At 65.4% G+C, this 449,941-nt stretch carries 434 protein-coding genes, 5 tRNA genes, 7 pseudogenes and 2 riboswitches (2 of these 448 running past the window's edge); of the genes and pseudogenes, 241 read left to right on the forward strand and 205 right to left on the reverse strand.

What is annotated here, in order from left to right:
* The 9 genes from G5B40_RS02095 to G5B40_RS02135 all read left to right on the forward strand — a co-directional run.
* Nucleotides 1–1,020, forward strand: the 3' portion of a protein-coding gene (locus G5B40_RS02095; protein WP_165094427.1) for a sensor histidine kinase. It extends 762 nt beyond the left edge of the window; 1,020 of the gene's 1,782 nt are visible here — the last part of the coding sequence; the start codon falls outside the window, past its left edge; it ends in the stop codon at nt 1,018–1,020.
* Nucleotides 1,017–1,514: an HPr kinase/phosphorylase gene (locus G5B40_RS02100; protein WP_165094429.1), complete on the forward strand. Its 498-nt coding sequence runs from the start codon at nt 1,017–1,019 to the stop codon at nt 1,512–1,514. The genes G5B40_RS02095 and G5B40_RS02100 overlap by 4 nt, the downstream gene beginning before the upstream one ends.
* A 4-nt stretch (nt 1,515–1,518) precedes the next feature.
* Nucleotides 1,519–1,923 carry a PTS sugar transporter subunit IIA gene (locus G5B40_RS02105; RefSeq protein WP_165094431.1) on the forward strand — a complete coding sequence of 135 codons (405 nt, stop codon included), beginning with the start codon at nt 1,519–1,521 and terminating at the stop codon, nt 1,921–1,923.
* Between the two features lie 8 nt (nt 1,924–1,931).
* Entirely contained in the window at nt 1,932–2,201 is a 270-nt protein-coding gene (locus G5B40_RS02110; protein WP_165094433.1) for an HPr family phosphocarrier protein, read from the forward strand.
* Nucleotides 2,202–2,296: 95 nt separating this feature from the next.
* A complete protein-coding gene (locus G5B40_RS02115) occupies nt 2,297–3,232 on the forward strand; it encodes a ketopantoate reductase family protein (protein WP_211907392.1) in 936 nt (311 codons plus the stop codon).
* Nucleotides 3,233–3,486: 254 nt separating this feature from the next.
* Nucleotides 3,487–5,790 carry a xanthine dehydrogenase family protein molybdopterin-binding subunit gene (locus G5B40_RS02120; RefSeq protein WP_165094435.1) on the forward strand — a complete coding sequence of 768 codons (2,304 nt, stop codon included), beginning with the start codon at nt 3,487–3,489 and terminating at the stop codon, nt 5,788–5,790.
* Nucleotides 5,791–5,803: 13 nt separating this feature from the next.
* The gene (locus tag G5B40_RS02125; RefSeq protein WP_165094438.1) at nt 5,804–6,172 is read left to right on the forward strand and encodes a DUF4440 domain-containing protein; all 369 of its coding nucleotides are present in this window, start codon (nt 5,804–5,806) and stop codon (nt 6,170–6,172) included.
* 90 nt (nt 6,173–6,262) lie between these two features.
* Nucleotides 6,263–6,985, forward strand: coding sequence for an SDR family oxidoreductase (locus tag G5B40_RS02130; protein WP_165094440.1), 723 nt, complete (start codon nt 6,263–6,265; stop codon nt 6,983–6,985).
* Nucleotides 6,982–7,722 (forward strand): SDR family NAD(P)-dependent oxidoreductase, encoded by a 741-nt coding sequence (locus G5B40_RS02135; RefSeq protein WP_165094442.1) that lies wholly within the window; start codon nt 6,982–6,984, stop codon nt 7,720–7,722. The genes G5B40_RS02130 and G5B40_RS02135 overlap by 4 nt, the downstream gene beginning before the upstream one ends.
* Before the next feature lie 12 nt (nt 7,723–7,734).
* Here the strand turns inward: G5B40_RS02135 and G5B40_RS02140 are convergent, their stop codons facing one another.
* A complete protein-coding gene (locus G5B40_RS02140) occupies nt 7,735–9,333 on the reverse strand; it encodes a SulP family inorganic anion transporter (RefSeq protein WP_165094444.1) in 1,599 nt (532 codons plus the stop codon).
* Between the two features lie 176 nt (nt 9,334–9,509).
* Between G5B40_RS02140 and denD the strand changes: the two genes are divergently transcribed.
* From denD to G5B40_RS02180, 8 genes are all read left to right on the forward strand, one after another.
* Nucleotides 9,510–10,472, forward strand: a complete 963-nt coding sequence (denD, locus tag G5B40_RS02145) for a D-erythronate dehydrogenase (protein ID WP_165094446.1) — start codon at nt 9,510–9,512, stop codon at nt 10,470–10,472.
* Between the two features lie 43 nt (nt 10,473–10,515).
* A complete protein-coding gene (locus tag G5B40_RS02150; protein ID WP_165094448.1) occupies nt 10,516–11,397 on the forward strand; it encodes a DMT family transporter in 882 nt (293 codons plus the stop codon).
* Between the two features lie 70 nt (nt 11,398–11,467).
* The gene (locus G5B40_RS02155) at nt 11,468–12,403 is read left to right on the forward strand and encodes an aspartate carbamoyltransferase catalytic subunit (protein ID WP_165094450.1); all 936 of its coding nucleotides are present in this window, start codon (nt 11,468–11,470) and stop codon (nt 12,401–12,403) included.
* 3 nt (nt 12,404–12,406) lie between these two features.
* Entirely contained in the window at nt 12,407–13,696 is a 1,290-nt protein-coding gene (gene pyrC, locus G5B40_RS02160; protein WP_165094452.1) for a dihydroorotase, read from the forward strand.
* A 28-nt stretch (nt 13,697–13,724) separates the two neighbouring features.
* Nucleotides 13,725–14,327, forward strand: coding sequence for a glycerol-3-phosphate 1-O-acyltransferase PlsY (gene plsY / locus G5B40_RS02165; RefSeq protein ID WP_165103150.1), 603 nt, complete (start codon nt 13,725–13,727; stop codon nt 14,325–14,327).
* 128 nt (nt 14,328–14,455) lie between these two features.
* On the forward strand, nt 14,456–15,499 hold the full coding sequence (gene dprA / locus G5B40_RS02170) for a DNA-processing protein DprA (protein WP_246209681.1): 1,044 nt from the start codon (nt 14,456–14,458) through the stop codon (nt 15,497–15,499).
* A 77-nt stretch (nt 15,500–15,576) separates the two neighbouring features.
* The gene (gene topA / locus G5B40_RS02175) at nt 15,577–18,159 is read left to right on the forward strand and encodes a type I DNA topoisomerase (RefSeq protein WP_165094456.1); all 2,583 of its coding nucleotides are present in this window, start codon (nt 15,577–15,579) and stop codon (nt 18,157–18,159) included.
* A gap of 23 nt (nt 18,160–18,182) precedes the next feature.
* The gene (locus G5B40_RS02180; protein ID WP_165094458.1) at nt 18,183–18,602 is read left to right on the forward strand and encodes a DUF2177 family protein; all 420 of its coding nucleotides are present in this window, start codon (nt 18,183–18,185) and stop codon (nt 18,600–18,602) included.
* On the opposite strand, the gene G5B40_RS02185 is transcribed toward G5B40_RS02180, so the two are convergent.
* Complete coding sequence (locus G5B40_RS02185) at nt 18,597–19,082, reverse strand: GNAT family N-acetyltransferase (protein ID WP_165094460.1); 486 nt, start codon at nt 19,080–19,082, stop codon at nt 18,597–18,599. The two genes, G5B40_RS02180 and G5B40_RS02185, sit on opposite strands and share 6 nt — an antisense overlap.
* A 136-nt stretch (nt 19,083–19,218) precedes the next feature.
* On the opposite strand from G5B40_RS02185, the gene G5B40_RS02190 reads away from it, so the two are divergent.
* A complete protein-coding gene (locus G5B40_RS02190) occupies nt 19,219–19,635 on the forward strand; it encodes an Hsp20 family protein (protein WP_165094462.1) in 417 nt (138 codons plus the stop codon).
* A gap of 41 nt (nt 19,636–19,676) precedes the next feature.
* On the forward strand, nt 19,677–19,898 hold the full coding sequence (locus G5B40_RS02195; RefSeq protein ID WP_165094464.1) for a DUF1150 family protein: 222 nt from the start codon (nt 19,677–19,679) through the stop codon (nt 19,896–19,898).
* Nucleotides 19,899–19,910: 12 nt separating this feature from the next.
* Here the strand turns inward: G5B40_RS02195 and ptsN are convergent, their stop codons facing one another.
* The 9 genes from ptsN to G5B40_RS02240 all read right to left on the reverse strand — a co-directional run bounded on the left by ptsN (nt 19,911) and on the right by G5B40_RS02240 (nt 26,570).
* A complete protein-coding gene (gene ptsN / locus G5B40_RS02200; protein ID WP_165094466.1) occupies nt 19,911–20,375 on the reverse strand; it encodes a PTS IIA-like nitrogen regulatory protein PtsN in 465 nt (154 codons plus the stop codon).
* Between the two features lie 45 nt (nt 20,376–20,420).
* A complete protein-coding gene (hpf, locus tag G5B40_RS02205) occupies nt 20,421–20,987 on the reverse strand; it encodes a ribosome hibernation-promoting factor, HPF/YfiA family (protein WP_165094468.1) in 567 nt (188 codons plus the stop codon).
* A gap of 106 nt (nt 20,988–21,093) precedes the next feature.
* Nucleotides 21,094–22,584 (reverse strand): RNA polymerase factor sigma-54, encoded by a 1,491-nt coding sequence (gene rpoN / locus G5B40_RS02210; RefSeq protein WP_165094470.1) that lies wholly within the window; start codon nt 22,582–22,584, stop codon nt 21,094–21,096.
* Nucleotides 22,585–22,635: 51 nt separating this feature from the next.
* Nucleotides 22,636–23,373: an LPS export ABC transporter ATP-binding protein gene (gene lptB, locus G5B40_RS02215; RefSeq protein WP_211907393.1), complete on the reverse strand. Its 738-nt coding sequence runs from the start codon at nt 23,371–23,373 to the stop codon at nt 22,636–22,638.
* Nucleotides 23,374–23,377: 4 nt separating this feature from the next.
* The gene (lptA, locus tag G5B40_RS02220; protein WP_165094472.1) at nt 23,378–23,926 is read right to left on the reverse strand and encodes a lipopolysaccharide transport periplasmic protein LptA; all 549 of its coding nucleotides are present in this window, start codon (nt 23,924–23,926) and stop codon (nt 23,378–23,380) included.
* A 12-nt stretch (nt 23,927–23,938) separates the two neighbouring features.
* Nucleotides 23,939–24,583 carry a hypothetical protein gene (locus G5B40_RS02225; protein ID WP_165094474.1) on the reverse strand — a complete coding sequence of 215 codons (645 nt, stop codon included), beginning with the start codon at nt 24,581–24,583 and terminating at the stop codon, nt 23,939–23,941.
* Nucleotides 24,580–25,554, reverse strand: coding sequence for a KpsF/GutQ family sugar-phosphate isomerase (locus tag G5B40_RS02230; protein WP_165094476.1), 975 nt, complete (start codon nt 25,552–25,554; stop codon nt 24,580–24,582). The genes G5B40_RS02225 and G5B40_RS02230 overlap by 4 nt, the downstream gene beginning before the upstream one ends.
* Nucleotides 25,555–25,588: 34 nt before the next feature.
* Nucleotides 25,589–26,200, reverse strand: coding sequence for a ribonuclease D (locus tag G5B40_RS02235; RefSeq protein ID WP_165094478.1), 612 nt, complete (start codon nt 26,198–26,200; stop codon nt 25,589–25,591).
* 284 nt (nt 26,201–26,484) lie between these two features.
* Nucleotides 26,485–26,570, reverse strand: a tRNA-Leu gene (locus G5B40_RS02240).
* Between the two features lie 107 nt (nt 26,571–26,677).
* Here G5B40_RS02240 and G5B40_RS02245 point away from each other — a divergent pair.
* The 6 genes from G5B40_RS02245 to G5B40_RS02270 all read left to right on the forward strand — a co-directional run bounded on the left by G5B40_RS02245 (nt 26,678) and on the right by G5B40_RS02270 (nt 33,591).
* Nucleotides 26,678–27,439, forward strand: coding sequence for a gamma-glutamyl-gamma-aminobutyrate hydrolase family protein (locus G5B40_RS02245; protein WP_165094480.1), 762 nt, complete (start codon nt 26,678–26,680; stop codon nt 27,437–27,439).
* A 292-nt stretch (nt 27,440–27,731) separates the two neighbouring features.
* A riboswitch (SAM riboswitch) is annotated at nt 27,732–27,811 on the forward strand.
* Between the two features lie 39 nt (nt 27,812–27,850).
* Complete coding sequence (gene metZ / locus G5B40_RS02250; protein ID WP_165094482.1) at nt 27,851–29,053, forward strand: O-succinylhomoserine sulfhydrylase; 1,203 nt, start codon at nt 27,851–27,853, stop codon at nt 29,051–29,053.
* A gap of 210 nt (nt 29,054–29,263) precedes the next feature.
* Nucleotides 29,264–30,337, forward strand: coding sequence for a GTP cyclohydrolase FolE2 (gene folE2 / locus G5B40_RS02255; RefSeq protein ID WP_165094484.1), 1,074 nt, complete (start codon nt 29,264–29,266; stop codon nt 30,335–30,337).
* 33 nt (nt 30,338–30,370) lie between these two features.
* Nucleotides 30,371–31,201: an aldo/keto reductase gene (locus tag G5B40_RS02260; protein WP_165094487.1), complete on the forward strand. Its 831-nt coding sequence runs from the start codon at nt 30,371–30,373 to the stop codon at nt 31,199–31,201.
* Nucleotides 31,202–31,277: 76 nt separating this feature from the next.
* On the forward strand, nt 31,278–32,726 hold the full coding sequence (locus tag G5B40_RS02265) for a TrkH family potassium uptake protein (RefSeq protein ID WP_165103156.1): 1,449 nt from the start codon (nt 31,278–31,280) through the stop codon (nt 32,724–32,726).
* 1 nt (nt 32,727) lies between these two features.
* Nucleotides 32,728–33,591: a DMT family transporter gene (locus tag G5B40_RS02270; protein ID WP_165094490.1), complete on the forward strand. Its 864-nt coding sequence runs from the start codon at nt 32,728–32,730 to the stop codon at nt 33,589–33,591.
* 3 nt (nt 33,592–33,594) lie between these two features.
* On the opposite strand, the gene mtaB is transcribed toward G5B40_RS02270, so the two are convergent.
* Both mtaB and dapF read right to left on the reverse strand, forming a co-directional pair.
* Nucleotides 33,595–34,887: a tRNA (N(6)-L-threonylcarbamoyladenosine(37)-C(2))-methylthiotransferase MtaB gene (gene mtaB / locus G5B40_RS02275; RefSeq protein WP_165094493.1), complete on the reverse strand. Its 1,293-nt coding sequence runs from the start codon at nt 34,885–34,887 to the stop codon at nt 33,595–33,597.
* Complete coding sequence (dapF, locus tag G5B40_RS02280) at nt 34,884–35,726, reverse strand: diaminopimelate epimerase (RefSeq protein ID WP_165094495.1); 843 nt, start codon at nt 35,724–35,726, stop codon at nt 34,884–34,886. The genes mtaB and dapF overlap by 4 nt, the downstream gene beginning before the upstream one ends.
* Before the next feature lie 345 nt (nt 35,727–36,071).
* Here dapF and G5B40_RS02285 point away from each other — a divergent pair.
* Nucleotides 36,072–36,146, forward strand: a tRNA-Lys gene (locus G5B40_RS02285).
* 1,252 nt (nt 36,147–37,398) lie between these two features.
* On the forward strand, nt 37,399–38,307 hold the full coding sequence (locus G5B40_RS02290) for a hypothetical protein (RefSeq protein ID WP_165094497.1): 909 nt from the start codon (nt 37,399–37,401) through the stop codon (nt 38,305–38,307).
* A 201-nt stretch (nt 38,308–38,508) separates the two neighbouring features.
* Here G5B40_RS02290 and G5B40_RS02295 read toward each other — a convergent pair.
* The 4 genes and pseudogenes from G5B40_RS02295 to G5B40_RS02305 all read right to left on the reverse strand — a co-directional run.
* Nucleotides 38,509–38,826, reverse strand: a pseudogene (locus G5B40_RS02295) (integrase core domain-containing protein); the annotation flags it as partial.
* A gap of 544 nt (nt 38,827–39,370) precedes the next feature.
* A pseudogene (locus G5B40_RS20920) lies at nt 39,371–39,475 on the reverse strand (ATP-binding protein); the annotation flags it as partial.
* A gap of 271 nt (nt 39,476–39,746) precedes the next feature.
* Nucleotides 39,747–41,132: a dihydropyrimidinase gene (gene hydA / locus G5B40_RS02300; protein ID WP_165094500.1), complete on the reverse strand. Its 1,386-nt coding sequence runs from the start codon at nt 41,130–41,132 to the stop codon at nt 39,747–39,749.
* Between the two features lie 14 nt (nt 41,133–41,146).
* Nucleotides 41,147–42,337: a Zn-dependent hydrolase gene (locus tag G5B40_RS02305; RefSeq protein ID WP_211907394.1), complete on the reverse strand. Its 1,191-nt coding sequence runs from the start codon at nt 42,335–42,337 to the stop codon at nt 41,147–41,149.
* 382 nt (nt 42,338–42,719) lie between these two features.
* Here G5B40_RS02305 and G5B40_RS02310 point away from each other — a divergent pair, with 382 nt between their 5' ends.
* From G5B40_RS02310 to G5B40_RS02355, 10 genes are read left to right on the forward strand one after another with little or no spacing between them, the layout of a single operon-like run.
* Nucleotides 42,720–43,925, forward strand: a complete 1,206-nt coding sequence (locus G5B40_RS02310; RefSeq protein ID WP_165094506.1) for an ABC transporter substrate-binding protein — start codon at nt 42,720–42,722, stop codon at nt 43,923–43,925.
* Between the two features lie 54 nt (nt 43,926–43,979).
* Entirely contained in the window at nt 43,980–44,840 is an 861-nt protein-coding gene (locus G5B40_RS02315) for a branched-chain amino acid ABC transporter permease (RefSeq protein WP_165094508.1), read from the forward strand.
* Nucleotides 44,841–44,870: 30 nt separating this feature from the next.
* A complete protein-coding gene (locus G5B40_RS02320) occupies nt 44,871–45,857 on the forward strand; it encodes a branched-chain amino acid ABC transporter permease (RefSeq protein WP_165094510.1) in 987 nt (328 codons plus the stop codon).
* Nucleotides 45,854–46,630: an ABC transporter ATP-binding protein gene (locus G5B40_RS02325; protein WP_165094513.1), complete on the forward strand. Its 777-nt coding sequence runs from the start codon at nt 45,854–45,856 to the stop codon at nt 46,628–46,630. Before G5B40_RS02320 ends, G5B40_RS02325 begins: the two co-directional genes overlap by 4 nt.
* 26 nt (nt 46,631–46,656) lie before the next feature.
* Complete coding sequence (locus G5B40_RS02330) at nt 46,657–47,346, forward strand: ABC transporter ATP-binding protein (protein ID WP_165103159.1); 690 nt, start codon at nt 46,657–46,659, stop codon at nt 47,344–47,346.
* A 29-nt stretch (nt 47,347–47,375) separates the two neighbouring features.
* Nucleotides 47,376–48,296 carry an N-carbamoyl-D-amino-acid hydrolase gene (locus G5B40_RS02335; protein WP_165094516.1) on the forward strand — a complete coding sequence of 307 codons (921 nt, stop codon included), beginning with the start codon at nt 47,376–47,378 and terminating at the stop codon, nt 48,294–48,296.
* A 37-nt stretch (nt 48,297–48,333) separates the two neighbouring features.
* Nucleotides 48,334–49,068, forward strand: a complete 735-nt coding sequence (locus G5B40_RS02340) for an aspartate/glutamate racemase family protein (protein WP_165094519.1) — start codon at nt 48,334–48,336, stop codon at nt 49,066–49,068.
* 9 nt (nt 49,069–49,077) lie between these two features.
* Nucleotides 49,078–51,159 (forward strand): hydantoinase/oxoprolinase family protein, encoded by a 2,082-nt coding sequence (locus G5B40_RS02345; RefSeq protein WP_165094521.1) that lies wholly within the window; start codon nt 49,078–49,080, stop codon nt 51,157–51,159.
* Entirely contained in the window at nt 51,156–52,922 is a 1,767-nt protein-coding gene (locus G5B40_RS02350) for a hydantoinase B/oxoprolinase family protein (protein ID WP_165094524.1), read from the forward strand. Before G5B40_RS02345 ends, G5B40_RS02350 begins: the two co-directional genes overlap by 4 nt.
* 4 nt (nt 52,923–52,926) lie before the next feature.
* Nucleotides 52,927–53,913 (forward strand): quinone oxidoreductase family protein, encoded by a 987-nt coding sequence (locus G5B40_RS02355; RefSeq protein WP_165094526.1) that lies wholly within the window; start codon nt 52,927–52,929, stop codon nt 53,911–53,913.
* Nucleotides 53,914–53,942: 29 nt separating this feature from the next.
* Here G5B40_RS02355 and G5B40_RS20925 read toward each other — a convergent pair whose 3' ends face one another.
* On the reverse strand, nt 53,943–54,485 hold the full coding sequence (locus G5B40_RS20925) for a Rossmann-fold NAD(P)-binding domain-containing protein (RefSeq protein WP_211907395.1): 543 nt from the start codon (nt 54,483–54,485) through the stop codon (nt 53,943–53,945).
* Nucleotides 54,486–54,708: 223 nt separating this feature from the next.
* Between G5B40_RS20925 and G5B40_RS20930 the strand changes: the two genes are divergently transcribed.
* Nucleotides 54,709–54,966: a hypothetical protein gene (locus G5B40_RS20930; protein WP_211907396.1), complete on the forward strand. Its 258-nt coding sequence runs from the start codon at nt 54,709–54,711 to the stop codon at nt 54,964–54,966.
* A 285-nt stretch (nt 54,967–55,251) separates the two neighbouring features.
* Here the strand turns inward: G5B40_RS20930 and G5B40_RS02365 are convergent, their stop codons facing one another.
* Nucleotides 55,252–55,542: a DUF2218 domain-containing protein gene (locus G5B40_RS02365; RefSeq protein ID WP_165094529.1), complete on the reverse strand. Its 291-nt coding sequence runs from the start codon at nt 55,540–55,542 to the stop codon at nt 55,252–55,254.
* 95 nt (nt 55,543–55,637) lie between these two features.
* Between G5B40_RS02365 and G5B40_RS02370 the strand changes: the two genes are divergently transcribed.
* The gene (locus G5B40_RS02370) at nt 55,638–56,531 is read left to right on the forward strand and encodes a LysR family transcriptional regulator (RefSeq protein ID WP_165094532.1); all 894 of its coding nucleotides are present in this window, start codon (nt 55,638–55,640) and stop codon (nt 56,529–56,531) included.
* Nucleotides 56,532–56,584: 53 nt separating this feature from the next.
* Here G5B40_RS02370 and ggt read toward each other — a convergent pair whose 3' ends face one another.
* On the reverse strand, nt 56,585–58,297 hold the full coding sequence (gene ggt / locus G5B40_RS02375; protein WP_211907397.1) for a gamma-glutamyltransferase: 1,713 nt from the start codon (nt 58,295–58,297) through the stop codon (nt 56,585–56,587).
* Between the two features lie 220 nt (nt 58,298–58,517).
* On the opposite strand from ggt, the gene G5B40_RS02380 reads away from it, so the two are divergent.
* From G5B40_RS02380 to G5B40_RS02400, 5 genes are all read left to right on the forward strand, one after another.
* The gene (locus G5B40_RS02380) at nt 58,518–59,642 is read left to right on the forward strand and encodes a C4-dicarboxylate TRAP transporter substrate-binding protein (protein WP_165094534.1); all 1,125 of its coding nucleotides are present in this window, start codon (nt 58,518–58,520) and stop codon (nt 59,640–59,642) included.
* Between the two features lie 63 nt (nt 59,643–59,705).
* Nucleotides 59,706–60,254, forward strand: a complete 549-nt coding sequence (locus G5B40_RS02385) for a TRAP transporter small permease (RefSeq protein ID WP_165094537.1) — start codon at nt 59,706–59,708, stop codon at nt 60,252–60,254.
* 39 nt (nt 60,255–60,293) lie between these two features.
* On the forward strand, nt 60,294–61,604 hold the full coding sequence (locus G5B40_RS02390) for a TRAP transporter large permease (protein WP_165094539.1): 1,311 nt from the start codon (nt 60,294–60,296) through the stop codon (nt 61,602–61,604).
* Between the two features lie 2 nt (nt 61,605–61,606).
* Nucleotides 61,607–63,934: a molybdopterin guanine dinucleotide-containing S/N-oxide reductase gene (locus G5B40_RS02395; protein ID WP_246209682.1), complete on the forward strand. Its 2,328-nt coding sequence runs from the start codon at nt 61,607–61,609 to the stop codon at nt 63,932–63,934.
* 25 nt (nt 63,935–63,959) lie between these two features.
* On the forward strand, nt 63,960–64,775 hold the full coding sequence (locus G5B40_RS02400; RefSeq protein ID WP_165094542.1) for a helix-turn-helix domain-containing protein: 816 nt from the start codon (nt 63,960–63,962) through the stop codon (nt 64,773–64,775).
* 568 nt (nt 64,776–65,343) lie between these two features.
* On the opposite strand, the gene G5B40_RS02405 is transcribed toward G5B40_RS02400, so the two are convergent.
* Genes G5B40_RS02405 through G5B40_RS02415 form a run of 3 tightly spaced genes read right to left on the reverse strand, consistent with a single transcriptional unit; the run spans nt 65,344 to nt 69,119 of the window.
* The gene (locus tag G5B40_RS02405; RefSeq protein ID WP_165094544.1) at nt 65,344–66,486 is read right to left on the reverse strand and encodes a glycosyltransferase family 4 protein; all 1,143 of its coding nucleotides are present in this window, start codon (nt 66,484–66,486) and stop codon (nt 65,344–65,346) included.
* 3 nt (nt 66,487–66,489) lie between these two features.
* Nucleotides 66,490–68,001 (reverse strand): phosphomannomutase, encoded by a 1,512-nt coding sequence (locus G5B40_RS02410; RefSeq protein ID WP_165094547.1) that lies wholly within the window; start codon nt 67,999–68,001, stop codon nt 66,490–66,492.
* Between the two features lie 17 nt (nt 68,002–68,018).
* Nucleotides 68,019–69,119 carry a glycoside hydrolase family 130 protein gene (locus G5B40_RS02415; protein WP_211907398.1) on the reverse strand — a complete coding sequence of 367 codons (1,101 nt, stop codon included), beginning with the start codon at nt 69,117–69,119 and terminating at the stop codon, nt 68,019–68,021.
* Here G5B40_RS02415 and G5B40_RS20935 point away from each other — a divergent pair.
* On the forward strand, nt 69,084–69,314 hold the full coding sequence (locus G5B40_RS20935) for a hypothetical protein (RefSeq protein ID WP_211907399.1): 231 nt from the start codon (nt 69,084–69,086) through the stop codon (nt 69,312–69,314). The genes G5B40_RS02415 and G5B40_RS20935 overlap by 36 nt on opposite strands.
* Here G5B40_RS20935 and G5B40_RS02420 read toward each other — a convergent pair.
* Both G5B40_RS02420 and G5B40_RS02425 read right to left on the reverse strand, forming a co-directional pair.
* Nucleotides 69,295–71,574, reverse strand: a complete 2,280-nt coding sequence (locus G5B40_RS02420; protein ID WP_211907400.1) for a glycosyltransferase family 4 protein — start codon at nt 71,572–71,574, stop codon at nt 69,295–69,297. The two genes, G5B40_RS20935 and G5B40_RS02420, sit on opposite strands and share 20 nt — an antisense overlap.
* Nucleotides 71,571–72,413, reverse strand: coding sequence for a class I mannose-6-phosphate isomerase (locus tag G5B40_RS02425; RefSeq protein ID WP_165094552.1), 843 nt, complete (start codon nt 72,411–72,413; stop codon nt 71,571–71,573). The genes G5B40_RS02420 and G5B40_RS02425 overlap by 4 nt, the downstream gene beginning before the upstream one ends.
* Nucleotides 72,414–72,729: 316 nt before the next feature.
* Here G5B40_RS02425 and G5B40_RS02430 point away from each other — a divergent pair, with 316 nt between their 5' ends.
* The gene (locus tag G5B40_RS02430) at nt 72,730–73,299 is read left to right on the forward strand and encodes an Hsp20/alpha crystallin family protein (RefSeq protein WP_165094554.1); all 570 of its coding nucleotides are present in this window, start codon (nt 72,730–72,732) and stop codon (nt 73,297–73,299) included.
* A gap of 706 nt (nt 73,300–74,005) precedes the next feature.
* Nucleotides 74,006–74,542, forward strand: coding sequence for a dihydrofolate reductase family protein (locus G5B40_RS02435; protein ID WP_165094557.1), 537 nt, complete (start codon nt 74,006–74,008; stop codon nt 74,540–74,542).
* A 421-nt stretch (nt 74,543–74,963) separates the two neighbouring features.
* Here the strand turns inward: G5B40_RS02435 and G5B40_RS02440 are convergent, their stop codons facing one another.
* The 4 genes from G5B40_RS02440 to G5B40_RS02455 form a co-directional block, all read right to left on the reverse strand.
* A complete protein-coding gene (locus G5B40_RS02440; protein WP_165094559.1) occupies nt 74,964–76,676 on the reverse strand; it encodes a thiamine pyrophosphate-binding protein in 1,713 nt (570 codons plus the stop codon).
* 661 nt (nt 76,677–77,337) lie between these two features.
* Nucleotides 77,338–77,649, reverse strand: a complete 312-nt coding sequence (locus G5B40_RS02445; protein WP_165094562.1) for a type II toxin-antitoxin system RelE/ParE family toxin — start codon at nt 77,647–77,649, stop codon at nt 77,338–77,340.
* 4 nt (nt 77,650–77,653) lie between these two features.
* Nucleotides 77,654–77,908, reverse strand: a complete 255-nt coding sequence (locus tag G5B40_RS02450; RefSeq protein ID WP_165094564.1) for a ribbon-helix-helix domain-containing protein — start codon at nt 77,906–77,908, stop codon at nt 77,654–77,656.
* Nucleotides 77,909–77,984: 76 nt separating this feature from the next.
* On the reverse strand, nt 77,985–78,296 hold the full coding sequence (locus tag G5B40_RS02455; RefSeq protein ID WP_165094567.1) for an XRE family transcriptional regulator: 312 nt from the start codon (nt 78,294–78,296) through the stop codon (nt 77,985–77,987).
* 197 nt (nt 78,297–78,493) lie between these two features.
* Here G5B40_RS02455 and G5B40_RS21460 point away from each other — a divergent pair.
* The 3 pseudogenes from G5B40_RS21460 to G5B40_RS02465 all read left to right on the forward strand — a co-directional run.
* Nucleotides 78,494–78,823: pseudogene (locus G5B40_RS21460) on the forward strand (recombinase family protein); the annotation flags it as partial.
* 289 nt (nt 78,824–79,112) lie between these two features.
* Nucleotides 79,113–79,307, forward strand: a pseudogene (locus G5B40_RS21495) (plasmid partitioning protein RepB C-terminal domain-containing protein); the annotation flags it as partial.
* Nucleotides 79,308–79,370: 63 nt separating this feature from the next.
* Nucleotides 79,371–80,105 (forward strand): annotated as a pseudogene (locus G5B40_RS02465) (integrase core domain-containing protein); the annotation flags it as partial.
* Between the two features lie 110 nt (nt 80,106–80,215).
* On the opposite strand, the gene G5B40_RS02470 reads toward G5B40_RS02465, so the two are convergent.
* From G5B40_RS02470 to G5B40_RS20945, 3 genes are all read right to left on the reverse strand, one after another.
* Nucleotides 80,216–81,487 carry a tetratricopeptide repeat protein gene (locus G5B40_RS02470; RefSeq protein ID WP_165094573.1) on the reverse strand — a complete coding sequence of 424 codons (1,272 nt, stop codon included), beginning with the start codon at nt 81,485–81,487 and terminating at the stop codon, nt 80,216–80,218.
* A gap of 133 nt (nt 81,488–81,620) precedes the next feature.
* Entirely contained in the window at nt 81,621–82,646 is a 1,026-nt protein-coding gene (locus G5B40_RS02475) for an IS1595 family transposase (protein WP_165094576.1), read from the reverse strand.
* A 112-nt stretch (nt 82,647–82,758) separates the two neighbouring features.
* Nucleotides 82,759–83,235: a hypothetical protein gene (locus tag G5B40_RS20945; protein WP_246209683.1), complete on the reverse strand. Its 477-nt coding sequence runs from the start codon at nt 83,233–83,235 to the stop codon at nt 82,759–82,761.
* Here G5B40_RS20945 and G5B40_RS02485 point away from each other — a divergent pair.
* On the forward strand, nt 83,234–83,683 hold the full coding sequence (locus tag G5B40_RS02485) for a hypothetical protein (RefSeq protein WP_165094578.1): 450 nt from the start codon (nt 83,234–83,236) through the stop codon (nt 83,681–83,683). The genes G5B40_RS20945 and G5B40_RS02485 overlap by 2 nt on opposite strands.
* Before the next feature lie 256 nt (nt 83,684–83,939).
* Here G5B40_RS02485 and G5B40_RS02490 read toward each other — a convergent pair.
* A tRNA-Ser gene (locus G5B40_RS02490) sits at nt 83,940–84,029 on the reverse strand.
* 114 nt (nt 84,030–84,143) lie between these two features.
* Nucleotides 84,144–85,007 carry a prephenate dehydratase gene (locus G5B40_RS02495; protein WP_165094581.1) on the reverse strand — a complete coding sequence of 288 codons (864 nt, stop codon included), beginning with the start codon at nt 85,005–85,007 and terminating at the stop codon, nt 84,144–84,146.
* 129 nt (nt 85,008–85,136) lie between these two features.
* On the opposite strand from G5B40_RS02495, the gene G5B40_RS02500 reads away from it, so the two are divergent.
* On the forward strand, nt 85,137–85,760 hold the full coding sequence (locus G5B40_RS02500; protein ID WP_165094583.1) for a c-type cytochrome: 624 nt from the start codon (nt 85,137–85,139) through the stop codon (nt 85,758–85,760).
* Between the two features lie 200 nt (nt 85,761–85,960).
* Here G5B40_RS02500 and G5B40_RS02505 read toward each other — a convergent pair whose 3' ends face one another.
* Entirely contained in the window at nt 85,961–87,067 is a 1,107-nt protein-coding gene (locus tag G5B40_RS02505) for an OmpA family protein (protein ID WP_165094585.1), read from the reverse strand.
* Nucleotides 87,068–87,271: 204 nt separating this feature from the next.
* Between G5B40_RS02505 and G5B40_RS02510 the strand changes: the two genes are divergently transcribed.
* On the forward strand, nt 87,272–88,777 hold the full coding sequence (locus G5B40_RS02510; RefSeq protein ID WP_165094587.1) for a caspase family protein: 1,506 nt from the start codon (nt 87,272–87,274) through the stop codon (nt 88,775–88,777).
* Nucleotides 88,778–88,783: 6 nt separating this feature from the next.
* Here the strand turns inward: G5B40_RS02510 and G5B40_RS02515 are convergent, their stop codons facing one another.
* Together G5B40_RS02515 and G5B40_RS02520 are read right to left on the reverse strand one after the other, a co-directional pair.
* On the reverse strand, nt 88,784–89,992 hold the full coding sequence (locus G5B40_RS02515) for a mandelate racemase/muconate lactonizing enzyme family protein (protein WP_165094589.1): 1,209 nt from the start codon (nt 89,990–89,992) through the stop codon (nt 88,784–88,786).
* Between the two features lie 10 nt (nt 89,993–90,002).
* Nucleotides 90,003–91,079, reverse strand: a complete 1,077-nt coding sequence (locus G5B40_RS02520; protein ID WP_165094591.1) for a zinc-binding dehydrogenase — start codon at nt 91,077–91,079, stop codon at nt 90,003–90,005.
* A 194-nt stretch (nt 91,080–91,273) separates the two neighbouring features.
* Between G5B40_RS02520 and G5B40_RS02525 the strand changes: the two genes are divergently transcribed.
* The 11 genes and pseudogenes from G5B40_RS02525 (at nt 91,274) to putA (ending at nt 106,698) form a co-directional block, all read left to right on the forward strand.
* The gene (locus G5B40_RS02525) at nt 91,274–93,130 is read left to right on the forward strand and encodes an extracellular solute-binding protein (protein WP_246209684.1); all 1,857 of its coding nucleotides are present in this window, start codon (nt 91,274–91,276) and stop codon (nt 93,128–93,130) included.
* Nucleotides 93,127–94,965, forward strand: a complete 1,839-nt coding sequence (locus G5B40_RS02530; protein WP_165094596.1) for an extracellular solute-binding protein — start codon at nt 93,127–93,129, stop codon at nt 94,963–94,965. The genes G5B40_RS02525 and G5B40_RS02530 overlap by 4 nt, the downstream gene beginning before the upstream one ends.
* A gap of 68 nt (nt 94,966–95,033) precedes the next feature.
* Complete coding sequence (locus G5B40_RS02535) at nt 95,034–95,570, forward strand: CC0125/CC1285 family lipoprotein (RefSeq protein ID WP_165094598.1); 537 nt, start codon at nt 95,034–95,036, stop codon at nt 95,568–95,570.
* Nucleotides 95,571–95,618: 48 nt separating this feature from the next.
* On the forward strand, nt 95,619–96,698 hold the full coding sequence (locus tag G5B40_RS02540; protein ID WP_165094601.1) for a microcin C ABC transporter permease YejB: 1,080 nt from the start codon (nt 95,619–95,621) through the stop codon (nt 96,696–96,698).
* Entirely contained in the window at nt 96,699–97,757 is a 1,059-nt protein-coding gene (locus G5B40_RS02545) for an ABC transporter permease (protein ID WP_165094603.1), read from the forward strand.
* The gene (locus G5B40_RS02550) at nt 97,754–99,337 is read left to right on the forward strand and encodes an ABC transporter ATP-binding protein (protein WP_165094605.1); all 1,584 of its coding nucleotides are present in this window, start codon (nt 97,754–97,756) and stop codon (nt 99,335–99,337) included. The genes G5B40_RS02545 and G5B40_RS02550 overlap by 4 nt, the downstream gene beginning before the upstream one ends.
* A 69-nt stretch (nt 99,338–99,406) precedes the next feature.
* Entirely contained in the window at nt 99,407–99,835 is a 429-nt protein-coding gene (locus G5B40_RS02555; protein ID WP_165094607.1) for a GFA family protein, read from the forward strand.
* A 51-nt stretch (nt 99,836–99,886) separates the two neighbouring features.
* Nucleotides 99,887–100,654 (forward strand): SDR family NAD(P)-dependent oxidoreductase, encoded by a 768-nt coding sequence (locus tag G5B40_RS02560; RefSeq protein WP_165094609.1) that lies wholly within the window; start codon nt 99,887–99,889, stop codon nt 100,652–100,654.
* 77 nt (nt 100,655–100,731) lie between these two features.
* Nucleotides 100,732–101,727: an aldo/keto reductase gene (locus tag G5B40_RS02565; RefSeq protein WP_165094611.1), complete on the forward strand. Its 996-nt coding sequence runs from the start codon at nt 100,732–100,734 to the stop codon at nt 101,725–101,727.
* Between the two features lie 147 nt (nt 101,728–101,874).
* A pseudogene (locus tag G5B40_RS02570) lies at nt 101,875–103,034 on the forward strand (ABC transporter substrate-binding protein).
* A gap of 100 nt (nt 103,035–103,134) precedes the next feature.
* The gene (putA, locus tag G5B40_RS02575; protein ID WP_165094613.1) at nt 103,135–106,698 is read left to right on the forward strand and encodes a bifunctional proline dehydrogenase/L-glutamate gamma-semialdehyde dehydrogenase PutA; all 3,564 of its coding nucleotides are present in this window, start codon (nt 103,135–103,137) and stop codon (nt 106,696–106,698) included.
* An 8-nt stretch (nt 106,699–106,706) separates the two neighbouring features.
* Here the strand turns inward: putA and G5B40_RS02580 are convergent, their stop codons facing one another.
* The gene (locus G5B40_RS02580) at nt 106,707–107,159 is read right to left on the reverse strand and encodes an iron-sulfur cluster assembly scaffold protein (protein WP_165094616.1); all 453 of its coding nucleotides are present in this window, start codon (nt 107,157–107,159) and stop codon (nt 106,707–106,709) included.
* A 73-nt stretch (nt 107,160–107,232) separates the two neighbouring features.
* Here G5B40_RS02580 and hisI point away from each other — a divergent pair, with 73 nt between their 5' ends.
* The 4 genes from hisI (at nt 107,233) to rpsI (ending at nt 109,206) form a co-directional block, all read left to right on the forward strand.
* Nucleotides 107,233–107,601: a phosphoribosyl-AMP cyclohydrolase gene (gene hisI, locus G5B40_RS02585; RefSeq protein ID WP_165094619.1), complete on the forward strand. Its 369-nt coding sequence runs from the start codon at nt 107,233–107,235 to the stop codon at nt 107,599–107,601.
* Nucleotides 107,602–107,630: 29 nt separating this feature from the next.
* Nucleotides 107,631–108,062, forward strand: coding sequence for a PaaI family thioesterase (locus G5B40_RS02590; protein WP_165094621.1), 432 nt, complete (start codon nt 107,631–107,633; stop codon nt 108,060–108,062).
* A 170-nt stretch (nt 108,063–108,232) separates the two neighbouring features.
* The gene (gene rplM / locus G5B40_RS02595) at nt 108,233–108,697 is read left to right on the forward strand and encodes a 50S ribosomal protein L13 (protein ID WP_165094624.1); all 465 of its coding nucleotides are present in this window, start codon (nt 108,233–108,235) and stop codon (nt 108,695–108,697) included.
* Between the two features lie 2 nt (nt 108,698–108,699).
* Nucleotides 108,700–109,206 (forward strand): 30S ribosomal protein S9, encoded by a 507-nt coding sequence (gene rpsI, locus G5B40_RS02600; protein WP_165094626.1) that lies wholly within the window; start codon nt 108,700–108,702, stop codon nt 109,204–109,206.
* A 76-nt stretch (nt 109,207–109,282) separates the two neighbouring features.
* Here the strand turns inward: rpsI and G5B40_RS02605 are convergent, their stop codons facing one another.
* The 5 genes from G5B40_RS02605 to speD all read right to left on the reverse strand — a co-directional run bounded on the left by G5B40_RS02605 (nt 109,283) and on the right by speD (nt 112,934).
* Nucleotides 109,283–109,843 (reverse strand): TetR/AcrR family transcriptional regulator, encoded by a 561-nt coding sequence (locus G5B40_RS02605; RefSeq protein ID WP_165094629.1) that lies wholly within the window; start codon nt 109,841–109,843, stop codon nt 109,283–109,285.
* Nucleotides 109,843–110,187, reverse strand: a complete 345-nt coding sequence (locus G5B40_RS02610) for a DMT family transporter (protein ID WP_165094631.1) — start codon at nt 110,185–110,187, stop codon at nt 109,843–109,845. Before G5B40_RS02610 ends, G5B40_RS02605 begins: the two co-directional genes overlap by 1 nt.
* Before the next feature lie 422 nt (nt 110,188–110,609).
* Nucleotides 110,610–111,386, reverse strand: a complete 777-nt coding sequence (locus G5B40_RS02615; protein ID WP_165094634.1) for a L,D-transpeptidase family protein — start codon at nt 111,384–111,386, stop codon at nt 110,610–110,612.
* A gap of 157 nt (nt 111,387–111,543) precedes the next feature.
* On the reverse strand, nt 111,544–112,392 hold the full coding sequence (speE, locus tag G5B40_RS02620; protein ID WP_165094637.1) for a polyamine aminopropyltransferase: 849 nt from the start codon (nt 112,390–112,392) through the stop codon (nt 111,544–111,546).
* On the reverse strand, nt 112,389–112,934 hold the full coding sequence (gene speD / locus G5B40_RS02625; protein WP_165094640.1) for an adenosylmethionine decarboxylase: 546 nt from the start codon (nt 112,932–112,934) through the stop codon (nt 112,389–112,391). Before speD ends, speE begins: the two co-directional genes overlap by 4 nt.
* Before the next feature lie 262 nt (nt 112,935–113,196).
* Between speD and G5B40_RS02630 the strand changes: the two genes are divergently transcribed.
* Complete coding sequence (locus tag G5B40_RS02630; RefSeq protein WP_165094642.1) at nt 113,197–114,120, forward strand: lysophospholipid acyltransferase family protein; 924 nt, start codon at nt 113,197–113,199, stop codon at nt 114,118–114,120.
* A 19-nt stretch (nt 114,121–114,139) separates the two neighbouring features.
* Here G5B40_RS02630 and G5B40_RS02635 read toward each other — a convergent pair whose 3' ends face one another.
* Both G5B40_RS02635 and G5B40_RS02640 read right to left on the reverse strand, forming a co-directional pair.
* The gene (locus tag G5B40_RS02635; protein WP_211907402.1) at nt 114,140–114,532 is read right to left on the reverse strand and encodes a PaaI family thioesterase; all 393 of its coding nucleotides are present in this window, start codon (nt 114,530–114,532) and stop codon (nt 114,140–114,142) included.
* Nucleotides 114,529–114,930: a hypothetical protein gene (locus G5B40_RS02640; RefSeq protein ID WP_179961594.1), complete on the reverse strand. Its 402-nt coding sequence runs from the start codon at nt 114,928–114,930 to the stop codon at nt 114,529–114,531. The genes G5B40_RS02635 and G5B40_RS02640 overlap by 4 nt, the downstream gene beginning before the upstream one ends.
* 109 nt (nt 114,931–115,039) lie before the next feature.
* Here G5B40_RS02640 and G5B40_RS02645 point away from each other — a divergent pair, with 109 nt between their 5' ends.
* Nucleotides 115,040–115,837 (forward strand): helix-turn-helix domain-containing protein, encoded by a 798-nt coding sequence (locus G5B40_RS02645; protein WP_165094645.1) that lies wholly within the window; start codon nt 115,040–115,042, stop codon nt 115,835–115,837.
* A 73-nt stretch (nt 115,838–115,910) separates the two neighbouring features.
* A complete protein-coding gene (locus tag G5B40_RS02650; protein WP_165094647.1) occupies nt 115,911–116,609 on the forward strand; it encodes an ATP12 family chaperone protein in 699 nt (232 codons plus the stop codon).
* A gap of 3 nt (nt 116,610–116,612) precedes the next feature.
* Here the strand turns inward: G5B40_RS02650 and G5B40_RS02655 are convergent, their stop codons facing one another.
* A complete protein-coding gene (locus G5B40_RS02655) occupies nt 116,613–117,821 on the reverse strand; it encodes a transporter substrate-binding domain-containing protein (protein ID WP_165094650.1) in 1,209 nt (402 codons plus the stop codon).
* A 169-nt stretch (nt 117,822–117,990) separates the two neighbouring features.
* Between G5B40_RS02655 and G5B40_RS02660 the strand changes: the two genes are divergently transcribed.
* The 5 genes from G5B40_RS02660 (at nt 117,991) to G5B40_RS02680 (ending at nt 123,346) form a co-directional block, all read left to right on the forward strand.
* The gene (locus G5B40_RS02660; protein WP_165094652.1) at nt 117,991–118,470 is read left to right on the forward strand and encodes a PaaI family thioesterase; all 480 of its coding nucleotides are present in this window, start codon (nt 117,991–117,993) and stop codon (nt 118,468–118,470) included.
* A 366-nt stretch (nt 118,471–118,836) separates the two neighbouring features.
* Nucleotides 118,837–119,853: an amino acid ABC transporter substrate-binding protein gene (locus G5B40_RS02665; protein WP_165094655.1), complete on the forward strand. Its 1,017-nt coding sequence runs from the start codon at nt 118,837–118,839 to the stop codon at nt 119,851–119,853.
* 100 nt (nt 119,854–119,953) lie between these two features.
* Entirely contained in the window at nt 119,954–121,189 is a 1,236-nt protein-coding gene (locus G5B40_RS02670) for an amino acid ABC transporter permease (protein ID WP_165094658.1), read from the forward strand.
* A gap of 1 nt (nt 121,190) precedes the next feature.
* Nucleotides 121,191–122,534, forward strand: a complete 1,344-nt coding sequence (locus tag G5B40_RS02675; protein WP_165094661.1) for an amino acid ABC transporter permease — start codon at nt 121,191–121,193, stop codon at nt 122,532–122,534.
* An 11-nt stretch (nt 122,535–122,545) separates the two neighbouring features.
* Complete coding sequence (locus G5B40_RS02680) at nt 122,546–123,346, forward strand: amino acid ABC transporter ATP-binding protein (protein WP_165094664.1); 801 nt, start codon at nt 122,546–122,548, stop codon at nt 123,344–123,346.
* A 68-nt stretch (nt 123,347–123,414) separates the two neighbouring features.
* Here the strand turns inward: G5B40_RS02680 and G5B40_RS02685 are convergent, their stop codons facing one another.
* Complete coding sequence (locus G5B40_RS02685; protein ID WP_165094666.1) at nt 123,415–123,774, reverse strand: hypothetical protein; 360 nt, start codon at nt 123,772–123,774, stop codon at nt 123,415–123,417.
* A gap of 655 nt (nt 123,775–124,429) precedes the next feature.
* Between G5B40_RS02685 and G5B40_RS21500 the strand changes: the two genes are divergently transcribed.
* A complete protein-coding gene (locus tag G5B40_RS21500) occupies nt 124,430–124,717 on the forward strand; it encodes a DUF3892 domain-containing protein (protein ID WP_165094668.1) in 288 nt (95 codons plus the stop codon).
* On the opposite strand, the gene G5B40_RS02695 is transcribed toward G5B40_RS21500, so the two are convergent.
* The 4 genes from G5B40_RS02695 to G5B40_RS02710 all read right to left on the reverse strand — a co-directional run bounded on the left by G5B40_RS02695 (nt 124,650) and on the right by G5B40_RS02710 (nt 126,829).
* Complete coding sequence (locus G5B40_RS02695; protein ID WP_165093504.1) at nt 124,650–124,859, reverse strand: hypothetical protein; 210 nt, start codon at nt 124,857–124,859, stop codon at nt 124,650–124,652. The genes G5B40_RS21500 and G5B40_RS02695 overlap by 68 nt on opposite strands.
* Nucleotides 124,856–125,002, reverse strand: a complete 147-nt coding sequence (locus G5B40_RS02700; RefSeq protein WP_165094671.1) for a hypothetical protein — start codon at nt 125,000–125,002, stop codon at nt 124,856–124,858. The genes G5B40_RS02695 and G5B40_RS02700 overlap by 4 nt, the downstream gene beginning before the upstream one ends.
* 252 nt (nt 125,003–125,254) lie before the next feature.
* On the reverse strand, nt 125,255–125,824 hold the full coding sequence (locus G5B40_RS02705; RefSeq protein WP_165094673.1) for a Panacea domain-containing protein: 570 nt from the start codon (nt 125,822–125,824) through the stop codon (nt 125,255–125,257).
* A gap of 66 nt (nt 125,825–125,890) precedes the next feature.
* Nucleotides 125,891–126,829 (reverse strand): IS1595 family transposase, encoded by a 939-nt coding sequence (locus tag G5B40_RS02710; RefSeq protein ID WP_165094675.1) that lies wholly within the window; start codon nt 126,827–126,829, stop codon nt 125,891–125,893.
* Between the two features lie 202 nt (nt 126,830–127,031).
* Between G5B40_RS02710 and G5B40_RS02715 the strand changes: the two genes are divergently transcribed.
* From G5B40_RS02715 to G5B40_RS02730, 4 genes are all read left to right on the forward strand, one after another.
* Nucleotides 127,032–127,169 (forward strand): hypothetical protein, encoded by a 138-nt coding sequence (locus tag G5B40_RS02715; protein WP_165094677.1) that lies wholly within the window; start codon nt 127,032–127,034, stop codon nt 127,167–127,169.
* Nucleotides 127,170–127,363: 194 nt separating this feature from the next.
* Nucleotides 127,364–127,522: a hypothetical protein gene (locus tag G5B40_RS02720; RefSeq protein ID WP_165094679.1), complete on the forward strand. Its 159-nt coding sequence runs from the start codon at nt 127,364–127,366 to the stop codon at nt 127,520–127,522.
* A gap of 444 nt (nt 127,523–127,966) precedes the next feature.
* Entirely contained in the window at nt 127,967–128,296 is a 330-nt protein-coding gene (locus G5B40_RS02725; protein WP_165094681.1) for a hydantoinase/oxoprolinase N-terminal domain-containing protein, read from the forward strand.
* A 54-nt stretch (nt 128,297–128,350) separates the two neighbouring features.
* Complete coding sequence (locus G5B40_RS02730; RefSeq protein ID WP_246209685.1) at nt 128,351–128,653, forward strand: hypothetical protein; 303 nt, start codon at nt 128,351–128,353, stop codon at nt 128,651–128,653.
* Between the two features lie 61 nt (nt 128,654–128,714).
* On the opposite strand, the gene katG is transcribed toward G5B40_RS02730, so the two are convergent.
* Nucleotides 128,715–130,907 (reverse strand): catalase/peroxidase HPI, encoded by a 2,193-nt coding sequence (katG, locus tag G5B40_RS02735; protein WP_165094683.1) that lies wholly within the window; start codon nt 130,905–130,907, stop codon nt 128,715–128,717.
* 341 nt (nt 130,908–131,248) lie between these two features.
* Here katG and G5B40_RS02740 point away from each other — a divergent pair, with 341 nt between their 5' ends.
* Nucleotides 131,249–132,178: a LysR substrate-binding domain-containing protein gene (locus G5B40_RS02740; protein ID WP_165094685.1), complete on the forward strand. Its 930-nt coding sequence runs from the start codon at nt 131,249–131,251 to the stop codon at nt 132,176–132,178.
* A gap of 30 nt (nt 132,179–132,208) precedes the next feature.
* Here G5B40_RS02740 and G5B40_RS02745 read toward each other — a convergent pair whose 3' ends face one another.
* On the reverse strand, nt 132,209–133,078 hold the full coding sequence (locus G5B40_RS02745; protein ID WP_165094687.1) for an AraC family transcriptional regulator: 870 nt from the start codon (nt 133,076–133,078) through the stop codon (nt 132,209–132,211).
* A gap of 96 nt (nt 133,079–133,174) precedes the next feature.
* Between G5B40_RS02745 and G5B40_RS02750 the strand changes: the two genes are divergently transcribed.
* On the forward strand, nt 133,175–134,383 hold the full coding sequence (locus tag G5B40_RS02750) for an MFS transporter (RefSeq protein WP_165094689.1): 1,209 nt from the start codon (nt 133,175–133,177) through the stop codon (nt 134,381–134,383).
* A 22-nt stretch (nt 134,384–134,405) separates the two neighbouring features.
* Here the strand turns inward: G5B40_RS02750 and G5B40_RS02755 are convergent, their stop codons facing one another.
* From G5B40_RS02755 to G5B40_RS02775, 5 genes are read right to left on the reverse strand one after another with little or no spacing between them, the layout of a single operon-like run.
* A complete protein-coding gene (locus tag G5B40_RS02755) occupies nt 134,406–135,689 on the reverse strand; it encodes a TRAP transporter large permease (RefSeq protein ID WP_165094691.1) in 1,284 nt (427 codons plus the stop codon).
* Entirely contained in the window at nt 135,686–136,216 is a 531-nt protein-coding gene (locus G5B40_RS02760; RefSeq protein ID WP_165094693.1) for a TRAP transporter small permease, read from the reverse strand. Before G5B40_RS02760 ends, G5B40_RS02755 begins: the two co-directional genes overlap by 4 nt.
* Nucleotides 136,217–136,227: 11 nt before the next feature.
* A complete protein-coding gene (gene dctP / locus G5B40_RS02765) occupies nt 136,228–137,208 on the reverse strand; it encodes a TRAP transporter substrate-binding protein DctP (RefSeq protein WP_165094695.1) in 981 nt (326 codons plus the stop codon).
* Between the two features lie 40 nt (nt 137,209–137,248).
* Complete coding sequence (locus tag G5B40_RS02770; RefSeq protein ID WP_165094697.1) at nt 137,249–138,187, reverse strand: beta/alpha barrel domain-containing protein; 939 nt, start codon at nt 138,185–138,187, stop codon at nt 137,249–137,251.
* Nucleotides 138,184–139,374: a CaiB/BaiF CoA transferase family protein gene (locus G5B40_RS02775; RefSeq protein ID WP_165094699.1), complete on the reverse strand. Its 1,191-nt coding sequence runs from the start codon at nt 139,372–139,374 to the stop codon at nt 138,184–138,186. Before G5B40_RS02775 ends, G5B40_RS02770 begins: the two co-directional genes overlap by 4 nt.
* 109 nt (nt 139,375–139,483) lie before the next feature.
* Here G5B40_RS02775 and G5B40_RS02780 point away from each other — a divergent pair, with 109 nt between their 5' ends.
* The 3 genes from G5B40_RS02780 (at nt 139,484) to G5B40_RS02790 (ending at nt 142,031) form a co-directional block, all read left to right on the forward strand.
* Nucleotides 139,484–140,431 (forward strand): LysR family transcriptional regulator, encoded by a 948-nt coding sequence (locus G5B40_RS02780; protein WP_165094701.1) that lies wholly within the window; start codon nt 139,484–139,486, stop codon nt 140,429–140,431.
* A gap of 95 nt (nt 140,432–140,526) precedes the next feature.
* Complete coding sequence (locus G5B40_RS02785) at nt 140,527–141,672, forward strand: patatin-like phospholipase family protein (protein WP_211907403.1); 1,146 nt, start codon at nt 140,527–140,529, stop codon at nt 141,670–141,672.
* An 89-nt stretch (nt 141,673–141,761) separates the two neighbouring features.
* The gene (locus tag G5B40_RS02790) at nt 141,762–142,031 is read left to right on the forward strand and encodes a DksA/TraR family C4-type zinc finger protein (protein WP_165094703.1); all 270 of its coding nucleotides are present in this window, start codon (nt 141,762–141,764) and stop codon (nt 142,029–142,031) included.
* Nucleotides 142,032–142,292: 261 nt separating this feature from the next.
* On the opposite strand, the gene G5B40_RS02795 is transcribed toward G5B40_RS02790, so the two are convergent.
* The 3 genes from G5B40_RS02795 to G5B40_RS02805 all read right to left on the reverse strand — a co-directional run bounded on the left by G5B40_RS02795 (nt 142,293) and on the right by G5B40_RS02805 (nt 144,428).
* Nucleotides 142,293–142,475 carry a hypothetical protein gene (locus G5B40_RS02795; protein WP_165094705.1) on the reverse strand — a complete coding sequence of 61 codons (183 nt, stop codon included), beginning with the start codon at nt 142,473–142,475 and terminating at the stop codon, nt 142,293–142,295.
* Between the two features lie 134 nt (nt 142,476–142,609).
* The gene (locus G5B40_RS02800; RefSeq protein WP_165094707.1) at nt 142,610–142,882 is read right to left on the reverse strand and encodes a YrhK family protein; all 273 of its coding nucleotides are present in this window, start codon (nt 142,880–142,882) and stop codon (nt 142,610–142,612) included.
* 76 nt (nt 142,883–142,958) lie between these two features.
* Entirely contained in the window at nt 142,959–144,428 is a 1,470-nt protein-coding gene (locus G5B40_RS02805) for a pyridoxal phosphate-dependent decarboxylase family protein (protein WP_165094709.1), read from the reverse strand.
* Between the two features lie 85 nt (nt 144,429–144,513).
* Here G5B40_RS02805 and G5B40_RS02810 point away from each other — a divergent pair, with 85 nt between their 5' ends.
* Nucleotides 144,514–145,791, forward strand: a complete 1,278-nt coding sequence (locus G5B40_RS02810; protein WP_165094711.1) for an NAD(P)/FAD-dependent oxidoreductase — start codon at nt 144,514–144,516, stop codon at nt 145,789–145,791.
* Nucleotides 145,792–145,921: 130 nt separating this feature from the next.
* On the opposite strand, the gene hflX is transcribed toward G5B40_RS02810, so the two are convergent.
* The 9 genes from hflX to dusB all read right to left on the reverse strand — a co-directional run bounded on the left by hflX (nt 145,922) and on the right by dusB (nt 157,753).
* Nucleotides 145,922–147,235, reverse strand: coding sequence for a GTPase HflX (gene hflX / locus G5B40_RS02815; RefSeq protein ID WP_165094714.1), 1,314 nt, complete (start codon nt 147,233–147,235; stop codon nt 145,922–145,924).
* Nucleotides 147,213–147,452, reverse strand: coding sequence for an RNA chaperone Hfq (gene hfq / locus G5B40_RS02820; protein WP_165094717.1), 240 nt, complete (start codon nt 147,450–147,452; stop codon nt 147,213–147,215). Before hfq ends, hflX begins: the two co-directional genes overlap by 23 nt.
* Before the next feature lie 128 nt (nt 147,453–147,580).
* A complete protein-coding gene (locus G5B40_RS02825) occupies nt 147,581–149,110 on the reverse strand; it encodes a TrkH family potassium uptake protein (protein WP_165094719.1) in 1,530 nt (509 codons plus the stop codon).
* Nucleotides 149,111–150,487: a Trk system potassium transporter TrkA gene (gene trkA / locus G5B40_RS02830; RefSeq protein WP_165094722.1), complete on the reverse strand. Its 1,377-nt coding sequence runs from the start codon at nt 150,485–150,487 to the stop codon at nt 149,111–149,113.
* 48 nt (nt 150,488–150,535) lie between these two features.
* On the reverse strand, nt 150,536–151,960 hold the full coding sequence (gene ntrX, locus G5B40_RS02835; protein WP_165094725.1) for a nitrogen assimilation response regulator NtrX: 1,425 nt from the start codon (nt 151,958–151,960) through the stop codon (nt 150,536–150,538).
* Nucleotides 151,957–154,167 (reverse strand): sensor histidine kinase NtrY-like, encoded by a 2,211-nt coding sequence (locus tag G5B40_RS02840; protein WP_165094728.1) that lies wholly within the window; start codon nt 154,165–154,167, stop codon nt 151,957–151,959. The genes ntrX and G5B40_RS02840 overlap by 4 nt, the downstream gene beginning before the upstream one ends.
* A gap of 43 nt (nt 154,168–154,210) precedes the next feature.
* Complete coding sequence (gene ntrC / locus G5B40_RS02845) at nt 154,211–155,665, reverse strand: nitrogen regulation protein NR(I) (protein WP_165094731.1); 1,455 nt, start codon at nt 155,663–155,665, stop codon at nt 154,211–154,213.
* A gap of 1 nt (nt 155,666) precedes the next feature.
* Nucleotides 155,667–156,752: a two-component system sensor histidine kinase NtrB gene (locus G5B40_RS02850; protein ID WP_165094733.1), complete on the reverse strand. Its 1,086-nt coding sequence runs from the start codon at nt 156,750–156,752 to the stop codon at nt 155,667–155,669.
* Nucleotides 156,749–157,753, reverse strand: a complete 1,005-nt coding sequence (gene dusB, locus G5B40_RS02855) for a tRNA dihydrouridine synthase DusB (RefSeq protein ID WP_165103183.1) — start codon at nt 157,751–157,753, stop codon at nt 156,749–156,751. The genes G5B40_RS02850 and dusB overlap by 4 nt, the downstream gene beginning before the upstream one ends.
* 153 nt (nt 157,754–157,906) lie before the next feature.
* Between dusB and G5B40_RS02860 the strand changes: the two genes are divergently transcribed.
* The 3 genes from G5B40_RS02860 to G5B40_RS02870 are packed head-to-tail and all read left to right on the forward strand — an operon-like array spanning nt 157,907 to nt 159,992.
* On the forward strand, nt 157,907–159,052 hold the full coding sequence (locus tag G5B40_RS02860; protein ID WP_165094736.1) for a bifunctional 2-C-methyl-D-erythritol 4-phosphate cytidylyltransferase/2-C-methyl-D-erythritol 2,4-cyclodiphosphate synthase: 1,146 nt from the start codon (nt 157,907–157,909) through the stop codon (nt 159,050–159,052).
* Nucleotides 159,049–159,507 carry a phosphatidylglycerophosphatase A gene (locus G5B40_RS02865; protein WP_165094739.1) on the forward strand — a complete coding sequence of 153 codons (459 nt, stop codon included), beginning with the start codon at nt 159,049–159,051 and terminating at the stop codon, nt 159,505–159,507. Before G5B40_RS02860 ends, G5B40_RS02865 begins: the two co-directional genes overlap by 4 nt.
* A complete protein-coding gene (locus G5B40_RS02870; protein WP_165094742.1) occupies nt 159,507–159,992 on the forward strand; it encodes a CinA family protein in 486 nt (161 codons plus the stop codon). Before G5B40_RS02865 ends, G5B40_RS02870 begins: the two co-directional genes overlap by 1 nt.
* Nucleotides 159,993–160,006: 14 nt before the next feature.
* On the opposite strand, the gene G5B40_RS02875 is transcribed toward G5B40_RS02870, so the two are convergent.
* The gene (locus G5B40_RS02875) at nt 160,007–160,462 is read right to left on the reverse strand and encodes a type II toxin-antitoxin system RatA family toxin (protein ID WP_165094744.1); all 456 of its coding nucleotides are present in this window, start codon (nt 160,460–160,462) and stop codon (nt 160,007–160,009) included.
* A gap of 80 nt (nt 160,463–160,542) precedes the next feature.
* Here G5B40_RS02875 and hpt point away from each other — a divergent pair, with 80 nt between their 5' ends.
* Nucleotides 160,543–161,076, forward strand: a complete 534-nt coding sequence (gene hpt / locus G5B40_RS02880; RefSeq protein ID WP_165094747.1) for a hypoxanthine phosphoribosyltransferase — start codon at nt 160,543–160,545, stop codon at nt 161,074–161,076.
* A gap of 19 nt (nt 161,077–161,095) precedes the next feature.
* Here the strand turns inward: hpt and G5B40_RS02885 are convergent, their stop codons facing one another.
* From G5B40_RS02885 to G5B40_RS02905, 5 genes are all read right to left on the reverse strand, one after another.
* Nucleotides 161,096–163,375: a GAF domain-containing protein gene (locus G5B40_RS02885; protein ID WP_179961595.1), complete on the reverse strand. Its 2,280-nt coding sequence runs from the start codon at nt 163,373–163,375 to the stop codon at nt 161,096–161,098.
* Complete coding sequence (locus G5B40_RS02890; RefSeq protein ID WP_165094749.1) at nt 163,368–163,910, reverse strand: GumC domain-containing protein; 543 nt, start codon at nt 163,908–163,910, stop codon at nt 163,368–163,370. Before G5B40_RS02890 ends, G5B40_RS02885 begins: the two co-directional genes overlap by 8 nt.
* A gap of 87 nt (nt 163,911–163,997) precedes the next feature.
* Nucleotides 163,998–164,354 (reverse strand): putative quinol monooxygenase, encoded by a 357-nt coding sequence (locus G5B40_RS02895; protein WP_165094752.1) that lies wholly within the window; start codon nt 164,352–164,354, stop codon nt 163,998–164,000.
* Nucleotides 164,355–165,311: a lipoyl synthase gene (gene lipA, locus G5B40_RS02900; RefSeq protein WP_165094755.1), complete on the reverse strand. Its 957-nt coding sequence runs from the start codon at nt 165,309–165,311 to the stop codon at nt 164,355–164,357.
* A 356-nt stretch (nt 165,312–165,667) separates the two neighbouring features.
* Nucleotides 165,668–166,621: a hypothetical protein gene (locus tag G5B40_RS02905; protein ID WP_165094758.1), complete on the reverse strand. Its 954-nt coding sequence runs from the start codon at nt 166,619–166,621 to the stop codon at nt 165,668–165,670.
* Between the two features lie 211 nt (nt 166,622–166,832).
* On the opposite strand from G5B40_RS02905, the gene G5B40_RS02910 reads away from it, so the two are divergent.
* From G5B40_RS02910 to arsH, 5 genes are all read left to right on the forward strand, one after another.
* Nucleotides 166,833–167,573, forward strand: coding sequence for a VIT1/CCC1 transporter family protein (locus G5B40_RS02910; protein WP_165094761.1), 741 nt, complete (start codon nt 166,833–166,835; stop codon nt 167,571–167,573).
* Between the two features lie 196 nt (nt 167,574–167,769).
* Nucleotides 167,770–168,138, forward strand: a complete 369-nt coding sequence (locus G5B40_RS02915; RefSeq protein WP_165103189.1) for an ArsR/SmtB family transcription factor — start codon at nt 167,770–167,772, stop codon at nt 168,136–168,138.
* A 51-nt stretch (nt 168,139–168,189) separates the two neighbouring features.
* Nucleotides 168,190–169,257: an ACR3 family arsenite efflux transporter gene (gene arsB, locus G5B40_RS02920; protein WP_165094763.1), complete on the forward strand. Its 1,068-nt coding sequence runs from the start codon at nt 168,190–168,192 to the stop codon at nt 169,255–169,257.
* On the forward strand, nt 169,254–169,676 hold the full coding sequence (arsC, locus tag G5B40_RS02925; RefSeq protein WP_165094766.1) for an arsenate reductase (glutaredoxin): 423 nt from the start codon (nt 169,254–169,256) through the stop codon (nt 169,674–169,676). Before arsB ends, arsC begins: the two co-directional genes overlap by 4 nt.
* A complete protein-coding gene (gene arsH / locus G5B40_RS02930) occupies nt 169,669–170,385 on the forward strand; it encodes an arsenical resistance protein ArsH (RefSeq protein ID WP_165094769.1) in 717 nt (238 codons plus the stop codon). Before arsC ends, arsH begins: the two co-directional genes overlap by 8 nt.
* Nucleotides 170,386–170,437: 52 nt before the next feature.
* Here arsH and lpdA read toward each other — a convergent pair whose 3' ends face one another.
* From lpdA to uvrA, 9 genes are all read right to left on the reverse strand, one after another.
* Nucleotides 170,438–171,832, reverse strand: coding sequence for a dihydrolipoyl dehydrogenase (gene lpdA, locus G5B40_RS02935; RefSeq protein WP_165094772.1), 1,395 nt, complete (start codon nt 171,830–171,832; stop codon nt 170,438–170,440).
* 73 nt (nt 171,833–171,905) lie between these two features.
* Nucleotides 171,906–172,457: a DUF924 family protein gene (locus G5B40_RS02940; RefSeq protein ID WP_425500084.1), complete on the reverse strand. Its 552-nt coding sequence runs from the start codon at nt 172,455–172,457 to the stop codon at nt 171,906–171,908.
* 238 nt (nt 172,458–172,695) lie between these two features.
* Nucleotides 172,696–173,991 carry an MFS transporter gene (locus G5B40_RS02945; protein WP_165094774.1) on the reverse strand — a complete coding sequence of 432 codons (1,296 nt, stop codon included), beginning with the start codon at nt 173,989–173,991 and terminating at the stop codon, nt 172,696–172,698.
* 42 nt (nt 173,992–174,033) lie between these two features.
* Complete coding sequence (queA, locus tag G5B40_RS02950) at nt 174,034–175,098, reverse strand: tRNA preQ1(34) S-adenosylmethionine ribosyltransferase-isomerase QueA (RefSeq protein ID WP_165094777.1); 1,065 nt, start codon at nt 175,096–175,098, stop codon at nt 174,034–174,036.
* Between the two features lie 130 nt (nt 175,099–175,228).
* A complete protein-coding gene (locus G5B40_RS02955; RefSeq protein ID WP_165094779.1) occupies nt 175,229–175,792 on the reverse strand; it encodes a peptidylprolyl isomerase in 564 nt (187 codons plus the stop codon).
* A gap of 55 nt (nt 175,793–175,847) precedes the next feature.
* Nucleotides 175,848–176,342: a pantetheine-phosphate adenylyltransferase gene (coaD, locus tag G5B40_RS02960; protein ID WP_165094782.1), complete on the reverse strand. Its 495-nt coding sequence runs from the start codon at nt 176,340–176,342 to the stop codon at nt 175,848–175,850.
* A gap of 69 nt (nt 176,343–176,411) precedes the next feature.
* Nucleotides 176,412–178,976 carry a cation:proton antiporter domain-containing protein gene (locus G5B40_RS02965; RefSeq protein ID WP_165094785.1) on the reverse strand — a complete coding sequence of 855 codons (2,565 nt, stop codon included), beginning with the start codon at nt 178,974–178,976 and terminating at the stop codon, nt 176,412–176,414.
* Nucleotides 178,977–179,272: 296 nt separating this feature from the next.
* The gene (locus G5B40_RS02970; RefSeq protein WP_165094787.1) at nt 179,273–179,707 is read right to left on the reverse strand and encodes a CBS domain-containing protein; all 435 of its coding nucleotides are present in this window, start codon (nt 179,705–179,707) and stop codon (nt 179,273–179,275) included.
* Between the two features lie 222 nt (nt 179,708–179,929).
* Entirely contained in the window at nt 179,930–182,794 is a 2,865-nt protein-coding gene (gene uvrA, locus G5B40_RS02975) for an excinuclease ABC subunit UvrA (RefSeq protein ID WP_165094790.1), read from the reverse strand.
* Nucleotides 182,795–183,022: 228 nt separating this feature from the next.
* On the opposite strand from uvrA, the gene ssb reads away from it, so the two are divergent.
* The 3 genes from ssb to G5B40_RS02990 all read left to right on the forward strand — a co-directional run bounded on the left by ssb (nt 183,023) and on the right by G5B40_RS02990 (nt 185,443).
* Nucleotides 183,023–183,493, forward strand: coding sequence for a single-stranded DNA-binding protein (gene ssb / locus G5B40_RS02980; RefSeq protein WP_165094793.1), 471 nt, complete (start codon nt 183,023–183,025; stop codon nt 183,491–183,493).
* Nucleotides 183,494–183,591: 98 nt separating this feature from the next.
* Nucleotides 183,592–184,338: a nucleoside triphosphate pyrophosphohydrolase gene (mazG, locus tag G5B40_RS02985; RefSeq protein ID WP_165094795.1), complete on the forward strand. Its 747-nt coding sequence runs from the start codon at nt 183,592–183,594 to the stop codon at nt 184,336–184,338.
* A gap of 103 nt (nt 184,339–184,441) precedes the next feature.
* Nucleotides 184,442–185,443 carry a Fe(3+) ABC transporter substrate-binding protein gene (locus tag G5B40_RS02990; protein ID WP_165094798.1) on the forward strand — a complete coding sequence of 334 codons (1,002 nt, stop codon included), beginning with the start codon at nt 184,442–184,444 and terminating at the stop codon, nt 185,441–185,443.
* A gap of 80 nt (nt 185,444–185,523) precedes the next feature.
* Here G5B40_RS02990 and G5B40_RS21070 read toward each other — a convergent pair whose 3' ends face one another.
* Together G5B40_RS21070 and G5B40_RS20955 are read right to left on the reverse strand one after the other, a co-directional pair.
* Nucleotides 185,524–186,084, reverse strand: a complete 561-nt coding sequence (locus G5B40_RS21070) for a hypothetical protein (protein WP_246209686.1) — start codon at nt 186,082–186,084, stop codon at nt 185,524–185,526.
* A 3-nt stretch (nt 186,085–186,087) separates the two neighbouring features.
* On the reverse strand, nt 186,088–186,315 hold the full coding sequence (locus tag G5B40_RS20955; RefSeq protein ID WP_211907404.1) for a hypothetical protein: 228 nt from the start codon (nt 186,313–186,315) through the stop codon (nt 186,088–186,090).
* 169 nt (nt 186,316–186,484) lie between these two features.
* Here G5B40_RS20955 and G5B40_RS03000 point away from each other — a divergent pair, with 169 nt between their 5' ends.
* Nucleotides 186,485–186,994: a transglycosylase SLT domain-containing protein gene (locus tag G5B40_RS03000; RefSeq protein ID WP_179961597.1), complete on the forward strand. Its 510-nt coding sequence runs from the start codon at nt 186,485–186,487 to the stop codon at nt 186,992–186,994.
* An 85-nt stretch (nt 186,995–187,079) separates the two neighbouring features.
* A complete protein-coding gene (locus tag G5B40_RS03005; RefSeq protein WP_165094804.1) occupies nt 187,080–187,709 on the forward strand; it encodes a sulfotransferase family protein in 630 nt (209 codons plus the stop codon).
* 12 nt (nt 187,710–187,721) lie between these two features.
* Here G5B40_RS03005 and G5B40_RS03010 read toward each other — a convergent pair whose 3' ends face one another.
* Nucleotides 187,722–189,464: an adenylate/guanylate cyclase domain-containing protein gene (locus G5B40_RS03010; protein WP_211907405.1), complete on the reverse strand. Its 1,743-nt coding sequence runs from the start codon at nt 189,462–189,464 to the stop codon at nt 187,722–187,724.
* A gap of 204 nt (nt 189,465–189,668) precedes the next feature.
* Here G5B40_RS03010 and eno point away from each other — a divergent pair, with 204 nt between their 5' ends.
* Complete coding sequence (gene eno, locus G5B40_RS03015; RefSeq protein WP_165094806.1) at nt 189,669–190,946, forward strand: phosphopyruvate hydratase; 1,278 nt, start codon at nt 189,669–189,671, stop codon at nt 190,944–190,946.
* Complete coding sequence (locus G5B40_RS03020; RefSeq protein ID WP_246209688.1) at nt 190,939–192,168, forward strand: TCR/Tet family MFS transporter; 1,230 nt, start codon at nt 190,939–190,941, stop codon at nt 192,166–192,168. The genes eno and G5B40_RS03020 overlap by 8 nt, the downstream gene beginning before the upstream one ends.
* 15 nt (nt 192,169–192,183) lie before the next feature.
* Here the strand turns inward: G5B40_RS03020 and G5B40_RS03025 are convergent, their stop codons facing one another.
* Complete coding sequence (locus tag G5B40_RS03025) at nt 192,184–192,777, reverse strand: VPLPA-CTERM sorting domain-containing protein (RefSeq protein WP_165094808.1); 594 nt, start codon at nt 192,775–192,777, stop codon at nt 192,184–192,186.
* 176 nt (nt 192,778–192,953) lie between these two features.
* Here G5B40_RS03025 and G5B40_RS03030 point away from each other — a divergent pair, with 176 nt between their 5' ends.
* The 4 genes from G5B40_RS03030 to G5B40_RS03045 all read left to right on the forward strand — a co-directional run bounded on the left by G5B40_RS03030 (nt 192,954) and on the right by G5B40_RS03045 (nt 197,165).
* Nucleotides 192,954–193,256 (forward strand): FtsB family cell division protein, encoded by a 303-nt coding sequence (locus G5B40_RS03030; RefSeq protein ID WP_246209689.1) that lies wholly within the window; start codon nt 192,954–192,956, stop codon nt 193,254–193,256.
* A 183-nt stretch (nt 193,257–193,439) separates the two neighbouring features.
* A complete protein-coding gene (pdhA, locus tag G5B40_RS03035; protein ID WP_165094811.1) occupies nt 193,440–194,429 on the forward strand; it encodes a pyruvate dehydrogenase (acetyl-transferring) E1 component subunit alpha in 990 nt (329 codons plus the stop codon).
* A 12-nt stretch (nt 194,430–194,441) separates the two neighbouring features.
* Nucleotides 194,442–195,821: a pyruvate dehydrogenase complex E1 component subunit beta gene (locus tag G5B40_RS03040; protein ID WP_165094814.1), complete on the forward strand. Its 1,380-nt coding sequence runs from the start codon at nt 194,442–194,444 to the stop codon at nt 195,819–195,821.
* A 12-nt stretch (nt 195,822–195,833) separates the two neighbouring features.
* Nucleotides 195,834–197,165 carry a pyruvate dehydrogenase complex dihydrolipoamide acetyltransferase gene (locus tag G5B40_RS03045; protein ID WP_165094816.1) on the forward strand — a complete coding sequence of 444 codons (1,332 nt, stop codon included), beginning with the start codon at nt 195,834–195,836 and terminating at the stop codon, nt 197,163–197,165.
* A 16-nt stretch (nt 197,166–197,181) separates the two neighbouring features.
* Here G5B40_RS03045 and cysE read toward each other — a convergent pair whose 3' ends face one another.
* Nucleotides 197,182–198,030 carry a serine O-acetyltransferase gene (gene cysE / locus G5B40_RS03050; RefSeq protein ID WP_165094818.1) on the reverse strand — a complete coding sequence of 283 codons (849 nt, stop codon included), beginning with the start codon at nt 198,028–198,030 and terminating at the stop codon, nt 197,182–197,184.
* A 289-nt stretch (nt 198,031–198,319) separates the two neighbouring features.
* Here cysE and G5B40_RS21075 point away from each other — a divergent pair, with 289 nt between their 5' ends.
* Nucleotides 198,320–198,454: a TraR/DksA family transcriptional regulator gene (locus tag G5B40_RS21075; RefSeq protein WP_246209815.1), complete on the forward strand. Its 135-nt coding sequence runs from the start codon at nt 198,320–198,322 to the stop codon at nt 198,452–198,454.
* Between the two features lie 31 nt (nt 198,455–198,485).
* Here the strand turns inward: G5B40_RS21075 and G5B40_RS03060 are convergent, their stop codons facing one another.
* The 24 genes from G5B40_RS03060 to fabD form a co-directional block, all read right to left on the reverse strand.
* Nucleotides 198,486–198,716 carry a hypothetical protein gene (locus tag G5B40_RS03060; RefSeq protein WP_246209690.1) on the reverse strand — a complete coding sequence of 77 codons (231 nt, stop codon included), beginning with the start codon at nt 198,714–198,716 and terminating at the stop codon, nt 198,486–198,488.
* Nucleotides 198,717–198,754: 38 nt separating this feature from the next.
* A complete protein-coding gene (locus tag G5B40_RS03065) occupies nt 198,755–199,471 on the reverse strand; it encodes a DUF2793 domain-containing protein (RefSeq protein WP_165094822.1) in 717 nt (238 codons plus the stop codon).
* A complete protein-coding gene (locus G5B40_RS03070) occupies nt 199,464–203,369 on the reverse strand; it encodes a baseplate multidomain protein megatron (protein WP_165094824.1) in 3,906 nt (1,301 codons plus the stop codon). Before G5B40_RS03070 ends, G5B40_RS03065 begins: the two co-directional genes overlap by 8 nt.
* Before the next feature lie 3 nt (nt 203,370–203,372).
* Nucleotides 203,373–203,798 carry a C40 family peptidase gene (locus tag G5B40_RS03075; RefSeq protein ID WP_165094826.1) on the reverse strand — a complete coding sequence of 142 codons (426 nt, stop codon included), beginning with the start codon at nt 203,796–203,798 and terminating at the stop codon, nt 203,373–203,375.
* Nucleotides 203,799–203,814: 16 nt separating this feature from the next.
* The gene (locus tag G5B40_RS03080) at nt 203,815–204,705 is read right to left on the reverse strand and encodes a DUF2163 domain-containing protein (RefSeq protein ID WP_165094828.1); all 891 of its coding nucleotides are present in this window, start codon (nt 204,703–204,705) and stop codon (nt 203,815–203,817) included.
* Nucleotides 204,705–205,337: a DUF2460 domain-containing protein gene (locus G5B40_RS03085; RefSeq protein WP_165094830.1), complete on the reverse strand. Its 633-nt coding sequence runs from the start codon at nt 205,335–205,337 to the stop codon at nt 204,705–204,707. Before G5B40_RS03085 ends, G5B40_RS03080 begins: the two co-directional genes overlap by 1 nt.
* 7 nt (nt 205,338–205,344) lie before the next feature.
* Entirely contained in the window at nt 205,345–205,995 is a 651-nt protein-coding gene (locus G5B40_RS03090) for a phage tail tape measure protein (RefSeq protein ID WP_165094833.1), read from the reverse strand.
* Nucleotides 205,995–206,210: a phage tail assembly chaperone gene (locus tag G5B40_RS03095; protein WP_165094835.1), complete on the reverse strand. Its 216-nt coding sequence runs from the start codon at nt 206,208–206,210 to the stop codon at nt 205,995–205,997. Before G5B40_RS03095 ends, G5B40_RS03090 begins: the two co-directional genes overlap by 1 nt.
* A complete protein-coding gene (locus G5B40_RS03100) occupies nt 206,207–206,464 on the reverse strand; it encodes a gene transfer agent family protein (protein ID WP_343040590.1) in 258 nt (85 codons plus the stop codon). The genes G5B40_RS03095 and G5B40_RS03100 overlap by 4 nt, the downstream gene beginning before the upstream one ends.
* 56 nt (nt 206,465–206,520) lie before the next feature.
* Complete coding sequence (locus G5B40_RS03105; RefSeq protein ID WP_165094838.1) at nt 206,521–206,934, reverse strand: phage major tail protein, TP901-1 family; 414 nt, start codon at nt 206,932–206,934, stop codon at nt 206,521–206,523.
* Between the two features lie 29 nt (nt 206,935–206,963).
* Nucleotides 206,964–207,383 carry a DUF3168 domain-containing protein gene (locus tag G5B40_RS03110; protein WP_165094842.1) on the reverse strand — a complete coding sequence of 140 codons (420 nt, stop codon included), beginning with the start codon at nt 207,381–207,383 and terminating at the stop codon, nt 206,964–206,966.
* Nucleotides 207,380–207,715, reverse strand: a complete 336-nt coding sequence (locus G5B40_RS03115) for a phage head closure protein (protein ID WP_165094845.1) — start codon at nt 207,713–207,715, stop codon at nt 207,380–207,382. Before G5B40_RS03115 ends, G5B40_RS03110 begins: the two co-directional genes overlap by 4 nt.
* Nucleotides 207,712–208,278 (reverse strand): head-tail connector protein, encoded by a 567-nt coding sequence (locus G5B40_RS03120; RefSeq protein WP_165094848.1) that lies wholly within the window; start codon nt 208,276–208,278, stop codon nt 207,712–207,714. The genes G5B40_RS03115 and G5B40_RS03120 overlap by 4 nt, the downstream gene beginning before the upstream one ends.
* A 140-nt stretch (nt 208,279–208,418) precedes the next feature.
* Nucleotides 208,419–209,582, reverse strand: coding sequence for a phage major capsid protein (locus G5B40_RS03125; RefSeq protein WP_165094851.1), 1,164 nt, complete (start codon nt 209,580–209,582; stop codon nt 208,419–208,421).
* Between the two features lie 42 nt (nt 209,583–209,624).
* Nucleotides 209,625–210,170, reverse strand: a complete 546-nt coding sequence (locus G5B40_RS03130; RefSeq protein WP_425500085.1) for an HK97 family phage prohead protease — start codon at nt 210,168–210,170, stop codon at nt 209,625–209,627.
* A gap of 16 nt (nt 210,171–210,186) precedes the next feature.
* Entirely contained in the window at nt 210,187–210,441 is a 255-nt protein-coding gene (locus tag G5B40_RS03135; RefSeq protein ID WP_165094857.1) for a GTA head formation protein, RCAP_rcc01685 family, read from the reverse strand.
* Complete coding sequence (locus G5B40_RS03140) at nt 210,438–211,616, reverse strand: phage portal protein (RefSeq protein WP_165094860.1); 1,179 nt, start codon at nt 211,614–211,616, stop codon at nt 210,438–210,440. Before G5B40_RS03140 ends, G5B40_RS03135 begins: the two co-directional genes overlap by 4 nt.
* Before the next feature lie 23 nt (nt 211,617–211,639).
* Nucleotides 211,640–212,956: a DNA-packaging protein gene (locus tag G5B40_RS03145; protein ID WP_165094863.1), complete on the reverse strand. Its 1,317-nt coding sequence runs from the start codon at nt 212,954–212,956 to the stop codon at nt 211,640–211,642.
* Complete coding sequence (locus G5B40_RS03150; RefSeq protein WP_165094865.1) at nt 212,907–213,221, reverse strand: hypothetical protein; 315 nt, start codon at nt 213,219–213,221, stop codon at nt 212,907–212,909. Before G5B40_RS03150 ends, G5B40_RS03145 begins: the two co-directional genes overlap by 50 nt.
* A 126-nt stretch (nt 213,222–213,347) precedes the next feature.
* Nucleotides 213,348–214,337: an endolytic transglycosylase MltG gene (gene mltG / locus G5B40_RS03155; RefSeq protein ID WP_165094868.1), complete on the reverse strand. Its 990-nt coding sequence runs from the start codon at nt 214,335–214,337 to the stop codon at nt 213,348–213,350.
* Between the two features lie 9 nt (nt 214,338–214,346).
* Nucleotides 214,347–215,603, reverse strand: coding sequence for a beta-ketoacyl-ACP synthase II (gene fabF, locus G5B40_RS03160; protein ID WP_165094871.1), 1,257 nt, complete (start codon nt 215,601–215,603; stop codon nt 214,347–214,349).
* Nucleotides 215,604–215,712: 109 nt separating this feature from the next.
* On the reverse strand, nt 215,713–215,952 hold the full coding sequence (locus G5B40_RS03165; protein ID WP_165094873.1) for an acyl carrier protein: 240 nt from the start codon (nt 215,950–215,952) through the stop codon (nt 215,713–215,715).
* A gap of 191 nt (nt 215,953–216,143) precedes the next feature.
* Complete coding sequence (fabG, locus tag G5B40_RS03170; protein ID WP_165094876.1) at nt 216,144–216,881, reverse strand: 3-oxoacyl-[acyl-carrier-protein] reductase; 738 nt, start codon at nt 216,879–216,881, stop codon at nt 216,144–216,146.
* Nucleotides 216,882–216,957: 76 nt separating this feature from the next.
* The gene (gene fabD / locus G5B40_RS03175; protein ID WP_165094879.1) at nt 216,958–217,899 is read right to left on the reverse strand and encodes an ACP S-malonyltransferase; all 942 of its coding nucleotides are present in this window, start codon (nt 217,897–217,899) and stop codon (nt 216,958–216,960) included.
* Nucleotides 217,900–218,113: 214 nt separating this feature from the next.
* Between fabD and rpsF the strand changes: the two genes are divergently transcribed.
* The 12 genes from rpsF (at nt 218,114) to G5B40_RS03235 (ending at nt 228,615) form a co-directional block, all read left to right on the forward strand.
* Nucleotides 218,114–218,500 (forward strand): 30S ribosomal protein S6, encoded by a 387-nt coding sequence (rpsF, locus tag G5B40_RS03180; RefSeq protein ID WP_165094881.1) that lies wholly within the window; start codon nt 218,114–218,116, stop codon nt 218,498–218,500.
* A gap of 17 nt (nt 218,501–218,517) precedes the next feature.
* A complete protein-coding gene (gene rpsR, locus G5B40_RS03185) occupies nt 218,518–218,745 on the forward strand; it encodes a 30S ribosomal protein S18 (RefSeq protein WP_165094884.1) in 228 nt (75 codons plus the stop codon).
* A gap of 11 nt (nt 218,746–218,756) precedes the next feature.
* On the forward strand, nt 218,757–219,365 hold the full coding sequence (gene rplI, locus G5B40_RS03190; protein ID WP_165094887.1) for a 50S ribosomal protein L9: 609 nt from the start codon (nt 218,757–218,759) through the stop codon (nt 219,363–219,365).
* Nucleotides 219,366–219,591: 226 nt separating this feature from the next.
* A complete protein-coding gene (locus tag G5B40_RS03195; RefSeq protein ID WP_165094890.1) occupies nt 219,592–221,067 on the forward strand; it encodes a replicative DNA helicase in 1,476 nt (491 codons plus the stop codon).
* Between the two features lies 1 nt (nt 221,068).
* Nucleotides 221,069–222,142 (forward strand): alanine racemase, encoded by a 1,074-nt coding sequence (gene alr / locus G5B40_RS03200; RefSeq protein ID WP_165094893.1) that lies wholly within the window; start codon nt 221,069–221,071, stop codon nt 222,140–222,142.
* Between the two features lie 24 nt (nt 222,143–222,166).
* Nucleotides 222,167–222,952, forward strand: a complete 786-nt coding sequence (locus G5B40_RS03205) for an MlaE family ABC transporter permease (protein WP_165094897.1) — start codon at nt 222,167–222,169, stop codon at nt 222,950–222,952.
* Complete coding sequence (locus G5B40_RS03210) at nt 222,949–223,719, forward strand: ABC transporter ATP-binding protein (RefSeq protein WP_165094900.1); 771 nt, start codon at nt 222,949–222,951, stop codon at nt 223,717–223,719. The genes G5B40_RS03205 and G5B40_RS03210 overlap by 4 nt, the downstream gene beginning before the upstream one ends.
* A gap of 114 nt (nt 223,720–223,833) precedes the next feature.
* A complete protein-coding gene (locus G5B40_RS03215; protein WP_165094902.1) occupies nt 223,834–224,337 on the forward strand; it encodes a paraquat-inducible protein A in 504 nt (167 codons plus the stop codon).
* 45 nt (nt 224,338–224,382) lie between these two features.
* On the forward strand, nt 224,383–225,759 hold the full coding sequence (gene radA, locus G5B40_RS03220) for a DNA repair protein RadA (RefSeq protein ID WP_165094905.1): 1,377 nt from the start codon (nt 224,383–224,385) through the stop codon (nt 225,757–225,759).
* A gap of 13 nt (nt 225,760–225,772) precedes the next feature.
* Nucleotides 225,773–226,336: a CvpA family protein gene (locus G5B40_RS03225; protein WP_165094908.1), complete on the forward strand. Its 564-nt coding sequence runs from the start codon at nt 225,773–225,775 to the stop codon at nt 226,334–226,336.
* A gap of 73 nt (nt 226,337–226,409) precedes the next feature.
* The gene (gene purF, locus G5B40_RS03230; protein ID WP_165094911.1) at nt 226,410–227,912 is read left to right on the forward strand and encodes an amidophosphoribosyltransferase; all 1,503 of its coding nucleotides are present in this window, start codon (nt 226,410–226,412) and stop codon (nt 227,910–227,912) included.
* Between the two features lie 13 nt (nt 227,913–227,925).
* Nucleotides 227,926–228,615: an SDR family NAD(P)-dependent oxidoreductase gene (locus G5B40_RS03235; protein WP_165094914.1), complete on the forward strand. Its 690-nt coding sequence runs from the start codon at nt 227,926–227,928 to the stop codon at nt 228,613–228,615.
* A 6-nt stretch (nt 228,616–228,621) separates the two neighbouring features.
* On the opposite strand, the gene der is transcribed toward G5B40_RS03235, so the two are convergent.
* The 3 genes from der to G5B40_RS03250 are packed head-to-tail and all read right to left on the reverse strand — an operon-like array spanning nt 228,622 to nt 232,047.
* Nucleotides 228,622–229,998, reverse strand: coding sequence for a ribosome biogenesis GTPase Der (der, locus tag G5B40_RS03240; RefSeq protein WP_165094916.1), 1,377 nt, complete (start codon nt 229,996–229,998; stop codon nt 228,622–228,624).
* A gap of 41 nt (nt 229,999–230,039) precedes the next feature.
* Nucleotides 230,040–231,356: a PQQ-binding-like beta-propeller repeat protein gene (locus G5B40_RS03245; protein WP_165094919.1), complete on the reverse strand. Its 1,317-nt coding sequence runs from the start codon at nt 231,354–231,356 to the stop codon at nt 230,040–230,042.
* A 28-nt stretch (nt 231,357–231,384) separates the two neighbouring features.
* Nucleotides 231,385–232,047 (reverse strand): tetratricopeptide repeat protein, encoded by a 663-nt coding sequence (locus G5B40_RS03250; protein ID WP_165094921.1) that lies wholly within the window; start codon nt 232,045–232,047, stop codon nt 231,385–231,387.
* A 279-nt stretch (nt 232,048–232,326) separates the two neighbouring features.
* Here G5B40_RS03250 and G5B40_RS03255 point away from each other — a divergent pair, with 279 nt between their 5' ends.
* Both G5B40_RS03255 and G5B40_RS03260 read left to right on the forward strand, forming a co-directional pair.
* Nucleotides 232,327–233,349 (forward strand): efflux RND transporter periplasmic adaptor subunit, encoded by a 1,023-nt coding sequence (locus tag G5B40_RS03255; protein ID WP_165094924.1) that lies wholly within the window; start codon nt 232,327–232,329, stop codon nt 233,347–233,349.
* The gene (locus G5B40_RS03260; protein WP_165094927.1) at nt 233,346–236,753 is read left to right on the forward strand and encodes an efflux RND transporter permease subunit; all 3,408 of its coding nucleotides are present in this window, start codon (nt 233,346–233,348) and stop codon (nt 236,751–236,753) included. Before G5B40_RS03255 ends, G5B40_RS03260 begins: the two co-directional genes overlap by 4 nt.
* 5 nt (nt 236,754–236,758) lie before the next feature.
* Here the strand turns inward: G5B40_RS03260 and G5B40_RS03265 are convergent, their stop codons facing one another.
* Both G5B40_RS03265 and G5B40_RS03270 read right to left on the reverse strand, forming a co-directional pair.
* Complete coding sequence (locus G5B40_RS03265) at nt 236,759–238,579, reverse strand: ABCB family ABC transporter ATP-binding protein/permease (RefSeq protein WP_165094929.1); 1,821 nt, start codon at nt 238,577–238,579, stop codon at nt 236,759–236,761.
* 66 nt (nt 238,580–238,645) lie between these two features.
* Nucleotides 238,646–239,599, reverse strand: coding sequence for a LysM peptidoglycan-binding domain-containing protein (locus G5B40_RS03270; protein ID WP_165094932.1), 954 nt, complete (start codon nt 239,597–239,599; stop codon nt 238,646–238,648).
* Nucleotides 239,600–240,097: 498 nt separating this feature from the next.
* Between G5B40_RS03270 and G5B40_RS03275 the strand changes: the two genes are divergently transcribed.
* Nucleotides 240,098–240,628 carry an LOG family protein gene (locus tag G5B40_RS03275; protein ID WP_165094936.1) on the forward strand — a complete coding sequence of 177 codons (531 nt, stop codon included), beginning with the start codon at nt 240,098–240,100 and terminating at the stop codon, nt 240,626–240,628.
* Between the two features lie 370 nt (nt 240,629–240,998).
* Here G5B40_RS03275 and G5B40_RS03280 read toward each other — a convergent pair whose 3' ends face one another.
* The 5 genes from G5B40_RS03280 to yajC form a co-directional block, all read right to left on the reverse strand.
* Nucleotides 240,999–241,601, reverse strand: coding sequence for a superoxide dismutase (locus tag G5B40_RS03280; protein WP_165094939.1), 603 nt, complete (start codon nt 241,599–241,601; stop codon nt 240,999–241,001).
* Nucleotides 241,602–241,728: 127 nt separating this feature from the next.
* The gene (locus G5B40_RS03285) at nt 241,729–242,097 is read right to left on the reverse strand and encodes an Mth938-like domain-containing protein (RefSeq protein ID WP_165094942.1); all 369 of its coding nucleotides are present in this window, start codon (nt 242,095–242,097) and stop codon (nt 241,729–241,731) included.
* Between the two features lie 4 nt (nt 242,098–242,101).
* Nucleotides 242,102–243,058, reverse strand: a complete 957-nt coding sequence (secF, locus tag G5B40_RS03290; protein ID WP_165094945.1) for a protein translocase subunit SecF — start codon at nt 243,056–243,058, stop codon at nt 242,102–242,104.
* 11 nt (nt 243,059–243,069) lie between these two features.
* On the reverse strand, nt 243,070–244,749 hold the full coding sequence (secD, locus tag G5B40_RS03295) for a protein translocase subunit SecD (RefSeq protein ID WP_165094948.1): 1,680 nt from the start codon (nt 244,747–244,749) through the stop codon (nt 243,070–243,072).
* A gap of 32 nt (nt 244,750–244,781) precedes the next feature.
* Complete coding sequence (gene yajC / locus G5B40_RS03300; RefSeq protein ID WP_165094951.1) at nt 244,782–245,111, reverse strand: preprotein translocase subunit YajC; 330 nt, start codon at nt 245,109–245,111, stop codon at nt 244,782–244,784.
* 143 nt (nt 245,112–245,254) lie between these two features.
* Here yajC and G5B40_RS03305 point away from each other — a divergent pair, with 143 nt between their 5' ends.
* The 6 genes from G5B40_RS03305 to G5B40_RS03330 all read left to right on the forward strand — a co-directional run bounded on the left by G5B40_RS03305 (nt 245,255) and on the right by G5B40_RS03330 (nt 250,361).
* On the forward strand, nt 245,255–246,616 hold the full coding sequence (locus G5B40_RS03305; protein WP_246209691.1) for a DUF1800 domain-containing protein: 1,362 nt from the start codon (nt 245,255–245,257) through the stop codon (nt 246,614–246,616).
* A gap of 10 nt (nt 246,617–246,626) precedes the next feature.
* A complete protein-coding gene (locus tag G5B40_RS03310) occupies nt 246,627–247,775 on the forward strand; it encodes a DUF1501 domain-containing protein (protein ID WP_165094954.1) in 1,149 nt (382 codons plus the stop codon).
* A gap of 31 nt (nt 247,776–247,806) precedes the next feature.
* Nucleotides 247,807–248,511: a GNAT family N-acetyltransferase gene (locus G5B40_RS03315; RefSeq protein WP_165094957.1), complete on the forward strand. Its 705-nt coding sequence runs from the start codon at nt 247,807–247,809 to the stop codon at nt 248,509–248,511.
* Between the two features lie 20 nt (nt 248,512–248,531).
* Entirely contained in the window at nt 248,532–248,903 is a 372-nt protein-coding gene (locus G5B40_RS03320; protein ID WP_246209692.1) for a very short patch repair endonuclease, read from the forward strand.
* A gap of 178 nt (nt 248,904–249,081) precedes the next feature.
* Complete coding sequence (locus G5B40_RS03325) at nt 249,082–249,660, forward strand: nitroreductase family protein (RefSeq protein ID WP_165094963.1); 579 nt, start codon at nt 249,082–249,084, stop codon at nt 249,658–249,660.
* Entirely contained in the window at nt 249,660–250,361 is a 702-nt protein-coding gene (locus G5B40_RS03330) for an EI24 domain-containing protein (protein WP_246209693.1), read from the forward strand. The genes G5B40_RS03325 and G5B40_RS03330 overlap by 1 nt, the downstream gene beginning before the upstream one ends.
* Before the next feature lie 7 nt (nt 250,362–250,368).
* On the opposite strand, the gene G5B40_RS03335 is transcribed toward G5B40_RS03330, so the two are convergent.
* The 7 genes from G5B40_RS03335 to G5B40_RS03365 form a co-directional block, all read right to left on the reverse strand.
* On the reverse strand, nt 250,369–250,506 hold the full coding sequence (locus G5B40_RS03335) for a hypothetical protein (RefSeq protein ID WP_165094965.1): 138 nt from the start codon (nt 250,504–250,506) through the stop codon (nt 250,369–250,371).
* A gap of 81 nt (nt 250,507–250,587) precedes the next feature.
* A complete protein-coding gene (locus G5B40_RS03340; protein WP_165094968.1) occupies nt 250,588–250,857 on the reverse strand; it encodes a DUF1467 family protein in 270 nt (89 codons plus the stop codon).
* A complete protein-coding gene (gene mce, locus G5B40_RS03345) occupies nt 250,854–251,258 on the reverse strand; it encodes a methylmalonyl-CoA epimerase (protein WP_165094971.1) in 405 nt (134 codons plus the stop codon). Before mce ends, G5B40_RS03340 begins: the two co-directional genes overlap by 4 nt.
* A 56-nt stretch (nt 251,259–251,314) precedes the next feature.
* Entirely contained in the window at nt 251,315–251,779 is a 465-nt protein-coding gene (locus G5B40_RS03350; RefSeq protein WP_165094974.1) for a CreA family protein, read from the reverse strand.
* 13 nt (nt 251,780–251,792) lie between these two features.
* On the reverse strand, nt 251,793–252,158 hold the full coding sequence (locus G5B40_RS03355; RefSeq protein ID WP_165094977.1) for a DUF6152 family protein: 366 nt from the start codon (nt 252,156–252,158) through the stop codon (nt 251,793–251,795).
* Between the two features lie 66 nt (nt 252,159–252,224).
* Nucleotides 252,225–255,656 carry a DNA polymerase III subunit alpha gene (dnaE, locus tag G5B40_RS03360; RefSeq protein WP_165094980.1) on the reverse strand — a complete coding sequence of 1,144 codons (3,432 nt, stop codon included), beginning with the start codon at nt 255,654–255,656 and terminating at the stop codon, nt 252,225–252,227.
* Between the two features lie 47 nt (nt 255,657–255,703).
* Nucleotides 255,704–256,606 (reverse strand): DMT family transporter, encoded by a 903-nt coding sequence (locus G5B40_RS03365; protein WP_165094983.1) that lies wholly within the window; start codon nt 256,604–256,606, stop codon nt 255,704–255,706.
* 206 nt (nt 256,607–256,812) lie between these two features.
* Here G5B40_RS03365 and G5B40_RS03370 point away from each other — a divergent pair, with 206 nt between their 5' ends.
* From G5B40_RS03370 to G5B40_RS03375, 3 genes and pseudogenes are all read left to right on the forward strand, one after another.
* A complete protein-coding gene (locus G5B40_RS03370; protein WP_165094985.1) occupies nt 256,813–257,577 on the forward strand; it encodes a sterol desaturase family protein in 765 nt (254 codons plus the stop codon).
* A gap of 50 nt (nt 257,578–257,627) precedes the next feature.
* Entirely contained in the window at nt 257,628–257,825 is a 198-nt protein-coding gene (locus G5B40_RS21080; RefSeq protein WP_246209694.1) for a hypothetical protein, read from the forward strand.
* Nucleotides 257,804–258,561, forward strand: a pseudogene (locus G5B40_RS03375) (arginase family protein). The gene G5B40_RS21080 and the pseudogene G5B40_RS03375 overlap by 22 nt, the downstream one beginning before the upstream one ends.
* Here G5B40_RS03375 and G5B40_RS03380 read toward each other — a convergent pair.
* Entirely contained in the window at nt 258,527–259,714 is a 1,188-nt protein-coding gene (locus G5B40_RS03380; RefSeq protein WP_165094987.1) for a pyridoxal phosphate-dependent aminotransferase, read from the reverse strand. The pseudogene G5B40_RS03375 and the gene G5B40_RS03380 sit on opposite strands and share 35 nt — an antisense overlap.
* A gap of 90 nt (nt 259,715–259,804) precedes the next feature.
* Between G5B40_RS03380 and G5B40_RS03385 the strand changes: the two genes are divergently transcribed.
* The 5 genes from G5B40_RS03385 to aat all read left to right on the forward strand — a co-directional run bounded on the left by G5B40_RS03385 (nt 259,805) and on the right by aat (nt 264,600).
* Nucleotides 259,805–261,154 (forward strand): M48 family metalloprotease, encoded by a 1,350-nt coding sequence (locus G5B40_RS03385; RefSeq protein WP_165094991.1) that lies wholly within the window; start codon nt 259,805–259,807, stop codon nt 261,152–261,154.
* Nucleotides 261,155–261,179: 25 nt separating this feature from the next.
* Nucleotides 261,180–261,917 carry a DsbA family protein gene (locus tag G5B40_RS03390; RefSeq protein ID WP_165094993.1) on the forward strand — a complete coding sequence of 246 codons (738 nt, stop codon included), beginning with the start codon at nt 261,180–261,182 and terminating at the stop codon, nt 261,915–261,917.
* A gap of 134 nt (nt 261,918–262,051) precedes the next feature.
* Entirely contained in the window at nt 262,052–262,540 is a 489-nt protein-coding gene (gene accB / locus G5B40_RS03395; RefSeq protein ID WP_165094996.1) for an acetyl-CoA carboxylase biotin carboxyl carrier protein, read from the forward strand.
* 16 nt (nt 262,541–262,556) lie between these two features.
* Complete coding sequence (gene accC, locus G5B40_RS03400; RefSeq protein ID WP_165094999.1) at nt 262,557–263,894, forward strand: acetyl-CoA carboxylase biotin carboxylase subunit; 1,338 nt, start codon at nt 262,557–262,559, stop codon at nt 263,892–263,894.
* 118 nt (nt 263,895–264,012) lie between these two features.
* Nucleotides 264,013–264,600: a leucyl/phenylalanyl-tRNA--protein transferase gene (gene aat, locus G5B40_RS03405; RefSeq protein ID WP_246209695.1), complete on the forward strand. Its 588-nt coding sequence runs from the start codon at nt 264,013–264,015 to the stop codon at nt 264,598–264,600.
* Here the strand turns inward: aat and G5B40_RS03410 are convergent.
* The 5 genes from G5B40_RS03410 to tgt all read right to left on the reverse strand — a co-directional run bounded on the left by G5B40_RS03410 (nt 264,558) and on the right by tgt (nt 267,931).
* Nucleotides 264,558–265,043 carry a DUF2155 domain-containing protein gene (locus G5B40_RS03410; protein WP_165095005.1) on the reverse strand — a complete coding sequence of 162 codons (486 nt, stop codon included), beginning with the start codon at nt 265,041–265,043 and terminating at the stop codon, nt 264,558–264,560. The two genes, aat and G5B40_RS03410, sit on opposite strands and share 43 nt — an antisense overlap.
* Entirely contained in the window at nt 265,040–265,789 is a 750-nt protein-coding gene (locus G5B40_RS03415) for a class I SAM-dependent methyltransferase (protein WP_165095007.1), read from the reverse strand. The genes G5B40_RS03410 and G5B40_RS03415 overlap by 4 nt, the downstream gene beginning before the upstream one ends.
* A 2-nt stretch (nt 265,790–265,791) precedes the next feature.
* The gene (gene mlaD, locus G5B40_RS03420) at nt 265,792–266,235 is read right to left on the reverse strand and encodes an outer membrane lipid asymmetry maintenance protein MlaD (protein ID WP_165095010.1); all 444 of its coding nucleotides are present in this window, start codon (nt 266,233–266,235) and stop codon (nt 265,792–265,794) included.
* Nucleotide 266,236: 1 nt separating this feature from the next.
* Nucleotides 266,237–266,614, reverse strand: a complete 378-nt coding sequence (locus tag G5B40_RS03425; RefSeq protein ID WP_165095014.1) for an NADH:ubiquinone oxidoreductase subunit NDUFA12 — start codon at nt 266,612–266,614, stop codon at nt 266,237–266,239.
* Between the two features lie 186 nt (nt 266,615–266,800).
* Nucleotides 266,801–267,931: a tRNA guanosine(34) transglycosylase Tgt gene (gene tgt, locus G5B40_RS03430; RefSeq protein ID WP_165095016.1), complete on the reverse strand. Its 1,131-nt coding sequence runs from the start codon at nt 267,929–267,931 to the stop codon at nt 266,801–266,803.
* 66 nt (nt 267,932–267,997) lie between these two features.
* Between tgt and G5B40_RS03435 the strand changes: the two genes are divergently transcribed.
* The 4 genes from G5B40_RS03435 (at nt 267,998) to tpiA (ending at nt 270,673) form a co-directional block, all read left to right on the forward strand.
* The gene (locus tag G5B40_RS03435; protein ID WP_165095019.1) at nt 267,998–268,348 is read left to right on the forward strand and encodes an SUF system Fe-S cluster assembly protein; all 351 of its coding nucleotides are present in this window, start codon (nt 267,998–268,000) and stop codon (nt 268,346–268,348) included.
* A 387-nt stretch (nt 268,349–268,735) separates the two neighbouring features.
* The gene (locus G5B40_RS03440) at nt 268,736–269,101 is read left to right on the forward strand and encodes a HesB/IscA family protein (protein ID WP_165095022.1); all 366 of its coding nucleotides are present in this window, start codon (nt 268,736–268,738) and stop codon (nt 269,099–269,101) included.
* Nucleotides 269,102–269,229: 128 nt separating this feature from the next.
* The gene (locus tag G5B40_RS03445) at nt 269,230–269,697 is read left to right on the forward strand and encodes a hypothetical protein (RefSeq protein ID WP_165095024.1); all 468 of its coding nucleotides are present in this window, start codon (nt 269,230–269,232) and stop codon (nt 269,695–269,697) included.
* 232 nt (nt 269,698–269,929) lie between these two features.
* On the forward strand, nt 269,930–270,673 hold the full coding sequence (gene tpiA, locus G5B40_RS03450) for a triose-phosphate isomerase (protein WP_211907406.1): 744 nt from the start codon (nt 269,930–269,932) through the stop codon (nt 270,671–270,673).
* Here tpiA and G5B40_RS03455 read toward each other — a convergent pair.
* Complete coding sequence (locus G5B40_RS03455) at nt 270,646–271,782, reverse strand: DUF6456 domain-containing protein (protein WP_165095030.1); 1,137 nt, start codon at nt 271,780–271,782, stop codon at nt 270,646–270,648. The genes tpiA and G5B40_RS03455 overlap by 28 nt on opposite strands.
* Nucleotides 271,783–271,982: 200 nt before the next feature.
* Here G5B40_RS03455 and G5B40_RS03460 point away from each other — a divergent pair, with 200 nt between their 5' ends.
* Entirely contained in the window at nt 271,983–272,237 is a 255-nt protein-coding gene (locus G5B40_RS03460) for a DUF6477 family protein (protein WP_165095032.1), read from the forward strand.
* 27 nt (nt 272,238–272,264) lie between these two features.
* Here the strand turns inward: G5B40_RS03460 and G5B40_RS03465 are convergent, their stop codons facing one another.
* Nucleotides 272,265–273,818 carry a trimethylamine methyltransferase family protein gene (locus tag G5B40_RS03465; RefSeq protein WP_165095035.1) on the reverse strand — a complete coding sequence of 518 codons (1,554 nt, stop codon included), beginning with the start codon at nt 273,816–273,818 and terminating at the stop codon, nt 272,265–272,267.
* 292 nt (nt 273,819–274,110) lie between these two features.
* Here G5B40_RS03465 and guaA point away from each other — a divergent pair, with 292 nt between their 5' ends.
* Nucleotides 274,111–275,697 (forward strand): glutamine-hydrolyzing GMP synthase, encoded by a 1,587-nt coding sequence (guaA, locus tag G5B40_RS03470; protein WP_165095037.1) that lies wholly within the window; start codon nt 274,111–274,113, stop codon nt 275,695–275,697.
* Nucleotides 275,698–275,728: 31 nt separating this feature from the next.
* On the opposite strand, the gene G5B40_RS03475 is transcribed toward guaA, so the two are convergent.
* Together G5B40_RS03475 and G5B40_RS03480 are read right to left on the reverse strand one after the other, a co-directional pair.
* Complete coding sequence (locus G5B40_RS03475; RefSeq protein ID WP_165095040.1) at nt 275,729–276,316, reverse strand: YdeI/OmpD-associated family protein; 588 nt, start codon at nt 276,314–276,316, stop codon at nt 275,729–275,731.
* A 151-nt stretch (nt 276,317–276,467) separates the two neighbouring features.
* Nucleotides 276,468–277,163: an SIMPL domain-containing protein gene (locus G5B40_RS03480; RefSeq protein ID WP_165095042.1), complete on the reverse strand. Its 696-nt coding sequence runs from the start codon at nt 277,161–277,163 to the stop codon at nt 276,468–276,470.
* Nucleotides 277,164–277,260: 97 nt separating this feature from the next.
* Between G5B40_RS03480 and G5B40_RS03485 the strand changes: the two genes are divergently transcribed.
* Genes G5B40_RS03485 through G5B40_RS03505 form a run of 5 tightly spaced genes read left to right on the forward strand, consistent with a single transcriptional unit; the run spans nt 277,261 to nt 283,408 of the window.
* The gene (locus tag G5B40_RS03485) at nt 277,261–278,184 is read left to right on the forward strand and encodes an SPFH domain-containing protein (RefSeq protein ID WP_165095044.1); all 924 of its coding nucleotides are present in this window, start codon (nt 277,261–277,263) and stop codon (nt 278,182–278,184) included.
* Between the two features lie 3 nt (nt 278,185–278,187).
* Nucleotides 278,188–278,655 (forward strand): NfeD family protein, encoded by a 468-nt coding sequence (locus G5B40_RS03490; protein WP_165095046.1) that lies wholly within the window; start codon nt 278,188–278,190, stop codon nt 278,653–278,655.
* Nucleotides 278,656–278,665: 10 nt separating this feature from the next.
* On the forward strand, nt 278,666–280,891 hold the full coding sequence (locus G5B40_RS03495; protein ID WP_165095048.1) for a SpoIIE family protein phosphatase: 2,226 nt from the start codon (nt 278,666–278,668) through the stop codon (nt 280,889–280,891).
* A gap of 34 nt (nt 280,892–280,925) precedes the next feature.
* On the forward strand, nt 280,926–282,791 hold the full coding sequence (locus tag G5B40_RS03500; protein WP_165095050.1) for an ABC-F family ATP-binding cassette domain-containing protein: 1,866 nt from the start codon (nt 280,926–280,928) through the stop codon (nt 282,789–282,791).
* Nucleotides 282,788–283,408: a MarC family protein gene (locus G5B40_RS03505; RefSeq protein ID WP_165095052.1), complete on the forward strand. Its 621-nt coding sequence runs from the start codon at nt 282,788–282,790 to the stop codon at nt 283,406–283,408. The genes G5B40_RS03500 and G5B40_RS03505 overlap by 4 nt, the downstream gene beginning before the upstream one ends.
* Nucleotides 283,409–283,417: 9 nt before the next feature.
* On the opposite strand, the gene G5B40_RS03510 is transcribed toward G5B40_RS03505, so the two are convergent.
* From G5B40_RS03510 to G5B40_RS03530, 5 genes are all read right to left on the reverse strand, one after another.
* Nucleotides 283,418–284,077 carry a DUF1638 domain-containing protein gene (locus tag G5B40_RS03510; RefSeq protein ID WP_165095054.1) on the reverse strand — a complete coding sequence of 220 codons (660 nt, stop codon included), beginning with the start codon at nt 284,075–284,077 and terminating at the stop codon, nt 283,418–283,420.
* The gene (locus G5B40_RS03515; RefSeq protein WP_165095057.1) at nt 284,077–284,778 is read right to left on the reverse strand and encodes a corrinoid protein; all 702 of its coding nucleotides are present in this window, start codon (nt 284,776–284,778) and stop codon (nt 284,077–284,079) included. Before G5B40_RS03515 ends, G5B40_RS03510 begins: the two co-directional genes overlap by 1 nt.
* A gap of 120 nt (nt 284,779–284,898) precedes the next feature.
* Nucleotides 284,899–285,912: a betaine--homocysteine S-methyltransferase gene (gene bmt, locus G5B40_RS03520; protein WP_165095060.1), complete on the reverse strand. Its 1,014-nt coding sequence runs from the start codon at nt 285,910–285,912 to the stop codon at nt 284,899–284,901.
* Nucleotides 285,913–286,038: 126 nt separating this feature from the next.
* Nucleotides 286,039–287,379: an NADP-specific glutamate dehydrogenase gene (gdhA, locus tag G5B40_RS03525; protein WP_165095063.1), complete on the reverse strand. Its 1,341-nt coding sequence runs from the start codon at nt 287,377–287,379 to the stop codon at nt 286,039–286,041.
* Nucleotides 287,380–287,661: 282 nt separating this feature from the next.
* The gene (locus tag G5B40_RS03530; RefSeq protein WP_165095066.1) at nt 287,662–288,084 is read right to left on the reverse strand and encodes a SufE family protein; all 423 of its coding nucleotides are present in this window, start codon (nt 288,082–288,084) and stop codon (nt 287,662–287,664) included.
* Between the two features lie 123 nt (nt 288,085–288,207).
* Here G5B40_RS03530 and G5B40_RS03535 point away from each other — a divergent pair, with 123 nt between their 5' ends.
* Nucleotides 288,208–288,651 (forward strand): hypothetical protein, encoded by a 444-nt coding sequence (locus G5B40_RS03535; protein ID WP_165095069.1) that lies wholly within the window; start codon nt 288,208–288,210, stop codon nt 288,649–288,651.
* A gap of 111 nt (nt 288,652–288,762) precedes the next feature.
* Here G5B40_RS03535 and rnd read toward each other — a convergent pair whose 3' ends face one another.
* Nucleotides 288,763–289,947 (reverse strand): ribonuclease D, encoded by a 1,185-nt coding sequence (gene rnd / locus G5B40_RS03540; RefSeq protein WP_165095071.1) that lies wholly within the window; start codon nt 289,945–289,947, stop codon nt 288,763–288,765.
* 216 nt (nt 289,948–290,163) lie between these two features.
* On the opposite strand from rnd, the gene G5B40_RS03545 reads away from it, so the two are divergent.
* The 3 genes from G5B40_RS03545 to aspS all read left to right on the forward strand — a co-directional run bounded on the left by G5B40_RS03545 (nt 290,164) and on the right by aspS (nt 293,356).
* Nucleotides 290,164–290,808 carry a YiaD family glycine zipper/OmpA-like lipoprotein gene (locus G5B40_RS03545; protein ID WP_165095074.1) on the forward strand — a complete coding sequence of 215 codons (645 nt, stop codon included), beginning with the start codon at nt 290,164–290,166 and terminating at the stop codon, nt 290,806–290,808.
* A 107-nt stretch (nt 290,809–290,915) separates the two neighbouring features.
* Nucleotides 290,916–291,515, forward strand: coding sequence for a CPBP family intramembrane glutamic endopeptidase (locus G5B40_RS03550; protein ID WP_165095077.1), 600 nt, complete (start codon nt 290,916–290,918; stop codon nt 291,513–291,515).
* A gap of 62 nt (nt 291,516–291,577) precedes the next feature.
* Nucleotides 291,578–293,356, forward strand: a complete 1,779-nt coding sequence (gene aspS / locus G5B40_RS03555) for an aspartate--tRNA ligase (protein ID WP_165095080.1) — start codon at nt 291,578–291,580, stop codon at nt 293,354–293,356.
* 20 nt (nt 293,357–293,376) lie between these two features.
* Here aspS and G5B40_RS03560 read toward each other — a convergent pair whose 3' ends face one another.
* Both G5B40_RS03560 and G5B40_RS03565 read right to left on the reverse strand, forming a co-directional pair.
* Nucleotides 293,377–293,541 (reverse strand): hypothetical protein, encoded by a 165-nt coding sequence (locus G5B40_RS03560; protein WP_165095083.1) that lies wholly within the window; start codon nt 293,539–293,541, stop codon nt 293,377–293,379.
* A gap of 66 nt (nt 293,542–293,607) precedes the next feature.
* The gene (locus G5B40_RS03565) at nt 293,608–293,868 is read right to left on the reverse strand and encodes a BolA family protein (protein WP_165103217.1); all 261 of its coding nucleotides are present in this window, start codon (nt 293,866–293,868) and stop codon (nt 293,608–293,610) included.
* A gap of 91 nt (nt 293,869–293,959) precedes the next feature.
* Between G5B40_RS03565 and G5B40_RS03570 the strand changes: the two genes are divergently transcribed.
* The 4 genes from G5B40_RS03570 (at nt 293,960) to cobT (ending at nt 298,314) form a co-directional block, all read left to right on the forward strand.
* Nucleotides 293,960–294,625, forward strand: a complete 666-nt coding sequence (locus G5B40_RS03570; protein WP_165095086.1) for a J domain-containing protein — start codon at nt 293,960–293,962, stop codon at nt 294,623–294,625.
* Between the two features lie 118 nt (nt 294,626–294,743).
* Nucleotides 294,744–295,718, forward strand: a complete 975-nt coding sequence (gene cobS, locus G5B40_RS03575; RefSeq protein ID WP_165095089.1) for a cobaltochelatase subunit CobS — start codon at nt 294,744–294,746, stop codon at nt 295,716–295,718.
* Nucleotides 295,719–295,726: 8 nt separating this feature from the next.
* Complete coding sequence (locus tag G5B40_RS03580) at nt 295,727–296,425, forward strand: aspartate/glutamate racemase family protein (RefSeq protein ID WP_165095091.1); 699 nt, start codon at nt 295,727–295,729, stop codon at nt 296,423–296,425.
* Nucleotides 296,425–298,314, forward strand: coding sequence for a cobaltochelatase subunit CobT (gene cobT / locus G5B40_RS03585; protein ID WP_165095094.1), 1,890 nt, complete (start codon nt 296,425–296,427; stop codon nt 298,312–298,314). Before G5B40_RS03580 ends, cobT begins: the two co-directional genes overlap by 1 nt.
* Before the next feature lie 3 nt (nt 298,315–298,317).
* On the opposite strand, the gene G5B40_RS03590 is transcribed toward cobT, so the two are convergent.
* Complete coding sequence (locus tag G5B40_RS03590; RefSeq protein WP_165095097.1) at nt 298,318–298,647, reverse strand: hypothetical protein; 330 nt, start codon at nt 298,645–298,647, stop codon at nt 298,318–298,320.
* A 175-nt stretch (nt 298,648–298,822) separates the two neighbouring features.
* Here G5B40_RS03590 and G5B40_RS03595 point away from each other — a divergent pair, with 175 nt between their 5' ends.
* The 19 genes from G5B40_RS03595 to G5B40_RS03685 all read left to right on the forward strand — a co-directional run bounded on the left by G5B40_RS03595 (nt 298,823) and on the right by G5B40_RS03685 (nt 320,263).
* Nucleotides 298,823–299,425 (forward strand): riboflavin synthase, encoded by a 603-nt coding sequence (locus tag G5B40_RS03595; protein WP_165095100.1) that lies wholly within the window; start codon nt 298,823–298,825, stop codon nt 299,423–299,425.
* 6 nt (nt 299,426–299,431) lie between these two features.
* Nucleotides 299,432–300,337 (forward strand): sulfotransferase, encoded by a 906-nt coding sequence (locus tag G5B40_RS03600; protein ID WP_211907407.1) that lies wholly within the window; start codon nt 299,432–299,434, stop codon nt 300,335–300,337.
* 212 nt (nt 300,338–300,549) lie between these two features.
* On the forward strand, nt 300,550–301,227 hold the full coding sequence (locus G5B40_RS03605; protein WP_165103220.1) for a response regulator: 678 nt from the start codon (nt 300,550–300,552) through the stop codon (nt 301,225–301,227).
* Complete coding sequence (locus G5B40_RS03610; protein ID WP_165095105.1) at nt 301,214–302,578, forward strand: HAMP domain-containing sensor histidine kinase; 1,365 nt, start codon at nt 301,214–301,216, stop codon at nt 302,576–302,578. The genes G5B40_RS03605 and G5B40_RS03610 overlap by 14 nt, the downstream gene beginning before the upstream one ends.
* 112 nt (nt 302,579–302,690) lie before the next feature.
* Nucleotides 302,691–304,157, forward strand: coding sequence for a DegQ family serine endoprotease (locus tag G5B40_RS03615; protein WP_165095108.1), 1,467 nt, complete (start codon nt 302,691–302,693; stop codon nt 304,155–304,157).
* Between the two features lie 891 nt (nt 304,158–305,048).
* Nucleotides 305,049–305,411 carry a response regulator transcription factor gene (locus G5B40_RS03620; protein ID WP_246209696.1) on the forward strand — a complete coding sequence of 121 codons (363 nt, stop codon included), beginning with the start codon at nt 305,049–305,051 and terminating at the stop codon, nt 305,409–305,411.
* 62 nt (nt 305,412–305,473) lie between these two features.
* On the forward strand, nt 305,474–305,740 hold the full coding sequence (locus tag G5B40_RS03625; protein WP_165095111.1) for a hypothetical protein: 267 nt from the start codon (nt 305,474–305,476) through the stop codon (nt 305,738–305,740).
* On the forward strand, nt 305,737–308,409 hold the full coding sequence (locus G5B40_RS03630) for a sensor histidine kinase (protein ID WP_165095113.1): 2,673 nt from the start codon (nt 305,737–305,739) through the stop codon (nt 308,407–308,409). The genes G5B40_RS03625 and G5B40_RS03630 overlap by 4 nt, the downstream gene beginning before the upstream one ends.
* Nucleotides 308,410–308,484: 75 nt before the next feature.
* Complete coding sequence (locus G5B40_RS03635; protein ID WP_165095116.1) at nt 308,485–309,516, forward strand: LacI family DNA-binding transcriptional regulator; 1,032 nt, start codon at nt 308,485–308,487, stop codon at nt 309,514–309,516.
* 26 nt (nt 309,517–309,542) lie between these two features.
* Nucleotides 309,543–310,601 carry a sugar phosphate isomerase/epimerase family protein gene (locus G5B40_RS03640; protein ID WP_165095118.1) on the forward strand — a complete coding sequence of 353 codons (1,059 nt, stop codon included), beginning with the start codon at nt 309,543–309,545 and terminating at the stop codon, nt 310,599–310,601.
* Nucleotides 310,602–311,747 carry a Gfo/Idh/MocA family protein gene (locus tag G5B40_RS03645; RefSeq protein WP_165095121.1) on the forward strand — a complete coding sequence of 382 codons (1,146 nt, stop codon included), beginning with the start codon at nt 310,602–310,604 and terminating at the stop codon, nt 311,745–311,747. It begins immediately after the preceding gene.
* 250 nt (nt 311,748–311,997) lie between these two features.
* On the forward strand, nt 311,998–313,326 hold the full coding sequence (locus G5B40_RS03650) for an ABC transporter substrate-binding protein (RefSeq protein ID WP_165095123.1): 1,329 nt from the start codon (nt 311,998–312,000) through the stop codon (nt 313,324–313,326).
* Between the two features lie 69 nt (nt 313,327–313,395).
* On the forward strand, nt 313,396–314,343 hold the full coding sequence (locus tag G5B40_RS03655) for a carbohydrate ABC transporter permease (RefSeq protein WP_165095126.1): 948 nt from the start codon (nt 313,396–313,398) through the stop codon (nt 314,341–314,343).
* Complete coding sequence (locus G5B40_RS03660; protein WP_165095128.1) at nt 314,340–315,275, forward strand: carbohydrate ABC transporter permease; 936 nt, start codon at nt 314,340–314,342, stop codon at nt 315,273–315,275. Before G5B40_RS03655 ends, G5B40_RS03660 begins: the two co-directional genes overlap by 4 nt.
* Nucleotides 315,272–315,469, forward strand: coding sequence for a hypothetical protein (locus G5B40_RS03665; protein ID WP_165095131.1), 198 nt, complete (start codon nt 315,272–315,274; stop codon nt 315,467–315,469). The genes G5B40_RS03660 and G5B40_RS03665 overlap by 4 nt, the downstream gene beginning before the upstream one ends.
* A gap of 3 nt (nt 315,470–315,472) precedes the next feature.
* The gene (locus tag G5B40_RS03670; protein WP_165095134.1) at nt 315,473–316,564 is read left to right on the forward strand and encodes an ABC transporter ATP-binding protein; all 1,092 of its coding nucleotides are present in this window, start codon (nt 315,473–315,475) and stop codon (nt 316,562–316,564) included.
* The gene (locus tag G5B40_RS03675) at nt 316,557–317,552 is read left to right on the forward strand and encodes an ABC transporter ATP-binding protein (RefSeq protein WP_165095137.1); all 996 of its coding nucleotides are present in this window, start codon (nt 316,557–316,559) and stop codon (nt 317,550–317,552) included. Before G5B40_RS03670 ends, G5B40_RS03675 begins: the two co-directional genes overlap by 8 nt.
* Nucleotides 317,553–317,562: 10 nt before the next feature.
* Nucleotides 317,563–319,188, forward strand: a complete 1,626-nt coding sequence (locus G5B40_RS03680) for a dihydroxyacetone kinase subunit DhaK (RefSeq protein ID WP_165095140.1) — start codon at nt 317,563–317,565, stop codon at nt 319,186–319,188.
* 250 nt (nt 319,189–319,438) lie between these two features.
* Nucleotides 319,439–320,263 carry an IclR family transcriptional regulator gene (locus tag G5B40_RS03685; RefSeq protein ID WP_165095143.1) on the forward strand — a complete coding sequence of 275 codons (825 nt, stop codon included), beginning with the start codon at nt 319,439–319,441 and terminating at the stop codon, nt 320,261–320,263.
* Nucleotides 320,264–320,270: 7 nt separating this feature from the next.
* Here G5B40_RS03685 and G5B40_RS03690 read toward each other — a convergent pair whose 3' ends face one another.
* Complete coding sequence (locus G5B40_RS03690) at nt 320,271–321,413, reverse strand: extracellular solute-binding protein (RefSeq protein WP_165095146.1); 1,143 nt, start codon at nt 321,411–321,413, stop codon at nt 320,271–320,273.
* A gap of 143 nt (nt 321,414–321,556) precedes the next feature.
* Here G5B40_RS03690 and G5B40_RS03695 point away from each other — a divergent pair, with 143 nt between their 5' ends.
* From G5B40_RS03695 to G5B40_RS03715, 5 genes are all read left to right on the forward strand, one after another.
* Nucleotides 321,557–323,083 carry an ABC transporter substrate-binding protein gene (locus G5B40_RS03695; RefSeq protein ID WP_165095148.1) on the forward strand — a complete coding sequence of 509 codons (1,527 nt, stop codon included), beginning with the start codon at nt 321,557–321,559 and terminating at the stop codon, nt 323,081–323,083.
* 72 nt (nt 323,084–323,155) lie between these two features.
* Nucleotides 323,156–324,103 carry an ABC transporter permease gene (locus G5B40_RS03700; RefSeq protein ID WP_165095151.1) on the forward strand — a complete coding sequence of 316 codons (948 nt, stop codon included), beginning with the start codon at nt 323,156–323,158 and terminating at the stop codon, nt 324,101–324,103.
* 3 nt (nt 324,104–324,106) lie between these two features.
* Entirely contained in the window at nt 324,107–324,982 is an 876-nt protein-coding gene (locus G5B40_RS03705; protein WP_165095153.1) for an ABC transporter permease, read from the forward strand.
* Nucleotides 324,979–326,967 (forward strand): dipeptide ABC transporter ATP-binding protein, encoded by a 1,989-nt coding sequence (locus G5B40_RS03710; protein WP_165095156.1) that lies wholly within the window; start codon nt 324,979–324,981, stop codon nt 326,965–326,967. The genes G5B40_RS03705 and G5B40_RS03710 overlap by 4 nt, the downstream gene beginning before the upstream one ends.
* A gap of 354 nt (nt 326,968–327,321) precedes the next feature.
* Nucleotides 327,322–328,491 carry a mandelate racemase/muconate lactonizing enzyme family protein gene (locus G5B40_RS03715; RefSeq protein WP_165095158.1) on the forward strand — a complete coding sequence of 390 codons (1,170 nt, stop codon included), beginning with the start codon at nt 327,322–327,324 and terminating at the stop codon, nt 328,489–328,491.
* A 190-nt stretch (nt 328,492–328,681) separates the two neighbouring features.
* On the opposite strand, the gene G5B40_RS03720 is transcribed toward G5B40_RS03715, so the two are convergent.
* On the reverse strand, nt 328,682–329,071 hold the full coding sequence (locus G5B40_RS03720; RefSeq protein WP_165095161.1) for a DM13 domain-containing protein: 390 nt from the start codon (nt 329,069–329,071) through the stop codon (nt 328,682–328,684).
* 208 nt (nt 329,072–329,279) lie between these two features.
* Between G5B40_RS03720 and nrdR the strand changes: the two genes are divergently transcribed.
* Nucleotides 329,280–329,747: a transcriptional regulator NrdR gene (nrdR, locus tag G5B40_RS03725; RefSeq protein WP_165095164.1), complete on the forward strand. Its 468-nt coding sequence runs from the start codon at nt 329,280–329,282 to the stop codon at nt 329,745–329,747.
* A gap of 1 nt (nt 329,748) precedes the next feature.
* Nucleotides 329,749–330,864 (forward strand): bifunctional diaminohydroxyphosphoribosylaminopyrimidine deaminase/5-amino-6-(5-phosphoribosylamino)uracil reductase RibD, encoded by a 1,116-nt coding sequence (ribD, locus tag G5B40_RS03730; RefSeq protein WP_246209697.1) that lies wholly within the window; start codon nt 329,749–329,751, stop codon nt 330,862–330,864.
* A 48-nt stretch (nt 330,865–330,912) separates the two neighbouring features.
* Here the strand turns inward: ribD and G5B40_RS03735 are convergent, their stop codons facing one another.
* Complete coding sequence (locus G5B40_RS03735; RefSeq protein ID WP_165095167.1) at nt 330,913–332,052, reverse strand: polysaccharide biosynthesis/export family protein; 1,140 nt, start codon at nt 332,050–332,052, stop codon at nt 330,913–330,915.
* Nucleotides 332,053–332,397: 345 nt separating this feature from the next.
* Here G5B40_RS03735 and G5B40_RS03740 point away from each other — a divergent pair, with 345 nt between their 5' ends.
* From G5B40_RS03740 to wrbA, 8 genes are all read left to right on the forward strand, one after another.
* Nucleotides 332,398–333,258, forward strand: coding sequence for a pentapeptide repeat-containing protein (locus G5B40_RS03740; protein WP_165095169.1), 861 nt, complete (start codon nt 332,398–332,400; stop codon nt 333,256–333,258).
* Nucleotides 333,255–333,431 carry a hypothetical protein gene (locus G5B40_RS03745; RefSeq protein ID WP_165095172.1) on the forward strand — a complete coding sequence of 59 codons (177 nt, stop codon included), beginning with the start codon at nt 333,255–333,257 and terminating at the stop codon, nt 333,429–333,431. Before G5B40_RS03740 ends, G5B40_RS03745 begins: the two co-directional genes overlap by 4 nt.
* A 146-nt stretch (nt 333,432–333,577) precedes the next feature.
* On the forward strand, nt 333,578–334,870 hold the full coding sequence (gene serS / locus G5B40_RS03750; protein ID WP_165095175.1) for a serine--tRNA ligase: 1,293 nt from the start codon (nt 333,578–333,580) through the stop codon (nt 334,868–334,870).
* 116 nt (nt 334,871–334,986) lie between these two features.
* Entirely contained in the window at nt 334,987–335,763 is a 777-nt protein-coding gene (gene surE / locus G5B40_RS03755) for a 5'/3'-nucleotidase SurE (RefSeq protein WP_165095178.1), read from the forward strand.
* Entirely contained in the window at nt 335,760–336,422 is a 663-nt protein-coding gene (locus G5B40_RS03760) for a protein-L-isoaspartate(D-aspartate) O-methyltransferase (protein ID WP_165095181.1), read from the forward strand. The genes surE and G5B40_RS03760 overlap by 4 nt, the downstream gene beginning before the upstream one ends.
* Before the next feature lie 2 nt (nt 336,423–336,424).
* On the forward strand, nt 336,425–337,519 hold the full coding sequence (locus G5B40_RS21350) for a murein hydrolase activator EnvC family protein (RefSeq protein ID WP_165095183.1): 1,095 nt from the start codon (nt 336,425–336,427) through the stop codon (nt 337,517–337,519).
* A 123-nt stretch (nt 337,520–337,642) separates the two neighbouring features.
* Nucleotides 337,643–338,347, forward strand: a complete 705-nt coding sequence (locus tag G5B40_RS03770) for a TetR/AcrR family transcriptional regulator (protein WP_165095186.1) — start codon at nt 337,643–337,645, stop codon at nt 338,345–338,347.
* Nucleotides 338,348–338,486: 139 nt separating this feature from the next.
* Nucleotides 338,487–339,089 carry an NAD(P)H:quinone oxidoreductase gene (gene wrbA / locus G5B40_RS03775; RefSeq protein ID WP_165095189.1) on the forward strand — a complete coding sequence of 201 codons (603 nt, stop codon included), beginning with the start codon at nt 338,487–338,489 and terminating at the stop codon, nt 339,087–339,089.
* A gap of 7 nt (nt 339,090–339,096) precedes the next feature.
* On the opposite strand, the gene G5B40_RS03780 is transcribed toward wrbA, so the two are convergent.
* The 8 genes from G5B40_RS03780 to G5B40_RS03815 form a co-directional block, all read right to left on the reverse strand.
* On the reverse strand, nt 339,097–339,447 hold the full coding sequence (locus tag G5B40_RS03780; RefSeq protein ID WP_165095191.1) for a hypothetical protein: 351 nt from the start codon (nt 339,445–339,447) through the stop codon (nt 339,097–339,099).
* Between the two features lie 111 nt (nt 339,448–339,558).
* Complete coding sequence (locus G5B40_RS03785) at nt 339,559–340,110, reverse strand: hypothetical protein (RefSeq protein ID WP_165095194.1); 552 nt, start codon at nt 340,108–340,110, stop codon at nt 339,559–339,561.
* Nucleotides 340,111–340,177: 67 nt separating this feature from the next.
* Nucleotides 340,178–342,127, reverse strand: coding sequence for an acetate--CoA ligase (gene acs, locus G5B40_RS03790; RefSeq protein WP_165095197.1), 1,950 nt, complete (start codon nt 342,125–342,127; stop codon nt 340,178–340,180).
* Nucleotides 342,128–342,164: 37 nt separating this feature from the next.
* Nucleotides 342,165–342,944: an ABC transporter ATP-binding protein gene (locus tag G5B40_RS03795; protein WP_165095200.1), complete on the reverse strand. Its 780-nt coding sequence runs from the start codon at nt 342,942–342,944 to the stop codon at nt 342,165–342,167.
* A 25-nt stretch (nt 342,945–342,969) separates the two neighbouring features.
* On the reverse strand, nt 342,970–343,725 hold the full coding sequence (locus tag G5B40_RS03800) for an ABC transporter ATP-binding protein (protein WP_165095203.1): 756 nt from the start codon (nt 343,723–343,725) through the stop codon (nt 342,970–342,972).
* Between the two features lie 12 nt (nt 343,726–343,737).
* Nucleotides 343,738–344,931, reverse strand: a complete 1,194-nt coding sequence (locus tag G5B40_RS03805; protein ID WP_165095206.1) for a branched-chain amino acid ABC transporter permease — start codon at nt 344,929–344,931, stop codon at nt 343,738–343,740.
* Between the two features lie 3 nt (nt 344,932–344,934).
* Nucleotides 344,935–345,966 (reverse strand): branched-chain amino acid ABC transporter permease, encoded by a 1,032-nt coding sequence (locus G5B40_RS03810; RefSeq protein WP_165095209.1) that lies wholly within the window; start codon nt 345,964–345,966, stop codon nt 344,935–344,937.
* 113 nt (nt 345,967–346,079) lie between these two features.
* Nucleotides 346,080–347,426, reverse strand: a complete 1,347-nt coding sequence (locus G5B40_RS03815; RefSeq protein WP_165095212.1) for a substrate-binding protein — start codon at nt 347,424–347,426, stop codon at nt 346,080–346,082.
* A 191-nt stretch (nt 347,427–347,617) separates the two neighbouring features.
* On the opposite strand from G5B40_RS03815, the gene G5B40_RS03820 reads away from it, so the two are divergent.
* Nucleotides 347,618–349,075, forward strand: a complete 1,458-nt coding sequence (locus G5B40_RS03820) for a helix-turn-helix transcriptional regulator (protein ID WP_165095216.1) — start codon at nt 347,618–347,620, stop codon at nt 349,073–349,075.
* Between the two features lie 118 nt (nt 349,076–349,193).
* Here G5B40_RS03820 and G5B40_RS03825 read toward each other — a convergent pair whose 3' ends face one another.
* Nucleotides 349,194–350,024: a shikimate dehydrogenase family protein gene (locus tag G5B40_RS03825; protein WP_165095219.1), complete on the reverse strand. Its 831-nt coding sequence runs from the start codon at nt 350,022–350,024 to the stop codon at nt 349,194–349,196.
* Between the two features lie 70 nt (nt 350,025–350,094).
* On the reverse strand, nt 350,095–351,279 hold the full coding sequence (locus G5B40_RS03830; protein WP_165095222.1) for a multidrug effflux MFS transporter: 1,185 nt from the start codon (nt 351,277–351,279) through the stop codon (nt 350,095–350,097).
* Between the two features lie 189 nt (nt 351,280–351,468).
* Nucleotides 351,469–351,563: riboswitch (TPP riboswitch) on the forward strand.
* A gap of 47 nt (nt 351,564–351,610) precedes the next feature.
* On the opposite strand from G5B40_RS03830, the gene thiM reads away from it, so the two are divergent.
* The 7 genes from thiM to G5B40_RS03865 all read left to right on the forward strand — a co-directional run bounded on the left by thiM (nt 351,611) and on the right by G5B40_RS03865 (nt 356,954).
* Nucleotides 351,611–352,396 carry a hydroxyethylthiazole kinase gene (thiM, locus tag G5B40_RS03835; RefSeq protein ID WP_165095225.1) on the forward strand — a complete coding sequence of 262 codons (786 nt, stop codon included), beginning with the start codon at nt 351,611–351,613 and terminating at the stop codon, nt 352,394–352,396.
* Nucleotides 352,393–353,019 carry a thiamine phosphate synthase gene (gene thiE, locus G5B40_RS03840; protein WP_165095228.1) on the forward strand — a complete coding sequence of 209 codons (627 nt, stop codon included), beginning with the start codon at nt 352,393–352,395 and terminating at the stop codon, nt 353,017–353,019. The genes thiM and thiE overlap by 4 nt, the downstream gene beginning before the upstream one ends.
* A complete protein-coding gene (gene thiD, locus G5B40_RS03845) occupies nt 353,016–353,825 on the forward strand; it encodes a bifunctional hydroxymethylpyrimidine kinase/phosphomethylpyrimidine kinase (protein WP_165095231.1) in 810 nt (269 codons plus the stop codon). Before thiE ends, thiD begins: the two co-directional genes overlap by 4 nt.
* Nucleotides 353,822–354,523, forward strand: coding sequence for a TenA family protein (locus G5B40_RS03850; RefSeq protein ID WP_165095233.1), 702 nt, complete (start codon nt 353,822–353,824; stop codon nt 354,521–354,523). Before thiD ends, G5B40_RS03850 begins: the two co-directional genes overlap by 4 nt.
* 416 nt (nt 354,524–354,939) lie before the next feature.
* Nucleotides 354,940–355,203: a hypothetical protein gene (locus G5B40_RS03855; RefSeq protein ID WP_165095236.1), complete on the forward strand. Its 264-nt coding sequence runs from the start codon at nt 354,940–354,942 to the stop codon at nt 355,201–355,203.
* Nucleotides 355,200–356,189 (forward strand): acetamidase/formamidase family protein, encoded by a 990-nt coding sequence (locus tag G5B40_RS03860; protein ID WP_165095238.1) that lies wholly within the window; start codon nt 355,200–355,202, stop codon nt 356,187–356,189. Before G5B40_RS03855 ends, G5B40_RS03860 begins: the two co-directional genes overlap by 4 nt.
* A gap of 3 nt (nt 356,190–356,192) precedes the next feature.
* The gene (locus G5B40_RS03865) at nt 356,193–356,954 is read left to right on the forward strand and encodes an SDR family NAD(P)-dependent oxidoreductase (protein ID WP_165095241.1); all 762 of its coding nucleotides are present in this window, start codon (nt 356,193–356,195) and stop codon (nt 356,952–356,954) included.
* A 67-nt stretch (nt 356,955–357,021) separates the two neighbouring features.
* Here the strand turns inward: G5B40_RS03865 and G5B40_RS03870 are convergent, their stop codons facing one another.
* Together G5B40_RS03870 and G5B40_RS03875 are read right to left on the reverse strand one after the other, a co-directional pair.
* Nucleotides 357,022–357,435: a hypothetical protein gene (locus tag G5B40_RS03870; protein WP_165095245.1), complete on the reverse strand. Its 414-nt coding sequence runs from the start codon at nt 357,433–357,435 to the stop codon at nt 357,022–357,024.
* Nucleotides 357,436–357,561: 126 nt separating this feature from the next.
* Nucleotides 357,562–359,412 carry a peroxidase family protein gene (locus tag G5B40_RS03875; RefSeq protein ID WP_165095248.1) on the reverse strand — a complete coding sequence of 617 codons (1,851 nt, stop codon included), beginning with the start codon at nt 359,410–359,412 and terminating at the stop codon, nt 357,562–357,564.
* 178 nt (nt 359,413–359,590) lie between these two features.
* Between G5B40_RS03875 and G5B40_RS03880 the strand changes: the two genes are divergently transcribed.
* Nucleotides 359,591–360,967 carry an FAD-binding protein gene (locus G5B40_RS03880; RefSeq protein WP_165095251.1) on the forward strand — a complete coding sequence of 459 codons (1,377 nt, stop codon included), beginning with the start codon at nt 359,591–359,593 and terminating at the stop codon, nt 360,965–360,967.
* Nucleotides 360,968–361,320: 353 nt separating this feature from the next.
* Here the strand turns inward: G5B40_RS03880 and G5B40_RS03885 are convergent.
* Nucleotides 361,321–361,396, reverse strand: a tRNA-Ile gene (locus G5B40_RS03885).
* Nucleotides 361,397–361,434: 38 nt separating this feature from the next.
* A complete protein-coding gene (locus tag G5B40_RS03890; protein ID WP_165093506.1) occupies nt 361,435–362,304 on the reverse strand; it encodes a hypothetical protein in 870 nt (289 codons plus the stop codon).
* 345 nt (nt 362,305–362,649) lie between these two features.
* On the opposite strand from G5B40_RS03890, the gene purM reads away from it, so the two are divergent.
* From purM to G5B40_RS03935, 9 genes are all read left to right on the forward strand, one after another.
* Nucleotides 362,650–363,693: a phosphoribosylformylglycinamidine cyclo-ligase gene (gene purM, locus G5B40_RS03895; RefSeq protein WP_165095253.1), complete on the forward strand. Its 1,044-nt coding sequence runs from the start codon at nt 362,650–362,652 to the stop codon at nt 363,691–363,693.
* Nucleotides 363,690–364,325, forward strand: a complete 636-nt coding sequence (gene purN, locus G5B40_RS03900; RefSeq protein WP_165095256.1) for a phosphoribosylglycinamide formyltransferase — start codon at nt 363,690–363,692, stop codon at nt 364,323–364,325. Before purM ends, purN begins: the two co-directional genes overlap by 4 nt.
* Nucleotides 364,326–364,518: 193 nt before the next feature.
* A complete protein-coding gene (locus G5B40_RS03905) occupies nt 364,519–365,427 on the forward strand; it encodes a beta-keto acid cleavage family enzyme (RefSeq protein ID WP_165095259.1) in 909 nt (302 codons plus the stop codon).
* Nucleotides 365,424–366,893, forward strand: coding sequence for a carnitine 3-dehydrogenase (locus tag G5B40_RS03910; RefSeq protein ID WP_165095260.1), 1,470 nt, complete (start codon nt 365,424–365,426; stop codon nt 366,891–366,893). The genes G5B40_RS03905 and G5B40_RS03910 overlap by 4 nt, the downstream gene beginning before the upstream one ends.
* Before the next feature lie 138 nt (nt 366,894–367,031).
* Nucleotides 367,032–367,517, forward strand: a complete 486-nt coding sequence (locus G5B40_RS03915; RefSeq protein ID WP_211907408.1) for a c-type cytochrome — start codon at nt 367,032–367,034, stop codon at nt 367,515–367,517.
* Nucleotides 367,518–367,573: 56 nt separating this feature from the next.
* On the forward strand, nt 367,574–368,740 hold the full coding sequence (locus G5B40_RS03920; protein ID WP_165095266.1) for an acyl-CoA dehydrogenase family protein: 1,167 nt from the start codon (nt 367,574–367,576) through the stop codon (nt 368,738–368,740).
* A gap of 381 nt (nt 368,741–369,121) precedes the next feature.
* On the forward strand, nt 369,122–371,134 hold the full coding sequence (locus G5B40_RS03925) for an acetate--CoA ligase family protein (RefSeq protein WP_165095268.1): 2,013 nt from the start codon (nt 369,122–369,124) through the stop codon (nt 371,132–371,134).
* Between the two features lie 24 nt (nt 371,135–371,158).
* Nucleotides 371,159–371,944 (forward strand): carnitinyl-CoA dehydratase, encoded by a 786-nt coding sequence (locus G5B40_RS03930; RefSeq protein ID WP_165095271.1) that lies wholly within the window; start codon nt 371,159–371,161, stop codon nt 371,942–371,944.
* Nucleotides 371,945–372,013: 69 nt separating this feature from the next.
* The gene (locus G5B40_RS03935; protein ID WP_165095274.1) at nt 372,014–372,910 is read left to right on the forward strand and encodes a DUF6473 family protein; all 897 of its coding nucleotides are present in this window, start codon (nt 372,014–372,016) and stop codon (nt 372,908–372,910) included.
* A gap of 3 nt (nt 372,911–372,913) precedes the next feature.
* Here G5B40_RS03935 and G5B40_RS03940 read toward each other — a convergent pair whose 3' ends face one another.
* The 6 genes from G5B40_RS03940 to G5B40_RS03965 all read right to left on the reverse strand — a co-directional run bounded on the left by G5B40_RS03940 (nt 372,914) and on the right by G5B40_RS03965 (nt 380,956).
* Nucleotides 372,914–373,303: a dihydroneopterin aldolase gene (locus G5B40_RS03940; RefSeq protein WP_165095276.1), complete on the reverse strand. Its 390-nt coding sequence runs from the start codon at nt 373,301–373,303 to the stop codon at nt 372,914–372,916.
* A gap of 100 nt (nt 373,304–373,403) precedes the next feature.
* Nucleotides 373,404–374,231, reverse strand: a complete 828-nt coding sequence (locus G5B40_RS03945) for a cell wall hydrolase (protein ID WP_246209698.1) — start codon at nt 374,229–374,231, stop codon at nt 373,404–373,406.
* A gap of 248 nt (nt 374,232–374,479) precedes the next feature.
* Complete coding sequence (ppdK, locus tag G5B40_RS03950; RefSeq protein ID WP_165095279.1) at nt 374,480–377,092, reverse strand: pyruvate, phosphate dikinase; 2,613 nt, start codon at nt 377,090–377,092, stop codon at nt 374,480–374,482.
* Nucleotides 377,093–377,385: 293 nt separating this feature from the next.
* A complete protein-coding gene (gene glyS / locus G5B40_RS03955) occupies nt 377,386–379,557 on the reverse strand; it encodes a glycine--tRNA ligase subunit beta (protein ID WP_165095282.1) in 2,172 nt (723 codons plus the stop codon).
* Complete coding sequence (locus tag G5B40_RS03960) at nt 379,557–380,039, reverse strand: DUF6446 family protein (protein WP_165095284.1); 483 nt, start codon at nt 380,037–380,039, stop codon at nt 379,557–379,559. Before G5B40_RS03960 ends, glyS begins: the two co-directional genes overlap by 1 nt.
* Entirely contained in the window at nt 380,039–380,956 is a 918-nt protein-coding gene (locus G5B40_RS03965) for a glycine--tRNA ligase subunit alpha (RefSeq protein ID WP_165095287.1), read from the reverse strand. Before G5B40_RS03965 ends, G5B40_RS03960 begins: the two co-directional genes overlap by 1 nt.
* Nucleotides 380,957–381,103: 147 nt before the next feature.
* On the opposite strand from G5B40_RS03965, the gene G5B40_RS03970 reads away from it, so the two are divergent.
* From G5B40_RS03970 to G5B40_RS03990, 5 genes are all read left to right on the forward strand, one after another.
* On the forward strand, nt 381,104–382,786 hold the full coding sequence (locus G5B40_RS03970) for an ABC transporter permease (RefSeq protein ID WP_165095290.1): 1,683 nt from the start codon (nt 381,104–381,106) through the stop codon (nt 382,784–382,786).
* A 77-nt stretch (nt 382,787–382,863) separates the two neighbouring features.
* Nucleotides 382,864–382,939, forward strand: a tRNA-Thr gene (locus G5B40_RS03975).
* A 15-nt stretch (nt 382,940–382,954) separates the two neighbouring features.
* Nucleotides 382,955–383,740, forward strand: coding sequence for a sterol desaturase family protein (locus tag G5B40_RS03980; RefSeq protein WP_165095293.1), 786 nt, complete (start codon nt 382,955–382,957; stop codon nt 383,738–383,740).
* Nucleotides 383,737–384,393, forward strand: coding sequence for a ferredoxin (locus G5B40_RS03985; RefSeq protein ID WP_165095295.1), 657 nt, complete (start codon nt 383,737–383,739; stop codon nt 384,391–384,393). Before G5B40_RS03980 ends, G5B40_RS03985 begins: the two co-directional genes overlap by 4 nt.
* Nucleotides 384,390–384,875: a SixA phosphatase family protein gene (locus G5B40_RS03990; protein WP_165095298.1), complete on the forward strand. Its 486-nt coding sequence runs from the start codon at nt 384,390–384,392 to the stop codon at nt 384,873–384,875. The genes G5B40_RS03985 and G5B40_RS03990 overlap by 4 nt, the downstream gene beginning before the upstream one ends.
* Nucleotides 384,876–384,976: 101 nt before the next feature.
* Here G5B40_RS03990 and G5B40_RS03995 read toward each other — a convergent pair whose 3' ends face one another.
* Nucleotides 384,977–385,297: a hypothetical protein gene (locus tag G5B40_RS03995; RefSeq protein WP_165095301.1), complete on the reverse strand. Its 321-nt coding sequence runs from the start codon at nt 385,295–385,297 to the stop codon at nt 384,977–384,979.
* Between the two features lie 212 nt (nt 385,298–385,509).
* Here G5B40_RS03995 and G5B40_RS04000 point away from each other — a divergent pair, with 212 nt between their 5' ends.
* The 8 genes from G5B40_RS04000 to G5B40_RS04035 all read left to right on the forward strand — a co-directional run bounded on the left by G5B40_RS04000 (nt 385,510) and on the right by G5B40_RS04035 (nt 393,004).
* Entirely contained in the window at nt 385,510–386,439 is a 930-nt protein-coding gene (locus G5B40_RS04000) for a DMT family transporter (protein WP_165095304.1), read from the forward strand.
* Between the two features lie 32 nt (nt 386,440–386,471).
* Nucleotides 386,472–387,674 (forward strand): pyridoxal phosphate-dependent aminotransferase, encoded by a 1,203-nt coding sequence (locus G5B40_RS04005; protein ID WP_165095307.1) that lies wholly within the window; start codon nt 386,472–386,474, stop codon nt 387,672–387,674.
* A complete protein-coding gene (locus G5B40_RS04010) occupies nt 387,671–388,246 on the forward strand; it encodes a 5-formyltetrahydrofolate cyclo-ligase (RefSeq protein WP_165095310.1) in 576 nt (191 codons plus the stop codon). The genes G5B40_RS04005 and G5B40_RS04010 overlap by 4 nt, the downstream gene beginning before the upstream one ends.
* Entirely contained in the window at nt 388,243–389,061 is an 819-nt protein-coding gene (locus G5B40_RS04015) for a TIGR00282 family metallophosphoesterase (protein ID WP_165095313.1), read from the forward strand. The genes G5B40_RS04010 and G5B40_RS04015 overlap by 4 nt, the downstream gene beginning before the upstream one ends.
* Nucleotides 389,062–389,129: 68 nt before the next feature.
* On the forward strand, nt 389,130–390,905 hold the full coding sequence (locus G5B40_RS04020; protein ID WP_343040627.1) for an SLC13 family permease: 1,776 nt from the start codon (nt 389,130–389,132) through the stop codon (nt 390,903–390,905).
* 244 nt (nt 390,906–391,149) lie between these two features.
* Entirely contained in the window at nt 391,150–391,896 is a 747-nt protein-coding gene (locus tag G5B40_RS04025; RefSeq protein WP_165095315.1) for a YebC/PmpR family DNA-binding transcriptional regulator, read from the forward strand.
* 44 nt (nt 391,897–391,940) lie between these two features.
* Nucleotides 391,941–392,381 carry a cupin domain-containing protein gene (locus tag G5B40_RS04030; protein WP_165095318.1) on the forward strand — a complete coding sequence of 147 codons (441 nt, stop codon included), beginning with the start codon at nt 391,941–391,943 and terminating at the stop codon, nt 392,379–392,381.
* A 2-nt stretch (nt 392,382–392,383) separates the two neighbouring features.
* Nucleotides 392,384–393,004 carry a thiamine phosphate synthase gene (locus G5B40_RS04035; protein ID WP_179961573.1) on the forward strand — a complete coding sequence of 207 codons (621 nt, stop codon included), beginning with the start codon at nt 392,384–392,386 and terminating at the stop codon, nt 393,002–393,004.
* Here G5B40_RS04035 and G5B40_RS04040 read toward each other — a convergent pair.
* The 3 genes from G5B40_RS04040 to G5B40_RS04050 all read right to left on the reverse strand — a co-directional run bounded on the left by G5B40_RS04040 (nt 392,981) and on the right by G5B40_RS04050 (nt 394,979).
* Entirely contained in the window at nt 392,981–393,823 is an 843-nt protein-coding gene (locus G5B40_RS04040) for a lysophospholipid acyltransferase family protein (protein ID WP_165095324.1), read from the reverse strand. The genes G5B40_RS04035 and G5B40_RS04040 overlap by 24 nt on opposite strands.
* A 7-nt stretch (nt 393,824–393,830) precedes the next feature.
* Nucleotides 393,831–394,634 (reverse strand): L-ornithine N(alpha)-acyltransferase, encoded by an 804-nt coding sequence (olsB, locus tag G5B40_RS04045; protein ID WP_246209701.1) that lies wholly within the window; start codon nt 394,632–394,634, stop codon nt 393,831–393,833.
* A 165-nt stretch (nt 394,635–394,799) separates the two neighbouring features.
* Entirely contained in the window at nt 394,800–394,979 is a 180-nt protein-coding gene (locus G5B40_RS04050) for a DUF3553 domain-containing protein (RefSeq protein ID WP_165095330.1), read from the reverse strand.
* Between the two features lie 32 nt (nt 394,980–395,011).
* Between G5B40_RS04050 and G5B40_RS04055 the strand changes: the two genes are divergently transcribed.
* Nucleotides 395,012–395,608 carry a histidine phosphotransferase family protein gene (locus G5B40_RS04055; RefSeq protein WP_165095333.1) on the forward strand — a complete coding sequence of 199 codons (597 nt, stop codon included), beginning with the start codon at nt 395,012–395,014 and terminating at the stop codon, nt 395,606–395,608.
* Between the two features lie 26 nt (nt 395,609–395,634).
* On the opposite strand, the gene glpK is transcribed toward G5B40_RS04055, so the two are convergent.
* From glpK to G5B40_RS04090, 7 genes are all read right to left on the reverse strand, one after another.
* Nucleotides 395,635–397,119, reverse strand: coding sequence for a glycerol kinase GlpK (gene glpK, locus G5B40_RS04060; RefSeq protein WP_165095336.1), 1,485 nt, complete (start codon nt 397,117–397,119; stop codon nt 395,635–395,637).
* Between the two features lies 1 nt (nt 397,120).
* Nucleotides 397,121–397,516, reverse strand: coding sequence for a DUF2160 domain-containing protein (locus G5B40_RS04065; protein ID WP_165095339.1), 396 nt, complete (start codon nt 397,514–397,516; stop codon nt 397,121–397,123).
* A 12-nt stretch (nt 397,517–397,528) separates the two neighbouring features.
* Nucleotides 397,529–398,326, reverse strand: a complete 798-nt coding sequence (locus G5B40_RS04070) for a carbohydrate ABC transporter permease (RefSeq protein ID WP_165095341.1) — start codon at nt 398,324–398,326, stop codon at nt 397,529–397,531.
* A 4-nt stretch (nt 398,327–398,330) separates the two neighbouring features.
* Nucleotides 398,331–399,191, reverse strand: a complete 861-nt coding sequence (locus G5B40_RS04075) for a carbohydrate ABC transporter permease (protein ID WP_165095344.1) — start codon at nt 399,189–399,191, stop codon at nt 398,331–398,333.
* Nucleotides 399,188–400,264, reverse strand: a complete 1,077-nt coding sequence (locus G5B40_RS04080; protein ID WP_165095347.1) for an ABC transporter ATP-binding protein — start codon at nt 400,262–400,264, stop codon at nt 399,188–399,190. Before G5B40_RS04080 ends, G5B40_RS04075 begins: the two co-directional genes overlap by 4 nt.
* Nucleotides 400,265–400,276: 12 nt before the next feature.
* On the reverse strand, nt 400,277–401,332 hold the full coding sequence (locus G5B40_RS04085) for an ABC transporter ATP-binding protein (protein ID WP_165095350.1): 1,056 nt from the start codon (nt 401,330–401,332) through the stop codon (nt 400,277–400,279).
* An 85-nt stretch (nt 401,333–401,417) separates the two neighbouring features.
* A complete protein-coding gene (locus tag G5B40_RS04090) occupies nt 401,418–403,157 on the reverse strand; it encodes an ABC transporter substrate-binding protein (protein ID WP_165095352.1) in 1,740 nt (579 codons plus the stop codon).
* Nucleotides 403,158–403,333: 176 nt separating this feature from the next.
* Between G5B40_RS04090 and G5B40_RS04095 the strand changes: the two genes are divergently transcribed.
* From G5B40_RS04095 to G5B40_RS04110, 4 genes are all read left to right on the forward strand, one after another.
* On the forward strand, nt 403,334–404,125 hold the full coding sequence (locus G5B40_RS04095) for a DeoR/GlpR family DNA-binding transcription regulator (protein WP_165095355.1): 792 nt from the start codon (nt 403,334–403,336) through the stop codon (nt 404,123–404,125).
* Nucleotides 404,112–405,722: a glycerol-3-phosphate dehydrogenase gene (gene glpD, locus G5B40_RS04100; RefSeq protein WP_165095358.1), complete on the forward strand. Its 1,611-nt coding sequence runs from the start codon at nt 404,112–404,114 to the stop codon at nt 405,720–405,722. The genes G5B40_RS04095 and glpD overlap by 14 nt, the downstream gene beginning before the upstream one ends.
* A gap of 121 nt (nt 405,723–405,843) precedes the next feature.
* Nucleotides 405,844–407,751 carry an autotransporter assembly complex protein TamA gene (locus G5B40_RS04105; RefSeq protein ID WP_165095362.1) on the forward strand — a complete coding sequence of 636 codons (1,908 nt, stop codon included), beginning with the start codon at nt 405,844–405,846 and terminating at the stop codon, nt 407,749–407,751.
* Nucleotides 407,751–412,352, forward strand: a complete 4,602-nt coding sequence (locus tag G5B40_RS04110; RefSeq protein ID WP_165095365.1) for a translocation/assembly module TamB domain-containing protein — start codon at nt 407,751–407,753, stop codon at nt 412,350–412,352. Before G5B40_RS04105 ends, G5B40_RS04110 begins: the two co-directional genes overlap by 1 nt.
* Before the next feature lie 16 nt (nt 412,353–412,368).
* Here G5B40_RS04110 and G5B40_RS04115 read toward each other — a convergent pair whose 3' ends face one another.
* From G5B40_RS04115 to hutI, 5 genes are all read right to left on the reverse strand, one after another.
* Nucleotides 412,369–413,787, reverse strand: a complete 1,419-nt coding sequence (locus tag G5B40_RS04115) for a mechanosensitive ion channel family protein (RefSeq protein WP_165095368.1) — start codon at nt 413,785–413,787, stop codon at nt 412,369–412,371.
* A 144-nt stretch (nt 413,788–413,931) separates the two neighbouring features.
* Nucleotides 413,932–415,113 carry an aminotransferase class V-fold PLP-dependent enzyme gene (locus G5B40_RS04120; RefSeq protein WP_165095371.1) on the reverse strand — a complete coding sequence of 394 codons (1,182 nt, stop codon included), beginning with the start codon at nt 415,111–415,113 and terminating at the stop codon, nt 413,932–413,934.
* Nucleotides 415,114–415,191: 78 nt separating this feature from the next.
* Nucleotides 415,192–416,859, reverse strand: coding sequence for a urocanate hydratase (gene hutU / locus G5B40_RS04125; protein ID WP_165095374.1), 1,668 nt, complete (start codon nt 416,857–416,859; stop codon nt 415,192–415,194).
* Complete coding sequence (gene hutH, locus G5B40_RS04130; RefSeq protein ID WP_165095376.1) at nt 416,856–418,391, reverse strand: histidine ammonia-lyase; 1,536 nt, start codon at nt 418,389–418,391, stop codon at nt 416,856–416,858. Before hutH ends, hutU begins: the two co-directional genes overlap by 4 nt.
* On the reverse strand, nt 418,388–419,605 hold the full coding sequence (gene hutI / locus G5B40_RS04135; RefSeq protein ID WP_165095379.1) for an imidazolonepropionase: 1,218 nt from the start codon (nt 419,603–419,605) through the stop codon (nt 418,388–418,390). Before hutI ends, hutH begins: the two co-directional genes overlap by 4 nt.
* Nucleotides 419,606–419,700: 95 nt before the next feature.
* Between hutI and G5B40_RS04140 the strand changes: the two genes are divergently transcribed.
* Both G5B40_RS04140 and G5B40_RS04145 read left to right on the forward strand, forming a co-directional pair.
* Nucleotides 419,701–421,065, forward strand: coding sequence for a formimidoylglutamate deiminase (locus tag G5B40_RS04140; RefSeq protein WP_165095382.1), 1,365 nt, complete (start codon nt 419,701–419,703; stop codon nt 421,063–421,065).
* Complete coding sequence (locus tag G5B40_RS04145) at nt 421,062–421,778, forward strand: histidine utilization transcriptional repressor HutC (RefSeq protein WP_165095385.1); 717 nt, start codon at nt 421,062–421,064, stop codon at nt 421,776–421,778. Before G5B40_RS04140 ends, G5B40_RS04145 begins: the two co-directional genes overlap by 4 nt.
* 30 nt (nt 421,779–421,808) lie before the next feature.
* Here G5B40_RS04145 and G5B40_RS04150 read toward each other — a convergent pair whose 3' ends face one another.
* Nucleotides 421,809–424,019, reverse strand: a complete 2,211-nt coding sequence (locus tag G5B40_RS04150; RefSeq protein ID WP_165095387.1) for a tetratricopeptide repeat protein — start codon at nt 424,017–424,019, stop codon at nt 421,809–421,811.
* A gap of 378 nt (nt 424,020–424,397) precedes the next feature.
* Here G5B40_RS04150 and G5B40_RS04155 point away from each other — a divergent pair, with 378 nt between their 5' ends.
* From G5B40_RS04155 to G5B40_RS04170, 4 genes are all read left to right on the forward strand, one after another.
* The gene (locus G5B40_RS04155) at nt 424,398–425,411 is read left to right on the forward strand and encodes a C4-dicarboxylate TRAP transporter substrate-binding protein (protein WP_165095390.1); all 1,014 of its coding nucleotides are present in this window, start codon (nt 424,398–424,400) and stop codon (nt 425,409–425,411) included.
* 80 nt (nt 425,412–425,491) lie between these two features.
* Entirely contained in the window at nt 425,492–426,142 is a 651-nt protein-coding gene (locus tag G5B40_RS04160) for a TRAP transporter small permease subunit (RefSeq protein WP_165095393.1), read from the forward strand.
* On the forward strand, nt 426,142–427,518 hold the full coding sequence (locus G5B40_RS04165) for a TRAP transporter large permease (RefSeq protein WP_165095396.1): 1,377 nt from the start codon (nt 426,142–426,144) through the stop codon (nt 427,516–427,518). Before G5B40_RS04160 ends, G5B40_RS04165 begins: the two co-directional genes overlap by 1 nt.
* Nucleotides 427,519–427,872: 354 nt before the next feature.
* Nucleotides 427,873–428,838, forward strand: coding sequence for a hypothetical protein (locus G5B40_RS04170; RefSeq protein ID WP_165095398.1), 966 nt, complete (start codon nt 427,873–427,875; stop codon nt 428,836–428,838).
* Here the strand turns inward: G5B40_RS04170 and G5B40_RS04175 are convergent.
* The 3 genes from G5B40_RS04175 to proS are packed head-to-tail and all read right to left on the reverse strand — an operon-like array spanning nt 428,833 to nt 432,111.
* The gene (locus G5B40_RS04175) at nt 428,833–429,507 is read right to left on the reverse strand and encodes an ABC transporter ATP-binding protein (RefSeq protein ID WP_165095401.1); all 675 of its coding nucleotides are present in this window, start codon (nt 429,505–429,507) and stop codon (nt 428,833–428,835) included. The two genes, G5B40_RS04170 and G5B40_RS04175, sit on opposite strands and share 6 nt — an antisense overlap.
* The gene (locus G5B40_RS04180; protein WP_165095404.1) at nt 429,500–430,774 is read right to left on the reverse strand and encodes a lipoprotein-releasing ABC transporter permease subunit; all 1,275 of its coding nucleotides are present in this window, start codon (nt 430,772–430,774) and stop codon (nt 429,500–429,502) included. Before G5B40_RS04180 ends, G5B40_RS04175 begins: the two co-directional genes overlap by 8 nt.
* Complete coding sequence (gene proS, locus G5B40_RS04185) at nt 430,774–432,111, reverse strand: proline--tRNA ligase (protein ID WP_165095407.1); 1,338 nt, start codon at nt 432,109–432,111, stop codon at nt 430,774–430,776. Before proS ends, G5B40_RS04180 begins: the two co-directional genes overlap by 1 nt.
* Before the next feature lie 276 nt (nt 432,112–432,387).
* Here proS and G5B40_RS04190 point away from each other — a divergent pair, with 276 nt between their 5' ends.
* Nucleotides 432,388–433,026 carry a hypothetical protein gene (locus G5B40_RS04190; RefSeq protein WP_179961598.1) on the forward strand — a complete coding sequence of 213 codons (639 nt, stop codon included), beginning with the start codon at nt 432,388–432,390 and terminating at the stop codon, nt 433,024–433,026.
* Between the two features lie 74 nt (nt 433,027–433,100).
* On the opposite strand, the gene G5B40_RS04195 is transcribed toward G5B40_RS04190, so the two are convergent.
* The 3 genes from G5B40_RS04195 to G5B40_RS04205 all read right to left on the reverse strand — a co-directional run bounded on the left by G5B40_RS04195 (nt 433,101) and on the right by G5B40_RS04205 (nt 436,520).
* On the reverse strand, nt 433,101–434,618 hold the full coding sequence (locus G5B40_RS04195; protein WP_165095410.1) for a Ppx/GppA phosphatase family protein: 1,518 nt from the start codon (nt 434,616–434,618) through the stop codon (nt 433,101–433,103).
* Between the two features lie 157 nt (nt 434,619–434,775).
* A complete protein-coding gene (locus G5B40_RS04200; RefSeq protein ID WP_165095412.1) occupies nt 434,776–435,450 on the reverse strand; it encodes an HdaA/DnaA family protein in 675 nt (224 codons plus the stop codon).
* Nucleotides 435,447–436,520 (reverse strand): AI-2E family transporter, encoded by a 1,074-nt coding sequence (locus G5B40_RS04205; RefSeq protein ID WP_165095415.1) that lies wholly within the window; start codon nt 436,518–436,520, stop codon nt 435,447–435,449. Before G5B40_RS04205 ends, G5B40_RS04200 begins: the two co-directional genes overlap by 4 nt.
* Nucleotides 436,521–436,633: 113 nt before the next feature.
* Between G5B40_RS04205 and G5B40_RS04210 the strand changes: the two genes are divergently transcribed.
* Nucleotides 436,634–437,491, forward strand: coding sequence for an AraC family transcriptional regulator (locus tag G5B40_RS04210; RefSeq protein WP_165095418.1), 858 nt, complete (start codon nt 436,634–436,636; stop codon nt 437,489–437,491).
* A 25-nt stretch (nt 437,492–437,516) separates the two neighbouring features.
* On the opposite strand, the gene G5B40_RS04215 is transcribed toward G5B40_RS04210, so the two are convergent.
* Nucleotides 437,517–438,290: an NAD kinase gene (locus G5B40_RS04215; RefSeq protein ID WP_165095420.1), complete on the reverse strand. Its 774-nt coding sequence runs from the start codon at nt 438,288–438,290 to the stop codon at nt 437,517–437,519.
* A gap of 125 nt (nt 438,291–438,415) precedes the next feature.
* Nucleotides 438,416–439,096 (reverse strand): DUF937 domain-containing protein, encoded by a 681-nt coding sequence (locus G5B40_RS04220; protein ID WP_165095423.1) that lies wholly within the window; start codon nt 439,094–439,096, stop codon nt 438,416–438,418.
* A 198-nt stretch (nt 439,097–439,294) separates the two neighbouring features.
* On the opposite strand from G5B40_RS04220, the gene glyA reads away from it, so the two are divergent.
* Complete coding sequence (gene glyA, locus G5B40_RS04225) at nt 439,295–440,590, forward strand: serine hydroxymethyltransferase (RefSeq protein ID WP_165103237.1); 1,296 nt, start codon at nt 439,295–439,297, stop codon at nt 440,588–440,590.
* Nucleotides 440,591–440,661: 71 nt separating this feature from the next.
* The gene (locus G5B40_RS04230; protein WP_165095426.1) at nt 440,662–441,726 is read left to right on the forward strand and encodes a tellurite resistance/C4-dicarboxylate transporter family protein; all 1,065 of its coding nucleotides are present in this window, start codon (nt 440,662–440,664) and stop codon (nt 441,724–441,726) included.
* 60 nt (nt 441,727–441,786) lie between these two features.
* Here G5B40_RS04230 and G5B40_RS04235 read toward each other — a convergent pair whose 3' ends face one another.
* Complete coding sequence (locus G5B40_RS04235) at nt 441,787–442,032, reverse strand: DUF6522 family protein (RefSeq protein WP_165095429.1); 246 nt, start codon at nt 442,030–442,032, stop codon at nt 441,787–441,789.
* Between the two features lie 38 nt (nt 442,033–442,070).
* On the reverse strand, nt 442,071–442,508 hold the full coding sequence (locus tag G5B40_RS04240; RefSeq protein WP_165095431.1) for an RrF2 family transcriptional regulator: 438 nt from the start codon (nt 442,506–442,508) through the stop codon (nt 442,071–442,073).
* Nucleotides 442,509–442,657: 149 nt separating this feature from the next.
* Between G5B40_RS04240 and ytfE the strand changes: the two genes are divergently transcribed.
* Nucleotides 442,658–443,329 (forward strand): iron-sulfur cluster repair protein YtfE, encoded by a 672-nt coding sequence (gene ytfE / locus G5B40_RS04245; RefSeq protein WP_165095434.1) that lies wholly within the window; start codon nt 442,658–442,660, stop codon nt 443,327–443,329.
* Between the two features lie 32 nt (nt 443,330–443,361).
* Nucleotides 443,362–444,051, forward strand: a complete 690-nt coding sequence (locus G5B40_RS04250; RefSeq protein ID WP_246209702.1) for an NnrU family protein — start codon at nt 443,362–443,364, stop codon at nt 444,049–444,051.
* 9 nt (nt 444,052–444,060) lie between these two features.
* Here G5B40_RS04250 and pdxY read toward each other — a convergent pair whose 3' ends face one another.
* From pdxY to G5B40_RS04275, 5 genes are all read right to left on the reverse strand, one after another.
* Complete coding sequence (pdxY, locus tag G5B40_RS04255; protein ID WP_165095437.1) at nt 444,061–444,906, reverse strand: pyridoxal kinase; 846 nt, start codon at nt 444,904–444,906, stop codon at nt 444,061–444,063.
* 9 nt (nt 444,907–444,915) lie between these two features.
* On the reverse strand, nt 444,916–445,605 hold the full coding sequence (locus G5B40_RS04260; RefSeq protein ID WP_165095440.1) for an MOSC domain-containing protein: 690 nt from the start codon (nt 445,603–445,605) through the stop codon (nt 444,916–444,918).
* Nucleotides 445,606–445,940: 335 nt separating this feature from the next.
* Nucleotides 445,941–446,450, reverse strand: coding sequence for a winged helix DNA-binding protein (locus G5B40_RS04265; RefSeq protein ID WP_165095443.1), 510 nt, complete (start codon nt 446,448–446,450; stop codon nt 445,941–445,943).
* Nucleotides 446,451–446,526: 76 nt separating this feature from the next.
* Entirely contained in the window at nt 446,527–446,796 is a 270-nt protein-coding gene (locus tag G5B40_RS04270) for an FAD assembly factor SdhE (protein WP_165095446.1), read from the reverse strand.
* 6 nt (nt 446,797–446,802) lie between these two features.
* Nucleotides 446,803–447,213 carry a helix-turn-helix domain-containing protein gene (locus G5B40_RS04275; protein ID WP_165095448.1) on the reverse strand — a complete coding sequence of 137 codons (411 nt, stop codon included), beginning with the start codon at nt 447,211–447,213 and terminating at the stop codon, nt 446,803–446,805.
* Between the two features lie 120 nt (nt 447,214–447,333).
* Between G5B40_RS04275 and G5B40_RS04280 the strand changes: the two genes are divergently transcribed.
* The 3 genes in view from G5B40_RS04280 to G5B40_RS04290 are tightly spaced (at most 17 nt apart) and all read left to right on the forward strand, a layout consistent with a single transcriptional unit that may run on beyond the window.
* Nucleotides 447,334–448,632, forward strand: coding sequence for an NAD(P)/FAD-dependent oxidoreductase (locus G5B40_RS04280; RefSeq protein ID WP_165103242.1), 1,299 nt, complete (start codon nt 447,334–447,336; stop codon nt 448,630–448,632).
* Nucleotides 448,629–449,789, forward strand: coding sequence for a precorrin-6y C5,15-methyltransferase (decarboxylating) subunit CbiE (gene cbiE / locus G5B40_RS04285; protein WP_165095451.1), 1,161 nt, complete (start codon nt 448,629–448,631; stop codon nt 449,787–449,789). Before G5B40_RS04280 ends, cbiE begins: the two co-directional genes overlap by 4 nt.
* A gap of 17 nt (nt 449,790–449,806) precedes the next feature.
* On the forward strand, nt 449,807–449,941 hold the 5' portion of the coding sequence (locus tag G5B40_RS04290) for a DUF4169 family protein (protein ID WP_165095454.1). The gene runs 66 nt beyond the window's last position; only the first 135 of its 201 coding nucleotides appear in the window; its start codon is at nt 449,807–449,809; its stop codon lies beyond the right edge, outside the window.

Raw genomic sequence — 449,941 nt, forward strand, 5'->3', positions numbered from 1 at the left:
TTCAAGGCGGTGCTCGGCGTTCTGATGCTGTCGACTGAGGGCGGCGACATCGACGATATCGTGCGGGCCGAACGCATGGCCATTCTCCAGGTCTTTCTCTTCGCGTTGGCGATCTCTCTGGCGCTTTCGGTGCTGCTGGCGAACACCATCGCCAAGCCGATCCGCCGGCTTGCGGAGGCGGCGGAGGCCGGCGGCGCGCAGGAGGCGCGGCCAATCAACCCGCAACGCATCCGCTTTCCCGACCTGACCGCGCGGACGGATGAGATCGGCTATCTTTCATCCGCGCTTCGACGGATGACCGAGGCGCTCTATGACAGGATCGACGCGATCGAGAGCTTCGCCGCCGACGTTGCGCACGAGATCAAGAATCCGCTGACTTCGCTTCGCTCGGCGGTGGAGACGCTGCGGATCGCAAAGACGCCGGAGATGCAGGCGCGGCTTCTCGCGGTGATCCAGAACGATGTCGGCCGGCTCGATCGGCTGGTGACCGACATCTCCAACGCCTCCCGGCTCGATGCGGAACTGACTCGCGAGGAAATGGAGAGCTTCGACATCGTCGAGTTGATCCGCGCCATCGCCGAGATGAACGCGGCCGCGGCGGCGGAGCGCGATGCGCGCGTCGAGGTCGCCGAAGGCGGCGCGGAGTCGCTGCCGGTGAAGGGTTTGCAGGGGCGCATCGGGCAGGTCCTCCAGAACCTTGTCGGCAACGCGCTCTCGTTCACGCCGGCGCGCGGCGTCGTTCGCATCTCCGCCGAGCCGCGCGCCGCCGGGGTGCGGGTCGTGGTCGAGGACGAGGGACCGGGCGTGCCCGACGCCAATGTCGCGACGATTTTCGAGCGCTTCTATTCGGAGCGGCCCGATCACGAGGCGTTTGGCGACCATTCGGGCCTTGGCCTCTCGATATCGCGACAGATCGTCGAGGCGCATGGCGGTTCGATCTGGGCTGAAAACATCCGCCCTTACGATCAGCCGAAAGCGCCGCCGACCGGCGCGCGCTTCATCTTCGAGCTGCCGCTGTGAGCGAGACCGTCCATGCCAGCGCGGTGGTCGCCAATGGCGAGGCGCTATTGATTCGCGGGGATTCGGGCGCGGGAAAATCGGCGCTTGCGCTTGATCTGATCGCCCTCGGAGCGGGGCTGATTGCGGACGATCTTGTCGCGCTCTCACGGGTCGACGGGGTTCTGGTCGCGGCGCATCCGACGCCCGGCGCGACCGAGGCGCTGATCGAGGCGCGCGGGATCGGACTTCTCCGCCTTCCCGCCGCGGCCGCCGCGCCGGTCGGGCTTGTGATCGACCTGGCGCGGGTGGAGACTGAACGTCTGCCGCCCATTCGCCACTGGCGAGGCCTGCCTCTCCTTCATCGCCCTTCTCCGCTCCACCCCGCGGCGCTCCTGGTGACGCTCCGGGCTGGCGGGCCGGAGGATCCGGAGGCGGCCGTTCCGTCGCACTTGCGCCCGGCGCCGCCGCGGCCCAAGCTGTTAACGAATGTAGGGGAGTCGGCCGAGAACGGATGAACACATGATCGGAATGGTGATCGTGGCCCATGGCGGCCTCGCAAGGGAGCTTCTGGCGGCGACCGAGCATGTCGTCGGACCGCTGGATGACGCCGTCGCCGTCTCCACCGGACCGGAGGACGATCTTGCCGCAAAGCAGGCGGAGATCGACGCGGCCGTCGCCGGCGTCAACCGAGGCGACGGGGTCGTCGTGGTGACCGACATGTTCGGCGGCACGCCCTGCAACCTGGCCATCGGCTGCATGGGCGCCGCCGGGGTTGAAGTGATCTACGGCGCGAACCTTCCGATGCTAGTCAAGATCGCCAAGGTCCGCGCGCGCCCGCTCGACGAGGCGGTCGACGCCGCGATCGAGGCTGGGCGAAAGTATATCGACGCCGCCGGCCGGATGCTTCAGGCCAAAGCGGTCTGAGTCTGGGCGTGACGACGCGCAGACTTCTGATCCGCAATGAGAAAGGGCTTCATGCTCGCGCCTCCGCGCGCTTTGTCGAGACCGTGGAGCGTTTCAACGCCGCGGCGCGGGTCGAGCGGGACGGGCTCGTGGTGTCGGGCGATTCGATCATGGGGCTGATGATGCTGGCCGCAGCGCAGGGTTCCGTCATCGAGCTCACCACCAGCGGAGAGGAGGCCGAGGCGCTGATGGAGGCGCTCGACGCTCTCGTCGCGGATCGTTTCGGCGAGCCGCGATGACGCTCGCCCAACATCGGGGCCGCGCCAGCGGATCCGCATCATGCTCCGCGTGAACGGCAGACGCAGATGACGAGACGCATACAAACGGGAAGAGAATGATGAAGATTCTGATGCTCGGGGCTGGCGGGGTTGGTGGCTATTTCGGCGGAAGGTTGGTCCAGGCCGGGGCAGACGTCACGTTTCTCGTCCGCGAAGGACGGGCGGCGCAACTCCGGGGTGGTTTGCGAATCGAGAGCCCCAATGGCGATGCGACCATTCCGGTGAAGGTCATCACGGCCGACGCGCCGAAAGCGGAGTTCGACGTCATTATCCTCTCGTGCAAGGCTTATGGTCTCACCGGTGCGCTTGAAGCGATCGCGCCGTTTGTTCGGGAAGGCGTCGCCATTCTGCCGTTGCTCAATGGCTTCGGCCATCTGAAGCAGATCGAGGCCAGATTTCCGGACGCCATCGTCTGGGGGGGTATCGCTGGCGTTGCTGCGTCGCTTACGGAGGACGGCGTGGTTCGCCAGATGCTCGCCTTTCAGACCATCGGAGCGGGCGTGCGCGCGGGACGGTCCGATGGACAGGCGACTCTCGAAAGTTTGGTGGCGGCGTTGAAGCGGGCGGGGATCGACGCCGCCGTCAGCGACAACGTCGAACGCGCGATGTGGGAGAAATGGTGTTTCCTCGCCACGCTGGCGGCTTCGACCTGCCTGATGCGGGCGCCGATCGGTGAGATCCTGGCTACGGATCACGGCGAAACGCTGATCACGGGGCTGTTTGAAGAATGCAACAGGACCGCATCGGCGGAGGGCTGGACGCCGGCGCCGAAGCCCACGCAGGATTATCGCGACAAGCTGCTTGAGCGCGGCTCAAATTTCACCGCGTCCATGATGCGGGACATGGAATCCGGCCACGCGACGGAAGCGGATCATATCATCGGCGACATGATTGCGCGCGCCCGACGACACGGTCTGGAGACGCCCCTGCTGCAGGTCGCCTACAGCCGGCTCCAGATCCACGAAACTCGACGGCGCGCCTCGGGCGACTGATCGCAAGACCTGATTGCGCGGCGCCGCCGCCTGAACGGATCGGCGCGTGTTTCAGCGCGGCTTGCAGTTGATTTCAGGCGCGAAATTGATTGCGGGGGCGTTCACTGCGCCGCGCCGCATGACATGACGTCATCCAACATGCGCGCGATATGCCGAACCCAAAAAATCCGAGACGGGGGCTGGCGGTGGACGCTCATACGGGTATCGTCTGCGCCGAGTTTCTTTACGTCATCCGATCCGAAATGGAGCCCGCAATGAGCAAGTTCGGCATCAGCCAGCCCGTCCGCCGCAAGGAGGACACCCGATTTCTAACTGGCGCGGGGCGCTATCTCGACGACATCAAAGCGACGGACGCGGCGACCGCGGTCTTTCTGCGAAGCCCGGTGGCCCACGCGGAGATCGTCTCGATCGACACGGAGGCGGCGAAGGCTGCGCCTGGCGTGATCGGAGTCTGGACCGGCGCCGATCTTGACGAGAAGATCAGGAACTCGCTGAATTTCGCCGTGGTGCAGAACCGCGACGGCTCCAATGGCGCGGCCGGGCGGCGGCCCTGCCTCGCCTCCGGCCGCGTGCGCCATGTCGGCGAGGCGGTGGCGATGGTGGCGGCTGAAACAGAGGCGGAGGCGCGCGACGCGCTGGAGCTGATCGACGTCGAGTATAATGAGTTGCCGGTCGTCGTGGACACCGATCGGGCGCTGGCGGAGGGGGCCGAAACCCTGCACCCGGAGGCGCCGGGCAACATCGCTTTCGACTGGGCCAAGGGCGACGACGACGCGGTGCAAGCGGCCTTCGCCGAGGCGGCGCACAAGGTCTCGATCGACATTGTCGACAACAAGGTGATCGCGCATTCGATGGAGACACGGGGCTGCATGGCCTCATGGGACGGAACGGATCTGCGCGTCAGCTATGGCGGGCAGGGGCCCTGGGGCGTACGCGACGAGTTGGCGGAGATTTTCAGCCTCGACAAGGCGAATGTGCATGTCAGCCACCCCGATATCGGCGGCGGTTTCGGCACCAAGACCTTCATCTATCCAGAATATCCGGCTGTCGCGCTGGCCGCGAAGGAAACCGGCCGCACTGTCCGCTGGATCGCGGAGCGTTCCGAGGGCGCGCTGACGGATGTGATGGGGCGCGACCATTACACAACCTGCGAGGCGGCGTTCGACAAGGATCTGAAGCTGACGGCGATGCGCTTCGACGCCGTCGCCGGGATGGGGGCCTATTGCTCCACCTTCGCGCAGTTCATCCCCTCGGAGCTGGCGCTGAAGGTGCTGACCGGGGCCTATGACGTCCAGACGGTGTATTTCGCCTGCAGGGGTGTCTTCTCGAACACCACTCCGGTTGACGCCTATCGCGGCGCCGGTCGGCCGGAGCAGATCTACGCGCTGGAGCGATTGATGGACCACGCGGCGCGCGAGATCGGAGTCGATCCGGCGGAGCTGCGCCGGAAGAACTTCGTTCGCGAGTTTCCCTACACCTCCGCGTCCGGCGAACTCTACGATGTCGGCGATTTCGATCGGGTGATGGACCGCGCGCTGAAGGAGGCGGACTATGAGGGCTTCGCGGCGCGCCGGAAGGCGGCGGAGGCGAACGGGAAAGCGCTCGGCATCGGGCTTTGCTATTATGTCGAGAGCATCCTTGGCGACCAGAATGAAAGTGCGCACATCGAGTTCGCCGAGGATGGCGGCGTAAATCTCTATGTCGGCACCAAGTCCACCGGGCAGGGGCACGAGACGGTGTTCGCGCAGTTCCTCCATAGCCGCTCCGGCATCCCCTTTGAGAAGATCAGGATCATCGAGGGCGACACCGATCGCATCGCCAAGGGCGGCGGAACCGGGGGGTCCCGCTCTGTCACCATGCAGGGAAGCGCGATCAACGCCGTCGCCGACACGATGATTGAGGCGTTCCGCCCGCTGGCCGAAGATGAACTGGAGGCCGCGGCGGCCGACATCGTCTTCGAGGATGGCGTGTTCCGCGTCTCGGGCACGGACAAGACGGTGGAGGTGATGGCGCTGGCCGATAAGGCGAGGAAGGAAGGCAAGGCGGAACTGCTGAATCATCAGGGTGAAAACACTGTTCCCGGCCGTTCCTTCCCGAATGGCTGCCACATTGCAGAGGTCGAGGTCGACCCCGAGGTCGGTTCGATGAGGGTCGTGCGCTACACAGTCACGGACGATTTCGGTATCCTGATGAACCCGATGCTGGCCGAGGGGCAGGTTCACGGCGGCGTCGCGCAGGGCATCGGCCAGGCGATCATGGAGCGCGTCGCCTATGACGAGGACGGCCAGCCCCTGATGGTCAGCTTCATGGATTACGCCATGCCGCGGGCGAACGACCTCTCTGCGATCACCTTCACGCATGAGGGCACGCCCTCCACCGCCAACGCCATCGGCATGAAAGGCTGCGGTGAGGCCGGGACGGTAGGCGCGTTGGCTGCGGTGACGAACGCCGGGCTGGACGCGCTGGCGACGCTCGGCGTCAACCATGTCGACATGCCGATGACCCCGGTCCGGGTCTGGGAATGGATCGAGGCGGCGAAGGCGAAGAAGGCGGCCTGAGCGGGCGCGGGCGATGGCGGCCCCGACGCTTGCGACGCTTCTCGACCTAGAAAGGAAGGTCTGGGAGGCGCTGAGGGCAGGCGACGCGGCGGCGGACGCCCGGCTTCTCGCGGCGGATTTCATTGGCGTCTATCCGAGCGGCGTCGAAGGGCGCGAGGGCCACGCGGCGCAGCTTGCGGCGGGGCCGACCGTCGCCGCTTTCGAAATCCGCGAGCCGAAGATGATCCCGCTCGGCGATGACGCCGCCCTTCTGATCTATCTCGCGGGATTTCACCGACCGGACGAGCCGGAGACGGAGCGGGGAATGTATGTAAGCTCGCTCTGGCGCCGGCGCGGCGCGGGGTGGGCGAACATTTTCAGCCAGGACACGCCGCTGGACTGACGGCCGCAAAAGCGACGGAATGGCATGAGCGCCACTTTCCGCCCGGCGAGCCGGCGGATAGACAGGCGGAAACTCAGGAGGAGAGACCGGATGAGACTAAAAGGCAAACGCGCGCTGGTGACGGCGGCGGGGCAGGGAATCGGGCGCGCCTGCGCCGAAGCTTTCGCGGCCGAAGGCGCGGAGGTGTTCGCGACCGATGTGAAGGCGGAGCTTCTGAGCGACTTCAAGGGCGGCGAGACCTTTGTGCTCGATGCGCTCGATCCGGATTCGATCAGGACGGGAGTCGCGAAGGCGCGACCGGACGTGATCCTGAACGCCGCCGGCTTCGTCCATGCCGGCACCATCCTCGACGCGACGGAGGAGGAATGGGAGTTCGGCTTTAACCTCAACGTCCGCTCGCAGTTCCGGGTGATGAAGGCGGCCCTGCCGGGGATGATCGAGCGCGGCGGCGGCTCCATCGTCAATATCGGCTCGGCCGCCGGCGTCCATGTCGCGGCGCCGAACCGCGCGATCTACGGGGCCACCAAGGCGGCGATCGAGGGGCTTTCGGCCGCTGTCGCGCGCGATCACATCACGCAGGGAATCCGCGTCAACATCATCTGCCCCGGCACGGTCGACACGCCCTCGCTGCATGATCGGCTGCGCGCGACCGGTGACTACGAGCAGGCGATGAAGGATTTCGTCGCCCGCCAGCCGATGGGCCGGCTCGCCGGGCCGGAGGAGATCGCCCGGCTCGCCGTTTATCTCGCCTCTGACGAAAGCACCTTCGTCACCGGGCAATCGCATCTGATCGATGGAGGATGGTCGCTGTGAACGCATACGATCTCAAGGGCCGCAAGGCCATCATCACCGGCGGCGCGCAGGGCATCGGCCGCGCCATCGCCGAACGCTTCATCGCTTCCGGCGCGACCGTCACGATCTGGGATGTGGATCGCGAAACGGCCGAGGCGATGTGCGCCGAGACCGGCGCGAACTTCGTCACGCCCGAACTGACGGACTGGGAGGCGGTGCAGTCCGCCGCCGCGCGTTCGAACGCCGAAATGGGTGGGATCGACATCCTCGTCTGCAACGCCGGCGTCGCGGGCATGAACACCACCGTCGCCGACTACCCGGTCGAGGAATGGCGACGGGTGCTGGATGTCAACCTCAATGGCGTCTTCTACTGCTGCAAGGCGGTGAGCCCGATCATGGCTAAGGCGGGTTATGGCCGCATCGTCAACGTCGCCTCGATCGCCGGCAAGGAGGGGAATCCGAACGCTTCCGCCTACTCCGCCTCGAAAGCCGGCGTGATCGCGCTGACGAAATCGCTTGGCAAGGAACTTGCGGATCGTGATGTCGCGGTGAACTGCATCACCCCGGCGGCCGCGAAGACGGCGATCTTCGACCAGATGACAGAGGAGCATATCAATTACATGCTCTCGAAGATCCCGCGCGCGCGCTTCGTCAAGGTCGATGAGATCGCGGCGCTTGTCGCTTGGCTGGCCTCGGAGGAGAACAGCTTCACGACAGGCGGCGTCTTCGACATTTCCGGCGGCCGCGCGACCTACTGATCCGTCCGGCCGCTAGTGACCGCCGGCGTGAACTCCGGTTCTCACGTTGTAATCGACGGCGACGCCGTATTCGGGGTCGTCGTCAGCCGCCACCACCAGCTGCCCGGCGCGATGTAGCAGCCGATGGCATTCATGGCTGAGATGGCGGAGCTGTAGCGTCTTCCCCTCCGCCTCGTATTTCGCCGCGACCGCCTCGATCGCCTGCAGCGCGCTCTGATCGGCGACGCGACTGTTCATGAAATCGACAATCACCACTGCGGGGTCGGTCTCCGGCTTGAATAGCTCGGCGAAACCAGCTGCCGAACCGAAGAACAGCGGCCCCTGGATGGCGTAGACCCGTGCGCCCTCGGGCGTGTCGTGTCGGACGGCGTGAATGCGGACGGCGTTCTGCCATGCGTAGACCAGCGCCGAGACGATGACGCCGACGATCACCGCGACCGCAAGGTCGGAGACGACGGTGACGATTGTAACCAGTATGGTGACGAAGGCGTCGGCGCGCGGAACCCGCCGCATGATCGTCAGGCTCCGCCAGGCGAAAGTGCCGATCACGACCATAAACATCACGCCGATCAGCGCGGCGAGCGGGATCTGCTCGATCAGACCGGAGGCGAAAAGGATGAAGGCGAGGAGGAAAAGCGCAGCGGCAATCCCCGCGAGCCGGGTCCGTCCACCTGACTTCACGTTGATCATCGACTGGCCGATCATCGCGCAGCCGCCCATGCCTCCGAAGAATCCGGTGATGACGTTGGCCGCGCCCTGCGCGACGCATTCTTTCGAGGCGCCGCCGCGCCCGCCGGTCATCTCGCCAACGAGGTTAAGTGTCAGAAGGCTTTCGATCAGGCCAATGGCGGCGAGAATGACGGCGTAGGGAAGTATGATCTCCAGTGTCTCCAGGTTCAGCGGAGCCATTGGAATGTGGAACGCCGGGAAGCCGCCCTGGATCGAGGCGAGGTCACCGACGCGGGGCGAATCGAGATCGAGGCCGATCACCAGCGCCGCGACGACAAGGATGCCGGCGAGCGGCGCCGGGACAATCGTCGTGAAACGGGGCAGAATCCAGATCACCGCCATCGTGAGCGCGACGAGGCCAAGCGTCATCGTGAGCGTGGCGCCGGTCATCCAGGTCATCGCGCCGTCCGGGCCGGCGATCTTGAACTGCCCGACTTGCGCCAGCAAGATGACGATGGCGAGGCCGTTGACGAAGCCGAGCATCACCGGGTGCGGCACCAGCCGGATAAACTTGCCGAGTCGGAAGACCCCGGCGGCGATCTGCAGCACCCCCATCAGCACGACCGTGGCGAAAAGGTATTCGACGCCATGCGTTGCGACGAGCGAGACCATCACCACCGCGAGTGCGCCGGTCGCCCCGGAGATCATGCCCGGCCGCCCTCCGAATACGGCGGTGATCAGCCCGACCAGGAAAGCGGCGTAAAGACCAACCAACGGATGAACGCCGGCGACGAATGCGAAGGCCACCGCTTCCGGCACGAGCGCGAGGGCGACGGTGAGGCCAGCGAGAATCTCGATGCGAAGCCGCGGGCCGTCGAGCGGCAGATCCGGCGGCGAAAGGTCGATGCGCCGCGCGAACGCCGCAAGGTCGGGTCTAGTCACTGGTAATTTCCTGATTTCCGCGCCGTCGCTTCGCGGCGGGCGCAACCTTATGGGAAGAATTGCTGCAGCGCAACATTAGCCCGCCGGCCGCTGACGGTGGAGAGAGGTTGCCACCCGCCGGATTTAGGGCGCTTATGGCCCGCGAAACGTGAACAAGCAGATGGGAAGGAAATCACATGCGTGTTCTGATCACCGGTGGCGGCGGATTTCTTGGCGTGAAGCTGGCGAAGGCGCTGGCGAAGAAAGGGGAGATTCGCGGCCGCGAAATCACCCACATGACACAGGCTGACCTTTTCGCGCCCGAGCCGGTCAAAGCGGATTTCGAAGTCGAAGGCGTCGCGCTCGACATCGGGGATCGGGCCTCGGTGGACGCGGCTTTCGCGGCCAAGCCGGACGCCGTCTTTCATCTCGCCGCGGTCGTTTCGGGTCAGGCCGAAGCGGAGTTCGATATTGGTTTGCGGGTCAACCTTCACGGCACGTTGAACATCCTGGAGGCGGCGCGTCACGCCGGCAACCAGCCGATCGTGGTGTTCACCTCTTCGGTCGCGGTCTACGGCGGCGAGATCCCCGACGTCATCGACGATTTCACCATTCTCAATCCGCAGACTTCCTATGGCGCCCAGAAGGCGGCGACGGAGATGATGCTGACGGACTACAGCCGCAAGGGCTTCATCGACGGGCGCGGCCTTCGTTTGCCCACGGTGACGGTGCGACCGGGCAAACCGAATGCCGCCGCGTCCTCGTTCATGTCCTCGATCTTCCGCGAGCCGCTGCAGGGTGAAAGCGCGAACTGTCCGGTCTCTGAGGATTACCCGATCTGGTTCTCGGCCCCGCGCACCGTCGTCGCCAACCTCGTGCACGCAGCCGAACCGCCGGCCGAGGCGTGGGGCGAGAATCGCTGTCTTGCGCTTCCCGGTCTCACCAACACGGTGCGCGAGATGGTGGAGGCGATGACGAACGTCGCCGGCTCCAACGCCGCCGGGCTGATCACCTGGAACCCGGACCCGTTCGTCCAGAAGATCTGCGATGGATGGCGCGCGCACCTGAAGCCCGAAAAGGCGCTCCGTCTGGGCTTCCACCAGGACAAGAGCTTCGAGGACAACATCCGTTGGTTCATAGAGGACGACATCAGACGGTGAGCCGGCTGGTCGCCAGGCACGAACGATCCGGGGCGCCGGGGAGATGATACGCGCGCGCGAAGACCGGCCGAGTTTCGCCATCGCGATCATCCTCTCGGCGTATCTCTGCTTCACCGGCATCGATACAGCGGCGAAATGGTTGGTCGAATCGGGGTTGCCGGTCGTCGAGGTGGTGTTCATCCGCTATCTTGGCCATTTGCTCATGGTGGTCGCGCTCTTCGCCCCGACAGAGGGGCGCGCGCTTTTCCGCATGCGGGCCCCGGGTCTGGTGTTGATCCGGGGCGTGATGCTGCTCTGCGCGACCTTCGCCAATTTTACCGCCCTGCAGTATCTGCCGCTAACGGTCACCAACTCTATCTTCTTCATCTCGCCGCTGGTGATCACCGCGCTCGCCGCGCTTTTCCTTGGCGAAATGGTTGGACCGCGCCGCTGGGCCGCGATCGTGATCGGTCTTTTCGGGGTTCTGGTGGTCACCCGGCCCTGGGGCGCGGCCTTCCACCCGGCGATGTTCGTCGCCCTGGTGCCGCCGACCGCCAGCGCGATCTACACGCTGGCGACTCGACGCCTCGCCGGGACGGAGAGCCCGGATACGATGCAGTTCTACGCAGCCGTCATCCCGGTGCTGGCGCTCATTCCCTTCGCCTTCGACGACTGGCGCTGGCCATCTGAAGGGTGGGGTTGGTTCGCCTTCATGATGATCGGGTTTTTCGGCTGGCTCGGGCATCAGCTCTTCACCCTGGCGCACCGCTATGCGGGAGCCTCGGTGCTGGCGCCGCTCAATTACACGCAGATTGTCGTGATGTCGCTTTCGAGCTGGCTTGTCTTTCATCAGCCGCCGGACCGGATGACGATCCTTGGCGCGGCGATCATCGTCGCGAGCGGGATCTACGTTTGGCTGCGTGAGCGCCGCATCGTCCGCCCCTGATCCCGACGCCGGGCGCTTGTGACCGGGCGCGCCGGCGCCTATAACCGGCGCGACGCGACCGGAGGCCGACTTGTTCGCACATCGCCACCTTCTCGGCATCGAGGCGCTCGGCCGGGCAGATATCGAGACCATTCTCGACCTCGCCGAGGACTACGTCGCCCTTTCCCGTCAGCGCGACAAGAAGCGGGCGGTGCTGAAAGGGCTGACGCAGATCAACATTTTCTTCGAGAATTCGACCCGAACCCAGGCGAGTTTCGAGTTGGCCGGCAAACGCCTCGGCGCGGACGTGATGAACATGTCGCTCGCCTCCTCGTCGATCAAGAAGGGCGAAACGCTGATCGATACGGCGGTGACGCTAAACGCGATGCATCCCGATCTTCTAGTCGTGCGCCATCAGCATTCCGGCGCGGTGGCGCTGCTGGCGAAAAAGGTGAACTGCTCGGTGATCAACGCCGGCGACGGACGGCACGAGCACCCCACGCAGGCCCTCCTCGACGCCCTGACGATCCGCCGCCACAAGGGGCGGCTGCATCGGCTGACGGTCGCGATCTGCGGCGACATCAATCACAGCCGCGTAGCGCGCTCCAACATCACGCTTCTGAACCGGATGGAGAACCGCGTCCGGGTGATCGCGCCGCCGACGCTGCTGCCGACAGGGGTGGGGCGTATGGGCGTCGAGGTTTTTCACGACATGCGAAAAGGGCTCGAAGGGGTCGACGTGGTGATGATGTTGCGCCTTCAGCAGGAGCGGATGCAGGGCGCCTTCATCCCCTCGAACCGCGAATATTTCCATCGGTTCGGACTCGATGAGGAAAAGCTGAGCCATGCGCGGCCAGACGCCATCGTGATGCATCCCGGCCCGATGAACCGCGGCGTGGAGATTGACCCGAACGTCGCCGACGACCCGAAACGCTCGGTGATCCAGGAGCAGGTCGAGATGGGCGTCGCCGTCAGGATGGCGGTGATGGACCTTCTGGCGCGCAATATTCCGAACATGGCGGCCTGAGCGATGGCGCTGATTCTCGCCAACGCCCGGTTGATCGACCCCGAAAGCGGCTATGACGGGCCGGGCGCGCTCCGTATCGAGGATGGGTTGATAGCGGATGTCGCGAAGGGCGCGACGCCGGCGGCGCCGGAGGGCGCGGAGGTGATGGATTGCGGGGGCATGCCGCTCGCCCCGGGGATTGTGGACATGCGCGTCTTCGTCGGCGAGCCGGGCGCGCGCCACAAGGAAAGCTACCGCACCGCCGGCGCGGCGGCGGCGGCGGGCGGCGTCACCACCATCGCCGTCCAGCCGGATACCGACCCGCCGGTCGACGACCCCGCCGTCCTCGAATTCGCCATGCGCCGGGCGGAGCGGGCGAGCCTCGTGCATGTTGCGCCGATGGCGGCCCTGACGCGGGGCATGAAGGGGCGGGAGATGGCGGAATACGGCTTCCTGCTTGACGCAGGCGCGCTCGCCTTCACCGACGCCAACCAACCGGTGGCGGACCCGACGGTGTTCCGTAACTGTCTAGACTACGCCCACGCCATGGGCGCGCTCATCGTCCACCATCCGCAGGATCCGGCGATGACCGCGGAAGGGTCGGTCACCGAGAGTCTCTACGCCTCGATGCTCGGTCTTCCCGGCGCGCACCCCTTCGCCGAACGGATCATGCTGGAGCGCGACATGGCGCTGGTCGAGATCACCGGCGCGCGCTACCACGCCGATCTTGTCACAACCCGCGGGGCGCTGGAGGCGCTCCGCCGGGCGAAGGACAAGGGCCTTCCGGTTAGCGCCGCGACCAGTCACCATCATTTCACCCTGAACGAGCATGATCTCGCGGATTATCCGACCTTCTTCAAGCTCGACCCGCCCCTGCGCGAGGAGGAGGACCGCGCCGCCGTCGCCGAGGCTGTGGCGGAGGGGCTGATCGACGTCCTCTGCTCATCGCACCGCCCGCAGGACGAGGAATCGAAGCGTCAGCCATTCGAGATCGCCGCCGCCGGCGCGGTTGGGCTCGAAACGCTGCTGCCGGGCGCGCTGAAGCTGTGGCATGACGGGGCGATCGGCCTGCCGGCGCTTTTCGAGCGGCTTTCGCTGGCGCCGGCGCGATTGCTGGGTCTTCCCGCCGGACGGCTGGCCGCCGGGGCGCCGGCGGATCTCGTGCTTTTCGACCCGGACGCGCCCTATGTGCTCGACCGATTCGCGCTGCGCTCGAAATCGAAGAATACGCCTTTCGACAGGAGGTTGATGACCGGTCGCGCGCTTCGCACCTTTGTCGGGGGCAGGGAGGTGTTCACCCATGGCGTGGTATGAAAGCCTCGCGACGCTGCTGCCGGTGGTGATGGGGTGGGAGCGGGCCTGGCCATGGCTGCTGGGGGCGTTCGCGATCGGTTATATCGCCGGCTCGATCCCGTTCGGGGTGATCGTGGCGCGGCTTTTCGGCCTCGGTGATCTGCGCGCCATCGGTTCCGGCAATATCGGCGCGACGAATGTCCTGCGAACCGGCGACCGCCGGGCGGCGGCGGCGACGCTCGCGCTCGACATGGCGAAGGGCTGGGCGCCGGTGGCGCTGGTCTTCTTTCTCTGGGGCGACCTGCCGGCGCAACTCGCCGCGCTCGGCGCCGTCCTCGGGCATCTCTTCCCGATTTGGCTCGGCTTTCGCGGCGGCAAGGGGGTGGCGACGTTCCTCGGCGTCACGCTCGGGCTCTCGCCGCTCGCCGGTCTTCTCTGCTGTCTCACCTGGCTTGGCGTCGCCGCGCTTTTCCGCTTCTCCTCGCTTGCGGCGCTGTTGATGACGCTTTCGGCGCCGATCTGGCTCTGGCACGTCGGCCAGCGCGGGGCGATCTGGGTGGTGGTGATTCTGATCGTCCTCATCTGGGCTAAGCATGGCGGCAATATCGTCCGCCTGATCCACGGCGAGGAGCCGAAGATCGGCCGGCGTTAAACAAAAATTAACGGAGTTGCGCCGCTCTGAGGTGCATGTTGAAACCGCCCGAACCCACAGCCGACGACGCCCCCGCAACTGAGCGCCTGGCGTGGCTTTGTCTCGCTCGCAGCCGGAATGTCGGCTCGATGACGTTCCGGCGCCTGATCGCGCGCTACGGGACCGCGGCGAGGGCGCTCGACGCGCTTCCCGGGATCGTGACGCGGACCGGAGCCAACGCCTATCAACTCTGCTCCGCGCGACAGGGGGAGGAAGAGATGGAGCGCGCGGTGGCGGCCGGCGCGCGCATGCTCAGGCTCGGCACGCCGGAGTATCCGCCGCGTTTGGCCGATATCCCGGACCCGCCGCCATTTCTCTGGGCGCTTGGCGATATCCAACTCGCGCATCGGCCGGCCGTGGCGGTGATCGGTGCGCGCAACGCTTCCTCTCTCGGCTTGCGAATGGCTCGGCTTATCGCGGGCGATCTCGGCGCCGCGGGGATGGTCGTCGCATCGGGTTTCGCACGCGGGATAGACGCTGCGGCGCATGGGGCGGCGCTTTCGAATGGAACGATCGCCGCGATGGCCGGCGGGGTGGAGGTGATCTACCCCGAGGAAAACGCGGCGCTCGCCGCGAAGATCCTTGAGGGTGGATTGTTCCTTTCCGAGGCGCCGATGGGGATGCGACCGCTTGCGCGGCATTTCCCGCGGCGAAACCGTATCGTCTCCGGTCTTTCTGCCGGTGTGGTGTTGATCGAGGCGGCGGCGCGCTCCGGCTCTCTCATCACCGCGCGGATGGCGCTGGAGCAGGGGCGCGAGGTGATGGCGGTTCCGGGCGCTCCGCTCGACCCGCGCGCCGAAGGGTGCAACACGCTGATCCGACAGGGCGCCGCGCTGATCCGCTCTGCGGATGACGTGATCGAGGCGCTGGAGGCGCCGCGCGCGCTCAACCTCAGGGAGGTCACGGAGCCCTATGATCTCAATCCGCCGGAACCAGCGAACACCGAGGCGAGCCCGGATCTGGCGGAACGCGCGCTGGCGTTGATCGGCCCGGCGGCGATCGAGGTCGACGCGCTGGCGCGCGATCTCGCCGTCTCTTCGGCCGCGCTTTCCACCGCGTTGCTTGAACTGGAGCTGGAGGGGCTGATCGAGCAGCGCCCCGGCGGATTGATTGCGCTTTCCGCCGGAGGTTGAGCAGAGGGGCGCGTTGACATGCGCCGGACCCGCGCCCATGTTCCGCGGCCTTGTAGCGGAGAAATTGCGGAGCCCTCATGCCTGTCGTCGTTGTCGAGTCGCCCGCCAAAGCCAAGACCATCAACAAATATCTCGGGCCCGACTACAATGTCCTCGCGTCCTATGGGCATATCCGCGATCTGCCGTCGAAGGACGGGTCGGTCGATCCCGATAACGGATTCGAGATGATCTGGCAGGTCGACAGTAAGGCGGCGCCGCATGTGCGCGCCATCGCGGATGCGCTGAAAGCCGACCCGAAACTCATTCTCGCCACCGACCCTGACCGGGAGGGCGAGGCGATCTCGTGGCATCTGCTGGAAGCGCTGAAGAAGCGCCGGGCGCTGAAGGGCGACGCGCCGGTGCAGCGGGTGGTTTTCAACGCGATCACCAAATCGGCGGTGACCGACGCGATGCGTCAGCCGCGCGGTATCGATATGGAGCTGGTCGAAGCCTATCTCGCCCGCCGCGCACTCGATTATCTCGTCGGCTTCCGGCTTTCGCCGGTGCTATGGCGCAAGCTCCCAGGCGCCAAGTCCGCCGGCCGGGTCCAGTCGGTCGCGCTTCGACTGATTGTCGAACGCGAAATGGAGATCGAGGCGTTCCGCGCCCGCGAGTACTGGACCGTGAAGGTTGAGTTGGAGACCCCGCGTGGCGACCCGTTCGAGGCGCGGCTGACCGAGCTAGACGGAAAGAAGCTGGATCGGTTCGATCTCGGGGACGAGACGGCGGCGAAGGCCGCGGTGGCGGCGATCAAGGCGCGGGCGTTGAAGATCGCCAGCGTCGAGGCGAAACCGGCGAGCCGTAATCCCTCGCCGCCCTTCATGACCTCGACGCTGCAGCAGGAGGCCTCGCGCAAGATCGGCCTTGGCGCGCAGGCGACGATGCGCGCGGCCCAGCGGCTCTATGAGGCCGGGCATATCACCTATATGCGAACCGATGGCATCGACATGGCGCCTGAAGCGGTCAAGGCTGCGCGCGAGGCGATCGCGGCGCGTTACGGCGAGTCCTACGTTCCCAAAAACCCGCGCGTCTACAAGAACAAGGCGAAGAACGCGCAGGAAGCGCATGAGTGCATCCGTCCCACGGTGATGACCGCGGCGCCGGATAACCTGAAAGGGCTGGAGCCGGATCAGGCTCGGCTCTACGAATTGATCTGGAAGCGCACCCTCGCGAGCCAGATGGAGTCGGCGCGGCTCGAGCGCACGGTGGTCGAGGTCGCCGGGGCGGATGGCGGTGTCGGACTGCGCGCGACGGGGCAGGTGGTCAAGTTCGACGGTTTTCTCCGTGTTTATGAAGAAGGCCGCGACGATGTAGTGGACGAGGAGGAGGGGCTGTTGCCTGAGATCCTCGCCGGCGAGGGCGCGGACCAGAAGGCTGTGATCCCGCTCCAGCATTTCACTCAACCGCCGCCGCAGTATACCGAGGCGACGCTGGTCAAGCGAATGGAGGAGCTTGGCATTGGGCGCCCCTCGACCTACGCCTCGATCATCACGGTGATCCAGGACCGCGAATATGTGCGGAAGGAAAAGGGCCGGTTGATCCCCGAAGACAAGGGACGGCTCGTCATCGCGTTCCTTGAAAACTATTTCAAGCGCATCGTGAATTACGACTTCACCGCCTCGCTGGAAGCGGACCTAGACGATGTTTCCGGCGGGCGGGCCGAGTGGAAAGCGGTTCTGGAGCGGTTCTGGAAGAATTTCTCCGCTGATCTGGAGGCGACATCGGAACTCAGGATCACCGATGTCCTGGAGACGATCAACGATGTGCTCGCTCCGCATATCTTCCCTGATCCGGGCGACGGGAGCGATCCGCGCCTCTGCAAGGCCTGCGGCATGGGGCGACTTTCGCTGAAGACCGCGCGCTCCGGCGGCGCGTTTATCGGCTGCTCGAACTATCCTGACTGCCGCTACACCCGTTCGCTCGGCGGCGAGGAGGCGGCCGAGGATCGTGTGCTGGGACAGGACGAATACGGCGTCGACGTCTGGCTGAAATCCGGGCGTTTCGGCCCCTATGTCCAGCTTGGCGAACAGGACCCAGGGTCGAAGGAAAAGCCGAAACGCGCGTCGCTGCCAAAGGGAGCGGCGCCGCAGGAGATGACGCTGGCGCGGGCGCTCGAACTTCTCTCGCTGCCGCGTCTCGTTGGTAAGCATCCCGAGGATGGCGAGCCGATCGAGGCGGCGATCGGCCGGTTCGGACCCTATGTCCGTCACGGCAAGACCTATGCGAACTTGAAGGATCCGGATGATGTATTCACCATCGGCATGAACCGGGCGGTGGAGTTGATCGCGGTGAAACGCGCCAATCCAGGTCGTGGGCGGACGGCTGCGACTCCGCTTCGTGAACTCGGCGAACATCCCTCGGGCGGCAAGATCAACCTGATGGAGGGCCGCTACGGGCCGTACGTGAAATGGGAGAAGGTTAACGCTACACTCCCGAAAGAGGCGGACCCGGCGACGCTGTCGCTGGAGGCCGCGTTGGAGCTGATCGCTGCTAAGGCCGGAAAGACGCCGAAGAAGAGGGCCGCGCCGAAGAAAGCTGCAAAAAAGCCCGCAAAGAAGAAGCCAGCGAAGAAACCGGCGAAAAAAAGGGCCGCCGGTGATGCCGAAGGGGTGGTGGAGTAGGCCGCGCGCCGGGAAGGCCTTGCGTGTCCGCTGCGGGCCTCGCCTTTCTCTACGCCGCCACGGCGGCGATATTCGTCTGCGCCGATCTGGTCGGACTTAATATGATCGTGAAGCAGGTCTTCATGCGCGACGCCGCGCCGCTCTTTCTTGACGAGGTGCGGGCGATCCCCGCACTGCTATTCTACCTGTCCTATGTGGCCGGGCTGGTCTGGTTCGTTTCTGCGCCGGCGCTGCAACGGGGCGATTCGCTCATGGGAGCATTCATCACCGCAGCCGGTTTTGGCGCCGTCGCCTACGGGGCCTATGAATTCACCAACCTCGCGACTCTGGCGGCGTGGACCCGGGCGATGGCGTGTGTTGACCTGCTCTGGGGCGCGCTTCTCAGCGGGGTCTCCACGGTTGGCGCGCTCGGTCTTGCGCGGAGGGTGCTGAAGACCTCATAGCCGCATATACATGACCAGCGCGTCCACCTCGCCAGCCTCCGGATGACGGAATGCGCCGGGAAGGCGCCCGACCACATCGAAGCCGGCGGCGCGCCATGTCGCAATGGCGCGGGTGTTGGTCTCCACCACGAAATTGAACTGCATTGCGGCGAAGCCGGCGTTCCTCGCGACATCGAGCGAATGCGCGAGCATCGCGCGCGCGACGCCCTTGCCACGGGCCGCGGGTCCGGTGACGTAGCCGCAATTGCAGACATGCGCGCCACCCCCGCCCTGGTTGGGCTGGATATAGTAGGTGCCGACGGGCGGCGCGCCTGGCTCCATGGCCAGAAAGACGCGGCGCGGCGCCCCGGTCCAGTACCGAATCGCCGCCTCACGGCTAATCCCGGGGTCGATGGCGTAAGTGTCGCCAGCGCGGAAAACCGGCTCAAGGAGAGACCAGAGGGCGTCGTCATCGGCGTCGGAGGCGGGACGAATCAGCATGGTGGGGAAGCTATCGCGGCCGTCGGCGGGCGCCAGCCAAATCTTGCGCAAAGCGTGTTGCGATCACATATTGTAGCTGTGCGGGCGCCGCTTTCGGGTCTGCGCATGAACGGTCGCTTTTACGAGGACTGAAATGATGAGCCGCGTAACCTTCGCCCAGCACCCGTTTCTCTTGGGGTTCGAACAACTCGACCGGTTGGTCGAGCGAACGCAGAAATCCGGGAATGACGGCTACCCACCCTACAATATCGAACAACGTGGCGAGACCGCCTATCGCATCACATTGGCTGTCGCCGGCTTTGCCGAGGAAGATCTCTCGATCACCGTCGAGGATAGCCAACTGGTGATCCGCGGCCGGCAGGCGACGGAGGATGAGGAGCGGGTGTTCCTGCATCGCGGCATCGCCGCGCGCCAGTTTCAGCGTAGCTTCGTCCTCGCCGATGGCGTGGAGGTTGCGGGCGCCGACATGGCGCATGGATTGTTGCATATCGACCTCGTCAGGGCGGAGCCGGAGACGGTGATCCGCAAGGTCCCGATCGGCGCGCGGGCTTGAGGCCGCGAGCCATTCTTCTCGCTTTGGAAAAGGAGACGAACATGACACATGATTATCCCACCGACGCCCTCGTCCCCGACGCTCGGCGCATTGTCTATGTCCGCCAGGTGCGGCCGGACGAGTTGCCGCAGGAGGTGACGCCGGAGACCGCGCTCTACTCAATCCATGACGAGGCGGGAAATCGGCTCGGCCTGGCCCCGGGGCGCGACCTCGCCTTTCTCGCGGCGCGCCAGCACGAACTGACTCCGGTCAGCGTCCACTGACGGCGGCAACGCTCAGGCGGCCTTTGAATCCACCGGATTGGTGAGCACGGCGTAGATCGCCGACGCATCGTCCGCCGCCCTCAACTTGGCGCAGACCGTGCTGTCGCGAAGGCAGCGGGAGATGCGCGCGAGGGCGCGGAGATGATCGGCCCCGGCCTCCTCCGGCGCGAAGAGCGCAAAGACCAGGTCGACCGGCTCGCCATCGGCGGCGTCATAGTCGATCGGCCGCTGCAGCCGGGTGAAAACGCCGACGATCCGGTCGAGCCCGGCGAGGCGAGCATGCGGGATGGCGACGCCACGGCCCATGCCGGTCGGGCCAAGGCGTTCGCGCTCCAGAAGAGCTTCAAAGGCGGCGCGCTGGTCGAGCCCGTAGGCGTCCGCCGCACGCTGCGCAAGCTCCTGCATCAGATGCTTCTTGCTGGTGGTGTTCAATCCGCCGTGCAGCGCCTCTGGCGAGACGATGTTCTTCAGATCCATGATGGGTCCCCGTCGGTCGTCAACTCGGTCATCCGTGGCCGCGGCTCACGCCGCTAGATTCTCCGGATCGATCCAGCCAATATTACCGTCCTCGCGCCGGAAGACGATGTTGAGCCGTCCATGGGCGTCGTTCCTGAACATCAGGAAAGGCGCGTCTTCAAGCTCCATCTGCATGACAGCCTCGCCAACCGAAAGCGAGAGCAGCAATGTTTTCATCTCCGCGATCACGACAGGATTGAGCGATTCCGAGTGCTCGTCCTCGTCCCGCGAGCCGGCGAGCACATAGGAGGCCGCCGGGATCTCCTCCGCCGCATCGCCACGATGCTTGATCAGCCGGCGCTTGTAGCGACGCACCTGCTTTTCGATCTTCTCTGCCAATCCATCGAATGCGGCGTAGATCTCATGCGCCTTGTTGGACGCTTTCGCGGTCAGCCCGCGCGCAAGCTTCACAACCGCGTCGGCCCGATATGCGTTGGCGTCGCGCGAGAAGGTGACGTCGGCGTCTATGACGACATCGGCGTATTTCGACACCGCCGCCATCAGTTCCGACTCGACATGCTCGCGCAGGGCGTCTCCGATGTCGATCTGTCTGCCAGTGACCTGTATCCGCATGCTCAACTCCGTCTTCGCAGCCCGGCCCCGCCGAGAAGGCGCGGAACCTATGAGCGGGTTTAGCCCAAGTCAACCGACGCGGCCGCGCCCTCCCGAGCGCGGAAACTCAACGTCCCAAGGCTGCCGCCTTCATCCGTTTTCGCTGCGCCGATGACGGGATATTCATTGTCTCACGGTATTTCGCGACCGTCCGGCGCGCAACATCGACGCCGCTTTGTTTCAGTAGAGTGACAATCCGGTCGTCCGAGAGAGATCTTGATGGATCCTCCTTTTCAATCAGAGACTTGATCTGGTGTCGAACTGCCGCGGCGGAGACCGCGCCGCCGCCGTCCACGCTGGCAATCCCTTGAGTGAAAAAGAATTTCAGTTCAAAGACTCCGCGTTCGCAAGCTAGGAACTTATTGGCGGTGACTCGACTTACGGTTGATTCGTGCATGCCGATTTCATCCGCAACCAGCTTCAACGTCATCGGTGAAAGCGCCGCGACGCCCTGTTCGAAGAATCCGGACTGTCGGCGGACGATCTCCGTCGCCACTTTCAGTATGGTTTGCGCGCGCTGTTCGAGCGCCCGGATCAGCCAATCCGCGTTCTGCCGGCATGTTGTCAGATAGGCTTTCACCTCGACCGAGCCGGATGCGCCGAGTTCGTTGACATAGGCGGTGTCGAGCAGGACCTTAGGCATCGCATCCGGATTGACCTCGACGGTCCAGCCGCCGAGCGTGTTGCGCCGGATCAGAACCTCGGGAACCACAGACGCGGCGACGCCGGTCGTGAAGGCGGCGCCCGGCCGCGGCTCGAGCCGGCGGATCTCCGCGATCATCTCGCGCAGATCCTCCTCATCCACCCCGCAAGCCGCGCGGAGCGGCGCCAGCCGCGCCGCCGCGAGATCATCGAGGCGATCGATCAACGTCGCCATCGCTGGGTCGAACCGGTCGCGTTCCTTCAGTTGCAGCGTCAGGCATTCCTTCAGGTCGCGCGCGCCAATTCCGGTCGGCTCACAACTCTGAAGCAGCGCGACCGCCTCCGCGGCGAGTCCGGAATGCGCGCCGAGCCGGGCGCCGAGCGCCTCGATATCGACGCGGAGATAGCCGGCTTCGTCTAGTTCATCGACCAGCAATGCGGCGAGCGCCCGTGTCCCGCGCGGCGCGGCGCTCGCGCCGATCTGCGGCAGAAGATGGTCGCGCAGAGAGATTTTCTGGGCCGCGGTCTCCTCGAAATCCGCCTGAGCGCCGGCGTCCGCCAGCGCTCCGTCGCGGCCAGTCCCGCCGCCGGACATCGCGCCCGACGGCCCGCCGACGGAATACGACTCCGCCGCCTCGTACAGGTTTTCGCGCCCTGTCTCAAAGCCGTTCTCCGCCTCCCCGATATCCTGGCGGGCGATGGCGCGGTCGATCGCCTCCTCCCGCGCCGTGTCGGCGCTGGAGGCCATCTCTCCGCCATCGTCGATCGCGAGAACCGGGTTTTTCTCGACCTCCTGGGCGAGATAATCGACTGTGTCGAGACGGGACATCTGCAAGAGTCGGATCGCCTGCTGTAGCTGGGGCGTCATCACCAGCTGCTGACTTTGTTTCAGTTCAACGCGCGGCCCGATCTGCATCGTCACACCTTGTCACGCCTTCCACTTCCGACCCGCTCGCCGGGCTTGTCTTCAGATACGAAACCCTTCGCCCAGATATACGCGCCGGACCACAGGATCGTTCACCACCTCGTCGGGCTTTCCGCTCATCAGGACCTGACCCTCATGCAAGATATATGCCCGGTCGATTATTTCGAGAGTCTCCCTCACATTGTGATCGGTGATCAATACCCCTATACCGCGATCTTTAAGATGTTTCACCAGAATCCGGATATCGCTGACGGCGATCGGGTCGACGCCGGCGAACGGCTCGTCCAGCAGGACAAACGACGGATCCGAGGCGAGACATCGCGCGATCTCCACCCGCCTGCGCTCGCCGCCGGAAAGTGAGGTCGCCGGCGCGTCGCGGAGTCGTGAAACCGAAAATTCCTCCAGCAGCGCGTCGAGCCGCGCGCGCCGCTCCGCCCGGTCGGGGACCACAAGCTCCAGCACGGCGAGGATGTTCTTTTCCACCGTCAAGCCACGGAAGATGGATGCTTCCTGCGGTAGATAGCCGAGGCCCATGCGCGCGCGCCGATACATCGGCAGGCGGGTGACGTCCTGATTGTCTATTTCTATCCGTCCGTTGTCGGGCGTCACGAGACCGGTGATCATGTAGAACGTCGTGGTCTTCCCGGCGCCGTTGGGCCCGAGAAGGCCGACCGCTTCGCCACGCGTCAGGTCAAGATCAACGCCCTGCACCACCTGCCGGCCGCGAAAGGACTTCGCAAGCCCACGTGCGGAGAGGCCCGACGGCCCCGGTTCGGACACCGCTTCAGTCCGCCGCTTTCGGCGGGTCCTTCGGGGCGGGCGTGAAAACGCTCTTGACCCTTCCGCCGCCGCCGTCGACGCGACCCTCGCCGGTGTTGAGATCGATCGAGAGCGCCGCCCCTTTCACGACGTTGCCGCCTTGGGTGAGCGTCACGCCGCCCGTCATCCGGATGGCGCCCGCGGCGACATCATACTCGGCGACGTCGCCGGCCGCCGTTTCCTCCTGATTCGAGAGGAATACGTCGCCGCGCGCCTCCAGAAGCCGGATCTGGCCAGTGCCGGCGCCGCCATCGCCGTAATGCACCTCCAGTTCGTCCGCCGTGAGCTTGAGCGTGCCCTGTCCGGCGACGACGCCGCCCTTGAAAATGGCGATGTTCTGGCTCTCGCGAACTTCCAGACTGTCGGCGGCGATTTCGATCGGCTGCGTCCGGTCATGCTTGAAGCCGCCGAACGGACTCGTCGACTGCGCTGCGGCCGGATCGCTCGCAAGCCCGGCTGTCAGGCCCGCAATAAGAAGCGCGGCGAAGGCTGCGCCGCGCGCGAAGGTCATCATGTCGGTCGTCTCCTAGCCCCGCCGACGCTCCATCATCGGCGCCTCGATCCGGACCCTAACGCGATTTTCAAACCATATGTAGGCGCCTTCGCCCGGATCCGTACCTTCATCCGGCGCCCTGGTCGCGCGCATCGTCTCGGCGGTGATCCGTCCGAGCGCGCTTTCGGCCACAACATCGCCCGCCGCGGTCACGACTTCCTTCTTCGCATCGAGTGCGGCGGTCATGGCGGTGACGATGTAGCCTTCCGATGTTTCCAAGCGAACCCCGCCGGACAGGGCGACGTGATTCTCGTTCGGGCGGATCATGCCGGTCTCGGCTGCGAGCGTGACAACGCGGCCATCGACGAGTTCAATCTCGCCCTTGACCTTGGAAAGCTCGATCTTTTCCGGTTGCGGTCCGTCAGGCAGCGCCCACTCCGCGGTAACGACGAAGGGCTCGCCCCGGCTTGTCGCGCCGGTGAAACGCGGATTCGTCAACCTGAGGCCATCATCGAGCGCCGAGACGTCGACGCCTTCGAAGCTGATCCGACCGTCATAGATGGCGCTGTTGAACAGAAAGAGCGAGGCGAAGACTCCGATCGCGACAAGCGGCAGACCGATCTTCAGCGCGCGGAGGACGACCGCGCGGCGATCCCGCCTCCGCGCGGGCGGCTTCACGACACTCCGGCGCGGAGCGCGTCATGCATGTGAATGACGCCGAGCGGCGCTCCGGTTTCATCTTCAGGGTCGACGACAAAAAGACATGTCGTCGGCTTCTCCGGGTCGTTCATACGGCCGAGCGCGGCGCTGGCGAGGGCGTCCGGCGCGATGGTCGCGGGGTGACGCGTCGCGACCTCTCCGGCATGGCTTTCCAGGAGCCGGCTCATGTTGCGCCTCAGGTCGCCATCAGTGATGATTCCGACGAGCCGGCCGGACTGGTCCACCACGCCCGCGACCCCGAAACCCTTGGACGTCATTTCAATCAGGGTTTCGCTCATCGACATATCGGGCGCGACCAGCGGCAGCGACTCGCCCCTGTGCATGATCTCGGAGACCTTGACCAGCCGCGCCCCGAGCGCGCCGCCGGGGTGGAATTCCCGGAAATTCTCCGGCGTGAAGCCGCGCCGCTCCATCAGCGCGACAGCGAGCGCGTCGCCGAGCGCCATGGTGAGCGTCGTCGAGGTGGTCGGCGCGAGCCCGGCCGGGCAGGCTTCCTCCGCCCGTGGCAGAAGAAGCGCGACGTCCGAGGCCTTCAGCAGCGTACTCTCGGCCCGGCTGGCGACCCCGATCATCGGAATCCGGTTGCGTGTGCAATATCGGATCACCGGGGCGAGTTCGGCGGTCTCGCCCGAATTCGAGAGCACCAAGGCGACATCAGCGCGCGTGAGCATCCCGAGGTCGCCATGCGCCGCCTCCGAAGCGTGGAGAAACTGCGCCGGAGCGCCGGTCGAAGCGAAGGTTGCGGCGACCTTGCGCGCGACGTGGCCAGACTTTCCGATGCCGCAGACGACGATCCGGCCCGGCGTGGCGGCGAGAATCTCCACCGCTTCGCCGAACGCCTCGCCAAGGGTCTCGGCGAAGCTGGCGAGCGCCGCTCCTTCCACCGCCAGCACCCGGCGGCCCGAGGCGATGGCGGTCTCTTTGCTCATGTCGGGATGCTCGGTCATGGAACGCAGCCTGTCATTAATGCGAAAAGATATCGACTTCGCTCCACCCGGCGAGGTCCAGCGCGGCGCGGTCGGGAAGGTAGCCGAACGCCGCTTCGGCGATACCGGTGCGCCCCTCGCGCTCCAGCCGCTTCGCGAGCTCGGTGCGCAGCGCGTGCAGGTAGAGCACATCCGAGGCGGCGTATTCCTGTTGCGCCCGGCTCAGGATCGGCCCGCCCCAATCGCTCGATTGTTGCTGCTTCGACAGATCGACGCCGAGAAGCTCCTGCGTCAGCGCCTTCAATCCATGCCGATCAGTGTAGGTCCGAACCAGTTTCGAGGCGATCTTCGTGCACCAGACGGGTCGGGCCAAGACGCCGAACCGGTGCGCCATGACGGCGATGTCGAAGCGTCCGAAATGGAAAAGTTTCAGAACGTCGCGATCGGCGAGCATGGCCTGAAGTCGGGGCGCCGGCGTCTCTCCCTGTCCGATCCGCACAAGGTGGGCGTCGCCGTCGCCCGCCGAAAGCTGAACGAGGCAAAGCCGGTCCCGATGCGGCTGAAGGCCCATCGTTTCGGTGTCGATCGCCACCACAGAGCCGAGGTCCAGCCCTTCCGGCAGATCGTCGTCATGAAGATGGATCGCCATCAGCGCGGCCTCCGTCGGCGGGCCCGCCCCGCCAGTGCGAGGCTTCTAGTGCGGAACGCGGCGGTTTCGCAACGGGGTGTTCGCCTGCATGGGCGCCCGGAGGCGCCGATAGCGCGACAATCGTTCGCCGATTCGCCAGGCTCACACGCGACGATGTCGCCTCGGGGGGGCGGCTCGGTGGGTTGGGAGAAAGAGAATATCGTTCAGGATCTGATTCGCCGGCGGCGGCGGGTGAAGGCCGACCATTCCTGAAAGCTCTCGCCTCCGTCGCAGGCGCGATTGACTGGTGCGGGCGGCGGGACTCGAACCCGCACGGCGCTCGGCCTCCGGATTTTAAGTCCGGTATGTCTACCAATTCCATCACGCCCGCATTGGCGGCGTGGACGATAAGCGCCTATATCTGCGACTGAAAGACCGTAAATTTGCCACGACGCGCAGGATGAGGCACTTTTGCCTCCTGCGAAGGGGAATCACGGAATGACGCGACCGATTATCGGTGTTTCGGGTGGATATCACCTGATCAACGACGCTTACCGGGTGCAGGCGACAGGCGAGCGGAACCTGTCTGCGGTGGCGCACGCCGCCGGTGGGTTGCCGCTGATCATTCCCGGGATGCCCGACTCTGTGTCACCGGCCGAGATTTTGGATTCCATCGACGGGCTTTTCCTGACCGGCGGTCGGCCGAATGTGCATCCGTCACGCTACGGGCATGAACCGTCGGCGGCTCATGAACCCTATGACGAAGGGCGGGACGATATCGTCCTGCCGCTCATTCGCGGCGCGGTCGAGATCGGGATGCCGGTTTTCGGGGTGTGCCGTGGCATTCAGGAGATCGCCGTCGCTCTCGGCGGCACGCTCCATCCGGAGGTTCGCGATCTGCCGGGCAAGATGAATCACCGCATGCCGCCAGGCGAGAAGGACATGGCGGTGATCTTCCGCAAGCGCCACAAGGTCAGGTTGACGCCGGGCGGCTGGTTCGCGCGGACGCTCGGGACGGAAGAGATCGTGACCAATTCCCTCCACGGTCAGGCGGTTGTCGACCCCGGCCCGAATCTGGAGGTCGAAGGGGTGTCCGAGGATGGCGTGATCGAAGCGATCCGCGTGCCGGGCGCGCGCGGGTTGGCGATCGGCGTCCAGTGGCACGCCGAATACGAAGCGGAGGCCGACCCGGTCTCCGCTATGCTCTTTTCCAAGTTCGGCGAGGCGGCGAAAACCTGGCGGCACAGCCGCGCCGCCTGAGGCGGTGGAAGAAATCCGGATCGGATGACCGCGCGTCGCGCCGAAGCCTGGCTCGGTCGATGGGCGCCTTACGTTCATTCAATGGAAACGCGTGTCCCACCGCATTGGCGTAGGCCGCCGGGGGCGAAGCGAGCGCCGAACGCGGATATTGATCCGGCTGTCGCGCCACCTGGCGGCCGGCGCCTTTTGCGTGGATCATTTCGCCGGCGGGTTCATCGCGTCTTCGCGCGGGCTGGGCGCGCGTCCCGTCTCGCGCGACCGGCTCTTGCGAATTTCTCATGTTTAGCATAACAGGAACTTACGTGGCGATTTGGTCGGCCGGCTTGCGGGCCACGTTAAAGAAACCGCTAAAGAGGTCTTGGGTGCGCCCCCGGACCGTTACGGCCGGGTTTTTGTTGTAAAGGCGGGCCCATGCCGAGAGATGAATCCAGAGAACGAGACCTTTCCCCCCGCACATTGATGGTCCACGCCGGGGCTGCGCGCAGCCAGCATGGCGAGATGTCCGAGGCGCTCTATCTGACGCAGGGCTTCGCATATGACAGCGCCGAGGCGGCCGCGGCGCGGTTCAATGGCGCGGATGACGGTTTTGTCTACGCCCGTTACGGCAACCCGACAGTGCGGATGTTCGAGGAACGGATCGCCGCACTCGAAGGAGCGGAGGACGCTTTCGCGACCGCCTCCGGCATGGCGGCCGTGAACGCGGCGATGACGAGCCAGTTGAAAGCGGGCGACCATATCGTTGCGGCGCGCGCGCTTTTTGGCTCCTGTCTCTATATTGTCGAGACGCTGCTGCCGCGTTTCGGCGTCGCTGTGAATCTGGTCGACGGGCTGGACCTGGATCAGTGGCGCAGGGCGATGCGGCCGGAGACCGTCGCCGTCTTTCTTGAATCGCCCTCCAATCCGACATTGGAGATCATCGACATCGCCGCGGTCTCTGAGATCGCGCATGGCGTCGGCGCGCGCGTGGTCGTGGATAATGTATTCGCCACGCCGGTCTTCCAGCGCCCCCTCGCGCTTGGCGCGGATGTGGTGATCTATTCCGCCACAAAGCATATTGACGGGCAGGGGCGCTGTCTCGGCGGCGTCGTCCTCGGCACACGCCGCTTCATTCGCGACGTGTTGGAACCCTACATGAAGCACACTGGCGGCGCGATGAGCCCGTTCAACGCCTGGGTGATGCTGAAGGGTCTGGAGACGCTCGATATCCGCGCGCGCGCGCAGGCGTTGAGCGCGGCGGAGATCGCCGACACGCTCGCGGATCATCCGTTGGTGCGCCGCGTGATCTATCCGGGCCGCGCCGATCATCCGCAGTTCGAGATGGCGTCGAGGCAGCTGCAGACCGGCGGCACGATGATCGCGCTCGACCTTGGCGACCAGGAGACCGCCTTCCGCTTCATGAACGCGCTGCGCATCGTCCTGATTTCTAACAATCTCGGCGACGCGAAAACCATCATCACGCACCCAAGAACGACGACGCATCAGCGCTTGAACGAAGAGCAGCGCCTGGCGCTCGGCATCGGCCCCGGGCTCCTGCGTCTCTCGATCGGCCTGGAATCCGCGGATGATCTGATCGCAGACCTCACGAATGCGTTGGCGGAATCCCAGGCGCGGTGAGATTTTCCTCAGAAGCCGCCATATGCGGGGAATTTAGCCACATTCTGGCGAAATCGGGCAAAATCTGAATGATATTTCGCTGCGATCGCCGCATGTTCCGCACATGGGTGCATATGCCGTAATCGAGACGCGCCAGTGGCCTTCGCCGCGCCATGGACTGCGGAGCAGATCGTCCCCATATTCCAAGTCGCCGCGCGTGAGGAGTCCTGCATGAACATGATTGCGAAACCGTCCGCCCCCGCCCCGTCGAAAGAGGAAGCGGAGGCGGCGCTCGATCTGCTTCGCCGGCTCGTCAGGAAGGATCCGGCCCGGGCCGCCGCGCTCGGGGTTCCGGGGCTTGCTGGCGGCGATGATCTCAGCCGCGACTACCCGGCCGGTTTTCGCGCCGACGCAGCCTACAAGGCGACGCTGCCGGACCTGCAGAACGGCCCGTCGAGTTCGATCAAGGGCGCTCATGCCGGCATCCAGCATGTCGGCATCTCGAATTTCCATCTGCCGCTCGCGATCCGGACGCGCGGCGGCGCGACGCAGATGCTGGAGGCTTCGGTCACGGGCTCGGTTTCTCTCGAGGCGACGAAGAAGGGCATTAACATGAGCCGGATCATGCGCTCCTTCTACGCGCATGCGGACGCGCCCTTCGACATAGAGGCGATGCAGGCGGTGCTCGCCTCCTACCGCGCGGATCTGGAGAGCTTTGACGCGCGGCTTCAGCTTCGTTTCCGCTACCCGATGTCGATGCCGAGCCTGCGCTCCGGGCTGCAGGGCTGGCAGTATTACGATGTCGCCTTCGAGACGGCGGAGACGGCCGGCGAGGCGTTGAAGGCGATCCATCTCGACTATGTCTATTCCTCGACCTGTCCCTGCTCGCTGGAGTTGTCTGAACACGCTCGCCGCACGCGCGGACAGATCGCAACGCCGCATTCTCAGCGCTCGGTCGCGCGGATCTCGGTCGCGCTGACCGGCGACGGAACGTTATGGATCGAGGATCTCGTCGAACTCTGCCGCGGTGCGATCCCCACTGAAACGCAGGTTATGGTGAAGCGCGAGGACGAACAGGCCTTCGCCGAACTGAACGGGGCCAATCCGATCTTTGTCGAGGATGCGGTGCGGCTTCTCGCCGGCGCGCTCGGCGGCGATGCGCGAATCGCCGATTTTCGCGTCGCGGCCAGCCATCAGGAATCACTCCATAGCCATGACGCGGTTTCGGTGCTGTCGCACGGCCCCGCCTTCGCGGCGACCGGCCTCGATCCGCATTTGTTCGACAGTCTCATCCATCGCGGCTAGGGTCTCCGGCCATTATGAGCGGAGGAGGCGGGGATGCATCTTGTCGAAGCGAACGGCGCGCGGATTCCCGCGATCGGCCTTGGCACATGGACGCTGGACGATTCGGGCGCGGAGGCCATGGTCAGGATGGCGCTCGACGTCGGTTATCGCCATGTCGATACAGCGGCTCATTACTACAACGAGGCCGGGGTCGGCGCCGGATTGCGCGCGGCGGGGCTTGCGCGTGACGAGGTCTTCGTCACGACGAAGGTCTGGCCGGACAACATTGCTGAGGGTGCGTTGCAGGCGTCGCTTGGCGACAGCCTGAGGAGGCTCCGGCTCGACCATGTCGATCTTGCGCTGATTCACTGGCCTTCTCAAACCATTCCGCTGGCTGAGAGCATCGGCGCGCTGAATGACGCGCGCGCGCGCGGCATGGCCCGGCATATCGGAGTTTCGAATTTTACCGTCGCGATGCTGAAGGAGGCGGCGGAGCTTTCGACGCATCCGCTGGTATGCAACCAGGTCGAGAACCATCCGCATCTGAATCAGGACCGCGTCGCCGCAGCCTGCCGGTCGCTCGGCCTTGCTATGGTCAGCTATTGTCCGCTGGCGCGGGGGGGTGATCTTTTTGCGGACCCGGCGATCACCGGTCCAGCGGCGCGGCTCGGCGTCAGCCCGGCGCAGGTCATCCTGCGCTGGCATGTGCAGCAAGAGGGCGTCGTCGCGATCCCGCGCACTTCGAACCCGACCCGGCTGCCGGAGAATATCGCGATCTTCGATTTCACGCTGGAACCCGGGGAGATGGCGGCGATAAACGCGCTCAGGGCGAAAAATCGGCGGATCTGCGATTTCGACTTCGCGCCGGCCTGGGACGCGGCCTGAGCTACGGCGCATGGGCCCGGCCCGACCGATGGAGCGCGTATTGACAGCGGGAGGAGCCGTGGCCAACGGTCTGGCGATGCTGGACCCGCGCCCCGTATTCTACGTGATCGGCCTTCTCGTCCTCGGATTGGGGGCGGCGATGGCGGCGCCGGCGGTGGTGGAGGTCGCATACGGAAGCGAGGACTGGCGGGTTTTCGCGCTCTCCGGGGCCATCACGATATTTTTCGGCGGTGCGATGACCGGGGCCTGCCGCGAGCAGCGGAGTGCGGGACTCTCGCTTCAGCAGAGCTTCCTTCTGACCACGTCCGCGTGGTTGGCGTTGCCGATCTTCGGCGCTCTCCCCTTCATGCTGGGCGAGCCGAATGCGCGTTTCGTCGACGCGTTCTTCGAGGCCATGAGCGGGATAACCACGACCGGGTCGAGCGTTTTCACCGGACTCGAGACGCTGCCGAAGGGCGTGCTGCTCTGGCGCGGTATGTTGCAATGGTTCGGCGGCATCGGCTTTCTCGTCTTCGCGATGGTCTTTCTGCCGACGATGCGGGTTGGCGGGATGCAGTTCTTCAAGTCGGAGGCGTTCGACACGCTCGGCAAGATTTTGCCGCGGGCGGTGGAGATCGCGCAGTCGATCGGCTGGATCTATCTTGTGCTCACCGGACTTTGCATGTTCGCCTACGCGGCGGTCGGCATGTCCGCGTTTGACGCCACGGTGCATGCGATGACCACGATCGCAACCGGCGGATTCTCGAACAACGACGCCTCCTTCGGGGCCTACGCGCCCGGCGCCGAATATGTCGGCTCGTTCTTCATGCTGCTCGCCGCGCTGCCCTTTGTCCGTTTCGTGCAACTCGCCGCAGGGTCGGCGCGCCCGCTATTCGTCGATCCCCAGGTCAAGGCGTTCCTGTGCCTCGTCGCGGTGGTCGCCGGGGTTCTGACGCTTTTCCTTGTGATCGAAGCCGGCGGATTCAGGGAATCGAACCTGCGTGAAGCGCTCTTCAATGCGGTTTCGATTCTCACCGGGACCGGCTACGCCAGCGTCGATTATCAGAACTGGGGCGCCTTCCCGGTGACGGTGATTTTCATCCTCGGCTTTATCGGCGGTTGTTCGGGTTCAACCTCCTGTTCGATCAAGATATTCCGCTTCCAGATTCTCGCCGCCGCGCTGACGACGCAGATTCGGCTGCTCCATTCGCCGAACGGCGTCTTCACACCGCGATATGCCGGTCGACCCGTGCCGGAAGACGTGATCACTTCGGTAATGAGCTTTCTCTTTTTCTTTCTTCTCTCTTTCGGAGCTCTCGCGATCACGCTCTCCATGATCGGCCTCGAGCCGATCACCGCGATTTCCGGCGCGGCCTCGGCGATCGCCAATATTGGCCCGGGGTTAGGGCCGGAGATCGGGCCAGCGGGGAATTTCGCCGGCCTTCCCGACAGTGCCAAATGGGTGCTCTCTTTCGCGATGCTTCTCGGCCGGCTGGAGCTGCTGACGGTTCTCGTTCTTTTCACCTCCGCGTTCTGGCGAGGCTGAGATGCGGCCCGCTACTACGGCGCTTGTCTACATGACGCTGAGCGCGCTGCTGATCCCGGTCGGCGACGCGTTCGCCAAGGAGATCTCGCGCGTCTCCTCGATCGAACCGCAGGTGATCGCGTTCACGCGTTTCTTCATCGGCGCGGCGGTTTTCGTTCCGCTCGCTATGGCGTCGCGCGGCATCCCGGCGCTGACGCCCCGTTTCGTCGGCGCGCAACTCCTGCGCGGCGTATTCGTGGCGGGGGGCATATTCTCGATGGTGACGGCAGTGTCGCACGCGCCGCTCGCGGATGTTTTTGGGGCATTTTTCATCGCACCGGCGATCGCCACGCTGCTCGCCGCCACGATCCTGAAGGAACGCGTGACGCGGCTCGACATTATCTCACTCACGCTCGGGCTCATCGGGGTGCTCATGGTCGCGCGGCCGGGCGCGGCGATGAATGTCGGGCTGCTCTGGGCGCTCGGCGGCGGCGCCCTTTACGGCTGTTTCAACGCCGCGACCCGATGGAGCGCGGCGTTCGCGCCGCCGCTGGCGCAAATTGCCGGACAGCTTCTGTTCGGCGCGCTCTTCACCCTGCCTTTCGCGGTCGCCGGGTTTCAGAGCGTGGCTGAGGCGCCATTTTTTCTGATCGGCTCCGGGCTTGCTTCGGCGGCGGCCAATTTCTGTCTGGTCATGGCCTATGCGCGAGAACGCGCAGCGGTTCTCTCTCCGTTGATATATCTCCAACTGCCGAGCGCGGCGCTGATCGGCTTCGCCGCCTTCGGCGATCTGCCCGACGCGCTCGCCGCCGCCGGCCTGGCGTTGATCGTTCTGGCGGGACTCGGTCTGCGGCTGATCGCCAGGCTCCGCGCTCACGCGTCCTGAGAGTCAGAGCGGCGTGCCGACCAGCCGCTCGGCCGAGACCCCGGTGATGCGTGCGCGAATGACTGCGCCGACGGGCCGGTCCGTTGAGAGTTCGACTTCGGCGAAGCCCTCGGTGCGGCCGCGTCGCCCGGATTCCATGAGAATCGCGCGTTCACCGCCGACTTCGTCGGCGAGATATGCGGAAACTTGCGCTGCCCCTGCGGCGCGCAGGCGCGCCGCGCGTTCGCGAATGACCGGGCCGGAAACCTGCGGCATCCGGGCGGCGGGCGTCCCCTTGCGCTTCGAATAGGGAAAGACATGCAGCCAGGTCAGCCCGCACTCCCCGATGAGCCGGAGCGAATTCTCGAACATCGCCTCGGTCTCCGTCGGAAAGCCCGCGATGATGTCGGCGCCGTAGACGATGTCCGGGCGAGCGGCGCGCATATCGGCGCAAAAGCGGATCGCGTCATCCCGAAGGTGCCGCCGCTTCATCCGCTTCAGGATCATGTCGTCGCCGGCCTGAAGCGAGAGATGGAGATGCGGCATCACCCGCGCTTCCGATCTTATCGCATCGATCAGCGCCGGGTCGGCTTCGATGCTGTCGATAGATGAGATGCGCAGTCGGTCGAGGTCGGGAACCAGCTTCAATATCCTCTGCACCAGATCACCGAGTCGCGGCGCGCCGGGCAGGTCGGCGCCCCACGAAGTCATGTCGACCCCGGTCAGCACTACTTCCGCATAGCCGCGCTCGACCAGCCGGCGGATCTGCTCGACCACCACACCGGCGGGGACGGAGCGGGAATCGCCGCGCCCGTAGGGGATGATGCAGAAAGTGCAGCGATGGTCGCAGCCGTTCTGCACCTGGACATAGGCGCGGGCGCGGGCGCCGAAGCCGTCGATGAGATGACCGGCGGTCTCTCTCACCGCCATGATGTCGTCGACGATGATCTTCTCGGTCGGCGGACGGAAATCCGGCGCGGCGAGGCGTGTCCAGCTTTCGCGGCGCATCTTCTCGCCATTGCCGAGCACGAGATCGACCTCCGGCATCGCGGCGAAGGTCTCAGGCTCGACCTGCGCGGCGCAGCCGGTGACGACGATGCGGGCTTGCGGATGATCGCGGCGGAGCCGGCGGATGCGCTGGCGCGCCTGACGCACCGCCTCCGCCGTCACCGCGCATGTGTTGACGACGACCGCGCCGTCCAGCCCGGCCTCCGCGGCCAACCCCTTCATCGCTTCGGTCTCATAGGCGTTGAGCCGACAGCCGAAGGTTTCGAAGACCGGGGGCGCGGCGGGGTAGGGCGGGGTGGGCGCGTTCATCGCGCTGCGGCCAGAAAGCCGGGCGTGAATACGCCCTCGAACACATTCATGACCGGCCCGGTCATCAGGACGCCGCCACCCTCGGGCCATTCGACTTCGATCTCGCCGCCATCGAGGATCAGCGTCGCGCGCCGGTCCATCAACCCGCGCCTTACGGCGTTGACCAGCACCGCGCAGGATGAAGAGCCGGAGGCGAGCGTGACGCCGACCCCTCGCTCCCAGACCCTGACCCGCGCCCGGTTGCGGTCGAGCACCTGAACGAACTGAACGTTGGTCCGCTCGGGAAAAAGCGGGTCGTACTCCACTTCCGGCCCGCGCGTGGACAGCGTCGGCGCGTCTGCGTCGTCGACGAAGAACGTGCAATGCGGGTTGCCCATCGAACAGGCGGCCGGTCCGCCCGCAAGCGGCAGCCGATCGGTGTCGACCGCGCGGGCAAGCGGCACGTCCCGCCAACTGATGAGCGGCGCCCCCATATCCACTCGCACGCGCCCGTCGGCGAGCAGAGCGCAGGCGAGTATCCCGCGCTCGGTCCGCAGCGTGAGCCGGTCGCGCCCGGACTCCGTCATCAGCCGCGACGCGACGCAGCGCGTGGCGTTGCCGCAGGCGCCTGCGGTCGAGCCGTCCGCGTTCCAGAAGACCAGCCGCGCGTCAGATTCGTCATCGCTGAGGATCACCGCAAGTTGGTCGAATCCAACCCCGCGATGGCGATCGGCGATCGCCTCCGCGAGCATGGCGTTCATCGGGTCGGCGCGCCCCCGCGCGTCGATCACGACAAAATCGTTGCCAAGTCCGTGCATCTTTCCAAATGCGAGGGCGGCCGGATGTTCGTCTGCTTTCATCGGCGGCTATATAAAGCCGCGCTCGCCCCGACGCCAGCGCGACGGAATCGCCTCGCGCGCCCGCTCTCGAGCGCCGCGCCTGCCTGGTTTTCCTCATTCCGCGCGACTGATCCGACAGTGAACATACGTGTTCCGGCGGCGCGAAGCTCAATATGACGCATTCGGAACGGGCCATTATTCCGCCTTGACCCATCACCGCCGCGTCCATAGGTTCCGGCCCGCAGAGCGCCCCCGGCCACGGCCATGGGCGGTTGGCGAGTCCGGGTTCGCGCCCGAGGCGCATGTCGAATTGGCGGAGTCGGTTTGCGACCCGCGCATGCGTTTCTGATGCGGCGTGACCCGTACGGGCGGGTAGCTCAGTGGTAGAGCAGCTGACTTTTAATCAGCTGGTCGTGGGTTCGATCCCCACCCCGCTCACCAACAAAATCAGCAAGTTAAGGAATATGGGCAAATCGGCAATGTCGTCCGTCCAACACCCGTCCAACACGGCGCGGAATTTCGGGACGATTTATCCGCCCCGATTAGTCGCCGCGCCATGCCGGGCGCTGGGCTTCGCTAGCCCCCTATTCCGCTGATTCGACCCGTTCGAAGATTGTCCAGGAGGCTGGTGTTCCAGTAGGGTGCCGGACGCAGCCAAGTCGGTCTCCGAAATGACGGATTTGCTCGTTCACCCCGAACCGCCGCCGGATTTCGGCTGCGCTGATCAGGCTTATGCGCCCGCACGCCATGCAACAGGCGTGAAGGTAATCGCGCGGCTGAATGTCGCCGACGCGCATCGACCACGCCGCACCGCGAGATACTTTTTCGTATCGAAGAATGTTCCCTCTACATTCCAATGTATGGAGGGCGCAAATGGGATTCGCAATGGCGACGGCGGTACGTCCGATCGGCGGCACGATGGAGCGGCCCCAAAAATGGCCCGTCTCACGTCCTTGATCAGAGAAACCATGAATTATTCACAGTGACGCCCCACGCGTATTGCGCAGAAAAGCGCAACGATAGAGGCTATCTTATTGTAAAAAAACAGGAAAACATTCCCATTCTCCCTCCGTCCGCGCGAAGCTCGCAACCGTCTGCATCGACTGCAAGAACCGCATCCGGTCGTGCGTCGTGTCCCGGCCCAAATAGGCCTATTTTCGAGCCATTCGCGCGAACGGGATTCGATGCGAAGCCCTTGGGAAGCCAACTACTTTTCTAGCTAACTTGTCGAAGCGTCAAATGCTGGTTGAACGGCAGCGCGCAACACCTCTAAACCTTCCTACTTTAGAGCGAGCACGATATTGCCGAGGCGAATTGCCCATGCGGCCTCAATGTTTGGCAACGTCCACCCAACGCTGCCCGTCGGGTGTTCGCGCGCCCGCGGAAAGGACGCACCGCGACTTGCAACGGGCTTTGTTTTTTTGGCCGCTGGCGCTTGGCATGGGGAGCGTGGCCGGGGTTGCGAGCCAGCATATCAAGCATCAATTCCGCATCGGGAATTTCACTCCAACTCACGCGCGCGCGCGTATGCTTTCACAATGCTTCGTGTCGTGGCACAGCGCCGCGATAATCAACCGGGGAGCGTGGCCCGCCCTTGGAGCCGAAAATCGCTTGGAGCAAGCCGTCCGCAGGCGCTACCGTGCATGCACACAAGACGACTTGTGAATGTGCGGGTTGATGGGGTCACGATAGAATGGATATGCCAAGGTCATACCGTGGGCTAACGGATGGATCGGGAAAAAAAATATCGGTGCTGCACCGCTGCGGCCCGGACAAGGTGCGGCATGCGCCCTTCCATCACATTGTGAGAGAAGAACTCTTTGACGCCGACCTTTATAGGCGACTTAGCGAGAGCTTTCCTGCGGACGAGATTTTCCTAGATCAGCTGTCCGTGATCAGAAGCAATCAGGCGATACGTATCGCCGCCGCTGATGTCATCGGCAATCGGTCTTTCTCACCTGAATGGCGAGATTTCTTTGAGTATCATACCTCGGAGGCCTTCTGGCGCGATATCGTCAACGTATTTGGCGACGGCATTCGGGAGGTCTATCCTGATATCGAGGCGAAGGCGGGCAGGCCGATTTCTGATTGGCGCGTCAAGTCTCGCGCCGCCGGTTCGCCGGCGGAGGTGAGTCTGGACCTGCTCTTTGTCATCAACACGCCCGTGACTACGCCAAGTTCGGTTCGGCCCGCTCACGTAGACCGGCGCAACAAGATTTTCAGCGGCTTGTTTTACATGAAGAAGGACGGCGACCCCACTCCAGGCGGCGATTTGGCGCTGAGCCGGTTCAAGACAGGCAAACGCGGCTTCGGCGGGCACTATGCTGAAGCTGAGGATATCGAACAAACGGACCTGATCGCCTATGGTTCGAACAAGTTCGTCGGCTTCATCAATTCTCCGGAAAGCATTCATGGCGTCACACCACGCCCGGCGACGGATTGGACACGACGTTACATCAATTTCGTTGTGGAGACTCCGTTTGAGGCGTTCGAGCTACCGCGCTTGCCAGTTTCTCGGCGGATCGCCGGATGGGTGAGGCGGAAGAAAGCGAAGTCGCCTGGTGTCGACGTGAAACTCGACGTCAAGGGACGCCGCGCTTAGACTCGTTTGTACAAGGAAGGGTTGGATCAATCAGTGCGCGACGCCGTGTCGCCAGCACTTCAGGTTGAACGGATGGCTTCGAAATAGTGCGATGGGTCAATGCGGCTCATGGGAAAGTCCAAGAATTGAATTGTAGAAGTTTAGACTTTATCGGACATTTGGCGTCCGGATGTCAGTCGGGTTCCACCTGTCGATCTGCGATCAGGCGGCGATCATTTTCTCCTTCGCTATTGGCGCTGCGTCAAGAAAGGTCTGCATCGGCGTTTTGCCGAAGCACCATCGTCCCTGATGCTCGCGCTCTTCGTTGTAGGTCCTGATCCAGGCGTCGAGATCGACCTGCAGTTCGTCGACCTCGCGGTAGATCTTTTTTCGGAACGCCACCCGGTAGAACTCGTCCAGGACTGTCTTGTGGAACCGCTCGACGATGCCGTTGGTTTGCGGGCTCCTGGTTTTCGTCCGCGAGTGGTCGATGTCCTCCACCGCCACGTAGAGCTCGTATTCGTGCCGCTCCGGGTTGCCGTCCTCGCGCGGGATGGCGTTGAGGATGGCGCGAGCGGGCGGGGGCAGGATAATCGCCTTCTCGCCCGTTTTGCTGTCAGGCCGGTTCGCGCGCCCTGCCTCGAAGTCGATCCACTCCCAACGAAGCCCAAGGATTTCACTCTTGCGCGCGCCTGTCAGGACAAGAAGCCGTATCGCCGCCACGGCCGAGGGAATTACCTGAATGCGCCGGGCTTCGTCCCTAACTCCCTCTTTCGCGGGTAGCGTCAAGCAGCCATCACGCTCCACAATCCGCAGCACCTCGCCCAGCGCGGCCAGTTCCTTCGGGGAGAGGAATCGCTTGCGTTTCTTCTCGGCGAACTTGGAGACGTGTCGGACGGGGTTCGAACTGTCAGATCGCCAGCCCCAAACTTCCGCGAGATTAAACGCTGTCAATGGCGCCGGAAAAACCCGCCACTTGGGCGCCCGAATATCCAGCCGCAGCTGCATTCTGATCTCGCGGCATGCGCTGAGGGCGCGCTGACCGCAAGAGTCAGAGCGCGTCTGTGGTTGAGCCAGTCGGATGTCAGGTGGATTGGCGCGCCTGGCTTTGAGCGAGGCGATACGAGCGGCCGTTCATCTCGAGGATGTGGACGTGGTGGGTCAGGCGGTCGAGAAACGCGCCGGAAACGACGATATGGCGTGCATGGCGTCTACTGAGGCGCAACTGCGCTACGGAGTCATATCGACTGCCGGTCCAACAAGATGAACGCCCAAGATGGCTCGCCACCCGGGACGGCGATACGGCGGCATGTCGCCCGCTATCATTTCGTTCGCCGTCGCGCGGCTCCGGTTCGAGAGATCCGGAGCATGGCATGGAAGCGAACGGCCACGAGCGCATCGCTGCTCTTATGCCGTTTTCGGGACGCCCGCAGAGTTGAAGAGGATTTCAACGGATTCGGTCAGCCCTGGTTGCGAGGAACGTACCTGTCGCGCCGCAAGAACTCTCCATCGCCCGGGGAGCCTACATATTTACGATCCTCCACAATCACCTTCCCGCGTAGCAGCACGGTGCGCGGCATGCCCTTCACATGGCGGCCCTCATACGAGGAATAGTCCATCGCGTTGTTCATTTCGGATTGGGTGATGGTGAACTCCGCCTCGGGATCCCAGATCACGATATCGGCGTCAGAGCCGACCGCGATCGTTCCTTTTTTCGGAAACATGCCGAAGACCTGAGCAGGTCTCGTCGCCATGAGATCCACGAACTGCGTGAGCGACAGGCGGCCAGCGTTCACGCCCTGGTAAACCATCATCATGCGTTCCTCGACGCCGGGCGCGCCATTCGGAATCACGCGGAAGTCGTCGCGCCCCTTGATCTTGTGGTCCTTGAAGCTCCAGGAACAATGATCGGAGGAGACGGTTTCGAGCACGCGGTTGGCGAGCGCGTCCCAGAGGATCTCCTGATCCTCGACAGTGCGCGCCGGCGGCGTGAAGACGAATTTCGCCCCTTCGAAATCCGGGCGGTCAAGGTCGTCCTTGGTCAGGTAGAGGTACTGGGTGCAGGTCTCGGCGATCGCATCGACGCCTCGGCGTTTGGCGCGCATCAATTCGTCGAGCGACTCGCCGCAAGTCAGATGAACGATGTAGATGGAAGCGCCGACGATCTCCGCCAGCGCGATGGCGCGCGCCGTCGCTTCGGCCTCCACCCGCGGCGGGCGGCTGAGCGCGTGGTAATAGGGCGCGGTCTTGCCCTCGGAGACGAATTTGTCGCGCAGGTAGTCGGCGGCGTCGCCGTTCTCGGCATGAACCATGACCAACGCGCCGTGCTGCTTGGCTCTGTCGAGCGCCTTGAGAAGCGTGACGTCGTCCACCATGACGGCGCCACGATACGCCATGAATATCTTGAACGACGTGACGCCGCGCTCGGGCAAGGAGCCCAGCTCATCGAAAACCGCGTCGTTCAGGTCGACGATGATCATATGATAGCCGTAATCGATCGCGGCCTTGTTTTCGGCCTTGGCGTCCCAGTCTGCGATCGCGTCACCGAGGGTCTGACCTCGGCTCTGCGCGCAGAAGTCGACGATCGTGGTGGTGCCGCCACAGGCCGCGGCGATCGTCCCAGAGCCGAAATTGTCGGCGGAGGGCTGCTCGCCATCCTTGGAGTCGATATGCGTATGCACGTCCACGCCGCCTGGCATCACGTAACAACCGGCGGCGTCGATGGAGGGAATGTCAGCGGGCATTTCTCCGCCCAGTTGAACGATCCGGGAGCCCGCAACACCAACATTCGTCTTGGAGACTCCGCTCGAGGTAACCACCGTTCCGTTGCGAATTACGAGATCCATCAGACTGACTCCTATCAATATGCGAGGCGGTGAAGGCCGGCCGCGAGAACGCGAACGCCTTCGACGATGTCAGGGATCGAGGAGAACTCCTCGGGCGTGTGGCTGCGGCCGTCTTTTGAGCGCACGAAAATCATGCAAACCTTGGCGATCTCGGCCATCTGTTGGCTATCATGACCCGCTCCGCTCGGCATTGTCGTGAACGCAATTCCCTGATCCCGCGCGGCTTTCTCGAAGGTGGCGACGAGGCCCGGATCGGAAAGGCAAGGCGGGTGGTCGAGGGATTGCTCGATAACGATTTCGAGTCCGCGGCGTGCGGCCACTTCGCGCATTAGCGCATCGTGGCGGGCATAGAGAATGTCGCGCTGCGCCGGATCCGGATGCCGGGCGTCAACCGAGAACTGCACGGTATGCGGCACGATCGCCGGGAAGTTCGGTTCGGCGATGACGCGACCGACCGTCGTCACGGCGGGCCGACCCATCCTGTGGGCGGTGTTGACGACGCCGGCGGCGATTTCGGCGAAGCCGGCCATCGGATCGCGGCGCATATCCATCGGGAAGGCGCCGGCATGATTCGCCTCGCCGGTGAGCGTGACGCGGAGGTGCCGGATCCCCGTGATCGCGTCAACGACAGCCACCGGCAAGCCGGCTTGCTCGAGGATCGGACCCTGTTCGATGTGAAGTTCGATGAAGTCGCTGATGTCGTCCCGTCTTGCTTCGGCGATCAGCGCCGGGTCGAGCCCGACTTCGCGCATCGCATCGGCTATGGTTTCGTCTTCGTACCCTTTTGTCGCCACGGCGTCGCCAGGCGCGATGCGCCCGACGATGGCGCGGGAGCCCCAGAACTGGGCGGTCGGGAAGCGGCTGCCTTCCTCTTCGCAGAGCGCAACGGCCTCAAGAGTCCGTCGCGGCGGACCGAATTGGGCGGAAAGGGCGCGGATCGCGATCAGACCCGCGAGCGCTCCGAGTGCGCCGTCGTAGCGTCCGCCGGGCCGTTGGCTGTCGATATGGGAGCCGGATACGATGGAGGGGCCCGGCTCGGCGCCGCGAAGGCGGCCCCAGACATTTCCGACCGCATCCTTGTGGACTTCGAGACCCGCCTCCGCGCACCAGTCCGCATATTGTTTCGCGGCCGCGACCCATTCCGGTGAATAGACCGTGCGCCATACGCCCGTTGCACCCCATGCCCCGAAGCGCGCGAACTCCATTACGACGCGCTCAACGAACACAGGATCAATTTCCACGGATGTAGCGGATCGCATGCTCTTTTCCCCACCAATTTGTTCTGGGCTCGCGCGAAGATTGTCGACAGTTTTGGAAGTCGTCAACCCGCGAAACTCAAGGCTGAAGAACACGATGCTTCGCGCGCTACCGTCCGCGATTGCAGTTGAGGTCGGCTTCGCCAGCGCCGTGGTTCGCCCCCACCAGAATCAATCAGGAAAGGTTATTGTATGCATTCGATGCTAATTGAATTGTGATTGACACGAATGCGACTCGGCGGTCAGGATCGTTGCAACTGAGACATTTCGTTGCCCGACGGGGCGACGAATATCGACTTTATTCATGCTGCAATGGGGAAGGGAGTAACAAATGGTAACGACCAGCCGCCGCGCTATGCTCAAGGGAACGGGCGCCATAGCGATCGCAGGGGCGCTCGGCGCGCCAGCCTTGGTGCGGGCTCAGGACAAAACGCTCAGGATCGGCCACCTCGGGGTGATGAGCGGTCCGGAAGCTTCATGGGGACTCGTCAACAAGTACTCGGCGCTCGCAACCGCGGAAATGTACAACAAGCGCGGCGGCGTAGAGATCGACGGCGATCGCTATCGTGTCGAAATCGTTTCGGTCGACGACCGCAATGACCCGCGTCTTACAGTTTCGGGCGCGGAGCGGCTGATGGGCGAGGAAGGCTTGCGCTACGTCATCGGGCCGAACACGGACACCACCGCGACCTCGGTTCGGCCGATCGCCGAAAAGAACAACGCGATTTACATCCCCTACGCCTTCGATAAGGCGCTCTATTCGCCGCCGGCGGAGAATGCGATCCTCGGCATGATCGCCTCCTATCAGACCGCGCGGGCCATGTACCGGATTTTCTATGACCAGCGAGATGTGCGCCGCGTCGCCTATATCGCCCGCAACGATTCAGACGGCCTCTATCAGCGGGACGAGGGCGTCAAGGTCGCCAAGAAGGTCGGGTTCGAAATTGTCGCGCAAGATATCTACGAGCCGACCATCACCGATTTCTTCCCGGTGGTCGCCAACATCGTTTCGCTTGAGCCCGACGTGATCATCATGTCTGCGGTCGCGCCCGCGCACTGCCCGCAGATCATGCGAGCGGCGCGCGAGATGGGATATACAGGCCTCTTCAGCGCCGAGTCCGCTCAGGATATCAAGATCATCAACGAAATCGCGGGCGAATATGGCAACGGGCTCGTCTCCATCGGTGGCGCCTCGACCCCGGAAATCCGCAGCGAATACATGGATGAGTTTATCGAGCATTACATCGGCGTGGCGGGCGAATGGAACGATGAGGCCGGCACCAAGGCTTATGCGCTCGAAATTATCCTCGCGACGCTTCAGAAGACGGGCGCTGCGGGTATCGACGACATTTCGCTCTACAAGGCGGCGATCCCGGAGTTTTCGATGAAGAATCCGTTCCTCAAGGAAGACGCCACGGTAACCTATGTCGGGATGGACGACTTCGGGCAGTTGCGGCAGATCGGCGTTCCGATGGTGCTGACGGAAACCAAGGATGGTGAGTTCACCACCTTGGCGATCGCCGGCGTCGCTTCCTGATGACAATCCGGGGCGGGCTATAGCCCGCCCCAATCTTTCCCACCGGGGGTACGAATGGATCAGGTCCTCGTCAATGGGGCTATCCTTGCCGCGAGTTACGCGCTCATCGCGCTCGGCATTACGATCATCTTCAGCATAATGAACGTGTTGAACTTCGCTCACGGGCAGATGTTCATGCTAGGCGGATTGACGGTCTACTGGGTGATGACGGAGCTCGAACTGCCCTTCGCGGTGGGCCTGATCGCCGCAACAGTGGCCGTTGGCGCAATCGGCATGTTTTTTGAAGTGTTCTTCTTTCGACGAGTCATACGTAGCGCGACACGTGAAGAAAACACGATGCTGCTTGCGGTCGGAACGGCGCTCTTGCTTGAGAATATCGCGCTTTCGCTCTTCGGCGAAAAGCACCGAGGGATTCCGCCCGTCATCTCGGGCGTCCACCGGCTCGGCGACGCGTTTATTCCGAGCAACCGGCTGCTGGTCTTTGTGGTCTCGATCGCGCTCATCGCGCTCGTTCTGATCGTGGTCAATTACACCAAGACCGGTCGCGCGATGCGCGCGCTTGCGCAGGACCGGACCGCCACATTGCTCATGGGCGTCGACGCTCACCGCATCTCCATGATCGGTTTCGGTTTGGGCGCCGCGCTGGCGGGTGTCGCGGGCGCCTTGTTGATCTCCGTTTCCGGGATCAACGCGGGCATCGGCAACGCGATTTCGACGAAGGCCTTCGTCATGATCATGATCGGCGGCGCGGGCGTCGTCTCCGGCGCATTGCTGGGCGCCGTCGCGCTCGGTTTCATCGAAGCAATCGGCTACGCTTTCATCCCCGGGTCCGTGACGTATCTCCTGATCTTCACCGGCCTGATCCTCTTCCTGCTCATCCGCCCACAAGGGATCATGGGCAAACCCTGGGGCTGACTGCGCGCTATGACACTGGAGAACCGCTCGATGGCCGCAGCCAACGACGCCGTTGTGAACACGCTGGGCAACGCCAACAGGGCGGGGATCGCCAGATTTCTCGTCGTTTTCTTGCCGTTGGCCTTCATTCTTATCATTGCGGTGCCGTTCCTGTTCGCTGATCGGCCCTATTGGCTCAACGTGTTCACGACCGCCTCGGTGCTGTCCTTCGCCAGCCTTGGGGTGTGGGTGACCTTTTCGATAGGCCGGGTGAATATCGCCCAGGGCGCCTTCGCCTTGATCGGCGGCTATGTCGTTGGAATGCTGACCACGGTCGTCGGGCTTTCGTTCTGGGTCAGCCTGCCGCTCGCGGGCGCCACCGCGGCGTTGGTCGGTTTCCTGATCGGCTGGCCGCTGCTGCGGCTGAAGGGCATCTATTTCGCCATGGTGACGCTCAGCCTCACCGAGGCGGTGCGTCTGGCGTTTCTGAATTCCGCCTCGATCGGCGGGCCGCCCAGCATCACCAGCATTCCCAACCCTCCGGGTATAGGGTCGCCGATCGCGTTCTACCTGTTCGCCGCTGGTCTTCTTCTGGTCGGGTACGCCGCTGTCTGGCGGCTTCAGGCGAGCCGGCTCGGCGGGGTCTTCCGATCCATGCGCCAGAATGAAGAACTGGCCGCGTCGATCGGAATAGATATCGCGCGCTATCGTGTGATCGCCTTCACGATCTGCTGTTTCCTGGGGGGAATCGCCGGCGGCGTGTTTGCGAGCTTGCAGCAGAATGTCTTTCCGCAGAGCTATACGGCCGCCGACTCGATCTCGTTCATGCTCTATTGTTTCCTTGGTGGGCTTGAATTTGTGCTCGGTCCGATTGTCGGCACCTTCACGCTTGTCATCGCTTTCGAACTCCTGCGAGCGATCCAGGAATACCAGGCGCTGCTTTACGGTGTGCTGATGATCATCGTCATTCTCTTTCTGCCGAACGGCATTCTAAGTCTCGCGGCGATGGTCGGTAAGGTCTTCGGAGGTCGCAAGTGAGCCTCCTAACTGTCGAGGGACTGACCAAGAAGTTCGGCGGCCTCACTGCGGTCAACGACGTAAGCTTCGCCGTAGATGAAGGACGAATCTGTTCGGTGATAGGCCCGAACGGGGCCGGCAAGTCGACACTTTTCAAGCTGATCTCATCGTTCCTGAGTCCATCCGCGGGCCGGGTGATGTTCGACGGTAAGAAGGTGTCGGGGCTGAAACCGCATATCGTGGCCCGGATGGGCATAGTCCGGACGTTCCAGGAGACCACCGTTTTCAAGGAGATGACCGCGTTCGAGAACGTCGTCATCGCTCATCAGCTCGGACTGAACGCCGGCCCGTTCGGGATCTTCCTCGGAACGCGGACTGCTCATGAGGATGGGCTGCGGATCCGCGACAGCGCGGCCGAGATTCTTGACTATCTGGGGCTCGGCCGGGTGAAGGACGAATTGGCCGTCAATCTCCCTCACGGATATCTTCGTGCGCTCGGTATCGCCATCGCGATGGCGGCGCGCCCCAGGCTCCTGCTGCTCGACGAACCCTTCGCAGGCATGAATCCGGAGGAGACCGACCGAGCCGTGGAGATGGTCGACGGCATTCGAAAGCGTGGGATCACGGTGCTGCTGGTCGAACACGACATGCGCGCGGTCATGCGGATATCCGACTGGATCGTTGTGCTCAATTTCGGGTCGAAGATCGCTGAGGGCGACCCGGAGTCAATTCGGGCGGACGATGCGGTGATCGCCGCCTATCTTGGTGAAGACGACGAGGAGCTGGGGCATTGAGCACTCGTTATTTTCAGGCGCAGAACATGACCGTGTCATATGACAAGGTGATGGCGATCCGGGACGTATCGATCAGCTTCGACGAGGGTCAGATCATCTCGCTGATCGGCGCGAACGGCGCGGGAAAATCGACCACGCTGCGCGCAATCACAGGTTTGAAGCGCCTGGGAAGCGGAGAGATCTGGTACGAGGGCGAGCGGATTGATCATCTGCCGCCCGGAAAGATCGTCGAGCGCGGCATCGCCATGGTCCCGGAGGGGCGCAGAGTCTTCCCCTTCATGAGCGTGCGCGACAATCTGCTGATGGGCGCCTACATCCGCACGGACAAGGCCGGGATCGCCTCGGATCTGGAGCAGACCCTCAACCGTTTCCCGCGCCTGCGGGAGAGGTTGCGCCAGCACGCGGGAACGTTGTCGGGTGGCGAGCAGGAAATGCTCGTGATCGGTCGCGCCTTGATGACACGGCCCAAGCTTCTGTTGCTCGACGAGCCGTCGCTCGGCCTCGCGCCTCTCATCGTCCGCGACATCGCGCGCCTGATCCTCGAAATCAACCGCGAAGACGGCGTGAGTATCATACTTGTCGAACAGAATTCGCGGATGGCGCTCCGGGTCAGTCAGTACGGATACGTGCTCGAGACCGGGAGCATCGGCCTAGAGGGGCCTGCGAGCGACCTCATCGACAACGCCCATGTGCGGGCGCTCTATCTCGGCGGGTGACGGGCCCGCGTAACCGAAGGAAGTAAAGAATGACTAGGAAGCTCAACCTCGCTGTGGCGCAACTCGGCCCGATCGCGCGCGCGGAAACCCGCGAGCAGGTCGTCAAGCGTTTGCTGGCGATGTTGGAGGAAGCCGCGGGGCGAGGGGCGACCTTCGTGGTTTTCCCGGAGCTTGCGCTGACCACCTTCTTCCCGCGATGGTTCTTCGAAGATCAGGCAGAAGTGGACGCCTGGTTCGAAACGGAGATGCCGAACGCGGCCACGCAACCTCTGTTCACGCGCGCGGCGGAATTGAAGGTCGGGTTTAACCTCGGTTACGCGGAACTCGTCGAAGAGGATGGCTCCGTTCGTCACTTCAACACTTCGATCGTCGTCGACAGGGCGGGTAATATCGTCGGCAAGTACCGCAAGGTCCACTTGCCGGGCCACGCGGAATATGAACCCTACCGGCCCTGGCAGCACCTCGAGAAGAGATATTTCGAGCCGGGCAATCTCGGTTTCCCCGTCTTCGATGTCGACGACGCGAAGGTCGGAATGTTCATCTGCAATGATCGTCGCTGGCCGGAAACCTGGCGCGTCATGGGCCTGAAGGGCGCGGAATTGATTTGCGGGGGCTACAATACGCCGACCCATAATCCCCCGGTGCCGCAGCATGACCATCTGAACTCCTTCCATCACCTCCTCTCGATTCAGGCCGGCTCGTATCAGAACGGCGCCTGGGGCGCGGCGGCCGCAAAAGCCGGCATGGAGGAAGGCTCGATGCTGTTGGGGCACTCCTGCATCACCGCGCCTACTGGCGAGATCGTGGCGCTATCTTCAACGCTGGACGATGAGGTGATCACGGCGATGTGCGATCTCGACGCCTGTCAGCATATCCGGAACGAGATCTTCAACTTCCGCCGGCACCGGCAGCCGCAACATTACGGCCTTATATCGGAACTCTATGATTGAGCCCGGCGCCACGCGGACAGATGAGAGAGCAAGATCCATGAAGATAAAAGTAATCAATCCCAACACCACCTGGTCGATGACCGAGAAGATCGGTGAAGCAGCGCGCGCAGTCGCCAGCCCAGGCACCGAGATCACAGCGGTCTCGCCGCAAATGGGCCCGGTGTCGATCGAAGGCTTCCATGACGAGGCCTTCGCTGCGATCGGCGTGGTCGACGAAGTGCGCAAGGGTGAAGCCGAAGGCTATGACGGCTATGTCGTCGCCTGTTTCGGCGACCCGGGCCTGGCCGCCGCTCGAGAAGTGGCGCGCGGTCCCGTAATCGGAATCGCGGAGGCGGCGATGCACGCTGCGAGCATCATCGGAACCGGCTTTTCGATCATCTCGACGCTCGAAAGGTCGCGTCCGATGATGGAGCATCTGGTTCACGCCTACGGAATGGAGCATTTCTGCCGCTCGATCCGGATGACCGATATGGCTGTTCTCGACCTTGAGGTAGAGGGGTCGAATGCGCAGAAGCTCGTAATCAACGAGTGCCGCAAGGCGATTGAAGAAGATCACTCGGACAGCGTGCTGCTCGGTTGCGCAGGCATGTCGGATCTGATGGCTCAGGTCTCGCGTGAGATCGGAGCGCCCGCGATCGATGGAGTCTCGGCTGGCGTGAAGTTTGTCGAGGCGCTCGTTGGGCTCGGACTCGGAACCGCCAAACGGCAGGGGTACGCATCTCCGCTCCCCAAGGAATACACCGGCGCTTTCTCAGCATTCACGCCGACCTGAGGAGATATAATGAAGACCATCGGCGTTGACGTAGGCGGAACCTTCACGGACCTCGTATATTGTGACCTCGCTAGCGGCGTTCTCGACATCCACAAGATCGCGACCACGCCTGACGATCCCTCTCGCGGCGTGCTGCAGGGCGTGCTCAAGCTCTGTGAGATGAGCGGCGTGTCGCCGAGTGAGATCGATTACCTGTTCCACGGCACGACCACAGCGACGAACGCGGTTCTGGAGCATAACGGCGTCACTTCGGGCATGATCACCAATGATGGTTTTCGGGACATCGTCCATATCGGGCGCCATCAGAGGGTGCAGCATTATTCGATCCGCCAGGAGTTGCCCTGGCAAGACCGCCCTCTGGTGAAGCGCCGTCATCGCAAGACGGCCCCCGGCCGTCTCGCGCCGCCCACCGGCGCGGAGATCGAGCCCCTGGACGAGGAAGCCGTCCGCAGAGCCGCTGAAGAACTGAAGGAGGAGGGCGTCAGCGCGGTCGCGATCTGCTTCCTCTTTTCCTATCTGAATTCCTGCCACGAAGACCGGGCGCGCGAGATCGTCGTGGAGGTGATGCCGGAGGCGTTCGTAACCACATCATCCTTCGTAGCGCCGCAGTTCCGCGAGTTTGAGCGTTTCACGACCGCCGCGCTCTCGGCCTTCATCGGCCCGAAGGTCCGAGAATACATCGTGCGCTTGCAGGGTGCGCTCCAGGACGCCGGATTCTCCGGCGAGCTCAGGATCATGGCCTCTAACGGGGGCGCCGCCACCGCGGCGATGGTTTCCGACAAGCCGACGCTTACGCTCCTGTCCGGGCTCGCCGCAGGTGTTCTGGGGGGGGCCTGGATCGGTCAGCAGCTCGGGCGTAACGATCTCATCACCTTCGATATTGGCGGCACGTCCGCGGATATCGGCATCGTTGCCGACGGCGCCTTCGCCGAAACAGACGCGCGCTCCTCTTCGATCGCCGGTTATCCGCTTCTTTCACCGATGATCGACATTCACACGATCGGCGCCGGCGGCGGCTCGATCGCTCATGTCGATCGTGGCGGAGCATTCCGCGTCGGTCCGAGAAGTGCGGGCGCGGTGCCGGGTCCGGCGGCGTACGGGCAGGGCGGCGTGGAACCGACCGTCACCGATGCGAACCTCGTTCTCGGCCGTCTGGACGCAGACGACTTTCTCGGCGGCGGCATGAAACTCGACCGTGAAGCGGCGCGGACGGCCGTGGCGGGACTCGCCAAGCAACTCGGTTTGTCCATGGAAGAAGCCGCGGAGGGCGTCCTGGCGGTGATCAACTCGAACATGGCGAACGCCATTCGCTCGCGCACCGTCCAGAAAGGCATCGATCCACGCGGCTTCGCGCTTGGCGCATTCGGGGGCGCGGGTCCGCTCCACGGCGCAGAGGTTGCGGCGATGCTGTCGATCCGCGAAGTGATCGTACCGCCCTATCCGGGCATCACCTCGGCCATGGGCTTGCTGACCACGGACGTGAAATACGATGCGACAACCACCGAGTTCCAGATTTCGACCGCCATCGACATCGACCGGCTGAACCGGGATCTCGAAACGATGGAGGCGGATCTCTCCGCGCGCTTCGATGCCGATCACATCGATTCGGCCGCGGTGCGCTTCGAGCGGGCAAGTGATCTGCGATATGTCGGCCAAGGGTACGAGTTGCGTGTTCCCCTGCCACAGGGATCGATCAATGAGTCGAACCTCAAGGAAGTGTGGGACGCGTTCCACAAGCTGCACGCCGCCGAGTATGGTCACGCGTTCCCTGAAAGCCCGGTCGAGATCGTGAATGTGAAGGTCGCGGGCATCGGTGAGATCGACAAGCTGAAGGCGCTTCGCCCCATCGAGGGCGGCTCCCTGGAGGAGGCGACGCTGCGCACCGGCGACTGCGTCTTCCGCATCGACGGTCAGCTCTCGCATTTCGAGACGACATTCTATGACCGCCGCAAACTCCCTGTGGGGCGGCCGTTCCCCGGTCCTGCAATCGTGCTCCAGAGCGACTCCACCACGGTCATCCCTCCGGGAGACTCCGCCGTGGTTCACGAAACCGGCAGCATGATCATCACCTTGGGAGGGACGGCACAATGACCGCGTCCATCGATCCAATCACCGCTGCGGTCATCCAGGGCGCGCTTGAGAACATCGCCATAGAGATGGGCCACAAGCTCATGCGTATGAGCTATTCGAGCATCATCCGTGAATCGGAGGACTTCGGCACCGCGCTGACGGACTACGACGGCAATCAACTTTGCGAATGCAAGATGTCCACCCCGCTGCAATCGGGGCCGATTCCCGGCTATATTCGCGGGATCAAGCGGGCCTTGGCCGCTCGCAGTCAGGATATTCGTCCTGGCGACGTCATCATGCACAACGATCCATATGGCGGCGCGTCGCATGGGCCCGATGTCGCCTTCATCGTTCCGATCTTTATCGAGGAAAAACTGGTCGCCTTTTCCGTGACCACGGCCCACCACCTTGACATCGGCGCCGCCACGCCGGGCAGCGCGGGAATTGTGGATGCGGTCGACGCCTATGCCGAGGGTCTTCAGTTCAAGGCGATCAAGGTTGTGGAGGAAGGCCGACCTAACGCCCAAGTATGGCAGATCCTGCGCGACAACATCCGCGCCCCTCAACTTGTCGTGGGAGACATGGAGGCGCAAATCAAGGCTGCCGAGATCGGCGCCGCGCGGTTCCTTGAATTGGCGGACCGGTATGGGATTGAAACGATCCGCGCCGCTGCGGCGGATCTCATGGATTATTCGGAACGGCTCATGCGCGACGCGATCCGCGCTTTGCCCGATGGCTCCTATGCCGCGGAAGGGATCTTCGACGGTTTTTCGGATGATCCCAACCCGATGCGTCGCGACCTGCCCATCAAGGTGACAGTGACGGTCGCCGGTGACGACATCACGGTTGATCTGACCGGAACGGCGCCGCAGGTGCCCGACAGGCCAATCAATATGCCTTTCGAAGGGACGGTGGACTGCGCGATCTGGCTGACGCTCCGCTCGATCCTGCTTGACAGCGTGGAATATGGCGAAGTCCCGCAGAATGCCGGCCTTACGCGACCAATCAAGATTATCGCGCCGAAGGGTTGCCTCGCCAATCCGATTTTCCCGGCGCCGACGATCGCGCGCTTCACGCCGGGCAACCTGATGGCCGACACGCTGATGCGGGCGCTTTCGCAGATTGTGCCTGAAAAGGTCTCGGCGGGCGTGGGCAACCTGCGCGTCGTTTCCTTCTCTGGCCTCAGGGAGGGCCAACACTGGGTGCATATGGAGATTCTCGAGGGCAGTTATGGCGGCCGCTTCGGAATGAACGGCATGGACGCGGTCGATACGCTCTACGCCAACACCCGGAATAACCCGATTGAAGATATGGAAACCCATCTTCCACTCAGGGTGGAGCAGTATGAGCTTCGGGGCGATACGCCGGCGGCGGGACAGTGGCGCGGCGGGATCGGCTCGATCCGCGAGTTTACCCTTCTTTCCGATGGCGCCTTCTCCACCGAGGGGGACGGTCATGGCCAGCGGCCGTGGCCGCTCGGCCCAGGTGAGGCGGGGCTGCCTGGCGCTCTGGCCCTGATCAATGCGGACGGAACGCGGGAGGCTCTACCCTCGAAAGTACCTTATCACCAGGTGCATGCCGGTGATCGCATCGTCGCGCTCGGCCCCAATGGCGGCGGCTACGGCGATCCGCTGGCGCGCGATCCGGCGGCCGTACTCGATGACGTCCTCGATGGGCTCATGGATGGTGAGACCGCGTTGACGACATATGGCGTGGTCATTCGTGAGAACGAGATAGACGCCGCCGCGACGAGCGAGCGGCGGGCGAAAGCAGGGGGGAGTTAAACGAATGCGTGCGATTTATCTTGGGACGCCGGGGGAGCAACCCGGAACGCTCGAATTGACCGATCGGCCCGCGCCCAAGCCAGGGCCTGGGGAAGTTCTGGTCGAGACGGCTTACGGTGGATGTAACTTTGCGGACACTATGATGTGGAGGGGCACGTATCCACATCCGAAAGGTTACCCGCTCGTCGCGGGCCTTGAGATGTCGGGCCGCGTCGCCGCGCTTGGACCGGACGTGACGAATGTCGCGATCGGCGATCGTGTCGCGAGCTTCATCGAGGACGCCGGCGCTTTCGCGGAGTTTTGCGTTGCGCCCGCCAACAAATTGATCCCGATTCCTGATGCGGTCGGGCTCGACCAGGCGGCCGCATTTACGATCCAGGCGCTGACGGCCTGGCACATGCTCCATAATGTCTCGAAGGTGCAGAGTGGGGATATCGTGCTGGTCCATGCGATCGGCGGCGGGGTAGGACTCTACCTGACGCAGATGGCCGTTGCAGCCGGCGCGACGGTGCTTGGAACTATCGGCACGCCCGGCAAGGAGAAGCGACCGCTCGAACTTGGAGCCGCAGGCGTAGTAAATCGTGACGAGGCCGATTTCGTCGTCCGGATCGCCGAGATCGCCGGTCGGCCAATCGACAAGATATACGACTCCACCGGCGCGACGATCCTTGATCGGAGTTTCGCGCTGGTCCGAAATCTCGGCCACATCGTGAGTTTTGGTGAGGCCGAGGGGCGGCCGCTTCCTAACCTATGGGAACGGCTGGTCACGAAGTCTTTGACTTTCTCGCGCTTTCACCTCGGACATGTCGATTTCGACTCCGATATCTGGCGGATCAGCGTCTCGGCAGTGACCGAAGCCGTCAAGGCCGGCGATTTGTCGGTCCCGATAGAAGGGGTGTTCGCGTTTGATGAAGTCGCGAAGATGTATGAACGGCTCGAGTCGCGACAGGTGCCTGGTAAATTGTTGCTCGCCATCAACCCCTCTCTATGAGGCTCTGCTCTCTGGAAGATCGATAAGGCTCACCGTCCGTAATCAGGCCAGATATTTGGTCCGATCATATGGCGGTCCAGTGATATCGGACTACCCGAGAGGAACGCAAAGGGCCGCCTTCTTCGCGCAAGCGCCATGTCCGCGCTCCCCGTGCGAGATTGAAGCGTGAGCCGGCCGGCGGCAGTCGTGAAATCGCTGGGGTTGTCGAGCGCGCCATCACGGCTGCTTCGATAGATTCCGGCGATTACCGAGCCGATGAAGTCGCCCAGTTCAGCGACACGGTCAGCCCTGCAATCTTCGACCGACATGGGGCGATAGTGCGGATCGGCGTCGAAGGCGCGGTTCATATGCCGAGCGCACTCGGCATGGGTCAGGGGCTCGCCATACAGGATATAGGTGTGGCCGTTGAGGCGCGGCTCGGTCAGTCTGCGGGCGTAAGCTTGGGTCAATTCCGGGCGCCTCGTGTAGCCGCATTCGTCGTTTCCGGCGCAGTTCGCGCTCTCGCCAGCCTTGCGGTAGTTGTCGATGAATTCGACGTCCGGCTCGATGAAGATGCCGTTGCGCCCGATCACCCGGTCCAGCCCGCTGGCGCGAATATCCGCCTCAATCTGCCGGTTGCTCCGGATCACGGCAGAGGAGCCCGTTCCCTCTCCCTCTCCCTCTCCCTCTCCCTCTCCCTCTCCCTCTTCGGCGCCCTGTACGCTGGTGCGCGATTTTCTTAACACTGGCGGCCATGGCGGCGTCCATGCCAGAGACCAGAAATAGAGTGTCGACACCGGCCAGGGATGCTTTCAATTGGCTGGGCTGGCCGTCGTCGCCGGGGAGCGCCTCGACGCCCAGATTCGTCGTCTTTTGCGGGCTGCGGGCAAGACCGATGATCGGCTCGGCGATCTCCAGTCCAGAAGGACTCTGATGATATGGGATCCAAGCTGCGCGGTGACGGCCGTGACGGTCATGGTCATGGTCATGGTCATGGTCATGGTGATTCTCCAGATATGTCAGATGTCGGCAGGCTGCGCGGCCTTGCGGTGGCGAACGGCCCCCAATTCATGACCTTCAACCCGGCGCGCAGGATCCGGCCCGGGATATTCGGTGGCCGCCCGGCGACCACCGGCCGCTCAAATTGGCGCCGCGCTTGCGTCTTCGGTCAGGCGACGATCCCAGGAGAGTCGCGGAGATCGCAGCCGAGCATGGTGGGCCGAACGCACTACGGTAGCCATGCGATGTCGATGAAGCTTTGCGTCTCACCCACGAGGTAGGCTTGCTCCTTGAGACGAAGCTCTATGCGGCTGCCGTTTGGTGGAGGGCGGTTCGTGGGAAGTTACGCCCGGAAGCAGTTCAGGCCGCAGGCGCGTCGCGCCATTCGATTTCGGGGTTTTCTCGAAAGGCGAAACGGGCAAGGTGATCGCCGATCACCTTCCGCATCCGCGCAAGCTCGTCAGGTTCGGCGGTGACCGCAAGGGTCAGCGTGTCGTCCTCGGCCGTCAGCGCGCAGTTGCCGAACGGCAGGCTGACGGAGCCCGCTTCGGCGGTGAATTCGACTGGAACCTTGTGACTGAAATGCTTGCAAAGCTGCTGCAGGTAGATGCTGGCGCGGCTTGTGGTGATGATGGCGGTGCTGCTGGGCATGGAACTCTCCTGTGGTGTTGGATCCACAGATAGACCCTGTTCCGCCTTTTGATTATCCCATTAAAACGGGAAGAATATTTTTAGGAATTAGAAAGATGATCGAGAGCTATCGTGGGCTGGCCATCTTTGTCGCCATTGCCGAGGCTGGCAGCCTGAGCGCCGCCGGGCGGCGGCTCAAGCTGTCCACCTCGGTTGTCAGCCACCACCTGTCTCGCCTTGAGAGCAAACTCGGCGTCACGCTATTCTTTCGCTCGACCCGGTCAATGTCTCTGACACCTGAAGGACATGCGGCGCTTGGAGCCGCGCGTCGCATGGTGGCTGCCGGGGCGGAAGCGCTTGATGCTGTCGGCGGCAGTGGCGACAAGTTGGTGGGCGCGCTGCGGATCACGATGCCCGCCTGGGGCGAGCAGATGCGCACTCGCCAAAAGCTGTGGGAATTCGCCCGAACCCACCCCATGGTCGCGATTTCCTTGCATAGCAGCGACATGCCTGCCGACCTGATTAAGGGCGGTTTTGACCTTGGCATCCGGCTGGGCGCGCTGGTCGACAGCAGCCTGAAAAGCCGACGCATCGACGATTTCGAACGGGTGGTGGTCGGCTCGCCCCGTTACTTCGCCGCGCGCGCCCCGATCACGACGCCACACGATCTGACAACCTGCGATTTCATCGCGGTTTCGGTGATCCCAGACGCGATGACGCTAACCTGCGAGGATCAGACGGTTACAATTCACCCTGAAAACGTGCGGCTTGAGGTGGACACGATCAGTTCAGCCAAATCGGCCATCCTTGCGGGCCTTGGCGTGCGTAACCTGCCGCTTGGCGAGGTCGAGGCCGAACTTGCCGCTGGCGCGCTGGTCCGGGTGTTGCCGCAATGGCGTCTGCCCGTGCTTGGCGTCTACGCCGTCTGGCCCGATAGCGGCCCGCAAAAGACCCTGACCCGCAGATTGATCGAGTTTTTCGTCGATAGCGCGGTGGGCGCACAACCCTGACATCATGGTGGGCGGCATGGACCTTTGGCGAATCGTCGGGCGTGCGCCGGTCTTCAATCCGCGGAAGGATCCGAACGAACATGGTCAGGCCAGAAACTCACGCCATCACGCGCCTGGCCGCCGCCGATACCCACCGGCGTTCCGTCGGCGCGCCAGCAGGCGGCGCCTTCCATCAAGCCGTCCTCGGCGAACCGGATCGCGCACATGCCGCCGCCGACATGGTCGACCTCGACGGTCTTGTGCCCGAGCCTGTCGAGCGCCGCGCGGGTTTCCGCCGGAAAGGCGCTCTCGATCTCCGCCTCCTGACCCTGGGTGAAGACGCGCGGCGCCTCCACTGCCTCCTGCAGGCTCATGCCGTGATCGATAAGGTTCATCACCACCTGAAACACGCAGGCCGGGATGCGATGCGCGCCCGGCAAACCGAGTGCGAAGGCAGGCCTGCCCTCGGTCAGCGCGATCATCGCGGAAATGCCGCTGGTGATTCGCTTTCCGGGCTCAAGCGATAGCGCGAAGCCTGGATGCGGATCGAAGAGATACATGTAATTGTTCGGAATGATCCCGGCGCCTGGAAACGCCACCCTGGCGCCAAAGAGGCTGTTGATCGTCTGGGTTGATGTGACGACGTTGCCCTCACCGTCGGCGACCGTGACATGGGTGGTATTGTCGGACTCGTTCAGCAGCACCTCGGCCTTGTAATCGCTCGCGCTGTTGAGCTTGATCTGCGGGCGGCGCTGGTCGGCGTAGCGCTTCGAGAGCAGACGCGCCACCGGTACATCGACGAAGGCCGGGTCGGCTGTCGCCGCGCGCCGGTCGGAGGCGGCGATCTTCAACGCCTCCAACGCGAGGTGCAGCGTTTCCGGCGTTCCGAAGCCGAGCTGGCCGACATCGAAACCTTCCATGAGATTGAGCATTTGCACCACATGCACGCCGCCGGAGCAGGGCGGCGGCGGCCCGATTATCTCGTGCCCCCGATAGGCGCCGCGTACCGGCTGGCGATGTTCCGTCCTGTAGACTTGAAGATCCTCGAATCTGACATGGCCGCCCGCCGCTTCGATCGCGGCGCAGATTTCCCGCCCCAACGCGCCCCGATAAAGCTCGTCAGGGCCGTTCTGTGCGATCCGCTCGAGCGTCTTTGCGTAATCGGCCTGCACCAGATGCGCCCCGGCTTCCAGCGGCGCGCCGCCCGGCATCAGGATGGCCGAGATCGCCGGATCACGCGCCAGATCTGCGGCGTATTCGGAGATGAATGCCGCGAGATAGGGTGTGATCGCGAATCCGCGCGACGCGTGCCGGATCGCCGGCTCCATGACATGCTCCAACGGCAGGCGGCCGTATTGCTCGAGCAGTTCGCACCAGGCGCGCAAATTGCCGGGCGTTGCGATCGAGCGGTATCCGACACGGTTTTCGCGGCCCACCGTCTCCATATAGTCAGGCCAGTCGTCCGAGATCGGCGTGTAGCAATCCGGCCGGCATGAGTGTGGCGCCGTGCAGAGCCCATCGATCACCACCTCGCGGCCGTCCGCCATACGGACGAGCGCGGCGCCGCCACCGAAAATGCCGACCATCATTGGCTCCACCACGGTGAGCGTGAAGAGCGCTGCGACCGTCGCATCTGCGGCGTTGCCCCCGGCGGCCATGACCTCGACAGCGGCCGCCGAGGCGAGTGGATGATTGGTTACGGCCATGCCGCGGCTGGCGGTCGCCGGCTCCTTCTCGCAGATGATCTTGCGCGCTTTGGCGGCGGGGTCGGCGTGGCGAGTGGACATAGGTGACAATTCCGCATCGGTGACAAGCAAGGTTCAATAGATGAACCGAAGGTCTATTATGTTGCCGGCGAGAATGCGCGCCTGTCAATCTGCTCCGTTGAACTCGCGGGAATTCGGCAATCTTGACAAACACCAGTCCGCGCCGCAGTTTCATAAGTAAGAACCAAAGGTTCATTTAATGAACCATATTACATGCCGCTTACAATGGGAGAGTAGATTCATGGTCAGACGTATGTTGCTCATGTCGGCGCCGATCGCCATCGCCATCGCCGTCGGCGCTACGTTCGCCGGCGCGGCGCAGGCCGAGACCCATCTGACCTATGGGAGCACGCTGCCCGCGCCGCATCTCGCGCATCACGCCGCGCTTGAACCCTTCTTCGAAAGGGTGTCCGACGCCACGGACGGCGCCGTGACCTGGGAGATAATGCCCGGCGGAACGATGGGCGGGGTCAAGGAAGTTGTGCAGATGCTGCGCGACAACGTCACCGATTCCGGCCTGATCCTCGATCTCTTCACCCGGCGGGAGCTGCCCGTCACCTCGACGGTCTCGGATCTGATCACGCTGCCCGACGATTTCATCGTCTATGGCGCCGCAGCGAATGAATTCCAGCTCATCGCCTGTCCGGAATGCGTCGCGGAACGGTCGGAGCAGAACATCGTCGGCCTCGCCTATTATGGGCCGGATCCTTATCGGCTGATGTGCCGGGATCAGACCCGCACCTACGCCGATCTTCAGAACAAGAAGACCCGTGCGACCGGCCGGCTCGGCGTCCTGATGCAGGAATTCGGCGCCACCACTGTCACGATCCCCAGCTCGGAGGTTTACGAATCTTTGCAGCGTGGACAGGCGGACTGCACTGCGGCCTCCACCGCTTGGCTCGACTCCTACAATCTGAAGGATGTCGTGGAGACGGTGATCGATCTTCCGATGGGCAGTTATTTTAACGCCAACATCATGTCGATGAACGCCGAAGTCTATCATGGCCTGTCGGAGAGCGAGCGCGCGGCAATCAACGAGAATCTCGCCGGACTCGTGGTCGATGTCATGCTCGCCTACAAGAAAGAGGGCGATGCCGGCCTCGATAACGCAGTCGCTTCAGGCGTCGAACTGGTTCAGCCAGATGAGAGGCTTCTGACCGCCCTCGCGGCCTTCCGGAAGGGCGAGGTCGAGAACACGATCGCCACCGCGGAGGCGGCTGGCGTCAAGAACGCCAGAAAGATGGTGGAGACCTATCTCTCTCTCGTGGAGAAATGGCGCGCCATTCTCTCGGAGATCGGCGTGGACGATCGCGAGGCGTTTGTCGCTGCGCTGAACCGGGAAGTATTCTCCAAGGCGAAGTTCTGAGCCGCAAACCGTGCGTCGCCCGTTCTTTTCGGAGAACGGGCGCATCCTTTACGGGAAGACGCCATGCTAACCGCCCATAAATGGTTCAGCCGCCTTAACACTGTGCTGATCGCTGTCGCCATCATGGCTTGCGCGGCGATGATGGTTCAGGTCTCGCTCGACGTGATCAGCAAATATCTCTTCAACTATCCTATCCCGCTGACGCTTGAGGCGGTGGCGAGTTTTCACATGGTCGCGCTGATCTTTCTGCCGCTTGGCCTCGTCACGCGCGAGCGCGGCCATGTCGGGGTGGATCTCTTCACCCGGAACCTTTCCGAACGGCGGCTGGCGGTCTTTGACGGGTGCGCCGGTCTTCTCGGCGTCGCCTACGCCGCGGTCCTGATCTGGTTCACTACCTCCGAAGCGCTGCACAAGACCCGCATCGGCGAGACCTGGGAGACCGCGTTCGGCTATGTCGAGGTGTGGCCGGCGCGCTGGCTGGTCCCTGCCGGCTGCGTCGCGATGGCGCTCTGGTTCGCGCTTCTGTTGATCGACGACCTCCGCTTTGCGGCGACGGGCGAGCGGTCGTTGCCATCCGCACGCAGCGCCGACGAAGCGGTCTCGGCCAGCTGAGGGGCGCGGGCCGCTCCTTCATTTCCAACGGAGCTTAAAATGGACGGGCCCACGGTCGCAGCAATCGCCTTCGGCATCCTCCTGCTGTTGCTCGCCCTGCGCGTGCCGATCGGCGTCGCCCTCGCCACCGTTTCGATCGGCGGCATCATCGCGCTCCGGGGTACGCGCCCCGCCTTCGGCGTGCTCGGCTCTCTGCCTTTCGATTTCGCCGCGTCGTGGTCGCTTTCGGCAGTGCCCATGTTTCTTCTGATGGGCTCGATCGCCTACCATACCGGGCTGACCCGCTCGCTCTACAGTGCGGCGCGGCTCTGGCTCAACTCGTTGCCGGGCGGGCTGGCGGTCGCGTCGAATTTCGCGTCCGCCGGGTTCGCGGCGGCCTCCGGCTCCAGTCTCGCCACCGCCGCCGCAATGGGGCGGTTGGCGATTCCGGAAATGCTCGCCTATGGCTATGATCGCGGGCTCGCGACCGGCACGATCGCAGCCGCCGGCACGCTCGGCGCGTTTATTCCCCCCTCGATCGCCTTCGTGCTCTATGGTTGGTACACGCAACAACCGGTCGGCACGCTGCTGATCGCCGGCATCATCCCCGGCCTTCTGACCGCCGGCGCCTATACCGTGATGATCGTCATCCGTTGTTCGCTCAACCCCGAGCTTGCTCCACGCGTCAGGGTCAGGGCCGGCGTGGCGGAGAAATTCGCCGCGCTGCGCGATGTCTGGCCGCTGCCGCTCCTGATCATGAGCGTCGTTGGCGGCATCTTCAGTGGCGTCGCGACGGCGACTGAAGCCGGCGCCGTGGGGGCGATGTTCGCCCTCCTGATCGCGCTCTTTTCCGGCCGCCTCACGCTTCGCAGCCTTCACGCCAGCTTCATGGAGGCGCTGCGCACGACGGCCTCGATCTTCTTTATCGCCATTGGCGCGATCCTGCTCACCCGCTTCCTTGCGATGGCCGGGGTGCCGCGACTGATGTCGGAGATCGTGACGGGCTGGCACCTGGGGGCGGTCGGGGTCATCGTGACGATGATCCTCGTCTACCTTCTGCTGGGCATGTTCCTCGACCCGATCGGCATCATGCTGCTGACGCTGCCGGTCTTCCTTCCGATGTTCGATGAGTTGAACATCAACCTGATCTGGATCGGCGTGCTTGTGGTCAAGATGATAGAGGTCGGCTTGCTGACTCCACCCGTCGGACTGAACGCTTTCGTGGTGAAAAACATCGTCGGCGACACAGTTTCGCTGAACGAGATTTTCAGTGGCCTGTCCTGGTTCCTGGTGTGCGAGGTTGTGATCGTCGCGCTCTTGATCATATTTCCAGCCTTGTCGCTCTGGCTTCCGGGTCTGATGGAAGGGTAAGCATGATGACGAGACAGACCGAGACGTCCGCCGCCCTGCCGCACAGCGCGCATTGGGGGGCGTTTTCCGCCACGCCGAACGCCAAAGGCGGGCTGGACATCTTCCCGCATCCCGAAGACCCGGACCCGTCGCCGATCCTCGGCAATTTCGCCGACGCGCTCACCCACCGCGCGCGGATCGCGAAGCCGATGGTGAGCAGAGCATGGCTCGAGGCCGGGCCCGGCCCGCGCGAGCGGCGCGGCGACGGTGAATTCGTTGCGCTTTCCTGGGATGAAGCGCTCGACCGGCTCGCGGGGGAACTGACGAGAGTGCGCGACGCGCACGGGCCGGCGGCCGTCTTCGGCGGCTCCTATGGTTGGGCCAGCGCCGGGCGTTTTCATCACGCCCAGAGCCAGGTTCACAGGTTTCTCAACACCGCGCTCGGCGGTTACGTGCGCTCGGTCGGCAGCTACAGCGCCGGCGCCGCGCAAGCGCTGCTTCCGCATGTCATCGGCGCTTTCGAGGACATCTCCCGTCATAACGTGACTTGGGATCAGATCGTGGACCACACGGATCTGGTTCTGGCTTTCGGAGGAATGGCGCTGAAGAACTCCAACATCGCCAGCGGTGGAGTCAGCCGTCATATCGAACGCGGGGCGATGGAGCGCGCCGCCGCGCGCGGCGCGCGCTTCGTCAATCTCAGCCCGATGCGGACCGACTTTCCGTCATCTGCTGGGGCCGAATGGATCAGCGTGAAGCCCGGAACCGACACCGCGGTGATGCTGGGCATGATGCATGCACTCGACGCCGATGGCCTGGCGGACCTGAAGTTCCTCGAGTCGCATTGCGTCGGTTGGGACAGGCTCGCGGCCTATCTGCGGGGCGAGGCGGACGGACAGCCGAGAACGCCGGCCTGGGCCGCCGGGATCTCCGGTGTCGAAGCTTCGGTCATCGCCGATCTCGCCCACCGCGCCGCGTCCGGGCGGACTCTCGTCACCGTCGCCCACGCGCTGCAGCGCGCCGAACACGGCGAACAGCCGGTCTGGGCGGGCGTGGCGCTGGCGGCGATGCTGGGACGAATCGGCGCGCCCGGCTGTGGTTTCCATTACGCGCTCGGCGCAATGGGGCATACTGGCCGCACGCCGGTGGCGACGCCGATCCCGACCATGCCGCAGGGGAAAAACGGCGTCGCCGCGCTGATCCCCTGCGCGCGCATCTCCGACATGCTGCTGCATCCGGGTGAGCGGTTCGACTTCAATGGCGCCACGCTGACTTATCCGGATATCCGCCTCGTTTACTGGGCGGGGGGCAATCCCTTCCACCACCATCAGGACCTCACGCGCCTTCGTCGCGCGCTCTCGCGTTGCGATACGTTCGTGGTGCACGATTTCGCCTGGACGGCGAGCGCGCGGCACGCCGACATCGTACTGCCGGCGACCATGACGCTAGAGCGGGAGGATATCGGCGCCGCCGGAACCGACCCGCTGATGATCGCCATGCGGCCGCTGAGCCGCCCCTATGGCGAAGCGCGCGACGACCATGAGATCTTCCGCGCCCTCGCTGCGCGGATGGGCGTTGAAGAAGCGTTCACCGAGGGCCGGAGCCCGGAGGCCTGGCTGCGCCATCTTTATGAGCCGACGCGACAGGCGCTTGCGGCGGAGGGCCTTCCGGCGCCGGATTTCGATTCGTTCCGCGCGGCGGGCGAGGTCCGTCTGCCGCGCCGCGCCAACGATGGCGGGATCCTTCGCGCCTTTCGCGCTGATCCTGCGGCGGCGCCGCTGAAGACGCCGAGCGGGAGGATCGAGCTCTATTCCGAGACCATCGCCGACTTCGGCTATTCTGATTGCCCCGGCCACCCCGCGTGGCTGGACAGGGAAGAGGCGCCGTCTCCGGAAGCTCCGCTCTGGCTCGTCTCCAACCAGCCGGCGACGCGCCTGCACAGCCAGCTCGATTACGCCGCGCATTCCCAGGCTTCAAAATCCCGGGGCCGCGAGGTCATGCGCATCAATCCGCAGGACGCGGCCGCGCGCGGCGTCGAAGACGGCGATATTGTGCGGATATTCAACGCGCGCGGCGCCTGCCTCGCCGCCGCGCAGTTGACCGAGGACATCGCGCCTGGCGTGATCAACCTGCCGACCGGCGCATGGTATGATCCCGTCGATATCGGCGGTGAGACGATCTGCGTTCACGGCAACCCGAACGCCGTGACCCGAGATCGCGGCACGTCGCGTCTCGCCCAAGGCTCGACGGGTCAATTGTGCTGCGTGGAATGCGAGAAATGGACGGGACCGACGCCAACGGTGTCAGCCTTTGAGCCGCCAGACGCCGGGCCAGCAGCCGGCGACGGATGAAACCCATGGAACGGGAGGCGTTTACGTGACGCAGGACATGAAAGACAGGCCGATGGGCGCGCCGGTCTACAAGCCCGTGACGGCGTCACTCAGGGTGCTAGCGGTGCTGGAGGCGCTGAATGCGATCGGTCCGGCCGGTCTGACAGCGATCCACAAGCGCACCGGAATTCCGAAAGCGACAACGCTCAGGATGCTGGAGACGCTCGAATCCGCCGGTTTTGTCTCATATGACGCGCATAATCGGGAATTCGCGGTCGGGCTTCGGTCGCTTGCGCTCGCGAGCGGCTACGACGCCGACGATGAGATCGTAGCGATCGCGCGCCCGATTCTCGCCGACCTTCGCAGCGATATGGGCTGGCCATCGGATGTTGTCCTTTGCCCCGGCGACAGGCTGGTCATAGCGGAAACAAACACCCGTGACGCCGTATTTTCGGTTGTCCGCCATCGCGGCGCCGGCTCTCAAATCCCGTTCACTATCTCGGCGACCGGTCGCGCGTGGCTTGCGTTCTGCGACGAGGCGACCCGCAAGCGGATCCTTCGGTTCGCGAACCCGCATCCCGAGGAATCGCTCGACTTGATGGGCAACCCGGAGCGCCTCAATGCGATCATTGGCGAGACCCGTCGCCGGGGCTATGGGCTGCAATCGGGCGAGTTCTTCGCGCATGAGGCCGGCGCGGGGGTTCCGGTGTTCGTCAACGGCGAGCTTCGATGCTGCATCAACATCATCGTTGCGCGCAACGCCGTCTCCCTCGAGCAGATGGAGGAACGCTATGTGCCGAAACTCCTTGCGGCCGCCCGGCTGATCGAGAGTCGAGTCAGCGGCCGCGTTCCCTTGAGCTGATCCCGGCAGTTGGATCGCGCGCCCGGCTTGGACGGCGGTCGACGTTGCGTCTCTTACAGTGGATAAATGTGATTGCGTAGAGAGCGCCATTGAGCCCAACCGCGGCCGCGTTAGCATCGTCCGGGCGGTCTGGCGTGAAAAACCCTGCCAATTTGCAGTTCCGGGCCGAGAGGAACTGGCTGGGGCGAGAGCATACAGTTTGGCGATTCGACATCGTGATCGTCGGACCGTTGTGCATGGCGGTATGAATAAACGTGCGGCGGCGACCACCATTCGCCTCGCATGCAGGACGATTGCGAAGATTCTAGCCTTCTCTCGGAGGCGGATTCAAGAAATTTCGCCGGGCGCGCCAACTCGTCGGGCGCCGTGAGATAGATGCGGCGTAGAAATAGGCTTTGGCGGCGACGACGGTCGCCTTTGAGTCCTTCGCCATCCGTCCGCAGCGATTGATCCAAGCGAAGGAAGGTTCGGCGATACGCGGAAACGGTCGCAGAGGCGACGCCGCGAGCGAACGCGACGGACGGCGAGGACGACGAACAGGTGGTCCTAGTGAGACTCGAACTTCAGTTTAGCGATGCGCCGGGTCGCGCTCCTTCATTGCGACGCCGCCATTCACGCCGCCCGTCGGCGCGGCGCGAGCGCGTTGCATGGGCGAAACCTTCGGACGTCGTCGGGGGGTCTCCAGGCGCGGTGATCGGTTCCGCTCGGCGAGAACCGACTCGTAGAGCGCAACGTAATCCGTAGCCATGCGCGTCGCCGTGAAGCGCTCTGCGATATGGGCGCGGGGGGCCGTTCGGCGGATTTCTCCGAGCCGGTCAACGGCGCGGATGGCTTCGTCGGGGCCATCAACCAGAAATCCCGTCTGACCGTCGATGATCAACTCTGGCATGGAGCCGCGCCGGCAGGCGACAACGGGCGTACCGCAGGCCATGGCCTCGACCACCGACAGCCCGAAGGGCTCGTCGAACCCGATCAGGTGCAGAAGGGCCCTGGCGCCGCCCAGAGCTCTGGCGCGCTCGGCGCCGCCGACGGGGCCATGCCAGATCACCCGGTCGTCGGACAGGGCGGGGCGCACATACGCGTCGAAATAGGCCTGATCCTGAATGACGCCATAGATGTGCAGGCGGTGGCCTGTGGCGTGGGCGACCTCGATGGCCTCTTTCGCGCCCTTGTCGGGGTGGATGCGGCCGAAGAACAGCAGGTCGTCGCCGCCCGCCGGGTCGAAGGGGAAATCATCGAGCCGTATGCCGTGATGAATCGTCGCCGCATAGCGCAGGTCGGGGTGGCGGTCGGCCTCGCTGATGGCGACGAAACGCACCCGGTCCTCGAAAGGCTTGAACATCGGCAGGATGCGTTCCGAGGAAAAGCCGTGGATCGTCGTCACCACCGGCGTTTCGACCAGGGGAGCGAAGGCGTGGGCCGGGAAGTCCGCCTGATTGTGGATGATGTCGAACCGGTCCGCCTGCGAAAACACATGCGACAGGTGCCGGTATTCCCAGACCTTGGCGTCGACGCCGGGATCCTCGCTGTAGGGGGCCGGCGCGACGGCGTCGAGACGGGCCGATGTCTGGCTGTCGGCGGTGGCGAACAGCGTCACGTCGAGGCCCATCGCCACCAGCTCCTCGGTCAGCATGTGGGTCAGCAGCTCCCACGGGCCGTAGTGGCGGGGGGGCGTGCGCCAGGCGATGGGCGCGAGCATGGCGATACGCATCGGTCAGGCCGCCTGCTCTTGGTCGGCGCGGACGGCCAGCCGGTCCCGGACAAGGGCGAGCGTCTCGGCGTTCAGCCTCCGCGCCTCGTCTTCGGTTTCGGCCTCGGTATAGCAGCGCAGTTCCGGGGCGTTGCCAGAGGGACGCAGATGGATGATCGCCCCGCCCTCGAAAGTCATCCGCAGGCCGTCGGTCTTGTCGGTCTCGGACAGTTTCCCGGCGACGGGGCCGAAGGCGTCGTCGATGCGCGCCCTTTCGAGGGCGGAATCGGGCGGGCTGAGCCAGTCGACGATGGCGCGGCTCCGCGCGGTCGGGAACGCGCGAAGCCGGTCTGAGAAGGTCACGCGCGCGGGCAGATCGGCGCAGATCTCGGCCAGGGGTTTGCGGCGCGCGGCGACAAGGGCGCAGAGGATGGGCAGAACGGCGTCGCGCGTCGGCAGCGGCGCAAGGCTCCGGCCATTGCGGGTGACGGGGCCGCCCAGAAGGAAGCCGCCATTCGCCTCGTATCCGCAAACCGCGGCGCCCTCTGCTGCGGCCTCGTTCATCGCCTCGATCACATAGGGAGAGCCGATACGCGTGCGCCGGACGCCGGCGAACCACCCGCTTCTTTCAAGCGCGGTGTTGCTGCTTACCGGGGTGACGACGCAGTCGGCGCCAAGCTCATGCGCGCAGATCAGGCCAAGGATGTCTCCGCGCAGCCAGCGTCCTGACTGATCCGCCACGAGCGGCCGGTCGGAGTCTCCGTCGGTCGAGACGATGGCGTCGAAGGCGTGCGCGCGCGCCCAGTCCCGCGCAAGGGCGATATCTTCGGGGCGCAGCGCCTCGGTGTCGACGGGAACGAAGCTGTCGGAGCGGCCCAGCGGCGTCACCTCGGCGCCGAGGTCCCGCAACAGTTGCTTGAGCAGGTCGCGCCCTACGGCGGAATGTTGATAGACACCCAGTTTCAGGCCCGAAAGCGCGCCATGTCCGAAAAATTCCGTATACCGCGACAGGTAGGGTGCGTTGATGTCGATCGCTTCAGGCAAAGGAGCAGGATCGCGCAGAGCTCCCTCGCCATCAAAGAGGGAAGGGGGAAGGACGATCGCCTGACGCGCGATGCCGGCCTCGTCGGGCTTGAGCACCTCGCCCCGCGCACGGTGGAACTTGACGCCGTTGCGATCGGCGGGGATGTGGCTGCCGGTGACCATCAGCGACGGGATGCGTCGGTCAAAGGCGTAGCGGGCCAGCGCCGGCGTCGGCGCATGGCCGCAAAACAGCGGCAGGCCGCCCTCATGACGGATCGCCTCGGCGCAGGCGCGCAGGAGGCGCGGCGTCGAGGGGCGCAGGTCGCCCGCCAGCGCCACCGCGTCGCCTTCGGTGAATTCGCCGATCTCAAAGAGATAGCGCAGAAAACCCTGAGTATAGCCAAAGGCCACGCGGTCGGTCAGCGCCGAGACGAGGCCGCGCGCGCCGCTGGTGCCGAAGCCCACGCCGCTTTCCGTCATCAGGTCACGGGTGGTGAAGGAGGTGTCGGTCATGGATGAGCTCCTGTCTTTCACACGAGAGTTTCCAGGAAACGGTCGATACGGACCATGGCGAAGCCGACGATGCAGTCGGCGATGCCGAAGGGCATGAACATATAGTCGCCGTGGCGCAGCGCGCCGCAGGTGTAGACGACATTGGGCACGTAGCCTTCACGCCCCACATCCGAAGGCGAAAGCAGCGGCGTGCGCGAGCGGCCGAGAACGCGCGCGGGGTTGTCCTTGTCGAGCAGCATGGCGCCGATGCAATATTTGCGCATCGCCCCCACGCCATGCGTAAGTAATAACCAGCCTTCGTCCAGCTCCACCGGCGGGGCGCAATTGCCGATCTGCACCAGTTCCCATGTGTGCATGGGGCCGGCGATCTTTTCGCCCGCGCTCCAGCAGGACAGATCGGCGGAACGGATGAAATACAGGTTCTCCGCATCCTGCCGCACGATCATGGCGTAGTCGCCGCCGATCCGGCGCGGGAACAGCGCCATCCCCTTGTCGCGGGCCGCGCAGCCGGAGATGGGGCGCAGATCGAAACTCCTGAAGTCGCGGGTGATCAGCAGTTCCGAGGCGATCTCGCGCCCACTCCACGCCGTATAGGTGCCGCAGTAGAAGCTGTCGTCGCCATCGTCAAACTTGACGAGGCGCAGGTCTTCGAGCCCGCCGCGGTGCGCTTGCGTCACCGGGAAGAGGACCGTTTCCTCGATCGGTCCGCCATCTTGGCGTTGCAGCCGGAGATGGCCGTCGGTTCCGGTCTCGGGCGAGGCCGCGACCGCGAGCCTGGATTCAGGCCGCAGCTGCATGGCGCCGTCTGACGACAGGACGCCCTGACGGAAGGTGATGGAGGAAATATGTCCTTCGCCAACCGCCCGAAGGGACATCAGGAAACGGATTTCATCGGGGCCGAGCCCCGATTGATCGGGATGGAGCACGACGCTCGGGTTCATCAGCGCCGCGGCCTCAAAGGAATATTCGTGGCAGAAATAGGCCCCGATCAGCGCCCGTTCGGCATTGCGCGCGGGGGTGGGCAGGTCGAGGTCGCGGGCGATTGCCTCGTAGCGATCCTCGAAATACTGGCGCACCTCTCGGTGGCGGTTTTCGAAATCCGCGAGCAGCGTCTCCAACTCGTTCTCGATGGTCGCGTCGTCGAGGCTGCGCAATGTCTCGACGATGCGATGGGCCCGGCCATCGACCGCCGGGTCGATGGACCGGGTTTCGGGCGGAAACGGGAAATGTCGCACGACGACGCGCGCGGCGTCGCCGTGAATCCGCTCAGGCAGCAGGCAGACGGGAACCATGTCACCTCCGCGCCATCGTGATCAGTTCCGGATGTTTCCTTTGCTGCCTGCGCAATCGACGCATCGCTAGGACGGCGAACTGAACGGCCAGGATCGACTCCGCCCCCTGATTGAGGTTCACCCGGTCGACCTGCAACCCGTCGAAACAACCGCCGTTCGGGGTCGTCATCCTGAGCCCCAGATCGTTGCGCCCCAGGTACCAGTCGAACGCCGTTTCCGCGCGGATCGTCCATACGGGAGTGTCTGTCGCCCCGAAGGCGGCCTCACAGGCGTCGATCATCGCCCAGGCCTCGAGCGGTTGTTGGTCGAAGGGCCGGGGTCGCTCATGGCGGCGGCCGAAGCTTTCGGTGCCCACCGGGCGGAAGACGCCGCCGGCGCCGGTCTGGATGTCGGCCAGCCAGTCGAGCGCGGCGATCCCGTTTTGCGTCATGGCGTCGTGGCCAAGCAGCCGCCCGGCCACGATCAGGGCTTCGGGCAGGCGGGCGTTGTCATAGGCGAGTGTCGGCTCGAACCAGACCCATCCTTCGTGGCGTTCGCGGAGCAGTAGGTCGTGCAATTCGGTGGCGAAGCGCTCCACCAGCGCGCGCGCCGCGCGATGACCCGGATAGACGGACAGCCAGTTCGCCAGCCCGAGAACGGCGAAGGCCCGCGCGCGGGGGAAGGTCAGTTCGCCACTTTCCGGGATGACACGTTCCGCCAGCGCGGTGGCCCAGAGTTTCAGCCTGTGGTCGTCGGTGCCCGCAATCACCCGGCCCAGCGCCCAAAGCCCCCGGCCATGGCTGTCCTGCGAGCCCTGCGTTTCGAGCCAGCGCCGCTGGTAGTCCATGAAGTTGCGGAATACGGCGCGATGCTCGTCCCAGGCGTCTTCGACGAAGGCGGCGCAGGTGTCGATGATGCGGCTGGCGCGTTCGGGTTCGATCCCTTCGGATTTCAGATCGACGGCCAGCATCAGCGCGCGGGCGTTGTCGTCGAGGCAATACCCGTGCCGCCGGTCCGGGATGGACGACCGGCTGTGCTGCAACATGCCGCAACCATCGACCATCCGGTCGACCGCGGTGAGAGTCGAGATTTGCGGCGCGCTCTTGCCGGGTCGCAGAGTGCGGATTGCGTGCGCGGGCCGGTGAACGGCGCGCGCGTTGGCCAGTAGCGAGAGGTAGCCGCGCGCGACCTCGGGCCAGATCATGCGCCGCCCCGCGTCATAGGCGCGCGCCCGCAGGCTGTCGCGTCGCACCTGGTTGCGCAGCAATTCGCCGATGCTTTGGGCAAGCGCATCGGGATTGGCGAAAGGAACCAGCACGCCCGTGTCGTCGGCGAGCAATTCCTGGGCATGCCAATAGGGGGTCGAGACCACCGCCTTGCCCAGCCCCACCGCGTAGGACAGCGTGCCGGACGTGATCTGCGCCTCGTGCAGATAGGGGGTGACATAGATGTCCGCCGCCGAAAGCCACGCCTGCAGCGTGGGCGTGTCGACATATTCGTTGACGAAGCGCAGATGGTCCGACACCCCGAGCGACCGGGCCTGCGCGGCCAGCCTTTCACGGTAGGCCTCGCCTTCCGAGGCGACAAGATGGGGGTGCGTCGCCCCGAGGATGACATAGGTCAGATCCGGGTGATCGCGCACCAGATCGGGCAGGGCGGCGATCATGTGCTTGATCCCCTTGTTCGGGGACAAGAGGCCGAAGGTCAGGATGATCTTGCGCCCTTCAAGCCCGAAATGATGCTTCTGGAACGCCGGATCGAGGAACGGCAGATCGGGGATGCCATGCGGGATCACCGCGATCCTGGACTCGGGGATGTCCCAGCGCTCGGTCAGGATGGCGCGGCCCTTTTCGGCCATCACCACCAGACGGTCGGATTGCGCGGCCAGCCTCTCCATGACCCGGCGCTGATCGGGCTGCGGTTCGGTCAGGACCGTGTGCAGCGTGGTGACGATGGGCGATCTGAGCCGCTCGGTGAGGCTCAGCAGGTATTCGCCCGATGGGCCGCCGAAGATGCCGAACTCGTGCTGGATCAGCACGGCGTCGGGATTCATCGCGTTGATGTGCTCGGCGGCGGCCCGATAGTTTTCGGGGTCGTCCTGGGCGATCTCGTAGTTCACCTCGGCCGGGTAGCCGTATTCCTGCCCCGGCTCGGTCATCGCGAAGGTTCGGATCTCCAGCGCCGGATCGGCCTGCGTCAGCGCCGCGGAGAGATCCGCCGTGAAGGTCGCGATGCCGCATTTGCGGGGCGGATAGTTCCCGATGAGCGCGATATGTCGGACGGGCGGGGTAACATGCATCATTGGCGGGCCCTCCAAGGCGCATCCTCGTCCATTTGGGTTTCCTGCGGTTCGGCGACGATCAGAACCGTGGGTTCGGCTGCGCGGATGGAAAGCGATCCGCCGACCTCCCAGCACTGGTAGGGTTCATAGCGGCGTTCGCCGAAAGCGCCGCCGCCTTGCGCCACTGCGACGCCGGCGCGGGGCGCCGTCAGTGTGACGCGCTGATCGGGCGTGAGCGTTTCCAGGGCGACCCGGAACGGAGCAGCGGCGGCCGGCGTCGGCGTGAGGGGACGAGGGTCGAGGATGGCCTCTCGCAACCCCTGTTCGAGGTGCAGTTCGCGCGGACGGCCGTAATCGTGGAGACGCCATGTGACGTCGCTCGGTTCCTGGACCTCGATCACCGTCAGGCCCGGGCCGAGGGCGTGGATTGCGCCCGCCTCTACGAAGAACATATCGCCTACAGCGGGCTCGATCCGCCGCAGCATTTGAGGAAGGGCGCCATCCTCGGCGGCGCGGCGGATTTCGGCTCGGGTCGCCGGATGTTTCAGGCCCAAGTGGAGATATGCGCCCGGCCTGGCATCGGCGACGTACCACCATTCGTGCTTGCGGTCGGGACCGTGCTGGGGGTGAACCTGGATGGAGAGCGGCTCGCTGGTTTGGAGCCATTTGATGACGAGGCCCGATCGGGCCGCATCAAAGACGACCTCGCCTAGGGGTTGGGCGTCGTCAGGAGCTTGAAGGCCGTCTCGGCGACCCCAGGGCTTGGCCCGGTAGTCTGGCGTCAACGGCTCGGCGTGGGGGAGGGGGCTAGGGGGGGGTGTTTCGTTGCGTGTCCTGTCGTGTCGAAACTCGATCTGCATCGGCTCAGTTCCTCGAACGGATGAATGCGGATTAAGATTTTCAAGAGGGTGAGACCGGCCGGAAGTCCGGCGACCCGGGTTTTAGATGTGAGAAGCCGAACGAAATTCAAGAGGGGAAAGCGTTGGGCGTCGCTCACTCTCAACATGCTGATATGGCGCGCTTTATCTGCCGCTCATCGAGGCGTCGGCGCACTCTTGACGCGGGGGGTCTGCTTTCTAAATCAGCTTTGACAGGCCGCCTCATCAGGGGTCTGCGGCTGGATGCGCCAGCGATGCCATACGCTTGTAACCATGTTGCTTGATGGAGGATGTGGGTATGAGAACGAGCTCTGATATCACCTTGTATGCGCCCGCCGACTGGTGGCGCATTTCTGACGCTCCTGCGCCTTTCTACCGGCGCGTTGCGGCGCATGATCCTTTCCGGGTCGTCCAGGAGAGGTTCAACCGCTTGCTCGACGAGTTTCTGCCGCCTTCACCGTCAGGCCGGGAGGCGCGCTGGACCAATGCGGTCCGTCCCGCGATGACCGTCACCGAGAGCGACGAGTCGATCGTCGTCAGGGCCAGTCTGCCGGGGTTGAGGGAACGGGATGTCGAGGTTCAGCTGGATGACAGGGGGCTCACGATCCGGGCGGAACGCAGCGCGTTTTCGGTGGATCGCGGACGCCGTTTCGCAATGGGCGTTCACGGGAGCTTCGAGCGGCGCATCCCCCTGCCGGCGGGCGTCGATCCCGATCTCGCAGAGGCCGAGTTCCGCGATGGGGCGCTGACCGTCACTCTGCCCAGGACGCGGGTGATGCGCCTCAGAGAAAAAGGCGGCGCCCTGAAAGAGCGGCTGCGGTCGTGGTGGTCGCGGCTTCGGGGCAAGGACGCGTCGCGCCAGTCCTGACCGCTTGCGGGAGAAGATGGGATGGACCCGGCTCGCGGCGGACGCATTTTCTAGTTCGTCGCTCCGCCGCAAGCTGGCCGCGCTGGCGCGCAAGCCTCCCAGGCCGGATCACGCCCTCGGTCTCGACCAGCCAATATGGAAGATGACAGTGAATGGCGTGCGCGCCGACATGGCGGTTCGAAGCGCCAGGCCTGAAGCCAGGTCTATCTCGGGATCGAAGAGGGAAGACCGGAGATTCGGGTGGCCCAGATCGCTTCGAGATACTTCGGCCGCGCGCTCTGACCTCGATGGGGCGGCTACCGCCGCCCGCCCCTTGTCGGAGCAAATGCATACTGTCGGAGTGGAGCCTCACAGCGCGGGGTTTCGACCGTCCGGTCGCCGGGCTCCATATCCGTAGCGCCGCACCGAACCGCAAGACCACGCTCGGCGTATCCGTCACGGAAGTCGCGGGGCAGATCCGCCCGACAAAAAGGACCCTCGGCCATCATCCGGTTTGAGCATCAGGTTCAGTCTCAGGTCTCGTCGCGAAACGTGACTCCAGACATCAGCGCGGCGATGCGGAACAAACTGCCGTTCGCTCTATGCGCCCGGCCGTGATCGCGTCCGCGAATACTTGATCCAGCGAATTATCTCGATCCGATATCGGATTTGATCCAACTATGTTGAGCGGATATCTCTCTATATCAGGTGGGAATAAAGGTGCGGAATGATCACGGGGCATGTTTTCATTGCGACAAGCCTGGATGGCTTCATCGCCCGGAGCGACGGTGACATCGCCTGGCTCCTGGAGCGGGATAATCCAGACGAAGACCACGGCTACGCCGCGTTTATCGCGAATATCGACGTCATCCTGATGGGCCGTGGAACCTTCGAAAAAATGCAATCGGTGCGACCCTGGCCCTACAACCGGCCAGTTGTCGTTCTGTCGGCCACGATGACGCAGGATGATCTGGCCCCGGATCTGGCTGACAAGGTCCGGGTGATTGACGGCGCACCGGAAGCGTCAATGCGCATGCTGCAATCCGAGGGGCGCCGAAGGGTCTATGTGGATGGCGGCCTCGTTATCCAATCGTTCCTGCGGGCGGGTTTGATCACCGACATGGTGCTCACGAGCGTGCCGGTGCTCCTTGGTGAAGGGCGCCGCTTGTTCGGCGGCCTGGCCGGGGACATTCCGCTGGTCCACGAGGAAACCAGGAGTTTTCCCTCCGGGCTTGTCCAGTCTCGCTACCGGATTGCGACATGAAGCGACCCGAGCGAAGGCCGCCCCGGGTCGATGCGCCGCTCTCGCGCGACGGGGTGCTGATCGTCGCCTTTGATTCTGACGCCAGCATGGAGGATGCGGCTGTGTCGTCACACCCGCAATGTGCGCGGAGTTCGGGAAGGCGAATTTCGAGGTGCTCGTTGCTCGGGACAATGCCGTTCGGGGAGCGCTGATCGAAGCGTGCCCGGTTGCGCCGCTTTCCCGCCATCGGCGGGCGATGGTCAGCCTGTCCCTTGCCCGGATTGATTCAAGTAGTTGATCGCGTAGCCCTCGCGGATCGCTTCGGTGATCTGTTCGACCCGCCCGTAGACATGTGCGCTCAAAAGATCACGCGCGGCTTGCGCGTTTCCGGCCGCGATCGCGTCGAGAATTCACGCATTCTCCGCCTGGGTGTGGATGGCGATCAACCCATCCACTGGCTGACCGGGGCCGCCGCATCCTGCAATTGCTGCGAGATCACGTCCACGAGCGCCGCGCCCGGATATTCCAGCGCCGCGCGGATCGCCGTCTCGACCTCGAGTGGGTCCTCCACTCTGAATGCCTTCACGCCATAGGTCTCGGCGACCTTTGCATGATCGGTCCTGTTGAAATCGACGGAGAAGTAGCGCTCGTCGTAGCCGTCCTTCTGGCTGGCCTTGATCCAGCCGAACACCGCGTTCGAGAAGACGATCATCTTGAGCGGAACATTGTGGCGCTGGATGGTCTCAAGCTCGCCCACCGTGAAGCCGAAACTGCCATCGCCCATCAGCGACACAACCATCGCGTCCGGCCGGCCGAACCAGGCGCCCACCGCCGCCGACATGGAATAGCCCAGCGCGCCATGCGCCCGGTTGGTGATGAAATAGCGGCCCGGACGGCGCATCTCTAGATAGGCCGAGGCGTATGGGCAGGGCGTTCCCGGATCGGCCGCTACGATCGAATTCTCGGGCAGCGCCGCGTTCAGCGCGGCGAAGACCCGTTCCGGCCGAATGGGTCGCCCCTCGCTGGCCGCGATCTTGTTGAATTCGGCCCATTTCTCCTTCTTCGCCGCTTCCGCCGCCGGCCGCCCGTCCACCGAATCCGCCACGCGTCGCCTTGGCCGATTGCGGATCGCCCCTCCCAGCGCCTCCAGCGCGAGGCGCGCGTCGGCGACGATGGCGACGTCGGTCGCGTAATTGCAGGAAATCACCATCGGATCGATGTCGATGTGGATGATCGGCACGCCCGGTTTCGGCGCCGTTCCATGCTCGGTTGTGGTCGAGCCGGCGCGGCAGGAGACGAAGACGACCAGATCCGCCTGCTCAATCACGTTACGCGTCGCCGGCACGCCGCCATTGGCGCCCACGACGCCCACAGCGAGCGGATGCGTTTCAGCCACGGCGCCCTTGCCGGTAATCGTCGTGCAGACCGGCGCGTCCAGCGCTTCGGCCAGCTCGATCAGCGCGGCGCCGGCGCCCGAAGTCACGACGCCCCCGCCTACGACGAACACCGGCAGCCGCGCCGCCAGCAACCTGTCGGCGGCGGCCGCGACCGCTTGCGGGTCGGCGCCCGATCGCCATGACGGAGCCGCGCCATGCTCCGGCTGTCCCCAGACATCATCGCCCGCCAGCGTTTGCTTCTGCACGTCATAGGGCAGCCCGATATGGCAGGCGCCAGGCTTGCCCGTCGTCGCCGCGCGGAACGCCGTCCGCATTGTCAGGGGGATCTCGTCGACGGTGTCGATCACCTTGTTCCACTTGGTCAACGGCGCGAACAGGCTGGCCTGATCCAGTTCGGTCAGCGGATAGCGCCCTCGCGCCTTGACCGGCACATCGGTGGTGATCGCCAGGACCGGCACCGAAGATTCATTCGCTTCCACAAGGCCCGGCAGGATATATGTGGCGCCGCCCCCGCTTGGTCCCTCGCAGATCCCGACCTTGCCCGTGACCCGCGCATAGCCGTCCGCCATGTAGGCGGCGCTGCGCTCGTCCCGCGTCAGAACATGAGTGATTCCGTGATCGAGCCGCGCCAGGGCGTCATAGAGCGGCAAACTGGTGTCGCCGCATAGCCCGAAAACATGGCTTACGCCATGCGCCTCCAGCATCCGCACGACCGCGTCCGCGCCGCTTAGCCGATTGCTTCTCTTCGCATCTGTCATGCCGCCACCCGCCATCCGTGAATTATTCTGCGTATAAGACAAAATTCAGGTCTGCATACAATACGGCCACACTGAATCCTGTCGCAGAGGGCGCTGGCATCCGTGGATCGCCACGCACGCGCAGGGTTCAGACGGAAGGTTGCCGTCGTCCCCGAAGAAAGTGGGCGGGTCACCCCCGTTCACGCCCGATGAAAAGAAAGCACTTGCGGCAAGCGTCTACGCCCATGCTTGGCAACTGACCGCGAATAGTGGCTTCGCGCAGGCGGCATACACTGATTGAGCGCAGTCGAGAGGTTCAGAGAATATCGAACTTGAGAGACCGCTTCCGAGCCTCCCGGCGCAGGGGCCAGCGCTCAGCCCTTCCCGCATAACCATAGAAAACAACGGAAAAATCCGGCCAGAGCCGGATCGAGAGAACGCTTCGGCGGGGGCAAGTGGCGGATCGAACGGAGCGCCTGAAAACGCTGCTGGAAGTAGCGACCGGGATCTATTCTGAAATCGGCGAATCCAAGGAGGTTCTGTTCAACACCCGTGCCTACGCTTCCTTACGCTGCTTGCAAAACAATGCATGATCAAAACAGATACAAACCAAGAGCGTTCTGTCCGTCATCGCCAGACCTAGGCTGCGGAGGACGGTCAGTGCGACGCCGTCCGCCGAACGTTATCCGAAGAAAACCTCCTTGAAACGATCAATCTGATGCATCGGCTCATGGAGGATCGTGACAATACCGATATCGCCGTTCGAAAGGTGCCTCCAATAGACGAAATGCCGCTCGTACCGGAAGAAATACCCCTCCACTTCAAATTCGGCGGGCACGGCCCGCGAATGCACACCGCGCGTTTCGATCTGTTCGAACGCGGCGAACAAGCCGGTGATGTAGGTCTCGGCCTGCGCTTCGCCCCACATGTCACGCGTGTATCGGTAGATCTCGTCGAGACGGACGGACGCCGCTTCCTGGATCCGGATCGCCATGCGCTCAGGTCCGGTTCCGGGCGATCACCTCGGCGGCCGTCAGCGACTTGTAGCTATCCTCGGGCGCCGCGAACGCGCGATTCAACTCGGCCTTCAGCCGGTCGAAGGCTTCACGCTCGACGCGCTCCTTGTCGCGACGGATCAGATCGCGGATGTACTCGCTGACGTTCTCGTAGGCGCCGTCCTCGCCGACATTCGTCGCGATGAACTCGCTGAGCGCGCCGCTGACGCGCACGGTCATGGTGGTGGTCCGAGACATGGCGCTCTCCCTACATCGCGTGTGCTCAAGATAACCAATATCGAACACGATACAAGGGTCCGCCGGCCATCCCTGCCTAGCCGTCACCATCCTCCAGAACCAGACGATCCGCCATTGTCAGCAGCAAGACCAGCACGGCATCCGAATGTCGCGCGAGCGACACCAGGTGCTCGCCGCTCGGTCCGCGTTCGCCCGCGAACCAATATTTCACCGTCCGCTCGCTGGCGCCCGTCCACCTCATGGCGGACTTGATGGCCCTGTGAGTCGACCCGAGCTCCGCATGCAAAGCCATTGCCACGGCGGCACGGTAGTCGGCCGGCACGTCCTCTGGGTGCACAAATGTGCCCATCTTCGGCACAACTGTGCCTATCTTCACGCGCAACTTCATATGTTTCTCCGCTAAATGTCTGAGGAGACATGAAAAGCGGCAATCGGAGCTTGGGCATGGGCGAGAGTTAGGAAGCCATCCGCCTTGGGCAGCGCGCGTGGAGTTTTCGGGAGGCGGGCGTGGCTCGGACAAGAACACCGATATCCGGAGAGCCGGCCGAAGCGCCCGAGCGCATTCTGGCGGCGCAATACGTCAGGATGTCCACCGAGCATCAGCAGTACTCGACACAGAACCAGTCAAAGACCATAGGCGAATACGCCGAACGGCGCGGCATCGAGATCATCAAGACCTACTCGGATGATGCGAAAAGCGGTCTGATCATCGGTGGCCGAAGGGCATTGCAGCAGATGATCTCCGACGTCGAGTCGGGCGCGGCCGAGTACCGCGTGATCCTGGTTTACGATGTCACCCGCTGGGGGCGATTTCAGGACGCTGACGAGTCGGCCTACTACGAGTATCGCTGTCGCAAAGCCGGGATGCAGGTCGCCTATTGCGCCGAGCAGTTCGAGAACGACGGATCGCCGACCTCCACCATCGTGAAAAGCGTCAAGCGGGCCATGGCTGGCGAATACAGTCGGGAGCTCTCGGTCAAGGTCTTTGCGGGGCAATGCCGTCTGATCGAACTCGGCTACCGACAAGGCGGCCCGGCCGGTTTCGGGTTGCGCAGAGCGCTGCTTAGCGAGCGTGGCGAGGTGAAAGCCGAACTCAAGCGCGGTGAGCATAAGAGCCTTCAGACCGACCGCGTGATCCTAGTCCCCGGAGGCATTCACCTACAACAAGCGTATCAGCCGGATCGCGCCCATTCAGGAGCACCGGATGATCCTGAAGGCGATCGAGCGCGGTGTCTCGGAGGAAATGATCGCAGCCGCGCTGGACCTCAACCCGCGCAGCATCCAGCGCAAGGTCAAGCTGCTCGACGGTATTTGCCCAGAAGCCGTGGCGATCCTGAAGGACAAGGCCTGCACCGCGGCCGTGTTCACCACGCTGCGCAAGATGATCTCCTTGCGCCAGATCGAAGCCGCCGAGCTCATGGTGAACGCCAACAACTACTCCGTCGCCTACATCTCGGCGACCGGCGGCGAGATGGCGTTGCAGGAGCTGTCGCGGCGCAAGCCGCTCCTGGCGAACCGGACGCCGCCGGAGGTGGAGGCGCTGATCGTCGAGCTGTCGCTGGAGCTGCCGGCCTACGGCCAGGTGCGCATCGCCAACGAGCTGCGCAAACGCGGCCATTCGCTTTCGCCGGCCGGCGTGCGCGGGGTCAGGCGGCGTCACGAACTGGAGACGATGAAGAAGCGTCTGAAGGCGCTGGAGGCGAAGGTGGCGCAGGACGGCATCGTCCTGACCGAGAGCCAACTCGCCGCGCTCGAGAAGGCCAAGGCCGAGAAGGAGGCGCACGGCGAGTTCGAGAGCGAATGTCCGGGCTATTGCGGCGCCGAGGACACCTTCTATGTCGGCAACATGAAGGGCGTGGGCCGGATCTATCAGCAGACCTTCATCGACACCTATTCGAAGGTGGCCTTCGCCAAGCTCTACGAGCGCAAGACGCCAATCACCGCGGCGGACCTGCTGAACGACCGCGTCGTGCCGTTCTTCGACGACCAGGAGGTGAAGCTCTGCCGGATGCTGACCGACCGGGGGACGGAATATTGCGGCAACCCGGAGCGGCACGAATACGAGCTCTACCTGGCGGTGGAGGACATCGACCACTCGCGGACGAAAACCAGGAGCCCGCAAACCAACGGCATCGTCGAGCGGTTCCACAAGACAGTCCTGGACGAGTTCTACCGGGTGGCGTTCCGAAAAAAGATCCCTATTATCCACGAGAAAAAGCAGCTGTGAAAATAGTCCGCGAAGGAGGCTCGCGGGCGGAGCTGCCATCCGCTGCGCTTGCGCCCACGTCTGCTTTAGAAAAGTTATTGTCAGATGCCCTTAACGGCATTTCCGATAATTGCTTTGGGGCGATGCATGGCAAGTTGCCTACGCGCTTCGTCATGACGCCCCAACCGCAGCAGGACACCGACTGACGCATATTCTATCAAATCACGCTGCGCGCGACTGCCACCAAGCCGCGCGTGATCCCAGAGCGCTTTTGTCAAAAAGTCATTCGCGTCCGACCAGTTCTGATCAGCGATGGCACCGAACGCCTCTGCCAGATATCGCACAAGGTCGGCTGCCGGTCCCTTGGCACCTAAAATGATCCGTTGAAGTGCCTCGGATCTTCCTGCCATCGCATATCCAAGTGCTGCATGTGCGTCCGCAAAACCTAAGCCGGGGTTCGGAAACTTCTCTGCGGCATAGTCGCAAACGATCTGCCACCGTTCTTGGGGAACCTCTACACCCGAAAGCTCCGCCCGATATAGAACCGCCGCCAGATCAACCATTACATTTAACGGAGGCCCCCATGCCCCGCGCGGATCGATATCCCGGTCAACAATGCACCACATCTCGTCCGTATCACCACGCGCCAATGCCCAAAGCGCAATATGCCAGGCGATATGGCAATGCATTTGCCCCTCTTTTTGATAGGAGCGTTGCCAGTCCGTGATGAAAGCATAACCCTCCTCTGTCTGGCCTGTTTCGTAATAGAGATGTGATCGAAAATGCGCACCATGCGCATTTCGCGGATTGGCCGTCAGTGATTTATCAATGCTCTTTTCGGCACGGTGGAATTGGCCGACTTCGACTTGCGCGAACCCCAACAGACCTTTGAGCCACCAGTCATCGCCATAATGGGGTTCAAGAATCTCAGCCAGCGCAAGGTTCTCGGCTTCGCGTCCCGGCTCGCCACTGAATCCAATCAGACTCAGGACGCCGAGGCAGGCTTGCGCGATAATCACATCACGGGGATATTCTTGCAATTGATCCCGCGCGGCCTGATATCCAGCGGCGCTTTTGCCGTCGATCAAAAGGCCGATGATCTTGATCTGCCGCGCTTCCCGTTCTGTCAGCGGCCCGTCGCACTGTTTGGCGAGATGAAGTGATTGTTGCGCACCAGCCCTATCTCCGACAAGCTGCCGGTAACGTGCCAATACGACATGTGGGAGGGCGAAGCCTTCGTCTTCTTGGGTCGCCAGTTTGAGCGCGGCTTCAACGCCAATCTCGGCACCGAGAAACCGATCAAGGCCAAGAACATACGCATCTCTGGCCTTTTGCGAGTTCGTAGAAAGCGAATATCCGTATCTGTCTTTCATACCCAGCACCATGTTTGAGCCAATGCTACAACAGTCGGCACGAAAAGTCTGTGGCTTCGCCAAAGCGGTCGCTGATCAGTCTCGCAGCATTCAGAACAATGGGCTCTGAGAGGGCTTTCGTTGCAAGTAAGGGCTACGGCCATCGGAGGCCCCATGCAGGGGTGCGTCGCATCTCACGGCCCACCGCGCCACACAGAAGACCCCGCATCTGGTCAACTACCGGGATCGGTTTCCATACGGTCGTGGTTTCCGTTGATCGGAAGCCAGAACAGGACTTCCGTTTCCGCACTTTCGTCTCGGGGACGCGGTGATTCCAGCGCCAGAGGATCTCATCGAGATAACGCTGAAGGTGCTTATGTCCGAGGCGGTGATACACGCCGATTAGCGCCCGCTGCACCACGGCATTTACCGCCTCAGCGGTGTTGATATGCGCGCCGGTCTTCCGGTTGGCATACTCGCGCTTGTTGTGTTGCACGGTGAAGTGGTTCGCGAACGACGCTCCGATCTTTCGGTAGCTTGAGTTTTTGTCGGTGATCAGCACTGAATTTGGGTCGATCCAACCTTTCATGATGGGCTTCATCGTGCCCCCCTGCGCATTCGGGATCAGAACTGCCCGGGCCTGTCCGTTTCGCGCCGCGGCCACCAGAGCGATCGGCTTTCCTGTTCCTCGACCGCGCTTGTTCTTCACCCCATGGCGGAACTTGGGTTTGCCGCCGATGAAGGCCTCGTCGACCTCTACAACCCCCGACAAACGGCCAGCGACCCCGTGTCGATCATCCATGAGCTCGCGAATGGCGTGGCCAAGTTTCCAAGCGGTTTTCTGGTTCACGCCCAACAGCCGCGACATCACCACCGATGAGATGCCCTTGGAGGACGTCAACACGAGGAACATCGCCGCGATCCAGATACGCAGGTCGAGCTTTGTCGCGTGCAGCGGCGTCTTCGTGGTGACAGTAAACTGACTGCGGCAATCCCGCTCAGCGCACTGATACAGACCCGGGCGCACAGACGCGCTGCGGAGCGGTCGCGAGCTCAGGCTGCCGCAGTGCGGACAGAACCGATCATCGCCCCATATCGCGTTTTCCAAGAAGAGCCGGGCGTGACGCTCCGTCGGCATCCTCTTCCAGATGTCGTGGACGGATTTCAGTTCTGTGATCATGAGCCAGCCTCGTTCATCAAGGGAACCGAGGATATTGGCTGTTTTCAAAAAATCAGAAGCGACTGCGTCTTGGCGCGGACGCGGGCCTATCGAACCATGCTACACAAGCCAGTCACAGACGCGCTGCTTTTTCTCGTGGATAATAGGGAAAAAGATCTACCGCGAGGTCGACGAACTGCAGGTCGATCTCGACGCCTGGATCAGGACCTACAACGAAGAGCGCGACCATCGTTTGCAGCCAGAGCGCTGTCGCCTCCGAGACATGCGCGCCGCTAGTCTCGCCCCGCGAACCGCGGATCTCCGTCGCGCCGTTCATGACCATCCGCCCGCTCATTCGCGCCGACGTGCTGGCGTTGACCTTGTAGAGGAGCGTGGCGCCGAAGAGGTAGGTGCCGTCTGCGGGCGCCACGAAGCGGTTGTTTCCGGCGTCGAAAGCGCCCTGATCGTTATAGTCGGTGTTGTTTATCGCGACCTTCGTCCAGGTCCCGACACCGACATAGTTGTCGTAGTTCGTATAGGCCTTGATCCGCGGAAAGCGCCTGAGGCTTCTCAAGACTCCGCAGACCGAAAGTCGTCCGGGCCACATCATGTGGCCCGGACGCTCCCGGCTGCGCCTGACTGACCCAATCCAAAAAAGTACTATCCCAATGCCAAACAACATCACGCGCCTGCTTCCGAGCAGCTTTCCAACGCAAAACACCCACCGCCATGTCGTCTTCAACGCCGACACCCAGCCGGATGAGCTCGCCCGGATGGCGATTTTAACCGCCGACGCCATCGCCGCCGCCCGCGCTGCGGTCCGAGCCTATGAGGAGGATCCCATTCTCCCGGAGTCGCTCGGCATCACTTTCGCGCGCTGGCCGATCTCGTCCGGAAGCGACAGCTTCTCGACGACGACTTTCGCGAAGCCGCAGAAGAAGCGCTGGAGCATCTCTCAAGACTCAGGACGGACGACCCGCAGATCGAACAGAAGATCGACCGCCTCCGGAGCTCTCTCGCCGAGGCCGCCGCGCGCTCTCATCGAGTCGCGGATCTGATCACCGTCGAGCATGATATCCGTCGGCGCCGCAGTCTCTCGGCGAGGCGGTAAAGCGGGCCGACAGGAGTCGCTTGCGCTCCGGCTTCGGCCGGGGCGCGCAAATATGGGGGAGCGCCAGCGTAGGGGAACGCCAATGGGCGTCGCTGCGCGGGAAATTGTGGAGCAAATTGTGGAGCAAAAACAGGTGGTAGTTTGGTTATTTTTCAGATTGCCATTTGTTCGCAATGCTTTGCGATTGGCTCGCAGTCAAGTCGTGGCGGAGAGACAGGGATTCGAACCCTGGGAAGGCTTGCGCCCTCAACGGTTTTCGAGACCGCCCCGTTCGACCACTCCGGCACCTCTCCGCGATGCGTCGATCGACGACGGGCGGTCTTTAGCGGGGTGATGGGGAGGGTGCAAGGGGTTCCGGCGCGGAGCGGGACACGTTTGCGATCCGCACTCCCACGCCGGGGCAGGGCTCAGCGTCCGTCGCGCGCTGCGCTGCGCGGGTAGGTTCCGAGCACCTTGAGCGAGGCTGTGAAAAAGGCCAGTTCCTCCATCGCGAGGCGCACCGGCCGATCTTCGATGTGACCTTCGATGTCGGCGTAGAACTGCGTCGCGGTGAACGAGCCGTCGATCATGTAGCTCTCCAGCTTGACCATGTTGACGCCGTTCGTCGCGAAACCGCCCATACCCTTGTAGAGCGCGGCCGGGATGTTGCGCACCTGAAAGACGAAGGTGGTGATCGCCGGGCCGCCGGCGGGGTCGGCCTCGATCTTGCGCGGACTCATCACCAGGAAGCGCGTGGTGTTGTGCGCCGCGTCCTGGATGTCGGAGGCGAGCGGAACGAGTCCATATATCTCGCCGGCGAGCTTCGAGGCCAGCGCGGCGCGGGTCTTGTCGCCGGCCGCGGCGATCGCCATGGCGGAGCCTGCGGTGTCGGCGCCGGTGACGGGCTGGATATCCTCAGCCTTCAGGAACCGGCGGCACTGGCCAAGAAGGACAGTGTGGCTCTGCGCCTCTTTCACATCCTCCAGCGTGGCCCCGGGAACGCCGAGGAGTTCGATTCTGACGGGAACGAAATGTTCGGCGATGATGTAGAGACCGCTTTCCGGCAGCAGCCGGTGGATGTCGGCGACCCGACCGTATAACGAGTTCTCGACCGGCAGCATGGCCAGCGCGGCGGCTCCCGCTTTCACCGCGGCGACGGCGTCCTCGAAGGTCGGGCAGGGCAGGGGCTCCATCTCCGGATAGACCTCCTGGCAGGCCTGGTGCGAATAGGCACCGAGCTCGCCCTGAAAGGCGATGCGCTGTCTGGCGGCGGGTGCGTCTGTCGATGCCATGCGTATTCATTCTCCGGTCAATGCGTCGCGCCTTATACGCCTTGCCCGGTCCGGCGGGAAGCTTGTATAGGCTAGGCGTATTTCGGGCGCTCGCGCCCAGGGCGCGCGGACGGTAGAGGAGGGCGAAGAATGGAGCTCAACAAGGTCATCGGGGCGCTTTGCTCTACATTGCTCGTGTTTCTCGGGCTCGGTTTCTTTTCGGAACTGATTTTCGAGTCGCACCACCATGAGGAACTCGCGTTCGCGCTCGCGGTTGAGGATTCTGGCGGTGGCGGCGAGGAGCAGGCGCTCGATATCGGGGCGGTCTTCGCCGCAGCCGATCCCGCGAGCGGCGAGAAGATCTTCAAGAAATGTCAGGCATGCCACAAGCTGGAGGACGGCGCGAACAGCACCGGTCCGTATCTGTGGGGCGTGGTCGACCGGCCGATCGACGCCGCCGACGGCTATGACAAATATACCGGGGCGCTCCTCCAGATGGGAGAAAAATGGACGCCGGAGAATTTGTTCCATTTCCTGGAGAATCCACGGAAAACGGCGCCAGGCACCGCGATGAGCTTCGCCGGCCTGAAAAAGCCTGAGGACCGTGCCGACCTGATCGCCTATCTCAACGAGGTCGACGGGACGCCCGAACCGTTGCCGCAGCCGCAGGCGGAGACGGCGGGGGACGCGACTGCGCCCGAGGGTGGCGCGCCGGCGGCCGAAGCTTCGCCTGCGGACGCCGCCGAGGACGATGGGGCGGCCAGCCACGATTGATCGATTGAGCGCGACCGCCGGCGTTCAGCCGGCGAGAGGCTGCAAAGAAAAACGCCCGTACCGATTTCGTCGGGGCGGGCGTTTCGGATTTTCATGAGGCGTGCGCGCGCGGCTGCACGGGCGGGGCGACATGTCGCGGCAGCGTATCAGAGGCTACCGCCGCGCGTCGACTGGCGCGAGCAGGCGGAGCCTGATCTCTTTCAGCGCACCACCGCGAATTCGATCCGCCGGTTGAGACGCTTGTTGCGCGCGGTGTCGTTCGGAGCGACTGGCGCGGTCTCCCCGCGTCCGGATGCGAAAAGCCGGTCCGCCGGCGCGCCGGAAGCGGTCAAATAGGCGAGGACGCTGGCCGCGCGCGCTTCGGAAAGCTTCTGGTTCGCCGCCGCCGCGCCATCCGAATCCGTATGGCCGATGATGGCGACGTTCAGCGTCGGGCAGCGTTCGATGATGTCGACGAGCGCGGCGAGAAGCGGCGCGCTCTCGATCTTCAGTTCAGCGCCCCCGGACGGAAAATAGATCGCTCCGGCGCGCGAGATGATCTCGAACCGGCCCTCGCATTCAGCTTCGGAAAAGTCTCCGCTCGCCTCCACCGCAGCGGTCGCGACGGGCGCCGCGGCGGGGGCAGGGGCGGGGGTAGCCGTCGGCTCGGGCGCCGCGACGGGCTCCTGCGCGGCGGCGGAGACGATCTCCACCGTCGCGACATCCCGGCGGAATACGAAGTCGAAGCCAACGGAGCCCGAGGGTGTGATCGTCACCTTGGCTGCGTCCTGCAACTTCAGCAAACCCTCGTCGAGGTCGAAATCCGCGACCGGGATCACGATTGCGGAATCGGCGGCGACCGAGACCATGTCGTCGGTGATCAGCGTGACCACGGTGTCCGTCGTGAGTGTCTTGGCGACGCCATGGAGGTCGAGCGTGAACTCGATCGGGATCGTCATCCGCCGCTTTTGCGCCAGTTGTTCCAGCGCAGCCGGGTCCAGCGTCGCAGTCACGCGCGCCTCCGGGAAACGGAAGCTTTCGAAGAAGAGAAAGCGCATCCGCACATTCCGGAGGTCAATTCCAGTATCCACCGATTCGAGCTGGATGACGATTTCCGCCTCGCCGCTCTCTTCGATCGCGCCGGAGAAGGTGGCGAATACGCTTTCCTCGACGATTGTTCCGTTCTTGACGGACTGGAATGTCAGCTTCGACGCCTCCGGGTAAAGCGTCCATCCGGGCGCCAGCGGGTTCGCCGCTGCTACGGCGCAAGAAAGCAATGCCGCGCTGAACGCGCCGGCGGCCACACGGCCGAACCTGAAATTCAACATGTCATTCTCCCCTCGGGGCCAGCGAAGCGCCGGCTCCTGTGGTAGTTGACGGCGCCGGGCCGGCGAGGTCAATTCACACTGGCGCGGCGAGCATGCCGCTAGCGCGCCCGATCACGGTCCTGTTGGCGGCTGGCGCGCGTCGTGCTATATTTCTTGGCCGCATGTGGGCGGCGGCGCCGGGGGCGGCGCATGGGGGGAGAGCACATGATCCGGATCATGACGATGCTGGCGCTGATCGCCGGCTTCGCGATCGCGCCCGCATTTGCGGCGGAGCGGCTTGCGCTGGTCATCGGCAACAGCGCCTATCGCGAGATGGGTTCGCTCGATAATCCGCGCGCCGACGCCGAGCTGATGGCGGGGGCGCTGGCCGAACAGGGTTTCGAGACGCAGTTGCTGATCGACGCCGACGCCGCGTCGATGAAGGAGTCCGTAGCCAAGCTTGGCCGCAGGCTGCGAACGCTGGGGTCGGACGCCGTCGGCCTGTTTTATTACGCCGGGCACGGCGTGCAGGCCAACGGGCGGAATTATCTCATCCCGGTCGAGGCCTCGCCGATGGACGTCGCCGATCTCGACCTGATGGCGGTCGAGGTCGATTGGGTGATGCGGATGCTCGAATTCGCCGCGAACCAGACCAACGTCATCATCCTCGACGCCTGCCGCAACAATCCCTTCGCGTCGGGCAGCCGGTCGGGCGACCGGGGTTTGGCGCGCCTCAACGCGCCGACCGGAAGTTTTGTCGCTTACGCCACCGCGCCGGGCGGCGTCGCCGACGACGGCGACGGGGTCAACAGTCCCTTCACCCAGGCGCTCGCCGCGGCGCTTCACGAGCCTGGAAAGACCATTGAACAGGTATTCAAACAGGTGCGGATCGACGTGATGGAGAGCACCGAAGGCAAGCAGGTGCCTTGGGACAGTTCATCCCTTGTCAGGGACTTCTATTTCACCGCGCCGCCTGCCCCCGGCGGGCCAAAACCGGTTGAGATCAGCCTCTGGAACGCGGTGAGCAAGAGTGGCGACGCTGGCCGGATCGCGCTTTTCCTTCAGGTTTATCCTGAGAGTGTCTTCGCTCCTGACGCAAGGTCGCTGCTGGCCGAGACGATGGCGGCGGATCCCTCATCGATGCTGGGTGCTGACGCGGGCGGCGCGATGACGGGCGCGGCGACGAAGGCCGAGGGGATAGAAGTGGCGGCGCGCGCCGCGACGCCCACGGTAAAGCCGGTCGAGAAAACCTCGGAGAAGCCGACGCTCGTGGATGAGGCGGCGGCATTCGAGAAGGCCCGCCTCGCCGGCGATGCGGTCGCCTACCGCGATTTCCTAGCGGCGTTTCCAGATGGCGTGTTCGCCGCGCTCGCGAATGCGGAACTCGATGCGCTCGGGGCGGCTTCGACGCCCGGCCCCGCCCCTGCGCAGGATCCGGGGCCGATCAGCTTCACCGCGCTACTAGAGGCCGAAGATGCCGCCATCGCCGGACGGTCGCTGGAGACGCTGACGACGAGCACGCCGCATTACCCGCCGGTGGAGGGCCTGCCGGAATCATATTGGAAAACGCAGGAATGCAGCTATTGCCATAACTGGTCGCGCCAGGCGCTTTGCGATCAGGGCGATTTCTACAACCGAAACGCCGCCGAAACGCCGACGCGCATCCGGCATCCGTATGGCGGAGCGTTCAAGACGAAACTTGCGGAATGGGCGGCCGGCGGCTGCAACTGATGCGCCTCAAGGTGTGCGGGGCTCCGGACTCATTTCAAGATGCAGGGCGTCTCCGGACCACGGATGGGCCCGGGCTATGTCTTCGTCGAGTTCGACCCCGATCCCCGGTTCGGCCGGTGGAATGACGTAGCCGTCCTCCCAGCGCATCGGCGCTTTCAGGATTTTGGCGTGAAAGCCGTCCCAGCGCTCGATGCTTTCCAGAACCAGAAGGTTCGGAACCGAAGCCGCGAGTTGAACATTCGCAGCGCCCTCTATCGGTCCGCAATAGAGATGCGGCGCCATCAGCGCGTAATGCGGCTCCGCCATCGCCGCGATCTTCTTCGCTTCGAGAATTCCGCCGACACGGCCGAGCGCGGGTTGCAGGATGGAGGCGGCGCCGGCCGTGAGGACTCGTGCGAACTCATACTTCGTCGTCAGCCGCTCGCCCGTCGCGATGGGGATCGAGGTCGCGCGCGCGATCTCGGCCATCGCCTCCGGGTTCTCGGGCGGGCAGGGCTCCTCGAACCAGAGCGGCTCATAGGGCTCCAGCCGCCGAGCCATGCGCTTCGCGCCGGAGACTGTGAACTGGCCGTGCGTGCCGAAGAGAAGATCGGCCCGGGTTCCCACGGCCTCGCGCAGGCGCCTGCAAAACAGGTCGCACCGCTCCAGCGATTCGAGATCGGGCTGGCGGCCGTCATAGACGGTGTAGGGGCCGGCGGGGTCGAACTTGAGCGCGGTGAACCCCATTGCGAGGTAATCGGCCGCGCGCGCCGCCGCGGCGTCGGGAGCGTCATAAACACTTGCGCCGCCCGTCGCATGAGCATCGGCCCCGTTGGCGGGATAGAGATAGGTGTAGGAACGGATACGCTTGTGGCAGAGTCCGCCAAGGAGGTTGTAGACTGGCTGGCCGGCGGATTTTCCGATGATGTCCCAGCAGGCGATCTCCAACCCGGAAAAGACCGCCATCAGCGTCGGATCGGGCCGGAGCGAATAGCCGGATCCGTAGGTGACGCGGAAGAGATGCTCGATCCGATGCGGATCCTCGCCCTCGAAATGCCGCATGAACACGTCACGCGTCGCGGCGGCGATCACTTCGGGGGAGAAGGTGGCGGCGTATATCTCTCCATAGCCAACGATTCCGCAGGCGGTGGTGAGCTTCACGAAGATGAAATAGCGCCCGCCGGTGCGCGGCGGCGGATTGGCGACGATGAAGACTTCAAGATCGGTGAGTTTCACGCGGGGCCTCTCAGTCGAACATGATGACGTTGCGCACGCCGATCCCGGCGCGCGTGCGGTCGAGCGCTTCATTGACGTCTTCCAGGGGAAAGCGGCCGGTGACCAACTCGTCCAGCTTCAGCCGTCCCGCCAGATAGGCGCGGACGAGCGCAGGAATATCCCGTTCGATCACCGAACTTCCCATCTTCGAGCCGATGATGCGCTGGCCGCAATCCGCGAGGGTGAGCGGGTCGAATGTCGACATCTCGCCGCTCGCAGCCATGCCCACCAGCACCGCCGCGCCGCCGGGCGCCAGCATCTGATAGGCGGATTCCATCGCCGCCGTCGCGCCGACGGTAACGAAGACATAGTCGGCCCCCGAGCCGAGGATCGTCCGGACCTCCTGCGCCGCGGTTTCACCCGCCCTTACGGAATGCGAAGCGCCGAAGCCGCGCGCGATCTCCAGCTTGTCGTCCGAGATATCGACCGCGACGAGCGGCGCCGCCCCAGCCAGCGCGGCGCCCTGCACCGCGTTGAGCCCGACGCCGCCGGCCCCGATCACGACAGCCTTCGCGCCGACCGGCATCTTTGCGGTGTTTGTCACTGCGCCATAGCCGGTGATGACGCCGCAGGAGAGAAGCGAAGCCTCCGCCCAGCCGATCTGCGCCCCGATCGGCGCGAGCTGCGAGCGGTGGACCGTCGCGCGTTCGGCGAAGGCGGCGCATTTCAGCCCCTGCGCCACCGGCGCGCCGGTCGAATCGCGGATCGGCGAGGCGGCGGAGAGAGAGAAGGGCTCCGTGCAATAGGTGCGCTGCCCCGCCGCGCAGCAGGCGCAACTGCCGCAGGCGCGGATCAGCGTCAGCGCCACCCGGTCGCCGGGAGCGAGGTCATCCACCCCCTCGCCGAGCGCGACGACCTCGCCGGCCGCCTCGTGTCCCCATATGGCGGGCAGGGATCCGCCCCAACCGCCGGAGATGAACATCAGATCGGAATGGCAGATCGCACAGGCGCGAATGCGCACCTCGACCTCTCCAGGACCGGGCGGCGCAAGTTCGACATCCTCGATGCTGAGCGGGGTGCGGAACGCGCGGGAGAGCGCTGCTTTCATGACGCAGGTTTCCGATGATCTCGTGTTGTAGGATCCTGACATTCGAGAAGAACGGAGAGCTTAGCTTCGCGGATTCCGAAGCGAAAGGACGCTTTCCGCTCTTTCGCCCCCGGCGCCGGCGCCGCTTGTCACCCACGGTCGCCGCCCCTAGCTTTCCCGAAATGCGCCCTGAACGCGCAACGCCGGAGACCGATATGCCCCTCACCCGCCGCGAATTCGCGTCCACCCTCGTCGCCAGCGGAGCGGTCGCCGTCGGCGGCGCCTGGCCTCGCCCCGCCAGCGCGGCGGAAGTGAACCGCTCGCATGGCGCGTCGCTCGTCGGCGCGCTCAAGTACCCGCCCGAGTTCGCGCATTTCGACTATGTGAACCCCGACGCGCCGAAGGGTGGCGTGGCGAAAATGGGAACGCAGGGCGATTTCGACAGCTTCAACCCCTTCATCGTGAAAGGCGACAGTCCGACCGGCGTCGGGCTGATCTTCGATACGCTGATGGCGCCTTCGCTCGACGAGGGCTCGACGATGTACGGACTGCTCGCAGAATGGATCGAATACCCCAAGGATTTTTCCTGGGCGTCGTTCAAGATCAGGGAGGGCGCGCGCTGGCATGACGGTGAGCCGGTGACCGTCGCGGACGTGATTTTCTCCTTCGAGATCCTGACGACGAAGGGACACCCGCAATATCGCTTCTATTACGCCAATGTGATCGGAGCGCGCGACATGGGCGATGGCGTCGTCCGCTTCGATTTCGACGACATCGGCAACCGCGAACTGCCCCACATCATGGGTCAACTCGCCGTTTTGCCAAAGCACTGGTGGGAGGGGCGGGAGTTCGACCGCTCCTCGCTGGAGCCGCTTCTCGGCTCCGGCCCCTACAGGATCGGAACGTTCGAGCCTGGACGCTATGTCGAGTATGAGCGCGTGGAGGACTATTGGGGGGGGGATCTTCCGGTGAATATCGGCCGGAACAATTTCGACCGTGTGCGTTACGAGGTGTTTCTCGACGCCGATGCAAGCTTCGAGGCGTTCAAATCGGGCGTACTGGAATTCCGGCGGGAGAATTCCGCCTCCAATTGGGCGCAGCAATACGAATTTCCTGCTATTCAGAAGGGGTTGGTGAAGCGAGCTGAAGTAGAAGTCGAGGGGCCGAAACAGGTCCAGACCTTCGCATTCAACCTGCGGCGGGAGAAGTTTCAGGATCGCCGCGTTCGAGAGGCCATCGGGCTCGCCTTCGATTTCGAACGCACGAACAAGGTGATCTATTTCGGGCAGTACGCGCGACCGGTCAGCTATTTTCAGGGCACCGAAAGTCTGACGCCCGTCGGCGCGCCGAAGGGCGCGGAACTCGCGATACTGGAGGAACTGCGCGGCCAGGTTCCGGATGAGGTTTTCGGCCCGGCGTGGAGCCCGCCCAAGACCGACGGGTCCGGGCGCAATCGGCGCCAGCTGAACCGCGCTACGAAACTGCTGAAGGAAGCCGGATACGAGGTCAGGGACGGCGTGCTGACCGGACCGGACGGCGCGCCGTTCGAGATCGAATTCCTCTCGGCGCAGGACAGTCAGGGGCGGGTCATCATGCCCTTCATCCGGAATCTTCAGCAACTCGGGTTCCGCGCGACATTCAACGTGGTCGACGGACCGCAATATATTCGCCGCGTGTCGCAGGACCCCGCCTTCGACTGGGACATGATCATCTGGGGTGTCGCCAATTCCGAAAGTCCGGGGAACGAGCAGCGCGAATACTGGGGCTCCGAGACAGCGGATCGCATCGGCGCGCGCAATGTCGGCGGTGTCGCCGACCCGGCGGTGGACGCGCTGATCGACAGGATCATCTTCGCGACGGACCGCGCGGACCTGGAGGCCGCGTCGAAGGCGCTCGACCGCGTGTTGATGTGGAATTATTACATGATCCCCCAGCTTTATACGCCCTTTGAGCGTATCGCCTGGTGGGACCGGTTCGGGTATCCGGACCCGTTCCCGCCACGCGACGATGGGTTCCCTGCGGTCTGGTGGTGGGACGAAGCGACGGCGGCCGCGGTCGAGGACGCACGGTGATCCGCTTTCTCGCGGGGCTCCTCGCCGCGGCGTTGCTCGCGGCGCCGACCTGCGCGGAGCCGGTCACGGCGCACGGCGTCTCCGCCTTCGGCGGGTTGAAATACCCGCCTGATTTCGCGCATTTCGCCTATGCGGATCCGGATGCGCCGAAAGGTGGCCTGATGCGGACGCGCTCGACCTTCGCGATGGGCACGTTCGACAGTCTGAACCCGTTCATCATGAAGGGCGACTCGCCGCCGGAGATCGGCCTCTACACCTTCGACACATTGATGGTGCGCGCCTATGACGAGCCGGACGCGGTCTACGGGCTCATCGCCGAGAGCGTGACCTATCCCGAGGACCGCGCCTGGGTCGAATTCACGCTCCGCCCTCAGGCGCGCTTTTCCGATGGCGAACCGGTGACTGCGGCGGACGTCGTGTTCTCCTTCGACATCCTCAAGTCCGAAGGCGCGCCAAGCTATCGGCTGACCTATGCTGCGATCGAGAAAGCGGAGGCGATTGACGCGCGGCATGTGCGCTTCACCTTCCGCGAAGGCGCCTTGACCCGCGATCTGCCGATGATGGCTGCGTCCGTTCCGGTTCTGCCGCGACATTACTGGGTAGGGCGCAATTTCGCGGAGTCCACTCTGGAGCCCCCGGTTGGCTCCGGGCCATACCGGATCGGCGCATTTGAGCCGGGCCGCTTGATCAGCTTCGAGCGGCGCGAGGACTACTGGGCGAGGGATCTCAACGTGAATCGCGGCCGGTGGAATTTCGACCGGCTCGATTTCGAGTATTTCCGCGACTACACGGCGGCGTTCGAGGCGTTCAAGGCCGGCGCCTACGACCTCCATGAAGAGTTCTATTCGAAGCTCTGGGCGACGGGCTACGATTTCCCCGCCGTCGCCGATGGCCGGGTGGTGATGGAGACCCTGCCGGACGGGCGCCCCGCCGGCACGCAGGGCTACTGGTTCAACCTGCGCCGTGCGCAACTCAGCGATCCGAGAGTCCGCGAAGCGCTGGCCCTCGCCTTCGATTTCGAATGGTCGAACCGGGCGCTCTTTTACGGGCTCTACCAGCGAACGGTCAGCTTCTTTCAGGGTTCTCCGCTCGCCGCCGAGGGGCCGCCGTCGACGGCGGAGAAGGCGCTGCTCGCGCCGCTGCTCGCCGACCTCCCCGCGAGCGTGATGACGGCGCCCGCCTTCGTTCCGTCGAAGACGGACGGCTCGGGCCGGATGCGCCGGGAGTTGCGCGCCGCGGGGGCTCTGCTTGACGAAGCGGGCTGGAAGGTCGGCGCTGACGGCAAGCGGCGCAACGCCTCGGGCGAGGTTCTGCGCATCGAGATCCTAGACGACAGCCCGACATTCGAGCGCATCACCGGCCCTTATGTGAAGAACCTCGCGCAGATCGGCGTCGAAGCCGTCATGCGGACCGTGGATGCGGCGCAGTATCAAGAGCGCATGAAGAATTACGATTTCGACGTGACCATCGCCCGCCTGCCGATGCAGCCGACGCCGGGGGTCGAGCTCTGGAATCTGTTCGGGTCGGCCGCCGCCGCGGCGCCCGACACCCTGAATCTTTCCGGAGTCGCGAACCCGGGGATCGACGCGCTGATCGAGGCGGTGATTGGCGCGAAAACGGCGGCGGACCATGCCGTCGCGGTCTCCGCGCTCGACCGTGCGCTGCGCGCGCTCCACATCTGGGTGCCGCAGTGGAGCAAGGCCAGCCACACGGTCGCGTGGTGGGACCGGTATGGCCGGCCGCGCACGAAGCCGCCCTACGAACGTGGTATTATCGATCTCTGGTGGTTCGATCCGGTCCGCGACGCCGCGATCGGAGCAGGGCGGGGCGGATGACTCGGGCGCTTTCCGCCCCACCGCGCCGCGCGTAGCACCGCTGTTGCGCGCACTGAAGGAGAGTCGGCATGAGAGTGATGCGAAGACTGGCGGGTTTCGCCGGCGCCGGCGCCGTCATGGCGTTGCTGGCCGGATGTGTCGAACCGACCCCCTACGCCCCGGCGCCGTCAGGCGAGCGCGAGGCCGCCGGCTTCACGGAGACGAAGATCGAGCCCGACCGCTGGCGCGTCGCCTTCGCGGGCAACAGCGCCACAAGCCGCGAGGAGGTTGAGGTCGCCCTGCTTCTTCGCGCCGCAGAAGTAACCCTCGGGGCCGGCGGCGACTGGTTCCGCGTCGTCGACGAGGCGACTGAAACGGATACGCGGCAGGTCGGCGTCGTCACCGGATTTGGCCCCTATCCCTATGGTTACGGGCGCCGCCGTTATGGCGCGTTCGGGTACACCAGTTTCGGCTCGATCGACACGCGTGAGATCAAGAGCTATCGGGCCACGATGGAGATCCTGGTCATGGAAGGCGAGAAACCGGCCGGTGAGCCGGCCGCCTATGATGCGTCCGCTGTCGCCGCCGCGCTCGGCCCGCGCGTGCGGCGGGCCGATGCGTCATAAACGACGCCCCCTTGACCGCGGGGGCCGCCATGGCCAGAAACGCTTCCGATGGCCGCCTATATCCTCAGACGCCTTCTGCTGATCGTCCCGACTCTGTTCGGGATCATGGCGATCAATTTCGTCATCATCCAGTTCGCACCGGGCGGGCCGGTCGAGCAGGTGATCGCCGAGTTGACGCAGGTCACCGGCGGCGCGACGGAGCGCTTTTCGGGCGGCGGCGGGGATCTCGGCGCCGCCGCGGGCGGCGACAGTCAGTATCGTGGCGCGCAGGGGCTCGACCCCGCCTTCATCGCCGATCTGGAGAAACAGTTCGGGTTCGACAAGCCGCCGCTCGAACGCTTCTTCACCATGGTCTGGAACTATATTCGCTTCGATTTCGGCGAGAGCTATTTCCGCTCGGTCACGGTGATCGACCTGATCATCGAGAAGATGCCGGTCTCGATCTCGCTGGGCATTTGGACGACGCTGCTCTCCTATCTCATCTCGATCCCGCTTGGGATTCGAAAAGCGGTGAAGGACGGCTCGCGCTTCGATGTCTGGACCTCCGGAGTCATCATCATCGGCTACGCGATCCCGTCCTTTCTTTTCGCGATCATGCTGCTGATCTTCTTCGCCGGCGGCAGCTATCTTCAGTGGTTTCCGCTTCGCGGTCTCCATTCGGCCGGGGCGGAGAACATGTCCTGGCTCGAATGGGGACTGGATTATCTCCACCATATTGCTCTGCCGGTTCTGGCGATGTCGATTTCCGGTTTTGCGACGCTGACGCTGCTGACCAAGAACTCCTTTCTGGATGAAATCGGCAAGCAATATGTCGTCACCGCCCGCGCCAAGGGCCTTGCGGAGCGCAAGGTGCTTTACGGCCACGTCTTTCGTAACGCCATGCTTATCGTCGTCGCCGGGTTCCCGGCGGCCTTCGTTTCGGTCTTCTTCACCGGCTCGCTGCTGATCGAGACGATCTTTTCGCTCGATGGGCTCGGCCTGCTCAGTTATGAGAGCATTGTGAAGCGCGACTATCCGGTAGTGTTCGGCACGCTTTATCTTTTCGGTTTGATCGGGCTTCTCATGCATCTGATCACCGACATGGTCTACGTGCAGATCGATCCCCGGATCGATTTCGAGGGGCGCTGAATGTTCCGTCTCTCTCCGATCGGCCAGCGGCGCTGGCGGAATTTCAAGGCGAACCGGCGCGGCTGGTGGTCGCTCTGGGTCTTCCTCGGGCTCTTTCTGATCTCGTTCTTCGCGGAAGTGGTGGCGAACGACAAGCCGCTGGTCATGTCCTTCAAGGGCGAGCTGCATTTCCCGATGCTGACCTTCTACCCGGAGACCTACTTCGGCGGCGATTACGAGACCGAGCCGGACTACACCGATCCGTTCGTTCAGGATCTCATTCGCGGCAATGGCGACGAGACGATCGAGGCGGGCGAGACGCCGGGCTGGATGGTCTGGCCGTTGATACCGTTCTCCTACGACACCCCGAACTACGCCGTCGCCACCGCGCCCGGCCCGCCGACCTGGCAGAACCTTCTCGGCACCGACGACCAGACGCGGGACGTGCTGGCTCGGGTGATATACGGATTTCGCATCTCGGTGCTCTTCGGCTTCACCGTCACGTTTCTCTCGTCGATGATCGGCGTTCTGGCCGGCGCGACGCAGGGCTTCTTCGGTGGCTGGGTCGACCTTTTCTTTCAGCGGGTGGTGGAGATATGGGCGAATATTCCGACGCTCTATGTCCTCATCATCGTCTCGGCGATCATCACGCCCAATTTCTGGATTCTGATGTTTCTACTGACGCTGTTCTCGTGGACCGCGCTCGTCGGCGTGGTGCGGGCGGAGTTTCTGCGCGCGCGGAATTTCGAATATGTCCGCGCGGCGCGCGCGCTTGGCGTCTCCGACTGGCCGATCATGTTCCGGCATCTCCTGCCGAATGCGATGGTGGCGACGCTGACCATCGTGCCGTTCCTGCTGGCCGGTTCGGTCTCGATCCTCGCTTCGCTCGACTTTCTCGGCCTCGGGCTCCCGGCTTCATACCCGTCGCTCGGCGACCTGGCGCTGCAGGGTAAGAACAACCTGCAGGCGCCGTGGCTCGGCGTCACCGCCTTCTTCACCTTCGCGATCATGCTCTCGCTCCTCGTCTTCATATTCGAGGGGGTGCGCGACGCTTTCGACGCCCGAAAGACCTTCGCGTGAGCGTTCTTTCGGTTCGCGATCTCACCGTGGGTTTCCGCTCCGAAGGGCGGGTGCAGCCGGCGGTGCGCGGCGTCTCCTTCGCTATCGAGAAGGGCGAGACACTGGCGCTGGTCGGGGAATCCGGCTCCGGTAAATCCGTCACCGCGCTGGCGACGGTCGGGCTCCTGCCCGCCGCCGCGGTGATCGAGGGTTCCGCGACCTACGAAGGCGAGGAGATGATCGGCGCGTCGCTGGCGCGGCTCCGCGCGGTGCGTGGCAACGATGTGAGCTTCATATTCCAGGAGCCGATGACTTCGCTCAATCCGCTCCACACCATCGAACGCCAGATCGGTGAGAGCCTGGCTTTGCATCAGGGCCTGACCGGCGCCCCGGCGCGCGATCGGATTCTCGACCTGCTGGAGAAGGTCGGGATCAGGGATGCGAAGAGCCGCCTCGGCGCCTATCCGCACGAACTTTCCGGCGGCCAGCGCCAGCGGGTGATGATCGCGATGGCGCTGGCCAACGGACCAGAGCTGCTGATCGCAGACGAGCCGACCACCGCGCTGGATGTCACGATCCAGGCGCAGATACTGGATCTTCTGAAGGATCTGCAGCGGGATGAGGGGCTTTCCATGCTTTTCATCACCCATGATCTGAATATCGTGAAGCGGATCTCCGACCGTGTCGCGGTGATGAAGGACGGCGTCATCGTCGAAACCGGCGAGACGACCGATGTCTTCGCCGCGCCCGCGCATGAATACACGCGAAAGCTCCTCGGCTCCGCGCCCTCCGGTCGCCCCGACCCGATCGCGGCGGATGCATCGATTGTCTCGGAGGCCAACAACCTGAAGGTGTGGTTCCCGATCCGGCGCGGCCTCATGCGCCGCACGGTCGGTCATGTGAAGGCGGTGAACGGCGCCGATATCCGCGTGCACGCCGGCGAGACGCTCGGCGTCGTCGGCGAATCCGGCTCCGGCAAGACAACGGTTGCGCTGGCGCTCATGCGGTTGATCCCCTCGGAGGGGCGGATCGCCTTCATGGGGCGCGACGTGCAGAACCTGAAGCGAAAGGCGCTCCGCCCGCTCCGGCGCGAGATGCAGATCGTCTTTCAGGATCCATACGGCTCCCTTTCGCCGCGCATGTCCTGTTTCGAGATCGTCGCGGAGGGGCTGGGTGTTCACAAGATCGCCAGCGACGCCAAACCGCGCGATCTGGTCGCCGACGCGCTCCGTGAGGTCGGCCTGCCGGTCGAGGCGATGGACCGCTATCCGCACGAGTTTTCCGGCGGTCAGCGCCAGCGCATCGCCATCGCCCGGGCGATGATCCTGAAGCCGAAGCTGGTGGTGCTGGATGAGCCTACCTCGGCGCTCGATATGACCGTGCAAACCCAGATCATCGAATTGTTGCGCGGGCTCCAGCGCAAATACAGCCTCGCCTTCATTTTCATCAGCCACGATCTGCGGGTGATCCGCGCGGTCAGCCACCGTGTGATGGTGATGAGATCGGGCGAGGTGGTGGAGGCGGGCGACGCCGCGGCGGTGATCGACACGCCCACGCACGACTATACGAAAAAGCTGATGAAGGCGGCGTTCGGGGCGTGACGCTTGTTTTTGCCGGCCTCCACGCCGATGGTCGGCACTACGCAACTTCTGACTCCAATGGAGGATGAGATGGGAGAGACTCACAAAGGCGCATGCTTTTGCGGCGCGGTTGAGATCGAGGCGACCGGCGCGCCGGCCCTGATGGGCTATTGCCATTGCGAGGACTGCCGCAAATGGTCGGCTGGACCAGTGAACGCGTTCACGCTCTGGGCGCCCGATTCCGTAAAGGTGACGAAAGGCGAGGACAGCATTCTCACCTACGCCAAGACCGACCGCAGTCTTCGGAAATCTTGCACGAAATGCGGCGGGCACATTATGTCCGCCCACCCGGGCATGGGTATGACCGATGTCTATGCTTCGACGATCCCATCGCTGAAGTTCGAACCCGCCTTCCACGTGTTCTACGCGGAGACGGTTCTGAAAATCGTCGACGGGTTGCCTAAATTCCGTGACATGCCAAAAGACGCCGGCGGTTCGGGCGAAACGGTTCCGGAATAGGCGCCGGATCCGCCGGCGCCATCCACCAGACAACGAAACGAGGACTAACATATGAAAATCGAAGGTATCGCCGCGGTCGTGACCGGCGGCGCCTCCGGGCTTGGCGAAGCGACGGCGCGAATGCTCGCCGGGCTTGGCGCGAAGGTCGCGCTCTTCGACATGAACGAGGCGGCAGGCGAAGCCGTCGCGGCGGAGATTGGCGGTGTCTTCGCGAAGGTCGACGTTTCCGATCCGCAATCGGTCGCCGCGGGCTTCACGAAGGCGCGCGCGGCGCATGGGCAGGAGCGGGTTCTGGTCAACTGCGCGGGAATCGCCCCGCCCGAACGCACCGTGAACCGCGATGGCGCGCCGCACGACGCGGCGAAATACGCCAAGGTGATCGGCGTCAATCTCATCGGCACCTTCAACGCCTGCTCACAGGCCGCGGCGGGCATGGCGGCGGTCGAGCCGGTGAATGACGATGGCGAGCGCGGGGTGCTTATCAACACCGCCTCCGTCGCCGCCTATGACGGACAGATCGGGCAGGTCGCCTATGGCTCCTCCAAGGCGGGCGTCGTCGGCATGACGCTGCCGATGGCGCGCGATCTCTCGCGCTCCGGCGTTCGCGTTCTCGCCATCGCGCCGGGGCTTTTCCTGACGCCGATGCTCAAGGGTCTGCCGGAAGAGGCGCAGAAGAGCCTCGGCGCGCAGGTTCCGTTCCCGGCCCGGCTGGGCGGCCCGGAGGAATACGCCGCGCTTGTTCGCCACATGATCGAGAACGTGATGCTGAACGGCGAGGTGGTGCGACTCGACGGGGCGATCCGCATGGCGCCGAAATAGGCGAGGGCGGGCGCGGCGCCGCTTTTCGCGGCGCGCCCGCGGCGCAGATTGCGACGACAGAGCGGATGGGAAACAAGATGCAGAAACGCAGCCTGGGCCGCGGCGGCCCGCTTGTCGGCGCGGTCGGTTATGGCGCGATGTCATTCTCCGATTTCTATGGCGAGGCGACCCGGGAAGGTTCGTTCGATATCCTCGACGCCTGCCTCGACCTTGGCGTCGACCATATCGACACATCGAACGTCTACGGCATGGGCCGCTCGGAAGAATGGATCGGCGAATGGCTGAGGGCGCGGGGCGGCGCGAATCCGTTCACCATCGCCACCAAGGCCGGAATCGCCAGAACGCCGGAGGGTAAGCGGCGTATCGATAACAGTCGCGAATACCTCGAGGCGGAACTTGACAGCAGCCTGAACCGTCTTGGCGTGGACGCCGTCGATCTTTTCTACGTTCATCGCCGCGACGCTGCGACGCCGATTGAAGAGGTCGCGGAGAATCTCGCCGCGCTGGTGCAGGCCGGGAAGACAAAGGCGGTCGGATTTTCAGAGATCGCGCCATCGTCGCTGCGCCGCGCCCATGCCGTCACCCCCATCGCGGCGGTGCAATCGGAATACTCGCTGGCGGTTCGTTCGCCCGAACTTGGGCTCGTCCAGACCTGCGCAGAGCTTGGCGTCGCGCTTGTCGCATTTTCACCCGTCGGTCGCGCGATCCTGACGGATCGCCCGCATCACGCCGATGCGCTCGCCGGGATGAGCTTCATGAAGGGGAACCCCCGCTTTCAGGAGCCGAACCTCTCCGCCAATCTCGCGATCAGCGACCGCTTTCGCGCGCTCGCGGCGGCGCGGGGCGAGCCCGCCGCTGCGATCGCCATCGCCTGGCTTCTCCATCAGGGAGAACATATTCTGCCGATTCCCGGCACACGCTCCGTCGCGCATCTGCGTGAAGTGGCGCGGGGCGCGGCGATCGAACTCTCCGCTGAGGACATCGCTGAGATCGAGACGGCGCTGCCTGTAGGCTGGGCGCATGGCGACCGCTATTCGGCCGCCCAATGGGAAGGCCCCGAACGCTATTGCTGAACGGCGTGGGCTTACCGGAGTGAACGCGCGCACCACCGCTCGCTTGTCATCTGCGTCCCGCTGTTCGAAACTCCGCCGAAACAAGTAGGGGAGATCAGCATGCAGCCGACTCTGACCCGCCGGGCCGCGCTGAAAGGCGCGGCGGCCATGGCCGGCGCCCTTGCGGCGCCGGCTCTCTCTCACGCCGCTTCCCGAGATGACTGGATCATCCGCGGCTCGATCCCACTCACCGGCCCTTTCGCCGCGACCGGAGTCGATGGACTCAAGACGACACAGGACTGGGTCGAGATGAGAAACGCATCGGGCGGAATCGCCGGCCGGCGGATCGACCTTTCGTACGAGGATTCTGGTTACTATCCAAAGACATCTCTCGAAAACTTCAGACGAGTGATGAGAGCCGACACGCCGCCGCATTTCTATTTTGGCGACAGCACCGGCTTCATGCGTCTGGTTCGGCCGGAACTCGCCAGGACGCCGGTTCTGAACGGCGGCGCGAGTTTCGCGGGCGAGTTCGCGCGCCCGCGTGAAAGCCCCTGGCAGTTCATCGCCGGCCCGGCCTACGGCGCCATGGCGGAAATCGCCATGCGCTACATCGCGTCCTCGGGGGGACGCGTATCGCAATTCTACATTCCGATACCGAATACGGGCGTGAGCCGCTGCAGCGCGCGCGCAGGGCGGCGGCGGAGCTGGGTATGGAGATCGTCCTCGAAGAACCGACAGCCCTCAACAATGTCGATCCGAAGACGCATGTCGCGGCGCTCATGCGCGCCGATCCGGATCACATATTCGTCCACGGCTATATCGCCAATGTCTGGCCGGATGTCATCGCCGAGGCGCGCGCGCGCGGTATGGATGCGCGTTTTGTCGGCACGTTCTGGAGCATGGATCCGATGGCCGCCCGCCTCGCGGACGAGCGTCTCGGCGATGTTCTGGACGGCTATGCCGGCGTCATGCCCTTTCGCTATTTCCATGAGGCCGAGCACAGCCCCGCCTACCGCGAATTCGTCGCTTTCAGGACAGCGAAATACGGCGCCGGTTTCGATCGCGAAGTCAGCGCGTGGTCTCTTCTCGGGCTGGCTATTCTGGCGCTTCTGGAGAAGATATTCATCGACGTCGCGTCGAGCGGCGTCGCTCCGACGCCGCGTGCGCTGGTCGATGCGCTGGAAGGGGTGCGGAACTGGGATTCGGGCGGCTATTACGGCCTGCCGGCGACCGTCGAGAACCATTCGATCAGGCAGGCGCGGATCTGTCGCTACAATGCAGCGAAGCGTATCTTCGAGCCGGTGACCGAGACCATTCATCTCTGAGGGGGCCTTGCGCCCCGATCCGGCCGGAGAAAGAGGGCCTGTCACGACACGTCGGCGCTCGTTAGGATCGGCATCATCGCGCAATAGCCGGATCTTGCTCATGGACCAGATACGCCACGCCCTCCGCGCCGCTGAAAAAGCCGACGAAGCGGACTGTCTCGCGGCGCTGACGCGGGTCGCCGCGCTCTCGCCCCAGGACCGGGCCGCCGCCGCCGTCTGCGCCGCCGATCTGGTGCGCGCGGTGCGCGGCGCCGGCGCGCCGGGGCTGATGGAGAGTTTTCTGGCCGAATACGGCCTTTCGACCGTGGAGGGCGTCGCGCTGATGTGCCTCGCCGAGGCGCTCTTGCGCGTACCGGACTCGGAGACCATCGACGATCTCATCCAGGACAAGATCGCTCCGCATGACTGGGGCGCCCATGTCGGAGATTCCGGGTCGATTCTCGTCAACGCCTCGACCTGGGGGCTGATGCTGACGGGCAGGGTGCTCGATGACGAGGACACCGGCGTCGCCGGCGCGCTTCGCGGCATGGTGCGCCGGCTCGGCGAGCCGGTGATCCGTCGCGCGGTCGGCGCCGCAATGCGGGAGATGGGTTCGGCCTTCGTCCTTGGCGAAACGATCCGCGCGGCGATGAAGCGCGGCGATGCGATGGTCGCCAAGGGCTACACCTATTCCTACGACATGCTGGGCGAGGCGGCGCGGACCATGGCCGACGCCGACCGCTACATGGCCGCCTACGAAGCCGCCATCGCCGCCATCGCCGGGCGGGCGAAATCCGACGATATCGGCGCCAATCCGGGGATATCGGTGAAACTCTCCGCACTCCATCCCCGCTATGAGCGGAAGATGAAGGCGGTGACCGCGGAGGAAGTGTCGGCGCGGCTCCTGAAGCTCGCGCAGCAGGCGAAGGCGGCGCGGATCGGCCTCAATGTCGACGCCGAGGAGGTCGATCGGCTCGATCTCTCGCTCGACGTGATCGAGGCGGCGCTCTCCGACCCGTCGCTTGCGGGGTGGGACGGGTTCGGCGTTGTCGTTCAGGCCTATCAGCGCCGCGCCCCGCTGGTGATCGACTGGCTTCACGCGCTTGCCGAGAAGAAAGACCGCAAGATCATGGTCCGCCTGGTGAAAGGCGCCTATTGGGACACCGAGATCAAGCGTGCGCAGGTCATGGGCCTCGGCAATTATCCAGTATTCACCCGCAAGGCCGCGACCGATGTCAGCTATCTCGGCTGCGCCCGCAAACTGCTCGGCATGCGGGATCGGATCTATCCGCAATTCGCCACCCATAACGCGCACAGCGCCTCGGCGATCCTGATCATGGCTGGCGGGGCCGATGAGAGTTTCGAGTTCCAGCGCCTGCACGGCATGGGCGAGGCGCTGCATGAAGCGATCCGTAAAGAGTCCGGCGCCCGCTGCCGGATATACGCGCCGGTCGGCGCGCATGAGGATCTCCTCGCCTATCTCGTCCGCCGGCTGCTGGAGAACGGCGCGAACTCCAGCTTCGTCAACCAGATCGTCGATGAGGACGTTCCCGCCGAAACCGTCGCCGCCGACCCGTTCGAGACGCTGGAGGCGGCGCCGGCCCCGAACCCGCTGATCCCGGCCCCCGCCGACCTTTTCGCGCCGGAGCGGCGGAACGCGAAGGGCTGGGACATCGCCGGCGAGACCGATCTCACGGAGATCGACGCCGCCCGCGCCCCCTTCCTCGACCACCTCTGGGGCGAGGAAGGCGAGGTGCGGCTGAACCCCGCCACCGGCGCGCCGGTCGGCCGCGTCATCTGGTCCGATCCGGACGCCGTCGCCGGGGCGGTCGCGGCCGCGTGCGCCGCCGCGCCGGACTGGGCGGCGCGCCCCGCCGCCGCGCGCGCAGCGGTTCTGGAGCGGGCCGCCGATCTCTATGAGGCACATTTCGGCGAGATCTTCGTCCTCCTCGCCCGCGAGGCCGGCAAGACGCTGGACGACGCGGTGGCGGAGCTTCGCGAGGCTGTCGATTTTCTGCGCTACTACGCCGCGGGCGCGCCAGGCGCGCCAGGCGCGGCGCGCGGCGTCGTCGCCTGCATCTCCCCTTGGAATTTCCCACTCGCGATCTTCACCGGTCAGATCGCCGCCGCGCTGGCTGCCGGGAATGCGGTGGTCGCGAAACCAGCCGAACAGACGCCGCTGATCGCAGCGCTCGCGATCCGGCTGCTGCATGAGGCCGGGGTTCCCATCGACGCACTCCGCCTCGTTCAGGGCGCGGGTGATATCGGCGCGGCGCTGACCGCCGCTCGCGGTCTCGGAGGGGTCTGTTTCACCGGCTCGACGGAGGTCGCGCGGCTGATCGAGCGTCAACTCGCGAAAACTGCGCCCGAGGCGATGCTGATCGCGGAGACCGGCGGGCTCAACGCGATGATCGTCGACAGCACCGCGCTTCCCGAACAGGCGGTGCGCGACATCGTCGCCTCCGCCTTCCAGAGCGCCGGCCAGCGCTGCTCGGCGCTCCGTGTCCTATACGTGCAGGAGGACGTGGCGCCGAAGCTGACGGAAATGCTCTTCGGCGCGATGGATGCGTTGCGGATCGGCGACCCGCTGCGGCTGGAGACGGATATCGGCCCGGTGATTGACGAAGAGGCGCGCGAGACGATCGAGAACCATGTCGAGGCGGCGCAGAACGAAGGGCGGCTCCTGCATCGCATCGCGGCGCCCGGGGCCGGCGTGTTCTCCGCCCCGGCTGCGATCCGCGTCAGTGGAATCGAGGCGATCGAGCGCGAGGTTTTCGGTCCCGTCCTGCATGTCGCCACCTTTCCCGCCGATCGGGTCGATGCGGTGGTGCGCGCGGTCAACGCAAAAGGTTACGGGTTGACCTTCGGCCTTCACACCAGGATCGACCGGCGCGTGCAGCAGGTCGTGGACACCGCCGCGGTCGGTAATCTTTACGTCAACAGGAACCAGATCGGCGCTATCGTCGGCTCGCAGCCCTTCGGCGGCGAAGGGCTTTCGGGAACCGGGCCGAAGGCCGGCGGCCCGCATTACCTCGCTCGGTTTCGCTCCCGCCCTGCGCCTCGCGCCGCGGCGGCGCCAGCCGTCGCCGCGCGGCCGCCTCTCGATGGGGCGGCCGCGCGCGCTCTTCTCGGCCGGCTCTCGCCGGGGGACTGGGCCGGGCGGCGGGACCGGATCGACATCCTGCGCGAATTGTTGCGCGGGCGCGCGTCGGCGGCGATGAACGCGGCGGCGGCGCTCGATTGCGGCCCGCTCGATCTGCCGGGACCGACCGGAGAATCGAACCGGCTGCGCCTTGCGCCGCTTGGCCGCGTGATCTGCCTCGGGGCGGGGGAGGCGCTGCTCGGTCATGCGGTTCAGGCGCTGCGGATCGGTAACGCCGTCCTCGCGATCGGGCCGGAGGCGACGCGCGCCATGGTGCCGCTTCTCGACCCGCGTTTGCCGTTGCTAGCGCTGGACGGCGATCCGCCAGAGGGTTTCCTCGCTGCGGCGCATTTCGAAGCGCTGGCGCTTTCGGAACCGTCACGCGCGGGCGCGCTTCGTCTTACCCTCGCCGGCCGGGAGGGGCCGCTTATCCGGCTCATCGCCGAGGAGATTGCGCCGGAGCGTTTCGCTGCTGAGCGTTCGCTCTCGATCGACACGACCGCGGCGGGCGGCAACGCGCAGCTTCTGGCGGCGGTGGGGTAGGGCGGCTCTCAGCCCACGCGTTGCGCCGCGGCCTCGTCGAGCGCCGCGAGCGTCGCGTCCCAAGCCAGCAGGATCGAAGCGTGGCGGTTCTTGTAATCTTTCGCCGGCGCCAGCACCTCGAGCCCGTCGAAGGGTGCGCCCGGCGGCTCCGCGCCGGCTTTCAACATGGCGTGCAAAGCATTGCGTCCACTAGCGATTTCATCACGAGTCCGCCCAATCACCACGCCACCGAGCACGGCGGCGGAGGCCTGGCCGAGCGCGCAGGCCTTCACGTCCTGAGCGAACTCGGAAATCTGGCCATCCTCAACCCGAAGCGCGACAGAAACCGTAGAGCCGCAAAGGGGCGAGCGCTTCTTCGCCGCGCCGTCGGGCGCCCCGTCAAGCGGGCGGGTGAGCGGAATATCCGCGGCCAGCGCGAGAATGCGCTTGGAATAAAGTTGGATGAGATCGGTGTCAGGCATTTCAGTCTCCAGCCTCATTGCTTAGATAGCGCGGTCGCGGCCTCTGCGAAAGAGGCGGAGGGAAGGAGAAACCATGTCTGAGCCGTTTGACCCTGCGACATTGGTCTATGATGCGCGCGGTCTGATCCCTGCGATCGCTCAGGATGCGACTTCCGGCGAAGTGCTGATGATGGCGTGGATGAACGCGCGCGCCGTCGCCGAGACGCTCGCGAGCGGGCGCGTGACCTATTGGTCGCGCTCGCGCGCCGAACTCTGGAGGAAGGGAGACACCTCCGGCCATATCCAGCGCCTGAAAGAATTGCGCGTCGATTGCGACCGCGACTGTCTTCTCCTCAGCGTCGAGCAGACCGGCGCAGCCTGCCACACCAACCGGCGGAGTTGCTTTTATACCGCCATCATCGAAGGTGAGGAAGTTGAAATGATCGCACCCGAGACGTCATGAACGCGCCCGCGCCGCAGCAAGAGGATGCTATGGATGAGAGGCCGTTACTTCTGAACGCCGGAGAGGTTCTCGCCTATCTGGAGGAGGTTTTTCCTGGTGTCGTCGGCAGGTTCGACGTCATCGAACTCGCGCCGATGCGGGTCAGGATGCGGCGGAGAACCGGGTCGGGCGACATCCGCCCGGGCGGCACGGTCTCCGGCCCGGCGATGTTCGAGGCGGTGGATTGCGGCTTTTATGTCGCGCTTCTGGCGATGATCGGGCGCGAGGCGCTGACCGTGACCACGAATGCGTCGATCAACTTTTTCAACAAGCCGGCGCCAACGGCGCTGATCTGTGATGTGCGCATCCTTAAACTCGGCAAATTGCTCGCCACCGGGGATGCGACGGTCTGGTCCGAAGGTCAAGCGCAGCCGGTCGCGCATGCGACGCTTACCTACGCCATCCCGCCCCGGCGTCCGTGAAATAGTGGGGTAGTTAAATACCACCTTTACAGGCAATTGAAAAAGAAGGGCTTTTTCTCCTGTCGGAGATTGACTTCGCCGCACGAATCGTTAGAACGCGCCATCCGTCGCGCTTATGTAGGCGCGACGAGCGGAATAACGCCCGATTTGGGCCAAGAACTGGACGAAACATGAAAACCTACAGCGCCAGACCGGCCGATATCGAGAAGAAATGGGTGATCGTCGACGCCAGCGGCGTCGTCCTGGGCCGCCTCGCCTCGATCGTCGCCATGCGGCTACGCGGCAAGCACAAGGCCACCTTCACGCCGCATATGGACATGGGCGACAATGTGATCGTCATCAACGCCGAGAAGGTGCAGATGACCGGCAACAAGCGCGCCGACAAGACCTATTATCGCCACACCGGCCATCCGGGCGGGATCAAGTCGCGCACCGCGGCGCAGATCCTCGACGGCGCGCATCCCGAGCGTGTGATGGAGAAGGCGGTGGAGCGGATGATGCCGGGCGGGCCGTTGAGCCGCAAGCAACTCGGAAATCTCCGGGTCTACGCCGGCGAGACGCACCCGCATGAGGCGCAGGCGCCCGAGGTGCTGGACGTCCGTTCGATGAACAAGAAGAACACGCGGAGCGCATGAGCATGGCTGAAGAGATCAAATCGCTCGACGATCTGAAGGACGCGGTGGACGCGAGCGGCGTCGCCGCCGCCGATACGACGGTCGAAGAGGTCGCGGCCCCGCGTGAGCCGGTGCGTGACGCGCTTGGCCGGTCCTACGCCACCGGCAAGCGGAAGGACGCGGTCGCCCGCGTCTGGGTTCGCCCCGGTTCCGGCAAGATCATGGTGAACGGCAAGGAAATGGCGACCTATTTCGCCCGTCCGGTGTTGCAGATGGTTCTGAAGCAGGCGTTCACCGTCGCCAATGTCGACGGCCAGTTTGACGTGATGGCGAAGGTGAAGGGCGGCGGACTTTCCGGCCAAGCCGGCGCGGTCAAGCACGGCGTCTCCAAGGCGCTCAGCCTCTACGATCCGGCGCTGCGCCCCGCGCTGAAGGCGGCGGGCTTCCTGACCCGCGACAGCCGTGTCGTCGAACGCAAGAAATACGGCCGCCGCAAAGCACGCCGGAGCTTTCAGTTCTCCAAGCGCTGAGGCGATTGGACACGAGACGCGAAAAGCCCGCTTCGGCGGGCTTTTTTCTTTGGTGAAGGGAGCGGAAGGATCTTGCTCAGCGGTTAGCAGGGTTTGCGAGTCGAAGGATCTCACCGCGAAGGCCGCGCTCGTCCTCGAGCGGAACGCCATCCGCTTGCGCAAACCAGAACCCGTCCGCCGCGAGTCGCGCGATCCTCAGGTTCAGGGCGGAATCCGTCTCCGCATGCATCGCCTCTTGCGACGCGAGCCATTCATACCAACGCTTCCGCAGGCCGGGATCGCCCATGAAGGCGGAAAGCACCCCCGCCGACGCCGGCTCGCTCTCCATTGCGACGGGGTCGAGAGTCGCTCGAATGTAGGCGCGGGTGAAGCGGCCAAAACGCGTCTCATCGGCGATCATCAGATCTGCGATCGCATGTTCAAGCCGTGCGATATAGGCTTCGAAAAGCCCGCGAAGCAGGGCGTCCCTGTTAGGGTAGTGGTGAAGCAGACCGCCTTTCGTCACCCCTGCGGCGTCCGAAACCGCCTGCATGGTGACGGATCGGAGCCCGTGCTCGCGCGCAAGGTCCTCGGCGGCCGTCAGAAGCGCGGCGCGAACGGCGTCGGGCCTCTTCTTTCTGTGATGGCCAACGGCCATCAGTGGCCCGTCGAGCGCGAGACGCCGTTCAGAATGACGACGCCCGTGACAATGAAGCCGATTCCGACCCACGCAGCGAGATCGAACGATTGACGGAAGAACAGGGTGCTGATCGCGGCGGTCAGCACGACGCCGAGTCCAGCCCAGATCGCGTAGGCGACGCCGAGCGGGATGGACCGCAGCGCCAGCGAAAGCAGATAGAACGAGCCGATGTAGAACAGCGCCATCAACACGGTCGGCGCGACCCTGGTGAATTGCTCCGACTTGAGCAGCAGAGCGGAGCCGGTCACCTCGCAGAGAATGGCGCCGCCGAGAGCGAGATAAGAGGCGAAGACGGGTGGCATGGGCGGTCTCCTGAAGATACCGTCCAGATGGTTTTTTATGGATTAGGAGTCAAGCCTCCGGTATTCGGCCATCCGTCACCGCCAAGACCGCGATCGCCCGAGCCCGGCATTGCGGCGGGTGTCGAGACATTCTTCAACTTTGTCGAGCAGGTGGAGCCGGCGGCCGATGCACGTCCGCCGTGACGGCAACCGGGAGGATGAAACGGCGTTCCATAATTTCCGACCGGCGCCCCAATGACGGCTACGGTCCTAAAACGTCTGTCAGGCCGAGTGCGGGGATGGCCGCCCCGATATCTGGTCCACATCGCGTCGCTCGCGAAATCGCATAGCGTGGATGACGTCGCTTTCGCTCCGGTGCAAGTAGCAGGACGCCGTGGGCGAGGGGCTCCTGCCGGTCGCGGTGGAATGCGCGATGGCGCGGCTTACGCGGGCGGCGTGGGAATCGTCGCGCGCGCGCCGCTCACGAACGGATCGGTTGATGGGCCAATGCCATAAACGTCGTCAAAGGTCCGCAGCCGCCCTTCCGAATCGGGAAATGCGCGATAATAGCGAAAATACACCGGGACCGGGTCGGCAGGCATGTCGAAAGTCCGGCGCCCGTTGGCGTATTGATGGACCTCCTCGATGTCGATCCCCTGGAGCCATGCGATCACCTCGTCCCAGCGTTCGACCCGGACGCAACCATGGGAAAGGGCGCGCATGTCGCGCTCGAAGAGTTTCTTGCGATTGGTGTCGTGGAGATAGATCAGCATGCCGGGCTGCAGCCGGATGGCCGCGAGACCGAGCGGATTGCCCTTGCCCGCGGGCCAAGTCCGCGCCTGGTATTCGCCACTCCGGACCATGGTCGGGGTCGGGCGCCAGGTCGGCCGGAAGCGGACGACAGAGACCCAGGTGTCGACAAGCGGCGTTTCGGTGTCCGGCCCACCCGGCGCGCCGACGATCACCTTGCTGCGAAAGACTTCCTCGCCATCTTCGATGGCGATCAGTTCGAACGATGGAATATTGACGAGGATGGCCTTGCCCTTCAACGGCGTTCTGAACGGCACATTGAATCGATCCATCACCACCTGCATCGACGATACCGGCGTAAGCGCGGGGGCGGGTTCGGGCGCGGGCGCTTCAGCCTGCGGCGGCGGCGCGCAACCCGCGAGGAGAAGAAGTGCGAGGCCGACAAGCGGTGTCAGTGATATACGGCGCATTGGTCGGCATTCTCCGTAAAGTTGAAGAAATCACGCTAACCATTGGATGCTAATATTTTTCCACTTCGCCGTCTGTGCAAGGGCGCGCGGGCGCCGGCGCGGAGTCGATTCGACCGAAACCTGAAACATTTATGTGACTCAGGCGAAACCGCCCCGATCAGCCGACCAGCCGGCTGACATAGCCCGGCAGAGCGAAAGCCGCCTTGTGGACGGCGGGGGTGTAATAGCGAAGGCCGGTCAGCCCGGCGGCGCCCATCCGCCCCTCCAGCACCTGCTCCGGGGTTTCGCGCGCCTGGCCATCGGTTCCCCAGCCAAAGGCCATCGGTCCGCCGGCGTAGGTCGGCACCGTGGCGAGATAGGCCGTCGCATCGGCGAACAGGGCGCGAAAGGCCCGCATCGTCCCGCGCAGTTCCTCGGGCTGTAGAAATGGAACCCCGTTCTGGGTGACGAGGATGCCGCCATCCGCCAGGCGCTGGCGCGTGCGCCCATAGAAACTGTCGGTGAACAGCGTCTCGCCCGGCCCGATCGGGTCGGTGCTGTCGATGATGATGACGTCGAAACGCGCGTCCGCGGTCGCGACATAATCGGCGCCATCGGCGATCTCCAACCGGAGTCGCTGATCGTCGAAAGCGCCGGCGGAGATTCCGGGAAGCCATTTTTTCGAGAACTCGACGACGCTGGCGTCGATCTCCACCATAACGACTTCTTCCACCGCGCCATGACGCAGCACTTCGCGCGCCATGCCGCCGTCGCCGCCGCCGATGATCAGAACCCGCCGCGCCGCGCCATGGGCGAGCAGCGGCGTGTGGGTGAGCATCTCATGATAGATGTACTCATCGCCCTCCGTCACCTGCACAACGCCGTCGAGGGTGAGAACCCGGCCGAAGACCGGGTTCTCGAAGACCTGGAGGCGCTGATGATCGGTGCGGCTGTCGTAGATCATCCGCGCCGCACGCAACCGCTGGCGATAGTCAGGGTGCAGCGTCTCGTCGATCCAGTCGTTCACAGCGCCGCCTCGACAATCCCTTCGCCGCGCAGAAGCTCTTTCACCCGCACTTCTCGCGCGCTGAACGCACGGCGCAGGACTCCGATCGCGTGGCGAGGTTCGGCGTCGCCGCACATGAAGACGTCGAACGCGCCGTAGCCGATCTCCGGCCATGTGTGGACGGAGATGTGGCTCTCCGCCAGCACCGCGACTCCGGAGACGCCCTGCGGGGTGAATTTGTGCGTGTGGATATGGAGCAGCGTCGCGCCGCAGGCGGTCACGCAATCGCGCAGCGCCGCTTCGATCCGTTCCTGATCGTCCAGTCCCTCGCCCTCAACCACCTCGAGGATGAGGTGCGTGCCGGCGAAGACCTTCCCGTCGCGGCGCATGAAGTGATCTTCCCGCTCCGCATCGAAAAGGTCGTTGTCGGCGGCCAGCTTGTAGCCGTCGTCAAGCGGAAGTGTGTAGCAAGACACGGCCTCGTCACCGTGACGATCCGTTTCCTCGTGGGTGGCGCCATATTCCAGGTCGGTCCCCAGTCGGAAAAGGTGGGCGCTGTTCATGGCGCATCCCTCCAACCAAAAATACCAGGCCCAGTGGTCCCTTAGCGCCCCCCGAGTGATCGAAGATGGGATCGGCGACCCTGTGGAACGGCGCAGATAGGGTTTCGAGCGTTGCAATGCAACAAGGAATCCGCGCGCTACAGACGATCCTGTTCCACAACCGACGCCTGTTGCCCGCGCGCATCTCATGACGCCGGCGGCGGCGCGCCTTCGTCATTCCGAACGTTGTCAATCGGTGCGGCGGCGCCGTAATCAGGCGGCGATGCGTGGCGCGACAGATCATTTAAGGCGAACACCGGGGGAGATCTCCTACGCTTACAGCGCGCGTTCGCGCGCCGGGCGGGTGGTGATCCGCTCCATCGAGAACCTGACCGGACGGCCCCGGCTGATTCGCATGGCGCTCGGCTATGAGACCGAGGTTTCGGCGGGGCGCGATTTCTGGGAGGTGATGACCGAGCGTTACCGCGTCCATGTCGAGCTCGGGAGGGGCGGGCTGGAGCGGATTCCGGTGGAAGGGCCGCTGGTGATCGTCGCCAACCACCCGTTCGGCATTCTCGACGGCATGGCGATGGGGCGAATACTCTCCGCCCGCCGGCCGCATTTTCGCATCGTGGCGCACAAGATCTTTCACCGCGCACGCGAGCTTGAAGAGATGATCCTGCCGATCAGCTTCGACGAGACCCGCGCCGCGCAGATGGTCAATCTGGAGACCCGCAGACAGGCGCTCGCCTATCTCGCAGGGGGCGGCGCCATCGGGATTTTCCCGGGCGGCACCGTCTCCACCGCGAAACGGCCGTTCGGGCGACCGATGGACCCGGCCTGGCGGAACTTCACCGCGCGGCTCGTGTCGCGTTCCGGGGCGCACGTGGTCCCGGTCTATTTTCACGGCGCCAACAGCCGCATGTTCCAGATTGCGAGCCATTTGCACCCGACGCTGCGGGTCGCGCTCCTGATCAAGGAGTTCGGCGCCCGGGTCGGCGGCGCGATCCAGGCGACGATCGGCGCGCCGCTGGCGCCGGACGCGATCCGGAGCGCGGCGGGCGACCCGGCGCGCCTGATGGATTACCTCCGCGACGCGACCTATTCGCTCTCTCCGGCGCCGCTCGATTCGCTCGATTACGGGTTCGAGTTCGAGCCGGCCTATGCCGCGCGGCGTCGCGACGATCGGCGTTCCGACGCCGTCTGAGCGGCGTCGGTGCTTTCTTTCAGAGGTTCAGCTGGGTCTGGATCGTCAGCGCGACCGGCTTGCCGTCCTCATCCGTGATGTCCGTCCGCCAGACCTGCAGACGCTTGCCGCGCTGCACCGGCTCCGTCCGCGCCTTGACCGTCGCGCCGGACTTCGCGGACCCGAGAAGGTTGGTCTTGCTCTCCACCGTCACGGTGCCGGCCGCGCCTTCCGGAAGGTTCAGGAAGGCGCCGAGTCCGCCGAGCGAATCGGCGAGGCTGATGACGACCCCGCCATGCGCGACGCCCCCGGCGGTGCAGAGATCCGGGCGGATCGTCATCTCCGCCTCGACCAGATCGGGCGTTGCGGAGATCACCTTCACGCCGAGCGTCCTGGCGAAAGGCATGGTTTTCTGGAGCGTTTCAGTATTCATGAGCGCGCCTCTCCGATCATCCGCATGCGGGCGAGGCCAGCTTGTTCCGCGGCCGCGAAACCCGCGACCGCCACAGCCTGAAGCAGGACGAATGCGACTCCAAACCCGTTCATCGGCGCGAGGCCGAAGACGAGCGCGAGGCTGGCGGCCGCCCAGGCGACATTGCCCCAAACGACGAGGCGCAGAAGCCAGGGCGCCGCGCGTGACGCAACAAACGCGATCAGCGCCGCAATGGGCGGCAGCAGCGCGCCGGCTCCGGTCAGCAGCGGAATGGGCAGGGCGGTCAGCGCCGCGACCGGCCCCGAAAAGGCTAGAAGCCCCACGCCCATCACGGCGCATGTCGCGGCGTCGAGGATGAGGATGCGGCGAAGGATCGCCGGAGTGATTTCGAATCTCATATTCGTCTCCTTTCGCGGTCGACAGGCTCGAGAATGGCTATCGCTGCGGCAGGGTGCGATTACCCCGGAAGTAATGGCGCGAATGCACCGGTCGGAATAGATTTCGGCCATGAACATGGAGCAGAACGATTTCGGGGCTCTGGTGCGCGACTGGCGGAAACGCCGTCGGCGGAGCCAACTCGAGCTTGCGGTGGAGACGCCGATGTCGCAGCGCCATCTCAGCTTTCTCGAATCCGGCCGCGCGCGGCCGAGCCGGGAAACGGTTGGCCGGCTCGCCGCCGCTCTCGATCTTCCGCCGCGAGCCATGAATGCGCTTTATCTCGCCGCCGGGTTCGCGCCCGCGCGGCCCGTGCGGTCATTCGACGACCCCGCGCTGGAGGCGGTGCGCGGCGCGGCGCGCGCGATGCTCGCCGCCGCCAATCCGGCGCCGGCGCTCGCGGTGGACCGTCACTGGAACCTGATCGAAGCCAACCCGGCCGCAATGCGGCTTATGAAGGGGGTGGCCGACGCTTTGCTCGAACCCCCAGTCAATGTTCTCAAACTGTCGCTCCACCCCGAGGGACTGGCGCCGCGCCTCGCCAATTTTCGTGAATGGCGCGCCCATCTCACGGCGCGACTGACCCGCGAGGCCGAACTCGCCGGCGATTCCGCGCTCACCGCGCTGCGCGACGAATTGCTCGGCTATCCGGTCCCGCGCGGCGCGGCGCCCGGCCCGGTTACCGCCGCACCCGGCCGCGTCGCGATCCCGCTCAGCGTCATGACGCCGCTCGGTCGGCTCGATCTGATGAGCGCAACCACGGTGTTCGGCGGCGCCGAGGAGGTGACGTCCTCCGAACTGGTGATCGAAAGTTTCTGGCCGGTCGCCACGAAGGATCGCGCGATGCTGGAGGAAATGGCCAATGCCTGAGTAGGGGTCGCGCCCGCGCCCCGCCGCCGCTATATGAGCCGCGAACGCGGATTGCGAAGATGCGGGGCGGCTCTTGAAGCGATTTTACAAGACGGCGGAGGCGGTCGAAACGCCGGCCGGCTGGACGGTCACACTGGACGAAAGGCCGATCCGCACACCGGCGAAAGCGGTTTTCGTGACGCCGGGCCGCGCCCTGGCGGCGGCGGCGGCCGAAGAATGGGCGGCGCAGGAGACGCAAGTGAAGCCTGCGGAGATGCCGATCACCCGCGCCGTCAACACCGCCATCGACCGCACCGCGCCGGAGCATGAGGCGGTGGTCGAGATCGTCGCCGCCTATGGCGGAACCGACCTCGTCTCCTATCGCGCCAATGCGCCCGCCGCGCTGCGCGCCCGGCAGGAGGCGGCGTGGGATCCGCTGGTCAGCTGGGTGGAGGCTGCGCACGGCGCCCGGCTCGTGGTCACGACCGGGGTGATGCACGCGCTTCAGCCCGAAGAAGGACAACGCCGGCTCAAGGCGGCGGTCGCGGCCCATGACGCCTTCCGGCTGACCGCGCTCTACGATCTCGCCGCGCTCTCCGGTTCGCTCGTCATCGCCCTGGCGGTGGCGGCGCGGCGGCTGGAGGCCGAGGAGGGATGGCGGCTCAGCCGGGTGGACGAAAGCTGGCAGGAGGAGTTCTGGGGCGTTGACGCTGAGGCTGCGGCTATGGCCGCTAAAAAGAAACGCGATTTCAAGGCGGCCGCGCTGTTTCTTGACCTTTTGGAAAAAGACTGAACGCTACCCGCCGGCGCCATCGCGTCGCACTTGGGCGCTCAGGTGCCGTCGTACGATCTCGAACCATGCTCCATCTTCACGCATCATGTGAAGACCCTCGTCAATCCGGGCGATCAGTTCGGCTTTTCTCGGGTTCCTGATCGACGTCACGGCATGGAGCGTGACGACCGTCGCCAGCTGTGGCTGCTCGGTGATGGTTTCGGTCGCCTTCAGCGTCGTGAGCGCCTCGTCGGCGACGGCCGTGGCGACGACCACGGCGTCGACCTCGCCTTCGAGCAGCATCGCAAAGCAGCGCTCCGCCGTCGCCGCGCGTTTCAGCTCGATATACGGCTCGACGAGCCCGACCGTCTCCATCATGCCGAGGGAGTAGGTTTCCGGGCGGCAGAGCGTTCTGCCGCCAAGCGCGCGGTGATCGGCGGGGGCCGCCTCCTCAACGCGGGTGTAATAGCTGAACACCTGCTCCAGAAGCGGGGCGGACCAGACGAGATTGCGACAGCGGCGACGTGATTCCACCCCCAGCCTCCAGATCCGGTCGCAGTCGGGGCGGATCCAGGCGAGCGAAACATCATAGGCGAGATCGGTCAGAAGCGGGTCGAGATGCGCGGCCCGGTCGTTGATGAAGTCGATCCTGAACTCGTCGGGGGACATGACGCGCGAGAGAGCGGTCGACAGAATCTCCGCGATCATCCCGCCCTTTTCCCGCTTCTCGTCCAGAAACGGCGCCCATCCGCCCGCGGCGACGACGCGGAGCGGTTGGGTCGAGGCTGATGGCGCGGAGAGAGCGTCATCGCTGGCCGGGTGGGATGTCGCGGTTTCTATCTGCCGCGATGAGTTCATGACTCGCGCCGGATCGACGGGTTGCGGCGCCCCGGTTGCGGTTTCACGCAGCTCCGCCGCGGCGGCTTCGGCTTCCGGCGCGATCAGTTCGTCTGACGTACTCAGACAGGGCACCTCGATCGTCATGCCAATTTCGAGTTGCGAGGCGTTACGGCCGATCAGCGCGCGGTTGGCCTCGTGCAGCGTGACGTAGGATGCGTCCGGTCCATAGGCGCGCTCGGCGATTTTCTGCAATGTATCGCCACGGCCGACAAGATAGGGCGCGCCACATTCGATCGGCGCCCCCCTCGCGCCCGCGGCCGAGACGCCGCCCGCAGTCGCCAAGGTCGCGCCCGCAGCGAGGCCGAAGACGCCGATGAGCGCGCTAAGACGCATGGAATACACCCCATCCAGATTGAGACGGCGCGGAGAATGGGCGAGGGCGCCAGTGGATTCAAGCGCTCCGCGCCGCGCGCTTTCTGACGCCGCGTCAGCTTGGGACGGGCTTGCCAGCGACGCCGGATTGCGAAGGTATGGCGCGCTTGCAAAGGAGCGGAAACGAACCATGAGACTTGATGCGAACTCCCTGGAGGACCTCCCGGATCGCGCGACGATCGGCGCGATGTCCGGGCTCGAATTCATCCGCGCGATCAGCGAGGGGCGACTCCCCCGAGCGCCAATCGCCAAAACTCTCGATTTCGACATGGTGGAAGTGGAGCCCGGCCGCGTGGTCTTCGCCGGCGAAGCGAAATTCGAAGCCTATAATCCCATTGGTTCGGTCCATGGCGGCTGGTTTGGAACGCTGCTCGACAGTTGCATGGCCTGCGCGGTGCATACCATGTTGCCGGCGGGTCGCAGCTACACGACGCTCGAATACAAGATCAACATCCTGCGGGCCGCGACGACGGGCAGCGGACTGATCCGCGCCGAAGGGCGCGCCGTGCACGTCGGCCGGCGTACGGCGACGGCGGAAGGACGAATGATCGACGCGAACGGCAAACTCTTCGCCACCGGAACAACGACCTGCATCGTGTTGGAGATCTAGCGCCGACGGCGCCCCGAACGCCGGATGCGGGTCGTGCGCGCGAATCTGCTCACAAACCGCGCGCCCGAAGATTCGCTTCGCCGTTGCGACTCGCGCATCGGCGGAACGGCTTCGTTTCGACGCAACCCAGCATCATCATGGCGCCGCTATGATCATTCGCGGTTGTGCAAAAAAAATCTTCAAATCGACCGCCGGACCACGGTTCCGCCCGGCCCCCAGACCCCCACGGCCTTGACGGCGCGCGCCGGGGGTGCATCACTTGGCGTGATCAGTCTGATCAGCGTTCGCCCTCAAGAGGGGCTGCGCCGGGTGGACTGACTTGAACCGCCTTGTCGAAGAGGCGACCCACAGGGAAGAGGTTTAGATATGAGAACCACCTATGCTATCGGCGCGATCACGATTGCGGGATTCGCCGCCGGAGTCGCTTCTGCGGCGACGCTCGACGATGTGAAATCGGCGGGCGAGCTGAAATGCGGCGTTTCAACGGGTCTCGCCGGCTTCTCTTCGCCGGACGCGGACGGCAAGTGGCAAGGCTTCGATGTCGAGTTCTGCCGCGCAGTCGCCGCCGCCGTTCTTGGCGACCCCGACAAGGTGAAATTCGTCCCCACGACCGGCAAGACCCGCTTCACCGCGCTGGCCTCCGGCGAAGTCGACGTGCTGGCGCGCAACACGACCTGGACCTTCAGCCGGGACACCGATCTCGGTTTTGAGTTCGTCGGTGTGAACTACTATGACGGGCAGGGGTTTATGGTGCCTGCGTCGCTCGGCGTCACGTCCGCCAAGGAGCTTTCGGGCGCGACGGTCTGCATCCAGACCGGCACGACAACGGAGTTGAACCTCGCGGACTATTTCCGCGCCAACGGCATGGAGTATGAGCCGGTTCCGATCGAGACCAACGCCGAGGCGCAGCAGAAATACCTCTCCGAGGCTTGCGACGCCTACACCACTGACCGTTCGGGCCTCGCCGCGACCCGCGCGACCTTCGAGACTCCGTCGGATCATGTCCTGCTGCCCGAGATCATCTCGAAGGAGCCGCTCGGCCCGCTGGTCCGTCACGGCGACAACGAATGGGGCGATATCGTCCGCTGGACGCTCAACGCGCTGATCAGCGCCGAGGAACTGGGCGTCACCAAGGCCAACGCCGAGGAAATGGCGGCCTCGTCCGAGAACCCGGAGATCCGTCGCCTGCTGGGCGTCGAGGGCGATCTCGGCGCGATGATCGGGCTTGATCCGAAATGGGCGCTCTGGGCGATTCAGGCCAATGGCAACTACGGTGAACTGTTCAACAAGAACATCGGCCCCGACTCGCCGATCGGGCTGGACCGCGGTTTGAACGCGCTCTGGACCGATGGCGGCATCCTTTACTCGCCGCCGTTCCGTTGATCGACGCAGGGTTGTGACTGGCGAGGGCGCGCTTCCGGACCGGGGAGCGCGCCCTTGTCGAATATAACAAGAAACGCACATCGACCTGCAGGGGGTCTTCATGACTGTTTCCGCGACCGCGCGGCCTGAGCACGGCTTTCGTCTAAGTCAGCTCATTTACGACACGCGCTACCGGTCGACGACGATCCAGGTGGTGGCGATGTTCGCCTTCATGCTCGCCGTTGGCTGGGTGGTGAACAACGCCATCCAGAATCTCGAGGCGCTGGGCAAGAGTTTTAGCTTCAGCTTTCTTTTCTCCACCTCCGGCTACGACGTGAACCAGCGGCTGCTGGAGTACTCCTCGCAATCGACCCATGGCCGGGCCGCGATCCTCGGCATCCTGAATACGCTTGTTCTTGCGTTGGTCGGATGCATCACCGCGACGATTCTCGGTGTTCTCGCAGGCGTGGCGCGGCTCTCAAAGAACTGGATCGTCGCGCGGCTGATGACGGTCTATGTCGAAGGCTTCCGCAATGTGCCGGTTCTCCTCTGGATCATTGTCATCACGGCGATGGTGAACGAGAGCATGCCCAGCCCGCGCGACTATCGCGGCGTGGAAACCGGCGCGTTCGTCTTCACCAACCGGGGTTTCTATTTTCCCGAAGCGCTTTTCAGCCATGGGTTGGGCGATTTGGATCTCGGGCTCTTCAAGGTCTCGCTCGACCTCATGGCGATTATCGCGGTTCTGGCGGCTGGGATCTATGCGGCTAAACGGATCGGAAGAGCCGCCGACGTCAAGCAGGCGGAAACCGGTGTCCGGCCGCGCGTGTTCTGGTACCGCGTCGCGGCCATCTTTCTGCCGACGATCGCGCTTCTTCTGTTCCTTGGCTTTCATATTGGCTATCCGGAACTCGCCGGCTTCAACTTCAAGGGCGGCACGTTCCTGCGCGACAGCTTCATCGGCCTATGGCTCGCGCTTTCACTTTATACAGGCGCCTTCATCGCAGAGAATGTCCGCGCCGGCATTCAGGCGGTCTCGAAGGGCCAGACAGAGGCGGCCTACGCCCTTGGCCTTCGGCCGTCGCGCACGATGAAGTTGGTGATCCTGCCTCAGGCGATGCGGGTAATCGTGCCGCCGCTGATCTCGCAATATCTGAACCTCACGAAGAACACCTCGCTCGCCATTGCGGTCGGCTACATGGATGCGACCGGTACGCTTGGCGGCATCACGCTGAACCAGACCGGACGCGAGATGGAGACGTTGTTGCTGCTGATGGGGTTCTACCTCATCATCTCGCTCTCCATCAGCTTCGTGATGAACGTCTACAACGAACGCATGAAACTGAGGGAGCGGTGAGATGAGCGAGACGCACGCCGAAACCGCATTCGCCCGCAAGGCGCCGGTCGCCTTTGTCGCCGAGGGAGAGATCCCCGCATCGCCACCGCCAATGAACGCCGTTGGTCCGGTGAAGTGGATCAGGGACAATCTCTTTCCGGGCCCGGTCAACGCGATCCTGACCATTCTCTCGCTCATCTTCATCGTCTTCGTCGCCTATGAGATACTGCCCTGGCTGATCGACAGTTCGTGGTCGCCGGCGGAGATGTCGCTCGCCGGATGCCGGGCGGAGGCGTCGGGCGCCTGTTTCGCGGTCATCAATGAACGCTTTCCGCAGTTCTTCTTCGGCTTCTATCCGCAGGATCTGTACTGGCGGCCCAGCCTCGCCTTCGGATTCCTGCTGCTGGCGCTCTGGCCGGTCCTGTTCGAGTCCGCGCCGCGCAAGTTGCTGTTTTTCAGTGCGATCTATCCGGTTCTCGGCTATTGGCTGATCTGGGGCGGCACGATCTGGGGGCCGCTCGCCGTGCTTGCGGCGCCGGTGGTCGGTTGGCTGATCTACACCCGTCTCGGCGGGCTGTGCGAGCGGCTCGTCGGCGAGGCGTTCGGCCCGTTGATGACACTGATCGCCGCGGTTCTCGCGGTGATCGTCTGGGGCCTCTTTCTCGTCATCCCGATTGACGAGGCCCTTTCCGCCATCGCCCCGATCGCGCTCCAGCATGTGCCGAGCGCGAAACTCGGCGGCTTTCTTCTCTCGCTGATTATCGGTGTCGTCGGAATCGCCGCCTCATTACCTTTCGGCATCGCGCTGGCTCTCGGGCGGCAGTCGAACCTCTTCATCGTGAAGGCGCTCTCCGTCGGCTTCATCGAGGCGATGCGCGGCGTCCCGCTGATCACGCTGCTCTTCGTGGCCTCGACACTGCTGAACTACTTCCTGCCGCCGGGCACCAATTTCGACCTGATTCTGCGGGTCTGCATCATGGTGACCTTCTTCGCTTCTGCCTATATGGCCGAAGTGATCCGTGGCGGCATCGCGGCGCTGCCGAAAGGGCAGTACGAGGCCGCCGACGCGATGGGCCTGACCTATTGGCAGTCCATGCGGCTGATCATCCTGCCGCAGGCGTTGAAGATCTCCATCCCGAATATCGTCTCGACCTTCATCGGCCTCTTCAAAGACACGACGCTGGTCATCGTGATTGGCCTCCTTGACCCGCTTGGCCTTTCGTCTGCGATCCGGGCCGACGCCAACTGGAACGGCGTCGTCTGGGAACTCTACGGTTTCATCGCCCTCTTCTTCTTCATCTTCTGCTTCGGCATGTCGCGATATTCGCAATATCTGGAGCGGAAACTCCGCACCGACCACCGTTAGGGAAACTGATCATGGCCGAAGCAAACGAATTGATGGTCGAGCGTGAGATCGACCGCAGCAAGATGCAGGTCTCCGACGAGGTCGCCATCGAAATCAACGGGATGAACAAGTGGTATGGCGATTTCCATGTGCTCCGCGATATCAACCTCACCGTCCACCGGGGCGAGCGGATCGTCGTCTGCGGGCCCTCGGGCTCAGGGAAATCGACGCTGATCCGCTGCATCAACCGGCTTGAGGAACATCAGAAGGGCGACATCATCGTCGACGGGACCGAGCTGAACTCGGACCTGAAGAACCTGGACAAGGTGCGCGCCGAGGTCGGCATGTGCTTCCAGCATTTCAACCTTTTCCCGCATCTGACGATTCTGGAGAACTGCACGCTGGCGCCGATCTGGGTCCGCAAGACGCCGAAAAAGGAAGCGGATGAAACCGCGATGCATTTCCTCGAGAAGGTGAAAATTCCGGAGCAGGCGTCGAAATACCCCGGCCAGCTTTCCGGCGGTCAGCAGCAGCGCGTCGCCATCGCCCGTTCGCTCTGCATGAAGCCACGGATCATGCTTTTCGACGAGCCGACATCGGCGCTCGACCCGGAGATGATCAAGGAAGTGCTCGACACGATGATCGAACTTGCTGAGGAGGGCATGACGATGATCTGCGTCACCCACGAGATGGGTTTCGCGCGTCAGGTGGCGAACCGCGTGATCTTCATGGACGCCGGGCAGATCGTCGAGCAGAACGAACCAGAGGAATTCTTCAACAATCCCCAGAGCCCGCGAACCAAGCTCTTCCTCAGCCAGATTCTCGGACACTGAACCGCAGCATTGAAAGAACGTGCGCTGCCGCTTGCGCGCCGACTACGAATTTCCTGGTCGGCGCGCTTTCAGGGACGCATGTCTGAGTTGAACGTAGGCGATCTCTTGCGAATGAGAGCGAGACGATATCCGCGACGTTGCGTCTCGACCGGACTGCGGCTTCGCGACTCGATCAGCTTCTCGTAACGCGTCGCCTCGACTCCGAGCTTCGCGAACTGTGATTTCAGGTATTGCGCGACAAGCTTCCCGCGCGCCGGATGGACTGTCGGTATGTCCAGCCGCATCGGGAAACGCACGCCATTCGCTTCCGGCTCGTATCCGGCCTCCGAAAGCAGCGCCCCGGCCTTGTCCATATCGACATCGTAGCGCACGAACGCGTCGGAATCGTAGAACGGGCTCGACGAATACAGCGTGCCGTCGAGCCGCATCGAGAGGCCGCGATGTCGCGCCTTGGTGATGAGTCCTTGTCGGTGACGTAGGCGCTGGCCTTTCGCACCCCGATATCGCTGAATGGCGGTTTGCGAAGGTTGAACTCAAGATAGTTGGTCGGACCGATCGCAGCGAACCCATCCATCGTTACGGTCAGGTCGTCGGCGCGCTTCAGCCGCCGGATCTTCTGGGAGTTCATTCCGCTGAACGGCAGATAGTCTATCTCACTCGACTCGATCGAGATCAACGGCACTTGCTTAGAGATATTTTTGAACAGGTAGATGGTGAGTTTCTCCAATAGATGACATGAACCCTGTCGCGCGATCCGAAGAACGCCACGCGTCCCGGCGTTCTCTCGCAGGGCGTTTACGGCGCCAAGACAGCCGTTCCAAAGATCCTCGAACTGCCGCGCAAGGAAGAACTGCGGGCGCCGTTATTCCGCCCGGCTGGACGGTGGAGAATTACCGCAGCCGAATGGCGGCCATCGCCGCCATGCGCCATTAGGCCGGTTATCACGGCTATCTTCACGAATGGATCGATCCCGAATTTCCTGAGAAGGAGCGCGAGACGCTAGAAAAGGCGTTTATATACATTGCAAACGCCCTCCGATTCGGGTGATGCTTTCTCACCTTTTCATCAGGTGGGAGATTTCAGATGACCAACCGAGTTACCTGCATCAATAAGACCGACCGCTATAACCCTTGGGAACGGATTGACCGGTTAGGCGGCACAAAGGATAGCGATGGAAGCCGATGGGGCTGCACCCAGCAAGAATGCGTCGCCTACATCGAGAAAGGTTACGAGTTCTACGTCGATACCAACGGCCACAGGGAGTATCTCGTTGTCGGCAAAAGCTCGCAAGGCAACAAGTATGTCAAAACTGAGGCGGATCAGGATACCCAAGACAATCTTCTGAGCCTTCCTGAATGCCCACGATCATAGCCATGGGCGAGGCGAAGCCGTTCGGATCAGCCGCCCACGCCAGCGCCTGCTGAGCGGCATAGAGCCGGTCATAGTCATTCCGCTGCGGGTTTTCCCGAAGCGCCGATGAGACGCGATCCAGTTCGCGGGCGATGAAGCTCATTCGTCCTTCTCCTTCTCGGGCTTATCTGGCGCGATCTTACGCAGCGCCTCTTTCAGCTTCGCTTCGTCCAGGTCCACGCCTAGCTCGCGGGCGGTTTCCTCGAAGCGTTCGGATTGGTCAGTAGTTGTCGAATTCTTCGACATGGATGATCTCCACATTTTTCTGATCGTCTATGGCGAACAGCCAAAGCAATCCGGGGCAATCACCAACCGGCTTTGTAACCGCGTATCTTGCGGAATGAGACCAATCGGTTTCTATCGTATCGAACCCGTAGGGATTCCGATTCAGGCCATCCCAAACGGGATCGAGTGCCGCATCTAGTCTCTGAAACCCCCCAAGCCTGCTAGCCGCTAACTCACACTCACGTGAGAAGGCTATCTCACGTCGCGACGCCATTAGCGGCTGATAGCCCCTTGCTCATCAATGATGGATTTCAACCGCGAGATTTGCGCAGGGGTGGGCTTAGCGTCGTCCAATAGGGCGCTCTCGTAAGGCATGAGGTCGCCGTCATGGCGGCTGCGCCACGCCGCTCCATGGGAATCATCGCTCGTCTCACGACCTGTTTTTTCCCAATAATAATTTATGGAATCATCGACATAGCGTAAATCGTCAACATCGAACTTGGACAAATCCGGATCACGCTTAGCGATGGGGCGAAACTCCCGAACGCCTTCTCCGAAGTCAGTGGTCTCCTCGTCGATAAAGCCAGCAAGCTTCATCTCGCGATAAAGCGGCAGCATCTCCTTTGGGGCGGGTCCGTGTTCCAGACGTTGGTATTCGCGCCCCGTAACGGGAACTCCACGATCCGCATAAGAGACGAAATCAGCGCGCCAGAGAATTTTGTTTAGCTTCGTCCTGCCAAACGCCGCTGCTGTCGTGTTCTTTTGCGCGACATAGAGGATCATCTGCCTGAGACGGTCCTGACCGCCAGACAACGGAATGTGACGCGTTTGCTTGCGTGTCATTGTCCGTCCTCCCATTCTACGCTGCACCAGACTAGCATACTCAGCCCTTCAAGGCGCGCTTCTCTTTCACGACTCTGTAGGTTGCTTGTATGTAAGCCGCTTCCCTTTCGCACCCATCAACGCGACCTTCGCGCGGTCGCCATCGTCCACCCCAAGCGCGATACGATTGTTATACCGAAACTCGAACTCAGCGACGTAGCGATGCAGGTGCTTCTTGCCGCAGTGCTGATAGACACCCTTCATGCCGCGCTTGAAGATCGAGAAGTAGCCTTCAATCGTGTTTGTGTGGACCTCGCCCCGGCCGTATTCGCCAGCGCCGTGGCTCACGTAGTCATGGCTCGCGTAGTCTGACGCCATCGCCTTGTAGTGCGACGCCTCGTCGGTCATCAGTTGCGCCTCAGCGGCGATGTTTTCGCGCAGGATCGGCGCGAGCGTCTTCACCTTGAGATCGTCCACCACCATGGAACGGGCGCGGCCCGTGGCGCGGTCAACAAGGCTCAGAACCTTGTGCTTGTGCGCGTAGCCCCGGCCCTTCTTCGTGTGCTTCGGCTTCACCGTGCGGTCGTTGCCGATGAAGGTCTCGTCAACCTCCACCACGCCGCCGCCAGCGCCGAACGGGGCCAGATCGCCGGAACGCATCGCCTCGCGGATACGGTGCTCCATGAACCACGCCGTCTTGTAGGTAACGCCGAGGGTGCGATGAAGCTGGTGGGCGCTGATACCCTTCTTGCTCTGCGTCATGAGAACCACGGCCTGCAACCAGATATGCAGCTTGACCTTGGAGGCCTCGAACACCGTGCCGACCTTGACGGTGAACTGGCGCTTGCAATCGCCGCAGCGCCAGAGGCCAACGCGGATGCGTTTCTCGGGATTTGCCTTTACTTTCGTGATCTTATCCACGCCGCCGCAGTGCAGGCAAACCGTCTGTGACCCCCAAAGCACACCCTCAAGGAACTCGTGGGCGGCTTCTTCGTCGTGCAGATATTTGGCGCTCAGGTTCGACATGGCTCGGCTCCTATCCCCTTGAGCCTTATATGGGAATCATCGCCGTGTTTGCAAGGTATATAATCGCCCTAGAAAAGGGGCCCAATTCCCTGGATCGCGCGGTCGACGCCCGCGCTGTCGGCTATCGCTCGCCAGCGGGGGAGATTTCGGCAAACATGTCGGTCTGCTTCAGGAATACGGGCTTCTTTACGGCGACTCGCTCATGGATCAAATCAATCCCTGTCAGCATGCCTTCGCGGACGGTTCGCCCGACCCGATGGAATTGCCATGGCATTGGAGCGTTGACGACGCGCCGATGGCGCTCCTCGCGATCCAGCTTCAGCGCGCGAACATGTTCTGAACATCTGGAAAGCCAGGTTCGCCGAGATCCATCGCTGGGGCGGGCTTTTCAACATTCAATCATCCGCAGGCCATCGGGCGTCCCACCCGCCTCACCATGCTGCGCGAGATGATCGCCTATATCCGAACATTCCCCGATGTCTGGTTCGCGACCGGCGCCGAGGCCGCGAACCACTGCGCGCAACTCGGAACGGAATGGCTGGCGCGGGCGAACGGGCGCTGGAAGAGGCTTCACTCTGGTCCGCCAGCGCTTCAGTTGAGCGCTATCCGCCGCTGGGGACCCATCTCAACGGCGATGTTGCTGTCGCCGGTTGCCGCTTCGCCAGCCTTTCCGCCGCCCTCAATCTCGCCTAGGCAGGCGCCAGAGCCGCCGCGCCCGATACCTTTCCACGCGCTTCACCCCGCCGGCGTCGCGATGGCGGTCCGTGCATATTGTTTGATGGACAGGGTCGGGCTCTGGTGGATGCGAACGAAGAACAGCTATGGATGAAGAGGTCATGCACGTAGGCATAGAAGTCGGCGGAACCTTTCCGGATCTCGTCGCGATCGGGCCGAAGGGCGTCACCATCGCGAATACACCCAGCACGCCGGCGTCGCCGGATATCGGCGCGACAATCGCGCTACGGGAAATCGGCCTTGCGGGTCCCGGGATATTGCGCGCGGCTCCACCATTGGGATCAACGCGGCGCTCGTTCGAAAGGGGGACCGGGCGGCCTTTGTATAGCCATGGGCTTCCGAGACTTTCTTGAGATATAACGTTACACGCGTGAACAGATTTATGATCTGCGCTATCGGAAAGTGGAACCGATTATCGCACGCGGCGACTGCTTCGAGGTCGAGGAACGCGTGCATGCAGATGAAAGGGTACACGCCGCGCCCGATCTGGGGTTGGTGCGCGAGACGCTGGCGCCCAAGCTCCGTCGGGGCGGATATGCAAGCGTCGCGATTGGCCTTCTCGACGCCTATGTGAATCCCGCACACGAGCGGGCGCTCGCCCGGCTTCTCACCAGCGAGGTTCGGGAAATATTCGTCGCGTTCTCATCCGGAATCTTTAGCGAGTTCAGGGAATACGAACGCGCCTCGACGACGGCGCTATCGGCCTATGTGCAACCGGTCGTCGAAAGGTAACGGGATCGCTTCGCAAAGCGCCTGGATGAAGGCGGTTTTCGCGGCGGTTTCAGCATGATGCAGCCGAATGGTAGGCGGGCCTCGGCGCAGGGCATCCGCGAGAACGCCGTGACCGCGATCCTTTCCGACCCCGCCACGGGGGTGATCGGGGCTGCGCAGCAAGTGTCGCTCGTGGAGGTTTTCTGCGGCGAAGAGCGCATTGCTCCGGAGACGAGCCGGAGGTTCGAGTTGTCCGCCGGGCATGTCGTCTTCTTGCGCGCCTCCGGCGGCGCGGATTACGGCGACCCGGCACTGCGCGAGGAAAGCCTGTCATTGCGCGATGGGCGGGGCGGCTTCATCACCGCCCCATCGGGTTAAGTCGTTCGAGAGACCCGGGCGCCGCCTTCGCGGCCGCGCCCGGGGTGTCGTTACGCGCCGATCACTTGAGATCGAAGCGATCGAGTTCCATCACCTTCGTCCATGCCGCCACGAAATCGCGCACGAACTTCCCTTGGGCGTCGTCACAGGCGTAGGCCTCCGCCACCGCCCTCAGCTGAGCATTCGCGCCGAAGACAAGATCGGCGCGGCTGGCGGTCCATTTCAGCTCGCCTGACGCGCGATCACGCCCTTCGAACGCGGTTTGAGCGTCAGAAGTCGCCTTCCACTCGGTCCCCATGTCCAGAACGTTAACGAGGAAATCGTTCGTGAGCGTCCCGGGCCGCGTCGTGAACACGCCGTCCTTCGATCCTCCGGTATTCGCCCCAAGAACCCGCAGACCGGCGACAAGCACGGTCATTTCCGGCGCCGTCAGGGTCAACAATTGCGCCCTGTCGATCAGATACTCCTCTGCGGGCGTTTCCCCGCCGGCCCCGAAGTGATTGCGAAATCCGTCCACTACGGGTTCGAGCGGCTCGAACGCCTCAACGTCGGTCTGTTCGGCCGTGGCGTCGGTGCGGCCCGGCGTGAAGGGAACCGTCACCTCGTCGCCTGCGTCCTTCGCCGCTTTCTCGACCGCGGCGCAACCGCCGAGGACAATCAGGTCCGCGAGCGACACTTTCTTGCCGGCCATCGCCGTATCGTTGAAGGCCGCCTGGATCGTCCCGAGCGTGTCGAGAACGTTCGCCAGCTTGGCGGGCTCGTTGACCTCCCAGTCCTTCTGCGGCGCAAGACGAATACGCGCTCCGTTCGCGCCGCCGCGCTTGTCGGACCCGCGAAATGTCGAAGCCGAAGCCCACGCTGTCGCGACCAGTTCCGAAACCGAGAGACCCGAGGCGAGAATCTTCTGTTTCAGATCAGCAATGTCGGCCTCGTCGATCAACGGATGATCCACCGTGGGGATCGGATCCTGCCAGATCAATTCCTCGTCCGGAACCTCCGGACCGAGATAGCGCGAAACCGGACCGAGATCGCGATGGGTCAGCTTGAACCACGCCCGGGCGAACGCATCCGCAAACTTATCCGGGTTCTCGTAATAATCACGAGAAATCTTCTCATAAACAGGGTCCATCCGCAGCGCGAGATCCGTCGTAAGCATGGCGGGCGCGTGGCGCCTGGACGGATCATGCGCGTCCGGAACCGTTCCTGCGCCAGCCCCGCCCTTCGGCGTCCACTGGTAGGCGCCGGCGGGGCTCTTGGTCAGCTCCCACTCATAGCCGAACAGATGGCCGAAAAAGTCGTTACTCCATTGCGTCGGCTTCGTGGTCCAGGTGACCTCGAGCCCGCTGCCGATCTGGTCCCCCGCGATGCCGCTGCCGTGACTGCTCTTCCAGCCGAGCCCCATTTGCTCCATCGGCGCCGAGTCCGGCTCGGGCCCCACGAGCGCGGCATCGCCGGCGCCGTGCGTCTTGCCAAAGGTGTGCCCCCCGGCGATGAGCGCGACGGTCTCCTCGTCGTTCATCGCCATGCGCAAAAAGGTTTCGCGGATATCGATCGCCGCGGCAAGCGGGTCCGGCTTGCCGTTCGGTCCTTCCGGATTCACGTAGATCAGGCCCATCTGGACCGCGGCGAGGGGGTTCTCGAGCTCTCGCTCGCCGCTGTAGCGCTTGTCGCCGAGCCAGGTGTCCTCTGCGCCCCAATAGACATCCTCTTCAGGCTCCCAGATATCCTCACGCCCGCCGGCGAAACCGAAAGGTTTGAAGCCCATCGACTCCAGAGCGACGTTTCCGGTCAGGATCAGAAGGTCGGCCCAGGAGATCCGGTCGCCGTATTTCTTCTTGATCGGCCAGAGCAACCGGCGCGCTTTGTCGAGATTGACATTGTCGGGCCAGCTGTTGAGCGGCGCAAAGCGTTGCGAGCCCGACGAGGCGCCGCCACGCCCGTCGCCGATGCGATAGGTGCCGGCGCTGTGCCATGCCATCCGAACGAAGAGCGGGCCGTAATGGCCGAAATCGGCCGGCCACCACGGCTGCGTGTCGGTCATCAGCGCGTGGAGATCGGCCTTGATGGCGTCGAGATCCAGCTTTCCGAATTCCTCGGCGTAATTGAACCCCTTGTCCATCGGACTGCATGCTGGCGCATTCTGGTGGAGAATCCGAAGGTTCAACATGTTCGGCCACCAGTCCCGATTGGACTTTGCTTCAGATATCCTCATCACGGGGCATTTGCTGACGTTCGAGAGTTCGCTTCCGTCCATTTTCTATCCGATCGTGGTTTGGTTGATGGGGCTGTTTCTGTGGCGGGTCTCGGTTCGCGCGCAGGGAGCGCGCCTGAGAACTGTCAAATGGAAAGGTGTCAGCAGGCCGAGGCTCTGATTACCGGTGGCGGCCATACTGCCGCGTTTCCGCGCGAACGCCGCTTCCGGGTCGGCGCTGGCGCGCCGGAGCGACCGGGACTGCTCATTTCCGGTGGCGCGAGACATCCATTCACATCGCACATGGGGCATCGCCGACTCCCTGATCCGCTTCAAAGTAGTCTAACGCAAAGCGCTTCATTGGTTTAAGTTGGAATTTGTGATTGTGTCGATAGGGTAGGGTTATGAGGAATCTCACGCTTCGACAACTCCGCTATTTTGACGCGCTCGTCAGGCATCTCCACTTCGGGCGCGCGGCGGAAGCCTGCGCGGTGTCGCAACCCGCGCTCTCCGTACAGATCAGGGAGCTTGAAACGTCACTGGGCGTGGACCTTGTCGAACGAAGCGCGCGGCGGGTCCGCCTTACACGATCCGGCGACCTGCTCGCACGCCGCGTACGCGACATCCTCCGGTCGGTCGATGAACTCGGCGATATCGCGCAGGCCGCGCGAGACGGGTTGGCCGGGCCGCTGCGGATCGGCGTGATCCCGACGATCGCGCCGTATCTGCTGCCCGGAATCATATGCGAGTTGACGCATCTGCATCCCGGTCTCGACATCCGCGTGCGCGAAACGCTGACGCCCAACCTGATCGAGGAGTTGGAGGAGGGCCGGCTGGATGCGGCCATCGTCGCCTTGCCGCTGGCGGAATCAACGCTGACGGAGGTCGAGCTCTTTTCCGAGGAATTCGTTCTCGTCCGGCCGGCCGAGGACGCGGGAAAACCGGCGCCCGATAGCGAAAAGCTACGAGAGATGCGGCTCCTCCTGCTGGAGGAGGGGCACTGTTTCAGGAATCAGGCCCTGTCTTTCTGCAACATGCACTCGACGCCGCGAGAAATGCTGGAAGGCAGTTCCTTGTCCACACTGGTCCAGATGGTCGGCGCAGGAATCGGGGTGACGTTGATCCCGGAAATGGCGATGGCGGTCGAGATCGGGTCGGCCTCCGTATCCATCGCCCGGTTCGAAGACCCGAAACCGTCGCGAAGGATCGGCATGATCTGGCGCAAGACCAGTCCTCTGGCGAGGCAATATCACGAGATATCCGAAATCGTCCGCCGCCAGGCGTCGATCCAGCGCGCGCGCCGTGATCCGGTGGCCCGGCGGCGCTCCGCCTGAGCATGAAATCGCGCGCCCCAGGCGCATGTCTCAAAGCGCCTGCGTCTTGCGCAAGTGAGTGCGCGGCTTCTCTGCACGCACCACGCCGGCGCCGGGCGAGCACCCCTCGGTGACGTGCCGCGAATAGGCGCGGGGGCTGCGGCCGAGCATTCGCCGGAACATCGTGGTGAATGCGGCGGGGCTCTCATAGCCGAGATCGAGCGCCAGCCGGGTGATCGGCTCGCCGTCGATCAGCCGGGGCAATGCGGCGAAGACGCAGGCCTGCTGTCGCCACTGATCGAGCGTGAGGCCGGTTTCCCGCCGGAAATGGCGCGACAGGCTGCGGCGGCTCATGCCGGCCTCGTCGGCCCACTCATCCAGCGGCGCGCGGGCGGAGGGGCCAGCGATATAGCGGCGGCAAAGGCGCATCAGGCGCGCATCCGCCGGCATGGGAAGGACAAGCGGCTGCTCGCTGAGGCGGGATATCTCGACCAGCAGAAGTTCCGTGAGCAACTCGTCGCGCCGGGGCGGGGCGGCGCTGTCCGCGATTTCCATCGCCTCGAACAGCAGCGCCCGCGCGAGCGCGCTCATGCCAAGAACCCGCGGCGCGCGTCCGGCCAGTTGCACGGCGCCGGCGCGCAGATAGACGGAGCGCATCCGCACCGCGCTGAGCATCTCGACCTGATGCTCGCAGCCGGCGGGAATCCAGAGCGCGTATTCCGGCGGCACGATCCAGCGCCCCGCAACCGTCGAGACAAGCACCACGCCCGAAAGCGCATGAAGAAGCTGGTCGCGAACGTGGCGGTGCGGCGGCACTCTCATCCTGTCGGGGTAATCGGAGGCGACGGCGAAGACGGATCCGCGCGCCTCCGCGATCCGGCGCTGGTTCTCGACGTATTGCGGGCCGGGCGTCATCGGCATTGCGGTCCCCGTTTGGCCCGATCTCGAAAGTGATTGACTGAACCACGAAAGATCGACGCGGGCAATTCGGATATCGATCGGCGTGAGGAGAATACGATGACCGACGCCGCCCTGGCTTCAACGCGCAACGCCACCGCAACCGGAGCCACGTTTTCGATTTTGCTGGCGATCAGCATCTGCCATCTGGTGAATGATGTGATGCAGTCGCTACTGGCTGCGATCTATCCGATGCTGAAGGCGGAATTCTCGCTCGACTTCTGGCATATCGGTCTTCTGACGCTTTGCTTTCAATTCACAGCGTCGCTGTTGCAACCTCTGGTTGGCCTTGTCATCGACCGCAAGCCGATGCCGTGGTCGCTGCCGGTGGGGATGGCGGCGACGATGTGCGGGCTCGCCTTGCTGGCGGCGGCGCCGCGCTACGGGTTGTTGATCTGCGGCGCGGCGCTGATCGGTTTCGGCTCGGCGATCTTTCACCCCGAGGCGTCGCGAGTCGCGCGGGCCGCCGCTGGTGGACGCTACGGAATGGCCCAGTCGATCTTTCAGGTTGGCGGCAACATCGGATCGGCGTCCGGGCCATTGCTGGCGGCTTTCATCGTGCTGCCGTTTGGACGCGGCGCCGTCGGGTGGTTCGCGCTGATGGCGCTGACCGGCTTGCTGATCCTGATCTGGGTCAGCCGCTGGCATGCGCGCGAACGCGTGGCCGCAGCCCTGCGCCCGGCGCCCGCGGCCACGTCGGCCCTGCCGCGCAAACGCGTCAGGGTGGCGATCGGCGTGCTCGTGGCGCTGATCTTCTCGAAATACGTCTACATGGCGGCCATGAGCAGTTACTACATGTTCTTCCTGATCGAACGGTTCGACATGGGCACCCAGAGCGCGCAGAAGATGCTCTTTCTGTTTCTCGCCTCCGTCGCTTTCGGCACGATGGTCGGCGGGCCGATCGGCGACCGGATCGGTCGACGCACGGTGATCTGGGTCTCGATCCTCGGCGTTCTTCCGTTCACCATGCTGCTGCCCTATGTCGATTATTTCTGGACCGGTGTGCTCAGCGTCATCATCGGCGCGACGCTAGCCTCGGCGTTTCCGGCGATCATCGTCTATGGACAGGAACTGATGCCGGGGCGCGTCGGCATGGTGGCGGGGCTGTTCTTCGGCGTGGCTTTCGGCATTGGCGGCATCGCGGCGGCGGTATTGGGGCTGCTGGCGGACCAGATCGGCATTGAAACCGTTTTCAGGCTCTGCGCGTTCCTGCCGATCCTGGGCCTGCTGACCGTCCTGTTGCCCAAGCGCGGCGAATTACCCGGGTGAGGGCGTCGAGCAGGCGTCGACCTCACCCGAACCCGGCGCTTCGAGGAAGCCACGTCGCCAGCCCCGGCGCCGCCAGAAGCAACGCCAGACCGCCGACCATCAGGATGACATAGGGCGCAGCGCCGCGCACGACCTCCGACAGCGGCGCATCCGTGATGCCCTTGATGACGAACAGGTTCATCCCGACCGGCGGCGTGATCATCGCGAGTTCGAGGTTGATCATCAGCAGCACCCCGTACCAGACCAGGTCGATGTCCAGCGCGATCATCGTCGGCAACAGGATCGGCGTCGTGATCAGGATGATCGAGATCGACTCGAAGAACATTCCCATGACGAAGATCATCGCCATCACGATGAGGATGAAAGAGAAGGGGCCAAGCCCCATCGCCGCGACCGCCTCCGTCACTCCGTAGGGCAGGCGGATGATCGTGATCGCATGACCGAACATCGCGGCGGCGGCGATGATCATGAATACCATCATCGACGTCCGCATCGACGACCAGGCGCATATCCAGAGATCGCGCAGTCCGAAATTGCGGTAGACCAGCGTCGCCACCAGAAGCGCGTAGAGCGAACCCGCCGCCGCCGCCTCGGTCGCCGTGAATACGCCGAGATAGATTCCGCCCATCACGACCGGCGGCGCCATCACCGCCCAGAAGGAGCGCCGGAAAGCCGTCGCGACCTTCCGCCATCCGGCCCAGTCGGGCGTTTCGGTCAACCGGTTTCGCCGCGCATCGGCCAGGCAATAAATCGAGAAGATCAGCGCCATGAGCAGGCCGGGCGCGATTCCGGCAAGAAAGAGCGCGCCGATCGAGACCTCGGAGACGATCGCATAGAGAATCATCGGCCCCGAAGGCGGGATGAGTATGCCGAGCGTCCCGCCCGCCGCGATGACGCCGAGCGCGCCGCGCTCGGGGTAGCCGAAACGCTTCATCTGCGGGATCGCGCTCGACCCGATGGAAAGCGCCGTGGCGACGGAGGAGCCGGATATGGCGGCGAAGATGGTGCACGAAAGGACGGTCGCAACCCCGAGACCGCCACGGATATGGCCGACCACCGTATGCGCCATGTCATAAAGATCGTCGATCACTTTCGCGCGCATCATCACCTGGGCCATGAAGACGAAAAGCGGGATCGCCATCAGGATCGACTTGTTGAGATGTGCGAAGATCGTGTCGGCGACGGAGCCGATCCCGCCTTCGAAGATCAGCAGGATCGCCGTCGCTGCGAGCCCGAGAGCGGCGAAGATCGGCATTCCGGTGAGCAGGAGGAGGATAAGCCCGCCGAAAACCAGCGTCATCGTCATGGCGCGCGCCGTCCCGTGAACCTCTCCGCCAGTTTCGTCATCGCGGCGAGGCCGAGCAGCGTTGCGCCGGCGATGAGCGGAGTCTGCAGGATCCAAGTCTCCATTACGATGTGACCGGTGGTGTACATCCCGAAGCCGCGCGCGAAGGTGACGGCGTCCCACGCGCTTCGGCCAATTGCGATCGCAAAGGCGAGCACGGAGAGATCGGAGAATACGCCCATTGCGCGCCGCGCTTTGTCCGGCAGACGGGCGGTTACGAGGTCGATGCTGATGTGATCGCCCTGGCGATACGCCTCGGCCGCGCCGAACATGATCGCGGCGACCAGCGCCCATCCGGCCACCTCGTCGGTGAAGCGGATCGGAGCGGAAAATACATAGCGGCGCACGACCGCGGCGACGATCAGACCGAATGCGCCGAGGATCAGCAGCGTGCTGATCGCGCCGCCGAGCCATGTCAGCGGCGCGACGATCCGGCGCGAGAGAAAGGAGGCGGCCGCAGCCGCCTCCCGCTTGTTATGCTGCGCCATTGGAGGTCGGCTTAAAGTTTGCCGACAAGCTCAATGAGCTTTGCGGCCTCCTCACTGTCGCCGAACGCTTCGTCGAAGGCCGGACGCATCACCGCTTCGAGCGCGGCGTTCTCCGCATCCGTCGCGATATGCACCTCGACGCCCTTGGCGCGAAGCTCATCCGGAGCCGCGGCGGCAGCTTCGATCGAGGCCTCTACGGCCCAGACGCCGGCGTCGGCCTTCGCCTTTTCCAGCGCGGCCTTCGCATTGTCGGAAAGCCCGTCATAAAAGGCTGGATTGAGATAGCCGTGGAGATAGGCGGAGAGCACCGGCGTCACCACGAAGTGATCCTGCACCTCGAAGTATTTCCGGCTCACCGCCGCCGCCACATCGGTGATTCCGGCGTCGACCACGCCGGTGGCGAGCGCTTGATAGACTTCGGAGCCTGGCATCGTGACTGTCGTCGCGCCGAGCGCGGCGAGGCCGGCGTCGAAGGAGGGCACCAGTCCCCGGATCTTCACCCCCTTGAAGTCATCGGGGGCGAGCAGAAAATCACCATTCGAGGTAAAAACCGAGGTATTGGTCTGGAACATCCAGACGACGTTCTTCACACCCTTCTCGAGAAGCTTCTCCTCAAGATAGGCCGCAGCCTCCGATTCATGCCAGTGCCGCCAGATGTCGAGATCCGCGAAGGCGTAGGGGGCGATCGTGACGTTCATGATCGGCAGCGTCTTGCCCCACTGGAAGTTCAGCGAGAAGGCGCATTCGATGTCGCCCTTGGCGACGGCCACGATGTTCTCGCGCGCGCCCACGAGGCTGTCGGCGCCGAACACCTGAACGTCGATCTCGCCATCGGAATATTCCTCAACCGCGGCCGCCCAGCGATCCACGACCTTGGCGATGTGATGCGCGGGCGGAAGCTGGTGCGAGCAGCGCATTGTCTCGACCGCGCCGGCGGGCGCGGCCACGACGGCGAGCGCAGATGCCGCCAGCGCGATTTTCAGGGTCTTCATGTGTTTCCTCCTCAGGTTTTCGTTGCGCAGACTAAGACGGTCAAAGCCGCCATTCGGTCAAGGGTGGTCCAGCTTTCGCGAGCGCGCCGTGAAAGCTTTCGCCCGGCATCGCCCCCTCGGCGACAGCGCGCGCGGCTTTCAGCGCGTCGAGATCGACGCCGGTCCTGAAGCCCATCGTCTCGGCGAGAAAGACCAGATCCTCGTAGACGACATTGCCGGAGGCGCCGGGCGCGAAAGGGCAGCCGCCAAGCCCTCCGAGCGAGCCGTCCAGCACGCGGCAGCCGTTGTCCAGCGCTGCTGCGGCGTTGGCGACCCCCATGCCGCGCGTGTCGTGAAGATGGACGACGAGCGGCGTCTCCCCGCAGAGTTTCGTCGCGCGAGCGGTCAGCCCACCGACCTGTTTGGGCCCGGTGAAACCCACCGTGTCGGCGACGCCGACGACATCGGCCCCGGCCTCGATGCATGCATCGATGAGGCGGAGAACTTCGTCTGGATCAACCTCGCCGGCGATCGAACAGCCGAACGCCATGGAGAGGCCCGCGTTGACCAGCGGCCGCCGGGGCGTCGCCTTCGCCAGTGCGGCGGCGCGCCCGACCAGTGCGATCGCATCCGCGCGGGAGCGGCGCATATTCGCCTGACTGTGTTCTTCGGTCGCCGAGACGACGCAGCCGATCTCCGCAACGACCGACGCGACGGCGTTCTCGACGCCGCGCTCGTTGAGCGCCAACGCGGCGGAATGGAGGCCAAGCCGCTCCGTGGTCTCGATCAGGTCGCCGAGATCGGCGAATTGAGGCATCCGGCTGACCGGCAGGAAGGAGCCGAGCTCGAAATGTCGGACCCCGGCCTCCGTCTCCCGCCGCAGCCATTCGATCTTCGCTTCCGTCGACGGAAAGTCCTGAACGAGTTGCAAACCGTCACGTAGACCGACTTCGCGAAGCGTCACCCGGTCGGACGGGTATATTTCCGCAACGCGCTTCACGATGCAGCCTCCTTCGCGCGGCCCGAGGCCGCGGCAATCTCCGTCGGGGACAGGCCGAGGGCCTTCAGGATCGCGTCGGTGTCGGCGCCGGCGCCGGGAACGTCGAGCGCGGCGGGCGCCGGGTTTCCTCCGTCGACCTCGAAGGGCAGAACCGGCGCGCGGAACGTCCCGCCCTCGGGCAGGTTGGACTGGCTCAAACCGCCGGGCCTCAACACGTGCGGGTCGTCATACATCTCCGCCGGCCGGCGGATCGGCGCGAAGGGAATGCCAGCCGCCTCGCACGCCTCGCAAAGTTCGTCAAACCCGCGGGTGCGGACGGTCGCCGCAAAGATCGGCACGGTGCGGTCACGCTGGTTGATCTGATCCATCCGGGATTGCAGTTCCGGATCATCCAGCAACGCGTTGAGCCCGAGAATCCGGCAGAGCACCGCCCATTGCCCTTCGGTGACCGCACCGAGGAAAATCTGCCGACCCTCCTTCGTCTCGAAAATATCGTAGATTGGCCAGGAGAATTCGCGCTCCGGCATCGGCGGCGCCTCTCGGCCTTCGATGTCGAACTGCACCATGTGCTGCGCGACGAGCAGCAGGCAATTCTCGAAAAGCCCAACGCGGAGCGCCCGGCCTTCGCCGGTGTCCCGGCGCTCAAGCAGCGCCGCGAGCACGGCGAAGGCGCCGAAGAGCCCGCCCATGATGTCGTTGGCGGAAGAGCCGATCCGCAGTGGCCGCCCGGTCGGACCGGTCATATGGGCCAAGCCGGTCATCATCTGCACCACCTCGTCCATCGCGGTGCGGTTTTCGTAGGGGCCGTGCAGGAAACCCTTGCACGATGCGACGATCAGCCGGGGATGTTTCGCGCGCAACGCGTCCGGCGCATAACCCATTTTCGTCAGCGACACATCGCGGAAGTTCTCGACGAAAACATCGGCGCCGGTCAGCAGCCTGTCGAGCGCGGCGCGTCCTTCCGGCGCTTTGAGATCGAGCGTGACGGATCGTTTGCCGCGATTGAACGTGGGGAAGAACCCGCGACCCATGCCGGTCAAGGCCCGGGTCTTGTCGCCCTCCGGCGGCTCGATCTTGATCACGTCGGCGCCGAGAAACGCGAGAAACTGACCGCAGGACGGGCCCATGATCATATGCGTCATCTCGATGACGCTGACGCCGTCGAGCGGCCGAAACCCGGTGTCCATCCTGCGTCTCCGTCAACTCCGCGTCTTCATGCGGGTGCGCACCCTAGCGCGGGCCGGGACATCGGAAAATTATAAAGTAAGCAATAGTTCGTTCTGATATCGAGAAAGCATGGACAACAGGCAACTCTGGTATTTCGCCGCGATCTATGAAGAGGGCGCGCTCGCTCACGCCGCGACTCGTGAACGCGTCGCCGTCTCAGCCTTGAGCAGGCATCTCGCCAACCTCGAGGCGGAACTCGGCGTGAAGCTCTTCGCGCGTGAGCCGAGGGGCGTCCGGCCGACCGCCGCCGGCGAACGCCTTTACAGCCACGCCCGCGCCATCCTCCGCGCCACCGCAGCGGCGGAGGCGGATCTTCGCGATGCGGGCCGGGAGGTGGCGGGCGAAATTTCCGTGGGCATGGCGTATTCCGCGATGAAGGCGATCGGCGTCCCATTGATGCGCCGTGTGCTCGCCGAACATCCGAAGCTGCGCCTGACCTTGACCGAGAGCCTGTCAGGCTCCACCCTTCTTCATCTTCTATCGTCCGAGATCGATATCGCGGTCGTCTTCAACCCCCCGGCGGACCCGCGGTTGCGGGTTCAGCCGGTTCTGGAGGAACGGATGGTCCTCGTCGGGCGGCCAGACATGATCGGCGAGCCTGACCTGCCGATCCGGTTCGACGATATCTTGAAACTCCCGCTCATCATCTTGCGCCAAGGCCTCTCCGCGCGCGCGATCGTCGATGACGGCGCGCTGCTGAAGAGATTGGAAAGGCGCGCCCGATTCGAGATGAACTCCGTGTCCGGCATCGCCGGCTCGCTCGTTCAGGGTCTCGGCTGCGCGGTGGGCGCCCGGCTCTTCATGCAGGAATATCTCGATGGCGGCGCGCTCGCTGCTCGTCCGATCGTCGAGCCGGAGCTACGCCGCGCGCTCTGTATCTGTGAGATCGCCGACCAGCCCGCCACATTCGCGCTGGAGACAGTGCGCCGACTCTGCATCCGTCTCTCGCTGGACGCCGTCGAAAGCGGCGCGTGGGAGGCGCGCAGCGTGATCGATCCCCACTCAGGTCCGTATTAGGAGCCTGCGGTCCGTGCATGCTCATCCGGTTGTAAGATTGGACAAGGCGCTTGAAATCGTGCTGAATTTCTACGCTGGATGAGCCGGAGAACAGAGTGGACCACGGGTCGCGCGGAGCAGTGTCGGAAAGGCCGGGAAAGATCGGGCTGGTCCTGCAGGGCGGCGGGGCGCGTGGCGCGTATCAGGTCGGCGCGCTCAAGGCGGTCGCGGAGATCACCGGCAGGCGGAGATCGCCCTTTCAGATCGTCTGCGGCGCTTCGGTGGGCGCGATCAACGCCGCGCCTCTTGCGGCGGCGTCGAGCAATTTTCAGTGGGGCACGCGGCGCCTTGAAGCGTTATGGCGCTCACTGAAATCCGACGCGGTATATGTGACCAGCGCCCCGACGATCCTCGCGACTGCGTTCAAATGGTTCTGGGCGCTGATGTTCAGCCGGAACGGCGCCCCGAGCGCGCTGCTGGACAACGCGCCCCTCGCGCGGCTCCTCGAACGTGAATTCGATCGACGGCAGCTCGAGCGGGCGATCAGGGCCGGCACGCTTCATGCGCTTTGCATCACCGCCGCAAGCTTTTCCACTGGACGGGCGGTGACGTTTTTTACCGGTCACGGCGAGATAGAAGAATGGCGGCGCGCCCGGCGCCGGGGCGTGCGGGCGGAAATAGGCGCGCGGCACCTCGTAGCGTCATCGTCGCTGCCTTTCATATTCGCGCCGGTCAAGTTGAGCGATCAGTATTTTGGCGACGGTTCGCTCCGGCTGACCGCGCCCCTCTCGCCCGCGATCCGCGCCGGGGCCGACAGGCTGTTCGTCATCGCCGCCCGCGACAATCTTCCGGACGAGGGTGGCGCGGCCGACGCGCCGGCGCCGACATTCGGGGAGATGGCGGGCCACGCGCTCGACATCCTTTTCAACGACAATCTGGACGCCGATCATGAACGGCTCACCCGGATCAACAACACGGTGTCCCTGCTGAGCGAGGACGCCCGTTCGAAGACACCGCTACGCGAAATCGAGACGCTGAGACTCTCGCCCTCGCAGGATCTGCGCGACTTCGCCGTGCGGTATGCGAATGAGATGCCGGCCTTCATCCGGCTGCTGATGCGCAGTATCGGCTCCTGGGGCAAGGACGGGCGCCTCATCAGTTATCTGCTATTCGAACCCGGCTACATCACCGCGCTGATCGATCTCGGTTACGCCGACACCATGGCGCGCAGGGATGAGGTCCGTCAGTTCCTTCGGAGATGATCGCGCTGCTGCCGGCGCCCGGCTAACGGGCCTTTGACCCTGGCGCGCCCGCCGAAGTACGATCCTGCACTGAAAGCGGAGGTTGAAACATGGCTGGAGGCTGGGCGCGCGACGGCGCGGTGAACGAACAGATAGAGGCTTCGATCGAGGATGAGTTGAACCGGATGCGGCTGGCGCGCGGCCCCATCGGCGAGAGCCTGGTCCACTGCGCGGAGTGCGACGAGCCGATCCCAGAGGCGCGCCGGCGCGCGATCCCAGGCGTGAAGCTCTGTGTTGAATGTCAGAGCGAGCGCGACTCGCGACCGGTCGCGAGGGGCGGAATAAACCGCCGCGGCTCGAAAGACAGTCAACTGAAGTGAGGCGCACGGCGACGCGAAGCGCATCACGCCGATGACGTAATAGACGACCGGAACGGTGACTGCGATCATGGATGGGGCGATGCGCTCGCCCAACAGCAGCCTGGCCAGGACCAACGCGAAGAACGGCTGGAGCAGTTACAAATCGCCGGCGCGGGCGATTCCCCCGAGGGCCAAACCCCGATACCAGAAAACAAGACCGATCAGCACGCTGAAGACGGAGACATAGGCGAAACCGATCCAGGCGCTTGCGCTTATTCCGGCTCATACGCCGGGCGATGTCGCGCGGGCGAGCCCGCCCATGATCGGCAGCGCCATGATCAGCGCCCAGGAGATCACCTGCCAGCCGCCCGGCCGGCGCGCCAGCGCCGCCCCCTCGGCAGAGCCGAGACCATGACGTCGACATCGTGGAGGACGTCTTATTCGCCGGCTTCGAGCCGCCTCCATCGCCCCGTCTCGCTGGCGCCGGCCATCGGTGGACGCCTTCATGCGGTTCAACGTAAGTCAGATGTCCGAACCCGGCGTCTTCGATACTCTTGCGCGCGCTATGGCGGTATAATGGCGCTGAAGACCTCGCAGGATCAGGCGTCAATCACATCGTCGAAATCGCCAGCCCGCATATAGGCGACTTCACGCGCCAGCTTGATGGTCGGGCGCATACCGAAAAGCATGGAACCGATTACGAACAACCATGTAGCCACATAGGTGGTCGACTCATCGAAAAAGAGGACGCTTCCAATCACGAACAGGGCGGCGGCCGAAAAATCCACAAATGTGTAAGCCAGTTCAGCGTAAGCGTAGATTTTTCGATGCTTTTCGCTGCGCAAGTGATTCGCGGGGTCAAATAGAGCCATTGTTTCGTCCCTTAAGTGTTGCCAGCGACACGGCCGAGGGTCGTGACCGGTTCAATTTGAAAAACACGTTCGCTTCTCACGCGCGATATCGCGCCCCCATTTCCAGCACCGCGGCGACCAGCACGTCCATGTCCGCCATCTTCGTCCGATGATTGGTGATGTTGATCCGGATCGCCGCCCGACCCCGGATCGTTGTCGTCGAAGGCGCGGCGGCGCCGCTCTCCTGCAGGTCCATGACGATCTCGCGTTGGATGGCGTCGAGATCACCCGCGAGCCCATCGGGGGCGTAGCGAAAGCACACGATGTTGAGCGGGGCGGGCCCGAGACGTTCCAGATCTTGATGCGCGTCGACCAGCCTGGCCAGATAGGCGGCCTGCGCGACATTGTCCTCCACCTTCTCGCCGATCCGCCGCAGGCCGTGCTCCTTCAGCGCGAACCAGACCTTGAGCGCCCGGAAACCGCGCGAGAGTTCTATTCCGTAATCGGAAAACCAGGGCTTGCCGCCGCCAAGGCCGCGCGGAAGGCCGGTCAGGTACTCGGCGCCATGCGCGAAGGCCGAAAGATGCGCCTCGCCATCGCGGATCAGAACGCAGCCGGCGTCGTACTGGACATGCATCCATTTGTGGAAATCGAAGGCGATGCTGTCCGCGCGTTCGATTCCCCTCAGCCGTGGCCGGAGTTCGTCGGATAGCGCCGCGACGGCGCCAAAAGCTCCATCGACATGGAACCAGAGATTCTCCTCGGCTGCGATATCCGCGAGCGCATCGAGGTCGTCCGTTGCGCCTGTGTTCACGGTCGCTGCGGCGCCGATCACAGCGAAGGGCAGGGCGCCCGCTGCGCGGTCCTCCGCGATCATTGCCCGGAGCGCGCCGACATCCATCGTTAAATCCGCGCGCACCGGGACACGCCGCAGAGCGTCGAGTCCGAGACCGCATTGGTCGAAGGCTTTCGCGATGCAGCTATGCGCTTCCGACGAAGTGTAGCCGACCATGGGGTTGGCGCCCTGCCTGACGCCCGCGCGCCGCACGTCATGCGGCGCCTTCGCCTTTCGCGCGGCGATCACGGCGATCAGCGTCGCCATCGAGGTGCCGCTGAGGATGAGACCACTGGCGTTTTCGGGAAAGCCGAATATCCGCCGCATCCATTCGATCACCTGTTTCTCGACAAGGATGGGCGCATGGTCGCGCCCGCCGAGATTGGCGTTCATCGCCGCCGCCATGATGTCCGCGACGATGCCGCCGGGCGTTCCAGTTCCGTGAACCCAGCCGAAAAAGCGCGGATGCGTGTTGCCGGTCGGGTAGGGGAGCACATGAGCGAGAAGGTCTTCCGCAGCCCGCGCCGCGCCCTCCGGTTCCATCGGCGGCGGCGCGCGGAGCGCGTCCCGTGCGGATTGCGGCGTTGGCCGCCAGACCGGTCGGTCGGCGGCGCCCTCGAGATGGTCCAGCGCGCTGTCCAGCATCCTGTGCGCCAGCGCGCGGAATTCCGGCCAGTCCGTCGGATCGAGCGACGTTTCGACACGATCCGCCCCGGTCTTCAACTCTCGCATCGTGTCGGCGCTCCTGATCGGTTGACGTTGGCGAAGTTTCCACGGACGCTTGGGCAAAGGCAATCCGACGAAAGAGGCGACGAGGATGGCGGCGACGGACGAGCAGTCGGCGAGGCCGCATGTGGCCGTGGTGGGGGCCGGGATTGTTGGAGTGGCGACTTCGATCTGGCTGCGGCGGGCCGGCGCGCGTGTCACGCTGATCGACAGGGAAGGGCCGGCCACCGGAACATCTTACGGCAACGCCGGGATTCTCGCGGCGGCCTCGGTGGCGCCAGTTACAGTTCCCGGATTGCTCGCCAAGGCCCCAGGCATGCTTTTCGATCCGATGAAGCCTCTCTTTCTACGTTGGTCCTATCTGCCGCGCCTCGCGCCCTGGCTGCGCCGTTACCTCGCTCATGGGAACGAAAAGGCGGTCGAGCGGATATCGCACGGCCTGACGGAGCTATTGGGCGACACCGTGGATCAACATATAAGCCTCGCGGCGGGGACTGACGCCGCGCGCTTCGTGAAACCCGTCGACTATCTCTACGGCTATGACTCGCGCGCTGATCATGACGCTGACAGTTATTCATGGTCGCTCCGCGCCCGGCGCGGCTTCGCATTCGAGGAGATGGACGCAGCCGCGATCGCCGCCTTCGATCCGGCGCTGAAGGGGCGGTTCGGATTCGCCGTCCGCTGCCCGGGGCATGGAATGATTTCCGATCCCGGCGCTTACGTCCGCGCGCTACACGCGCATCTTGTCGATATCGGCGGCCAGTCGCTCACCGCGACCGTTTCGGACATACGTGTCGAACAGGGCCGCGCGACGGGCGTCGTCACCGACGCCGGAGTGATCGCCGCCGACGAGGTTGCGCTCACCGCAGGCGCGTGGTCCGGCCCGATAGCGAAACGGCTCGGCGTCACGATGCCGTTGGAGACCGAGCGCGGCTATCATGTCGAGTTCGTCGATCCGTCGATAGAGCTGCGCGCGCCGGTCATGGTCGCTTCCGGCAAGTTCGTTGCGACGCCGATGGAAGGGCGGTTGCGCTGCGCCGGAGTGGTCGAGTTCGGCGGGCTGGACGCGCCGCCGAGCGAGGCGCCGTTCCGGATGGTCGAGAAGAAGGCGCGGGCGCTCTTTCCCGATCTCGAATACTCTGAAACCCGGCGATGGATGGGCCACCGTCCGGCGACGACTGACAGTCTGCCGGTGATCGGCCGCGCGCCGGCGGCGATTAATGTCTGGCTCGGCTATGGTCATCAGCATGTGGGGTTGACCGGCGGCCCCAAGACCGGGCGCTGGTTGGCCAGCTTGATCTGCGGCGAGCGACTGAATGTCGACCTCGCGCCGTTTGCGCCAGATCGGGCCGCGGTGGTGAAGACCTGAGGCGTCGCGTGTGGCGGGTTTGGGATGGCGCCGCGAGTGCGGAGTCCTGTCCAATGCCGGGCTAGGGAGTGTCCGGCTTTGGATGGCCGCATTGACCGATAATCAATATTATGATAAATATTAGGAACGCCTAGAGCGCCACGAAATCCTTGCTGAACCGCCGCGCGAGACGTTCAAACACGGCGTCCGGCGCAGCCACCTCCACATCAATCCCGGCGTCATGATCCCGTCGCCCACGCATTTCGAAGTTGCGGTAAGCCCACGCCAACGCCTCGCCGGCTTCGGGATCGAACCGCAACACGCGAACGGTTTCCGACGCGCCAAGTCGTCCGGCGATGAGCGCCAGGACGTCCTCGACGCCATCTCCGTTCAGCGCAGAGATCGCCGCTTCGCTGTCGCGCCGCGCGCATTGTTCGATCAGTGCCGCACGCGCGTCAGGCGCCATCAGGTCGATCTTGTTGTGCAGCGTCAGGATCGCGTCAAGCTGCCCTTCGCTGAACCCAAGCGCGCTCAGCGTGTCATAGACGTCCTTATCCTGCGCGTCCGCCTCCGGATGCGCAGCGTCGCGAACATGGACGACGAGATCGGCTTCCAGAACTTCCTCGAGCGTGGCCCGGAACGCAGCGATCAGTTGCGTCGGTAGATCGGCGATGAAGCCGACGGTGTCGGAAAGAATCGCCCTGCGTCCGCCCGGCAGGTCGAGATTGCGCATCGTGGGATCGAGCGTCGCAAAGAGCATGTCCTGCGCCATGACCGAGGAGCCGGTGACGCGATTGAAGAACGTCGATTTGCCGGCATTGGTATAGCCGACCAGCGCCACGACCGGAAAAGGAACCCGCTGACGCGCGCTGCGTTGCAGGCCGCGCGTGCGGACCGTCTTTTCCAACTGACGGCGAATCCTGACCATGCGTTCATCCAGCGCGCGCCGGTCGGCCTCGATCTGCGTCTCGCCAGGCCCCCCCACGAAGCCGAGCGCACCGCGCTGGCGCTCCAGATGGGTCCAGCTACGGACGAGCCTGCCGCGCTGGTATTCGAGGTGCGCGAGCTCGACCTGCAGCGCGCCCTCGCGCGTCTGCGCGCGTTCACCGAAAATCTCTAGGATTAGCCCCGTTCGATCTATCAGCTTGACTTTCCATGCCTTTTCTAGGTTCTGCTGTTGCTTGGGCGTGATTGGACCGTTAACGACCACGAGTTCGGCGTCGGCTGCCCCGACCGCGGCGCCCAGTTCTTTCACCTTGCCAGAGCCGAAAAGCCATCCGGCCCGCGGCGCCGTGAGAACAGCAGTCGCGGAGCCTACGATTTCGAGATCGAGCGCCTCGGCGAGGCTCAACGCTTCGTCGAGGCGTGTCTCACTTGAGCGCCCGCCTGCCCCGCCCGTCCGAAGCTCGGGATGGATGACGAATGCGCGTGTGCGCGGGGCGTCAGCCAGTTTCTTCACCCTCATAGAGTGTGATCGGCTGTGACGGCATCACGGTCGAGATGGCGTGCTTGTAAACAAGCTGCGACTGTCCATCGCGGCGCAAGAGCACGCAAAAATTGTCAAACCACGTAATGACACCCTGTAGCTTAACGCCATTCACGAGAAAGGTTGTCACGGGGACCTTGTTCTTTCGAACATGGTTGAGGAACGCATCTTGCAGGTTCTGTCTGTCGGTGGCCATTATCTGGATCCTTCTTTTTTCGCCTGGTTCTGAACGCGCGCTCACCTGCGGCGTCCCTGGTGCGGACACCCGGAATGTGTGCGCTGCGGCGCAGCATTTCCAGTGTTAATTCACGTCGCAGACAAAATTCACCGCCAGTTATCCGCGTTCAGCATCGCGATCAACGCCAGAATCTCCACACGACCGAGCACCATGACGACGACAAGAACGATCCGGCCCTCCGGCGTGACGGAGGTGAGCCAACTTCCTCCCGTCGTCGCGGGAAAGAGCGGGCCAGTGTTCGACAGCGCCGCGACGGCGGCGGACATCGCGTTTTCGAACGTCATTCCGAGAAGACTGAGCACGAGCATCGCAACCGCGAGCGTGACGAGAAACATCATGACAAAGATCCAGGCGATCTGCGCGCCCTCGCGGCGCAGACCACGCTTTCGCGCGCCTGCGCCGCTGATCGAGGACGGTCGGACGAGGCGTTCCAACTCCCGCGCGCCATGCTTGAAAAGCGCATATGCGCGCAGGAGTTTCACGCCGCCCGCCGTCGTCGCGATCCCGCCGCCCATGATGGCGAGCCCGAAAAAAATCAGTGACGGGCTATCAAGCCCACTCCATTGGCGCGCCGATTCCCAATCGGCGGATAGATAGCCCGTCGTCGTCGAGAATGAGAGCACGGTGAAGAATCCGCCCCAGAGCGCCCGGAGCGATCCCGCAGCGGCTCCGCCTTCGTCCAGTTCCAGAACGCCGATCCAGTGACGAAGGTAGAGCCAGGCGCTCAGTCCGACGACGATCACGAAAAGCAACCGCATCTCCGGATCATGCGGCAGCGTATCGAACCGGAACGGCCGCCGTCCGGGGCCGCCATAGCTGTGCCGCGTCGCCGCGAGCACCAGGAAGACCGCGATCACCAGCTCCCCGAAGAAGCCGGAAGCGGTGGAAGCCGGCCCATGCTCGACGCTCACGCCGCTGGTCGAGAGAACGCCGGCGGAGAGCACCACCGCCTGGAGCGGCGAATGGCCAAGGGCGAGCAAGATGACCGCGAGCGCGCTGGTCAGGCCCGCATATACCGGCGTCACGGCGCTAATCGCTCTTGCGAGGCGCCCGCCGGCGGCTTCGGACGGTTTGCCTCCCGCCCAGACCGGGTCGCCGCTCAATCGGCCGACGGCGCCGGTCCGGCCGCTGTCGCCGCGAACTTCGAACCCGCCGAGGTTCCGTGGCGCGAGTACGGCGTAGGCCATAACCAGCGCCACCAATCCGCCAAACCAGGCGACCACCGCGCGCCAGAGAATGACGGCGCGGTGCACCTCGTCCAGCCGGTCGAACACCGTGGCGCCCGTCGTCGTGATCATCGAAACCATTTCGAAATAGGCGACCTCATAACCGAGTAACGGCATGACGGCCGCGATCGGCGCGGCGGCGGCGAGCGGCGCAATGGCGAGCGTCGCGAGAAGCAACGCGAACTCCCCAAACGCGCCCGCGTTCTCCGCCCGGCGGCGCATCGCCACGACCAGAAGACACCCGGCGATGGCTGTGACCGCCATGCTGTAACCGAAACCGGCGGCGATATGCCAATCCCCGAGCGCGACGGCATAGATCGCCGGGATCGACATGAGCGCGGCCATAGCGAGCAGAACGAGGCCGAATACCGGAAAGCCCCGCCAGATCATCTAAAAGAATTCGACCGAGACGCGGAACATCTGTTCGATCTCACGGACCCTCTTTGAAAGAACGAAAACAACCACGCGGTCATCGGCGTTGATCGTCAGGTCGCCATGCGGCAGCTTGACCTTACCATCGCTGAGCACGGCGCCGACGACGGAGTCGTCGGGAAAGCCGGCGTCGCGGATGCGCTTTCCGGCGATTGGCGAGGTCGAAAGAATTTGCGCCTCGACAATCTCGGCCTCCCCTTCGCCGATCACATGCACCGCCCGCACCCGGCCGCGCCGGACGTGGCGCAGAATGGTTGAGACAGTGGTCGCCCGCGGGTTCAGGGTGATATCGACGCCGATCCGCTCAGCGAGATTGGCGAGCACCGTATCCTTGACCAGCGCGATTGTCAGCGCACACCCGGCCTGTTTGCAAAGCGCCGCCGAAAGCAGATTCGCCCGGTCGTCATCCGTCAGCGTGATCACCGCCTCGGCTGCGCCGACGCGCGCTTCCTCCAATATGTCGGCGTCAAGCCCGTCGCCGTTCAGCATGATCGCGTCGTTCAACCGGTCGGCGGCGTATTCCGCCCGCACGCGATCGCGCTCAATCATCCGCAGGCGGATATCCGGCGCCGTTTGCTCCAGCAGCTCGGCGACTTCGAGCCCGACATTCCCGGCGCCGATCAGGACGACATTGCGCACCGCTTTGCGCTCCCCGACGAATATCGCGATCGTTCGGTCCAGGTCGGCGGCGGTGGAAAGGACGTGGATCTGATCACCGGCGAGCAGTTGATCGTTCGCATCCGCGATCTGCAGCCGTCCTTCCCGACGCACCGCCAGAACCTGCGCGGAAAGTGTGCTGAATAGCTCGGTCAGTTGTCGGAGCGGCGTGTTCAGCACCGCGCAATCCGGCGGGAGAGTGATCGCCACGATGGAGACCGCGCCGTCGAAATAGGACGACATGTCGAACGCCGCAGGCTTCCTCAACCTGCTGACCGCAACTTTCGCCACCTCGTTTTCCGGCGAAATGATCACGTCGATCGGCATGTGATCGCGGCGGAATAGATCCGACCATCGATTCTCCAGATAGCCCTTTGCGCGGACCCGCGCGATTTTCTGAGGAACGTTGAATTCCGAATGTGCGACCTGGCAGGCGATCATGTTGACTTCGTCGATCTGTGTCGCGGCGATCAACATCTCCGCGTCGACGGCGCCGGCCCGTTCCTGAACATCCGGATGCGCCGCATGACCGACGACCCCGGATACGTCCAGCCGGTCCGTCATCCGCTGGATGAGATCGGGATCAAGGTCGATGACGGTGACCGAATGACCCTCCTGCGAGAGCCGTAACGCGATCTGGCCTCCGACCTGACCCGCTCCGCAAACAATGATCTTCATGGGTCGCCCCCCATTGGCGAGCGACTATGGGCCGCTCGGGGAATCCGGTCAATCCGGCCTCGCTCTGTCATCCACCTCATCTTCGACCTTGGCGATGCGCGCGCCGCCGAGCGAGGCGGTGGTGATGTTGAGCGATTTGAGCTTCCTGTGCAGCGCCGACCGCTCCATGCCGACGAAGCTCGCGGTTTTCGAGATATTGCCACCGAAGCGATTGATCTGGGCGACGAGATAATCGCGTTCGAACAATTCGCGCGCCTCGCGGAGCGGCAGGCTGATCTGCGACGCGCGCAACCCGCTCTCGGCCGCGCCGGCGTCCCCCCTGCCCCGATCCGACGTAAGCTCGTCCGCCGAAATATCTTCGCCTTCGCCGCCGAGAATCATCAGCCGCTCGATCAGATTTCGTAGCTGGCGGACATTGCCCGGCCATTTCAGCGTCTGCAGCGTCGCGGTCGCGGACGGGGTGAAGTTTCTGCGCATGAGTCCCTGCTGGGCGGAGATCGCGTCCACGAAATGTTGCGCCAGAAGCGGAATGTCCTCGCGCCGCGCATCCAGCGGCGGCACGCTGATCGGCACCACATTCAGCCGGTGATAAAGATCTTCACGGAACCGCCCTTCGGCGATCTCCGCTTTCAGGTCGCGGGTCGTGCCCGAAATCAGCCGCACATCGACCCGCACCATCTCGCCCCCGCCCGGGCGGGAGAAAGATTGATCAACCAGGATTCTGAGGATCTTCGCCTGCGTGCCAAGCGGCATCTCCGCGACCTCGTCGAAAAAGAGCGTGCCGCCATGCGCGCGGTCGAAGAGTCCTTTCTCGATGCGTCCGTCATCGCGACTGCGTCCGAAGAGCACCTCCTCCATCAGGTGCGGCTCCATCGCTGCGGCGTTGGAAACCACGAACGGCGCGTTCGCCCGGCCCGAGTTCGCGTGAATATAGCGCGCGGCCACTTCCTTACCTGCGCCCGGCGGTCCGGTCAGCACGACGCGGCTGGCGGCGCGGGCGACGCGGTCGAGCTGGCCGCGAAGCGCGGTCATCGCGTGCCCTTCGCCGATCATCCGATGCTCGCGGGCCTCCTGCGCCTTCAGCGCGGCGTTTTCCCGACGCAGACGATTCGCCTCCAGCGCGCGATGGACGACGACAAGCAACTGGTCCGTATTGAACGGTTTCTCGATAAAATCGTAGGCGCCCTGTTTGATCGCCGCCACGGCGATCTCGATATTCCCGTGTCCCGATATGATGACGACCGGAACATCCGGGTTATCCCGCTTGACCGCCTTCAGGATTTCGATTCCGTCCATTCGGCTGCCCTGTAGCCAGATGTCGAGAATGATCAGATCGGGCGGCGCTTCATCCACCGCCGCAAGCGCGCCATCGGCGTCCTTCGCCTCTCGCGTGTCGTGTTCCTCGTCGCGCAGGATATCTCCGATGAGATCACGGATGTCCGCTTCATCATCGACGATAAGAATATCGCTCATGCCGTCCCGTTCTTTTCCGTTGAGTTCATTGTGCGCCCCTGAAGTGGCAGAACTAGGGTGATGCGCGCACCCCCTATCTCCGGGTCATCCCAATGGGCGTTCTCCAGCCGGAGCGCGCCGCCATGCTGCTCTGCGATCTTCTTCACGATGGCGAGCCCGAGCCCGGTGCCTTTCTCTCGCGTGGTCACGTATGGTTCGGTCAGTTGCGCGCGATCGGTTTTGGGAAGACCGACGCCCGTATCCTCCACCGCGATGGAAAGCGTGTTCCCGTCATCCGTAATCGTCGTTCGAATTCGCCCTTCGCCCGCCATCGCAGGCTCCTGCTCGATGCGCTGATCCACCGCCTCCTGCGCGTTCTTCAGCACATTGGTCAGCGCCTGCGAGATCAGGCTCGAGTCGCAACGCAGCACACGCGGTTGATCCGCGCCGTGCGACTCGAAAGCGATATCCGGGCGCGCCGAACTTTGCAGCAGTATCGCGCCCCGCACCAGCGCCGAAATATCCTCCGGCTTGGTTTCGGGATTCGGCATCCGGGCGAATTTCGAAAACTCGTCCACCATGCGTCTGATATCGCCGGCCTGGCGGATGATCACATCGGCATACTGATCGAAGTTCGCGCGCTCGTCGCCGGCGAGCGGGCCGAACTTGCGTCGCAACCGTTCGGCGGAGAGCTGTATCGGCGTCAGGGGGTTCTTAATCTCGTGCGCGATCCGCCGCGCGACATCGCCCCACGCCGCTTCGCGCTGCGCGGACACAAGCGCGGTGAGGTCATCCAGCGTCATCACATAACCCTGTTCAGGATGATCCATCGAGCGCGCCGCGACGCGGACCAGAAACTCGCGGAGCGCGTCGCCGGTGGTGATCGTCACCTGACCCTGAGCCGCTCCGGTCATCGAGCGCTGCGCGGTCCGAAATATCCGCTCCATCTGTTCCGGAAGCCGCTTCGGGTCTTCCGCGTCGACCTGTAACATCCTACGCGCCGCGGCGTTCATCATCTCGATCCCACCGTTGGTGTCGAGGCCGATCACCCCGGCGGACACGCCGCTAAGAACGGTTTCGATGAAGTTGCGCCGATGCTCGCTTTCCCGATGCGCATCGATCAGGGCGTCGCGCTGGCCTTTCACTTGCGCGGTCATGCGATTGAAGACGCGCGATAGCAGCGCCACCTCGTCATGTGAATTCTCTTCCGGCACCTTGATGTCGAGATCACCCTCGCCAACTCTTTCGGCGGCGGCAGCCAGCACGCCGATGGGGCGCGAAAGCCGCTCAGCCAACCACAGCCCGAGCCACGCAGCGGTGGTGATGACCAGAAGCGCGAAGCCGAGATAGACCAGCGCGAAAACTGACAGGAGCCGCCCGCGCGCCGCCTCCGTCTTGTTGTAGAGCGCTACCGTCTCAGCCGTTTCATCGAGGAGGAGAAGCACGTTTCCATCCACTTGCCGACTTACGTAGAGAAACGTGTCTATATAATTGTTGAGATAAACCAGCGCGCGCAGCTCGTTGTTCAACTGGTCCTCGACCACCACGACCCGGCCCAGTCTCGCATCCGCGATCTCCACCTCCGATGGCGGGTCGTAGGTGAAGGTGTAACTGAAATCGCCCCGATGCAGGATGTTGCGCGCGCCGTCGATCAGGTAGGCCTCGGGGAAACGGCGAAGCGCCTGCTGACGGCGCAGGAGTTCGGCGAGCGCGGTGTCGGAAATGCCGAGCGCGGCGGCGCGGTTCATGTCATTCGCCATATTCAGGACCTCGCGTTCGATCGAACGGCGATGCTCGTCCGCATAGGCCTGCGCTGTGATCAGCGAATTGCGGACCACCGAGCCGACCTGCCCGGAAAACCACGTCTCGATCCCGACATTGATCGAAAGCGTCGCGAACGCGGCGATGATCACCGTCGGCGCCAGCGCGACAATGGCGAAGATTCCGGTCAGCCGTAGATGCAGGCGAGCACCCGCCGAATGCAGGCGCCGCGCCCGGACCAGAAGCCAGACCCGACGCCCGATCATCGCCAGAAGCAGTACGATATAGGCCAGGTCGGCGATGAGGATGGTGTTCACCGCGTCGGGCGTCACGCCGTCGCGGTTCATGATCACCGTCGTCGTGCCGACCAGCGCGCCCCCGAACAACATGAGCACGAGAATCGCGCCGCTATTGGCCGGCCCGCCAGGCAGCGCGGCGGCGAGGCGGGATGGGGAAAGGACCGCCAAGCCTGTCATTTCCGCACTTGCTGACCTCAAAACTGTTGCAGGGTTACATCAGTTTCTTGCCGCGCGTGATGGGGATGTCAAGCTCGCGGATCTTCTTGCGCAGCGTATTGCGGTTGATGCCCAGCACATCGGCCGCCCGCAACTGATTGCCGCGCGTCGCCATCAGCGTCAGCGCGATCAACGGCAACTCGACCTCCTTGAGAACACGGTCGTAGAGGCCGGGCGGGGGCGGCGCATCGCCGTGAAGCGCAAAATAGCGGCCAAGATGATACTCGACGGCGGCGCCGAGGCTTTCACCCATCATCGGCTGCGGCTCCTCCGCCGACGAAGGGCGTGCGGCCAGCTCGTCCTCCACCATCTCAGCGTCGATCAGGTCGTCGGCCGAAAGCGCGGCGAGCCGCTTGATCAGGTTCTCTAGCTCCCTGACATTTCCCGGCCACCCTTGCCTCGAAAGCACGTCGAGCGCTTTTTGGCTGATCCCCTTCCTCGGCAGCCCTTCCTCCTCGGCGCGGCGAAGAAAGGCGCGCGCGAGATCGGGAATGTCCTCCACGCGCTGGCGAAGCGGAGGCAACCGTAGAGGCACGACGTTCAGCCGGTAGAAAAGGTCTTCGCGAAACCGGCCTTCGTGGATCAGTCCGCGCAGGTCTTGATGGGTGGCGGCGACGATCCGCACATCGCTGCGGATCGGCTTTCGGCCGCCGACGGTTGTATATTCGCCCTCCTGCAGCACTCTCAGCAGCCGGGTCTGCGCATCATGCGGCATGTCGCCGATCTCATCCAGAAAGAGCGTTCCGCCCTGCGCCTGTTCGAACTTGCCGACGCCGCGCCCGGTCGCCCCGGTGAACGAACCGCGCTCATGACCGAAAAGCTCGGATTCGATCAGCTCGCGCGGGATGGCCGCCATATTGACCGCGACGAACGGGCGGGTCTTGCGCCTGCCGAAATCATGGAGGGCGCGCGCGACAAGCTCCTTTCCGGTGCCGCTCTCGCCGGTGATCATCACCGACAGATCGGTGTTCATGAGCCGCGCCATGATCCGATAGACATCCTGCATCGCAGGGGAGCGGCCGATGATCGGCAGGCTCTCGTCGCGGGTGCGGGGCGCGGCGGGTTCGGCCCGCCCCTCCGGCGCGCGACCATCAAGCGCTTTCTTTACATTGCTAAGCACTTCCTTGAGATCAAATGGTTTTGGGAGGTACTCGTAGGCTCCGGCCTCCGCCGCACGGATGGCGGTCATCACCGTGTTTTGCGCACTCATCACGATCACCGGCAGGTCCGGGCGTTTTCTTCGGATCGCCGGCAGCAAATCCAACGCATCGCCGTCCGGCATAATCACATCGGTGACGATGAGATCGCCTTCGCCGCCCTCGACCCAGCGCCATAGCGTGGAGGTGGAACCCGTCGCGCGCACGCGGCAGCCGATCCTGGTCAGCGCCTGGCTCAACACCATGCGGATCGAGCGATCGTCATCGGCCAGGAGAATCGTTCCGGTCGTCATCTCATGTCTCTCCCGGGCCGGCGTTGGAGGGCGCATCTCGCCAGATCGGCAGCCGAAGGCGGAACGAGGTCCAGCCCGGTCGCGAAACACAGTCGATCGCGCCGCCATGGTCGGAAACAATCTTCGAGACCAGTGACAGCCCGAGGCCGCCGCCCTGCGCCTTCGACGTCACAAAGGGTTCGAAAATCTCGCGCTGCATCTCATCGGGAATGCCGGAGCCGTTATCGGAGACCTGAACCAGAAGCGGCAGACTGACGCGACTTCCGCGCGGCCCGGCCATGGCGACGCCGGGCCGATAGGATGTTCGAAGCGTAATCGCGCCGCCGACCGGCGGCGTCGCCTCAGCCGCATTCTTCAGAAGATTAAGCATCACCTGGATCAACTGATCATGGTCGCCCGGCACCTCGGGGAGCGAGGGATCGTAATCCTGATGAAACCGAACATGCTTGGCGAACCCCGTTTCCGCGGAAAGCTTCGCGCGATCCAGAACGTCATGGATGTTGACGGGCACACGGACCGGGGGGGCGGTGTCGCCAAACGCCTCGACCCGGGTGATCAGGTCAGCGATGCGCTGCGTCTCTTCGCGGATCAGCTGCGTAAGCTGCCGGTCGTCGTCGGAGGCGCTCATCTCCAGAAGCTGCGCGGCGCCCGATATCCCGGCCAGCGGATTCCTGATCTCATGCGCCAGCATCGCCGCCATTCCGGTTATCGACCGGGCGGCGTGGCGATGCGTCAGGCTGCGGTCGATCTGCTCCGCAAAGGACCGGCGCTGGAAAATCAGCAAAACGTCGCCGCCCTCATCGGACGCTGTGGCGAGAAGATCGATCTGCTCGGGCGCCCTGCCCGGCCACGTGAACTCCACATTGTGGTCTGAGGTCGAACTCGCCGGGCGGCGCGCTCTTCCCACCAGCTCGACGAGCCGGGTGCCGGCCCCGAAGACCTCGCCGATCTCTCGCCCGCAAAGCTGCGCCTCGGCGATGTCCAGAAAGCTCTCGGCGGCGCTATTCACCGCACCGATCCGATCGTTGCGGTCGATCGTAAGCGCAGGCAACGGCAGAAGCCCCCAGAGTTGATCGGGCGCAGTCACGCCGCCCGGCGCTCCGGCGCCGGCGAGGCGGTCGCTTCGGCGGCGCCCTCTCTGATCGCGGCGATCACCTCGGCGGGGTTCGTCATCCGCATCAGCCGGGCGCGCAGCGGCGCGCCGCCGGGCAGCCGCGCCAGCCACCACGTGAGGTGCTTTCTGGCGACCCGAACGCCCAGATCCGCGCCATAAAAGCTCAGCATCGCTTCGTAGTGTTCGAGCATGAGTTCCATCAGCGCGGCGCCGCACGGCCGGGCCGGAGATGCCGCGCTGTCGTCGAGCGCCGCGCCGATCTCCCCCGGCGTCCAGGGCGCGCCCTGGGCGCCACGGCCGATCATCACCGCATCGGCGCCCGAAAGAAGAAGAGCGCGGCGTGCGCTCGCTTCATCGACAATATCGCCGTTGACGACGAGCGGAACATCGACGACGGCACGCGTGGCCGCCACCGCCGACCAGTCCGCGCTTCCCCTGTAGAATTGAGCGCGGGTGCGGGCATGGACAGTGATCATCGCCACGCCCGCCATCTCCGCCCGACGCGCGAGTTCGGGCGCGTTGAGCGCGTCATCGTCCCAACCGAGGCGCATCTTCAGCGTGACCGGAACCTTCACCGCCTCGACCACCGCCTCGATCAGGCGAAGCGCGTGGTCAGGCTCGCGCATCAGCGCGGCGCCCGACCAGCCTGAAGTGACCTTCTTCGCCGGGCAGCCCATATTGATATCGATCAGAACGGCGCCGGCGCTCTCCGCGATGCGGGCGGCCTCGGCCATCGGAGCGCCGTCCCGCCCGGCGATCTGCACCGCCGCGGCGCCAGACGCGACGTCGATCTCCGCCCGCGCCTTCGCGCCCGCTCCGCGCGTCAACAGCTCGCCGCTCGCCACCATCTCGGAGATCGTCAGTCCGGCGTTGAACCGGGCGGCGAGCCGACGAAACGGAAGATCGGTGATTCCCGCCATCGGCGCCAGAATCGCTCGATTCCTAAGCACAATTCTGCCGATGGAGAGAGACATGGCGCCCACGAAATATGCAAACCTTGGAGAACCTATCGCCGCGCGCTGCTTCGCGCAACCAAGCGCGCGAGGGCGCGACCGACGCTCTGTTTTCAATTTATTCCATGCTGTAAATCACATAACTTCCCCGCAGACGCCAAGGAGCCCGCCGGAATGCAGATCGCCGCCCTGATCGTCGCCGCCGGGCGCGGCTCCCGCTCCGGCCCTGGCGTCCCGAAACAATATCGCGAAATCGGCGGCGTTCCTCTTCTGGCGCGCACAATCCGGGCGCTGCTGGATTCTGGCCGAATCCACCACGTGCTTACCTGCATTCACCCCGAGGATGCGGAACTCTACAGGGCCGTCGCGCCAGACGATCCGCGGCTTTCGCCGCCTGTGCGCGGCGGGGCGGAGCGCGCGCTGTCAGTCCGTGCGGGGCTGGAGGCGCTTGCGCTCGATCCACCCGACCTGGTGCTGATCCACGACGCCGCGCGCCCGTTCGTCTCGTCGCACGTCATCGGCGACGTGATCGATGCGCTTTCGCTTCATGACGGCGCGATCGCCGCGGTGCCGGTTGTCGATGCGCTCCGCCGATCCGAACGCGGGCTATGCGGCGCGCCGGTCGCGCGCGAAGGCGTCTGGCGGGCGCAGACGCCGCAGGGATTCCGCTTCGGCGAGATTCTCGCGGCGCATCGCGCCAACACCGACCACAGGGCCGCCGACGATGCCGAGATCGCCCGCGCCGCCGGCCTTTCGGTCGCGCTTGTGGAAAGTGCGGCCGAGAACTTCAAGATCACCACGATGCGGGACTTCGAACGTGCGGAAAGACAGGTAGGCATGGAAGAAATCAGGATCGGTCAGGGTTATGACGTTCACGCCTTCACCGACGGGACAGCCGTTACTCTCTGCGGCGTCGCGCTTCCGCATGACCGGGCGCTGAAAGGCCATTCCGACGCAGACGTCGCGATGCACGCCTTGACCGACGCGATCTTCGGGGCCATCGCCGAAGGGGATATCGGCCGCTGGTTCCCGCCATCGGAACCGGAGTGGAAGGGCGCCGCCTCATCCATCTTTCTCGAAAAGGCGATGGCGCGCGTTCGGGCGCGCGGCGGACGGCTGGTCAACGCCGATATCACGATCGTTTGCGAGCGGCCGAAAATCGGCCCGCACGCCGCCGCGATGACCGCTTCGCTTTCGCGCATCATGGCTGTCGAAGCCGGCCGGATCAGCGTGAAAGCGACGACCTCGGAAGGGTTGGGATTCGTCGGGCGCGAGGAGGGAATCGCGGCGACGGCGCTGGCGACGGTTGCGCTGCCATGAAGATCTCTAATCTTATCGCCGGCGTGCTTGGACTATACCGCCTTGGCGAGCACGCCGGGGTATTCGCGGCCCTTCTCGCGCTTCCGCTCGCCTGGGGTCTGCATTGGCTGGGCGGGTTTCCGTTGTTGGTCGCTGCGACCGTCGTCGGCGCGTTGAAGGTGCTGTGGGCCGCGCCGCGCGCCGAGACGCCGATGATCGCTGATCGCATGATCGGACAATGGCTTGCGCTCTGGCCGCTCTCGGGAGGGCTCTGGGTGTTAGGCGCCCCGCCGGCGATTTTCCCCTGGCCCGGCTGGCTCGCCGGCTTTCTCATCTGCCAGGCGTTCACGATCTTCTTCGGCCCGGTCAGGCGGCTCGCTAGACGCGGACCGCTCTGGGACGATCTCGCCGCAGGCGCATTCGCCGCGATTCTGATCCTCGTGGCCGCCGCGGTTTCTCATGGGTGGATATTCTGATGGAGTTCGAAACGGAGGCTTGCGCAGTCCTCACCGCGCTGAAGGCGAAAGGCCGGATGGCGGCGACCGTAGAAAGTTGCACCGGCGGACTAGTCGCCGCTGCGCTCACGGCGATTCCCGGCTCCTCCGACGTAGTTGACCGCGGCTTCGTCACCTATTCCAACGCCGCAAAGAGCGAACTGGTCGGCGTGCCGCCCGAACTCATCAAGGCGCACGGCGCCGTCTCGCCCGAGGTCGCGGCGGCGATGGCGGCGGGCGGACTCGCGCGCTCGCGCGCCGATATCGTTGTTTCGATCACCGGGATCGCGGGGCCGGGCGGGTCCGAGTCCAAACCGGAGGGGCTCGTCTGCTTTCACGCCGTGAGTCGTGACGGCGCTTCGGAGGCGCGGCGGATCGAATATGGCGCCATTGGCAGACATGAAGTGCGCGCCGCCTCGGTGCGCGAGGCGCTATCGCTTATTATTCAAATAAACAAGTGCTCATAATATACCAATAACAATCAGCTTTTATTGCCGTACAGATCCGCCGCCCGCGCCTCGAACGCGCGCACGATCCTTTGCATCGCTTCATTGAAGACAAGCCCGATCAGCGCCTGCAACGGGCGCGAACGAAATTCGAAATCGACGAAGAAATCGACCTCGCAGGACGCCTCGGTCAGCGGCCGGAATTTCCAGTGATTGTTGAGATAGCGGAACGGCCCGTCGAGATAGGCGACGTCGATCTCACCCATTTCCGGCCTCAGCGTCACGCGACTGCCGAAACGCTCGCGAAAGAGTTTGAATGAGATCACCAGGTCGGCGTCCACCACTTCGCCGTTCTCCGTCTCCCGGCGCGATCGTATGCGCGCAGCCGAACACCAGGGCAGAAATTCGGGATAGGACGAGATATCAGCGATCAAGGCGAACATCTGTTCGGCCGAGTATGGCATCTCGCGTTTTTCCCCGTGCGTCGGCATAAGGCGTCACCTGCTCCCGGTTGCGGTGCGGCGCAGCCTGTCGGATTGTCACCGCTGGGACAAGGCGAAGGGAGTCCGCCATGAACGCCTATGAAGTCGAAATCATGCTGTCCGAGGCGCAGATATCCGCCCGCGTGAACGAGTTGGCCGCGGAAATCGAAATGCATTTCGCCGGGACAGAAAAGCTGGTTCTGATTGGGCTGTTGCGTGGCTCGTTCGTATTCATCTCGGACCTCGCCCGAAAGCTGGATCTTCCGGTGGAGATCGATTTCATCGAAGCGTCGTCCTATGGCGACGCCACGAATTCGAGCCGCGAGGTCCGCATTCTCAAGGACCTGCGCGCGCCGATCGAAGGGCGCGACGTTCTGGTGGTGGAGGACATCGTCGACACCGGGCACACGTTGGGCCACATCACCGCGCTGCTCGAATCACGCAGCCCCGCGCGACTGGAGGTCTGCGCGCTGCTCGACAAACCCTCGCGGCGGGAAGTTCCGATAAAGGCGCGGTTCACAGGATTTGAGATCGCGGATGAGTTCGTCGTCGGATACGGCATCGATTACGCGCAGGCGAACCGCAATCTGCCGTATATCGGGCGTGTGGTGTTCGCTGATTGAGCGCGGCCTACGGGCCCGCTCATTTCGACTTCATGACCCATACGCCGTCCCAGTCATCACCTGGCGGCTCCGCGCGCATGATCGCGCAGCGCTCGACATATATCGCCGCCATCGCGTCGTCGGGATTCGCCTTTAGCGCCTTATTGAAAGCGCGCGCCGCCCGCTCGAACTCCTGCTTGCGGTAACGCGCGACGCCATCGCGGAAATGGCCGACCGCGTCCATCATGTTCGGAAAACTGGCGTCTGTGTGATAGTCTAGGCATTCGTAGATATCGACCGGTCTTGTCTTGCCCTTGACCTGCACCCTGTCGATCTCGCGCAGCCGGTAAATCCCTTTCAGCCCTTTCACGGTGTGTTCCGAGAGCAGGATGCGCGCGTGATACTGCTTGCAGGCGCTCTCCAGACGCGCCGCGAGATTCACGCCGTCGCCAATCATCGTATAATCCATGCGCCTCTGGCTGCCGATATTGCCGGCGACGATGCTGTCGGTGTTCAGGCCGATTCCCATATCGACCGGCGCTTCGCCGCGTTTCTTGCGCGCCTCGTTCCATTCCCAGAGCCGGCTGATCATGTTGACCGCGGAGCGAACGCCGCGGTCCTCGTCATCGTCATGCGCCATCGGGATGCCGAACGCCGCCATGATCGCATCGCCGATGAACTTGTCGAGCATGCCGCCCTGCCCGGAGATCACATCGACCATCAGCTCGAAATATTCGTTCAGGAGCTTCACCGTCCCCTGCGCGCCGAGCGCCTCGGTGAATGTGGTGAAGCCGCGAATGTCCGAGAAGAGCACGGTCGCGACCGTGTCCTTGCCGCCCATTAGGTCCTCGGTTCGCCCCTCGGCCAGCATCTGGTCCGCGAGCTGGGGGTCCATGTAGCGGGCAAGCGTGGACTTCACCCGTTTCTCGGCGGTGATGTCCTCGATCATCACCATCGCGCCCAGGAAATCGCCTTCGCCGGTCTTCAGCGGCAGCATCGTAAGATTGGTGGTTATCCCGCGCCCAAAGAAGCTGAGTTCGACTTCCATCAGGATGTCGCCTTCGCCGCTCTCCAGGACCTTCCTGAGCCGTTCGACCAGCCAAAGGTTTTCTTCACCGATCGCGTCGCCCGGTTCGCCAATCACCAGATCCGGCGTGCGGCCGAGAAGGCGCGCGGCGGCGGCGTTGCAGGTCCGGACGGTGAGGTCGTTATCGACGGTGATGACGCCGTTGGTCATGCTTTGCAGCATCGAGTCGGTGTAGTTCTTCATCGCCTGCACATCGTTGAAGAGCTTGGCGTTCTCCAGTCCGATGGCGATCTGCGCGGTGAAGGCTTTCAACCGGCTCTCGTCTTCCTCGTCGAAGGGGCCGCCGGCCTTGTTCAGAACCTGCGTCACACCGATCACTTTCCCCTGCTTGTTGACCACGGGAACGCAGAGGATCGAGCGGGTGAAGAACCCGGTCTGCTTGTCGAAACCGGGATTGAAGCGCAGATCGGCATAGGCGTGCGGGATGTTGATCGTTTTGCCCGTGGTGAAAACGGTGCCCGCGATGCCGGCGCTGTTCGGCAGCCGAATCTCGAAACTGTCCAGCCCGGCGCCGACATGAGAGAAGAGCTCGCCGGTCTTTTCGTCATTGAGAAAAAGCGTGGAACGCTCCGCGTCCAGCATCCGCGTCGCTTCCGTCATGACCTTATTCAGCAGCTTGTTCAACTCCAGCTCCGAGGTCATCTCGGATATGATGTTGAGGAACTCCACCTCGCGCTCGCGGCTCTTCTCGACCCGCTCGACGAGCTGCATGGATTGCAGCGTGATGGCGCACTGGGTGGTGATGCCCTGAAGGATATCGAGGTCGGTCTGATCGAACCGGCCCGTCGTCTTGTTCAGCATCTGGGCGACGCCGATGATCTCGTCCTTGGCTGTCCGGATCGGTGCACAGAGCAGCGAAGTCGTGCGAAAACCGGTCTCCCTATCCACCTCCGGGTTGAAGCGAGGGTCCTTGTATGCGTCGTCAATGATCTCGCCATCGCCGCTCTGAAAGACTGCGCCGGCGATTCCCTCGTCATTCATGAACCTGATCTCGCGCCGCCGCATGCCGAGCGCGACCCGGCTGAAAAGCTCGCCCGTTCCGGGTTCGTTGAGAAAGAGCGTGCCACGTTCGGCGCCCGTCTCCTGGCAGGCGAGATCGATCAGGGTTTCCAGCACAGTGTCGAGCGTGTCCTGCGCCGCAACCTTGCGCGAGACGTCGAGCAGCATTCGCAGATGCGATAGTTGCTCCTCATGCGTCTCGCCGACGCGAGGTGCGAGCGCATCTTCAGGCATTCGACCGCTCATGATCGACACGGTCGCGGAGCGCGGCGATTGTGGCGTTCAGTTCCTGAATCTCCGCGCGGTGCCGACGCGCGGTCTCGTGTGTCGCCTCGACGTGCTTCAGCGCCTGGCGATCCATCTCGTTGCGGATCGAATGGACGGCGTCGCGCATTTCGGCGAGTTCGCGATTGGAGGTCGCGCGCTCTTCCTGCATCCGCTCCTGCGCACGGGCGCGCTCTTCCTCCAGCCGCGTTCTGAGCGATTCGATCGTTTCGCGAAACTGCTGCGACTGGTTACCGAACTCTCGACGCATTTCCTGGATCCGTTCCTCCGACGCCACTCGCTCCGCCTCGAGCGCAGCGCGCAGCGCCTGCACGGTCGCCTTCAATTGCTCCACATCCGCGTTCGCGCTCTGCGTCGCCGCCTGCACTTCGCGTTGCCGTCGCTCTTCCGCCTGCTCAAGCCCCGCGCGCAGCGCCACGATTGTCTCGCGGAGCGCCCGTGGGTCATAGTAGGCGGGGTCGATCTTTTCCGTCGCCCCGGTCACAATTCACCCCCGCTTGGTTCAAGCAAGATATCTTAACAGAAACGGCGAAAGAAAGGCATCGGCGAGAGTCGCCGCGCGTCGCCCGGATCACCCATGTCCATTGCGCGTGAAGCCGCCGACGCTCGCTAGCGTCGCGACCAACATGTAAGGTCCACTATTCGGCGGAAAATTCTGCACAAAAAGATCGCCGTGTTCCTTCAGGAATGCGGTGTAGACCGGCCCGGAGATGTGGGCCTTAAAAGCCCCCTCGTCCCTGTACCCTTCGAAGAAGACGATCTCGTTCTCACCTGCAGGCGGCAACGAACCCTGGGCCGCCTCGTGAATGAGGTATATCAGCGTTCCGGGTTCAGATTCTCTGACGTCCCGCGCCAGTTTCCGCAGTGCGGCGCGCGCCGCATTCATCTGGCCGGGCTTGACGAACCAGCGAGCCAGAACCGTGTGCATCTAATTTTCCGCCAAACGGGCCTGCCGCGCCGCGCGCAGCCGCTCGAAATCGGCGCCCGCGTGATAGCTCGAGCGGGTCAGCGGCGTCGCGGAAACCATCAGGAACCCCTTGGCGGAGGCGACGCGCGCGTAGTTGTCAAATTCCTCCGGCGTCACGTAACGCACGACGGCATGATGTTTCAGCGTCGGTTGCAGATACTGGCCGATGGTCAGGAAATCGATATCGGCGGCGCGCATGTCGTCCATGACCTGATGCACCGCCTGACGCTCCTCGCCGAGCCCAACCATCAGACCGGACTTGGTGAACATCGCCGGGTCCAGCTCTTTCACCCTCTGCAGCAGGCGCAGCGAGTGGAAATAGCGCGCACCGGGGCGCACCTGGGGGTATAGGCCGGGCACCGTCTCCAAGTTGTGGTTGAAGACGTCGGGGCGCGCTTCGACCACGGTCTCCAGAGCCTCCGGCCCACATTTGAGGAAATCTGGCGTCAGGATCTCGATCGTCGTACCAGGCGCCCGGCGGCGGATGGCGCGGATCGTCTGGGCGAAGTGCTCCGCCCCGCCATCGTCGAGATCGTCGCGATCTACCGAGGTGATCACGATGTGGTTCAATCCCAGCTTCCCGACCGCATGGGCCACCCTGCCCGGCTCGAACACATCCAGATCGTTGGGCCGCCCGGTGGCGATGTTGCAGAAGGTGCAGCCGCGCGTGCAGATGTCGCCCATGATCATCATGGTCGCGTGGCCCTGGCTCCAGCATTCGCCGACATTCGGGCAGCCGGCCTCCTCGCAGACGGTGACGAGGTTGTTGTCGCGCAGCGTCTTGCGCGTCTCCCGGTAGCCGGAGGACGTCGGCGCCTTTACCCGAATCCAGTCCGGCTTCTTCGGTGAGGCGTTGTCGGCGCGATGCGCCTTTTCGGGGTGACGCTGTGCGCGGTCGGTGATGTCTCGTGTGCTCATGTTGCGGAATATAGGCCGCGCCGCGCCTCTTGTCGCCCGAAAGACGCCCGGGTCCGCCGAATTTCGGGCGCGCGGACGGTCCGGGTCGGTCGGGTGGATGAACGGCGCCCGCGGGCGCAGGTGGGTCAGGCCCGCGATAAAGCGTGCGGACAGGGTTGCGGCGGATCAGGAAGTCTCGGCTGCACTTCATGCGGCGTTCCGCCGCGAGGGCCTTCGCGGCGCGAATCGATTCTGCGCGGCAAGGGGCTCGGCGGGAATTTCGAGGAGGTATGGGAGAAGGCCGGTCGAGAAACAGGCCATCCCGCCGCCGGTGCGGGAAGCGCTTCGCGCGCTTCCCTGATGATGTGGGCGGCCGTTCAGCTACGGCGACGACGACGACGCGCGGCCACGCCAAGTCCGAAGAGTGCGACCGCCAGATGAGCGAGCGCCGGCGGAACCGGAACCGTGCTGACGGGCGGCTGCTCGGAAAGAAATACGCCCGAGTTCGAGGTGTAGCTCGCGCCGCCCAGATCGGTGAAGGCGAGAGACCCCGTGTTGAGCATGTCGAAAGCAAAACCTTCGTTACTGTTCACAACCGCGTTCATGCTGAGCAGGACGAGGTAGTCACGCCCTTCAAGAACAGACGCAGAAAAGGCCTCCTCCATCGCGAATGTATTCGGCGTTCCGGAAGAATCGATCAGGCCATCCACTTCAGGGAAGCGACGGCTTTCGTCGGACGCGACCTGAAAGGCCAGCGAGTTCACCCCTATAACGCGTCCTTCGCCATACACCTCGCTGGTGAGAATCAGGTCGCCGTCGCTTTCGAAGAATATCTGCGACATGCCGGTCACGTCGAAGATGTTGACCGTCAGGCTGGCGAGCGCGTCAGCCGAAGTGGCGTCAGAGTTCGCGATCGACCCATCGAAAGCCATGGCCAGATCGAGCGTCGCATCGTCAGAGAAGCGGACGATATCATAAAACGCCGCGCGTCCAACCGATGTGAAATCGCCGCCTGTGCGCCCTGCGGGCGAAAGGCCGAGGCTGAGGCCAAGTTCGCCAGTTCCGAGATTCGCGTAACCTGCATACTCCGCGCCATGCGCACCGCTGAAACCGGTCTCGGGTACAGCCGCGTCATCATACGCCGCGTTGGTGTCCATATCCCTGCTGAACGGGTCGAAGGTGAAACGCGTATCGGTGAGAATGGTCTGCGCCACGCCGATATTTCCGCCGGGTGCGAAACCGGCGACGATTTCCCCGGGCGTCAGAGATGCGGCGAGTACGCTGGAAGACGAGCATGCGGCGATCGCAGCAGCAGCGAGATAGATTCTCATGATGATGCCCCCACGTCAATTTTACACGTGGCCCGACAACAAGGGCCAATTCAAGTATACGATATGATATAAATTTGTTAGATTTCGTCAAGCATTCGTTCATGTTCGCGCAAATGGCGATCGGCGGTCACGCGGATCGCCCGGGCCGCTGGCGCCTCGACAACGGCCGCCCTACCCTCTCGACTGCCCATAGCTGAGATGGAGAATTCGGATGACCGCCGCCCGCAGCGAGGCGCTCTCGCGTCATCTCGCCGCCGAACACCGGATCGGCCCGGCGCAGGAGTTCCTGAAGGAGATCGTCTATGGCGGCAATGACGGCATCGTCACCACCTTCGCCATCGTCGCCGGGTTCGCCGGCGCGGGCGCTGAGGGGGCCGCCACGGTGGGCGCCGGAGCGGTCCTTCTGTTCGGGCTCGCCAATCTATTCGCCGACGCGACGGCGATGGGGCTCGGCGCGTTCCTTTCCTCGAGGTCCGAACAGGATGTCTGGCGCGCCATGCGGGCGAAGGAGCGGGCCGAGATCGACAACAACCCCGAGATGGAGCGCCGGGAAATGCTGGAGATCCTGTCGGATCGTGGGGTTTGCGAAACGGACGCGACGGCGATGGCGGATATATTGCAGCGCAACCCCGAGGTCATGACCGATCTCATGATGCAGTACGAGCTTGTCCTGTCGGACCCGACCCGCGACAGGCCGGCGCTGATCGCCCTCGCCACTTTCCTCGCCTTCATCCTATTCGGCTCCGCGCCGCTCCTGCCCTATTTCCTCGCCCCGCCAACCGCGACCACCTTCAACATCTCTCTCGCATCCTCCGTCGGCGCGCTGATCGCGCTCGGCCTGCTGCGCTGGAAGGTGACAAGCGAGACCCTGCGCCGCTGCGTCGGCGAGACATTGCTGGTCGGCGGCATCTGCGGGCTGGTGGCGTTCACCGTCGGGCTGATGTTCGCGTGACTCGTGGGAATAAGCTGCGGCGCTCGTCTTGCCGGAAATTTCGTAGTCTGTCTCGGATGGCGCGTGAAACGGCGACCCCGACCGGGTGATCGCGCCGGACAGCCTGCATCCGCTTATTCAAACCGCCCGCCCCCACCGACGAACGCAAGAGAAGTCCGGCTTGACTGGCGAAATCAATATCAATAAATCTGGATATATGGATAAGCTTCACGCTCTCGATTCCTTTGCGGCGCTCAGCCAGCCCACCCGTCTTGAAGTGTTCCGCCTGCTGATCATGGCCGGAGAGGTGGGCATGTCGGCCGGCGAAATCAGCGACACGCTCGGCGTCCGCCAGAACACGATGTCGGCGAACCTGGCGATCCTGGCCCGCTCCGGTCTGGTCAGGAACGAACGACAAGGACGCAACATCCGTTATTTCGCCGATATGGACGGGCTGCGCGGCCTGCTCGCCTATTTGCTGGAGGATTGCTGCGGCGGATCTCCGGCGCTTTGCCAGCCTTTCATCGATGAACTCGCTTGCGTTTGCAACGAATCTGTCGTGGCGAAGGATGATGCCGCCAAATGAGCCCGATGAATTCATCGAGGCCACCTGCAACTGGAACCCCGGAAGACCGACATGACCGACACCTCGCTTCCCGCCGCCGCGGGCCTGGGTACATTCGAACGCTGGCTCTCGATCTGGGTCGCGCTCGCCATCGGCGCGGGACTCGCGCTCGGCAATCTCTTTCCCGGCGTCTTTTCTACCCTGGCCGCGCTGGAGGTCGCTTCGGTCAACCTGCCGGTGGCGGTGCTGATCTGGGCGATGGTCTATCCGATGATGGTCGGTGTCGATTTCAGCGCGCTGCGCCAGGCGGGGGACAAGCCGAAGGGGCTGGTCGTAACGCTTGTGGTCAACTGGATGATCAAGCCCTTCACGATGGCCGCGCTCGGCGTACTGTTCTTCAACCATGTTTTCGCCGGCCTGATTCCGCCGGATGACGCGCAGGCCTATCTGGCGGGCGTGATCCTGCTGGGAGCGGCGCCCTGCACCGCGATGGTGTTCGTCTGGTCGAACCTCACACGCGGCGACGCGACCTATACGCTGGTTCAAGTCAGCGTGAACGATGTCGTGATGGTGTTCGCTTTCGCGCCCATCGTGGCCTTTCTCCTGGGCGTGACGGATATCGTCGTGCCCTGGGACACGCTGCTTCTTTCGGTGGGCCTCTATGTCATGCTTCCGCTCCTGGCCGGGTATCTGACGCGACGAAATCTCGTGAGAAAGGGCGGCGAGGCGGAGGTCGATGCGTTCAAGAGCAGGGTGCAACCCTTCTCGATCGTCGGCCTTCTGGTGACGGTGGTGCTGCTTTTTGGGTTTCAGGGCGAGGTTATCCTCGATCGTCCCCTTGTCATCGCGCTGATCGCCGTTCCCCTGCTGATCCAGTCCTACGGCATTTTCTTCGTGGCCTATGGCGCGGCGCGGGCCTGGCGCATCCCGTTCAACGTCGCCGCCCCCTGCGCCCTGATCGGCACGTCCAACTTCTTCGAACTGGCCGTGGCCGTTGCGATCAGCCTGTTCGGGCTTGGGTCGGGCGCCGCCCTTGCGACCGTTGTCGGTGTTCTCGTGGAAGTCCCTGTGATGCTATCGCTCGTCGCCTTCGCCAACAGGACGAAGCACTGGTTTCCTGAGGGAAAGGACCCGGCATGACCATCGTCATTCATCACAATTCCGCCTGCGGCACGTCGCGAAACGTGCTGGCGATCATCAAAGCATCGGGCGAGACGCCTGTGGTCATCGACTATCTCGAAACCGGCTGGACCCGTCCGCAACTTCTGGCGCTGTTCGCGGCCGCAGACCTGACGCCGCGAAACGCCCTGCGGGTGAAGCGATCTCCGGCGGAAGAGCTTGGCCTGCTAGACCCCGCCGTCAGCGACGAGACGCTGATCGCCGCGATGATCGAGCACCCTGTTCTGGTCAACCGTCCCATCGTCTGCACGCCGAAGGGCGTGCGGCTTTGCCGTCCTAGCGAATTGGTTCTGGATCTGCTCGACCGCCTGCCGCCCGGCCCGATGACGAAGGAGGACGGAACGCCGTTGATCGATGCAAAGGGAAACCGCGTTGGCTGACACGCCGAATATCGAGGAACGCCATTTCCACCCGTTTGACGCGGCGCGCCTGTCGGCCCCCGCGCGGGTGAGCCGCCCCGCGCGCATCTTGTTGCTCTACGGCTCGCTCAGGGCACGGTCCTACAGTCGGTTGATGACAGAGGAGGCGGCGCGCGTCCTCACCCGGCTCGGCGCCGAAACATGGACCTATCGACCTGTCGGCCTGCCGCTGCCGGATGACGAGGATGCGAACGCCGATCACCCGAAGGTGCGGGAATTGCGCGATCTGGTCGCCTGGTCCGATGGCATGGTCTGGTGCTCGCCAGAGCGGCACGGCGCGATGACGGGCGTCATGAAGACGCAGATCGACTGGATCCCGCTATCCATTGGCGGCGTGCGTCCGACCCAAGGCAAGACTCTGGCGGTCATGCAGGTCAGCGGCGGTTCGCAGAGCTTCAACGCCGTCAACCAGCTCCGCATCCTCGGGCGCTGGATGCGTCTTCTCACCATTCCAAACCAGTCATCGACGCCGAAAGCGTTTCTGGAATTCGATAGCGACGGGCGGATGAAACCGTCGCCGTTCTACGACAGAATGGTGGATGTCATGGAGGAACTGTTGAAGTTCACGATCCTGACCCGCGACGGCAAGGATTACCTCCTCGATCGCTACAGCGAAAGGAAGGAGAGCGCCGCCGCTCTGTCGAAGCGGGTGAATCAGAAGGCGATCTGATCGGGGCGCTCCCGCACCTGCGCAATCCGGCCGGAGCCTTTTGGCGGGCGGCTCAGAAGTGGATCGTTCGGCCGTAGGCGTTCAGCACCGACTCGTGCATCATCTCGGAGAGCGTCGGGTGCGGGAATACCGAATTCATCAGGTCCTCTTCCGTCGTCTCCAGCGTGCGCGCGACGACGTAACCCTGGATGAGTTCGGTGACTTCGGCGCCGACCATGTGCGCGCCCAGAAGCTCACCGGTTTTCGCGTCGAAAACAGTTTTCACCATGCCCTCGGCCTCACCCAGCGCGATGGCCTTGCCGTTGCCGATGAAGGGAAAACGGCCGACCCTGACCTCATAACCCTTCTCCTTCGCCGCCGCTTCGGTATAGCCGACGGAAGCGACCTGCGGTTGGCAATAGGTGCAGCCGGCGATAGCTTCGGGGCGAACCGGGTGAACCATGTTCCTGTCGGCGATCAGTTCGGCGACCATAACGCCCTCATGGCTGGCCTTGTGCGCCAGCCACGGCGCGCCGGCGATGTCGCCGATGGCGAAAACTCCGTCGACGCCGGTGCGGCAGTATTCATCGACCACGACATGCGTGCGGTCGACCTTGACCCCCAGTTCTTCGAGGCCCAGCCCCTCGACATTGCCGACGATGCCGACGGCGGAGATCACGGTGTCGAACTCATGCTTTTCGGTTTTGCCGTTGGCCTCGATATGGGCGGTCACCTTGCCTTTCGCGCGGTCGAGTTTCTTGACCATGGCTTTCTCCATGATCTTCATACCCTGCTTCTCGAACTGCTTTTTCGCGTGGCCGCTGATCTCCGCGTCCTCGACCGGGAGGATGCGGTCGAGCACCTCGACGACGGTCGTTTCGGCGCCGAGCGTATTGTAGAAGCTGGCGAACTCGATGCCGATGGCGCCGGAGCCGATCACCAGCAGCTTCTTCGGCATCCTGGGCGGCTGAAGGGCGTGCTTGTAGGTCCAGACCAGGTCGCCGTCCGCCTCAAGCCCGGGCAGTTCGCGGGCGCGGGCGCCGGTGGCGACGATGATATTCTTCGCCTCCAGCTTCTCCTCGCCCTTCGCGGTATTCACCGTCACCTTGCCCTTGCCGGCAATCTTCGCCTCGCCCATCACCACGTCGATCTTGTTCTTTTTCAGAAGATGGCCGACGCCGGAATTCAGCTGCTTGGCGACACCGCGCGAGCGTTTCACCACCGCGTCGAGGTCATAGCCGACCCCCTCGGCGGAGAGGCCGAACTCCTTCGCACGGTGCATCAAATGAAAAACCTCGGAGGAACGCAGAAGCGCCTTGGTCGGAATGCAGCCCCAGTTGAGACAGATGCCGCCGAGATGCTCCCGCTCCACCACGCAGGTTTTCAGGCCAAGCTGCGCGGCGCGGATCGCGCCGACATAGCCGCCAGGGCCCGAGCCGATGACGATGACGTCGTAGGATGCGGCCATTCTCTACTCTCCTCCGAATTCCTCGGGGGAGAGTAGAGGCATCCATGGGGCGGCGCCAAGCCGCAGAAACGGATCAGGCGGCGTAGCCGTGCTCGGCCAGGAAATTGCGCTCGGAAATCGTGGAGACGCGGCCGAGCGCCTCGTTGCGATAGGGGAAGCGGCCGAACTGACGAATCACCTCCCGGTGTTCGCGGGCGTGCGGAAGGTTCTGCGCACCGGTTTTCGGCATCCGGGTCAGAATCAACCGCACGCAGCGGTCCTGATCCACCAGGCACTCGGAATGCATCAACGGGAGGTAGAAGAACTGCCGCTCCGGCTCCGGCGCATGGAGGTCATGCCCGAGACTGATCGCCTTTTTCGCCGCCGCCAACGCCTTCGCATCGGTGCTGAACGCCTTCTGGTCACCCCGGAACATGTTGCGCGGGAACTGGTCAAGTACGATGAGAAGCGCCAGCGCGCTCGCCGGCCGCAAGAGCCAAAGCTCAAGCTTTCCGGAAGCCGCCGCCCGCCAGGTGTCCTCGAACTCCGCGCGGATCCTTTCGTCCAACTTCTCATCCACCGCGTACCACCCTTTCGGGCCGACTTCATCAACCCAAAACCTCGTGACCGCCTCGGCCGTCGCCACAGACATCTCGTTCTCCATCTGGATAAGGGCGTCCACCACCGACGCCGTGCTCGAAAGGGAATGCTGATGGGGCGCGTCACTCGGGAGGGCCGGACCGCGTCGCGATCTCTTCTCCCAGTCCTGCGAACCAATTATCGGTGTCGCCTGCATTGTTCGCCTCAGATCAGCCTCGCGCCCCGAGGCTGGGGGGGCTCTCCGGCCCCGCTCAAGCCTTACGCTGGGTTTAACAAAGAAAGTGTCAAGTATTTGGCGTCGTTTTGTCCAAATTGGAGTCGGTATTCACCGATCCGTGACTTTCCGGCATCTTTTCACTCGCATATTCCTGCGCCGCCTCCATCGCAACCGGTCCGATCGAGGGGGTGATTGCGGCGTGGGCGCCGGTCTCCGCCGGATCGACGGCGGAACGCCGGGTCATCCGGTAAAGCCCGTAGCCGACGATCGAGCCCATGCAGAGCATCACGTAGAGGAAGAACGCCCAGGCGCCGAGGAGCTGCATCATCTGGCCAACGATCACTGGCCCGCCGATCGCCCCAACCCCGCCGATGAAGATCAGCCCGGCCGAGGCCGAGGGCATATCTTCCTGTTCGAGAAAGTCGTTAGTGTGGGCGAGCATCAGCGCATAGAGCGGGTTCACCGTGCCGCCGATGGCCAGCGCGACCACGTAGAGCGCGATGGCGGAATCGCTGAACGCTATCGCCGCCCCGCACACGGCCATGCAGCCGCCGGAGAGAATGATGATCAGCCGGCGCCGGTCCATCCGGTCGGAAAGCCAGCCGATCGGCCATTGCAGCACCAGCCCGCCGACATAGATCGACGCGACGAAGGCCGAAATCTCGACGATGCTGAGCCCGCGCTGGGTGCCGTAGACCGCCGACATGCCGAAAAGCGCGGCGTAGACCGCGCCGACCAGCACCGAGCCTGTAAAACCGAGCGGCGAGGTTCGGAAGAGGCGCGAGAGCGTCATCCGCGGGGTTCGCTGGACGGCGGGCGCCGGAGCGGCGGACAGCAGAATTGGCGTGAAGGAGATCGAGACAAGAACGGAGATCAGCACGAAAAGCGTGTAGCCGCCCGGGTCGGCGAAGTTCAGCGCTATCTGCGCGCAGACGATGCCGAGCATCTGCACCACCATGTAGAGCGCCAGCGCCTTGCCGCGGGTCCGGTTGTCGGCGGCGGCGTTCAGCCAGCTTTCCGCGACGATGTAGACGCAGGAAAAGCAGAAGCCGACGATGAAGCGCAGAACGCCCCAAGCGACGAGATCGGGGATCGCGGCGTAGAGCACGAAGGCTGCCGAGATGAGCGAGCCCATGGCGGCGAAGACCCGCACATGCCCGACATAGAGAATCAGCGTGGGCGCAAGCCGCGAGCCGCCGAGAAAGCCGAGAAAATAGGCCGAGATGACATAGGAGAGAATGCCCGGGTCGAACCCCTCGATGGCGCCTCTCACGCCGAGCAGCGAGCCCTGAAGGCCGTTCCCGACCATGAGCAGGAACATGCCGAAAAGGAGCGCCCATGAACTCTGCAGAACGGCGAACATGGCGGAGCTCCGGAAGAACGCGCGAAGTGTCTTCGCCGCCGCCTAGGCCGGAATGCAGTCCCGCGTCAAGGGACGCCAGAGCAGCGAGGCGTCGCCATAGGAATAGAACCGCATCCGCGCGGCGATGGCCTGCGTGTAAAGCGCCCTCATCCGCGCCGTTCCCATGAAGGCGGAGACCAGCATGAAAAGGGTCGAGCGCGGCAGGTGAAAATTGGTGATCAGCCCGTCGACGGCGAGGAAACGATGACCCGGCAGGATGAAGATGTCGGTCTCACCCCGCCAGGGCGCGATCCGGCCGTCAGGTTCGGCGGCGCTCTCCAGCAGCCGAAGCGCGGTCGTGCCGGCGGCGATGATGCGCCCGCCGGCACGGCGGGCCGCATTGATCATGGTCGCGGCCTCGGGCGTGATCTCGCCCCATTCGGCGTGCATATGGTGGTCGGCCGCCTCCTCCGCCTTGACCGGCAGGAAGGTGCCGGCGCCGACATGGAGCGTCAGCCGGGCGGTGGCGACGCCGGCGGCCTCCAGCGCGGCCATCACCTCCGGCTCGAAATGCAGGGAGGCGGTGGGGGCGGCCACGGCGCCCGGCCGTTCGGCGAAGATTGTCTGATAATCCGCCACGTCCTCCGCGTCGGCGGCGCGCCGTGCGGCGATATAGGGCGGCAGCGGCGGCGCGCCGACCCGTGCGATGGCGGCGTCGAGCAGCGCCCCCTTCTCGGCGAACGCGATCTCGACGAGCCCGCCCTCGTCTTTCGCCGCCAGCGTCGCGCGAAGCCCGTTGAAATCCAGCGCGTCGCCGGGGCGAAGCCGTTTTCCAGGTTTCGCCAGCGCGCTCCAGCGATCAGGGCCGAGACGCTTCAGCAGAGTCGCCTCCATCGCGACTTCGCTTTGCGCGCGGATGCGCCGGCCCGTCAGGCGGGCCGGAATGACCTTCGTGTCGTTGAAGACGATAAGGTCGCCGCGCTTCAAGTGGCGCGGCAGATCCTCAAACACCGTGATCTCGTCAGTCGCGGCGCTCGCGACCAGCATTTTCGCTGCGCGGCGCGGGCGGGCGGGACGCAAAGCGATCAGCTCTTCCGGCAGATCGAAATCGAACTCGTCGACGCGCATTGCGGCTCCTTCCCGCGCCGCGACCGACGACGCGCATCTCTTTCAGAACGAACAAGGCGCCCCGAAGGGCGCCTCGTCGAAAATCCTGACGCGGCCGGGTCCCCCCCAGCCGCCACGTCCGGTCAAGCGCTCAGCCGCCGACGCGGACCGAAATCATCTTGTCGGGGTCGTCCACAGAACCGTTCGCGGCGCGCGAGCCCTTCTTGATGTTGTCGACGAAATTCATCCCATCCGTCACCCGGCCGACGACCGTGTACTGGCCGTTGAGGAAAGAACCCTCGTCGAACATGATGAAGAACTGCGAATTCGCGGAATTCGGGTTCTGAGAGCGCGCCATGCCGACGGTGCCGCGCTCGAACGGGATCTTGGAGAATTCGGCCGGAAGATCGGGATAGCTCGAGCCGCCAGTCCCGGCGCGTGAGAGATTGTCGCCCTTGCCGAACTGGACGTCGCCGGTCTGCGCCATGAAGCCGTCGATCACCCGGTGAAAGGCGACGCCGTCGTAAGCGCCCTCTTTCGCGAGGGTCTTGATGCGCTCCACATGTTTCGGAGCGACATCGGGCAGAAGTTCGATCTTCACTTCGCCGGTCTTGAGTTCGATGATCAGAGTGTTGGAATCGTCCACGGCCTGCGCCTCCGTTGATGCGAGAGACAGGACCGCGACGAAGAGCAGCGAGAGAAACCGAAACGGCATCCTGATATCTCCTTGAGATGACATGGCGACGACCTAAGCGGGCGCGCCAGCGGGGTCAACCGGCGTATTTCCGCACCAGGGCGTCGGCGACGCCGGGCGTGACGAAGCGGCTGACATCGCCGCCAAGTCGGGCGATTTCCTTTACCAGCCGGGATGCGATCGCCTGATGCTGCGCTTCCGCCATGAGGAACACGGTCTCGATCTCATCATTCAGCGCGCGGTTCATGCCGACCATCTGGTATTCGTACTCGAAATCCGCCACCGCGCGAAGGCCGCGGATGATGACCGAAGCGCCGACCGCCTGCGCCCGGTGCATCAGCAGATCCTCGAACGGCTCCACATCCACTCTCTCCGCGTCCTCGCCGCAGATCGCGCCGATATCGGCGCGTAGAAGATCGACGCGCTCCTCAAGCGTGAAGAGAGGCCCCTTGTCGCGGTTGATGGCGACGCCGATCACCAGCTTGTCGACGAGCCTCAGCGCGCGGCGGATGATGTCGCCATGCCCCCTGGTCACCGGATCGAATGTTCCGGGATAGAATCCGACCCGCATCTGCGTCTCCCTCCACGCTCGCTGCGGCGGAAAGCAACATCGTTGCGCGGCGGGGTCAAGAGGCTTGGCTCAGGAGGAGACGGACCCGGACGCGCGCGGCGGCTCCAGCGCGGGTGGCGTCTCGGCCCGGTCTTTCATCTCCTCGTCGAGAAAATCGAGGGAAAACCCGCGTTTCGCGGCGGCCTCCCGCACGGCCTTGCGGACGACGCGGCTGCGCCGGAAAAGCCGCGTGAAGCGGGCATCGGCAAGAACGAAAATCGTGCAATGCGTCATCGCCCGCGCCTCGGACCGGCGCGTGCGCCGGCCGAGGACGGACATCTGGCCGAACATCTCGCCACTGCCGAGCCGGTCGACATACCCGGCGAGGGAGACCTCCACGGCGCCCGAGGCGATGAAGAAGACGCTGCGTGGGGTGACGTTTCTTCGCATGATCAGCTCGCCAGGCGCATAGAACCGCGTCGTCAGCGCGCGATTCAGCCTGCGGAGCGACTTCTCGTCCAGATCGCCAAAAAGCGGGAAACGCCGCACGAGGTCGCCACGCCGGACCGCGACGTCGAGTTCGGGCCTGCGCTCCAACCGCGCGCGGCGCGCCTGGATCCTCTGAAGGAGAGAGGTGTGAAGCTCCGCGCCGATCAGCCCGTCGTCGCGGAGCGATTCATACTCGCCCTCTTCGAGCCGCAGCGCCGTACGGCGGATGAAGCGGCGCTCCATCTCCTCCGCGTAACCGGGATACTGCAGGCGCTGGCCCTCGAGCGCGCGCTCGACGTCCTCCTCTCGCGCGTTCAGAAGCTCTTGCAGGATATCAGCGACGCGGCGGCCGTGGATCCGACGGATGCGGCGCTGGATGAACCCTTCCAGGTCGCGCAGGATGAGCCGCTGCGTCAGAAGTCGCTCGAAACGGTCGGCGGCGCGGCGCGCGAGGAGTCCTGACAGCCACAGACGGTTGTGCAGCAGAACCGCGAAGCGAAACCCGAGTCCGTAGGCGAGGATTCGCTTAGCCGCCTGACGATAGCCCATACGCCCGGAGATGCGGGTCAGTTCGATCAGGCGATCGGCGTCGGCGATGATCCGGTCGGCGAGGCGGATCGAGATCACGCGTTCGCGAAATCGTTCGAGAATGAGTTCGCGCTCGGCCGCGGCCATTGCGAGCAGGCCGAGGGTGACGCGGTCCCGGTCGAGGATCTTCGCGCCGCTCTCGGCTTTCTCGACCGCGGCGTCGAGCCGGTCGGCGAAGCGTTTGGCTTCGGAACGCACGATCTCGCGCGTCAGGCCGTAATTTTCGGTGGTGCGGGCGACGTCTTCACGCACACTCTGAAGCGCGACGGCGACAACCTGGTTGGCGAGCGCGGCGTCGAGCGGGGAGAGCTTCTCCAGCCCCAGCCTGGCGATGACCGAACGAAGGGTCGAACCCTGCGCGATCAGGGTGAAAAGCGTGAAACCGGTGGCGAGAATGCCGACCATGCGTTTCACCTCTGGCGAAACGAGGTAGCTTTCGGTGACGGCGAGCGCCAGCGCCAGCGTCACGGCGCCGCGAAGCCCGCCCCAGAGAATCGCCGCCTGATAGGGCCGGCTGACCGGCGGCGAGAGCCGGGCGAGGCTGAGCAGCGGCATCATGACGAACACGATGGCCGCGCGGGCGAGGATCGCCGCCGCCGCGACGACGAGAATCAGGCCGACATCGAGAAAGGTGATGCCATCCAGAAGGCGCGGAATCAGCAGCGCGGCGAGAATGAAGATCATCGCCCCGGCCCAGTGAGCCAGAAGATCCCAGACATCGCGGAGATTGGACCACGCGCCGGGTTGCATCCGGCCCGGTCCGACAAGATTGAGCGTCAGCCCGGCGGCGACGACCGCGACAACGCCGGAGGCGCCGGCGAGCTGCTCCGCCGCGAGATAGGCGAGGTAAGGAAGCGCGACGGAGACGGTGATCTGCGCCAGTTCGTGCCGCCCCATCATCCCGATCAGCCGCACTGCGGCCTGAGCCAGCGCCCAGCCGACCGTGGCGCCGCCGACGATCAGCACCGGAAACCGCGCCAGGGCGTCGAGGATCTCGGGCTCCGCGCCCCCCGCGGTGACGAACCCCATGAAGAGCCCGAAGAGCGCGATGGCGGCGGCGTCGTTCAGAAGGCTTTCGCCCTCGATGATGCGCGCGAGCCGACGCGGCGCAGCGATATTGCGGAAAATGCCGACGACCGCCGACGGGTCGGTGGTGGAGACGATGGCGCCGACGAGAAGGCAGGCCGCGAGAGGCGCGCCGATGGCCCAGTAGAGCGCGTAGCCGACACTCAGCATCGCCACGACGACGGCGACGATGGCGAGAAAGAGAATCGGAACCCAGTCGTCGATCATCCGGCGCAGGTTCATGCCGAGCGTGGCCTGAAAGAGCAGCGTGGGGAGAAACCCGTAGAGAAAGACGTTGGAGCGGATCGGCAGGTTGATGATCGCCAGCGCCACCGGGTTCAAGGCGTCGGTGAGCTCGGTTTGCAGGAAGAACGTGGCGCTGACGCCGATCAGAATGCCGATCAGCGCGAGGATCACCGTGAACGGCAGCCGAAGGCGCGCCGCCAGCGGCTCACAAAGTCCGATGATCAGGAAGAGAGAGGCGATGATCGCGGTGACGACGACGATGTCCATGGACGATGAATAGCGCGAAAGCGGCGGCGGAAGAAATATCGTTCGGGTGAGCGGCGTTCGACCGCATCATTCGCTGCGCCCCGCCACGGGGAATTCGGCGAGCCGACGCGTTATCGCGTGCGATAAGGGCTCAAGTATATGTAACAACGTGATAATAAAAAATTTCGAAATTCCTGGCGCGCTTCTGCGATCGCTTTCAGCCCGCGCGCAAAGCCATGCGGAAAACGGAACAGGGTCCGCGCGCATGGCCGGGACCGCGGAGCGGGAGCGACCCGGCGCCGGAAAGGCGGCTTCGCTCAGATCCCCTTGATCATGTCCTCCATGGCGCGATTCTCCATTTCGATCTCGGACATCCGCGCCTTCACCACGTCGCCGATGGAGATAACGCCGACGAGGCGGCCGTCATCAATCACCGGCATGTGGCGAAAGCGTCCATCGGTCATGCGTTGCAGGACCGAGACGGCGCTGTCGGAGGGCGCGCAGCTCATCACCGCCGTGGTCATTGCGGAGGCGACCGAAGTCGCGAGGCAGGCGGCGCCTTCGGCGGCGAGCCGACGGACGATGTCGCGCTCGGAAATGATGCCGGCGACGCCGGCCTTCCCGTCCCCGACGATCAACGCACCGATCCTTTTCGAGGAGAGCAGCGCCGCCGCGGCGGAGAGCGTTTCCTGCGGGGAAATGGTTTCGACGGACTGGATCGGCTTGGCGCCGATGATCTTCTGCACGTTCATGGCGTGTCCTCCTTAGGAATGCCACCTAAGGAAGCGTAGCACGGAAGCAAGCGAGACCGGAACGATTATTCGGCCGCGGGTGCTGAGCGCCGCAAACCCGGCCTGAGCGCCGGCATGAATCTATCGATCATGCGGTCAGGGTCTCTCTGGCGCGGCGCAGGCGGGCGTTTCCTGGATCGCGCGCGCCCCTGTCTGTGGACCCCTGAGCGCGAAATGAGCGACTCATTCGGCCGCCACTCTCCCGCGTTTCAGCAGCGGCCGGAGGTAGCGTCCGGTATGGCTTTCCTCGACGAGCGCGATCTCCTCGGGGGTTCCGGCGGCGACGATCTCGCCACCGCCGTCGCCGCCCTCGGGGCCGATGTCGATAATCCAGTCGGCGGTCTTGATCACGTCGAGATTGTGCTCGATCACTACGATGGTGTTTCCGGCTTCGACAAGTTCATGCAGCACTTCAAGAAGCTTCCGCACATCTTCAAAATGCAGGCCGGTTGTCGGCTCGTCGAGAATGTAGAGCGTGCGGCCGGTGGCGCGTTTCGCCAGTTCCTTCGAGAGTTTGACGCGCTGCGCCTCGCCGCCGGAAAGCGTCGTCGCCTGCTGGCCGATCTTGATATAACCGAGGCCGACGCGTTGCAGCGTTTCCATCTTGTCGCGGATCATCGGGATGGAGGCGAAGAACTCCACGCCGTCCTCGACCGTCATATCAAGGACTTCGGCGATGGACTTGCCCTTGTACTTCACCTCCAGCGTCTCGCGATTGTAGCGCGCGCCCTTACAGGTTTCGCACTCCACATAGACGTCGGGGAGGAAGTGCATCTCGATCTTGATGACGCCGTCGCCCTGACATGCCTCGCAGCGCCCGCCCTTCACGTTGAAGGAGAAGCGGCCGGGCTTGTAGCCGCGCGCCTTCGATTCCGGCAATCCTGCGAACCAGTCGCGGATCGGGGTGAAGGCGCCGGTATAGGTCGCCGGGTTCGAGCGCGGGGTGCGGCCGATCGGTGACTGATCGATGTCGATTACCTTGTCGAGATGTTCGAGCCCCTTTATCGAGCGCGAGGGCGCGGGATTGGCGCGGGCGCCGTTCAGCCGGTGCGCGGCGGTCTTGTAGAGCGTCTCGATGGTCAGCGTGGACTTGCCGCCGCCGGAGACGCCGGTGACGCAGGTGAGGGCGCCGAGCGGGAAGGTCGCGGTCACGTCATTCAGGTTGTTGCCGCTCGCCCCTTCGATGACAAGCTTCCTGCCGTTGCCCCGCCGGCGCGCGCCCGGCGTCGGGATCACCCGGCGGCCGGTCAGGTAGGCGCCGGTGATCGAGTCTTCCGCGGCCATGATGTCGTCGGGGGTTCCGCGCGCGATCACCTCGCCGCCGTGCACGCCGGCGCCGGGGCCGATATCGAGGACGTAATCGGCCTCGCGAATCGCCTCCTCGTCATGCTCGACGACGATCACCGTGTTTCCCTGATCGCGAAGGTTCTTCAGCGTCGTGAGCAACCGGTCGTTGTCGCGCTGGTGGAGGCCGATGGAAGGCTCGTCCAACACGTAGAGCACGCCGGTCAGGCCGGAGCCGATCTGGCTGGCGAGGCGGATGCGCTGGCTTTCCCCGCCGGAAAGCGTTCCCGAGGCGCGCGCCAGCGTCAGATAGTCGAGCCCGACATTGACCAGGAAGCCGAGCCGCTCGCGGATCTCCTTCAGGATTGCGCCGGCGATGGCCTTTTTCTGGGTCGAGAGCGTCTCGAACACGCTTTCCGCCCAGACGGCGGCGTCACGGATCGACATCTGCGTGACCTGGCTGATGTGCAGCCCGGCGATCTTCACCGCCAGCGCCTGTTCGCGCAGGCGATGGCCGCCGCACGCGCCGCAGGGGCGGTTGTTCTGATAGGCTTCGAACATCTCCCGCATCATGTTCGAATCGGTTTCGCGATAGCGCCGTTCCAGATTGGGGATGACGCCCTCAAAGGGGCGCTCGACCTCGTAGACGCGACCACCGTCGTCGTAGCGGAAGCGGATCTTGCGCTCGCCGGAGCCGTAGAGCAGCGCCTGCTGCGCCGCGTCCGGCAGGTCGCGCCAGCGGTCGGCGGCGTTGAAGCCGAAAGCGTCGGCGATGGCGTCGATGGTCTGGCGGTAATACGGGCTGTTGGATTTCGCCCAGGGCGCGATGGCGCCCTTGTTCACCGGCAACGAGACGTCGGGCACAACCAGGTTCTCGTCGAAGAACAGCTCCTGCCCCAGCCCGTCGCAGGCCGGGCAGGCGCCGAAAGGCGCGTTGAAGGAGAAGAGCCGCGGCTCGATCTCCGGAATGGTGAAGCCGGAGACCGGGCAGGCGAATTTCTCCGAAAAGACGGTCTGGACCGGCTCCGCCCCCTCCTCCGCCGGCGCGGTCTCCAGCACCGCGATGCCGTCGGCGAGGCCGAGCGCGGTGGCGAAACTGTCCGCGAGGCGAGTTTCGATCCCCTCGCGCACCACGATCCGGTCGACCACCACGTCTATGTTGTGGCGGAACTTCTTGTCGAGCGTCGGCGCGTCCTCCAGCTCGTGAAAGGCGCCGTTCACCTTTACGCGCTGAAAGCCTTGCTTGCGAAGATCCGCGAACTCCTTGCGATACTCTCCCTTCCGATCGCGGACGATGGGCGCGAGGAGATAGGCGCGCGTCCCCTCCTCCATCGCCATCACCCGGTCGACCATCTCGGAGATCTGCTGCGCCTCGATCGGCAGCCCGGTCGCCGGGCTGTAGGGCGTGCCGACGCGGGCGAAGAGCAGCCGCAAGTAGTCGTAGATCTCGGTGACGGTGCCGACGGTGGAGCGGGGGTTCTTGCTCGTCGTCTTCTGCTCGATGGAAATCGCGGGGGAAAGCCCCTCGATATGGTCGACATCCGGCTTCTGCATCATCTGCAGGAACTGGCGGGCATAGGCCGAGAGCGATTCGACGTAACGACGCTGCCCCTCGGCGTAGATCGTGTCGAAGGCGAGCGAGGATTTGCCGGAGCCGGAGAGCCCGGTGATCACGCAGAGCGCGTCGCGCGGCAGATCGACGTCGATCCCCTTGAGGTTATGCTCCCGCGCGCCGCGGATGGAGAGAAATTTTTGTTCGGCCATACCCGGCCCCTACCATGAAATGTCGAGCCCTAGCGAGCCAGTCAGTCGACCCTCTTGACACCAGCCGTCAGGAGATGAAACAAAAGTAGAACATCGCCGCAAGCAAAGCGAGAGGCGTCGTTAACATTTGGCGCTGCAGGGGGCAGCGTCAACCGGGTGCGGCGCTGTGGCCATGCCGCGCGCCGCGCGCTAATGCTGGGCGCGAGGATTCGAGAGAGGGAGGCCCGCATGGCCGGCAGCGTCAACAAAGTCATTCTGATCGGCAATCTGGGCCGCGATCCGGAGGTGCGGAGCTTCACGAACGGCGGCAAGGTCTGCAACCTGCGCATCGCGACATCGGAGACCTGGCGCGACAAGTCGACCGGCGAGCGGCGCGAGAAGACTGAATGGCACTCGGTCGCGATCTTCTCCGAAGGGCTGGTGCGGGTCGCGGAGCAGTATCTGCGGAAAGGCTCGAAGGTCTATATCGAGGGGCAGCTGGAGACGCGGAAGTGGCAGGATCAGAACGGCCAGGACCGCTATTCGACAGAAGTTGTACTGCGCGGGTTCAACTCGACCCTGACCATGCTCGACGGGCGCGGCGAAGGCGGCGGCGGGGGCTTTGACGACCGGTCCGGCGGCGGTACGAGTTCCGGCGGTGGCGGAGACCGTTTCGCGAGCGGGCCGTCGCAGGATATCGATGACGAGATCCCGTTCTGAGCGAGAAGCGCGAGACGCGGACCCGGCCCCTGCCCCGCGCCGAGTCCGACGCCCTGATCGGCGATTCGGCGGAAGGACTGGAGCGGCTGCTTGAGATCATGCGCCGGCTGCGTGAGCCGGAGCAGGGTTGTCCTTGGGATCTCCAGCAGAATTTCCGATCCATCGCGCCCTATACGATCGAAGAGGCCTATGAGGTCGCGGACGCGATCGAGCGCGGCGCGCTGGATGAGTTGGCGGACGAATTAGGCGACCTGTTGCTGCAGGTCGTCTATCACGCGCAGATGGCGGCGGAAGCTGGCGATTTCGGCTGGGACGATGTTGTCGGGGCGATCTGCGCCAAGATGATCCGCCGACACCCTCATGTCTTTGGCAACATGGCGCGGGATGAATTCACGACCGGCTCATGGGAGCGGATGAAAGCGCAGGAGCGCGCAGCGCGGGGCGATCGGCGCGAAAGCGCGCTCGACGGCGTGCCGGCGCCCCTCCCCGGCATGACCCGCGCGGTGAAACTGCAGGACCGGGCGGCGCGCGTCGGCTTCGACTGGCCGGACACGGGCGGTGTGCTGGAGAAGATCGTCGAGGAGGCCGGCGAATTGGCGGAAGCGCGCGAAACCCGTGATCGGGACCAGATCGAGGCGGAATACGGCGATCTGCTTTTTGTCATCGCCAATCTCGGCCGGCACCTGAGGATCGACCCGGAGGCGGCGTTGCGCCGGGTCAACGCCAAGTTCGAACGCCGCTTCAGGGGCGTCGAGGCGGCGTTGGCCGCCGAGGGGCGCGGCCCCGCCGACGCCACACTCGCGGAGATGGACGCGATCTGGACGGCGATCAAGCGCCGGGAATAGCGAGAGCGGAATCCGCGAAAGTTACCTGACCAAAGAAATCGACCATTTGAATGAGTGGAATTGTCGGGTATTAACGCTTCGAGTTCAACAACGAGGATCGCTCATGTTCACCCGTATCGCCGCGCCACTGATGATCGCCGCGCTCGCCGCGCCGGCCGTCGCAGACGTCAACGTCTACTCATACCGCCAACCCGACCTAATCGCGCCGCTGACCGAGGCGTTCACGAAGGATACCGGGATCAACGTCAATGTCGTTTTTCTCAACAAGGGCATGGTCGAGCGACTGAAGGCGGAGGGCGATCTTTCACCGGCCGACCTGATCTTCACAGTCGACATCTCCCGGCTGCTCGAAGCGGTGAACGCCGGGTTGACGCAGTCGGTGTCGTCGCCGGTGTTGGAGGAGAACATCCCGCCGGCGTTCCGCGACCCGGAGGGTCACTGGTTCGGCGTCACCGCGCGCGCGCGCATCGTCTACGCGTCGAAGGAACGGGTGAAGGACGAGGAGGTGACGACCTACGAGGCGCTCGCCGAGCCGCAATGGAAGGGGCGCATCTGCACCCGTTCCGGCTCCCACTCCTACACGCTTGGCCTTCTCGGCGCGATGATCGTGAGGCACGGCGAGGCCGAAGCCGAAGAATGGATGAAGGGGATCAAGGCCAATCTGGCCCGGAAACCCGAAGGGAGCGACCGGAGCCAGGTGAAGGCGATCTGGGCCGGTGAATGCGACATCTCGCTCGGCAACAACTATTACATGGTGGCGATGCTGAAAGACGACGAGCAGAAGGAATGGGCCGAGTCCGTGCGCATCATGTTCCCGCATTTCGAGAATGGCGGCACGCATATGAACATCTCCGGCGTCTCCATGACCAAGTCCGCGCCCAATCGCGACGAGGCGCTGCAGATGATGGAATGGCTTTCCTCCGACCATGCGCAGAAGATCTACGCCGAGATCGTCGGTGAATACCCGGTGGAGCCGGGCGTGCCCCCTTCGGACCTGGTGAAGAGCTTCGGCGCGTTCGAGCCGGACACGACGCCGCTGACCGAGATTGGCGCGGCGCGCCCCGCGGCGCTGAAGATTGTCGAACGGATCGGCTTCGACGACTGAGCGCGGGCGACGCTCTGAGTTCGGATTGGGGCGCGGCGCACTTTTCCTGTCTGCTCCGGGGGAGCTCTTCGCCGCGCCCGCTATTTTGGAAAGAGAAAGACGAGGTTCACGCGGCCGCCGAACCCGTCCGGGCCGCCCTTCGCGGAATCGAGCCAATAACGGACGCCTCCGCCAAACTGCATCTTCTGTCCGGAGACGTCGAAGAGCTGGTTGACCTGAAAGTTGACCGGAACCGCCCAGTCGTCGCGCTTCCAGTCATAGGTCGACTCGAGATTGAGCGCATAGGTTGTCACCTTCGGCGTAGTATAGCTGAGAAAAGGCTGGAGAAAGGCGGTGCTGACGTCGCGCCGGCTGCTGTCGCCCGCGAATGACCAGATATGGTTGGCGAGCGCGCCATAGGTCCAGGGGCCGGACTGGCGGAGAATGGCGCCGGTCCGACCGGCGCCCCATTTCTCGCCGCCGAGCGCGCTGTCGGTAGCGGTCGGGATGAGAAACACCGGCCCCGCCCCGAGGATGAAGCCGTCGACCGGCGCCTTCGGCGAGAAAAACAGGCTGTGCGCTGTATCGCCGAGGCTGAACTGATCCGTCCCGGAAACTACATCGCCCTGCAAGGCGATCGGCAGGATCGTGCGCGAGATCACGCTTCAGTTCTCGCTGATGCCGATCGGTATGACAGGCTGCACGTTGACGAAGGCCTTTTCGCCGCCGCCGGCGCCGTAACCCTCGTCATAGTTGAACTGGAGGGGAACGCTGATCGGGCTCGCAATCGGGTTCGAGAGCTGCTTGGCCAGATCCTCGTTCGATTGGGCGAGCGCCGCCGAGGCGCCGAACGCCATGAAAAGCGCAGGACAGGCAATGGCGATCGCGCGCATGAAAATCCTTTCGCAACACGTGCTTCATTGCTGATCCTTACGGACTGCGCGCCATTGAATCCTCAGCCCGATTGACGCGGCGCATGTCCAAGGGCCATTCTCCGCCCAATTTCCGGCGCGGGATCGACCACGCCGCAAAAACCGCCATTCGGGACGGTGGGGGTGCGACATGGCTCATGCGCCGGCTGCGGTTCTGGTTCTCACCTTGTTTTTAACGGCCTGCGCAGTGGGGGAGCCGCCGACGCCCGCGCTCACTCCCGGCGCCGCCGGAGCGGCTGATGCGATATCGACGATGGGAGTGAGAAAGCCACTCTACCCGAACGAAACGCCGGCGCTGCGCGCCAAGATCGTGGCGGCGGCGCAGCACTACGATCTGCCCGTCGATCTTGTGCAGCGTCTGGTGATCCGCGAAAGCAGCCACCAGCCAAGAGCGCGGAACGGGCCCTATTACGGGCTCTTGCAGATCCTGCCGCAGACGGCCCGGACGATGGGCTACCGTGGGCCGGACGAGGGGCTGCTGGATGCAGAGACCAACCTCAAGTACGGCGTGAAGTATCTGCGCGGCGCGTGGCTTGTCGCGGAGGGCGACCCGGACGAGGCGATCGGCTGGTATGCGCGGGGCTATTACTATGAGGCGAAGCGCAAGGGTCTGCTGCGCGAGACCGGGCTGAAAAGCTGAAGCCGATCCCCATCGGTCGAATTTTCTTGCAACTTCCGGCGCGGGCGCGCTCAGTAAACGCCCTCAACGGCGGCGGCGGATCATCATGGCTCTCGATATCATCGGCGCGGGGTTCGGGCGGACTGGCACCAACTCGCTGAAACTGGCGCTGGAGCTCCTCGGCTTCGGGCCCTGCCACCACATGTTCGAGATCCGCGACAACCCGGCGCTTCTGCCGGCGTGGGAGGCGGTCGCGGCCGGCGGCGCGCCGGATCTCGACGCGGTTTTCAAGGGTTACCGGTCGCAGGTGGACTGGCCCGGCGCGCGGTACTGGCGCGAGTCGGCGGCGCGATGGCCGGAGGCGAAAGTCGTGCTCTCGGTGCGCGACCCCGATCTCTGGTTCGAGAGCGTCCAGGCGACAATCCTGCCGACGATGGAGGCGAGCGGAACCTACGACACCGACCACGCCAACCGCCTGACGGCGATGGCCCGAACTCTCGTTATGGAGAAGACGTTCGCGGGCCGCCTCTCGGATCGCGCGCATGCGATCGGCGTTTACGAGGCCCACAATGCTGCGGTGCGCGATGCGATCCCGGCGTCGCGCCTCCTCGTGATGGACGTCGCCGAGGGCTGGCGTCCGCTCTGCCGGTTTCTCGGCGTCGAGGAGCCGGGCGAGCCGTTCCCGATGACCAACTCCTCCCGCGAGTTCAAGGATATCGACTGGGAGAATCCGTAGCGTCGGACGGCCCTATTCCGGCAGCCCCGCCTTGCGCAGCCCCTCGGCCCAGAGCGCGCGCTCCGTCTCGCGCTGGAACGCCCAGATTTCGGAAAGCGTAGAGACGCGCAGCGCCGGGCTGATCTCCCGCACTGTCGCCAGCGCCCGCGCCGCCTCCGCCTCGCGCCCGAGCCGCGCTGCGCTGACGGCCGCGATGCAGGCCGCCGTCAGGAAATGCGGCCTGAGCCGCTGCGCGGAGAGCGCCGTCGCCAGGGCCTCCTCCTCGCGCCCGGTCAGGAGCTGGCCGAGAGCGACGACCGATTGCATGGCGAAGGCCTGCGGATCCTGCGGGCTTAGCCGGAGCGCGCGGCGGGCGCGCTCCACCACGTGGTCGATTTCGCCCATGAGAGCCTTCGCGAACCCGCTAATATGCCAGCCCCAGGCGAGATTCGGGCAGAGATCGACCGCCTGCTCCAGATAGGCGTCGCCATCGGCGACCTCGTCGAAGAAAATGAGCGTGAAGCCGGCGGCGGCGAGCGCCACGCCGTCGTCCGGACCGTGCGCCGCAGCCGCCCGCGCCAGCCGCACCGCGCGCTCGCGGTCAACGGGCAGCTCGTCGGTCCAGGCGAACCCCATGCGCTGCACATAGGTGCGGGCCGCCATGCCGAGCGCGGCGGCGTAGCCGGGATCGAGCGCGATAGCGCTGGTGAACGCCTCCAGCGCCGCCCGGTTCCCCTCCGGACAGAAGCGATTGAAACCCGCGAGGCCGCGCAGGTAATGGTCGAGCGCGTCGAGGCTGCCGGTGGGTTTCCGCGCCGCTCGTTCGATCTCCGCCGCCTCCACCCGCGGCGCGATGGCGCCGACGACGCGGGCGGTGACCTGATCCTGAAGTTCGAAAACATCCTCCAGCGCGCCGTCGAACCGGTCGGCCCAGAGATGCACGCCGGTGGCGGCGTCGATGAGCTGGCCGGTGATGCGGAGCCGTGCGCCGGCCTTTCGCACGCTGCCCTCGAGGACGTAGCGCACGCCCAGCTCGCGCCCGACGCGCTTGATGTCGATCTGCGCGGCCTTGTAGGCGAAGCTGGAATTGCGCGAGATCACGAAAAGGCCCTTGAAGCGCGACAGTTCGGTGATGATGTCCTCGACCATGCCGTCGGCGAAATAGTCCTGCTCGGGATCGGCGCTCATGTTCTGGAACGGAACGACGGCGATCGACGGCCGGTCGGGCAGGCTGAGCAAGGGGGCGGCGGCCGCTTCCTCGCCCGCCGTGGCGACGCGCCAGACCCGGATCGGCCGCGAGATGTTCTTGAGGGTCTGCTCGCCCTGATCGGCGAAGACGCAGTCGAGCTTGCCCTCGACCTCTTCCCTCACTTTGCCGGAGACGCAGATGCCGCCCGGCGCGGCCAGCGGCTCCAGCCTTGCGGCGATGTTCACGCCGTCGCCGTAAATGTCCGCGCCCTCGCCGATCACGTCGCCGAAATTGACGCCGACGCGAAAATGCATCTGGCGGTCCTCGGGCAGCCCCTCGTTCAGCTCCGCCATGCCGCGCTGGAACGCCAGCGCCCCGGCGACGGCGTTGATGACGCTAGCGAACTCGACCAGAACTCCGTCCCCCATGAATTTGACGATGCGCCCGCCCTGCTCGCGCGCCATGGGGTCGAGGACTTCTTTCCAGCGCGTGTTGAGCGCGCCGAGCGCGCCGGCTTCGTCGGCCTCCATCAGCCGGCTGAAGCCGACGACATCCGCGATCAGGATGGCGGCGAGGCGACGTTTCATGCGGACACTTTGTCTCCGGTCCATCTGGGACGCGTCGGAACGGGGCCGCCGACGCAGGGTCTCCTGGTTGAATTACCGGCGCGCGGCGGCCCTGACCAGAAATTTCGCGCCGGGCGGGGGCGGCGTTCCGGGGCGCGGCCGCGTTCTTGCCCCCTGCCCCGCCCGGCCCTATAGCTCCGTCCATCGTCAAGAGGGAGCCTGAGTATGAGCGCCATCATCGAGATCACCGGACGCGAGATCCTGGACAGCCGGGGCAACCCGACGGTCGAGGTGGATGTGATGCTGGAGGACGGCGCCGAGGGGCGCGCGGCGGTTCCGTCCGGCGCCTCGACCGGCGCGCATGAGGCTGTTGAGTTGCGCGACGGGGAGGACGAGCGCTACAGGGGCAAGGGCGTCCTGAGGGCGGTCGAGGCGGTGAACGGCGAGATCTTCGAGGCCATCGCCGGGGCCGACGCCACGCGCCAGAGCATGATCGACGCGGCGATGATCGAACTCGACGGGACGCCGAACAAGGCGCGGCTGGGCGCCAACGCCATTCTCGGTGTGTCCCTGGCGGTCGCGAAGGCGGCGGCGCAGAGCACCGGGCTTCCGCTTTACCGCTATGTCGGCGGGGTCGGCGCGCGGACGATGCCGGCGCCGATGATGAACATCATCAATGGCGGCGCCCATGCCGACAACCCGATCGATATCCAGGAATTCATGATCATGCCGGTCTCCGCGCCAACGATGCGCGACGCGATCCGGACCGGAGCGGAGATTTTCCATACGCTGAAGGGTGAGCTTTCCGCGGCGGGGCTGGGCACAAATGTCGGCGACGAGGGAGGCTTTGCGCCCAATCTGGGGTCGACCCGCGAGGCCCTCGATTTCATCGTGAAATCCGTCGAGAAGGCCGGCTACAGGCCCGGCGAGGACGTCTTTCTCGCGCTTGACGCCGCCGCGTCTGAATTCTTCACCGACGGGAAATATCAACTCAAGGGCGAGAACAAGGTGCTGAACGCCGGCGAGATGAGCGATTATTACGCGGCGTTGATCGACGCCTACCCGATCGTCTCCATCGAGGACGGGCTGGCCGAAGACGACTGGGAGGGCTGGGCGCATCTGACCAGGACCCTCGGCGACCGCTGCCAGCTTGTCGGCGACGATCTTTTCGTCACCAACCCGGCGCGGCTGGCGGATGGGATCGCGCAGGGGGTCGGCAACTCGATACTGGTGAAGGTGAACCAGATAGGCACGCTTTCCGAGACGCTGGACGCTGTCGATATGGCGCATCGGGCGGCCTACACCGCCGTCATGTCGCACCGGTCCGGCGAGACCGAGGACGCGACAATCGCCGATCTCGCGGTGGCGACGAATTGTGGGCAGATCAAGACCGGCTCGCTCGCGCGCTCCGACCGTCTGGCGAAATACAACCAGCTGATCCGGATCGAGGAGGATCTCGGCGACGCTGCGATCTTCGCGGGGTCTCGGCTGCTGCGTGGCTGACGCCCCGGAGGGCGGACGGAGCGGCCGAAGGGCGCTTTTCTTCATCTTCGTCACGGTGATGCTGAACGCGGTCGGCATCGGACTGATGATGCCGGTGATGCCGGAGCTTATGCTGGAGCTGACCGACGACGGCGGGATCGGAACCGCAGCCGCGTGGAGCGGCGCGGTGATGACCAGCTACGCGCTGATGCAGTTTCTCTTCAGCCCGACGCTCGGCAATCTTTCGGACGCATTCGGGCGACGACCGATCCTTCTCGGCTCGCTCATGGTCGTGACCTTCGATTACCTGATGATGGCGCTGGCGCCCACGCTGGCGCTGTTCTTTCTCGCACGAGTGATCGCCGGCGCGGCCTCGGCGACCTTTTCGACGGCGAACGCGTTCATCGCGGACATCTCGACGCCCGCGACACGGGCGCAGAATTTCGGACTGACCGGCGCGGCCTTCGGGGTCGGCTTTGTCGTCGGCCCGGCGATCGGCGGGCTGCTGGGCGAGTTCGGAACGCGCGCGCCGTTCTGGGCCGCGGCGGCGCTGACCCTCTGCAATCTGGCCCTCGGCTGGCTGGTGCTGCCCGAGTCTCTACCGCGGGAGCGCCGGCGTCCGTTCCGCTGGACGCGTGGAAACCCGGCGGGGGCGGCGATCGCCATGGCGAAACGACCGGCGGTGTCGTGGCTGCTGGTCGCGCTCTTCGTCTATTCGCTGGCGCATTACGTCTATCCGGCGATCCTGAGCTTCTATGCGATGGCGCGGTTCGGCTGGTCGGCGCTGGAGATCGGACTGATGCTGGCCTTTGTCGGCGTCGGCTTTGTGATCGTGCAGGGGTTCCTGATCCGGCGCATCCTGCCGCGCTTCGGCGCTGCGCGCACGGCGGTTGCGGCGCTCACCCTTGACGCAGTCTCGCTGATCGGGCTGGCCATCGCGACCGAAGGCTGGATGGCCTATGCGCTGGTCCCGGTCGCGTCCCTTTCCGCGCTCTTCACGCCGGCGGTTCAGGGGCTGATGGCGAACCGGACGCCCGACGACGCGCAGGGTGAATTGCAGGGCGCGGTCTCGGCGCTCACTTCACTCGCCTTTGCGGTGACGCCAATCCTCGCGTCGCAGATCTTCTTCTATTTCACCGGGCCGGAGGCACCGGTCTATTTTCCCGGCGCGCCCTTCGTTCTCGCCGCCTGCTGCTCCGCACTGGCGATCCTCCCCTTCATGATCGGTCAGCGCCGGAACTGAGCCGTCCCGCCCGGCTCAGGCGGCGCGGCGACGCCAGAATACGAGACCGCCAAGGGCGGCGGCGAGGAGCGGCAGACTGGCTGGCAGAGGCACCGGGGTCGCGCCGACAACAACGGTCAGCGTCTGGTCGCCCGGCAGGTTGGTGACGAAGGCTCCCTCGGTCAGGCCAAGCGACGCAAAGCTTCCGCTAACGCTCGCCATGGAGAGGAGCGCCGCGTTCGAGACGTAGTTGCTGGAGACCTGAATCTGAATGGTGCCGGGGCCGTTCTGAAAGAATGCAAGCTGATCGCCGCTCAGGAACGCGCCAAAAGTAAGGCCAGAGGAGCCGAACGGCGTAAGAGCGCCGGCAACCTCGAAAACTTTGATGTTGGGGTCGCTTGGCGGCTCGACGAAAATCTCACCATTGGTGGGAAACAAGCCGTTTACGTCGACTGAATTGGGGAGGAATTGCCCCGCGCCGAGCGACGAAAGATCGAGGCTGCCCTCCATGGTTATGAGCACGTCGCCGGGCCGCTCGGTCAGCGTGGCGACGACGGACGCCAGAGCTGGCGTGGCGGCGACGGATAGGCCGACAGCCATGAAAGCCGCGCGAAGCGAATGTTTGTTCATTTGATTCCCCCACAACAAATTTCATCCAGTCGATACCGCATTTTATTCGAATCGCAAGGTTCTTTGACAGTTCCGGCGAGGCGTGGCGCAGAGACGCGGCGCTTTCCTTTCCGACGCGCTTGCGGCATGATCCCGCCAACAAAGCGCTGAATGGCGCGAAGGCGAGGCATGAGCAGATGACCGCCACGAAACTGAAAATGCGGCTTGCGGACATCGCCGCCGTGCTCTTCGTGATCGCCGCGATCCTCTATTTCGGGCATCGCGGCGTTCAGGGCGGGCTCGGCCTGCGCGTGGGTTTCGCGGCGGTGAAGGAAGAGCGCCGGCTGACCGGCCAGCTTGATGCGCTGAAAGCGGAGCGCGCGCGGCTGGAGAACCTCACGCATCGGCTGAGCGAAAACTATCTCGACCTCGACCTTCTGGATCAGCGGGCGCGCGACGTGCTCGGCTATGTTCGGCCGGATGAAGTCGTTATACGTTGAACGAATTCCACGAAACGACGCGAGATTCTACGGCGCGAGCCCCCCTTGACGGGAGTTCCGCGCTTGTTCCCCCTTACAGGCAGGCCCGGAATCGTGCAGAGATGGCGCTGCAAGGACGCGGCGCAGGCCGCGCAGGGCGCCGCGGGGCTTAGCCGCGGGCCAGGCTGGGAAAGGGAGAAATCCATGGCCGCCACGCGCAAGCGGAAGAAACCGAACGCCTCGAAAGACGAGCTTCTGCGGTTCTATCGCGACATGCTGCTGATCCGACGTTTCGAGGAGAAGGCCGGACAACTGTACGGCATGGGCGCGATCGGCGGCTTCTGTCACCTCTATATCGGGCAGGAAGCCGTCGTCGTCGGAATCGAGGCCTGCGCGAAAGATGGCGACCAGCGCGTCACCACCTATCGCGATCACGGCCACATGCTGGCCTGCGGCATGGACCCGAAGGGGGTGATGGCGGAGTTGACCGGGCGCGAGGACGGGTACTCACGCGGCAAGGGCGGCTCGATGCACATGTTCTCCATTGAGAAGGAGTTCTATGGCGGTCATGGCATCGTCGGCGCGAATGTGCCGATCGGCGCCGGGCTGGCCTTCGCCAACTGGTACCGCGAGAATGACAATGTCTCATTCACGTATTTCGGCGACGGCGCGGCGAATCAGGGACAGGTCTACGAAACGTTCAACATGGCCTCGCTCTGGAAACTGCCGGCGATTTTCGTGATCGAGAACAACCAGTATGCGATGGGAACCTCGCTGAAGCGCGCCTCCTCCACCCCTTCGCTCCATACGCGGGGCGAGGCGTTCGGCATTCCCGGCGAGGCGGTCGACGGGATGGACGTGCTGGCGGTGAAGGCGGCGACGGAGACAGCCGTCGCGCACTGCCGCGCCGGCGAGGGTCCGTATATTCTGGAGATGAACACCTATCGCTATCGCGGTCACTCGATGTCGGACCCGGCGAAATACCGGACGCGGGACGAGGTGCAGAAGATGCGGGACGAGCGCGACCCGATCGACCATGTGCGCGATCTTCTGCTGATGGGCGACAGCGCGTCCGAGGACGAACTGAAGGCCGTCGACAAGGAGATCAAGTCGATCGTCAACCAGGCGGCGAAATTCGCCCAGGACAGCCCGGAGCCAGACGAGAAAGAACTCTGGACCGACGTTTACGCTTGAAGGAGCGCGCGCATGACCATTGAAATCACGATGCCCGCCCTTTCACCGACGATGGAAGAGGGCAATCTCGCGAAATGGCTGGTGAAGGAGGGCGATACGGTTTCCTCAGGCGACGTCATCGCTGAGATCGAAACCGACAAAGCGACCATGGAGGTCGAGGCGGTGGATGAAGGCACCGTCGGCAAGCTCGTCGTCGCCGAAGGAGCAGAAGGGGTGAAGGTCAACGCGGTGATCGCGATCCTGCTCGAAGAAGGCGAGGGTGCAAGCGCACTCGAAGGCGGCGGCGAAGCGGCGAGAAATGAGGCGCCCGCGGGGAACGACGCGAAGGCCGAGAAGAACTCCGCCGACAAGCCCCCCGCCGAGCCGAAAGCGGCGGCGCCCGAAGAGAGCGAGTTGCCGGAAGGCACGAAATTCAAGAGCCAGACGGTGCGCGAGGCGCTGCGCGATGCGATGGCGGAGGAGATGCGCGCCAGCGGGGACGTCTTCCTGATGGGAGAGGAGGTCGCGGAATACCAGGGCGCCTACAAGATATCTCAGGGCCTGCTGGACGAATTCGGCCCCAAGCGGGTGATCGACACGCCGATCACCGAGCACGGATTCACCGGGCTCGCGGTCGGCGCTGCCTTCGCCGGGCTGAACCCGATCGTCGAATTCATGACCTTCAACTTCGCCATGCAGGCGATTGACCAGATCATCAACTCCGCCGCGAAAACCCGCTATATGTCCGGCGGGATGATGGGCTGCCCGATCGTCTTTCGTGGCCCGAACGGCGCGGCCGCGCGGGTCGGCGCGCAACACAGCCAGGACTACGCGGCATGGTACGCGCAGGTGCCGGGCCTGAAGGTCGTGCAGCCCTATTCGGCGGCGGACGCCAAGGGCTTGCTGAAATCCGCGATCCGCGACCCGAACCCGGTGATCTTCCTGGAAAACGAGATCCTCTACGGTCGCAGCTTTGAAGTTCCGGATATCAACGATCACACGACGCCGATAGGCAAGGCGCGGGTCTGGCGGCAGGGCTCCGATCTGACGATCGTAAGTTTCGGGATCGGGATGCAATACGCGCTGGCCGCCGCAGACGCGCTGGCCGAAGACGGGATCGAGGCCGAGGTGATCGACCTGCGTTCGCTCAGGCCGATGGACACGGAGACAGTGGTACGCTCGGTCAAGAAGACCAACCGCTGCGTGACGGTGGAGGAAGGCTGGCCGGTCTGCTCCATCGGCAACCACATATCGGCGGTGCTCATGCAGGAGGCGTTCGACTATCTCGATGCGCCGGTCGTCAACTGCGCCGGCAAGGACGTACCGATGCCATACGCGGCCAATCTCGAGAAACTGGCGCTGGTGACGACCGAAGAAGTGGTCGCCGCCTGCAAAGCCGTGACCTATCGCTGAAAGGGGCGCGTCATGCCGATCAACATCACGATGCCCGCTCTTTCCCCCACGATGGAGGAAGGCAATCTCGCGAAGTGGCTGGTGAAGGAGGGCGATACGGTCTCGTCCGGCGATATCATCGCGGAGATCGAAACCGACAAGGCGACCATGGAGGTCGAGGCGGTGGATGAAGGCACCGTCGGCAAGATCGTCGTCTCCGAGGGAACCGAAGGGGTGAAGGTCAACGCGGTGATCGCGATCCTGCTCGAAGAAGGCGAAGAGGCCAGCGACATAAGCGACGCGCCGTCCGGCGACACCGGCTCAACCGCCGAAAACAAGGAAGAAGCCGGGGAGAAACAGAGGGAGGAAGAGGAGCCGGCGGCGGAGGCCAATGACGACGCCCCCTCCCCCGCAAAGGCGCCGGCCGCCCCGAAGAATGAAGAGGGCGAACGCATTTTTTCCTCTCCGCTCGCGCGGCGGATCGCTAAGGAGAAGGGCCTCGACCTAGCCACGCTCAAGGGGTCGGGCCCGCATGGGCGAATCGTGAAGGCGGATGTGGAGAATGCGAAGCCCGTCGAGGCGAAACGCGAAGACAAGGCCGCGCCCGACGCGAAGCCTGCGGCGGCGCTGGCGAGCGGCGCGAACGCCGATCAGGTCAGAAAGCTCTACGGCGACCGCGAATTCGAGGAAGTCGCGCTCGACGGGATGCGCAAGACCATCGCCGCACGGCTGACAGAAGCCAAGCAGACTATCCCGCATTTCTATCTGAGGCGGGATATCGAGCTGGATGCGCTCCTGAAGTTCCGCGCCAAGCTGAACAAGGGGTTGGAGACCAAAGGTGTCAAGCTTTCCGTCAACGACTTCGTCATCAAGGCCTGCGCTCTGGCGCTTCAGGACATTCCGGACTGCAACGCGGCATGGGCCGGCGACCGGGTGCTGAAGTTCAAGGCTTCGGACGTTGCAGTGGCCGTCGCGATTGATGGCGGACTGATCACGCCGGTCATTCGCGACGCCGAAGTGAAGACGATGAGCGCACTGTCAACCCAGATGAAGGACATGGCGGCGCGGGCGAAGACGCGGAAACTGGCGCCCACCGAGTATCAGGGCGGGAGTTTCGCGGTCTCCAATCTCGGCATGTTGGGGATCGAGAATTTCGACGCGGTGATCAACCCGCCGCATGGCGCGATTCTCGCCGTCGGCGCGGGTTTGAAAAAACCGGTCGTAAAGGACGACAAGATGGCGATCGCGACGGTGATGTCGGTGACGCTTTCCGTCGATCATCGGGTGATAGACGGTGCGCTCGGAGCCCAGCTGCTAGCAGCGATCAAGAGCTATCTCGAAGAGCCGATCTCGATGCTGGTCTGAAGCGGTCGTCCGCCGTTCAACTCGTCGGAACGATATCTTCCGCAGCATCGGCCACGAACTGGTTCATCGACCAGGACGGCCGGTCGCAACCCGCCTCGCCGACGATTTTCGCAGGCACGCCGGCAACAGTCTTGCAGGGCGGCACGTCTTTCAGCACGACCGAGCCGGCGGCGACGCGGCTGCATTCGCCGACCCTGATGTTGCCTAGGATCGAAGCCCCGGCGCCGATCAGCACACCGGCGTCGATCTTCGGATGCCGGTCTTCTTCCGCCTTGCCGGTGCCGCCGAGAGTCACCGAATGCAGCATCGACACATCGTCACCGACAACCGCAGTCTCTCCGATCACGATGGAATGCGCGTGGTCAATCATGATGCCCTTGCCGATTTTCGCGGCCGGATGGATATCGACCCCGAAGACCTCGGAGGTCCGCATCTGGAACAAATAGGCGAGATCCCGCCGACCCTGCCCCCAGAGCCAGTGCGCGACGCGATGGGCCTGGAGCGCGAGGAAACCCTTGAAATAGAGTATCGGCTGAACATAGCGCAAACATGCCGGGTCGCGCTCCTCGACCGCGACAATGTCGGCGCGGATCGCGGCGCCGATCGAAGGGTCGGAGGCTTCGGCTTCGTTGCAAATCTGTCTGATCAGCATTTGCGGCATGTCGTCGGTGGAGAGCTTCTGAGCCAGCCGATAGCTTATCGCGGCCTCAAGGCTTCGCGCTTGAAGGACGACGGCGTGCACGAGGCTCGCCATCAGAGGTTCGGCCGAAACGATCGCCTCCGCCTCCCGCCTCATTCGGCTCCAGACCGGGTCGAGAGTCGACGTGGGTTTATTCTGGCTCTGGGCCTGCCCTTGAGCGATCATAGCGGCCTCCTCCCGCGCGGCGCGGTGAATGCGCGTGCGAAAACTATCGGGTCGGGGCCATGGGAATTCAACCTTCGGCTAGAGAAAACTCGTGATGGTGAAGATTGCGGATATGCGAGCGCGACTCATGTCGCAGCTCGGCGAGCTTGAAGAACTGGACCGCGCCGGGCTCGACGAGCGCGCAATCGTGGTTCTCGATCAGCAGTCCGTGGGAAGAGTCTCGCGAGCCGATCTCCTTCAACGCCAGAAAATGGCGCAGGAGACGCATCGGCGAAGACGGCAGGAGCGGATGAGAATCGTCGCCGCTCTGAAGCGCATTGAAAGTGAGGAATATGGCTGGTGCGCCAATTGCGGCGCCGAAATTGCGCCGGGTCGACTTGCGGCCGACCCGACGGCGCATCTTTGCATTGAATGCGCCAGATGATGCGCCCCGGCCAAGGTCGGGGCGCTTCGTTTCACTCGGCGACGAAGCGGCCGCCCAGGCTTTTCGGACGATCCTTGGCGTAACCGACATTTAGCGCCAGCGTGTCCAGGATACGATAGACCTTGCCGAGCAACGCGTCGTCGCGCGGCGTCGGCGTCACTGCGGCGATAGCGGACGCAGCGGCGACGATGGCGAACGCCACGTCAAAAGCCCGTGGCATCAGGATGACGAAACAGTCGGCGACATTTCCGCAAACGGTCATGGCAAGCTCCTTTTCTGGGTGGGTGACGGAAGAAAGGGTCAGACTGCGTCCGGGGGCGTCAGCGCCAGATAATGGACGGACATGCGGACGACCCCAGTGGCGAATGCGCCGCCATCTGGCTCGACCCTGAGCGGCGTCGGCTCGAAATAGCCGACCGGAGCTCCGGTGACGCCGTTTACCGAAGAATTCTTCTCAAGCCCGATGAACGAGCCATATCGATCCGTCGAACCCGCGACGCCGAGGCGCCAGCCGCCAAGACCAGCGCCGCCTATCGTCTCGATCACCCGGCCTGTGACGCCAACGACGACCGCGCGGTCTGGAATAGTCAGGGCGGTGTCGAAGCCTGTACCGGGTTGAATGGGTTCGTCCCCGACGATCATGCCGGCGCGCATCTGCGCGCCCATGCCGACCGGGCCAACTGGGTCCACGACCCAGGCAAGGCCGGAGAAGACCGCCGCTTCACCGCGATCTGCGACCCATACACGCCAACCGGGTTTTGGTTCAGCGAATTCCCAGCCATCATTGATGCGGAACGCAAGCGCATTCTCCCGTCCGCTCCAGTCTTCAGACGCCGGAGCGGCGACAATATACGCCGCATCAACCGCAGGGCTTTGCGGCGGCGCCGCCTGATCCGCGCTGATCACCGACGGCGCCGCCAACGCGTCCAGCCTCGCGAGCGCCTCGTTCATCGTTACGTGCTTCTGCGCCTGACCTGCCGCGAGGAGCGGCAGGGAAAGATTTGGAGTGTCAGACATCGATGGTCACCTTGCTTTCCGGCCCTGCGCCGAATTGATTGGATAACTGCGCTACAGCGATCTCCACCGCGCCCGCAACGCCGTCCGTCGCCTGCATCGCGGCGGTCCAGACCCAGCGCGGTGATGCTGTCTCCACTGTCCGGCTGGCGCCGATGCGAACCAGATAGGCTTCCCGCGCTTCGCCGAGAGGCGGGTCGATCCCATCCCAGCTATCGCCATCGATTCGCGCGCGCCTGACCCATGTCAGTGTGACGTCACCGCTCGCCGCATCGCGCGACGCCCGCAGATGCGCCGGCGCAAACGGCCGAAGTCGCGTTCCACGGTCGGTCGCGATGAACCCGGAATAGCTGTCATGCGCGAAGGATTTCCGGCTCGGCCCGATACGCCAATGCCGCTCCACTCCGCGCAACGACGCGGGAGTGTCGATAGGGGTCACAGCACTATCAATAAGAACAAACGCCGCCCCCGCAGGTGTTGGATCGCCGATGAACGCCTCCGTCCCTGCCTGCCCTCGCAGCAGGCGGGTCAACCGCCAGCGATTGGCGCCGACCAGCACGGCACTCTGGAACTGTATGATCTCCCACTCGCCGGCCGGGCTCATCAAGGCGGCCCTGTTGGCCCCGTTAAGAATCGATATATCTGGCTTCGCGCTGAGTCCCCCACCGTAGAGCGCTACTTCCACTGAGACGCCGCGCGTCCAGAGGTCCGGCGCGGCGGCGGGCAGTTCTGTCACCAGCGTTCCCATCACGGCGGGCCGCGCAACGCGCGCCACCCGTGCGAAATCCTCGTCCCCATCAGCGACGTAAAGCGACGCCGCGCCGGACCACGGGTCTGCGAACGCCGCTATCAGCGGACCTGTCTCGCCACCTCCGATAGCGGGCAGATCGAGGAACTCCGACGCAACCGGAGTGGCGGGAAAGACCGGCTGCGGCGGCGTCGGTGGTACATTTCGCGGTGCGACCGCATAAGCTTTGAGCTCAATCCTAGTGAGCTTGAGCGCACGTGCGCCGGCGTCTTCGATTGAATCGATGCGATAGCGGGCGTCGCCGGGCACCTCATCCAGCGCAATAATGTCCCCTGGCTCCAGAGCCAGCCGCCGACGCGCGGCGACAACACGGCAGGTTTCTCGTCCAGCCGCCACCTCCGCGAGTTGCCGATCCGCGATGCTCTGGGCGGAACCACCATCGAGAAGAAGCGGCGCGCTTGATGATTCCTTTCTCGTCGATCGCGAATCAACAGATCGCGCCTCGATTGCGCCGGTCTCGTAATCGCGTTCGCTGTCGATAAACCTGAAGCTGATCGAAGCAGCGAGTTCACCGTCTGGCGCGCGTGAAAGCGACATGTTTGCGCCGCCATCCTTCGCCAGGGTGACTTCTTCGCGTCCGAGCGTCGCATCGACCGGTCTGTGTCGATGGCGAAAGCGTAATGTCGGGCCGCTTTCATGCGCGTCGAACGCGAAGGCCGTCATCAATGACTGTAGAGCGGCGCGCCCGCTGCCGGCATCCTCCAACATGAAACCCTGAACGACGCCGTAGAGCTCCGAGACATCGAAGTCTTTCAGACCAGCGCGAAGACAGATTTCAGCCACGACATCGGCGAGCGACGCCGCTCCGAGACGGCCCGTGATCCAGTGGCCTAGTCTATGGTTCGGCCCGTCCGACCACACCGTCAGTCGATTGGGGAAATCCGGCCATGGCCGGGCGTCCCAAGTCCAGATGAACGTCCGGTTCAACTGAATCATCTGACCGCCATAGACGGGCGAAACAGGATTATTGCCGGGATTGGCCCAGTGAGTTAGCGCTGCCTGAAGGTAACGTCGTTGCATGAAGTCGTCGCGCACGCCGCGCGAGAAATATGGCAACGCGTTCTCTGATGACTTGGGGTCAACGAAAACATTGGGCTGATTGGCGCCCAGATCCACCGCCGGACATCCGATCTCGGTGAACCAGATTGGTTTTGACCGGGGGATCCACGCCGTGGTGGCGCTCGCCCGCACGCCTCCGGGCCGATTGCGATGCGGTTCGGACCACCAGTTCCTGATATCCTTGGGTCGAAAAACCCAGTCTTCGCCATGGGCTGTATCAACAATCGGCGTCCTAACTTGCGCGTCGCGAGCCGCCTTGTCGGCATAAAACCAGTCGTAGCCCTCTCCACCCTCAACATTGTCATCGAGATAGGAAAGCGAATAGACTGAATTGGAGGATTCATCCGCATGACCTTCCCGGTAGCGCCAGTCTGCGAGCGGAAGATAATTGTCGATACCGACGAAATCGATATTCGAATCCGCCCAAAGTGGATCGAGATGAAAGAAGACATCGCCGGAACCGTCGCCCGGATGGTGACCGAAATACTCAGACCAGTCCGCCGCATAGCCGATCTTCACATGCGGCCCCAAAATCGAGCGTACATCACTTGCCAACGCACAAAGCCGGGCGACCGTTGGATAGGCGTTCGGACCGCTTCTTATCTGGGTCAAACTGCGCATCTCGGAGCCGATGCAAAAACTCTCGACCCCACCTGCCAGCGCGCACATATGAGCATAGTGAAGGATGAAGCGACGGAAAGACCACTCCGCGGGGCCGTGGTACTCGACGGTTTCTCCATCCGCCGTGAAATCACTGACTGCCGCGGCGCCAAAAAATCGGTCAACCTGCTCCGTCGCGACCTCTGTTTTATCAGGTGACCCTGCGACACCGGGGGCGCGATTGAGCGTGATCCTGCCTCTCCATGGAAATGGGGGTTGCCCAACTTCGCCGCTCCAGGGGTCCGTATTCTGATTGTCCGCTGGAACGTCCATCAGGATGAACGGATAGAACATGACCTCGAGACCGCGCGACTTCATCTCACGGATAGATCGGATCACCGAGCCGTCCGCTGGCGTTCCGCCATAGATTGGGCGCCCGGCGTCGTCCGTAGAAACAGTTCTTGCGCCGCCGCGCCCGACCCCGTTGACCCTCCAAGTTGAAGGCGACGTGTCCTTGTTACTGGTCTCGACGCATGGGCGGATCTGGCACCGCCCGCAGCGCAGATCGTCGCCAAACCATGAAACGATCAACGAGACAGCGCCGCAATTCGGCGCCTCGGCTTCCAGTTGGTCCAGCCCTATCATCAGGTCAGGCCGCTCTGATATCGTATTAACGTTCTCGAACTCCGCCCGACCCGGGCTGGTAAGCCGCAGTATCTTTTTCGTCTCCAGAGAAAACTCACCTGAGCCGGGAGACATCGCCACGGCCCGGACAAGTTCGGATAGCGGCGCCGCCGTATCACCATTGGCCCCGGGAGCAGCGGCAGGCTCGCGCCAGACCTCAAAATTCAATTGAGGGATTCGATTACCGAAGGCAGCGAGCGGCATTTCTTCGAACACCAGATATGCGAGATCGCGATACGCAGGCGCACCGCCTTCTATCGCGTCGATCAGGGGGTCCGGCAGTTGAGCCGCGCCGCCCTTATACAGCCGATACTGGTAGTCGGAGAGTGAAATCTCCGCTCCGTCCGCCCAGACGCGCCCTATCCGCCGGATTCGTCCTTCACAAAGCGCGACTGCGAACGAAATCGTGTACCTGTATTCACTCGTCCTTCGGCCGCCGCCCTTCCCTCCTTCGGTTGTTTCATCGACATGCTCGGTGAACTGGCTGGCCCAGATCACCTGGCCGCCCACTCTCATGCGGCCGAAGAGCTGCGGGATAGGGTCGCCCTCGCCTGCGGTCTGAACACGAATGCCTTCCACGCGACCGGTCTCGATCGGCTGTGAGCCTTGGCCGAGCACTTGGCGGTCGATCAGGGAGCCGGCGACACCGCCTGCTGCGCGGCCGACAGTTGTCGCTCCCAGGCCCAGAAGCGTGCCGCCGGCCGCAGATCCAATGGACGAGCCAGCGGCGGAAAGAATCATTGTCGCCATGGGTCAACTGCCTTCCGGATATCTAAATGCGGCGACGACACGCCGTCGCCAGCCGCCAGTGAAAGGAGATTCGATCACGGCGCGGCCGGAATAGGCATGGATGATCGTCGGCGCGTCGGGCGACTCTCCTGCGCGGATTGCGAGATGCTTTGCCGGCGCGTCCGGCGCCATTCTGAAGAGAAGCACGTTGCCCAACCGCTCGCTGGAACCCGGAGCCAGCCAGGTCGCCGCCGCACGCCAGAGCGCTTCGTCGCGTGAAACCTCGCACCAGTCGCGGCTATAAGCCGGGGTTTCCTCCGGTTCGGCGCCAAGAAGTTCTCGCCAGACGCCGCGAATGAGACCGAGACAATCCGCGCCTACCCCCTTGAGGCTCGCTTGGTGACGGTAGGGGGTTCCGATCCATTCTCGCGCAAGCGTGACCACTCGCATGGAATCTGTCCCCGCCTCAGCCACGACGCGAGCCCCCTTGATATACACCGCCATCAGCCGGATACGATGTGATCCAGTTGTCGCCGGGGATGTGTGGAAACCCGCGGAAGTTCTTCAAATTCTGGAATTTGTCGCGGCATGTCGAAGCACGCTTGTCGCAACCAGCTACGACGGAGAACGTATCACCGACCGCCGGCGCGTCGACCGGATCGCGATCCAGCTCCAACCTGGCGCGCCCACCATCAAAAATGTGGGTCCGCACGCCCATCAACGAGCCAGAGTTTGCGCCGCCAGTCCAGGTCAACGCGCCATCCGCGAACCAGTTGGTCTCGAACACGCCGAGTCCGTCGGCTTCGAAGCTCCGACGGTCTGCGACGCTAGCGACTGTTCCGCCGCCTGAGAACACAGCCTTGTCCGCATTGACGCCACAACGCAGATCGCCGAGTTGCGCATCGCAAACGCGCAGAAAGCGTCGTCCGACCGGCCGGTTCAGCTTTTCCGACAACCCCCGGATCTCTACTTCAAACGCGAGATCGCCGCGCGTGATCTCACCGATCTCGCCGCGAAAGGTGAGAATACGCGAACTCACGTCGCTCCAGTCCACCAGCCACAGTCGGAATTCGGCGCCGTCATATCGGCCGCGGCGTATATCGGCTTCGGTGAGCCTCTCCGAACGCAAGGCGCCGGTCGCGGCGGTATTGTCTATGGCCAACCCGAGCGACCTTTCGATCGCATTTGCGTCGAACCCGCTCGACGCTTCAAATGTGAGGTCATCGAATGTGAGGTCGCGATCATGGTCGGTGAATCCGAGCGGTTCGCCATTCACCGGATCGATCCGCCAGCAGGCGCAGAACGTGCTCGCGCCGTTATCCAGTTTCTCCTGCATCTGCGCCGGTATGGTTCGCATCAGACCCTCACTTCGATGACAGGGATAGAAGGAATTTCGCCGGCTTCGAACGCGGCGAGGTTGATCTCGATGCGGTCCGTATCGAAGCGGACCGGCACATGGAATTCGAACCCCGCGGTCAGCACCGCTCCGGCTTCCGGCGCGGACGCGAAACTCACCACGCCGCTTTGATGATCGACGGAAAATTTCGAACCCGGCGCCAACTCCCGACCGTCACAGCCGACTAGGACGCTGTCTACGCGCGGCTTTGATATCGGGCGCACATATTCTACGCCGCCTGAGGCGTAGATGCGGCTGAGCGGATACTCGCGGGTCACACCGTCTCCAACGCCGAGCGGTTGATCGAAATGCGCAGGCGTTTCGGAGGGTGCGCAGGACTTGTAGTCCGCCCAGTCTTTCCAGCGGAAGCCATGCAACCTGCCGAGCCGCGCCTCGAAAAACGTTACAACTGCATGAATATCGTCGAGGCTACGCAGTCCCAGTCCCGCATCGTAATGCCGTCTTGCATGCGCCCAGGTCGCGTTGCGCTCCTCGAACCCGCTCGCCAGCGCGACGATTTCCGTACGCCGCTCGGGCCCGCCGCTCGACCCGAAGGAAAGCGCGGCGGGGAAGACTACTTCATGAAAGCTCATCTCACCCTCACATGTTCCGTTCGCCGCGCCGCACAGCCCGGGCGATGCTCGCCGAGATTTGGGACTGGCTTCGTCGGAAGCTCTCCGCATCCGTCGTGGATATGTTGACAGTGACGTTCGCCACGCTCCTGCCGCCTTCGGCCTTCACGCCGAGGCTGCCGTCAGGTCCGCGCGTCAGGGGCATGATCGCCTCCGGGCCCGCTTCCCCCATCAACCCTGCCCCGCCGCGCATCGGAAAGGCCGTGGCGTCTGAGACGACGCCCCCCTTGGCGAAGGCCCGAACCCGACCGGAAGAAAACGCGGCGCCCTTAGCAAAGCCTGCGAACAAGCCGGTCACAGCGCCACCGAGCGAATTCTGCACCGGCGTCAATGCGCTGTGCAGCACTGACCGGGACATCGAAAGCGCTAGGTTGCGCATGACGTCGCTCAGCTTGTCTCCGCTGAAGATCGCGCTGTCAAAAGCGCGTCTCAGTCCAGACCCGAACGAACGCGAGAGCGCACTCGTCTCGCTCTCCATCTTTCGAATCTCGCTCGTCGATGAACGAAGATCGAAAGCAATATCGGCCGTTGCTCCCCGCGCCGTCACGCGCAGGCGTTGGTAGGCGCGCTCCAGGTTGGAGATCGCCGCCGACTGGCTTTCCGCCTCCCGCTCATCCATCAGCTCGCCGCCCGGTCAGGGAATTTCTCGTTGAGCGCCGCAAGGCCGGCGCGATCCAGCGCGCGTGCGTCATTGAATAGACCCAGTCGTCCTTTGGCGGCCGCATCGAACTCACGCGGGGTCATCGTCCAGAACTCCCGCGGGCCAAGCCCGAGCGCGCCAAGTCCGAAGCGCATCAACATGTCCCAGTCAAACCGGGTGTCATCTCTCGTCATGTTGTTCCCCTGAAACTGGCCGCTAGCAGACGCGAGGCCGCCTCTGCGGCGCCGATCGCGCCACCGTCGAAATCCATCGCCGCGACCTCCGCTTCATCAAGGTCATCGCCACCGCCGCGTAGTCCGGCCGTGAGAAGGGCAATCAGGTCGTTTGCGCGAAAAGCGCCCGTCTCGAACCGCTCAGCAAGAGCAACCAGCCCGCCAACCTCCAATCGCGCTTCGAGCGCGGCGAGCTCTCCGAGCGTGAGACGCATGAGCCGCTCTTCGCCACCGATCCCGATGGCGACCTCACCGCGATGCGGATTGATCATCATATCGCGGTGAAGCTCAGCGAACCGGCGGAAGCGAGACTCGCCTCGAACGTGGCTTCGCCATCATGGTCGCCGGAATATTCCAGCGCGGTCAGTTGAAACGGCCCTTCGATTATCCCGAAACCAGGCACGATGATTTGCGCGGAGAGCGTGACGCCGTCGAAGAACGCCTGACGCATCATCGCGTCGGAGGTCGCGTCCTTGAAAACGCCCGAACCCGAGATCGCCGCGGAACGCGCCCCGGCTCCGGCCAGAAGTTCGCGCCAACGGCCGGCGCTGTCCGCGGTCGTGGCGTCGACCGTTTCCGCATTCAGCGCGATGCGCGATGCGCGCAGCCCCGCCACGGTTTCGAAAACACCTCCTCCGGCGGGGTCGATCTTAATCAGCAGGTCTTTTCCCTTCTGGGCGGCCATGGCGGGTCCTCTCGTTCATGAAGCTTCGGTCAGGCGTCATCTTCGATGACAAATCGAAATGTCAGGTCGATGCGCCGCAATGCGCCGTTCTCTTCGCGCCGCGTCCGAGCGCCGGAGAACTCATGGGTGACGATCACGCCGCGCTCGGGCTTTGGCGGGTTGGCCTCGATCAGCGCGACGATAACCGCGGCGATCTCCTTCACAGCGAGGAAGCCACGCTGCGGCGCATAAACGCGGATCACCGCCTCGTGCGCCGCGCCGCTGTCGGTCGCGGTGTTCCAGGGCGAAATCGTCTCATCGCCAAGCGTGATGTAGGGTTCACCTCCCGCATCTCGGCTCCGATGCGGCGCGTCGTCGTGAATTCGACCGTGCAGCGTCGCGAGCTCCGGCGCCGTCGTCAGCCGTTCGAAAAGCGCGCGCTGCAGCGGCGCGGAAAGCGCCATCGTCATGTCAGCGTCCCTTCCTCGAGCCAGCAGATCAGTCGTTCACGTCTGTCGTCGGCCTCGGCGACGCCCCGAATCGCGAAGATGCGCTCTCCCTCACGGAATCTCTGGTCGGGAACTGGCCTCTGGTCTGAGCCAAAGTCGGCATAGCGGATAAGAGCGCGGTGCGTGACACGGCTCGCCGGCCGGCCGCCAGCAAATCCCTCGCGAGCGGAAGCCGTTTTGATCTCCGCCCAATGGACGCCACGGACGACCCAACTATCGGAAAGTCCACCGGCGCCATCTGGCGTCGTGGCACGCTCTTCGAGCGTCAAGCGCCGCGTCAGTTCCCCGCTCACGGCCGCGCCCCAAGTCGCAATTCACGCCAGGGCTGGATCAACGCCGCAACGCCATGGTGCATCGCGTATGCGCGCCGATCTGCAGTCGCATGCCGCCTGTCGAAATTCTCGGCCGCGAGAATCAGAGCCGCCCGACGCAGGTCGGCCGGGGTCGCATCCCAATCCGCGCCGAATCCAGCTTCGAAGACGAAATCCAATGGATCGGAAATGAGTGCTGTCGAGATGATCCTCGTGCGCGTCACCTCCTGATCGAGCCGAAAGAAGGGGAGCGCGACAGGTTCCGAGCCGCCGTTTGCGAGCACACGCGAAACCGACACCAGCGACCGGACAGGCGCAATCGGCGCCGTCGTCGCCTTGTGTACGTCGAGCCCCCCACGCCAGGCGAAGGTTCGCGGGATGAAACAGAGTCCGAGCACGCCTTCGAGATGCGCAACCGCGGCGAGGAGCGCCGCTTCCATATCTTCCGCCTGATCGTCTGCGAACCCGGTGGAGAGCCGAAGGTGGCGTGAAAGCTCATCCAGCACTGCAGCCGTGATCGCCGGCGGCGTGATTTCGGTCAGCATTGCCAACGCTCCTTGAAACAAAGAAAGAATGCCTCTTCGCGCCGCGGCGGACGCTGAGGAAAAGCAGGATCCAGGGCGCAAAGACGGACGCCGCCGAGCGTGGAGGCCCGGCGGCGGCGTTCAGGCCGATCGGGCCTGACTCAGGATGCGGCGAATTTCAGAAGCTTGATCGCCGCGAAGTCGGTGACATCCCCGCCGACTCGCTTCGATGCGTAGAACAGGACATGCGGCTTCGCCGAGAACGGATCGCGCATCACCCGCAGATCGGGCCGCTCCGCGATGGTATAACCGGCTCCGAAATCACCGAAAGCAATGGCTACAGCATCGACATCGATGTCGGGCATGTCCTCCGAAATGACCACCGGATAACCCATCAGCCGCGCCGGTTGGCCTGAAACGAGGCTTTCGGCCCAGAGGAACCGCCCATCCGCATCCTTCATCTTCCGCACGGCGCCGGCGGTCTTGGAATTCATCACGAAACTCGCATTCACGCGATATTCCGCGCCGAGCGAGTAGATCAGGTCGACGATCGCATCCGACGGATCGACGGAAGAGAAATCTCCCGCCGTGCCCGTCGGAATATAACCGAGATTGCCCCAGGCCCAGTTGTCATTCGGCAGCGTGCTGTAGCTCAGAAAGCCGGTTGGTTTGTCGACGCCGTCGCCATTGACGAAGGCGGCGTTCTCAGCCCGGATGAAACGGTCGGCGATACGTTCTGCGAGCCAGCCCTCGATATCAAAGGCGGAATCATCCAAGAGGCGCTGTGACGCCTTAGGAGAAGCGGAAAGCTCATGGAGCGGAATCGAGATGCGTTCGATCTGCGGCGTATCGGTTTCCGAGACGGAGCCGGCCTCATTCGTCCAGCCGGCGCCGATATCGGTATGGTCGACGAGTACGTCGTAGACGCCGGCCTCAACCTCCGCGACGGTCGCGACCGAGCGAATTGAGGAAGCGGCGCGCAAAACTCCCATGATCCGGTCCGACGTCTGCGGATCGACGAGATAGCCGCCATCCGCCAGGATACCGGTCGTCATCCCCTTGCCTTCCAGCGGCAGCGCCCTCAGCGCGGCGTCCTCGCCGGCGCGGAGATAGGCGTCGATCGCCTTCCTGTGCGGCGCAACCAGCTCGGCCGCGCTGCTGAGCGCCGGACGATGTGCGGATTTCCGGCTCAGCGAACCGATGCGTTCATCCTGTTCGGTCATGCGGTTCTTGATCTCCATCTGGAAGGACTTGAAATCGGTCAAAAAGCCGGAGAGCGCGGATTTCGTCTCCGGTCCGGCGTCGGTTTGTGCTTCATGCGTCATGAGAAGGTCCTTTGCGGTTGACGACAGGAAAACGCTGCTGGTTCACATCAGCGTCTCGCGGGCGCCCCTGAGGGCTTCCGCCAGTTCGCGGGCGATATCCGCCTCCGGATTGGGCGCCTGGGTGGAGGCACGCGCGGAGGGAAGCATCGGAAAGGTGACGAGCGAAACTTCCCAGAGGTCGAGTTCGATCAGCCGACGTCCAGCCCCGGCCCGCTCCGCTCTCACAGTGCGGTAGCCGATCGAGAGCCCGTCGACGGCCCCGGCGGCGAGCAGCGCCGCCGCCTCCGCTCCGCGTGCGATCTCGGTCAGAAGCCGCCCCCGCACCGAAAGCCCGACGCGATCCTCGGTGACGCTATCCCAGACCCCGATCGGCGCAGAAGGGTCATGCTGCCAGAGCAGTTTCACAGTGCGGTTCTCGCGCGCGAGGCGCTTGAGCGAGGCGGCGAACGCCCCAGCCTCCACCACGTCCCCGTTCTGGTCAGCAACACCAAAGTGAGAGGCGTAGCCGCCAATCTCCGCGCCGCTAGCGCCCTTTCGGTCAAGGGCGATAAACTTTGTCTCAAGTCCTGATAGTGCTCCGGAATTTATCTGCAAGGTTCGCCTCCTAAGGAAAGGGTCGCGTATTCAACATGAAGGCGAGGATCTGCCCCGCCAGCGCGATGGCCACACCGTAAACCGCCAACCAGAGCCGCCGCTCCAAGCGATCCAACCCGCTCTCGATCTGTTCAAGGATCCGGTTCAGCGCCACCCAGCGTTCCTCGAAGACGCGTTCATGCGTCTCAATCCGGGCGTGGGCGCTATCGAAAGGCTCATAAAGATAGCGTGAGCCAAGCGTGCGCCGTTGCGGCGCGCCGCTCATTCCCCGGCGGGCGCGCGGGGCGGCAGGCCCAGCAGCTTCCGCTTCTCCGCCGCATCCAGAAAATCCGCAGCCGCGATGCGCCGCCATTGCGATTCACGCTCGCTTTGCAGCGCTGGAATGGCGTCGAGATCTGGCGTCAATCGCAAAATCTCTCCCCATCGCCAGCCGAGCCAGCCGGCCAGCGCGGCCCCGACGCGCCGGGCGAGCGGCAAAACCGTCTGCCGATAGAAAGCCCGGTTCGCCTCCTGGTAGTTCGAATATGCAGTGTCGCCCGGCAATCCGAGCAATTGAGGCGGCACGCCGAACGCTAGCGCGATCTCCCGCGCAGCGGCTTCCTTGGTTTTCAGGAACTCCATATCCGAAGGCGAGAAGCCCATCGGTTTCCAGTCCAGGCCGCCCTCCAGCAGCATCGGCCTTCCGGCGTTTCGCGCGCCTTGGTGTCCGTCCTCCAACTCATTCACGATCCGCCGGAATTGCTCGTCGGATAGCGTCGCCCCATCCGGCCCTTTATAGACCAGCGCGCCCGATGGCCGCGCCGCGTTGTCCAGCAATCCCTTGGACCATTTCCCCGCCGAGTTATGGATATCGATCGCCGCCGCAGCCGCCGTCAGCGGCGCCATGCCGTAATGATCGTCAAGCGGGTGAAAACCCCGCATATGCAGGATCGGCTGCGCCTCCGTCGTCATGTCGAACCGATGCGCGCGCCCGCTAACGCGATACTCATACGCTTCCGGCCAGCCATCGGCCCCCGGAATGACGCGCATCCGATCCGGGCGAAGCGTGTGGAGCTCCGCCGGAGCGCCGCGATCGTCCAGCGCCGCCGCCTCGAGATAGGCGTCGCCGAACAGCATGAGATTTCCGAATACCGCTTCCAGCAATCCTGCGCCGTCCTGGCCGTTATTCGGCGCGGCCAGAAGCGAAAGAACCGGATGCTCAGTCAGCGCCGCGCCGTTTGAGGTGAGGCGCATCGGCGTCGCCGCCGCCGCCTCCGCAACCATTCTGACAGCGCGAAATACGACAGCGTTGCTCTGATAGCCCGCCCTCGTCAGCGATGTTTCGTCTCGCGGCCCCCAGATCGCGCGACCCGCGGCGTGTATCGCGACCATTCCGCCGACGGCGGACGCCTTCCTTTCGCCCGCGGCGTTGACCCCGGAGCGTAAGATATTGAACAGCATGATGTATCTCCGTTTGGCGTCTTTCAGAGCTGTCGGACGCTGGGGCCGCCGGCCTGCGGCCCGTGCATCAGGCTCCAGATCGCCCAGACAAGCGCGTCAACCCGATCGGGGCTGCCCTTGAATCCTTCCGAACCGAACGCCCGCATCTGGTCCTCCAGCGCCGGGAAACCGCCGACGTGCTTCACGAGGCCCTGCTCGTATAGCGCCGAGATCGGCTCCGCTCTCATCGCCTTGCTCTTGTTGGCATGGACCGCGGAGAAACTGATCAGCGGCGCGACCCCACGCACCACCGTCTCGACCATCGCGCCGCCTTGGTTGACTTCAAACACCACCCGGTCCGCGTTGAATTCGTCATAGGCGGCGGCGGCTCTCATCGCCCATTGCTGCGGCGTGTCGCCCCGGCTGGAGCGGTCGGCGAGCACATAGACGTTGTCGCCAGCTCGCCCGGCGACGATGATGCCGCACTCGTCGGCGTTCTCGCCGGCGCTAACGGGCGGATCGACCGCGACGACGGTCCGGCTCAACTTCGGCGCCTCGCGCACGCGCGCCGCCTCGATCAGCGAGCGGGTCCACAGCGCGCCGGGACGGTCGAGCACCATGACGCCATCAAGCTCTTCGCGCCCTTGTGACGTTCCCCCATACTTCTTGGTGACCTTTTCGAGGAACCCCTTCGCAAGATTGGCTCGGTTCTCACGCGTTCCGGCGGATACCGTGACCGTGCCTTCGTCCGTTATCAGGGCTTCAAGCACCGGGTTCGCGCGCGGTGTCGTCGTCACCACCTGCCGCGGATGATCGCCCAGCCGGAGTGCGAACTGAAGCATGTCCCATGCCCGGTCCGGCTTGGGCCACTTGCCTAGTTCGTCCACCCATGCGCAGTCGAATTGCGGCCCGCGCAGTTTTTCCGGGCTTGAAGCTGAGAAGCAGGTCGCCTCCGCTCCATTGACCCAGGTCAGCGTCCGGCGCGATTCATTCCATTCTGGACGCCGGTCCGGCGGCGAACAGGCGATCAGCCCACTCTCGCCGCGCACCATGACATCGCGCGCCTCATCGAGGGTGGCGCCGACCAGTGCAACCCGTTTGCAGGCGCCAGGTGCGAGCGGCGTCGCGCCCTCCACCATCGATCGGATCCATTCAGCTCCAGCGCGGGTCTTTCCAGCGCCTCGGCCCCCGAGGATCAGCCAGGTCGTCCAGTCACCCTCCGGCGGCAACTGGTGCTTGCGCATGCCCCAGACATCGAAAAGGAAAGGCAGCGCAGCTTGCGCATTCTCGGAGAGGCCTTGCAGAAGGTCTTCAATCTCCTCCCGCGGTCGCCAGGCGATCGAGGCGCCGATAGATTTCATCACGGGCGGCTTCGAGGTCGATTTCATTCGATTTTTCCGGATTCTGGCTCTCTTTTCTTAGTTGCAGCTCGAGATCGAGCACAGTCTGGAGCGCCTTTCTGTGCGCCCGAAGCGTTTCAGCCCGGCCTTTCGCCGCGAGATCCTCGGCGCCCGAATGCAAGACGCGGATCGCCTTCGCGAGTTCATATCCGAGGTTCTGATAAAGTTGACGCGCCTGCGCGATCAGGCGCTCCGCCGTGGCGGCGTCGATTCTTGGATGGGTCATTGGGGGTCTTTCCGGGAAACGAAAAAGGCCAGCGCGGAGCGGCGCTGGCCTCTTACAGTTTTCTCAGTCTGCGCCTTTACTAACGCAGAGCGAGCGGAATGTCAAGAACTATCTTTTCAGTTGCATCTACTCACTCTGACCGGAGCGTTCGATGCGTCGCCAGGCTGCGACATTCTTCTGATGCTCGCGCAGATTCGTGGCGAACGCATGCCCGCCCGAGCCATCCGCGACAAAGTACAACGCATCTGTCTGCGCCGGATTCACCACAGCGGCAATCGCGTCGCGCCCGGGGTTGGCGATTGGCCCAGGCGGCAGTCTGTCGATGATATAGGTGTTGTAAGCTGTCGGTTTCTCGATATCCGACCGTCGTATCGGACGGTCCAACGGCCCCTCGCCTTTGGTGATTCCATAGATGATCGTCGGATCCGACTGGAGCCGCATTCCACGCTTCAACCGGTTGATGAACACCCCACCGACAAGCGGCCGTTCAGCAGCAACCGCCGTTTCCTTCTCGACGATTGACGCCAGCGTGAGAACTTCCTCCGGCGACTTCAGCGGCAGGTCTGCGTCGCGCGACGCCCAGGCCGTCGCGAGAATGATCGCCTGCGCATCCAGCATCCGCGAAAGCAGTTCCGAACGATTCGACCCACGCGAGACGAAATATGTGTCCGGTGCGAGCGTCCCTTCCGGCGGAACAGTCTCAATCTCGCCGCTCAGCAGCGGATTAGCACGGAGCGCCTCCACGATCTCCCAACTCGTCAGCCCTTCGGCGATCGTCACCTTGTACTGGATCGACTTGCCCGAGGTGACGATATCCAGCACTTCCTCCATCGAAGCGGAAGCGGGTATCTCGTACTCGCCATATTTGACCTCGTCATCGACCCCAAGATATCTCGCGCCAAGCCGAAAAATCATCGCATTCGCGATCGCACCTTCCTTTTCGAGCGTCTCGGAGGCTGCGGTGAGCGAAACCCCGCGTTCGAGCGTCACCAATTTCGGAGCTTCTAGTGGACCGGGAGTCGAGAAGGAGCGGACCGACCAGATCGTCAACCCGGCCAGCGCGACGCAGACAACAATGAGAATCGTCAGCGCATTGGCGGCAACATGCTTCGCCATCCCGATCGCTCAGACCTTGCGGAAAATCAGCGAGGCGTTGGTGCCGCCGAACCCAAAGGAGTTCGACAGCGCCACATTAATCTCGCGCTTCACCGCATTCAGCGGCGCTAGGTCGATTTCCGTCTCGACCGAAGGATCCTCAAGGTTAAGCGTCGGCGGCGCGATTCCGTCGCGCATGGCCAGTAGACAGAAAATCGCTTCTACCGCCCCGGCAGCGCCCAACAGGTGCCCGATGGAACTCTTCGTGGAGGACATCGTCACGCCGCTGGCCGCGTCGCCAAGCAGTCGCGTGACCGCTCGTAGTTCTATCTCGTCTCCAAGCGGCGTCGATGTGCCGTGCGCGTTCACGTAATCGATGTCCTTACCTTCCACGCCGGCGCGCGCCAGCGCTGCGGACATGGAGCGATACCCGCCGTCTCCATCCGGTGCGGGTGAGGTGATGTGATAGGCGTCGCCGGAAAGACCGTATCCGATCACTTCACCGTAAATTCTGGCGCCGCGCGCCACCGCGTGCTCAAGCTCCTCGAGCACGACGACGCCCGCACCCTCGCCCATCACGAATCCATCGCGCCCGCGATCATAGGGGCGGGAGGCGCGGGTCGGTTCATCGTTGTACCCTGTCGAAAGCGCCTTGCAGGCGCCGAATCCCGCGACGGATATCTCGCAAACCGGGCTTTCCGCGCCGCCGGCGATCATCACGTCGGCGTCGCCCAACATGATCAGGCGCGCCGCATCGCCGATCGCATGCGCGCCGGTCGAACAGGCCGTCACGACCGAATGATTGGGCCCCTTGAACCCGTGCCTGATCGAGACCTGACCAGAACAGAGATTGATCAGCGCCGAAGGAATGAAGAAGGGCGAAACCCGTCGCGGCCCGCGCTCCTTCAGCGTGATCGCGGTTTCGGCGATGGTCTCGATTCCTCCGATGCCGGAGCCGATCATCACTCCTGTCCGAAGCTTTTCCTCTTCGTCGGCGTCGGACCAGCCGGCGTCTGCGATCGCCTGATCCGCCGCGGTCAGCGCATAGATGATGAATCGGTCGATCTTGCGCTGCTCCTTCTTCTCCACCCAGTTATCGGCGTTGAAGTCACCCGGCCCATCCCCGAGCGGAATCTCGCAGGCGATGCGGCACGCCAGGTGATCGGCGTTGAAATGCCGGATCGTTCCAGCGCCTGACTCTCCAGCCACCAGCCGTCCCCAGGTCTCTTCGACACCGCAACCAAGCGGCGTCACCATCCCGAGGCCCGTTACGACAACCCGTCTCATGCGCATCTCTCTCAATCTTCGCTATGCGGCGGCAACATAACTGCGCATCCGACAAAAAAATAGCGCCCGGGAAGCCCGGGCGCTGAACTTTGTGCGATTTTCCGCCGGTTCAGGCGTCAGCGTTCTCGGAGATGAACTTCACCGCGTCGCCGAAGGTTTGAATTGTCTCGGCCGCATCGTCCGGGATCTCGATCCCGAACTCCTCTTCGAACGCCATGACCAACTCGACCGTGTCGAGACTGTCCGCGCCAAGATCGTCGATAAAGCTGGCCTTCTCGACGACTTTTTCCTCTTCGACGCCCAGATGCTCGACGACGATCTTTTTCACGCGATCCGCGATGTCGCTCATGCTCGTTCCCTCTACTGGAGGCGCACGCCTCAATTCGGATCGTTTCTCGACGGCGATCGCCGGAAACGTGTTATTCGCACGACGCCGTCCATTCGTTCGCCGCTTGGCGGGGCTATTACCATAAGCGTCGGATAACGCAAATGGGCGAATACCCCGCCTTGCTTTCGCTCGAAGCGCGACACGCGCAAGCCTCAGATCATCGCCATACCGCCATTCACATGCAAGGTCTGGCCGGTGACATATCCCGCTTCGGCGCTGGCTAGATACAGCGCCGCAGCGGCGATTTCGTTCGCTTCGCCCATCCGTCCGGCGGGAATCACAGCGTTGATTTTCGCCTTTTGGTCTTCCTTCAGCGCATCCGTCATCGCCGTACGGATAAACCCCGGCGCGACACAATTTGCGGTCACGCCGCGACTCGCCACTTCAGACGCCAGGGATTTCGTCATGCCGATCATGCCGGCTTTCGATGCGGCGTAATTGCCCTGCCCTGGATTTCCGGTGACGCCGACGACTGATGCGACGCCGATGATCCGCCCCCAGCGCGCCTTCATCATCCCGCGCAACACTGCTTTCGAGAGCCGGAAGCCAGCCGTGAGATTGACCGCGATCACCTGATCCCATTCCTCGATGCTCATCCGCATGAGGAGATTGTCGCGCGTCAGGCCGGCGTTGTTCACGAGAATATCGACGGCCCCCATCGCCTCCGTCGCCCGCCCCGCTAGCGCATCGACCGCGGCGCCGTCCGACAGGTCGCAGGCGACCACGTGCGCCCGCTCGCCGAGCTCCGCCGCCAACGCCTCCAGCGGCCCGGTCCTTGTTCCGGACAACGCCACCGCGGCTCCTGCGCCGTGAAGCGCGCGCGCGATCTCCGCTCCTATGCCGCCGGACGCCCCGGTGACAAGCGCGCTCTTTCCCGTCAGGTCGAACATGTGCCGCCTCCTTGTCTCATTGCCAGCGAGGATGATGTGGAAAGTCGAATCCGGTCAATACCCGGCTCCGGAGCGGTCAACGCCGGAGCGCGCCCGCCGCAGCCTTGACCTCATCCGGGCCGCCGACCGCGAAGCATTCCAGCGATCGCTCAATCCGCCGCGCCATGCCCGAAAGCGCCTTGCCGGCGCCGATCTCGACCAACCCCGTGACGCCTTCGCGGGCCATGTAACCCACGCTTTCCCGCCAGCGCACCGACCCGGTGACCTGCTGCACGAGTTGCGCGCGTATATCCCCCGGCGCGGAAATCGCCATCGCGCTCACGTTGGCCACCAGTGGAGTCTTCGGGGCCTTGATATCGACCTCCGATAGAGCCGCCGCCATCCGGTCGGCCGCGGGCTGCATCAATGCGCAATGGAAGGGGGCGCTGACGGGCAGCATCAGCGCGCGCTTCGCGCCTCTGGCCTTGGCGATCTCCACCGCCCGCTCCACCGCCGCCTTGTGTCCCGAGATCACCACCTGGGCGGGGTCGTTGTCATTCGCCGCCTGACAGACCTCGTCACCGGCGGCCTCGGCCGCAATCTCGGTCACTACCGCGAAGTTCAACCCGAGCACGGCGGCCATCGCGCCAACGCCGACCGGCGTCGCCGCCTGCATGGCCTCGCCTCTGATCCGCAGGAGTCGCGCGGTGTCCGCGACGGATATCGCTCCGGCCGCCGCCAGCGCCGAATATTCGCCGAGCGAATGACCGGCGACGAACGCGGCGTCCGTGACCGAAACACCCTCGGCCTCCAGCGCGCGCATCGCCGCGAGCGAAGTCGCCATCAGCGCCGGCTGCGCGTTCGCGGTCAGCATCAGCGTCTCAGCCGGCCCATCCCATATCGTGGCGCTCAAACGCTCGCCGAGCGCCGCGTCAACCTCTTCGAAAACCGCTGCAGCCGCAGGATAGGAGATGGCGAGATCGCGTCCCATCCCGACCGTCTGCGCGCCCTGCCCCGGAAACACGAATGCCCAGCTCATCTGCATCACTCCCTCACGGCTTCGGCCTGCATCCCCGCCGAACTCGTCGAAGTCAACCCGGCAGAGCGCGCGCGTGTCACGAAGCGCTTGCGCCGCGCCCCATTCACGCGTAATCAGCGCGCTCTCTCGAACGTTTGGACGCGACGCCACTCGTATGCGGGCCGAGAGACACGCCCCCCGCATTTTGAAGCGCGCATGACATGAAGGATGACCCATGGCTCTCTACGAGCATGTGTTTATCGCGCGTCAGGATATCTCCAACGCGCAGGCCGAGGGGCTGATCGAGCATTTCACCCAGGTTCTGAAGGATAATGGCGGCGACGTCACTGGCTTCGAATACTGGGGCCTTCGCACGATGGCTTTCAAGATCAACAAGAATCGCAAGGGCCACTACGCCTTTTTGAAATCCGACGCGCCGGCGCCGGCGGTGGCCGAGATGGAACGCCTGATGCGCCTCCACGACGACGTGATGCGGGTGATGACCATCAAGGTCGACGCGCATGAGGAAGGCGACAGCGCTATCGTTCGCGCCAAGAATTCTCGCGACGACCGCGGCCCGCGCGGCCCGCGCGGCCCGCGCCCGCCCCGGCGTGACGATTGATCGAGAGGAGATAGAAAATGGCTCGCAAACCCTTTTTCCGCCGCCGCAAGTCCTGCCCGTTTTCGGCCCCTGACGCGCCGAAGATCGACTACAAGGACGTGAAGCTCCTGCAGCGCTACATTTCCGAACGCGGCAAGATCGTGCCGTCGCGCATCACCGCCGTCTCGTCGAAGAAGCAACGTGAACTTGGCCGCGCCATCAAGCGCGCCCGGTTCCTCGCGTTGCTGCCCTACGCGATCAAATAAGGAGGCCGATCATGGATGTGGTTCTTCTCGAACGGGTCGAAAAACTGGGCCAGATGGGCGATGTCGTCGCCGTGAAGAACGGTTACGCCCGCAATTTCCTTCTGCCCAAGCACAAGGCTCTCCGCGCGACCAAGCGCAACATGGAGCGATTCGAGAATGAGCGCGCACAGCTCGAAGCGCGCAATCTCGAAGCGAAGAAGGAGGCCGAAGCCGTCGCAGCCAAGCTCAACGGCCAGGTTTTCGTCGCCATCCGGCAGGCTTCCGACGGCGGTTCGCTCTACGGCTCCGTCAATTCGCGCGACATCGCCGAACTGGCGACCGAGGGCGGCTTCAGCGTGGCGCGCACGCAGATCGTTCTGTCCACGCCGGTGAAGGAACTGGGGCTGCACGACATTCGTGTCGTCCTGCACCCCGAGGTTGACGCGACGATCACCGTCAACGTCGCCCGCTCCGCCGATGAGGCCGAGCTTCAGGCGGAAGGCAAGTCGATCGCCGAACTGCGTGCGGAGGAAGAAGCCGCCGAAGCGTTCGACGTCGCCCAGCTCTTTGAGGACGAGGCCGAAGCCGAAGAGATCATCGAGGACGCCGCGGCCGAAGACACCGAACAGCCGCGCATCTGAAATCGCCGGGTCGAAGACGAAGAAGGGCCGTTCCGAATGGAGCGGCCCTTTTCCATTTCCGCGCGTCTCCACCGTCCCGACTCGACAGCCGCGCGACCGCGTTCTTATCCACAGAACCGCTCAGAACTTTTGCCCGACCGTCCACAGGAACCCGACATCTGGCCATTCGCCCGCCTATACCCCGCGACGATCCGGAGTTAATCTGCTCCGCAAAAAGGAGCAGGCGATGGCGGACGGATCGAGCGGGCCGGAAGTTCAGACGAGCCCTCATAATATCGAGGCGGAACAAGCGCTTCTGGGCGCGCTCATGGTCAACAATGACGTTTACGAACGGGTCTCGTCGATTCTCGAGCCCCGGCATTTCTACGACCCGCTCCATGCGCGAATCTATGAGACCGCCGCACGTCGAATCGAGCAGAACGCGCTCGCCACCCCGGTCACACTCAAACCCTTTTTCGACAACGACCCGGGCATGGCTGAGATCGGCGGCCCGGCCTATCTCGCGCGCCTCGCCGGCGCCGCCGTCTCGCTCTTCAACGCGCGTGATTACGCCCGGGTGATCTACGATCTGGCGCTCCGCCGCGACCTGATCGTTATTGGCGAGGAAATCGCCGCCAAGGCCGCGGCGATGGATATCGACCTCGAACCGGCCGCTCAGATCGAGGAAGCGGAGCAGCAACTCTACCTCCTCGGCGAAAAGGGCAAATACGAGGGCGGCTTCAGCACCTTCCTGAAAGCCGTGACCGACGCGATCGACGTGGCCAACGCCGCCTATCACCGCGATGGCGGCCTCGCCGGCATCTCCACCGGGCTGATGGACATGGATCGCAAGCTCGGCGGGCTTCATCCATCGGACCTGATCATCCTCGCAGGGCGTCCCTCAATGGGTAAGACTTCGCTCGCCACGAACATCGCTTTCAATATCGCGAAGGCCTATCGGAAGGGCCAGAAACCGGACGGAACGGAAGGAACCATAGACGGCGGCGTCGTCGGTTTCTTCAGTCTCGAGATGAGCGCGGAACAGCTTGCGACACGGATACTTTCCGAACAGGCTGAGGTGCCTTCGGAAAAGCTCCGTCGCGGAGAGATGGAGGAGGACGAATTCCGCCGCGTCGTCGAGGCATCGCGCCAACTCGCCAACATCCCCCTCTATATCGACGACACGCCGGCGCTGCCGATCTCCACTCTCGCCGCGCGCGCGCGGCGGCTGAAACGAAAATCCGGTCTCGATGTTCTCTTCATCGACTATCTTCAGCTCGCCCGTGCGGCCTCCGCCAAGGAGAACCGCGTCAACGAAGTCTCCGAAATCACGCAGGGGCTGAAGGCCATCGCCAAGGAGCTGAACATCCCGGTGGTCGCCCTCTCGCAGCTTTCACGCCAGGTCGAAAATCGCGACGACAAGCGCCCGCAGCTCTCCGACCTGCGCGAGTCGGGATCCATCGAGCAGGACGCCGACGTCGTCATGTTCGTCTTTCGCGAAGAATATTATCATGAGCGCCTGAAACCCCCGGAGGACGACCCTGCATTTCCCGACTGGATGGCGAAGGGCGAGAGGCTCCATAACCGCGCCGAGGCGATCATCGGCAAGCAACGCCATGGCCCGATCGGCACGGTGGAGATGATGTTCGACGGGCGCTACACGCGCTTCTCCGATCTCGCCAAGCCCGATCGCTTCGGCGGCGGCCCGCAGGACTTCGGCTGAGATGGCCCGCGCTTCGTTGACCATCGATCTCGCCGCGATCAGGGCGAACTGGCGTGCGCTCGATGCGATGACGGAATGCGAAACGGGCGCCGTCGTGAAAGCCGACGCCTACGGACTTGGCGCGGATCAGGTCGGCCCCACGCTCCTGAAGGTCGGCGTGCGTAACTTCTTCGTCGCCCTCGCCGAAGAAGGCGCCGCCCTACGCGCCGCCATTGGCCCCGGCCCGCGCATCTTCGTCTTCTCCGGCCTCATGCCGGAAGATGTCGGACTCGTGCGCGCAGCGGCGCTTGTTCCGCTTCTCAACACACCTGCGCAATTGCTTGAAGCAAAGCGGGTATCGGCCAAATTCGATGCCCCGCTTACCGTCGGGTTTCAACTCGATAGCGGAATGAACCGCCTCGGATTCGAGGCCGACGAACTCGCGGACGCGCTCGCGCCGTCAGACGCGCTCTCCGGCCTGGAGGTCACCCTGGTGATGAGCCATCTCGCCTGTGCGGACGAGCCGGATCATATGATGAACGCCGCCCAGGCCTCAGCCTTCAGCGCAATCGCCGCGCATCCGGTCTTGAACTCAACCCCGAAAAGCCTCGCCGCGACCGGCGGCGTTCTCCTCGGCCCCGCCTATCATTTCGACATGACTCGCCCCGGGATCGGCCTATATGGCGGCCTGCCTTTCGCAGACGCGCGGCCGGTGGTGACGCTGGAGGCGCCGATTCTTCAGATCCGTGACGTCGCCGCCGGCGAAATCGTCGGCTACGGCGCCGCGTATGAAGCAGCGTCGCCACGTAGGATCGCCACGCTTCCGGTCGGTTACGCGGATGGCCTCGCGAGGCGCCTCAGCGCCGGATTCGCCGGCCGGCTCGACGGGATGACGCTTCCCTCCGCCGGCCGCGTCTCGATGGATCTCGTCACCCTCGACGTCACCGGGTGCGCGACCGCGCGTGAAGGCGCGATGGTCACACTCCTCGGCGCCGACCAGACCATTGACGATCTCGCCGACTCGGCGGGGGCAATCGGCTATGAAGTTCTGACCAGCCTTGGATCGCGTTACGCACGACGCTACAGAGATGCCTGATTGAGCGAAGGGCCGAAAGACCGCATGACCGCCATCCAGGGTTTCCTCAGCGCCATCGGCGCCGCCGTACTCGGACTTTGCGCCGCCACCGGCTCGCTTGCGCTCTTCACCGCGCAATCCGTCATGCATGTCTTCCGCCCGCCCTGGTATCCGGTGGAGATCGGCCGCCAGCTCCTGCGGATTGGCTATTTCTCGCTCCCTGTGGTCGGGCTCACCGCCTTTTTCACCGGGGCCGCGCTCGCTTTGCAGATCTATACCGGCGGCGCGCGCTTCAACGCCGAATCCGTCGTGCCCTCCATCGTCGCCATCGGCATGGTGCGCGAACTCGGCCCGGTTCTCGGCGGGCTGATGGTCGCCGGGCGCGTTTCCGCCTCCATCGCCGCCGAGCTTGGCACCATGCGGGTGACCGAACAAATTGACGCGCTCACCACGCTTTCGACCAACCCGTTCAAATATCTTATCGCGCCCCGCCTTCTCGCCGCTACGCTGGCCATGCCGGCGCTCGCCTTCATCGCGGATGTGATCGGCGTCATGGGCGGCTTCGCCGTCGGCACCGCGAGGCTCGATTTCAACGGCGCCGCTTATGTCCGCACGACCTGGGACTTCCTTACTCTCGGCGACATATCTTCCGGATTGATCAAGGCCGCGGTGTTCGGTTTCATCATCGCGCTGATGGGATGCTATCAGGGTTACAATTCGGGTCGCGGGGCGCTCGGTGTTGGGCGCGCGACAACCAACGCCGTCGTCAGCGCCTCGATCCTGATTCTCGCCTCGAACTACGTCATGAACGAAATGTTCTTCACCAAATGAGCCCGGTTCCGAAGATCGAGATGCGGAACGTCGCCAAGGCGTTCGGCGCCAACGAGGTCCTGCGGGGCGTCGATCTCAGCGTCGCCGCGGGCGAAAGTCTCGTCATCATCGGCGGCTCAGGCACCGGAAAGTCGGTGACGATCAAGACCATCATCGGCCTGATCGAACCCGATTCCGGCGACATCAAGCTCGATGGCGTGTCGATCCTGGGCGCCAGCGGCGCCAGGCGCGACGCTCTTCTCGAACGATTCGGAATGCTTTTTCAGGGTGGCGCGCTCTTCGACTCGATGCCGGTCTGGCGAAACGTCGCCTTCCGCCTTCTGCAGGGGCGCGCGAAGCGTCCGGTTGCGGAGGCCCGAAGCATAGCGATCGAAAAGCTCCGGCGTGTCGGTCTTCAGGCGCATACCGCCGACCTATATCCTGCGGAACTATCAGGCGGCATGCAAAAGCGCGTCGGCCTCGCGCGCGCCATCGCCGCCGACCCTGAGATCATCTTTTTTGACGAACCGACCGCCGGCCTCGACCCGATCATGGCATCTGTCATCAACAAGCTGATCCGCTCGCTCGTCACCGAGATCGGCGCGACGGCCATCACCATCACCCATGACATGCGCTCTGTCGTAGAGATCGCGGATCAAGTGGCGATGATTCATGAAGGCCGCGTCCAATGGCGGGGACCGGTCGACCGGATCGAGAACAGCGGCAACGCCCACCTCGATCAGTTCATTCATGGCCGTGAGGAAGGGCCGATCGAGGCGATCCGCTAATGGAGCGACCTGCGAAGGATTGAGCACTCCGTCCATCCGCCCTCCCCTGCGCGCCATAGGGGAGAGCGGACGTTCCTGATTTGCTTGCGACGCGCTTACGCCTATCTAAACGCAATGGAATTGAAGACGCCCTTCACCGCTGCGCGCCGCGCCCTGAGCAGCGCAGGGCCGCTCGCATGGGTCAATCTCGCTCTACTCGGCTTCTTCCCGGTCGCCTGGGTCGCGCCACTCGCGCGCGCCGGTTTCCTGCCATTCTTTCAAGGCGACGAGCTCACAATTATCGGCGGCGTCTCCGATCTCTGGGCCTCGGACCCCGCGCTCGCGCTGCTCATCGCTTTCTTCGCGCTCTTTGCGCCATATGCGAAGACGTTGCTCCTCGCCGGAATCCATTTCGACCTGCTCCAGGCGCGGCGCTGGTCCGGTTCATTGACGCTGATCGGCAAGTTATCGATGGCCGACATATTCCTGCTTGCGCTCTACATCGTGCTCGTGAAAGGCGTCGGCGTCGGCCATGTTGAGACCGCTTGGGGGCTCTGGCTCTTCACCGCGCTGGTGTTGACCTCCTTCGCCGTCGCGCTCCTGACCGATCGGCGCGCCGGGAAGCGCTTAACCATCTGAACCGACGGGCTTGCCCCGCCAAGCGACATGCGCGAAGACCCCTGCATGGTGCGAAGCACAACCCAGTTCGCCTGCACGGCCTGCGGCGCCCTTCACAAGAAATGGGCGGGCCGCTGCAGTGAATGCGGCGCCTGGAACTCCGTCGAGGAGGAAGCCGGGCTTTCCTCCTCGGGCCCCGCATCAAAGACCCTCGGCCCAGCGAAAGGCCGCGCGACGCCTCTCCACGCCCTTTCGGGACAGGAGTCCGCGCCGCCCCGCGCCCTGACGGGGATCGCGGAATTCGACCGCGTTCTCGGCGGTGGGCTCGCGCCCGCCTCGGCGATCCTGGTCGGCGGCGACCCGGGCATCGGAAAATCGACGATCCTTCTGCAGGTCGCCGCGGCTCTGGCCGGCGCGGGCGAAAAGACGATCTACATCTCGGGCGAGGAGGCGCTGACCCAGATCAGAATGCGCGCCGCGCGGCTGGACCTCTCCGAAGCCCCCGTACTCCTCGCCACGGCCACCAACCTGCGCGACGTGATCACGACGCTTGAAGCCGAGCGCCCGACGCTCGCCGTCATCGATTCGATTCAAACTATGTGGGCCGACAACGTCGAAAGCGCGCCCGGCTCGGTTTCCCAGGTGCGCTCCGTCGCGCATGAGTTGACCAGCTTCGCCAAGAGGCGTGGCGTTTCGGTCGTCCTTGTCGGCCATGTCACCAAAGACGGGCAGATCGCCGGCCCGCGCGTCGTCGAACACATGGTCGATACCGTCCTCTATTTCGAAGGCGAACGCGGCCACCAGTTCCGCATCCTCCGCGCCGTGAAGAACCGTTTCGGCGCCGCCGACGAGATTGGCGTCTTCGAGATGTCCGACAAGGGCCTGCGCGAGGTCGCCAATCCCTCGGCGCTGTTCCTGGCTGGGCGCGAGCACCGCACGCCAGGATCCGTCGTATTCGCAGGGGTGGAGGGCACACGCCCGCTTCTCGTTGAGTTTCAGGCCCTTGTAGCGTCCTCGCCTCTTGGCACTCCACGGCGCAACGTCATCGGCTGGGATTCAGGGCGCCTCTCAATGATTCTCGCGGTGCTGGAGGCGCGATGTGGCGTCTCGCTCGCGGGCAACGACGTCTTTCTCAACGTCGCCGGCGGTCTTCGCATCACCGAACCCGCCGCCGATCTCGCTGTCGCCGCGGCCGTCATTTCCGCGCATCGCGATATGGCCGTGCCAGCCGAGGCCGTGGTTTTCGGCGAGATAAGCCTATCCAGCGCGGTCCGCGCCGTCTCACAGACACCTTCACGCCTCAAGGAGGCCCAAAAACTCGGTTTCACCACCGCATGGACGCCATCTATGGTGAAGCGAGAACACGAATCGGGCATGAGGGTGGAACCGGTGGCCGATCTGGACGCGCTGATGGGTCTGATCGCGCCGACACGAAGGAATTGAAGATGGGGAACACATGGCGCTGACAATCGCGGACGCCGGCGTGGCGCTTGTCGTGCTCGTCTCCGCCATGCTCGCGTTCAATCGCGGCTTGGTTCGTGAAGCCCTGGCCATCGGCGGTTGGATCGCCAGCGCTTTCGTCGCCTTCTATTTCGCGCCGATGGTTTCGCCCCTCGTGCTGGAGGTTCCCTATCTCGGGGATTTTCTAAAATCTTCCTGCACGCTGACGGCGCTCACCGCCTTCGTCGCGGTGTTCGGCGTTTCGCTGATCGTTCTCTCGATCTTCACACCGGTGCTATCGTCGGCGGTGCAAGCGACGCCGCTCGCCGTCATCGACCGCGGCCTCGGGTTTCTCTTCGGCGTCGCCCGCGGCTTTCTGGTCGTCGCGGTTGCGTATCTTCTCTACAATCTTGTCGTCAGCGATACGGAACGGCTCGCCGTCATCGAGAATTCCGCCAGTCACGCGCTGATCTCGGACGCCGCTGCCGCGATCGAACTCAATGCGCCGACCGCCGTTCCGGACTGGCTTCAGGGACGAATCGACAGCCTGATGGGCGCCTGCGTCGAACCCAAGGCCTGATCGCCCCATGTCGACATACGCCCGCGCCCGCGCTAATAGACGCCCGCTGACGGATCAGGTCGAGGATCGCACCATGCCCGCATCGATCGAAGGCGGTTTCCGCACCCCTTTCGACCCCCAGCCCGGCTCGGACCTGGTCGATGACAAACTTCACGAGGAATGCGGCGTATTCGGCGTGCTTGGCGCGCAAGACGCGGCGACGTTCGTGGCGCTCGGGCTGCACGCCCTCCAGCATCGTGGGCAGGAGGCAGGTGGAATCGTCGCCTACGACCCGGTCGAAAGCCGCTTCAACTCGGTCCGCCGCCTCGGATACGTGCGCGACAATTTCACCCGAGCTGACGTGATGCACACTCTGCCCGGCTCTCTCGCCATCGGACATGTCCGTTACTCGACATCCGGGACCAAGGCGCAGACCGCGGTTCGCGACGTGCAGCCGCTCTACGCCGAATTTGCGCGCGGCGGGTTCGCCGTCGCCCACAACGGCAATCTCACCAACGCCGAGGCGCTTCGCGAAGAACTGATCGAACGCGGCTCGATCTTTCAGTCCTCCTCTGACACCGAGTGCATCATTCACCTGATGGCGCGCTCCATCCAGCGCGCCATAGCCGAAAGAATGAAGGACGCCCTCCGTCGGGTCGAAGGCGCCTTTTCGCTCATCGCCATGACCCGCACGAAGATGATCGGCATCCGAGACCCGCTTGGCGTCAGGCCGCTCGTTCTTGGCAGGGTCGGCGACGCATGGGTCCTCTCCTCTGAGACCTGCGCGCTCGACATCGTCGGGGCGGAGTTCATTCGCGAGGTGGAGCCGGGTGAAATGGTCGTCATCACTCGAAACGGCGTCGCCTCCGAGCGGCCATTCGCGCCGGCCCCCTCGAAATTCTGCGTCTTTGAGTATGTCTATTTCTCGCGCCCCGACAGCGTGATCGGCGGGCTCTCAGTCTACGAGACGCGCCGCCGGATTGGCGCCGAGCTCGCGAAAGAGGCGCCGGTCGAGGCCGATTACATCTGCCCGATTCCCGACAGCGGCACCCCCGCCGCGATCGGTTTCAGCCAGGAAAGCGGTATCCCTTTCGCCATGGGGATCATTCGCAACCAGTATGTGGGCCGAACCTTCATCGAGCCGACCGACCAGATCCGCAATATGGGCGTCCGCCTCAAACTCAACGTCAATCGCGCGCTGATCAAGGGAAAGAACATCTGCCTCGTCGATGACAGCGTCGTCCGCGGCACCACTTCGCGTAAGATCCGCGACATGGTGCTAGACGCCGGCGCGGCCTCGGTTCACTTCCGCATCGCTTCACCACCCACCATGTGGTCCTGCTTTTATGGCGTCGATACGCCCGAGCGCGCCAAACTCCTCGCTCACAACATGACCGAGGAACAGATGGCGAAACATCTGCAGGTCGATTCACTGCGCTTCGTTAGTCTCGATGGTCTCTACCGGGCCTGCGGCTATGAGGGCGGCAGAGACGCCAAGCGACCGCAATTTTGCGATGCATGCTTCTCCGGAGACTATCCGATTCCGCCCTCTGATATCATCGCCAAAGGTGATCTGAAGCTTAAAGAAACCGCTTGAACATATTGATACTATGAAATATTGTATCGCTCTCATCACCGGGGCCACGCGCGGACTCGGTTATGCCGTCTCCCTCGCCCTCGCTCGCCGTGGTGCGCATCTCATTGCGCTCGGCCGGACCACGGGCGGGCTGGAGGAGCTGGACGACGAGATCCAGTCGACCGACGGCTCCGCCACTCTCGCTCCGCTCGACCTCAAGGACGATCCGGGGCTGGAGCGACTCGGCGCGGCGATCCATGAGAGATGGGGCCGCCTCGACCTGCTTCTCCATTGCGCCGCCGAGGCGGCGCCGCTCTCACCGGCGGAACACATCACCGCCAACGATCTCGACAAAGCGATTGCGGCCGACTTTCGCGTTGTCCAGCGGTTGATCCGAGTCACTCATCCGCTTCTCAGGGCGGCCCCGAGGGCGCAAGCGGTCTTTCTGGACGATCCGAAGACCGAGGGGGCGCGCTTTCATGGCGCCTATGGCGCCGCCAAGGCCGCGGCGCGCTCGCTCGTGCGTTCCTACGCGGCTGAGCAGGCGCGTCTTGGTCCGCGCGTCTGGCTTGCCGCGCCCCCGCCAATGGCCACGGCGATCCGCGCGCGCGCCCATCCGGGCGAGGACCGGAGCCGCCTCACCTCCTGTGAAGAAGTGGCAGGTCGGCTTGCGGCGAAAATCGTGGCGGCCGACGCCGCGCCAGGCGAAACCGTCACGCTCTGACTGCGGTCAGGCCCGATGTCCGCGCGGTTTTTTCTTGTCGGCGTATGGGTTCTCACCCTTGCGCATGGAGAGCCTGATTGGCACGCCTTTCAGGCCGAAATCCTGCCGCAACCCGTTGACAAGAAAGCGTGAGTAACTCGCCGGGAGGTCTTCGGGCTTGGAGCAGGAAACGATGAAGCTCGGCGGGCGCGCCTTTATCTGCGTCATATAGCGCAGCCGAATGCGGCGTCCCGACGGCGCCGGCGGTGGATGCGCCTCCACGCGCGCGCCCAGCCACTGGTTCAGTTTCGCCGTCGTGACGCGTTTGTTCCATACCGCGTGCATATCCAGTACTGCTCCGCGCAGCCGATCCAGCCCGCGCCCGGTAAGGGCGGAAACCGTGACCAACGGCGCGCCGGAAAGCTGCGGCAGGAGGCGCTCCTGCATTTCCTTCAGTTCGGCGAGCCGGGCGCCGCGCGCCTCTTCGAGGTCCCATTTGTTGATTGCAAACACGACCGCCCGCCCCTCGCGCTCCGCGAGGTCCGCGATCCTCAGATCCTGGGTTTCAAAGGCGCTTGCGGCGTCCATCAAGAGCACCACGACTTCGGCGAACTTCACCGCCCGCACTGCGTCGGAGGCCGAAAGCTTCTCGAGTTTCTCATCGATCCGCGCGCGCTTTCTGAGGCCCGCAGTGTCAAAAATTCGGAACGCCCGCCCACCCCAGTCCGTTTCAAGGCCGATCGCATCGCGCGTGATGCCGGCTTCCGGCCCGACGAGCAGCCGATCCTCCCCGAGAACAGCATTGACGAGGGTCGACTTGCCAGCGTTGGGCCGCCCGACAACAGCGATCTGCAAGGGCCGGTCCTCATCCGCCTCATCCGGCGCCTCGATCGCCTCAAGCGCCGCCTCGAACTCGTCGATCCGCGGCTGGAGAGCCGCATAAATCTCTTGGATTCCCTCACCATGTTCCGCTGAAACCGGAATCGGCTCGCCGATGCCGAGCGACCAGGCTTCATGCGTGGCGTCGGCGACGCGACCCTCGGCCTTGTTGCAGATCAGCAGCACATCCGCTCCGGCGCGGCGAAGAATATCGGCGACCTCGCGATCCGCAGGTGTGACGCCGGCGCGCGCATCGGTCATGAAGAGACAACAATCCGCCATCTCCACCGCGCGCTCGGTCAGTTTGCGCATCCGCCCCGGCAGGCTCTGATCTGCGGCGATCTCCAGCCCGGCGGTGTCGATAACGCGGAAATTCAGGTCGCCGATTCGCCCGTCGCCCTCACGCAGATCGCGTGTGACGCCCGGCTGATCGTCGACCAGCGCAATTCGCCGCCCCACCAGACGGTTGAAGAGCGTCGATTTTCCGACATTCGGGCGGCCGATTAGGGCGATCGTGTAAGCCATCGCCGCCCCTTACGCCGGCGCGGCGACGGCGGCAAGCCGCTTCAGCGCAGCGCCACCAGTTCACCGGCGTCAGTAATGACATAAACCACGCCGCCCGCCACCACAGGCCCCAATCCGACGAGGCCGGACACCGGCGTCGAGCCCGTCGATGCGCCGGTCAGGGGATCGAAGGTCAGGATCTCGCCCTCCGAGCTGGTCACCAGCAGTCGCCCTCCGGCGAGAACCGGTCCGCCATATGTGATCGCATCCGTACGGTCCTCCTGATCCCGGTACTCCTGGAGCGGCGTCGTCCACATGGTAGACCCATCCTGTCCGGATAACCGCTTCAGTTCGGCGTTGTCGGTGATCAAGAACAAGGTCTGCCCATCGGCCCACACCGGCCCGCGCGCGCCGAAGTCGCGAGTCCAACCTCGTCGGCCGCTGCGCCCGTCGATCGCCGCAAGCCGGCCGCTCTGGTTGCCCGCGATCACCGCGACGCCGATAATCACCGGATCCGAGGAAATGTCGCTGATCACTGAACTCGCCTGACCCCGCCGTCCGCCGCTCAAGACGTCAGACCAGAGGCGCTGCCCGCTCGTCGCCCTGACGGCGATCAGTTCGCCCGAACCGAACGGCAGAATCGCGACGCCGCCCGGCGAAATCGCCGGGCTCGCGCCGCCGAACACGCCGGCGTCCGACGCCGCGCCCGCCACCCGCCAGCGGACGGCCCCATCCTCGGCCGCGAAGGCGAGAGAGGTGTTGTCGCGGGCGACGACGACGACGACGCCGTCGGACACAGCCGGCGCGGCGCGCACCGGCGCCGGCAATTTCTGACGCCAGATTTCCTCTCCACTCGCCGCGTCGAGGGCGACGACCTGGCCGAAACCGGTAGTAACAAAAAGGCGTCCGGACTCGAACGCGAGGCCGCCACCGAAGCCAACCTCCCCGCTTTCGCCCTCGGGAGAAAGATCGCGCCTCCATTGCGCGCCGCCCCCGCCTGTGCTGAACGCGCTGACCTGGGCCTCAGAGTCGAGCGTAAAGACGCGGCCGCCGGCGACGACCGGCGTAGCGGTCAACCGCTCTCCACCGTAGCCGATATCGGCGCGCCATGCGACGGAAAGCGAGGCGGGTCCGGCGACATTGCCGATCGCATGGGTCGGGCCGGCGTTGACCTGGGTCCATTCGGCGTTCTGCTTCGGGGGGCTTATCGCGCTGATCTGACTGGCGATGTCGGGCGGGGTCATATTCTCGCCCGCCACCGCGCGCACGGGAATGCGCTCGCCCGGCAGAATTTCCTCGTCATCCTCGAAATAGCCGCATCCCGAAAGCACGAAAGTGATAAGCCCGGCGACGAAGCCGACGCGCGTCAAGGCGATCATGGTCAATCCAATCCTCTCAAATTCACCTTCAGCCTGTCGCCTCTTCCGCCGCGCCGATCGCGGTCAGTACGGCTTCGACGCGCTGGCGCAATCCCTGCGGAGCCGCCTCGTCCGCGGCGACGGCGCGCAGCGCATCGGCCGCCGCTTCCCTGTCTCCAGCCGCAAGCAGGGCCGCGCCCTTCGCCTCGAGCGCCAGCAGCCGGAACGCGCCGTTGCCATCCGTGATCGGGGTCAGCGCCTCCGCCTGCGCCATCGGCTCCATACCGGACGCGCGCTCCATCACCGCGCGGAACGCGGCGAAATCCCGGAGGATCGGATCCGCCGCGCCATCTTCGGCGACGATCTCATAGGCCTTGGCGGCCTCCTCCCATCGACCGTCCGCCGCGAAAGCGCCGGCCGCGCGAAGCCGCGCCAGCACCGCGGCGCCCTCATTGCCGGTCTGCTCCGCCAGCGTCGTCAACGCTTCGGCCGCTTCGGTCGGCGCGATCTCGGAGGCGGCGATCATCGCCGCGCCGGCCTGGCGCGCTTCCTGAACGGCCTGCGCATCCATCCAGGCCTTGCCGCCGGCCAGCGCCACGATCACCACGATGCCGCCGATCACATAAGGCCCCCAGCGCCGCCAAAGCGCATACATCTGGTCGCGCCTGACCTCTTCGCTGACCTCGTCGATGAATGAATCCCTGTCGCTCACGCGCACCTCCGCCTTCCCGCGCAGCCATTGGGGCGGGATGCGGACGTTACAAAACGTGCTGAGGAAATCCTAGACCCGAATTCCGCAATTGGAGAAACGGAATTTGGCGAGCGGTGCTTACGTGTGGTCAACCACCGCATGTGCGTATGACTGCCGGTAGCGGTCTTGTCGCTTCGTGGATATACCCTATTTTCAGTACCTGATTTCATGGCGCGGCTTGAGCGCGCCCAAGGGGGCGCGACCCCGATAGCGAAACGGTATTTGCGGGCGATTATGCGCGTGACTGGGTTCATCCTGGCGGCCACGGCGAGTTTCGCCCTTCTTGGCGCGCCCGCTAAGGCGGTAGAGCGCGAGCCTGTGCCGGTCGTCGCCGTGGCTTCTCACGCTCAAGAATTCGCCGACCGGCTTATTCTGCGCGGCCGAACCGAGGCCAACCGCAAGGTCGAAGTGAAATCCGAGATCGCCGGACTCGTCGCTTCCCCGCCCCTTCGCAAGGGTGCGCAGGTTCGGGCGGGGGAAATCCTCTGCAATATCGAGGATGGCGGCCGCACCGCGGAACTGGCCGAAGCCAAGGCCCGGTTGAGCGAGGCGCAGCAGAATTTCGAAGCCTCCGAACAACTGTCGAAAAAGGGGTTCACGACCGAGACGCGCGCGAACGCGATGATCGCCGAGTTAGCACAGGCACATGCGCGCGTGCTTCGGGCGGAGCTGAATATCGAGCGGCTCGCGATCGCCGCGCCCTTCGACGGTATATTGGAGAGCGACACGGCCGAACTCGGGTCGCTCCTGCAGAGCGGTTCGACATGCGCCACGTTGATCGCGCTCGATCCGATCAAGCTCATCGCCTATGTGCCGGAGCGGTCCGTCGACGCGATCGAAGTCGGCGCGCGGATTCAGGCGCGTCTGATCACCGGGCGTGAGATCGAGGGACGGATCAGTTTCGTCTCCCGCGCAGCCGACCGCGAAACGCGCACCTATCTTGTCGAAGCCGAAGCGCCCAACCCCGATCTCGCCATCCGCGACGGTATGACCGCCGAGATTGGGGTCGCGCTCAAGAGCCGCATGGCGCATCTCGCGCCCCAGAACGCGCTGACGCTGAATGACGATGGCGCGCTCGGCGTGCGGCTCGCGGTCGACGGGGTTGCGCGGTTCGCGCCGGTCACGATCCTGAAGGACGAGCCGCGCGGCGTCTGGCTCGACGGGCTGCCTGAAACCGCGGATATCCTCGTCGCCGGGCAGGAGTTCGTCATCGACGGCGCGCCGCTCGACGTCGAATATGCCGAACCGGATCGCATCCAGTGAGCGGAATCGTAACCTGGGCGGTCAGCCACGGCCGCATGATCCTCGCCATGGTCCTGCTCGCTATCGGCGCCGGAAGCACAGCCTATCTGAGCCTGCCCAAGGAGGGCAGCCCCGATATCGACATTCCCGTGCTCTATGTCTCGGTTCCTCTGCCGGGAATTAGCGCGAGCGATTCCGAAAGGTTGCTGGTGAAACCGCTCGAGGCGGAGCTTCGCGGGATAGAGGGCCTCGACGAGATGACCGCCATCGCGTCCGAAAACCATGCCGGCGTCCTTCTCAAGTTCGAATTCGGCTGGGACAAGACCGCCACCGTGGCCGAGGTGCGCGACAAGGTCGACCGGGCCAAGGCGGAGATGCCTTTCGAGGTCGAGGAGCCGCAGGTCATCGAGGTCAATCTCTCGGCCTTTCCAATCGTCGTCATCACGCTTTCGGGCGAAGTTCCCGAACGCACACTATTGAGAATAGCGAAGGACCTACAGCGCGAGATCGAATCGATCTCGTCGATTCTCGAAGCCGGCCTCGCCGGCCATCGCGACGAGATGATCGAAGTGTTGATCGATCCGCTGAAGATGGAGGCCTACGACGTTACAGCCGAAGAGCTGCTGCGCGTCGTCTCCGCCAACAACGCGCTCGTCGCGGCCGGCGCGCTGGAGACCGGCGCGGGGGCCTTTTCCGTCAAGCTTCCCGGCTCCTTTGAGACTGCGGAGGAAATCTACCAACTGCCGGTGCGTCTGGTCGGCGATCGAATGGTGACGCTGGGCGACATCGCCACAATCCGCCGCACCTTCAAGGACGCCGAAGGCACCGCGCGCTTCAACGGGGAGCCGACCGTTGCGCTACAGGTGAAAAAGCGCACGGGCGAAAACATCATCGGCGCCGTCGAAGCGGTCCGCAAAGCAGTCGAAACAGCACAGGCGCGCTGGCCGGCCGCGCTTCGCTCTACGGTCCATATCGACTTGTCGATGGACGAAAGCACGCGCGTCCTCGACATGGTCGAGCAACTCGAAGGCGCAGTGCTCACCGCCGTTCTGCTGGTCATGGTGGTCGTTGTCCTCACGCTCGGCTTCCGCTCCTCCATGCTCGTCGGAATCGCAATTCCGTGCTCGTTCATGCTCTCCTTCGCGCTCATCGCGGTCTTCGGAATGACCATAAACAACATGGTCATGTTCGGTCTGATCCTTGCTGTCGGGATGCTTGTCGACGGCGCCATCGTCGTCGCCGAATACGCCGACAGACGCCTCACCGAGGGCGCGGGACCAGGCGTCGCCTACGCCGAGGCGGCGCGCCGGATGTTCTGGCCCATCGTATCGTCCACCGCGACGACGCTCTGCGCGTTCCTTCCAATGCTGTTCTGGCCCGGCATACCGGGCGAATTCATGGGGCAGTTGCCGGTCACACTCATTTTCGTGCTATCGGCCTCGCTCATCGTCGCATTGATCTTCCTGCCAGTGATCGGATCGGTGATCGCACGCGGGTTCGCCTTTCTCGGGCGCGGGTTTGCGGGTGTCTCCCGCGGGGTCGGTCTCGGCGCCGCGCAGAAGCCGGCGACGATCGAATACGGCTACCGCCGCACTCCGTTCGGGCGCGTCGTGCAGGCGATCGTCGGCAATCCCGTCATGCCGTTCGTGGCGCTCATCGCAGCGGTAGGCATGGTGGCGGCCACGGTCATCACATTTCAGAGCCACAATCTCGGCGTCGATTTCTTCGTGAAAACCGAACCCGAGCGCGCGATTGTGCATGTCCGCGCCCGCGGCAACCTCTCCATCGCCGAGAAGGACCGCCTCGTACGGCGAGTCGAGAACGAGGTGATCGGGATCGATGGCGTTGAGTCGGTCTTTGCCTTCGCAGGCGTCGGCGGCTTGGAGCAGAAAGGCGGCGACAGCCCGTCCGACGCCATCGGTCAGGTCCAGGTGGAGTTGAAGCCTTGGGACGAAAGACGTGACGGCGACGAGATCATCGCAGATGTGGAGCGGCGCATCTCGCGCATCCCCGGCGTCATCGCCGAACTGGCGGTGCAGAAGGACGGCCCGCAGCAGGGAAAACCGGTTCAGCTGCGGCTGATGACCTCGAACTGGGACGCCTTGATGACTACGGCGGCGGCCGCCCGCGCCGGCTTTGAATCTGTCGAAGGCCTCGTCAATATTGATGACACGAGGCCCCTGCCCGGCATCGACTGGTCGATCAAGGTCGACCGGGAGATGGCAGGCCGCTTCGGCGCCGATATCGCCACGATCGGCACGCTCGTCCAGCTTGTGACGCGCGGCGCGCTGCTCGACACCATCCGCCCGGAGGACAGCGACGAGGAACTCGACATCCGCGTCCGCTTCCCCGAACGGGACCGCCTGATCTCGACATTGGAGCAGATGCGGCTCCGCACTTCGAAAGGGTTGGTGCCGCTCTCCAATTTCATCGAGATCACACCGGTTCCCAGCATCGGGGAAATCAGCCGTTTCGACACCGTTCGCTTTGTCGATATCCGCGCCGACGTCGCGCCCGGCGTCAACGCGAACGAGAAAATCGCCGTGATCGAACGCTGGATCGAAGCCAACCCCCTGCCCGCCGGAGTCGACTACAGCTTTCGCGGCGATCAGGAGGAACAGGCCGAAAGCATGGCGTTCCTCGGCAAGGCGTTCCTCGGCGCGCTCGGGCTGATGTTCGCGATCCTGCTGGCGCAGTTCAACTCGATCTACAATTCGATTCTCGTACTCACCGCCGTCGTCATGTCGGTGGCGGGCGTGCTGATCGGCATGATGGTCATGGGTCAACCCTTTTCGATCATCATGACGGGAACCGGCGTCGTCGCCCTCGCCGGGATCGTGGTGAACAACAATATTGTGCTGATCGACACATATCGAGAATTCGCGGCCGAGATGCCGCGTCTGGAAGCGATCATCCGCACCGCGGAGCAGCGTATCCGCCCGGTGCTTCTGACGACGATCACCACGATCGCCGGTCTGTTGCCGATGATGTTCGCGACATCGATCAATTTCGGCGCGTTCCCGACGCTCTTCTCCGGCGGGATTTTCAGCACCGCGGCCTGGGCGGGGTTCCTGGCGAGCGTCCTTGAGGTCGGAGCGCCGAGCGCGCTTCTCTGGACGCAACTCGCCACCGCCGTCGTGTTCGGCCTCGCCATCGCGACCTTTCTCACGTTGCTCGCGACGCCAGCCGCGCTCGCCGCGAGGGTCTGGGTGAATGACGGACTCTTCGGGCGCTATGGTCCGGCGCATCGCGTCCTTGCGACGCTGACTCTGGTGGGCGCCGCCCGCCAAGCGTTCTTCGCCGAGGTGGAGCGGAAGCGCGCGCTTGGCCACGCGGCTGCGCCGGAATTGGACTGGGATTCGGGCGCCGAAGCCGGACGAAATTTGAAGTCGGCGCGCAGGCGTTTCTTCGACGCCGCGGAATAGCCTGCTCAGGCGGCCTCGTTCGCGCCGCGCTCCGCTTCCTGGCGTCGCCACATCGCCGCGTATTCGCCCCCTCGCGCGATCAGCGCCGCGTGCGCCCCCCGCTCCACGACCTCGCCCGCCCGCAGAACCAGGATCTCGTCCGCGTCGACCACGGTCGAGAGCCGATGCGCGATCATGAGCACCGTCCGCTCCGCGCCGAGTTGCTTCAGGCTCCGCTGGATCTCCTGCTCCGTCCCGGTGTCGAGCGCAGAAGTCGCCTCGTCGAGGATCAGGATGGGCGGATTCTTCAGAATCGTTCGGGCGATAGCCACTCGCTGTTTTTCGCCGCCGGAAAGCTTCAGCCCACGCTCGCCGACCATCGTGTCATACCCCTCTGGCAGCGATCTAATGAAATCGTGGATCCGGGCGGAACGCGCCGCCGCCTCGATCTCCGCCTCCGTCGCGTCCTCGCGGCCATAGGCGATGTTATAGCGGATGGTGTCGTTGAAGAGCACGGTGTCCTGCGGCACCACCCCGATCGCGGCGCGCAAGCTGGCTTGAGTAACGTCGCGCACGTCTTGCCCGTTCACCGTCACTGCTCCGTCGGCAACATCGTAGAATCGAAAGAGAAGCCTCGAAATCGTCGACTTGCCTGAGCCGGTCGGCCCGACAATGGCCAGCGTATCGCCGCCGGCGACGGTGAAATCGACACCCTTCAGGATCGGACGGTCCGGCTCGTAAGCGAAACTCACGTTCTCGAACCTCACATCGCCCGCTCCCGGCTTGAGCGCCGTGGCGCCCAGTCGATCCGTGACTTCGGTCGGCTGGTCCAGAAGAATGAACATCTCGCGCATGTCGACAAGACTCTGCCTGATCTCGCGATAGACCGTGCCGAGGAAGTTCAGCGGCATGGTCAGCTGAATCATGTAGGCGTTGACGGCGACGAACTGGCCCACCGTCATCGACCCGTCGCGCACCCCGATCGCCGCCATGGCCATCACGATCACCAAGCCGATGCTGATGATCACCGTCTGCCCGATATTGAGCCAGGCGAGCGAGACGGAGGTCTTCACCGCCGCGTCCTCGTATCCCTCCATCGACTCGTCGTAGCGCGCCGCCTCACGCTCTTCGGCGGTAAAATATTTCACCGTCTCGAAATTCAACAGGCTATCGACCGCTTTCTGGTTCGCGTCGGTGTCGCTCTCGTTCATCCTGATACGAATCCGCACCCGCATCTCGGTCACCGCGAAGGTGAACCAGACATAGATCGCGATGGTCACGACGATGACGAGGAAATACCAGCCGGAGAACGCGAAGAAGAAGATCGCCGCGACCATCACCAGTTCGAGGATCAGCGGCACGATCGAAAACAGCATGAATCGCAGCAGGAACTCTACGCCCTTCACCCCGCGCTCGATGATCCGCGAAAGCCCGCCGGTCTTGCGGGTGATGTGATACCGCAGCGAAAGCGCGTGGACGTGCTGGAACGTTGTCAGCGCCAGCCGGCGCAAACCCCGCTGCGCCACCTTCGCGAAAACCCCGTCGCGAAGCTGCGCAAAACCGATGGAGGCGATCCGTGTCAGGCCATAGACGACAACCAGCGCGACCGGGGTCATCAGCCAGATGGTCGGCGCCGGCGCGTCCTCCGCCAGCGCGTCGACAGCATACATGTAGACGGCCGGAGTCAGCACCGTCGCGCCCTTGGCGAGAGCAAGAGCGATCAGCGCCACGATCACGCGCCGCTTCGCCGCCGGCTCGTCCTTCGGCCAGAGATATGGCGCGACCCGGCGCACCACATTCCATTCCACACGACCAGCACTGTGGCCGCGGCTGCCCGTACTCCGCATCGCATCTTTCCGTCCCGCTTCGCCCTTAAGTAGTCGCTGAAGCGCGTGGAAGCCATGGCCGACGCGTCATTCCTCCCGCTTCGCCTCCGGCAGATCGAAAATCTGCCCCGGATAGATGAGGTCCGGATCGGCGATCGCATCGCTGTTGGCGTCGTAAATCAACGTGTATCGCATTCCCGCGCCGTAGACATTCTCGGCGATGCGCCAGAGACTGTCGCCACGCTGAACGATCATCTCGTCGCTCGGCGCGGCGCCGGGCGAAATGGCTTCGCGCCGGAAGGGCGTTTCTATCCGGCTCGACACATCTCCCGCCGCATCCACCTCGTCAAGCCGAAGCCTGTAGGTGCCGGGCGAGACATCTTCGCCCGGGCGAAACGTCCAGGACCCATCTTCGGCGGTTTCGACCGCGCCTGCGGCTTTCTCATTGAAGTAAATGCGCACCTCCGCGCCTTCCGGCGCCCGTCCAGTGAGCACGACGCGTCCCGAGTCGTCATAGGTGATCGTATCGAGCGCGACCGCGTCCGCCGGGCCACGCGCCGGGCCCTGCAACATCCGCACGCCTTCACCCGTGGGCTCGACGACAAGGGGCGCCGCGTCAGGTTTGGCGGCGCCGATGACGAAGACAGGGGCGGAGTCGCCCGTCTCAGCCACATCCGGGCCCGGCGGCGGCGAAGCCGGGGTGACCATTCCCGAACCGTCCGAAGATCTTGGCGCGTCGCTGGCGGTGCCCTTCACGGGCTCCGGCTCCATCTCACGCGCAACGACCCGCTGAACGCCGGCGCTCGGCTCGGTCGTGATCATGGCGACGAAGCCGCCATCCAGACCCGCCCGCGCGCGCCCGACTGTCCTGTCTCCGACAATGATCTCCACATCGGACTCGGGCGTCGCCCTGCCGGCGACGAGTCCGGCTCCATCCGGTTCGATCCGCACAATATCGAGAATTGGCGTCGCACGAGAAGAAGTTGCGCTATCTGAACCGGCATCGCGGTCCGCCACCTCCGACGCGGGCGCCTCGGCCATAGGCGCCTCCATCCGCGCGGATGCAGATACAGGCGGGTCATCCCCGCCACTTCCGTCGTTTTTCACCGTCTCGGTAGGCGCAATGTCCTCACCCGACGCCGGATCGCCGGTTAACCCCTCGCCACCCGTCCCCTCGCTGACCGATGGCGATGAATCTGTCGCCGCGACAGGCGGGACCTTCGCTGGCGGCGCCTCGGACTCCCCGCTCTCCGCTATACGCGGCCCGCCCCCGCTTCCTTCGGTCGTCACTTCGGCCGGATGCGTGCCACCAGGATCTGTGGCTGGCGCGCCGCCCATCATCTTCCAGCCGACGCCTAGGCCGATCAACGCCAGAACGGCGATCACGACCGTTCCGACCCGCCAGGCGTTGCCCGCCATTATCCACGCTCCCGCATTGTCATCGTTCCTTCATGGCCCAAAAGAGACGCTGCTGTCGAGCGCGCTTGCCTAATCGGCGAAACCGGCGTCAAGTCAATACGATCTGCACGGGGGCTCTGAATGAAGATGATATGCGTCTATTGCGGTTCGCGCGACGGGGACGATCCGGCCTTCGCGCGTGCCGCGGATGCCGTGGGCGCCGGGATCGCGGGGCGCGGTATGGGGCTGGTCTACGGCGCCGGCGATGTCGGACTGATGGGGCGGGTGGCGGCCGCCGCGCTAAGGGCGGGCGGACCGGTCGTCGGCGTCATCCCGCACCACCTGCGCTCGCACGAGGTAGAGCGGCGCGATCTTACCGAGCTAATCGCCGTCGATACGATGCATGAGCGCAAGATGACCATGTTTCGTCGCGCCGACGCTTTCATCGCGTTGCCGGGCGGTCCCGGCACGCTGGACGAGTTGATCGAACTTCTCACCTGGCGCCAGCTCGGTCTGCATGAAAAGCCCGCCCACCTTCTCAACCTCGGCGGCTACTGGGATCCGCTTCTTACCCTCTTGCGGACCACCGTTGAGCGCGGCTTCGCCAGCGCGGGGTTTCTCGATTTTCTGACCTCGCACGGGACGGTCGACTCGCTCCTCGACGCGCTTTGAGCCGCGCTGCGATTGTGGCGAAATCAAGACGCGCTCTCCCTTGGGCGATTCAGTATTTCGTGGCCTGAGACGTCATCAAGGATGATTGCTCTTGGCTCCGGAGAGCATATTTCAGGCTGGTCAGGCATTGGTTCCTGACGGAAGGGAGATCAGAGATGTCCTTCAAAGACCTGTCGAGACCCGCCGCCGCGACTGCCAAGCCGGGTAAGCCCGGCGACAAGGCGAAGCCATCCGGGCCCGGCACGAAAAAGTGACGTTTCGGGTTCCCCGTGAGGCCTGGTGAGCTGGGCGGAACGGGCGAGCGCCACAAAAGGACGGGCCCGCGCCATACGACGCGGGCCCGTCCCTTCTCGGAGATTGACGTTTCGGCTCAGCCGAGCCGTTCCGCGACATTCTCCCAGTTAACCAGATTCTCCAGGAAGTTGGAGAGATAGGCCGGCCGCTTGTTCCGGAAATCGATGTAATAGGAATGCTCCCAGACATCGCAGCCCAGAAGCGCGGTCTGCCCGAAGCAGAGCGGATTCACGCCGTTCTCGGTCTTGGTGACCTTCAGCGAGTCGCCGTCCTTCACCAGCCAGCACCAGCCAGAGCCGAACTGCCCGGCGCCGGCGGCGGCGAATTCTTCTTTGAACTTGTCGACCGAGCCGAACGCGTCCTTCAGCCGCTTCTCCAGCTCGGGCGGCATCGGGCCGCTTTTCGGCGTCATCATCGTCCAGAACTGGTTGTGGTTCCACATCTGCGAGGCGTTGTTGAACAGGCCCGACTGCGCCACTGCGCCCTTCTGATAGGTCGCCTTGACGATATCCTCTAGGCTCTTGCCCTCATGGCCGGAACCTTCGAGCGCCTTTGCACCGTTGGTCGCGTAGGCCTTGTGGTGGATGTCATGGTGATATTCCAGCGTCTCCTTCGACATGCCGCCGGACGCGAGCGCGTCGTGAGCGTATGGTAGATCTGGAAGGTCAAATGCCGCCATGATGGGACCCTTTCTCTCGTTGAGGCGTTTCAGTCAGAATGGGATATACTCCGCTTTCAAGGGCGGGGCATCCCCTGCCAAGGGAGCGCTTGAAAAGAAAAATGGTTCCGGCCACGACGTGGCTCAGTCAGACCGCGATCAGCGCCGCCGCCACGCGCCGACCTTCGGAGAGCAGAACATTGTATGTCCGGCAGGCGGATCCGGTGGACATCACTTCAACGCCGATTCCCGCCGCCTCCAGCGCTGAGCGGGCGCCGGCGTCGAGAAAGGCGATCTCCGTCCCCATGCCGACCAGAAGGACGTCGATCGCGTCCGCTTCGGCGATCACAGGGGCGAAATCCGCTTCGCCCGGCGCCGCGCCGACACGCCAGTCGGCGGCGGCGGCCGGAGTCAACAGAAGCCCTCCCGGCCGAAAGACGCCCGCCAGACGGAATCCGCCGCCGCCGTAACCATCGATCGGCGGCGGCCCGTCCCATGTGAGTTCGGAAATGCGCACCGGCTCAGGGCGCGTCGGCGGAACCGAACTGCACGCCGGCCGGCCCGTCCGCGCTCGGCTTCGACCAGTCACGCTTCACGCTCAGCGCCAACAGGATCATCGCCGCGATGAAGATCGAGGAGTAGGTGCCGATTACGACGCCCCAAATCATCCCGAACGTGAAGCCCCGGATGACTTCGCCGCCCAGCACATAGAGCGAAACCAGCGCGATCAGCGTGGTGAAGGAAGTCATCGTCGTCCGGCTCAACGTTTCGTTCACCGAGAGATTCAGAAGCTCTTTCATCGGCATGGACTTGTAGCGGCGCAAATTTTCACGCACCCGGTCGAACACCACCACAGTGTCGTTCAACGAGTAGCCGACGATGGTCAGCAGCGCCGCGACGATCGAGAGGTTGAATTCGAGCTGGACCAGAGAAAAGAGCCCGATCGTCAGCACCACGTCATGCGCCAGCGACGCCACAGCGCCAACCGCGAACTGCCACTCGAAACGCAGCCAGACATAGACAAGCACCGCCAGCAGAGAGAGCACGACGGCGAGAATGCCGGCCTCGATCAGCTCGCCGGAGACCTTCGGGCCGACGAACTCCACCCGGCGCAACTCGATATCCGGGATCACCTCCTGTAGCGCCTTCATCACAAGCGCGTCCGGGGTGGCCGCGCCCTCGACCGGAACCTCGGCCGAGGTCTGAATCAGCACCTCCGACGGCTCGCCAAACTCCTGCACCGAAAAATCGCCGAGCCCCAGCCCGTCAATCACGCCGCGGATCTGGCCCAGATCGGCCGGGCCGGGCGTGCGCAGCTCGATGATCGTGCCGCCTTTGAAGTCGACGCCGAAATTAAGCCCCATGACCAGGAAGATCGCCAACGCCCCGACCAGCGCCGCGAGCGACCCCGCGACGCAGTAACGCCCCCAGCCGATGAAATCGAAATGCGTGACCTCGGGAACCAGTTTCAGCCGCATGCTCTCGCTCCTCAGACCGTCAACGTCTTCGGCCTACGCCGGTCATACCAGCTCGCCACGATCAGTCGCGTGACCATCACCGCGGTGAAGACCGATGTGATGATGCCGATCCCGAGCGTCACCGCGAACCCGCGTACGGGCCCCGACCCCATCCCGAAGAGGATCGCCGCAGCGATGAGCGTCGTGATGTTGGCGTCGACAATAGCGCTGAACGCACGCTCATAGCCCAGTTCGATGGAGCGGGCGACGTTCTTGGCGCCGCGCAACTCCTCGCGTATCCGTTCGAAAATCAGCACATTCGCATCTACCGCCATACCGATGGTCAGAACGATGCCGGCGATGCCGGGAAGCGTCAGTGTCGCCCCGATCAGACTCAGCACGCCGATGATCAAGCCCACATTGACGATCAGCGCGATGTTGGCGAAAACCCCGAAAAGGCCGTAGCTGAGCATCATGAAGACCAGCACCGCGACGAAGGCGACGATGGTCGCGGTCTTGCCCGCCGCGATGCTGTCAGCCCCGAGACCCGGGCCGACGGTGCGCTCCTCCTCGAAGCTGATCGAGGCGGGCAGCGCGCCGGCGCGCAGAAGAATGGCGAGTTGCTGCGCCCCCTCCACCGTGAACGAGCCGGAGATCTGACCCGACCCGCCGAGGATCGGCTCGCGGATCACCGGTGCGGTGATCACCTTGTCGTCCAGGACGACGGCGAACGGCCGGCCGACATTCTCGGAAGTCGCACGCCCGAATTTCCGCGCCCCCGACGTGTCGAACCGGAAGTTCACCACCGGCTCGCCGGTCTGGCTGTCGAAGCCCGGCTGCGCGTCCTGCAATTCGTCACCAGTGACAAGCGCGCGGCGCTCGACGATATAACCCGCGCCGGGTTCCTCGGCGTCTTCGTAAACCGCCTTACCAGGCCCAGCGGCGCGCTTCAGGTCGCTGGTCCGCCCATCGACCAGGTGAAATGTCAGCTTCGCCGTCTTGCCGATCAACTCCTTGATCTCCAGCGTCGAGGAAACCCCCGGAACCTGCACCAGAATACGTCTTTCGCCCTGTCGCTGGATCGACGGCTCGCGCGTTCCGGCCTCGTCGACCCGGCGGCGGATGATCTCGAGGCTCTGCGCCATCGTGCGGTCAGTCAGGGCGGCGATCGCGCTTGGCGTCATCGTGACCACGAGCGACTGATCCGGCCCGTCGCTGATTTCCAGATCGGGCGCGGAGACGCCGAGCGCCGCGTCGGCCACCGATTGCGCGAGCTCGGAAAGCGCCGCACGCGCCGCTGGAAGATCGTCAGCATCCGTGATCCTGACGGATACCCGGTCCTCGGTCGCCGCGAGGCGCGAATAGCGCCGCACGCCCGCGTCCCGAAGGGCCGCGCGCGCATCGTCCCTCACCGCCTCCATCCGCTCCGAAATCACGTCCTCAATCCGCACCTCGACCAGAAGATGCGCGCCACCGCGCAGGTCAAGCCCGAGATTGACGACATTCGACGGCAGAAAAGACGGCCACTTCGCCGCCCTCGCCTCAAGCTCCGGCGAGACCGGCGCGCCGGCCTTCTCCAGCTTGGCGATTTGCTTGCGCGCCAGCGCGGCGTCGTCTGCGCGTTCGTAAGCCAGATTGGGCGCCGCGAGAATGACGCCGATCAGGCACAGGCCGATCACCAGCGCCTTCTTCCATAACGAAAAATAGAGCAAGGTCGGCTCCCCGTCGCGCCGCTACGGCTGTATCAGCCTTCGGCCGGTTCCGATTTCGACATGACGCTGCCGATCGCGGAGCGCAAGAGCCGAACCCGGACATTCGGAGAAATCTCGACCTCGATCTCCTCCTCGCCCTCTTTGACCTTGGTCACCTTGCCAAAGATCCCCGCCTGGGTGACCACCTGGTCGCCACGCCGCAACGCTTCGACCATCCTCTTGTGATCCTTCGCCTTTTTCTGCTGCGGGCGGATCAGAAAGAAATAGAAGATAACAAAGATCAGTATCAGCGGAATGAAGGAGGTGAGCATGTCCCCCCCGCCGCCGACAGCGCCCTGCGCATATGCTGGTGTTGCAAACATCGTTGGTCCTTTGGTCCAGAATTCGGCGCGGACTATAGCCGGGGGCGGTTCCGATGCAACCCGGCCCGCTGGCGCTGTATTTCATGCGACGGAAGCGTCATGTTGCGTCGTGTGAGCTACTGACAAGGGAACGGAGAGCGTCGGTGAAAGTCCCCCGCGAGACCATCGCCGCAATAAGGTTCGGCTACGGCTTCCGTCCGGGAGAGACGCCGTCGCGGGATGCTGCGGCGCTCCTCGCCACGCTGGCGCCGGGCGCCGCGCTCCCTTTCGACGCCGGACCGGATATCGGCGAACGGGCGGCGCGTTTCGCACGGTTCAACACTCTCCGGCGCGAGAACCGCGACAATTCCAACCGCTCGGCGATGGCGAGAGTGCAAAAGAGCATTCGGCGGCAATACCAGACCGATATTCGCGTGCGCGCGCTGACGCCCGTGCTTTCCCCCTACGGATTTTACGAACGTCTGGCCTGGTTCTGGAGCAACCACTTCGCCGTCGGCGGCAAGAACCTGATCGGAAAGGCGTTGGTTGGCCGGTTCGAGAAGGAGGCGATCCGGCCCCATCTCGCCGGACCGTTCAACCTGCTGCTTCGGGCCGCGGTCACGCACCCCGCGATGCTGCTCTATCTCGACCAGGACCGCTCGATGGGGCCGGATTCGAGCACCGGGCGCCGACGCAAGGCCGGACTCAACGAAAATCTCTCGCGCGAGATCATGGAGCTTCATTCGCTCGGCGTCGGCTCGGCCTATACACAAGGCGACGTACGGCAATTCGCGGAACTTCTGACCGGGCTCGGTTTCAACCGCCGGACGGGAATCACGGCTTTCACACCGGCGCGCGCGGAACCGGGCGCAGAAACCGTGCTTGGCGCGCGTTATGGCGGCGGCCCGGCCCGCCTCGCCGATATCTACCGCGCGCTCGACGATCTTGCCGCGAACCCGGCGACAGCCCGCCATATCGCGCGCAAGCTCGCCGTTCATTTTACCTCCGACGCCCCGTCCAACTCCCTGATCGACCATCTGGCGACGGCCTATCGGCGCACCGGCGGAAATCTGAGCGCGGTCTACGCCGCGCTGCTCGACCATGACGAAAGCTGGAGCAGCTTTGGCGACAAGGTGAAGCAACCCTTCGATTTCATCGTCTCATCGCTCCGCGCCATCGGCCCGACGCCGGCCGAGATAGCGGCGGCGCTGGACCCGGCCGACCGGAGCCTGCCGTTGATCCGCGCCATGCGCCGGCTCGCCCATACGCCACTGGAGCCACCGGGACCGCAGGGCTGGCCGGAAAGTGCGGCAAAGTGGATCACGCCACAGGGCCTGACATCGCGAATCGAATGGGCGTCGCGGCTTGGCCGCATCGCCGCGGAGCGCTCCGATCCGCGCGCGTTCCTCGATCTGGCGCTCGGGGGCGCGGCCTCCCCCGCCGTAAGTTTCGCCGCCGTCAACGCCGCCGAACGGTGGGAGGGGATCGCCCTGGTCCTGGCCTCCTCCGAATTCAACCGCCGTTAAGGAGCGCGAGATGATCGCCATTGACCGCCGCGCCTTTCTGAAATCCGGCCTCTCGCTCGGCTGCGCCGCCGCGGCCCTTCCGCTTTTCACGCCGCTATCGCTCGCCGCCGCGCCCGGCGAGAACCGGCTGGTCGTGATCATTCTTCGCGGCGCGATGGACGGGCTCGGCGTTTTCGCGCCGTACGGAGAGCGCGACTGGGCCCGGATGCGCCCGACCATCGGCGCCGCGCCAGGCGCGGGGCTGATCGACCTCGACGGCCGCTTCGGCATGGACGCGCGACTCGCGGCGCTTCACCCGCTCTGGGCGGCGGAGGAGCTTGCCGTCGTTCACGCCGTCTCCACCCCCTATCGCGACAAACGCAGCCATTTCGATGGGCAGGATATGCTGGAATCCGGCGTGCAGGCCGGCGGCGCGCCGCGCGACGGGTGGCTTAACCGGGCGGTCGCACATATCGACGGCGCCCGCACCGAACAGGCGCTCGCAGTCGGGCGCGAGGCGATGCTGCTCACCTCAGGCGACGCCCCGTTTCGCGTCTGGGCGCCGGGCGAACGGCTCGCGCTCAGGAATGACGAGCGCGAGCTTCTCACCAGGCTTTACGCCGATGATCCGCTCTTCGCCCACGCCGCCGCGCTGGCGGAGGAGTTGTCCGCGCTCGACGACGGCGAAGCGGATAGACGGGTGGCCGTCTACGCCGCCAAACGGCTGGCTGCGGAGGCGCGGATCGCCGCCTTTTCCCTCGGCGGTTGGGACACGCACGCCGCGCAGAAACCGGCGCTGAAACGGCCATTGAAGCAACTCTCCGACTCGCTCATCGCGCTCCGTGACGGTCTCGGCCCGGCATGGTCGCGCACACTCGTCATCGCCATGACCGAATTCGGCCGCACCGCGCGCGAGAACGGCAACCGCGGCACCGATCACGGCACCGGCGGCGCAGCCATCCTCGCCGGCGGCGCGATGCGGGGCGGACGGGTTTACGGCGACTGGCCCGGCCTCGGGGAAAGCGATCTTTACAACGGGCGCGACCTGACGCCGACAGGGGACATACGCCGCTATCCCGCCTGGGCGCTGAACGCGCTATTCGGAGTCCCGAAATCGACGCTGGAGACGGCGATCTTTCCGGCGCTCGACATGGACACGCGCCCGGCTTTCCTCGCTTGACGCCATCGTCTTACTTGCGCAAGCCTGCATCATGACCAGCGATCCCCCCCTCGACGCGCCCGTCCCGGACTGGACTCCCCCGCCGCATCCGTCGCGCACGGTGATCGAAGGGCGGTGGTGCCGGATCGAACCGCTCGATCCCGCCCGCCACGGCGAAGAGCTTTTCACCGCCAATGACGGCTCCATCCGCATGTGGGACTACATGGCCAACGGGCCTTACCCCGATCTCGCGTCCTATCTGGACTGGGCCAAGGGCGCGGCGACAAGCGAAGATCCGCTCTTCTACGCGGCAGTCGACAAGGCGGACGGGCGCGCGAAAGGCGTGGTCAGCTATTTGCGCATCACCCCGGCCACCGGGGTTATCGAGGTCGGCAACATCGCCTATTCGCCACAGCTCCAGCGGACCCGCGCCGGGACGGAGGCGATGTTCCTGATGATGCGCAACGCGTTCGAGCTCGGCTATCGCCGCTACGAGTGGAAATGCAACGCCTACAACGCCCCGTCGCGCCGCCTCGCGATGCGGCTGGGACTTTCCTATGAAGGCGTCTTTCGTCAGCACATGGTCGTCAAGGGCCGGAACCGGGACACCGCATGGTATGCGGCGGTCGACGCCGAATGGCCGAAGCTCCGCGCCGCGTTCGAAACCTGGCTCGACCCGGAAAATTTCGACGCCGAAGGCCGCCAGCGGCGGAGCCTTTCCGCCCTCACCCGTCCGCTGCTGGTCGCCACCGGCTGATGATGGAGCGGTCTGAGGTCATGCGCCGCGTAAAGGCGCAAGACACCCGACCCGAACTTCGCCTCCGCCGTCACCTGCGCGAGATCGGCCGCCCCGGCTATCGACTCCAGCGCAGCGACCTGCCCGGCCGCCCCGACGTGGCCTATATCGGCCGCAAGCGCGCGATCTTCGTCCACGGCTGTTTCTGGCACGGCCACGACTGTAAACGTGGCGCCCGAACGCCGAAGACCAACGCAGATTATTGGCGCGCGAAGATCACCCGCAACCGCGCCCGCGACGAGGCCGCCGAAGCGGCGCTGAAGGCTGCGGGCTGGCGCGTCCTTATCATCTGGGAGTGCCAGATGAAGGACGAGACCGCGCTCAAGGCGCGTCTCCGCGCCTTTCTCGACTGAAACGAACCCGAATATGCGCGGCGCGCCGACCTCATGCTCGGTTGACGGCGCGGGGTAGCTCTTCCTGCGCCATCGTCATCGCCGTTGCGCAGTCCGGCGTTCGCCGCCCGGCGTCTCCTCTCCTTGACAGGACGCGGCCAAAGCCGGAGACCCAAGCCTGAACACCGGAAGGAAGACCATGCCCGCACCCAACCCCGCTGCGCTCGAATTCCTGCTTACGAGGCGTTCACGCCCGGCGAAAACATTGACGCCGGTCGCGCCAGATCGTGCGGAAATCGAGCAGATGCTGACCGCCGCCGCGCGCGTCCCCGACCACGGCAAGCTGGCGCCGTTCCGGTTTCTCGTGTTCAGAGGCGAGGCGCGTGAAAGGCTTGCGGCCGCGCTGGCGGCCCGCATGAAAGCCGCCGGCGAGCCGCCCGAGAAAGTCGAAAAACAGTCCAACTCCTTCCGCTATGGCGGCGCGATCGTCGCGGTCGTCTTCACCCCTCGGCCGCCGAGGAAAGTGCCGGAATGGGAGCAGCATCTGGCCGCCGGGTGCGCCTGCCTCTCGCTTCTCAACGCCGCCTTGGCGATGGGCTGGGGGGCGAACTGGCTGACGGGCTGGGCCGCGGAGTCCCGCGAATTCATGGAAGCGGAGCTCGGGCTCGCGGCGAATGAGAGCGTGGCCGGGTTCATTCATCTCGGCGGAGAAGCCGTCGCGCCTTCGGATCGTTCGCGCCCCGACATCGCCGAGATCACGGACTGGATCGACGCCTGATGCTCTCCGATGTCTCGCGCGCTCTGGCGCAGATGTTCGACGGGCGATTCTTTCGCGTGCTCGTCAAGTCGGTCGGCCTCACGGTGCTGCTTCTGGCGGGGCTGATCGCGCTGGTGATCTGGGGCATCGGCGCCATCCCACCAGTGAATTTCACCATCCCCTTCACCGATTACGAAGTCGGCTTTCTCGACGATGTCGCCGGCTTCGCTTCGGTCGGGCTGGTCCTTATCCTCTCGGCGTTCCTGATGTTCCCGGTCGCCGCGGTGTTCGTCGGCCTGTTTCTCGACGAAATCGCCGATGCGGTGGAGGAAAAATACTATCCTGGCCTGCCGCCGCCCCGGAAGCAGGGAATCGGGGAGATCATCTCACAGGGAGTGAAGTTCGCCATCGTGCTCGTATTCGCCAACCTTGCGGCGCTGATCATCTACCTTCTGTCGACCGTGCTCGCGCCCGTCATCTTCTGGATGGTGAACGGCTTTCTTCTGGGCCGGGAATATTTTGAAATCGTGGCGATGCGGCGGATGGACGGGACAGCCGCCAAGGCGCTGCGCCGACGATATTTTCTTGAGATATGGATCGCCGGAACCTTGCTGGCGGCGCCGCTATCGGTGCCGATCCTCAACATTATCACGCCGCTGATCGGGGTCGCGGCCTTCGTTCATCTCTACCACCGCAAGACCGGACGACCGGTAGGCGTCTGAACGTCGTTCAGGACTCCGACGAAGGCGAGAGGATCGGCGCTTCGGCGGACTGCTCCTTCGATTTGGACGAAAACGGGCAGGCCGAGGCGGCGGTAGCGAATGCGAGGCCGCCAATCACGGCGACGGCGATCGTCATGGCTCTCATCGTCACACTCCATCGGGCGTTGCGAGGGGGCGAGGTTAACCCGAACTTAGCCCGTGCGACGTCACGGTTTCGGGATACGCCTTAGTCCGGCCGTCCGGTGAGAGAAGCGATATCGGCTGCGGAAATCAGTTCACTCTCGATGACAAGAAAAACCACGATCCACAACACGGTCGCGGCGATCGTCGTCCAGATCAGCTTCTTTCGGATCATCGGCTCATCCGGCGCGCCGGGAGAGGTCCCCGGCACGACTTCGCCCGCCTCCTCCTGATTGCGTACGAAGAGAGGCAGGATCATGAAGAGCGCCATGAACCAGAACACTGCGTAAAGGACGAGTCCGGAAATCAGGGTCATGTCTCCTCCAGTTCCACCAACGCGCCCTGAAAATCCTTCGGGTGAAGGAAAAGAACCGGCTTTCCATGAGCGCCGACCTTCGGTTCCCCTGAACCCAGAACCCGCGCCCCCGCCGCTTTGAGGCGGTCGCGCGCGGCGACAATGTCCTGGACCTCGTAACAGATATGATGAATGCCGCCGGCAGGGTTCTTGGCCAAGAACCCCGCGATGGGAGAATTCTTCCCGAGAGGGTGGAGAAGCTCGATCTTCGTGTTCGGAAGTTCGATGAAGACCACCGTGACGCCATGGTCGGGCTCGTCCTGCGGCGCATTCACCTTCGCGCCGAGCGCGTCGGCGTATAGAGCGACCGCGGCATCGAGATCGGGCACGGCGATGGCGACATGGTTCAGGCGGCCGATCATCGGCGCCTCCTTTGATTTTCAACTCGCCCCGCCTTAACGCGCGACGGCCGGCGCGTCTACTCGGACGCCTCCCACGGGCGGATCACAACCGCCGAGATCGCGTTTTTCGGACTGCCTTCGATCACCTTGTCGGAATAGCTGAGATAGATCAGCGTATTGCGCTTCTCATCCAGAAACCTCACGACTTGCAACGACTTGAACAGGAGCGACGTTCTTTGGCGGAACACCCGCGCGCCATCCTCCATTGCAGCCGGCAACGTGACCGGGCCGGTCTGCCGGCAGGCGATGGAGGCGTCGGCGGTATCCTCCGCAAGACCGAGCGAGCCGGAGATGCCGCCGGTCTTCGCCCGACTCAGGAAACACGAGATTCCGGGCACATCGGGATCGTTGAAAACCTCGACGACGATCTTGTGGTTGGCGCCAAGCAGCTTGAACACCGTGTCGACGGAACCGATCTCCTCCGCCGTCGCGGGTGAGGCGATGAGTGCGAGAGCCAGCGCGGCGCGGCGAATTAAGGTCATCTCCCGCTTCCGCTCAGTCGCGCTCGGGGTAGAGCGGATATTCCCTGTCGCCGATAAAAAGCCGCTCAGCCTTCATCAGCCGCGCCGACGGGTCGGCCGCCGGCTCCCCGACAGCGCGGATCTCGACCCCGGGCGCGAGATCCCCCTCGGTCAGACCGGCCCGCTCGTTCCGCCAGGGCTGGCCGACCTCGACCGTCCAGACTTCGCCCTCGGCGTTCACCGTTACGACGCCATGCGGCATCCCGAGATTGACCGTCTCTACCACCCCGGTCAGCTCGATATTCCCGCCCGAGGTCCAGCTCCAGCCATGATGGGCTAACGCCGCGACGGCGGAAAATGCGAATGCGGTGAACGCAGCGGCGATCAGTTTCAGTCTCATATCCACAACCATCCCTGTCGCAGCCTACACATGAGATAGTGCGCTTCGCCGCGCCGCCAACCCGCGTCAGAACTCCTCGACATGCAGAACGCCCGTCGCCGCCTTGATCGCGCCACGGATCGCTGGCGTCACGGGGAATTCGCCGGGCAGGATGATGTCCACTTCCTGCCCCGATTCCGGCAGCGTGACGACGATGTTGACCGGCCCGCCACGCCCTTGCCCCGCATCCGCCAGCCGCGCGCGGATACTTTCCAGCGCGCGTGGTTCGGTCACATGGATACGCAACCCCGCCGGCGCCGCGTCCCGCACCGCGCCGTCGATCGGCTGCACCGAATTGGCCAGCATCTTCACCTGATCGCCGTCGATCTCCGGCGTCACCGAAAGGACGATGTTTCGCCCCGGCTCCAGATCGTCGCGATGCGCCGCGAGGAGGTCCGCGAAGACCATCACCTCGTAGACCCCTGTCGGGTCCGAAAGCCGGACAAATGCGTAGCGTGAGCCTTTCGCCGATTTGCGCTCCTGCTTCACCATCACCGAGCCGGCGACCCGGGTGGCGACGCCGGTGCGCCCGCCCGCGACGATCTCGGCGTAGGTGTGAACGCGTTTGCGCTTCAGCGGCCCGGCGTAATCGTCGAGCGGATGGCCGGAGAGATAGAACCCGACAGCCGCGAACTCCTCCGCCAGCCGCTCCGTCGGCAGCCAGTCCTCGGGCGCCGGCAGGCGCGGCGGCGGCAGGCCCTCCCCCGCCTCGCCGAAGAGCGAGACCTGCGCCGACGCCGCTGCCTCGATCGAGGCGGCGGAGTAGGCCATCAGCACGTCGATGGACTCGAACACCCGCCGGCGATTCGGCTCCAGCGCGTCGAACGCGCCGGCGCGCGCCAACATCTCCATCGGCCGCTTGCCGATCCGCTTGCAGTCCACCCTGCGCGCGAAATCGAAGAGATCCCGGAATGCGCCGCCCTCGGCGCGCGCCGCCACGATCAGCTTCATCGCCTCGGCGCCGACGTTCTTCAGCGCGCCGAGCGCATAGAGCACGCGTCCATCTTTCACCGTGAAGCGGGCTTCGGAAAGGTTTACGTCCGGCGGCGCCGTCTCGATCCCCAGGCGATCGACCTCACGCTTGTAGATCGCCAGCTTGTCGGTGAGATGCATGTCGCAATTCATCACCGCGGCCATAAACTCCACCGGGTGGTTAGCCTTCAGCCAGGCGGTCTGGTAGCTGACCACGGCGTAGGCGGCGGCGTGGCTCTTGTTGAAGCCATAGTTGGCGAACTTGTCGAGAAGGTCCCAAACCTCCTGCGCCTTCGCCTTGTCGACGCCGTTCTTCGCCGCGCCTTCGAGGAACTTCGGACGCTCGGCGTCCATCGCCTCCTGAATCTTCTTGCCCATGGCGCGGCGCAAGAGATCCGCGCCGCCAAGCGTGTAGCCCGCCATCTTGCGGGCGATCTCCATCACCTGTTCCTGATAGACGATGATGCCCTGCGTCTCATCCAGGATGCTGTCGATCAGCGGATGGATAGAGGCTCGTTTCTCGCGCCCGTTCTTCACGTTGCAGAATTTCGGAATGTTCTCCATCGGCCCGGGGCGATAGAGCGCGACCAGCGCGACGATGTCTTCGATGGATGTCGGCTGCAATTGTCTCAGCGCGTCGCGCATCCCCTGGCTTTCCACCTGGAACACCGCGACCGAATGGGCCGAACCATAAAGCGCGTATGTCTTTTCATCGTCGAGCGGGATCGCGCCGATATCGATCTCCACGCCACGCGCCCTCAGCAGATCGAGCGCGCCCTGGATCACCGTCAACGTCTTCAGGCCGAGAAAGTCGAACTTCACCAGCCCTGCGGTCTCCACCCATTTCATGTTGAACTGGGTCGCAGGCATGTCGGAGCGCGGATCTTGATAAAGCGGCGCCAGCTCCACCAGCGGTCGGTCGCCGATCACCACGCCGGCGGCATGAGTGGAGGCGTTGCGCAGGAGCCCTTCGACCTTCTCGGCGATATCCAGAAGCTGGCCGACGACGAATTCCTCCCTCGCGGCCTCCTCCAGCCGCGGCTCCTCCGCCCTTGCCTTCTTCACCGACATCGGCTTCACGCCCTCCATCGGAATCAGCTTGGAGAGCCTGTCGACCTGCCCGTAGGGCATCTGAAGTACACGGCCGACATCGCGGACCGCCGCCTTGGAGAGCATCCCGCCGAAGGTGATGATCTGCGCCACCCGGTCGCGACCATATTTCCGCTGGACGTAGTGGATCACCTCCTCGCGCCGATCCATGCAGAAATCGATATCGAAGTCGGGCATGGAGACGCGATCTGGATTCAGAAATCGCTCAAACAAAAGCCCGTAACGCAATGGATCCAAGTCCGTTATGGTGAGCGCATAGGCGACGAGCGACCCCGCGCCAGAGCCGCGACCGGGCCCGACGGGAATATTCTGCTCCTTCGCCCATTTGATGAAATCGGCGACGATCAGGAAATAGCCCGGAAACCCCATGCCCTCGATAACGCCAAGCTCGTATTCGAGGCGCTCGGCGTAGCTCTCGGCCGGAGCCGCGAGCGGGATGACCGCAAGACGCGCCGCCAGCCCCTCCTTGGCCTGCCGGCGCAATTCCTCCACTTCGTCATCGGCGAAACGCGGCAGAATCGGCGCGTGGGGCTTCGGGCGCCAATGGCAACGCCGGGCGATCTCCGCCGTCATTTCGATGGCTTCAGGAAGATCGTCAAAGAGCTGGCGCATCTCATCACCGGACTTGAACCGGTGCTCGGGGGTCAGGCGGCGCCGATCCTCCTGATTCACATAGGCGCCCTGACCGATGCAGAGGAACGCGTCATGCGCAACATACATATCCGCGTCGGGAAAATAGACGTCGTTTGTCGCGACCAGCGGCAGGACGCGGCGATAGGCTTCCTCGACGAACCAGCGTTCGGTCGCCTCCTCCTCCGCAGAACGAAGCGCGCCATCGACGCCATGACGTTGCAGCTCGACATATAACCTGTCGCCGAACCCCTCCGCCAACCGATCCAGAAGCGCCGCCGCTTCGGGCTCGCGCCCCTGCCGCACCAGCCTCCCGAGCGGGCCCGACGCGGCGCCGGTCAGCAGGATCAGCCCCTCGCTCCGCTCGATCAGCCCATCGGGCGTGACATGATGCGGCGCATCCCCCGCGTCGAGATAGGCCGAGGACGACAGCGCCATAAGATTGCGGTAGCCGATCTCAGACTGCGCCAGCGCGACCACCGGCGCGGGCGGGACGGCGCGCTGCCCTCGTTCGGGCGGCGGCGCAAACGCGAGGTCGAGCTGGCAGCCGATGATCGGCTGCACGCCAGCCTTCGCAGCCGTTTCCGAAAACTCCAGCGCCCCGAACAGGTTGTTCGTGTCGGTGACCGCCACCGCCGGCATATCGAGGCCGGCGCACAGCTTCGGCAGCGCTTTCACCGGGATCGCCCCTTCGAGAAGCGAATAGATCGAATGGAGCCGGAGATGGATGAAGGGCGAGTCGGTCATGCGGGAAGGCTAGTCGCGGGCCGCCTCCCGCGCCAGCGCCCATCCGCCTATTTCGCGCGCTTCGGGCTGCGGATCAGCGTGATGAGAATCGAGGCCACGACCATCGTCAGCGCCACCGCCTTCTGCCAACTCGGTGGGTCGCCGAGGAGAAGGATCGAAGAGAGAACACCGACGACAGGCGCGGTCAGCGTCGAGATCGCCGCAACCGTCGCGGGCAGCCGGTCGAGCAGCGCCGTCCAGAGGGCGTAACCGACGACCATCGGCCCGAGCACATGCCAGAACATCGTCCAGAGCACGGGGCCGCCGGGCCAGGTCTGCCGCCATGGCGGCTCGAAAATCAGCACCAGCGACCAGCAGGCGGCCGCCGATACGCCAAAATACCACACCGTCAGCGCCAGCGGCGTCAAGCTCCACCTTCGGGCTTTCAGCGCGATATTGCCGAGCGCCCAGGAAAGCGCCCCGAGCAACATAATCGCCGGCCCGGCCGGATTCCGCACCAGACCGACGAAATCCTCAGAAGCCAGCACCGCCAACCCACCCATGCCGATGGCCAACGCCGCGACGAGCCGAAAATCAACCCGCTCCCGTAGAAAAATCACGGCGAAACCTGCGGTCAGCGCCGGCATCGTATAGGCGATGATCGCGGCTTTCGACGTTTCCGTGAGGGTTTGACCGACCGCGACCGCCACATTGAAAGAGCCGACCATCAAGAGGCCGGTGATGACGATCGGCGCGATCTCGCCCGGCGCGGGGCGCAGCCTCTCGCCGCGCGCGCGCGCAATCGCGGCGAGAACCACCGTGGCCAGTGGAAAGGCGACGGCGCGGATCGTGATCGGCGGAATCTCGGTGAGCATGAATTTCACCGCCGGCCAATTCAGCCCCCAAAGAAGGCCGATCAGCAGGACCGCGAGTATGGCGCCCGCGCCGGGTCTGCCAGGTCTGGACGTCAATCTGGCGCTCCTTCACACTTGGCCGCGTCGCCCGGCGCCCGGAGGAGCACGTGAGTCGATCCTGCGCCGAACGTAGGGCCGCAAGGCCTCGCGCACCAGTCGCCGCAGCGGGGAACAGCCGGCCCGGCTGATCCGTCGCGCCCTGCCGACTGGCGAAGCGCCCCGCCAGCCGCTATGTTGCGGCGCAAGGGAAACAAGGAACCCCAATGCTCGCCTTCGTCGCACATCTCGTCGTCCTGACCGTCCTGATCTGGGTCGCGACGACCGCGCTTTATTTCCTCGGCGGTTTCGTGATTCTCGCCTATGCGCGCCGTCACCCGGAACGAAAGATACAGCAGCGCGCCGATGGCGAGGCGCGCGCGCGCGAAGAGATCTGGGAAAGTCTCCGTTCCATTGTCGTCACCAGTTTCTGCATGGCGCTGGCGATCTGTCTCTCGCTGTTCGGCCTGACGCTCTGGTCGCCGATGGAGGGCTGGATCGGCGTCCTCGCGGGCGCGGCGATCCTTATTCTCGGCTATGATTTCTGGTTTTACTGGGCGCATCGGCTGCTCCACACCAAGCGCCTGATCCGCTTTCACCGCTGGCACCATCGGTCCCGCGCGCCGACCGTCTGGTCGACCGACAGTCAAGGATTCGTCGAAACGGCGATGATCCAGAGCTGGTTGGTCTTGGCCGCCGTCCTGCTGCCGATCCCGCCGCTCGCCTTCGTCCTGCATCGGCTCTACGATCACATCAATGGCCAGCTCGGCCATTGCGGTTACGAGTTCTTCGCGAGCCGCTCGACGCGCGCGCCTTCGCCGCTGGTCTGCACCACCTATCACGACCAGCATCACGAGCTATACAACTGGAATTACGGCAACTTCACCTCGATCTGGGATCGTCTCGGCGGCACGCTCCATCCCGATTACGACCGCGCCGTCGCCAGGCGCGAGGACCACGCTGAAGCCACGGAGAAGACCCCCGCGGAGTGATCGCCGACCGCCATCCGGAGGGGCGCCGCCGCATCGGAAGGAGACCCCGGATGGCCGAAACGCTCGACTATGACGATCGGCGCCAGCGCCCTCGCTTCACCGGGCTCGCAACCTTCTTTCGCGCTCCCCATGCCGAGGATTTCGCCGGAGCCGGGCTTGATATCGGCGTCTGCGGCGTCCCCTTCGACGGCGGCGTCACAAACCGCCCCGGCCCGCGCCGCGCGAGGTGCGCAACCAATCCTCATTGATCCGCGGCCACAATCAGGCGACCGGCGCCGCGCCGTTCCTGAACGCGAAGGTCGCCGATATCGGCGATGCATGGATCAGGAAACCCTTCGAACTGGAGAGCGCGCATCGCGAGATCGAAAATTTCTTCGCCGGCGTCAGGGCGGCCGGGATTCGTCCGCTCACCTGTGGCGGCGACCATTCCGTCTCGCTCCCCATCCTGCGCGCGTTGGTGAAAGACCGACCCGTCGGCATGATTCATATCGACGCCCACGCCGACACCGGCGATGATTACGGCGGGAGCCGCTTTCACCACGGCGCCCCTTTCAAGGTAGCTGTGGACGAGGGGCTGCTCGACCCGACGCGCGCGGCCCAGATCGGCATCCGCGGCTCGCTCTACAATCCCGATATGTGGAAGTTCTCCTACGATGCCGGAATGCGCGTCATGCGGATGGAGGAAGTCGAGGAAAAGGGTTGGCGCGCGGCGATGGCGGAGGCGCTCGCCTTCACCGGCGCCGGGCCGGTCTATGTCTCTTTCGACATCGACAGCCTCGACCCGGCCTTCGCGCCCGGCACAGGCACGCCGGAGGCCGGGGCCTGACGATGCGCGAAGCGCAGGGCATGGTGCGGATGCTGAAGGGACAGGACATCATCGGCGCCGACATGGTCGAGGTCTCGCCGCCCGTCGATCAGGGCGGCGTCACGGCGCTCAACGGCGCGACGATCATGTTTGAGCTGCTGTGCGTGATGGCCGGATAGAGCCGCCGCGCCATTCGCGCAGCCGACGCGCGCCCTCGATCATGTCGTCGGTCGAGCGTGCAAAGGAGAACCGCACCGTTCCCGCGCCGCGCACCGGGTCAAAATCATGCCCCGGCGTCGCCGCGACGCCGGCCTCCGCCAGCATGCGCGCGGTGAAATCGCGGCTGTCGGCGGCGAGGTGGTCGATTTCGGCGTAAAGATAGAACGCGCCCTCGCAAGGGGCGAGACGGTCGAACCCCGCTTTCGGCAGTTCCTCCAACAGAATCTCGCGATTGCGCGCATAGACCGCAAGCCGCGATTCACATTCCTCCGCCGCGTCTAGCGCCGCCAGCGCGGCGACCTGGCTCACATGCGGCGGGCAGATGAAGAAGTTCTGCGCCAAACGCTCGATCGGCCGGACGAGTTCCGGCGGAACCACCATCCAGCCGATCCGCCAGCCAGTCATGGAGAAATACTTCGAGAAAGAATTGATGACGATCGCCTCATCGGCGACCTCCAGCGCGCTGACCGCCCGCCCGCCATAGGTCAGCCCGTGATAGATCTCGTCCGAGATGAACGCCGCACCCGCCTCGCGCGCCACCGCCGTCAGTTCGACAAGCGCGGCGCGATCCAGCATCGCCCCCGTGGGATTCGAGGGACTGGCGACCAGCAAGCCGTCAATGCGCCCCGCCGCCCGCACCTCCGCCGGTTGAGGCCGCCAGCCGTTTTCGGCCGCGCCCTGAATCGACGCCGTCTCGATATCGAGCGCATGGAGAATGTTCCGGTAACTCGGATAACCCGGCGAAACCGTCGCAACCCGGTCGCCGCTGTCAAAAAGCGCGAGAAACGCCAGAAGAAACCCCGCCGATGACCCTGCCGTCACGACCACGCGCTCGGCCGGAATGTCGAGCCCGTACCACTCGCGGTAAAGTCGCGCGATCCGCTCGCGCAACTCAGGAAGTCCGAGCGCGACCGTATAGCCGAGCGGCCCAGCGGCCATCGCCCGCGTCGCCGCTTCGAGCGCGGGAGCGGGGGCCGGCGTCGCGGGTTGGCCGACCTCCATGTGGATCACGTCCCCGCCCTGCGCCTCCTGCGCCCGCGCCGCCTCCATCACATCCATCACGATGAAGGGATCGACCGCGCCCCGTTTCGACAAACGCCTTGAAATGACCATTCGAGACCGCCTTATTGTTCCGGGCGAACGTGAGCGGGCGCCGGTGCGGCGTCAAGACCCGCGCGCAAAGAGAGATAAGGCGGCCAGAGCGTGAAACGGTTATTCCGAAAGGCGGCGGCGTTGGGGGTGGCGATCGCGGTCGCCGTCACGGGCACGGCCTCGGCCGCCAACCTGATCCGCGACGCCGAGATCGAGGCGACGCTCGGCAAGCTTTCCGCCCCCATCTTCCGGGCCGCCGGACTCGACCCGAACAGCATCGAACTGCTCATTCTCCAGGACTCCTCCCTCAACGCCTTCGTATTCGGCGGCCGCAACATGGTCTTTCATACCGGCCTGCTGGAGCGTCTGGACCGGCCGGAAAAGTTGATGGGCGTGATGGCGCACGAAACCGGCCATATCATCGGTGGCCATCTGACGCGCCGCGCGCTCAACATGCAGGCCATGCAGGGACCGCTCGCGGTAGGGCTTTTGCTCGCGGCGCTCGCCGGCGCCGCCGCCGGCGACGCCCAGGTCGGCGTGGCCGGCGCGCTCGGGGCGGAATCTGCGTTGCGGCGCAGCCTACTCGCCTATTCGCGCGGTGAGGAATCGAGCGCTGACCAGGCCGGGGCGACCTATATGGAGAAAGCGGGGATCGACCCCGCCTATGTGCTCGACGTTCTGAAAATATTCCGCGGCCAGGAGGTGTTCCAGGCCGGAAACGTGGACCCCTACGCCATCAGTCACCCCTTGAGCAGCGAGCGCCTCGCGCTGCTGGAGGATCGCGCCGCGCGCAGCCGGGCCAAGGGCGAATCCGCCAGCGCCGACCTCGTCTATTGGCACGCGCGGATGCGCGCCAAGCTCTCCGCCTTCACCGACAGTCCGGAGCGGACGCTTGCGGCGCTGGATAGCGCCGCCGACCCTGAAAGCGAGATCAATCTTCTCCGCCGCGCAGTGGCGCTGCATCGCCTGCCGAACCCGTCCGGCTCACTGAAAGCGGTCGAGCAACTGATCGCGCTCCGCCCCAATGATCCATATTACTGGGAGCTGAAGGGTCAGATCCTTTTTGAAAGCGGTCGCGGAGCGGACGCGGTGGAACCCTATCGCCGCGCGGTGTCCCTCGCGCCGAACGAAGCGCTGATCCGCGGCGGGCTCGGCCGCGCCCTTCTCGCACTCAACGATCCGGCGCGCGACGCCGAGGCGCTGGCTACGCTCGAAGGCGCGGCGCTCGCCGGCGCGTCCGAGCCCTCCATGCTTCGTGATCTCGCGCTGGCCTACGCCCGCGCCGGCGACGACGGCAAGGCCGCGCTCGCGACAGCCGAGCGTTACGCTCTCACCGGCCAGCCCCGGGACGCCTTGCGCCACGCCCACCGAGCGCTGGACCAGCTGCCGGTCGGCTCGCCCGGCTGGCTTCGCGCCGACGATATTCGCGCTGTCGCTGAGCGCGCTCTGAGTGATAAGTAAGCGGCGAAAAGCAAAGGACCTCTATATGCCCAGACTGATTATCGCCGCGCTCATCGCGCTTTGCGCCGCCTTCCCCGTCGGCGCCGCGGAATTCTCCACCGAGCAGAAGGCCGAGATCGACGCGATGATCCGGGCGTATATTCTCGAGAACCCTGAAATCCTCGTCGAGGCGATGCAGGTGCTCGAGAAGCGCCATCAGGACCAGACGAGCTCGGCCGATCGCGACAAGATCGCCGCCAGTCGGGACGCGATATTCGACGACGGCTTCAGCCATGTCGTCGGAAACCCGGAAGGCGACGTCACGGTGGTCGAGTTTCTCGATTACCGCTGCCCTTACTGCAAGCGCGCGCATGAAAGCGTGGAGGCGCTGCTCGAAGCCGACTCGAATGTCCGGGTCATCGTAAAGGAGTTTCCGATTCTCGGGCCGGAGAGCACGTTCGCGAGCCGCGTCGCGATGGCGGCGATGATGCAAAGCAGCACGATCTACGAAGATCTCAACGACGCGATGATGGAGCACAAGGGCAATCTGGACGAAGCGACCGTCTTCGCGCTCGCCAAAGACGCCGGCGCGGACATAGACCGGCTCCGCGAAGACATGCAGTCGCCTGAAATCGCAGAAAATATCCGGCGCACCTACGCGCTGGCGCGCGAACTGGAGATCAACGGTACGCCCGGTTTCATTATCGGCGATCAGATCCTGCGCGGCTATGCGCCTTATGAACAACTCCATGAAATGGTCGAAGCCGCGCGCAGCCAGGGGTAGGCGCGGCCGGGGGGCGGCGATTGACCCGTGTCGCCTGTATCGTATAAGCGCGCTTACGCTCTTCGCGCATAATGACCTTGTCCGAGCAGATAGCAAACAACCGCGAAGACGACAGGCGAGAGAGAGGGTTCCGCATGGCCAAGCAGCAAGACGCCGACGTCGCGTTTATCGAGGCGCTCGCCCGGCTTTTGCGCAAGCACGACCTGAGTGAAATCGAGGTCGCGCGCGAAGAAGGCGAAGATCGCGATCTGAAAGTGCGCCTTTCAAGGCAGCCGACCGCCCCGGCGGCGCCCGCTCTCGCCGCCAATCCGCCGCCTGCCGCCGCGCCCGCGGCCTCGACTCCCGCTCCGGCGGCGCCCAAGCCCACGCCTGAAGACCCCGCGCAGCACCCCGGCGCTGTCACATCGCCGATGGTCGGCACGGTTTACCTCGCAGCTGAACCCGGCGCGCCGAATTTCGTAAAGATCGGCGACCGGGTGAGCGAAGGGCAGACGCTTCTCATTGTCGAAGCGATGAAGACGATGAACCAGATTCCGGCTCCGCGCGCAGGCGTCGTGAAACGGATCATGGTTGAAGATGGACAGGCGGTCGAATTCGGCGCGCCGCTCGTCATCATCGAATAATCCGCGAGGGCGCGAAATGGTCTCCAAGGTCCTGATCGCCAATCGCGGCGAAATCGCGCTCCGCATCCAGCGCGCCTGCCGAGAGATCGGCGTGCAGACGGTCGCGGCGCATTCCACCGCCGACGCCGACGCGATGCATGTCCGGCTCGCGGATGAGAGCGTCTGCATCGGCCCGCCGCCGGCGAGCCAGAGTTACCTGAACATCCCGGCGCTCATCACGGCCTGCGAGATATCCGGCGCCGACGCGATCCATCCCGGATACGGATTTCTCTCCGAAAACGCCGGATTCGCGCAGATCGTGGAAGAGCACGGCCTCACCTTCATCGGCCCGACGGCCGAGCATATCCGCCTGATGGGAGACAAGATCACCGCGAAGGAGACCATGCGCAGGCTTGGCGTTCCCTGCGTTCCCGGCTCCGAGGGCGGCGTCGCGACGCTGGAGGAGGCGCGGCGCATCGCCGGCGACATGGGCTATCCTGTGCTGGTCAAGGCGGCTTCAGGCGGCGGTGGGCGCGGTATGAAGGTGGCGCGAAGCGCCGAAGAAATAGACACCGCATTCGGCGCGGCGCGCTCCGAAGCGAAGGCCGCTTTCGGCGACGACACCGTGTATCTCGAAAAATATCTTGGCCGTCCCCGGCATATCGAGGTGCAGGTCTTTGGCGATGGCGCGGGCGTCGCGGTTCATCTCGGCGAGCGCGACTGCTCGCTGCAGCGCCGCCATCAGAAGGTGCTGGAGGAGGCCCCTTCGCCCGTTATCGACGCCGAGACCCGCGCCAGGATCGGCGGCGTCTGCGCCGAGGCGGTGGCGCAAATGAACTATCGCGGCGCCGGCACGATCGAGTTCCTCTACGAGGATGGCGAGTTCTTTTTCATCGAGATGAACACCCGCCTTCAGGTCGAGCATCCGGTGACCGAGGCGATTTTCGGCATCGACCTGGTGCGTGAACAGCTACGTGTCGCCTCCGGCCTCGGCCTCAGCGTCACGCAGGCCGATCTCAAGGTGAACGGCCACGCCATCGAAGCGCGGATCAATGCCGAATCGCTGCCGAATTTCGCGCCGTCCCCCGGTCAGATCACCGCCTATCACGCGCCCGGCGGGCTCGGCGTCCGGATGGATAGCGGCATCTACGCCGGCTACGCCATACCGCCCTATTACGACAGTCTTATCGGCAAACTCATCGTCCACGCCGCCGACCGGGAGACCGCGCTCGCGCGGCTCGACCGGGCACTGAGCGAGTTGGTCGTCGTAGGCGTCGAAACGACCGGCCCGCTCTTCACCCAATTGCTGGCGGAGCCGGACGTCCGCTCAGGCGACTACACAATCCACTGGCTGGAAAAGTGGCTCGCCCGCTGATGCGGCGCTTGCCGGGTGCGATCTGGCGGGCGATGTTCCAACCATGTCGAACCGTTCCGCACTTGTCGAACTGACGCCTTCATTGCTGTTGAGGGCCTATGCCGCAGGCGTGTTTCCGATGGCCGAATCGGCTGACGCCGACGATGTCCTGTGGATCGATCCGGACTTGCGCGGAATCATCCCGCTTCACGGTTTTCACGCCCCCAGAAGCCTCCTCAAGAAGGTTCGGCGCGGCGAGCATGAAGTCGATATCGACCGCGATTTCGAAGCGGTGATCGACGGCTGCGCGGCGCGCGAATCGACCTGGATCAACGATGAGATCAGACGGCTCTATATCGGCCTGCACCGGATGGGCTACGCGCATTCCGTCGAAACCCGGCTCGATGGGACGCTCGTTGGCGGGCTCTACGGCGTGAAGCTCGGCGCCGCGTTCTTCGGCGAAAGCATGTTCTCGACCGCGCCCGACGCCTCCAAGATCGCGCTCGTCCATCTCGTCGCACGATTGAAGGCGGGCGGGTTTCAGCTTCTCGACACCCAGTTCGTGACCGAGCATCTGGCCCAATTCGGCGCGCGCACCGTCTCACGCGGCCGCTACCATAACCTGCTGGAGTTGGCGGTCTCCGCCACGGCCGATTTCGAAGCGCTACCCTCCGACGCCAGCCCTCAGGATGTGGCGCAACTCAGCACCCAAAGATCGTATCGCTGATGGTCCATCGCGCTCAGCGCCGGGCTGGAAGCGAACATCCAGCCTGAAAACACGGGCCCGCCGCCCAATTTGGCGTCCTCGATCTTCATGAAGACGAACGCGTCGGCGACCTCGCCCTCCGGCGGCTCGCGGCATTCATCGACCTCGATGGTCAGCCGCTCATAAACGACCTTATCGCCGACCGGCGCGCGGATATCGGTCACCCGTCCGGAAATCTTGTCCAGTCCGCGCAGGAGCGCCACGGGCTGCGGCACCGACCGCCAGTCCGGCCTCTCCTCCGCGATCAACTCCTCAATGTAACCGGGCGCGTCCGGGCGTTCGCCATAGGTCGTCCCGGGGGCGGGAACGAACTTCGCCCCGGGCGATTCCGGCGGAGTCTCCTGCGCGAATAGCGGCGCCGCCAGAAGCGCGAGAGCAGCCGAAAGCGCCGCCGTCCCTTTCATCGCAGCCTCGCCCGGAACCGAAGCCGCATGTAATCCGCCGTCCACATTCCGTCGCCGTCGCAAAGCGCCGGGCGGACGAGGGCGGCGACACGAGCCCGCGCCGGAGCGCGCTCCCCCTCCGGCAGGACCGCCAGCACCGGCGCGGCCAACGTCTCCAGCCACGCCTCCATCCCTGAATCTATCGGCGTTGGACGCGGATGGAGCGCGCATTCCTCGACCTCGAACCCAGCCGCCTCCAACCTTCGGCTCGCTTCCGCCGCCGAAGGAAAGCTCCAGATTTCGGTCAAATCGGTCTCGACCCCCGCCTCTGCGAGCACCGCGATCAGCGCAGTGCGGATCGCCGCGACGTTGCCCTGCCCGCCCTGCTCGGCGACGAAGCGTCCACCGGGTTTCAGCGCCTGCGCGACCCCGGCGAACACCGCGTCTGGGCGCGTCATCCAGTGCAGCGCGGCATTGGAGAATACCGCGTCAAACTCGCCGTCGAAATTCAGCGCATGGCCGTCCATCACCCGCGCGTCGACGCCGCGCGCCCGCGCCCGCGCCGCCATGTCGGCGGAGCTGTCCACGCCGACCATCTCGCAGCCGTGGTCCGCCAGCGCCTTCGCAAGCGCCCCGTCGCCGCAGCCGAGGTCGAGAATCCTTTCGCCCGGGCGCGGGTCCAGGAGCGCGACGGCCCGCCCGGCGAGATCGGTGACGAAACGCGCGTTCGCCTCATAGCGCGCGGCGCTCCAGTGATCGTCGGCCATCGTCAGTTCCCCGCGACGGCCTTGCTCAGCAGATCGAGCAGATCGACCGAGCCCTGGGTATTCGTCAGTTCCTCTCCGGAAGTGACGTAAAAATCCGACGCGCCCGGATCGATCGCCACATAGGAGCCGCCAAGCAGCCCGTCCGAGGTGATCGTCACGACGCTGTCCTCGGGGATCTTGACATCGTCGCGGATCGAAAGCGACGCAACCGCGCGATAGGTCTTCGGATCGAGACTCAGCCCGGACACCGCCCCCACCTTCACGCCGGAGACCCGGACATCGGCGCCGGAGGCGATGCCGGAAGCTTTTCTGAACGCCGCCTTCACGTCGTAATAGCCGCCGCCCACGCCGCCGATATCGGCAGTCTGCGCCGCGTAGAACATGAAACCGCCCGCTACCGCCAGCACCGCCGCGCCGATCAGCGTTTCGGCCGTGTTCGACGCCATGTCAGGGGCTCCAGGCTTCGTAGTCGCCGCTGACGCGCGGTCGTTGCGCCGGCGTCCTGAGACTGCCAGGCGGGACATAGGCGGCGGGCGTTCCCGTGGGGTTCGCCTCGTGGTCCTTCTCCCACGCCTTGCGCGGCAGAGGCGCCTCCGTTGGCGCTTCGTCCCAGGTATGGTGTAGCCAGCCGTGCCAGTCGGGCGAGATCCGGCTCGCCTCCGCCACGCCGTTATAGACAACCCATCGCCTTACGCCGCCAGCGCTCTGATAGAAGACGTTTCCGGCCTCGTCCTCGCCGACCTTTTCACCGAACCGGCGGGTGAAGAGGTCGGTGCCGATTGTCGACCCGTTCCACCATGTGAAAAATTGGCTCAGGAGGCTCATGCGCTCATCCATCCGGTTGCGTTCCCCGGGTTTCTAGCACAGTGGCCCAGCCGGTCCAGCCCGTTGCATCAGTTGATCCCGCGGCGGATGCGCCGCCATCGTGCGCGCGGTCGAAATCCCGTCGCGAACCCAGCGACCGAGACGACGCCGGCGGGGCCATGGGGGCCGACGGGACAAGCGCGGCGCTCAGAGCGGTTCGATGTCGCCCTCGGCCCGCGTCGCCTCAAATTCAGCGACGAACGCGGCGAGCGCGCCCGCCTCGATCGCCTCGCGCAGCCCCTGCATGAGCGACTGATAGTAATGCAAGTTATGCCACGTGAGAAGCATGGAGGAGATGATCTCGCCAGCCTTGAAAACGTGATGCAGATAGGCGCGACTGTAGCTCTGGCAGGCCGGGCAACCGCAATCTTCATCCAGCGGGCGTATATCGTCGGCATGGCGAGCGTTCTTGATGTTGACCGCGCCGCGCCGCGTCAGCGCCTGCCCCGTCCGCCCCGAGCGGGAAGGCAACACGCAGTCGAACATGTCGACCCCGCGCATCACCGCGCCAACGATATCGTCGGGCTTGCCGACCCCCATCAGGTAGCGGGGGTGATCCGCGGGCAACATGCCGGGCGCATAGTCGAGAACATCGAGCATCGCCGCCTGCCCTTCCCCGACGGCGAGCCCGCCGATCGCGTAGCCATCGAACCCGACATCCTTCAGCGCCGAGGAAGACTCTTCGCGCAAGTCGCGGAAAACACTACCTTGTTGAATGCCAAAAAGCGCATGGCCCGGTCGGTCGCCGAAGGCCTCCCTGCTGCGCGCGGCCCACCGCATCGAAAGCGCCATGCTTTTCGCCGCATCCGCCTTCGGCGCCGGAAATTCCGTGCATTCGTCGAAGCACATCACGATATCGGAGCCGAGAAGCCGCTGAATCTCCATCGAGCGTTCCGGCGTCAGGTGATGCTCCGACCCGTCAATATGCGATTTGAAGCGCACGCCTTCCTCGGACAGCTTTCGCAACCCGGAAAGACTCATGACCTGAAACCCGCCCGAATCGGTCAGGATCGGCCGCTCCCAATTCATGAACCGATGGAGCCCGCCGAGCCTCGCCACGCGTTCCGCCCCCGGCCGCAGCATCAGATGATAGGTGTTGCCCAGAAGAATGTCGGCGCCCGTCGCCCGCACGCTTTCCGGGGTCATCGCCTTCACGGTCGCCGCCGTGCCCACGGGCATGAAGGCCGGCGTGCGGATCTCGCCGCGCGGCGTGCGGATTGCGCCCCGCCGCGCCAGCCCGTCGCGCGCCGTCACTTCGAACGAAAACCGATCCATCACGCTTCCCTAGACGCCGCCAGACGGGAGCCATATATCAGGGGACGGAACCGCGAAAGGGAGAGCGCCATGGCTGACGGACAGGGCGAGCCTATCATCCGGCCTTCGAGCGAGGATCACCCGCTCTACGAGCCGATCTGCGAAGCCTGCAGAACGGTTCACGACCCTGAAATACCCGTCAATATCTTCGATCTGGGGCTCGTCTACTCCATCGTAATCGACGATTCCGGCGCGGTGGAGATCGACATGACCCTGACCGCCCCGGGCTGCCCCGTCGCGGGTGAAATGCCCGGATGGGTCGCCAATGCGGTGGAATCAGTTCCTGGAGTCGAATCCGCAAAGGTGGAGCTGGTCTGGGATCCTCCCTGGGGCATGGACATGCTTTCAGACGAAGCGCGGCTGGAGCTTGGGTTCATCTGAAAGTTTCCCAACGCGGCGCTAAAGTGGCTATACAACCCTAGGGATATGTGGGTTACACTTCCGCAAGAGCAGGCCGCAATTCGACAACTCACGCCATCCTGAAAGGGAAGGCCATGATCTGAACATGGCGCGCCGCTTGAACGCGGCGCCGCCGGGACCAATCGGCCGGGGTCACCGATGCCGAAACCAGCCGCGCACGGGCGACCGCGCCCGATGCTGGTGAAAGTCTCTCCCTGGGCTTCGACCGATTCCTCCGGTCGGGGCTTTACTGACCGCCCCGACATCGTCGGCGGCGGTCATTTTTTATGCGGCGTCCTCGTCATGTTTTCACCTCCGGTTGAGATTGGCTCCGCGCATGATTAGATTCACTCGCTGAAAGGAACGCAGATGTTCGCCATACCGGGAAAAAAGGCCGTCTCGCTCACACCTGCGGCGGTCGCTCAGATCAAATCCCTGATGCAGGGGTCGGACGGGCGCGTGAAGGGACTGAAACTCGGTCTCAAGAAGGGCGGCTGCGCGGGTATGGAATACACCATGGAGTTCGCCGAAACGGTGGATTCCCATGACGAGGTGATCGAACAGGATGGCGCCTGCGTCATGATCGCGCCGATGGCGCAGATGTTCCTGTTCGGGACCGAGATCGACTATCGCACTTCGCTTCTGGAAAGCGGCTTCGTCTTCAACAACCCGAATGTCGCGGAAGCTTGCGGCTGCGGCGAATCGATCAGCTTCAAGGTCGGGGAGGAGGCTTAGGCCTGACAGGTGACCTGGATCACACCCGGTTAACCTAGATCACGCGCCGTAATTGCGCGCCATAGCGCCGGCACCTGCATCCACCCACGTTATCTCCAGACGCGACGCACCAGCGACAGGAGATTATCATGCCCATTACCTTCAGCGACCTCTTGGTTACTTCCTACCAGACCGGCGGCTGGGGTGGCGGAGACAAGTCCGGCGCCGACAGCTTCGATTTCACTGCGGTGACCGAGCCGAGCCAGGTTGCGCTCCTTCTACCGGCTGTCCAGGCGGCCCGCGAAGCGGCGCGAAGCGGCGATCAGGAGCCAGAGCTTGGCGTCGCCGGGGAAAGCCGCCAGGATGAGGACGTACCGTATCAACCGGACTTCACCGGCGGCGTCCATGTCGCCGCGGGCGATGTGACCGGCGATGGAACGTTTGACACCATTACGAGCCCCGGCCCCGGCGGCGGGCCGCATGTGCGGGTGTTCGACGGCGCGAGCGGCCTGGCCTCGCTGGAACGCGACGAAGGCGGCGATGGGGACGCCTCCCTCGGCAAGGACGGCGATGATCTCCTGATCTGGAACAATGGCGACGGGTCGGACTTTTTCTGAACCCGTCGACGGCGCGTGATGTAAGTCACAGCACAGTCCGACACCCTATGGCGAAACCACATTAATGTCGCCATTTGAAGGGCATGACGGGGGCGAGCGGCGGTCCGGGCGCCGCTCGCTCCCAGACGAAACAAGAAGAGGCGGACGCGGCCGGATCAACCGCCAATCCATCTCTGGCGCGACGGCTCCGGCTTTGGTAGTTCCCCCTTGTGGGTTTATGGGGGAGGCCGTGATGAGCCGTCGCGCTTTTATCGTTGGAAACTGGAAGATGAACGGGCTTGGCCCCGCCGGGGCGGAGATCGACGCCATTTCCGCGGGCGCGCCCGATGGCCCAGAACTCCTGATTTGTGCGCCGGCCACTTTGATCCATCGCCTGTCTAGGCGCGGCGTCGCCATCGGGGGACAGGATTGCCACCCGAAGAGCAGCGGCGCGCATACCGGCGACATCTCCGCCGAGATGTTGGCGGATGCCGGCGCGACGGCGGTGATTGTCGGTCACTCGGAGCGCCGCGCCGATCATGGCGAGACGGATGAAACCGTCGCCGCCAAAGCGCAAGCCGCGCGCAGAGCCGGCCTCACTGCGATCATCTGCGTCGGCGAGACCGAGGTCGAGCGCGACTCCGGCGCCGCGCTCGATGTGGTCGCGCGCCAACTCGATGGCTCCGTCCCGGCCGACGCGAGCGCCGCCAACACGGTCATCGCCTATGAACCGGTCTGGGCCATCGGAACCGGCCGCACGCCGAACGCGGCGCAAATCGGTGAAGTTCACGGCGTGATCCGAGATTGGCTGAAGGCGCGCTTCGGCGCCGAAAGCGACACGATCCGCATCCTTTACGGCGGGTCCATGAAACCAGCCAACGCCGCCGAAATTCTCGCCATCGCGGATGTCGACGGCGGCTTGATCGGCGGCGCCAGCCTGAAGGCTTCGGATTTCCTCGGGATCGCCGCTCAGGCGGCGCGGCTGAGCAGCCCGTAATGCCCGACCAACCTCTGCAGCGCGAGTTTCAGCACCACTTTGCCGGAACGCGCCGACCAGCCCATGCGCCGCTCGGTCGCCTCCAGCCCTTCATGAAAGCAACAGATGCGGAGCGCTGCATCGGCGAGGCCCGGCCCGAGCGTCTCCATCGCCTTGGTGAAACGCTCGCGCGCGAAGAGCGGCCCTTCGGAGGGCGTTCGCCCCGGCCCTGACGAGTGATCGATCGGAGCGAGAAACCGGCTCCAGTCCTGGCCCAGCTTGGGGCCGATCTGCGCCAACTCGTAGTCTTCCCGCAAACGCTCCCCGGCTTCCACCTCTTCCGGCGTCAGCAGGCTGGCGCCGTTGGCGTCCTTTCTGCGGGCGAGCCAGCCGAGCGGCGATTCTCCTACATTGACCCTGATCGTTTCGATCTTGCCGGTCACCGGGTCAGCGTAGCGCCGCCGCCCCTCCGCCTGGTGCTGGCCGGAAAAGACGTTCGGCGCTTCCGCGAGCCCCGTCGCAGAATTCCCCTGCGCTTCCAGCGCGCGACGCCTGAGCATGGCGCGGCCCGTCGCCGTCAACACGTAGCGCGCCGATTGATCAGTTCTCGCCGCGCATTTCACCCAGTCCATCGTCCGAAAACGGGTCGCCGCGCCGATGGGGATGAGCGAGAGCGGTTTCCTGAATCCGTTCTTTGCGCAGAAAATTCCCGCCTTCTCCGCTCCGTTTGCGACGAGCATGAACGCCTCCGGCTCCGACAGCCGCTCCAATGCGACTTGCTCGGCGTTAGTCAGGGCGACGTTGCGGGGGCTGGTCGATGTGGTCGCGGGTTTCGGCATGGGCGGTTCCTTTCGGCTGGATATGCGTGATGTCGGCGTCCCGCCGGATTCGAGCGTCGCCAGCGCGCGCTCGACCAGCGGGTCGTCACGGAGGGCTTCGATCCGGCGCACGGCGCGCATGATGGTGGAGGGCTGTCGGCCCTGCGCCTTCGCGATAGCGCGCATCGTCAGGCCGGAGTCGACATGGGCCAGGTAAACGGCGACGTCCGCCGCACGGCTCCCGTTTGCTCCTGCGAAGACATCCTGCGCGCGGCGGTGGCAGCGATCGAGGGAGTCCAGGGTTGCCTGCATGGATGACAGTCCCGAGTTGAATCGAATTTTAGTTGATTCTTAGCTACCGCAGGTTGATGAAGAATTGTTTAATTTGAAAACCATTTTAACTATCATATACAATTGATTACCAACCATCGCACGATCATCACATGAAGATCGCAACACTCGCTATACGTGTATTATTGGAGGTGGCGTCAACCGAACCGAAGAGGCGTCCCATGACCACAACGATCCGACGGCCAAAGCTTCTGAGCCGCGCCGCGCGCGCCGGCGCGGCGATCTATCGGCGCGAGCGCGATCTCACCCGGCTCCTGCCGAAACTCTTCGGTCAGCGCGCGGTGTTGCCGGCGATCATCGCAGCCGAGGCGGCATGCGAAAGCGAAAGACGAACCGGCGTAGCGACCTACTCCGTCGCCCGCCATGTCAGTCTGCTGGCTGCGCTGGTCGCAGAATCGCGCGCAGCGGGGACCTGAACCGCTCCCTGTCGACGCAGCGGCGGATCAGACGAAAGCGTCCGGCTCCGCCGCCTTGCGTTTCGCCACAAATGTGCGCAGCCCCTCGGCGACGCCCTCGTCAAGCGGCGGGGCCTGGTAATCCGCCAGCATCTGCTTGACCCGCGCCGTCGCCAGCATCTGGGTGTCGCGCGCCCCCTCCTCCGCCCAGGTCTCGAAGGGCTTGTAGTCAAGCAGGCCGGAGCGCCAGAATGCGGTCTTGAAATTCGCCTGGGTGTGCGCGCAGCCGAGGTAATGGCCCCCCGGCCCCACCTCACGGATCGCATCCATCGCCTGCGCGTCCTCGGAAATATCGATCCCGGCGGCGATCGAATGCAGCGCGCCGAGCTGGTCCGCGTCCATGACGAACTTCTCGAACGAGGCGACCAGCCCGCCTTCGAGCCAACCGCAGGCGTGCAGCATGAAGTTCACCCCGCCAAGAAGCGCGGCGTTGAGCGTATTCGCCGTCTCGTAAGCCGCCTGCGCGTCGGGCAGCTTCGAGCCGCAGAGCGCGCCGCCGGAACGGAATGGCAGACCGAGCCTGCGCGCAAGCTGCCCGGCTCCCCAGAGGATCTTCGTCGCTTCAGGCGTCCCGAAAGTCGGCGCGCCAGAATTCATGTCGATCGAGGCCACGAAGGCGCCGAAGATCACCGGGGCGCCGGGGCGGACGAGTTGCGAATAGGCGACGCCGGCCAGCACCTCGGCCAGCACCTGCGTCAGAGTGCCCATGACCGATACCGGCGCCATCGCCCCGCCTACGATGAAGGGCGAAATGATGCAGGCCTGATTGGCGCGGGCGTAAACCTCCAACGCGCCCATCATCACCCCGTCCAGCGTCATCGGCGAGTTGATGTTGATGAGCGAAGTCATCACCGTGTTCTCGGCGACGAACTCCTTCCCGAACAAAATTTCGCACATCGCGACCGAATCCGCCGCTCGCGCGGGATCGGTGACGGAGCCCATGAACGGTTTGTCGGAAAGACGCATATGGGCGTGAATCATGTCGAGATGACGCTTGTTCACCGCGATATCGGTCGGCTCGCACACCGTGCCGCCGGAATGGTGCAGCCATTTCGACATGTAACCGAGTTTCACGAATGTCTCGAAATCCGCCATTGTCGCGTAGCGGCGCCCGCCTTCGGCGTCGCGCACGAAAGGCGGGCCGTAGACCGGGGCGAATACGGTGGTCTTGCCTCCGATCTCGACGTTCCGCTCAGGATTGCGGGCGTGCTGGGTGATGGTCGCGGGCGCCGTCGCGCAGAGTTTACGCGCCAGCCCACGCGGGATGCGGACCCGCTCGTCCCGCACGTCGGCCCCGGCTTCGCGCCAGAGCGCGAGGGCTCCGGGATTATCGGTGAAGGCGACGCCGATCTCTTCGAGCACCGTCTCGGCGTTTCGCTCGATGATCTGGAGCGCCTCTTCGTTCAGGATCTCCATGGTCGGAACTGCGCGTTCGATATAGCGCGCCGCCTCGATCCTGACCGCGGTCCGCTCCGCTCGCCGTGCGGCTCCACCGCCCCCCCGCGCCCGGCGCCGCGCGCCCGCTTCCGCGACTTCCGACATGACGATCCTCCGACGCCCACTACAGGACCGCCTCAGTATATCCGCGCCACCAGAGGGGAGCGCCCGTTTCCGCCGTTCAGCGGCGCGGCGGCGACATCGCCACGCCGCCTTCTGACGCTGCAGCGCGCACGTTATCGCATGCGATAAGGGTCGCAACTTGTTGATATCTCAATATAAATGGAAAATACTGCACGATGGGGACGCGATTATCACATCCCGAAAGGGCCGCTGCGCGGTTTCCGCGCGCACGCCCGTGCTTGCGCGAATCCGCCCCCGCCCGTAATCAGCCGCGATGAGCACGCTCGATCCCGCCGCGCTGCATCAGCGCCTTCTCATCATCGACTTCGGCAGCCAGGTGACGCAACTGATCGCGCGGCGCCTTCGCGAGCTGAACGTCTATTGCGAAATTCATCCGTTTCAGAGCGTCGACGAGGCGTTCCTGAAGGATTTCGCGCCGCGCGCGATTATCCTCTCCGGTGGTCCGGCGAGCGTGATCGACGAAGGAAGCCCACGCCCGCCCAAGGGCGTCTTCACGCTCGGCGTGCCGGTTCTGGGCGTTTGCTACGGTCAGCAGGTGATGATGGAGATGCTCGGCGGCGAGGTCGTGCGCGGCGACGGAACGGCGGAGTTCGGCCGCGCCTATGTCGCTCCGACGGGCGAGCCGCTCAATCTGTTGGAGGGTTGGTTCGCGCCCGAAAATTCGGGCGGGCGCGAGCAGGTCTGGATGAGCCACGGCGATCACGTCGCCCGGCTCGCGCCCGGATTCGAAGTTTACGGCGCCTCGCCGAACGCGCCTTTCGCGGTGACGGCGGACCAGGCGCGCCGCTTCTATGCGGTGCAATTCCATCCCGAAGTTCACCACACGCCGAACGGTGGGCGGCTCTATGAGAATTTCGTGCGGATCGCAGGGTTCACCCGCGACTGGACCATGGCGGCCTATCGCGAGCAGGCGATCGCGGCGATTCGCGACCGAGTCGGCGGCGAGAAGGTGATCTGCGGGCTTTCGGGCGGCGTCGATTCATCCGTGGCGGCGGTGCTGATCCACGAGGCGATCGGCGACCGACTCACCTGCGTATTCGTCGACACCGGGCTGATGCGCGAGGGCGAGGCGGATGAAGTGGTCGGCATGTTCCGCGATCACTACAACATCCCACTGATCCACGCCGATGAAAGCAGCCTGTTTCTCGACGCGCTGAACGGCGTCTCCGACCCCGAAATCAAGCGCAAGATCATCGGCGGGCTCTTCGTCGAGGTGTTCGAGAAACACGCTCACTCCGTTGGCGGCGCGAAGTTTCTGGCGCAGGGCACGCTTTATCCGGATGTGATCGAGAGCGTCAGCTTTTCCGGCGGCCCCTCCGTCACCATCAAGAGCCATCACAATGTCGGCGGCCTGCCGGAGCGGATGAACATGAAGCTGGTGGAGCCGCTGCGCGAGCTTTTCAAGGACGAGGTGCGGGCGCTCGGGCGCGAGCTTGGTCTTCCAGACAGCTTCGTCGGCCGCCACCCCTTCCCCGGCCCCGGCCTGGCGATCCGTTGCCCGGGCGAGATCACGCCGGAGAAACTGTCGATCCTCCGGAAGGCGGACGCGGTCTATATCGACCAGATTCGCCGTCACGGCCTCTATAACGATATCTGGCAGGCCTTCGTCGCGCTCCTGCCGGTGCGCACGGTCGGAGTGATGGGCGATTCGCGCACCTATGACTATGCCTGCGCGCTCCGCGCCGTCACCTCAGTCGACGGAATGACGGCGGACTATTACCCGTTCAGCCACGAGTTCCTAGGCGAAACGGCGACCCGCATAATAAACGAAGTCAAAGGGATAAACCGCGTCACCTACGACATAACATCAAAACCGCCGGGCACGATCGAGTGGGAGTGAACACGGCCGCGGGGCCGAGCGCCCTGCCATTTCAGCGGTCATGCATTCCCTTGCCCGCGCGGATCCTCGGCGCCGATTTCTCGATCCGGGACGTTCGGGTCGCGGATTTCCTGGCCCCGGAGAAATGCAACAGGTACCCTCTCCGACGCCCCGGCGTCAGCGCGTCGAACGCCGCGTTCAGTTCCTGATTGCGGCTCAGAAGCTCGACCAGTTCATCGGGAAACGCGATGTCGTCCTTCGGGAACTCGACCCGCATTCCCGCCTTCTCCACACCGATGGCTTCCGCGATTGAAGCCTTCAGACCGGCTTCCGCCCGCGCGATCTCCTCGACGCCGTCGAAGGCGATCATACGCATCGCGCGCGAATTGGCGCCGGGAGGCGCGAGGCGGCCCTCCGAATCCGTCATGAGGGCGCCCTTGAAGAAGGCCACCGCACATCTGGTCTTGAGCCGCCAGAGCGCGGCGACATTGCCGCCCTCAAATGTATAGCAGGGCGAATTCCACTTGAAATCCTCAGTCAGAGGGCTGGCGAGCAGGATCGCTCGCAACGCCGCCAGTTCCTCCCGCCACGCGTCCGTGTTGGCGAAGAACGCCTCGATCTTCGCGTTCGCCTTGCTCATGTCCGGCTCCGATATCGCCCCGCAACAGATTGATTAACAACCCTTCGGGCGCCGGCTCAACCCGCGCCGGCCCGGATGGCGTTCGCCGACGCGGGTCGAAGCCGCGTAGCGCGGCGGTCGTCCCCCCGCCGGGCGGCGGCGGCGGCGTGGCCTATTCCTCGCGACGGATCATCCAGGCCATGCGGACGCTCGCCGAGACCGTGGTCTCGCCGGCCTCGACGGGAGGAACTGCACTCTCCGCCATCGCACGCATCATCGGGCGCGGCGTGACGCCGCCACCTTCCTCGTCGATGGAGACGAGTTCGCCAAGATTGACGCCCGCCGCCTCGGCGTACAGCAGCGCCTTTCTCTGCGCATCCGCCACCGCCGCGCGGCGCGCCATGTCCATCAATCGCTGATCGTCCGCAAGCCCGAAGCTGATGCCGTTCAGCCGGTTCGCGCCCGCGCCGACGAGCACGCCGAGCGTCTCGCCGACCCCGGCGACGTCCGTGAGCCGCAGGACCACTTCGTTGGAGACGGCGAAGCCGGTCAGCGTGGGCGCTTCGCCGTCGCGGTTGCTCCGGTTGTCGTAAAGCGGACGCAGCGACAGCCCGCTGGTCTGGATATCCGCCCTCTCGACGCCGCGTTCGATGGCCGCAGCGATCAGCGCCCCAGCCGCCTCCGAATTCGCGGAGAGAGCTTCCGCCGCCTGCGCCGCGCGGGTTTCGACCCCGATCCTTACGGTCGCCTGATCGGGCGCGGCGCTCGCGTATCCTTCGCCGCGCACGGTCAGCACGGGATCGGCGAGCGCGGCGGAGGCGGCGAGGATGAGCACGGCGCACAAGGCCGCGGGTCGATGCAGATTCATGTTGGTCTTTCCTTCAGGTCCTGCGATTTCGAAATCGCCTTTCCCCCTCATTTATGCCAGATAGCGCCTCGGAACCGCGTGGGTAAGAGGCTGGGTGATGGATTTTCTGAGCGCTAACGTATTCGTCATCGCGCTTGTCGTTTTCGTCCTGATTGCGATCAGCCGGGGCGTCAGGTCGGTGCCGCAGGGCGAGGAGTGGACCGTCGAGCGCTTCGGCCGCTACACAACCTCGCTGAAACCCGGTCTCCGCTTCATCATTCCGATCGTCGACCAGATCGGGCGCAAGGTGAACATGATGGAGACGGTGCTGGACATCGAGGGCCAGGAGGTCATCACCCGCGACAACGTCATGGTGAGGGCCGACGCCGTCGCCTTTTACCAGGTAGTCGACGCGGCGAAGGCGTCGTACGAGGTGCGCGATCTGGAGCACGCGCTCACCAATCTCAGCCAGACCAACGCAAGGACCGTGCTCGGCGCGATGGACCTCGACGAGATGCTGTCCAATCGCGACATGATCAACAGTCGGCTCCTCGACGTGATCGACCAAGCCTCGACCCCCTGGGGGGTGAAGGTGCTGCGCGTGGAGATCAAGGATCTCTCGCCGCCCGCCGACATCACTGAGGCGATGGCGAAGCAGATGAAGGCCGAGCGCGAGAAACGCGCCGAAGTGCTGGAGGCCGAGGGGCTGAAACAGGCCGCGATCCTGAAGGCCGAGGGTGTGCGCGAGAGCCAGATCAGGGAGGCCGAGGGGCGGCGCGAGGCGGCGTTTCTCGACGCCGAAGCCCGCGAGCGCGCCGCCGAGGCGGAGGCGAAGGCGACAGAGATGGTCTCCAAGGCCATCGCCGAGGGCGACGTGCAGGCGATCAACTATTTCGTCGCGCAGAAATACACCGAGGCGCTCCGCGATGTCGCCGCCGCGCCGAACGCCAAGACGGTGATGATTCCACTGGAGGCGTCCGGGCTGATCGGGTCCATCGCCGGAATCGCCGAGCTCGCCAAAACGGTCGGAAAGCAGGACTGAGCGATGCCCGAGTTCGACCTTTTCGCCCTGCTCGCCGGCGCGTCGCCGTGGTGGTGGGTTGCGCTCGCGGTCATCGTCGGCGTGATCGAACTGCTGACCTTCTCGTATTTCCTGATCTGGGTCGCGCTGGCCGCGCTCGCCACCGGCGTCACGCTCTGGTTCGCGCCGGGATTGGGCGGCGCGGCGCAACTCGCGCTCTTCGCTGCGCTCGCGGTCGTTCTGACCGTGGCCGGGCGCGCCTGGTTGGCGCGTCGCCGAGTGGTGGACGGCGCGCCGGGACTCAATCGGCGGTCGGAGCAGATGGTCGGACGCGTCGGAAAGACGATGGCGGCGTTCGAACGCGGTGAGGGTGTGCTCCTTATCGACGGCGTGCGCTGGAGCGCGCGGCTGAGGACCGGCGCGGCCGGCCCGGGCGAGACGCTGAGGGTGATCGGCGCAGAGGGCATGGTCCTGATCTGCGAACCGGCCTGAGGCGGCGCGGATGAGGTGGCTCCGCATGCTCGCCGACGGTCGCGGATGGACCGTCGCGCCGGGTTGGCGCGTTCTGGGCGCGGCGCTTGCGCTGACGCTGGTTATCGGTGCGACGAGCAGTGAGAGCGTCTTCAACACGCTCTTCAGGCTCGATGCGCGGATAATCGACCTCTGGCAGCGCCTTTCCGGCCCGGATGAGCCGAGCGGCGAAGTCGTCGTCGTCGGCATCGACGCCGCGGCGATCCGCGAAAAGGGTCGCTGGCCTTGGGGCCGGTCGACGCTGGCCGAACTCGTCGAGATCATCGCGGCGGCCAAGCCGAAGAGCCTCACGCTCGACATTCTGCTGACCGAGCCGGGGCCCTATTCCGAGGTCAACCTGATGCGGACCTTCCGCGCGAAGGGACCGGAGGTGTTCTCCTATCTGCCGGGCGATCCCGACGCGCGGCTCGCCGCGGCGATCCGTTCGGCGCCGACCGCGCTCGCCGTCGCGGGGGGATCTTCGCGCGCCATCGACGACCTTCCCGGCCTCACCCAATGCGCCGAGCCGGCGCTGATGCGCGCGGTCGCGCAACCGTTTCTCGTCGAATGCCTGCTCTTCCCGCTCGCATTGTTCGAAAGCGCAGCCTCGGGCTACGCCGTCGCCTTCGCCGAGCAGGATCTCGATGGCGTGGTGCGCCGGGGGCGCGCACTTGTCGGCCTTCCTTTGCAGGACGATGACGGTCAGGCGAGTGTCACGCTTCTGCCCGCGATGCCGGTCGCGGCGCTGACGACCTGCGCGCCGGCCGACCCCGACTGCCTCGCCTATGATCCCGCGATGGCGTTTCTCACCGATCCGGCCGCGGGGCGCCGCCTGCGGCTGACGCGCGAGGATGGCGGCGGGCCGCCGGCGATCCCGTTGACGCCCAGCCTCGCGCTCTGGCTCGATTTCGGCGCGCTCGACGCGCTCGGCGCCGAGGGGACCGGCGCGGCGCGGATGATCTCCGCCGCCGCGCTCTTTCAGGGCGACGCCGATGAACGCGCGCGCATCGAAGGGCGCCATGTGATCCTCGGGCTCGCGCGCCTGGGCGCGATCGACCAGTATACGACGCCGCTCGCATCCGCGACGGGTGCGGCGGGCGTAGTCATTCAAGCGCTCGCGGCGGATAACATCCTCGCCGGACGCGTGCTCGGCCAGCCCGTCTGGGCGCGGAACGCGGCGCTCGCCTACGCGGTTTTCGTCGCCTTTCTCGCGCTGATCCGCTTTGGCGGCGTATCAATGACTGTGCTTGTCGGTTTCGGCGGCCTCACGGTTCTGGCTCCCCTCGCGGCGAGTTGGGCGGCGTTCGAGTTCGGGAAATCGGTGATTCTCGCGGCCACGCCCGCGCTTGCCGCTCTCCTCGCCGGCGCGCCGGTCGTCTATGGCCGCATTTCAGCGCTGCGGCGCGATCTTGCGGAAGCGCGCGAGACGCAGGCCCGCGAGGAAGAGCGCATGGACGCGGCGCGTGAGATTCAGCTCGGCTCCCTCCCTTTCGGCGCGGATTTCACCGGCATCGGCTTCGAGACCGCCGCGATATGCCGCCCGGCGCAGGAGGTTGGCGGCGATTTCTTCGAGTTGTTCCAGTTGTCGGACGGCCGGCTTTTCGCCGCAGTTGGCGATGTGTCCGGCAAAGGGCTAGAGGCCAGTCTGGTGACCGCCCTCTCGAAATCCATCGCCGGCGCGGTGACCGACCGGACCGCCGGCCCGCTTGGCGCGGCGCTTGGCGAGATCGGGCGCGAGTTCATCCGGCAGGCGCCGACCGCGTGGCGGCGCGACAAGGGCGGGTTCGTCACCCTGGTCGTCGCCCGGATCGACCCGCAAAGCGGTGAAGCCGAGTTCGCCGCCGCCGGGTGCGAGCCGCCGACCGTAATCGGCGCCGATGGCGCGCGCCGTGACGTGGAGACGCCGCCCGTCGCCCCGCTCGGCTGGCTGGACTCGCCGCGTTTCGAGACCGCGCGACTCACGCTCGCGCCCCATGATGTGATCCTGATGTTCACCGACGGCGTAACCGAGGCGGAGACACCCGGCGGCGCGCTTTTCGGTCAGGCGCCGGCGGAGAAGGTCGCGATGGGGGCGGCGCCCGGCGGCGCCGGCGCTGTCGTCGAGGCGCTCGACGCGGCGGTGTCGGCCCATCAGGCCGGTCGCGCGCCGACTGACGACACAACGATCCTCGCCGTCGCGTGGACTGGACCGCCCGCCGACGGCGCCGCGGCGGGTTGACTTCCGCCCCGCCCTGCCGCACCCGTCCCGCGCCATGCTGACGATCACCGACCTTGGATTCACCCTCGCCGGCCGCCGCCTTTTCGACGGCGCGACGATGCGCGCGCCCGACCGGGCGCGGATCGGCCTCGTCGGACGCAACGGAACCGGCAAGACCACGCTTTTCCGGCTGATCGAGGGCGAACTGACCGCCGACGCCGGAACGATCGAGATTCGCCGCGGCGCCAGGATCGGCGGCGTGAAGCAGGAGGTGCCCGCAGGCCCCGACCCCCTGATCGAGATCGTGCTCGCGGCGGATCGAGAGCGCGCATCGCTCCTCGCGGAGGCGGAGGTCGCGACCGATCCGCACCGGATCGCCGAAATCCAGTTGCGGCTCACCGATATCGACGCCCATTCCGCCGAAGCGCGCGCTGCGGCGATCCTCTCCGGGCTCGGCTTCGACGCGGCGGCGCAGGCCCGCGCTGCGGCCGAGTTCTCCGGCGGCTGGCGGATGCGCGTCGCGCTGGCCTCGGTGCTATTCGCCGCGCCCGACCTCCTGCTCCTCGACGAGCCGACGAACTATCTCGACCTTGAAGGCGCGGTCTGGCTGGAAAGTTTTCTCGCGCGCTATCCGGCGACGGCGATGGTGATCAGCCATGACCGGGGGCTTCTCAACCGCTCGGTCGACCGCATCCTGCACCTGAGCGGTCAGAAGCTGACGCTCTACGCCGGCGGCTATGACGATTTCGATAAGAAGCGCCGGGCTGACGCCGCGCAAACCGAGGCCGCCATCGCCAAGCAAACGCGCGAGCGCGCGCACATCCAGAGCTTCGTCGACCGCTTCCGCTACAAGGCGTCGAAAGCGAAACAGGCGCAATCCCGCCTGAAGATGCTGGAGCGGATGCAGCCGATCTCCAGCGCCGCCGAGGGGACGGTCGCGCCGTTTCGCTTTCATTGCGGCGAGGAACTCTCTCCGCCGATCATCGCCTTCGAAAAGGTGAGCGTCGGCTATGACGGCAAGCCGGTGCTGCGCGACATCTCGCTCCGCATCGACCCGGACGACCGGATCGCGCTGCTCGGCGCCAACGGTCAGGGCAAATCGACGCTGGCGAAACTGATCTCGCGCCGGCTCTCGCCCATCGAGGGCGTCGAGACCCGCGCGGCGAAGCTCCGCATCGGCTATTTCGCGCAGCACCAGACGGACGAGCTGCACGAGGACGAAACCCCAGTCCAGCACATCCGTCGACTGCTGCCCGACCAGCCGGAGGCGAAGTTGCGCGGGCGTCTCGGTGCGGTCGGCATCGGCGCCGAGATCGCCACCAACAAGGTGCGCTCGCTTTCCGGCGGGCAGAAGGCGCGCCTTCTGCTGGCGCTGATGACCGTCCATCAGCCGCAGCTTCTGATCCTCGACGAGCCGACCAACCACCTCGACATCGAAAGTCGTGAGGCGCTGGCCCAGGCGCTGGCGGAATATGAGGGGGCGGTGATCCTGATCGCCCATGACGCGGAGCTTGTCGGCGCCGTCGCAGATCGGCTCTGGCTGGTTTCCGAGGGCGGCGTGAAGCCGTTCGACGGAGATATGGACGACTACCGCGCTCTCCTCCTCGCCGACCGCGGCGGGGTGCGGCGGGAGCGAGAGAAGGCGGAGAAACCGAAACCCGCCAAACGCGACCGCGCCGCCGAGCGCGCCACGCTCGCGACGCTGCGCGCCGAGGCGAGGGCGGCGGAGGCCCGAGTCGCGAAGATCGAGACGATGAAGGCGAAGATCGACGAGGCCCTCGCGGACCCCGACCTCTATATTTCGCAACCGAAGCACCGGTTCGCGCAATTGCAGAAAAAGCGCGCCGAGATCGTCGAAGGGTTGGAGCGGGCGGAGCAGATCTGGTTGAAGGCGCAGGAACGGCTGGACGACGCGGAATGATCGAGATCTACGCCACCGCCTTCGCCACGCTCTTCGTCATGATCGACCCGATCGGCGTCGCGCCGCTATTCGCGACGCTGACGCAGGGCGCGAGCCTTCGCCAGCGAATGGCGATCGCGCTGCGCGGCGTCCTCATCGGCGGCGCGCTGCTGCTGATCTTCGGCCTGATCGGCGACGCCGCGTTGAGCGCTGTCGGCATCTCGGTGCCGGCCTTCCGGATCGCCGGTGGGCTGATGCTGTTCCTGCTCGCCGTCGACATGCTGTTCGAGAAACGCGGCCAGCGCCGTCAACAGCACGCCGACGCGGAGGCGGAGGCGAACGACCCCTCGGTCTTTCCACTGGCGACGCCGCTGATCGCTGGGCCCGGCGCGCTGACCGCAATGGTTCTTCTCGCGGCTGACGTGAAAGGCGATCCCGCAGGGTCGTTCGTGGTTTACGGCGCGCTCCTCACGATTCTTCTCATCACCTTCCTGTTCCTGATCGCCACGGATCTGATCGAACGCGCGCTCGGCGACACCGGAATCAAGGTGCTTACCCGGCTCTTCGGCATGATGCTGGGCGCGCTCGCGGTGCAGTTCGTTCTGGACGGGGTCGAAGGTTACATGACGACGCTCTGAGCAGCGCGCTCAGACCTCGACCGTCAGGCCGCGAAGCGCGACGCCAAGATCGCCATAGCCGGTGAAACGCCGCCGATACGCGAGGCCGAGCCGCTCCGCCGCCGCAGCCGCCGCGCGGTCGAGTGCGGGGTCGTCGGTCTGCGCCAGATAGATCAGCTCCTCGTAATTGCCGAAGATCATGTCGCGCAGCTGCGGATACCGGTCGAGCCCCATGGGCCGGATCACAAAGGCGTCGAACTGCTTCACGAGAAAGTCGGTCAGATAGAAGACCCGCATCTCATCGTCGCCCCGCGCCGCGAATGTGGCGTTGCCGTCGAAGAAGGAATAACAGTGCGGCCCCTCGATCCGCTGCACGCCTTCCTCCTCGCAGACGCGGTCGAGCATGCCGCCGGTGCCGCAATCGGCGTAAACGACGAAGACCTCCGCGTAGCCCCGCGCGCGGCCCTTGCGCACCGCTGCGCGCACCGCTTCCGGTATCTTCTCCGGCGTCAGATGCAGGATCGCCGGCAGGCATGTGAGATCCATGTGCTCCCAGCCGTTCAGCGCCTTCAGCGCGAGGATCTCTCGCGCCAGGGCGCCGCAGGCGAGAAGAAGAATACGGCCCGCGCCCTTCGGACCGGCCGCATCCAGCCCGCGTTCGGTCAGCGTATCGTCGCTGACCGCGTCCATCAGGCGGTGACCTGGTTATGCTTGCGCGCCACCAGCGTCTTCGCCGTCTCCACCGCCACGGCGGCGTCGCGGCAATAGGCGTCGGCGCCGATCGCCTTGCCGAACTCCTCATTCAGCGGCGCGCCGCCGACGAGAACGATGTAGTCGTCGCGCATGCCCTTCTCGACCATCGTGTCGATCACGACCTTCATGTAGGGCATCGTCGTGGTCAGCAGCGCCGACATGCCGAGAATGTCCGGCTTCTCGCTCTCCAGCGCATCCAGGTATTTCTCGACGGCGTTGTTGATGCCGAGATTGATGACCTCGAACCCGGCGCCCTCCATCATCATCGCGACGAGGTTCTTGCCGATGTCGTGGATATCGCCCTTCACTGTGCCGATCACCATGCTGCCGAGCCGCGGCGCGCCGGTTTCGATCAGGAGCGGCTTGAGAATGGCCATGCCGCCTTTCATCGCGTTGGCGGCGAGCAGCACCTCCGGGACGAAGAGGATGCCGTCGCGGAAGTCGATGCCGACGATGCGCATCCCTTCGACCAGGGCCTTCGTGAGGATGTCATAGGGCAACCAGCCGCGCTCAAGCAGGATGTTCACCGCTTCCTCGATCTCCTCCTTCAGCCCGTCATAGAGGTCGTCGTGCATCTGGAGCACAAGCTCTTCGTCATCGAGTTCACTGAGGATGACGTCCTCTTCTTCATCCGCCATCTGTCCTGTCCTTCATCACGCGGGCGAAAGCGCCCGGTTCAGCGCCACATAGAGGCTACATGCTTCGCGCGCCAATCCGAAGCGCACCAATTGGCGACTACGCGGCGTCGTTATGCGACGTCAACCGCGTCGGCGGCGGCGTTCGCGCTTCGGGGGCCCCTCGCCTGAGGCGCCGTCATCGGTAGAGGAAAAGGCCCCCAGCCGAGCGGCGATCTCATCAAGGCCGGGTCGCCGCCCCCCCGGCGGCTTCGTCTCCAGCGCCTCGCGCATGGCCGCGACGTGCTCCGGTTTCGAACCGCAGCAACCGCCGATGATCCGCGCCCCCGCGTCGCGGGCGAGAATGGCGTAATCGGCCATCAGCTCCGGCGTGCCGGAATAGACGATGATCCCGTCCTGATAGGACGGAATACCGGCGTTCGCCTTGGCGATCAGCACGGAGCCCGGCGCCGCCTTGGACAATCCCAGCACAGTGCGTAGCAGATCGGAGGCGCCGACGCCGCAATTGGCCCCGAAGGCGATCGGCTTCGCCGCCAGCCCGGCGGCGATCCCGGCGTAGCCGGTGGAGGTGACGCCCATCATCGTCCGCCCGGCGGAATCGAAGCTCATCGTGGCGCAGAACGGCGCGCCGACCCTGGCGGCGGCGTCCGAAGCGGCGCGCATCTCCTCCTCCGAGGAGATCGTTTCGGCCCAGAGCACGTCCGCGCCGCCATCGAGAAGACCCCGCGCCTGCTCCTCAAACATTTCGACGGCGGCGTCATGCGTGAGTGGCCCGACCGGCTCCAGCAACTCGCCCGTCGGCCCCATCGAGCCGGCGACGACCACTGTGCGCCTGGAGCGGTCGACGCAATCGCGGGCGATCTCAGCGGCGACGCGGTTCAGTTCATAGGCGCGATCCTGCGCCTGATGCAGCTTGAGACGGGCGCGCGTGCCGCCGAAGGAGTTGGTCAGGATCAGATCCGAACCCGCGTCGATAAAGCCCTGATAAAGGGCGCGGATGCGCTCAGGTTTGTCGGTGTTCCAGAGTTCCGGGGCTTCGCCCGCCTCCAGTCCCATGGCGAAAAGATTGGTCCCGGTAGCGCCGTCGGCCACGAGCCAAGGGCGCGTCTCAAGAAGACGGGAAAGAATGTCGGTCATGTTCGCGCTCTCATTCCGGGGCGGATCACGACTTGATGAACCGAACTGTAATCCCAGACAAGGGTGCGGAGAGTCGCGAAAGGGCCGCCGGCGAACCGGCGACCCCGAAGAAGCGCCGCTGCGACTTCAGATGACGCCGAAAGCCAGCATCGCGTCGGCGACCTTCTTGAAACCGGCGATATTGGCGCCTTTCACGTAATCGACATGGCCGTCCGGTCCCGTGCCCTGCTCGACACAGGCCTTGTGAATATCGCCCATGATCTTCTTCAGCGCGGCGCGCAGATCCTCCTCCTCACGGTGAAGGCGAGCGGAGTTCTGGCTCATCTCCAGCCCCGACATGCCGACGCCGCCGGCGTTCGACGCCTTGCCCGGCGCATAGAGGATTTTCGCTTCGGAGAAGGCGGTGATCGCGTTCATGTCGCAGGGCATGTTGGCGCCTTCCGAGACCGCGACGCAGCCGTTTTTCAGCAGCGTCTTCGCCTCCTCGCCGTTCAACTCGTTCTGCGTCGCGCAGGGAAGCGCCAGTTCGCACGGCACGCTCCAGGGGCGCGCGCCTTCATGGAACGTGCCGCCGAACTCATCGACATAGGCCGCGATCCGGGCGCCGCGCTGTTTCTTGTGCTCCTTGATCCAGTCGATCTTCTCCTGCGTGAAGCCGTCGGGGTCGTGGATGAAACCGCCCGAATCCGACATCGTCACCGGCTTGCCGCCGCGATGCAGGATCTTCTCCGCAGCATGTGTCGCCACATTGCCGGAGCCGGAGATGATCACTGTCTTGCCCTCGATCGCATCCTCTTTGTGATTCAGCATGTCTTCGAGGAAATAGACCGCGCCGTAGCCGGTCGCCTCCGGCCGCATGCGCGAGCCGCCGTATTCGAGGCCCTTGCCGGTGAGCACGCCCTCGAAACTGTTGGTGATCCTCTTGAACTGGCCGAACATGTAGCCGATTTCCCGGCCGCCTACACCGATATCGCCGGCCGGAACGTCGATATTCTGCCCGACATGCCGGTAAAGCTCGGTCATGAAGTTCTGGCAGAAACGCATGATTTCACGCTGCGATTTGCCCTTGGGGTCGAAATCGGCTCCGCCCTTGCCGCCGCCCATCGGCAGCCCGGTGAGCGAATTCTTGAAAGTCTGCTCGAAGCCGAGGAATTTGAGCACGCCCTGGTTGACCGACGGGTGAAAACGGATGCCACCCTTGTAGGGGCCGATCGAGTTGTTGAACTGCACCCGATAGCCGCGATTGACATGCACCTCGCCATCATCGCTGGCCCAGGTGACGCGGAAGGAGATGATCCGGTCCGGCTCGGCCATCCGCTCCAGCACCTTGATCTTCTCATAGACAGGATTGTTGTTGATAAACGGAATGACGGTCTCCGCCACCTCATGCACGGCCTGATGAAACTCGACCTCGCCCGGATTGCGGCTCACCACCCAATCCATGAAGTCGCTGAGATTGATCGCCATTGCGCTTTCCCCTCCCCATTTTCCCGACGCCTCAATCCGGCGGCGCCCTGCCGGCATTTTTCGTCGCCAGAAATTGCGCCCGCCCGGCCCTCGCGGTCAAGCCTCATCCCGCCGGATGCGTGCGGGTATGCACAACTGGCGGGTGAATTTCGGGAATCCGCCAAGGCGGCGTCGCCGCGTCGGCCCGCTCCCCCATTATGCGACAGACGCCGCGACCAAATCGTTAACAAGGCGCGGCCAGCCCTCGGCGACGCGGAGGAAGCCGCGCGGTGCTCCAGCGCGTCAGGCCGCCGCGCGCGCCAGATCCTTCAGCCGCGCGACCATGGCGCGAAGCCCGTTCGAGCGCTGAGATGAAAGATGCTGGTCGAGCCCAAGCGCCTTGAGCCGCCCTTCGATATCCTCCTCGCGGATCTCCGCCGGGCTACGTCCGCTCAGCATCAGCCAGAGAACCGCGATCAGCCCTCGCACGATCATCGCATCGCTGTCGCCGACGAAATGGAGCCGCCGCGCCGCGCCTTCGCCCTCGATTCGCGGCGCGATCCAGACCTGGCTGGCGCAGCCGTCGACCTTGGTCAGCGCCGATTTCTGCGACTCCGCCATCGGCGGCATCCCGCGTCCGAGGTCGATGACGTAGCGATAGCGGTCCTCCCAGTCGTCAAGCAACTCGAACGTCTCCACCACTTCGTCGAAATTCTCGGCGTCCATGCGGCCTCCTCCATCGGGATCGAAATAGACATCGACGGACTGCGCGTCCAGCCGCCCTTCCCTTTCGCGCCGGTTTATGGCCATTTGCGCGGCGTGGCCTGAAGATGGAATGAAGGGGCGAACATGAAACGGATCGGAGCGGCCCTGGCGTCGATTCTGACGGCTGTGGCGCTGTCAGGCTGCAGCGGGAGCATTTTTGGCGACGACGCTGAAGAGGCCGCGGCGCAGGCTGCTCAACTGCCGCACAAAATTCCGGTCGAGCGGATTGAGACGATGGAGCTGGGGCGGCTCTACGACGGCTACATGCTGACGGCCTACGCGATCGCGCCGGGCGTCGGCTATTACCAGCCCGAGCTTCGCCCCCGTTATGAAGGTGGATTGTCGGCTGACGGTTTCTACGAATTCGATTTCCTCGTGCGCCCGCCCGAAGACCTGACGATCGACCCCGGCGCGCCGCTTTCCGCGCGCATGGTGCGCGGCGATTTCGAGTTGCCGGTCGACAAATTGCGCGGGGCCGCCGGCGTTCGCGTCTGGTCGGCGCAGGATTCGGTCGAAGGGCGGTTCTAGACGCGCGACGTGACGAAGCGCTCGGTGCGCGATACGCCCATATAAACGATGCTTCGCATGTCCCGTAACGCGCTCATCCACGGGCGTCCGGGGTCGTGAGCGGACATTCGCTCACGTCCCGGATTCGACCGGCACGATCCGCACGCCCTTCTCGCCGGCCGAGAGCGCGATCTCGCCGCGCCGAAGCCGGATCGCGTCTTCGCCAAAGGCTTCGCGCCGCCAGCCGTTCAGCGCCTTCACTTCGGGCGTCTCCTCATGTGCGAGCGCGTCGAGATCGGCGGCTGACGCGATCAACCGCTGCGCTACGCCGAGATCGTCGGCCTTCGCCTTCAACAGCACGCGCAGGAGATCCGCGAGCGCCTGCCCGCCGGCCTTCGGCCTGGCGCGTTCCGGCGCGGGCGGCGCCTTCACCGGGTTGGCGACGCCCTCCGCGACCATCGCGAGAATCGCCTCAAGCGTCTCGGGCTTGCGCCCCTCGCGCTGCAGCGCCCGGCTTTCCAGAAGTTTCTCGCGGCTGGTCGGCCGACTCGCCGCGATTTCCAGAATCGCCTCGTCCTTGAGGATGCGGCCGCGCGGCTGGTCGCGCTCCTGCGCCGTCGCCTCGCGCCAGCGCGCGAGGGTGTGGACGACGCCGAGAAACCGCGGATCGGTCGAACGGGTCTTGATCCGCCGCCAGGCGTCCTCGGGCTCGACCACATAGGTTTCACGCGCGCGTAGCGTCTCCAGTTCGCTGGCGACCCAGGCGGCGCGGCCGGTCTCCTCCAACTGGGCGGCGAGCTTCTCGTAGATCACCCGCAGATGGGTCACGTCGCCAGCGGCGTAGGCGAGCTGTTTCTCGCTCAACGGCCGGCGCGCCCAGTCGGTGAACCGCGATGACTTGTCGAGCCGGGCGCCGGCCAGCTTGCGCACCAGCGTCTCGTAACCGGCCTGATCGCCGAACCCGCACACCATCGCGGCGATCTGCGTGTCGAAGATCGGCGATGGCACCTCGCCCATCAGGTTGACGAAAATCTCGACGTCCTGGCGCGCGGCGTGAAAGACCTTCGTCACCGCGGGATCGCGCATCAGATCGAACAGCGGCGCCAGATCCAGCCCGGCCAGCGGGTCGATGAGAACCGCGTTCTCCGCCCCGTCCGCATCCAGCGGCCGCGCGATCTGCACCAGGCATAGCTGCGGCCAGTATGTCCGCTCGCGCATGAACTCGGTGTCGATCGTGACATAAGTCGCCTGCGCCATCTCGCGACAAACAGCCTCAAGTCTATCCTGCCCGGTGATCAGTTCGTAATCTTTCTTCATCGCCCGGTTTTCGCCTGAATCATATCATCTTGACATTGATCTCTAATCCGGATCGCTGGTCATGTATACATCGTGCCGGCGCGCGCGCCTATTTCACGCCGTCGCACCCAATTTATTCTCCACCGGATGATGCGCCCGGCGCGATTCCGGCATAGAGTCGCGCCGTTTGTAAACCATGCGACCGCGCCAGCAGGGCCGCGGATCAAGGAGGACGGCATGCTGAAGAAGACCGCTTGCGCACTGGCGCTGACAGGAATGATCGGACTGGGCGCCGGCTGCGCAAATGACGAGACCGGCGCACGCAGCGCCGGCGCCGGCGCGCTCGGCGGCGGCGCGCTCGGCGCCGGAATCGGCGCGCTCGTCGGCGGGCGTCAGGCAGCGCTGATCGGCGCCGGCATCGGCGCCATCGCCGGAGCCGGAATCGGCACCTATCTCAACCAGCAGCAGCGCGACCTGGAGCAGAACCTCGAAGGCACCGGCGCGACGGTGACCAATACCGGCGAGGCGCTTCTGGTGAACATGCCGGCGGAAGTGACCTTCGCGGTCGACCGCGCGGACATCCAGCCGCAGTTCTATAACCCGCTGGCGCGCGTTGCGAACACGCTCAACCAGTATGAGAGCAGCCTTATCGACGTCATCGGCCATACCGACAGCACCGGTGAGGCGGGCTACAATCAGGCGCTGAGCGAGCGGCGCGCGGACAGTGTCGCCGGCTTCCTGATCAATCGTGGCGTGCTGTCCGATCGCATAATCGCCTATGGGCGCGGCGAGACCGAGCCGATCGCCACCAACGAAACCGCGTCGGGCCGGGCGATGAACCGTCGGGTCGAGTTGATCATCACGCCGATCACCGAAGGGTGAACCGCGCGCGGGCGGCCTCCATCCGGGCCGCCCGCGACGCTGTTTTCGGCGTTGTGACCGATACCGCGCGCGCCCCGCGCTTGCGTTCCCGTCTCTGGGCGGAGTTCATGCTGTTTTTTGTCGGCGCGCCGCTGGCGATGACGGCGACGTTCGGGCGCTACCCCCTCTTTCCAGTGCTGATCGGCCTGACACTCTGCGCCGCGCTCCTGCTGCAGATCACGCCCGGTTGGCGCTGGCGGATGCTTCTGAGGGGCCCCGTCCTTGGAGAATGGCGGATCATCCTTCTCCTCGTCGCCGCGACCGTCAGCGTCTCCGTTGCGGTCATTTTCGCCTTCGCGCCCCACCGGTTCCTCGATCTGCCGCAACATCGAACCGGGCTCTGGCTGGCGATCATGGCTTTCTATCCGCTACTTTCCGCCCTGCCGCAGGAGATCATCTACCGCTCACTGTTCTTCGAGCGCTATGGGGCGCTCTTCCCTTCAAAATGGGCTGCCGTGACCGCCAACGGCGCTGCCTTCGCGCTCGGCCATCTCTTTTTCGCGAACGGCGTGACGCTGAGCATGACGGCGGTCGGCGGCGCGTTCATGGGCTGGGCGTATCTGCGCCATCGCTCCTTCGGGCTGGCGTGGGTTCTGCACTCGCTGGCCGGGCAGATCATCTTCACCGTCGGACTCGGCATATTCTTCTATCATGGCGCGGTGCGCTAAGGCCGGCTTGACTTGGCCGGCCGCGTATCGTGTATCCGGCGCGATCCATCCGGAGAGACATCATGCACGCATATCGCAGCCATACCTGCGCCGATCTTCGCGCCGTCAATGTCGGCGACGCCGTCCGGCTATCCGGCTGGGTCCACCGGGTGCGCGATCATGGCGGCGTGCTGTTCATCGATCTGCGGGACCATTACGGCGTCACGCAGCTTCTGGCTGACAGCGACAGCCCCGCCTTCAAGGATGTGGAGAAGGTCCGCGCCGAATGGGTCATTCGCATCGATGGCGTGGTGAAGGCGCGCGACGCCGACCTCGTCAACCCGAAGCTGCCGACCGGCGAGATCGAGGTCTTCATCCGCGAGCTTGAAGTCCTTGGCGCGGCCGACGAGCTGCCCCTGCCGGTTTTCGGCGAACTGGACTACCCGGAGGAGACCCGGCTCAAATACCGTTTTCTCGACCTCCGGCGCGAGAAGCTGCATCAAAATATCGTGCTGCGCTCGAAGGTGATCTCCTCGATCCGCCGTCGAATGACCGATCTCGGCTTCATGGAGTTCCAGACGCCGATCCTGACAGCGTCGTCGCCCGAAGGGGCGCGTGATTTCCTCGTACCTTCGCGCCTTCATCCGGGCAAGTTCTACGCCCTGCCGCAGGCCCCGCAGCAGTTCAAGCAGCTGATCATGGTCGCCGGCTTCGACCGCTATTTCCAGATCGCGCCCTGCTTTCGCGACGAGGACCCCCGCGCCGACCGCTCACCGGGCGAGTTCTACCAGCTTGACATGGAGATGAGCTTCGTCGAGCAGGAGGACGTCTTCCAGGCGATCGAGCCGCTGATGCGCGGCGTCTTCGAGGAGTTCGGCGGCGGGCGCGCCGTGACGCCGACCTTCCCGCGCATCCCCTACCGCGAGGCGATGCTGAAATACGGCTCCGACAAGCCGGATCTCCGCAACCCGATCGAGATGCAGGTGGTGAGCGAGCATTTCGCAGGCTCCGGCTTCAAGATCTTCGCCAACATGCTGGAGACGCCCGGAACCGAAATCCGCGCGATCCCGGCGCCTTCCGGCGGCAGCCGAAAGTTCTGCGACAGGATGAACTCCTGGGCGCAGAAAGAGGGCCTGCCGGGGATGGGGTATATCTTCTGGCGGGACGCCGAGGGCGGCGTCGAGGCGGCCGGCCCGCTCGCGAAGAACATCGGCCCGGAGCGCTCTGAGGCGATCCGCACCCAGCTTGATCTGAAATCCGGCGACGCGGCCTTCTTCCTCGCCGGCCAGCCCGAGAAATTCGTCGACGTGGCCGGCAAGGCGCGGAACGTGATCGGCGAGGAGCTTGGCCTCACCGCGAAGGATCGGTTCGATTTCTGCTGGGTCGTCGATTTCCCGATGTATGAGAAGGACCCGGAGACCGGCGCGCTCGACTTCTCGCACAACCCGTTCTCGATGCCGCAGGGCGGGCTGGAGGCGCTGGAGAGCGGCGACCCGCTCAACGTGCTCGGCTACCAGTACGACATCGTCTGCAACGGCGTGGAGCTTTCTTCCGGCGCGATCCGGAACCACAAGCCGGAGATCATGTACAAGGCCTTCGAAATCGTCGGCCACGACAAGGCGTTCGTGGACGCGAATTTCGGCGGCATGCTGGACGCGTTCCGCTACGGCGCCCCGCCCCACGGCGGCATCGCGCCGGGGATCGACCGGATGGTGATGCTGCTGGCGGACGCGGAGAATATCCGCGAAGTCATCATGTTCCCGATGAACCAGCGCGCCGAGGACCTGATGATGGGCGCGCCTGCGGAGGCGACGAACGAGCAGCTTCGCGATCTTGGGTTGAGGCTTGCGCCGAAAAGCTGAGATGTCGGAAGGTCGGCGGCTCAATCCGTCGCGGCGTCCGCCACCGTCTCCACCGCGCCGACGGTGACGTCCACCGCGCCGCCGACCACCGTCGTGGTGGCGTCGACCGCAGTCCCGACCGCCGTCGTCACGACGCACCCGCCGAGACAGAGCGTCGCGCAGGCGGCGTATGCAATTCGCTTCATCGCCCTCGCCTTTCCGATATCCGGCCCCATCATGCCATGAAACGCGGCGCCTGTCGCCCAGACGGCTCAGGGCGCGGACAACTCCAACGCCAGGGCGTGCACCGGCCCGGCCAGTTCTTCGCTGAGCGCGGCGTGCACCGCCCGGCTCCGCTGGACCCGGCTCATCCCGCTGAACGACGCCGCGCGCATACGGACACGGAAATGCGTCTCGCCGCCCTCACGCCAGCCGCCATGCCCGCGATGCTGTTCGCTCTCGTCGATGACCTCAAGCGCCTCCGGAGCGAAGCCCGCCTGCAGTTTTTTCTCGATCCGCGCCGCCACGTTCATCATGTTCCTCATCATTATTTCGCGCTTCGCGGTTGGCCCCGCCGCACCATGGGCTAAACTCACCGGCCGACTCGCCCGATCTGAGAGAACCATGTCCGCCCGTTCGCCGCTCGATTACGACATCTCCGTCACCGCCGACAAGCGCCGGCGGGCGCGGACGCGCGGGCTGAGCGGGGAAATCGCGTCGGAGGCGCGGAAATGCGACTGGTCCGGCTGCTCCAACCCCGGACTTTTCCGCGCCCCTAAATCGCGCGAGGAGTTGAACGAATACCGCTGGTTCTGCCAGGCGCACATCCGCGACTTCAACAAGTCCTGGAATTACTACGAAGGCTGGTCGGAGGCGGCGCTGGATTCCCAGCGGCGCGCCGAATTCGCGTGGGAGCGGCCGACATGGCGCCTAGGCCAGAGGCCGATCCGCCCGGACGGCGCCCCCGGTCACGCCGATGGCCGCGCCTGGGCGCGCTGGGGTTTTCAGGACCCGCTCGAGGTTCTCGGAGAAAACGCGACGATCAACCCCGGCGGCGCGGCCGAAGCGGCGCGCCGGCGTACGCGACTTCTGCCGAAAAACGAACAGAGCGCGCTGGAGATTCTCGGCTGCACGCCGGATACCCCCAAAACCGATATCCGCAGGCGTTATCGCGCCCTGGTGAAGGACCTGCACCCCGACATGAAAGGCGGCGCGCGCGAAGACGAAGACCGCCTGCGCGACGTGGTCTGGGCCTGGGATCAGATCAAGGGGTCGCGCAGCTTCCGCTAACGGCGGCGCCGCTTCGGACTTTCGTCGCCGTCTTGCGCCGCCATCGCCCCGCCCTTAAACACGGGTCCGAACCACGGGGCCGCATCTCGGCCCGCTGAACGATACGAAGGAATTCCACATGGCGGATGGCGGAGCCAAGCTGACGGATGCGCCGAACACCGAGATCGACGTCAAAAAGGTCTTCGGTTTCGACGCGAAGATGCCCGTCAAGGGATTTTCCCAGCGTACGGAGCGGGTTCCGGAACTCGACCCGAACTACGTGTTCGATCACGACACCACGCTCGCCATTCTCGCCGGGTTCGTCTTCAATCGCCGGGTGATGATCCAAGGCTATCACGGCACGGGGAAATCGACGCATATCGAACAGGTTGCGGCGCGGCTCAACTGGCCCTGCGTGCGCGTCAATCTTGACAGTCATATCAGCCGTATCGACCTGATCGGCAAGGATGCGATCCGCCTTGTGGACGGCAAGCAGGTGACCGAGTTCAAGGAGGGCATCCTCCCCTGGGCGTTGCGCAACCCGACCGCCATCGTCTTCGACGAATACGACGCCGGGCGCCCGGACGTGATGTTTGTGATACAGCGGGTGCTGGAGGTCGACGGCAAGCTGACGCTGCTCGACCAGAACGAGGTGATCCACCCGCATCCCTCCTTCCGGCTCTTCGCGACGGCGAACACGGTCGGGCTGGGCGACACCACCGGCCTCTATCATGGCACGCAGCAGATCAACCAGGGCCAGATGGACCGCTGGTCGCTGGTCACCACGCTGAACTATCTGCCGCACGATCAGGAGGCGGCGATCGTTCACTCCAAATGCCCGATGACCGACAAGAAGATCATCTCGCAGATGGTGACGGTCGCGGACCTGACGCGGAACGCGTTCATGAACGGCGACCTCTCTACGGTGATGAGCCCGCGGACAGTGATCGCCTGGGCCGACAACGCCGCGATCTTCCACGATGTCGGCTTCGCTTTCCGCGTGACGTTCCTCAACAAATGCGACGAGTTGGAGCGCCAGACGGTGGCCGAGTTCTACCAGCGCTGCTTTGGCGAGGAGTTGCCGGAAAGCGCCGCATCCGTCAGCCTCGGCTGACTGTCGCAATGCATATCGGCTTGATCGGCGGAATCGGGGTCGCGGCGACGCTGGTCTATTATCAGCGGCTGACTGCGGCGATGGAGGCGCGCGGCGCGCGGCTGGAGCTGACGATCGCGCACGCCCATGTGCACGATCTCGTCCGCAACAACCTCGCCGACAACCGCGCCGCGCAGGCCGAAATCTACGTCCGTCTGATCGACCAGCTGCGCGCCGCCGGCGCGGATTGCGCGGCGATCACCTCTCTCGGCGGGCATTTCTGCTTCGAGGAGACGAAGGCGCTCTCGTCACTCCCGCTCGTCTCCGCCGTCGCGCCGCTCGACGACCACTTCGCGTCCGAAGGGCTTCGCCGGGTGGGTCTTCTCGGGACCAGGGTGGTCATGCGCACCAGACTCTATGGCCAGCTCAGGAAGACCGAGGCGGTCGCGCTCGATGACGAGATCGACGAGATCGGCCAGAGCTATCAGGACGTCGCGGTCGCCGGAATTTGCGACGAGGCGATGCGCGCGCGGTTCCTCGACGCCGGGCGACGCCTTGTCGAAGACGCGGGCGCGGAGGCCGTGGTGTTGGCCGGCACCGACCTCAACCTCGCCTTCGACGGACAGACGACCGGCTATCGGGTGATCGACGCGCTGGACGTACATGTCGATCTGCTCGCGCGCCTCGCCGCGGGCGAGACCACCCTCGAAGCGGCGGAGGCGGCCTGATGAGCGGCAACAAACCAGACAGCCCGGCCGAACCGTTCAAGAAGGCGCTAGGAGAGGCGACGCGAGCGCTGGCGAACGAGCCGGAATTGAACGTCTCCTATTCAGTCGACCCGCCGGGCATGGCGAACGACACGCTGCGCCTGCCGCAGGTATCGCGGCGGATGACGCGCGCGGAAGTGATGCTGGCGCGCGGCGCGGGCGACGCCGCGGCGCTCAAGATGCGGTTTCACAACCCCGGCACGCATGGACGCTACACGCCACAGGGCGAGACGGCGCGCGGACTCTACGAGGCGATGGAGACCGCGCGTTGCGAGGCGCTCGGCGCCCGCGCGATGCCCGGCGTCGGCGACAATCTCGACGCGCGGCTCGCTGACGACGCGACGAAACGCGGGTTGGGCGAGATCACGAAAATGGCCGACGCGCCGCTCGCCGACGCGGCGGCGATGATGCTGCGCTGCGCCGCGACGGGGCGCGAGGCGCCGGCGGGCGTCGCCAACGTGCTCGACCTCTGGCGGGATCATCTCGAAGGCAACGCCGGCCCGGCGATGGCCGCTCTCGCCGGCAATCTGGAGGACCAGACCGCCTTCGCCCGCAGCGCCTGGAAGCTGATCGAGGACCTCGGCTATGGCGACCAGCTCGGCGACGACCCGGACGCGCCCGAGGACGAAAACGACGAGAACGAGGACGCCCCCGAGGAGGAGGAATCCGACGGCGGCGAGGAAGAAGGCGGCGAAGACGACAACCAGGACGAATTCGCGCCCGAAGACAGCGAGAGCGCCGAGACGCAGCGCGCCGAGGTCGAAGCCGAACTGGAAGAGACCGACGGCGAGGACAGCGACGCCCCGAGCGAGGACGAAGGCGCTCCGCCCGACGCGCCGCCGCAGCTTCCCGACAGCGAGGCGAGCCCGGATTACAAGATCTACACGCGCGCCCATGACGAGGAGATCACCGCCGAGGATCTCTGCGACGAGCAGGAGCTGGATCGCCTGCGCTCCTATCTCGACAAGCAACTGGAGCCGTTGAAGGGCGCGGTCGGCCGGCTCGCCAACAAACTCCAGCGGCGACTTCAGGCGCAGCAGAACCGCTCCTGGGTCTTCGATCTGGAGGAGGGCGTTCTGGACGCCGGGCGGCTCGCGCGCGTGGTGACCAATCCGATGACGCCGCTCAGCTTCAAGATGGAGACGGAGACCGAGTTCAAGGACACCGTCGTCTCGCTGCTGATCGACAATTCAGGCTCGATGCGCGGCCGACCGATCTCCATCGCCGCGATCTCCGCCGATGTTCTGGCGCGGACGCTGGAACGCTGCCAGGTGAAGGTCGAAATCCTCGGCTTCACGACGCGCGCCTGGAAAGGCGGACAGGCGCGAGAGGACTGGCTGAAGGCCGGGCGCCCCGCGGCGCCGGGCCGGCTGAACGATCTGCGCCATATCATATTCAAGTCGGCCGACGCGCCCTGGCGGCGAGCCCGGCGCAATCTCGGGCTGATGATGCGCGAAGGATTGCTGAAGGAGAATATCGACGGCGAGGCGCTGGAATGGGCGCATCGCCGCCTCGCGCACCGTCCGGAGCAGCGGCGCATTCTGATGGTGATCTCGGACGGCGCGCCGGTCGATGATTCGACGCTCAGCGTGAATCCTTCGAATTACCTGGAACGCCACCTGCGCGACGTCATCGCGATGATCGAGCGGCGCCGCGCGGTGGAGCTTCTGGCGATCGGGATCGGCCATGACGTTACGCGCTACTATCAGCGCGCGGTCACCATCACCGATGTCGAACAACTCGCCGGGGCGATGACCGAGCAACTCGCCGCATTGTTCGAGTCGGACCCCCGCGCCCGCGCCCGTCTCGCGCGAGACGAGACCCGGCAGCCCGCCCGCCGCCGCGCCTGACCCCTAGCGGCGCTTTCGTGGAAACATCAGGCCGCTACGTTTCGATTTGCGCCGCCTCGGGCGGATCGTGAAAAAAAAGAGCGCCAGTACGCCCGCCCCGACAAAGGCCGGCGCCGCCAGCACGGGCAGGAAAAGGATATCCCAGAGATCGGGCGATATCCGCTTCTCGATAAAGGCGTTCAGGCCGATCAGGCTCGACCGGTTCAGCCCGGCCCAGTATTCCGCAGTCGACGTGAAATCGACCGGTTGGCCCTCAATCGGCCCCCGCCAGAGATCCCAGCCTAACGCCGCGAGTGCGAGCAGGCTGAAAAACAAGAAGAAAAACCGGCGCACACGCCCTCCCGGCGCCGCATTGCGGTCTCTGCCTGAAACGATACCGGACGCTAGCGGCATCCCACCCGCCGTTCAACCGTCCGCTGCGGCGCGCGGAAACGAAGCGGGCGCCCCTGCCCCCTTGAGACGGTTCGCCAATGGCATTAATCGTCCGCTGAATGCGAAGGGCACAGCCATGTTCACCGGAATCATCACGTCGATGGGCGAAATCACCGCAACCGAACGGCGCGGCGACGATTTGCGTCTGACCGTCGCCTGCGATTATCGCCCGGAAACGATCGCGATCGGCGCCTCGATCGCCTGCTCCGGCGTATGTCTGACGGCGACGGCGCGCGGGCCGCACGCGCGCGGCGGCTGGTTCACCGCCGATGTATCGGCGGAGACGCTCTCGAAGACAACGCTAGGGGGGCTTGGAACCGGCGACCATCTCAACCTTGAGCGCGCGCTGAAGGTCGGCGACGAGTTGGGCGGCCATATCGTCAGCGGTCATGTCGACGGCGTCGGCGAGATCGTCGCGCTCACGCCTGATGGAGAGAGCCTTCGCGCGACGGTATCCGCACCCGCCCCGATCGTCCGCTTTATCGCCGCGAAAGGCTCTGTCGCGATGGACGGCGCATCGCTGACCGTGAACGAGGTCGACGGCGCGAATTTCGGCGTGAACCTCATACCCCACACCCGCGCGGTCACGACATTCGGCGCGCTTGAAATCGGCGCGAAAGTCAATCTGGAGATCGATGTGCTCGCGCGCTATGTCGCGCGGCTGGCGGAAGCCGCATAAGCCGTCATGGCGTCGATCCTGAAACGCGCGCGGCGGCCCGCATTTCCGTTGGCTGGTCTCTACTTCGAACCGGAGACGCGCAAGCGCCTCGAAGGGCGAACCATGATCCTCGGCTTGGGCGCGCAGAAAGCGGGGTCGAGTTGGCTGTTCTCGCGTCTCGCCGCCGCGCCGGAAATCGCCGCGCCGGCGCTGAAGGAGTGGCATTTCTTCGATTGCTGGCTACGCCCGGACCTCACTGCGGATGTCAGCCGGATCATGGCGCAAAACGAGGCGCGCATCCGCGCCCGCAACCCGGACGGCCCGCGCGCCCGCGCCCATGCAGCCCGGCGCGCAGCCCTTCAGCGCCCCGCCGCCTATCTGGAGCATTTCGCCGCGGCGAGCGCGAAGCCTTTCATGATCGACGTCTCGCCCGAATACGCGCTGCTGGACGCGGACGATCTCGAGAATGTCGCGGCGTATTTCAGGGCCGCCGGCGTTCGGCTCCGCCCTGTCTTCGTCATGCGCGACCCGGTGGAGCGGCTCTTTTCCTACGCCCGCGCGCTCGGCGCGGCGCGGGGCAAGGACCCGGCGCGCATTTTCCGCGCCGCGCTCAAGGACCCCGTGGTGATGGCGCGCAGCCGCTACGAGACGACGCTCAGCGCGCTCTGGTCAGCGTTTCCGCGCGAGGAAGTCGCGATCGGCTTTTACGAACACCTGACGACGGACGAGTCGGCGCTCGCGGCACTCGCCACGCAGATCGGCCTCGCCCCGCCGCCAGCCGCGCCTGAGCGCCGCGTGAACGCTTCTCCGGAGGCGGCGCTGCCGCAGCGCGACGCCGCGGAAGCGCGCGCCCGGCTCGCGCCGACCTACGCTTTCATCAAGGAGCGGCTGGGCGCCGAGACGCCGGCGAGTTGGGGTCTTTCCAGAAGTTGAACGCCGCGGAACGACCGCTCACCCGATCCGCCCCCGCTGACTGATACGCCTCGCGAAGGGTCAGGAACCGGCGCGCGTGGCTGGTCAGCCGGCCCGCGGAGGGGCAGGAAGACGCCGGAGAAGCGCGGCGCGCGTGTTGCGCCCTACGGGGAGGGTCGGTCTATAGTCGGCCCGCCGGCGACGACGACCGGCGCAAACCAATGGTCCGCGGAATGAAGATACTGGTGGCTGAGGATGACCAGCAGGCCGCCGAGTTTATCCGTAAGGGGCTAAGCGAGGAGGGCCATAACGTCGTGGTCGTTTCCGACGGTCGCGATGCGCTCTCCTATTGCCTCTACAACCCTTGCGACATCATCGTCCTCGACCGGATGATGCCGGGGATGGACGGGCTTTCCGTCCTGAAGGCGCTGCGCGCCGCCGGGCGTCGAATGCCGGTGATCTTTCTCACCGCCATGGGCGATGTCGACGACCGCGTGGAGGGCTTGCGCGCGGGCGGCGACGACTATCTTGTCAAGCCCTTTCATTTCTCCGAGCTGACCGCCCGGATCGCGGCGTTGGCCCGCCGCCCCGCCGCCAGCGAGGCGACGACCAGGCTCCGGGTGCATGATCTGGAACTGGATCTTCTGACCCGCACCGCGAGCCGCGGCGGAGTGACCATCGACCTGCTGGCGAAAGAATTCGCGCTTCTGGAGATATTGATGCGCAACGCCGGGCGCATCGTCACCCGAACCATGCTGCTCGAACAGGTCTGGGATTTCAGTTTCGATCCCAAGACCTCCGTCGTCGAGACGCATATGAGCCGGCTCCGCGCGAAGATCGACAAGCCCTTCGAGACGCCGCTGATCCACACCACGCGCAATTCCGGCTATTCGCTTCATGCGCCCCGGTAATATCCTCTCCGGCGCCGCGTTTCGCGTCGTCGCGCTGTCGCTCTCGGTATTCTGCGTCGTGATGCTGATCGCCGGTTTCGCCATCCTCGAAATCGTGCGCGCATCGATGATCAACGACATCCGGTCGAAGATCGTGGAGGAGGTCATTCTCTTCGACGAGATCTACCGGAACGAAGGTCCTTCCGCCCTCTCCGACGCGATTGACCGGCTCGCCCGATCCCGGATGCCGGCGCAGCCCATCGTCGGGCTCTTCGCCGAGAACGGCGCGCGCCTCGCCGGCGATGTCGAACTGGCGCCGGACTTCTATGGCTGGGGCACGATCGCCCAGAAGGTGGCCGGGGCGAAAGCCGCGCAGGGCTATCATGTGGAGGTCGTGTCGCTGGCGGGGCGCAAGGTTGTGGTGGGGCGACGCCTCGACCTCGTCGAAGCGATGGAAAGGACGCTCACAAGGGCGCTGCTGATTGCCGGCGCGGTGGTCATTCTCGTCTCGCTGACGATCGGCTATTTCGTCAGCCGCGGCGCCCTCGACAAGCTGGAAAAGATGGCGGCGGTGCTGGAGGACGTCTCGCGCGGCGAAAGCGGCGCGCGGCTGAAAGTCGGCGCGGGGCGTGATCAGATCGACCGGATCTCGGTGATGATCAACGCGCATCTCGACCGGCTTTCGACGTTGATGGAGACCACGAGGAATTCGATCATCGCGGTCGCCCATGACCTCAGGACGCCGCTCAACCGCGCGTTCCTCTCCGTCCAGAAAGCCTCCGACAAGCGGACCGGCGCCGATGAGCGCGAAGCGGCGCTGAACGCGGCGAGCGCTGAGATTGAAGGGATCGGCGAGACCTTCGAGACGATCCTGCGCATCGCGCGCATCGCATCCTCGGACGATACCGCCGGGTTCGAACGGGTCTCGGCGACGGCGTTGGTCGAAGAGATCGCGGAGACCTATCAGCCCGTGCTGGAGGAGGCCGGGCGCGAGTTGATCTTCGAAACGCCGCCGGACGATCCCGCTTGGATCAGCGGCGACCGGCGAATGCTCTTTCAGATGCTGGTGAACCTCGTGGAGAACGCCGCTCGCTACGCGCCCGAGGGAACGCAGGTGACGCTTGGCGCGCGCCGCGACGATCGGGACGTGCTGATCGAGATAGCCGATCATGGGCCCGGTATTCCAGCAGAGCGGCGCGAAGATGCGGTCAAACCCCTCCATCAGCTTTCCGGACTCGGCGAGGCGGGCGGCGCCGGGCTTGGCCTTGCGCTGGTCCGCGCCGTCGCCGACCGTCACCGCGCGAAGCTCCGGCTCTCGGACAACGCGCCCGGACTCCGCGTCTCGATCCGGTTTCGGGCTGTCGCCGACTGACCCGCCGGAAATCTTACGAATTCGTAAGAATCGCGAAACACGCATGCATGGATCGGCGCCGATATGGCGTTCATGGCCCGTCCCGAGCGGGCCGCCGATCAAGGAAACTGAAATGACATATCACGCAAAGACGCACCGGCCCCGACCGGCCCGCGCCGGCGCTATCGGGATTGGCGCCTGCGCCGGCCTCGCTGCGGCGCTGCTCTGGTCGCCAGTCGCCAGCGCCGACACCGAACCGCATCAGGTCGCCAATCTCGTGGAGCGGGTCAGCCCCGCGGTGGTCACGGTTCTTACAACGCAGGAGCGGCAGGTCGCCGCCGGGCGCGGCATGGGCGAGAGCCCGTTTCCCCCCGGCTCTCCCTTCGACGAATTCTTCAAGCGCTTCCAGCCGCCGCCAGGCATGCGGCGCGGTGACGGCGGCGCGCCGTCGCACGCGCTCGGTTCCGGTTTCATGATCGGGAGCGACGGCTACATCGTCACCAACAACCATGTCGTCGACAACGCCACGAAAGTGCGGGTGAAGCTCTCCGACGAACGTGAGTTCGACGCGCAGGTCGTTGGCGTCGACGAGCAGACCGACCTCGCGCTTCTCAAGGTCGACGCGGAAGACCTGCCCTTTCTGAAACTCGGTGACAGCGCCACGATGCGGGTCGGCGACGACGTGGTCGCGGTCGGCAATCCGTTCGGCCTCGGCGGAACGGTCACGCGCGGCATAATCTCGGCCAAGGGTCGCGATATCCACGCCGGACCCTATGTCGACTTCATCCAGACCGACGCCGCGATCAACCACGGCAATTCGGGCGGACCGTTGTTCAACCTCGAAGGCGAGGTGATCGGCGTCAACGCCGCGATCTATTCGCCGTCGGGCGGCTCGGTCGGGGTCGGTTTCGCCATCCCCTCGAACACGGTGAAATTCGTCGTCGCCCAACTGAAGGACGAAGGCGAAGTGCAGCGCGGCTGGCTTGGCGTCTCCATCCAGGACGTGACGCCCGAAATCGGCCTCGCCGTCGGCATGGAGACGCCGCACGGCGCACTCGTCGCGCAAGTGCTGGAGGACGCGCCGGCGACCGGAAAGCTGAAGGCGGGCGACGTGATCGTCGGCTTCAACGGTCAGGAAGTCGGCGCCAGCCACGACCTTCCGCGCCTTGTCGCAGCCGTTCCCGCCAACGAGACCGTCCCGGTCGACATCATCCGTGACGGCGCCGAGAAGACGGTCAAGGTGAAGATCGGCGCGTTGAAGGCGGAGCGACATGCCGACGCGGGCGAAATCGCGCCCGCTGGCGGCGCCGTCTCAGACCGGCTCGGCGCGACCTTCGCCGCACTGACGCCCGAGACGCGCCAGCGCCTCAACCTGGAGCCCGACGCCTCAGGCGCCGTCGTCGCGGATCTCGATGCGGACGGGCCTGCGGCGGAGGCCGGGCTTCGGGTCGGCGACCTGATCGTGCGCGTAGGCGACCAGCCCGTTACATCGCCGAAGCAACTCGAAACCGCTGTCGGCGAGATCAAGAAGGATGCGGCGCTGCTGCAGGTGGAACGCCCTGGCGGCAGGATCTTTGTCGGCGTGCATCTGAAGGCGTGACGCCAAACCGCCATAACAAAAACAGCCACCGGCCGCCGCTATCGCGCGGCCGGCGGCCCCGGACTCTGGCCCCCGCTCCGCCGTGAACAACGCTGGCCCGACGCTGTCCGCTCGCTGCGCTGTATGGGCCATGCCGGACGGGTCGTCGGGGCCTTGGCGCCGATTAACAGCAATGCCGCTCTGGATGCGCCTGTGGTGGCCTACATGTCCGGTGCTTTCCGGTCTGATTCAAAGGATATGGCCTCCCCCGCTCTGGGGGCGCGGCCTCGCAACGTGGCGCCTGTCCCTGCCATTCGTCGGCCCCACGGGCGGAATCCAAGACGGTCACGCGTCCTCTCAGGATCAGGACGAGCACGACCGCGATGCCCACGCTGATCGCGCCAGTCACCTAGCCCCCGACGATCATGGTCAGACCGCCTGCGGCGAGGCCGGCCCAGGCAATCCAGTTGGCCCAACCAAAGAACCATCCCTGCGCCAAGAAGGCCGCGAGACCGATCCTGGGGCGCTCGACAGAGGTCCGGATCGGGTCTACCCGCATAGGCGGGCACGGTCACCGGCGGAGCGGTGGTGAACACCACCGTAGAGCAGAAGGTGAGCAGATGCGCGGTCAGCCGCGCGACTCCCTGATTGGCGACGCCCGGCGTGAAGAGCATGCAGATCAGCATTAGGTTGGGTGGAAACAGGTCGACCTACCTGACCAGCTTGAGCCGCTCCGGCGTCGGGTGGCGGAATTTCGCAACGCGGCGCCGCCGATGCGGCTAGAATCGCATTCCGTCCATCCGGCCGCACACGCGCGTCCGCGTCGCCGTTCCGTCGTTGATTTTCAACGTCTGTCCTGCCCTACTGCGCTGAACGGGGCGCGGCCCCGAGACAATGGGGGGAAACTGGCTAATGGCCCGCGTGATGATCGTGGAGGACGAACCGCATATCGTCGAGAGCCTGACCTTCCTGTTCAGTCGCGAGGGATTCGAGGTGACCGCGCATGACGATGGCGAGGCGGCGTTCGCGGCGCTCGACGCCGCGCCGCCCGATGTTCTCGTCCTCGACGTCATGCTGCCCGGGCTGAACGGCTTTGAACTTCTGCGCCGCGTGCGCGCCAAGCCAAATTTGGCGGCGCTGCCGGTTCTGGTGCTGACTGCGAAAGGCCAGCGACGCGACCGCGAGACCGCCGAAGCCTCGGGCGCCGACCGGTTCATGACCAAGCCGTTCTCGAACGCGGAGCTGATCGCGACGGTCAAGGCGCTCGCGGGATGACGGCGCCGCCCCCAGCCGAACCGCCGGGGTCGCCTCCGCCAGAGGATAATCAGACGCTCGCGATGACTGAGGCCGACATGGCCGACAAGGCCGCATTCAAGGCCGAGCGGACATACGAAGCCGCCATGGCGCTGCCGATCGCCGGTCTCGCGCTGTTCACGCCGCCGCTGATTGGGCTTTTCGCCTCCGACGCCGGCGTCTTCGGCGTTCCGATGATCGTCGCCTACATGTTCGCGGCCTGGGTGGCGCTGGTCCTCTGCGCCTATCTGCTCGCGCGCCGGATCAAGCGCGCAAACCCGGACCGCATGGGAAGCGAGGGCGACGCATGACTTTCGGCGTCGACATGATCCTTCCCGTGTCGTTCGGCTATGTCGCGCTGCTTTTTCTACTCGCCTGGTGGGTGGACCGGCGGGCGGCGCGGGGCGGCGTCGCTTGGCTGCGCTCGCCGCTGACCTACACTCTTTCACTCTCGGTCTACTGCACCGCCTGGACGTTCTACGGCGCAGTCGGCGCGGCGACGCGCAAGGGGCTGGAATTCGCCCCCATCTACCTCGGGCCGACGCTGGTCTTCATCGGCTGGTGGTGGCTGATCCGCAAGCTCGTCCGCATCGGGCGGACGCACCGGATCACGTCGATCGCCGACATGATATCCTCTCGCTACGGCAAGTCCCGCGCCCTCGCCGCCTTCGCGACGGTTGTCGCTGTCACCGCGACGACGCCTTATATCGCGCTTCAACTTCAGTCGCTGACGCTCAGTTACGAAGTCATTACCGGTGGCGATCCGAGCCAGGACAGGAAGATCGCATTCGTCGCCGCGCTCGGGCTCGGGCTCTTCACGATCCTGTTCGGCACCCGCTCGCTCGATGAGAACGAGCGTCACTACGGCGTCGTCGCCGCGATCGCGATGGAAGCGGTGGTGAAGCTCGCGGCGGTGATCGCGGTCGGCCTCTATGCGGTCTTTTCGGTCGCCGGCGGCGTCGAGGCGACCTTCGCCGGGACCACGGCGGAGAGCCTCAATCTCGACCAGACCTTTGGCCCGCGCTGGATGACGCTGCTGTTTCTTTCGGCCGCCGCGATCATCTGCCTGCCTCGCCAGTTTCAGGTCACCGTGGTCGAGAACACCGATGAACGGCATCTGCTGACCGCGTCGTGGATGTTTCCGACATACATGCTGCTGATGTCGCTCTTCATCCTGCCGATCGCCGCAATCGGCGTCGGCGCCGCGCCCGCCGGCGCGAACCCGGATCTCTTCGTCCTGACGCTGCCGCTGAACCGCGGCGACAACGAACTGGCGATCTTCGCCTTCATCGGCGGGCTCTCCGCCGCGACCTCGATGGTCATCGTCTCCACCATCGCGCTTTCCACCATGGTCTCAAACCATATCGTCGCGCCGCTCTCGGTCCGGCTGATGAGCGAGGCGGGGTCGGAACGTTCGGGCGACGTCAAGAGCGCGCTTCTCACCTCCCGCCGTGTGGCGATCCTGGGCATACTCTCGCTCGGGTACGCCTATTTCAGCGTCGCCGGACGGTCGGACGCGCTGGCGGCGACCGGGCTCATCGCGTTCTGCGGCGTCGCGCAATTCCTGCCGGCGCTGCTGGCGGGCGTTTTCTGGCGCGGCGCGACGCGGACCGGCGCGGCGGCCGGGTTGACGCTCGGCTTCGCGCTGTGGCTCTGGACGCTGTTTCTGCCCAGCTTTGGCGGCGATGTCGCGCTGCCCGCCTCGGTGCTGGCGGACGGACCGTTTGGAATCGGCCTCCTGAGACCCTACGCGCTCTTCGGCTCCCCCGGCGCGGACCCGCTGGTTCACGCCACGGTCTGGAGCCTCGGAGTCAACGCCACGGCGCTGGTCCTTGTCAGCCTGATGAGCCGGATGAGCCCACTGGAACGCCTTCAGGGCGCGCTATTCGTAGATGTTTTCCGGGCCGAACCCCTCCGCGCTTTCAGTCTCGTGCGCCGGTCCGCCGCCTCTTCAGATCTCTATATCCTCGCGCAGCGCATCCTCGGCACCAGCGAAGCGACGGCCGTATTTCGCGGCGCGGCGGCCCGGCAGGGAAAAGCGACCGGCCTGCCCGACCCGACCCCGTTCTTCATCTCCGGGCTGGAGCGGCGACTCGCAGGTTCGGTCGGCGCCGCGTCCGCTCACGCGATGGTCAACCGCATCGCCGGGGGCGAGAAGATCTCCATGGCGGAGCTGGTCGACATGGCTGACGAGAACGCCAAACTGCGCCGCGCGACCGAGGCGCTGCGCGCCAAATCCGCCGAAGCCGAACAGACCGCGCGCCAGCTCAGGGCCGCCAACGAGCAGCTCAAGACGCTCGATGCGCGCAAGGACGAGTTTCTCAGCCAGGTGAGCCACGAGTTACGCACGCCGATGACCTCCGTGCGCTCCTTCGCCGAGATTCTGGAACGCAACCCGGGTCTCGACGCCGCGCAACGGGGCCGCTTCGCCGGGATTATCCAGACTGAAAGCCTGCGCCTCACCCGCCTTCTGGACGAAATCCGCGACCTGAGCTTCCTCGACGATCCGCTTCCGGCCGAGCGCCGGCCGATCGACGCGGAGGCGGCGCTCGCCTCAGCCATCGAAATCTCCCTCGCGCCGCACGAGAAAACCAGCGTCAATCTGAAATGGGAAAATCGTGCCGGCGACGCGGTGATCGAGGCCGACCCGGATCGCCTCACCCAAGTATTCATCAATCTGATCTCGAACGCCATCATTCACAACGACAAGCCGGTCGCCGAGATCGAAATCCGCACCGCCAAGGACGGGCGCGAGTACCGCGTCGATGTCATCGATAACGGCCCCGGAGTCGCACCCAGGGATCGTGACCGGATATTCGAGACCTTCTTTCGCCGTTCGACCCGGGGATCGGCCGGTCTCGGCCTGCCGATCTGCCGGAAGTTCATGACGCTTTTCAAAGGCTCGATCGAACTCGCGCCGGAATCCGGCGGAGGCGCGCACTTCATCCTCAGGGCGCCGCTGGCGGGCACACGCGGCTGACCGGGCGCCCGCGACTTCTGATTGACGCACCTCAGAGCCGCCGGAATAGTGCGCTGGGAACGGAGGGCGGGAGCGGTGCGACCCACTGTCAACGATATCGCGCGGGAGGCCGGCGTCAGCCTCGCCACCGTGGACCGGGTGATGAACGCCCGCCCCGGCGTGCGCGAGACGACCGTGCTGCGCGTCAACGAGGCGATCCGGCGCCTCGGCTATGTGCGCGACGTCGCCGCCGCCAATCTTGCGCGCGGGCGCAATTACCGCATGGCGTTCGTCATCCCCGACGGCGCGGGCCAGTTCCTCGCTTCGCTACGCGAAACCGTGGCCGCGTCGGCGGCGGCCGGCGCCGCGAGCCGCACCGCGATCGAGACGCTGACCTTTCCCGCCGAGGATCCGCACGCGCTGGTTCGCGCGCTCGGCGATCTGCCGAAACAGGGGTTCGACGGCGCCGCGATCATGGCGCCGGAGACGCCGCATGTGCGCGATGCGATCCGCGCACTCCATGAAAAGGGGTTGAAAGTCGTCGCGCTCGTCTCCGATCTGCCGAATACCGAGCGCGACCATTTCGTCGGCATCGACAACTTCGCGGCGGGACGCACGGCGGGTGTGCTTCTCGGCCGTTTCCTCGGCCCCCGTCCGGCGCCGGTGATGGTGCTCGCAACCTCGATGCAGCTACGCGAGAGCATCGAGCGCCGACTCGGTTTCGACGAGGTGATGCGGCGCGATTTCCCGCATCTCACTCCGCTGCAAACCCTCGAGGGGCATGACGACCCTGACACCATCGCTCGCGCGATCGGAGAGATGCTGAAGAACGAACCGGCCGTCAGAGGCGTCTATTCGCTCGGCGCCGGCAACCGCGCGCTGACCCGCACGCTGGGGCGCATGGGCCGGCTCGACAACATGACCGTCGTCGCGCATGAACTGACCGCGCATAACCGCGACGCCGTCGCCTCCGGCGCCTTCGACGCCGTCATCACGCAGAATGTCGGCCATGTCGTCAGAAGCGCGCTCCGGGTTCTGCGCGCGCACACCGATGGGATGCCGATCGACGCGGCGCAGGAGCAGATCCGCATCGAGGTGGTGATACGCGAAAATCTACCCGCCCGATGAAGCGACGGCGCGATGAGGAGGAGACGATGAGGACAATTCAGGGCCCGGCGCTTTTTCTCGCGCAGTTCGTCGGCGATGGCGCGCCCTTCAATTCATGGGACGGACTCACAGGCTGGGCGGCGTCCTGCGGCTATTCCGGCGTGCAGGTTCCGAGTTGGGACGCGCGCCTTTTCGACCTTTTCCGCGCCGCCGAGTCGAAAGATTACTGCGATGAGTTCGCCGGCGTAGCGGCGGACAGCGGCGTCGTGATCACCGAGCTTTCGGCGCATCTTCAGGGCCAGCTCGTCGCAGTTCACCCGGCCTATGACGAGATATTCGACGGATTCGCGGCGCCCGAGGTGCGCGGGAACCCGAAGGCGCGGAGGGAATGGGCGGTCGATCAGGTGCGGCGGGCCATCGACGCCTCGCGCAATCTCGGCATCGATGCGCTGGCCGTCTTTTCCGGCGCGCTCGCCTGGCCCTATGTCTATCCTTGGCCGCAGCGCCCGGCCGGGCTGATCGAGACAGCCTTCGACGAACTGGCCCGCCGCTGGCTCCCGCTCCTCGATCACGCCGAGGAGAAGGGCGTCGATCTCTGTTTCGAAATTCACCCCGGCGAAGACCTCCATGACGGGGCCTCCTTCGAGATGTTCCTCGAGCGCGTCGGCGGGCACGCCCGCGCCAAGATGCTCTACGACCCGTCGCATTACCTGCTTCAAGGGCTGGATTATCTCGCGAATATCGACATCTATCACGAGCGGATCGGCATGTTCCATGTCAAGGACGCCGAGTTGAACCCGACCGGAAGACAGGGCGTCTATGGCGGCTACCAGTCCTGGGCCGACCGCGCCGGGCGGTTCCGCAGCCTGGGCGACGGGCAGATCGATTTCGGCGCCATCTTCTCGAAGCTGGCGCATCGCGATTTCGGCGGCTGGGCGGTGGTCGAATGGGAGTGCGCGCTGAAACACCCGGAGGACGGCGCGCGCGAGGGCGCAGCCTTCGTCCGCGATCATATCATCCGCGTCACCGAACGCGCCTTCGACGATTTCGCCGGCTCCGGCGCCGACGAAGCCGCCAACCGCCGCATTCTCGGGCTGGAGGGTTAGATGGCGCGGATCAGGCTCGGCATGGTCGGCGGCGGGCGCGGCGCCTTCATCGGCGGCGTCCATCGGATTGCGTCGCGGCTCGACGATCATTTCGAGCTTGTCGCCGGCTGTTTCAGCGCGGATGCGGATCGTTCGTGCGCCTCGGGCGGGGATCTCGGTCTAACCCCGCACAGGGTCTACAGTGATTTCGACGCGATGGCGAAGCGCGAGGCGCGACTGAAGGCCGGCGTCGAAGCCGTGGCCATCGTCACCCCGAACCACATGCACGCGGCGCCGGCGAAGGCGTTCCTGAGGCGCGGCGTTCATGTCATCTGCGACAAGCCGATGACGACGACGCTGCGGGAAGCGAAGTCTCTCGCCAAAGCCGTCGAAAGCTCGGACGCGCTCTTCATCCTCACCCATAACTATACCGGCTATCCAATGGTCCGGCAGGCGCGGGAGATGATTCGCAAGGGCGCGCTCGGCGCGATCCGACTCGTCCAGGTCGAGTACGCGCAGGACTGGCTGACCGAACCGCTGGAGGAAACCGGGCAGAAACAGGCCGCGTGGCGCACCGACCCTGCGCGTTCGGGCCCCGGCGGCGCCATCGGCGATATCGGCACGCACGCCTTCAACCTCGTCGGTTTCATCACCGGGCTGGAGGTCGAGGCGCTCTCAGCCGATCTCCAGAGCTTCGTTCCCGAACGGAGGGTCGACGACAACGCCCATGTCATGCTCCGACTGGAAGACGGGGCGCGCGGGATGCTCTGGTGCTCGCAGATCGCACCCGGAAACGAGAACGCGCTGCGGGTGCGCATCTATGGAGCGAAAGGCGGCCTCGAATGGGCGCAGGAGGCGCCAGATACGCTCTGGCACGCGCCACTGGGCGAACCAAAGCGGCGGATCACCCGCGCCGGCCCCGGCGCGGGAGCGGCGGCGGCGCGGATGAGCCGCACGCCCGCCGGCCATCCTGAGGGCTATCTGGAGGGGTTCGCGAATATCTACGCCGAGGCGGCGGCGGCGATCCGCGCGCGTCAGGCCGGGGCGCCGCCGGAACCGGCGGCGACCCTCCCCGGCGTGCGCGAAGGGCTTGCGGGGGTCGCCTTCGTCGACGCCTGCATCCGTTCATCCACCCGCAACGGCGCCTGGGTGCGGCCGGCGGTCTGAAGCGACGTTACGTCTGGCCCGGCGGGAGCCCGCACCGACGGCTATGTTGGCGCGCGGTGCGAACACACCACCGGCCGCGAACGCGCGCTCCTGAAGACCGTTGTAAACACGCGCACCCGTCGATCACAAATGAGGGACGTACCTCATAAATCCGTTTACAGTCTTGGCGCCCCCGCCCTATCCTCATTCACAAGCTCAAAAGCCGGGGGATTCGAACCGGCCACATCGACCTCTGGGAGGGGGATCAGCCATGAAATCCACGCATCTCGCCTTGACGGCGACCACAGCGATCGCGGTGGCGTTCGCCGCCCCCGGCGCCGCCAGCGCCGAAGATCTCACGCTCTGCTGGGCGTCCTGGGACCCGGCCAACGCGCTCGTGGAACTTTCGAAGGACTTCGAGAAGCAGTCGGGCCACTCGATGAATTTCGAATTCGTTCCCTGGACGAATTTCACCGATCGGATGCTGAACGAACTCAACTCCGGCGGTCAGCTCTGCGACCTGATGATTGGCGACAGCCAGTGGATCGGCGGCGCGGCTGAAAACGGGCATTACATCAAGCTGAACGATTTCTTCGACGCCAACGGCATCAAGATGGACGACTTCATCGACGCCACGGTGACCGGCTATTCGGAGTGGCCAAAGAACACGCCGAACTACTGGGCCCTGCCCGCGTTCGGCGACGTCGTCGGCTGGACCTATCGCAAGGATTGGTTCGAGCGGCCGGAGCTTCAGGCCGAGTTCAAGGAGAAATACGACCGCGATCTGGCCCCCCCGGCGACATTCGCCGAACTGAAGGACATCGCGGCGTTCTTCCAGGACCGCGAGATCGACGGCACCACGGTCTACGGCGCCTCAATCTACACCGAGCGCGGCTCCGAGGGCATCACCATGGGCGCGATGGACGTGCTCTACAGTTTCGGCTTCCAGTATCAGAACCCGGACAAGCCCTATGACATGGAGGGCTATGTCAATTCGCCCGGCGCGATCGCCGGGCTCGAATACTACAAGGAACTCTATGATTGCTGCACGCCGCCGGGCTCGTCCAACGGCTACATGAGCGAGGGCATCGACGCATTCAAGTCGGGTCAGGTCGCGATGCAGATGAACTTCGCCTTCACCTGGCCGGGATTCGAGAACGACGCCAATGTCGGCGGCGGCAAGACAGGCTATTTCGTCAACCCGGCCGGACCCGATGGCGACCAGTTCGCGCAGCTCGGCGGACAGGGCATTTCGGTCGTCGCCTATTCCGAGAAGCAGGACGCCGCGCTTGAGTACATCAAGTGGTTCGCCCAGCCCGAAGTGCAGGCGCAATGGTGGAAGATGGGCGGCTATTCCTGCCTCAAGGCCGTGACGCTGGCGCCGGACTTCCCATCCAGCCAGCCCTACGCGCAGACCTTTCTCGATTCGATGGCGGTGGTGAAGGATTTCTGGGCGGAGCCGAGCTACGCCATTCTGCTGCAGGACACGCAGAAGCGTTTCCACGATTACGTCGTCGCCGGCAACGGCACGGCCGAGGAGGCGCTGAATGGTCTGGTACGGGACTGGACAGAAACCTTCGAGGATGACGGCAAGCTCTGAGCCGCCGCGTCTTTCGGGCGGGGCGTGTGGAGACGCCCCGCCCGATCATGCCGAAACAGGATTCGGGTAATGAGCGACGAGACCACGACCGGCGCCGCGCCGCGGCTTTCCGTGCGCCTTGCGCGGCGCCTCGGCGGGCTGTCCGACCGGGCGATCGCGTGGCTCTTTGTCGGGCCGACGGTGTTTCTTCTGCTCGCGATCAACATCTTTCCGCTGATCTGGACAATCCGGCTCAGCCTGACCAATTACCGCGCCAACCGCGCCAACGCGGATGTCAAATGGGTGGGGCTGCGCAATTATGAACGCATCCTCACCGACCCGGACATCTGGAACTCGATGCAGGCGACGGCGCATTTCCTGATCTGGACGCTGGCGCTGCAGGTGCTGATCGGCTTCGGACTAGCTTATCTGATCAACAAGAAATTCAAGGGCGACAATTTTTGGACCACGGTCATCGTGCTGCCGATGATGCTGTCGCCCGCCGTAGTCGGCAATTTCTGGACATTCCTCTACCAGCCGCAGATCGGTCTCTTCAATTATGGCGTCGCCTTTCTCACCGGCGCGGACCCTTCGTCCTTCACCATGATCGGCGATGTCGATCTCGCGCCCTGGGCGATCGTCATCGTCGATACGTGGATGTGGACGCCATTCGTGATGCTGATCTGCCTCGCCGGGCTGCGCTCCATCCCCGACAGCATCTACGAGGCGGCGGAGTGCGACCGGGCCAGCAAATGGCGGCAGTTCTGGACCATCACCGTGCCCATGGCTCTCCCGTTCCTGATGCTCGCGGTGCTTTTCCGCGGCATTGAGAATTTCAAGATGTTCGACCTGGTGGTGCAACTGACCGGCGGCGGGCCGGGCAGCGTGACCGAACTCACCTCGATCACGCTCAAGCGCGAGGCGTTCGAGAAATGGCGCACCGGCTACGCCAGCGCATACGCGGTCATTCTTTTCGTCGTGGTTTTCGGACTCGCCTCAATCTACGTGAAGGCTCTGAACAAGGTGAAGGAGCGATGAGTTTTTCCATCACCGAAGCCACGCGCGGGCAGAAATGGATCGCAGGAATCCTTGTCGTCGGCTACGCGCTGATCACGATCCTGCCGCTTCTGTGGATCGTCGCCACCGGCTTCAAGTCGCCCTCCGACGCCATCGCCTATCCGCCGAAGGTGGTTTTCGAGCCGACGCTCGAAGGTTACGTGAACCTCTTCACCACCCGCACGAGGATGACGCCCGAAACGCTCGAGGAGCTGGGTCCGCCGGCGACCTGGTATGACCGCATCGTCCGGCAATACGACATGGTCATCTCCGGGCCGAGCCGTTATGGCGAACGCTTCCTGAACTCGGTCGTCATCGGCTTCGGCTCGACCTTCCTCTCGGTCTTTCTCGGCACGCTGGCGGCCTATGCGTTCAGCCGGTTCAGGGTGCCGCTGAAGGACGATCTGATGTTCTTCATCCTCTCGACGCGGATGATGCCGCCGATCGCCATCGCCATCCCGATCTTCCTGATGTTCCGCCAACTCGGGCTTTCGGACACGCATCTCGGCATGATCCTGCTCTACACGGCGGTGAATCTTTCGCTGTCGGTGTGGCTGCTGAAAGGCTTCATCGACGAGATCCCCGTCGAATATGAAGAAGCGGCGCTGATCGACGGCTACACCCGCTTTCAGGCATTCTACAAGGTCGTGTTGCCGCAGGCGGCGACCGGCATCGCGTCGACGGCGATCTTCTGCCTGATCTTCTCATGGAACGAATACGCCTTCGCCGTTCTCCTGACCTCCGGCACGGCGCAGACCGCGCCGCCCTTCATTCCGACGATCATCGGGGTCGGGAAGGACTGGCCCGCCGTCGCTGCGGGCGCGACGCTGTTTCTCGTCCCGGTGATGGTGTTCACCATCCTGCTGCGCAAACACCTGCTGCGCGGCATCACCTTCGGAGCGGTGCGAAAATGAATCGCGTGAAGAGCCAGGACAGCAAGCCGCGTCTTTTCCGTCGCGGGCCGTGGGAGATGGCCGCGACGATCATCATCGCGGCCGGCGTCGTGATGATGATGCAGCCCTTCGCGCTCGCGCTCTACACTTGGTCCTTCATCGTCACATTGGTCGGCACGGTGATGTTCATCGTCGTCAGCCATTTTCCCGAATAGCGCATGGCTCAGATCCTCATCCGCAATCTCCGCAAGGAATTCGGCGATTTCACCGCCGTCCGGTCATCGACCTTCACCGTCGAGGACGGGGAGTTCTTCATGCTGCTCGGCCCCTCAGGCTGCGGCAAGACCACGACGCTGCGGATGATCGCCGGGCTGGAACTGCCGACATCGGGCGAGATCCTGATCGGCGGAGAAGATGTCAGCCGCAAACCCGCCAGCCAGCGCGACATCGCCTTCGTCTTCCAGATGTTCGCGCTCTATCCGCACATGAACGTGCGCCAGAATATCGCCTATCCGCTCATCAGTCAGGGCATGCGGCGACGCGAGGCGAAGGCGAAGGTGCTGGAGGTCGCGCGCCTGCTCGGGATCGAGGACATCCTGAACCGGCCGGTCGGCGGACTCTCCGGCGGCGATCGTCAGCGCATCGCCCTCGGCCGCGCCATCGTGCGCGACCCCAAATGCTTTCTCATGGATGAGCCGCTCGGCGCGCTCGACGCTGAGTTCCGCGAGCATATGGCGGAGGAGTTGCGCGCGCTCCATGACCGCATGGGCGCGACCACGGTCTATGTCACGCATGACCAGCTGGAGGCGATGCAGATGGGCGACAAGATCGTCGTGATGAACCACGGCGTCGTCGAACAGTTCGGCGCGCCGCAGGACATCTACGATCACCCGGCGACGATGTTCGTCGCCGATTTCATCGGCTCGCCGTCAATGAATTTCCTTGCATTCGACGCCGCGCTCGCCGCCGGAGACGCCGTAGTCCGGCTTGGCGAAACGGATATCGCCATTCCCACGCTCCGGGAGGCCGCCTCTGGCGCGCTCGCGCTTGGTGTCCGGCCCGAACACCTGCATCTCAGCGACGCCGCCCCGCTCCGCGCCCGGATCGAAGCGGTGGAATATCTCGGCGCGAGCCAGATCGTCACGCTCTCCACGCCGCACGGTCAGGTCCGCGTCCGAACGCCAGTCGGTGAAGGCGGCGGCGTCGGCGACATCACCGGACTGGCGCTGGACACCTCCACGCTGTCGCTTTTCGACGCCAATTCGGGCCGCGCGCTGCGCACTGCCGCGAACGAGGCCGCGCATGGCTGAGGTCGTTCTCGACAGGCTATCAAAATCCTTCGGCGCCGCCCGCGCGCTTCAGGATGTGACTCTGACCGTGCCGGATGGCGGATTCGTCGTCCTCCTCGGCCCGACAGGGGCCGGCAAGACCACGACGCTCAGACTGATCGCCGGGCTGGAGACGCCGGACGCCGGCGATGTCCGCATCGACGGGCGCTCCGTGTTGGCGGACACCCCGGCCCGGCGCGACGTCGCGATGGTCTTTCAGCAATATTCACTCTATCCGCATCTCACGGTGCGGGAAAACCTCGCCTTTCCGCTCCGCTCGCCGGTCCTGAACCTCCCGGCCGACCAGATCGCGCAACGCGTCGGCGAGGTGGCGGAAGTGTTGCATATCTCGGCCAAGCTCGACAACAAGGCGACGGCGCTTTCCGGCGGAGAGATGCAACGCGTCTCGATCGGCCGGGCGCTGGTCCGCCGGCCGCGCATATATCTGATGGATGAGCCGCTCTCTTCGCTCGACGCCAAACTCAGGGCGGAACTTCGGATCGAGCTGAAACGCATTCAGCGCGAAGCCGGCGCGACGCTGCTCTACGTCACCCACGATCAGATCGAGGCGATGACCATGGCCACCCATGTCGGAGTGCTTGACGAGGGACGTCTCGCGCAATTCGGTCCGCCCCGCGAAATCTACGAGAATCCCGTCAGTATCCATGTCGCCGCGCGGTTGGGCCAACCTCGGATCAATACGCTTCCCGCCGGCCTCTTCGGCCCCGCCCCTGATGGAGCCGCGACCATCGGGCTCCGCCCCGAACATATCCGTGAGGGCGAGGGGCGCGAGGCCAGCGTCGTGCGCGTCGAGCGCCTCGGCGATCAGACCCGCCTGCACCTCACGCTCGACGGCCATGAGGTCATCGCGCTTACCGACCCGCACAGCCCCCTCAGGCCCGGCGAGACCATCTCCATCCAGCCGCGCGAACCACTTTATTTCAACGCCGCCGGCGCGCGTATCCGTTAGGGAGCCTCCGATGAAACAGTTCATGAACTCGAAAGAAAACATCGTCACCGAGGCGATCGACGGGCTCCTCAGGCTTTCGTCGGGGCGACTCGCCCGGCTTGACGGCTACCCGCATATCAAGGTCGTGATGCGGACCGACTGGGACCGGAGCCGCGTCGCGCTGGTTTCCGGCGGCGGTTCCGGCCACGAGCCGAGCCATGCCGGCTTCGTCGGCGCCGGGATGCTGACCGCGGCGATCTGCGGCGACGTCTTCGCCTCGCCCTCGGTCGACGCGGTCCTGGCCGGCATCCTCGCGGTCACCGGCAAGGCCGGCTGTCTCCTGATCGTGAAGAACTATACCGGCGACCGGCTGAATTTCGGCCTCGCGGCCGAGCGGGCGCGCGCCTTCGGGCTGAAGGTCGCGATGGTGATCGTCGACGACGACATCGCGCTCCCCGACCTTCCGCAGGCGCGCGGCGTCGCCGGAACGCTTTTCGTCCACAAGATCGCCGGCGCGCTGGCGGAGGGCGGCGCCTCGCTGGCCGAGGTCGAAGCGGCGGCGCGGAAGGTGGTCGCCGGCGCGGTCTCGATCGGCATGTCGCTCGACACATGCACCGTCCCCGGCTCGCCGAAGGCTGCGCGGATCGGCGACGGCAAGGCCGAACTCGGTCTCGGCATTCATGGCGAGGCGGGGATCGAGCAGGTCGACTTCACCGGCGCGAGCGCGGCGATGACGATGGTGCTGGACCGGCTGAAGCCGCATCTCGGCGCGGGCACCCACGTCGCGCTCCTGAACAATCTCGGCGGCGCGACGGAGCTGGAGATGGGCGTGCTGGCGGAGGAGCTGGCCCGCGCCGCCGCCGACATGGGCGTCGAATGGATGATCGGCCCGGCCCCGCTGATGACCTCGCTCGACATGCAGGGGTTCTCCGTCTCGCTTCTCCCTGCAGGGGGCGCGGAGATCGCCGCGCTCCGCGCGCCGGTCGGTCCGCGCGCCTGGCCCGGCCTCTCGCCCATCGGCGCGGTGGCGACGCTCCCCCTGCCCGACGGATTGACGCCGATCCGGCCGCTGGCCTCGGCGCATCCCGACCGCCGGGCGCTGATCGAACGCTGCGCCGCGCTTCTGATCGCGGCGGAGGCGGATCTCAACGCGCTCGACGCGTTGTCTGGCGATGGCGACACCGGAGCCACGCTGGCGACCGCGGCCCATGCGCTGATCGACGCGCTCGATCGCCTGCCGCTGGCGGATACGACGCAGCTCTTTCGCGCCATTGGCATGGAGTTGAGCCAGACCATGGGCGGCTCCTCCGGCGTCCTTCTCGCCATTTTCTTCACCGCAGCGGGCGACGCCTCGGCCGGGGGCAAGAACTGGCCGGACGCCCTCCGCGCGGCGCTGGAGCGCGTGATGCAGGTCGGCGGCGCCGGACCAGGCGACCGGACGATGATCGATGCCCTCGGCCCGGCGCTCGACAAGCTTCCCGCCGGTCTGGAGGAAGCGGCGAAGGCGGCCCGTCGCGGCGCAGACCTGACCGCGACGATCATCCGCGCCAAGGCCGGCCGCGCAAGCTATGTCGGCGCCGACAAGCTCGCCGGTCACAACGACCCCGGCGCGGAGGCGGTAGCGCGGCTTTTCGAGGGGCTGGCGAAGGGCGAATGACGGCGCCGCTGCGCATCCACGGGAGGATTTCATGAGCGCGCCGCCGCATTGCCGACGCTATCGACTTTTCCATGATCTCGGATTAAATTCCGTGAATGTGGAAACTGTGCGTTCGACACGGACAATCTGAAACTCACGCAAAACAGGCATGTTGCGGTCCCCGATTGCGGAGCCGGACTCACGGAAACTGCGGCGACCGGGCGGCGGCCGACAACGCCCCAGCCGCGCGCAGTCCGGGAAGGAACTTGAATTGGCCCGAAGGAAATCGCCGTCCGCGGCGGCGCGCGAATTGAACGGCGCGGAGATCGACGCAGGAGACAAGGGCGGATCGCGCAGCGTCCGGCGCGTTCTGAGCATGTTCGAATTCATGCTCGAACGCGGTGAGCCGGTATCGATGGCGGAGATGATCGACGGGCTCGGCATCCCGAAATCTTCGGCCTACGAGCTGATCCGGACGCTGGCGCAGGCGGATTATGTCGAAACCTCCGCGAAGAATGGCGGCCTCATCCTCGGCCGGAAGCTATTTCAGCTCGGCATGGCCTACCGCAATCAGGTCGATCTGATGAAGGATGGAGCCAGGATCGTCGAGGAACTGCGAGACCAGACGGGCGAGACGGTGCAGTTCTCGGTGCTGCTCGACGACCACATGCATGTGCTGATGAAGGAGGAAGGCCTTCGCCCCATCCGCATCGTCAGCAATGTCGGCTCACGTGTGCCGGTCAACTGGGCCGCCGCCGGCCGACTGCTGGTGTCGGACCTGGACGACGCCGCGCTGCGTCGGCTTCTCGCGGCCACGATCCGCCAGTCGCCATCCGGCAGAGCCTGCATGGATATCGACGAGATCATGGCGTCGGTCCGGGCGTTTCGGCGCGCGGGCTATGGCAGCGAGGTCAACGAGGTCAACGAGCACGCGGGTTGCGTTGCGGCGCCCGTGATCGACGCGAACGGCCGCTGTATCGCGGCGATCAGCATCGTCGCGCCCGAGCAACGCCTCACGGGAGCCGACCGGGGCGCGCTCATTTCCGCCGCGACCGACGCGGCGGGGCGTCTGTCGCGGCGCCTCGGCGGAGAATGATCCCGCGCTACGCGGCCGCCGTCTGATCGTAGCGTCGGCGGAGCGCATCGAACAACGCGTTCTCGCTCATTTCGCCGCGCAGATGCACTTCGATCCATTCGCTCGCGGCGGCCTGAAATCCGAGATAGCCGCGATGGCGCGGGCGCACCCAACCCGCGTCCATGGTCCGCCGCGTATTCCGGAAGGCGCCGGCGAAGAGCGCGTCGACGCTCGGGTCGTCCCAGCATTCGACCCGCGCGGGTTGACCGTGGTGGCGGGCGAATTCCGACTGGGTTGATCTCATCGCCACGAAGCGCGCGTAAGCCAGCGCCGCTTCCGGCGACTGACAATGGGCGGAGATCCCGAGCCCCGTCCCGCCGACCGTCGAGCCGGCTATGCCGCGCGGTCCCGGCAGGTCATGAAAGCGCAGCGGCGTCACCCGGTCCGCTTCGGCGTAGGTCGCATAGCAGTAGACCGCCGGACAGAAGACCAGATCGTCGCGCGCGGACATCGCCTCATGCAAATCGATGCTGTTCCAGTCCAGACAGTCCGGCGTCGCCAACGCGAGTAGTCGGCGCATCAGGTCCAGAGCTTCGGAGCTGGTGGCGCGGTTCAGCGCCGAGCCGCACTCCGGGTGCTCCGCCAGCGGGCGCCCTAGGTTGGCGCAGAGCGTCATGAACGTCATGAGCGCATGCACGCCACGGAACCCGATCGCCAGATATTTGCCTTTCGCCCGCGCACTTTCGCCAAGCGCGAGGACGGCTTCCCAGTCCGCGGGGGGCTCCGCCGCCAGATCAGCCATGAGGTCGGGACGCGAAACCGCGACCTGACACGCCGCGTCCACGGGCGCCGCCCAGAGCTTTCCGGAATGGATATAGCTTTGCAGCGACGGCCCGACGAACGCGTCCGACATTCCGGCCGCGATCTCATCGAGCGGAAGCAGACAGCCCGTCTCCGCGATCGCGCCGGCGAACGGGTGATCGAAGATGATCAGGTCGTAGTCCCGCGCCAGATCCTCGATCGGCGTGAATTCGAAGCCGTGCAGGGGCCGCGCCCGCCATTTCACGTCGATTCCCGGATGTTGTGCGCGAAACGCGTCGCGCGTCCCGACCAGAGGCTCGACGGCCCGTCGATGATCCCAGGTCATTCCGCGCAGGAGGACATCCGGCATGGCGCGCTCGCAACAAAGGTTAATGTTGACAAAAGCCTAAACCGCCGATTAGCCTCTGTCCACATACTCGTACAAAAGTCCGAAATACCGGAATGCAAGATTTCGGACGGACGTATAACTGATAGAACGGGAGGGTGGAATTCATGAATACCACAAGAATCCTTTCTGGCGCAGTCGTTTCCGGATTGCTGGCGACTTTGGCGCCCGGCGCGGCATGGAGCGCCGCCGGGGATGAATGCGTCAAGATCCTCGGCTACGAGTGGAGCGGCGAAAAACAGTCGATGGACCCCGCCGACATGCATTCCGGCGACGACGCCTATCATACCTTCGCGGTCTATAATCGGCTGGTCGATGTCGACGACAACTTCAACGTCATTCCGGAACTCGCCACCGAGTGGGCGGTGTCGGATGACGGTCTGACCTGGACCTTCACGCTGCGTGACGGCGTGACCTTCCATAGCGGCAAGGCGTTCAGTTCCGCCGACGTTGTTTACACCTTCAAGCGCCTTCTGGACGAGGCGACCGGATCGGGCGCGGCGGCTGTGCTCGAGTTTCTTGACCCGGACGGCATAACCGCACCCGACCCCCATACGGTAAAGTTCACGACCAAGACGCCCGTGGTCGAACTGCCGGTGCTGATCTCCAACAAGTTCACGAACATCGTTCCGGACGGCGCCACCTCGGAAGAGTTGCGGCTGCATGGCGACGGCACCGGCCCGTTCATGCAGGAGCAGTTCGAGCCGAACGCGCCGGTGCGTATCCTGCGCAAGAACCCGAATTACTGGGCCGAAGGGCTTCCAAAGGCCGATTGCCTGCGGATCACGGTGGCGCAGGAAGCGGTCGCGGCCGTCGCGGCGATCAAGTCGGGTCAGGTTGATCTGATGCTGAATGTCGATCCATCGGTCATTCCCACGCTGCAGGGCGACTCTTCGGTCGAACTGCTGGAAACCGGCGCGTCGAACTCGATGACCGTGTCGATGTGGGTCGACACCCCCCCCTTCGACAATGCGAAGGTGCGCGAGGCGATGAAGCTGGTTGTTGACCGGCAGGCGATGATCGACACCGTCCTTCTGGGTTTCGGCGAGCCTGGCGCCGACAATCCGGTGCCGCTCGGCAGCCCCGCCTCGTTCACCACCGAAGCGCCCGCGCAGGATATCGAACGCGCGAAAGCCCTGCTGGCGGAGGCGGGACACCCGGACGGCCTGAAGTTCGACCTCTACACGGCCGAAGGCGTGCCCGGCATGGTCCGCATGGCGCAGGTCTATGCGGAGATGGCCCGCCCGGCCGGGATCGACGTCAATGTCGTGGTGACGCCGGCGGAAAGCTTCTGGGACGATGTCTGGCTCAAGAAGCCGATCGTGACCTCGGCATGGTCGATGCGCCCGCCGGGCCAGGGGCTGGCCGTGGCCTATGTGCAGTCCGCGAAATGGAAGGAGACGCACTGGGAGCGCCCCGACTACGACGCCCTCCTTCAGGCCGCCAACACCACGGTCGACCGTGATGAGCGCATGCGGACATACCAGAAGGCCGGGGAGATGCTGGCGGCGGAGGGCGGACTGATCCTGCCGATGTTCGTGCATCAGGTGCTCGCCCTGCGGACGGGCTGCTCCGGCTACGTCCCGCTGGCGCAGAACTTCAACCTGAACTTCGAGACGCTCGCCTGCGAGTAAGATGCTGATTGTCGCGGCGCCCCGGGCCCAGAAGCCCGTCGGCGCCGCGCTATCCGAAAAGGGGGCGCCGGGTTGGCCATCCTGCGATTGATGTTCTGGCGGATCGTCATGGCGGCGGTCACGCTGCTCCTGGTTTCGCTCATCATCTTCATGATGCTTGAAGTCCTGCCCGGCGACGTGGCTTCGCGCATTCTCGGCCGTGACGCGACGGAGGCGACCCTGGCCCAGTTGCGCGTCGATCTCGGCCTCGATCAGCCCGCACCGCTGCGCTATCTGGGCTGGCTTGGCGGCCTTCTGACCGGCGACCTAGGCCAATCGCTCGTGTCGAGCCGGCCGGTTTCCGAAATTCTCGCGCCGCGCATATTCAACACTGTGCTGCTCTCGGTTTACGCTTTTCTTCTCTACCTGCCGCTGACGCTTGTCCCGGCGCTGATCCAGGCGATCCGCCGCGACCGGGGCGCCGATCATATCTTCTCGGTGATTACGCTGGTTCTGCTCTCCATGCCGGATTTCCTGCTCGCCACCGTGCTGCTTCTGATCTTCGTGATTTACGTGCCCGTCCTGCCTGCGATCTCGCTGGTCGATCAATCGTCGAGCGTTATCGAATATCTGCGCGCCATGACCCTGCCGGCGCTGACGCTGGCGATCGTCATGTCCGTCTACGCCGTGCGGATGCTGCGGGACAATCTGATCGAGGTGCTCGATTCCGATTACGTCCGGATGGCCGAATTGAAGGGGCTGTCCCCGCGCCGGGTGCTCCTGCGCCACGCCCTGCCCAACGCGCTCGTCCCGACGCTGAACATCACGGCGCTGAACCTCGCCTATCTGATTGGCGGCGTTGTCGTGGTGGAGAAGGTGTTCAGCTATCCCGGCTTCGGCAGTCTGCTGGTGGATTCGCTGCAATTGCGCGATCTGCCGGTCATCGAGGCGACGGTGATGATCGCGGCGCTGGTCTATGTTTCCGCGAACCTGCTGGCCGACATCGCGGCGATCCTGCTCAACCCGCGCATTTCGGCCTAGCACATGACGGAGAGCAACAGCACCTTGCGGCGGTCCCGCTCGATCTGGCGGCAGATGCCGCTGAGCTTTCGTATCGGCGCGGTGATCCTCGCGCTGCACCTGATCATTGCGATCACCGGGCCGTTCTGGGCGCCTTACGGGTATTCGCAGATGGGCGCCGGGCCGCCGCTTTCGGGGATGAGCTGGCTTCATCCATTCGGCATCGACCAACTTGGACGGGATGTTTTCAGCCGGGTTGTGCACGGCGGTCACATCGTCATCGCGCTTTCCCTTGCGGGCACCCTGCTTGGACTGATCGCGGGTGCGATCATCGGTCTCTTTTCCGGCTATGTCGGCGGGTGGATCGACATGGCGATCCAGAGGGTGTTGGAAGCGCTGATCAGCATCCCCTTTCTGGTGCTGGCGCTGATCGCGATCTCCGCCGCAGGGCTCGAAGCGTCAGGGGATCCGGTGCTCGTGGTGCTGGTCGTGGCGCTGGTCTACGCGCCGCGGATCGCGCGCATCGCGCGCGCCGCCGCGATCGACATCGCCACACGCGACTTCGTCACGGTCGCCCGGCTTCGCGGCGAAAGCGCTTGGTCGGTCATGATGCGCGAATTGCTGCCGAACGCCTCCGGCGTGCTTCTTGTCGAATTCGCGTTGCGCGCAGGCTACGCCCCGGTGCTCATCGGCTCGCTCGGGTTTCTCGGTTTCGGAATGAAGCCCCCAACGCCGGAATGGGGCCTGATGATCAGCGAGAACCGCGCCCTGCTAATCGTCTCGCCTGTGACGGTGCTCGGCCCGGGCCTCGCGCTGGCGAGCCTCGTGGTCGGGCTCAACCTATTCACGGAAGGCCTCGCGCGGGTTCTCGGCCGCACTGTAAGGCTCGGCGGCCAATGAGCGCGCGGCCACTGCTTGAGGTGGACGACCTGACGGTCGCTTACCGGCGGGGCGAAGGCTGGTCCCGGGTCGTCGAGGGCGTCTCTTTTTCGATCGCGGAAGGTGAAGTGCTCGGGCTTGTCGGCGAGAGCGGGTGCGGGAAATCGACCGTGGCCCTGCAGCTTCTCGGCTACCGCCACCCCGCGCTGCGGATAGAGAGGGGATCGGTTTCTCTGCGCGCGCAGGCGCTGACCGGACTGAAGCGCTCCGAGCTGGACAACGTTCGCGGCGTCAAGGTCAGCTTCGTGCCGCAGAATCCGACCACGGCGCTCAATCCCGGCATCCGGGTCGGCGCGCAGGTCGCGGAGATGCTGGCGGCGCACGGGCTGTCCGAAGCCGATCTGGGTGAACGCTTCGCGCTTGTCGGACTTCCCGGCGACGCCGCCTTCCGGCGCCGCTTTCCGCATCAGCTGTCCGGCGGCCAGCAGCAGCGCGTCTGCATCGCGATGGCGCTGGCCTGCCATCCGGATGTTGTCGTACTCGACGAGCCGACGACCGGCCTCGACGTCACCACCCAGGCGCAGATCGTCGCGCTACTGGCCGATCTCCGCCAGCGGCTGCGCATGTCGATGCTCTATGTCACGCACGACCTCGCCCTCCTTTCGCAGATCGCGGACAGGGTCGGCGTGATGTATGCGGGCCGACTGGTCGAGATCGCTTCGGCGGAGGCGTTGTTCCGGGCGCCGCGCCATCCTTACACGCAGGGTTTGATCGCATCGATTCCTCAGGCGGCCGACGTAGAGCGGGTCGGCGGGCGGCCATTGCGCGGTTTTCTCCGACGTGAGGAGTTGCCGCCGGGTTGCCCGTTCCAGCCACGCTGCGACCATGCCCGTCCGCCATGCGCGGAACAGGTTCAACCGCTTCTGGACGCGGGTGAAGATCGCGCGGTAGCGTGCTGGCGCTGGTCCGAAATCTCCGTCGGGGCCGCCCCCGAACCAGCGCCCTCCCCGTCGCTCAGCCTCGCGGCCGCGGCCCCTCTGATCGAAGTGGACGATCTTTCGATCTCCTATGGGCGCGCGCCACCGGTCGTCCGAAACGTGTCCTTCACGTTAGCTGAGGGTGAGACCCTTGCGCTCGTCGGCGAATCCGGCAGTGGAAAATCAACCATTGCGCGCGCTGTCAGCGGCCTCCTTCCGCCGAGCGCGGGCGGAATCAGCCTGCGCGGAACGCCGCTCGCACCGTTGGCGCATGAGCGCAGCCGCGAGGAGCGGCGGCTGATTCAGCTGATATTCCAGAACCCCGACGCCTCGATCAATCCGCGCGCCCGCATTTTCGGCTCCCTCCGTCGGCCGGTGGCGTATTTCTTTCCCGATGCGGTGGCGGACAGCCGCGCGCTGATCGCCGACGCGCTGACATCCGTGCGGCTCGACACCGGTTACCAGAGCCGCTTTCCCGACGAACTTTCGGGAGGCGAGCGCCAGCGCGTCGCGATCGCGCGCGCGCTGCTGGCGCGCCCGGCGCTGCTGCTCTGCGACGAGGTGCTCTCCGCCCTCGACGTTTCGGTGCAGGCGAACGTCCTCACATTGCTGCGACGGCTGAAGGAAGAAAGCCGCATCGCCATGCTCTTCATTTCGCACGACCTCGCCGTGGTGCGACTGGTCGCGGATCAGATCGCGGTCCTCTTTCAAGGTGAGATCATGGAGATCGGCGCGACGCAGGACGTAATGGCCCCGCCATTCCATCCCTACACCCACGCGCTGTTGCAGGCCGCCCCCAAGCCGCTGCAGCGCCGCGCCCCGGTTAGCGGCGGCCCGGCCGCCGCGCCCGCCGCGGGGCCCGCCAGAGGATGCGTTTACGCGGCGCGCTGCGCCTGGAAGATCGGCGCGATCTGCGACGAGACACGCCCGCCATTGCGAATGGGCGACCGCGGCGCCGGCATCCGCTGCCATCATTCACCGGAGGCGCTGGCGGAGCGCGCGGAGCGCCATGAGGGAGCGGATGGATGAACGCCGAAGCCGCCGGTTCATCCTGTATGTCGAGGTCGACTGGCGCCCACAAATGCGATCGCGGCGCGCGCCTCGCGCCCGCGCCGTCGTTGCGGCCCTACGCATGACTCGGACATCATCAGGCCAGCGCGATCCGGCGGCCCCAAGAGTAGTCGCGCGCGATCTCCCCGCTACGCGTTTTCCCCTGGACGGCGATGACCAGAACTCCTTCCCCGCCGCGCACGATATCGGCGTCTCTGCAAGTGCGGCGGGGATGCGGCCTTGTCTGGAGGGAATCGAACCCGCGCACCGGGCGAAACGCGTCACCGCGCGCCCGCCATCGATATCAGATGAACGGGACGGGAGCCCGAAATCATGAAGATCACCGAGATAGACGTCCGCGTCCTCCTCGCCCCGAACATGGACCCCACTCTGACCTCTTCGGCGCAGGACAGCCTGGTCGTGCTTGTCCATACGGATGAAGGGGTCGTCGGAATCGGAGAATCCGACGTCAATCCATGGATGGCCAAAGCCGCGATCCTGGCGCCCGGCACCCATACGATGGGCCTCTGCATGCGCGACATGCTGATCGGGGCGGACCCTCTCGATATCGCCGGATTGTGGGATCGCCTCTACAAAGGTACGGCGATGAACGGGCGGCGCGGCGTGGTCGTCCATGCGATGGGCGCAATCGACATGGCGCTCTGGGATCTGAAGGGAAAGGCGCTGGGCAAACCCGTTCACGAGCTTCTCGGCGGGGCGGTGAAGCCCACGGTCACCCCTTACGCCTCGCTATTGCCCAAGGGCGACAGCTTCTCCTCCTATCGCGACGCGCTCGTGGAGTCCGCGCTCCGCGCGAAGGAGATCGGCTTTCGCGCGGTGAAGGCGGAGGTGCTCCTGAATGGCCCCTACGCCCATGAGGGCATGAGCGAAAGCTATGACCGTCATACGGATGTCGTCGCCGCGGTGCGCAAGGCGATCGGCCCGGACGTCACACTCATGGTCGATGTCGGATATCTCTGGCCCGACGCGGCCTCCTGCATCGAGATCGTTCGCGACTGGGCCGAGTTCGACATATTCTTCCTCGAAACGCCGGTCTGGTCCGACGATGTCGATGAATTGCGCAGGGTGCGTGAGGCTGCCCCGATGAAAGTGGCGGCCGGCGAATGGCTTGCGACGCGTTACGAGTTCAGGGAACTGATGGATGTCGGCGGCGTGCAGGTCGCGCAACCCGATGTGGGCCGGGTGGGCGGCCTCTCCGAGGCGCGGATCGTCTGCGACATGGCGGCGGAACGGGGCGTGACGATCGTTCCGCATTGCTGGAAGACCGGCGTTTCGCTCTCCGCGACTGCCCATCTGGCGTTCGCGACGCCGCATTGCGCTTTCATCGAATACCTGCCGCCCCAGCTCTGCCATGAAACCTTGCGCCGCGAACTCGTGGTCGAGGAACTGGACCTTGTCGACGGCCACATCCCGCTTCCGGTCAAGCCCGGACTGGGGTTCGAACTGAACGAGGATGCGCTGCGAGCATACGCCGTCGACTGACCGTCGGCCGTGACATGCGGTTTCCGCATCAGGGAATGGGCGTCGCCCCTGGCGGTGAATGGCGACGGAGACGAGAAGGCGCCGCTCCATTCTGCTTCCGCGCGAAGCAGGCTCTGGTCCAGAGAAACGAAACGCTGAAATGGCGGCGGCCCGGCTGAATCCCGGTCTGCTTCCGCCCCCGGACGCCCGTTCAGTTCAACGGCGCGACGCCGAGCGGCACGGCATATTGTCGGCACCAGATATAGACCTCGTCATACGCGGCGGGGTCCAGCCCCGGCGGGAGCTGGTATGTCTGCGCGCCCGCGTTGGCGCGAAGCGGCTCGAAATCCGTCGCCGCGACGAATTTCCCACCCCGCCCGAAGCCGACCCGCGCGTCCGGCGCACCGTCGAAGCTGAAATTCTCGCCAAGGCGAAGCTCATGCCCCGTCTCGGTATGCGCGATCTCGACCTCGCCGGCGGCGATGTGACCGGAAACACCTGAAAAGACGCCTGAGCGGCCGGGCTCCGCCATCACGCTTTCGGCGCCGAAGAAAACGACCGAAACGGCGACGACACCGGAGGACAATGCAAAGCGGCGCATCCTGAAATTCCTTTCATCGCGACCCCGGGGGCGACCAGGATACACTTGCGGCCGGGCACACAGAAGCCTGGGCGCCGGTTTCGTGAACGCGCCGGATCGTTCTGGGATCACCTGATCGATGGCCATATCTTGCGGCGAGCGACGCCCCCTACCCTTCCTCTCGCGGCGTCCCTATACTGGCGCCGCAAGAGCGAAGCGGGGGATCAAGATGCGCTGTCCATTCTGCGGCGACACGGAAACTCAGGTCAAGGACAGCCGCCCGGCGGAGGATCATGTCACGATCCGGCGGCGGCGGCTCTGCCCGGCCTGCGGCGGCCGTTTCACCACCTATGAGCGCGTTCAGCTCCGCGATCTCACGGTCCTGAAGAAGAACGGGCGGCGCGAGGATTTCGACCGGGACAAGCTCACCCGCTCTATCCGCATCGCCCTCCAGAAGCGTCCGATCGAGCCGGAGCGCATCGACCAGATGATCTCCGGAATCGTGCGGCGGCTGGAAAGCACGGGCGAGAGCGACGTGCGCTCGGAGGCGATCGGCGAGATCGTGATGGAGAGCCTCGCGCGGATCGACACCGTCGCCTATGTCCGCTTCGCGAGCGTCTACAAGAACTTTCAGGAGGCCGACGATTTCGAGGATTTCGTCGCCGAGTTACGCCCGCCAGTGGTGAAAGAAAGCTGAGATGACGCAGGCGCGCGGCGAGGACCGGCGCTGGATGGCGGCGGCGATCGCGCTCGCACGGCGCGGAGTCGGCCGGGTCTGGCCCAATCCAGCCGTCGGCTGCGTTATCGTGTCAGGCGGACGCGTGGTCGGTCGCGGCTGGACGCAGCCCGGCGGACGCCCGCATGCGGAGGCGATGGCGCTGGCGGCGGCGGAGTCGCTCTCGCCCGGCGCGGCGCGGGGCGCGACCGTTTATGTCAGTTTGGAGCCCTGCGCGCATTTCGGCCGCACGCCACCCTGCGCCGACGCGCTCATCGCCGCCGGCGTGGCCCGTGTCGTCGCGCCGATGGAGGACCCGGACCCACGCGTCTCGGGCGGCGGCTTCGCCCGGCTCCGCGCCGCCGGACTCGCTGTGGAGACCGGACTGATGGCGGCCGAAGCCGCTTCGGTGAACGCCGGCTTCCTCATGCGTCAGCGCGCGCGCCGCCCCTTTCTCACGCTGAAACTGGCGGCGACGCTTGACGGACGAATCGCGACCGCCTCCGGCGAAAGCCGCTGGATCACCGGCCCCGCCGCGCGCGCTCGGGTTCATCTGCTGCGCGCACGCAATGACGGCGTGCTCGTGGGCGCCGCGACCGCCCGCGCCGACGATCCGGCGCTCGACATCCGCATCCCGGGGCTACAGGACCACGCGCCGCTCCGGCTGGTGATCGACGCCGCGCTCACGCTCCCGCCAACGCTGAAGCTCGCGGCGCCCTCTCAAGCGGCGATGGCGTGGCGTCTCCACGATCGGAACATCGCCGGAGCCGCCGCCGATTGGGGCGAACCGGTCGCGATCGCGCCGGGGACAGACGGTCGGCTCGACCTTCACGACATGATGGCGGTCCTCGGCGCACGCGGACTGACGCGCGTCCTGTGCGAGGGCGGTGGACGCCTGGGCGCGGCGCTGCTTCGCGCCGGTCTCGTCGATGAAATGGTCTGGTTCTCGGCCGGCGCCGCGATCGGCGCCGAGGGCGCGCCAGCCCTCGGGCCACTCGGTCTCGCGCATCTCGCCGGCGCGCCACGCTTCGATCCCGTTCACCATGAACGGCTCGGCAAGGACCTGATGTCGGTCTGGCGGCCCCGGCGCGAGACGTAGCGCGCGGACCCGCCCCGGGCCGGGCCCCGGGTGCGCGCCCTCTCAGCCTCAGTTTGCGATTCTGGCGACGCTGGCCGCGCTGCCGGTGAAGCCGACGACCGAGGCGATGGATCCCGCGACCTTGGAGAAGCGGGTGAAGGGCGCATCGGTCACATAGAGGATGTCGCCGTCGCGCATCAGCATCTGATCGGCGAGGAACATGCCCGACCCTTCGGTGAGGTCGATCAGATAGGCGATGTTCCGCGTCTGGTCGACCGGCGCCTTTTCCGAGACCCGCACAGCGATCTCCGGCCGCTCGACCCGGAAGATGAAGACGCCGGAGGGATCGGAGGCGCTGGTCTGCAACCCGCCGACCAGCGCGATCGCCTCTAGGACGGTGAGATCGCGGGTCGGGAACGCGACGCGCGACTGGCCGATGGCGCCGAGCGAGAGGAAATTCCGCCGATCCTTGTTGAGGAAGATCACGTCGCCAGCGCGGACCGGCACGTCGAAATCGGGGTTCTGAAACAGATCCTCCATCCAGATCGAACCTTCGACCCCGCCGCGCCGCAGCGTGACGCGCACCGCCTCCGGGTCCGGCACCGCGAAACCGGTCTTGGCGAGAAGGCTGAGGAGGCTCTTTGTCGTGCGCTCGATCGGCACGACGGTGTTCGCGCCCGCCGTTCCGGTGATGGTGATGGATTTCGAATCGCCGGTCTTCCGCCGAACCTCAACCTGCGGGTCGAGCGTCTTGTCGGCGAGCAACTCGCGGATATGCCCGCGAAGCCCGTCAGCGGTGCGCCCGGCGGCGCGGACATTGCCGACATAGGGCAGGTAGATGTTCCCGCTCTCCTCGATCTCCGCGACGAGTTGGGTCGCGCCGCCGATCGGAGAGAAGAGCCCGTTTTCGCCCCGCTCCCAAACCGTGATCTGCACGACGTCGCCCACGCCGAGCACCGCGGTGCGCTCGGGCTGCGCGTCGATCAGGTTCATCGAAAAGCCGAGCGGCTCCGCGATATTGACGGCGGAGACGACCTCGGGCGTGACGCGGATCAGGTCGAACCCAGGATCGACGCCATCCTCGCGCTCCTGGCTGTAGCGGAGATCCTCGTAATAGGGACCGGTGCGCGGCAGGCCGCAGGCCGCGACCGTCGCGGCGAGAACCAAAAGGGCGGCGCCACGCGCCGCACTGCTCAACCGTACTCCCATGCCCTCTACCCCTCGTCACGTTCTGGCCGTCGGCTTACGGCTCCCGACTTGGGCGCGACGCTATCGCAGAATTTCCGCGCGCGCCAGTTCAGAGCGTTGATTTGTTCGGGGCGCGCCGACGCTGTGACCGATGGGACTCAGACCCGCGCGGCCGAGCTTTCACTTGCACGACGCGGGTGGCGCGGACATGGTTTTCGCATGGGTGGGTTCGAACCGTATGATTTGAAGGCTCCGGCGCTCGGTCGGTTCATCGCGCGCGCATTTGTGACATTGGGCGTTGTTCGGCCAAACGACGACGAAAAGAAATCGACTGAGTATGTCGTTTGGCTAAAGCGCATCGCGTGGTTGCTTTCGCCGCTCTGGCTCGCGCTTTTCATCCTGATCCTTTGGGCGCTTTACACACTCGCCACGACCGAGTTTTCGGTGCTCAGCCCTACCGACAAACGCTGGCACATCCTCGCCATCGCCGCGATGATCGCCTCACTCGGAGGATTGTTCAGCGCACCGCTTGCGGTGTTCAAGGTGCAGGTGAACGAGCGCCAGACGAAAGCCATAGAGGCGCAGCGCTATGTGGCCGAGCAGGGCCACATCACCGACCGGATCACCAAGGCCGTCGAGCAACTCGGCGCGGAGAAAACCGTCTATGTCGACGGCCAGCCCGCGACCCGACCGAATCTGGAGGTGCGCCTCGGCGCGATCTACGCGCTGGAGCGGATCGCGCAGGACAGCGAGCGCGATCATATCCCGATCATGGAGACGCTTTCCGCCTATGTGCGGCAGAACATCAGCGACGGCCCGGCGAAGGCGTTTCCGCTCGGGGCGTATCCGGAGCGCGACGAGGACGCCGACGAAGCGGCGGAGACGTTGCGGCACGAGATGATCACCGCGCGGCGTGAAAACTGGCGCGAATGGTTCGAAAGCCTCGGCCCGGTCCGCCGCCCGCGCGACGACGTGGCGGCGGTGCTGAAGGTCTTCGCCCGTCGCACCGATGCGCGGCGCGCGCACGAATTGGCGACCAAGCCAGAGTTTCACATCGACCTCAGCCACGCCAATCTGCAACGCGTCAATCTTGCTGGCGCTGACCTGAAGCGGACGGACCTCAGCAGGGCGGAGATGGAGGGGGCGGACCTCGGCGGGGCCGTGTTAAAATCCGCGCACCTGACCAGCTTGTCAGGTGCGCGGATTTTACCGAAACGAAAAACATGACACACGTTCACGTCAATACAATCTTTGGCGATCCGGCGACGAAACTGCCCGAAGGCCTGCGTCCCGCAGACCACTGGGCGAAGGAACCGCTCAAGAGCCCTTTGGACCCGGACCCCGAATACGACGCCTGGATCGCCGCCGGGGCGCCGCCGGGCAAACCCGTGGCGGGGTAGCGCGCTGTCCCGGACTTGATCCGGGACCCCGAGCGGCGGCGCGCGGCGGAGCGGGGTCCCGGCTCGGGGGCCGGGACCGCTAGGGGGATGGAAACCTGCGCCGCGCTTGTGCATAAACCGGCCCGACAAGAGCAAAGGGCCGCGCCATGCATGACATTCGCCTCATCCGCGACGATCCCGCCGCTTTCGACGCCGCGCTGGCGCGGCGGGGGCTGGCGGCGCAGGCGGACGCAATTCTCGCCATCGACGCCGCCCGGCGGGCGAGGATCGCGGCGGCGGAAGGGGCGCTGGCGGAGCGGAACGCGGCCTCGAAACTCGTGGGCGCGGCGAGGGCGAAGGGCGACGAGGCGGAATTCGAGCGGCTCCGCGCGCTGGTCGCGGCCAAGAAGGCGGAGATCGCGACCCTGGAGGAGGAGGCGAAGGCGGAGGATGCGCGCCTCACCGACGCGCTGATGGCGTTGCCCAACCTGCCCCTCGAATCCATTCCCGACGGCGCGGACGAGAGCGGCAATGTCGAGGTGTCGCGCAAGGGCGCGCCGCGCGACTATCCCTTTAAGCCGAAGGAGCATTTCGAGATTGGCGAGGCCATGGGCCTCATGGATTTCGAGACCGCCGCCAAGCTTTCCGGCAGCCGTTTCGTGGTTCTGAGCGGCGCGCTGATCCGGCTGCATCGGGCGCTTTCGCAGTTCATGATCGACCGCCATGTCGACGAGAACGGCCTGACGGAGACCTGGACGCCGGTTCTGGTGCGCGACGAGGCGATGCTCGGCACCGGGCAGTTGCCGAAATTCGCCGAGGACAGCTATCGCACTGAGAACGGTTGGTGGCTGATCCCGACCGCGGAGGTGACGCTGACCAATACGGTGGCGGGCGAGATCCTCGACGAGAGCGCCCTCCCCCGCCGCATGGTCGCGCACACGCAGTGCTTTCGCTCCGAGGCGGGCAGCGCCGGGAAGGATACGCGCGGGATGCTGCGCCAGCACCAGTTCGAAAAGGTGGAGATGGTCTCGATTGTCAGGCCGGAGGACGGCGAGGCGGAGCTGGAGCGGATGCGCGGCTGCGCCGAAGGCGTGCTGGACGCGCTGGAGATCCCCTATCGCACCGTCGTCCTCTGCGCCGGCGACATGGGGTTCGGGGCGCGGAAGACCTACGATATCGAGGTCTGGCTGCCGGGGCAGAACGCTTACCGGGAGATTTCCTCCTGCTCATGGTGCGGGGATTTTCAGGCCCGGCGGATGAACGCGCGCTTCCGGCGCGGCGCGGAAGGCAAGCCCGAATTCGTCCATACGCTCAACGGCTCCGGCCTCGCGGTCGGGCGGGCGCTGATCGCGGTGATTGAGACCTGGCAGGAGGCGGATGGCGGCGTGACGATCCCCCGGCCGCTCCGCCGCTACATGCGCGATGCGGAGCGGATCGGGCCGGACGGGACGCTGGCGTAACCCGCACCTGATCGCGGTTCCAGCCCTGATGGGGCGACGGAGCGCGGAACGCGGTGGACGCGCCTCGCCTCTGGCCTTACATCATGGCCGATAGAGGGGCCGGGAACGGGGCGGGCATGCGCATTCTCATCGTGAACGACGACGGCATCAACGGGCCAGGGCTGAAGGTGGCGGAAGAGATCGCCGTCGAGGTGGCGGGTCCGTCAGGCGAGATCTGGGTGGTCGCGCCGGAGACCGAGCGATCGGGCGCGTCGCACTGCGTCTCCTACACCGCGCCGATGCGGGTCACGCAGCTTGAAGAGCGGCGCTTCTGCATCGAGGGGCACCCGGCCGACTGCGCCATCGCCGGTATCGTCAAGCTGCTCCCCGAACGGCCCGACCTGGTGCTTTCGGGCGTGAACCGGGGGCATAACGTCGCCGAGGATGCGGTCTATTCCGGCACGGTCGCCGGCGCGAAGGAGGGCGCGATCCAGGACGTGCGCTCAATTGCGCTCAGTCAGTTCTTCGCCGCCGGCCTCGACGCGCCGGAGGATCTCTTCGCCGCCGCCCGCGCCCACGGCGCCGCGACCGTCAGAAGGGTTCTGGCGCTCCCCACCGGACCCGACGTCTTCTACAACGTCAATTTCCCGGCGCGCGCCGCCGACGAAGTGAAGGGCTTCCGCCTGGCCCCGCAGGGCCGTCGCGGCGGCGCCTTCGAGGTGCAGGAGACCATCGCCCCCAACCAGCGGCGCTATTTCTGGCTGAAACACGGCGGGCGCAACGTCGAGGCGGCGGCGGACGCCGACTGCACGCTCTGCGCCAACGGCTGGATCACCGCGACGCCGATGCGTCCCGACCTGACCGACCACGCATTGCTGGCCGAAGCGATGGCCGCGCATGAGGCGGCTGAATGACGCTCACCGCCGAAGAGCGGACCGAAGGCATGATGCGGCTGGTCTTTGCGTTGCGTTCAAAAGGGATCATCGACGCGCGCATTCTGGACGCGATCGAAAAGACCCCGCGCGAGTTCTTTCTCGACCGCGCGTTTCAGGACCGCGCGTTCGAGGATATTCCGCTGCCGATCGCCTGCGGGCAGACGATCTCGCAGCCCTCCGTCGTCGGGCTGATGACCGGCGCGCTTCAGGTGACGTCGCGCTGCAAGGTGCTGGAGGTCGGCGCCGGCTCCGGTTATCAGGCGGCGGTGCTCGCCCGTCTCGCGCGGCGGGTCTACGCGATCGAACGGCACCGGCCGCTCGCGCGGCAGGCGCGGGCGCGGATCGAGGCGCTGGCGCTCTCAACCGTATCGATCATGACCGGCGACGGCGCGCTCGGTTGGCCGGAACAGGCGCCCTTCGACCGCATCCTCGTCACCGCGGCGGCGGAGGACCCTCCGCGCGTTCTGCTTGACCAGTTGCGCGTCGGCGGCATCATGGTGCTGCCGGTCGGGCAGTCGGATGAAATGCAGCAACTGATCAGGATATCGAAGACCGAGGCGGGACTGGACTATCAGGAACTGGCGGATGTGCGTTTCGTACCCCTTCTGTCTGATATAGCGAAGGATGAAGGAGATTAACCATGCCAATGAAGTATAGTGTTTTTCGTCCTGCCTTGGTTTTCTCTTCGGCGCTTCTCGCCGCCGCCTGCGCCAGCGACCGGCCAGAACCCGCGCCGGTCACGTATCGCACCCCGGTCTCACCCGCGCCGACATCCCGCCCCGCACCGGAACCGAACGCCGCGCCCGCGACAGCGCCCTCCCCCGCGCCCTCCGGGCAGGCCGACGCGCGCGGCGTGGTCTATTACGAGGGCTACGAGACGATACGCGCCCGCTCGGACGACACCGTCGACGCCATGGCGGCGCGGGTCGGCCTGACCGGATCCGAACTCGCCGCCTACAATGGTCTTTCGACGCAATACACCCCGCGCAAGGGGGACGAACTGGTGCTGCCGGCGCAGCCGGACCGCTATCGAAACGGCGGCGCTTCGACAGCGCCCGTCGCCGCACCTCTCGCCGCCCCGGGCTACACGCCCTCCGCACCCGAGCGCCCTGGCGTCGAGGTCGCTGATGCGAGCGCGACAGGGATGCGCGACACGGGGGCGGCGCCAAAAGGCGAAGGCTGGTCGGCGGACCTGGCCCGCGCCGCGATCGGCGATGCGCCGGCGAGCGGTGTCTCGTCCGAGCCCCTTGCACCACCGTCGGCTGCAAGCGCACCGGAGCCCGCGACAGCAGAAACCGTAACTGCGAGCGTCGAGCCACCCGCGCCCGCGCCGGAAGCCGCGCCAGCCGCGTCGACAGGCGGCGCGCCGGGCTTCTCGCGCCCGGTCGACGCCGCAGTGTCACGACCGTTCTCACGCGCGCCGGGGCCGAATCGCAACGATGGCGTCGATTTCGCGACTGCAGCCGGCGATCCGGTACGCGCTGCGGGCGCCGGTACAGTCGCCCTGATTTCCCAATCCCTGGGCGGGCTTGGGACGATTATCCTGATTCGCCATGACAACGACTACCTGACCGTCTACGGTCGGGTGGACGGCATAGCCGTCGCCAAGGGCGACAGGGTCGCGAAAGGTCAAATCATCGCGCGCGTGGCCGATCTCGCGCCGCCGCAGAGCCCATCGCTGCATTTCGAGGTGCGGCGCGGCGCCGAAAGCGTCGATCCGGCTCCTTATCTCTGATCGGAGTGTCGGACGAGGGCGTCCCGGTCCACGACTAACCGATGCCGACCGCGGCGCGCGACCTGAGTTTGAAACGGCCGCAACCATCTTTTCGTCATATCGAATGTCTAGCGTGGATTACCGATGGTCATACGGGCAAATAAACAGACCACGCCGACCGAGGGAGAAAATTCGGCCCTTTCACATCAGTCAGAGATTCCGCTCCCGCGCAAGCCAGAGCGGGCGAATGGCGTCGCCCGGTATAAGCTCCTTGTCGATACGGTGGAGATCCTTGTCGCGAACGGCGGAACTCAGGCGGTCACGATCCAGGCAATCGCGAAAAAGGCCGGCGTGCCGACCGCTTCAGTCTATCACTTCTTTCCCAGCCCGATTGCGGCCTGCATCGCCGCGGCTGAACGCCATCAGGAGGCGCTGGCCTCGATCATTTTCGAAACGGGAGCGAATTCGAAAGAGACCGATCCGGGCGCCTTCTTCCGGAGCGTTCAGCAGCACGTCGTCGCCTACTACAATGCGAACCCGATAGCCCGTCGCCTGATCCTCGGATCTGATTGCAGCTGGCATATCCGGAAAATCGAGGTCGAGCGCAACGAGATCCTCGCCGAAATGGCGACATCAATGCTCGCAGCGCGATTCGGCGTCGCCCCCGGCCCGGAGCTGAAAGACATCATGGCTACATGTCTGACGCTCATCGATGCAGTCTGGAGCCTCTCCATCGCCAAGCACGACCTGATAACAGCCCATTACGCCGAGGAGGCGCACCGGGCTGCGGCGGCCTACGTGCTTTCGCACCTGCCGGAACTCGCCGGTCCAACGGGTGATCGAGACTGAACCCGCGTTTGCGAGTCCGGATAGATTGATCACGACTGCTCAACAGTCTGGGTAAATCGGCAGGCTTTAACGATCTTTCAGCACACATAGATTTCACGCCAGCGGCGAAACACGCCGCCGGGCGGTGAAAGGAAACACGATGACGAAGATTCTGGTCCTCTACTACTCAAGCTACGGCCATATCGAGACGATGGCCAACGCCGTCGCCGAGGGCGCGCGCGAAGTCGAGGGCGCCAAAGTGACGGTGAAGCGCGTCTCCGAACTCGTCCCCGAAGAGGTGGCGAAAAAGAATGGCTTCAAGCTCGACCAGACGGCGCTGGTCGCAGAGCCGAAGGAATTGGCGGATTACGACGCGGTGATCTTCGGCACGCCGACACGTTTCGGCGCCATGGCGGCGCAGATGAAACAGTTTCTCGATCAGACCGGCGGACTCTGGGCCGCCGGCAAGCTGATCGGCAAGGTCGGTTCGGTCTTCACCTCTTCCGCGACGCAGCACGGCGGGCAGGAATCGACGATTCTCAACTTCCACACCACGCTTCTACATCACGGCATGGTCATCGTCGGCTTGCCCTATTCCTTCGAGGGGCAAATGACGCTGGAGGAGATCACCGGCGGCTCACCCTACGGCGCATCGACTATCGCCGGCGGCGACGGCTCACGCCAGCCGAGCGCGCTGGAGCTGGACGGCGCGCGCTTTCAGGGCCGGCATGTGGCCGGGATCGCACGGAAGCTGGCCGGCTGACGGGCGTTCAAGCGCAATAAGGGCGCGCGCGACTTTCATGTCGCGCGTCGCCGCGTTTCCCGCGCACATCGCAGCCCGGGCCATATTCGATCTGATCGGTATCTGATTCAGCGAAAGCGCCGCCCGCCGCCACCGCCCACGCGCATCCCTCCGCCGGCTCCGGCGCCTGGATGCGCTCTGACAGGTCGATCCGGACGCCCGGCCATACCAGCGCCTCCGCCACCAGCGACGCTGGGCGGCCTGTCAGGCCGGTCTGGACGGGCGGGAAGGTGAGCCGGGCGAGGAGGGCGATCCGGGCGGTCGGGCCGATCGATATCCCAGTGGCGATGATAGTCGTAGATGCCGTAGCGAAAGCCATAGTCGTAATCGTACCACGGATCAGAATAGACGCTGTAACCATAACTCGCCCCGCCGCCGCTCTCGCAGGCCGCCAAGGCGGATGTCGCGGCAAGAGCAATAAGCAGCTTCCTCATCTGATCGTCTCCGCCGCCCTTATCGACTCGAACAGCGCGACCAGAACATGTTCATGACGATCAAACGCCCCCGGTTCGCCGATGAAAGCCGCGACCGCGACACGTCCCTCCGCGATTTGCACCGCGCCAAGCGCGAAATCGAGCATGCGACCGTTTCTCTCCCCTGAACCTGTCGCGACTTCGGCCGGCAGACCTCCGACATCGCGCGGCTCCCTGATCTTCACCTCGGGCCAGTCCATGAGGCGCGGAAGCAGGCCGTCGAGCCAGCTGTCGGTCTCCGCCAGATCCGTCAGATAATCGGGCGACCAGAGCGCGCCCCACATGATCCGCTGCTCACCCGGAGGGCGCAGAGTGATGAGAGGCGGTATCGGATTCTCGCCTTCGGGCATCGCAGCCGGGTCGATTTCCGGCGTCTTCGCAAGCGTCCAGCCCGCCGGTGCGTCGAAGGTGAAAAGTGTCTCTCCCCCGCGTGCGTAGCTCGTCTCCTCCGCAAGCGCGGGCGCGACGACGAGCGACAGCGCCGCAGCCATGTGCAAGATGACCCTCACGCGCCGCTCCTCCCTTCGCCCCTAACCGGATCTTCCAAAAGCAAGGTTAGCGAGTGACCCACAAGGGTCAATCCCTGTTCTTCCGGTTCTCGATCAGATCCTCGACCACGGACGGATCGGCGAGGGTCGAAATATCGCCGAGGGATTCGTGCTCGTTCTCCGCAATCTTTCGCAGGATCCGCCGCATAATCTTGCCGGAGCGGGTCTTCGGCAGACCGGGTGCCCATTGCAGCAGGTCCGGCTTGGCGATCGGGCCGATCTCCTTGCGCACCCAGTCGCTCAGCTCCTTACGAAGCTCATCCGACGGCTCGTCTCCGGCCATCAACGTGACATAGGCGTAAATGCCCTGCCCCTTCAGATCGTGAGGATAGCCGACAACGGCGGCTTCCGCGACCTTTGGATGGGCGACCAGCGCGCTCTCGACCTCGGCCGTGCCCATCCGGTGGCCGGAGACGTTGATCACGTCGTCGACGCGCCCGGTGATCCAGTAATAGCCGTCCTGGTCCCGCCGGCAGCCGTCGCCAGAGAAATAGTATCCCTTGAAGTCGGAAAAATATGTCGAGACATAGCGGTCATGATCGCCATAGACAGTGCGGAACATGCCAGGCCATGCGTTCTTCATGCACAGGACGCCTTCCGCTTCGACGGTCTCGATCTCCTTGCCGGTTTGCGGATCGACCACCGCCGGCTCGACGCCGAAGAAAGGCCGCGTCGCGGAGCCGGGCTTGGTGGCGATGGCGCCGGGCAGCGCGCTGATCAGGATGCCGCCGTTCTCGGTCTGCCACCAGGTGTCCACGATTGGCAACCGCTCCTTGCCGACGACCCGATTATACCAGAGCCAGGCTTCGGGGTTGATCGGTTCGCCGACAGAGCCGAGAAGCCGGAGCGAGGAAAGGTCCGCCGCCTCGACGAACTCCTCTCCCTGCCCCATCAGCGCGCGAATTGCTGTTGGCGCGGTGTAGAACTGGTTCACCTTGTGCTTTTCGCAGACCCGCCAGAAGCGGCTGGCGTCGGGATAGGTCGGAACCCCCTCGAACATCAGCGTCGTCGCGCCGTTCGCGAGCGGCCCATAGACGATATAGCTGTGGCCCGTGACCCAACCCACATCGGCGGTGCACCAGTAGACGTCGCCATCGTGATAATCGAAGACGAGTTGGTGAGTCATCGCCGCGTGAAGAAGATAGCCGCCCGTCGTGTGCACCACGCCCTTCGGCCGCCCGGTGGAACCGGAGGTGTAAAGGATGAAGAGAGGATCTTCGGCGTTCATCTCCTCGACTGGGCAGTCGGCGGAAACCTTCGCCATTTCCGCCTTCACATCGACATCCCGGCCATCGACCCAAGTGGTCTGCCCGCCGGTGTGCTTGACGACGAGGCATTTGACCTTGTCGGAACAGTGCAACAGCGCCTCGTCGGCGTTCGCTTTCAGCGCCGTGCGCCTGCCGCCGCGCGGGGCTTCGTCGGCGGTGATCAACAGCTTGGCGGCGCTGTCGTTGATCCGGTTGGCGAGCGCGTCGGGGCTGAATCCGGCGAAAACCACGGAATGGATCGCGCCGATCCGCGCGCAGGCGAGCATCGCGTAGGCCGCTTCGGGGATCATCGGCAGATAGAGAACGACCCGGTCACCCTTGACGACCCCCTGCCCCTTCAGGACGTTCGCCATGCGGCAGACTTTCTCGTGCAACTGGCGATATGTGATCTTCGCATCTACCGCGGGATCGTCGCTTTCCCACAGGATCGCGGTCTGGTCGGCGCGGGTCGCGAGATGCCGGTCGACGCAATTGGCGCAGACATTGAGCGCGCCGTCCTCGAACCAGCGGATGGAGACGTCCGGATGCGCGAAGGTCGCGTTTCGCACCTTGGTGAAGGGCTTGATCCAGTCGAGGCGCGCACGCGCCTCGTCGCCCCAGAACCCGTCAGGGTCCTTGATGGAGCGCGCGTACATCTCTTCATACTGCGCGGCGTTCACATGCGCCCGCGCGACTGTCTCGGCCGCGGGTTCGTAAGTCTTGTCGGTCATGGTCGCTCCTTCCTCCCGACGCCTGAACCGCGAGGCTTCAGAGCGCCAGATACTCCTGTCTGAGTTCGGCGTTGTCGAGCACCTCCTGCGAAGAGCCGTCGAACACCACCTGTCCCATGTCGAGGATGATCGCCCGGCTCGCGAGATGCAACGCGGCGATTGCATTCTGTTCGACGATGATCGTCGTCATGCCCAGCGACTTGATGTGCTCCAGCGTTCGCTCGATCTCCTGCACGATCACCGGCGCGAGCCCTTCATAGGGCTCGTCCAGAAGAAGAAGCTTCACATCGCGCGCCAGCGTCCGGCCGATGGCGAGCATCTGCTGCTCACCGCCGGAAAGCGTCACGCCTTCCTGCTTCCTTCGCTCGCCAAGACGCGGGAACAGTTCGTAGATCTTATCCAGCGGCCAGCCTTTCGGCGGCGCGATCTGCGCCAGTTGCAGATTCTCCTCGACCGTAAGGCCGGAGATGATGCGCCGGTCCTCCGGCACCAGCCCGACGCCGAGCCCGGAGGCCTGATAGGCTCTCATCTCGTGGAGCGGATGGCCGTCGAGCCAGATCTCGCCCTCCTGGACCTGTGGCGCGTCGACCCGCGCGATTGCGCGCAGGGTGGAGGTCTTGCCGGCGCCGTTCCGGCCGAGCAGCGCGACGATCTCGCCCTCGTTCACGTCGAAGCTGACGCCCTGCACGATATAGCTTTCGCCATAATAGGCGTGGACGTTCTGGGCGGAGAAATAGGCCGGCGCCGCGCCTGCCTGGACCGGATTGCTCACGTCATTCCCCCATGTGGCCTGTTTTCCATCGTCCAGCGGGCTCATCGCCGCCTCCCTTGTCAAGCCGACCTCAAAGGTGCGCGCCGCCGAGATAGGCTTCCTGCACCTTCGGGTTGCCCTTGATGTTCTCGGGCAGGTCCTCGACGATCGGCGCGCCCTGCGCCAGCACGGTGATGCGGTCGGCGAGACTGAAGACGACATGCATGTCGTGCTCTATCACCACCATGGTCACGCCGGTCTGCGCGATCTCCTTCAGCAGATCGATGGTGGCGTTGGTGTCGGCCCGCGCCATTCCCGCGGTCGGCTCGTCCAGAAGCAGGAGCTTCGGCTTCTGCACCAGCGCCATAGCCAGCTCCAGCCGCCGCTTGTCGCCACGGCTGAGGCTGTTCGCGATCTCGTGTCGCTTTGCGCCCATGCCGACGGAGACAAGCGCCTCCTCGGCGGCTTCGCGCATCTCCCGCTCGCCCTGAAGGGGCGACCAGAGCGAAGGTCGGAACGCGCCGTCGCGCTTGGCGAAGGCGGGGATCATCACGTTCTCCAGCAGCGTGAGGTCGCCGAATATCTCCGGCGTCTGGAAAACCCGCGTCACACCGGCCTGATTGATCTGGTGCGGCTTCAGCCCGATCAACGATACGCCGTCGAAAATAACCGAGCCGGTGTCCGGAATCAGCCTGCCGACGAAACAGTTCAGGAGCGTCGATTTGCCCGCCCCGTTCGGCCCGATGATCGCGTGGACCGTGCTCGCCTCGACATCGAGATTCACGTCGTTCAGCGCCTGCAATCCGCCGAAGCGCTTGTTGACGTTCTGGACCGCCAGAATGCCCATCGTCTCTCTCCCCTACTCGGCCGGCGTCGAGGCGCGCCGGCTCGCGCGATCACCGCCCTTGCGCCGATAATTCGCGATCCGGTTGAAGCCTTCCATCAGCCCGCCGGGCAAGAAGATCACCACCAGCATGAAGATCATGCCGAGCGTCAGCTGCCAGCCCTTGCCCACGAAGAAATGAAGAACCCAGGTGATCCCGTCGGCCAGTTCGGCCGGCATGAAGCTGAACCAGCCCTCAAGTACGTTGTCGTTGATTTTCGAGAAGATGTTCTCGAAATACTTGATCACGCCGGCGCCCAGCACCGGCCCCAGCAACGTGCCGGCGCCGCCGAGAATGGTCATCAGCACCACCTCGCCCGAGGCTGTCCACTGCATCCGCTCGGGGCCGACAAGCGGGTCGGTGCAGGCCATCAGCCCACCCGCAAGTCCGGCGTACATGCCGGAGATGACGAAGGCGGCCAGCGTATAGGGCCGGGTGTTGACGCCGGTGTAGTTCAGCCGGTTCTGATTGGTCTTGACCGCACGCAGCATCATCCCGAACGGCGAGCGGAAGATCCGAAGGGCCAGGTAGAACGCGATCAAAAGGACGATCGCGCAAAAATAGTAACCCACGTTGAACTGAAAATTCCAACCGCCGATCTGGAGCACCTCGGTCGCGTTCATGTTCAGCCCGAAGAGATTGGTCGTCGGGAGCGAGCCGGTCGTGTTCGGCCCATCCAGCACGCGCGGGTCGTTCAGCGCGAGTTGAAGCCCGGTCTCGCCATTGGTGATCGGCGTCAACACCGAATAGGCGAGATTGTAGCTCATCTGCGCGAAGGCGAGCGTCAGGATCGAGAAGTAGATGCCCGACCGGCGGAGCGAGACGAAACCGATGGCGAGCGCGAAGAGCCCGGAGACGAGCACCGCGAGAACGAGCCCCGGCAGAATATTCATGCTCAACAGCTTGAACATCCAGACCGCGGAATAGGAGCCGAGACCAAGGAAGGCGGCGTGTCCAAAGGAGAGATACCCGGTCAACCCAAAGAGAATGTTGAAGCCGATCGCGAAGATCCCGTAGATCGCGAAGCGTTGCATCAGGTCGGGGTAACCCGCGTTGAACAGCGCCAGCGGGCTCTGATCCGGGAACGGATTCAGGATGAAGGGCGCCAAAAGCGAGATCAGCGCGACCAGCCCGAGAAGCTGAAGGTCTTTTCTGTCGAGGCCGAACATGTCCTATTCCTCCATCACGCCCTTGCGGCCCATCAGGCCGCGCGGCCTCGTGAGCAGGATTATGATCGCGACGAGATAGATGATGATCTGGTCGATGCCGGGTATGATCGACTTCACCTCGTTCATCGAAGCGAAGCTCTCCAGAATCCCGAGCATGAACCCCGCGATCACGGCGCCGGGCAGCGAGCCCATGCCCCCGACGACGACGACGACGAAGCTCAGCACCAGAAAGTCCATACCCATGTGATAATTGGGCGAGTTGATCGGCGCGTACATCACGCCGGCGAGCCCGGCGACGGCGGCGGCGACGCCGAACATCAGCGTGAAGCGCTTGTCGATGTCGATGCCGAGCAGACCCACCGTCTCCCGGTCAGCCATCCCGGCGCGTACGACCATGCCGAATGTGGTGAAGCGCAGAAAGCTGAACACGGCTGCGATGACGACGGCGGAGAAGAGAAAATAGATCAGCCGCCAATAGGGGTAGATCACCGAATCCGGATCAAGCCCGACCAACACCCCAAAATCCAGCGAGCCGACGAACGCGTCGGGCGCCGGCGTCGGGATCGGGTTGGCGCCGTACATCGCCTTGACGATCTCCTGCAGCACGATCGCGAGGCCGAAGGTGACCAGGATCTGGTCCGCGTGCGGGCGCTTGTAGAAATGCCGTATCAGGCCACGCTCCATCACGTAGCCGATAAGCAGCATGATCGGAATCGCGAAGAGAATCGCTAACGGAACCGACCAGTCGATTATCGCGGAGCCGACCGTATCGCCGAACCAGTTCTCGACATAGGGCGTCTCGACCTTCAGCGGATTGCCGAGAAAATCCTTCTTCGTTTCGTCGATGGACACGCTCGAGATGTTAAGCAGGCGTTGGAGCGTGACGGCGCAGAAGGCGCCGACCATGAAAAGCGCCCCGTGCGCGAAATTCACGACGCCGAGCGTGCCGAAAATCAACGTCAGGCCGAGCGCGATCAACGCATAGGCGCTGCCCTTATCGAGGCCGTTCAGAATCTGAATCAGGATGGCGTCCATCGGGTTCTACCGTTCTTACTGAAAGCGCCGGCCGTTCCTTGAGGCGTGAACGGGACCGAATGGCCGCGCCGGAAAAAAATGCCGGCGCGGCCCGTTCTCCATCGGACCCGCGATCAGGCGCCCGAGTTGCACTTGCCGAGTTCGCCGCCGGCGAACATCGGGTGATCCGGCGCATATTCGACCTGCGCACGCGGCGTGACCTCGACGATCTCAAGCGCGTCGTACTCGTTCTCGGGCTCCTGCTTGCCCTGCACCACCATCACGTCCTTGAAGCATTGGTGGTCGTCGGCGCGATAGAGCGTCGGCCCGTTCCCGAGGCCGTCGAACTCGAATCCTTCCAGCGCCTCGGCGATGCCGCAGGGGTTGAACGTGCCGGCCCGGGCCGCCGCATCGGCGTAGAGCAGCGTCTGCGCGTAACAGGTCTGCGCGGCCTGCGACGGCGGGAAGCCGTATTTGGTGCCGAAGGACTTCACGAAGGCCTTGGTGCCCTCGTCCTGAAGCGTCCAGGACCAGTTGCTGGAGCCGAACACGCCTTTCACCGCCTCGCCCGCGCCCTTCGCCATCAGCTCCGAGTAAAGCGGCACGACGATCTCGAAGTTCTTGCCGTTGACCTGTTTGTCGCGAAGGCCGAACTGAACCGACTGCGTCAGCGAGTTCACCATGTTGCCGCCGTAGTGGTTCAGCATCAGCACATCGGCGCCCGAGTTCAGAACCGGCGCGATATAGGAGGAGAAGTCCGTGGTGGCGAGCGGCGTCAGCACGTTGTTCACCGTCTCCCAGCCGATCGCCTCGGTCGCGGCCTGCATCGATTCCTGCTGCGTCCAGCCCCAGGTGTAATCCGCGGTCAGGTGATAGACCTTGCGATCGGCGCCGTAATTGTTCTTCAGCACCGGCGCCAGCGCGGCGGCGGACATGTAGGCGTTGAAGAAGTGCCGGAAGCCGTTGGCCTTCTTGTCCTTGCCGGTGGTGTCGTTGGAGTGCGTGAGCCCGGCCATGAAGATGATCCCAGCCTCCTGGCAGAGGCTCTGGACCGCAACCGCGACACCGGAGGACGAACCACCGGAGATCATCAGCACGCCGTCCTTCTCGATCATCGATTTGGCGGAAGCGCGCGCGGCGTCGGACTTGGTCTGGGTGTCGCCCGACACGTAGGCGACCTTCTTGCCGAGGATTCCCTCGCCCTTCAGCTCTTGCGAGGAGAATGTCGAGATCATCCCGCCATCGCCCTCGCCATTGAGATGTTCGACGGCGAGTTGGAAGGCGCGGAGCTCATCCAGTCCCTCATCGGCGTAGGGGCCGGTCTGCGGCACGTTGAAACCCAGCGTGACGGTGTCGCCGGTCGGCTCGTTAAGATACGCGGCGCGCGCCTTGCTGGTGAAGATCGTCGGCATCGCGAGCCCGGCGCCGAGCGCGGCGCCCCCCTTCAGCAAGCCGCGACGACTGAAATTGAACTGGGACATGCGTTTTCTCCCGTAACGCCCGACATTAACGAAACACGAAATTCGCGTTATCGGACCTGTTGCTTCGTGCGGCCAAAATCGCGATGGAGAGATAACTTTGCAATAAGCAATTGCATAACAAGGATAATCTTGTAAATTTCTGGATCACCCTATATGTTGATTTGTAAATTATTTACATAGATGGCAAAAAAATGGCGGCAGGGCATGGACTTCCCGCAGCGCAGCGAAGGATCGCCGGACTGCGGATCAGGGAGCGGCGGCGCGAACTCGGGCTGAAGCAGAACGAACTTGCGGCCCGTGTCGGCGTCTCGGCGGCCTATCTGAACCTGATCGAGCGCAACAAGCGGGGAATCGGCGGCGCGCTGCTGGCGCGGATCGGGCGAGAGCTGCATCTGACGCTCGACCAGCTCGATGGCATGGCTGAGCGCCGGCTGCGCGAGGAACTGAACGAGGTGGCGGCCGAGCCGGAGCTCGCGGATGCCGCGTCCGGCGGTCCCCCGGACGAGTTCATCGCGCGGTTTCCGGGCTGGGCGCGGGCGACCGCGCTTCTCCATCGGCGCTGGCGCGCGGCGGCGGCTGAGGCGGAGGCGATGGCCGACCGACTGGCGCATGATCCGGCGCTCGGCGCGGCGATCCACGAGATGCTCACAGAGATCACCGCGCTCCGCTCGACCGCGGAGATCCTGACCGAGGGGCGTGAGGTGTCCGCTCCGCAGCGGCGCCGCTTCGAGCAGATCATCTTCGAGCAGTCATCGCGGCTCGCCGCCACCGGGGCTGGGCTCGCAGCCTATTTCGACGGCGCGGCCGAAGCCCGCCGCCGCCCCGCCCCCGTCCGCGCGGCCGAAGAGGCGCTGGAGCGCGCCCCCGACCCCGGCGACGCGATCGAACGGCTGGCGGCCAAAACGCGCGCCAGATTCGCCGACGGCGATATCGAGGAGCGTTTACGAAGGCTGACGCCCCGGCCGCCGGAGATCGCGCCCGAATCCGGGCGGGCGGAGCGACTGAGCGCGCTCGCCCGCGCCCATGCGGCGCAGGCGCACCAGCACGCGCTTTTCGACCTGGCGCAGTCGCTCGCCACCGCCGGCGAGGCGGATACGGACGAAGTGCTCGCGCTGGTCGAGGCGGAGCTGGCGCAGCGCCTCGCCGACGCGATCCTCTCGCATCCCGACCAGTTCCTCGCGCTCGGCGCCCGGCTCGGCTGGGAAATCGGCGCGCTCACCCGCGCGCTCGACGGCGATGCGGGGCTGGTGATGCGAAGAATCGCCTGTCTCGGCGGCAAGGGCGCGCCGCGCGCCGCGCACGTCGCCGTCGACGCCTCCGGCCGGGTGCTGGCGCGGCGCGGCGCACCCGATCTTCTGCCGCGCGGTCGGCGACTCGACTGCCCGGTCTGGCCGGCGCACCGTGCGGGCGCCGGCGCGCCCCTCGCCCTCCCGCTCCGCCATCCGGACGGCGCCCGAATCCTCGCCGTGGCGGTGACGCGGGTTGGCGGCATGGCCACTGACATGCTGGTTCTCGACTCCGAGGCGGCGCGACAGACCGCCTATGCCGGTGCGCTCGACGGGGCGGCGGAAGGGGTCGGCCCGGACTGCCGGATATGCGCGCATCGCGATTGTCCCTCGCGGCGGGAGGCGGCGGTGGTTCAGACCTGAATGGCTGACCTGACGCCCATAATCCCGGCCGGGCGCAATGTTCCGCCCGATTCATATCGATCAACGATGCCCGGAACGTGCACGGTGATCCGGCCGCAGCGACGATTTCGCTCAGCCTCTAGAGCTTGGCGAGACCAGCGCGCAGCGCGCTCTTGTCGAGTGGGCGACCGGTGAATAGCGCCCAGGCGTCGACGCCCTGATGGAAAAAGAGTTCATACCCCGGGATGATCGCCAGCCCCTCGGCCGCCGCATCCTTCAGAAATACGGTCTCCAACGGCGTGTAGACCGCGTCGAAAGCCCATGTCGCGCCCCGCATGGCGGCCTGCGGAAGCGGGGTTCCGCCATACCCGACCATGCCGACCGGGGTGCAATTGATCAGCCCTGACGCGCCCGCCGCGCCCGCCACCGCATCGCCGGTCACGACGACCGCGAGGCCGGGCTCGGCGGATCGAAGCGAGTCCGCCAGCGCTTCGGCCTTCGCGAGGTCGCGCTCAACCACGCGGATTTCCCTTAACCCCAACTGAAGAAGGCCGAACCCGACCGCCTTGCCGACGCCGCCAGCTCCGATCATGCAGACCGGCCCGGGCGCGGCGGCGCCGCGGATATGCAGATAGGCCGCGACGAAGCCGGTATGGTCGGTGTTCGCGCCGCGCGGCCCCTCCGCATCGAAAATCACCGTGTTGACGGCGCCGAGACGGCGGATCAGCGGATCGTCGACCCGGACTTTCGCCGCCGCGCGCTCCTTGTAGGGATAGGTGATATTGACGCCGCGATAGCCCCTGGCCGGACAATCGGCCAACACGCGGTCGAAATCGACGCCTATCTCATGTGGGACCAGCCGTTCATAGCGCACATCCAACCCGGCCAGCAGTCCGGCGAGTTCGTGAAACGCCGGCGCCCTCGACGCCGCGATGTTATCGCCGATCAGGCCAAGGAGGATATCGGGCATGGAATGACCCCTTCGAAGCGGCTCGGACGCAATCTAGGCGTGTTCGGCGTCGAGAGCGATGGCGGCCTGATCAGGCCCTCCGTACGCCGAGCGTGGCGAGCGTGAGGCCGAAGGCGGCGACGCCGCAAAGCGCGATCACCGCGATCATCGGCGTCGCGGTTCCATCGAAGAACGGCCCGGCGGCGACGATCATCGCCCCGCCCGTCAGCATCTGCATCGTGCCGCCCAGCGAAGAGGCGAGACCCGCGATCTCGCCATGATCGTCAAGCGCCATCACCATCGTGGTCGGGATCACCAGCCCGAGCCCGGCGTTCCCGAAAAAAAGGCAACCGACCACGAGCGGCAGGGTCGCGCCCACGGTCAGCGCGATTCCCAGCAGCGCCAACGAGAAAATCGCGAAAAGCCCGGTCCCGAGCCGGATCACCCGCGCCAACCCGATTCGCGACGCCAATGGCCCCGCCGCCTGCGAGGCGCTGAAGAAGCCGACCGCGTTGATCGCGAACGCCAGCGAAAACCCGGTCGGGCTGAGCCCGAACTCGCCCGTGTAGACGAACGCCGCGGAGGCGAGAAAGACGAAGAAGCTGCCCATCCCGAAGGCCCCAATGAAGGTCAGCCCCATGAAGCGCGCATCGGTCAGAAGCCGGCGCGCGCCGGCAATGAGCGAGCGCATGTTGACCGGTCTCCGGCGCGGCGCGGACAGGGTTTCCGGCAGCATCGTCGCGGTCATCGCGAGACTGATCAGCGCGCCGGCGAAGAGCGTCGCGAAAATCACCCGCCAGCCGGCCAGCGCGATGACCGCGCTGCCGGCCAGCGGCGCCAGCATCGGCGAAATCGAGATCACCAGCATGATCAGCGCCATCAGCTTCGTCGCCTCGGCCCCGGTGTGCATGTCGCGGATGATGGCGCGCGGCAACACCATCAGCACCGCCCCGCCGAGGCCCTGAAGAAAGCGCCAGGCGATCAGTTCATCGACGCTTCCCGCGAGCGCCGCGCCCGCCGAGCCGATGAGGAATATCCCGACGCCGACATAGATTGGCGGCTTTCGTCCGGCCTGATCGGCCCAGGGCCCATAGACCATCTGGGCGATTCCGAAGGCGATGAAATAGGCGGTGATGGTCGCCTGCACCGCGGTTTCGCGGACGCCGAGATCGAGGGCGATCGCCGGCATCGCGGGAAGATACATGTCGATCGCGAAGGGCCCGACAAGAGCCAGCGTCCCGAGCACGAGCGCACTACGCCAAAGACTGGACGACATGAATGCTCCTGAACGCGGGCGCCAACGTGGTTCCGACCGCGCCGCGAATCGGAAGATTTCGTGGGACAGTATCAACCCGACGCCGGACGGCAAGCGGCCCGGCCGCGCGCGCCGCGCCGCACACCGACGGCCCGCGCGTCGCCGCCAACTTGAGGGGGTTTACGAGGCGCGCGGCGTGGGCCACATTGAACGCCGTGACAGGGGCGTCCGCGATAGCGGGCTGAGAAGCACCCTTTGAACCTGACCTGGACCATACCAGCGGAGGAAGTCGCGGAAGAGCATCCTAGCCCGGCTGTTCCCCCCGCCGTCTCCGCAACGAAGGAGGCGACTTATGAAAACGCCGGGAGCCCTGCTGGAAGCGATGCGCGAGACGGCGCCGCTGGTGCAGAACATCACCAATTTCGTCTCGATGAACGTGATGGCGAACGTGTTGCTCGCCGCAGGCGCGTCGCCGGCGATGGTCCACGCGCGTGAGGAGGCCGCCGAGTTCGCCGCCCTAGCGAGCGCGCTTACGATCAATATCGGCACGCTTTCTCCCCCCTGGGTCGACGCGATGAAAGCCGCCGCGAAGACCGCCAGCGACGCCGGCAAGCCCTGGGTGCTCGACCCGGTGGCGGTCGGGGCCACCAGCTACCGGCGCCAGACCGGCGCGGAGCTTCTCGCGCTCAGACCCGGGATCGTGCGTGGAAACGCTTCGGAAATTCTCGCGCTCGCCGCGGAGGGCGGAGCGGGAAAGGGCGTTGACAGCGGCGACACGGTGCAGACCGCGGAGGCGGCGGCCCGCGCGATCGCGGGTGAAACCGGCGGCGTCGTCGCCGTCACCGGACCGGAGGACTTTGTCACCGACGGCGCGCGCGTGGCGCGGGTCGACAACGGGCATGCGCTGATGCCGAAGGTGACAGCGCTCGGGTGCGCGCTCACCGGGGTGGTCGCCGCGTTCGCGTCGACGGCGGAGGACCCCTTCGAGGCGACCGTCGCCGCGCTGGCGTTCTATGGCCTCGCCGGCGAAAAAGCCGCGGCGCGGGCCGAAGGACCCGGCAGTTTCGCCGTCGCCTTCCTTGACGCGCTCGCCACGGTCGACGGGGCGACGCTCGACGCGGGCGCGCGGATCGCATGAGGCGGCGTCTCGATCTTTCGGTCTATTTCATCACCGATCCGTCCGCCCGGCGCGGGGTCGAGGAAGCCGCCGTCGGCGCCGTCCGCGGCGGCGTAAGGACGGTCCAACTCCGTGACAAGACGATGCCGGACGCCGACTTCACCGCCCTCGGTCGCCGGCTTCACGCCGCGCTGGCGCCGTTCGGCGCGGCGTTGATCGTCAATGACCGCGCGCATCTTGCCGCGGAGATCGGAGCCGATGGCGTTCATGTCGGCCAGACGGACGCCGCCGTCGCCGACGTCCGCGCGATGATCGGGTCGGACGCGATTCTCGGCCTCTCCATCGAGAACGCCGGTCAACTGGCCGCCGTCGACCCGGCGATGGTCGACTATCTCGGCGTCGGCCCGATCCGCGCCACCGCGACGAAGCCCGACCATGCGCCGCAGATCGGGCTGGCGGAATTCGCCGTCATTGCGCGCACCGCGCGGCTTCCCTGCGTCGCCATCGGCGGCGTCACCGCGCGGGACGCCGCACCGATCCGCAGCGTGGGTGGCGCAGGGCTCGCAGTCGTTTCCGCAATCTGCGACGCCGACAACCCGGAGCAAGCCGCGCGCGCCCTTCTCGACGCCTGGAGGCGACCATGATTCCCAATGTGCTGAGCATCGCCGGCTCCGACCCCTCGGGCGGAGCCGGCATCCAGGCAGACCTCAAGGCCATTGCGGCGAATGGCGGTTACGCCATGGCCGCGATCACCGCGCTGACGGCGCAGAACACGCAGGGCGTCACCGGCGTCGAAACGGTCGCGCCCGCCTTCGTCGCCGCCCAGATCGACGCGGTGTTTGACGACATACGCGTCGATGCGGTGAAGATCGGCATGATCGCCACAGCCGGGATCGCCGAGGCGGTCGCCACTGCGCTGATCCGCAACGGTGCCCGCAACGTAGTTCTCGATCCGGTCATGGTCGCAAAGGGCGGCCATCGGCTTCTCACGGATGACACGGTCGGGGCGCTTCGCGACCGGCTTCTGCCGCTTGCGGACATCGTGACCCCGAACCTGCCCGAGGCGGCCGCGCTTCTCGACGAACCCGAAGCTGTAGCCGCGGCGGAGATGGAGGCGCAGGCGCGCCGCCTTCGTCACCTCGGGTCGCGCGCCGCGCTGCTGAAGGGCGGTCATCTGACGGGCGCGCAAAGCCCCGACTGTCTCGCCGATCAGGCCGGCGAGATCCACTGGCTCGACGCCCCGCGAACGAAGACCCGCAACACGCACGGCACGGGCTGCACGCTTTCCGCCGCCCTCGCGACCCGGCTGGCCGGCGGGTGCGACGCGCCCGCCGCCGCCCGTGCGGCCAAGGACTACGTCTCCGGCGCGATCTCCGCCGCGGACCGCCTCGAAGTTGGCCGGGGCCATGGCCCTGTCCACCATTTCCACAAGCTCTGGAGAAATTCATGACCGATCACGGCTCGCCTCTTTTCGCCGCGCTTCGCGCCGACTGCCGACCGGACTGGGAGGCCTATACAAGGCACCGGTTCGTCTCGGCGCTCGGCGACGGCTCGCTCCCGCGGTCGTGCTATCTCCACTATCTCCGCCAGGATTATCTGTTCCTGATCCACTTCGCGCGCGCCTGGTCGCTCGCCGCGGCGAAGGCCGACAGGATCGGCGATATCCGCCGCGCAGCCGCCACGGTTCACGGCCTCGTCGATGATGAGATGAAGCTCCATGTCGAGACGTGCGCCGCCGAGGGGATCGACCGCGAGACGCTGCTGGCGACCGAGGAAGGCTCGGCGACGCTCGCCTACACCCGTTTCGTCATCGACGCGGGGTTTTCGGGCGATCTCCTCGACCTTCTCGCGGCGCTGATGCCCTGCTCCCTCGGCTATGGAGAGATTGGCGCGGCGCTTGCCCGGGACCACGCCGAAACGACGCCCTACGCCGACTGGATCGCGACCTATGGCTCGGAGGGCTATCAATCGCTCTGCCGCGATGCCGCCGCCTTCTTCGAGTCGGTCGCGGCGCGCCGCATCGGGCCAGACTTCAGGGACTCTCCGCGCTGGCCTGACCTTGTCGCGACATTCAGGACGGCCTGCCGGCTCGAAGCGTATTTCTGGGAGGCCGGCCTCGCCATCGGAAACACCCGCGCCGCGGCGTGACGACGGGCCGGTGGCTCGCGAAAACGCGCCGACAGGCCCGCGCCGGACCATCCGGCGCGCAGCGCGCGGCCGCCTGCGGGGTGACGACGATCGCCGCGAGCCGGTCTCTCCGGCGGGCGTCGGGATCTGCGCGGCTGACCGCGCCCGCCGTCCGACCTGCCGCGAGAAGTGCAGCGGATTCCTGAACGCCTCCGCAGGGATTGACGACTTCCTCCGCGGTTCCTCACACCTCCAAAGACAAGCAGCCAAGAACTGAGCGCGTTTCTCGGGACGGCGGAGAACACTCTCACGCAGGAGCATTGCCGCATCGCCATAGATGGCGCCGCCAAACAGTTTTGCGTGAGGTTCTTGCGAAAATCTCGCCCTCGCGGGAGAGTTGCGCCGCGATCCTCGCCGCGACAAGGGAGCCCGCGCCAGTGCATGACGAATCGTGCGAACACTTGGGTCCCGACGATCCGCCAACCGCTGCGAGAGACGCGCGCCACCCGACGCTGCGCTTATCTCTGGCCATGCGCGAGGGAATCCGCGCCGCGATCGCGCCACCCCAGGAATTCGCCGATGGCGACCTACCGGTCGGGCTTCAAGCCATCGCCCAGCCCATCACCGGGGTGGCCGCGCTCCCGGACCGCGACACTTGTCAACGAATGACCGACTGGCATGAACGGAGGTTAATGCTGTGAGCTGGATTGAAACGTCATACATGGCCCGCAAGGGCGTCGCGCGCGGGGCGGAAACGGGCCGCCGGCATCTGTCTGAGGCCGATCAGGGCGACTATCACTATGTCTACGGGCCCTTCGTCGAACCGGTGATGCGCCTCGCCCCCGGCGAGGTCGTGTCGGTCGAGACGCTGGACGCCTTCGGCGGCGCCGTGAAAACCGAGGCCGACCTGCCCTCGCAAGTGGTCAATTTTCCCTTCGTGAATCCCCAGAACGGCCCTTTCGCCATCGAGGGCGCGAAGGTCGGCGACACGCTCGCGGTCAGGATCGTCGACGTCGAGCCGCGTGGGCCACAGCCCGCGGGCACATCCGCGCTCATCCCGGAGTTCGGCGGGCTCGTCGCAACGCCGCAGACAGCGATGCTCAACAAGCCGATTCCGGAGAAGGTCAAGAAGATGGAGGTCACACGCGACGGCGTGAAGTTCTCCGACCGGATCACGCTTCCATTCGAGCCCTTCATCGGCACGCTCGGCGTCTCGCCGTTCATGGAGGCGGTCTCGTCGCTTCAACCCGACTACTGGGGCGGCAACATGGACCTGCCGGATGTCGCGCCCGGCGCCATCATCTACTTCCCGGTGCTGCACGATGATGCGCTGATGTATGTCGGCGACTGCCACGGTCGGCAGGGCGACGGGGAACTCTGCGGCGTGGCGGTGGAGATCCCGGCTGTCGCCACGCTCCATGTCGACCTGCTCAAGGGCTGGCCGATCCAGGGCGTGAGGCTGGAGACCGAAGACATGATCATGTCCATCGGCTCCGCCCGCCCGATGGAGGACGCGGCGCGGATGGCGTATCGGGACCTGATCCGCTGGATGGTCGACGACTACGGTTTCGACGAGGCCGAGGCCTATTTCCTCTGTACGCAGGCCGGAAAAGTGCGGGTCGGCAACATGGTCGACCCGAAATATTCGCTCGGCGCGTCGATGAAGAAATCATACCTGAAAGGCTGAATCATGGATCTTGGATTGAATGGAAAGCGCGCGCTTGTCACGGGCGGGACCAAAGGTATCGGCCGGCGCTGCGCCGAGCTTTTCGCGGCCGAGGGCGTGGCGGTCAGTGTCTGCGCCCGGAATGCGGAAGACATCGCGGCCACCGTGGACGCGCTGAAGACGGCCGGCGCGACCGCCCATGGCGCGGCGGTGGATGTGGCGGACAAGCGGGCGCTCGAATCCTGGGTGGCGGACGCCGCGGCGGCGCTTGGCGGGATCGACATCGTGGTCGCCAACGTCTCCGCGCTGGCGGTCGCCGACGACGAAGCGGCGTGGAAGGCGGGCTTCGAGACCGACATGATGCACACCGTCCGCCTCGTCAACGCGGCGATGCCGCATCTCGAGGCGTCGGAAGCCGCGTCGATCTGCGCCGTCTCCTCGGTCTCCGGGCGCGAGATCGACTTCACCGGGCCCGCCTACGGCGCCTTCAAGGCGGCGTTGGTGCACTATGTTCAGGGCCTCGCCTACAAGCTGGCGGCGAAAGGGATCCGGGCGAATTCGGTTTCGCCGGGCAACACCTATTTCGAGGGCGGCATCTGGAACCAGATCGAGACGGGAAACCCGGATCTCTTCGCCGAAGCGTTGGCGCTCAACCCCACGGGACGAATGGGTCGGCCGGAGGAGATCGCTGCGGGCGTGGTCTTCCTGTCCTCGCCGGCGTCATCGTTTACGACGGGAACCAACCTCGTCATCGACGGCGCCCTGACGAAAGGCGTGCAACTGTAGGCGCGAGCCTCCGCGCGAGCCGCGGCCGGTAAGAGCGACGGGGCGCGGCCCTGTGACGCGCATGCGTTCAGGGCCGCGAGGATAGCGCCGCGATGATCATGCGGCGAAAAGCGAGATAGACCGACGCGGCGAGGATCAGCTCGATCGCGCCGAGAATGTTCAGGCCCTCGACGCCGAGAATAGCGGTCAAACCGACAAGAGCGCGCGCGAATACGCCGCCAAGAACGGCGATCCGTCCAAGGCCGGGATCTCCGAGCGCAGATGTCTGCATCAGCGTCACGCCGATCAGCAGCGCGCCGAAGAGCCGTGCGCCCTCGCCCGCATCAACGCCGAACAGCGCTGCGGTCCAGGTCGGCGCGATCAGGGCCGCGAGCCCCAGGAGCGCCTCGGCCAGAAGCGCAAACCCCAGGACATGACGCGCTTCGGCCCGGGCGGCCGCCGCGGCCGCGCGCGTGGATGCGAGAGAGAGCGGCCGGATCATGAGAGGTCTCCTGTCCGTTTCGGCGCATTGGTCGCGCGGTTAACGGCGGCCGCGGCGAGCTCGCCAAGCGCGGATGCGACTACGAGAGCCGTAAGCCGGGGGATGCGGAATCTCGCCGCCATCAGGTCAACCCGCCCGGGCCCAGGGGAAGAACAGGTTGCGCGCATCGGCGAACCGCTCGGCGAGCGCGGGCGCATGACGGCGGACAACATCCCTGAAACCATTGTCGCGCACCCAGGCGAAGCCCGCTTCGGTGTAGATCTCCGGCCGGAAATCGGCCGAGAAGAACCGGTCGCTCTTGAGCCGCCGCGACGCCATCAAAATGAAGATGCGGAACGCCGTATCGGAGAATCCGAAGCGAGGCGGCCAGTTCCGCTTCGAACCCGCTTCGGCGAGGCAACCGACGAGAAGATCTACCTTGCCGATGTCGCCATAGACCTCGCGGAGCAATTCCCGGTCGCGAAGATTATCGGTGATATCCTCAAACCCGCGCGGCGGTTTCGCGCCGATCAGTTCGCGAAACCTGGCGTAGCGCGGCACGCCCCGCTCACGATCGCGAAGGATGTCGACCGCGGCGAGGTCGAGAAAGATTCCCTCCTCGGGTTTCTTGTCGATCCGGCGCAACGCGTTCGGAAAATTATGCAGCGTCATCGCCCCCGGATGCTCCGTCGCCAACGTGTAGAGAACGTCATCGAAGGTCATGCGATCGTATAGTCGGCGCGCGCCGCCAAAGACGACCTCATTGAGATTGGCCGCGCAAATCATCGAATCGTCCTGCGCGGACCGGAATGAAAAATCGTCCGGCAGAAGACAATGCAGCCGGTAGACCGACGTGAACTCCTCCGTCATCGCATAGGGCGCGCCATGATGGTCGGTTGGCGAGCCGGGAATGCCGCTAACCAACTCGCTGTCGGACGCCCTGCCGAAAGCGCGATTGAAGCGTTCGCCCGTCAGGCCCCAGTAATTGCCGCGCATCGCCATTCGGCCGACCGGGCTGTCCATCAGCGCAGGCGTCCACTCGACCGTGTGGATCTTGGCGAGCAGCGCGGCGTTCACCAGCCGCGCCTTCTGGAACAGCCACTCGCCGGACGCTCCCGGATGGTCGATGCGCAGCCGCGCGACGATGGCGTTATGTTCGCGCGCGAAAAGCGTGTGGAGAACGGAGAGACCGCACCACCAGTTGCCGTTTACGCCCGAGAGCTCCTGCCCCGGGCGTTTCTCCTGCACTTCATCGTCGAGCGGCAGAAGCCCGCGTTCGTCAATCTCCAGCGTCCCATCCTCGCGCCTGCCCGACGGGCCGACGCGTAGCCGCTCCATTCGCGCCCAGGAGGAACCGTAGAGCTGCGAGGCGTCCCACCAGTGTGTCTCGACATTGGTGAAGGCCGCCGGCCGACCCTCATCCGCTTCGTTCCTGGCGTCGGGCACCGAACTGAGAACCGTCATTCGGCCGTTCGGCCAATCGTCGCCTTCGGGGAGCGGCACTTCGAGCACACGGTTCTTGTCGTTCGCGCCATGGCCAAGCCAGTCATGCAACATGAACTGGATCCACGCCGCCGCGAGCACGTTCAAATGCGGCACGGGAACGAACTTGTCCCGCGTCATCAGTTTGTTGGCGACGAGCCGCGGGCTCGGGTCCATCAATCGCTCGTCGCGCTCGACATAGCCCTCGTTCAGCGGGACGTTGCGTCCGAATCTCCGCCCCGCCGCGCCCATCCACGGCTTCGAGAGGTCGTTAAAGCTTCCGTCCGGGGTGCGAAACCCGTTCACGTCGAAATCGGCGGGCAGGCCGGGATCGGCGGGCCGGTCGAGGTCGGGCGGCTCGGTCTCGGTGTCGGCGAGGTTGCCGCGGCGCAGGTTGACCCTGTGGCCGATCACGGCGCCGAGCGCCAGAACGAAGGGAAACTTGTGCCAGACCACGTACCGGTCGGTCGTCCTCGCGAAATAGCCAAGCAGTCGATCGAGCAATCGTTCAAGCATGGTCCGCCGGCGTCTCCCCCGATCGAAGCTCCGTCCACTGTCTCGCCTTAAAGTATATTAATTCTGCTGAACTCGCCATCTTCTGTTAACCTTTGGCGGCCTCCGAGCCTCGCCTGAGCACCTCGCGGGCATGGATTGACGCGCCGATTTGGCGGCGCCGCGGCGAGCGAGATGTCCTATGCCAAGAAGGATCCAGAACTGGAAGCGGGCGATAACCTATACCGCAAACTCGTTGGAGCGGGTGACCAGCGTCGCGGAGATACAGGCCATCGTGAAGGACACGGGACGCTATCCCTCGCCTGTCCGCGCCAAGGGCTCGCACCACTCCACCACACGCTGCGTCGTCGCCGAAGGCGGCACCGTCATCGACATGACCGGCATGAACGCGATCCTGAAGATCGACCGGCAGAACCGGACGATCACCATGCAGGCCGGTGTCCTTCTTGTCGACGCCGCGAAGGCGCTCGAGAAGGAGGGACTACAATTCTACGTCAATATCGAACTCGGCAATCTGACCGTAGGCGCCGGGGCATGCTCCGGCACCAAGGACGCCTCCTATTTCGACGGGGAGGAAGGCGGTTGGGAATACGGACAGGTCCACTCCTACTGCGTCGGCCTCAAGGCGGTCGGCCGTGACGGCGAGATCGTCGAGGCGACGGAGAAAGACGTTCCGGAGCTGATGACCGCGATGCGCGCCTCGATGGGTATGCTCGGCCTGATCTTCGAGGTCACCTACAGGGTGAAGCCGATCAAAGCGATGGCGGTCCGCCATGCCGTCTATCCCGTGCATGAATTCGCGCGCGATCTCGAAGGGCTGATCGCAAATGAGCAGTCGATCATGCTCTATCTCTTTCCATTCCTCGATAAGGTGGTGGTCGAAATCCGCTACGACATGCCGGGGCCGCCCGAGCCGGGAAGCTGGGTCTGGAAGATCCGGAACTACACATGGAAAACGCTCTGGCCGGGAACCGCGCATCTTCTCGGCCTGATCCTGCCGCGCATCATTCGGTTCGCGGTCATAGATGTCCTCAATCGGCTTACGGTCCTGATCATCGGATCTGTCCTCAAGGATCGGAACTCAAGCCCGGCCGACCAGATCATCCGCTATTCGGAGACTGCCGGCTTCGCTTCCTACACCTTCTCGATATGGGCGTTTCCGCGCGAGAGTTATGCAGAAACGATCCTGAAATATTTCGCTTTCTGCAAACAGTATTACAAGGACAACCACTATCGTTGCGACATGCTCAATGTCGGCTATCACATCGCGGAGGACCGCAGCTCGCTCTTCTCCTATACGCGCCGGGGGCCCGCTCTGACGCTTGATCCCGTCGCGACGGGGCTGCCGGGCTGGGAAGGGTTCCTCTACGCCTATAACGACTTCTGTTCGCGCAATGACGGGCGGCCGCTCTTCAATCAGACCGGCTCGCTATCGCCACTTCAGGCCCGGAAAGCGTTTGGACCGGAGATTGATGCGTTCCTCGTCCACCGCCGCCGGATGGACCCCGATGACCGCTTCTACACCCCGCACTTCCGAGCGCTTTTCGAGAGCGTCTGAACAAAAGGCCCGCCGGAGCCACGAGTCCCCTCGCTGAGTCCAGTTTCTCACAAGACACAAACGCGCGCCCACCACGCTTCTCCTTTCGTCGGCGCTTCGCGCGCCGCGCCGATCGTCGCGCCCGGGTGCGCGGCTGGTCGAAGCCGGGGCGAGCGCGAACCAGATCGCCAGCGTGACAGGCCACAAGTCACCGGCGGAAGTCAGCCGATACACCCGCAAGGTCGGGCGGGCCGGGATGGCCGATTCCGCGTTCGGCAAGATGAGAGAAATCGCCGGAAAGGTGTCGAACCTGCCTCAAGGTCCATCAAATGCGAGCGCCAAGCCTCTGAAAGATAATGGACAATAATGAGGGGTGGTAGGCCCGGAGGGACTCGAACCCCCAACCTAAGCGTTATGAGCGCTCTGCTCTAACCATTGAGCTACGGGCCCCAGGATGGGCCAATGGATAGGGTCGCGCGCCGCGCTGGTCAATCGCCCGCAGGCTTCCTGCGGCGAAAGGATGCCAGCGCGCCGAGCGCGGTCAGCATGAAGAGGATCGCGGGCGGGACGGGAACCACCGCGGGCGGCGGCGTGGGCGACGGCCCGCCGCTCGGCGGCGGCGGGGACCCCGGCGGGGTGTCCGGCCCGCCCGGGCCCGGACGCTCCGGCGGGTTCGCGATCACGTCGATGATCCCGGCGGGAATCTCCTCGGGCGAGACTTCGGCGCTCGTCCCGCCCGTTCCGCCCGTCGATCCGCCAAATCCGCTCGTGAAGCCTCCCAGCGAAGCGAGAAGCGGCGCGCTGACCGGCGCCGCCGCGGTGCGCAGCTGGTCGGCGGCGTCGGGCCGGGCCAGAAGCTGAACCGCGTTGCCGCAAGCAAATACGTAATGCCATTCGCCATAGGAGCGCGACGGGATGCAGATGCGCCCGTCCGGCAGTTTCCGGTGCTCGAGATTCTGGCTGACGAGCCAGCGTTCCTCGAACGCGACCTCCTCGACCGGGATATAGAAAGCGCGGCCATTGCGCGCGCCGGAGTTGGAGACGACGTCGCCGTCGCAGATCTCACCCTCGGTGAAGCGGTCCGCAGCGAAGTCATGGCGGAGTTTGGCCAGCGTGGCGAGGTTGGTCTGACCGGCGGCGAGGGCCTGGTCGAACAGTTCGTCACCGTCCCAGCAGGGATTGCTCCCGTCCGCCTGACGGCAGGGGAGACTGTTGGGTCGGCGCCAGACTGGACGATGCGACGAGAAAGGATCTACGAGAGTGACGGAATCAACCGTAGCCGGACGAATGGATTCGCCGGTGGAAGTATATTCTAGACGGTGATTTTCCCGATCACCAACATCGGGGAGATGAACCAACGCGGCCTGCGCCCTGCCTGCCATACATGCAAGCAACACAAGAACCAAGACCGCCGAAACACGGCGCCCGAACATGATATGCCCCACAAACTCACAAACACATGCGCTCCACTGCGCACGGGTTCAATTGGCCACAAACAGTGGTGAATTCAAGGAAAATGTTTCAGTTTCCGTGAAGAACTTCCATTTTGCCACCATGCGGCGAGTAGTTCTGAAGGCCATTCGCTAATTGCGCGAGCACGCGCGGCCTATCGCGCGCGCAGAACCGCGCATCTCCTCACCCGATCGCTCTTCATGTTTCCGCGCCCATGCGCTAGGAGGGCGGCGAAATTGAGGGAGCCCAGCATGACCAACCGCCCCAGCGGCCTCACCTATCGTGACGCCGGCGTGGATATCGACGCGGGCGCCGCGCTGGTTGACGCGATCAAGCCCGCCGCGGCCACGACGCGCCGGTCCGGCGTGATGGACGGGCTCGGCGGGTTTGGCGCGATGTTCGACCCGCGCGCCGCCGGCTTCAAGGACCCGATCCTGGTCGCGGCGACCGACGGCGTCGGCACCAAATTGAAGCTGGCGATCGAGACCGGGCGGCTCGGCTCGGTCGGGATCGACCTGGTCGCGATGTGCGTGAACGATCTGGTCTGCCAGGGGGCGGAGCCGCTCTTTTTCCTCGACTATTTCGCCACCGGAAAGCTCGATGTAGCGGAAGGCGCCGCCATCGTCAGGGGCGTCGCCGAGGGCTGCCGCCTCGCGGGCTGCGCGCTGATCGGCGGTGAGACGGCGGAGATGCCCGGGCTCTACGCGAAGGGTGATTTCGACCTTGCCGGTTTCGCCGTCGGCGCGATGGAGCGCGGCGCGGGCCTGCCGCGTGAGATGGCGGCGGGCGACGCGCTGATCGCCCTCCCCTCCTCCGGCGTTCATTCCAACGGCTACTCGCTAGTGCGGAAAATCACCGAACGAGCGCGCCTCGGCTGGGACGACGCGGCCCCGTTCGTGGGCACGCCGCTCGGCGAAGCGCTTCTCACGCCGACCCGCATCTATGTCCCGGCCGCGCTCGCGGCGATCCGCGCGGGGGCCGCGGCGATCGCGCATATCACCGGCGGCGGGATCACGGAGAACCTGCCGCGCGTGCTTCAGGGCGGCCTCGGCGCCGAGATCGAGCTTTCGTCCTGGAAACTCCCGCCGGTCTTTCAATGGTTGATGGCGGAAGCCGGAATCGACGGGCCGGAGATGCTCAAGACCTTTAATTGTGGTCTCGGCATGATCCTCGTCGCGCCCGCGCCGGAAGCGGCGGCGGTGGAGGCCGCGCTCACCGACGCAGGAGAGACGCCGATCTGGATCGGCCGCCTCACCGGAGCACCGGGCGTCGTCTACACGGGCGCGCTGGCGTGAATAGCCGGCGCCGCGCGGCGATCTTCATCTCCGGACGCGGCAGCAACATGACCGCGCTGCTACGGGCGATGGCCGATCCCACGTATCCCGCCAAGGCGGCGCTTGTTCTCTCCAACAATCCCACCGCGCCAGGCCTCGGGTTGGCGGCGGCCGCCGGCGTGGCGACGGCCGTGGTCGACCACCGTCCGCACAAGGGGGATCGCGGCGCGTTCGAGGCGGAGTTGTCCCGCGCGCTCGCCGCCGCCGACATAGACCTGATCTGCCTCGCCGGGTTCATGCGCATCCTCACCGGCGGTTTCGTCGACCAATGGCGGGACAGGATGGTGAATATCCACCCCTCGCTTCTACCCGCCTTCACGGGGCTGGAGACTCATGCCCGCGCGCTTGCGGCGGGCGTCGCCTTTCACGGCTGCACCACACATCTTGTGCGCGCGGAAATGGATGACGGCCCGATCCTCGGCCAGGCCGCGCTCCGGATCAGGCCGGAAGACGACGCCAAGAAACTCGCGGCGCGCGTTCTCGAGCTCGAACACCGTCTTTACCCTGCGTCGCTCTTGCGCTGGCTAAATGACGATATAACACTTGATAACAATAGATTACGCATTTCTCCTCTTGCATTTTTTGAAGACTGAAGCGCGCCGCTGCGCCCAGGCCGGCCGCTTCCGACATTCCCCGACCACGCAGCAGAAACATGGCCGGAATGGCGCGGCCGGAGATGTGTGAATCCGCAGTTCGCACAGGATTCTTCAGAATGACGCCGCTTATCATGTGGCGTAGGCGGAGACAGGCCGTCATGCTCCGCAGCGAGAACGAGAGGAACCGCACATGCCGCTCACCATGAACCGCGAGGTTTTCATCACCGCCGCCCTCACCGGCTCCGGCGGCACGCAGGATCGCTCGCGCCATGTGCCGCGTTCGCCCAGGGAGATCGCTGAAAGCGCGATCCGGGCGGCGAAGGCCGGCGCAGCCATCGTTCACGCCCATGTCCGCGACCCCGAAACCGGCGTCCCTGCGCGCGATCCGGCGCTCTATCGCGAGGTGGTCGAACGGATCCGCGAGAGCGCCACCGACGTCGTTATCAACCTCACCGCCGGCATGGGCGGCGATATCGTCACCGGCCCGGCCGAAGCGCCGCTGCCGTTGGCGGCAGGCACGGATTTCATCCCGGCGGCGGCGCGCGTGGCGCATATCCTCGACAGCCGGCCAGAGATCTGCACGCTCGACTGCGGCACGATGAACTTCGCCGAGGCCGATTACATCATGGCCAATACGCCTGGAATGCTCGAAGCGATGGCCGGAATGATGGTGGAGTGCGGCGTCCAGATCGAGATCGAGGCGTTCGACACCGGTCACCTCTGGCTCGCAAGAAGCCTTGTCGAACGCGGCGTGATTCCGGCGCCGGTCCTAGTCCAGCTTTGCATGGGCGTACCGTGGGGCGCGCCGGACGATCTGAACACCTTCATGGCGATGGTCAACAACGTCCCCCCCGGCTGGACCTTTTCCGCTTTCGGGCTCGGGCGCAACGAGATGCCCTATGTCGCGGCGGCAGTGCTGGCGGGCGGGAATGTCCGGGTCGGGCTCGAAGACAATCTCTGGCTTGAAAAAGGCGTCCTCGCGACCAACGAAGCGCTTGTCGAGCGCGCGCGAGGCATTGTCGAGGGCATGGGCGCGCGGGTGATCGGCCCAGAGGAGGCGCGCACACGGCTGAAGCTGGAGAAACGGGCGCCGAAATGAATGAAATCAGGAAAGTCGCGTTGATCGGCGGCGGCGTCATCGGCGGCGGCTGGACCGCACGACTGATCGAAAATGGCATGGATGTCAGCGTCTTCGACCCCGATCCCGAGGCGGAGCGCAAGCTGAACGCCGTGCTGGCGGGGGCCGACCGCGCCTACGCCAAACTCACGATGGCGCCCCATCCGAAAAAGGGCGCGGTCAGTTTCGCGCCGAGCATCGCCGAGGCCGTCGCCGACGCCCGTCTCGTGATCGAGAGCGTGCCGGAGCGGCTCGACCTCAAGCACCGCGTCTTTGCAGAGATCGAGGCGGCGAACTCCACCGCCGTGATCGCTTCCTCCACTTCCGGCATCATGCCCACGGAGCTACAGGCCGAACTCGAATATCCCGGCAGGCTGATCGTCGCGCACCCGTTCAACCCTGTGTACCTTCTGCCCCTCGTGGAGCTCGTCGCGGGGAAGGATACGGACGCCAGACATATCGAATGGGCGAAGGAATTCTATTCCGCCATCGGCATGCGTCCGCTTGTGTGCCGGGTCGAGATCGAGGGGTTCATCTCCGACCGTTTGCAGGAGGCGCTCTGGCGCGAGGCGCTCTGGCTTCTGAAGGACAAGGTGGCGACGGCGGAGGAGCTTGACGCCGCCATCGCCTACGGGCCTGGGCTCCGCTGGGCGCAGATGGGCACGATGCAGACCTTTCACCTGGCCGGCGGCGAGGGCGGAATGCGCGCCATGCTGGCGATGTTCGGCCCCTGCCTGAAATGGCCGTGGACGAAGCTGACCGACGTTCCGGAGCTGACGGACGGCTTCGTCGAGATGGTCGGCGCGCAATGCGACGCGCAGTCCGGCGATCTCGGCCCGCGCGATCTCGAGCACATCCGGGACGACAATCTCATCGCCATCATGCAGGCGCTGAAAGTCAACGGCTGGGGCGCCGGTCAGGTCCTCGCCGCATATGAGAAAGCGCTCTTCGACCGCGGCGCCCCCGCGCCCGCCGCCGACCTCTCGCAGCCGATCCGCACGCTCGAACGCCAGGTGCCGCCGGATTGGACCGACTACAACAATCACATGAACGAGGCCCGGTATCTGCAATGCTTCGCCGATGCGACCGACGCCTTCATGCGGATCATCGGGGCGGATGCGGATTACATCGCCGCCGGCCGCTCGTATTTCACCGTCGAGACCCATATCCGCCATCTCAACGAGGTGAAGGCGCTGGAGCCGATCTACACTGCAACGCAGGTGATCGAAGGAAAGGGCAAGAAGATGCGCCTCTTCCATGAGATGCGCCACGCGGACGGCAGGCTTCTGGCGACGGGCGAGCACATGCTGATCCATGTGAGTCTCGAGAGCCGCGCAGCCTGCGAACCCGCGCGCGAGATTCTCTCCAAGTTGGAGGAGATCGCAGCGCTTCACGCGCGCCTCACGCCCCCCGATGGTGTCGGGCGCGCCATCGGGATGCGGGGCTGACCGCCGTGGCGTCGGGCATCGCGATGGGCGCGCCCGGCGCAAAATCGTCATCAAGGTCGGGATCGCGCGTGCGCAGAGCCGCGATCACGGGCAATTTGCCGCCTGCGCGCAATCGGCGCGTGGTGAAGGGGCATGGCGATGAAACAAACGCTGACGACGATCATCGCGATCTCGGTGGTGAGCGCCGCGCACGCGGCGGGGGGCTCGGTCGAGCGGGGCGCCTATCTTGTGTCGATCATGGATTGCGCCGGTTGCCATTCCGGCCGCGCGCCGGATGGCGCCCCGGACCCGGACGCCTATCTCGCGGGCGGCGCGCTTGGGTTCGAATTGCCGGGCCTTGGCGTCTTCTGGCCTCCGAACCTGACGCCGGATGTCGAGACCGGGCTTGGCGCCTGGAGCGACGAGGAGATCGTGGACGCGATCCGAGCCGGCATGCGGCCGGACGGCCGCACGCTGGCGCCGATCATGCCCTGGGAATCCTACAGCGTGCTGACGGACTCGGACGCGGCGGATCTCGTCGCCTATCTGCGCGCCCTGCCCCCGGTCAGGCGCGCGACGCCGCCTCCTGTGCCGACGGGTGGGACGGCTGGCGCCCCGTATTTCGCTGTGGCCATGCCGAATTAGTGCGTCCGTGGGCAGGTTTCCCCGGCGCCGACCTGCGGCGCCGGAGGGGGTAGAGCATGCAATTTGGACTGACCGAAGAGCAGGAGATGATCGTCTCCACGGTGCGCAATTTCGTGGAGAAGGAGATATATCCCCACGAGGACGTGGTGGAGCGCACCGGCGAAGTGCCGCCCGAGATCGGCGCCGCGATCAGGGAAAAATGTATCGGAATCGGCTTTTACGCCGCGAACTTCCCTGAGAGCGTCGGCGGCCCCGGCCTCTCGCATCTCGAATTCGCCCTGGTCGAGCGCGAGCTTGGCCGCGGATCGCTGGCGCTCACGCATTTCTTCGGCCGGCCCCAGAACATCCTGATGGCCTGCGAGGGCGAGCAGCGGGAGCGCTATCTTCTCCCCGCGGTGCGGGGCGAGCGGATGGACGCGCTGGCGATGACGGAACCCGACGCCGGCTCGGATGTGCGCGGCATGAAATGCGCTGCGCGCCGCGACGGTGGCGACTGGGTGGTGAACGGAACCAAGCATTTCATCTCTGGCGCCGATCACGCCGATTTCGTGATCGTCTTTGTCGCCACCGGCGAGGATCAGACCCCGAAAGGGCTGAAAAAGCGCATCACCGCTTTTCTGGTCGATCGCGGCCACCCCGGTTTCACGATCCGACACGGCTACAACTCCGTCAGCCATCGCGGCTACAAGAACATGGTGCTGGAGTTCGACGATTGCCGCCTGCCCGACGCGCAGGTGCTGGGCGCGATCGATGGCGGCTTCGCGGTGATGAACGAATGGCTCTACGCCACGCGCATCACGGTCGCGACGATGTGCGTCGGCCGGGCGCGCCGCGTATTCGACCTCGCGCTCGGCTACGCCGCCGAGCGCCGCCAGTTCGGCCAGCAGATCGGCAAGTTCCAGGGCGTGAGCTTCCAGATCGCCGACATGATCACGGAGATCGACGCCGCCGATCTCCTGACGCTCTCGGCCGCCGCGCGGCTGGACGCCGGCCTGCCCGCGAACCGAGAGATCGCCTCCGCCAAGCTCTACGCCTCGGAAATGCTCGCCCGCGTCACCGACGCCGCGATCCAGATCCACGGCGGCATGGGCCTGATGGACGATCTCCCCCTCGCCCGCTTCTGGCGCGACGCGCGGGTGGAGCGGATCTGGGACGGGACAAGCGAGATCCAGCGCCATATCATCGGGCGGGAGTTGCTGCGGCCCTTGGGGGGAAGAAGTTGACCAGCACGTTCGCGTTTGCTGTCCGCTTTCGAAAAGTTCTGGCCGAGAACCTCTCGCGCCAATGCACATGGCTTGAACAGGCGCCATCTTTCATAGGAGGCGGATTCAATTACTAGCGTCAATGAACAAGTCAGACTTTCATTGTCACGCGGCGCGGCCTGGATGGCTGGCGTTCCGGCTGTCCCGGAAGAAACTGCGGAGTCTGCGGAGGCGAATGAAGCGTTAGGAAATATCAATGACGCAGACCGAAATCCGCGAAGAGAAATCTCGTTCGCATTCCGCGACATCATTCCGGATAAAGTTCAGTCTCCATGTGCGAACGATCGCTGTGCCGTAACACGTATCGCGCTCGGCGGAGCCACATCCAAGCGTGACTGAAAATTGAGCGACCTCTCCCGCCTGCTCCGCCCCCGCTCGATCGCACTGATCGGCGGCGCCTGGGCGGCGAACGCCGTCCGGGCCACGGCGGGGATGGGGTTCAAGGGCGAGGTCTGGCCGGTTCACCCATCCAAAGGCGAGATCGCCGGCCACCGCGCCTACCCGTCGCTCGCCGCCCTGCCCCACGCCCCCGATGCGGCGTTCGTCGCCGTGAACAGGGATCGTTCCGTGGAGGTGATCCACACGCTTTCCGCCATGGGCGCGGGCGGCGCCGTCGCTTTCGCCTCCGGGTTCAAGGAAACCGGCGATGGCGCGCGCCAGGCGGCGCTCGTCGAAGCCGCGGGCGAGATGCCGATGCTTGGTCCGAACTGCTATGGCTTCATCAACTATCTCGACGGCGCGCTCCTTTGGCCCGACCAGCAGGGCGGAAGGCGCGTCGCGCGCGGCGTCGCCATCGTCTCGCAATCCTCGAACATCGCGATCAACCTCACCATGCAGACGCGCGGCCTGCCGATCGCCTATCTGGTCTGCGCGGGCAACCAGTCGCAGACTGGACTGGCGGAGATCGGTCACGCGATCGCCGCCGATCCGCGCGTCACCGCGATCGGGTTCTATGTCGAGGGAGTGGGCGATCCCACGGCGTTTTTCGAGATGGTCCGCGCCGCCGGCAAGCCTGTCGTGGCGATAAAGGCCGGGCGAAGCGCCGCCGCCCGCGCCGCCACGATCTCGCACACTGCATCGCTCGCGGGCGAAAACGAAGCGAGCCGCGCCTTCTTCGCCCGCGCCGGCGTGCCGCTCCTCGCCTCTCTGCCGGAATTCCTGGAGACGTTGAAGCTGCTTCACGTATGCGGCCCGCTCAGCGGGCGCGACATCTGTTCGGTCAGTTGCTCGGGCGGCGAGGCCGCGCTGGTCGCCGACGCGATGGAGGGCCGGCGGCTTCGCCTCCGTCCCTTCGATGCGTCGGCGCGCGAACGCATCGCCGCGACGCTGGACAGTATCGTTCCTGTCGCCAATCCGCTCGATTACCAGACCCACATCTGGAGCGACGAGGCGAAGATGACCGCCTGTTTCAACGCGGTGCTGGACTCAGCGTTCGATCTCACGCTCTTCGTCCTCGACTTTCCGCGCTCCGGACGCTGCTCCGACGCGGACTGGGTTCCGGTCGTCGCCGCGATCAAGGCCGCGGCGGCGCGAAGCGCCCGCCCGGTCGCCGTCGTCGCCTCGCTGCCGGAAAACCTTCCCGAGAAGGTCGCCGACGAGATGATCGCCGCCGGACTGACCCCGCTCTCGGGAATCGTCGAAGCGCTCGCGGCCGTGGATGCCGCCGCCACGTGCGCCGAAGCCCGCGGCCCGGCGCGGGCGCCGCGCCGGCAAAGCGGGCCAAGGCCCGACGCGCCGCCCCCTCGCCTTCTCGACGAGGCCGAGGCGAAGGCGCGTCTGGCGGCCGCTGGTCTGACCGTTCCCGCCGGGGCGCGCGCAGACACGCCTGAGTCGGCCGCCGTCCTCGCCCGCGACCTCGGCGCGCCGCTCGCGCTCAAGCGGCTCGGGATCGCCCACAAGACGGAGGCCGGCGCGGTCCGTCTCAACCTCGCCCCGAAAGAGATCGGCGAGGCGGCGCGCGTCATGGGCGCCGGGCCTTATCTCGTCGAGCGCATGGTTTCAGAAGGCGCGGAGTTGATCCTCGGCGTCTCGCGCGATCCGGCCTACGGGCTGGTGCTGACAGTCGGCGCGGGTGGCGTGGCGGCGGAGTTGCTCCGCGATACGGTCACGCTTCTGCTTCCAGTCGACGAGGCCGAGGGAGAGGCCGCAATCCGCGCGCTTCGGCTCGCGCCGCTCCTCACCGGCTGGCGCGGAAGTCCCGCCGTCGACATCACCGCCGCCGCCCGGACGCTCGCGGCGCTCTCGCGCTTCGCCCTCGCGCATGAGACAGTGCTTGAGGAACTGGACATCAACCCGCTCATCGTCACCTCGGCGGGGGCGTGGGCCGCCGACGCCCTGATCCGCATCCGGGGTTGATTTCACCGCCCGAAAGGACGCCACATGACCGAAAGCCCGATCCTCACCCGCCGCGACGGCGCCATCCTCGAGGTAACGCTGCGGCGCCCGCCGGCCAACGCCATCGACCTCGCCACCAGTCGCGTCATGGGGGAAACCTTCCGTGATTTTCGAGATGATCCGGAGCTTCGCGTCGCCATCGTCACCGGCGGCGGCGAGAAATTCTTCTGCCCGGGCTGGGACCTGAAAGCCGCGGCGGCGGGCGACGCGGTGGATGGCGACTATGGCGTCGGCGGGTTCGGCGGCCTGCAGGAGCTGCGCGGCCTCAACAAGCCGGTGATCGCCGCCGTCAACGGCATCTGCTGTGGCGGCGGCTTCGAGCTGGCGCTCTCTGCCGATCTCATTCTCGCCGCCGACGACGCGACATTCGCCCTGCCCGAAATCCGCTCCGGCACGATCGCCGACGCCGCCTCGGTCAAGCTGCCCAAGCGCATCCCCTATCATGTCGCGATGGACCTTCTGCTGACCGGCCGCTGGATGGACGCGGAGGAAGCGCTGCGCTGGGGCGTCCTGCGGTCGATCCACCCTGCGGGAGAGCTGATGGCGGCGGCGCACGATCTCGCCCGCCTTCTCGCCTCCGGCCCGCCGCTGGTGCAGGCGGCGATCAAGGAGGTGGTCCGCGAGGCGGAGGCGATGCGTTTTCAGGATGCGCTGAACCGCATCTCACGGCGGCAGTTCGAAACGGTCGACGTGCTCTACGCCAGCGATGACAACCTGGAGGGCGCGCGCGCCTTCGCCGAGAAGCGCGACCCGGTCTGGAAGGGCGAATAGCGCGCATCGGTTAACGCCGCTTTCACCGCCGCCGGGAATGATCGCGGCTCTAGAACTGTGGAGCGTGCGATGTATCAGAAACCCGATCAGGCCCTCATCGACTACAAGGGTTACAAATGGGGCCGGCTGAACCAGGTCTATCGCGGCCCGAAACCCGATCTCTCCAGACCCTATATCGCGTGCATCGGCGCGGCGCAGACCTTCGGACGCTATGTAGAGCGGCCGTTCCCCGCGCTCCTCGCCGAGGAACTGGATATCCAGGTGGCGAATTTCGGCGCCGCGAGCGCCGGGCCGGGGTTCTTCCTTCGCGACGCCGCAGTGATCGAGGCCGCCTCCTCCGCGGAGCTTTGCGTCATCCAGGTGATGAGCGCACGCTCGCTCTCGAACCGGCTCTTCAAGGTCCAACTCAGCCGCAACGCGCAAATCGAAGCGGTCTCGAAATCGCTGGAGGCGCTCTTTCCGCATATCGACTTCGAGACATTCACATACGCGCACAACATGCTGAATCAGATCGCCGAAGAGGACCCGGACAAGTTCGTGGCGGTCGAAGCGGAACTGAAAGCCGCCTGGGTCGCGCGCACCCGCGTGCTGCTGCAATCGATACAGACGCGGCGCGTGCTCTTCTGGTTCTCCGAGCGCGAAACGGACGAAGAGGTGTCCGGCGGCGCGGCCGGTCAGGCCCTGAAATATCCTCAATTCGTCGATCAGGAGATGATGGACGCCGTTGCGCCGCTTGTCGATCGCGTCGTGCGCTGCGTCACCTCGACGGGAATGCCGCAATCGCTGCTGAGGGACGGTGAAGCCGTCTTGCATACTCCGTTCGGCCTGCCGGTCAGCGAGAACCGCTACTACCCGTCGCCCGAGATGCACGCCGAAGCCGCCAAGGCGCTGACGCAGCCGATTCGCGAACTGCTGGCGTCCACCGCGCCCTGCGCGGCGGCGCGGCCGACCATCACCACGATCTGAAGGTCAGCGGCCGCTTCGCCGTTCGATCTCGACTCCGAGCGAGCCCGAAACCCGATCGAGTTTCTCGATCCGTATCCAGGCGCGCGTCACGTCATTCTCCGCCAGGAGCCGCGCCGCCAGCCGCTCGGCGAATGTCTCGAGAAGCTTCATCCGCGGCCCGTCCGCCAGTTCACGGATAGTAGCGAAAATCAGATCGTACGAGACGACGCTCGCAACCTCATCGACATGCGGCGCGCCGCTCCGCCGCACCTCGAGATCGACCGAAAACCGCAGGCGTTGCTTAACGCCATATTCCTCGGCGTAGGCGCCGATCTCCACGTCCACGACATGATCGCGAAGGAAAATCCGGTCGGCCGGTCCGTCGTCTGCTCCACCCATTGCCGCGTCGCTCATCCCGCCCCGCCCGTGATCGCCAGCATTTCGCTTACGCTAGGCGAAGGCCGCGCCGCCGTCACGCGCGGAAACGGCCCGCGCGCACGGCGAACCCCGCCAATCAGCTGTCGTTCGAGGTGACCTGCGTCGGGTAGCGATAAAATACATGCTCGCCAATCCGCACCGTCCTGGTCAGGCGCTTCGACCAACCCGGACGCACATTCGTCGTATGGAAATGCGTCGCGCCCGCGGTCAGCACGCGCGGGCGGCCGGAGAGCAAGACCTTGGCGATCTTCGCGGCCTTGACGAAAGCGGCGCGATTCACCACTCGCTCCTTCTTTCCGTCGCAAGCGTAGGAGAACTGGCAGCCGTGACGCTTGCCCTTGCCGGCACCCTGAGTGACCACGCCGCATACCGAATTGGGATACTTGTGGCTGTCGACCCTGTTCAGAACCACTTCGGCGACGGCGAACTGGCCGCGCGTGCTCTCGCCCCGCGCCTCGAAATAGATCGCCTCGGTAAGGCACTGCAGTGAGCGCCCGTCCACGCCGGCGCCGATGCTCTCAAGGCTGATATTGGAGACGGAAACGACTTCGTCCACGTTCATCTCCCGCGCCAGCGCGGCGAGTTCCGACGCGCGCGCGTCCTCTTCGCCAAGTCCGGCGAGGTCGGGGTCCGAAATCTCGCCGGTCGAGACGGGACCGGGTCCGGCGGGAAGCCGTCCGGTGCGCGCGAAATTACGGTCGGTCGACAATGTGCGGAACGCCGTTCGCTCCGCCATCAGCACCGAAAGCACACGCTCGGACTGCGACGTGTCGAGCGCGGCCACGCGGTTCGCGGACTCGGTCGCCGCGCCGTTCGATGGATTGAAAACCAGCGCTGCGACAAGACCGAGCGCCACCATTCCCACCCGTGTTACGGGAGAGAGATTCGCGAATCGACTTTTCATGTCATCACCCTCGTCTTGCACTCACAACGGATTCTCCGATGCGAGCGAACGCGGGGCTGCGGCCCGCCATGATCTCCAGATGCGGAGTTCCCGCCCCATGCTGGCGGCGGGAATTTCGTTAACGTCTTGTGAACGCGATAAACCGCCGGCGCGTCAATCCGCTTTCAGGCCAGTTTTCGGCGGTTTTCATCACAATTCGCCGGAGGGATGGTTGCTTTCCCGAAATGATTTCAGATGGTTTCAGGATCTCACGACGAATCGGGCGACAGGAGCCGCGCCTGCGCCGCCGCCAGCCGCGCGATCGGAAGCCGGAAGGGCGAGCAGGAAATATAGTCGAACCGCGCCAATTCGCAGAATCGGATGGAGGCCGGATCGCCCCCATGTTCGCCACAAAGCCCGAGCGTCAGACCGGGCGCGCGGGCGCGTCCGCGTTCCGCCGCGAGCAGGATCAGCTCCCCCACACCTTCGACGTCAAGCGTGTGGAACGGGTCCTCGGGATAGACGCCCTTGGCGACATAATCCCGCATGAACCGCCCGGCGTCGTCGCGGCTCAGCCCGTAGGTCATCTGCGTCAGGTCGTTGGTCCCGAAGGAAAGGAACTCCGCCGTCGCCGCCAGGTCGCCGGCGCGGAGCGCGGCGCGCGGGGTCTCGACCATGGCGCCGATCCGGTAGCAAAGCGCGGCGCCGCTTTCGCCCCGCACCTGTTCGGCCACCCTCTCGACGATCCGCTCCAGGAGCTCCATCTCGCGATTGGCCGACACCAGCGGGATCATGATTTCGGGGATCACCGGCTCGCCCGTCTTCTCTCCGGCCGCGACCGCCGCTTCAAACACGGCGCGGGCCTGCATCTCGTAGATTTCCGGGTAAGTGACGCCGACCCGACACCCCCGGTTCCCGAGCATCGGGTTGAATTCGCGCATTTCCGCCGCGCGCCGCGTCACCACTTTCAACGGCAGACCCATCGCTTCGGCGAGTTCGTTCATCTCGCGCGGGCCGTGCGGCAGAAATTCGTGCAGGGGCGGGTCGAGCAGCCGGATCGTCACCGGCAGCCCAGCCATGATCTCGAAAAGACCGATGAAGTCGGAGCGCTGCATCGGCAACAACTCCGCCAGCGCCGCGCGGCGCGCGTGCTCGTCGGCGGCGAGGATCATCCGCCGCATCGTGGTGATGCGGTTCTTCTCGAAGAACATGTGCTCGGTGCGGCAAAGGCCTATGCCGTCGACATTGAATCCGATCGCGACCTTCGCGTCCTGCGCCGTGTCCGCGTTCGCCCGCACCTTCATCCGGCGCACCTCGTCCGCCCATTTCATCAGCACGGCGAAGGCGCCGGAGATTTCCGGCTGGACCAGTTCCGGCGAGCCGGCCAGCGCCTCGCCGGCGGAGCCGTCGATGGTGACGATGTCACCCTCGTGCAGAACGCGCCCGTCCGCCGTCGTCAGCGTCCGTCCCTCGATATCCAGCGTGATATCGCTGGCGCCGACGACGCAGGGAGCGCCGAGGCCGCGCGCGATCACCGCCGCGTGGCTGGTCATGCCGCCGCGGGCCGTCAGCACGCCGGAGGCGGCGTGCATGCCGCGGATATCCTCGGGACTGGTCTCGACGCGCACCAGAATGGCGGCCTGTTCGCGCGCCGCGAGCGTTTCCGCCGCCTCGGAGGAAAAGACGATGGCGCCGGTCGCGGCGCCGGGCGAGGCCGGCAACCCGGCGCCGATCACGTCGCGCGGGGCGCGGGCGGAGACGGTGGGATGGAGATGCGAGGTCAGCGTCGAAGGGTCGATCCTGAGAAGCGCCGCCTCCCGCCCGATCACCCCGGCTTCGGCGAGATCGACGGCGATCCGCACCGCGCCGCGCGCCGTTGGCCTGAGGGGTTGCGCGTCGAGGATATGCAACTCGCCCGCCTCCAGCGTGAACTCCACGCGGCAGGCGTCGCCGAGCGTCAGTTCCGCCAGGGCGGCCTGCGCCTCCAGCTTCGTTGCGGCGTCAGGCGCTTCGGCCTCCAGCGAGGGCGCGGTCTGCGCGGCTTCGCGCCGCGCCCCTTCTGTCAGGAGCCGGGGCGTCCGGAGGCCCATCAGCGCGTCCTCGCCCTGCGCCTGCGCCAGATAGCGGCCCTGAAATCCCGGCGCGCCGTCCTCCTCCGACCGTGTCGTCGCGAACCCTGCGCCCGAAGAGCCGGGACCGACGCCGAGCGTCATCGTCTGGGCGATCAACGCCTGCGCCGAATCGGGCGCGAGGCCGCGCGCGCCCCGCAGGATCCTTGCCGTCGGGGCCGCCCAGGCCGTGCGCATCGCGGCGATGGCGAGGGAAAGCTGGGCGCGTGCGTCTTCGGGGAAGCGCTCGCCAGTGTCCTCCTCGACGGCGGCGAGATACTCCGTCTCCAGCGCCTTCAACGCGGCGAGGCTCAGCGCGTCCTCGCTCTCGACGCCGGAGAACTTCATCCGGTCGTAGAGGAGCGACTCGAACAATTCGGCGTCCGCCCCCATCGCCGCCGGGGCGAAGGCCTGGATCAGCCGGCGGCGGAGGTCGGCGGCGGCGCGGTCGCCGACGCGCGCCGCGAGGCCGGGGAGCGTGTCGCGCGTCAGCCCGATATTGAGGATCGCCGGCGACGAGGGCGCCGCCGTCTCGACCGGGCTGGAGCGAAGCGCGAGTAGTAACGGGCGCTCCGGCGCGCCGAACCCGAGGCCGCTTTGCGCCTCCAGCGCCGCCAGCGCGGGGGCGAGCGCTTCGGGCGCCGCATCGTCGGGAAAGGCGAAGCCGGGGGGTACCGGCGCGCCGGCGGCGATCAGCCGCGCCAGCCGCGCCGCCTTCGCGCCGTGGCGGGCGGCGTCGGTCACTTCGGCGAGGGCGGTCGCGGGCGCGTTCATGGGGTTCCCGTGTAACCTGCCCTTCGCAGTTGCGAAAGCGTCTTGTGCGACAGGCCGCGGCGGTGTCGCGTCCCCGGCGCTGAGCCGGGGCGCCGAGCGGGGGGCGTTACGGAGCGGGACCCCGGATCGGGTCCGGGGTCTGGTTCTCGTTGCGGGCGCGGAATCGGGCCGCTGGCGGGGGTGAGAGTGCGTTATCGCACGCGATAAGGGCGCAAGCGACTGTTTTTATTGAAAAAAATAGTTAACAAGTGTGAATTATCGCGTTTCGGCCCCTTGCGGGCGGGCTTCGGGCCCTACCCTTCGATGGCGGAAAACACCGCCACCCGCTCCATCACCACCTTCACGCGGTTGAGAAGGCAGAGGCGGTTGCGGCGGATGATCTGGTTGTCGGCATTGACCTGAACCTTGTCGAAAAACCCGTCGATCGGGGCGCGGAGCCCGGCCATCGCGGTCATGGCGGCGGCAAAATCCTCGGCTTCCAACGCCGGGCGGATCGCCGCGTCTGCGGCGTCGAGGGCTTTGAAAAGCGCCCGCTCCTCATCCGCCTCCGCGAATTTCGGATCGGGATCGAGCGTATATTCCACCCCGTCCTTCTTCTGCTCGGCGGCGAGGATGTTCGCGGCGCGCTTGTAGCCGGCGAGGAGGTTGGCGCCGTCCTCGGTCTCGATGAACGCCTGCAGCGCCTTCACCCGGTTGACCAGAAGGACGAGATCATCCTGGCCGCCAAGCTGGAAACAGGCGTCGATCACGTCATGACGGACGCCTTCGGCGCGGAGGTGGACCTTGAGGCGGTCGGCAAAGAAGGCGAGGAGGTCGATTGAGATTGCATCTTCCTGCGCACCGTTAAACTCTAGCATGTTCCGCAACGAACCGGTCATGAAAGAACCACCAGCGCGCCTCTTTTCAGCTATCACAGCTTCCATTCGGCTTTGATGTACGGCTTCCAAGTGGGACGAAATCAGCGGAACCAAGTTGAAACGCATAGAGCTATTAACGATTGAGCGTATAATTCCCAAAGCTGCACGCCGAAGGGCGAACGGATCTTTGCTTCCTGTGGGCTTCTCGTTCAAGAACCAGTGACAGCTAAGAATGTCGATCTTGTCGGCGAGCGCCACGGCCACCGAAACCGGCTCGGTCGGGACCGCGTCCGACGGCCCGAGCGGCGCGTAGTGCGCCTGGCAGGCGGCGGCGACTTCCGGGGAGTCGCCTGCGGCTTCGGCGTAATAGCGGCCCATAACCCCCTGTAATTCAGGGAATTCATAGACCATTTCCGAGGCGAGGTCGGCCTTGGCGATCCGCGCCGCCCGCTCCGCCTTCTCCGCGTCCGCCCCGACCAGCGGCGCGATTTCGCGCGCCAGCGCGGCGATGCGGTCGATGCGTTCGGCCTGGCTGCCGAGCTTGTTGTGGAAGGTGACATCCGCGAGCGGCTTCGCCATCGCCTCCAGCCCGCCGGCGCGGATGGTCCTGAGGTCGTTCTCCCAGAAGAAGAGCGCATCCGAGAGCCGGGCCGCCAGCACGCGCTGGTTGCCGGCGCGGATGGTCGCGCCGTGATCGGCGGTTTCGATATTGGCGACGGTGATGAATTTCTCGATCCGGCCGGTTTTCGGGTTTCGCACCGAGAAGAACTTCTGGTGCTCCTTCATCGAGGCCTGCAGCACCTCGGGCGGCAGGGTCAGGAAGCGCTCCTCGATCTCGCCCATCAGCACGACCGGGTATTCGACGAGGCCGGCGACCTCAGAGAGCAGGCCCTCATCCTCGACCAACTCCATTCCGGCGGCGAAGGCGGCGTTCGTCGCGTCCGCCATGATCCGCGCCCGACGCGCGGCGGGGTCGAGGACGACCTTCGCCTTCAGGAGCCGCGCGGCGTAATCGTCGAAATCCTTCGGCGCGAAGGCGGCCGGCGCCATGAAGCGGTGGCCCTGCGTTTCGCCGCAAGAGGCGAGATGGTCGATCCTGAAGGGGACGACCGCCGGCCCCTCCTCATCGGCGAGGACGCACATGATCGAGCGGAGCGGGCGCACCCAGGTCAGATCGCCCGACCCCCAGCGCATCGAGCGCGGCCAGGGGAAGGCGCGGATCACTTCGGGGATCGCCTCCGCGATCACATCGGCCGCCGGGCGGCCGGGCCGCTCGATCACCGCGAACCAGGTCTCGCCCTTCTTGTCGGCCCGTTTTTCAAGCTGGTCTTGCGAGAGCCCGGTGGAGCGGAGAAAGCCCTGAAGCGCCTTTTCCGGCGCATCGACGCGCGGGCCCTTCCGTTCCTCGCGCGCCGCCATCGTCATCTTCGGCAGGCCGCTGACGGAGAGGACGAGCCGGCGGGGGGTGGCGAAGCCGGCGGCGGCCTCATAGGTCAGGCCGCGCTCGACCATCGCCTGCGTCACAAGCCGTTTCAGATCCTCCGCCGCGCGCGCCTGCATCCGCGCCGGGATTTCCTCGGAGAAAAGTTCGAGAAGAAGCTCGGCCATCAGTCGGTCTCCGGCGCGCGGCAGCCTTCGGGGGGCGGGTCGCCCGCGAATTCGGCCTTGCCGCATCTGTTGATCTGCCGCCATTGAAAGGCGCGCCCGTCGGGATAGACCGCGATGATCCGGTCGAACCCGTGCGGCTCATTCGACGCCGCGCGCACCGCCGTCGCGGCGCCGGAGGCGAGATCGGCGGTGATCGCCCCGGCGTCGAAACATTCGAACCAGCCCGGCGCGATATGCGGCTCGGCCTCCGGCGCCTCGGGGCCGCTCAGCCCCTCGGCCCGGAAACAGCCGCGCATCTTCAGGGGCGAAGTGTCCGCGTCGATTCCCTGGTAATCTGAGACCGGAACCGCCGCGCCGGCGACCGTCACGCTCGTGACGCCCGTCACCTCGTGATAGTAACCGCGCGTCTGGAACCACCAGAGCGCGGCGCCGAAAACCAGCGCGAAAAGCGCGAGGCCGATGACGATGAACCGCCCGTTCATCAGGCCGCCCGCCCGGCTTCGGTGGTCAGGAACGCATCGGCGCAAAGCCGCGCCAGCGCCCGGACGCGGCCGATATAGGCCTGCCGCTCGGTCACCGATATGACGCCGCGCGCGTCGAGCAGGTTGAAGATGTGCGAGGCCTTGATGCACTGGTCATAGGCCGGGTGCGCCATCGGGATCTCGCGGCCGGTCTTGGGATCGGTCGGCGCGGCCTCGACGATACGGCGGCATTCGGCCTCCGCGTCCTCGAAATGGCGCAGGAGGGTTTCGGTGTCCGCCACGTCGAAATTCCAGCGGCTGTATTCGCGCTCGGTCTGGCGAAAGACGTCGCCATAGGTCAGCGGGATCGGGGCGCCGGGCGCGTTGAACGGCATGTCCATCACATGTTCGGCGCCGAGCACATACATCGCCAGCCGCTCCAGCCCGTAGGTCAGCTCGCCCGAGACCGGGCGGCATTCATGTCCGGCGACCTGCTGGAAATAGGTGAACTGGCTGACCTCCATCCCGTCGCACCAGACCTCCCACCCCAGGCCGGCGGCGCCGAGGGTCGGGCTTTCCCAGTCGTCCTCGACAAAACGGATATCGTGGAGGCCCATGTCGATGCCGATGGCTTCGAGCGAGCCGAGATAGAGATCCTGAAGGTCCGGCGGCGAGGGTTTGATGAGCACCTGAAACTGGTAATAATGCTGGAGCCGGTTGGGGTTGTCGCCATAGCGCCCGTCCGTCGGCCGGCGCGAGGGCTGGACATAGGCCGCCGCCCAGCGGTTCGGCCCGAGCGAGCGCAGCGTCGTCGCCGGGTGAAAGGTGCCCGCCCCCACCTCCATGTCGTAGGGTTGCAGAATGGCGCATCCCTTCGCGGCCCAGTAGGCCTGAAGGCGGAGGATGACCTCCTGAAAACTCTTCGGCTGGTCCGGCATCGTGGCGGTCCTCGGGCGGTCCTCTGGGGCGTGGCGGCGCGCGCCTCTCCTAGCCCCGCCCGCCGGGGCGGTCAACGCGGCGCCGCTGGACAAGCGGGCGGCGCTTCGTTACCGGGACCGAAGATCGAGTAAAATGCTCAGGAAGCCATGGCCCTCGCCGAATCCGCGCCGCGCGTCCGAAGCCGCCCCGACCTCTGGACGCTCGCGGCGCTGGTCATCGCGGGGCTGATCCTCGCGCCCCTCCTCGCGGTCGGCTGGATGGCGTTCTTTCCGACCGAGAACATCTGGCCGCACCTGATCTCCAGCGTGCTGCCGGGCTACGTCCACAACACGGTGGTGCTGATGCTGATCACCGGCGGCGGCGCGGCCGTCATCGGAACGAGCGCCGCATGGCTGGTGGTGATGACGGAGTTTCCGGGGCGGCGCGTCTTCGACTGGGCGCTGCTCGCGCCGCTGGCCGTGCCGGCCTATATCGGCGCCTACGCGCTGGTCGACTTCTTCGAATACGCCGGGCCGGTGCAGGTGATGCTGCGCGGGTTCTTCGGCTGGACCGACGCGCGCGATTACTGGTTCCCGGAAATCCGCACGATCTGGTCGGCCGGGTTCGTGCTGACCCTTTCGCTCTATCCTTACGTCTATCTTCTGGCGCGCGCGGCGTTTCGCGAGCAGTCGGTCTGCGCGCTCGAGGTCGCGCGCTCCCTCGGGTGCGGGCCCTGGACGACGTTCTTCCGCGTCGCGCTCCCCCTCGCCCGGCCGGCCGTCGCCGCCGGCGTCGCGATCGTCGCGATGGAGACGCTGAACGATTTCGGCGCCATCGACTTCTTCGCCGTCAGGACGCTCACCGCCGGGGTCTTCTCGGTCTGGCTCGAAGGTGCGAATTCGGGCGGGGCGGCGCAGATCTCCTGCGTCATCCTTGGTTTCGTGCTCGTCGTTCTCGGGCTGGAGAGCGCCGGCCGACGCGGCAAGCGCTATCACGCGATGTCGCGCCGCTATCGCCCGATCGAGCGGGTCCGGCTGCGGGGCGGGCGCGCGGCGCTGGCGGTTCTCGGTTGCGCGGCGCCGGTCGGGTTCGGTTTCATCCTGCCGATCACGGTGATCGCGTCGCTCGCGCTGCATCACACCGAGGGCTGGCTGGAGCCGGCGTTCTGGGACGCGCTGGCGCGGACCATCTGGCTCGCCGCCACGGCGGCCGCGGTGGCGGTCGGGGCCGGGCTTCTCCTGGTTTTCGGCGCGCGGCGGTCGCGCGGACGCGCGACGAAGCTGATCGCGCGGGCGACGATGATCGGCTACGCGGCGCCCGGGGCGGTGCTGGCGGTCGGCGTCCTCATTCCGCTCGCCGCGCTGGATCGACGGATCCATTACGCGGCGCTCGATCTTTTCGGGGTCGGTCCCGGGCTCCTGCTGACCGGGACGGCGGCGGCGGTGATCTTCGCCTATGTCGTCCGCTTCAACGCCATCGCCTACGGTGCGCTCGACGGCGCTTTCGGGCGCGTGACGCCCTCGATGGACATGGCGGCGCGGACGCTGGGCGAAACGGCGGGCGGGGCGCTGCGCCGGGTGCATCTGCCGATCATTTCCGGCTCGATGATGACGGCGGCGATGCTGATCTTCGTCGACGCGGTGAAGGAATTGCCGGCGACGCTGATCCTCAGGCCGTTCAACTTCTCCACCCTCGCCACGCATGTCTACGATTTCGCCAGCCGCGAGCATCTGGCCGAGGCCGCCCCCGCCGCGCTGGCCATCGTTGTCGTCGGCATGGCCCCGGTCGCGGTGCTGATCCGCGGCCTCGGCGTGCGCCGGCCCGGCGAACAGATGGGGCGCGCGGACTGACCAATTCGGACCCCGGCGCGCGTTGCGCGGACGCGAAAATCCCGCTATCGGATGACGCGCGCCACCCCGAGGCGACAGCCGGCTTAGCTCAGATGGTAGAGCGCGTGATTTGTAATCACGATGTCGGGGGTTCGAGTCCCTCAGCCGGCGCCAACAGGAGCCATGCCGATGGACTGGGAGCCTGCGCTGCGCCTCGCCGTCTTTCTTTCGGTGTTCGCGGCGATGGCGGTCTGGGAATGGCGCGCGCCGCTTCGCCCCACGCCGCGCGGGGCGCGCTGGCGGGCCAATCTCGGCCTGATCACGATCGACACCATCGTTCTGCGCATCCTTTTCCCCGCCGCCGCCGTCGGCGCCGCCATTGACGCCGCGAATCACGGCTGGGGGCTTTTCAACGTCGTCGACGCGCCGGGCTGGCTGGAGGCGGTGCTGGTCATCGTCGTCCTCGATCTGGCGATCTGGGCGCAGCATGTCGCGTTTCACCGCTTCGGATTTCTCTGGCGGTTTCACATGGTCCATCACGCAGACGAGGCGATGGACGTCACTACGGGACTGCGCTTTCATCCCGGCGAGATCGTGATGTCGATGGCGCTGAAGATCGGCCTCGTCTACGCGCTCGGCGCATCTGTCGTCGCGGTGGTGGTCTTCGAGATCGCGCTCAACGCCGCTTCGATGTGGTCGCATTCCAATCTCCGCCTGCCGGCGGGGATCGAGCGGCTGATCCGCTACATCATCGTCACGCCCGACATGCACCGGAGCCATCACTCGACCGACCGGCGCGAGCACGACACGAATTTCGGCTTCCTGCTTTCGGTCTGGGACCGGCTCTTCCGGCTCTACACCGAGGCGCCGCGTCTCGGTCATCAGGACATGGAGATCGGCCTTCCGCCCTGGCGCGACGGGCGGACGGCGCGGCTCAAATGGGCGCTCATGGCGCCGTTCAGGCGCCCCGAATGAATCTCGCCACGATCAGGGAGCGCGCGGCGCGGGACGGGCTCGCGCTTACCGGCTGGCTTCGCCCCGGAAGCGGGGACGGCGCCCCCGCCGGGACGCGCGCGCTTCTTCTGCTCGGTCATGGCGGGCCGGAGATGTGGGCCTGTTTCCGGGCCGCCCCCGAGGCCGGCGATGGGAATCCGCACCCGCTCGACCGCTGGTCGCGCCGGGTGATCGGCGCGCTCGCCGCCGAGATCGGCGCGACGGCGCTTTTTCCCTTCGGCGGGCCGCCCTACCAGCCCTTCATCCGCTGGACCTATGCGGGCGAGCCGATTCACCAGTCGAAGCTCGGCATGGCGGTGCATGAGGAACGCGGCCTCTGGTCCGGCTGGCGCGGGGCGCTGGCGCTTTTCGAGGAGATAGACCTGCCGCCGGTCATCCGCGGCGCGCATCCCTGCGAAGGCTGCGCCGCGCCCTGCCGCGCCGCCTGCCCGGTTTCCGCCTTCACCGACGCCGGCTACGACGTCGCGCGCTGCCGCGCGCATCTCGACAGCGCGGCGGGCGCGCCGTGCCGGGCGCGCGGCTGTCTCGCGCGCCGCGCCTGCCCGGTCGGCGCCCGCTTCGCGCAGAGCGACGAGCAGGGCGCCTTTCATCTTGAAGCCTTCCGGGTCGCATGACGGGCCTTCGACTCATCCTCCTTCGCCATGCGAAATCGGACTGGGCGGCGGGCCTTGACGACCATGACCGGCCGCTCAACCGGCGCGGACGCCTCGCCGCCGCGCTGATGGGGGCCTGGGCGCGCGAAGAGACGTTGATCCCGGCGCTCGCCCTCATCTCCTCCGCGGTTCGAACGCGGGAGACCTGGGCGCGGATGGGGCTGGAAGCGCCGGCGGAAACCCGCCCGGCGCTTTACGAGGCGGAAGCGGAGACGATTCTCGAAGAGATCAACCTGACGGAGGGCGCGGCCTCCCCCCTCCTCGTCCTCGGACACAATCCGGGCATTCACGACGCGGCGAACCGTTTCCTGAGCCACGGCGTGATCGACGCCTTCCCGACCGCCCAGGCCGCCGTGATCGGTTTCGAGGTCGCGACGTGGGAGGAGGTTCGCTTCTCGACCGGGCGCCTCCTGGCTCTGGCGCGGCCTAAAGACCTGGTGTGAAGCCGTCATTCGACGGGCATGGCTTTCGCCCGGATCCCCCATTTTGCGCGAAAAAGACTGAAGCATGATCGCTTCATCTCATCTTCAGCCCCTATGGCGCGTCACGCCGGGTCACCCAGCGCCGCAAGCTCGGTCGACTGGCCGGCCCAGGCGTGGCCGGCGGCCATCAGACAGGTCACGCCATCGGGCCGGGTGAGCAGAATGGTCCAGGTGCCGGTCTCGGCCGACGACCAGAGTTCGACGACGGCCGTTTCGCCGGCGATGCCGACGCCTGCGGCCGACTCGCCGTGTTTCTTCTTGAGCGCGGCGACGATGCTCGTTCGCTCTCCACAGGTCGCCGCGCGCTGCTCTCCGGCGGAAACCGGCGGCGCGATAGCCGCGAGGCCGAAGACAAGAGCGATGGCGATGGTGCGCTTGAACATGGTCGTCTCCTTCGCATGCGCGGAGGCGGATGATCAGAGCGACGCGCGGCCCGCGCTGACCGCTTCGGCGGGACGCGCCCGCCGTTTCGCTTCCTGAGTTCTGATCGGGAATCTGGTGGGCGAGCCCCATGCCGCCAACGGCGAAAATACACACCGCGAAGGAGCGCATCTTTCGGGTGGCGCGGAGCATGGCGGCGAAATAGACCGCCGTCATGACAAGCGCGCCCGGTATTTCAGTCCGCTCATGGGTCGATCTCGGCCTGCTCGCGCTCATCTGGGGCGCGATCTTTCTCTTCGTTGCGCTTGCGCTTCGTGAACTGACGCCGTTCTGGATCGTCTTTCACCGCGTGTTCTGGGCGGCGCTTCTGCTCTGGGGCGTCGTCCTCTGGCGCGGGCTCGCGATTCCGCGCCGCTTCGGAACCTGGGCCGCGTTCGCGGTGATGGGCGCGCTCAACAATGCGATACCCTTCATGCTGATCACCTGGGGGCAGAAATCGGTCGAGAGCGGCCTCGCCTCGATCCTGAACGGCGCGGCGGCCTTTTTCGGCATTCTCGTCGCCGCGCTCCTGCTCCGAGACGAGCGGCTGACAGCGCGCCGCATCGCGGGGGTCCTGACCGGAATCGCCGGCGTCGTCGTGATCGTCGGGCCGGAGGCGCTGACCGGCTTCGACATCCGCGCGCTCGGCCAACTCGCCATCCTCGGCGCGACGCTTTCCTACGCCTTCGCCGGGGTCTGGGGAAAGCTGCGGCTCAACGGGCTCGCGCCCGTCGTCTCCGCCGCCGGGATGCTCAGCGGCTCCAGCGTGATCGCCGGCGCGCTGGCGCTGTTCGTCGAGGGGGCGCCGGTCGTTCCCCAATCCGCCGTCACGGTCGGCGCGCTCGCATACGCCTCGGTGATCGGCACCGCGACGGCCTATATCCTCTATTTCCGGGTTCTCGCGACGGCGGGGTCCGGCAATCTTCTTCTGGTGACGATCTGCATGCCGCCGATCGCGATCGCTCTCGGCGCGCTGGTTCTGGGAGAACGGCTCGCCCCCGGCGCGCTGATCGGCGCCGGGCTTATCGCGCTCGGGCTGCTGATCATCGACGGGCGGGCGCTCGGCGCCCTTCGCCGCCTTGCCGGACAGCGACGCGCGGCGTAAGACCGGGACAAAATCCAGATGGGAGCCCCATGATGGCCTTTCTCGCCGACAATCTCGCCCGTGTGAAACCCTCGCCGACCATCGCCGTCACAACGAAGGCGCGCGAGTTGAAGGCGGCCGGGCGCGACGTCATCGGTCTCGGTTCCGGCGAGCCGGATTTCGACACGCCGGAGAATATCCGCGAAGCGGCGAAGGCGGCGATCGACGCGGGGCATACGCGCTACACCGCGCCGGACGGCATTCCGGAGCTGAAGCAGGCGATCTCCGCCAAGTTCAAGCGCGAGAACGGGCTTGATTACGCGCCCTCGCAGATCACCGTCTCCACCGGCGGCAAGCAGGTGCTCTACAACGCGCTCGTGGCGACGCTGAACCCGGGCGACGAGGTGATCATCCCGGCGCCCTACTGGGTCAGCTACCCGGATATGGTCCTGCTCGCGGGCGGTGAGCCGGTGGCGGTCGAGACCGGGATCGAGGCGAACTTCAAGATCACCGCGGAGCAGCTCGAAGCGGCGATCACCCCGAAGACCAAATGGCTGATCTTCAACTCGCCCTCCAACCCCACCGGGGCCGGCTATTCGGCGGCGGAGCTGAAGGCGCTGACCGATGTGCTGATGAAGCACGATCATGTCTGGGTGCTGACCGACGACATGTATGAGCATCTCGCCTATCCGCCGTTCAAGTTCGCGACCGTGGCGGAGGTCGAGCCGAAGCTTTACGACCGGACATTGACCGTGAACGGCGTTTCGAAGGCCTATGCGATGACCGGCTGGCGGATCGGCTACGCCGGAGGGCCGCAGCACCTGATCAAGGCGATGGGCACGGTCCAGTCGCAGTCCACCTCCAACCCCTGTTCGGTCAGCCAGTGGGCGGCGGTCGAAGCGCTGAACGGGCCGCAGGATTACATCCCGTGGTCGCTGGAGCATTTCCAGCGTCGGCGCGATCTCGTCGTCTCGATGCTGAATCAGGCGAGCGGCATCCAGTGCCCGTCGCCCGAGGGCGCGTTCTACGTCTATCCTTCGATCAAGGGCTGCATCGGCAAGACCGCGCCAAGCGGCAAGCGGATCGAGACGGATGAGGATTTCGCCACCGAGCTTCTGAAAGCCGAGGGCGTCGCGGTGGTTTTCGGCGGGGCGTTCGGCGTCTCGCCCTGTTTCCGCATCTCCTACGCCACCTCGGACGAGGTGCTGGAGGAAGCCTGTCGGCGCATCCAGCGGTTCTGCGGCGCGCTGGCTTGATCGGACTCGCCGAAGAAAAGACCGCGCTCCGGCGCGAGATATCGGCGCGCCGGAAAGCGGCGCATGAAGCGCGCGATCGCCGCGACCCGGCGGCGAACGCCCGTCTTCTGGCGCTGATCGGTGACGCGGCCGGCCGTGTCGTCGCCGGCTACCGGCCGATCCGCAGCGAAATCGATCCGACGGCGGCGATGACGGCACTGCATGAGGCCGGCGCGCGCGTCGCCGCGCCGGTGATAGCGGAGACGGCGACGCCGCTCCGGTTCCGCGAATGGACGCCCTGCGCGGCGATGACCGAAGGGCCGTTCGGCGCGATGATCCCTGAATCCGGCGACTGGCTGGAGCCTGAAATCCTTGTCGTTCCCCTTCTCGGGTGGGACCGGGCCGGCGGCCGCCTCGGCTATGGCGGCGGCTTTTACGACCGCACGCTCGCCGCGCTTCGCGCCGGAAAGGGCGCGCGGGCCATCGGCTTCGCCTACGCCGCGCAGGAAATCGCGGCGGCGCCGGCGGGCCCTTTCGACCAGCGCCTCGATGCAGTTGTGACCGAAAATGAAGTAGTGAGAATAACGATATGAATCTCCTCTTTCTTGGCGATGTCGTTGGCCGTGCCGGGCGGGACGCGGTGATCGCCGCCCTGCCCGGGCTGCGCGCCCGACTGAAGCTCGATTTCGTCGTCGTCAACGCCGAGAACAGCGCCGCCGGTTTCGGCCTCACCTCGAAGATCGCCAACGAGATTTTCGAAGCCGGCGCGGATTGCGTGACGCTCGGCGACCACGCTTTCGATCAGAAGGAGATGCTGGCCCATATCGACACGGAGCCGCGGATCCTCCGGCCGCTGAACTACGCGAATTCAGCGCCCGGCGGCGGCGCCCGGCTTTTCAACGCGCCGCGCGGCAAACGCGTCCTCGTCGCGGTCGCGCTTGGCCGAATCTTCATGGCGAAGCCGTTCGGCGACCCGTTCTCGGCCATCGAGGCGGCGCTGAAGAAACATCCGCTCGGCGCCGGCGCCGACGCCGTGATCGTCGAGATCCACGCCGAGGCGACGTCGGAGAAGACGGCTGTCGGGCATTATTTCGACGGCAAGGCCTCTCTGATCGTCGGCACCCACACGCATGTGCCGACCGCGGACGCGATGATCCTGCCGAAAGGCGCCGCCTATCAGACCGACGCCGGCATGTGCGGCGATTATGATGGCGTGATCGGAATGGACAAGGCCGAGCCGCTCAGAAGGTTCGTCACCGGAATGTCCGGCGGGCGCTTCGTCCCCGGCGAGGGCGAGGGCGGACTTTCCGGCGTATTCGTCGAGACCGGCCCGGACGGGCGCGCAAGGCGCGTCTCGCCGCTTCGTCTCGGCGGACGGTTGCCGGAGCTTGTTCCCGAGGTTTATTGAACCCGGCGCTTTCGCGCGGGGCCATTCCGTTCTATTCTGAACCGACGAGCCGCTCGGAGCGCCCCGTTTTGCCATTTCTCTCGCCAGAAGTGCTGCCGGCCGCCCTCACCGTCGCTGTGATCGCCGGCATGTTCGCGCTCTTCGTGACGGAGTTCTATCCACCGGAGACCGTCGCCATCGGCGGCGCCGGCCTGCTGCTCGCGACCGGCGTCCTCAGCCTCGACGATCTTCTCGTCGCGATCGCCAGCCCGGCCCCGCTGGCCATCGCGGCGATGTTCATCATCTCCGGCGCGCTGGTCAGAACCGGGGCGCTCGGCGCGGTCACCGAGAGGATCACCCGCAGGGCGGAGACTCATCCCGTCAGGACGCTCCTGGCGCTCGGCGTCTTCATCATCTTCGCATCGGCCTTCATGAACAACACGCCGGTCGTGCTGATCTTCATTCCCATCGTCGCTCAGCTTGCGGCCAGAATCGGCCTTGCGCCCTCCAAGCTGATGATCCCGCTTTCATATTGCGCGATACTGGGCGGCGTCTGCACGCTCATCGGCACCTCGACCAATCTGTTGGTGGACGGCGTCGCGCAGGCGCAGGGGCTCGCGCCCTTCTCGCTTTTCGAGGTGACGCCGGTCGCCATCGTGCTGGCGCTCGCCGGGCTCGGCTTCATGGCCGTCGCGGCGCCGCGGCTTCTGCCGGAGCGGACCGCGATGGCGGGGTTCCTCTCCAAGAAGCGCAGCCCGAAATTCATCACCCAGGTCGCGGTGACGGAAAATTCGCCGCTGATCGGCGAGAAGCCGCTCACCTTCGATCTTTTCCAGCGCGAGGGGATGCGGGTCATCGACGTGCTGCGGGGCGACGCCTCGCTCCGGCGCGATTTCCCTTCGGTGACGTTCGAGGCCGGCGATGTGGTCGTCATCCGTTGCGGGATGGACGAGTTGCTGACGCTCCGCGAGAATCGCCGCATCGTCATGGTGGACGAAATCGCCAGCGCCGAGAGCGTGACGGTCGAGGCGCTGATCGGGCCGGACTGCACCATGGTCGGGCGCACGCTGGGCCGGCTCCGGCTCAGGCGGCGCTACGGCGTCTATCCACTGGCGGTGCATCGCCGCTCGGAGCGCGTGCGTCAGAAGCTGGACGATGTCGATGTCCGCATCGGCGATACGCTGTTGCTGGAAGGCGCGCCGGAGGATATCCGCCGCCTCGCCGAGGACGTTAATCTCGTCGATCTCAACGAACCTTCCGGCCGCTCCTATCGCCGCGTCCTCGCTCCGGTCGTCCTGGCGACGCTGGCCGGCGTCGTGGGCGCTTCCGCCTTCGGGGTGATCCCGATCGCCGCCGCGGCGACGATTGGCGTCGCCGTCGTTCTGCTGACGCGCTGCATCGACGCCGACGAGGCCTTCGCGGTGATCGACGGGCGGTTGCTCGTCCTCATCTTCGCGATGCTCGCCGTCGGCCGGGCGCTACAAACCTCCGGCGCGGCGGTGATGGCGGCGGAGGCGATCGCCCCTTTCCTCTCGACCATGCCGCCCTGGCTCGCGCTCTGGTGCGTCTTTCTCTTCGCCGCCGCGCTGACGGAGATCGTCACCAACGCGGCCGTCGCCGTGGTGGTCACGCCGGTGGCGATCTCCCTTGCGGTGCAGATCGGCGTCGAACCGCGCCCCTTCGTCGTCGCGGTGATGCTCGCCGCCTCGCTCAGCTTCGCGACGCCGATCGGCTATCAGACCAACACCATGGTCTACGGACCGGGCGGCTATCGCTTCACCGACTTCATGCGCCTCGGCGTTCCGATGAATCTCGGCCTCGGCCTGCTCACCTCGTTCCTCATCCCGCTTTTCTGGCCGTTGTGAGGGGCCTGGTGCGCGTTTGAGGAGGTGAAGCCCCCGGCGTCCACGTCGTGATTCATGAAGTGGCGGCGCCCAGATGCGGGACGAACGCCGATGCCCCGACACCGGGCGTTCGCATGTCGATCGCGTCGCGCCTCGCATCGTGAGGCGGCGTCCGCATCGCGCACGCGTTCGCGCTGCAAGGCGCTTCACCCGGAACGCAAAGCGCATTATAAGGCCGCCCGAGATCAGACAAACTGAGGGATTCATGGCCGGCCATTCGAAATGGGCGAATATCCAGCATCGCAAAGGGCGCCAGGACGCGGCGCGCTCCAAGCTCTTCTCCAAGCTGGCGAAGGAGATCACCGTCGCCGCCAAGATGGGCGATCCGGACCCTGACAAGAACCCCCGCCTTCGCCTCGCGGTGAAGGAGGCGAAGAGCCAATCGGTGCCGAAGGACGTGATCGACCGCGCGATCAAGAAGTCCCAGGGCGGCGACGCCGAAAACTACGACGAGATCCGCTACGAGGGCTACGGGCCGGGCGGCGTCGCGGTGATCGTCGAGGCGATGACCGATAATCGCAACCGCACCGCGTCCAATGTCCGTTCGATCTTCACCAAGAACGGCGGCAACCTCGCGGAGACCGGCGCGGTCAGCTTCATGTTCGACCGCAAGGGTCAGATCCTCTACCCGGCTGCCGCAGGCGACGAGGACAAGGTGATGGAGGCCGCGATCGAAGCCGGGGCCGAGGATGTCGAAAGCGGCGCGGACGGGCATGTCATCTTCACCGACGCCGCCGATCTCGCCGACGTCTCCGGTGCGCTGGAGGCCGCGCTCGGCGAGGCCGAATCGGTGAAGCTGATCTGGAAGCCGCAGACCCTGACCGAGATCGACGAGGACGTCGGCGGAACGCTCTTCAAGCTGATCTACGCGCTCGAGGACGATGACGACGTCCAGACCGTGACGGCGAATTTCGACGTCTCGGACGAAGTGATGGAGAAGCTCGCGGGCTGATCCCGCTGTACGCGCCGCCGACGACGACCAGAAGGAAAGCGCCGATGGCCAGCGCGAAAGAGATCATCAGAACGCTCCACCTTGCGCCGCATCCCGAGGGCGGCTGGTATCGCGAAACGTGGCGCGCGCCCGCCCCGGCCGGGCGGCGGTCCGCCGGGACGGCGATCTACTATCTTCTCGAAGCGCATCAATACTCGCACTGGCACCGTGTGGACGCGGCGGAGATCTGGCTCTGGCACATGGGCGCGCCGCTGGCGCTGACGGTCTCCGCGGACGGCCATGATGCGGAGGCGACGCTGCTCGGTCCCGAACTGACGCAGGGTCAGCGTCAGCAGGTGGTGGTTCCGGCCGACACATGGCAGACGGCGGCCTCTCTCGGGCGGTTCACGCTCGTCTCCTGCGTCGTGACGCCGGGGTTCGAGTTTTCGGGGTTCGAGCTGGCGCCGGCCGACTGGCGCCCCCAGCCACGACCGAGCGAGGCCTGAGCGTGGACGAGTCGCGCCTTTATCTCGTCACGCCGCCGCTTTCCGACGGGGCCGCTTTCGCGCCGGCGCTCGAATCGGCGCTGAGCGCCGCGCCGGTCGCCTGCCTGCGCCTGCGGATCGCCGCCGATGACGAGGCGCTCATCCGCCGCGTCGCCGATCCCCTGCGGGAAATCTGCCACAGCCATGACGTCGCCATCGTCGTCACGGACCATTTCCGCATGGTCCGCGCGCTCGGCCTCGACGGTGTCCATCTCGCCAATCCGCGCCTCAACCTTCGCGAGGTGCGAAAGACGCTCGGCGCGGACGCGATCGTCGGCGGTTTCGCCGGGTGCTCGCGCCATCAGGGCATGATGCTGGCGGAAGCCGGGGCCGATTACGTCGCGTTCGGCCCGGTCGCGCACAGCGAACTCGGAGATGGCCAGGTCGCCGATGAGAACCTTTTCGCCTGGTGGTCGGAGATGATCACGACGCCGGTAGTGGCTGAGGGCGGCATGAACATTGAGCGCGCCGCCATCTTCGCCGCGCACGCGGATTTCATCGCCGTCGAGAGCGCCGTCTGGGATCATGCGGAGGGCGCCGCGGCGGGGGTCCGCGCGTTTTCAGCCCTGCTCGATACGGTTTGAGAAGAAGGCGCTTCTGACCGCCTGTTCGCAATGCTGGGTCAACGCCTTGCGGTCCGGCCAGTCGGCGGCCCGCACCGCGTCGTGAAAGACGATCTCCGCCACCCCGCCGCGCGAACGCATCGCCACCTGCCAGACGTGGCTCTCGAATTTCATAGAGCCCCACCAGCCGTAGAAATTCACCGGCAGCGAGAGCCGGGGCGCCGGCCGGTAGATCAGGCTGACCGGCTGCACCAGCGCGTTCTCGTGCACGCCCTCGGTGAAAAGCACCGACATCAGAGCGCTCTTGAAGGGCAGCACGCGCAGGCCGTCGGTGCTCGTCCCCTCGGGGAAGATGCAGAGCAACTCGTCCGCCAGCATACGCTGCTGGAGTTCAGCCTGCTGCCGCTTCGCCGCGGTGCGCCGGCGCTCGATGAACACCGTCTCGCAGAGCGCCGCGACGGCGCCCACGCCGGGCCAGTCCCGCACCTCCGCCTTGGAGACGAAATTGATCCGCGTCGTCGAGCGCAGCGCGAGAATGTCGATCCACGAGGCGTGGTTGGCGACAAGCACGCCGCCCCTGCGGATCGGCTTTCCCCGAACCACCGGCCGCATGCCGAAGATCGTGAGCATCGCCCGCGACCAGACCCGCGCCGCGAGATACTGGAACGTCACCCACGGCCCGAGGAGCGATTTCAGACCCTTGCCGATGACGAAGACCAGAAGCAGGACACCGGTGACGAGAAGCGCGGCGGCGATTCTGATTCCGCCTCTCAGCTTCTGGATGACGGTCGGCGCCGGCAGGGCGGGCGGCTCCGCCTCTTTCCATGTCGGCGTCTCCATCGATGTTTCAGCCGAGAATTCGATCGGTCGCGCCGCGGGAGGCGCGCTGATAGAACTCGCGGTAGCGGTCGACCATACGCGAGGTGTCCATCAGCAGGCAGACATCCACGGTGTTGAAGGCATGGTCGACATAGGCCCCCTCGCCGACCGACCCGCCGAGCCGGATATAGGCCTTGATCAGCGGCGGAATCTGCCGCATCGCCTCCGCCCGCACCACCTGATCGGCGGGGATCAGGTCCATCGGCACGAAAAACTCCTCGCGCGTCCGGACGCGCAGATCCTCCGGCGCAAGGTGATTGTGGTGGAGATAGGCCAGCGGCATCGCGAGTTTCGTCGGATCGCTGCCGTGAAAACTGGCGACGCCGAACATGATTTCAATCGAATGCTCGGCGACATAGCGGCCCAGCCCGGTCCAGAGCAGATGCATCGCCGCGCCGCCCCGGTGAGCGATATCGACGCAGGAGCGGCCGAGCTCCACGGTGCCGCGCGGATATTCCTTGATCTTGGTCAGATCGTATTCGGATTCGCCGTAAAACCCGCATCCCTGCTTCGCCACGTCCCCCCGCAGCAGGCGGTAGACCCCGGCGACCCCGTCCAGCGGATCGGCGGGCTTCGCATGGTTGTCGATGAGCAGGAGATGGTCGAAATAGGGATCGAACGCATCGCGTTCGCGCCGCAACGCGCGGTCGTCGGGCGACGGAGTCGCGCCCATCTCCTCCACGAACACCCGATAACGCAGGCGCTGCGCGGCGGCGACATCTTCGTCGCTTTCCGCCAGCCTGACGGTGAACCGGCCTGCGTCTATCCGCAACGTGCGCTCCTGCATTCACCGGGGGCGCTCACCCCCGGCTTGTCGGCGCGGACATTAGGTGAGGGCCGGGGACGACGCAACTCGGGGCGCACGGGGGCGCCGATCCGCCGCATTAACCCACCCGGGCGCGCTCTTCGGTTAGGCTCCACGCGACGAAGACAGGCGCTACCCCCAATCCGGAGCGACTAGCTCCAGATCGGCCGCGCCGCCAGTAAGGACGAGTTTGCCCGCATGTTCGAAATTGATCGTGATCCGCCCGCCGATATTCGACTGAACCTGGCCCAGCCCCCAGTCGGGTCTGGCCCTGCTGCGCACGATCGCGCCGGGTTCGTAGGGCGCGGTCATCGGCGTCGGTCCTCCGAAGGGGCGCGGGCCTGATGGACGATTTGCAACTTTCCAGCCTCGTCTCGTCCCGCATCTGCCATGACCTCATAAGCCCAGTGGGCGCGATCGGCAACGGTCTGGATCTCGTGCGCACCGCCGGCGGCGGCGAGGAGGAGATGAACCTGATCGCCGATTGCGCGGAGGCGGCGGCGGCCGCGCTCCGCTTTCTCCGCACCGCCTTCGGCGCCCGCGACCCGGCGGAATCGATCTCCGTCGAGGAGCTTGCGGCCGCCGCGGAAGGCCATCTCGCGCGCCGAAAGATCCGGCTCGACTGGGGCGACGCGCGGGGAACGATGCGTTTTCGCGCCGCGCGGCCGCTCCTCCTCCTCGCCCTTGTCGGGGCGGGCGCCCTGCCGCGCGGCGGGCTGATGAGGCTCAGCGTCGCAGAGGCGGAGCCGCTCGCAATCGAATGGCGGCTCTCCGGCGGGCCGGTGAAGCTCCAGGACCGCGCGCGCGCGCTTCTCCGCCAGCGCCCGGACCCGGCGGAGACGGCGCCGGGCGACGTGCATTTCCTGCTTCTCTGGCTGGCGGCGGAGGGATCGGGCGCCCGTCCCTACTTCCGTGAGGACGGCGCCGTGGGCGTCGCGTAACCCTCCGATCGCCGGGCCGGTCGACGTCAGTCCAGCAGCCGGCCCACCGCGTCGCGCCAGCCGGCGTAGCGCGCCGCGCGTTCCGCCACGTCCATCTGCGGCTCGAATCGGCGTTCCAGCGCCCAATCCTTGGCGAACTCTTCCGGCGCGGGGCAGAGTCCGGCCCGAAGTCCGGCGAGATAGGCGGCGCCGAGCGCGGTCGTCTCGGTCACGACGGGCCGGTCCACGGGCGCGCCGAGCTGGTCCGCGAGGGCCTGCATGGTCCAGTCGCTGGCGGTCATGCCGCCATCGACGCGCAGAACCGTGTCGCCATCGGCGGACCAGTCGCCTTTCATCGCTTCCAGCAGATCCTGGGTCTGGAACGCCACGCTTTCGAGCGCGGCGCGGGCGAACTCCGCCGGGCCGGTGTTCCTCGTGATGCCGAAGATCGCGCCCCGCACGTCCGGCGCCCACCAGGGCGCGCCGAGGCCGGTGAAGGCCGGCACCATGTAAAGCCGCTGATCGGGGTCGGCCCGCATCGCGAGCGTCTGGGTCTCGCCCGCTTCGCGAATCATCTTCAGCCCGTCGCGGAGCCACTGCACAACCGCCCCGGCGATGAAGATCGAGCCCTCGAGCGCGTAGGTCGGCTCTCCGTCGAGCTGATAGGCGATGGTCGTCAGTAACCGGTTGGAGGAGGCCACCGCCTCCGCCCCGGTGTTCAGAAGCGCGAAACACCCCGTGCCATAGGTGGATTTCATCATGCCGGGCATGAAACACGCCTGCCCCACCGTCGCAGCTTGCTGGTCGCCCGCGACGCCGCGGATCGGAATCGCGCGACCGAACAGGTCGGGCCGCGTCTCGCCGAAATCGCCGGCGCTGTCCTTCACCTCCGGCAACATCCCGGCCGGGATGTTCAGGAGCTTCAGAAGGTCGTCGTCCCAGCGCCCCTCGCGGATATTGTAGAGCATGGTGCGCGCGGCGTTGGTCGCGTCGGTCGCGTGGACCCTACCGCCCGTGAGGCGCCAGATCAGATAGGTGTCGACGGTGCCGAAAAGCAGTTCGCCGGCTTCGGCCGCCGCGCGCGCGCCTTCGACGTTCTCGAGCACCCAGCCGAGCTTGGTTCCGGAGAAATAGGGGTCGAGCAGCAGCCCGGTCTTCGCGGTCACCATCGCCTCGTGCCCGTCGCCTTTCAGGCGCGCGCAGAGCGCCGCCGTCCGCCGGTCCTGCCAGACGATGGCGTTGTGAACCGCTCTCCCGGTCTTACGGTTCCAGACGATGGTCGTTTCACGCTGGTTGGTGATGCCGATGGCGGCGACATCCCCCGGCGCGGCGCCGCCCCGCTCCAGCGCCGAGCGGCACATCGCGGCGGTGGTGGACCAGATTTCCTCCGGGTCATGTTCGACCCAGCCGGAATGCGGGAAGAACTGCCGGAACTCCTGCTGGCCGGCGGCGACCGGCTTCAAGGCGGAATCGAACAGGATCGCGCGGGACGATGTGGTGCCCTGGTCGATGGCGAGGATACGGTCGGGCATTTCAGACCTTCCAGAATACGAACGCCGCCCAGAGGGCGCAGATCGCGAGTGCGCCATAAAGCGGCGTTCCCATCAACCCGAGCCACGCGAGAAAGATATAGGCCGCGCCGAGAAGCGAGATGAAAAGCCGGTCGCCCCGCGTCGTCCGCAAGCCGAAAACCCCGTCGCGCGGCGCCCCGCCGGGATTGCGGATCTCCAGCAGCCCCATCAGCGCGATGGAGGCGAAGATCAGGATGAAGAAGAACGCCGTCGCATTGGTCCAGGCCATCCAGAAACCGGGCGCGATGGCGTCGGTGAAGGACCAGGGCTTCTCCGCCTCCTTGCCGACATCGCCCCAGCCGGCCTTCTGTGCGGCGGCGGGCGCGGCGAAAAGCATGAGCGCTATGGCGAGACGCATCGGACGCTCCCCTCAGACCCGGCCGAGGGCGAAGCCCTTGGCGATGTAGTTGCGGACGAAATAGATCACCACCGCGCCCGGAATGATGGTGAGGCACCCTGCCGCCGCCAGCAATCCCAGCTCATACCCGGCGGAGGATGCGGTCCGTGTCATCGTCGCCGCGATCGGCTTCGCCTCCACCGCCGTGAGGGTCTTGGCGAGCAAGAGTTCGACCCATGAGAACATGAAGCAGAAGAAGGCGGCGACCCCGACCCCGGCGGCGATGTTCGGCAGGAAGATCTTCGTGAAGAAACGCGGGAAGGAATAGCCGTCGACATAGGCGGTCTCGTCCAGCTCCTTCGGCACGCCGGACATGAACCCCTCCAGAATCCAGACCGCGAGCGGGATGTTGAAAAGGCAATGCGCGAGCGCGACGGCGATATGCGTATCGAACAGGCCGACCGCCGAATAGAGCTGGAAGAACGGCAACGCGAAAACCGCCGGCGGGGCCATGCGGTTGGTGAGCAGCCAGAAGAAGAGATGCTTGTCGCCGAGAAAGCGATAGCGCGAGAACGCATAGGCCGCAGGCAGTGCGGCGGTGACTGAAATCACCGTGTTCAAGGAGACATAGATGATCGAGTTGAAGTAACCCCAATACCAGGTCGGATCGGTGAAGATCACCCGGTAATTCTCCAGCGTCCAGACCGAAGGCAGGAACGAGAACCCGGCGAGGATCTCGTTCGTCGTCTTGAAGCTCATCGACAGCAGCCAGTAGATCGGCAGCATGAGGAAGAGGATGTAGAGGATGGGAACGATCGCTCGGGGTTTCATCGCATCACTCCACATCGTCCTTGGTCATCAGCGTGTAGAACAGCCATGAAACAAGCAGCGTGATGACGAAATAGATCAGGCTCATCGCCGCCGCGCGGCCGAGGTCGAACTGCCCGAGCGCGATCTTCACCAGGTCGATGGACAGCAGCGTGGTGGAGTTGCCCGGCCCGCCCCCGGTCAGGACGAAAGGCTCGGTATAGATCATGAAGCTGTCCATGAAGCGCAGCAGGATCGCGATGGTCAACACCTGCTTCATCTTCGGCAACTGGATGTAGCGGAAGACCGACCACTTTGAAGCGCCGTCGATTTTCGCCGCCTGATAGAACGCGTTCGGGATCGAGATCAGCCCGGCATAGGCCAGGAGAACGACGAGCGAGGTCCAATGCCAGACATCCATGATGATCAGGGTGACCCAGGCCGCGACCGGGCTCTGCGTCATGTCGTAGTCGATCCCGAGCCAGTTCAGCCCGTAGCCCATCAACCCGATGCGGGGCAGCGTGAAGATGTTCCACATCGCGCCGACGACGTTCCACGGGATCAGCAGCGGCAGCGCCATCAGGACGAGGCAAACCGGCACCCACCTGCCCGAGCGCGGCATGGCGAGCGCGATGGCGACGCCGAGCGGAACCTCGATGATCAGGATGGTGAAGGTGAAGAAGAGCTGCCGCCCGAGCGCGGCGTGGAAGCGGTCGGAGGTCAGAAGCTCCTGAAACCAGCCGACGCCATGCCAGAAGAAGAGATTGTTGCCGAAGGTTTCCTGCACCGAATAGTTCACCACCGTCATCAGCGGAATGATGGCGTTGAAGGCGACGAGAAGGAGAACCGGCGTCACGAAAATCCATGCGCGCGGGTTGGCGGTCTTCATGTCCGCGCCTCCGATATGAGCCAGCCGTCGGCATAAACCCGCGTCTGGTCCGGGCGGAAGGCGAGGCCGATCTCCGCCCCCTCCTCGGCGCTTTCCTCCGGTCCGATGATGGCGCTGACGCGGGTCTCGCCGACCATCGCCTCCAGCACCTTGTGCCGGCCGATATCCGCAAGTCTGAGTACGCGGGCGGGAACGCCGTCGCTCGCGACGCTGACATATTCGGGCCTGACGCCGATCTCCGTCCGCCCGGAGGCAGGCTTGAGCGGCCCCTCGATGGCGATCGGGGCGCCGTCAAGGAACGCCGCGCCATCCCGCACCTCGCAAGGCAGCAGGTTCATGCCGGGCGAGCCGATGAAATGGCCAACGAACGTGTGGCCGGGCCGCTCGAAAAGATCGACCGGCGTACCGATCTGCACCACTTCGCCCTCCTGCATCACCACCACCTGGTCGGCGAAGGTCAGCGCCTCGGTCTGGTCATGGGTGACGTAGATCATCGTTGCGCGGACTTCGCTGTGAAGCTCCTTCAGTTTCGAGCGGAGCTTCCATTTCAGATGCGGGTCGATCACCGTCAGCGGCTCGTCGAACATCACCACCGCCACGTCGTCGCGCACCAGCCCGCGCCCCATGGAGATTTTCTGCTTCTCATCGGCGGAGAGTCCGGCGGCGCGCCGATCCAGCATCGTCTCCAGCTCCAGCATCTCGGCGATCTCGGCGACGCGGGCGGCGATCCGGCCCGGCTCGACCCCGCGATTGCGGAGCGGGAAGGCGAGGTTCTGGCGCACCGTCATCGTGTCGTAGATCACCGGGAACTGGAACACCTGCGCGATGTTGCGCCGATCCGGCGGCAGCGCGGTGACATCGACGCCGTCGAACAGAACCCTCCCCTCCGTCGGGCGAACGAGGCCCGAAACGATGTTGAGCAGCGTCGACTTTCCGCAACCGGACGGGCCGAGCAGCGCATAGGCGCCGCCATCCTCCCAGTCGATGTCGATCTGCTTGATCGCCCAGTCTTCCTCGGCGGCGGGCGCCTCCATGTAGCTGTGGCGAAGCCGATCGAGCGTGATTCTGGCCATTCCCCGCCTCCCTCAGACCGCGCGCCGGCCGTCGGCACCGAAATAGAAACACGCCGCCGGGTCGAAACGAAACTGATGCGTGGCGCCGACCTTGAACGGGTGGACCCCCGCGACCTGGCTGACCCAGACCGCGTCCCCGACACCGAAATGCGCCACGCTCTCGGAACCGGAAAGCTCCGTCACCCTGACCACGCCGTCGAGCGTCACGCCGCCGCCCCCGGCCGGCGTGACGAAATGCGGCCTGACGCCGAGCATGTAGCGGCCGTCTGCGAGCGCGGACGCGGCGCCGGCCGCCGGCCATGCGACCGGGCCGAGGCGGATTGCATCGCCGGCTTTCTCGACCGGCGCGAAATTCATCGGCGGGTCGGAAAAGACCTCCGCCGTCGCCATATCTCCCGGCGCCCGGTAAACCGAAGCGGTGTCGCCAAACTGCGTCACCCGCCCCTCGAACATCGTCGCGGTGCGCCCGCCGAGCATCAGCGCCTCCGCCGGCTCCGAGGTCGCGTAGACGACGACGGCGCCGCGCCCGGCGAAAAGGCCCGGCAACTGGTCGCGCAGTTCCTCGCGGAGCTTGTAATCCAGATTGGCCAGCGGCTCGTCGAGAAGGACGAGATCGCTCTCCTTCACGATCGCCCGCGCGAGCGCGCAGCGCTGCTGCTGGCCGCCGGAAAGCTCGTCCGGGCGGCGCTGCAGCATCGGGCGAAGCCGCAACACATCCGCCGCCGCCTCCACCCGCCCGGCGATCTCGGATTTCGGAACGCCGGCGACGCGCAGGGGCGAGGCGATGTTCTCGAAGACCGTCATGTGCGGATAGTTAACGAAGAACTGGTGGACGAGGCTGATATTGCGCTTTTGCGGCGACGCCCCGGTCACGTCGATCCCGTTCATCAGGATCGCGCCCGTGGTGGGCCGGTCGAGCCCGGCCATCAGCTTGATGAGAGAAGTCTTGCCGGCGCGCGTCGCGCCAAGAAGAACATTGAAGCCGCCCGGCTCCAGCGTCAGCGAAGTGGGGTGGATATGCGTCTCCGCGCCAAGCCTTTTCGTGATGTTCTTCAGCTCAAGCGTCAAGGCGTTCTCCCCGCGCCGCGCCTTCCGGGGCGCGGTCTCGTATCCGGAACGCCGGGGCCCGGAAGCCCCGGCGCATGGGTCGTCGTCAGTCAGCCTCCGCCCAGCGGGCGACCAGATCGTCGTAGTTGATGGTCTCACCCTGCGGCTTCTCGTTTTCGAGCTTGGCTTTCGCCCCGCCCTTGCCGAGCCATTCCGAAGGGTCCTTCGGCTCGTTCAGGCGCGGTCCGCAGCCGCCATAGACATTCGCCGCCTCATCGGCCTGCTGCATGCGGGCCATGGTGACATCCATCTCGTTGGCGAGACGATCCATCGCCTCCTGCGGGGTGAAGGCGCCGGAGTTCACGTCGCCGATCTGCTGCCACCAGATCTGCGCCAGCTTCGGATAGTCCGGCACGTTGATGCCGGTCGGCGACCAGCGCACCCGATCGGGCGAGCGGTAGAACTCGACAAGCCCGCCAAGCTTCGGCGCGCGTTCGGTAAAGCTTTCATGCCGGACCGAGCTGTCGCGGATGAAGGTGAGCCCGACATGGCTCTTCTTCACGTCGACGGTCTTGGACACGACGAACTGCGCGTAGAGCCAGGCCGCCTTGGCGCGATCGACCGGCGTGGACTTCAGGATCGTCCACGAACCCACGTCCTGATAGCCGACCTTCTGGCCTTCCTGCCAATAGGGGCCGTGCGGCGACGGCGCCATCCGCCAGAGCGGCAGGCCCTCGTCGTCGACGGTGTTGTTGCCTTCCGATTTCGGCTTCACCATGTCGGCGACAAAGGCGGTGTACCAGAAGATCTGCTGCGCGACGTCGCCCTGGCTGAGCGCCGGGAGCGACTGGTAGAAATCATAGGACGCGGCGCCCGGAGGGGCGTATTTCCGCAGCCATTCATCCCATTTCCGAATCGCGTAGACCGCCGCCGGCCCGTTCGCCGCGCCGCCGCGGGAAACCGAGGCGCCGGCCGGGTTGCAGGAGCCTTCCTCCATCCGGATGCCCCATTCGTCGATCGGCACGCCGTTCGGCTCGCCCGGCGAGCCGGTGCCGGCCATCGAAAGCCAGGCGTCGGTCATCCGCCAGCCGAGATCGGGGGCGCGCTTGCCGTAATCCATATGGCCGTAGATCCGGACGCCGTCGATCTCCTTCACATCCTCGGTGAAGAACTCGGCGATGTCCTCATAGGCCGACCAGTTGATCGGCACGCCCAGATCGTAGCCGTATTTCTCCTTGAACGCGGCCTTGTTCGCCTCGTCGTCGAACCAGTCCTTGCGGAACCAATAGAGATTGGCGAACTGCTGGTCCGGCAGCTGATAGAGCTTGCCGTCCGGGCCGGTGGTGAAGCTCGTCCCCATGAAGTCGTCGAGATCGAGCGTCGGCGAGGTCACGTCCGCCGCCTCGCCGGCCATCCAGTCGGTGAGGTTGACCGCGAGCTGCATGCGGCTGTGCGTGCCGATCAGGTCGCTGTCGTTGACATAAGCGTCATAGAGGTTGCGGTTGGTCTGCATCTGGGTCTGAACCGCCTGCACCACCTCGCCCTCGCCGAGGATCTGGTGATTGACCTTGATGCCGGTGATCTCCTCGAACGCCTTGGTCAGCACCTCCGACTCATAGCTGTGCGTCGGAATGCCCTCGGAAAGGACGTTGATCTCCATTCCACTGAACGGCTCGGCGGCCTGGATGAACCATTCCATCTCCGCCATCTGTTCGTCTTTGGAGAGGACCGATGGCTGAAATTCGGCATCGATCCATTTCTTCGCCGCCGCCGCGTCGGCGAATACGGCTGGCGCCGCCGCGACAACCGCAATCGCGGCCACGGCGGAGAGCAGACGTCGTTTCATGACAATCCTCCCATGATTATGAAACCGCCTTTTCAGCGGCTCGCAAAGATACTCATATGAACTTTGGCGAACGTCAAGTGAAACAAAATGACTTTCAAAACCGGCATTCCTACGTATATATGACGAGACGGCGGCCCGGCCCGCCCGCCCCGCGTGTTTATACGAAAGAGGCCCGTGTGCAGTTGACCGCCCGACAGAACGAGATTCTCGCGCGCATCCGTCGCGAAGGCAGGGTCGAGGTCGAAACGCTCGCCGCGGGGTTCAACGTCACCACGCAGACGATCAGGCGCGATCTGAACCTTCTGTCTGAACGCGGCCTCGCCGCGCGCGTTCATGGCGGCGCGCGCTTCACCAATTCGATCTCGAATGTCGGCTACGAGGAGCGCCGGAGCCAGGCCAGCGCCGCGAAGGAGGCGATCGGCGCGCGCACCGCCGCGCTGATCCCGGACAGCTGCTCGGTGATGCTGAATATCGGCACCACGACGGAGCAGGTCGCCCGCGCCCTCGCCGGCCATGACGATCTCGTGGTGATCTCCAACAACGTCAACGTCATCAACACGCTGATCGGCTCGTCCGCGAAGGAGCTGATCCTCGCCGGCGGCGTCGTGCGCCCGACCGACGGCGCGATCGTCGGTGAGGAGGCCGTCGATTTCATCTCGCGTTACAAGGTCGATTACGCGGTGATCGGCGCCTCGGCCATCGATATCGACGGCGCGGTGCTCGATTACGACTCGCGCGAGGTTTCCGTGGCGCGCGCGATCCTGCGGAACGCCAGAGCGCGCATTCTCGTCTCCGACGCGCTGAAATTCGACCGCTCCGCCCCGGTCAGGATCTGCGATATCGCGGAAATCGACATCTTCGTCACCGACCGGGGGCCACCCGACCCGTTCATGGAGGCGGCGGCGCGCGGCGAGACCGAGGTCCTCATCGCGGAGCCGGGGCTGGAGGCGCTCGATGACTGCGCCTGAAACCGGATCGGGGGAGAACCGCGCCTACGACCTTCTGATCATCGGCGGCGGCGTCAACGGCTGCGGGATCGCGCGCGACGCCGCGGGCCGCGGGCTTTCGGTGCTGCTGGTGGAGATGGGCGATCTCGGCGGCGCCACATCCTCCGCCTCCACCAAGCTCTTCCACGGCGGCCTGCGGTATCTGGAGTATTTCGAGTTCCGCCTGGTCCGCGAAGCGCTGATCGAACGCGAGACGCTGCTGCGCGCCATGCCGCATATTTCATGGCCGCTGCGCTTCGTGCTGCCGATCAATCCCGACCTTCGCTATACGGAGGACACCTCCTCGCTCGGCTGGATCCTGACCCGCTTCGCGCCGTTCCTGCGCGGTCGGCGGCCCGCCTGGCTGACGCGCATCGGGCTCTTCGTCTACGATCACCTCGGCGGGCGAAAGATCCTGCCGGCGACGAGCACGCTCGACCTCTCGAACCACGCGGCGGGAAAGCCGTTGAAGCCGAAATTCTCGAAGGCGTTCGAATACTCCGATTGCTGGGTGGAGGACTCCCGCCTCGTCGCGCTCAACGCCCGCGACGCGGCGGCGCGCGGCGCGAAGATCCTGCCCCGCACGCGCTGCGAGACGGCGGCGCGCGCCGGCGGTCTCTGGCAGGCAGAACTTGTCGATACGGAAACCGGCGAGTCGCGGCAGGTGCGCGCGCGCGCGCTCGTGAACGCCGGCGGCCCCTGGGTTGGCGACGTGTTGAACGGCCGGCTTCATCAGAACAGCCGCGAGGGCGTGCGGCTGGTCCGGGGCTCGCATATCGTCACCCGCAGACTTTTCGATCACGATCAACCCTATTTTCTGCAACAGCCGGACGGGCGAATCATCTTCGCCATTCCCTACGAGACCGATTTCACCCTGATCGGCACCACCGACAAGGATCACGAGGGCCCGCCCGGCGCGCCGATCTGCACCGACGAGGAGCGCGACTATCTTCTCGCCGCCGCCTCGCACTACTTCGCGAAAGAGGTGACGGCGGCGGATATCGTCTGGTCCTATTCCGGGGTTCGCCCACTCTATGACGACCACGCCTCCTCCGCCACCGCCGCCACGCGGGACTATGTGCTGAGCCTCGGCGACGAGGCCGGCGCCGCGCCCTTGCTGAACGTATTTGGCGGCAAGATCACCACTTACAGGAGGCTCTCCGAGGAGGCGGTCGACAAGCTCTCGGATTACTTCCCGGGAACGCCGAAGGGCTGGACCGGCGGCGTTCCCCTTCCCGGCGGCGACTTCCCGTATGACGGCGCGGCGGCGCTGACGGCGCGGCTCATGGGCGCCTTTCGGTTTCTGGACGAAACCTGGGCGCGCCGCCTCGTCAGGGCCTACGGGACCGACGCCGAGAAGATGCTGGACGGGGCCGCCTCTGCGGCCGAACTCGGCCGCGACTTCGGCGCCACGCTGACCGAGCGGGAGGTCCGCTGGCTGATCGCGCATGAATGGGCGAGATCCGCCGAGGACGTCATCTGGCGGCGCTCCAAGCTCGGGCTCCGGCTCGACGAAGCGCAGAAAGCCGCGTTCTCCGCGTGGATGACGGAGGAGGCCCGGAAGGCTGTCGACGCCTGAATCGACGACCGTTGCAAATGCCGGACGGTTGCGTTGAAGTCTGCGAATGTTTCGGTGTGCGAGGACAAACGTGAACGTCATCGCCCTCGGCTTCGCGCTGAGATCGCGCTATGTCCGCTGAATGATCCGTCCCGGCGCAACCCTACGCCTGATCCCCCTTATCGGCCTTGTGCTCGCGGCGTGTTCTGACGATCCCATCGTCGCCGAAGTCGAGTTCGAGCGCCCGGAAACGGCGGTCGAATACGACGTCGAACTGAACGGCGTGGAGAACGAAAACGCCGCCGAGCTGATCGGCAAGGCGCTGGAGCTCTATCGCCAGCAGGAAAAGGGCGCGCAAAGCGTCGCCTTCCTTCGCCGCCGGGCCGAAGGCGACATCCCGACGGTGCTGAAGATCATGCGCTCCTACGGGTATTTCGAGGCGCAGACCGAGGTGAAGGTTTTCGCGCCGGAGGATCGCCCGGCGCCGGAAGTCGAAGAGACGGCCGCCGCCGCGCCGGCGGCGGCGAGCCGACCGGACGCGGATGAAGACGAAGCCGCACCGCCCCGCGCGCTGGTGCGGCTCAATGTCGACGCCAACAGTCAATACCTGCTCGCGGCGCATCGTTTTCTGCTTGTCGAAACCGGCGCCGGCGCCGCGCCCGTCCATCCCGACGCGAGGACGCTCGGCTCTCCGGTCGGCGAGGCGGCGCGCGCGGCCGGGATTCTCGCGGCCGAGGACAAGGCGGTCGACCGGCTTCGCGCCGGCGGCCGGCCCTACGCCACGCTGATCGGACGCGACGCCGTCGCGGACCCGGAACGCGACGAGCTCGAGGTCGAGACCACCATCGCGACCGGCGGGCCCTACGGGTTCGGGCAGGTCAGTTATGAAGGGCTGGAGACCGTCAACGCCGCGTATCTCGACACCTACATTCCCTTCCAGGAAGGCGACCCGGCCGATCCCGCCAAACTCACTGAATTCCAGCGCGCGCTTCTCGACACCGGGCTATTCGACGCCGGCTCCGCCAGCCTGCCCGATGAGCCGCCGGCGGGCGAACTTGCGCCGGTTCTGGTGACGCTCGAAGAGGCGAAACCGCAGACCGTCTCCGCCGGCGCGCTCTATTCGACGGACGCCGGCCCGGCGGTGACCGGCGGCTACCAGCACCGCAATCTCTTCGGTTCGAACGAAACGCTGACGCTGGACGCGCTTCTCGGTCTCGAGGAACAGTCGCTGGAGGCCCGCCTCCGCGAGCCGCAATGGCGCCGGCCCGGTCAGGACCTCGTCTTCGGGCTGGAGCTTCGTCACATCGACGATGACGCGTATGAAGAATATGGCGGCACGTTCACCGGCGGCCTCGAACGCGAACTGAGCGAGCAGCTGACCGTCGGCGCGGGCGGCCTGGTCGAATTGAGCCAGATCACGGATGACGACGGGACGGAGGTCTCCAAGCTCGCCGGCGTGCCGATGTTCGCGGATTATGACGGCGCGAATGACAAGCTCGACCCCTCGAAGGGCGTGCGCGCCCGGCTCGCCGTCACGCCCTTCGCCGGTTATGTCGGCGACGATCCCGCGAGCTTCATGGTCGTGGACGGAACCGCCTCCACCTATTTCGACCTGACGGGCGAAAGGAAGTACATCCTCGCGGCGCGCGGGCGGCTCGGCTCCGTCATCGCGGGCGACCTCGACACCGTCGCCGCCAATCATCGGCTCTATTCGGGCGGCGGCGGCTCGGTCCGGGGCTACAAGGAGCGGTTCATCGGCCCGCTCGACTCGGACGGCGATCCGACCGGCGGGCTTTCCGTCGCCGAACTGGGCGTCGAATTGCGCGCCCGGGTCGCCGAGGCGATCGGCGTCGTCGGCTTCGTAGATTCGGGAACGGTCTCGACAGAGCTGTTCCCCGCATTCGACGAAGGCGTGCAGGTGGCGGTCGGGGGCGGCGTGCGCTACTTTTCACCGGTCGGGCCCTTGAGGCTTGATGTCGGCTTCCCGGTGAACCCGCGCAAGGAGGACGATTTCTTCCAGTTCTACATCTCCATCGGGCAGGCGTTCTGATGGCGCGGCTGCGCCCTCTCCTTCCGCTCGTCCTGGTTCTCGCGCTCGCGCTGCCGGCCGCGGCGCAATTCTCCTTTCTCGGGCTGAAGAATAGCCTCGTCGATTTCGTGCTCGACCAGATTTCCGTTCCGGGCGAGCTAGAGATCACCGCCGAGGGGGTCGAGGACGCCGATGACGGTTCGACTGAGATCGTCGGACTGAAGGTCGCCGACGCCGACAGCGTCTGGCTGACGGTCGAGCGGCTATCGCTGAACTGGAGCCCTTCGCGCATCCTTCTTGGCGATCTGGTGGTCAATCGACTGGCCGCGACCGGGGTCAGCGTCCTGCGGGCGCCGAATGCGTCCGCCGTGGCGGTCGAGGTGAAGGACGATTCCGAACTCGCGGAGACGGATGACGAGCCCTTCGACTGGCCGCGCTCGCCGATCACCACGCGGATCGAGAGCATGGAGCTGATCCGCGTCGTCGTCGCGCCCGACCTGGCGCCTGGCCTTCCCGGCATCGCCTTCGACGCCACCGGCGCGGCGCGCGACGAGGGCGATGAGCAATCGCTTCGCCTCAATATCACCCGCCGTGACAATGTTTTCGGGCGGATCGAGTTCGACTATCTGCGGGATTTCGCTGAGGAGCGGCTCGACCTCACGCTGGCCGCCGCCGAAGATCCTGGCGGACTCGTCGCCGCGCTCGCCGGGCTGCCGAACGACAGCGCCAGCCGGATCGAACTTTTCGCCACCGGCCCCCTGACCGACTGGGAGGTGACGCTGGACGGCGAAGTCGAACGGGTGATCACGGCCGAGGGATCGGGGCGCGTCAACGCCGTCGGCCGCCTTTCCGCCAAGGCCGATCTCGTGGTGACTCCGGGCGAAGAGCTGGCGGCGACCTACGGCCCCTCCACCGCCGCCGTGCTCGCGCCGGAGGCGCGGCTGCGCTTCGACATGGCGGAGGACGAGAACGGCCTCGTCAGCATCCGCGAAGGGCAGATCGAGGCGCATGATCTCGACCTCACCGCGTCGGGAACCTTCGACCGGCGCGAAGCCGTCGCCGATCTCGACGTCGTGCTGGAGGCGCGCGCGGGCCTGTCCGATCTCGTCGAAGGGGTCGAATTCACCCGGTTCGGCTTCGTCGGCGCGGTGAACGGCCCGCTCGACAATCTCGCCTCCGAAGGGCGCTTGTCGCTGGAGGGCCTGAAAACCGCCGCTGTCGATATCGCCAGCGCCGGACTGGACGCCGGGGTCCGGGTGCGGGGCGACGAGATCACCCTCGATGTCGGCGGCGGCGCGCGCGGGCTGCGGCTTGACCGGCTCGGCCCTGATCTTCTCGGCGAAGTCGAGATCGCGGCCGCTGGCGTTTACGACGGCGTCGCGGCGCGACTCTCCACCATCCAGGTCACGTCGACGCCCCTGACGCTGGAGGCGAGCGGCGGCGTCGATCTTGAAGGCGAGACGGTCGAGCTGACCTACAAGCTCGACGCGCCGCGGCTCGGCCCGCTCGCCGCCGCTTATGACGTTGACGCGACGGGCGCGCTGAACGCCTCGGGCGCGGTCACCGGCCCCTTCGCCCTGCCCCGTCTCGCCGGCGAAGCGGCGTTGGAGGGTCTGCGCTTCGAAGGCGAAGATTACGGCGCCGTCCGGCTGACCCATGACGCGACCTTCGGCGAAACCCCGGAGGGGATCGTCGCGCTCAAGGCCGATGGGTCGCGCTTTGGCGAAGTGGCGTTCGATGGCGGCTTCCGGCTGGATGACGACCGGCTCGCGCTCAGCGACATGACCGCCACCGGCCTTGGCGCGCTGATCGCGGGGGATGCCGAGATCGACCTCGCGACCACGCTGGTCGATGGCGACATCAGGATCGACGCGCCGGACCTCGCGCCCTTCGAGGCTGTCACCGGCGAGCCGTCCACCGGCGCGATCACCGGCCATGTGGTGCTGACGAGCGCCGACGAGAAACAGAACGCCGAACTCGCTCTCGATCTCTCCAGCATCGACGTCGCCGATATCCGCGTCGCCGCCGCAACTCTGGACGCGCGCGTCACCGATGCGCTTGGCGCGCCCGCCGCGAGCGGAACGCTGGAGGCGTCGGGCGTTTCCGCATTTGGCTATGGCGTCGACCGGCTCGCGCTTTCGGGCGACGGGACCGATCTGACCGGAGCGCCCGCCTTCGACGTCGATGGCTCCTTCGACGCCGCCGATCTCAACCAGGCGACGATCGCCTCCGGCGCGCTGAAGGCGAAGGGCGATGTCGGGGACATGACCGTCGATGTGACGCTGAGCGGCGTCGCCGGCGACGAGACGGTCGGCGAGGTCGCGGTCGCGGAGGCGAAGCTGAACGCGCGCATCCGCGACGCGCTCGGCGCCCTCGCGGCGGAGGGGACGCTCGATGCGAGCGGGATCGCGGGCTTCGGCCTTGCGCTCGACAGCCTCGCGGTCAAGGGCTCCGGCGAGGGGCTGACCACCGACAACCCCGCCTTCGACGTGGTCGCCGACCTCGCCGGCGCCGATCTCGGCGCGGCCGGGGTCCAGACCACGAAGATCACCGCAAAGGGCGATCTCGCGGACCTGACGGCGACGCTGCGCGCCGACCGGATCACCGCCGAAGGCGCAACGGTGACCAGCGCGACGCTGGACGCGCGGGTTCAGGATGCGACCGGCGGCGACCCTGCGATCAGCGCGAAGGCCCAGATCTCCTCCGCCGATCTCGGCGCTGCGCGGCTCGACCGGACGGTCCTGACGGCGGAAGGAAAACTCTCCGCGCTCGCCCTCGATCTCAAATCATCCGGCGCGCTCGACTCCGAAGAGCCGATCCGCGTCGCCGCCGCCGCCAGCGCGGACCTCGCCGGCGACGGGCCCCAGGCGACGATCTCCCGCTTCTCGGCGGAGGCCGGGGACGCCAGGGTCGCGCTCCGCGCGCCGCTCCGCGTCTCTTCGGCCGATGGGGTGACGAAATTCGACGGCGTCAATCTCGGCCTGCCGGGCGGCGCGCTGACCGGCGCCGCGGCGCTTCACGCCGATGGCCTCACCGGCGACCTGAAACTCGATGCGCCTGAACTCAAGCCGATCGCGGAGCTCGGCGGCCTGCCGCTGGAGCAGGGCGCGCTGTGGCTGACGGCGAAATTCGACACCCGCAAGGGCAGCCCCGGCGCCGATATCGCGCTTTCCGCGACCGAACTGCGCTTCGCCGAGGCGGTCGCGGATATCGGCGCGCTGAATCTGGAGGCGGATATCGACTGGAATGGACGCGAGGCCCGCGCGAACGCCTCGCTTGCCGGCCCCTACAGGAATCCTTTGCGCGTCTCCGCGGCGGCGCCCCTGCTCGCCACCGGCGGGCCGATCCCGACGGTGCCCCAGAATGGCGCGCTTTCCGGTTCAGTCGACTGGTCTGGCCGGATCGGCGACCTTTGGGCGCTGGTTCCCGCTCCCGGCCATGTGCTCGACGGCGCTGCGCGCGTCGCGCTCCGGCTTTCGGGGACGATGGCGAACCCCATCGTCGGCGGCGAAATCGCGCTGAGCGACGGAAGCTATCAGAATCTTGACGCCGGCACGATCCTGACCGATCTCGAAATCCATTCCAGCGTCTCCAGCACCGGCGCCTTCGTCGTCGATATCACCGCCGAGGACGGGTCCGGCGGCGCCGTCGCCGCGATCGCGACGATCGAGGAGGGCGAGGTTCAGGCGACCGTGACCGCGGCGGGCGCGACCCTGGTGCGCCGCGACGACGTCGCCGCCGTCCTCACCATCGATCTCGCGGTCGCCGGCCCGCTCTCCGGCCCGGACATCTCCGGCACGGTCAATATCGACAAGGCCGAGGTCCGGCTGGTCGCCGCCACGCCGCCCGGCGTCGCCGATATCGGCGAGGTCCGCTTCAAGGGCGAGAAGATCGAACCGGAGCCCGAGCCCGCCGGCGACGACATCGCGCTCAATATCGACATCACCGGCCCGGCGAACATCTTCGTGCGCGGCCGGGGTCTCGACAGCGAATGGAAGGTCGATCTGGAGGTGCGCGGCACTGCCGCGGACCCGCGGATCACCGGGCTTGTCGAGAAACGACGCGGCGTCCTGAATTTCCTCGGCCGGGTGTTCGAGCTGGACCCGGGCGAGGTGCGATTCACCGGAGGGCCGGGAATCGACCCGCTTCTCGACATCAAGCTTCTGCGTGAGAATGACGGCGTGACCGGCGGCATCGCGATTTCCGGCACCGCGCAGGCGCCCGAGATCAATTTCACCTCGACCCCGCCCCTGCCGGAGGAAGAGGTGCTGCCGCGCGTTCTTTTCGGCCGCTCCAAGCAGTCGCTTTCCGCGAGCGAGGCGCTGACGCTCGCGGTTGGCGTCGCCACGCTGCTCGACGGCGGCGGCGGCGCGATCGGCGGCGTGCGCGGCGCCGTGGGCCTCGACGTGTTGCGTTTCGATCAGGATGACGAGGGCCAGTCCAGCCTCACCCTCGGCTCCAACGTCACCGATGATCTTTTCGTCGGCGCCAAGCAGCCGATCGGCGGCGGGTCAGGCAGCGTGGTCGTCGAAGTTGAGGTCTACGAGGACGTTCATATCAATAGCGAGGTCGGCCCGGATGTCGGCACCTCGCTCGGCCTGAAATGGAAGAAGGACTTCTGAGCCGCCCTGCCCCGTCTCAGGCGTCGTTCGCCGCGCCGGGTTTGTCCGCGGCGGCGCGCGCCGCATCTTCGCGCGGTCCCCGCCGCGCCGCGACATCGGAGCGGATATGCAGGTCGCGCTGCGGAAAGGGAATCTCGACCCCCGCGTCCCTCAGCGCCCGCCAGACGGCGAGATAGCAATCGGAAGTGACATTCGCGACGCCGTTCTGCGGATCGGCGATCCAGAACCGCGCCTCGAGGTCGATGGCGCTGTCGCCGAACCCCCGCACCAGCACGTTGACGCGATGGTCCGTCAGCACCCGCGGCACCCCCTCGACCGCCTCGCGGATGATCGGGATCACCGCGTCGAGATCGGTATCGTAGGAAACCCCGACCGGCAGTTTCCGACGCACCGCGCTATCAGAGTGGGTCCAGTTGATGACCCGGTTGATGATGAACTCCTCGTTCGGAATCAGGTGTTCGGTGCCGTCGCGCGTCTTGACCGCGGCGAAACGCGCGCCAAGGCTGGTGACCCAGCCGTAGGTGTCCGCCACCTCCACCACGTCGCCCGGCTTGATCGACCGGTCCATCAGGATGATGACGCCCGAGACGAAATTCGAGACGATCTTCTGCAGGCCGAACCCGAGCCCGACGCCGATGGCGCCCGAGAGGACCGCGAAGGCGGTCAGGTCGATCCCGACCGCGTTGAGCGCGATCAGGATCGCGATCAGCGTGAGGCCCAGCTTGACGCCATGCACGATCAGGGTCTGCACCGATGGGGTCAGCGATTTCGCCTTCGTCACCCGCCGGTTCACGATTCGCGCCAGCGTTGTCGCCAGCCAGAGGAGAACGATGGCGAACGCCGCCGCCTTGATGACGAGATAGAGCGAAACGCGGAGATCCCCGACCGTCACCGCCGCGCCGTCGAGAAGCGCGATGGTCGGCCCGAGCAGACGGAGCGCATTCAACGCGGCGACGGCCCAGGCCGCGACGGCGAAAAGCCGGGACCAGAACGGGTCCGCCACCACCGAGGAGACGAGCCGGATCAGGATCCAGGCGGTCAGGAGGCTCGTCGTCAGCCGCGCCAGGTCATCGGGATGACCGAACCCGAACAGCGCCGCCGATCCGACCCAGAGCGCGCAGAGCCAGAGAAACGGCGGCGCCAGCGAGAGCAGCACACGCCGGACGCGCGAGACCTGGTGATCTTCCGAATGCGGAAATATCCGTTCCACAATCCGCCGCATCAGCCCTGCGAGCAGGAAGGCGAGAGCGCCGGTCGCGACGATCATCGCCATTTCGATCAGGCCCGAGATCGAGAAAACCTGCGGCGCTATCGTGCGCCAGATCGTCTCCAGATAGGCGGTGAGCGGCGCGACGCCCTCACCGATATCGCGCACGACGTCTTCGAGCCCTTCAGATGAGCCTTCGACGACTGCCCCGGCGTCAGCTGCGGCCACTGGGTCCTCCCGAATGGCAATCTAGGGTGTTTTCGCCTTATGGGTAACCGCAAATGGGTAACCGCAAAGGTCAGCCGCCCATCCGGGGGCGTCTCCGGCCGCGACCGGACGGCGTTTCGCCGTCCCGCCCGCGCAGGCGAGCGATCAGAGGATGGAGGTTATCCTCTCGACAGCGCGCTCTATCTCGGCTTCCGTATTGTAATAATGGGGCGCCATTCGCAGCATGTCGGGCAGCTTGCGGCGCTCGGAGTCGATGCGGGTGCTGGAAGGGTCGGAGGCCCCGATGACGACGCCCGCCTCGGCCAATCTACGTCGGATCTCCTCCGCCGCGACGCCCTCCGCCGTGAAGCTGACGATGGCGCATTGCTTGTCGCCAATGTCACGCAACCGAATAGCGTCGTGGGCGCGGAGCGCCGAGCGGCAGTGTTCGGCCAAATATTTCACCCGCGCCTCGATCACGTCGATACCGATCGCGTCAGCATAGTCGATGGCCGCGCCAAGACCGGCGCGCAACGCGTAGGAGTTTTCCCAGGTTTCGAAGCGGCGCGCATCGTCACGCAGCTCATATCGATCGCGCGCGACCCAGGGCGCGCCGAAATGGTCGATCATCGCCGGCTCCAGCGTCTCCAGCCAGCGCTCCCGCACGTAAAGAAACCCGGTTCCGCGCGGCCCCCGAAGGAATTTCCGGCCCGTCGCCGACAGGAAATCGCAGCCGATTTCTTCGACATCGACGCGCATCTGCCCCACAGCCTGACAGGCGTCGAGCAGATAAGGAACGCCGTGTTCGCGGGCGATCTCGCCGATTCTCGCCGCGGGATTGACCAGGCCGCCGTTGGTCGGAACCCATGTGATCGAGATCAGGCCGACATCATCGCCCATCGCCGCTTCGAGCGCGTCGATATCGAGCGCGCCAGCCTCGTCCGACGGCACGACTTCGATGGTCAGATCGTCCTTTCGCGCCCGTTGAAGAAAGGCGACATAGTTGGCCGCATACTCCGCTTCGCAAGTCAGGATACGCGATTTTGACCGGAGCGGCAGCGCATAGAAAGCGTGACACCAGGCGACCGTCGCATTCTCCATGAGCGCGATTTCGCGGCGCCCGGCGTTGATGTGCCGCGCGACGGAGTCGTAGACGCCGTCGAGCGCCGCGCTCATCTTCGCGTGCGCCTCATAGCCGCCAATCCGCGCTTCGAGAAGCGTGTGGTTCACCACGGCGTCGACCACGGCGGCGGGCATCAGCGCCGAACCCGCGGCGAGCAGATGAATACTCTCCCCGATCCCGGGCGTTTCTCGGCGGATTCTTTCGATATCGATGGCGGCGGCCATATCACGCGTTCTCCTGGATGCCCGCCACGCTTGCTGGCGCGCGCGATGCTCTAGAGTCTCTCCAACCGCGCCATCACCCTATAATATCCCCGGCAGGTTCAACCCCTGCTCCTTCGCGCATGCGATGGCGTCCTCGTAGCCGGCGTCGGCGTGACGCATCACGCCGGTGGCCGGGTCGTTCCAGAGAACGCGGCCGATGCGCCGCGCGGCGTCCTCGGTGCCGTCGCAGCAGATCACCATGCCGGAATGCTGCGAGAACCCCATGCCGACGCCGCCGCCGTGATGAAGCGAGACCCACGTCGCGCCCGAGGCGCAGTTGAGGAGCGCGTTGAGCAGCGGCCAGTCGGAAACCGCGTCGGAGCCGTCCTTCATCGCCTCCGTCTCCCGGTTCGGCGAGGCGACGGAGCCGCTGTCGAGATGGTCGCGGCCGATCACCACCGGGGCTTTCAGTTCCCCCGACGCCACCATCTCGTTGAAGGCGAGACCAAGCCGGTGGCGCTGGCCCAGGCCGACCCAGCAGATGCGGGCCGGAAGCCCCTGGAAGGAAATCCGCTCGCGCGCCATGTCGAGCCATTTGTGAAGATGCGCGTCGTCGGGGATCAACTCCTTCACCTTGGCGTCGGTCTTGTAGATATCCTCCGGGTCGCCGGAGAGCGCGCACCACCGGAACGGGCCGACCCCACGGCAAAAGAGCGGGCGGATATAGGCCGGCACGAAGCCCGGAAAGGCGAAGGCGTTCTCCAGCCCCTCCTCCTTCGCCACCTGGCGGATATTGTTGCCGTAGTCCAGCGTCGGAACGCCGGCGTTCCAGAAATCCACCATCGCCGCGACATGAGCCTTCATCGAGGCGCGGGCGGCCTTCTCCACCGCTTTCGGGTCGCTTTCACGCTTTTCGCGCCATTCGCCCATCGTCCAGCCCTGCGGCAGATAGCCGTTCACGGGGTCATGCGCGGAGGTCTGGTCCGTCACGATGTCGGGGCGCACGCCCCGCTTCACCAGTTCGGGGAAAATATCGGCGGCGTTGCCGAGAAGGCCGACCGACCTCGCCTCGCCCGCCTTCGTCCAGCGCTCGATCATCGCAAGCGCCTCATCCAGCGTCTCCGCCTTTTCATCCAGATACCTGGTTCGAAGGCGAAATTCGATGCTGTCCGGATTGCACTCAACCGCAAGACAACAGGCCCCGGCCATCACCGCCGCCAGCGGTTGCGCACCGCCCATGCCGCCGAGGCCGCCGGTGAGAATCCATTTGCCCTTCAGGTCGCCGTCGTAATGCTGGCGCCCGGCCTCCACGAAGGTCTCGTAAGTGCCTTGCACAATGCCTTGGGTTCCGATGTAGATCCACGACCCGGCGGTCATCTGACCGTACATCGCCAGACCCTTCTTGTCGAGTTCGCTGAAATGGTCCCAGGTCGCCCAGTGCGGCACGAGGTTGGAATTGGCGATCAGGACGCGCGGAGCGTCCCGATGGGTGCGAAAGACGCCCACGGGCTTGCCGGACTGGACGAGCAGCGTCTCGTCTTCCTCCAACCCCCTGAGGGAGGCGACGATGGTGTCGAAATCGTTCCAGGTTCGCGCCGCCCGGCCGATACCGCCATAGACCACCAGTTCATGCGGGTTCTCCGCCACATCCGGATGCAGATTGTTCATCAGCATCCGCATCGGCGCTTCGGTCAGCCAGCTTTTCGCGGAAATTTCGGTCCCAGTCGGCGGATAGACGTCGCGCATGTTGTGGCGGGGATTGGTCATCGCGTCATCTCCTCAAGGGTGAAATCAAGCGCGGCGGCGTCTGCGAAAGCGCCGGAGCCGACGAGCGCCGCCGCCGCCTCCATCTCCGGCGCCATGTAACGGTCTGTCCCCAGCGACGGCGCCTCCGCGCGCAGCCGCGCCAGCGCGGCCTTCAGCCGGGGTGAGGTCTCCAGCGGCGCGCGGCATTCCACCCCCTGCCCCGCGCAGAGCGCCTCGACGCCGATGATCACCGCCAGGTTGTCGTTCATCCGCCGGAGCCTGAGCGCCGCATGCGCGGCCATCGAGACGTGATCCTCCTGATTGGCGGAGGTCGGGGTGGAATCGGTGGTGCAGGGATTGGCGAGATGCTTGTTTTCGCTCATCAGCGCCGCCGTCGTCACCTCGGCGATCATGTAGCCGGAATTCAGCCCCGGATCGGGGGTCAGGAACGGCGGCAGATCGAAGGAGAGCGTCGGGTCGACCATCAGCGCGACGCGGCGCTGCGCGATGGCGCCGATCTCGGCGATGGCGACGGCGATCTGGTCCGCGGCGAAACCGACCGGCTCGGCGTGGAAATTGCCGCCGGAGACGATGCGCCCCTCATCGACCAGCACCAGCGGATTGTCGGTGACGGCGTTCGCCTCCACCTCCAGCGCCCGCGCGGCCTGCGCGAGAAGATCGACGCAGGCGCCGAGAACCTGCGGCTGGCAACGGATGCAATACGGGTCCTGAACCCGGCTGTCGCCCTCTCGATGACTTTCGCGGATCGCGGAACCCGCCATCAGCGCGCGCATCGCGGCGGCGACCGCGATCTGCCCCTTGTGGCCGCGCAGCGCGTGAATTCCCGCCAGCAACGGCGCGTCGGAGCCCATGATCGCATCGGTCGAAAGGCAGGAGATGACGACCGAGGCCCGCGCCGCCGCCCAGGCCCGCCAGAGCCCGGCGAGAGCGTTGGCGGTGGAGAACTGCGTGCCGTTTATCAGCGCCAGCCCCTCCTTCGCCCCGAGGACGATCGGAGACAATCCAGCCGCCGCAAGGGCTTCATCGCTTTTCATACGACGCCCATCGAATACCGCCTCGCCGGCGCCGATCATCGCCGCCGCCATATGGGCGAGCGGCGCGAGGTCTCCCGAAGCGCCGACCGAGCCCTGTTCCGGCAGGACAGGGATTACGCCCTTCGCCAGCATCGCCTCGATCTGCGCGATCACCTCCCATCTGACGCCGGAAGCGCCACGCCCGAGCGAAAGCAGCTTCAGCGCCATCGTCAGCCGGGTCTCGGCCTGCGGCAGCGGCGCGCCGACGCCGGCGGAATGGCTGAGGATCAGGTTTCGTTGCAGTGTCGCCGTGTCCGCGGGGGCGATCTTCCGGCTGGCGAGCTTTCCGAAGCCGGTGTTGACGCCGTAGACGGGCGCCTCCTCCGCCGCCGCGCGCGCGACCAGCGCCGCCGCCGCCTCGACCGGCCCGCGCGCGTCCGGGTCGAGCGCCGCGCCCGCTCCGCGCCAGATCGCCTCAAGTTCCGCCAGCGTCGCGGCGCCCGGCCGCAGCGCGATCATGTCTCCGCTCCCGCGAAAATCCGTTCATGGAGCGCGTTGAAGCCGATCCGGTAGGCGAGTTCGGCCGGATGCTCGACATCCCAGAGCGCCAGGTCGGCGCGCATCCCGGGCGCGACGACGCCGGCGTCCGTCAGCCCGAGCGCCCGCGCGGCGTTGCGCGTCGCGCCGGCCAGCGCCTCCTCCGGCGTCATGTGAAAGAGCGTGCACCCCATGTTCATCGCCAGCAGGATCGAGGCGAGCGGCGAGGAGCCGGGATTGCAGTCCGTCGCCAACGCCATCGCCACCCCGGCCTCGCGAAAGGCGTCGATCGGCGGGCGGCGCGTTTCGTGGATGGTGTAGAATGCGCCGGGCAGCAGCACCGCCACCGTTCCCGCGGCGGCGAGCGCTGCCGCGTCGCCCGCATCGGCGTATTCGAGATGATCGGCCGAGAGCGCGCCATGCCGCGCCGCCAGCCGTGCGCCGCCGATATTCGACAGTTGCTCGGCATGGAGCTTCACCGGCAGATGATGCAGCGCCGCGCGCGCGAAAACCATGGCGATCTGATCGGGGGTGAAGGCGATCCCCTCGCAGAACCCATCGACGGCGTCCACCAACCGCTCCTCCGCGGCGGCGTCGAGCGCGGGAAGGCAGACTTCTTTCAGATAGGCCTCCGGGCTTCCCTTGTATTCAGCCGGAGTCGCATGCGCGCCGAGGAAGGTGGTCTTGACGCGCACCGGCCGCAGCTCCGCCAGCCGCCGCGCGGCGCGGAGCATCGTCAGCTCGGTCTCGATATCCAGCCCATAGCCGGACTTGATCTCCACCGTCGCCACGCCCTCGCCGATCATCGCGTCGAGGCGCGGCAGCGCCGCGTCGATCAGCGTCTGTTCGGAGGCGCCGCGCGTCGATTGCACGGTCGAGACGATGCCGCCGCCGGCGCGCGCGACCTCCTCGTAGGTGGCGCCCTTCAGCCGCATCTCGAACTCCCAGGCGCGATGCCCGCCATAAACCAGATGCGTGTGGCAATCGATCAGCGCCGGAGTGACGAGCCGGCCGTCCAGGTCGCGGCGTTCGAAATCCGGAAAGGCGTCGGCCTCCTCGGTGAGCCCGACCCATTTGATCCGTCCGCCCTCGATCGCCAGCGCGCCGCGATTGACGAGGCCATAAGGCGCGCCGCCGGTCGAGAGTCCATTGCCCATCGTGGCGATGGCGGCGTTGGTCAGTAGCAGTCCTGTCATGGGTGATTCACATCCGCATCGTGGGCGTTGAGTCTTTTAATGTCTGTGTTTATAAGAGTTATGTCTGCACATATTAGCGCTGTCAAGGAGCCGACATGCAGGAAATCTGGGCCGAGCAGGCGCTCACCCCCGAGGGCTGGCGCAACGACGTAGCGGTCGTGATCGACGCCGAGGGGCGAATCGAGAGCGTGACCCCCGACGCGCCGCCGGCGGGGCGCCGCGTCGGCGCGCTTCTACCGGCCCCGGCCAATGTCCATTCGCACGCTTTCCAGCGCGCCATGGCCGGGCTGACCGAGCGGCGCGGGCCGGACCCGAGCGACAGTTTCTGGACCTGGCGGCGGCTGATGTATCGCTTTCTCGACCAGATCGACCCGGATGACGCGGAGGCGATCGCCGCGCTCGTGCAGGTCGAGATGCTGGAATCGGGCTACGCCGCCTGCGGGGAATTCCACTATCTGCATCACCGCGTCGACGGCGGCCGCTATGACGATCCGGCGGAAATGTCGGCGGCGATGGTGCGGGCCGCCGAGATCAGCGGCATCGGATTGACGCTGATGCCGGTGCTCTATGAAGTCGGCGGCTGCGACGGGCGGCCGCTCGGGCCGGGACAGCGGCGCTTTGGCTCGACGCCGGAGAGCTACGCCGATCTCGCGGCGCGGGCGAAGGCGCACATGAAGCCCCTGCCCGGCGACTGCGGCTTCGGAATCGCCCCGCATTCGCTGCGCGCGGTGACGCCGGCAGGGCTGGCCGCGGCGGTGGAGATGGCGGGGGGAGAGCCGATCCATATTCACCTCGCCGAGCAAGTCGCCGAGGTCGAGGAGGTCGAGGCGGAGCGCGGCGCGCGGCCGGTGGAATGGCTGCTCGCCAATGCGCCGGTCGGGCCGCGCTGGTGTCTGATCCACCTCACGCAGATGCGCCCCGAGGAGACGCGGGCGGTGGCGGCTGCCGGCGCGGTCGCGGGGCTGTGTCCGATCACCGAGTCCTCGCTTGGCGACGGGATCTTCGACGGGATCGGGTTCCTCGGGGCCGGCGGGCGCTTCGCGATCGGCTCGGACAGCAACATCCGCATCGCGCTGTCGGAGGAGTTCAGGACGCTGGAGTATTCGCAGCGCCTGCGCGATCGCGGCCGGGCGATGCTGGCGAGCGAAAAGAGCTCCACCGGCCGCGTGCTGCTGGAGGGCGCGGCGCATGGCGGAGCGCAGGCGCTCCGGCGTGCGGCGGGGGCGGTGGCGCCGGGGCTCTGGGCCGATCTTCTGGCGCTGGACACGCGCGCGCTGGACCTGGAAGGAAAGACCGGCGATCTGCTGCTCGACGCCTGGATCTTCGCCGGCGACGACAGGATGGTCACCGATGTCTGGTCGGCCGGGCGGCCGATGGTGACCGACGGGCGGCATTTCGCCCGCGACGAGGTCGAGGCGCGCGCGCGCGCGACGCTCCGGCGGCTGAAGGACCGGCTGTGACCGGCGCGACCGCGAGACGAGCGCCCCCGCGCGGCGACTGGCGGGCGGTGCATGACGAAGCGTTGCGCCGGATCGGGGCGCGTGAATGGCCGCCGGGCGCGCTGATCCCGGCGGAGACCGAGCTGGCGGAGGAGTTCGGCTGCGCCCGCGCCACGGTCGGGCGCGCGCTGAGGGAGCTGGCGGCGTCGGGACTGGTGGAGCGGCGCCGGCGGGCGGGAACGCGGGTCGCGGAGCAGCCGTCGCGGCATGCGCGGCTGACCGTCCCGCTGATCCGCGAGGAGATCGAGACGACCGGCGCGACCTATTCCTACGCGCTGATCGGGGCGGCGGAGCGCAAGGCGCCGCCGGCGGTCGCGGCGCGGCTGGAGGGCGCGGAGCGGCTGCTGCACGTCGCCGCGACACATTTCGCCGACGCCCGGCCCTTCGTTTTCGAGGAGCGCTGGATCAACCTCGACGTTGTTCCGGAGGCGGCGCGGTCGGGACTTTTCGCCGAGATCAGCGCCAATGAATGGCTGGTCAGGAACGCCCCCTTCGCCGGGGGCGAGATGGCGCTTTCGGCGGCTCCGGCGGAGGCGGCGGAGGCGGCGGCGCTGGGGCTTGCGAAGGGCGCGCCGCTCTTCATCGTCGAGCGGCTGACCCGCTCCCCCGACGCCGTCATCACCCTCGCCCGGCTCGCCTATGCGCCGGGCCGGCGGATGCGGCTGGAGCTTTAGATTCGGCGCGGAAATCGGGCATAACCATGGTTATGCGGTGTAAGTTATTGTTATTGCTTTATTTAAAGTGTTAATCCGCGCGGCGACCCCGATCTTCGGCGCGGTTGGATATTGCAGAGCGTTGGACTGCCGCTTCTTGAAATCGAACCCGTATTGCGCGCAGAGCCGCTTCGCCTCGGCTTCCTTCGCACCCCGGTTCACCCCGGCCCGCGCGCGGGTCAGCAGGCAGGCGATCAGCCAATCCGCTGCATCCCGCCGGTCCGGGTGTTGCGGTTGGGCGGCGAAGGCGGCCTCGCGTATCTCCAGCGCTTCGCGCAGCAGCGGCTCGGCCTTCTCCGCCGCGCCGCCCATAAGCCACATGGCGCCGCTGTTCAACGCGCCATGAGCGAGCCTTGCGTCGCTGGCCGGCAGCACCGCGCGCCAGATGGCCAGCGCCGCGCCATAAAGGCGCGCCGCCGCCCGCCCGCGCCCCTGCGCGGAGCGCACCCCGCCCAGATTGTTCAGCGCCAGCGCGACGGGCGCCGAGCGCCGGCCGAAGAGCTCCCGCCGCAGCGCCAGCGCCTGCTGATGCCGCCGCGCCGCTTCGGGCAGCCGTTCCGGCGCGCCCTTGCCGGCGATCTCCAGCAGCAGCAAGCCCAGCAGGTCATGGGCGCTGGCGAGATCGGCCGAACCGGGGCGATGCGCCTCATGCAGCGCAACGGCGCGCGTCAGCTCCGCCTCGGCCTCATTGAACCGGCCGAGTCGCTGAAAGGCCACCCCGAGATTGGCGTGGGCCACCGCGATATTGCGGTGATCCTCCGCCAACCGCGCGCGCTTGATCCGCAGGCTTTCCCGCGCCATCGGCAGGCGGCCCTGATAATCCGCGATCTGGTCCAGATAGATTCCCGCCTGATTGAGCAGATAGTCCCACGCCGCCACCTCCGGCGCAGCGCCACCGGCCAGTAGCGCCTGCACATGCGGGGTCAGCCGGGCGCAGAGCGGCCATTGCGGGGAATGGGACGGGTTGCGGTCGCCGCCGGGATAGACCGCCGCCAGCAGCGCCACGGCGGTCGATGCCATCGCGCCCTCGTCAAGACCGCGCAGGGCGGCGGCGGTCATGCGGTGCATTTCGCGTGTTTCGCCGGCGCCGGTCAGCAGCGACCGCGCCGCCAGTTCGTCGAAGGCCGCGCGCACCCCCGGGGCGTCCTGAGCCAGCGCCTGCGCCTCGTCCGGGATCAGGTCGAGGAACGCTTCCCAGTTTTGTCCCGCCGGCGCCTCCAGCAGCAGCATTGGCCCCAGTCCTTCCGCCGCCCAGAAGGCGCAAAGCTGCGCCACGATCCGCGCGTCGGGGCCGAGTCGCTCGTAGCTCAACCGCACCGCGCCCAGCACCGAATTCGGATAGCCGGCGTTCTGCGGCGCGCGGTCGAGGATCGCGTCGAGTGCGCCCCGCCCTTCAGAGAAGCTCATCTCCGCATCGCGGAGAAAGGCGCCCATCACCACCAGCGCCAGCGGCAGACCGCCGAGGTCTTCGGCCAGCGCGCGGGCGTCTTCGGCCCCTTCATCCCGCCCGGCGGCGTCCATCAGCACTCGCACCGCCGGGGCGTCCGGCGCGTCGAAACCCAGAATGTCGGTCTGGCGGGTGGAAAAGCCGTCCCAACCCTGACCCTGGCGCGTGGTGACGATGACATGCGCGCCCTCGGGAATCAGATCGTCGATATCGGCGCGGGTCTCGACATTGTCGAAGACGATCAGCCAGTTTTTTCCCGAGCGCGCAATCTTCGCGACCACCGCATGCGCGTGCTGGATTTCCGGCTGGTCAGGGGTCGGCAGGCCGAGAGCGTTAGAAAGACCGCAAAGGCCGGTGATCGCCTCCTGCCTCGTTTCCGCCAGCGTCCAGAGGATTCCGTGATAATCCGCCTCGTGGGTTTTCGCGTAATGCCGGGCGAGCGTGGATTTGCCGATGCCGCCCTGCCCGGCCAGCACCGCGCCGGAATTGACCAGCGCGACGCCTTCGCCGTGATCGGCCAGCAGGGCGGCGCGGATTTCCGCCACGTCGGCGTCGCGGCCGAGGACGGGGCGGCCGGTGGGAACGCCGATGCGGATCGGGGGTTCGGGGGGCGGCGGCGGGGCGGGAGGCTCCGGCTTACGGAATATCCATCGGCCGGTTTTATAGAGCCACCCAAGCACGCCACCGACGAATACGAGCACAGTGACGATATTCGCCCAAAGGCCCCAATCTGTCAGTTGCGGTAATTGCTCCATACCAAGACCTTCCCCGGACCGCGCCACCATATCGCGCCCGCCCTCGCCGCCAAGCGAAACCTGAAGCGTGGCGCGCGCGATCAGTCCTTGCCCGATTTGTCCCGCGGCAGATCGGGCTGCGGCCGCCCGCCGGCAGGCGGCCGCAAGAGCGTCAGCCCCGGGCGCCCGCACCCCGATCCTCGGGCGTCGGGTCATGCCGGGCGCCTCGCGGGCCGGGGCGCGGGGTGCGGCCGGGCGCGCGGCGCGGCGGACGGTGGTTCGGGACGGGGTTGGAAAGCGGGCGGCCGGGCGCGCGTCTTCGCGGATTGTCCTTGGCGAAATTCTCCCTATGCTTTGCGGCAAGACGGTCAACGTCGAATCCGATCAGGGAGATCATGCATGAAACGGACTTATCTCATGGCCACCGCCGCCGTGGCGCTCTTCGGATTCGCCGGGGAGGCGATGGCGCTGGAATGGAACGTCTCGACCTGGGGGAAGCGGCGCGCGTTCACCGAGCATCTGGAGAAGCTTGCCGAACTCGTCTCCGAAAAGACCAATGGCGACTTCACGATGAACGTCTCCTATGGCGGGCTCTCCAACAACAAGGAGAATCTCGACGGCATCCAGATCGGCGCTTTCGAGATGGCGCAGTTCTGCGCCGGCTATCATGAGGACAAGAACCCGACCGTGACGGTGCTGGAGCTGCCCTTCATCGGCGTGCAGACGCTGGAGGAGGAGGTCGCGGTCTCCGAGGCGGTCTATGCGCTGCCAGCGGTGAAGGAGGACATGGCGCGCTGGAACGCGATGATCCTGATGCCCTCGCCGATGCCGCAATACAACATCGTCGGCACCGGCGAGCCGCGCCGCACGCTGGCGGATTTCGAGGGGATGCGGGTGCGCGCCACCGGCGGGCTGGGTGAAGCCTTCGCCGCGGTCGGCGCGGTTCCGACCTCGATGACCGCGTCGGAGGTTTACAGCGCGATGGAATCCGGCGTCATCGACACCGCCGCCTTCGCCCAGCACGCGCATCTGAGCTTCCGGACCATCGACCTCGCGACATGGTGGACCGAGAACCTGAACCCCGGCACGGTGAATTGCCCGGTGGTGGCGAATATCGACGCCTACGAGGCGCTGACGCCGGAGCAGAAGCAGGCGCTGGACGAGTCGGCGCCCGAGGCGCTGGCCTATTACGTGCAGAATTACGAGAAGAACGTGATCGGCGAGTGGAACCGGATTCTCGAGGAGAAGGGCGTCGAGAAGGTGCATGTCTCCGACGAGGAGATCGCTGCGTTCAGGGAAGCGGCGGGCGGCCCGGCGCGCGCGGCATGGACCGAGCAGATGAAGGCCCAGGGCCTGCCGGCGGAGGAGTTGCTCGCAACGGTCGACGAGGCGCTGGCGAAGGCGCGCGAATAGACCGGAGGCGGTGACCGGCGCCATGCCCGAAGCGGGGCGCCGGACTTTCGCAGTTTCGATACGACATCGGGGAGACCGCGATGGCCGGACATTCCTCCGTCCGTGAGGATTCGAGCGCGCTTTCCCGCGCCGACCGCGCGCTATTCCGCGTCGAGTCGGGGCTGAACCTCGCCGCCGGGGTCGTGGTTTTCGCGCTGATGCTGCTCGCGGTCGCGCAGATCATGGGGCGCAAGCTCTTCAATGTGCCGGTGCCCGGCTTCATCGACTGGGTGGAGCAGGCGATGGCGGTCTTCGCCTTTCTCGGCATCGCCTATTGCCAGCGGGTCGGCGGGCATATCCGGATGGACATCCTCATCGGGCGTCTGACGGGGCGCGCGCTCTGGGTGGCGGAGCTGATCTCCACGGTGCTGATGCTGCTGCTGACGCTGGCGCTGACGGTCGGCGCGTTCCGGCATTTCCAGCGCGCCTTCGACTGGAACGCGACGTGGTTCAGCCGCGACAGTTCGATCGACATCGCGCTGCCGCTCTGGCCGGCGAAGCTGCTGGTTCCGTTGGCGCTCGGGCTGCTGGCGCTGCGGCTTGCGCTGCAGATCTGGGGGTTCTGGCGGGCGCTGCGCGACGATGACGACGCGCCGGTGGCGGTGCCGCTAATAGAAAGCGCGGCCGAAGTCGCGGCGGCGGAGGCGGAAACTGTGATCGGCGAGCCGGTCGGCGAGCGAGAGCGCGGCTGATGGATCCGCTCAATATCGGCCTGATCCTTTCCGGCCTGCTCGTCGTTCTTGTACTGATCGGGGTGCGCGTCGGCTTCGCGGCCGCCTTTGTCGGTTTCGCCGGACTGTTCTGGATCTTCGCGCAGAAGATGGGGCTGGAGAAGGGTTTTGACGTCGCCGTTTCGATGGCGGGTTCGGTTCCGCATTCGAAGGCGACGACCTATTCGCTGTCGCTGATCCCGACCTTCATCCTGATCGGCTATCTCGCCTATTACGCCGGGCTGACGAAATATCTGTTCGAGGCGGCGAAGCGTTGGGTCGGCTGGCTGCCGGGCGGGCTCGGGGTCGCCACGGTCTTCGCGACGGCGGGGTTCGCGGCGGTCTCGGGGGCGTCGGTCGCGACCTCCGCCGTCTTCGCGCGCATCGCGATACCGGAAATGCTGGCGGAGGGTTACGACCGGCGCTTCGCGGCCGGGGTGGTGGCGGCGGGCGGCACGCTCGCCTCGCTGATCCCGCCGTCGGCGATCCTGGTGATCTATGCGATCATCGTCGAGCAGTCGGTGGGACAATTGCTGCTCGCGGGGTTCATTCCGGGTGCGTATTCGGCGCTGATCTACGGGCTGCTTGTCATCCTCATGGCCAAGTTCCGGCCGAGCCTCGGCCCTGCGGTGCGGGGCTTCACATGGAAGCAGCGGTTCGAATCCATCCCCGGCGCGCTGCCGATCTTCTTCGTCGTCGCGATCATCATATACTGCATCTATTTCGGTTGGGGCACGCCGACCGAAGCCGGCGCGCTCGGCGCCTTCGTCGTTCTCTGCATGGCGCTCTGGAACGGGATGAAATGGGGGCAGCTGAAATCCGCGCTGATGGAGAGCGCGAAGCTGACGGTGATGATCTTCACCATCATCTGGGGCGTGCTGATCTATGTGCGCTTTCTGGGCTTCGCCGATCTGCCCGGCGCATTCGCCGATTTCCTCTCCGGGCTTGACCAGTCGCCGATGGTGACGCTGATCATGATCCTGCTCGCCTACGCCGTTCTCGGCATGTTCATGGACGCCATCGGCATGCTCCTGCTGACGCTGCCGGTGGTCTATCCGGCGGTGATGGCGCTGAATGGCGGCCTGAATGTCTCCGCCGCCGACAGCGCCTTCGGGATGACCGGCTCGGAATGCGCGATCTGGTTCGGCATCATCGTGGTGAAGATGGCGGAGCTTTGCCTGATCACCCCGCCGATCGGGCTCAACTGCTTCGTCGTCGCCGGAGTCCGGCCGGACATCTCCGTGCAGGACGTCTTTCGCGGCGCCACGCCCTTCTTCGTCGCCGACGCGATCACCATCGCCGGGCTGATCGCCTTTCCGGGGATCGTGCTTTATCTGCCGAGATTGCTTCTCGGTTAGGGAACGGAGGGGCGGCGACAAGCAGATTCAGGTCAGGCGCCACAATGCTCTTCCGCGCGGCGTCGGGTTTCGTCTTCTCGCCGCTCCGGGCGCCAGTCAGTCGCTTGAGCCCGGAAAGTGGAGGCCCATCGCGCCGGAAGGCGCGATGGGGTTCGTCATGGCCGGCTACACCGATGGCGAGACGTTCATGCTCTCGCTGTTCTGCTCGGGAACTCTACCGGTCTGGGCGTGCAGGTCGGCGGCTCGCCCCTCGCGTCCGCCTATCCGGTCTTCAGCGCCGCCTCTCGCCTTTTCGGGGATTGTGCCTTACCTGCCAGAGCTGCTCCCGGGTTAGAGGACAGGATCAGGCTGGCGATGCGCACGCTCTATCTGCATGTCGGCCACGGCAAGACCGGGTCGAGCTATCTTCAGAGCTGTTTCGCGCTGAGCCGGGTCCGGCTCGCGGCGCTCGGAGTTCGCTATTGCTGGAGCCGGAAGCTGAAGCGCGCCGCCGCCGGGCGCGCGACGAGCGGGAATGCGCGTATCCTCATCGCGGCGATCCGCAGGCCGGTTCTGGCGGCGCCCGTCGCGCTCTGGTTCCGGTTGCGGGGCGGGAACGCGCTCTTCAGCGCCGAAAAGCTGTTCTTCGTTCTCTCGAATCCCCGCAACAATGGACGGCTGGCGGCGTTTCGCGGGCTCGCCGGGTTCGATCGCATAGAGATCCTGCTCTTCATCCGCGACCCGGCCGAGCATCTCCCCTCCGTCCATCAACAGCAGGTGAAGCGCGAGGGAGCGACCGGGGACATCGACGACGAGGCCGCGCGCTACAAATACCCGCTCGTCGCGCGGCGGTTCCTGGCCACGGCGCGCGCCGATCCCGCGACCCGGGTTCGAGTGCTGAACTATTCGCGCGTCAGGAGGCCGCTTGCGACGATCGCCGAGGACTGGCTCGGCGTCGAGCGGGAAACGCTGAAGCGGCCCGGGACGCATATGGTGAACCGGTCGCTGTCGGCGGCGGAACTGGCGCAGATGCGGGCCCTGAACGCGCGTCACGGGAAGGCGGCCGCCATCGTCGCTGACCGGCTCTGCGAGCAACTGCCGGAAATCGAGCCGCATCAGCCGGCCCCCTCCCCGGCCGCCGCGCGCAAGCTCGAAGCGCGGCTGGCGCCGCATGTCGCCTGGATGAACCGGAGGCTGCCGCCAGCGCAACGCTATCGCGCCGCGGCGGGCGCGGAGGCCGGGAAGACGCCCTCAGGCGCGCCCGCCCCGCTTTCCGCCGCGCAGCGGCGCGTCATCGCCGCGGCGCTGGCGGAAGCGCGGCTGCCCGTCGACGACCTATAGAAGCCGCCCCGCCTCCAGCGTCGCCACACGGTCCATCCGCGCCGCGAGGGCGGGGTTGTGGGTGGCGATGAGGGCCGCCAGCCCCTCTTCGCGCGCGATCTCGAGGAGAAGAGCGAAGACCGTCTCCGACGTGCCGACGTCGAGATTGCCTGTCGGCTCGTCAGCCAGCAGCAGACGCGGCCTGTTGGCGAGGGCGCGGGCGATGGCGACGCGCTGTTGCTCGCCGCCCGAAAGCTCGCCGGGCCGGTGCGCAAAGCGATCCGAAAGACCGACGGCGGCCAGAAGCGCGCGCGCGCGTTTCGCGGCCTCCGCCCCGCTCTTTCCGGCGGCGAGTTGCGGCAGGACCACGTTCTCCTCGGCGGAGAACTCCGGCAGGAGGTGGTGAAACTGGTAGACGAAGCCGATCTCGGCCCGCCGCGCGGCGGTGCGCCCGCCATCGGGCAGCCCGGTCATCGCCCGGCCGCCGATCAGCACCTCGCCTGAATCGGCGCTGTCGAGGAGGCCGGCGATATGAAGCAGCGTCGACTTCCCCGCCCCGGAGGGCGCGACCAGCGCGACGATCTCGCCGGGATGAAGGACGAGATCGACGCCCTTCAGCACCTCGACCGCCGCGCGGCCGGTCCCGTAACTCTTGACGACGCCCGAGAGCGCCAGCGCCGGATCACTCATTGCGCAGCGCCTCCACCGGATCCAGCCGCGCGGCGCGCCATGCGGGATAGAGCGTGGCGAGGAAGGAGAGGCCGAGCGCCAGCGCCAGCACCGAGGCGACATCGGAAAGGTGAAGCTGCGCCGGGATGTCGGTGAGGTAGCGCACCGAGCTGTCCCATACCGAAACGCCGAGCACCCATTCGACCGCCGCCTGCACCGCCTTGATGTTGAGCGTGAAGAGCACGCCGAGTCCGACGCCGAGCAGCGTGCCCACGACGCCGATCGCCGCGCCGCAGACGAAGAACACCCGCATCACGGCGCCGCGTGTCAGCCCGATGGTGCGCAGGATGCCGATATCCGACCCCTTGTCCTTCACCAGCATGATCAGCCCGGAGATGATGTTGAGCGCGGCGACAAGGATGATGAGCGAGAGGATGAGGAACATCACCACCCTTTCAGTCTTCAACGCCTTCAGGTAGCCGCCGTTCTGGTCCTTCCACGTCCAGAGTCGGACCCTGGCGTCGAGCGATCTGGCCAGCCGGTTCACCGCGTCCTCGACCCGGTCCGGCTGCTCGACCATCACCTCGATCATGTCGGCGCGGTCCTGCTTCAGGAAGAACTTTTGCGCCGCTTCGAGCGGCATGTAGACGAGAATCTTGTCGTACTCGGTCATTCCGATGCGAAAGATGTAAGCGACGCGAAAGGAGCGCACCGTCGCCGGCGAGGGGCCGAGCACCGTGCGCAGACCCCGCGGCGAAATCAGCTTCACCGTGTCGCCGACCTTGACGCCCAGATCGTCCGCGACGCCGGCGCCGATGGCGATGCTGTCGCCGCCGAAATCGGCCAGCGCCCCGTTGCTGCTTTCCGGATGCGCCAGCGCTTCGAGCGTTTTCGCGTTCTCGGGGCTGACGCCGCGCACCAGGACGCCCGCCGCGCTTCCATTCACACCCGAGGCCATCACCCGCCCTTCGATGATCGGCGCGGCGCGGGTCACGCCGGGCGTCGCGGCGGCGCGCGCGGCGAGATCGGGGTAATCCTCCAGAACCTTGCCGACGGGCAGGATCAGCACATGGCCGTTGGCCCCGAGAATGCGGCCCACCAGCTCGTCGCGAAAGCCGTTCATCACCGACATGACGATGATCAGCGTGGCGACGCCGAGCATGATGCCGACAAGGCTGAAGCCGGTGATGGCGGAGATCGCGCGCTCCTTCCGACGCGAACGGAGATAGCGGAGCGCGATCATCCACTCGAACCCGGCGAAGGGCCGCGTGCCGGGGGTTCCGGCCATCAGCGCGCCGCGTAGATCTCGGCGAGCCGGGCCACCGCGTCATCGGGCGAAAGCTCCACCGTCTCGCCGGTCTTGCGGCGGGTCAGCTCGACCTGGCCGGATTTCAGCCCGCGCGGGCCGATGGTGACGCGCCATGGCAGGCCGATGAGATCCATCGTAGCGAATTTCGACCCGGCGCGTTCCTCCCGATCATCATAGAGCGGATCGACGCCGGCGGCTTTCAGCTTCGTGTAGATATCGTCGCATGCGGCGTCGGTGGCGGCGTCGCCCTGACGGAGATTGACGACCCCGGCGCCGAAGGGCGTGACCCCTTCTGGCCAGATAATGCCCTTCTCGTCATGGCTCGCCTCGATGATCGCGCCGGCGAGGCGGCTGACGCCGATGCCGTGGCTGCCCATGTGGACAGCAACCTGCGCGCCGGTCTCGTCGGTGACGGTGGCGCCCATCGGCTCCGAATACTTCGTGCCGAAATAGAAGATCTGCCCGACTTCGATGCCACGCGCGGAGCGGCGGCGCTCCTCCGGGATCTCGGCGAATTTCGCCTCGTCATGGGTCTCGTCGGTGCGAGCGTAGCGGGAGGTGAACTCTTCGAGCACGCCCCGGCATTCGGCGATGTCGTCATAGTCGATGGCGCGGTCGCCGAATTTCAGATCGGTGATGGCGCTGTCGTAGAACACCTCCGACTCGCCCGTTTCCGCCAGGACGAGAAACTCGTGCGTGTAGTCGCCGCCGATCGGGCCGCCATCGGCGCGCATCGGGATCGCCTGAAGGCCCATGCGCTCATATGTGCGAAGATAGCTGACCAGGTGGCGGTTATAGGCGTGGAGCGCGGCCTCTTTCGTCAGGTCGAAATTGTAACCGTCCTTCATCAGGAACTCGCGGCCGCGCATGACGCCGAAACGCGGCCGCACTTCGTCGCGGAATTTCCACTGGATGTGGTAGAGTGTCAGCGGCAGCGCCTTGTAGGAGCCGACATAGGAGCGGAAGATGTCGGTGATCAGCTCCTCGTTCGTAGGGCCGTAGAGCATGTCGCGCTTGTGGCGGTCGGTGATGCGCAGCATCTCCTCGCCGTAATCGTCGTAGCGCCCGCTCTCGCGCCAGAGATCGGCGGATTGGATCGTCGGCATCAGCATCGGGATATGGCCGGCGCGCTGCTGCTCCTCATGCACGATGCGCTCGATCCGGCTGAGCACCTTGAAGCCCAGCGGCAGCCAGGAATAGATCCCCGCGCTCGCCTGCCGGATCATCCCCGCCCGGAGCATCAGGCGATGCGAGACGATCTGCGCCTCGGCCGGCGTTTCTTTCAGGACGGGCAGGAAATAACGGGAAAGACGCATGACGCTCCGCTTTCAGTGTTTCACCGCGCCGGTTTAGGCGAGCATGGACACCGGCGCAATCGGGCGCATGCCGTCAGCGCGCCGGCGACGGAAGTTGCGGCGATTGATGGACGGATCGGAAAACGAACAACCATAAATCAGCCATTATTCCGGGTACATTCCATTTTCAGGCGGGATTCGCGACGTTTTCGACTCAGGATCGTTGACATTTCGTCGAAAAAACCGGAGGTATGCCCGGTGGAAGTCTGTGTGTAATTTTGTCGAGATGGGGAAACCATGAACAGAATGTCAATTTTCGCGGCCGTCGCGGCCGTAGGAGCCGTGTTTGCGAGTCCGGCCGCCGCCGTCGTTGTGAGCGGATCCGTCGACAGCCCCGCCAACGCGGACTTCAAGAAGCTCTTCACGCCGTTCGATGAGTCGAACCCGGACAACACGGTTGGCGGGAACAACTTCAACGACAACGTCCTTTACGCCTTCGACGAAGATCAGAACATCGTTCTGGGCGATCTTCTCGAAGTCGACTTTGGCGACGACATCGCCGCGGGCACGATGGTGGCCTCGCACTACGTCTTCTATGATCCGAAGAACACAAAGCGCCTGAAGGGCAGCATCGAGTTCGACGCGAAGATTCTCGGCGTCGCCTCTTCGAAGGGCCTTCTGGACGCGAGCGATTTCCTCGCGAACAATCTGGTCACCTATGTGAGCCGGGACCTGCGGGGGCTGGAGGGCAACGACTCCCTCTCGTTCTCGGACAACATTCTCAACGTGAACTTCTATGCGGGCAGCCCAGGCGATTACATTCGCGTATTCACCGAGCGGTCGGTGACCGCGGCCGTCCCGATCCCGGCCGCTCTGCCGCTGCTTGCAAGCGCGCTTTTCGGGCTCGGTTTCGTCGGACGCCGTCGGCGCGCCTGATCCCGCTATCGGCCTGAGACCCAGAACCCCGCGCCCAGGGCGCGGGGTTTTTCGTTCTGGCGCTCTCTTTGCGATCAGGCGATGAAAACCGGCTCCAGCCTCAGCGCGCCGGCGAGCGCGCCAAGCCGGCGCTTCACCCGCTCGCCGGCGAGATCGGCCACGGCGGGCGCGAAACTCAGCGTAAGGCGCCCGTCGCCGACGCGCAGCGGGCAATCTCCGAGCGTGCCGATGGCGGAGCCGGAAACCATCGCCCCGAGCCGGGCGGCGCGGCCGACGATCTCGGCCTCACGCCGCGCATCGGCGTCCATCAGCGCAACGGAAGCCGCCTCCGCCGCTTGCAGATCGCCCTTGTAGCGATGCATCAGCGCGGCCCCGAGAAAGAGCCGGCCACGATGGCCGACGCCGGCGAGATTGCCGCGACTGACGGTGCCGAAACAGGCGGTGACGCGAAAGTCGGGATGCGCCCGCCAGTTCACGTCATGGAGCAGGCACACCGCCTCCGCCAGCCGCATCCGATCGGCGTTGAAGCCGTTCAGAAGGGGGCGCATCCATGTGAACAACTCCGCCCCGAAGCCGGGACAGCGGGCGTGGCGGGCTTCCATCGCCGTGGCGGCGGCGATCAGCGGCTCCTCCGCGCGCATCGACGCCGCCATCCGCTCGTAGATCATCCCCTCACGCACGCCGAACGCCGAAATGTCCACGCTTCCGGGCGTCAGCTCGGCCATCAGGCGTTTCAAGGCCCGCGCGCCGCCGACCATCGATGGGATGCGCGAGTTCGAAACCTCAGCGGCTTTCTTGATCGCCGCCGGCGGCTCGGACAGCGCCCAATCGCAGAGCCCGTGCGCCTCCTTCGGGGTCATCTCGAAGCCCTGCAGAACGTGGAACGGATAGCCGGCCCGCGACATCCCCGCCTTGGCCAGCGCCCGCCAGGCGCCGCCGACGAGAATCAGCCGCGAAGCTTTCGGCGCGAACGGCGCGGCGGCGGCGGAGAGCGCACGCATCGCGCGCTGGCTGAGCGGCCCGTCGCCTTCGCCGAAAAGCAGGTGGCCGGCGGGAACCGACACCGTGGCGCCGACGGCGCCGACCGCCACCTCGGCGAGTTCGAGCGACGCGCCGCCGAGATCGGCGACGACGCCCTCGGCGGCGGGCCAGCCGAAAAGCACGCCCTCGGCGGCGAGCTTCGCCTCCTCCGGCCCAGTGACGACGCGAATCGAAATGTCGAGCTCTCGCGACAGCGCATCGCGGTATTCCGGCCCGTCCTCGGCCTCACGCAGCGCGGCGGTGGCGAAAACGATCAGCTCGGAGACGCCGATCCGACGTGAAAGCGAGACATAGCGCCGAAGCGCCGCGCGCGCCGCCGCCCTGCCGTCCGCGTTGAGCCGGCCGGTCTCGCTTAACCCGCGGCCCAGGCCGCAGATCACCTTCTCATTGAAGAAATAGTCGGGGCTGCGCACGCCGTCCTCGAACACAACGAGGCGGATCGAGTTCGAACCGATGTCGATCACCCCGACGAGCCCCATCGCCGGGGTCGCCGCGGGGTGCGGCGGCGTCTCCGAGGCTATCGGGGCGGCGGCCTGATCTGGCGCGGTCAAGGGCGGTCTCCGGGTCCGGCGCGGCTCGGGCCGTTAGAACGGCGCCGCGTGGCCGGGTCAAGCCGCCTTTAGTCGCGCTCATCCCCCTTTCGCCGCCCGCGGCGCGATGCGGCGTTCCCCGTCCCGGCCGTGGCCGGCGCGCGGGTGGGCGGGCGGCCTAGAGCCCCGTCACCTCTTTCACGAAGGGAAGCGTGATCCGCCGCCCGGCGTCGAGCGCCGCCTCGTCCAGTCGCGCGACGGTCGCGGCGGCGGCGGCGGCGGAGCGTTCGATCCGCCGGCCGAGAAAGCGCAGGACCCCTTCGTCGACCTGTAGCCCGCGATCATGGAAATGCTTGGCGAGAAGATCGGCGATCAGCGCCTCGTCGGGCGGCTCCAGCGACGCGCTCATCGCGCCGGCGAGGCGCGAGGCGAGGTCCGGCATGCGGATCGGCCAGCTCTGCGGCGCGCCCCTCCCGGTGATCAGCAGCGCCGCGCCCTCCGCCCGCGCGAGGTTGATGAGGTGAAAGAGCGCGGCTTCGGCCCGCGCGTCGCCGCCGATCCGGTCGGCGTCCTCGACCGCGGCGGCGCCGGCGGCGACCAGCGCCGGCGGGTCGGCGGGGTCGAGCGTCGCGGCGGCGACGCGCTCGGCGCCGGTCTCGCCGGCCCAGACATGCGCGAGATGCGTCTTGCCCGCCCCTTCCGGCCCGGTCAGCGTCAGGAGCCCGTTCGGCCAGCTTCGCCAACGGTCGATCAGCGCCACCGCGGCGGCGTTCGATGCGGAGACGCGAAACGCCTCACGCCCCCGCGCCGGCCGCTTTGGCAGGGCGAGGCCGAGCGGGATCTGCGCGCTCATGGTCCGCTGTCGCCGCGCTGGCCGCGATAGAGGGCGCCCTGCTTGTATTTGCCAATCGAAAAGCGAAGGAAAACACCGATCACCGCCGCCGCCGGAACCGCGATCAGGAGCCCGGTGAAGCCGAAAAGCGCGCCGAATGCGGAGAGCGCGAACATCAGCCACACCGGATGCAAGCCGACCGAGCCGCCGACCAGTTTCGGTGTCAGGAAATTCCCCTCGACCGCCTGGCCGGCGGCGAAGATCGCCGCCGTCGCGACGACCCAGACCGGGTCGTTCCAGAAATAGAACAGCGCGATCCCGACAGAGAGCGCGCCGCCGAAGATGGAGCCGACAAAGGGGATGAAGGAGATCAACCCGGCGAAAAACCCGACCAGCAGACCGAAGGGAAGCTGGATCAGCGTCAGCGCGAGGGCGTAGAACCCGCCGAGGATCAGGCAGACCGTCACCTGACCGCGCACGAACCCCGCGAGCACGCGGTCGACCTCGCCCGCCAGCCAGCGGATCTCGTCGCGGTGCTGGCGCGGCAGCATGTCGTCGATGCGGGCGATCATGTTGTCCCAGTCCAGCAGCAGGTAGAACGCGACCACCGGCGTCACCACCATCAGCGCAACGACCTGGAACCCGGCGAGACTGACCGACCAGGCGCCCTGAAGGACGCCGACGGAAATATCCTTGATCTGGCTCTGCGCCTGATTCAGCCCCTTGGTCAGCGCCGCGCCGAGGGCGCCGTCCTGGTCGAAAAGCGGCGCGACGCGCGTTTCCACGAATTCACGGGCGGCGTTGAAAAGCTCGGGGGCGGCGTCAATCGCAAGCTGTATCTGATTGATAAGCAGGGGAATCAGGATAATCAGCGCTATCGTCGCAACGATGAAGGCCACGGCCGTGACGATCACGGTGGCGAGAACGCGCGACAGGCCCCGCCGCTCCAGCCGGTCCGCCAGCGGGTCGGTGAAATAGGCGATCCCGGCGGCGAGCACGAAAGGAAGAAGGACGTTCGACAGCAGAACGAGCAGGATGATCAGGATGATCAACCCCAACAACCACCAGACCGCCTGTTCCCGCATTGTCATCGCGCCGCTCCCTTTCGCCGCTTGATGGGGCTTCGGGCCGGCGCGGTCAACAGCGGGGCGCGCCGGAGCGCGGCGCAAAACCGATCAGGCGCGCGCCGGACGGCGGCGCCAGAATGGCGGCGCGAATCGAGAAAGGCGACGCAATGAGCATGGTGGCGAAGACACTCTGGCTGATCGAGACGCGGCTGGCCGCGCCGCCGTCGCTCGATGAGCTGGCGCGCGTCGCAGGGGTGTCGCGCTTTCATCTCTCCCGCGTCTTCGCGGCGACGGTCGGCCGGCCGCCGATGGCCTATTGCCGCGCGCGGCGGCTGACGGAGGCGGCGCGGGCGCTCGATCTTGGCCTTTCCGTCACGGAGGCGGGGCTGGCCGCCGGGTTCGAAAGCCCGGAAGGGTTCAGTCGCGCCTTCCGCGAGGAATTCGGGCGCGCGCCCTCCGCGCTGAGGGCCGGCGGCGGACTCGCGGCGCTCGCGCTCACCACCGTTCATTCATTGAAGGATCAGACCATGACCACGCTCGCCCCGCCCAGCATGGAGACCCGCGGCCCCTTCGCCGTCGCCGGCCTGCGCGCCAGCTACACGGAAGAGACCGCTGGCGAAATTCCGGCGCTCTGGGGGGCGTTCGCGCCGCATCTCGCGGCGCTGGACGGCGCCGAGCCGGGCGTCGCCTATGGCGTCTGCATCCACGACCCCGAGACAGGGGCCATGGATTACATGGCCGCCGCCTGGCTCGCCGAGGGGGCGGAGACGCCGAACGGGCTGGAGACGCTGCGCGTGCCCGGCGGGCGCTATGCGGTGTTCACGCATGAGGGCCATATTTCGGAAATCCGCCGAACGACGCGCGCAATTTTCGAGGACTGGCTCCCGCGCTCCGGCGAAACGCCGGCCGGAACGCCCGACTTCGAACGCTATCCGCCGAGTTTTGACCCCGCGAGCGGGACGGGGCCGGTGGAGATATGGATTCCCCTGCGCTGAAGGCGTCGGGCGCGGGCGGGCCGCCCTACCCGTCCGCGAGGAACTGCTCCTTGAGGATCCGCTCGTTCAGCCCGTGGCCGGGGTCGTAGAGGAGGTTGATCTCGATCTGCTGGTGGAAGGAGACCTCGACTTTCGAGATCTGCCGCACCTCGGTCGAATCCGCGACCGCGAGGATCGGGCGTTTTGATTCCTCTAGCGCCTCGATCAACACCACCGCGTCCTGCGGCAGCACCGCGCCGCGCCAGCGCCGGGGCCGGAAGGCGGATATCGGCGTCAGCGCCATCAGTTTGCTCTCGATCGGCAGGATCGGCCCGTGGGCGGAAAGATTGTAGGCGGTGGAGCCGGCGGGCGTCGCGATCAGCGCGCCGTCGCAGATCAACTCCCGCATTCTCTCGCGCCCATCGACGCTGATGCGCAGCTTCGCGGCCTGGAAGGTCATCCGCAGGAGCGACACCTCGTTGATCGCCAGCGCCTCCGTCGACATCCCGTTCACCGTCGTCGCCTTCATTCTGAGCGGGAAGATCGTGGTTCTTTCCGCGGCGTTGAGGCGGGTGTGGATGTCGTCCTCGCCGTAGTCGTTCATCATGAAGCCGACCGAGCCGCGGTTCATACCGTAGACCGGGGCCTCCAGATGCAATGTGTCGTGAAGCGTGTGCAGCATGAATCCGTCGCCGCCGAGCGCGACGATGACATCCGCCTGCGCCGCGGCGACCTGGCCATAGCGACCGGTCATCGTCGTAAGCGCCTCCTGCGCGCTTGGCGCGTTCGACGCGGTGAAGTGGATCTTGTCATAAGCCATCGCGGCGCTTCCCCCTCTGTGCCGGGGCCGGGCCCCATGCCGCGCCGACCTTGCCGGGCTTTGCGCAAAGGCGCAATCGCCGCGCGAGAGGCTTTCGCGCGCGGCGTGCATTTCAGTAAGCCGCCCTATTTGAGGAAACGCCCGATCACGTCGTCGAGCGGCGAGCCGTCGCCATCGGCGTCGAGCATCTGCAAGAGCTGGCCTAGACCGCCGCCCGGCGCCGCTCCGGCACGTCCGCCGCCGCCAGTTAGCGCCGCCATGATCCCGCCGAGCGCTCCGCCCTCGCCAGAAGAAGCCCCGCCGAGCGCGCCGAGAAGATCGCCGAGACCGGCGCCGGCCCGATCGCCGCCCGCGACCTCCATTCCGCCGATCGCGGCGTCGATCTCCTCATCCGGCGCCGCGCGCTGCATCCCGCCCTGAAGCATGGCGGCCAGCGCCGGCGTGAACGCCTCGGCCTTTTCCGGCGGCGCGCCGGTTTTCACCGCCGCGGCGCGGGCGAGTTCGGGAGCCGCCTGCCGGTCGCCGAAAAGCTGGCTGAGGAAGTCCTCGCCCGCGACGCGGGCCTCGGGCGCGGCGGCCACGGTCGGCGCGTCGTAATAGCCAGCCTGGCCTTGACCCTGAAGCTGGCCAAGCACGACGCCGAGACCACCCTCCTCGGCCGCCTTTCGCTTGACGCCGCCGGAGATCGCCGGGGCGATCTGCGCCGCCAACGCCTCCGTCATCGCCGGGTCGAGGCCGAAGGCGCGGCCGAGATCGGCCAGCCCGCGCCCGCCCTGCGCCTGATTCAGAAGATCGAGAAGCGACATCGCAAACCCCTGTCAATGAGCGGCGCTCAGGGCGCCGTCGCCAAGATTACGCGAACAGGCGGCGAAATTGCGTCGAAACCGCGTCCTGGACCGTATCGACCGCCAAAGTGTCGCTTTGCCCCTAGGCACGCGGGGGCCATTCTTCCTATAGGGGACGCCATGACGCCGCTGCTGGACGACATGAAAGAGAGGACGCCGATGGACGCCGCGACCCGCGATTCACGCTTTTTCACAGAAACGCTTGAAAGTCGCGATCCGGAGATCGCCGCCGCGCTCGGGCGCGAACTGACCCGCCAGCGCGACGAGATCGAACTGATCGCCTCGGAGAACATCGTCAGCCGCGCGGTTCTGGAGGCGCAAGGCTCCATCGCCACCAACAAATACGCCGAAGGTTACCCCGGGCGCCGCTATTACGGCGGTTGCCAGCATGTCGACGTGCTGGAGGAACTGGCGATCGAGCGGGCGAAACAGCTTTTCAATTGCGGCTTCGCGAACGTGCAGCCGAATTCCGGCAGTCAGATGAACCAGGCGGCGTTCCTCGCGCTGCTGAAGCCCGGCGACACGTTCATGGGGCTCGATCTCAACGCCGGCGGGCATCTGACGCACGGCTCGCCGGTCAATATGTCAGGAAAATGGTTCAAAGTCGTGAGCTACGGTGTGCGTGAGGACGACCAGCGCCTCGACATGGACGCGGTGCGCGAGACGGCGCGGCGCGAGAAGCCGAAGCTGATCCTCGCGGGCGGCACCGCCTACAGCCGCGTCTGGGACTGGGCGGCGTTCCGCGAAATCGCGGACGAGGTCGGCGCCTGGCTGATGGTCGATATGGCGCATATCGCCGGGCTGGTGGCGGGCGGCGCGCATCCCTCGCCCCTGCCCCACGCCGATGTGGTGACGACAACGACGCACAAGTCGCTGCGCGGGCCGCGCGGCGGCATGATCCTGACCAACGACGCGGACATTGCGAAGAAGATCAACTCGGCAGTCTTTCCCGGCCTTCAGGGCGGGCCGCTGATGCATGTGATCGCCGCGAAGGCGGTGGCCCTCGCCGAAGCGCTCCGGCCCGAATTCCGCGCCTATGCGGCGGCGGTGGTCGCGAACGCGCAGGCGATGGCGGACGAGTTGATCAAGGGCGGCGTCGATATCGTCTCCGGCGGCACCGACAACCATCTCTGCCTCGCCGATCTCCGGCCGAAGGGCGTCACCGGCAAGGCGGCGGAAAAGGCGCTGGGGCGCGCGCATATCACCTGCAACAAGAACGGCGTGCCGTTCGACCCGGAAAAGCCCTTCGTCGCCTCGGGCGTCCGGCTCGGCTCCCCGGCGGGGACGACGCGCGGCTTCGGCGAGGCGGAGTTTCGCGAGATATCGCGCATGATCGTCGAAGTTCTGGACGGGCTGGCGGCGGCCGGCGACGAGGGCGACGCCGCCGTCGAGGGCGCGGTGAAGGAGCGGGTGAAGGCGCTGACCGCGCGCTACCCGATCTACGAGGGGCTCTGAGCGGCGGCGGCGTCTTGCGGGGTCGCGACGGTGGCGCGCGCTCCGGGCGCCCGCGCTGAGGGTCCGGGCGCATGAGGGACGAGACGCCAGTCCGCGGACGGCTGATCGCGGCGCTGCGCGCCGGGGCGCGGGGCCTCTTTCCCGGTTACTTCGCGCTGGTCATGGCGACGGGAGTCATCTCGATCGCGTGCGAGCATCTCGGGATGCGGACGATCGCGCTGGCGCTGGTCGCGGTTAACTGGGTCGCCTATCCGACGCTCTGCGCCCTGACGCTCGCGCGCGCCATCCGCTTTCCCAGACTGCTCATGCTCGACCTTTTCGATCATCGGAAGGCGCCGGGGTTCTTCACGCTGGTCGCGGGCACATGCGTTCTCGGCACGCAGAACGTGGTCGTCCTCGGGCTGCGCGAAGTAGCGATCCCGCTCTGGTGGCTCGGCGTGGGGCTGTGGTTCGTCGTGATGTACGCCTTTTTCACCGCGGTGACCGTGCGCGTGCGAAAACCCCTGATCGGGCAAGGCATAAACGGGGCCTGGCTGATCGTGTCGGTTGCGACGCAATCCGTCGTGGTGCTGCGCGTGGCGATCGACGCCAGCGCGGCGCCGCCGCCGGCGATCCAGTTCCAGATGATCACGATGTTCATGATCGGCTCGATGCTCTACCTCGCGATCATCCCGCTGATCTTCTACCGGCTGACCTTCGCCACGCTGAAGCACGCCGAGTTCAGCCCGCCCTACTGGATCAATATGGGCGCGGTGGCGATCTCGGCGCTGGCGGGTTCGCTCCTGATCCAGCGCGCCGAAATATGGCCGCTCGTCGGGCAGCTGCTGCCTGTCATTCAAGGGTTCACGGTGCTCTTCTGGGCGACCGCGACGTGGTGGATTCCGTTTCTCTTCACGTTGATGATCTGGAGGTATTTCTGGAAGGGTGACAGAATTCGCTACGAGCCGGCGGTCTGGAGCATGATCTTTCCGCTGGGCATGTACACCACGAGCACCTTCCAGTTCGACCGGGCGATGGGCTACGGTTTCCTCGATCCGATCCCGGGTGTTCTGGTGTTCGTCGCGCTGGCGGCCTGGGCGCCCGCCGCCGTCGGACTCTTGCGCAGGGTGGTCGGCGCCGTCTCGACGGCCGAGTGACCACGACGCGCCCCGCGCGCGGCTTCCGACCGCCGGTTCGACCCGCCCGAAGGTTCTCGACTATGTTCCGGCTTCTGTGACGGCGACGATGTTTCCGACCTGATCGAACGTGACGCGGGCGCCTGTCGCGGCCGAGTGGAAGACCATGCGCGGCCTGTCGCCGCCGCTTCCCCCCCGCTCGAACCAGCTTGAGATCGAGCCGAGGCGTATCCCGTCCTCCAGTTCGCGGCGGCTGATCGAGAAGGCCGCGGCGAGCTTGTCCAAATCAACCTCCGTCCTGTCATCGGAAAGCATGATTCTCATCATCGCAGCTCCATCTTCTTCATGAGCGGCGCGCTTGTCTCTCAATTCACCACAGGCGCCGGTCCCCCGGGTCGGGCGCCGAGCCAGGCGCATTCCGCGATCGTGGTCCGGTCCAGCTCCGCGAGAAACGCTTCGCGCGCGGCGGAAAGCTGCGGGCGCAATCGGCAGTGGGGCGTCAACAGACAGCCGCCGCCATCGGCGCGGAAACACTCGACGACGGCGAATTTCCGCTCCAGGTGGCGCACTACCTCACCCAGCGTGATCGCCTGCGCCGGCCGCATCAGCCGCAGCCCGCCGGCCCTGCCCCGCTGCGAGACGATGAAGCCGCCACGTCCGAGATCGCGCACCACCTTGGCCAGGTGATTCTGCGAAATCGCGAACTCCCCTGCGATCCGCCCGGTGGAGATCGCTTCGTCCGGCGCGCCCGCGAGGCGCATCAGAACCCTCAATCCGTAATCCGTGTAAGCCGCGAGGCGCATGAACGCTCCTCATTTCAGTATTGACAATACCGAATATAGCGGAAGATATTATGCATTACAAATGCCGAATATAGAGCGGATCGGGGCGCGGCCCCGCCGCCACAATCGCCGGGGCGGCGATTCGAACGCCCCGACTTGCGGAGAGAGCCATGACCGAGCCGTTTTCCACCCTGCAGGACCAAAGCGTCGGCGAGATCGCCGCGCAGCTTCCCGGCGCATCCGGCGTCTTCCGCCGGTACGACATCGACTTCTGCTGCCATGGCGAGGTGAAGCTGGCGGAGGCGGCGAGCAAACGCAATCTCGACCTTGGCGAGCTGAACGCGGCGCTGAACGCGCTGGACCCTGGCGCGACCCCCGACGCCCCTCAGGAGACCGAGGCGCTGATCGAGCATATCCAACTGCGCTATCACAATGTCCACCGCGTACAGATCCCGGAATTGATCCAGCTTTCGGCCAAGGTGGAGACCGTCCACGCCGCGCACCCGAAGGCCCCGAAGGGCCTCGCCGACGCGCTCAGAGCGATATGGGGGGATCTGGAGGTGCATATGAAGAAGGAGGAGCTGATCCTCTTCCCCGCCATGCGCCGGCAGGCGGCGGGCCGGCTCACCACGCCGATCGAAGAGATGCGTCACGATCACGACGCGCAAGGCGTCTTTCTGGAGAAAATGGCGCGGCTGACGAATGATTACACGCCGCCCGAGGACGCCTGCAAGTCATGGCGGGCGCTTTGCACCGGAGCGGCGCAGTTGCGAAAGGACCTGATGGAGCATGTTCATCTGGAGAACAACGTGCTCTTTCCCCGGTTCGAAGAAGGCGCATGAGCGCTGCTTCGCCGGGAGGCGGGTTCTAAATCATGGACTGGATCGAGTTCATCGCGGTCTTCACCGCGTTCTACGTGTTGCACTCCGTACCGGTGCGGCCGCCGATGCGCCCCTGGCTCGTCGCCCGTCTCGGTCACGCCGGCTTCGGCGTCGCATACTCGTTCGTATCGCTGGCGATGCTGGTCGCGGTCTTCGTTGCGGCCGCGCGGGCGCCCTTCGTCCTGCTCTGGCCGGAGCCGCCCTGGGCGGACTGGCTGGTGCTGGCGGCGATGTTCACGGCCGGGCTAATTCTCGGGCTCGGCCTCTTCCGACCGAATCCGTTCTCCTTCGGCGGCCGGCGGAACGCGGCGTTCGATCCGCAGCGACCTGGCGTCCTGCGCTATCTGCGCCATCCGGTTCTGGCGGCGTTCCTGCTCTGGGCCGCGGCGCACCTGGTGGTGAACGGCGACCTCGCGCATGTCGTGATGTTCGGCAGCTTCGGGCTCTTCGCGCTGCTCGGCATGCGGATCATAGATCGCCGCCGCCAGCGCGAGATGGGGGCCGAGGCCTGGCGCGATGCGGTCGCGCGAATGCGCGCCGCCCCCTTCCCCCCGCCCGGCGCGGCGGCGGCGCGGGGCGCGGCGGCGCTCGCGGCGGCGTCCGCCGGGGTGCTTATCCTGATGCTGCTGCATCCCTATTTCGCCGGCGTCGACGTGCTCTGGCGATTCGCGCCCGGAGCCTGAAACGACCGGTCAGCGCGCGTCGCCGTCGCCTGCGGCGAGGATCGCGTCGAGCGCCGACGTGATCGGCATTTCCGCCCAGGGCGCGCCCGATGTGCGCTCCAGCGCCGCGGCCACTCCGGCGACGGCGCGCGCCACCGCCGCCTCCAGATCCAGCCCGAGCGCGAGGCGCGCGACGGTCAGGCCGGCCAGAAGATCCCCGGTCCCGGCCGGGCGCACCGGCAGATGCGCGACCTCGATCGCGCTGCACGACGTCTCGGTCGCCGTCACCGTAGCGAGGAACCCGGGCCGGCCCGGAACCGGAACCGAGGTCGCGACCACGGCCGGCCGGCCGAGCGCGGCGCGGGCGCGACGAACATCCGCGGCGCAGGTCACCGGGGCGCCGGAGAGCGTGGCGAGTTCGAACGTGTTCGGCAGAAGGATGTCGGCTAGCGGCGCCAATTCGCGGGCGAAGGCGTCGCGCAGATCCTCATCGACGAAATAGCCGAGATCGGCGTCCCCCATGACCGGGTCGCAGGCGTAGACGACGTTCGGATTCGCCTGCTTCGCGCTGGCGACGAAAGCGGCCACCGCGCGCGCCGTGTCCGCCCGGCCAAGAAAGCCGGAAAGAATCACCGCCGCCCGTTGATGCAGGCCGCGCTCGCGAAGGCCGGTCAGGATGTCCTCGACAAGGGCGGCGTCCAGCACCTGGCCGCGGACGGTGGCGTAATGCGGGTGGTTGGAAAGCAGCGTGGTGGGCGCCTCGACCACCTCCACCCCGCAAGCGCGCATCGGGAAGGCGGCGGCGGAATTGCCGACATGGCCGAAGGCGACCTGGCTCTGGATCGAGATGACGAGCGGCGGCGGAGAGATGGACATGGGGGCGTCTCAACCCGGCGTTTCAATGCGGCGGGTCCAGTCCTCCGTCCGGCCGTTGGCGAGCCGCGCCTCCGCGAGACGGCGCCAGCTCTCGGGCAAGCCCGGCAGCGCGGCGAATTCTGCGAGGGCAGGCTTGTTCATCCGGTCATGGTAGAGAAGATTCGAAACGCGCGCGATGGTCCAGTCGGGATGCGGGCGCCGGACGAGCGTCGCGGTCGCGCCGGGCCCGATCTCGCCCGGCTCGATCACGCGGAAATACCAGCCGCTGCGCCCGGTCGTCTGCACCAGCCGCGCCATTTCCGGCCGGTCGAAGCGCAGATTCAGCCGCCAGCAGGGCTGGCGCCCTTGGCTGACTTCAAGCAGCGCATCGCCCGCCCGCCACTGGTCGCCGAGGCGAATGTCGGCCTCCGTCGCCCCCTCGACGACCAGATTCTCGCCAAAGGCTCCGGGGCGGAACGCTGTCGCCGCCGCCGGCAGATCAGCGGCCCAGAGCGGATAATTGGCGGCAGCGTAGGCGTGGACGGCCTTGTCCCGACCCCCGTGATGGCGCGTGTCGCCCTGCTCATCGCCATCGATCCCGGTCTCGGTCGCAATGACGGGACCGGCGACCGGCGTCTTCCTGATGCCGCTCGGCACGCCCTTCGGCCCGAGCGGCCGCACCTTGCCGACGCGCAGCTCTGAAATGAAGAACTCGGCCATAGTGGATCGTCCACCCCCATCCGAACCGCGAGCGCGGCGCTATCGACTCCCGCGCGCGGCGCGCGGCTCTTCCTGACGGGATACGACGATGTCCGATGGCGATCAAATCGGAAGCGCCGACGCCGCGCGACGCGTGATAGGGGCGGGACGCATGAAAGAACTCGGGGACGGGTTCGACGCCGCGCGAGCGGCGATGCGCGCGCCGCCGGATTTACGCTCCAATCCACAAGGGACGGTCGGTTTCCGGCTCCGGGGAGTCCTTGGACCGGACTGGCGCCCGGCGGGAAGGCGACCGGATGGCCGCCGCTCCCGATCCGGATCGTTCCGGGCTCGCGCTAGTAGATGTAGCGGATCTGTTCGGTCCAGAAGCGCTCCATCCCGCGAAGGTGCAGGATCATCTCCCGCATCGCGCCGCCGCCGAAATCCTTGCGCGCCGCGAGAAGATCCGCATGCCGCTCGAAAAGCTCGCCGACGATCCGGCGCACCTGCCTGCCCTCCTCGGTCAACCTGATCCGCACCGCGCGCCTGTCGATCTCGCAGCGCTGGTGATGCATGTAGCCGGCGTCGACCAGTTTCTTCAGATTGTAGGAAACGTTGGAGCCCTGATAGTAGCCGCGGCTTTTCAATTCGCCCGCGGTCACCTCGTTCTCGCCGATATTGTAGAGCAGCAGCGCCTGCACGCTGTTGATGTCGAGCCGACCGAGCCTTTCGAACTCGTCCTTGATGACGTCGAGCAACAGCCGGTGCAGCCGTTCGATCAGCGCGAGAGCCTCCACGTAGGAGGTGACCATCGCTTCCGGTGCGATCGCGGCCTCACGCTCTTCGAGCCGTTCGTGGATGCTCATTCCTTAGCCTCCCGTTGAATTCGATCGGGAGGAGATTCGCCGGAAAGAGCGAACACCGGGTTAATTCGGCGCAGGTTTATCGCTGAATGCCATGAAATCCGGCGATGATCCCGACGATAGATTCATGGTGGGCGGGCGTCGGCGCACCGCCGCTCACCCACAGGTAGAGATCCTGATCGTTCTCGCCGAGCAAGGCCTCATAGGCCGCAAGCTCCGACTCGCCCAGAGCGGCGAGTCGGGCGTCGGCGAAGCGGCCGAGGATGAGGTCCATCTCCTTCATGCCGCGCCGCCAGCTTCGCATAGAGAGGCGGCGGAGCCGGTTCGCCGCCGTCTCCGCCGTCGCCATCGCCGGCTAGTCCGACAACGCGGCGCGCAGGCGCGATTCAAGCCGGACGAAACGGTCCGCGAGGCGGCGCTGCTCGGCGCGAAGCGCGGCGAACTCGGCAAGCATGCTCTCCGTCTCGGGCGCCGCCGCCGCCGCGCTCGGGGCCGCGCCCTCTCCGGTCATCAGCCAGACCAGCGAGACGTTCAGCACCCCGGCCAACATCTGCATCCGGTTCGCGCGCGGCTCCGTCCTGTCGTCCTCCCATGCGGAGATGGTGGAGCGCCGCACGCCGAGCCGCCAGGCGAGCTGCTCGGGGGAGAGGCCGAACGCCTCCCGCGCCACGGTCAGCCGGTCGCCGAAGGTCGCATGCGCGTCGCCGTATCCGGTCGCGTGTTCGGGGTTCTCATTCAGTGTTTCAGTATTGTCGGTATAAGCCATGGCGAGTACCTAACGCATCTGGCGCACAAGTTTTACCGGCGGATTGTCGCGTGCAAAGCTCCGATCGAGCCTCACCTGACGGTCGGACGGCGCGCGCCGCAACCGGAACGACACATGAGTCTGAACCTACTCTACACCAATGACGCGCCGGGCGTCGATGCGCCGTCATGGTACGCGGCGAGCGCGGCGCGACGGCCGGAGCATCCGCACCTGCACGGTGAAACACGGGCCGATATCTGTGTCATCGGCGGCGGCTACACCGGGCTTTCCGCGGCGCTGCACCTGGCGGAGCGGGGATTCGACACCGTCCTTCTGGACGCGCATCGCGTCGGCTGGGGCGCTTCTGGGCGCAATGGCGGGCAGGTCGGCTCCGGCCAGCGCGTAGGGCAGGAAACGCTGGAGAAAACGCTCGGGCCTGAACACGCCCGGCGGCTGTGGGACCTCGCAGAGGAAGCCAAGGCGCTGGTCAGAGGGCTGATCGCGCGCCACGGGATCGCCTGCGACCTCCGCGCCGGGATTGTCCACGCCGCGCATCGCGCCCGGCTCGGCCCGGAACTGGAGCGCGAAGCGGCGCATCTGGCCGCGCATTACGGCTATGAGACCGAATATCTGGACCGCGCCGCGCTCCGCGCGCTTGTCGACAGCCCGCGCTACCATGCCGGCGTGATCGACCCTGGCGCCGCGCATCTTCACCCGCTCGATTACGCGCTCGGCCTCGCCCGCGCCGCCGCCGCGGCGGGCGCGCGGATCCATGAGAGAAGCGAGGTCGCCGGCGTCGAGCGGGGCGCGAAACTCCGGATCCGCACCGGCGCGGGCGTGGTCGTCGCGGATCAGGCGATCCTCGCCTGCAACGGCTATCTCGGCGGCCTCTTTCCGGAGGTCGCCGCGCGCGTGATGCCGATCAACAACTTCATCATCGCGACGGAACCCCTGCCGGATACGCTCGCGCGGACCCTGATCGCCAACGACATGGCTGTGGCGGACACAAAATTCGTCGTCAACTATTTCCGGCTTTCCGCCGACCGGCGCCTGCTTTTCGGCGGAACGGAAAGTTACGGATATCGATTTCCGAAAGATATCAAGAGACTGGTGAGAAAAGCGATGCTAGAAGTTTACCCACAACTGCGCGAGACTCGCATCGATTACGGTTGGGGGGGAACGCTCGCCATCACTATGAACCGACTGCCGCATCTTACTAGATTTGACGGAAATATCCTATCCGCATCCGGCTATTCCGGGCATGGTGTGGCGATGGCGACCATGGCCGGCGCGCTCGCGGCGGAAGCCATGGCGGGACAGGCTGAACGGTTCGATATTCTCGCCTCCGTCCCGACGCCGCGCTTTCCGGGCGGGGCCGCGCTGCGCTCGCCGCTCCTCGCCGCCGCGATGCTCTGGTATGCGCTCCGGGACCGGCTATGACGACGCCCTGGCTGGACGTCATCGGAATCGGCGAGGCCGGGCTGGAGGGGCTGTCCGCGGAGGCACGCGCGAAGCTCCGCGCGGCGAAGGTCGTCATGGGCGGCGAGCGCTTTCCAGAGCTCCCGCCTGAAATCTCCGCGCGCCGTCTCCCCTGGCCGTCGCCTTTCGCGGCGATGGTCGCGGCGATCCGGGCCGAGCGCGGACGGCGACTCGTCCTGCTCGTGACGGGTGATCCGCTCTGGTATTCGGTCGGCGCGCGGCTGCTCAGGGCGATCCCGGGCGAGGAGATCCGCTTTCACCCGCAGCTTTCCGCCTTCCAGTTCGCCGCCGCCCGGATGCGCTGGAGCCTCGCCGATGTCGAGACGCTGAGCATTCATCGCCGCCCGGCGGAGACCGCGATCCGCTATTTCGCGCCGGGCGCGCGGCTGCTGCTGCTCGCGGAAGGCGCCGAGACCCCGCCGACGGTCGCGCGGCTTCTGACCGAGCGGGGCTACGGGCCGAGCCGTCTGACGGTTCTCGGTGCGCTCGGCGGCGCGGCGGAGACGCGGATCGACGGAATCGCGGAGAGCTGGTCCGCCCCCTGCCCCGATTTTCTGACGCTGGCGGTGGAATGCCGGGCCGAGGATGGCGCGACGCTTGAAGCGGGCGCGTCCTCGGACGCCGCGCTCGCCGGGCTCGCCCCCGCGCCCGCGCCGGCCCGCGCCGCCGCGCTCGCGGCGCTCTGGCCGCGCCGCGGGGCGGCGCTTTGGGCGATCGGGCCGGGGGCCGGCGCCATCGCCATCGACTGGATGCGCGCCGCGCGCGACGCCGAAGCGGCGACGACCGGCCCCGACGATCTGCCGGAGATCGCCGCGCGTCTCGGCGCGCCGCGCCTGCGCCGGGTCGGCTCCGTCACCGCCGCGCGCGAAGCCTTTCCGCGCCCGGCGGCGGTCTTTCTGGGCGCGCCGGACGATGCGACCCTTGAGGACTGCCTGCGCGCGCTGCCGCCGCAAGGACGGCTTCTGGCGGAGGCGCGCGACGCAGCGGCGGCGCGGCGGCTGGTCGCGATGCAGGCGCGGCGCGGCGGCGCGCTCGAACGCATCACCACATCCCGCCCGGCGCCCGGTGGAGGATGGGCGGAGACCCCCGCCATCGTCCACTGGCGGCTCATTCGATGAGCGCATAGGGTGCGGGGATGGAGTCCAGACCCGTCAATCTCCGCCTCGCCCGCAAGGCGAAAGCCCGCGCCGCGGCCCGCGCCGAGGCGAACGCCAACGCCGCCGCGCATGGCCGCACGAAAGGCGAGCGCGCCGCCAACGCCGCGAAGGCG

The organism is Pikeienuella piscinae (assembly GCF_011044155.1).
Taxonomy (GTDB): domain Bacteria; phylum Pseudomonadota; class Alphaproteobacteria; order Rhodobacterales; family Rhodobacteraceae; genus Pikeienuella; species Pikeienuella piscinae.

Excerpts from the sequence above, each read along its gene's own strand:
- G5B40_RS03095 (WP_165094835.1), bottom strand. The coding sequence starts at position 206,210 with ATGACGAGAGATGACACCCGGTTTGACTGGGACATGTTGATGCGCTTC.
- G5B40_RS02865 (WP_165094739.1), top strand. The coding sequence starts at position 159,049 with ATGAAGATCTCTAATCTTATCGCCGGCGTGCTTGGACTATACCGCCTT.
- G5B40_RS03270 (WP_165094932.1), bottom strand. The coding sequence starts at position 239,599 with ATGGCCGAGGCGCCCGCGTCGGAGGTGGCGGACCGCGATGCCGGTTCA.
- G5B40_RS02150 (WP_165094448.1), top strand. The coding sequence starts at position 10,516 with ATGATACGCGCGCGCGAAGACCGGCCGAGTTTCGCCATCGCGATCATC.
- G5B40_RS02450 (WP_165094564.1), bottom strand. The coding sequence starts at position 77,908 with ATGTCTCGGACCACCACCATGACCGTGCGCGTCAGCGGCGCGCTCAGC.
- hutH (WP_165095376.1), bottom strand. The coding sequence starts at position 418,391 with ATGATCGCGCTGCGGCCGGGCGCCGCGACGCTGGCGGAACTTGAGGCG.
- G5B40_RS04265 (WP_165095443.1), bottom strand. The coding sequence starts at position 446,450 with ATGAGCATCCACGAACGGCTCGAAGAGCGTGAGGCCGCGATCGCACCG.
- speD (WP_165094640.1), bottom strand. The coding sequence starts at position 112,934 with ATGAACAGCGCCCACCTTTTCCGACTGGGGACCGACCTGGAATATGGC.
- G5B40_RS03215 (WP_165094902.1), top strand. The coding sequence starts at position 223,834 with ATGGAATTGAAGACGCCCTTCACCGCTGCGCGCCGCGCCCTGAGCAGC.
- purM (WP_165095253.1), top strand. The coding sequence starts at position 362,650 with ATGACCAACCGCCCCAGCGGCCTCACCTATCGTGACGCCGGCGTGGAT.
- acs (WP_165095197.1), bottom strand. The coding sequence starts at position 342,127 with ATGACCGACAAGACTTACGAACCCGCGGCCGAGACAGTCGCGCGGGCG.
- G5B40_RS03410 (WP_165095005.1), bottom strand. The coding sequence starts at position 265,043 with ATGAAAGGGACGGCGGCGCTTTCGGCTGCTCTCGCGCTTCTGGCGGCG.
- G5B40_RS02860 (WP_165094736.1), top strand. The coding sequence starts at position 157,907 with ATGCAGATCGCCGCCCTGATCGTCGCCGCCGGGCGCGGCTCCCGCTCC.
- lpdA (WP_165094772.1), bottom strand. The coding sequence starts at position 171,832 with ATGGCCGCATCCTACGACGTCATCGTCATCGGCTCGGGCCCTGGCGGC.
- bmt (WP_165095060.1), bottom strand. The coding sequence starts at position 285,912 with ATGACCGACATTCTTTCCCGTCTTCTTGAGACGCGCCCTTGGCTCGTG.
- G5B40_RS21500 (WP_165094668.1), top strand. The coding sequence starts at position 124,430 with ATGACCAACCGAGTTACCTGCATCAATAAGACCGACCGCTATAACCCT.
- G5B40_RS02875 (WP_165094744.1), bottom strand. The coding sequence starts at position 160,462 with ATGCCGACGCACGGGGAAAAACGCGAGATGCCATACTCGGCCGAACAG.
- pyrC (WP_165094452.1), top strand. The coding sequence starts at position 12,407 with ATGGCGCTGATTCTCGCCAACGCCCGGTTGATCGACCCCGAAAGCGGC.
- G5B40_RS02420 (WP_211907400.1), bottom strand. The coding sequence starts at position 71,574 with ATGATGCATGTTACCCCGCCCGTCCGACATATCGCGCTCATCGGGAAC.
- G5B40_RS03970 (WP_165095290.1), top strand. The coding sequence starts at position 381,104 with ATGGCCCTCGCCGAATCCGCGCCGCGCGTCCGAAGCCGCCCCGACCTC.
- G5B40_RS04260 (WP_165095440.1), bottom strand. The coding sequence starts at position 445,605 with ATGGCCGAGTTCTTCATTTCAGAGCTGCGCGTCGGCAAGGTGCGGCCG.
- G5B40_RS03105 (WP_165094838.1), bottom strand. The coding sequence starts at position 206,934 with ATGGCCGCCCAGAAGGGAAAAGACCTGCTGATTAAGATCGACCCCGCC.
- putA (WP_165094613.1), top strand. The coding sequence starts at position 103,135 with ATGGACCAGATACGCCACGCCCTCCGCGCCGCTGAAAAAGCCGACGAA.
- G5B40_RS03660 (WP_165095128.1), top strand. The coding sequence starts at position 314,340 with ATGAGTTTTTCCATCACCGAAGCCACGCGCGGGCAGAAATGGATCGCA.
- G5B40_RS03705 (WP_165095153.1), top strand. The coding sequence starts at position 324,107 with ATGACGGAGAGCAACAGCACCTTGCGGCGGTCCCGCTCGATCTGGCGG.
- G5B40_RS03720 (WP_165095161.1), bottom strand. The coding sequence starts at position 329,071 with ATGCGCCGCTTTGCATTGTCCTCCGGTGTCGTCGCCGTTTCGGTCGTT.
- G5B40_RS02195 (WP_165094464.1), top strand. The coding sequence starts at position 19,677 with ATGACACATGATTATCCCACCGACGCCCTCGTCCCCGACGCTCGGCGC.
- G5B40_RS02445 (WP_165094562.1), bottom strand. The coding sequence starts at position 77,649 with ATGGCGATCCGGATCCAGGAAGCGGCGTCCGTCCGTCTCGACGAGATC.
- der (WP_165094916.1), bottom strand. The coding sequence starts at position 229,998 with ATGGCTTACACGATCGCCCTAATCGGCCGCCCGAATGTCGGAAAATCG.
- G5B40_RS02895 (WP_165094752.1), bottom strand. The coding sequence starts at position 164,354 with ATGCACACGGTTCTGGCTCGCTGGTTCGTCAAGCCCGGCCAGATGAAT.
- G5B40_RS03565 (WP_165103217.1), bottom strand. The coding sequence starts at position 293,868 with ATGAACGTGGCGGCGCGGATCGAGAAAAAACTGCAGGCGGGCTTCGCT.
- G5B40_RS03560 (WP_165095083.1), bottom strand. The coding sequence starts at position 293,541 with ATGAAGCGAATTGCATACGCCGCCTGCGCGACGCTCTGTCTCGGCGGG.
- G5B40_RS03465 (WP_165095035.1), bottom strand. The coding sequence starts at position 273,818 with ATGTCGGAAGTCGCGGAAGCGGGCGCGCGGCGCCGGGCGCGGGGGGGC.
- G5B40_RS02335 (WP_165094516.1), top strand. The coding sequence starts at position 47,376 with ATGACTAGGAAGCTCAACCTCGCTGTGGCGCAACTCGGCCCGATCGCG.
- hutU (WP_165095374.1), bottom strand. The coding sequence starts at position 416,859 with ATGACCAATCCCCGCCACAACATGCGCGACGTCTATCCGCCGACTGGG.
- G5B40_RS03980 (WP_165095293.1), top strand. The coding sequence starts at position 382,955 with ATGGACTGGGAGCCTGCGCTGCGCCTCGCCGTCTTTCTTTCGGTGTTC.
- G5B40_RS03630 (WP_165095113.1), top strand. The coding sequence starts at position 305,737 with ATGACTTTCGGCGTCGACATGATCCTTCCCGTGTCGTTCGGCTATGTC.
- mtaB (WP_165094493.1), bottom strand. The coding sequence starts at position 34,887 with ATGAACGCGCCCACCCCGCCCTACCCCGCCGCGCCCCCGGTCTTCGAA.
- G5B40_RS03510 (WP_165095054.1), bottom strand. The coding sequence starts at position 284,077 with ATGGACGCGGTCAGCGACGATACGCTGACCGAACGCGGGCTGGATGCG.
- G5B40_RS03760 (WP_165095181.1), top strand. The coding sequence starts at position 335,760 with ATGACGCTCACCGCCGAAGAGCGGACCGAAGGCATGATGCGGCTGGTC.
- G5B40_RS04200 (WP_165095412.1), bottom strand. The coding sequence starts at position 435,450 with ATGAGCGCGCAGATCCCGCTCGGCCTCGCCCTGCCAAAGCGGCCGGCG.
- G5B40_RS03600 (WP_211907407.1), top strand. The coding sequence starts at position 299,432 with ATGGCGTCGATCCTGAAACGCGCGCGGCGGCCCGCATTTCCGTTGGCT.
- G5B40_RS03010 (WP_211907405.1), bottom strand. The coding sequence starts at position 189,464 with ATGAAACGTCGCCTCGCCGCCATCCTGATCGCGGATGTCGTCGGCTTC.
- G5B40_RS03380 (WP_165094987.1), bottom strand. The coding sequence starts at position 259,714 with ATGGTCATTTCAAGGCGTTTGTCGAAACGGGGCGCGGTCGATCCCTTC.
- G5B40_RS02560 (WP_165094609.1), top strand. The coding sequence starts at position 99,887 with ATGAAAATCGAAGGTATCGCCGCGGTCGTGACCGGCGGCGCCTCCGGG.
- G5B40_RS02870 (WP_165094742.1), top strand. The coding sequence starts at position 159,507 with ATGGAGTTCGAAACGGAGGCTTGCGCAGTCCTCACCGCGCTGAAGGCG.
- gdhA (WP_165095063.1), bottom strand. The coding sequence starts at position 287,379 with ATGGCGATCAATCTCAGCGACTTCATGGATTGGGTGGTGAGCCGCAAT.
- G5B40_RS04250 (WP_246209702.1), top strand. The coding sequence starts at position 443,362 with ATGGACTGGATCGAGTTCATCGCGGTCTTCACCGCGTTCTACGTGTTG.
- G5B40_RS03100 (WP_343040590.1), bottom strand. The coding sequence starts at position 206,464 with ATGCGTCTCACGCTCGGAGAGCTCGCCGCGCTCGAAGCGCGATTGGAG.
- ribD (WP_246209697.1), top strand. The coding sequence starts at position 329,749 with ATGACGCAGGCGCGCGGCGAGGACCGGCGCTGGATGGCGGCGGCGATC.
- G5B40_RS02430 (WP_165094554.1), top strand. The coding sequence starts at position 72,730 with ATGAGAACGAGCTCTGATATCACCTTGTATGCGCCCGCCGACTGGTGG.
- G5B40_RS02475 (WP_165094576.1), bottom strand. The coding sequence starts at position 82,646 with ATGATCACAGAACTGAAATCCGTCCACGACATCTGGAAGAGGATGCCG.
- G5B40_RS02190 (WP_165094462.1), top strand. The coding sequence starts at position 19,219 with ATGAGCCGCGTAACCTTCGCCCAGCACCCGTTTCTCTTGGGGTTCGAA.
- G5B40_RS02330 (WP_165103159.1), top strand. The coding sequence starts at position 46,657 with ATGACCGTGTCATATGACAAGGTGATGGCGATCCGGGACGTATCGATC.
- tpiA (WP_211907406.1), top strand. The coding sequence starts at position 269,930 with ATGAGCCGTCGCGCTTTTATCGTTGGAAACTGGAAGATGAACGGGCTT.
- G5B40_RS03650 (WP_165095123.1), top strand. The coding sequence starts at position 311,998 with ATGAAATCCACGCATCTCGCCTTGACGGCGACCACAGCGATCGCGGTG.
- rpsF (WP_165094881.1), top strand. The coding sequence starts at position 218,114 with ATGGCTCTCTACGAGCATGTGTTTATCGCGCGTCAGGATATCTCCAAC.
- G5B40_RS04055 (WP_165095333.1), top strand. The coding sequence starts at position 395,012 with ATGGACGATTTGCAACTTTCCAGCCTCGTCTCGTCCCGCATCTGCCAT.
- G5B40_RS03065 (WP_165094822.1), bottom strand. The coding sequence starts at position 199,471 with ATGTCTGACACTCCAAATCTTTCCCTGCCGCTCCTCGCGGCAGGTCAG.
- G5B40_RS02675 (WP_165094661.1), top strand. The coding sequence starts at position 121,191 with ATGAGCGAGACGCACGCCGAAACCGCATTCGCCCGCAAGGCGCCGGTC.
- G5B40_RS04075 (WP_165095344.1), bottom strand. The coding sequence starts at position 399,191 with ATGAAGACCGCCAACCCGCGCGCATGGATTTTCGTGACGCCGGTTCTC.
- G5B40_RS03535 (WP_165095069.1), top strand. The coding sequence starts at position 288,208 with ATGAAACGGATCGGAGCGGCCCTGGCGTCGATTCTGACGGCTGTGGCG.
- G5B40_RS03355 (WP_165094977.1), bottom strand. The coding sequence starts at position 252,158 with ATGAGACTGAAACTGATCGCCGCTGCGTTCACCGCATTCGCATTTTCC.
- G5B40_RS03795 (WP_165095200.1), bottom strand. The coding sequence starts at position 342,944 with ATGAGCCCGCTGGACGATGGAAAACAGGCCACATGGGGGAATGACGTG.
- G5B40_RS04120 (WP_165095371.1), bottom strand. The coding sequence starts at position 415,113 with ATGGCCGCCGCCATCGATATCGAAAGAATCCGCCGAGAAACGCCCGGG.
- proS (WP_165095407.1), bottom strand. The coding sequence starts at position 432,111 with ATGCGTCTTTCCCGTTATTTCCTGCCCGTCCTGAAAGAAACGCCGGCC.
- G5B40_RS04210 (WP_165095418.1), top strand. The coding sequence starts at position 436,634 with ATGGCGGCGCGAATCGAGAAAGGCGACGCAATGAGCATGGTGGCGAAG.
- G5B40_RS03480 (WP_165095042.1), bottom strand. The coding sequence starts at position 277,163 with ATGAATCTGCATCGACCCGCGGCCTTGTGCGCCGTGCTCATCCTCGCC.
- G5B40_RS03570 (WP_165095086.1), top strand. The coding sequence starts at position 293,960 with ATGTCCGCCCGTTCGCCGCTCGATTACGACATCTCCGTCACCGCCGAC.
- G5B40_RS03800 (WP_165095203.1), bottom strand. The coding sequence starts at position 343,725 with ATGGGCATTCTGGCGGTCCAGAACGTCAACAAGCGCTTCGGCGGATTG.
- G5B40_RS03515 (WP_165095057.1), bottom strand. The coding sequence starts at position 284,778 with ATGGCGGATGAAGAAGAGGACGTCATCCTCAGTGAACTCGATGACGAA.
- G5B40_RS04180 (WP_165095404.1), bottom strand. The coding sequence starts at position 430,774 with ATGGCCGGAACCCCCGGCACGCGGCCCTTCGCCGGGTTCGAGTGGATG.
- aat (WP_246209695.1), top strand. The coding sequence starts at position 264,013 with ATGGCCGAATCGGCTGACGCCGACGATGTCCTGTGGATCGATCCGGAC.
- G5B40_RS03025 (WP_165094808.1), bottom strand. The coding sequence starts at position 192,777 with ATGAACAAACATTCGCTTCGCGCGGCTTTCATGGCTGTCGGCCTATCC.
- G5B40_RS02670 (WP_165094658.1), top strand. The coding sequence starts at position 119,954 with ATGACTGTTTCCGCGACCGCGCGGCCTGAGCACGGCTTTCGTCTAAGT.
- hutI (WP_165095379.1), bottom strand. The coding sequence starts at position 419,605 with ATGACAGGACTGCTACTGACCAACGCCGCCATCGCCACGATGGGCAAT.
- G5B40_RS03075 (WP_165094826.1), bottom strand. The coding sequence starts at position 203,798 with ATGCGAGTGGTCACGCTTGCGCGAGAATGGATCGGAACCCCCTACCGT.
- G5B40_RS02825 (WP_165094719.1), bottom strand. The coding sequence starts at position 149,110 with ATGATCTGGCGGGGCTTTCCGGTATTCGGCCTCGTTCTGCTCGCTATG.
- G5B40_RS02505 (WP_165094585.1), bottom strand. The coding sequence starts at position 87,067 with ATGTTGAATTTCAGGTTCGGCCGTGTGGCCGCCGGCGCGTTCAGCGCG.
- G5B40_RS03330 (WP_246209693.1), top strand. The coding sequence starts at position 249,660 with ATGCTCTCCGATGTCTCGCGCGCTCTGGCGCAGATGTTCGACGGGCGA.
- G5B40_RS03850 (WP_165095233.1), top strand. The coding sequence starts at position 353,822 with ATGACCGATCACGGCTCGCCTCTTTTCGCCGCGCTTCGCGCCGACTGC.
- G5B40_RS02535 (WP_165094598.1), top strand. The coding sequence starts at position 95,034 with ATGAGAGTGATGCGAAGACTGGCGGGTTTCGCCGGCGCCGGCGCCGTC.
- G5B40_RS03735 (WP_165095167.1), bottom strand. The coding sequence starts at position 332,052 with ATGGGAGTACGGTTGAGCAGTGCGGCGCGTGGCGCCGCCCTTTTGGTT.
- eno (WP_165094806.1), top strand. The coding sequence starts at position 189,669 with ATGAGCGCCATCATCGAGATCACCGGACGCGAGATCCTGGACAGCCGG.
- nrdR (WP_165095164.1), top strand. The coding sequence starts at position 329,280 with ATGCGCTGTCCATTCTGCGGCGACACGGAAACTCAGGTCAAGGACAGC.
- G5B40_RS03445 (WP_165095024.1), top strand. The coding sequence starts at position 269,230 with ATGCCCATTACCTTCAGCGACCTCTTGGTTACTTCCTACCAGACCGGC.
- G5B40_RS03830 (WP_165095222.1), bottom strand. The coding sequence starts at position 351,279 with ATGTCGTCCAGTCTTTGGCGTAGTGCGCTCGTGCTCGGGACGCTGGCT.
- G5B40_RS02520 (WP_165094591.1), bottom strand. The coding sequence starts at position 91,079 with ATGAAAGCAGCGCTCTCCCGCGCGTTCCGCACCCCGCTCAGCATCGAG.
- G5B40_RS02340 (WP_165094519.1), top strand. The coding sequence starts at position 48,334 with ATGAAGATAAAAGTAATCAATCCCAACACCACCTGGTCGATGACCGAG.
- G5B40_RS02115 (WP_211907392.1), top strand. The coding sequence starts at position 2,297 with ATGATGAAGATTCTGATGCTCGGGGCTGGCGGGGTTGGTGGCTATTTC.
- G5B40_RS02310 (WP_165094506.1), top strand. The coding sequence starts at position 42,720 with ATGGTAACGACCAGCCGCCGCGCTATGCTCAAGGGAACGGGCGCCATA.
- G5B40_RS02615 (WP_165094634.1), bottom strand. The coding sequence starts at position 111,386 with ATGCGCCGTATATCACTGACACCGCTTGTCGGCCTCGCACTTCTTCTC.
- G5B40_RS03985 (WP_165095295.1), top strand. The coding sequence starts at position 383,737 with ATGAATCTCGCCACGATCAGGGAGCGCGCGGCGCGGGACGGGCTCGCG.
- G5B40_RS02440 (WP_165094559.1), bottom strand. The coding sequence starts at position 76,676 with ATGACAGATGCGAAGAGAAGCAATCGGCTAAGCGGCGCGGACGCGGTC.
- G5B40_RS02580 (WP_165094616.1), bottom strand. The coding sequence starts at position 107,159 with ATGCCTGACACCGATCTCATCCAACTTTATTCCAAGCGCATTCTCGCG.
- G5B40_RS02235 (WP_165094478.1), bottom strand. The coding sequence starts at position 26,200 with ATGGCGATCCATCTTCATGACGACGATCTGCCGGAAGGGCTGGACCTC.
- G5B40_RS04155 (WP_165095390.1), top strand. The coding sequence starts at position 424,398 with ATGAAACGGACTTATCTCATGGCCACCGCCGCCGTGGCGCTCTTCGGA.
- G5B40_RS03680 (WP_165095140.1), top strand. The coding sequence starts at position 317,563 with ATGAAACAGTTCATGAACTCGAAAGAAAACATCGTCACCGAGGCGATC.
- G5B40_RS03530 (WP_165095066.1), bottom strand. The coding sequence starts at position 288,084 with ATGGACGCCGAGAATTTCGACGAAGTGGTGGAGACGTTCGAGTTGCTT.
- G5B40_RS04215 (WP_165095420.1), bottom strand. The coding sequence starts at position 438,290 with ATGGCTTATGACAAGATCCACTTCACCGCGTCGAACGCGCCAAGCGCG.
- G5B40_RS04205 (WP_165095415.1), bottom strand. The coding sequence starts at position 436,520 with ATGACAATGCGGGAACAGGCGGTCTGGTGGTTGTTGGGGTTGATCATC.
- rpoN (WP_165094470.1), bottom strand. The coding sequence starts at position 22,584 with ATGCAGATCGGGCCGCGCGTTGAACTGAAACAAAGTCAGCAGCTGGTG.
- folE2 (WP_165094484.1), top strand. The coding sequence starts at position 29,264 with ATGAACATGATTGCGAAACCGTCCGCCCCCGCCCCGTCGAAAGAGGAA.
- G5B40_RS03880 (WP_165095251.1), top strand. The coding sequence starts at position 359,591 with ATGCCAAGAAGGATCCAGAACTGGAAGCGGGCGATAACCTATACCGCA.
- rpsI (WP_165094626.1), top strand. The coding sequence starts at position 108,700 with ATGGCTGAAGAGATCAAATCGCTCGACGATCTGAAGGACGCGGTGGAC.
- G5B40_RS04015 (WP_165095313.1), top strand. The coding sequence starts at position 388,243 with ATGAATCTCCTCTTTCTTGGCGATGTCGTTGGCCGTGCCGGGCGGGAC.
- G5B40_RS02455 (WP_165094567.1), bottom strand. The coding sequence starts at position 78,296 with ATGAAGTTGCGCGTGAAGATAGGCACAGTTGTGCCGAAGATGGGCACA.
- G5B40_RS02230 (WP_165094476.1), bottom strand. The coding sequence starts at position 25,554 with ATGAGCAAAGAGACCGCCATCGCCTCGGGCCGCCGGGTGCTGGCGGTG.
- G5B40_RS21350 (WP_165095183.1), top strand. The coding sequence starts at position 336,425 with ATGCCAATGAAGTATAGTGTTTTTCGTCCTGCCTTGGTTTTCTCTTCG.
- secF (WP_165094945.1), bottom strand. The coding sequence starts at position 243,058 with ATGCGGCTGAAACTGGTTCCCGAGGTCACGCATTTCGATTTCATCGGC.
- ggt (WP_211907397.1), bottom strand. The coding sequence starts at position 58,297 with ATGTCCACTCGCCACGCCGACCCCGCCGCCAAAGCGCGCAAGATCATC.
- G5B40_RS04150 (WP_165095387.1), bottom strand. The coding sequence starts at position 424,019 with ATGGAGCAATTACCGCAACTGACAGATTGGGGCCTTTGGGCGAATATC.
- thiE (WP_165095228.1), top strand. The coding sequence starts at position 352,393 with ATGAGGCGGCGTCTCGATCTTTCGGTCTATTTCATCACCGATCCGTCC.
- G5B40_RS03040 (WP_165094814.1), top strand. The coding sequence starts at position 194,442 with ATGACCATTGAAATCACGATGCCCGCCCTTTCACCGACGATGGAAGAG.
- mltG (WP_165094868.1), bottom strand. The coding sequence starts at position 214,337 with ATGGCGAAGCATGTTGCCGCCAATGCGCTGACGATTCTCATTGTTGTC.
- G5B40_RS03580 (WP_165095091.1), top strand. The coding sequence starts at position 295,727 with ATGCATATCGGCTTGATCGGCGGAATCGGGGTCGCGGCGACGCTGGTC.
- dapF (WP_165094495.1), bottom strand. The coding sequence starts at position 35,726 with ATGAAAGCAGACGAACATCCGGCCGCCCTCGCATTTGGAAAGATGCAC.
- fabG (WP_165094876.1), bottom strand. The coding sequence starts at position 216,881 with ATGTTCGACCTGACGGGAAAGAGCGCGCTTGTCACCGGGGCGTCCGGC.
- G5B40_RS03425 (WP_165095014.1), bottom strand. The coding sequence starts at position 266,614 with ATGAGCCTCCTGAGCCAATTTTTCACATGGTGGAACGGGTCGACAATC.
- G5B40_RS02680 (WP_165094664.1), top strand. The coding sequence starts at position 122,546 with ATGGCCGAAGCAAACGAATTGATGGTCGAGCGTGAGATCGACCGCAGC.
- G5B40_RS03715 (WP_165095158.1), top strand. The coding sequence starts at position 327,322 with ATGAAGATCACCGAGATAGACGTCCGCGTCCTCCTCGCCCCGAACATG.
- G5B40_RS02640 (WP_179961594.1), bottom strand. The coding sequence starts at position 114,930 with ATGAGATTCGAAATCACTCCGGCGATCCTTCGCCGCATCCTCATCCTC.
- G5B40_RS02380 (WP_165094534.1), top strand. The coding sequence starts at position 58,518 with ATGGTCAGACGTATGTTGCTCATGTCGGCGCCGATCGCCATCGCCATC.
- G5B40_RS03205 (WP_165094897.1), top strand. The coding sequence starts at position 222,167 with ATGACCGCCATCCAGGGTTTCCTCAGCGCCATCGGCGCCGCCGTACTC.
- G5B40_RS03500 (WP_165095050.1), top strand. The coding sequence starts at position 280,926 with ATGCTGACGATCACCGACCTTGGATTCACCCTCGCCGGCCGCCGCCTT.
- thiD (WP_165095231.1), top strand. The coding sequence starts at position 353,016 with ATGATTCCCAATGTGCTGAGCATCGCCGGCTCCGACCCCTCGGGCGGA.
- ptsN (WP_165094466.1), bottom strand. The coding sequence starts at position 20,375 with ATGGATCTGAAGAACATCGTCTCGCCAGAGGCGCTGCACGGCGGATTG.
- G5B40_RS03920 (WP_165095266.1), top strand. The coding sequence starts at position 367,574 with ATGCAATTTGGACTGACCGAAGAGCAGGAGATGATCGTCTCCACGGTG.
- G5B40_RS20955 (WP_211907404.1), bottom strand. The coding sequence starts at position 186,315 with ATGCGCGCGATCGCCATTGCCTGTCCTGCGCTTTTCATGGCGTTCGGC.
- G5B40_RS03550 (WP_165095077.1), top strand. The coding sequence starts at position 290,916 with ATGCTGTTTTTTGTCGGCGCGCCGCTGGCGATGACGGCGACGTTCGGG.
- G5B40_RS03620 (WP_246209696.1), top strand. The coding sequence starts at position 305,049 with ATGGCCCGCGTGATGATCGTGGAGGACGAACCGCATATCGTCGAGAGC.
- G5B40_RS02610 (WP_165094631.1), bottom strand. The coding sequence starts at position 110,187 with ATGCCACCCGTCTTCGCCTCTTATCTCGCTCTCGGCGGCGCCATTCTC.
- G5B40_RS02805 (WP_165094709.1), bottom strand. The coding sequence starts at position 144,428 with ATGCGAGAGTTGAAGACCGGGGCGGATCGTGTCGAAACGTCGCTCGAT.
- guaA (WP_165095037.1), top strand. The coding sequence starts at position 274,111 with ATGAGCACGCTCGATCCCGCCGCGCTGCATCAGCGCCTTCTCATCATC.
- G5B40_RS02750 (WP_165094689.1), top strand. The coding sequence starts at position 133,175 with ATGACCGACGCCGCCCTGGCTTCAACGCGCAACGCCACCGCAACCGGA.
- metZ (WP_165094482.1), top strand. The coding sequence starts at position 27,851 with ATGCCGAGAGATGAATCCAGAGAACGAGACCTTTCCCCCCGCACATTG.
- ytfE (WP_165095434.1), top strand. The coding sequence starts at position 442,658 with ATGACCGAGCCGTTTTCCACCCTGCAGGACCAAAGCGTCGGCGAGATC.
- G5B40_RS03165 (WP_165094873.1), bottom strand. The coding sequence starts at position 215,952 with ATGAGCGACATCGCGGATCGCGTGAAAAAGATCGTCGTCGAGCATCTG.
- G5B40_RS03350 (WP_165094974.1), bottom strand. The coding sequence starts at position 251,779 with ATGACCTTAATTCGCCGCGCCGCGCTGGCTCTCGCACTCATCGCCTCA.
- G5B40_RS02795 (WP_165094705.1), bottom strand. The coding sequence starts at position 142,475 with ATGGAGGCGGCTCGAAGCCGGCGAATAAGACGTCCTCCACGATGTCGA.
- G5B40_RS02745 (WP_165094687.1), bottom strand. The coding sequence starts at position 133,078 with ATGCCGATGACGCCCGGCCCGCAATACGTCGAGAACCAGCGCCGGATC.
- dctP (WP_165094695.1), bottom strand. The coding sequence starts at position 137,208 with ATGAAGACCCTGAAAATCGCGCTGGCGGCATCTGCGCTCGCCGTCGTG.
- G5B40_RS02485 (WP_165094578.1), top strand. The coding sequence starts at position 83,234 with ATGTGGCCCGGACGCTCCCGGCTGCGCCTGACTGACCCAATCCAAAAA.
- serS (WP_165095175.1), top strand. The coding sequence starts at position 333,578 with ATGCATGACATTCGCCTCATCCGCGACGATCCCGCCGCTTTCGACGCC.
- G5B40_RS02660 (WP_165094652.1), top strand. The coding sequence starts at position 117,991 with ATGAGACTTGATGCGAACTCCCTGGAGGACCTCCCGGATCGCGCGACG.
- G5B40_RS04170 (WP_165095398.1), top strand. The coding sequence starts at position 427,873 with ATGCGCACGCTCTATCTGCATGTCGGCCACGGCAAGACCGGGTCGAGC.
- G5B40_RS03905 (WP_165095259.1), top strand. The coding sequence starts at position 364,519 with ATGCCGCTCACCATGAACCGCGAGGTTTTCATCACCGCCGCCCTCACC.
- G5B40_RS04175 (WP_165095401.1), bottom strand. The coding sequence starts at position 429,507 with ATGAGTGATCCGGCGCTGGCGCTCTCGGGCGTCGTCAAGAGTTACGGG.
- G5B40_RS04030 (WP_165095318.1), top strand. The coding sequence starts at position 391,941 with ATGGCCAGCGCGAAAGAGATCATCAGAACGCTCCACCTTGCGCCGCAT.
- glpK (WP_165095336.1), bottom strand. The coding sequence starts at position 397,119 with ATGCCCGACCGTATCCTCGCCATCGACCAGGGCACCACATCGTCCCGC.
- G5B40_RS03915 (WP_211907408.1), top strand. The coding sequence starts at position 367,032 with ATGAAACAAACGCTGACGACGATCATCGCGATCTCGGTGGTGAGCGCC.
- G5B40_RS02125 (WP_165094438.1), top strand. The coding sequence starts at position 5,804 with ATGGCGGCCCCGACGCTTGCGACGCTTCTCGACCTAGAAAGGAAGGTC.
- G5B40_RS02700 (WP_165094671.1), bottom strand. The coding sequence starts at position 125,002 with ATGTCGAAGAATTCGACAACTACTGACCAATCCGAACGCTTCGAGGAA.
- G5B40_RS04140 (WP_165095382.1), top strand. The coding sequence starts at position 419,701 with ATGCAGGAAATCTGGGCCGAGCAGGCGCTCACCCCCGAGGGCTGGCGC.
- alr (WP_165094893.1), top strand. The coding sequence starts at position 221,069 with ATGGCCCGCGCTTCGTTGACCATCGATCTCGCCGCGATCAGGGCGAAC.
- G5B40_RS02760 (WP_165094693.1), bottom strand. The coding sequence starts at position 136,216 with ATGGCGCAGCATAACAAGCGGGAGGCGGCTGCGGCCGCCTCCTTTCTC.
- G5B40_RS03780 (WP_165095191.1), bottom strand. The coding sequence starts at position 339,447 with ATGGCTTTCGCTACGGCATCTACGACTATCATCGCCACTGGGATATCG.
- G5B40_RS03805 (WP_165095206.1), bottom strand. The coding sequence starts at position 344,931 with ATGTTCGGCCTCGACAGAAAAGACCTTCAGCTTCTCGGGCTGGTCGCG.
- G5B40_RS03505 (WP_165095052.1), top strand. The coding sequence starts at position 282,788 with ATGATCGAGATCTACGCCACCGCCTTCGCCACGCTCTTCGTCATGATC.
- accC (WP_165094999.1), top strand. The coding sequence starts at position 262,557 with ATGGTCTCCAAGGTCCTGATCGCCAATCGCGGCGAAATCGCGCTCCGC.
- G5B40_RS02645 (WP_165094645.1), top strand. The coding sequence starts at position 115,040 with ATGAACATGGAGCAGAACGATTTCGGGGCTCTGGTGCGCGACTGGCGG.
- G5B40_RS02385 (WP_165094537.1), top strand. The coding sequence starts at position 59,706 with ATGCTAACCGCCCATAAATGGTTCAGCCGCCTTAACACTGTGCTGATC.
- G5B40_RS03475 (WP_165095040.1), bottom strand. The coding sequence starts at position 276,316 with ATGAGCAAGGCGAACGCGAAGATCGAGGCGTTCTTCGCCAACACGGAC.
- G5B40_RS04275 (WP_165095448.1), bottom strand. The coding sequence starts at position 447,213 with ATGGCTTATACCGACAATACTGAAACACTGAATGAGAACCCCGAACAC.
- G5B40_RS03320 (WP_246209692.1), top strand. The coding sequence starts at position 248,532 with ATGCGCCGCGTAAAGGCGCAAGACACCCGACCCGAACTTCGCCTCCGC.
- G5B40_RS02790 (WP_165094703.1), top strand. The coding sequence starts at position 141,762 with ATGGCTGGAGGCTGGGCGCGCGACGGCGCGGTGAACGAACAGATAGAG.
- G5B40_RS03545 (WP_165095074.1), top strand. The coding sequence starts at position 290,164 with ATGCTGAAGAAGACCGCTTGCGCACTGGCGCTGACAGGAATGATCGGA.
- mazG (WP_165094795.1), top strand. The coding sequence starts at position 183,592 with ATGCGCCGGCTGCGTGAGCCGGAGCAGGGTTGTCCTTGGGATCTCCAG.
- G5B40_RS02120 (WP_165094435.1), top strand. The coding sequence starts at position 3,487 with ATGAGCAAGTTCGGCATCAGCCAGCCCGTCCGCCGCAAGGAGGACACC.
- G5B40_RS03485 (WP_165095044.1), top strand. The coding sequence starts at position 277,261 with ATGGATTTTCTGAGCGCTAACGTATTCGTCATCGCGCTTGTCGTTTTC.
- G5B40_RS02105 (WP_165094431.1), top strand. The coding sequence starts at position 1,519 with ATGATCGGAATGGTGATCGTGGCCCATGGCGGCCTCGCAAGGGAGCTT.
- G5B40_RS03640 (WP_165095118.1), top strand. The coding sequence starts at position 309,543 with ATGAGGACAATTCAGGGCCCGGCGCTTTTTCTCGCGCAGTTCGTCGGC.
- G5B40_RS02500 (WP_165094583.1), top strand. The coding sequence starts at position 85,137 with ATGGAGCTCAACAAGGTCATCGGGGCGCTTTGCTCTACATTGCTCGTG.
- G5B40_RS04000 (WP_165095304.1), top strand. The coding sequence starts at position 385,510 with ATGACAAGCGCGCCCGGTATTTCAGTCCGCTCATGGGTCGATCTCGGC.
- G5B40_RS02740 (WP_165094685.1), top strand. The coding sequence starts at position 131,249 with ATGAGGAATCTCACGCTTCGACAACTCCGCTATTTTGACGCGCTCGTC.
- G5B40_RS02290 (WP_165094497.1), top strand. The coding sequence starts at position 37,399 with ATGGATATGCCAAGGTCATACCGTGGGCTAACGGATGGATCGGGAAAA.
- G5B40_RS02545 (WP_165094603.1), top strand. The coding sequence starts at position 96,699 with ATGTTCCGTCTCTCTCCGATCGGCCAGCGGCGCTGGCGGAATTTCAAG.
- hfq (WP_165094717.1), bottom strand. The coding sequence starts at position 147,452 with ATGGCCACCGACAGACAGAACCTGCAAGATGCGTTCCTCAACCATGTT.
- G5B40_RS20945 (WP_246209683.1), bottom strand. The coding sequence starts at position 83,235 with ATGATGTGGCCCGGACGACTTTCGGTCTGCGGAGTCTTGAGAAGCCTC.
- arsB (WP_165094763.1), top strand. The coding sequence starts at position 168,190 with ATGACCGACACCTCGCTTCCCGCCGCCGCGGGCCTGGGTACATTCGAA.
- G5B40_RS03080 (WP_165094828.1), bottom strand. The coding sequence starts at position 204,705 with ATGCGAACCATACCGGCGCAGATGCAGGAGAAACTGGATAACGGCGCG.
- G5B40_RS04065 (WP_165095339.1), bottom strand. The coding sequence starts at position 397,516 with ATGCGTCTCGCCATAGCGCTCATGCTTTTCGCCGCGCCCGCCGCCGCA.
- G5B40_RS02800 (WP_165094707.1), bottom strand. The coding sequence starts at position 142,882 with ATGGCTCTATTTGACCCCGCGAATCACTTGCGCAGCGAAAAGCATCGA.
- G5B40_RS02905 (WP_165094758.1), bottom strand. The coding sequence starts at position 166,621 with ATGAGAATCTATCTCGCTGCTGCTGCGATCGCCGCATGCTCGTCTTCC.
- glyS (WP_165095282.1), bottom strand. The coding sequence starts at position 379,557 with ATGGCCGAGCTTCTTCTCGAACTTTTCTCCGAGGAAATCCCGGCGCGG.
- G5B40_RS03085 (WP_165094830.1), bottom strand. The coding sequence starts at position 205,337 with ATGAGCTTTCATGAAGTAGTCTTCCCCGCCGCGCTTTCCTTCGGGTCG.
- G5B40_RS02435 (WP_165094557.1), top strand. The coding sequence starts at position 74,006 with ATGATCACGGGGCATGTTTTCATTGCGACAAGCCTGGATGGCTTCATC.
- G5B40_RS02495 (WP_165094581.1), bottom strand. The coding sequence starts at position 85,007 with ATGGCATCGACAGACGCACCCGCCGCCAGACAGCGCATCGCCTTTCAG.
- G5B40_RS03820 (WP_165095216.1), top strand. The coding sequence starts at position 347,618 with ATGGCGGCAGGGCATGGACTTCCCGCAGCGCAGCGAAGGATCGCCGGA.
- cbiE (WP_165095451.1), top strand. The coding sequence starts at position 448,629 with ATGACGACGCCCTGGCTGGACGTCATCGGAATCGGCGAGGCCGGGCTG.
- G5B40_RS02780 (WP_165094701.1), top strand. The coding sequence starts at position 139,484 with ATGGACAACAGGCAACTCTGGTATTTCGCCGCGATCTATGAAGAGGGC.
- G5B40_RS03415 (WP_165095007.1), bottom strand. The coding sequence starts at position 265,789 with ATGGCCGACGATCACTGGAGCGCCGCGCGCTATGAGGCGAACGCGCGT.
- G5B40_RS02635 (WP_211907402.1), bottom strand. The coding sequence starts at position 114,532 with ATGAATACTGAAACGCTCCAGAAAACCATGCCTTTCGCCAGGACGCTC.
- G5B40_RS04220 (WP_165095423.1), bottom strand. The coding sequence starts at position 439,096 with ATGTCGCTTCTCGATCTTCTGAATCAGGCGCAGGGCGGGCGCGGGCTG.
- G5B40_RS03490 (WP_165095046.1), top strand. The coding sequence starts at position 278,188 with ATGCCCGAGTTCGACCTTTTCGCCCTGCTCGCCGGCGCGTCGCCGTGG.
- thiM (WP_165095225.1), top strand. The coding sequence starts at position 351,611 with ATGAAAACGCCGGGAGCCCTGCTGGAAGCGATGCGCGAGACGGCGCCG.
- G5B40_RS21075 (WP_246209815.1), top strand. The coding sequence starts at position 198,320 with ATGAGAATCGTCGCCGCTCTGAAGCGCATTGAAAGTGAGGAATATGGC.
- G5B40_RS03495 (WP_165095048.1), top strand. The coding sequence starts at position 278,666 with ATGAGGTGGCTCCGCATGCTCGCCGACGGTCGCGGATGGACCGTCGCG.
- queA (WP_165094777.1), bottom strand. The coding sequence starts at position 175,098 with ATGCGCGTCGACGAGTTCGATTTCGATCTGCCGGAAGAGCTGATCGCT.
- G5B40_RS02590 (WP_165094621.1), top strand. The coding sequence starts at position 107,631 with ATGGATGAGAGGCCGTTACTTCTGAACGCCGGAGAGGTTCTCGCCTAT.
- G5B40_RS03605 (WP_165103220.1), top strand. The coding sequence starts at position 300,550 with ATGAAGATACTGGTGGCTGAGGATGACCAGCAGGCCGCCGAGTTTATC.
- G5B40_RS02540 (WP_165094601.1), top strand. The coding sequence starts at position 95,619 with ATGGCCGCCTATATCCTCAGACGCCTTCTGCTGATCGTCCCGACTCTG.
- G5B40_RS03135 (WP_165094857.1), bottom strand. The coding sequence starts at position 210,441 with ATGAGCGGCGCGCCGCAACGGCGCACGCTTGGCTCACGCTATCTTTAT.
- G5B40_RS03935 (WP_165095274.1), top strand. The coding sequence starts at position 372,014 with ATGTATCAGAAACCCGATCAGGCCCTCATCGACTACAAGGGTTACAAA.
- glyA (WP_165103237.1), top strand. The coding sequence starts at position 439,295 with ATGGACGCCGCGACCCGCGATTCACGCTTTTTCACAGAAACGCTTGAA.
- G5B40_RS03070 (WP_165094824.1), bottom strand. The coding sequence starts at position 203,369 with ATGGCGACAATGATTCTTTCCGCCGCTGGCTCGTCCATTGGATCTGCG.
- G5B40_RS03435 (WP_165095019.1), top strand. The coding sequence starts at position 267,998 with ATGGCTGACGGACAGGGCGAGCCTATCATCCGGCCTTCGAGCGAGGAT.
- G5B40_RS02245 (WP_165094480.1), top strand. The coding sequence starts at position 26,678 with ATGACGCGACCGATTATCGGTGTTTCGGGTGGATATCACCTGATCAAC.
- wrbA (WP_165095189.1), top strand. The coding sequence starts at position 338,487 with ATGACGAAGATTCTGGTCCTCTACTACTCAAGCTACGGCCATATCGAG.
- G5B40_RS03210 (WP_165094900.1), top strand. The coding sequence starts at position 222,949 with ATGAGCCCGGTTCCGAAGATCGAGATGCGGAACGTCGCCAAGGCGTTC.
- G5B40_RS04165 (WP_165095396.1), top strand. The coding sequence starts at position 426,142 with ATGGATCCGCTCAATATCGGCCTGATCCTTTCCGGCCTGCTCGTCGTT.
- G5B40_RS03875 (WP_165095248.1), bottom strand. The coding sequence starts at position 359,412 with ATGCTTGAACGATTGCTCGATCGACTGCTTGGCTATTTCGCGAGGACG.
- G5B40_RS02525 (WP_246209684.1), top strand. The coding sequence starts at position 91,274 with ATGCCCCTCACCCGCCGCGAATTCGCGTCCACCCTCGTCGCCAGCGGA.
- G5B40_RS03770 (WP_165095186.1), top strand. The coding sequence starts at position 337,643 with ATGGTCATACGGGCAAATAAACAGACCACGCCGACCGAGGGAGAAAAT.
- G5B40_RS03090 (WP_165094833.1), bottom strand. The coding sequence starts at position 205,995 with ATGGATGAGCGGGAGGCGGAAAGCCAGTCGGCGGCGATCTCCAACCTG.
- G5B40_RS03275 (WP_165094936.1), top strand. The coding sequence starts at position 240,098 with ATGAAGATGATATGCGTCTATTGCGGTTCGCGCGACGGGGACGATCCG.
- G5B40_RS02965 (WP_165094785.1), bottom strand. The coding sequence starts at position 178,976 with ATGGACATCGTCGTCGTCACCGCGATCATCGCCTCTCTCTTCCTGATC.
- topA (WP_165094456.1), top strand. The coding sequence starts at position 15,577 with ATGCCTGTCGTCGTTGTCGAGTCGCCCGCCAAAGCCAAGACCATCAAC.
- G5B40_RS02315 (WP_165094508.1), top strand. The coding sequence starts at position 43,980 with ATGGATCAGGTCCTCGTCAATGGGGCTATCCTTGCCGCGAGTTACGCG.
- G5B40_RS03940 (WP_165095276.1), bottom strand. The coding sequence starts at position 373,303 with ATGAGCGACGCGGCAATGGGTGGAGCAGACGACGGACCGGCCGACCGG.
- G5B40_RS04270 (WP_165095446.1), bottom strand. The coding sequence starts at position 446,796 with ATGGCGACGGCGGAGACGGCGGCGAACCGGCTCCGCCGCCTCTCTATG.
- G5B40_RS04230 (WP_165095426.1), top strand. The coding sequence starts at position 440,662 with ATGAGGGACGAGACGCCAGTCCGCGGACGGCTGATCGCGGCGCTGCGC.
- G5B40_RS03030 (WP_246209689.1), top strand. The coding sequence starts at position 192,954 with ATGACCGCCACGAAACTGAAAATGCGGCTTGCGGACATCGCCGCCGTG.
- ssb (WP_165094793.1), top strand. The coding sequence starts at position 183,023 with ATGGCCGGCAGCGTCAACAAAGTCATTCTGATCGGCAATCTGGGCCGC.
- G5B40_RS02705 (WP_165094673.1), bottom strand. The coding sequence starts at position 125,824 with ATGACACGCAAGCAAACGCGTCACATTCCGTTGTCTGGCGGTCAGGAC.
- G5B40_RS03815 (WP_165095212.1), bottom strand. The coding sequence starts at position 347,426 with ATGTCCCAGTTCAATTTCAGTCGTCGCGGCTTGCTGAAGGGGGGCGCC.
- G5B40_RS03340 (WP_165094968.1), bottom strand. The coding sequence starts at position 250,857 with ATGACCCTGATTTCCGGACTCGTCCTTTACGCAGTGTTCTGGTTCATG.
- G5B40_RS02130 (WP_165094440.1), top strand. The coding sequence starts at position 6,263 with ATGAGACTAAAAGGCAAACGCGCGCTGGTGACGGCGGCGGGGCAGGGA.
- G5B40_RS02755 (WP_165094691.1), bottom strand. The coding sequence starts at position 135,689 with ATGACGATGACGCTGGTTTTCGGCGGGCTTATCCTCCTCCTGCTCACC.
- G5B40_RS02885 (WP_179961595.1), bottom strand. The coding sequence starts at position 163,375 with ATGCCTGAAGATGCGCTCGCACCTCGCGTCGGCGAGACGCATGAGGAG.
- lipA (WP_165094755.1), bottom strand. The coding sequence starts at position 165,311 with ATGAGCACACGAGACATCACCGACCGCGCACAGCGTCACCCCGAAAAG.
- rnd (WP_165095071.1), bottom strand. The coding sequence starts at position 289,947 with ATGAAGAAAGATTACGAACTGATCACCGGGCAGGATAGACTTGAGGCT.
- G5B40_RS02390 (WP_165094539.1), top strand. The coding sequence starts at position 60,294 with ATGGACGGGCCCACGGTCGCAGCAATCGCCTTCGGCATCCTCCTGCTG.
- plsY (WP_165103150.1), top strand. The coding sequence starts at position 13,725 with ATGGGGTGGGAGCGGGCCTGGCCATGGCTGCTGGGGGCGTTCGCGATC.
- G5B40_RS02265 (WP_165103156.1), top strand. The coding sequence starts at position 31,278 with ATGCTGGACCCGCGCCCCGTATTCTACGTGATCGGCCTTCTCGTCCTC.
- dusB (WP_165103183.1), bottom strand. The coding sequence starts at position 157,753 with ATGTCTCTCTCCATCGGCAGAATTGTGCTTAGGAATCGAGCGATTCTG.
- G5B40_RS02410 (WP_165094547.1), bottom strand. The coding sequence starts at position 68,001 with ATGACCGACACCTCCTTCACCACCCGTGACCTGATGACGGAAAGCGGC.
- ntrX (WP_165094725.1), bottom strand. The coding sequence starts at position 151,960 with ATGAGCGATATTCTTATCGTCGATGATGAAGCGGACATCCGTGATCTC.
- G5B40_RS03280 (WP_165094939.1), bottom strand. The coding sequence starts at position 241,601 with ATGGCGGCATTTGACCTTCCAGATCTACCATACGCTCACGACGCGCTC.
- pdhA (WP_165094811.1), top strand. The coding sequence starts at position 193,440 with ATGGCCGCCACGCGCAAGCGGAAGAAACCGAACGCCTCGAAAGACGAG.
- hisI (WP_165094619.1), top strand. The coding sequence starts at position 107,233 with ATGTCTGAGCCGTTTGACCCTGCGACATTGGTCTATGATGCGCGCGGT.
- G5B40_RS03390 (WP_165094993.1), top strand. The coding sequence starts at position 261,180 with ATGCCCAGACTGATTATCGCCGCGCTCATCGCGCTTTGCGCCGCCTTC.
- G5B40_RS02955 (WP_165094779.1), bottom strand. The coding sequence starts at position 175,792 with ATGCCGTTTCGGTTTCTCTCGCTGCTCTTCGTCGCGGTCCTGTCTCTC.
- G5B40_RS02260 (WP_165094487.1), top strand. The coding sequence starts at position 30,371 with ATGCATCTTGTCGAAGCGAACGGCGCGCGGATTCCCGCGATCGGCCTT.
- G5B40_RS02605 (WP_165094629.1), bottom strand. The coding sequence starts at position 109,843 with ATGGCCGTTGGCCATCACAGAAAGAAGAGGCCCGACGCCGTTCGCGCC.
- G5B40_RS03690 (WP_165095146.1), bottom strand. The coding sequence starts at position 321,413 with ATGCCGGATGTCCTCCTGCGCGGAATGACCTGGGATCATCGACGGGCC.
- fabF (WP_165094871.1), bottom strand. The coding sequence starts at position 215,603 with ATGAGACGGGTTGTCGTAACGGGCCTCGGGATGGTGACGCCGCTTGGT.
- G5B40_RS02945 (WP_165094774.1), bottom strand. The coding sequence starts at position 173,991 with ATGTTCGCCGTTCTGCAGAGTTCATGGGCGCTCCTTTTCGGCATGTTC.
- G5B40_RS03140 (WP_165094860.1), bottom strand. The coding sequence starts at position 211,616 with ATGCTGTTCAATATCTTACGCTCCGGGGTCAACGCCGCGGGCGAAAGG.
- G5B40_RS04240 (WP_165095431.1), bottom strand. The coding sequence starts at position 442,508 with ATGCGCCTCGCGGCTTACACGGATTACGGATTGAGGGTTCTGATGCGC.
- G5B40_RS03110 (WP_165094842.1), bottom strand. The coding sequence starts at position 207,383 with ATGACGATGGCGCTTTCCGCGCCGCTGCAGCGCGCGCTTTTCGAACGG.
- G5B40_RS02470 (WP_165094573.1), bottom strand. The coding sequence starts at position 81,487 with ATGAAAGACAGATACGGATATTCGCTTTCTACGAACTCGCAAAAGGCC.
- G5B40_RS03675 (WP_165095137.1), top strand. The coding sequence starts at position 316,557 with ATGGCTGAGGTCGTTCTCGACAGGCTATCAAAATCCTTCGGCGCCGCC.
- G5B40_RS02345 (WP_165094521.1), top strand. The coding sequence starts at position 49,078 with ATGAAGACCATCGGCGTTGACGTAGGCGGAACCTTCACGGACCTCGTA.
- hpf (WP_165094468.1), bottom strand. The coding sequence starts at position 20,987 with ATGCGGATACAGGTCACTGGCAGACAGATCGACATCGGAGACGCCCTG.
- denD (WP_165094446.1), top strand. The coding sequence starts at position 9,510 with ATGCGTGTTCTGATCACCGGTGGCGGCGGATTTCTTGGCGTGAAGCTG.
- G5B40_RS03870 (WP_165095245.1), bottom strand. The coding sequence starts at position 357,435 with ATGATCCGGCCGCTCTCTCTCGCATCCACGCGCGCGGCCGCGGCGGCC.
- katG (WP_165094683.1), bottom strand. The coding sequence starts at position 130,907 with ATGGACGGAAGCGAACTCTCGAACGTCAGCAAATGCCCCGTGATGAGG.
- fabD (WP_165094879.1), bottom strand. The coding sequence starts at position 217,899 with ATGAGCTGGGCATTCGTGTTTCCGGGGCAGGGCGCGCAGACGGTCGGG.
- G5B40_RS02355 (WP_165094526.1), top strand. The coding sequence starts at position 52,927 with ATGCGTGCGATTTATCTTGGGACGCCGGGGGAGCAACCCGGAACGCTC.
- G5B40_RS03045 (WP_165094816.1), top strand. The coding sequence starts at position 195,834 with ATGCCGATCAACATCACGATGCCCGCTCTTTCCCCCACGATGGAGGAA.
- G5B40_RS02695 (WP_165093504.1), bottom strand. The coding sequence starts at position 124,859 with ATGAGCTTCATCGCCCGCGAACTGGATCGCGTCTCATCGGCGCTTCGG.
- rplI (WP_165094887.1), top strand. The coding sequence starts at position 218,757 with ATGGATGTGGTTCTTCTCGAACGGGTCGAAAAACTGGGCCAGATGGGC.
- hydA (WP_165094500.1), bottom strand. The coding sequence starts at position 41,132 with ATGGATCTCGTAATTCGCAACGGAACGGTGGTTACCTCGAGCGGAGTC.
- G5B40_RS02710 (WP_165094675.1), bottom strand. The coding sequence starts at position 126,829 with ATGTCGAACCTGAGCGCCAAATATCTGCACGACGAAGAAGCCGCCCAC.
- G5B40_RS03825 (WP_165095219.1), bottom strand. The coding sequence starts at position 350,024 with ATGCCCGATATCCTCCTTGGCCTGATCGGCGATAACATCGCGGCGTCG.
- G5B40_RS02910 (WP_165094761.1), top strand. The coding sequence starts at position 166,833 with ATGACCGCCGCCCGCAGCGAGGCGCTCTCGCGTCATCTCGCCGCCGAA.
- G5B40_RS02405 (WP_165094544.1), bottom strand. The coding sequence starts at position 66,486 with ATGCGTATCGCCATGCTCGCGCCCATCGCCTGGCGCACGCCCCCCCGC.
- G5B40_RS04070 (WP_165095341.1), bottom strand. The coding sequence starts at position 398,326 with ATGAAACCCCGAGCGATCGTTCCCATCCTCTACATCCTCTTCCTCATG.
- G5B40_RS04105 (WP_165095362.1), top strand. The coding sequence starts at position 405,844 with ATGATCCGTCCCGGCGCAACCCTACGCCTGATCCCCCTTATCGGCCTT.
- G5B40_RS02665 (WP_165094655.1), top strand. The coding sequence starts at position 118,837 with ATGAGAACCACCTATGCTATCGGCGCGATCACGATTGCGGGATTCGCC.
- coaD (WP_165094782.1), bottom strand. The coding sequence starts at position 176,342 with ATGCGGGTCGGATTCTATCCCGGAACATTCGATCCGGTGACCAGGGGG.
- G5B40_RS03995 (WP_165095301.1), bottom strand. The coding sequence starts at position 385,297 with ATGTTCAAGCGCACCATCGCCATCGCTCTTGTCTTCGGCCTCGCGGCT.
- G5B40_RS02425 (WP_165094552.1), bottom strand. The coding sequence starts at position 72,413 with ATGCAGATCGAGTTTCGACACGACAGGACACGCAACGAAACACCCCCC.
- G5B40_RS04190 (WP_179961598.1), top strand. The coding sequence starts at position 432,388 with ATGAACAGAATGTCAATTTTCGCGGCCGTCGCGGCCGTAGGAGCCGTG.
- G5B40_RS03120 (WP_165094848.1), bottom strand. The coding sequence starts at position 208,278 with ATGCTGACCGAAATCACGCCGCCGGCGATCACGGCTGCAGTGCTGGAT.
- G5B40_RS04050 (WP_165095330.1), bottom strand. The coding sequence starts at position 394,979 with ATGACCGCGCCCTACGAACCCGGCGCGATCGTGCGCAGCAGGGCCAGA.
- G5B40_RS03610 (WP_165095105.1), top strand. The coding sequence starts at position 301,214 with ATGCGCCCCGGTAATATCCTCTCCGGCGCCGCGTTTCGCGTCGTCGCG.
- G5B40_RS04090 (WP_165095352.1), bottom strand. The coding sequence starts at position 403,157 with ATGAAACGACGTCTGCTCTCCGCCGTGGCCGCGATTGCGGTTGTCGCG.
- G5B40_RS03265 (WP_165094929.1), bottom strand. The coding sequence starts at position 238,579 with ATGCGGAGTACGGGCAGCCGCGGCCACAGTGCTGGTCGTGTGGAATGG.
- G5B40_RS02720 (WP_165094679.1), top strand. The coding sequence starts at position 127,364 with ATGGCTGGCGCGGGCGAACGGGCGCTGGAAGAGGCTTCACTCTGGTCC.
- G5B40_RS03615 (WP_165095108.1), top strand. The coding sequence starts at position 302,691 with ATGACATATCACGCAAAGACGCACCGGCCCCGACCGGCCCGCGCCGGC.
- G5B40_RS02990 (WP_165094798.1), top strand. The coding sequence starts at position 184,442 with ATGTTCACCCGTATCGCCGCGCCACTGATGATCGCCGCGCTCGCCGCG.
- cysE (WP_165094818.1), bottom strand. The coding sequence starts at position 198,030 with ATGATCGCTCAAGGGCAGGCCCAGAGCCAGAATAAACCCACGTCGACT.
- G5B40_RS03595 (WP_165095100.1), top strand. The coding sequence starts at position 298,823 with ATGTTCACCGGAATCATCACGTCGATGGGCGAAATCACCGCAACCGAA.
- G5B40_RS02370 (WP_165094532.1), top strand. The coding sequence starts at position 55,638 with ATGATCGAGAGCTATCGTGGGCTGGCCATCTTTGTCGCCATTGCCGAG.
- G5B40_RS02185 (WP_165094460.1), bottom strand. The coding sequence starts at position 19,082 with ATGCTGATTCGTCCCGCCTCCGACGCCGATGACGACGCCCTCTGGTCT.
- G5B40_RS03810 (WP_165095209.1), bottom strand. The coding sequence starts at position 345,966 with ATGGACGCCATCCTGATTCAGATTCTGAACGGCCTCGATAAGGGCAGC.
- G5B40_RS03655 (WP_165095126.1), top strand. The coding sequence starts at position 313,396 with ATGAGCGACGAGACCACGACCGGCGCCGCGCCGCGGCTTTCCGTGCGC.
- pdxY (WP_165095437.1), bottom strand. The coding sequence starts at position 444,906 with ATGTCCATCTCTCCGCCGCCGCTCGTCATCTCGATCCAGAGCCAGGTC.
- G5B40_RS03930 (WP_165095271.1), top strand. The coding sequence starts at position 371,159 with ATGACCGAAAGCCCGATCCTCACCCGCCGCGACGGCGCCATCCTCGAG.
- G5B40_RS03005 (WP_165094804.1), top strand. The coding sequence starts at position 187,080 with ATGGCTCTCGATATCATCGGCGCGGGGTTCGGGCGGACTGGCACCAAC.
- ntrC (WP_165094731.1), bottom strand. The coding sequence starts at position 155,665 with ATGACGACCGGAACGATTCTCCTGGCCGATGACGATCGCTCGATCCGC.
- trkA (WP_165094722.1), bottom strand. The coding sequence starts at position 150,487 with ATGAAGATCATTGTTTGCGGAGCGGGTCAGGTCGGAGGCCAGATCGCG.
- G5B40_RS02685 (WP_165094666.1), bottom strand. The coding sequence starts at position 123,774 with ATGCGGCTCGACGGCACGCTGTATTCGTCGAGCCCGTTCTACGATTCC.
- ppdK (WP_165095279.1), bottom strand. The coding sequence starts at position 377,092 with ATGAACGCGCCCGCGACCGCCCTCGCCGAAGTGACCGACGCCGCCCGC.
- mlaD (WP_165095010.1), bottom strand. The coding sequence starts at position 266,235 with ATGGCGTCGAACACGGCCGAAACGCTGATCGGCGCGGCGGTGCTGGCG.
- G5B40_RS02395 (WP_246209682.1), top strand. The coding sequence starts at position 61,607 with ATGATGACGAGACAGACCGAGACGTCCGCCGCCCTGCCGCACAGCGCG.
- mce (WP_165094971.1), bottom strand. The coding sequence starts at position 251,258 with ATGATCGGCCGCCTGAACCATGTCGCCATCGCCGTGCCCGATCTCGAT.
- G5B40_RS03235 (WP_165094914.1), top strand. The coding sequence starts at position 227,926 with ATGAAATATTGTATCGCTCTCATCACCGGGGCCACGCGCGGACTCGGT.
- G5B40_RS03695 (WP_165095148.1), top strand. The coding sequence starts at position 321,557 with ATGAATACCACAAGAATCCTTTCTGGCGCAGTCGTTTCCGGATTGCTG.
- yajC (WP_165094951.1), bottom strand. The coding sequence starts at position 245,111 with ATGTTTGCAACACCAGCATATGCGCAGGGCGCTGTCGGCGGCGGGGGG.
- arsC (WP_165094766.1), top strand. The coding sequence starts at position 169,254 with ATGACCATCGTCATTCATCACAATTCCGCCTGCGGCACGTCGCGAAAC.
- G5B40_RS04005 (WP_165095307.1), top strand. The coding sequence starts at position 386,472 with ATGGCCTTTCTCGCCGACAATCTCGCCCGTGTGAAACCCTCGCCGACC.
- accB (WP_165094996.1), top strand. The coding sequence starts at position 262,052 with ATGGCCAAGCAGCAAGACGCCGACGTCGCGTTTATCGAGGCGCTCGCC.
- surE (WP_165095178.1), top strand. The coding sequence starts at position 334,987 with ATGCGCATTCTCATCGTGAACGACGACGGCATCAACGGGCCAGGGCTG.
- G5B40_RS02970 (WP_165094787.1), bottom strand. The coding sequence starts at position 179,707 with ATGAACGTGCAGAAGATCATCGGCGCCAAGCCGATCCAGTCCGTCGAA.
- G5B40_RS03960 (WP_165095284.1), bottom strand. The coding sequence starts at position 380,039 with ATGAACGGGCGGTTCATCGTCATCGGCCTCGCGCTTTTCGCGCTGGTT.
- G5B40_RS03060 (WP_246209690.1), bottom strand. The coding sequence starts at position 198,716 with ATGACCGTTTGCGGAAATGTCGCCGACTGTTTCGTCATCCTGATGCCA.
- G5B40_RS03335 (WP_165094965.1), bottom strand. The coding sequence starts at position 250,506 with ATGAGAGCCATGACGATCGCCGTCGCCGTGATTGGCGGCCTCGCATTC.
- purF (WP_165094911.1), top strand. The coding sequence starts at position 226,410 with ATGCCCGCATCGATCGAAGGCGGTTTCCGCACCCCTTTCGACCCCCAG.
- G5B40_RS02715 (WP_165094677.1), top strand. The coding sequence starts at position 127,032 with ATGGATCAAATCAATCCCTGTCAGCATGCCTTCGCGGACGGTTCGCCC.
- G5B40_RS02305 (WP_211907394.1), bottom strand. The coding sequence starts at position 42,337 with ATGGAGTTCGCGCGCTTCGGGGCATGGGGTGCAACGGGCGTATGGCGC.
- G5B40_RS02630 (WP_165094642.1), top strand. The coding sequence starts at position 113,197 with ATGCGTGGCGCGACAGATCATTTAAGGCGAACACCGGGGGAGATCTCC.
- uvrA (WP_165094790.1), bottom strand. The coding sequence starts at position 182,794 with ATGGCCGAACAAAAATTTCTCTCCATCCGCGGCGCGCGGGAGCATAAC.
- G5B40_RS03455 (WP_165095030.1), bottom strand. The coding sequence starts at position 271,782 with ATGCAGGCAACCCTGGACTCCCTCGATCGCTGCCACCGCCGCGCGCAG.
- aspS (WP_165095080.1), top strand. The coding sequence starts at position 291,578 with ATGCACGCATATCGCAGCCATACCTGCGCCGATCTTCGCGCCGTCAAT.
- G5B40_RS03745 (WP_165095172.1), top strand. The coding sequence starts at position 333,255 with ATGACACACGTTCACGTCAATACAATCTTTGGCGATCCGGCGACGAAA.
- G5B40_RS03145 (WP_165094863.1), bottom strand. The coding sequence starts at position 212,956 with ATGAAATCTATCGGCGCCTCGATCGCCTGGCGACCGCGGGAGGAGATT.
- G5B40_RS03440 (WP_165095022.1), top strand. The coding sequence starts at position 268,736 with ATGTTCGCCATACCGGGAAAAAAGGCCGTCTCGCTCACACCTGCGGCG.
- lptA (WP_165094472.1), bottom strand. The coding sequence starts at position 23,926 with ATGATGACCTTCGCGCGCGGCGCAGCCTTCGCCGCGCTTCTTATTGCG.
- G5B40_RS03325 (WP_165094963.1), top strand. The coding sequence starts at position 249,082 with ATGCCCGCACCCAACCCCGCTGCGCTCGAATTCCTGCTTACGAGGCGT.
- G5B40_RS03965 (WP_165095287.1), bottom strand. The coding sequence starts at position 380,956 with ATGCCGGACCAGCCGAAGAGTTTTCAGGAGGTCATCCTCCGCCTTCAG.
- G5B40_RS03315 (WP_165094957.1), top strand. The coding sequence starts at position 247,807 with ATGACCAGCGATCCCCCCCTCGACGCGCCCGTCCCGGACTGGACTCCC.
- G5B40_RS03310 (WP_165094954.1), top strand. The coding sequence starts at position 246,627 with ATGATCGCCATTGACCGCCGCGCCTTTCTGAAATCCGGCCTCTCGCTC.
- G5B40_RS03865 (WP_165095241.1), top strand. The coding sequence starts at position 356,193 with ATGGATCTTGGATTGAATGGAAAGCGCGCGCTTGTCACGGGCGGGACC.
- G5B40_RS02350 (WP_165094524.1), top strand. The coding sequence starts at position 51,156 with ATGACCGCGTCCATCGATCCAATCACCGCTGCGGTCATCCAGGGCGCG.
- G5B40_RS03645 (WP_165095121.1), top strand. The coding sequence starts at position 310,602 with ATGGCGCGGATCAGGCTCGGCATGGTCGGCGGCGGGCGCGGCGCCTTC.
- G5B40_RS03670 (WP_165095134.1), top strand. The coding sequence starts at position 315,473 with ATGGCTCAGATCCTCATCCGCAATCTCCGCAAGGAATTCGGCGATTTC.
- G5B40_RS02510 (WP_165094587.1), top strand. The coding sequence starts at position 87,272 with ATGATCCGGATCATGACGATGCTGGCGCTGATCGCCGGCTTCGCGATC.
- G5B40_RS03665 (WP_165095131.1), top strand. The coding sequence starts at position 315,272 with ATGAATCGCGTGAAGAGCCAGGACAGCAAGCCGCGTCTTTTCCGTCGC.
- G5B40_RS03990 (WP_165095298.1), top strand. The coding sequence starts at position 384,390 with ATGACGGGCCTTCGACTCATCCTCCTTCGCCATGCGAAATCGGACTGG.
- G5B40_RS03225 (WP_165094908.1), top strand. The coding sequence starts at position 225,773 with ATGGCGCTGACAATCGCGGACGCCGGCGTGGCGCTTGTCGTGCTCGTC.
- G5B40_RS04040 (WP_165095324.1), bottom strand. The coding sequence starts at position 393,823 with ATGGAGACGCCGACATGGAAAGAGGCGGAGCCGCCCGCCCTGCCGGCG.
- G5B40_RS04235 (WP_165095429.1), bottom strand. The coding sequence starts at position 442,032 with ATGATGAGAATCATGCTTTCCGATGACAGGACGGAGGTTGATTTGGAC.
- G5B40_RS03910 (WP_165095260.1), top strand. The coding sequence starts at position 365,424 with ATGAATGAAATCAGGAAAGTCGCGTTGATCGGCGGCGGCGTCATCGGC.
- G5B40_RS02555 (WP_165094607.1), top strand. The coding sequence starts at position 99,407 with ATGGGAGAGACTCACAAAGGCGCATGCTTTTGCGGCGCGGTTGAGATC.
- glpD (WP_165095358.1), top strand. The coding sequence starts at position 404,112 with ATGACTGCGCCTGAAACCGGATCGGGGGAGAACCGCGCCTACGACCTT.
- radA (WP_165094905.1), top strand. The coding sequence starts at position 224,383 with ATGGTGCGAAGCACAACCCAGTTCGCCTGCACGGCCTGCGGCGCCCTT.
- G5B40_RS04160 (WP_165095393.1), top strand. The coding sequence starts at position 425,492 with ATGGCCGGACATTCCTCCGTCCGTGAGGATTCGAGCGCGCTTTCCCGC.
- G5B40_RS02365 (WP_165094529.1), bottom strand. The coding sequence starts at position 55,542 with ATGCCCAGCAGCACCGCCATCATCACCACAAGCCGCGCCAGCATCTAC.
- G5B40_RS04025 (WP_165095315.1), top strand. The coding sequence starts at position 391,150 with ATGGCCGGCCATTCGAAATGGGCGAATATCCAGCATCGCAAAGGGCGC.
- hpt (WP_165094747.1), top strand. The coding sequence starts at position 160,543 with ATGAACGCCTATGAAGTCGAAATCATGCTGTCCGAGGCGCAGATATCC.
- G5B40_RS02270 (WP_165094490.1), top strand. The coding sequence starts at position 32,728 with ATGCGGCCCGCTACTACGGCGCTTGTCTACATGACGCTGAGCGCGCTG.
- G5B40_RS02565 (WP_165094611.1), top strand. The coding sequence starts at position 100,732 with ATGCAGAAACGCAGCCTGGGCCGCGGCGGCCCGCTTGTCGGCGCGGTC.
- G5B40_RS03945 (WP_246209698.1), bottom strand. The coding sequence starts at position 374,231 with ATGAAAAGTCGATTCGCGAATCTCTCTCCCGTAACACGGGTGGGAATG.
- G5B40_RS03195 (WP_165094890.1), top strand. The coding sequence starts at position 219,592 with ATGGCGGACGGATCGAGCGGGCCGGAAGTTCAGACGAGCCCTCATAAT.
- G5B40_RS03710 (WP_165095156.1), top strand. The coding sequence starts at position 324,979 with ATGAGCGCGCGGCCACTGCTTGAGGTGGACGACCTGACGGTCGCTTAC.
- G5B40_RS04110 (WP_165095365.1), top strand. The coding sequence starts at position 407,751 with ATGGCGCGGCTGCGCCCTCTCCTTCCGCTCGTCCTGGTTCTCGCGCTC.
- G5B40_RS03245 (WP_165094919.1), bottom strand. The coding sequence starts at position 231,356 with ATGATCGCCTTGACGCGCGTCGGCTTCGTCGCCGGGCTTATCACTTTC.
- cobS (WP_165095089.1), top strand. The coding sequence starts at position 294,744 with ATGGCGGATGGCGGAGCCAAGCTGACGGATGCGCCGAACACCGAGATC.
- rplM (WP_165094624.1), top strand. The coding sequence starts at position 108,233 with ATGAAAACCTACAGCGCCAGACCGGCCGATATCGAGAAGAAATGGGTG.
- cobT (WP_165095094.1), top strand. The coding sequence starts at position 296,425 with ATGAGCGGCAACAAACCAGACAGCCCGGCCGAACCGTTCAAGAAGGCG.
- G5B40_RS02915 (WP_165103189.1), top strand. The coding sequence starts at position 167,770 with ATGGATAAGCTTCACGCTCTCGATTCCTTTGCGGCGCTCAGCCAGCCC.
- G5B40_RS03460 (WP_165095032.1), top strand. The coding sequence starts at position 271,983 with ATGACCACAACGATCCGACGGCCAAAGCTTCTGAGCCGCGCCGCGCGC.
- hflX (WP_165094714.1), bottom strand. The coding sequence starts at position 147,235 with ATGAGGGTGAAGAAACTGGCTGACGCCCCGCGCACACGCGCATTCGTC.
- G5B40_RS02655 (WP_165094650.1), bottom strand. The coding sequence starts at position 117,821 with ATGCGTCTTAGCGCGCTCATCGGCGTCTTCGGCCTCGCTGCGGGCGCG.
- G5B40_RS02775 (WP_165094699.1), bottom strand. The coding sequence starts at position 139,374 with ATGGACACCGGGTTTCGGCCGCTCGACGGCGTCAGCGTCATCGAGATG.
- G5B40_RS02320 (WP_165094510.1), top strand. The coding sequence starts at position 44,871 with ATGGCCGCAGCCAACGACGCCGTTGTGAACACGCTGGGCAACGCCAAC.
- G5B40_RS03150 (WP_165094865.1), bottom strand. The coding sequence starts at position 213,221 with ATGACCCATCCAAGAATCGACGCCGCCACGGCGGAGCGCCTGATCGCG.
- G5B40_RS21080 (WP_246209694.1), top strand. The coding sequence starts at position 257,628 with ATGGCCGAAACGCTCGACTATGACGATCGGCGCCAGCGCCCTCGCTTC.
- G5B40_RS02730 (WP_246209685.1), top strand. The coding sequence starts at position 128,351 with ATGATGCAGCCGAATGGTAGGCGGGCCTCGGCGCAGGGCATCCGCGAG.
- rpsR (WP_165094884.1), top strand. The coding sequence starts at position 218,518 with ATGGCTCGCAAACCCTTTTTCCGCCGCCGCAAGTCCTGCCCGTTTTCG.
- G5B40_RS04080 (WP_165095347.1), bottom strand. The coding sequence starts at position 400,264 with ATGGCCAGAATCACGCTCGATCGGCTTCGCCACAGCTACATGGAGGCG.
- G5B40_RS02810 (WP_165094711.1), top strand. The coding sequence starts at position 144,514 with ATGGCGGCGACGGACGAGCAGTCGGCGAGGCCGCATGTGGCCGTGGTG.
- G5B40_RS03625 (WP_165095111.1), top strand. The coding sequence starts at position 305,474 with ATGACTGAGGCCGACATGGCCGACAAGGCCGCATTCAAGGCCGAGCGG.
- dnaE (WP_165094980.1), bottom strand. The coding sequence starts at position 255,656 with ATGACCGACTCGCCCTTCATCCATCTCCGGCTCCATTCGATCTATTCG.
- G5B40_RS03370 (WP_165094985.1), top strand. The coding sequence starts at position 256,813 with ATGCTCGCCTTCGTCGCACATCTCGTCGTCCTGACCGTCCTGATCTGG.
- dprA (WP_246209681.1), top strand. The coding sequence starts at position 14,456 with ATGACGTTCCGGCGCCTGATCGCGCGCTACGGGACCGCGGCGAGGGCG.
- G5B40_RS03000 (WP_179961597.1), top strand. The coding sequence starts at position 186,485 with ATGGCTCATGCGCCGGCTGCGGTTCTGGTTCTCACCTTGTTTTTAACG.
- G5B40_RS03125 (WP_165094851.1), bottom strand. The coding sequence starts at position 209,582 with ATGACGCATGAAGCACAAACCGACGCCGGACCGGAGACGAAATCCGCG.